Source organism: Vibrio ziniensis, assembly GCF_011064285.1.
In the GTDB taxonomy this organism is placed as follows: Bacteria; Pseudomonadota; Gammaproteobacteria; order Enterobacterales; family Vibrionaceae; genus Vibrio; species Vibrio ziniensis.
On sequence record NZ_CP049331.1, the window covers coordinates 1323151 to 1784523 of the forward strand.

The following is a 461373-nucleotide window of genomic DNA, read 5'->3' on the forward strand; positions in this document are numbered from 1 at the left end:
CTAATGGTGCCACTCTTAAACTGCTTCAACGCGGCATATTGGAAGTCATCCCAGCTAAACTAGATGCAGATACCAAAAATGTTGTCATCTCATGCGGTATCCACGGAGATGAAACGGCTCCAATGGAGCTTATCGACAAACTTGTGAATGATATTCTAAGTGGCTTCCAAACCGTCAGTGAAAGATGTTTGTTCATTATTGCGAACCCTGAAGCAACGAAATTGCATGTACGTTCGTTAGATGAAAACTTGAATCACTTGTTTGATGAAAAGGCGCATAATCATAGCAAAGAGCTCGCCATTGCAGATAATCTTAAAATTGTGATCAAGGATTTCTACGCTCAAACTGACGTTAAAACTCGTTGGCATCTAGATTTGCATTGCGCTATTCGAAATTCAAAACACTACTCATTTGCAGTGAGCCCTAAATCTCGCCATCCAGTTCGTAGTAAAGCTCTTTTGGATTTTATTGAAAACGGCCATGTCGATGCAGTGATGTTTTCTAATGCGCCAGCTTGTACCTTCAGTTGGTACAGTGCAGACACTTACGCTGCGCAGGCGATGATGATTGAGTTAGGACAGGTTGCTGAAATTGGCTGTAATGACATGCATCGTTTAACGGCGTTTGATTTAGCATTACGTGATTTGATCTCTAGAACCCAATCCGAGCACTTACCAAGAAAAGCGACCATGTACCGTGTCAGCCGTACCATTGTGCGCATCCATGACGATTTTGATTTCTTATTTGACGATAACATTGATAACTTTACGACTTTTATGCACGGTGAAGTTTTTGGTCATGATGGTGATAAACCACTGATGGCTAAGAATGAAGAAGAAGCGATAGTGTTTCCGAACCGCCATGCAGCGGTGGGTGAGCGTGCAGCTTTAATGGTGTGTAGAGTAAAAATTCGTTATGACGATGACCAAGCGGTATACGATTAACAGACTTAAACATCGTCTTTCATATTGACGCTTTATATTTGAATGGCTTAACGGTAAGGTTAAGCCATTCTTTTTTTCACTATCATTATTCCTCAATTAAAACACTATGGATTTCAATCAACTCATGTTGCATAAGCAGCAGCGCTGGAAAAGAGCAGGCTATTTTTTGCTTGCAGTATTATTGTTTGCCAGTGCGGTCTATTTGATGGTTGGTGAAATTTTTATCTCGCCTTTACGCTCGTTGGACGACCTAGAAACGCGTTTAGTTTTAGACTTGCGTTTACCAAGGTTGCTCGCCGCAATGATGATTGGTGCAGCATTAGCTGTTTCAGGAGCAACACTTCAAGTTTTGCTCGGTAATGTACTTGCTGAGCCTGGGATCATTGGTATTTCAGGGGGGGCAAGTGTAGCAATGGTTATTTTGCTGTTTTTCTTTCCTGCAATTGCTAGCCCAGAAGCTTTTATGGTTTCTGCAATTATTGGGGCTCTGTTGTTCACTTTATTGCTGGTGTTTGTAGCCAATGCAATGCGGCTTACAACAACACGTCTACTGTTAGTGGGGGTCGCTCTTGGAATTTTGTCTGGTTCAGTCGTTACATGGGCATTTTACTTTAGTGATGAACTCAGTCTACGTCAGCTTATGTACTGGCTGATGGGTAGTATTGGTGGTGCCAGTTGGTATCAACACACTCTCACTCTTATTGCTTTACCGATCATGATTTGGTTGCTGTTTCAAGGCTCTGTGCTGGATAAGCTGATGTTAGGTGAAACTCATGCCAAACAGTTAGGTGTTGATATCAATAAAATTCGGTGGAAATTGATCGTTGCTGTATCGGTATTGGTGGGAGCTGCGGTTGCATTAGGCGGGGTGATAGGATTTGTTGGTTTGGTTGTCCCTCATTTGTTGCGATTAGCGTTAGGGTCTGAAAATCGGATGTTGCTGCCTCTGAGTGCTCTCTGTGGAGCGCTTCTAATGGTGCTTGCCGATATGGTTGCACGCCTCGCTTTGGATTCTGCTGAGCTGCCTTTAGGTGTTGTAACAACTACTATTGGCGCTCCAATTTTTATCTGGATGCTGGTAAAAAATCATGATTCGCGTTAACAGTTTGCACGTCAATGAGCGTTTATTGCCACTATCGTTCCAGTGTGAGGCTGGAGAAATTCTCCATGTTGTTGGCCCAAATGGAAGTGGTAAAAGTACTCTTCTGTCTGCACTAGCAGGAATAATTGATAGTTCGGGAGAGATCTTACTTGGAGAGTTCAATATAAAAAAACATTCTCTAAGTGAGTTAGCTCTCCATAGAGCCTATCTATCTCAAAGTGAAAAGCCCGCCTTTAATCTGGATGTTTTTCAATACTTAGCGTTATCTCTACCAATCAATAGCTCCCTGCAAGATCCTAAAGTTAACAATGCAGTGAAGCACTTTACTCAATTATTGAAGATTAACGACAAGCTTCACCGTTCAATCCATCAGCTATCTGGCGGAGAATGGCAGCGAGTCCGTTTAGCTGGTAGTTGTTTACAAGTATGGCCTGATATCAACCCTTATTCTAAATTATTGATTCTCGACGAACCTGGTGCACCTTTAGATATCGCTCAAGAAGGGTTGTTATATCAGCTTATTGCACAAATGGCTCAAGAAGGACTGGCTATCGTTATGGCTAATCATGATTTAAACAGGAGCTTACGTAATGCTGATAAGGTTTTGCTTCTAGAACAGGGAATTGCTCAGAGTATTGGTGTGCCAAGTGAAGTATTGAGTGAAGAGCATCTTCGTAGTGTATTTAATACATCTGTGAAATGTGTAGCAATTGATGGAAAACCTTACTTAGTTTTCGATTAGTTTTGGTGCATCGAGCACAAATCTGGTTCAGCCTTCAATATGCTAGCTTGCTAACTCATTGTTTATATTAAACGCCTATACATTATATTCTTTAATATCAATGGGTTATTTAATTTTTAAAAGTTGGCACGCAATTAGCATTAATAAGAGTGATACATTCTCGTTCTTGTTAGGCTTTTTATAGTCTCATTAGCCACCTTGCTCCCAAGGTGGCCTTTTTTTATCAGTTAGTTATGGTGCTGAATGAGACATTGGTAGGATTATACCAATTGCCTTAATTTCCTGATCAAGTAGACATTGAGTGCCGATAAGCAAACCCTCCGAGCCATGGATGGCTCGGCGGAGCCCCAAGGATGGGTTTATGCGTGTTTGCGTTCGGTGCTCTTTGTCTAAGACTGAACAGTTTAATAGTGCAATTAGTATTACTGTGTTAACGCTTCTAGGTTTGCTGGGCGGTAGTATACTGACTTCAATACTTTACCTTGGCGAATCGTTTTGCTATCAGAAACAAAGTCTTCTGCACATTTTGCAATTAGGTAGTCACCTTTTTGCACAGCCATCAACTTGATGCCTTGCTCCGCGTAATAAGCTTCTGTATCGCCGTATTCTTTCTCGTTGCGACATACTTTGCTCATGTTTGAGCTATGAACTTCATCCCAGCAAGGAAGGAAATCGATGTTGCGGTTTACTGCAACGTTGAGTAGCAAGTCAATCAAATAGCTGATAGCTATGTTGTCATTAATATTACTGTGACCAAGATGAACTAGGCGTCCCATAAGGACATAAACACTGTCTACAATCGCATCAGCTTGCTCGGTTTTGCTGTCTGCTTCAGCAAGTTCTGTAAGCTCTTCGATTGCTAATGAGGTGTGAAGGGTATCTGCTTTTGTATCTAAGCTAGACGGGTCCGCTACTGGTAAGTCAAAAGTGCTACGGAATTCGTTGATGTCGCGGTATAGGTGATCATAAATTTCTTGTGTCAGCTTAGATAAATGCATGGGGTTAATCCAGTTGAAAATGAACAGGCGGTCATAGTAACAAAGCTCGAACCACAAATACAAAACAAGACGCGAATAGCGTCTTGTTTTATGGCTTGATGAAAGGGAACAGAGTTCGCTTAAAGGTACATTTTTGCCAGTTCTGATGGTTCAAGTTCTTTACCATCTAAAGTCTGATTCCAGTTAACACCAACAAGCACACCATCTTCATCAAGAGTAATCAGCCAATCTTCAACGAATATATCTAGTGGGATCTCTAGAACTTCAAAGTCTGCCCATTCTTCAACATTGTGCAGCTCAGCATCTTCTTTTGAAGACCAGAAAGGCATAACTTCACTTTCTTCAAATTCTGTTGATTCACATGATAACCAACCTTCTTCATTTCGTAAGCCCCAAACCAATTGGTTTTCTTTAGTCTCTTTGATGAAAAGTTCTAAGTTAGCTTGAACATCTGCTGTTAATTTGGTCATTTTATTTTCTCATTAAGAATGATGCTCGAAGGGTAGCACTTCACAGCATTTTTTCCCATTAACATTTGGAAAGACATAAGAAAAAGGCGGCTAAGCGCCGCCTTGATAGAGATGTAACACTAGTTAGGTAACGCAGTGAATACGTTCCACTCTTTAACTATTGCACTTTTATAACCGATAACGCTTGCTGTCACTCTTCTGTTGATGGCATGTGCGGTCTCTGAATCTTCAACTGATGCTAGCTCAGTGTCGCCAAAGCCAACAATTCTTACTCTGTTGCTTTCAATGCCATAACGAAGTAATTGAGCTTCTACCGCCTCTGAACGTCTTTGAGATAGTTTGAGATTATGATTCTGATTGCCAACCTTGCTTGCATATCCCTTGATCTCGATTGAGGTTGAAGGATAAGTTTTCAAAAATTCGGCCATTTGGCGAATCTGGCTAATAAATACTGGTGGTATGTTGTTAGAATCATTAGCAAATAAAATATGTAAGTATTGAAGCTTTGATGTTTTAACAAAAGTACCACAGCCATCATTGTCAATGTCAGAAAATGAAGGCGTGTCGGGGCAAAGATCTCGGGCGTTGATTACTCCGTCATTATCATTGTCTTCCAAATCTGCTATTTGATTGATTTCAGGTACAGCAATGTAATCATATTCATCGCTAGCTACATTTTCTCCAGCATAAACGAACATTGCAGTGCTTAATGTCGCTGTAAGAACAACTAATGCGCTTTTCATCTTAATACTTCACCTTCTCTATCCATTCAGGTGCTACGTCCACTCGTAGCGCATCTAACAAATTGCCTGTGGAATTCATTACTCGATATTTAGCGTATTGCTCAGCATATTTAGCATCCAGATAGTCTTTACGTGCTTGAAACAGCTCATTTTCAGTGTTGAGAAGATCTAGCAGTGTACGCTGACCGATCAAGTATTGCTTTCTATAAGAGGCGACAGTCTGAGAAGTTGAATCTACGTGGTCAGATAAAAACTCTTTTTGTTGGAGCGTTAAATCTAGCGCACTCCATGACAAGCGTAGTCCTTCTTCTACGGAGCGAAATGTGTTCTCACGTAAGTCTTTTGCTTTATTAAGTTGATAAGCAGCACTTTCGGATTGGTCGCTGTCGCTACCACCGTTATAGATGTTGTAGCGTAGTCGTACCATTGCTGTGAGCTCATCACTGCTACCCTTGTTCCCATCAGCATCGTCATACCAACTTTGAGAAGCTTCAAATGATATTGTTGGGTAGTAGGGAGCTTTTGACTGCTTATATTGGAAGCGTGCTGCATCCACATCTGTTTGAGCAACTTTAATAACAGGGTGCTCGTTGAATGCTTTTTTTAAGGCTTCTTCTACTGTGTTGGGAATTGCGGTACTGTCTGCTCTAGGAAAAGTTAGACCTAATGGCTCCTGTCCAACTAAGCGGCGAAATTGGGTATGTGTGTCATACAAATTATTTTGTGCTGCAAGTAAGTTACCCATAGCTTTCGCAATACGTGCTTCCACTTGAGTTACATCTGCAATAGAGCCAACCCCAGAGTCTGCTCGTTTTTTTATGTCTCTGTATATCTCTTTATGCGTAGCCAGATTTTTTTCTGACAAAACTAATACTTCGTATGCCTTTGTTGCCTCGAGATAAACATTAGTGACTTCGAGGGCTTTGTTCGATGCGTCTGAAAGTAGCTGGTAACGGTCAGATTCCGCTTCAGCTGCCGTACGATCCATATTGTTTAATGTCGATGAACCATCCCAAATAAGTTGGGTGAGTGTAATGGATGCATCTTTCCGAGTCATTTCCGTGTCAGGGTTACCTGTAGAAGACGCTGGGTTTATACCTTCATAGCCGATGCCTGCATCCAGATCGATTTTAGGTAGATATGCGCCAGAGGATGAATTCGAGTCGGATAGACGGCTTTTATATTGGTTAAACGCACTTTTCAATTCAGGGTTGGAGGCAAGTGTAAGTGATACTGCTTGCTCAAGTGTTTGAGCAGAAACAGATCCTGCTAAGGATACTGAAAGCCAAATAAGCGTTCTAATTGGAAACCCTTTCAAAATGAACTCCATCAAAAATGACATGTAAAACGGTCGTTGAGTCTATGATAAAAATTGTCTTATTAATAAGACTGGGGAAGGTATGTGTCAAAAATGTGACTAAATTTGTGATTAATATATGATTTTTGCATGTATTAAATGTGTTCCATATTATCGAATTTTTATAACTTACTAATATTTATCGATTTTATTTGTTAAACAAAGTAAGAAATTTCTTACATTTATGCTATCATGAAATGTGATATTAGTTCATGAAATAATTTGATATAAACTCTAAATGTGTCAAAAAAATGAATATTCGCTGCAATATTCGCCTTCCTGGGACAGGGGATTGGTGATATTGTGTGTAAGAAATTTCCCACAAAGCAGTCGTGATTTTATCGGTTATTAGACGATTAATTATTGAAATGCAGGTAATGAGTATTTTTGAGGCTTCTATGGATAAAAGTTCTTTATTATCAATCGCAAATTTAGCAATAAATCAAATGATTGTGATTGACAAAAATGGCGATTTAAAAATAGCAACTATTGGCGAAAAATTGCCTGAAGGAACGGTAATCATCCAAAGAGGCGATGAGATGATTTCTAATGACGAATTTGTCACTAAAATCATCGGTCCAAATAATGAGCCTCAAAATGTGAGTGACGATGTTGCACAGTTACTTTCTGCTTTAGAAGAAGGACAGGATCCGACACAGCTTGGTGATGAACTAGCTCCTGCAGCTGGAGGCAGTCAAGGCTCCTCACTTACAGATTCTGCAAGTGTTGAACGGTCAGCTTCAGAAACTATTGCTACAACAAGTTTTAGCACTACAGGATTTGAATCTTTGGGCTTTTCTCAAACCCAAAGTCTAGCGTTGATTAGTCTTACCAGTACCAGCTCAAACTCTGCAGAAATCGTCACTCAAAATAGTGCACCAAATGCTGAAAATGACACCATAACTGTAAATGAAGATACATCAATAACAATTGACGTATTGAATAACGATATTGACGAGGATGGTGATGCATTAACTATTGTGTCTGCAACCGTTTCTGAAGACGAAGGTACCATCGAAATTGTCGATGGCAAGTTAGTCTTTACTCCAGCTGAAAATTTCAATGGTGAAGTTAGTATTGAATACACAATTACTGACAATCAAGGTGGTACTGATACAGCGCAAGTAACTGTCACGGTTAATGCGGTCAATGACGCGCCGACCACCACCTCTGTCGACTTGGGCAGTGTGGAAGAAGACGGCTCGGTGCTCATCACCACCGCGCAGCTGCTGGCTAACGCGTCCGATATTGAAAGCGATACTCTCTTTATCAGCGGGTTGACCGCGAGCCGCGGCAGTCTGGTGGACAACGGCGACGGCACCTGGACCTATACGCCAGAGGCTGACGACGACAGCGCGGTGAGCTTTAGCTACACCATCACGGACAATGGCACCACCGACGGCGAGAGCGATCCGCAATCGGTGAGTGGCAGCGCCACGTTAGACATTACGCCGGTCAATGACGCGCCGACCACCTCGGCCGTGAACTTGGGCAGCGTGGAAGAAGACGGCTCGGTGCTCATCACTACCGCGCAGCTGCTGGCTAACGCGTCCGATATTGAAAGCGATACTCTCTTTATCAGCGGGTTGACCGCGAGCCGCGGCAGTCTGGTGGACAACGGCGACGGCACCTGGACCTATACGCCGGTGGCTGACGACGACAGCGCGGTGAGCTTTAGCTACACCATCACGGATAATGGCACCACCGACGGCGAGAGCGATCCGCAATCGGTGAGTGGCAGCGCCACGTTAGACATTACGCCGGTCAATGACGCGCCGACCACCACCTCTGTCGACTTAGGCAGTGTGGAAGAAGACGGCTCGGTGCTCATCACCACCGCGCAGCTGCTGGCTAACGCGTCCGATATTGAAAGCGATACTCTCTCCATCAGCGGGTTGACCGCGAGCAGCGGCAGTCTGGTGGACAACGGCGACGGCACCTGGACTTATACGCCGGTGGCTGACGACGACAGCGCGGTGAGCTTTAGCTACACCATCACGGATAATGGCACCACCGACGGCGAGAGCGATCCGCAATCGGTGAGTGGCAGCGCCACGTTAGACATTACGCCGGTCAATGACGCGCCGACCACCACCTCTGTCGACTTAGGCAGTGTGGAAGAAGACGGCTCGGTGCTCATCACCACCGCGCAGCTGCTGGCTAACGCGTCCGATATTGAAAGCGATACTCTCTCCATCAGCGGGTTGACCGCGAGCAGCGGCAGTCTGGTGGACAACGGCGACGGCACCTGGACTTATACGCCGGCAGCTAACGATGACAACGTGAGCTTTAGTTACACCATTACTGATAATGGTGAGACTAACGGTGTTGCTGATCCAAAATCTGTACAAGGAAGTGCAGTTTTAGAGGTAAACAATATTCCAACAATTGATTTGAACTTTGATACATCTGAAGATGCGACTCACTCAGTTTCCGTAAGTGCCGAAACGAGTGGTACAGATGTTATTGGTTATTATATTGTTAATGATGACGGCACAATAAGCCAAAAAGGAGCTATTGTGTCTACTAATAACTGGAATTCTGCTTCTTATGAAGATGGGATTGCAGCATTACTGGCATCTGGCGGAACTGTATATCTCTTTGCTGTTACCTTAACATCGAGCTCTGTCATTGCTGCCGTAAGCAATGGTGATTTTGACGTAAATAGTGATGGTACTGTTACTGTATCAAGCTCTAGCTCATCATCATCTACAGTAACCTCTACAGCTCTAGATGACCTGTTGGATGTTGCTAACCTCGGTCTTGTAGTGAGTAATAATACTCTGACTTCAACTAATGATGATGTTGAAGTTACTTATGATAGCCGTACCAATACTTATACAGTTAGCATCGATGGGGTGTCTTACGAGGGTGTGACTGTTAGTTCTGGCGGAAGCATTGTGTTGGATGATTTCAGAGTAGTGATCAATGATGATGGTGATATCAATATTGGTATTGAAGATTGGACGGACAATGATTACAACGATTTAGCTATTACTTTCTCAGGCTATGATGTTGGTGTTGATGCAGATGTTAGCGGTACGGTAGGTGTCCCTGTATCGATTGTGAGTGAAAACATAGCCATTGGTGATGATGAAAACGCGATTAGCTCGGTGACATTAACGGTTTCAACCGTGGATGGCGAACTGTTTATAGGTGGCAGTGCTATTGATAGCGAAACATCAACAGTTATTGTGAGTGGTCAAGAATATGTTGTTAGTATTTCTAACGGTACTTACACATTTACCTCTATTGACGATAGCGGTAATGAAGTATCCGCAACTACCGAACAGTATGAAGAACTGTTGCAATCTATTACTTATAGCAGCGAGATCGAAGGCTACGGCACTATTACTATCACAGTAACTGATGATGCAGGGCAGACTGCTACTGCGACATCCACAATTTATGTCGAATCTGACGGTTCTAGCGATTCTATTCATATTCAGGATGACACGTTGAGCTACTCTCAGAGTTACGGTGGTAATGGTGAAACCGTTCAATACAACAATGGTGGCAATCATACCGTGGAGATTGAGCTTGATTCTTCTGTATCGACTATTACAGTCTCTTTAGCTGATAAAGATAGTGGGAAAAATGGTAACGAGTACGGTCAATGGACGGTTTACGGTGAAAACGAAGACGGTACAATCAACTACGATTCGGTTATCGCATACGGTACATTTAGCGTTGACGATGATGGTGGTATTTCCGACGCAGTCGTGACGTACCCACAAGATGGGTCGTTTACAGTAGAGGTGGATGGTAGTTCAATTACTATTAGTAGTGGTTCGACGGTAATTGAAAATGTGGTTTTTTCAGCGGTGAGTCCAGGTAGCCATTACTATGTAACAGGCTATAGTACGAGTTACGCTATTACTAATAATACGATTACTATCGCTGCTGCTACGTTGCTGGCCAATGACACCACTACTAGTGGTGCTACATTGTCCCTACTAGCAAGTTCGTTAACCAGCGATGATTCAAATGTGAGTGATATCGCTTATGATGAAACCACAGGCAGCATTATCATTACGTTAGTTGATGGTGTGAGTTCTTCTGATGATTCTGTTGATATTTCCTTCAGTTACAAAGCTACTGATGGCACCTTGATATCAGATGCCGCCACTGTAACTCTATCAGCAACATCCAACGGCTCTGATACCTCTCATAGTTTTGAAGGTTTTACGGGGGACATTGATAGTGCTATCAATGAGTATGCATCTGCCAATTATGACTATGCATATTATTCGCACAATACATACGGTACATCAGGAAATGACCATATCGTAGGTTACAACTATTATAGTGACACTTTAGCTAGTGGTGATGGTGACGATTGGATACAAGGGCAAAGTGGCAGTGATATTATCGATGCCGGTGATGGTGATGACTTGCTACAAGGTGGTAGTGGCAATGACACCCTGTACGGCGGTGACGGTAACGATATTCTTGTTGGTGGCAACGATGAGGGATATTACTGTGTATCCGACAACGATAAACTTTATGGTGGTGACGGGAATGACGTCCTGATAGGTGGAAGTGGTCATGACATCTTAACAGGTGGTGATGGAAGCGACTTGTTCGTGCTTGGCTCAGGTTCTGAAAATTCAGACACAATAGTGGATTTTGATTCAGAAGAAGATGCAATTGATATTTCAGATTTACTTGATGTCGGAAGCAGTGATGATATTCAGAGTTATATAGAAGCACATATAACTATTTCTACTGATAGTGAAGGGGCTTATACGTTGGAGGTAACCGATTCATCTGGATGCAGTTCAACCTCGTATGATGCAGCGACGTTTGGTCAAGATTCGAATATAGGGTCTGGAGACATTATCTCGGTCATATTTAACAACCAAGAGTATAAAGTGACTGTTGATTAGAGTTGTCATATCAGCATGAATAAAAAGACTGGAATTCTCTCCGGTCTTTTTATTCCATCCTAGATAAAAATATGATCAGACTGAGCATCGGTAGAACAGCGAATAGGCGTTAAACGCAAACGCGCATTCATTCGTCCCTAAAGCTCCGCCGAGCCATCCATGGCTCGGAGGGTTTGCTTATCGACGCCAATTAACTGATCAGGAAATAATCCAGAATGGCATCAGAACAAATAAGGAAACAGCTTCTTCCTTTCTTCGGTGCTAAGGCTACTTACTCGTTCGATATTGATATCCGGGATATCTTCAGGATTTGGATAGTGCTTGAGAACCTTTTCCATGCTCTCTTCACGAATAAGGTGGAAGATTGGGTATGGAGAACGGTTGGTTAAGTTTTCTGCGTCTTCGGGATCAGTTCCAGCAAAGTAATAGTCTGGGTGGAACGTCGCCACCTGAAAAACACCTTCCCAATCTTGCTGCTTTATTAATGCTTCGACCCAATCGATGAAAAAATTGTACTCAATAAAGTCAGTTAGCATATTAGGAACCACAACGAGTGTGGTTTCTAACTCGCTAGGTTCTTTTGTATCTAACTCCAATAACTGGTCTAGGATGTCTTGCAGTAGGTTTTCTTCGCTAGCCGCTTCACTGACGTAAATTTTTATCTGTTTATTACGTTGTGGCTTTGCGGCAAAAGGGCAAAGATTTAAACCAATCACTACGTCATTGAGCCATTGGTTAACTTGTTGAGTAATGTTTTGAATATCAGTTGTTGAGCTCATAATTGCGGATATATGTCATAGCTATTATTTGCCGCAAGCATACCACACTTAGTCCGTTGAATTGATTAGTGCGTTGAATTGAGCATTGCGGTTTGATTCGCTACAGGTAAGCGTGAAGTCCGGCTTAGCTTCCAACACAAACCAAACATTAAGGCATATATAGCCAAACCTGCCGCCGCAACCATTGTCCAACCGCCATGCTGCCAAAAATAGAGTAAGTAGAAGCCACCTAAACTACCGCCAATATAGTAATGAGAAAGATACAAAGCTGTTGCTGTTGCCTTGGCTTCTGTAGCTTTCTGGCTTACCCAAGCATAGGCTAGAGTATGAGTAAAAAAAGCGCCGAAGCTAATCAGCATTAAACCAATAAGCATAAAGGGTATGGAGTCGACAATGGCAACCAACATACCACTAAGGCTGCTCACACCACCCAACACCATTCCCGAAATTGGAGCAAAGCGTTTACTCCAATTGGAAGTCAACTTTGAACTTAGCGTTCCTGCAAGGTAACAAACGAAGATCAGAGAAGCTAAACCGATGGGTAAGTTGTATGGTTGGCTGACGAGTCTGAATCCCATAACCGAATACAGGTTTACAAAAAGTGCAAAGTTAGCACCACCTATGAGCATGGCAAACCAGAGTGTTTTGTTTGATAGGTGTTTAATCAGGGCGCGATTGTGATGGAAGAAAAGACCTTTTTGAGGTTTGAAATTCTTCTGAACGGGCAGCAAGACAAGAACTAAGATGGCTCCAAATAGAGTAAAGATAGCCGCAATGATGAGTGCCTCTTTCCAACCTAACGCGTCAGTAAGTAAACCACCGAAAATACGTCCGCTGATCCCACCTAAAGAGTTTGCTGCAATATAGCCACCAATCGCTTTACTAAATGCTTGTGGTGATAGTTCTTCAACCATGTAGGCAACTGCGACCGAAGCGAATGCTGCTAATGCAATGCCAAGTAGCGCTCTTGCCGCGACCATAACCCAAAATTCGCCACTGATTAGCATCACTAGGCTTATGAAAGGCATGGCGAATAAGCCAAGCAACATAACCTTTCTGCGACCAATCGCTTCTGAAGTAATCGCCCAAGGCACCAAGCATACAGACAGTGCAAAAGTAGATGCGGCAAATAACCAGTTAATTTGTGTTTCAGAAACAGCAAAGTGCTTCGCCATGTAGGGCAACATTGGTTGGAAAAGATAGAGGTTGCAGAATACGAGGAATGAACCAAATGCGAGAGCAAAAGTGACTTTCTTGTATTGCGGACTTTGTAATTCGATCATAACGCTCTCAACACACCAACGGGTGAATAAAACTGGAAGACGCTCACAAATTATCAGTGAAATATAAATTAATAAAATATATTAAAACTATAATCGTAATATAAATAATTAATAGCTAGTCGTTGGTCTGCACATGGAAACTCGCCACCTCAAATATTTTGTCGCTGTTGCTGAGCAGCAAAGCTTTACTCATGCAGCGAATGCTTTGCATATTGCTCAGCCTGCATTGAGTATTGCCATCAAAAAATTTGAGCAACAGCTAGGGGTAACCCTGTTTAAACGTGATGAAAGGAAAGTTAGCCTGACCCATGAAGGCGAAGTATTGCTTGAACACGCTTTGCGGATATTACGACAGCTCGAAGACGCGCAATTGGCTGTGGATGAGTTGAAAGGTCTGGTGAAGGGGGAAGTTCGGCTTGGCACGCCCAGCATGATGGGGTCGTATTTCTTTCCAGAGATCATCATGGCATTCAAAAGCTATTTTCCTAACCTCAAGATGACCATGGTGGAGGCGGGTACGCAATCAATACGTAAAATGCTGCTTTCAGGCGAACTTGATATAGGCGTTATTCTCAATCATGACTTACCGCCGGACTTGGAAGTAGACCCGCTATTATCGTCGCAAATGGTTGCCGTAGTGGGTAAGGATCATGAGTTTGCTGATAAGAAAAAAATCGAGTTTGAAGAGTTTTTTGAACATGAGTTGGTGATGTTCAAACCGGGGTATTTTCACCGCGACTTCATCGACAACACATGTAAAGAACACAAATTAACAGCCAATATTTCGTTTGAAACCAACCTGCTGCCAATGATTCTGAGTATTGTGAAGCACGAGTACGCCATTACTGCGTTGCTTGAGCTGGTTACTGACCACGAACCAGAAGTTCGGGCAATACCCTTTAATCCACCGGTTTATCTTGATTTGGCACTAGCTTGGCGAAAAGAAGGTTACTTGTCTAATGCGGACAGAACCTTTATTGAGTTCGTGAAAAAGTACGTCTAGTCTAACCGAGCAGACTTAGCCATTTCCGTAAATGCGGTCGAAGTTATTTGGATTCCAGCCAATCATTACGCGATCACCAATTTTCAATACAGGAACGCTGCGAGCGCCCATTGCGTCGAGTTCTTTACGACCACGTTCCATTTTCGCATTACACAAGCGGTACTTTATGCCTTTAGAATCAAGGTATCGCTGTGCGTCTTTGCAATGTGGACATTTGTCTTTGACGTATAAAACAACTCGTTTCATTGTATTAACTCTGTTCGTAAAAGTGGCTGAGGTAACATGAAATAGAAAGCGGCAAAGTGTACCTATACTCATCTAGCGATGCAAACCCATAAACATATACTGTAGCTCTTGCCTAATACGTGAATCATGCATGAGTTTCAGCTAAACTGTGCGGCTTCGTTTTAAGGCTTTCAAAAAATACGTATGAATTCAGTACTCAGATACATTCAAGGTTATCCTGCTCATATTGTCGAGTCGGTGCAGAAACTGGTTGATTCCGATAAGCTCATTGCTTGGTTCGAGCAGCGTTACCCTGACCGTCATTCTATTCAAAGTGAAAAGGCACTGTTTGAATATACGATGGCGATTAAGAATCAGTATATGAAGAAGACCGCACCTCTAAGCAAAGTGGTTTATGACAGTAAAATACACCTAATAAACAACGCGCTTGGACTTCATACCTACGTATCGAAAGTACATGGCAATAAAATCAAGTCAAAGAACGAGATTCGCATAGCTAGTATGTTTAAGAATGCGCCAGAGCCACTTTTACGTATGCTGGTGATTCACGAACTGGCGCATCTGCGTGAAAAAGATCACAACAAGTCTTTTTACCAGCTTTGCTGTCATATGGAACCCAATTATCACCAATATGAGTTGGATGCACGTATTTACATGATGGTTTTAGAATTAAGCCGAGGTAACAACGGATGAACAATAAACCAAGCACGGGTAAAGCTCGCAGCAGTGTGCCAAACAACAAACCGTCAACTGCAAAACTCGGTCGTAAGAAAGGGGGCTCTTCAAATCAGCCGTCTAAGCCCAAAGCAAAGGTTCAATCACAATTGAGTGTGCAGAAAACATCATCGACTAAGCCAAAGCCTGCGGTAAATTCAGCTCAGGCAACAAAAGGCAAAGAGGGATTGCACAATAGGAATCGCCATAAAGGTAACTACGATTTTATGGCGCTGTGTAAAGTGCTACCTGAGTTAAAACCGCATCTGATTAAGAATCCTAAAGGTGATTGGAGTATTGCTTTCTCTGATCCAATCGCAGTGAAACTATTGAATAAGGCTCTGTTAGCTCTTCATTACGGTGTCACGTTCTGGGATGTTCCAAAAGGTTACTTGTGTCCACCCATCCCGGGGCGAGCAGACTACATTCACCGTGTTGCGGATCTTCTGCAATCAGAGAACAAATTACTCAAACAAAGCCGAGTTCGCGCTTTAGATATTGGTGTAGGCGCTAACTGTATTTATCCAATTATTGGCGTGACTGAGTATGGATGGAACTATGTCGGCAGTGATGTTGATCCTGTATCGGTAAAACAAGCGAACAACATTGCCCAATACAACGACAATTTGCGCGGGCGTATCGAGTGTCGTTTTCAGGGAGATAGCAAATCGATATTTGCAGGCATTATCCAGCCTAATGAAAAATACGATGTGACTACGTGTAATCCACCTTTTCACTCTTCATTAGCAGAAGCGGAGCAGGGAACGCTGCGCAAGTTAAAAAATCTTCAAGCCAATAAGAAGAAAAAGGGTTTAGGTAGCCAGCCGATGAACTCAAAGCAAGGTGAAAATGCGACGCTTAATTTCGGTGGGCAAAAGGCGGAACTCTGGTGTCCAGGTGGTGAAGCTGAATTTATTAAAAACATGGCGTTTGAAAGTCAACAATTTGCGGAGCAGGTTCTTTGGTTCACTACTTTGATATCGAAAAGTGAAAACGTACGCTGGATGAAAAAACAACTTCAGAAAGTGGGTGTGGAGTCGATAAAAGTAGTAGAGATGCAGCAAGGACAGAAGATAAGTCGTTTTATTGCATGGACTTTTCAAAATGTTGATCAGCGCAAGCTGTGGTTACAAAGTAAGTGCTAATCTGACAGTAGTGGGACTAACTTGCTGAATGAGAAACTGAGGAGGTAAGCATGGACATTGTGTTCTTTCAACCTTGCCAACCCGATTGGATATGCAAACCATTTCTAAGCGTGTTCTCATTGTTACTGATTGTTGGATTGGTTCTCTTTATTCGCATTGTTTATCGCGAATATCTAAAGATAAAGCGAGTTAAGAAGGTGCGACGTTTGCGCCGAGTTCATTATCGCGATAGAAAAGGCGGCAATAGTAGCCGCCCTAACAACGCAAAGTAATAACAACTTTATTGCTGTTTCAACAGTAATAAATATTTCTGCTCTAACTCAGAATTGCCTGTTCGTCTCTCCAAACTGGCTAGCAACAGCAAAGAGGCTTTCTTATACCCATAGCTCAGATGGAACTGCATTAGTCTCTCTCTAGCTTTAGATAATTCTCCTGAATCTATCTCAAGTTTCGATAGTTGTAAGATTGAGTGAAAACGCTGTGGATCATGGCCCACTGCTCGGCTGAAATACTGCCTAGCTCTATGTAAATCACCATACTTGATGGCGCATAGTCCCGCATTTTCATAGCTTTCTGCAATCAAATAATAATTGGGTTGTGCTATGGCCTGATTAAAGTATTGATCCGCTTGGCGGAATTCCCCTTTTTTACAAAGAAACGCACCATAGTTATTAAGCACTTGACCGTTATCACTATGCTTATTTAGCGCGTTGTCATAAGAAACTTGAGCTTTCTCTGTTTCTCCAACCATATCGTAATAATGAGCGATAGCTAGCATGGCTCTATAGTGTTCAGGCGTGTACTGTAAAGCTTTTTCAAGATTTTCCTTTGCTTTAACCATATTACCAATTTTTAAATAGCCTAAGCCTAAAGTGATCCTAGATTCGGCTTTCTCGATAGGGTCACTATTAAGCTTAGGGCTATTTTCTTGTTCATATGTTATGCAGCCTAACAAATAAAACGATAACAATATGATGAGTACAGATTTCATTTTCTTACTCTCTATGTTTTTGAAAGTATGATAATAAAATCAAATGATTATCGAAGTTGAACAGAAAGCTTCTGCGACAGGTTTTGCATATTCACCGCTATTTTTATTATTCAAATAGGTGAATAAAAAGCCCGCTTGTTATTTGCGGGCTTATCGTCTTAGCTTAGATTCACTTCTTACTAATCATCTTTAGTGAATTTGTCTTCACTGAAGTGTTCTAAATCAAACGGAGTTTGTTGGTAAACGCAGTAGTTGAGCCAGTTGGAAAACAAAAGATGTCCGTGACTACGCCAGCTAGCTCTTGGCAGATTATCCGGATTATCATTTGGGTAGTAATTGACAGGAATCATAGGTTCCATTCCTTCCCCTAAATCGCGTACGTACTCATTGTGTAGAGTATTAGCGTCGTATTCAGGATGACCAGTGACAAACACATTACGTTTGTCTTTGGTTGATGCTAAATACACACCAGCTACGTCAGAGGTCGCAAGGATATCTAGGTCGGTATGCTCACCCAAATAATCGGCATCAAAATCTGCATAACGAGAGTGAGGAGCCAAAAACGTATCATCGAACCCACGTAGAATAGGGTGGAATGGTTGATGGATATCGTGGTGGTATACGCCCGATAGCTTTTCTTTGCGTGTTCTTTTCGGCAGGTTATACAACAACTTCAAACCCGCTTGTGCAGCCCAACAGACATAAAGTGTTGATGTAACATGATGTTTTGCCCAAGTCATGATGGTTTGTAGATGATCCCAATAGGCTACATCTTCAAATTGAACTAACCCTAAAGGCGCACCCGTGATAATAAGACCATCGAAGTTACGATCTTTAATTTTATCGAATTGGCGGTAGAAGGCATTAAGGTGTTCTTCAGGTGTATTTTTACTTGGACGATCATCGATGCGTAACAGCTCAATATCCAATTGAAGGGGCGAATTGGAGAGCAGACGTAAAAATTGAGTTTCAGTCTCAATTTTTTTCGGCATCAGATTCAAGATCAATATTTTTAATGGGCGGATTTCCTGCGTTGAGGCTCGGGACTCGGGCATCACGAAGATGTTCTCTTTGCGCAATACATCACTTGCAGGTAGTTGATCGGGGATCCTAATTGGCACAGCTTTCTCCCTTAGCTAACATTTTGGACGTCTATACATCTAGACTTATAGCTTAACTATGCACAGATGTCGATAGCAAAATGCAGACAAACCAAAATTAAGTTAATATTCGCGTCCTACATGGTCATTTCATCATTTTATATCTTACAACTGGGTTCCTAATGCTGACTCTCACTCTTATCCGTGGTTTGCCAGGCTCTGGTAAATCAACTTTAGCAAAAACACTCAACGGCGTGCATTTGGAGGCGGATATGTATTTTGTGAATGAGCAGGGGGAATATCTGTATCGTCCTGAAGCGATTGGAGAGGCTCACCAATGGTGTCAGAGCCAGGCAGATTATTGGCTGCATCAGAGGGAAAATGTTGTTGTTTCAAACACTTTTGTAAAACTCTGGGAAATGAGTGCGTACAAGAAGTTAGCTAAAAAATACAAAGCCAAGCTTAAGATTATTGTTTGTCGCGAATCCTATGGAAATATCCACGGAGTAGGGGAAGATGTCATTGAGAGAATGAGAAAAGACTGGCAAGAATAAAACAACCTGCCATCTCTTTCTTATTTCGCCTTAATAACGTCAGGGCGCAGTGTTTTTCTATGTTGCCACCAAGCCAAAAACAGCCAGACCAAAACCTGTCCCCACAATAAAGTCCACTGTGGTGCGATCTGCCGCCACTCAGCACTCATTTGATTCAGTGCTAAGAAACCTTGTATCGCTGGAGTACTTGGAAAAAGTTTTGAAGCCCACACGATTGGTTGAGGTAAGGCTTCTATCGGCCATATAAAACCGGCAGAAAAAATTAAAGGCATTGAACTTAGCAATACTACTAACGTTACCAGTTCCCTCCTTGGTGTGATTGAACCAAGCCAAATCCCGATAAAGCAAGAAGAAAGCAAAAACGGTAGTAGGAGCATCAGCAGTTCTGTTGCATGAGCAAGTGTGTTTACGCCATGCAAGCTAAAGCTAGCGCCGAAGTAATACATACTTAGCAGATAGTAAATTGGGACGATTACAACGCTTCTTAACGCAATGAGCTTCAGACTCGAAAGTTGGCTCCAGTATCCATGACCATGCTTTTGTGTTCCTACCATCATGCCTGAAGCAATCAGCATTGTTTGTTGCAGTATGAGTACGAACACAGCAGGGACAACGTAATCAACATAACCCATTCGAGCATTGAATGTAGGCTTGAGGTTTTGCCCTGTTGGGGAGTAATGTTTTGACGCAAGAGAAAGTGGTTCTCCATCAACCAACAGGCGAGCAACCTTGGTTTTTGCTGCTATTGTGCCTCCCGCCTGAGCCAATCCCTCAACTAACGTTCCGTAAACTAAGAAGTAAGATGCATCGCCAGCATAGGCGAGTGAAGTACTTTTCTCTAGCATTAAGTCTTTATAGAAATGTTCAGGAATGACCAGAATGCCACTGACGTCTTTGTTTAAAAAGGCTTTCTTCGCTTCTTCAATCGTGGAATTTCGCTGTACCACTTGAACTTGAGGAGTGGCATCAACCATACGTTCTAATTGAAAACTAGCTTGGCTCTTATCCAAGTTCACGATGGTGAGAGTTTGTTCTCTAGGTGTTTGCTGACTGTAAGGAAGTGGGTACAGAAATGAATAGAATACAACACCGCCAAACACAGTGAGAACGACTACGGGGTTAGTGAACAGTGCTTTTACTTCAGCTTTAATTAATTTAAACCAGCTCATGAGCACACCTCTTTTTTAAGTCAGCTTGCAGGTGTTTTTTAAGTAGCAGTAAAGTTAACCCAAATGGCACTAGATAGCCCAACATTGGCCATAAAGACGCAAGTGAATGATATGCGTCAAACCCGTAACTGGCTTGGCTTACCTGAACATCAATATAGTGACTCACCGGAAGTAAACTGCGCCAAATTTGAGCCAATAGACCCATGTCGCTAGTTGGAAACGTAATACCCATAAACGCAAAACTGGGCGCAGTGTAAGCCGCGGCAAAGCTCATTGCTCTCGCTGGATCGAGTGAAATAAAGAAAAACAGTGAGCCCATAATCATACAGGCGATGACGGTAAACCATTGAGCAATGAGTATCGTTGATATTTGACCGTGGAGCGGCCAGTCTAACCCATGATAAAACCAAGTGAGAAACACTGCTCCCTGAAGCACAAACACTAAAGAATAAGGGGCTAGTGTTGCTACTAATCGAGAGAGAGGATTAGTTTTTGCCCAAATCGCTAATCCATAAGTTCTGTGATTAGCCGTTAATATCATAATGGTGGTGACCACCATAGCGATTTGCCATATGGCAGGCACAACGGCAGAAACTAGAAATTGAGCGTAGTTTGTATTCTTATTAAATAATGGTGTTATTTGCGTTCGTATCGGCAACACATGGCTCATTGCACCAAGTGTGGTTTGCTGGCCTTTGGCGAGCGTCTTCACTACTTCGATTTGCGCATTAAAAGTGGATTGAGCTTGCACAACTGCTGAGTTGATTAACCTTCCCACCAATATCATTTGGCTGTTAAAGAAGGTTGTTATCTGCGGTTGATCTCCTCGATAAATCGATTTGTCGAACTGACGTGGAATAACCACGTAAGCATATATCTCAGTAGCTTTTAAATCCTCGCTAGCTTGTGCAACGTTTGTATAACTGCGAATGACGGAGAGGGTAGATGTCGCATCAAGCTCTCTGGTCAGTTGACGAGAAAGACGGCTATTCGATAAGTCCACCACGCCCACGGGTAGATCGCGAACAATAGCTTGCGAAAATATCCACCAGATTGTTACGGCTAGTGCAATAGGAATCCAAGTTAGGCATGAGAGCAGCCATCGATCTCTCCGGAGTAATTGCCATTGGGATTCGATAGCTGGTGAAGCGGTAGACGTTGAAACCACGGGGTGTTCCATCATTAAAGTTCTACCACCACGCTCATACCCATACGTAAACCTTCGATAGGTCCTACAGGGCGAGCCTCCACTTCAAAAGTGCGTAGGTCGAAACCTTGTGTTGCATCAGTAGAACGCCAAGTCGCAAAATCGCCCATTACCGCAATATGGGTAACTTTAAATGGCAATGTTTTGTTTAGAGCCGGTACATAAGCATTAAACTGTGTATCTTTCGGAAAATGACTGAGCAAGTCTTCACGAACGTTAAGAACGGCCCATGAATCCTGTGTATCAACAACAGTGACCACAGGAAATCCCTGCGGCGCGAGTTCACCGCTTTGCATTAGTACTTGCGCGACTTCGCCGTTAAACCAGCTAGAAATCTGGGTATCCGCAGCATAAGCTTCAACTTCGGCAACCGCACCTTCTGCCATGCGAACTTTCTCTGCCGCCGCTTGTTTGGTTTCTTCGCGAGCGCCTTCTTGTGCCATGTTATACATCTGCAACGCTGAACTTTCAGTGTATTTTGCGGCTTGCCATTGCGTTAACGCTTCATCTTTTTTCTGCTCAGCAAGCACACCGTCTTTATATAAGTTATTGACACGTAGATACGTTTTCTCAGCTAATTGAGACGCTGCACGAGCTTTCAACCATTGATCTTTCGCTGCTTGAATTTGTTGCTCTCGAGCTCCATTTTCTGCCTCTTTCGCGAGTGCGCCAGCGGCTTTTTTGCCAGCAATAGCTTGGTCAAGTTTGGCTTCAATTTCTGGACTGTGAATGGTGAAAATAAGTTGTCCTTTTTCGACCATATCTCCCTTGCGTACATACACTTGATCAATGCGTCCCGGCACTTTTGAAGAAATACTGTATTGTTGCGACTCAATTTGACCCTGCAAATGAATAGGCTTAGGTTGATACGCTTTATAAAAGCCATAACCGATCCATGACACTACCGCTAGGGCAGAAATAGCAACCAAAGTCGTTTTTACAGCTTTCATGATGGATCCTTTTCATTCGAAATGGGCTGATTGTTTGAGGTAGTCAGAGGAATTGACGACTTTTTATAAGTGTCAAAAGTATCCATCTCACTGGTAAGCGCAAGCAATTTATTTAGTGAGATTAAGTAGTTGAAGCTAGCGACATATTGCTGTGTTTTAATACTTGCCAAGTAAAGTTCAGCATCGACGACCTCAACAGAGGTGGCTAGGCCTTGAGCGAATGCTTTCTGACGTAGTCTAAGATTCTCTTGAGCAAGATTAAGACTAGAATTGAGTCCAGTCACTTCTTCAAGCGCTTGCTCAGCTTCGAGGTAGGTTTTCTTTACTAGCACTTGTAAGTCTTGCCTTGCTTGCGCCTTTAAGAATTTTACCTGAGAAACCGCACTTTGTGCCGCTTTCATCTGATCACTACGTCCGGTGTTTTCCAGCAAAGGAACACTAACCCCAATACCAACCAACCAATCTGGTGTCATTTGGCTAGCCAATGAGTCATCTTCATAAATATTGTAATCGCCATAAAGATAGACTTCGGGGTAGTACTTGCCTTTCTCTGCACTAATTAAACTACTGGCTTGTTTTTCCTTGGCGTCAAGCAAATCCAGCCCTGGATAGGTGTTTAGAGTTTGCTCAATAAAGGCATTCATAGGAGGAAGGTTTTGGTTGATAAATAGCACACCGTCTGGTTCAACGAGTGTTGTTTGTCCTAGAATTTCGGTTAGTGCACTCTGAGCAATATCAAGATCTTTCTGAGCTTTTTTGCGTTCAACGGTCGCTTTATCTAGTGACGCATCAGCTTGCAGCCTTTCAACATGCGCAATTTGCCCTTGTTGTTCCAACTTGAGTGCGTTATCTCTATGTTTGGTTAATCCTGTTTCAACAGAAGAGCGAGTCTCCAAGACTTGCTGAGCTAATATGACACTGAAATAGTATTTGGCTAAGTCTTCGTAGCGTGCTTGAGTTTCCATCGCAAGTTGACTTTGTGCTTCTTCTTTTTGTCCATCGGCTGCATTTTGAGCTGCGGAAATTCGTCCACCGGTAAATATTGGCCAAACAGCTCGGATTGATGAGCTGAATATGTCTCTTTCAGTAATCGTTGAAGTTAATGAGCTTAGAGAGCTGAGTGCAGCGGGTAAAGCGACTGATTGCCCCGTACTTTCCATTATTTGCTGACCAGAAAGGGTGACGTCTTTGTCTAAGTGCGTGTAGTTCGCAGAAATACTGATAGATGGTAAGTTGAGGCTACCTTTAGAATTAGTTAGATGTTCATAACGCTCTACATTGGCACGTTCTGCGGCTAGGGAATTATTGTTCTGTTGGAGTATTTCCCAAGCTTGTTGAAACGAAATTGGCGCAGAATAAGCAGTTTGAATACCAAGCAAAGAGCATATAAAAAGAACGACTTTTTTTGTCTTCATTTTTAGCTCAGTTATAAATAATAATTAGAGCATATGCTCTAATTATTTGTGTGTTAAGTCAATGAGTTTTAGAAAGCTCTGTATTCTAGTAAGAATAGCTGTTTCTTAGAAAACCAAACAGCGATTGTCAGAAATGATAGTCAGAAGGACAAAAATAATCGGCACGCCAAACCAATTTTTTGGTGCTTTGCATGGTACTAAGTAATTCTCTACCAGACATTTGTGGGAAGGATAGAAGAACTAACATCTCTTCCACGCATTCATCATCTGGGTCATACGCTCTTACATGTGTAAATGTTGAACACAGCTGTTCAGATAACATATCTTTAGAAAGACAAATCCCTAAGTCGTCCCGTTCCATAAATTACCCCGTAAAATTTTAGTCGTACTTCCGAAAACGCATTCGTCAAAAATAATCCACATACAACTTTGCTAGCTAATAATTACGCATATTTGTCTATTAATTATACAGCCCGTTTTTTGACTCTGTCGAAGTAAAGCGTCCCTACACTTTGTGACTTCTGCCAAATTTAGGGGATGTAATTAAACTTTTTTACTAGCTCTTCAGGGGTAATTATTCATTCTATCTTGTTACAAATAGATTCCGTTTTTTATTGCGATAAGTTGTTCACACTATACGCTACCTGTTTAGCGGTTATGTTAATTAAGTGTTACTTTCAACATGGAGGTGAGACATGACTTGGAACAGCATCAGTTTTCGCAAACGCTTGTTAATCATAATGACGTTGTCAGGATTGATTGAACTGCTACTTTTGGTTGCAGCAGGCTTTGCATACGTAAAACACAGCCAAGAGGAAGAAGTCGGATTAAAAGCGTTGGGTGTTGCCTCATTCCTTGCCCAGTCGCCAAGTGTTATCAATATGCTCCAAACTGGACATGCAACTATAGAGCAGCAAGAACGATTTCGAGATCTTACCCAGCTTATTGGAGCCGCTTTTATTTCTATCGGAGATAAGCAGGGAATTCGACTTGTTCATCCATTCGATGAGCGTATTGGTGAACCTATGGTTGGAGGTGATAACTATAGGGCATTAATTTCCGGTGAATCTTATGTCTCATATGCCAAAGGGTCGCTTGGCAAATCGGTTCGAGGGAAGTCTGCAATTCGTGATGAAAACGACCAAATCATTGGCGTTGTTTCCGTCGGCTATTTGATTGATAGCCTGCAGAATCGAATTGAGCCATTTCTCATCTATTTAACGGGCATGGCGTTGTTGGTAGTGGCTGCAAACGTTGTTGTTTCAAGTTATGCGTCTCTCCGTTTTCAGAAAGCTATTTTAGGATTCGAGCCCGAAGAAATAGGTCGTCTCTATGTAGAATTAGATGTAACTATGAGCACTATCAAAGAAGGGATTTTAAGTATCGATTCAAAAGGCTATTTAAGGTCCATAAATAAGAGTGCTTGTGAGATTTTAGGTTTAGATAAAGAGCTGGTACTTAATCGTTTATTAACGGAATCTCTGCCAGATAGCGACCTATATACGATTTTGGAAACCCGCGAAACGGACAAAGATATTGAGCTATATCTTAACAACCAGAGGCTGATTGCCAACCGAAGTGCAATTATCGTGGACGGAGAGGTAGTCGGAGCTGTGTCAAGTTTCCGTTTGAGAGATGAAATTAATGACCTCACCGAGCAACTATCGCAAACCAAGGAATATGCAGAGATGCTTCGCTCTCAGACCCATGAGCACCGTAATAAACTTAACACGATTAGCGGATTGGTTCAGATGGGAGAGCTAGACGCAGTGCAACAATTAATTGGTCAGGAAACCGCACTGTATCAAAACCTTATCGAATTTTTACGTGAGACCGTCAAAGACCCGCTGATTGCTGGTTTACTTTTAGGCAAAACCGAAAGAGCGAGGGAGTTGGGATTTGAGCTCTTTGTTGAGCCGGGATCGAAGCTTGAAAGCCTGCCTGCACATATTAAAGCTGAAGATATCGTTACCATACTTGGCAATCTGATCGACAACGCCTTCGAAGCTTGTCAAGCATCAATTCGAAGTGGCACTTATATTCCTCCTGAACGGCGAGTTATTCAAGTTTCCATTAGCGACTATGGTCATGAATTGATTTTGGAAGTTGAAGACCAAGGTTGTGGTTTACCTGAAGGTTTAAGCCCAGAGCAGTTGTTACAGAAGGGCGTTTCCAGTAAAGCCAATCACAACAGGGGCGTTGGATTGTACTTGGTTAAGCAACTTACAGTGCGTTACTTAGGACAGGTTGAAATGGTTGCTAATACACCATTTGGTACGCGTATAACGGTTTATCTACCAAAGGAACAGCAATGAGTATTCGAGTATTGATCGTAGAAGACGATGTATCTATAGCTCAGCTTCATCACAAATATTTAGATAAGATAGACGGATTTGAAGTGGTTGGCATCGCTACTAACCAAGCTGAAGCAGAGATGCAGCTTGATGTTCTTAAACCAAATTTGGTTCTTTTGGACGTTTATCTACCAGACGGTACGGGATTAAACATCATTCATCGTATGAGAGGGCAAAACGACAGTTGTGACGTTATTTTGATTACTGCAGCGAGAGAAGTAGAAACACTTCAACAGGCAATGAGAGGTGGGGTAGTCGATTATCTGTTAAAACCTGTGATATTCCCTCGCCTAGAAGCCGCATTAAACAAATATCGAATAAGGCAAGCAGAGTTAGGAAAATTAGCGGATTTGGATCAGTCACTGGTCGATAAGATGATGACTGCCAATTTAGCTGATGAGCCTAAACACTACCGACTTCCCAAAGGTATTGATTCTGTTACCTTGGATAAAATTCGTTATTTATTTCAGACGCCAACAAGTTTAACGGCTGACGAAGCCGGAGAAAAAATTGGTGCAAGCCGAACCACTGCAAGGAGATATCTAGAATACCTGATTAGCACTGGTGAATTATTAGCGGATCTCAAATATGGCACAGTGGGAAGACCTGAGCGCAGTTACAAAAAGCTTGTGCGGTAGTGGTCAATTTTTCTGCAATATTTTGATAACCATCTAAAGTATAAGAAGCTGCTAAACATAGGTTTGCCGCAGGGGGGGAATTCAGGTGTTTCGACAATTATTGATATTCTTGATTTTACTGCTGTCTGCCAATATGTCGGTGGTAAAAGCCAGTGCCCTTGAGTCTCTGATTTATTATACCGAAGACTACCCACCATTTAATTTTCGTGAAAACGGTGTGATTAAAGGCATCTCAGTGGATTTACTGCGTGAAGTGACTGCGATGTCTGGTGTTGAAATACCTGATAGCAATATTATCCTATTACCATGGTCACGTTCTTATCGCTCCGCACTAATTCAAAACAATAGTGGGCTGTTTTCCACCACAAAAACGTCCCATAGAGAAGAACTTTTTCAATGGGTGGGGCCTATTGATATAGCTAAAGTAACGGTAATGGCACGGAAAGGAAGCAATATTGTCATTAACTCGCCTATTGATATGGCAAATTATCGCATCGGAGTCATGCGTGACGATGTCGGTGAGCAAATGCTTTTTTCATTGGGCGTACCAAGAGAATCGATGCAGGAAGCAAGTATCATTAGCCAATTGATAGAACAGCTTTACAAAAATCGCATTGATTTAATGGTGTACGATGAACGTTCGGCAAGTTGGCTGATCGGAAAGGCTGGTTATGAGCCGGACAGCTTTGAAACGGTCTACATATTAGAGCAAAGTGAAATCTATTACGCATTTAATAAGAATGTTGATAAAGCATTGGTAAAAGAGTTACAGAAAAATCTCGACAAAATTAAAAGTTCAACGGACTCTAACGGTATTAATAGATATCAGGCAATTGTAGAAAAATATCAATAATCATCACTAATTACGTTAAAACTGAAATTATCAATTGCTAGATGCCCTTCGCTGTATCAACATCTCTCAAAAGTTACCTTCAATACTGGTTTTTCTATATAACTTCGGTTATGAATTAACGTGTTAGCGTCGTTTAGCTCAGGAGTCGGCTTCATATTATGACCAACATATTCATCGTTGTTGCCATTTTGGTTTTGTTTTTTTATGTCATACAGAAAACAGTCACTCGTCGTGATGAAACTAAAGACTTTGCGTACAAAACGAAAGGTTCAGTTTTAAATTCGACGGAAAGCGCTTTTTTTAACGCTCTGAAGACTGCGGTAGGTGAGCATGGTGTCGTATTAGCGAAAGTGAATATGGCCAATCTAATCTCGCCAACCAAAACCAATAATAAGAAACAGTGGTTCATTGCCTATAACCGTATTGCAAAAAGCTATTTTGACTTCGTTGTTTGCGACGCTCGAACATTGGAACCGAGGGTAGTGATTGAACTTGATGACGGAAAGGAACTAAAAAAAGGCAAAGTTGAACGCGAGAAGCTTCTTATTCATGTGTGTAAGTCAGCAAACATTCCATTAATTGGTACCAATGTAAAATTGAGCTATCAGGTCAGTAAGTTAAGAAGGTTATTAGCCGCGCATATTGATCTTATTGAATCAGATAAAGAAGTACGTTTTTGTAAACGTTGCGGTAGTCCGATGGTGATTAAAACGGCCAGCCAAGGCGATTTCAAGGGGCGCCGATTTTTTACCTGTAGCCGCCAGCCACACTGTACTTATACCGAAAACTACAACGTGGTGTATGAGCTGGACAACTATGATGAAGATTTGGATATTGAACGCTTAGATTGAGAAAGTATCTTAGCAAGTGCTGGTATCTTCAGTGAAATCTTTTGAAGGGCGACTTAAACGGACTTGATTACGTCCGTTTTCTTTTGCCTGATAAAGCTGAATATCTGCCAGCTTTAGCAAATCACTGAGTTTGTCACCATCACTATATTCGCAGATGCCGACACTCAATGTAATCTGAATCCTCTTGTCTCCGAATGCAAAAATATGGTGACTCATCATCGAACGAACTCGTTCACCGATTTGCTCTGCTTGCTCAATCGGATGATCAAATAGTGTTACGCAAAATTCTTCACCCCCGATTCGGTAAAGATTATCATCTCCCACCACTTGGCATAACAATCGAGTGGTTTCCATTAACACTTTGTCACCCGCATCATGCCCATATTGGTCATTCACTTTTTTGAAATAATCTAAATCAACGAAAAGCAGGCAAAGCTTTGTGTCTTGGTCTTTATTCGATTCAAAATAATGAAATGTCGAAGTGAGTGAAAGGCGGTTATGAGCGCCTGTTAATGAATCTCGAGATGCTAAATAAGTTAGAGAGTTTTCTATGTTGCCTCGATTGAGCTCATAGATGTGAGCGATAATCCAAACGCATATGTAGCAAGCGATGAGGTTAATGAAAGTCGGAAATGCTGCAAACGATTCGTGTGAATCAACCTTGTGATAGATGCTCGCAAGATGAATAGCAAGAACAGCAAAACAGAAAATCCTACCTCGATTTAAACCCAATAATGAATAGAAGAACACAGGGAATAGCATGGTCCACAAATAAGTACCGTGTTCTATTGGTTGAGTATAGATGCTAGTCGAAGCGACAAAGGTAAGTAGGTAAACAAACCCATGTATGTGGAATTTTTTATGTTTGTTTTTCTTGGCTAGTTGATATGCATAGAAAGAGTATGAACCTAACGCTAGGTCCAGTGTTAAGAGGAAATAATTGCCTGTAACTTGGAAATGGAATACTGAGAAGCACAGTGCAATAAATGAAATGAAAAGACTTACTCCCGCCAAAACGGAAGCTCTAAGAGTGTGTGAGTTATCGAAAATATGAACGTCCATTCACTACTTTGATGTCAGCTATCATTGTCATTTTTTACATAAATTCCATATTACGTTTTTGGAGTAATCAATCAATCTGTTTTTTGGGTGAATATCACAAAATCAAAGAGAAGTGGTTTGTTTGTGTCTTATTAATAAGATTGTTTCTAACGGTCGAAAAATAAAAGTTTTGCTAGTGTGAATAAAAAATCAGCAAACTGTCGATAGAAGAGCCAATTAGTTCAAAAACATAGAAATTGCACTTGCATGGTTCAGTCTCTGTCGATAATATCGCTTTCGTTCTAAAGCAGTGCGTCCGTAGCTCAGTTGGTTAGAGTATCGCCTTGACATGGCGGGGGTCGGTGGTTCGAGTCCACTCGGACGCACCATTCATTTTGTTAAGAATACTTAGAACACAGAATTTGGGTCTATAGCTCAGTTGGTTAGAGTACTACCTTGACATGGTAGGGGTCGGCGATTCGAGTTCGCCTAGACCCACCAAATTTATAAGATAGCCCACCTTTTTAGGTGGGCTTTTCTTTGCGTGTAATTTGTGATTCCCATAGTTATCTTCTGTTTTAAACACGTTAAAATCGATTTTGCAACAGTTCTGAAGGTAAGTGACTAATGGCTAGGGCTTATAATTTTTAAATTAGTGTGCTAGTTCTAAAGTTTATTTAGCGCTGTTTGTCGTCTAATCCTTCATTATTATAAAAAATACTAATATCAACGTCGGTTTTAATTGCATGCCTATCAACACACATCATATTATTAGTTTTGTGAATAAGGTGTTACTCGCCATTTAGGTTAGGCTACAACACCGAGTATTAGATTCGAACATTGTCTAAGTAGGGAGGGTCAATGAAACAGTTTCTTTTGAAAGCCCTCATTGTTGGGATGCGCGAATGCTGAGACTTTTTTTTACTACCTTATTTACGTTCATTTTTTCAGTGAACATAGCTTATGCTAATTATACCGGAAGTGGAGATTTAATTACTGGTATAGAGCATTTTCAGGAGCCTTCCGAGCAGCCTATGAACTTGGTGGAAGCTCAAGAGTATTTTCAACAAAACCCTGTGTTTTCAGCAAGAAGCAGCCTACTTAATTTTGGTATCAGTGATAAAGCGAGTTGGGTTCGATTATCACTAAATAATACCAGCAAAGACTCCGTTTTCAAACGTCTTACTGCCGGGCAGACGTGGTTGGAGAGAGTCGATGTCTACTTGGTCACGGATACACTGAACCAGCACTGGTATTCAGGAGATGGTGAGAGAGCAAATCATCATTTGATTCCAGATGTCGGAATTGTTTTTGATCTGGAAGTGCCTGCTGGTGAAAGCGCCATTTTAATCAGAGCTCAGTCATTTGATCCTATGACTTTGCCGATAGAATTAATTACCAACGAAGAAGCGAGACAGAAAGATACTATTAATCATGTGATGTCAGGGATCTTGTATGGCATTCTGTTCGCACTTGTCGGTTATAACATTATTCTCTTTTTCACATTGAAGCAGGCTGACAGTTTATATTATTGCCTTTATATCGCTTGTTTTATTGTGATGAATTTAGGCTATAGCGGATATGCCTTTTTGTGGTTGTATCCCGATTCACCGACAATACAAAACTACAGCACACTTTTCTTTATGGTTCTTCATGGAGTGTGTGGACTGATATTTGTGTCTCATTTTCTGAATTTGCCTGCGCGAATGCCTAAATTGGAGCGTTTTATTCAGGGATATATCACTTGCGGTATTGCGGTGATTTCATTATTGGTTATCTTGCAGAAACATCAGCCTAGCGCTGTCGTCGCATTTGTCTTTCTATCTTTTACAACACTTGTCATGATCGTCATTGGTATTGTAAATTTGGGCAAAGTACGAGATGCACAGTACTTTTTGTTAGCAGTTTCGTGCAGTATGCTCGGTCTTTTACTGACCACATTATCTGTTTGGGGAGTGATTCCTTATACCTACCAAGGATACAACGGAGCAGTGTATGGCGTTCTTTTAGAAGCCTTGATATTAGCCTTTGTTTTGGCAAATAGATTGAAAGTAATTGAAAATGAGCGTGTCACAGCCAAGTTTCTTTCTTCTTATGACCCGTTGACTCAATTGTTTAACCGCCATTCTTTTGTACAGGCGGGAACTAAGATTATTCAAGATGATACCAAGTACAATGCCTCAATAAGCTTTATCATTTTGGACATCGATTATTTCAAATCAGTCAACGATAGCTATGGGCATCAAGTCGGGGATCGTGCATTGTGTCATATCTCAAATTTACTGCAGAAGTACTGTAGAAACAGTGACGTTGTGGCTCGATGGGGCGGTGAAGAAATGGTTATCCTATTGCCGAATACCGACATGTCAGAGGCTTTAAATTGTGCTGAAAATCTGCGTTCAATCATAGAAAAAACGCCATTATGTATTGATGGCGAAGTCATTTCACTGACGGCAAGTTTTGGCATTTCAAGTAGAGTCAATAACGAAAATTTAGATCAACTATTCAAGCATGCGGATAAACAGCTTTATATTGCCAAAAACCGTGGCCGTAACCGAGTTGAGCCTCAAAGAGATAATTTATCGGCATTATCACTAAATAGATAACAAGTAAATTTGTTCTCCAATCATACTAATAGTGTGTAATAGGAGGCTTCTGACAGCAATAGTAGATATTTCACCTCTACTTTGCTTTATTCATTCTATATGGTGTAGCGCCTACTTAATTCAACAACTAAAGTTTATTAAGTAAAGAGTAAAAACTCACAGTTTAATCTTCAACGTTAGAGTAACGCCGTGTCAGCAACATCATTTATTAATCGCCGTAAGTCTACTCGTACAGAATTGGAAACAATGGTGCCTGCTTCATGCCTGTTTAATCGCTGGTTTAAGCCTGTCATTAAAGTACAAATTGTCGACGTTTCTAATCATGGTATGAAAATTTTCTCCTCTGATTACCTAAAGCTATCGAATGCCTCTATAAGGATTGATGTTTTAGGCGAAACGGTAAAAGGTAAGATTGTATGGAGAACCGAGCGTGAAGGAGGATACATGTGCGGTTTTCTGGTGCAGGAAGGTGATGAAATCTCTGATGAGGACATTGAGAATCTTGGTCATTTACAACCATAGGTTTTGCGATTTGGCTCTTAATCGAAAGTTACTATGTAATAAATTGTCTCATATTTGAAACAATCGTTAATTTGTATCGAGAACGAGAAAAAAAGCTGAACAATTTCAGCAAGCTATAAGCCTTGTATTTAAAGACTTCAGTTAATTTCTAACCTGAACCTTCTATTTAAAACAAGGTATTCCCGATGAATCGGAGGTTAGTTTGCCATTGAAGATACCTAATTAATATGATTATTATTTTAGTAATTTTGTCTATTAGCCTAGCTTGTCACAATAAAGTATGAAAGTTCTTATCTGCGATGATTCTGCATTAGCTCGAAAATCCCTAAGTCGGACTCTAGTTAATTTGTACAATGTTGACATTTTATTTGCGGAGAATGGCAGAGAAGCGCTTGATGTGCTTTCACGAAACCCAATTGATTTTTTCTTCCTCGATCTCACTATGCCTGTTATGGATGGTTACGATGTACTAGGGGCTTTGCCAGTTAACTCATACCCAACCAAGGTAGTTGTCATTTCAGGGGATGTACAAAAAGCGGCGAAAGAGCGTTGTTTTACGTTGGGCGCAGCAGATTTTATTGAAAAGCCTTTCAAAATAGAGCAACTAGAATCAGTTTTTAAAGGTTCTCCTGTTGAAGTAGCGGCCCCTAAACCTGTAGCTTCAGAGTTTCAAATCGATCCAGACTCTAAATTTAAAGAGCTCACCAATATCGCTTTGGGTAAGTGTGTTGCCCTGATTTCAGACAGTGTCGGTGATTTTATCAATATGCCCTTACCTGCGGTTGGGGTGTTAGAGCCGTCGGATCTAGAAATGACGGTACATGATGTTTTGTACCGTGACAGTGTAAACGCTGTAACCCAGCGTTTTACTGGGGCAGGTATCCATGGTGAATCTCTCGTTACTATTAGAGGTAAAGAGTTTCCCAAAGTGGGGGAACGCCTTGGCTATCCATTGCAAGATGCTAACAGTAATGAATCGTTGCTTAACATCTCCAATTTGGCTGTATCAACTTTTTTGCGTGTGTTAGCAGATCTTATCACCGTCAGTTTTACGCTTCGTCAGCCAGTACTTATAAATAGTTACGAGAAAGAGTTGCTTTCACAGCAAAAGATTAACAAGTCTGCTTTTACCATTGAGTTTTCCTATTCTGCTGAAAATCTTGATTTTCAGTGTGACATTTTGTTGTTGATAGATATGGAGTCGGTAAAAGTTATTTATAAAATGATGGAATCTTTCTGATGCCGAATTTAACTGTAAATGTGCGAGATTTTCATTGGGGAATTCAAGCGTTAGACACTATTGATGTTGGTTTAGTTGTTCTTGATATTAATTATGAGGTCTGTCTTTGGAATAGCTTCATGCAGAACTATTCAGGTGTGATTTCGACGAGAATAATGGCAAAGAACCTATTTGACGTTGTCTCTGAGCTTCCAGAAGCATGGCTTAAAGCCAAAATTGATGCTGCAGTGAAATTAGACACGAGAACATTTTCTCGTTGGGAAGACAGACCTTACGTATTTCATTTCAAAAACTATTCGCCTTATACCAATGAGAGCACGATCATGTATCAAAACATGGTTGTTACGCCACTTAAATCGCTCAATGGCGATGTTTCTCATGTATGCATAATGATTCAAGATGTTTCTGATATTGCGAAGAACAAACTGCATTTGGAACAGTCAAACCAGCATCTATCTACTATGAGTCGCACAGATGGACTTACCCAGTTGCTTAACCGCAGTTATTGGGAATCTTTGTTAATTAAGAAGTACGAAAAAATCAGTGCTACTGAGGATCCTGCTTCTCTGGTTATTTTTGATATTGACCACTTTAAGAGTGTCAATGATACCTACGGGCACTCTGCGGGTGATGATGTCATCCGTAAAACTGCAGAATTACTGCGTAAAACAGCCAGAGCGACTGACCATTGTGGACGTTATGGCGGTGAAGAATTCACTGTATTGCTGCCTAATACCACCGTTGACCAAGCACGTTACTTTGCTGAAAGGCTGCGTAAGCGAATTGAAGCGGAAGTTGTGAGTACTGAACAAGGCGAAATCAGATACACTATCAGCCTTGGGGTTTGTGCCTTTGATAAGAAATTCAGATCACACTCCGAATGGCTAGAGCATGCGGATAAAGCGCTCTATGAGTCAAAAGAGCAGGGGCGTAATCAGACGACCGTGGCAGCCTAACGATTCACTACAACTTTATCAAAAAGGCCAGATAGTGAATCAGACACTATTTGGCCTTTTTGTTTTATCGGGAAGTCAAATTAAGTAGTTTCGGTTTTTTCTGGGATAACACTAGACCAATAAATATCAGTGTCAGTGCCGTGTAGGTAGATGAGTCGATAGTATCACCAAGTAGTATCACACTGATGATCATGCCAAATACCGGAACCAGATAGTTATTGAAAGAGGTGAACGTCGCGCCTACTTGTGCCAACAAGTTGTAAAGCAAGAAGTAAGCAAAACAAGTGCAGGCGAGTGCCAATATTAATAAAGCGGACATTGAACGAGCATTAAAAGTAAATGAGCTTAGGTCCTCAACCATTAATGCAATTGGCATGGATAATATTGCTGAACAGATCAGAATTCCGGCTGAATTTGCCAGAGGGTTGTATTGAGTGATCTTACTTCTACGAGCATAAACAGCAGATACACCATAACAGCATGCCGCGATGATGACCGCAAGTTGTGCCCAAATATGTGCTCCGAAACCTTGTAGTGCATCAACACCAATCAACACAACCACACCACCACAGCCAAGGACGACACCCATCAACTTGTTTAACGACATCTTTTCATCGTCAGTCAGGTAGTGAGCTGAGATTAAGGTGGCGAGAGGAATCAACCCCATTAACACTGAAGCTAAAGCCGCATCTATGTACTGCTCTCCCCAAGTAATTAAAACGAATGGAACAATATTTCCGACTATAGCGACAACCGAATAGTGTTTCCAAACTTTCAGTTCTGTTGGGATTTTTAGTCTAAAGGCATAGATAAATATCGACATCGCAATAGCCGATAAAGTTAAGCGCATGGCAACCGTTAGGATAGGAGAGTAGCTTTCTAAAGCTATTTTGAGGAAAGGAAAGGAGCTGCCCCAAATGGCTGCTAATAAAAGCAGCATAAGGTAGTGCTTAGTTTTTACTTGCATCTTATTAATCCGTTAATCATTTTTAATGAGCACCTTGCTCAAAATGTAATAAAGTCTGGAACCGTTGCTTGCTCGATAACGATATCCAAACAAATTGACAACATGTCAAAAGTCTTTAGGATTTTGATTTTACTCAGCTTGTATATGATGAATAAAAAATATCTAGAGATAAGGATACTCTTTAATGACATTCAATGAAACAAAGTGATTGACCGATGAAGGTAGAGATTTACCGGGTATCCGAAACAAGTCTAATTGTCTATTTTGGTCATTCGATTAATTTGGAATTGATCGAGCGTATTGCACTATTTAGCCATACCGTTCAGCAAAGGTATCAAGGTAAAATTATTGAAGTAATACCGTCATATACAACGTTGTTGATGGAGTATCACCCTGTAAAAACTGATGTTCAAGAGCTAATGTATTGGTGTAAAACCCAAGCTGAGCAAATGGCGAACAGTAAGGCTGTGACCTCCGAATCTAAGACAGTAACTTTTCCTGTTTATTATCACCCTGAAGTCGCTCCAGATTTGGAACATATAGCGAAAGAAAAACAGTTGAGTGTACAGCAAGTTATTGATATTCATAGCAAAAATGAATATACCGTCTGTGCTATCGGTTTCGCTCCGGGTTTCGCTTTTCTAGGGACTGTAGATCCTAAAATCGCTATACCTCGCCACTCTGAACCCCGCCTTAACGTTGCGAAAGGCAGTGTCGCAATTGCCGACGAACAAACTGCTATTTATCCGCAGCAAACTCCGGGTGGTTGGCAGATAATCGGCAATTGTCCTGTGGATCTGTTCAACATTGAACAGGAGCCAATGATGCCATTTGAAGTAGGGGACAAAGTTCGTTTTGAACCTATTTCACGAGAGAAGTATTTGGCTTTAGGAGGCGTCCTATGAATGGTTTGCAAGTCATCTCATCTGGAATGTTAAGCCTAATCCAAGATCTAGGTCGATTCGGAGTCGCTAATCATGGATTAAGCGTAGGGGGGGCCGCTGATCTTCACGCTCACTGTTGGGCCAATAAGTTACTTGAGAATCCAACCAATGCTTCGGTTCTCGAAATTACAATGGGAAATGCTTCCTTCATGGCATTAGAGGATACTTTATTGTCGATAACGGGAGCGGAAACCAATCCCCAAATTGATGGTGCACCTATTTCTACATGGCGAAGCTTGCTGTTGAGAAAAGGACAGACACTCAAGCTTGGTTATGCAAAAGCAGGATTCCGTTGTTATTTAGCGGTTGCTGGTGGTTTTCATGTACCGAAAGTATTCGGCAGCAGTGCGACTGTGGTACGTAACCAACTTGGAGGTATGGAAGGAGCCCCGGGTAAGGCAATACAAAAGGGAGATGTTTTACCTGTTGCTGAATCATATAAAGGTGATCCTCAAAAATTTAACTGGGTACCAAGACACTTTATTCCTAAGTATTCCAACGAAATGAGTCTCGCGGTGATTGAATCTTATCAGTCACATCTATTTAGTCATCAGGCGAAACAAACTTTTTATTCCCAACCATATGAAATAAGTGATAAGTCGGATCGAATGGGTATCCGATTAAAAGGAAAATCAGTCCAAATGGGGATGAGTGGCGTTATATCAGAAGGTATTGCCTACGGTTCAATTCAGTTTCCGTCAAATGGTCAGCCAATTATTCTGCTTAATGACCGTCAAACACTTGGCGGTTATCCTAAAATCGGCTGTGTATCGAAAATGAGTTTAATGAAATTGGCGCAAGCAAGACCTGGTAGTTTGATTCATTTTTATAGAGGTGACATAGACCTTGAAACTAAAGCGTATTGCGAATTTGTGAGCTATTTCTCGCTTTAGTCTATTACTTTGGTATGTATCTATTTATTGACTGCAATAGTTTACCATTCCTACTTCTACTCTTTTTTCTATAAAAATCAGACATCTTCCCTCATATGTTTGATCGCAAAGTAGGCTGGTGGTGTTAGAAAATTGTTACGCATATCATATGATGGTTGATACATATTTAGTCGTAACTACTTGCAGCCTTCAACAATACAGACTAGACGTTTAAAGGAGTAAAACTAGAAACCGTACATTGGTTCATAAACGAAGGTTTAGTTAAATGTCAGATGGTCGCTTCGTCTTTGCAGACGATCCAAGTAGCTCTGTGTCTATAAATACGCTTGAGTGCGTGACCCAACCGAATTGGAAAGTACTTACCGTAGATGATGATCAAGGTTATCAGCAGTCCCTTATCTATAGTTTGAATGATCTCGAGGTGAATGGACGTTCTGTTGAAGTACTTTCGGCCAGTTCTGCAACCGAGGCTGCTTATATATTAACTCAACATCAAGATATAGCGCTAATTCTACTTGATGTAGTCATGGAGCAAGACGACGCAGGGCTTCGGCTAGTCGAAACTATTCGTAATGTTCAGGGTAACTCATTGGTTCGTATCATTTTACTGACTGGGCAGCCGGGCTTTGCGCCTCGTAAAGATGTAATGCTTCAATACGATATTAATGAATACTGGAACAAGTCTGAAGTTGACCATGAAACATTGAAATCGATAGCTGCAGCAAATTTTCGTTCTTGGCAATCCATGTACGAACTGGACAAAGCCAGAATGGGGCTGCAATTGGTGGTTGATGCATCTCGAAATATAGCTAGTAAATATGACACACACACGTTTATCCAAGTTGTTATTAAAGAGATTGTTGGTCTGTTTGGTGGTTTTGGAGAGCCCATTCTCTGCGTTTTACGTTTTGATAAAGACACACAACTTGAAACTGCACCGATTATCGCTTCTTCAGGAATTTCAGGTGTAGAACAAGGTACTGTTCTGACTGATGAATTGATATTGAAGTTTGAAGAGCTTTGCCACCAGGCAATTGCCCATCAAAACCATAAATTTAAGAACAACTTATCGGTTTTGTATTTCTCTGGTGATAATCAAGGCAGTTATTACTATTTGGTTCTTGCCGAAAGTAAACAATGTTTGAGTGAATACCATATCAGATTGTTGCAAGTGTTTAGTGAAAACATTAGTTCAGGGTTTATGCAAATCGCATTGGTTAATCAGTTATCAAAATTGGCCTATCAAGATACAGATCTCGATGTAAAAAACCGAAACTGGTTATTACGCGAGCTCGAAATGATGAATCAAGAAGATATCAGTCAACTAGAAATGCTGGTTGTGGAGCTGGATGAATATGACACGCACGCGATTTCTTTCAATCAACAGTCACTAATGGAGCTTGTTGGCTCCGTGTGTCAACGGCTTGTAGATACATTTCATCCGTCTTCAGTTGTTTCTCGGGTTGGCTCTGATCGATTTGCAATCTTGTATAACAAGAGTTACTCATTGTCAGACGATGAACTGATTACTTTGTCGAGCTCATCATACACAGTCGGTGAGTTTCAAGTTCGATGTACGCTAACCTTTGCAAGGATTGAATTGAGTCGATTAGCAACTTATCCCGCACAGCAAATTCTACATATGGCGCGAAGCTTACTGTGTTTCGCTCGAGATAAAAAATTACAACTAGTGACTTATGAGCCTTCGTACCGTGAAAGTCTAATGCGTGACTATCAAATTCTCGGAGATTTAAAAGCAGCAATCGATAGCGACGAGTTTTATGTGGTTTTGCAGCCTAAGTGCGACCTGCGTACTGGTCTTGCAGTAGGCTTAGAAGCGTTGCTACGATGGAAAAAGCAAGAAATGATGATTCCACCGAGTATCTTTATTCCGATTGCTGAGCGTAGTGGTTTGGTCAATAAATTGGATGGAATTGCGGCGAAGCTAACGTTTCAAGCGCTTCATGTACTTGAAGATGCAGGTTTTAGTCTTCCTACTTCTATTAACGCAACGGTGAAAGATCTTACAGATCCAGACTATATTGGTTTGTTATTGGATTTAGTGCGCGTTGAGGGGTTGAGTCCAGATCTCATTGAAGTTGAAATCACCGAGAGCCAAGCGATGGAATCCTATGTGGAGATTAAGCCCATTCTTGACCACTTACACAATGCAGGGATAAAGATCAGTATCGATGACTTTGGTACTGGTTATTCCTCTCTTTCTCATATATCTCAGCTTGCTGTTGATACGATCAAAATTGATATCTCTTTTATTCGACGCCTACATGAAGACATGGCTAGTCAACAAGTTGTTGAGTTAGTCATGAGTCTAGCTCATTTGTTTGAATTTTCTGTTGTTGCAGAAGGTGTTGAGACTGATGTACAGCGTAATGCATTGCTAGAGAGAGGCTGTACTGTTGCTCAAGGATATTTGTACGCAAAACCCATGGTATTAGACGATCTATTGGGCTGGTTAAAACAAAACAAATCTGATTGTAACGAATGAAAATAAGAAAGTTAGAGCGGTCATTTCGACGAAACATATTACTGTTGTTTTTCTTTGGTCTGGTTATTTGTGGGTTACTCGGGGGGCTATTGTATCGTAACGATATCAATCATCGTTTGGATACGGTTTCCATTGAACAGCAAAGAAAGATTGCTCAAGCTGAAGTCTTATGGGGGCAAAATATTGGTGATATTCGGCATATCATAAAAATTCTCTACCGTTCTCCTGCTTTTACCTATGCCCTTGCTGAAGATAAAGAATTAAATACCGGTTTAATCCAGCGCATATTTATCTCTTTTGCTGAGAGTGTGCACTCCCTAATGCAAGTTCGTTGGCTCGATGAAAATGGTTTGGAAAAAGTTCGTGTAGACGTAAAAAATGGACAGGTCGTCACTATTGCAGAACAAAATTTGCAAAATAAGATGGACCGATATTATGTCGCAGAAGGTTTCAAGTTGGATGAAGGGAAGATTTATCTTTCGAACATTGACTTAAACGTAGAAAATGGTGCCATAGAAGTTCCATTTAAACCGACCATTCGAGCGACGATAAAAACAGGGGCTTCAAATGGACTTAGGGCTGGTTTGCTTGTTCTTAATTACGATTTAGGCGAGCTGTTAGCGGTTATTCGTTCTTTTGATTCTGAGAGAGTGACTCTGCAGATCGTTGATAAAAATGGTTATTGGTTAAAGAATTCAGACCAAAGTCTTGAATGGGGAAGAGATCTGAAAAATGAAACAAATAATATTTCCGTCCTTATCCCAGAAGTTTGGAATCAAATCAATAAACAGCCTTCATTGAGCCAATTCTCTCATGCTTCCGGTTTCGCCAGTTATGAATGTAATAACTTAGCTGGTAATACTTTCTCTGTGGATATCACGCGTAGCCCATCACTGTGTTTCCTAGCAAGCACTTCACAATCGGTAATGACCCAGCTAAAAATCGACGCGTTGATTCCATCTCTGTTTTTATGTGCGACGATTGTTCTGCTTGGCATTTTTATCCTTCGCCGGGAGTGGGATTTAAAGATGAAGTTAATTGGTCTCTATAGAGAACAGGAGCGTGACAAGCATAAAATTGAAGAGGGTTATGAGAACAACCGAAATTTATTACAGCAGCAGCAGTTGCTACAAAACGATCTGGTGGAGTCTCGTAAGTTATCTGCTTTGGGGATGATGGTTGCGGGTGTTGCACATGAGCTCAATACACCGATTGGTACGGCGATATTGGCGGCATCTCGTCTTAAGTCTGAGCATAAACGCTTAGCCAAAGCAGTGTTGGAGGGACTGAGTAGGAACTCTTTAGATCAGTATTTAGTTTCAACCCAAACAGGGCTAGAGTTAGTCGAGAAAAGCCAGAAAAAAGCTGCAGAATTAGTAAAAAGTTTCAAACGATTAGCAATAGATAGGGCGAGAGAAGATGTTGTTTCTTATCGTTTGGATGTTGTTGTCGGCGATTTGATTACTACTTTGTCTCCTCGTTTAAAAGACAGCCAAATAGAGTTAATTACTGATATTGAATCTATCGAAATGGTCGGTAGGCCAGGCATTGTCTCCCATGTCCTGCAAAACCTATTAGTTAATGCTTTACAACATGCTTTTAAAAAGGAAATCGGAGGAAAACTCACCGTGACTGCTGTTTTGTGTACAAATCAACGGGATGTAGAAATCCGAGTATCGGATAATGGTAAAGGCATTGCCCCAGAAGTCTTATCAAATCTGTTTGATCCATTTGTTACTACTAATAGGGCTGAAGGTAATACGGGCTTGGGTATGCACTTCGTTCATCAATGGGTGATAAACTCTCTTAATGGCTCAATTTCGGTTGTATCAGAACAGCATAAAGGTACAACGTTTATTATTAAGCTGCCCAGACAGTATCAAGAATAAAAATAGTTAGGTGGTGTTAATCACATAAGAAAGAGCAGAATGAATGTGTCATAGAGAGTTCTGCTCTTGCAAAAAGTTAGGGGGAGTAAAGTCGTTATTGCGTTTTGCTCGTCTTACCCATCGTCACCATATAGATACCACTACAAACTAGCACTAGAGCAACAATGTTCTTCCATTCCAAAATCGTCTCACCAAGGAATATTGAAGAAAGACCGCTGCCAAAAACTGGCACCAGGAAGTTGAATATGGTCACTGTGCTGACCGGGTTGTGTTTCAGCAGTACGCTCCAAAGAGCAAATGCGGCAGAAGATAGGCAAGCAAGGTATATAAGCAGCGCAACGCTAGAGAAATCGAAGTTGCCCGAGTGACCGCCAAATACATAGCCTACACACAAAAGCGCTAGACCACCAATGGCTAATTGCCACGCTGTCATTACCATTGCATCAATGCCTTGAGAGATTTTCTTTCCGTAAATCGATGCGGCTGCGAGAATAAATGCGGCAAAAATCACGGAACCTTCTCCCAGTAGACTGAATTGGAAATCAAGTAGTGACTGGTTGAAGTTAACAATGAACACACCTAAGAAGCCAACGGTACAGCCAAGAGCTTTTCTTTGAGTCAATCGGTCATTGTGGTAGATGAAATGTGCTAGTAGCACGCTAAAGAACGTGCCAGTTGCGTTTAGGATTGAAGCTTTAACTCCTGTCGCAAATGCCACGCCCAGATAGAAGAAAATGTATTGAAGACTGGTTTGAGTTAGTCCCAAAACCACAATTTGACGCACTTTGGTCTTCGTTATTCTGCCAGTACTGCGTTTAAACAATACCGACAAAATAATAAGGATAATACCAGCCACCAGAAAACGTTGACCAGCGAACACCATTTGAGAAGCAACATCATGGGCTTCGATGTTTAGCAGAGCATAGCCGGTTTTTATAGCTGGATAAGCACTTCCCCATAGCAGTGTACAGAGAATAGCTAAACTATAAACGACCATAGGTCGCGAAAAAAAATGAGGTGATTGCGATGACATAAAGCAGGTTACCTAAAGGCAGAAAATGGCAAAAAAAAATGTGTCGCTTGGGCAGCATTTATAAAATGATGGTTTGTATCTTTTTTGAACGGGCGGGATTCTATACTAAATCCCGTACTAATTTAATCTCTGTTGCATAAAACTATTCAATTGAGTGGATGTGAGTCGCTTGCAAGCCCTCTCTTTAGCGCAACTCGTTTCTTATTTGCTACCCATTGCATTTGTTTTCATAACAAATGGTTTTTCTATTCAAATTCCTGACGAAATGCACCCAGTTAATCGGATTTTTTCCCATAATCGAGTTCATAAATCTGCATTTTGTTTGAGTTAGCTCAAAAAATATCAGGTATCGAAACTCGAAAGTACTAAAACGATCACAAATCAAATATGAATGAATTTGTTCAAATATAAATGAGTGTTAAATTTCTCCCATCTTAAAGGAGGGTGCTATGCACATTAATTACAACAACAATCCAAAAGACGCGAAGTCGTACGATACGGATCGTTTAAGAGAAGAATTCCTAACTGAAGAATTGTTTAAGCAAGGTGAAATCACACTTGTGTACAGTCACATCGACCGTGTAGTAGCGATGGGTATCAGCCCAAGCAGTGCAGTTCTTAAACTTGAAGACTTTGTTGATAACAAAGCTTTTGGTACTGACTATTTCTTACAACGCCGCGAGTTAGGCATTGTGAACTTGGGCGAGAAAGCGGAAGTTCGCACTCAAAACGGTGTTTACGTGTTAGAGCACTTGGATGCTGTTTACCTAGGTAAAGGCGAGCAAGATATCGAGTTCCGTGCATTGGAAGGGGATTTCGCAAAACTGTACTGTTTAAGCGCTCCTGCTCATCACACGTATCCATCACGCACTATTTTGCGTAGCGAAGCTCGTGTTGTTGAGTTGGGTTCATTAGAAACTGCTAACGACCGTGTAATTAACCAATACCTACACCCAGATGTACTGCCAACTTGCCAACTTTGCATGGGCGTTACTCATCTGAAACCAGGTAGCGTTTGGAACACTATGCCAGCTCATACTCATGAGCGTCGTATGGAAGCTTACCTATATTTCAACGTTCAACCATCTCAAGTGGTATTCCACTTCATGGGTGAACCAACAGAAACGCGTCACATAGTAGTGAGAAACCACCAACTTGTTCTATCTCCAAGCTGGTCAATTCACTCTGGTTGTGGCACTCAAAACTACAGTTTTGTGTGGGGAATGTTGGGTGAGAACCAAACATTCGACGATATGGATTTCGTTGATATGAACGAAATTCGATAAAAAAAGCCTATTTGTATCCTACGGAGAAACATGATGTTTAAGAAATCTGCCCTAAAATTAGCAGCTATCGCAACAGTTGTTGGTAGCGCACTGAGCTACTCTTCAATTGCATCTGCTGCAACTGAAATCAAAGCTGCTTTCAACCAATCTGACAAGCACCCACAGTACCTAGCTCTTAAAGAGTTTGGTGAGAAGCTGAACAAAGAAACTGATGGTCGTTACAAACTAAACATTTTCCCTAACGAACTATTAGGCGACCAACGTGCAGCACTTGAGCTAGTGCAAAACGGCGCGATTCAAATGGCTGTTGTAGCTAACCCATTGGTTGAAAACTACGACAAAACATTTGCTGTAATCGGCATGCCTTACGTGTACACAGGTTCAGCACACCAAGAGAAAGTATTTACTTCTGGCGTGCTAGATAACCTATTTGCATCTACTCAAAAATTCGGTTTTGAAGTACTAACAGCTTACACAGCTGGTGCACGTAGCATGTACACAAAAGGTAACTCTGTAGCAAACGTTGCAGACATGAAAGGTAAGAAAATCCGTGTAATGCAATCTGACACTATGATCAAGATGCTTTCTTGCATGGGTGGTACTGGTGTACCAATGAGCCAAGGTGAAGTTTACACTGCAGTACAACAAGGTGTTCTTGATGGTGCAGAAAACAACGAAATCACTTACGCTGACCTTAAGCAATACGAAGTGGCTCCATACTTCTCTGCTACTCGTCACCTTATGGTTCCAGACCTAGTAGTAGCAAGCAGCTACTTCCTATCAACTATGTCTAAAGAAGACCAAGCTACATTCAAAAAGCTAGCGAAAGAGAGCACAGTAAGCGAATTCGCACTATGGAATGCTCAAATCGAAACAGCTAAGAAAACAGCTATGGATAAAGGTGCAACTTTCGTAGAAGTTGATATCAAACCTTTCCAAGAGTCTTGCAGCGCTCTACAAAAAGACCTAATCAAGACTCCAGCGCAAAAAGATCTATTCGAAAAAGTTGCAGCACTGCAATAATTTTCACCTGTTAATATGGCCGAGTAAATCGCTCGGCCTCATTAGCCTTCGGCCTTAGCCATATAAAGGTAAGATTTTATGTTAGACCATACTCCAAGTGGCTTATTTAAAGTTTTTTCTGTCGTTAAACATTGGTTAGATAAGATCGTTTCTTGGTTCTGTATTTCCATTGTTGCTCTAATGACTATTCTAGTTACTTATCAAGTAGTTGTTCGTTACGTTTTCAATAGTCCAAGCGCAGTAAGTGAAGTGCTTTCTCGCTACCTATTTATTTGGTTAGTTCTGTTTGGTAGCGCACTTGTTTTTGGTTCGAAAGAACACATGGCGATCTCTTTTATCAAAGAAAAATTCTCCAAAAAAACGCAAATTATTGTTGAAGCATTTATCGAGCTAGCGATTTTAACTTTCGCTTTATCAATCATGATTTTCGGCGGTTACAGCAGTGCAACACGCCAAATGTGGCAGTTAGATTCTGCACTACAAATTCCTATGGGAACGATTTACGCAGCGATTCCAATTAGCGGTGCGTTAATGGTTTTCTATTTTATTTACAATGAATTGCATCTAGTCGAGCGCTGGAAGCAATTACGTTCTTCGGCAGAGTAGGAGTTAGTCATGGACTTAGCATTAACAGCTGCCTTAATTATGTTCGCCGGTGTGGTCTTCTTTCTTGTGATTGGCGCACCGATTGCTATCGCTGTAGGTATTTCATCTTTCGGCGCAATGATGGTTATCCTTCCAGCTCAGGGTGCAATGGTAACGTCAGCGCAACGTATGTTTGTAGGCTTAGACTCCTTTGCACTGCTCGCGATTCCGTTCTTTATTCTTGCTGGTAACATTATGAATAATGGCGGTATAGCGATACGGTTGATTAACTTTTCTAAGATTGTCAGTGGTTTCTTCCCTGGTTCTCTTGCTCAAACTAACGTTGTTTCGAACATGCTGTTCGGTTCAATCAGTGGTTCTGGTGTAGCCTCTGCTGCGGCTATCGGCGGCATCATGTCACCAATCCAAGAGAAAGAAGGTTACGATAAACGTTTTAGCACTGCGGTAAACATTGCATCAGCACCGACTGGTATGCTGATTCCACCAAGTAACACACTGATCGTGTACGCGACAGTGGCGGGTAGTGTGTCTATTTCCGCATTGTTCATGGGTGGTTATATCCCAGGTATCCTTTGGGGGCTAGGTGTAATGCTTGTTGCTGGTATTATGGCAAAACGCCGTGGTTACATTGCAAAACACCGCATGACTCTTAAAGAGTGTGTTCAAGTAACAGTGGATGCAATCCCAAGCTTGTCTCTGATCATCGTTGTGATTGGCGGTATCTTAGGTGGTGTGTTTACAGCAACAGAAGCCTCAGCAATCGCGGTTGTATACTCGCTACTATTGAGCGCAATGTACCGTTCGCTAGATTTCAGAAGACTGCCAGAAATCTTCCTACAATCAGCAAAAATGACGGCTATTGTTATCTTCATGCTGGCAACTTCGTCAATCATGTCTTGGGTAATGGCATTTACACAGATTCCTGGAATGATTGCAGATATGCTACTAGGTTTGACTGATAACCCAATCATCATCCTATTGATCATTAACATTATCTTGTTGTTTGTGGGTACATTTATGGACCCAACACCGGCGGTACTTATTTTTACACCTATCTTCTTACCAATTTGTATGGGTTTAGGTATGGACCCAGTACAGTTCGGCATCCTATTAGTGTTCAACCTTTCACTAGGTACGATTACACCGCCAGTAGGACCGATTCTGTTTACTGGTTGTAAAGTGAGTGGTATCAGCATTGACTCTGTGATCAAAACATTGCTACCGTTCTTCTTCGTGATTTTTGCGGTACTGATGTTAGTGACTTACATTCCTGCAATCTCTATGACGCTTCCTCAAGCGATGGGGTTGATTAAGTAAGTTCGACGTTCTATGTAAACAACCTCAGCCAAGTCTGGGGTTGTTTTCTTTTGGCCCTAGGTTTATGTGTTTATGAATAACGTGAATTTATACCAATGCCAGTATCAAAATAGTGGGCATCGGTATGAGACAAACAAAGTTCATTTCGAGTATCATCAGCTCGTTTTAATGGACATGTATTGAGTAAATGGTAATGGAATCAGTTAAAAAAACTGAATATAGAGCGCCTGCGCTTGAAAAAGGCTTAGATATTCTTGAGTTACTTGCTCAGCAAGATGAGCCGTTAAGTAAAAAACAGATTGCGGAAAGTTTGGATAGAAGTATCAATGAAATTTTTCGTATGTTGTCTGTGTTGGTGGAAAAACAGTTCATTGAATATGACAGCTACACGTCAACCTATGCGTTAACACTAAAAATGTTTGCGTTATCGAACCAGCATCCACCGATAGCTCAACTTTTAAAACGCGCGACACCTCTGATGGAAGACATCTGTAATAAGGTCAACCAATCTTGCCATATGTCGGCATACAGCAATGGTGAAATGGCGGTTATTGCCCGTCATGAGAGCCCGTACAAAATGGGTTTCAGCTTAAGGCTAGGTTCTATCATTGATATCTGTTCATCGGGTTCGGGTATTGTGTTCTTGAGTTTTCTGAGTGAAGAAAAACGTCAATCTGTGTTAGACAGGTTGGATGCAACACCAGAAGAAAAAGCACATGCATTAAGCCATGTAGAGGCAACAAGAGCACGTGGTTACTACGTAGGTGAAAGTCCACAGATCATGGGTGTAACCAACATCAGTGTACCGATTTTTGGTGTGTTAGGGGATGTGTTAGCGACTCTCACCATTCCGTATATGACTCTTAACTCAAATACGGTTCACCACCATATTGAAGATTTGGAAAATACTAAGCGAGATTTGATTGAGTTAGCTGCAAAACTGAATCAAAACTTGTCATAAGGTAGTATTAAGAGTGGGTCTTGAGCATAAGTATCGCGTTGCTTTTGTATCTCGACTCTAATCTTCTATAGCATCAAATAGCAATAGGGTATCAATGCTGAGTTGTTATCTCACCGCTCTTTTGTTCGTAGCGTTTTAATAACGTAACCAGATATTTAGACTTAAACTGCTCACTGGCTAATGCTTGTTTAAGCGGTGGCAGTTTTAGGATTACGCCAAGTATCGCTGCCATAACTCTATGATTGAGGTGTGCTTGGTTATCAAAAATTAAGTTGTGTAGTTGGCCACGTTCAATCGCCATCAACACCGCTTTATGGGTGGAGTCCACAGGGGTAATCACACGTTTTTCTCTCGATTTCAGTGTGATGCCATCTTTGGTACATACTCTGGCGCAAACACCACAACCGAGGCAGGCTTCTTCATCCAACAGGGCAACTTTTGCTCGTTTATATTTAGGATCGTGTTTGGAGGTCAATGTCATTGCGTCCACTGGGCAGACTTCAATACACTTGTTGCAGCCGTTACAGTTATCGAAGTCGATCACCGGAAGAAAGTTAGTGGTATGAATTGCTTGAGTAGCACCAACTCGTCTAGCCGCTACTAGCGCTTCGCAGCAGCAACTACAACAGTTACAGATGAAGTTAACGCTGTTCTGAACATTCTCACCAAATTGCACTAGGTTGTGTTTATAGGCTTCATCTAAGAGATTTAGACACTCTTCTTCGGTAATTTGTCTTGCGTAACCATGCTTGATTAATGACCTTGCAGTGTTATTAAAGGTCATGCAGATATCCATCGGTGCATCACAGGCTTCGCCAATATGTTCTTTTTTGTGTCGGCAATAACACATGCCTACACCGATATGGCTGGCGGTTTTGATGACCTCACTAGCGCGTTCATAATCAAGTACGTGCAGTGCATTATCTTCACTTAGTATGGTTTCATTGACAAAAGCTCTGCCGAGCTGAGTATCTCCAGTGCCAAAAAGATGAGTGACAAACTCATCTTCTACATTGATGTATTGATGGAAAAGCTCACTGAGAACTTTTTGGTCTAGTTCACCGCCAGTTCGCATCAGGGAGAATTCGAAAAATCCAGCCATTGGTGGTGGGAGAACATAAGTTTGAGTACCTTCGTCATCTTCCAGATCAAGGAGCAAAGCTCGAGAGGCTAGGATATTTAATTGTTCGGCAGTTTTCTCGAGATCTTGTCCCCAAGCTTTAGCTGCGACTTCTACGGTGAAAGGTTTGATGGGAAGTAAAGAGACTAGGCGGGCTTCTTCTTCGCTAAACATTACGTTAAGGATTTTAAACAATGTTTCACTAGGCGGAACACCTTGGGGAAATCTGTTGAGTCGCTGGGTTAATTTTTCATAGTTTCCTTTTATCGTATTATGCGCCATCAGAATTACCTCTCACTGTTTGCTGATTGACTAGATACCTTAGTCAAATACAATTGTTAGCATATTAGAGGATGAAATTATTCGACTTGAATCTAAAGTTATGCCTAAAAATTAACCATGTTACTGACCGGCATTTAGCTATAAAAAAGCCTAACTCAAAGAGTTAGGCTTTTTTGATCAATTCCCTAAGGGAGGGGAATTAATTATTTTGCGATTACGTTAGCTACGTCTTTAACAAGTGCAGCTAGCTCATCCCATTTTTCGCCATCGATTAGGTCGTTTGGCACCATCCAAGTACCGCCACAAGCTAGAACGCTTGGGATTGCTAGGTAGTTGTTTACGTTGCTTGGGCTAACTCCACCAGTAGGCATGAATTTAACTGGGTATACAGCAGTTAGAGCTTTAAGCATGTTAACGCCGCCTGATGGCTCAGCTGGGAAGAACTTAAGAGTACGTAGACCCATTTCCATAGCTTGTTCAACAAGGCTAGGGCTGTTTACGCCAGGTACGATTGTCGCACCACGTTGTTGGCAGTATTTAACAGTCGTAGGGTTGAAACCTGGGCTTACGATGAAGTCAACGCCTGCATCAATTGCTTCATCTACTTGTGCAGTTGTTAGAACTGTACCAGCACCGATTAGCATTTCAGGGAAAGCTTCACGCATGTTTTTGATTGCTTGAACAGCAGCTTCAGTACGGAAAGTAACTTCTGCACATGGTAGGCCGTTTTCAATTAGAACTTCTGCAAGTTTAACTGCTTTATCTGCATCTTTGATTGCGATTACTGGAACAACTTTGATTTCAGATAGTTGTTGGTTTAAATCTTTCATCTTCTCTTCCTTAAACTGTTGGCATAGCGCTAGTTGGAATGATAGCACCACGGTACTGAATAACGGTTCCAGCCACTAAGTGACCAGCAGAAGCAGACTGTTCTTCGCTGCCTCCAAGAATTCGTTTCGCTAGGTAACCAGCACTGAATGAGTCACCTGCTGCTGTTGTGTCGATAACGTTAGAGATCTTGTTTGCTGCAACAGTGTATTGCTCGCCGCCAGTGATAACGAAACAAGCGTCAGCACCACGTTTAACAACGATCTCTTCAACGCCGAAGCCTTGAGTACGTTCGATTGCTTGTTTCTCTTCACTGTCGCCCCATAGTAGGACTTCGTCATCAAAAGTAAGGAAAGCAATGTCAGTGATTTTTAGGATCTCAGTGTACACTTTCTTTGCATCTTCAACAGAAGACCATAGAGCTGGGCGGAAGTTGTTATCGAAAGCAATCTTAACGCCTTTTGCACGGCATTTAGTAAGAACTTCGATTAGAGACTTCAGGCAATCTTCAGGAAGGATCGCAACACTGATGCCGCTTAAGTAGATCATTTGATGTTCGCAAAGCTGTTTTTCTAGCGCTTCAAGTTGAACATCACGTAGCCAGTATTTAGCTGCTGCATCATTACGCCAGTAGAAGAAGCTTCTTTCACCATCTGCACGAGTCTGGATAGTGTAGATACCCGGCAATTTTTTCTCAGATAGGAATACCATATCTGTGTTAAGACCTTCATGTTTCCAAGCAGATAGCATTTCAGTACTAAATGGGTCTTTGCCGAGGCCAGTTACGTATGAAGTCGTAACACCTGCAGATTGAGTAAGACGCGAAAGGTAAACAGCAGTATTTAAAGTGTCGCCACCAAATCCTTGTTCAACTGCACCTTCGTTTTTTCTAAGCTCGACCATGCATTCGCCGATGATCGCCACTTTTTTGATTTGGTTCATAGGAAAACTCCATATGTATTACGAGTATATCTACACGTAATGAAACAAGGCGTAATAAGCAAAAATAAAACAACCATTCATATGGTTATATAGAGCAGCTGTCTTATAAAAAATTAAAATATTTCGACCATATTTAATCGAAAAAAGCCAACCAGGACTGGTTGGCTTAAAATCATCTATTCCCGATAAATGATTTACTCACAATTAAGCGATTAGAGACTTAACGTAAGCTGCAATTTCTGCGTCTTGGCAGTTATTGAAGAAACACTCTTGGAAACGAGCGCCGCCAACAGCTGTTTTTACTAGCTCTTGATCGATTGAACGTAGAGCTTCAACGATGCTGTCTTTAGCTACTGCAGATTTAACTTGGCTTAGGATGCCAGCGTTACGTTGTTGTGGTTCAGCACGTTCTTTAGGGTAGCCTTCACCGCGTGGGCCAGTGAACGCTTTTTCGAACATGTAACGTACGTTAAGTTCGCCAGCCCAACCAAAGCCTTTAGCGAATGCTAGAGCAATAGCGTTACCGTTATTGATTTGGTTGAATAGGAATGCGTCAGATGGCTCTAGGCAGTAACCACAAACAACACCTGGATGTAGGTTTAGCGACATCATTGCGCCTTGGCCTGTACCACAACCTGCAACTACGAAGTCAACTGCTTTAGAGTTAAGAAGGATGCTAGCCATGATGCCTAGGTGGATGTAAGTTAGGTGGTGGTCAGCTTCATCGCTCATACCAACGTTGAATACATCGTGACCAAGAGGACCCGCAACAGTGTTTAGTTCGTTTAGAACCATTGCGTTTTTACCAGCTTGGCTGTTTTCCATCATCAATGCAATTTTCATCAGATTCTCCTGCAACCGTAGTTGCGTATATTATTTAAACTTTTAGCAGTCTTCTGCGAAGCTCACTAACGTTAACGTAATTAATACTGTTAGTTCTAAACACTGAGTGTCAACGCTTAGAAATAACACCCTTAGAGCTTAAATACTAGACGTTTATCGTAGTATAAAAAGTTAAGAATATAGATACGTAGAACAGAGAAAGTGACCGTTTAACAATCACTTTCCCTTAATCTACGAGTTAGTACGGATTAACGTGCTAACCAACCACCGTCAACAGCGATAGTGTAGCCGTTGATGTAGTCTGAAGCTTTAGATGCTAGGAACACACATGGACCAGCTAGGTCTTCTGGAGTACCCCAACGGTCAGCTGGAATACGCTCAAGGATAGCTTGGTTACGGTCTGCATCAGCACGTAGAGCTGCAGTGTTGTTAGTAGCCATGTAACCAGGTGCGATAGCGTTAACGTTGATGTTGTGCTTAGCCCATTCGTTAGCCATTAGACGAGTGATACCCATTACGCCGCTCTTAGAAGCAGTGTATGAAGGAACACGGATACCGCCTTGGTAAGAAAGCATAGACGCGATGTTGATGATCTTGCCGCCGTTGCCTTGAGCCATGAATTGTTTAGCAACTGCTTGAGACATGAAGAATACAGACTTGATGTTGATGTTCATAACATCATCCCAGTCTTGCTCAGAGAAGTCGATTGCGTCGTTACGACGGATGATACCAGCGTTGTTTACTAGGATATCAACACGACCACACTCTTCAACAGCACGGCTAACGATTGAAGGGATATCGTCCAGCTTCATTAGGTTCGCACGAACGTCGATGAACTTTTGGCCAGTTGCTTTGATTAGTTCGATTGTTTCAGTTGGTTCAACAATGTTTACACCAACGATATCACAACCTGCTTGTGCAAGACCTAGAGCCATACCTTGACCTAGACCAGTGTCACAACCAGTTACGATTGCAACTTTACCTTTCACATCAAATGAATCAAGAATCATTACTTTTTTCCTCAACGTACCTAATTAAATTTGAACAGGAACCCCCTGATCATCATGTGCAATAAACATAACAAAAAAGAGATCTCTCATCAATTAAAAATGAAAGGGCATTTCAAAAATTTCTACTCACATCTAATTTTTGCTCTGAAAATACGTATGTACTAAACAAAATAGTATTTTAAAATTAATGTTACTTAAAAACAAAGCTGATACAATCAAAAATATATTAATAAAAAGTTAAGAAGATATGACGGAAAAAGTAACTCTACCTGAACAAGTCTCTTCAGTATTGAAGGTGTTCAATATTCTGCATGCTTTAGGACAATCTAAAAAATGTGGTGTATCTGATTTATCGCAACGTCTCATGATGTCTAAAGCGAAAACCATTCATTTCCTCGAAACTATGATGAGCTTAGGCTACGTTACGAAAGATGGCGAGGAGTACTCTTTGACTCTAAAACTGTTCGAGCTTGGCGCAAGCCCCCTTGAATTCGTTAATTTAGAAGAACTTGCAGACAAAGAGATGGTGTTTATCTCGGATGTGATTGGTGAAGCAATTCATCTAGGAGTATTAGAAGGTGATTGCTTCGTACACACACATAAGATTGATGCGCAATATAACCTGATTACACATTCAGACATTGGTCGCCCGCGTCCTTTATACAGTACCGCGATTGGCAAGATGTTGCTTTCTGGCTTAGAAGACAGAGCAGTAAAAGCGCTTCTAAAAGATATCGAATTTATTAAGCACACGCCAAATACAATGGAAAACGTTGAGCAGGTTGTGGCAGCGTTGGCTCCAATTCGTAAACAGCATTATTCGGAAAGTATGGAAGAGCAAGAGCCGGGAATCCGCTGCCTCGCTGCACCTATCTATGACCGAATGGGTAACATTATTGCGGGTTTGTCGATTTCTACACCAACCATTCGTTACAACGAGACGCGTAAAGCAGAATGTATTCAACTGCTTCATGGCGCATGTCAGCGCATTTCAGCCCAGCTCGGATTCCATAAATATCCAGTGCCTGTGATGCAAGCTGAAGCAATCTAACTTATTTACTACTTCCCATTTATTAAAAAAGCCACCGTCGATAGAGGGTGGCTTTTACTTATCGAGTGTCTCGTAACAGGTTATTTAGTTAAACCTAACGCTTCATTCATCACGTGGAAGATGTAGTTTTGCTCAACCGCACCTTGGAAAAGGTAAGCTTGAGGACCACGAGCAAAGATAGCTACGTCTTCACCTGAGTGTGTTTCTGAATCCAACTTGATCATTGACTGTTGTAGGTAGTCGATGTTCATCACTTCTTCTTCAGTTGGGTTTGGACGATCTGCACCACCAGTTGCAACGGCTCCAGGACCGTTACCATAGTTCAATGTCGTGTAGTTTCTCCCGTATGCATCAACGCTTAGCTTACCGTTTGATTTTGATAAACCTAGGATAGGGTTACCACGGTCAGCATAGCCGTTAGAAATCAATGTGTGTGCATGGTCAGCAGTAACAATGATTAGCGTATCTTCTGGGTTAGTTTTATCAAGTGCAGCTTTGATTGCGTCATCGTAAGCTACAGTATCCCATAACGCACGAGCGGCATTGCCTTCGTGGTGAGCGTGGTCAATACGACCTGCTTCAACCATCAGAACGTAGCCGTCTTTGTTCTGAGCGAGAAGATCAATCGCTTTAGCCGTCATTTCAGCTAAAGATGGTTCATCACCTTTGCGATCAGCTTCGTATTGCATGTGGCTGCTTTCAAACAGACCGAATACTTTTTTTGCATCAGCTGGGATGCTCTCGAAACCTTTTTGGTCGTAAACGTATTGACCATCTGGGTGTTGAGCTTGCCATTTTTCAATGAGGTTCTGACCGTCTTTACGTTTACCTTTTTTACCTTCTGGATCGACGACATCGACAGGTAAGAATTCACGGCGACCGCCGCCAAATACGACATCCATACCGTTACCCTCGTTGAAGTTGATCAACTGCTGAGCGATATCCACACAGCCTTGATTCTTCGCGATGTTTGGCATTGTTGCGTCATTTTCCCAGTCTCGGTCGGCTGAGTGAGCGTAAGAGGTTGCTGGCGTTGCATGAGTGATACGAGCAGAAGAAACAACACCGACAGACATGCCTTTTTCAGCAGCCATTTCCCAGGCGGTTTTCGCTTCGTTACCTTTCACGGTGTTACAGAAACCACGTTGCACGTTGTCATCAACGCTAATCACGCCTTGTTTCGTTTTCACACCTGTTACCATCGCAGAAGCTGTACCCGCTGAATCTGGAGTTTGTGCGTTGGTATTGTAAGTTTTTGATAGAGCCATGTTTGGCATGCTTTCCATGCTTAGGCGATATTCTTCACCCATTAAACCACGGCGTTGACCTTCAAAAATTCGCGCAGCGGTAATGGTGCCAACACTCATACCATCACCAACGAACAAAATAACGTTCTTAGCGGGCTTATCAATCGGTAGGTTAGCTTTTGCTTTCGCGATATTTTCTTGTGCTTGCTTAAACCAAACATCATCTTTTTGCGGTGCAGAAACACCTGCTGTTTGGCTTTGAGAAGAACAACCTGCTAGGGCTGTCAAAATACCACTGACTAATAGAAGTTTTTTACTTTTCACGGGCATAGGCTCCAAATGTTTTTTCGAATTTCCATGTTGCTCAAAGGCTTAACAGAGTCCAATTACCCAATATCTTTGTGAATAATGCGTTACTGATGTATGAAGTTTTTATTATTGTCATATTACTGTCTTATGGAGCGGGTAGTTTTGGGGCTAACGATAACTAACGTATCTTTCTGATATCAATAGAATTACTGACAATGAAAACAATTCGATTAAAACGTTATGTAAGCATAGCGATAGTGGCAGTGTCGTTCGCGATGGGAAGTATCTCAACGGCTGCTGCACAACAAAAAACGACAGTACCCCGTTCAGATGTTATCACTCTCGACTGGATGGATTTGATTCCTGAAAATGAACGAAACGTGGCTTTGATGCCGAAAAAAGCACCAATCAACCATGAAAGCGATACGCCTCCGCAAAATTTGGCGGGTGGATTTCGTGATGATTTAGATGAAAAACAAGTGCGTATTCCGGGCTTTGTTATTCCCTTGGAAGGGAATGATGAAGTGGTGACTGAGCTACTCTTAGTCCCTTATTTCGGCGCTTGTATCCACGTTCCGCCACCGCCGCCTAATCAAATTATCTATGTGAAGTTTGAGAAAGGAGTACCCATCCAAGGCTTGTGGGATGTGGTTTACATTGTAGGGGAATTGAATGTTGAAATGGTTGAGTCAGATTTAGGGCAAGCCGGTTACCTGATTAACGGTGTTACGGTTGAAGCCTATAACGATTCAAGCTCATAATAGATTTTGATGCTCAATCATTTATTGTTAACACTTTGATTGCTAGCAAAGACATCTAAGTATAAGAAGGCCGCTGAGAGGAAGGAGTTACTCAGCGGCAAAAAATCAGCCTATTTAGGCGGGTGGTGCTCAATCCAATGGCGAGCGATTTGTTCACGAGTTGCAATCCAAACATCTTCGTGAGATTGCACGTAATCCAAAAACTTCTTCAGTGCCATAAAACGACTTGGTTTACCTATGATTCGGCAATGAAGACCAATCGACATCATTTTGGGCTTATCTCTGCCTTCTTCGTATAAGCAATCAAAGTTCTCTTTTAGATATTGGAAGAACTCCTCACCGTGACTAAAGCCATAAGGTGAAGAAAAACGCATGTCGTTGGTATCTAGAGTGTATGGAATCACTAGATGTGGTCTGATTTCACCTGGTTTTTGGCTGTTTGGTACTTCTGTCCAGAATGGCAGGTCATCACCATAGTAATCGGAGTCGTAGAGGATGCCATTTTGCTCTGCAACTAATTCACGGGTGTTGGGTGAATCTCGCCCGGTATACCAACCAATAGGGCGTTTCCCTGTTAAACGTTCAATGATATCGAGCGCTTGCTTCATGTGCTCGCGTTCTTTCTTGATCGGCATATTTTGATAGTGAATCCACTTTAAACCGTGGCACACAATCTCATGCCCATCTTCGATAATGGCTTTTGTCACTTCCGGATTGCGTTCCAAAGCAGTCGCGATGCCGAAAACAGTTAACGGCAGTTCGCGCTTTTTAAATTCATTGAGGATTCGCCATACACCTGCACGTGAACCATATTCATATAGTGATTCCATACTCATATGGCGAGTAGGGTAAGCTTCTGCGCCTGCTATTTCTGATAAGAAAATTTCGGAGTGTGAATCTCCGTGTAGAACGCAATTTTCACCGCCTTCTTCGTAGTTAAGTACAAACTGAACGGCAATTTTGGCATCGTTAGGCCAGTTGGCATCTGGAACGTTATCGCGTCCATAACCAACGTAATCACGAGGATTAAATTCTTCCATGTTAACTTCCTTTTTAACGCATTCTTCTTTTTATATTGTTCTTGTGGATATAAAGATCAGAGTTAATTTGTCACAGGGTTGATCAATGATGGAACGTCGAATTAGGCAAACAGTTTTCCAAAATCCACATGTGTGTCCTGTTTGCCAGTTAGTGAAATGGATGCTTTCAAATGCACTAGGTGGTGGCGCATCCAATGCTGAGCTTCACTAACTAACCCTCTGTCGAGTAAATCAACTAGGCTCATATGATCGCCACAGTCGCAATTGACACTTTCACGACTGCCATAAGCTGCGATCACCAATGAAGAGCGGTAACACAGCTGTTCAACAAATTCTGCGAGCACAAGGTTGTTACCCACGCGGGCTAATTCATAGTGGAACTTAGCCGTGAGCTGAATCGCTTGCGCAACTTCGCCATTGAGATTAGCTTGTTTTTCTAGCTCAACCATTGTGCGGAACTGTTGTGATAACTTGTCGTTCCAATTCTCGCTGATTGCTGGAATCAACAAAGGCTCGAGCAAGATTCGGCTATCCCAAACTTCGGAGGCTTCTCTGCGGCTTGGTCGATTTACTTGCGCGCCTTTATTCGGTTGAATAACAACAAAGCGCTCTAATGCTAATCGTTGCAGCACCTTGCGAATACCTGTACGGCTGACACCAAATGCTTCAGACAGTTTGTCTTCAGGAAGGCGCTCGCCTGGCGGTAGTTGGTGTTCAACAATGGCCTTTAGCATTTTTTGATAAATGATATCGTCGTTAGACATGTGGAACTCTCTAATTACGGTTGTATACAAAGCGGTAGTGCAATATGTATACCAAACAGTCTTTTATTGTTTTCAGTGCGCAGCAGCGATACTTAGGTTGATAATGCATTGTCTTATTGCACTAAGATGCAGCATTTGTTCGACTCTGGTGCATAAAACTGTGTGTACAATATTCAGTAAGCTAGTGATATGGTAGCTTGTGAGTTTGGCACACTACTTGTATTTATAATTGTATACAATTGACGTAATTAAAAGCTTACATGGATATGTAGGGATTATTTAAAGAGCAGACACAATACTATGAATGTAATCGATAAGTTGAAAAAGGAATGGTTTCTCGTTGGCATGGTCGTCGCCATCGCTTTAGCAACGGTGAGCTCGGATGTGGGTAAATCAGGGGGATGGATTCATCTTGATATGCTTACCGGTGTCGGTGTGGCGATTGTTTTCTTCCTCCATGGCTTAGGGCTTTCTCCACAAGCTATTAAAGCCGGTATGACGAATTGGCGTCTGCATTTGTATATTCAAGCGGCGACTTTCGTTGTCTACCCGTTATTGTGGGTGATCTTTGGTGAAGCGTTTATGGCGTATATGCCAGCCGCTTTAGCATTTGGTTTCTGCTATCTACTCGTGCTGCCAAGCACAATTTCTTCTTCTGTTACAATGACCAGCGTAGGTAAAGGTAACGTACCGGGCGCAATTTTCAATGCATCGTTATCGAGCATTATCGGCGTAGTGATCACACCATTCTTAATTCAACTCTTTATGGGTGTTGAAGGGGTAGAACTTGACTTAATGGCTTCGGTTTTATCCATTGCTAAGTTGCTGCTTCTGCCAATGATCGTCGGTCAAATTCTTCGTCCATATCTTGTTGATTGGATCTCTAAACACAAAGGTGCGGTGGGCAAAGTCGATAAGTACGTGATTTTAGCTATTGTTTACAACGCGTTCTGTGATTCAGTAGAAAACGGCATCTGGAGTGAGTTCTCTATTGGGCTACTTGCGACTTCAATAGCGATTTGTTTGCTGATTCTGTTGTTTATGGTGCATTTAATTCAGTGGGGTGCTCGTCGCGTTAAATTCGAACTTCCAGATGAAGTGGCTTCGGTATTCTGTGGCACTAAGAAAACACTGGCTGCGGGAATCCCGATGGCAAAAGTGATTTTTGGAACCGATCCTACACTCGGCATGATCTTATTGCCTATCATGCTTTACCACCCAATCCAGATTTTCTACTGTGCAATATTAGCAAATCGCTATGCGCGCCAACATGAAGGTGCAGCTGTGACGAATTAGTCATTAAGAATATGAAGTTTAGTCGTTAATAAATAGAAAGATAAAAGGAAGTAAAATGACTAAGGATAGTCGAGTCTATTGCTCTCAAGGGCCAGAACAATTACCTGCCAAAGAACGCGGAAGCTTAAGCGGAAAACATTTTGTTTTTAAAGACTTGTTTGATGTTAAAGGCTATAAAACTGGAGCAGGAAATCCTCAATGGTTGGCGACGCATGCTTGTGCGCCAACCACATCTTCATTAATCTCTAAGCTGCTCAATAACGGTGCCGAGTGTGTCGGACGTGTACAAACCGATGAACTGGCATACAGCCTAAATGGACAGAACATCCACTACGGCACACCAATAAACCCTGTTGCGCCAGATTGCATTCCTGGAGGCTCGTCCAGTGGCAGTGCTGTTGCCGTGGCAAACAGTGAATGTGATTTCTCAATCGGCACGGACACCGGCGGATCTGTACGAGTACCTGCCAGTTATTGTGGTTTGTTTGGTCTTCGACCAACACTCGGTTCGCTTGATCTTCACGCGTGCTTTGAACTATCGAAAAGTTTCGATACCGCAGGCATTTTCAGTCGCGAGTTACCATTGCTGCGCAAAGTTTGGCGTGTGTTGTCTGGTTCAAAATCAGAAAGTCGCAGTGCAACTCATCTCTACTTAGATAACCAGTGTGCACAAGTACTCAGTGAAGAACGCCTGGCTCGTTTAATAAGTTGGTGTGACCAAGCTGAGATTGAGTTAGGGCGTGGTGATGTCTTGCAGGAGAATGGTTGGCAATTAAGCGATCTCAGCTTGTTGTTCAGAACTATCCAAGGCTACGACATTATCCAAAAACATGGATTATGGCTTGAACAACATGGTGACAGTTTAGACCCTGCAATTTTGGAGAGAGTAAAATGGTCTCGTACCATTTCTGAGCAGGATTATTTGCAGGCGTTGGATAAGCAGTCCGAATTCCGTGAGCTTATTACTTACCATCTAACCGAATATGCGCTTGCTTGGGCAATTCCAACCACACCATCAGGTCCGCCAGCGTTGACTATGAGTGGCGAAGCACTGGCGACTTACCGAACTCAGCTAATGGGTTTAACCAGTATTGCAGGTCTAAGTGGATTGCCTCAATTACATCTGCCAATGCAAGGATTGCAAGAAGGCCCATGCGGAGTATCCGTTATGGGCTTATCGAATCGAGAAGAAGACCTAATGACGACGGGTGAAAAGCTGATTCAAGGAGAAAGTAAATGAAATATCAAACTGCTTTTACCGCTCCACACTATAAGGCTGCACAAGTAGGTCAAAAGATCCTCGATCAAGGCGGCACTGCAAGCGAGGCAATGGTTGCGGCGGCGGCGATGATTGCTGTGCAATATCCTCATATGAATAGCATTGGTGGTGACAGCTTCTGGTTGATCGCCAAACAAGGCCAAACTCCGGTTGCCATTGACGGTTGTGGTGCGGCTGCAATGAATGTCGATGTTGAGCACTACCGTAGTCAAGGAGCAGAACTTCCAGAATTTGGCGGTCAGGCTGCGATTACCATGGCTGGTACAGTTTCGGCTTGGCAAAAAGCACTAGAGCTTGATTCAACCAACCTCAGTTTGCATACCTTGTTAGACCCAGCGATCATCGCGGCGCAGCAGGGTGTTGAAGTTACTCAAAGTTTAGTGAATGCCAGTGAGAAAACATTCGGTCGTTTAGCGCAACTCAAGTCATTTGCAGAAAACTTTCTCAAGGACGGAAAAACACTGACAGTGGGTGACATTGTCACTAACCAAGCGTTGGCAAACACTCTTAAAACTCTTACTGAAAATGGGTTAGATGATTTCTATCGTGGAGAGATAGCAAAAAGTGCTGCCGCTGAGTTGGCACAAGCCGGAAGCCCCATTTCGTTAGACGATTTCGAGCAACATCAAGCCAAAGTAATGGCTCCTTTATCGGTAGAAACATCGAAAGGTAAGCTTTACAACTTTGGCGCGCCAACCCAAGGTGTCGCATCACTACTTATATTGGCGATATACGATCGATTAGCATCACAAGCTCAAAGCGAAGTTGACCATATACATCTCTTGGTTGAAGCAACCAAACAAGCCTTCATCATTCGAGATAAAGAAGTGTGTGATGAGGAATATCTGACTCAACCACTGCAAGAGTGGCTGAACGATTCAGTGATTGAGCGTTGCACTGCAGAAGTCTCAATGGAACAGGCATTGCCGTGGCCGCATCAGGCACAACCGGGTGACACTATCTGGATGGGAGCAACCGACCAATACGGCACTATGGTCAGTTTCATTCAAAGTATTTATTGGGAGTTTGGCACTGGTGTTGTGCTGCCATCCACAGGCATTTTGTGGAATATCCGTTCAAAAAGTTTCTCGTTAGATGCTAAGCATCACAACGTGCTAGCGGGCGGTAAAAAGCCGTTCCACACATTGAACCCTGCATATGCGGAACTAGCTGATGATCGACGTATGGTTTACGGAACCATGGGTGGTGAAGGGCAACCTCAAACTCAAGCCTGTTTGTTTAGTCGCTACCACTATCAAGGATATGCACTGGATGAAGCAGTTGCACTTCCGAGATGGTTGTTAGGACGCACTTGGGGGGATTCAACCAACAACTTACGCCTTGAAGAATCTCTCTATCAGCAATATGGCGAACAACTGAAACAAAGAGGTCACGATGTTACTTACGTGGCGGATAACAACGAATTAATGGGACACGCTGGCGCTATCATTATTGATACGCATGGAAAAGCCTCGGCGACCAGTGATCCTCGTAGCGATGGAACTTATTTACTTGGAGAATAAAATGACAGCCCATAATGAATTGCATTCAACTGGCAACTTATTTGAAACGCTTAACCCGCCACAACGTCTGCTTATGGGGCCTGGGCCAATCAATGCGTACCCACGCGTGCATCAAGCGATTTCGCAATCCCTGATTGGTCAGTACGACCCTGTAATGACAGGCTATATGAACCAAGTGCAGTCGCTGTATCGTGGCGTGTTTTTTACTAATAACCAACAAACTATGCTGGTGGATGGTACGGCTCGTTCTGGTATTGAAGCGGTATTAGTTTCGGTTCTTCAGCCGGGTGACAAAGTGTTGGTTCCTGTCATTGGTCGTTTTGGTCATCTGCTATGTGAGATAGCGCAACGTGTAGGTGCAGTCGTTAAAACGATCGATATTGAATGGGGTGAAGTATGTCCTGCTGAAAAAGTTGAGCAGGCGATCAAATCCTTCAATCCAAAATTGGTGGCGACGGTTCAGGGTGACACATCCACGACCATGAATCAGCCATTGCAAGAAATCGGCGAGGTTTGTCTGCGTCATGGCGTGCTTTTTTACTGTGATGCTACCGCTTCAATTGCGGGTAACGATCTTAAGGTGGATGAATGGCACTTAGACGCGGTATCAGCAGGTTTGCAAAAGTGTCTTGGCGGGCCTTCTGGTTCTGCGCCAATTACTATAAGTGACCGTTGTGCGGCACTGATTAATCGTCGCAAACATGTTGAAGCAGGTATTCGTGCCGATCACCACACTCAAGGTGAGGATGCGATGATTCAATCGAACTATTTCGATTTAGCGATGATCATGGATTATTGGGGACCAGAGCGCCTGAACCACCATACAGAGGCGACCAGCATGCTTTATGCCGCTCGTGAGTGTGCGCGAATCTTCCTTGAAGAAGGTCCAGAAAAGGTTATCGCGCGTCATAAGCAAGCCGGTGATGCAATGGCCGCTGGATTACGTGCGATGGGACTTGAGTTATTTGGTAATCAAGCATACAAGATGAACAACGTGGTGGGTGTCTACATTCCTGCGAATGTGAATGGTGATGCTGTTCGATTAGAGCTTCTAAACCGTTTTGGTATCGAAATCGGCACTTCATTTGGTCCGCTACATGGCAAGATCTGGCGTATAGGCACTATGGGCTATAACGCTCGTCAAGAATGCGTGCTTTCTACTTTGGCCGCTTTAGAATCGATGCTGATCAAGCACAAAGCGAAAATAGACCCAGGTCAAGCTGTTGCTGCGGCAATGGAATTTTATCAATAGTGGGAGTGTTATGACTGTTTTTATTGAAATGGACACACAAAGTCGCGCGATGCGACTGATGGAGCAATCTGATGTTCTTGCTTCATTTAGTGAGAGTGAAACGGGCTTAACACGAGCGTATTTAACACCACAACATCGTGCTGCGCATGACCAATTAGCATTATGGATGCAGCAAGCGGGCTTAGAAACTTGGCAAGACAGTGTGGGTAATCAGTGGGGCAGAAAAGTCTCGCCAAATCCAACTAAGCCAACGCTGATTTTAGGCTCTCATAGCGATACGGTAGTGAATGCGGGTAAATATGACGGTAACTTAGGTGTCTTGCTCGCCATTGAAACACTGGCAGCTCTACGTGGAGAAACCTTTCCATTTCACATCGATGTTGTCGCTTTTGCTGACGAAGAAGGCACACGGTTTAACACCACGTTAATTGGTTCGAGTTCCGTTGCTGGCTGCTTTAATTCTAATTGGTTACAAGTGGCTGACGCTAACGGTGTCACTATGACCCAAGCGATGCGAGAGTTTGGACTTGATCCTGAGAAAGCGGGCAGTGATGCACGTAAAGCGCAAGATGTGCTGGCTTACTTAGAAGCGCATATTGAGCAAGGCCCCGTACTTGAAGCAGAAAACCTAGCGGTGGGCGTGGTCACTGGTATTGCCGGTGCAAAACGTTTTCAATGTGAAGTGACAGGTATGGCTGGTCACGCTGGAACAGTGCCAGTGCGCCTACGTCAAGATGCGATGACCGGTGCTGCCGAGATGATTCTGGCGATTGAAAAGCTGGCTAAAGATCAAGGCGTGGTTGCCACTGTGGGTAAGTGTGAAATCATTTCCGGCGCGGTGAATGTGATTGCTGGCAAAGTGAAGTTTACGATTGATATTCGTAGCGCGTCACAGTCCGCGTTAGAAACCGCGACTTATGAAATGCTAGAGCAACTGAAACATATCGCTCAACAGCGCAAGCTTACTTTTGACTGTGAAAACATCTATAAAGCGAAAGCCGTTCAATGCAGCAATAAGCTGCAACAGAAATGGGCTTATGTGGTCGAGAGAGTCACCAATTCATCGGCTCGCTTTCTACCAAGTGGAGCAGGACATGACGCTATGGTGATGGCGGAACTGACAGACACCGGAATGCTATTTATTCGTTGCGAAAAGGGCATCAGCCATAACCCAAGAGAGCAGGTTCTGACGTCCGATGTTGAGATTGGTTTGGCGTGTTTTATCGAGATGATTAGAAGCTTTCGATGACTTAAGATATGTTCTTCTGGATTACATTACGCGACTCTTATCTAAGAATTTAATCTTATGCAAAAGGCCTTATTATTTATCTTGTTGTTGCTTTCTGGGTGTGTCAATTATGGTATACCAGAACTTCAATGTCCTTCGAATGACGTTAAGAAAAGCCCGCAATACTATAGATTTAGTGATTTATCACAAATAAATGATTGGGGGCATCATTATAGCTATCCATACTCTGCACAAATTGTTTCAGATCCTATGGATGATAGTAATAAAGTGCTACGTGTCGAAATCAGAGAAGGCGATACATATCGGACATATACAGGAGAACGGCACAGAGCGGAAATTTATGAAGCTTACAAAGCGAATTTTAATCAGCTCACACACTATTCTTTTCGTGTTTTGATTCCTGATGAATGGCAATTTGTAGATGTACGCTCTTTGATCGCGCAGTGGCATGCAACACCAGATAGGCACTTAGGAGAAATCAGTAGGAGTCCTAATTTGGGGATTGAACTCCGCAACGACAGATTTGTAATTCGGGGACAGGCGAGTCAAGTTCCAGTCAATACTGATAATAAGAAGGGAATGCAGCGTAAAACTCATTATGTAAGTGAACCAATAAAGAGAAATTTTTGGTATCAGTTTGATGTCGTTGTGAATTGGAGTTATGAGGAAAATGGTGTAATACAAATTAGTATTAATAGCGAACCAGTTGTAAATTTTAACGGTGCAACCAGCTATTACGATTGTATTGGACCTTATTTTAAAATGGGCATATATCGTGACGATACGCCGAAAACGTTTGTGATTTATTTTGATGATTATCAGCGTAATATTTTATAAATCTAAAACGACTAGCCAACCTTAATCCAGTAAATTAAGGCTGGCTAGTCGTTTGATTATGAAGTTGTTCTAATTAACTTATATCTTCTGCTTCAACGAGTTGAGCGGTTTTCTCTTCATAAGCGTGCTCAAACGCTTTAAGACGTTTGTAGATGGAAAGCAGTTCAACAATCGTCGTCCACGAGTTCACTAAGTACTGGAATGAGTTTTCAACTTGGTTAAATGCGTTCATGATTCGTTGCATCACGCCGAGCGTAAACGCGCCTGCAACGATTGAAGGTGCTAGGGCAATAAACGGAATAAACGCACCAAACTGCAAGTATCCGTAACGAATTACGTTAAAGTATACATAGTGCATATAAAGCTTGAAGTAGTTTTGGCGAACATTGCCAAACAGTTCTTCCAGTGTTAGTGGGTGTGCACGGTCTTCGTAGTCTTCTCCATAAACCAATTCTTTACGATAAGCAGCTTCAACTTTCTGGTTGTTGAACTCTAGTCCCGGTAGTTTGATACCAGCGAAAGCAAGCAACACGGTACCAAAAATGGACCAAATTATAGCAACGAAAACCAATGCTTGAGGAACTTCACCGACGAACGGTAGAGTAGTGACATAGCCCGATAATCCCCATAAAATTGGCAGGAAGGCAATCAGTGTCATCACTGAATTCAGTAGGCGAACACCTAAACTCTCCATAATGCTGGCGAAACGCATGGTGTCTTCCTGAATACGCTGAGCCGCACCTTCAATGTGACGAACATGTTCCCATCTTGCGGTGTAATGTTCAGTCATCGCAGTACGCCAACGAAAAACAAAATGGCTGACGAAAAACGCGTTACCCACTGCCACCATGATAGCAATCATCAGTAGAACCATAACCGTTGAAAGTTCTGAATAAAACTCAGCAAGGGTAATACTGTTTGGTGCTGTGAGTGCTTTTTGAATCAGATTATAAAAATCCCCGTACCACTCATTCAGCATTACGCTCACTTCAACTTGGAACCAGGTGATAAATACAATCAGACCAGAGCCAAGAACTGACCATTTTGCCCACTTTTGTCCGCCGAGTATCATCCAACCGCCAATAAATAATGCGTAACACACGGTCATAAACTGATATAGCCAAGCATTGATGGCGGTTTCCGTTGACGCTTGAAACTCAGCGGTGGCAGCGTCGCTTGCACCTTCAGTCAGAGCCGATGGGTAATCAATGCCGAAAACATGAGCCAAGCTGAGATGAGGACCGAGGTCTTCAATAACGGTGTACCAGCCAATAACACAAACGAGAGCCCAAAAAACAAAGCTCAGAAAAAACAATTTGGGTTTTGGGAAAAAAGAACTAAACACGGCATCTTCCTTTTGATGACAAAACGCTACACCCATCTTTCAAGAATTTGAGTGAGGGTATCTTTAATATCAGTATATTACTGACCGCATAAAATACGATTAGTTTTATACACATCCTAATTAAAACCATTTTAGACGCGGCCAGATTTGTAAAAGAACTATTAATTGGTCGTAATGAGTATTTTATCCTTGAAACGCTCTTTCTTACTCTCTCAATCTGTTTTAGTATCAGAAAACTAAGTATTGGACATGCATCTCACATCGCCAGCCCAGACTTAACGGACTTATCTTTAGTAGTAATTTATTTGTAGGAAAACATATGGCGGCTTTTGGTACTGTATTTATGCCTAAGATGGCATTAGCAACATTCGAAAATAATCAATGGTCAGACGCAGAAATCGTAGCTTCTGACAGCATCTCGCTTCATCCAGGTGCTCACGTCTTGCACTATTCAAGTACGTGTTTTGAAGGTTTAAAAGCATTCCGTCACGAAGATGGTAGCGTGCACGTCTTTCGAATGGACCAAAACGTCAACCGTTTCGCACAAAGCAGTAAACTGCTTTCTCTACCAGAAGTGAATAAAGAACAACTTTCAAAGATGATCGTTGATGTTGTTGCTGAGTTCGCTTCAGAAGTACCTGCTCCTCCAGGTTCTATGTACATTCGTCCAACACACATTGGTACTGAAGCGGCTGTGGGTAAAGCAGCTGCCCCATCTCTTTCATCTATGATGTATGTGCTACTCTCTCCAGTGGGTGACTACTTCGCTGGTGGCGCAAGTGCGCTGCGTCTTCTACTTGACGAAACAGGTCAACGTTGTGCGCCGCATATGGGTATGATCAAGAGTGGTGGCAACTACGCAAGTGCTCTCTCTCCGACACTAGAAGCAAAAGCAAAATACAAAGCTGACCAAGTTCTGTTCTGTCCAAACGGCTACATTACAGAAACAGGTGCTGCAAACTTCCTTTTGGTTGATGGCAACGAAATCATTACTAAAGCTTTGGATTCAAGCTTCCTACACGGTGTAACTCGCTCAAGTATCCTGACTATCGCTAAAGATCTAGGCATGACAGTAAGCGAGCGCGAAGTTTCTGTAGAAGAACTTCTAGAGCGCGCTGCAAAACCGGGTGTAGAAGCGATGCTTTCTGGTACAGCTGCGGTACTAACATCTGTAGGTACATTTATCCACAACGGTGAAGATGTGAAAGTAGGCAGCGGTGAAGTTGGTCCTATTGCGCAGAAACTTCGTCAAGCACTGAACGATATTCAGTGGGGCAAAGCACCTGACACTCACAACTGGCTAACTAAGATTGCTTAATTAAATCTGGTTATTAGATACAAAAAGCCAGCGCTAGTTATAACGCTGGCTTTTTTGATCCTATCTGCTCTATAACCCGATCAAACTCAATTCTATGAGTCTCCCCCGATTCAACACTGCTTGCATTATTATTGTAGAAAATTGATATTCGAAACTCTTATTCCCATCCCAGATGAAACGGTCACTTGCGTTACTAAAGTCAAATAAGAGCATCTTGATGTTGATTTTATGTTAATTGAAAGGCAAAGTGCTCCCCGCTACACCATAGCTCCGTTAAGTTTAAGTGCCAAATTTAGGTCGGAACTCGAAACTTATATAAACCTATAAGGAATTAAGATGATGCATAAATTGGCGATAGTTATATTTGTCATGATTTCTATTCAAGGCTGCTCCTCCGTGACAAGCGAAACTTTTGGTTCATTTAAACGTTCATTGAACAGTAAGTCATACGGCTATCAAGTGGTTGAAGACCCGATTGACCATAACAATAGGTCCCAAGTTGATTACTTTGAAGTGCGAGATGGAGATTGTTCGAGTACGTCAGGGTGGAACGATTGTAGCAATGATCGTGAACGTAGTGAGTTGATGCAACGATCTGGATACCAAGTTAACGGTAGTGAATATTGGTACGCTTGGGAGATTTTCTTTCCTGATGATTACAACAGTATTTTCCCTAGTAAAACTGTGTTGGGTCAGTTTCATCAAGTTAATGGTTCTCCAGTTTTTCTATTCCAAAACCAAAGTTTTAATGTAAGAGACTGGTCGACGATTTCGCAGGGAGGCTATCACCTTGATCGTCAGCTCAAGGGTGAAACCCAGAAATTTTGGGAGCTTATACCTGAAGAAAATCTACGTGGTAAATGGCATCGAATCGAATTACATGTGAAATGGTCTCGAGAAAAAGACGGTTTCTTCCATGTTTGGGTAAATAACGAAAAAATGGCTGGCTACTATGGCCCAACAATGGACAAGTCTCAAGTCTATTTCAAATATGGTATTTATCGTAGTTTCGTATCCCGATATAAGGATGTAAACAAAGCGGACGTTGTTCCAACACAGAAGGTTTACTATCGAAATGTTGCTCGTGGATATAGCAGAGATTCCATTCAGCCAAAGCAGCTTCTTTCTGTGCAGACGTCTGAAATTGATTTAAAAGCTACTAACTAGCAATTTTATAAACAAAAAAACCAGCGATGAGCGCTGGCTTTTTCTTTATCGATTTCAATACATTATAGGTTTTACCCATAAGCCACACTTGGAAACCACAGTACCAGTTGCGGCCAAACGACGAGACAAACCAGAGCAAATAGTTGAATCAAAATGAAAGGTACTACGCCTCGGTAGATATCTTTCAGGGTTACGTCTTCAGGGCAAACACCTTTGAGATAGAACAGGGCAAATCCCACTGGCGGTGTTAAGAAGCTGGTTTGAAGCGCCATGGCCACCAACATCACAAACCAAACCAATGAAGGATCATCAACCACGCCGTGACCGTCCAGTTCGAAACCCAAACTTTTTACTACTGGTGCTAGTAATGGCAGCGCAATTAAGGTGATTTCAATCCAGTCTAGGAAGAAACCTAGGAAGAACACAATCATCAAAATAAACGCAATAATGCCGTATGGACCAAATGGTAATCCTCTTAGGAAACTCTCAATCAGTTCGTCGCCACCCAACTCGCGCAGAACGAGTGCGAAGCAAGATGCCCCTAGAAAAATCATAAAGATGTAAGCCGTCGTACCGTAGGAAGCTAACACCACTTCTTTAACAACTTTCAGATTGAGTTTCTTGTTGTAGACAGCAAGTAAAGTTGCACCTAGTGCACCAATGCCAGAAGCTTCGGTCGGTGTTGCGATACCTGCGAAGATTGAACCCAGCACTACAAAGATCAGTATTACCGTTGGTGTGATGTCTTTGAACACTTGCAGAATTAGACTCCATTCAACCGGTTGAATGTCTTCTGGGATCGGTGCTTTCACTGGGTTCATCTTACCGACGAACAAAATGTAGAGGATATAGAACAGACCTAACAATAACCCCGGAATAACTGCACCCATAAAAAGGTCACCCACAGACAGTCCGAGCTGGTCTGCCATGATGACCAACATAATGGAAGGTGGGAGAAGGATTCCCAAAGTGCCAGCGGATGCCACTGTGCCAAGAGCCAGAGGTAGGTGGTAGCCTTGACGTATCATGGTAGGCAGTGACATTACCGCGAGAAGCACAACCGACGCACCAATGATGCCCGTTGAAGCTGCGAGAATGATGCCTATCGCCATTACCGTGACCGCAAGTCCACCATGAACTTTACCAAATAGTGCTTGCATGGATGCCATCAGTTTTTCGGCAATTCCTGATTTATCCAGCATATTGCCCATGAAAATGAACATTGGAAGCGCGACCAAAATCCAGTTATCCATGATTTTGTAAATGCGGTTTACCACTAAGCCAAGGCTGGTGAAGTTCAATCCGGTAAAAGTATCGAGATAAATATCCGCGAGGTACCCAACACCCGCAAAGAATACGCCAATACCACCTAAAACATAGGCTACAGGAATCCCAGTAAATAGAAGCAGGATAAACGAGCCGAACATCGCGATTACAATCCACTCATTTGGTTCCATGGCTATTTCCTTTGTAAATGATTTCTAAATTGCGCAGCACTTTTGCCAGCATTGAAAGCAGCAATAGTGAGAAACTGATTGGAATAACACTTTTGATTATCCAGCGATAAGGCAAACCAGAAGGGGAAGCCGAGCTTTCATTCACTCGCCAAGACTCATAGGTGAAGTCGTAGGAATGGATGATCACTACAATCACAAACGGTGCTGCCAGAAGCAGCAGACCTAGCAAGTCAATAATCGCTTTTTTGCGCTCACTAAACTTGTGGTAAAAAAGGTCGACTCGCACATGCATATCGCTTATTTGCGCGTACGCGGTGCCGAACATAACGGCGGTCGCATACAAATGCCATTGCAATTCTTCCAACGTGATCTGCCCGTTAGAAAAGACTTTGCGCAAAATAACTTGAAGAACGATAACACCGATAAGAAATACGTTAGTCCAAGCAAGAATTTTACTCGCAGACTGAACAACTCTTTCGATGTGGTAGTAAACAGGAATAGGTGGGGTTGAGCATAACACCTTACTCATTGCTTTCTCCTTGCCTGATTAGGGCTGGATGTTCAAATCCAGCCCATATTTCCGATGTATGTAAGGATTACTCTAGAGTTGCGCGTGGTAGGAAACCGTTCGCTTGCCACAACGCATATCCCTGGCGGAATGTGCTTAGGTCAGTCCATACTTTATCGAAGAAAGGATCTTCAGATTTTTTCTCTTCAACCACTTCTAGCCAAGTTTTCTTGAACAAATCCAACATCTCTTTGCTCCAGTAGCGAATTTCTACGCCATTTTGTTTCGCTTTTTCCATCGCGGTAAACTGAATTGCTTCACCTTCTGCAATCGAATAAGTCATCGATGCCATACACGTGGTTTCGATAGCGTCATGTTGGGTTTGGCTCATTTCGTTCCAAGTATCTTTGTTAATCAACAGTTCAAAGATGGTGGATTGTTGGTGCCAACCTGGGAAGTAGTTGTATTTTGCTACTTTGTGGAAGCCTAAGCGTTCATCGATAGCTGGTTGAGAGAACTCAGAGGCATCGATTGCACCTTTCTCAAGTGCGCCAAAGATTTCGCCACCCGGCAGTTGCACTGTACCAGCGCCCAGTTTCTCCATAACTGATGCGCCTAAGCCGAAGAAACGCATGTTCAGACCTTTTAAATCTTCTGGTTTGTCGATTGGTTTTCTAAACCAACCTGAAGATTCAGGGGAGATGATTGCGCATGGCAGAACTTTTACGTTGTAGCCACCTTGGTCATACATTTCTTGATATAGCTTCAAGCCATTGCCGAAGTACATCCAAGCCATGTATTCACCCGCTTCTGGTCCAAAAGGAACCGCAGAAAACAGCGCGGAAGCCGGTAGTTTGCCTTGCCAGTAGCCAGCGGTTGAATAGCCAGAGTTTACTTTGCCGGTAGAAACCGCATCTAAAATTTCAGCAGGGTTAACCAGTTTACCCGGCTCATAAATTTTCATTTTGACTGTGCCACCAGACGTTTGACCGATGTGGTCTGCGTACCATTGAATTGGCGTACCCAATGCTGGTAAGTGGCTGCCGAAAGCAATCGGAGTTTTCAGGAGGATCTTTTTGTCTTCAGCATGTGCACTAAGTGAAAGTCCAACTGACGTTAAAGCAATGGCAGTTGCAATGGCAGCTTTTTTCAAATTCATAACATAGTCCTTGTTTGGTTTTTATGTGCTAATAAATGTGAACATTTCGTATTTAACGATGTTAATTTAATGTTACATTTGAGCTGAGTATAAGCAGGGGTAAACGGATGCTCTATTGGTGAAATTGCGCAAATTGAGTGAGTAGTTTGGGCAGTTTTTGATACAGGGAATCCGTAAAACTACGTATAAGAATTGGAAGCAAATATGGGCTTTGTCAGGAACAGAAAGCTAACCGTTAACATCATTTTACTGTCGATTGTTCCCTTGATTATTGTGGTGGCGATTGTCGCTGCGATTCTTTTTAGCCAAGCAAAACAATTAGTTGAAGATCAAGTTCAGCTCACTAGAAACAATATTCTGGCTGCCAAAAAACAAGAGTTGCAGCAGTACGTAGAAATGGCAGTAAAAAGTATCATGCCTTACTACCATGATGAGTCGTTGAGTGAAGAACACGCCAAGCAGATTGTTGCCGAAAAATTGAGCCAGTTAACATATGGCGTTGATGGTTACTTCTTTGTTTATAACTGGAAAGGTGATGCCATAGTACTGCCTTATCAGCCAGAACGTATTGGCGTTAACTGGTGGGAAGTTGAGGATGTAAAAGGCAAAAAGCTGCTGCAAGAGTTGATTCGCGTGGGCAGGGCGGGCGGCGGTTTTGTCGATTATTTATGGCACAAGCCATCAACTAAAGAGCCGCTTCCCAAGCTCAGTTACGCAATTTCATTAGACAAATGGCAGTGGATGGTAGGAACCGGCGTCTATCTGGATGATATCGAGCGTCAAGTCTCTCATATGCAAAACGGCTACGACCAAAACGTAGGCAGAACCAGCAGCGCGCTGTTCTTTGTCATGTTGATATCCATCTCTGTTATTGCCGCTTTAGGCGCTTCCTTAAACTTGAACATACGCCGCTTGGCGAATGAACAACTCAGTGTTTTGAACCAGCAGATCATCGACTCTCAGGAAAATGAACGTCAGCGAGTATCCCGTGAGTTGCATGACGGTGTTAATCAGCTTTTAGTCGCAGCGAAATATCGTTTGGACAACGTTGGGAAAGAATTGCATCAAGAACAACAAGTGAGAGAGCTAGACGCCAGTAAGCGAGTAATGGAACAAGCAATTGTTGAACTTCGTAGGATCTCTCGAGATTTAAGACCACCTCAGTTGGATGACTTGGGATTGGTTGCAGGTATTGAAGCTTATATTAACGACATGCGTCAACGTACTGAATTGGAGTTGGTGTTTGAACACGACATTGATGGTGTCGAGATGGTTCAAGAGGTTGAAACAACCTTATATCGCGTGATTCAGGAAGCAGTACATAACGTCGAAAAACATGCTCAGGCTCAGGGTGTTGACATCATTATGCAGCGAGAAGGGCAACTACTGATTTTAACGGTGAGCGATGACGGAATCGGTATCGCACCGACCATAGCAAAACCGGGGAAACGTAATAAACCAAATTTGGAACATATGGGGTTACAGAATATGAAGGATCGTATTCACGCCATTGGCGGAACGTTCGCCGTATCAAGCATACCGGGCGAAGGTACGGAAATTCGCGTCAGCTTAAATATGGAGTTTGTATGATTAAGTTGGTACTTGCTGATGATCATCGCTTAATGCAGGACGGTTTGAAATCTCGTTTAGAGAGGGAAGACAATCTTGAGATTCTGTCTTGTGTCGGTACGGGGGCTGATGCACTCAAAGCGACACTTACACTCAAACCGGATGTGCTTTTGCTGGACATTAATATGCCCAACATGAACGGCATCGAGATGCTTGAAAAGCTTTCCCAATCTAAGTCAGAAACCGCAGTGATTATGCTGTCGATGCACGACAGTAAAGACTACGTGGTTCGCTCGGTAAAAGCGGGAGCAAAGGGCTATGTGTTGAAAGATGTGGGTTCTGAAGAGTTGGTGATGGCGATTAATCAGGTAGCTCAGGGGCGTTCTTATCTTTGCCCTCAAGCATCTGACCGTTTGCTTGAACAAATCAACGATAAACCAGAACCGAAAGACGATGAACTCTCCAAGCGCGAGTTTGATGTTCTCAAACTTATTGTCAATGGAGCAGGGAACAAAGAGATAGCTGACACGCTACACATCAGTGTGAGAACCGTTGAAACACATCGATTGAGAATAAAGAAAAAGCTTGGTGCTACCTCTACCGCTGCGCTGGTTAAACTTGCGTTAGATAAAGGGCTGGTAAGCTGATGACAGGGAAATTGCTCTCCAGTCGCCAGCCAATCTTGGATAAGATTGTCTTTTTCTGTGCGGTGCTGAGAACGGGTTCATTTCGCGAAGCGGCTCTTCAACAAGGGCTTTCACCTGCTGCGGGAAGCCGCTGGGTGAAAGAGCTCGAAGAGGCAATGTCCGTTGAACTTATCAAAAGAAGCACACGACAATTGGTGGCGACTCAGGCTGGGCAGCTTCTTTACGAACGCTTCTCTCCGCTGCTGCCGGACATCAACAATCTGTGTGAAGAGGTTCAGAACCTTGCGGCTGAGCAGCAAGGCGAAATAAAAATATCTTCAACGCCTCTGTTTGCGCGCCAGTACCTGACGAAAATCGTGGCTGAATACATGGAAATGCATCCTCAAGTGCATTTCCGAATCTTTATTGAAGCGGGAGACTTTGATCCTCTCACTATCGATTTTGCATTCAGAGCCACAGCCAATTATGACGGCGACATCTCTCCAGATTCTTTGATTGTGCGAAAGCGCGTTCTTACGGAACCACTTTATCTCTGCGCTTCAAAACACTATTTGCAGGAACATGGTGTGCCTGAAACCCCTGAGTTTTTAACACAGCATCGTTGCCTGTACGCGAGAACTCTATTGGGAGGAAATCGCTGGAGCTTTGAACTGAATGGCAAGCAAGAATTCGTGACCATTCAGGACACACTAGAGTGTGACAACAGTGAAATGCTGCTCGATTTCGCGATGGAACACGCGGGAATTGCTTATCTACCTCATTCACTGGTGCACAAGTGCATTGAAAGTGGCGATTTGATTCAGATCTTGCCCGATTATCGTTGCGCCAGCTTTGATATTGACCTTTTGTATCGTCCTCGTTCGCCGATGCCCGAGCGTTGTGCTCGCTTTAAACAGTACTTGTTAGAGCGAGTGAGTGCTATGCGCAGCGAAGGGATGTTCTAGTACGGATGATTGTTGCAAATTAGAAATTCACAATCTCTATATGTGCAATTATCAAACAGACTCTCTGCGTCTAACCTGAAATTCATCAAATCAAGGAAGGTGAATTGTGGTTAAACAACTTACAGCAGAGCAAGCAGCGCAATGGATTGAAAACGGGCAGTCAGTCATGCTCGGAGGCTTTATTGGCAGTGTAGTACCTGAAGCCATCGAACGTGCCATTGGTGAACGGTTTCAACAGTCAGGTTTGCCGAAAGATCTCACTCTGGTTTTCGCTGCTGGTCAGGGCGATGGTAAATCACGAGCTATTAATCATCTTGCACAGCAAGGTTTGGTGAAAAGAGCCATTGGTGGACACTGGGGGCTTGTACCTAAACTGCAACAGCTAGTGGTAGATAATCTGATCGAAGGCTACAACCTGCCTCAAGGCGTAATTTCTCATCTGCTACGTGATAGCGCAGCCGGCAAGCCTGGTTTGTTTACCAAAGTTGGATTGGGCACTTTCGTCGACCCGCGTATTGAAGGTGGAAAGCTCAATTCCATTACGTCGCAAGACTGGGTGCGAGTCGCGGAAATCGATGGTGAAGAGTATCTATTTTACAAAAAGCTTCCTATTGATGTGGCGATTTTGCGTGGCACAACCGCCGATGAAAACGGCAATATCACCATGGAAGATGAGTGTCTGATTGTTGAAAGCCTCGCCGCGGCGCAGGCTGCAACCAACAACAATGGCAAAGTGATTGTTCAGGTTAAGCAAATCGTACCCGCAGGTACGCTAGACCCACATCTGGTCAAAATTCCGGGCATATTCGTTGATGCGGTTGTAGTGTGTGAAGACCTAAGCGAGCACATGCAGACGTTTGCGAGCCAAATGAATCCTGAGTTTATCGGGCGTGGCAACAAACCATCTCACAGCAAAATTACAGCCTCGAATGTTGAACAAACGGTTGAAGCTGTCATCGACGCGAAAACCATTATTGCCCGACGTGCAGCGTTGGAACTGAAAGTAAACTCAGTACTTAATCTTGGCATTGGTGCGCCTGAATATATTGCGAAAGTCGCTCAGCAAGCGGGCATTCTGGATAAATTCACTCTGACGGTGGAACCGGGCGCCGTGGGTGGCTCTCCAGCCAGTGGATTAGATTTTGGTGCTTCCGCATTTCCTGACGCCATTATCGGACAAGATCAAATGTTCGACTTCTATGATGGTGGTGGCGTCGATCAAGCGTTTTTAGGGCTTGCTCAATGTGATGCTAAAGGTGATATCAATGTCTCCCGATTCGGCACCAAAATCGCCGGATGTGGCGGATTTATCAATATTACGCAAAACGCCAAAGAGGTGTATTTCTGTGGCACTTTCACCGCCAAAGGTTTGGATGTTCAGGTGGAAGGTGGGCAACTGCAAATCACTACTGAAGGTAGCCAAAGTAAGTTCATCTCCAAAGTCGAGCAAATCACCTTCAGTGCCTATCAGGCATTAAAAGCGAATAAGCCAGTGCTTTACATCACTGAAAGGGCGGTATTTCGAATGGTAGCGCAAGGTATAGAGCTGATAGAAGTTGCTCCGGGTATTGATGTTGACCGCGACATACTCCATCACATGGCGTTTAAGCCTTTGATTAGCCCTGAGTTAACAACAATGGATAGCGCCATTTTCCAACCCCAATTTTCTATAAATCTGCACTCTGACTAGATATCAGAAGTGGATTAAAACCCTACAGTTAAATAAAAAAGATAAAACAAAAGGTCAGCAAATATGTTTCAAAACAAGATATGTATTGTCACAGGTGCCGCACAAGGAATCGGTAAAGCAGTGGTTGAGCGTTTTTATTCTCAAGGCGCTGAAATGGTCTATGCATTGGACATGAATGATAAGGCGCTGATGGAAGCTTATTCCCATATTGAGCGAGTCGTACCTGTCACTATCAATATCTGCGACAGAGCTGCGATTGCAGAGCTTGTCGCCAGTATTCAAGCTCAATTCGGACGAGTGGATGTGCTTGTTAACAACGCCGGTGTCACGCGTGATGCTCTAATCGATAAGATGACGGAAGCGGACTGGGATTTAGTCATTGATGTCAATTTGAAGGGTGTGTTTAACGTTACCCAAGCGGTTGCCCCTTTAATGATGGAAAACAACTATGGCTCTATCGTAACTATGTCTTCTGTTGTTGGTACTGATGGCAACATTGGTCAAAGCAATTACGCAGCAACTAAAGGTGGCGTGATTGCAATGAGCAAAAGCTGGGCGAAAGAGTTTTCACGCAAAGGTGCGCAAGTGAGATCAAACTGTGTTGCTCCTGGCTTTATCGAAACACCAATGACGGCGGATCTTCCTGAAAAAGTTCTCAACATGATGAAAGTGAAAACACCGTTAGGGCGCATGGGAACCACCGAGGATATCGCCAATGGCGTAGAGTTTTTGGCAAGTGATAAGTCGAGTTTTATTACCGGACAAGTACTAAAAATTGACGGTGGATTGGTGCTCTAATTGGGGAAATAAAACTATGGCTAACAAAGTTTATATTGTTGCAGCGAAACGCACCGCAATCGGCACTTTTATGGGCAGTTTGTCGCCACTATCAGCGGTAGAACTCGGCAGCGCCACAATTAAAGCTGCATTGGAACAATCGGGTATTCAACCCAAAATTGTGGATGAAGTTATTGCGGCAAATGTGCTCAGTGCTGGGCAAGGACAGGGGGTAGGACGACAAGCAGCAATGCATGCAGGTATCCCAGCTGAAACGCCGGCATACACACTCAATATGATTTGTGGCAGCGGGATGAAGTCCATTTTGAATGCAGTGAACGCTATTCGATCTGGTGACGCAGAGATTGTCGTCGCTACAGGAATGGAGAGCATGAGTAATGCGCCTTTTGTCATGAATAGCAACCTCCGTTCAGGCAATAAAATGGGCGACTTCTCTGCCACCGATACCATATTAAAAGATGGATTAACGGATGCGTTCAGCGGCATCCATATGGGCATTACAGCCGAAAAAATTGCCAAGCAGTTTTCTATTAGTCGCGAAGAGCAGGATAAGTTTGCTTTAGCCAGCCAACATAAAGCGGAAGCTGCAATTAAAGCAGGGCGGTTTAGCCAAGAGATTATCCCGCTTGAGGTCAAAACTCGTAAAGGTACTGTCTCGGTGGAAACCGACGAGCATCCTCGCTTTGGCGTAACACTTGAAGCGCTTTCCCTGCTTCGCCCCGCGTTTGAAAAAGAGGGATCAGTGACCGCAGGTAATGCTTCAGGTATCAATGACGGCGCGTTTGCACTTGTGATTGCTAGTGAGAACGCAGTCAAGCAGCATGGATTGCAACCGTTAGTGGAAGTGGTATCGACAGGACAAGGTGGTGTCGATCCAGAAGTTATGGGTTTAGGTCCAGTTCCAGCGATTAAACAGGCGTTAACTCGCGCCAAATTGAACCTCTCAGATATCGACAAAGTGGAACTCAACGAAGCTTTCGCAGCGCAAGCTATTGGTGTGATGAAGAGCCTTTCAGAGCAGCACAATCTGGAACAATCTTGGTTTGATGAACACGTTAATGTGAACGGAGGTGCTATTGCACTGGGTCACCCTATTGGCGCATCCGGTGGGCGTATCGTCACAAGTTTGATTTATGAAATGTTGCGTTCCCAATCTAAGTTTGGGCTTGCATCCTTATGTATTGGTGGTGGTATGGGAACGGCATTAGTGTTGGCGAATCCTATCAACGTACATTAGATTATGTTTTTTACAAACCGCTATATTGTCGCTTGAAGTGTAGAATTTGTTATAGCGGTTTAATGTCATTGTGAACCCGTTCCTGCAACCCATGAATCTGATTGTTAAATAGAGATGGAAAATTCTATTTAATTCAACAGGAATGCTAGTAGGTTATTATGCTTTGTAGCCTTTTAAAAACACTTGATGTTGGGCCACTCGTTCCATGTGTGCTTTTAAATTAGCTCCATGTTTATCAACGAGGTCTAATGGGATATGGTCCAATACTCCCGAACATAGGTGACGAACCATTAACATTACTCGCAAGTCTGCGATAGTCAGGCGATCATCAGCAAAGAAATCCCCAGCTTGTTCGAGTTTCTTAGCAAAGAACTTTAAATAAGTAGGAAAGACAGTTGCTGCTAGTTTCTCCCGTTGTGACTTTAACTCATCGCCTTGCAAAGCGAACGTAGCTGCCAGTTTTGACGTAAGTTCTTCTGAGGCGTCTAAAATTTCATCACACAACAAGGCTTGGATTGCATCTTCTGGGTAGAGCCCAGTCAGTTTTCCTACATATCGATTAATTGCATTTGATTGAGTGACTTGGTGACCTTCTACGTCAAGTACTGGCACTTTACCTAATGGGTAGTCCTTCGCTCTTTCAGCGAATTCTGCAAATGAGAAACGTACATCGTCGAAATCTATTCCAGCATATCTCAAGGCAATGCGGGCTGGTTCAGCGCGACCGCCTGCAAAATCAAAATAATGAATGCACAGTTTGCTCATATCGTAATCCCTTTGTTCGGTGTTTTTGTAAGCTGATAAGTCGCCAAATTTTGCGACAGCCACACAAAAAATAATCTACCCAAGTCGGATTTGCGAGTTTTTACCCTAAAGGGAGACGAAAATATTTATATGATGTTATTTGAGTTAGGAATACATCTGAATAGCAAAGTCACCTACTGCTTTACCAGCGTAAGTCGAAAATGGGGATTGCGAGCAGTGAGTCTCATCAAGCGAGAATGAGATCTCACCCGATAACTCATACCATCCTAGATAAAAATATGATCAGACTGAGCATCGGCAGAACTGCGAATAGGCGTCAAACGTAAACGCGCATTCATTCTTCCCTGAAGCTCCACCGAGCCATCCATGGCTCGGAGGGTTTGCTTATCGACGCCTATTCACTGATCAGGAAATTATCCAGATTGGTATCAAACCCTGAACTTAGATACTTGACTGTTAAGCTCTAGATACACGTTATTGAGATCATTAAACTGTTGGCGAATTTCTTTGGACGCTCGATCTACTCCATCAGTTTGGTCTTTCATTGATATTAGGTTTTGGTTTATCTCGTTTGAAACGCTGGATTGTTCCTGTGTAGCCATAGCAGTTTGTTCAGATAAATCACGTACCGAGTTGAAAGAGTTAGTAAGCGCATCAAACACTTGAATCACGCTCTCAAAGTTATTTACGGCACTGTTGGCGTTGTCTTTACTCAGTTTAATTGCTGTAAACGCATCTGAAACGCTGTCGGTCAGTTGACTTATCATCTTCTCAATTTGGTTGGTACTTTCACCTGTCTGTGTGGCGAGCTTACGTACTTCGTCGGCCACTACAGCAAATCCTCGTCCAAACTCACCAGCGCGAGCTGCTTCAATAGCGGCATTCAACGCTAACAGGTTGGTTTGTTCGGCAATACCGCGAATCACTTCCAAAACAGATGAAATAGCTTCTGAGTTTTTTTCCAGTTCTTCTGCTTTTGTCATTGTCACATCGATATTGCCGACTAGCGAATCGATGCTGGAGTGTGAAGATCTTACTACGTCGCGTCCACGTTCAATGTATTCTGAAGCTTTAGTTGATTCATCAGACGTATTGGATGCAACATCTGCCATCTGGGCATTTGCCATCGACATTTCACTGGCAGCACTTACAATAGAATCGCTAGAATCAACCATTTTTTGCGTGATGTTGCTGACAGAGTTAGCAACAGCTTCCAACTTCTGAGTTGAGTCTCCCAATGCAGAACTTTTTAGTTGGATAGTATTCATTATGGTTTGTAAATTGCTAACAAAGGCATCGAATTCTATGGATAAATCACCAAGTTCGTCTTTGGCTTCCGAGTTGATTCTTGCTGTTAAATCTCCATCACCTTCAGAGATCTCTCGAATTCGCTGAGAGATATTGTTTACATTCTGCGTAATCTGTCTAGGTATATAGTAGCTGATTGAGAACGCTACGAGGAAACCGATAACCGCTACAACAATGGTGAAGTTTTGGAAACGCTGGATCTCCTCACTAGTCTCCTTCTCTTTTACTCTGCCTTGGTTTTTAACTGTTTCTCCAGCTTTATCCAGTACATCACGAATACGTTCAAATTTCTCGTCAGTTGCTGCTAGTATGTCTTTTTGACTACCAGAAATTTTAATTTCATCAGAATCCATAAGAGTTGAACTGTCTTTGAACCAGCCAGAAAACAGGGTATCAAACTGGGCATACGGCGTAACAAACTGAGGCTCTGGCGCCATCAAGGTTCGATAAGACTGAAAACGATTAGTGGCCTGCAGCGCGTTTTCTTGAAAGTCGTTAAGATTTTTCTCGGCATCGCCAATACCTGTTAGGTATTTTTGTTGTGCTAAACGCGCTTGATAGAGGTCGCGATCAGCGTTGAGAACTTCAGCAAGAGCATCCAGATAACGTTTAAGTACTTGGCGATCAATGTTATCAACTGTCAAATTTGACGCGTGGGTCCTAAGTTTTGCTTCAGCATCGTCGAGTAGGTTACGCATAGTAAAAAAGTTTTTATCAATATCAGCCAGACGATTATTAACGAATTGGTTTGCGATATAGATAGACGTGACATTTTTACTGCTTTGAACCCAATCGTCGTAAAGTGTGTCAAAGTTCTTAAAGGGCTCTAGCAGTGCTGGTTCATCTTTCAGATAATTACGGAAGCTTTGAAATCGGTCATAGACTTGTTTAGCGTTTTCATCGAAATCTTGTTGTTGTTTTTGTTTGTCGCCGTAGTCAGATAGCTTTTCAGCTTGAGCTAAGCGTGCTTGATAGATATCCCTATCTGCATTCAGCACCACTGCAATAGCTTCAAAGTAGGATTTGGTTTGTTTTTCCATCGCTCGCTCTTCTATCTTGATGATTATTTCCATAAAGACAAAAATTGAGAGAACTAGAATAGTCAGTAGAATAATAGGGAGCATCATCTTTAATCGAATAGAATGAAGCCTCATACTAACCTCTTAAACTAATAAATGTTGACCACACAAAAGTGGCAGATTTCGTTTAGATCCAGTGTAGTTCAACGTTGCATATGCGCAAATTTAAACCAGAAGATGCTTCAGGTTGATCATTTCTAAAAGGTTTAACGTACAACTTTATGAATAAGCAAAATTGACTGTATGAACCAATAAGTATTGGGTTCGGCTAAAGGTCCGCATGTATGAGATGCTTATCTTGAACAAGGGAAATGCGTGTGATGTGGAACGAGCCAGCACTTTGTGTATCTGGCTCGAATTGTAACTCTTCAGATTAATCGTTTTTCGATGGCATTGGCGGTTTGTGATTTTGCATAAACTCGTCGAGCTCTGCTTGGGTTATTGCGCCGTCGCCATTTTGGTCAATTTGAGAAAAATCGTTGCTGATTGGCCCCTCTAACTCATCGCTAGTGAGTACGCCATCACCGTTGTTATCCATGTCACTAAAGCTTGGTGGTGGTCCCATATCTGGGCGGTCAGGTGGTGAGCTTTGTGCGAAAGCAGAACCTGCGCTAAGTAGGCAAGCAATTAAAGTGCTGAAAGAGGTAAGTTTCATGATCGTTTTTCCTTATTAACGAGTTCATTGAATTTGAGATGAACTATTTGGCTGCTAAATAAGAAAAGAGTTCTGGTGCTTACACAGTTTTACGAAGGGATAAAAAACCACCAGCATTGAGCTGGTGGTTTTCGTATGGTCAGTTAATCGTATTTAATAAATCACCTAACTGTTGACGTTCTTCGTCCGTCATTTTTGTCTTATTGAGGAAAGGCATATCTCCACTCACTACAGCTCGCGCAAGAATTCTCGGTTTCCATCGTTCAACATCTTGCCAGCTATCGAACATCGCACCACCTTGAGCGACCTTAAATACATCATCGGTAGGCGCTGAACTGTGGCACTGACTGCATCGCGTTTGGATGATCTCAAAAGCATCGTGCTGCTGCTGAGTTAAGCTCGCTGTAGTTGTTGTTTCTGCAGTTGTGTTCGAACTTGGGCTGGCCATCACAGCTGCTTCACTGTTTTTCACTTTTGCTGCACTTTTCGCTGTATGCATTTGTTCAGTGGCTTGCCAACTGATCACAACTGCAAGTGCAAACATAGCCGCAGCGCCTGTGTACATCACACTTGGTTTTGACTGACCAGAGTGCTTAAGGTTGAAGTAATGACGGATGTAAGCACTGATAAGCATGATTAATAGACCAACCAACCAACTTTGTGCGTGTTGGTAAATCATTGGGTAGTGGTTACTGATCATTAAAAAGATGATAGGCAGAGTGAAGTAGTTATTGTGGATTGAACGACGTTTGCCTTCCAAACCCGGTGCTGGGTCAACAGGCTCTCCAGCGGCTACTTGTTTTACCATTTTGCGTTGACCAGGAATGATCTTATGGAAAACGTTGTTGACCATGATCGAACCAATTAACGCACCCATATGAATGAACGCACCGCGACCACTAAACATATGCGAGAACGCATAGAAGAATAGGGCACCGAACAAAATCAACACCGCGACAAACAGTGGCGTTGAACGATTTAGCGGAGAACGCATTAAACCTTCATAGACAACTACACCTAGGAAGATTCCGCCCACACCTAAGCTCACCGCTTGAAGCGTGCTAAGTTCCATCACACGTGGGTCAATCAGGTATGCTTGCGCGTTGAAGTAGTACATCCAAATCAGTAATGCAGTACCTGTCATCCAAGTGGTATAAGCTTCCCACTTAAACCAATGCAGCTTTTCAGGCATCTGTTCTGGGCCAACTTGATACTTGGCAACTTCGTAGAAGCCACCGCCGTGCACCGCCCAAAGATCGCCTTTAATTCCTTTGTCTTGTTTCCATTTTGGTGGCGTTTCTAATGAGTTATCCAACCAAGTGAAATAGAAACTTGCGCCAATCCATGCAACACCGCAGATTACATGGAACCACTTGATAAATAGCGCAATCCATTCGTAGAGTTGTGGCCACATAACATTACATCCTTTTGATAAACTAAATTTCCATGAACATAGGTTTTCTCGATCACTCGCTCGTCACCCAGTGTGACCAAAGCGAAAAGTTGCTCTGACAATTCCTGACAACGCAAAATGCGCTGCTTGAGCATTGGAAATGCAGTCAGATCGAGTTCCACGAAATCGGCTTCAGTGCCGATATTAAAATTGCCGATAAGATGATCGAGGCCCATCGCAGCTGCTGCACCTTGAGTACAGAGATAGAGAGACTCGAACGCGTCTAAGCTCACGCCTTGTAGCTGACAAACTTTGTACGCATCGCTTTGGTTGCGGAGTAAGCTCAAGCTAGTTCCTGCACCAACATCGCTGGCAATAGCGACCGGAATTCCCGCTTCTTTTGCTTTTTGATAGTCAAATAAACCACTGCCTAAAAACAGGTTCGAAGAAGGGCAGAACGCAATAGAAGCGCCGTTTGCAGCTAAAGATTTAAACTCACGATCATTAAGATGCAAAGCATGACCAAACAGAGCACGGTCTCGCACTAGGTTATAGCGCTCATACACAGCTAGGTAATCGTCTTCTTCTGGGAAGAGGTCTTTTACCCACGCCATTTCACCGTGGTTTTCACTCAAGTGGGTTTGAATAAAAGTATCCGGATGCTCTTTCGCAAGTTGTCCTGCTTTTGCAAGTTGCTCTGGCGTACTGGTTGGTGCAAAGCGAGGCGTAATGGCATAGAGCGCCCGCCCATTTTTGTGCCAACGTTCGATCAGTTCTTTACTGTCGCGATAGCCGGATTCAGGTGTGTCTTGCAGTTCGTCAGGACAAAATCGATCCATCATGATTTTGCCGCAAATCATTCGTGCATCATGTCGCTCAGCGGCTGCAAAAAACGCATTCACTGATTGTGGATGAACCGTTGCAAACACACTTGCTGTGGTTGTTCCGTGACTGAAAAGCTGCTGGATGAAAAATTCAGCTTGAGCGTTGCAGTAATCCTGCTTAGAAAACCTTAGCTCGGTTGGGAAGGTGTAAGTGTTTAACCAATCCAACAGCTGCTTACCATAGCTTGCAATCATCTCGATTTGCGGAAAGTGCACATGTGCATCTATCATCCCCGGAATAAGCAGTCCGTGGTGTTGAATCACGTGACCTTGAATTAACAGTGCTTTATTCGCAGAAACAGAAAAGAACTCTTTCGCTTCGCCCACATGGGTAATGCGTCCATTTTCCACCACGAGCACACCGTCGTTCCAATACTGATAGTTATCAGCTGGTGACGATGTCACTTGGGGAAAATGGAGTAAACTCCCTCTATGTACCTTAAACGTCATACTAACTACCTCGATAGCTGGAATATGAGTACGGAGATAGGAGTAGAGGAATGTGGTAGTTGCGCTCATCTGCAACGGTGAAATGTACGTCTATCATCGGAAAGAATGACGAACCAAATTGTTCTTCGCAGTATGGTTGTACAAGAAAGCGCAATGTGAAATTGTGCTTATCCAGTGTGATCCCTTCAAAAACCGCACGACCGTCTGCGTTGGTTGTCTCTTCCGCAAGGCATTCAAAACTGCCTAAACGAAACAGTTTAACAACGATGTTGGCTGCGGGATGCCCATTAGAGGTGTCCAGCACATGGCAACTGAGTTTATTCATAAATAAGCTTCCATTCTTATCTGACTGATTTTTTGTTGTTCTATTGCGGCTTGTTGCAACTCTTGTTCACGAGTGCGGTTAATGCGCGCTTTTAACATGGTAAGCATTTCATCTGCGCTTTTGTTGGTAGCGCACACGATGAAAATGAAACCGAATTTCTCTACATATTCTTTGTTGAGTGAAAGCAGTTGCTGCAAAGTGTCATCGGATGCGCCTTTTACGCCACCTTGCTCTTTTTCACTTAACGATTTTCCCTGTGCGTATTTCTTTTGCAGAGTAGAGATATCACCAATCATTGGATGACCAGCAAACGCTTCTAACCAATCTTGTTCTTCAAGCTCTGTAAACGCTGCGATGGCTGCACTTTTAAGCGCATCTGCATCAGCAAAAGGCATTTTTTCTTTAACCAGCGCCACCCATTTTTGGCTGGTGCAGATTTTGTTCAACGCTTGATCGTCTAATTCCAAGCTCGTTTTTACTGCTGTCATTGTTTCTCTTCCTTTAGAACCTTACGAGCTTCATTTGCTTGTTTCCATTGCACTTCTTCAACGTCAGATTGACTTTGCTGGCTGTGGTTTCCTTGTTTGCTGAACAGGCTAATCAACTGCGCTGCAACTGATACTGCGACTTGCATAGGCAACTTACCTTTGACCTCTGGATGACCAATCGGGCAGGTGAGATTGTCAATCAAGCCAACATCTGAAAGTTGTTCTTTTAAGCGAAACTCAAAACGTTGCTTCTTACCTTGTGACCCTATTAGTCCAACAAAAGCAAAGCGGTTTTCCTCCAGTGCCAACCGAGTAATCTCGAAGTCCAGCCCATGATCTTGCGTCATCACAATTACATATGCGTTGCTGGGTACGTGACCTAGCGCTTCAATAGGATTTTCTAGCAGTTCAACGTTGATGCCTTTGTTCTGTAGAGGTTCGAGCCATTCGTGGCGGTTGTCTATCACAGTGAGTTGACAAGGCAGCTCACTCAGCACAGTGGTTAACGCTTGGCATACGTGCCCTGCACCGAAGATAACAACGTGAGGTGTTTGAGTATGGAAATACTCAAACATCACTTGCACTGCGCCGCCGCAACATTGACCGAGATCTGCTGAAAGAGAGAAACGTTCTATCGCCACTTGGTTTTGATGAGAAGCTAATCCTTCACGTGCCTGAGCTATCACTTGAAATTCAAGGTTGCCACCGCCCAGCGTGTCGAACTGACACGCCTGAGTAATGACCATTTTAGATCCACTCGCTCTTGGCACAGAACCTACGTAGGCAACGATGGTAGCGATGCAATACGCTTCACCCTGTTCCTCAAGCATTTGACACGCTTTGAGCCAGTGTAAAGATGGATTGTTCAGTAAACCGTTGTTCAGTAAACCCCTGTTCAGGAAACCTTCGCTGAGAAGGCTTGTTGACTTATGGTGTGACGGCATCTTCAGTCTCCTTAACGGCACTGTGCTCCAGCCAATGCAGCTGCTTTTCACATGCCGTTAGAATCGCTTCACCTGTCGCAGGTGCATGCAGATCTGGCGCATGTTTGTGATCACTGATTGAAGCCACAGCATCGAAAGCTGCACACCAAACACTGATGCCGTGCATGAACGGCGGTTCACCCACCGCTTTCGAGCGATAGATGCTGTGCTCTGGGTTGGCTTTTTCATACAAATCAATGTGCATCTGTTTTGGATAATCACCAATCGTCGGGATCTTGTAGTTCATTGGACTGTTGCTTAGTAGGCGACCGTCTTCATGCCACACAAGCTCTTCGGTTGTCAGCCATCCCAAACCTTGCACAAACGCGCCTTCAATCTGACCTCTGTCGATGGCTGGGTTTAAGCTGTTGCCCACATCGTGCAGAATATCCACGCGATCAACACGCATCTCGCCGGTTAGTGTGTCGATAGTGACTTCTGAGCACGAAGCGCCCAAAGAGAAGTAGAAGAATGGATGACCTGTCGCTGTCTTCCTGTCGTAGCCGATTTTTGGTGTTTGGTAAAAACCGGTAGCTGAGAGAGAGACTCGTCCCATGTACGCTTTTTGTACCAACTGAGCCCAAGTGACGGTTTCACTCATACCCACAAGCTCGCCGTTAACGATATCGACGTCTTCAACCTTATAATGGCTGCGTGCGAACTCTAACAGACGCTGTTTAATCTCTAACGCTGCTTTGTGCGCTGCCATACCATTCAAATCAGCGCCGGAAGAGGCGGCTGTCGGAGAGGTGTTTGGAACTTTGTCGGTACGGGTAGAGGTGACGAGCACTTTGTCTAAGCTCACTCCAAAAGTTTGCGCCACGATTTGCGCAATCTTGGTATGCAGACCTTGACCCATCTCAGTACCACCGTGCGAGACTTGCATTGTACCGTCTGTGTAGACGTGGATAAGCGCACCCGCTTGGTTAAGATGTGTTGCGGTAAATGAAATGCCGAATTTAATCGGTGTCAGAGACAAGCCTTTCTTCAATACAGAATGGGTTTTGTTCCATTGGTTTACTTGTTCACGACGAGCACGATAATCACTGCTTTGCTCAAGCTGCTTCATGATTTCAAGCATGGCGTCGTATTGATCTACCTGCATTCCATAAGGCGTTACATTTTTACCCGCTCGGTAGAGGTTTTTAAGACGAATATCCAGTGGATCTTGTTTCGCTGCAAGTGCCAGCTCTTCCATCGCTTTTTCAATCACGATCATCCCTTGAGGACCACCGAAACCGCGATAAGCAGTATGAGAAACCATGTCTGTTTTTAAGCGGTTGCCTTCAATACAGGCATTTCCCAGAAAATAAGCGTTATCGGCATGGAACATCGCGCGATCGACAATCGCATCAGAGAGATCGGGAGAGTGACCACAAAGTCCATTGACTTGGATATCCGCCGCGATGATTTCACCTTGTTTGTTCGCCGCGATTTGATAGCGGTTATAGAAAGGGTGACGTTTGCCTGTCGCAGTCATATCAATGCCACGAGGAAGGCGCATTTTTACGGCGCGCTTGGTGTGATATGCCCCTAATGATGCTAAACATGCCCATTGTGCTGCTTGGCTTTCTTTACCGCCAAAGCCACCACCCATACGACGCATATCCACCGTTACGTGGTTAAAATCAAGGTGCAGAACTTCCGCGATCAGCTTTTGAATTTCAGTTGGGTTTTGTGTGGATGAACGTACAAAAATACCGCCATCTTCAGTAATTTCGGCAAGACTTACTTGGCTTTCAAGATAGAAATGTTCCTGACCACCGACGTGCATATCGCTGTCTATGGCGATATCCGCATTATCAAACACGCTCTGTTCAATGTGTTTGCCCATTTGGTGCGAAGGAAGCAGCTCACAGGCGTTTTCGTGGCTTAGCACAACTTCTTCTTGTTGGTATTCAACAGAAGCTAAACGCGCGGCTTTCCATGCTTGGTCGTGAGTGGTTGCCAATACTAGCGCGATAGGCTGACCGAAATAGCGAATTTCATTGTCCAAAGCCAGCAGTGGGTCGCCTTTGAAAATAGTACCAATGTCTTTCTCACCGGGAATCGCATCCGCAGTAAAAACCTTAACCACACCTTGGGCATTCTCAACAGAAGAAAGATCCAAGTTAATAATTTTGCCTTTGGCAATGGATGAGATGATAACCGCAGCATGAAGGCAGTTTCTAGGAGTTACATAATCATCAACAAACAGGGCTTCTCCGCTCACTTGTTTATCGGCACTTTCATGTTTGTGCGGTTTGCCTACAGTCGGTTTGTGTACAGTCCCAGTTGCCGATTGTTGAGCAGGTGTTTGTGTATCAACAGCAGTTTGTTTATCAACGGAAGTTAATTTACGCATGTTGCACCAACCTTGTTTCAACTTGCTGTGATTCTAAGTAAAAGCGTTGCAGCAGGTTTTGTACCAGTTTTACGCGATACTCAGCAGAGCCACGAACATCGCTGAGCGGATGAATGACTTGCGTAACTTTTTGACGCGCTTTGTTGACGATAGGTTGGGTCAGTGGCTGACCGACAAAGACTTTTTCCAACTCGAACAGACGCACTGATTTCGCTGCAACACCGCCTGCGGAAATAATGCAGTTTTTCACACGTTTGTCTGAATCAATGGTCATGTTGATAGCCAGAGTGACCGTTGCGATGTCGTCCTCGTAACGCTTACTCACTTTGTAGATTGCGTGGTGCTGGTTAGGTGCCAAACGTGGTAGTTGAATCGCGCTGATCCACTGATTTGGTTTGATCAAGGTTTCGCGATAGCCAGTAATATAGTCTTCAGGCGCATACAGGGTTTTGTTTACACCATCATCGAGTTCAATTTTGCCCTGAAGACTCATCAATAGTGGTGCAATATCACCAATAGGGGATGCGTGACCAAGACTGCCACCCAATGTTGCTCGGTGGCGAATGGTTAAACTTCCTAAACGTTCAATAACTTCATCCGTTGTTGGAAAGTGCTTTTTCATAAATTCATGAACGATGTTCATTGGCACTGCTGCGCCAACACGCCAACCTGATGTGGTTTCCGTGATACCAAGCAGGTCATCCACGCTTGAAATATCAATCAGTTCTGGAATGGATTTCAGTTGTTGCGTGACTTCCAGCGATAAATCGGTACCGCCAGCAATCAGTTTTGCATTCGGATGTTCAGCACGTGCTTTTGCCAGAGCTTGACGAGTGGTTGGCTTGATATATTGAGCACTTTCGAGTGGCTGAACAGATTTCATCCATGCTTTTACGCTTTCGATTTCAGCGCTGAGTGGATCTTCAATTTCAGTGGTTGCAATGGTGTTGGCGGCTTCAATCAGCGGGCCATAACCGGTACAACGGCATAAGTTACCCGCTAAGAAATCTGCTGGGTGTTGTGGTTTTTCGGTCTGTTTGGATAAAGCATAAAGAGACATGACAAAACCCGGTGTGCAGAAGCCACATTGGGTGCCGTGCTTATCTACGACCATTTGTTGAACAGGGTGAAGTTGGTTGCCCTGTTTTAGGTGTTCAACGGTAATAACCTGTTTGCCATGCAGTGAGTGAATTGGCGTGATACAGGCGTTTATCTGGCGATAATTGGTGTTATCACCCTCTAAGCTGACTAAAACGACAGTACAAGCTCCGCAGTCTCCGCTTGCGCATCCCTCTTTAGAGCCTGTCATTTGTTTCTGTTCGCGTAGGTAGTTCAATAGCATGGTATCTGCTTTAGCAGACTCCACTTTGACCACTTCGCTATTAATCATTAGCTCTAACATAACTTCCTCTCTCCCTTTCTAATTGTAGCTGCAGCCTTGTCTATCTGCGCTTCCTTGCTTCAATGAGTACGGGTTTTTGTTATTAAACTTGTCCAACTGGTCAACTATTTGGGTAAAAAAAGACTCGCGTATCTTGAGCTGATACGCGAGTCGGGCTTTATTAGTTAGGAATTTTTGCGTCGATACCTTCTACGTACCACATTACTGATGCCAACTCTTGGTCAGTTAGAGAGTGACCTGCAGCGATCATTTCTTTACCTTGGTTGTCTTTCATAGGACCAGTAAATGGAACGATTTCACCAGAGATGATTTTTGCTTCAGTTGTTGAGATAGCAGTCTTGATCTCTTCAGGAAGGCTAGGGTTGATAGATACGATTTGTAGCAATTCGTCTTTTAGACCACCCCAGTAATCTTCAGATTTCCAAGTGCCATCCATAACTGCTTGCACGCTCTTGATGTAGTGTGGTGCCCAGTGGTCACGTACAGAGAACATGTGCGCTTTAGGAGCAAAGTGGCTCATATCTGATGCTTGACCGATACCCATCATGCCGCGTTTTTCAGCTGCGATAAGTGGAGCTGGGCTGTCGGTGTGTTGGATGATGATGTCTGCGCCTTGGTCCATTAGAGCGTTTGCTGCATCGGATTCTTTACCTGGATCGTACCAAGTGTTTACCCAAACGATTTTTAGTTTGATATCTGGGTTCACGCTTTTCGCGCCAAGGTAAGTTGCGTTGATGTCACGGATAACTTCTGGAATTGGGAAAGTTGCGATGTAGCCAAGAGTGTTTGTTTTAGTTGCCATACCAGCAGCAACACCAGATACGTAACGACCTTCGTAGGTACGAAGTACGTAAGTACCTAGGTTTTTATCCATTTTGTAACCAGTTGCGTGTTCAAACGTCACTTTAGGGAAACGTTTTGCAGCTTTAGCTGTTGGGTTCATAAAACCGAATGACGTAGTGAAGATCACTTCGTTACCAGATTTTGCAAGCTGAGTAATAACACGCTCTGCATCAGCACCTTCAGGTACGTTTTCTACGAATGTCGTTTCTACTTTGCCTTTAAAGTATTTTTCCATTTCTAGACGGCCTTGGTCGTGCTCATAGCTCCAACCGTGGTCGCCAACTGGACCTACGTATACAAAACCGACTTTCATCGGGTCTTCAGCAAGGGTAGAAGTTGAAAACACTGCAGACACTGATAGCGCTGCAACCGTCATCCACTGATTTATTTTCATGAAATTCTCCATTTCAAAGATATCGCTACTTTTAAATAGCTATTTGGTTATGCATTTTTTGATAAGCAAAAAATTAAGGTTAAAAGTTGTATGTAAAAAATGCTTGATACGAGTTTGTTAGCAAAAAGTTGACCAACTGGTCGTGTTTTAAATAAAAAATTTTCAATACTCTCGTAAGCATTGTGCACAAAGGGGTTAGCTACATTGTATACATTGAGTATAGACGCTGGTGTGAAAGTGACTTTAAGTGAATGTTTTACAATGGTGCTTTGTTGTATACAAAACGCACCATTTTGATGCGCGTTGGATTGAGGTAATCAGCAGCGACGGGTATTGCTCTTAGATAAGGCAGGAACTGGATTTAGGCAAGACAGGCATTGTACGTAGACAAGACATTTACTGAATGTAGATAAAAATGCTAGCTGCTATTTCGATGCAACTGAGAGAGAAACAGCCCGCGAAAGCGGGCTGAGTAGAAAGGTTGTTACTGACGTTTAGGGTCGAACGGTTTACCTAAACTCATTGGCGTTGCCAATTTCTGGCGTAGCTCGTTTGAACTCAACAGAACCATGACCACAACAGTTGCAACATACGGTGTCATCGCCAATAGGTTAGGTGAGATATCTATACCCGCACCTTGCATCATTAAATGCATGATGGAGGTAAAACCGAACAAGTATGCGCCTAACACCAGATAACCAATACGCCATGAAGCAAAGACAACCAAAGCCAGTGCAATCCAACCACGACCAGCGGTCATGTTTTCCATCCACATCGGTGTATACGATAATGACATATAAGCACCCGCAAGACCTGCGAAAGCGCCACCTAATAATGTGACCATGTAACGCACTTTGATAACTTTGATACCCAGTGCGTTTGCAGAGTGTGGGTTTTCGCCCACAGCGCGAATCACTAGACCAATACGCGTTTTATGCAGCACCCACCAAGAAGTACCAACAAGGATGAAACTCGCGTAAACCAAAATATCGTGGTTAAACAACAAAGGACCAAAGAACGGAATATCACTCAGCAGAGGAATTGCGATTGGCTTGAACCCTTGAATGGTATTACCTACTAAGCTGCCGCCTAAGAAGGCACTTAGACCAGTACCAAAGATAGTGAGCGCCAAGCCGGTTGCAACCTGATTCGAGCTCAGCGTTAGCGTTAACACGCCAAACAACCACGCCATCATCATGCCTGCAAACATGGCGACCAACACACCGACGAGCAAGCTGCCTGATACCATAGCGCCGGCAAAACCTGCCATTGCACCCATCAGCATCATGCCTTCCTGACCAAGATTTAACACCCCTGTTTTCTCGCAGATCAGTTCGCCTAAAGCGATGATCAGCAGTGGGGTACCTGTTTTAAGCGCCGCGATACACAGCGCCTGAATTAGCATTGCATCCATTATGCGGCTCCTTTCTCTTTAACTAGTGAATTAGCAGATTGTTTGCTTAACGAACGATTCGGAACGAATCGGTAGTAAATTAAGAAATCACAAGCTAATAAGAAAAAGAGCAAAGTACCTTGGAACAAACCAGTGACGGCTGTCGGCAAATTCAGCTCGATTTGAGCAAGGTCACTTCCCATATAAAGGGCACCCATAAACAGCGCAGCGATAATCACACCTATCGGGTTTAAGCGACCAAGATAAGCAACGATGATGGCAGCATAGCCGTATCCCGGAGATACTGAAGGAACAAGCTGACCAATGGGACCCATGACCTCCGAAGCGCCTGCAAATCCCGCCATTGCTCCGGCGAAAAGCATCACGCCCCATACCAATTTGTTTTCGGAAAAGCCCGCGTATTTTGCAGCAGCACGCTCTGAACCCATTACGCGAAGTTTAAAACCTGGCAGTGTTTTGAACAGCATCCAGCCTGAAGCTATTGCCACAATGACAGCAATCACAATCGACATTGTTGCGCGCCCAGATTCCATCAATGGTGACATGATTACCGCATCTACAAACACGGCTGATTCTGGGAAACCAAATCCAGAAGGATCGCGCAGCGGACCATGTACAGCCCAAAGCAAAATGTATAAACCAATGTAATTCAGCATGATAGTGGTTAGGATAATGTTGGTGTGAAAACGACGGTTTAACCACGTCGGGATTCCCGCCCATAACGCACCAGCGATAACACCTGCGCCAACGGTTAGCAGGAAAGAGCCAAAGCCAGAATCGTCAGTCGCGGTGACTGCTACCGCGCTACTGGCAACTGCACCAATCAATAATTGACCTTCAGCACCAATGTTCCACATGTTTGCTCGGTAACATAGCGCCAAACCAATCGCACATAACATCAGTGGTGCGGACTTCACCAGTAGTTCGCCTAAGTTATAGCTGTCTGAAAATGGCATAAGAACAAATACTTGGAAGGCTTTAATTGGATCAACATCCAACCAGACAAACATCAGGCTGGATACCGCCATAGTTAGCGCGACAGCAATGAATGGAGAAAGCCAAGACATCAGCTTAGAGCTTTCTAAACGAGGTTGAACCTTAAGCATTTGCTACCTCCGCATGAGAAACGAAACCACCGGCTATCCATTCCCCAATTTGATCGATAGAGGTATTGCTGGTTTTAACTGCGTCTGACACTTGCCCTTCATAAATCGCGGCTAAGCGGTCACACAAAATAAACAGTTCATCAATGTCTTCAGAGACAACAAGAATGGCAGTGCCTGAATCACGCAGTGCAATGAGTTGACGATGAATCGCGCTGGCTGCACCGATATCTACCCCCCATGTTGGATGGGCACAGATGAGAACTTTGGGCTGCTGAGCTACTTCTCGCCCCATAATGAATTTCTGCAAGTTACCGCCTGAAAGGCTCTTCGCTTGAGAATTTTCATTGCGGCATTTCACTTGGTTATGACTAATGAGCTGCTGAGCCAATTGTTTGAGCTTAGGGAAGTTAATCACACCACGAGAGCTTAGTGCACGAGAGTGAGTCAATAGGGTGTTTTCTTCCAAACTCATTTCCGGCACAGCGCCTTGACCAAGGCGGTTTGCCGGAACATAGGCAAGACCAAGTTCGCGACGTTTACCTGCGTCCCAATCGCCAATATTGATCTGCTGCCATTGAATGCTGTCTGCATTACTGCGAGTGTCTTCACCGCTAAGGACGGCTAATAGATCTTCCTGACCATTACCCGCAACGCCCGCTAAACCGAAGATTTCACCAGTTCGAAGCTGCAAGTTCACGTTCTCAAGACCACAGCCAAATGGGTGAGAAGGTGAGAGTGTGAGGTTGTTTGTTTTCAAAATGACATCGGTTGTTTCCGTTTTCGGATAGCTTTCCGATAGCTGGGTTTCATCACCCACCATCATGCGAGCAATGGAATTTGGTGTCTCTTTGGTCGGGTCACATTCCCCTGTGACTTTCCCGCCACGAAGAATGACTGCGCGATGGCATAAAGAAGTGACTTCTTTCAGCTTGTGGCTGATGAACAAAATGGCGCAACCTTCGCTCGAAAGTTGGTTCAGAACTTCAAACAAACCTTCAATTTCCTGTGGGGCAAGCACAGATGTGGGTTCATCAAGGATCAAAAGTTTTACGTCTTGAATCAGACAGCGAAGAATTTCTACGCGCTGTCTTTCACCAATACTTAGGCTATGCACATAGCGGTCTGGGTCAACGTGCAGTTTGTATTGTTCACTTTTATCGATGATGAGTTTGCGTAAGTCAGAAACTGAATCAAGAAATTCCTTATCTAAACCCAGTTGAATGTTTTCCAATACGGTCAGTGTTTCGAATACGGAAAAGTGTTGGAACACCATGCCGATACCCATTGCTCTTGCTTGGTTTGGCGAGCTGATTGTGACTTCGCGGTTATTCCACATAATAGCCCCTTCACTTGGGCTATTTACGCCATAAATCATCTTTACTAGCGTTGATTTTCCTGCGCCGTTTTCCCCTAACAGAGCTAGAATCTCTCCTTGATGGAGTTTCAAATTCACTTTGTCATTCGCCACGACGCCGGGGAAAAACTTACTGATATTCCACAGCTCGAGAAGTGGTGTGTCCATGTTGAGCAGATTCCTTTCTAATATTTTTTACGGCTATTTTTGTTTAATTATTTATTCTTGGTCTGAATTTACAAAAGCCAAATGCAAAAACCTGACCAAGTGTTCAACATCAATAGGCGTAAGGCTTGGCATTCAACGTTAGTCATTGCTATGCACTAATGTGGTGCGTGGTGTTGAAGTTGGTGCAAAAAATAGGCACTTGACAACACAACCTTAACCATTGATTACTTTAAATATAGTCACGAAATAAAAGGAGTTCTTTTGGATACCGAACTTGCTCAGCACAAGCGGTCAATTTCAGGTGAAATACGTCGCCGAAATGAAACCTTGATCCTTCAAGCTGCTGCTGATGAATTTGTCAAACACGGTTATAAAGGAACATCGGTTCAGGCGATCGCAGATAGAGTTAATTTGCCCAAAGCCAATATTCTGTATTATTTCAAGTCGAAAACAGGGCTTTACAAAGCCTTGTTACAAGACATTTTAAATCTATGGAATGAGGGTTTCTCCGAAGATGCCGCCAATATGCCGCCAGAAACGGTACTGAGGAACTACATCGTGGGGAAAATGCGCTATAGCCGAACACATCCGCAGGAATCCAAGATATTCGCGCAAGAGATTATCCAAGGCGCACCGATCATTCGCGATGAGATTCAATTCCCAGTGGTTGATTGGGCGACAGGAAAATCGTCAGTGATTCGCACTTGGATTGATAAAGGATTGATTCGTCCGGTTGAACCGCTCTATCTGCTGTTTTTGATTTGGAGCTCAACACAGTTTTATTCAGATTTTGATACCGAGATTCAATTGATAAAAGGCTCTCCCATGTCAGAAAGAGAATTTGAAGACGCACAGGATTTTTTGGTAAACATCATCATTCGTGGTTTAGCGGTAACAACATCCTAAGGTTTGTTGGAAAACATAAATAATTTAAGTGAGGGAAAACTTGAGTCAGCACAGTTTTAATCAGCCAAGTGCAAAAATGCCGCTCTTTGGTATTGGCATTGCCGGTAATTTTGCAGGACATTTACAGCAGACCGGAGAAGCAAAAGGATTACAAGGAACCGTTGATACGCAAAGCCCACAGGCTTTGTTTCCGTTTTATGTACCCGGTGCTAGCGATGTTTATCTGGATGTGAATCCGTATTCTTTTGATGTTCTGATGTTACCTAAAGATCCTGCAGCAAAAGTGCAAATGGAGCCCGAAATAGCATTGATTGCTAAGGTTAAATATCTGGGCACTTCGGTACTTGGGTTTGAGCCAGAATCAATGACTCTATTTAACGACGCTACTCATCGTAATGCGGTTGTGGAGAAATTGGCACAAAAGAAAAACTGGGGAGCGGCGTCAAAAGGTATCGCAACTAAAGTGATTCCTCTTGCTGAGTTCAGTAAGAGTGCTGATTTAGATAAATACCGCTTTTGTAGTTTTCTGGGACGAGATGGAAAATGGAGTCTCTGCTGCAATGACGTTTCTCTTGGTGATTATAGCTACAGTTACGAGCAGTTGATTACGTGGTTAGTCAGCCAAAGTAACGCACAAGCAAACGAAGGGGCATTGCATAGCATTCAGGATTTACTAGGGCAGGCTGGATACCCTGAGCGCATTTTGATTTCCCTAGGATCGTCACGCTACACATCGTTTGGTGAGAGTCATCAACTGCTCGTCAAGGATAAAGTATGCGCCGTACTGTATGACTCAACACGTATCGATGTGGATGAGATTCAATCGTTTGTTGAACGTGAAGAAGTTAAGCAACTGAAACCGCACCATGTCGTTTTGTGGCAAGAGTGCCAGTAACTAACAAAAGTTATGTGAATAGCTTGTCGAAAACACGCCTGTGTCCCTTTATGAATTAGCCATGTGATTATGGAAACCTCTTTAATATATATCGGATAATTTTAGTTCATACTATATGTGTCTAACGTGTTGGTGGTTATGTTGGGATACTTCGTTAGACAATGTGATCTGGTTGACACTGGGCTATCTCGGTCGAATTATCTGTATATATGTGGCTATTGAAAGCGGGAATAGCTTAAAAGCCGACTTGCTATACTGTTTCCTCAGAAGTCATAGTTCAAATCGGTGTTGACGGTGGAAATGACAAACGACCAAGTATTTTACTTAATGTAATTTAGCTGCCCTGTTAGCGTAATTGCAGTATTTATAATGAACAATTATTTCGCACAAGACAGAGCAGTTTTAGACCACGCATAAGTCTGCCAATTTTTTCCTTGTGCTGCCTGTTTCAATTTCTCACAAGGATTAACTAAATAGACTCGATCGGCATAATTGCAGAGTGGAAGATCATTAATTGAATCGGTGAAAAAATGCAGTCCTTCATACTCATCAGATTTCTGCTGAAGCCACATTTCCAATCGAGTGATTTTTCCTTCCCGGTAGCTTGGAACGCCGTCAACCTTTGACGTATAACGATTGTTATCTACCACCATATCAATACCAAGTGATTGTGCGATCCCTAGTGACTTGGCTACTTTACTTACGATAAAGCTAGCTGTTGCAGAGATAATCAACATATCGTTGGAAGTATTTTTAAGTGAATGGATAAGAGTTTTTGCTTCCTCATATACTCTCGGTGAGACGTATCTTTCAACAAAATCATACAGCATTGTATCGACAGATTCCGTCGGGATATCAGAAAGAGGCTGCATAACAAAATCGAGGTATTCCTCCATGTCCATTTCCCCTCGGGCATAGCGAGCCATCAGCTCCTTATCGATATCCAAAAAGTTGGGAATATCAACGTATCCCTCATCGACCAAATATTGGTTCCAGAGCATTGAGCAGTCACCATCAACCAGCGTTTCATCCATATCAAAAATATATAAGTATTTAGACATCGTTATCTTTCTTCCTTAAATATCGTTTAAAGTCTATTTGTGAAAATTTGTGTATTACCTGGTTTTGTACCTATTCATACATTGATTCAAGTATGTAAAGCCTAATGCTTGTGATTCTAAGTTTCTTAAACGGTTAATACTCGGAGTATACTCTACACAAATGCAATAAAATACACAATTACTTTGTTGTGCACATGCTTGGTGAGATGAATCCCCAATAAAGTGCAGAAATGATGCCTTTATAATCAGGTGTAAGTAATTGATAAGTTAATTCAAAGCATTTAAGTTATTAAAAAATAACGTTATTAATTTTTAAATATAATTTGGCATATTTAATGCACAAAAAAACACAAACCACATTAATACACAACATCTAAGATTTTTCACACATAAGGAAGGATACTTATGATTAACACCACTCCACGTAAACTCTCTCTTTTTGTAGGTTTATCTCTTGCAGCAATCAGTGTAGCCAATGCTGGAAGTATCACTGTTTACACTGCTCTCGAAGAAGCTGAAATAAAAAGCTATGTTGAACAGGCAAAAAAAGATCTTCCAGATATCGAAATTAATGTGTTGCGCCTCTCTACCGGAGATTTGGGGCCAAGAATTCTTGCTGAGTCTCAGAACCCTCAAAATGATGTGGTGTGGGGATGGGCAGTAACCAGCATGATTAACCCGAAAATTTCAACCTTGCTTGAACCCTATAAAGCTAAGGGAGTAGATAAATTACCTGAGCAGTTTAAGTCACCCGATGAAAAATGGTTTGCCGCAACGGGTTATATGGCTGCACTCTGTGTAAACACTAAATCCTTGGAGCAACTAAATCTCCCGTTACCAACCAGTTGGCAGGACCTTACCAATCCTATTTATAAAGGCGAAGTCGTTATGCCTAATCCGGTATCCTCAGGAACTGGCTATTTGCAGATTTCAGCGCTGCTTCAGTCTAAAGGTGACAAAGAGGGTTGGGAATTTTTGAGCTCACTTGACAAGAATATCGCGCAATATACCAAGTCTGGTTCTCGCCCTTGTAAAGCGGCTCGTATGGGTGAATATGCCATCGGAGCCTCACTAGCATTTTCAGCGCTGCAATCGATTGATGAAGGTTACCCTATCAAGATGGTTGTTCCTAAAGATGCTGCAGGCTATGAACTGGAAGCATCTGGCCTGATGGCATCATCTAAGAATAAAGAAGATGCAAAACGTTTTCTTGACTGGACGTTATCAAAACATGCGACTGAGCTTTATACCGAATATAAATCCATCGTTACCATTCCTGGCGCGCCACAATCAACGGTAGCGAAATCCGCGGGTCTTCCAGAAGATATGTCCACCATTCTCTTCCCTGTTGATTTTGCCAAAAGTGCCAAAGATCGTGATGCAATTTTAGTTGAATGGCAAAAAACCATCGCTCGTTAATGACTATTCTCGTAAACATAAGGGAGCCGTATGTCACTGGTTATAGAAAATCTGCATAAGTCGTTTGAAGGATTTGTCGCATTGGAGCGTATCAATTTGGCTATCGAGCAAGGCGAATTTGTTTGTCTGCTTGGGCCAAGTGGGTGTGGTAAAACAACACTGTTACGTATGATTGCGGGACTACTGCCAAGCGATGGTGGAAAAATAAAATTAGATGGGAACGATTTGATTAATGTGCCCGCTAAAGAGAGGGGGTTTGGTATTGTTTTCCAGTCATACTCCCTATTTCCACAAATGACGATTGAAGAAAACATTGGCTACGGCCTAAAAATACGAGGTGTAGAAAAAGCTCAAATCACACAGCGAGTGAAAGGATTACTTGAAACGGTCAGTTTAAGTGAATTCGGGGATCGTTATCCAAACCAGCTCTCGGGCGGTCAGCAACAACGAGTTGCTATCGCTCGGGCTCTGGCGGTTGAACCTTCTCTTTTGTTACTCGACGAACCTCTCTCGGCATTAGATGCACAAGTCAGAGCGGGTCTGAGACAGGAACTCAGGGAAGTACAACAGAGTTTGTGTATTCCAACATTAATGGTCACTCATGATCAGGAAGAAGCGATGAGTATGGCAGACAAAATTGTCTGCATGGACAGAGGCCGTATAGTACAGATAGGTTCACCAAAGGAGCTGTATACAAGACCAGCCAATCGATTTGTCGCTGAGTTTATGGGGCACAGTAATTTGCTGTTAAAAGATCAGGTTTCGGAATGCTTTCCTGAAATACTGGAGAGTGCAGATAGCAATAAGGATGATCAATCTCTTCTTATCAGACCGGAATATCTGAAACTTAAGAAAGATTCATCAGAAGATGCAAGCGTTATCAATATTCAGTTTTTGGGTAGTATTCAACGCGCGACGATCAGCTGGAAAGGGCAGATGCTGCTGGCTGAAATGCACAGTAATGTCGAGTTGTCCGTTGGGGATAAGGTACTTGTATCAGTAGATGCCAAGGATTGCGTTTGGGTGAATGCATGAAAAATATCACATTACTCTCAAGGAAAGGTAGTGACTACTATCTTACAAAATTCGCGCTATGGGTTCCCCTCATTGCCTTAATTTCTTTCTTCGGTTTACCTATGCTGAGCATACTCTGGCATAGTTTAATTAATGACAATACCGGTGCCGTCGGTTTTACAAACTATCTCTCTCTGGCGCATATGCCGGGTATCTGGCACGCAACAATCAACAGCCTGATACTGAGTGTTACCACGACACTGTTTACGATTCTATTCGCATTCATTGTCGCTTATGGTCTTGAATGTACGGCTATGCCCGGTAAAAAGGCTATTTCTTCTATTATTACCCTCCCGATTTTAGCACCCTCACTTGTGTTGGGTTTAGGACTTATTTTTATACTCGGTCGAAACGGGATTGTCGGAAATATATTGTCGATTCGCATGAACATTTATGGCTTCTGGGGGCTATTAATTGCGAATATTCTCTACGCGCTCCCACAAGCAGTACTTATCATTCGATCGTCCTTAAAGCAGAGTGACGCTCGTCAGTATGAAGCTGCGAATGTGTTAGGGGCAAGCCAGTGGCACCAGTTTAAAGACATCACTTTATCGGATGCGAAATATGGTCTTCTGAGTGCGGCATTTGTTGTTTTTACTATAACGATTACGGATTTTGGTAATGCGATTGTCATTGGTGGTGATTTTTCCGTGCTGGCGACAGAGATCTATAGTCAGGTTAATGGGCAAATGAAATTCGGCATGGGTTCAGTCGTCGGTATTATGCTTTTGATTCCGGCTGCAACAGCGGTGTGGATAGAGCGTTCAGCGATGAAGAGCAGAAGCAAAGTCGGCACTCGCGCTACGCTGCCGTACCAGCCAACCCCACTGCGTTCACGAGACATTTCTCTTTTTGCTGTGAACACGCTTATCGCTTTCTGTGTAGCGGCTGTTATTTTCACTGTCGTCGCTGCCAGCTTTATTAAACTGTGGCCATATAACCTCAGTTTTACCCTGTCACATTACGACATCGAATTAGAAGGGGGCTATCTCCCGTTATGGAATTCTATCTGGATATCATTGATGTGTGCGTTGTTCGGCACCGTTTCATTGTTTTTGTTGAGCTATGGTATTCGCTGCCATAAAGGCAGTGGCCGTAATTTTGCAGTCCTTCTGAGCTCTCTACCCGTAGGGGTGCCGGGGTTGGTGCTGGGTCTGGCGTATGTATTCAGCTTCAATACAGCACAAATGCCATGGGGAATTCTGTATGGTTCTGCTATCTTGGTAGCACTGTGCAATTACTACCACTATCACACACAAGGTTATACCACGATGATGACGGGCATTCGCAGTGTACCGGCAGCGCTCGAAGACGCAACGAAAGTACTGGGTGGTGGCACCTGGCAAATCTTACGTGACGTCTACCTGCCAGCAATGCGTTTAACTTTGTTATCTGTTGGTGTTTTTCTTTTTATGCGTTCCATGGTATCACTGTCAGCCATCATTTTTCTTGTTTCTCCAACAATGCCACTCGGGTCTGTTACTATCATGCGTTTAGATGAGGCAGGATTGACCTCTCAGGCGGCAGCTTTTTCAACATGTGTGATGGGAATTGTCGCGATAATGTCAGTATTATTGCATTATCTGACGGGAAAAAGAGACACAGCCAAATAACAAGGAACTGAAAAGGACATGTTAGAAGAAACCAGATTGCATAGAATTTGTGCATTACTTTCAACTCTCAACCATGTTTCTACGGATATGATTATCCAACATTTGTGTGTATCACGTGAAACTGTAAGACGAGATGTACTCAAGCTGGAAGCGCAAGGACGCTTAAGGCGCGTACATGGGGGCGTGATATCAAACGATTATGAGCCAGAGCCGCCCCTAATCGTACGCACCAGTGTTAAAGGTAAGGAGAAGCGTGCAATTACCAGTGCTGCTGTAAAACAGTTACGTTCGGGGCAAACGGTGTTCATTGATGCAGGTAGCACCACATCATTATTAACTGAGCCGCTGATGTCGATGTCCGGACTGACGATCATAACGAACAGTCTTGAGATTGCCGGAAAACTCTCTTCAAATGAAAATAACTTACCACTGCAACATGATGTTATCCTACTTGGCGGTCATATGGGGAGTGTAGCACAGGCAACCGCAGGGGAGGCGACGATCTCTGAGCTATCCCGATATCGAGCAGATATTGCTTTGTTATCGCCGGTAGGTATTTCTGTGCGTTCCGGTGCCAGCAGTTTTTCACATCAGGAAGCCGCCATTGCGGCTGCGATGGTCAGTCATGCCAAATCGACATTCATTCTTGCAGATAGTAGCAAGTTAGGGGTCACGAGTCGCATCGTTTATGCTGAGCCAACTCAGATCACTAAGCTAATTACAGATGAAGAAGCCAAATCACATCCGGAATTCCTTGAGATAGAGAAGGCACTTGGTGACATCATTATTGCCTAGGACGGTACTGATTGTAGTCATTCAGTAGGTAAGGAGTTGAGCTATCACATATCCTGACCTACATGAATTTTTTCATATTCAGAGTATTGATTCTCTACAAGTGATTTATCTGCTCGTTGACCTAATTTATCTAATACCTCATTATGTGATTAGTGGAGTATGGTTTCTCCACGATGACTTCCTTCCTTATATTTTTATCTGTTAGTCGCTGTATAAGTAATCGGTATCAGTCGTTATTTGAAGAGAAAAAATGTCAATAAAATTAGTGGATGAAACAACATGGTCTGGAATACTAAAGGTTCAGTCTGAAGTCTATTTACAAGTAGAGCCAGAAAGTATTGATGTGTTGAAAAGCAAATGGTATCAATCTCCAGACTGCTGTTTTGTCTGTCAGGAAGATAATAATGTCCTAGGATATTTATTAGCGCATTCATGGAATAAAGAAGTGCCCCCTAAGCTATTCCAACCTTTACCTGAACAGTCTGATATGTCTGGTTCTATATTGTTTTTACATGATTTAGCAATTTCTAATCAGGTAGCAGGGAAAGGGGTTGGCGCTAAAATGGTTAGCTATTTATTAAACGTTGCGATAAGACTTAAATTTGAACAAATCAGGCTGGTTGCTGTTCAAGGCTCTTCTTTGTTTTGGGAAAAGATGGGCTTTACTGAAATTAAGAATCAGAGTGTTTCACCTACATATGGTGATGGAGCAAAAATAATGAAATACATTCTCTGAATCAGTATCTAGGCTTCTATAAATCAAAACTGCCCCGAAGTGTGTCAGTCCAAAATTTAAGACACGGTGCTTTTTTCATTAGTTGACCAAATTTTGATAATGACCAAGATGGTTACGATACCAACTATTCGTTGTTGGCTTACTCTAAGCTAGATCGACTACAAAGCTGACTTATGGAATAGAGCATATTCATTTTGTTACGCTTAGTCATTTTCCTAATGGCAGACATGTGCCTAACATTTATTTGTATCAATACTAATTACTGCTAGTAGATTGTCATTCTTATCTATATATTCATAGTTTAATATAACCTTTAGGTCTCTAAATAGCTTTTGAGACTGGTCTTCGCAAATATATTTAGTTATCTCTCTAAATTTGTCATATCCTACGTTAAAAGTCAGCAAATAACTCTTAACTACTTATCGGACAAAGCGCCCAAACTGGGCGCTTTATTGTTTTAAGACTTATTGATACAAAAAGTAATCAATTTCGCCTGAATTATTGATAATCCCTAACTCAGAAATTTCCAGAACCTTATGATGATGATTTATGGGTTTTGACTAAGTGTAAACGTGGCTTAATTCAACAATATTTATTAAGACATTGGCTCGGTTACATCTAAATATTTAGTTGCTACAGAATCAAGAGAAGTGACATTGAACAGCTTCGCCTTCTGGATAATAAAGTTGGCAAAATTACTGACATGTGATGGCTGAGTACGCCCTTTTAAAGACACAAGATAAATAGCACGTTCCAAAACTAAGTCCCGGAATGGAATAATAGCGATATTTTTATCTTTAAACTGAAATAGCGTTAACCCTGTTACAATACTGACGCCGTAATTGGTAGAAACGAGCCCCATCATAGTTGTTAGCTGCCTTACTTCAAGGCGGTAACTGAATTTTTTATCCATTGTATCCGCTAGCTTATCCATATACTGCCGGATACTGGTTCCTGTCTTAAAACCTATTAGGGAATGATCAGTGAGTTCCTCCAACGATACAGTTGGTTTTATCGCAAGGGGATGGTCTTTATGGCACAAAAGATAAAAACGGTCTGAAAATAAAAAGGTTGAATCAAATGTGTTTATAGAAGGTTGACCTGCCGTAAGAGCAAGATCCGATTCCCCATCCAATAAGGACTTTAAACAAATATCCCATTGCGTATCATTTAATGAAATATGTGTATCCGGATTGCTATCGCCATATTGGACCAGTATATCGGGTAGCCATTCCACCGCCAGAGATGGCAACACACTTAACATTATGTTCCCTTTGTTTCCCGCAGCTCTTGCTTCAATCGCACTAATGGCATCGTCGTGGTTTTGAACTAATCGTCTGGCAATATCAATAAAATGAATGCCGTCGGCATTCAGCTCAACTTTTCGGGTATCTCTGTCGAACAACCGATAGCCTATTTCTTCTTCTAAACTGGCGATCAATGCGCTAAATGCAGGCTGAGAAAGATTGAAAAGTTTCGCAGCCTGAGTGAAGCTGCCGCATTCACTGAGCAGAAGAAAAGCCTTGAATTGTTTTATAGATAAGTTCATTAGTATTGGCTTTTATTATATGAAACATCACGTTCGATAATATCATTTCTATTTACTATTAAATGTTGGTTAATTCTCATTATTCACATTAATTTCACAGAATTCTTATTTTAAATATATCTCACTAAATTGTTTGATGTTTGTAACGCTTTTTTGTAAGTCATTAAAATATAATGATTTTGGTGCATTTGTTTTTTTGTTTAGCTTATTTGTTTTTCAAATAAGCTGTGTTATTCGTTTTTTCTATTAATTTATGTTTTTTTCCAATTATACGAAAAAAATCCCATATGACAGAATGTGAATATATCGTTTTATGAAAGTTTTAATGCAAAGGTTCAAAAATAAATAACGTGAAAATTTAAAATTAAATAAAAGGAGTGTTCTATGCTGGCTTTTTGGGGATTCTGTTCCATTGCCGTTCTTTTGGCATTAATAATGACCAAGCGTTTATCGGTTATCGTAGCATTGGTTTTGGTGCCGATTGTCTTTGGTTTACTTGCTGGACTAGGTCCAAATCTGGGTGAATATATTCTTAAGGGATTAAAAGGAGTTGCACCAACTGGCATCATGCTGACTTTTGCCATTCTCTACTTTTCTGTGATGAATGATGCCGGAATGTTCGACCCAATTATAAAAGGGATAATTCGTTTTGGAGGAAAAGATCCGGTAAAAATCGCAATTGGGACGGCGGTGATTGCTATGGTCGCTCATTTGGATGGTTCTGGAGCATCTACGTTTTTAGTATGTATTCCTGCTCTATTGCCTATTTATGATCAATTGGGAATGGATAGAAAGGTACTTGCGTGTATAGCCGCACTTGGCGCAGGTACCATGAACATAGTTCCTTGGGGAGGACCTTCACTGCGAGCTGCCACTTCTTTAGAAATAGAAATGACAGATTTATTTAATCCTGTGATCCCTGCATTTTTAGCTGGTTTGGTTACAGTTGTCGCTGTTGCATATTGGTTAGGAAAAAAGGAAAAAAATCGCATAGCAGCAGTTACGCAGAGTACTGCTTCTATCTCAGATGTTGAAATCGAACATGAAACTGATCAAAGTCTGAAACGTCCAAAACTGGTTATTTTCAATGCTCTACTTACTGTGGCCACTATTACTTGTTTGGTTGTTAAGGCTCTGCCATTACCTGCGGTATTTGTGGTTGCTCTAGCGATTGCACTTGTCGTGAACTATCCGAACGTAAAAATGCAACAAGAGCGCATTACCGCTCACGGTAAAGCCGCAATTTTAATGATTTCTATTATTTTTGCTGCAGGCGTATTTACCGGGATTCTAAAAAATTCAGGGATGATCACTGAGTTAGCACAGGGGTTAGTCGGAGTTGTGCCAGAAAGTTTTGGTGGACATTTACCTGTTTTAACCGCTCTAACGTCAGTGCCTGCGAGCTTGTTGTTCGATCCAGATTCTTATTATTTCGGTATCTTGCCGGTTTTATCTTCAGCGGCGGAAGCTCTTGGTGCTAGTGGTACTGAAGTCGCACGAGGTGCAATTTTAGGGCAGATGACAACCGGGTTCCCCGTAAGCCCATTAACTGCATCAACGTTTTTGTTGGTCGGTCTGGCTGGTGTTGACCTTGCCGATCATCAGAAGAAAACCATTCCTTTAGCATTCCTGGTTACTTTAGTTATGACGATTGTGGCTGTCTTAACCGGAGCTATCACTGTGTAAAAAATGATTAGCGGGCTGGTAGTACAGCCCGCCTTTGGTGGAGCGACACCTCAATTATTACTGCGCAAGTGATTAAGAATTTTAGGAGAAGTTATGAAAACAATCAGAATAGGGTCAGGAGCTGGTTATGCAGGGGACCGTATTGAGCCCGCTGTCGAGCTAGCTGAACAGGGCGGAATTGATTATCTCGTCTTTGAGTGTTTAGCCGAAAGGACGATTGCTATTGGACAAAAACAGAAGCAAACCAATCCTAACAAAGGCTATAACGAGCTGCTCGAAGCCCGAATGCGAGCGGTGTTGCCTGCATGTAAGAAAAATGGGATCAAAATTCTTTCTAATATGGGGGCTGCGAACCCATTAGCTGCAGGCAAAGTGGTTCTATCTGTGGCTAACGAGCTTGGGTTAGAAAAGATAAAAGTAGCCATAGTTACCGGAGATGATGCATTTGACCTGTTGATCAAACTAGATTTAACGCTTGATGAAGCAGGAGTTCCAGTATCTGAAAGTGGTAAACAGATTTTATCTGCAAACGCTTATATGGGTGTAGAAGGTTTGATAACAGCACTTGGAACTGATGCTGATGTTGTTATTGCAGGACGAGTTGCCGATCCTTCATTGTTTCTAGCGCCTATGATTCATTCTTTTGGCTGGAAGCTGGATGACTGGGAAAGGCTTGGAAAAGGCACATGCATTGGACACTTGCTGGAATGTGCCGGCCAAATTACCGGTGGGTATTATGCTGATCCAGGATTTAAAGATGTAGAAGGGCTAGATCGTTTAGGTTTTCCTATTGCAGAAGTTAATGAAGATGGCGACGCTGTTATCACCAAAGTAGCAGGCTCTGGTGGGCTTGTTTGTGTCGATACCTGTAAAGAGCAGTTGTTGTATGAAATTCATAGACCAGATCACTACATAACACCGGATGTTGTAGCGGATTTTAGTCAAGTCAGATTTGAAAATGATGGAAAAGACAGAGTTAAGGTTTCTGGCGCTTCAGGAAAAGCACGTACACAAACACTGAAAGTATCTGTTGGATATGCTGATGGATTCATTGGTGAAGGCGAAATTTCTTACGCCGGAGGAAATGCTGTAGCTCGTGGTGAACTTGCTTTGGATATTGTTCGCGGACGATTTGATGTCTGTAAGTTCTCCCCAGCTGAAGTTCGGTATGACTTGATCGGTGTAAATGCATTACATGGGGCAACTCGTTCACAAGATTACACACCATACGAGGTTAGAGCTCGTGTTGCGGCGCGTTGTGGTACTCGTGAAGAAGCAGTAAAAGTCGGAAATGAAGTAGAAACCCTTTATACCAATGGTCCGGCAGGTGGGGGTGGGGTAATGAAGTCTGTGAAAGAAATATTAGCTATGGATTCAACTTTGATCCCGAGAGAACAGTTAACTGCATTTGTTACTGTGATGGAGGAATAACCATGAAAATAAGAGATATTGCTCACTCTCGTACAGGAGATAAAGGAAACATATCAAATATATCTTTGATTGCTTTCGATATTAAAGATTACGAACGACTAAAAACTGAAGTTACGGCAGAAAAAGTTAAAGCTTGGTTTGGGGATATTGTCGACGGAGATGTAGTGCGATATGAACTCCCAGAATTAGGAGCAATGAATTTCGTCATGTATAAGGCATTAGGCGGAGGGGTCACACGCTCTTTGGCTCTTGATATGCACGGAAAAGGATTAAGTTCTGCTCTGTTAGATATGCCTATATCTGGTTAATTCAGAAATACACTTCAGCTGTAATTAGCATCATTTCTAATCGGATGATGCTATTCCAAATATTAACCTGAGCTAAAAGTTGAGTAAAACTCAGAGAAAAGAGGCGTTTAACAATGCTTAAAAAAGAGATTTTATCGGCGCAACAAGCAACTACAAAGTTGAGAAATGGCATGACCATTATGGTGGGTGGATTCATGACAGTTGGCACGCCAGAGAAGTTGATCGACGCTATAGCCCACTCCAGTATTAAAGGACTTACTGTCATTTGTAACGATGCCGGTCTTCCTGGAAAAGGCGTTGGAAAGTTAATCGAAAACGGCCAGGTGTCTAAGCTCATCGCCTCCCATATTGGTTTAAATCGTATCGCGGGTGAAAAAATGAATTCCGGTGAGATGGAGGTTGATTTAATTCCTCAAGGTACGCTCGCTGAACGAATTCGTTCCGGTGGTGCTGGCTTAGGTGGCGTCCTAACCAAGACAGGCTTAAATACCCTAGTTGAAGAAGGAAAGCAGAAAGTCATTGTTAATGGCGAAGAATTTTTGCTTGAAGAACCTTTAAAAGCTGACATAGCACTTCTGAAATCGTCAATCACAGATGTCTATGGTAATACCTCATTTAATAAGACAACGGCTAACTTCAATCCTGTCATGGCAACTGCAGGCAAACTGGTTTTCGTTGAGCCAGATAGCCTTGTTGAGCCAAACGAAGTTAATCCTAACTTATTTACACTTCCTTCAGTTCTTATTGATTACATAGTGAGGTAGAGAGATGTCGAGCAAAGATCTTATCGCTAAGCGCGTAGCCAAAGAACTCAATCTTGGAGACTTGGTCAATTTAGGGATTGGTATGCCTACTTCGGTCTCCAATTTTGTTCCGCCTGAAAAACACATCGTCTTCCAATCAGAGAATGGCATGGTTGGTTTGGATTCCACCCCAGAAGAAAATAATGAAGATTGGGATTTAACTAACGCTGGAGGTATGCCGGTAACTGCCGTGGAAGGTGCTGCTTACTTCGACTCTACCCTTTCTTTTGCTTTAATTCGGGGAGGGCATGTTGATGCGACTGTCCTCGGAGCAATGGAAGTGGACCGCCATGGCAATTTAGCTAATTACATGATCCCAGGGAAAATGGTTGCAGGGATGGGGGGGGCGATGGACCTCGTTAATGGTGCCCGAAAAGTTATTATCATGATGACACACTGTAATAAAAATGGTGACCCGAAAATCTTAGATGATTGCACGTTGCCACTTACTGCTGCTAAATGTGTAGACCTCATCGTTACTGAACTTGCTGTAATTGAGCCGACTGAAAAGGGCCTGTTGCTTAAAGAAATTGCTTACAACACAACCATTGAAGAAGTTTTAGATAAGACAGGCACCGAATTGATTGTTTCTGATTCCTTAAAAGTATTTGGAGAATAGTGATGAAAGATGTAGTCATTGTAAGTGCAAAAAGGACAGCGATTGGTAATTATCTTGGTTCATTTACTAACGTGTCAGCAATTGATTTGGGTGTAACCGCTGTAACATCGGCCATCAAGGATGCTGGGATAGATCCGGATCAAGTTGATAATGTCATTCTAGGTAATGTTTTGTCTGCTGGGTTAGGGCAAAATCCTGCACGTCAAGTAGCTAGATTGTCTGGGATTCCTGACTCTAAAACTGCCAACGTAGTATCAATGGTTTGTGGATCTGGACTAAAAGCCGTAATGGATGCTGCAAATCAAATTCGTTTAGGTGAAGCTGAAATTGTTATCGCAGGAGGCATGGAGTCTATGTCTAATGCAGGACATGTACTTCAGTCGCATCGTATTGGTATTAAAATGGGTCATTCAACCTTGACCGATACTATGCTTAACGATGGTCTGACAGATGCATTCGGTGGATTCCATATGGGAATTACAGCGGAAAATCTCGCTAAACAGTATGCAATTTCCAGAGAGGAGCAAGACACTTTCGCTGTTCAATCGCAAAATCGTGCTGAGTTAGCCGTTAAGTCAGGTCGATTTGCTGCAGAGATTGCGCCTCATACAATCCACAGCCGTAGAGGCGATATTGTTGTCGATACAGATGAGTTTCCAAGATTCGGTTCAACAAAGGAAACAATATCAAAACCTAAACCTGCTTTTATCACTGATGGAAGTGGTACGGTAACGGCCGCCAATGCTTCTGGTCTCAATGACGGTGCCGCAGCGTTAGTATTAATGAGTGCAGACAAAGCCAAAGAACTCGGTTTGTCCCCAATGGCGACTATTGTTTCTCAGGCTTCAGCGGGCGTAGATCCAGATGTAATGGGGTATGCACCTGTACCCGCATCGTTAAAAGCTTTGAGAAATGCAAACTTGGATGTCACAGATATTAATTTGATCGAAGCAAACGAAGCTTTTGCATCTCAGGCTATTTCTGTTTGTCGTGGTTTGGGTTTGGACTCTGCGATTACGAATGTCAACGGTGGAGCTATTGCTCTCGGGCATCCTATCGGTGCTTCCGGTGCGCGTATTCTGGTGACTCTTGTACACGAACTTACCAAACGTGAGGAACAATATGGACTTGCAACACTCTGTATTGGTGGTGGGCAAGGTGTCGCAGTTGTAATAGAGCGCACAAAATGAAGATGTGAGAGGATTTTTAAACATCCAAATGCTCTTTATAGAGGGTTCTGTCGCAAACAAATTTAGAACGTTGAAATTGCATGAGTTGCTTTGAGGGGAACTTATGAACCTGATGTAGTGCTTGTCTGAGAAACATAAAAAATCCGAGTGCTAGATTAACACTCGGATTCGACCATCTTGGGAGAAGCATTCAATCAGCTACTGTTCTCTAAACTGATTGGCAATTACTTCAATGGTGTCCCTTTTCGCCACTAACTAAGAAGCATGTTGGTGATTTCCGAACAACTCACTGGTTTCGAGTAAAAATAGCCTTGAATGACTTGGCACCCTTCTGCCACCACAAAATCACGCTGTTCAGCTGTTTCGACACCTTCAACAACCACGCTAAGCTGCAAGTTCGTCGCTAATTGAACAATCGTTCGGCAAAGCTGCTGCTGAGTGGTGTCGGCAGGCAAGCGACTAATAAAAGAACGGTCAATTTTGAGCGTCGAAATCGGCAGAGCATGTAAATAAGACAGTGATGAGTAACCAGTACCAAAATCATCAATCGCCAAACTCACCCCTAAATCACGAATCTTCTCAAGCTGCGGTATCACCTCTTGCTCACGCTCTAGAAATGCAGATTCTGTCAGTTCTAATTGCAATGCTTTTGCAGGAAATCCCGTTTTATTTAAAACTGAAGTCACTTGTTCATATAACTGATCAAAACGTAGCTGATGCGCAGAAACATTCACCGATAGTTTCAGTGTTTCCACGCCTGTTTTTGCGAACCAAATTTGCGCATCACGGCACGCGGTTTCAAGCACATACATTCCTAGTTGGTCGATAAGGCCGGAACGCTCAGCAACAGGAATAAACTCGGCTGGCGATACCCAGTTTCCACCATCATTCCAGCGCACTAGAGCTTCTACACCAATCATACCTCCTGTTCCCGCATGCACTTGAGGTTGGTAATAGACTTCAAGAGCTTGTTTTTCGAGTGCTTCTCTTAGGCGATTACTCAATATCAACGTACGTTGGCTCGCATCAGTAAATGACTGCTCATAGAACTGATAGCTTCCTCGTTTGGCATGCTTCGCCACATACATCGCCGCATCTGCACTTTGAAAAAGGTCTTCAAGTTCCACATTCTGCTGCAGCGCAATCCCCATGCTCAAAGAAGAGTAAACATGGATGTCATTGCCTAGATAATATGGACGTGTCATCAATTTCTGTACTTTCTGGCACAGTGCTTCACACGAAGATAAATCAGCGTTCTTAATTAATAGAGCAAACTCATCGCCTCCAGTGCGTGCCAAAACATAGCCATCCTGACCAAACTGTTCACCACTCACCTTAGGGAGCATTTGTGCGATTTTGTTAAGCAGAGCATCTCCACTGGCATGCCCGTAACTATCATTGATGTCTTTGAAATGGTCCACATCAAACATGATGAGTGCGCTGTGTATAAGATCTTCATGACTGAGTGCATCATCCAACACTCGGCGATTTGGTAACCCCGTCAAGATATCGTGACTTGCTAAATAATGAAGCTGGTCTTGCGCTGCCATGAGATCGTCGATATTAGTAAGCGAAACGATCTTTAATGCACTGCGACCCTTTGTCTTTTCAACATTTGTCACTGTTAGCAAGCCGTGGTGTCCTTGAAATTCAATCTCGATTTTTTGCTCACTCGATGATTCATCTAACGACATCACAAATGACGGTTCTAAATTGAGAAGCGATGTTAACGTTTTCGATGCTGAGGTAATCGATTGAACAGATTTACCGGTGAATTGAGCAAAAGCAGAGTTACAGCGGAGAACGACTCCCTGATTATCAATTACCGCTAATCCATCATTGCTGTGTTCAAATACTGTCTCAGCCTGCTTTAAGCCATACTCTTTATCCTCAATTTCCTTCATCAAATCACGACTCGAACGAAACATCAGTTTCCAATCCAAAGGTTCACCTTGAAGATATTGGGTAAATTCACGACGCTTAACCAATATGTACAATGCGAGTGGTACGCTAAAGGCTGAGGCCATCAGCACTTTACCTGAAAGTCCACCGATCACGATATTTACTACTGGCTCACTTACGCCAAAGGCTATTAAAGGGAAAGCGATTCCATCTGCAACTAACACGCAGATAAACCCCAAAAGATAAACTAACGCAGAAGCAAACATTGGCAACTTCAAGTTTTTGAGCTTCTCGAACAAAAAGAAAAGCACAGCCAGTTCCGTGATAATCAATACGCCGCCTAAGATAATAAACGGCGTAGATATGTGGAAAAATTCAGCAGGAATACTGTGCGGGTTTACGACATCTTGTTCTAGCGTATATTCCGCTAACCCTGCAAACAAGACGTTAAATAGATCGACAATAATCACCAATCGGATGAGGTGACGCAGAATAAAAACATCACGCTCCACCAATACACAAAGTATTGATGTCATCATGAATGCGCCATAACAAAGGTTGCCCCCAGAAATATTGATGGTTTCAGTTATAGGTAGGGAATATACGTTGCCAAAAAAGCCGCCGATCAACAGGTAAAGAGAGATGCAGATATAAAAAGAGGTTCTGCGTATACCGGGATCTAGACGTGTGCAATATAGTGGAAAAAGTGAGAATAAAACAATTTGGCCAACAAACAGTCCTAGCATACTTTCTTCCTTCCTCATGAGGGTGAACATTATTTTCTACTTGATTGGTCAAGGATTTACTGACTTGACCATGATAAGCTAATTGTTAATTAAAGACGACGAGACATTTGAAAAAGGGCAACTGATCTGCTCCTGTGATATTGGACTTGTCATTAACCGATTTATCCATATCTGTAGTTATTCATTAGCAAAGCTTCAGGAAAACTATTGTCCATAGCCGTTTCAGTACTCTCTGGCTAGCAAACATCTGCGCCAAAATTCGTAAGATTAACGACACAGTCACATCTTCATCCGGTGGGAGTTACCTACAGATAGTGATACGACCTCAACTCGCACGCACCACTTTACGTTAGATTAAATACACACAGATAGACAAGTCTGCACTGCCTTTGGTTGTTTACCCTCTTAAAATAATTTCGAGCATCAAGTTTTGATGGGGTGATATTTGTTCTTAACTTGCTGCATGGTTTATCTGGGCTAATACTTGACCTATGGTGTTTCAATTATGCTTTTGGATGTGGTTGTGACGGGGTAAGGAGGCGATTGACATGTTTAGTACCGATAAGTTTATTGAAGATTGTATAAAGGCAGTAACTGAAGGAGAAGAGGCTGTTAATGAAGTCGTTTCACAAGCTATGTCTGATAGAACAACAATAATATCTGCCCTTGGTAAGCAAGAGCATGCTGGAATACATTTATTATTCAGGTCACCATCACTTACCATTATTAATTTTACCTGGGCTCCATATATGAATTTAATGCCACATAATCATCAGATGTTTTCTGTTGTCGGGATTTATTCTGGGAGAGAGGACAATATTTTCTGGCAAAGAACTAAAACAGGTATTGAAGCTTCAAAAGCGATGTCTCTTGGGGCTGGAGACGTATGTGTACTTGACAAAACAGCCATCCATTCAGTCCTTAATCCAATCGGGAAAAGGACTGGAGCCATTCATGTCTATGGTGGTAACTTTTTTGCTCCTCATGAACCAAGAAGCGAATGGGATCACGAAACGTTACTAGAACGTCCATGGGATGTAGAGCGCGTCAAATCTATTTTCCAAGAAGCAGAAGAAAGATTTACTTGTAGCCGACATTGAATCGAACGATACATTTAAATGGTTAAATTTTAGGTGGCTTGGCACACTAATCTGTCCAGAACTCGCTCTGCTGGCACTTCTACTCAGAAGTGCCACTTTCTTTGTTTGCAGAGTGTTGCCAATAGTCATGCTTTCATGATTTTTTCATAACAATTCGGTTCTTCTCCGCTTAGGTGAGCTTGATGTTTGGGTAAAAAGTTGAGTGAGTATCAGGAACCGACGTTTGTCTAATCTTCAATTTGAAATAGTCTGTGTCTCTCACTCCTCTAGCTCTTCGCCTAAGTAAGCCAATCGAGACATTACCTGCTTCAACCCGAGCGTTGGTCAGCTTGTATTTCCCGTAGTTACAGATGCCGACTTTTCTTTCCAATAAAACATTGGCAAAGTTACTTAAGGACAGAACTCTGGTCGATTTTGCGAGACTGCACCAGGCTTCAAGAGCTGCCACCATTGTTTCGTAATCGGGTTCATCCCATATGGCTTGTAGCTGCTCTTTTAGCATATAAACAACGCACAACGTCTTGTTGCTCTCGAGTAAGTCATCGAGTCTGTCAGACTGTCTATTATCCAATTTGTGAGCATTTTTCAGCAGGAGAAAGAGTGTCCCTTTCAACATCCTTTTCTCGTCGTGAGAGCCGTTTCTAAACGCTTTTGCTCTCTCTTTTTTGATTAAGATGCAGTAGTTCTGCATGACATGAAATCGGTCAAAAACAATATCTGCATGGGGAAGCATTTTCCTCACCGCCGATTGATAAGACTGGCCCATGTCCATTGACACTGCTTTGATTCCTGCTTTGGTTTCTTCTGATAACTGCTCGAAAAAGGAGATCAGTACTTCCGCTTTTCGGCCATGCTCAACCCAAATTAAATGCCCAGAGACGAGGTCATAAACGACCGTCATATAATCGTGTCTCTTGGCTCTGGCAACTTCATCGACACCAATATGGATTAGGTTATTCAGTTTCTCAGGGTCTAAAGCTGGCAAGCTTGAACGTAAGTATTCTCTATCTATATTTTTTACTGTTTCCCAACGGATCCCTAAATGCTGAGAGACGGCATGTATGCTCATGTGGCGACATAACCCACTGATGAACATGCAAAAGCGAGCAGTATAACGACCGCCTTTAGCCACATACTCAGCCTCTTCAATTAACCGTCTTCCTTCTTTGTCTCTAGTTTTAGCCAGCTCAACTTCAATCGTGCAAGGCCGTCCACTCACAGGTAAATCCTTAAGACGTCTTTTAACGTAGTGATCGACAGTGCAGGAAGTGCCGGATATTGGCTCTTTGACCTTATACCTTCGGTCTCGACGGCAACGAACGAATACTGATTGGGACACTTCTTCTACTGAACAAGATTCAACACACTGGCCTTTAAAGCTAAATAATGAGGAAGACAAAGACGACAAAATAGACTACTAACTTATTCTCAAAATAAGCATTATAAATCATGTGATTATGATGAATTAGTCAGTGCATTCAGACTCATGAAAGCGGAGAAGAACCACAATTCTAATGACTCGGTTGCACATATACAGAAAAGCCAGCGACATCAAGTTGCTGGCTTTATAACCCATCACAGTATTCCGAGTATTAGCAATGTTTAGACGTAAATTTAAGTATAAGCTCGTTGATTTCATCAGGTTTATCGAGTTGTACCCAGTGAGTTGCATCATTCACACGAGCGAATTCAAAACTGGCATTTTTACCGATGAAATGTACAGAGTCTTTCATCTGTTTTTCACCTAAGTAGTGGTCATGTTCAGACCAGATACCTAGGCAAGGCACTTGAACTAAACCGAGATCTTCTGGTTTCATGGGACTTTCTAAGTTCAAAGCATTGCGATACCAGTTAAGCCCTGGAACAATGTCTTTGCCTTCTTTAAATACTTCTTTCCAGTGCTCCCATTCCGGGTGATTACGAACCCACTCTTTAAGCAGCTTCCAATCTTCGGCAGCAAGAAGATCTTGTGCCATTGGCAATTGGAAGAAGAAGAAATACCATGACATTTCACGTTGTTGAATATTCGGCATGCTCAGCAAACCAAATGGATGTCCCACAGAAATAGCAGTCAGTGATTTCGTTGCTTGCGGATATATGCCAGCAAATGCCCAAGACACACCCGCGCCCCAGTCGTGTCCTACAATATGAGCTTTTTCAATACCGAGATGATCGACAACTGCTTTGACATCAGAGGCAAGCATAGTGATGTGGTAATTCTCTTTTTCGATCGGCTTAGATGTTTTGCCGTAGCCACGCATATCTAACGTAATCACACGGTAGCCAGCATTTACAAATGGATCTATTTGATTACGCCAAGCATTGGCTGAGTCAGGGAAACCATGTACTAAAACAATAGGTTCTCCTTGGCCTTTCTCATAAGCCTGAATGGTGATATCACCATTTTGAACTTGGAAAGCTCTGCCTAGGTGTGACAAATTCGTATTCATATTTTTATCCTTTTAATACTCAGTAGTAGCCGTTAGCTACTACTGAGAGGCTGCAATCAATTATTTTTCAGATGGATTAAGCATTTTTAATAGGTCTTGTAACCCTTTATCATTTTTCCAATCATAGATTGGGTCAAAAAGGCCCATTAATTGTGATGCTTTCTCTTTATCACCTTGAGTTACTTTGACTTTTCCTACTTGTAACAAACCATCAAATGACGCGGTGTTATTGTAAATTTCAGCCCAGACTTCTGGTTTCATCTGTACTGTCACATCTGATCTGGCTTTGCCAATTTCAGCATTATCTAAGTAGTTCACCACTGCTCGGCTGATTTCTAAGCCATAAACGTGCTCTCCACCGAAATCAAACTTGATGGTTGCTTGCGTATTACCTGAACGTTCAGGATTAATACGAATACGGTAATAATTAACGTAGTCATTGATATTCTGTACGATTGCTGTTGGTGCTGCCGGAATATTCTTGATGATATTCACTTGTCCGCGAAGCTCAGCCGCTTGTGCTAAGTAGAACGAACGCGAGTTGGTTGATGTAGCGCGATAGCCCATTTGTTCCAATGCGTCTGCTTTTAGCTCTTTGTTTTTCTTGCTCGGATTATTTTGTACTAAGTAATCCGACACTTGTGCTGACCACAAGTAATCGCCGTTATCAAATGCTTGTTTAGCTAGCTTGTAGGTCTTATCTTCGCCGCCCATTGCGGTAACCATACGCGTTGCTTCATCTTTTGGATGCAACTTGTTTAAGTGCGCAGCATTGCGATCGTATTGACCAAACAACGCGGTATAAATACGTGGTGGCATGACAGAAATTTCGCCATAGTTCTGCACCAGAATAGGGGACTCTTTCAGATATTTAGGTAGTTTTACACTATAACGAAGTTCATCAGGACCTTGACCTAATGCAATATTTTTTAATGTCTGGTCAAGCACAAACGCTAAACCATCATGGTAACTTTTTAGACGTGCATTGATTTTTTCGTTACCCATTAATGAGGTGGAATGGGTTGAAAGTAAGATTTCAGGGTTCAAATCTTTAATTTTATTTAACGCTCCCATCCATTCGTTTGGATTACGGTAACGACCGCCACGAGCACTGTAGATATTAGGGAACCAGCCCCAGACAACGTTGTTCAATACTGTTTTTTTACTTGGAACATAAACCATCAACTGATTTGGAGTATCAGTTCCAATACCGTCAATATAGAAAACCATATCCAAGCCCGCTACATTGATGGTTTGACCATCATGAGTTGGCGATAAGTTCACTGGCACGAATCCACTTTGATCTGGCATTACCGTATTTTTAAATGCAGCGTTATCACCCTTAGTTGGTAGATAGGCGTTAAATTGCTCGATACTACGAGCCATTGTGATACCACTCGTTTCTGGATGAATTGAAGAGACACCGCCATTTTTTGCGATTGATGCATTGGTATTAGGATGACCAATGACGGTAATGTTGTTATTACCACGAGACGCTTCTTGTTCAACGATATAACGTGCACCTAAGGTGTAGTGTTCGTGGGAATACACGATCGCAGCAATAGGCTTATCGGTTTCTTTACGCAGCATGGTATAAAACTCTTCTGCATCATGCATATTGTCGCCTGTATCGTAAATGATAAGACCTTTAGGTGCTTCAATTGCACTCATATTGACAATTGAACGTGAGCCAAATGTCCAGATACCATCAGCAATTTTTATTGTTGTTGGGTCATCGTAAGAAGCACGCTTGTCACTAAGTTTGCCTAAGTTCCAAAACGCTGCAGTTTCTTCGTTTACCTTGGCTTTATTGCCGTTATCTGGAAGATGGGTTAATGGGGTATTTTTAGCATTCATATATGGAGAGCTAAAATCAGGATTATTTTCTGCAAATGTAGGGGTGGCCGTTAAGGTCAGTGCAGAGATTAACGCTATGTTCAGAGCTTTTATTTTCATATCTATAGTCTTCTGTCTGGATCAAATAAATATGATTTTGCTCTTGTGAATATGATAATGACAGTTAAGATTATCTTGCGTTTTTTGCAAGAAGGTGCGTGAATATGAATCTACATAACCGTTATTTGGATTTACCGTTAGAGCTAATGAAAACGATGGTTTTGCTCTATCACAATCCTAACCTTAAGAAGGTTGGAGATATTCTGAAGAAGTCAGAAAGTGCCGTTAGCCGAGATATAACCAAACTGCGTGAAAGATTGAATGACCCGATTTTCATTCGTAGTGCTCAAGGAATGGAACTGACCCCTTTAGTACAGCAACTTGTTCCACAAATAGAGCAGCACTACAATCAAATCGCAAATATATTGAAGAAGACCACAACTTCGCGTACTGATTTTTCACAATACACACATCCTATTGTCATTGCGCTTAACTCTTATATTTACCAGTATGCAGCAGCAAAGTTGGCCGTTGTACTGCTGCAACATTTTCCTCAGGCGACGTTTCATATTCAGCGTTGGGGAAAGAATACTCTCGACGCTATAAACGCGGGGGAGATAGACATTGGGGTTCACTTTAGCGACTTTGAAACCAATAAAGGTATCACTCAACGGCATATTTCTAATTATCATGTCTATTTAGCGTGTCACCCTGATATACAAATAACTAAGATCGAGGACGTGCTTGATAATCTACTGATTATTTCTAGATTATCTTCATGGAATGAGCATCGTTATCGGCTGTTAGAAAAGCTCGATCTTGAACCAACAAAAGTAGCCTATGTCGATTCATTATCAACGGCCTATGACATTGTACAAAGAGTGCCATCGGTTTCATTTTTACCTGACTTTATCTACGACAGTTCAAAGGTGAAAGCCATAAAATTAGATGACAATAATGATTACGCACTTTCGTCGTTTTTCAAACAAAGCCACAGGCAGGAACCATTTACTCAGCATCTGCATAATTTAATACAATCTGTTATTTCACCTAATGTGCAGTGATGTAAAAGTTGGGATATAAATAGTTATCCGTATCTAACTAATTTAGCTAAGTCAATGACTCATTTATGTCCATCTTCGAGTCAGCTTGATCTGAGCTGACTCATTTGTGCCCCTTTCCAAGCTAGCGCATTTATCCGTCAGACTTTACGGATAAGTATTTGAACTACTTTTTTCTAATCAGAGTAGTGTCTAGTGTATTGGGGTCTTATCAGATAGTCTTGGCTAATACTATCAATCCAGGTAAATAGCTCATCCAGATTGTAGTCACCGCTATGAGGGCGGTCCCAGGCCAGTTGATAATTGACATCGTAATCAGCATTTTCAAGACGAGTCGCTAAGATAGCTGAAATGGCTAGAGAGGTGTCCCGGTCATTGGTACCGACACGAATTCTCCAGTGCGGAGCAATGCCTTGTTGGTCCGGTTTAATAAAACTCAGAGGATTCATCATAGAAACAATATCTGCCGGAGCCGTTGCCGGGTTATTTGTTGAGCTATGTTCAGAGGAATACGCGGTAAAATGCATGGCATTGTTCGATATATTACCAAACAACTCATTTTCTCCTGAACTGAGATCTAACGAATCAAAGGCCGGAGGAAGTTTGGCGCGAATAGCGTAGGTGCGATATTTGTCGAAATCGACGTTCGTTACTTTGCCATTAGTGATTGTAAGTCAGTTGAACTGGCTTAAATCTGTATTGTTGTCCAATGCTGACTGAGCTGAGTGCTGAATTAAAGAAATAACATACTGCTTGAAGCTGCCATTACCATTTTTATCCAGTGTCAATGGGTTACCATTTGAATCATTTAGCTTAAGCCCATTCAGATAGCCTGGAAATTGACTGGACAGAGCGTTCGATACGACTTGCTGAGCGTTGATCAGAGTGCCCTTGGTTTCTTTTCGTTGGATATGATAATCCAACATCGAAATATCCATTTTTTTATAATCGTTGTAGCCGTTGAACTGCCATTCATAGGCGGCATCGGCATGGTCAAGGTCGGTAATCGGGCAGAATGTAGAGACGGCGTAAATCTTATCCGAAGCCGGAGCTGCTCCTAATTGTTCTAAATATGTGCCATAGATGACCTGATCGCCACTTGCGCCCAACAATGCCGATAGCGCACCGCCCGCACTGGTACCGTTAGATATAATTTTATTTGCATCTCCAGGGATGAGTTTATCGTTGTAATGCAGATAACGAACGGCTGCTTTCAAATCAACGATGGCGGCAGGGGCTTTCCCTGTGTATATCCCCTGTGAATTTTGGCTGGTTCGGCCACGTGCGCCAGGTGACGCCACCACATAGCAGTGATGGAGTGCAAGCAACAAAGCATTCGCTGAATGGGAATCAACCCTCGGGGTCATTGGTTTACTCGGCATATAACCACCGACACCGTTAGGTAAGAAGATTGGTGCGGTTTGTATGGTATAACCTGAAATAGTTGGGTCTTTGAAATAGCCTTTTGGAACATAAATATTGAGTGTCTGTAGCTCACTATCTACGGGATATTTGACATACGGAATTCCTTCGTAAGCACGAAATTCAACCGTTTGACCATTAACTTCGACAGAGTTTTCAGTGTAGATATTCCGGTTAAATGTTAAATCACTTTGAGCACTGACAGAGAGAGAAACCGCGATAGTAGATAGTGTAACTAAAGTATTTATTTTCATATAAATTCTTCTGTTTAAAGTTTGATCTGTGTGAGTATGTGATGGCTACACAAGCTTAAAGTGTAGTGTAGCTCTGAGGTCAATATTGCTGAGCACTTCTTCTGTCAGAGAAAGTTACAAGTTCAGGCAGAGCCAATGTCATTCCGGCTCTGCCTACATGAGTTTTTAAGATTGGTACAATTTGATAACCGCAGTCATGTTTTCGTCCCCAATCCCATTGTCTATCCCTTTTTTGAATACATCACGCACGGCTTCAATGACAGGCGTGGTGTGTCCGGTTGCTTCCAGTGTGTAAGAGAAATCTTTTTCAATCAGCTCAACAGGGAACATCGGAGCAAACATCTGGTTCAGCATCATGGTCGATATACCGTTGGCGGAAGCACTCCACGGAGCGGTTGATGATAGTGCTGAAATGATCTTTTCAACGTCTGCACCTTGTTGACGTTGTAACGTTGAAATCAGCTCGGCTAAAGTGGCGACTTGCATCCCAAGAAGCGTATTAGTACAAAGTTTTGCTAATGCACCATTACCCACTTCACCAGTGTAGTTAATGACAGAACCCATGGTTCCTAGTAACGCTTTACTGTTTTCATAAGCTTCTTCCTTGCCGCCGACAAGATAAATCAATTGTCCGGATTCCGCTTGTGGTCGGGTGCCCGAAACCGGCGCTTCAATAAAGGGAATATTTCGCTCGGAAGCGTGCTGATTGAGTTCTTTTACCCAGTTAACCGAGAGTGTTGAGCTGTCTATAGCGATTGCGCCTTTTTTCATGCTACTAAAAGCGCCGGTGTCAGGGTCCAGCCAAATTTCTTTGGATGCGTTATCGTCACGAACCATTGCGATAATAAAGTCTGCATCCTGAGCAGCTTCACGTGGTGCTTGTGCCAATTTGGCACCGCCAATAACGAGTTTATCCGCTTTGGAAGGGGTTCTGTTCCAAACGGTAACCTGATGGCCAGCTTTGAGTATGTTAGCGGCCATGCGAACGCCCATTGCGCCTAAACCCAGAAAAGCAACTTTTTTCATATTTCAAATCCTGTCATGTCGGTAGAAAAATTAACAAAATGATGAGAATGTTTATTGGTTTAAATCATGACCGATCGAACGTTATAACTCTAATCGCATTTTGTTATTGTCGTCATCACCGATTTGAATACCTGAAGTTATTCAAAGCTCATTACACAGCTCAACAATCGAATCTCGGATCCATCGATGGGCGTCACTGTCATGTGTTCTTTCATGCCACGCCATGATTTTCGTGAATCCGGGAACTTCAAACGGAAGGTTTACCGTGGTGAGTCCCTGTACATTTGTGATGAGTCGTCTCGGTACAACAGCACAGAGGTCACTGGTTTTTAAAATGTTGACCAGTGATAAGAAGCTCGGGACGGATAGCACCACTCGCCGCTGTTTGCCCAGTGAGCGCAGTACTTGATCTGTCATTCCCTCAAATGCACCGCCAACGTAAGAGACAATCGCATGATCGATACTGCAAAATTGCTCAAGTGCTAAAGTGTTATCTTCTAGCAGAGGATGCTCGTCTCTGAGAACACAAACATAGGTCTCATCAAATAAGGTTTTGGCTCGTAAATCCACAGGAGACGCTTCAGGCGTGGTTAACGCAAGGTCAATGATCCCGCGCTCCATTTGCTCGAAAAGTTCATGCTCATTAATCCAGCGAACCGAGACTTTTATGTTGGGTGCTTGTTCCCTTAACGCAAGTAAAAATGGCTCAACAATGGCTCTCAGAGAATAGTCGGTGGCCGCGATAGAGAGCGTTAGTTTAGCAGTCTGCGGATCAAATAGCGTAGGTTCTAAAACAGCATCTAGCTCTCTAAGCAGCTTTTTTATTGGTACCGATAGCTCTTGTGCACGAATGGTTGGCACAATGCCATGTTGACTACGAATAAACAACTGATCGTCTAGGCTGTGTCGCAGGCGGGTCATCATGCCACTGACCGCAGGTTGGCTGACCGAGAGTTTTTCAGCCGCTCTGGAGACGTTTTTCTCATCCATCAGAGTGTCAAAGACGCGAAGAAGATTCAGATCAAGGTTTTTAATATTTGCCATAATCAGAGCTTATTGTTTTATATGGTTATTTTTAATATAGAGCAAAAAAGCCGCTCTCAATGAATTTGAGAACGGCTTTCTAAAATTATAAGTAGCAACTCATTGTTATTTTGCTTTACGGGCTGCTTCAACCAGACCGTCTAACCATTCCTGATGACCATTAATCATTGGGTTAGGCTTAGTTGCTGCTAATTCTTTAGCTGGATTACCATTTTGGGTTTCCTGAGTCAGAATGCGAACTCGGTTGCCAGAAAGGTCTTCAATTAACCAGGCATGGTGTACATCTAAACGAGTGTCACCTTCGCCTGACCAGCCATGCCATGCAACACGTGCTGGTTGACCTTCTACTGGTGCAACATGTTCAACACATTGTGACTCAACCGGGAAGCCGAAAGTATTGAAATAGAATCGAACGTTATTTTCTAACTCAGGGCCTTTTTCGTCATAAAAACGGGGATTAGCAGAGTTCGCATAGTAAGTTGGCCAAAGTGCTGGAGTGTTAAGTAAAGGCCAAATGTCTTTTGTTGAAAGACCAGCGACAATCACTTCATTCGAACAGAAGTTGTCAGTAAAACCGGGTACAAAGCCTTCAGGCCAGATGATGTCACTCATAATGAATTCCTTATGTTTGAATATTGAAACATGTTGTTTCGTTGATGGTGATATCATCCGGTTTTTGAGCTTATCACTCCAATCACAAAAAAGGATATGGGGTATAAGGCTGGCTTATATCTAAAGCTTTGCGACGTATTTTCCCCGGGAATGCCCTTGCCTTATTTGATTTAGAATTTCCGGGATATCGCTTAAGGTAACGGTGGTGGTTTGCGGAGAAGCAATGATGTTCTGCTCAAGAAGGGTATTCATCTCAATACCTGCTTGAGTGATTGATTTCATACCCATTTCGCCATTAACGTGACCGGCCCCCAGACTTAACTGATGCAACGTTAACCCGCGATCAAACGTATTTTGATGTTGTGTAGAATCAATGGTGCTCACCAGTTCCACTAATTGCCCATCAAAGCTAAGCATCGAGGAAGTCAGTGCCTGTGCAGGACCTCCGATACAATCCAGTGCACACTCAATCCCATGATTTTCAACTATAGTGTTCACCTTGGTAAGAAGTTGCTGATCCCGATAATCGAGACAGTGTGTTGCACCTAATGATGTAGCGTAATCAAAGTTATGTTCGGAACAGACAGCAATGATGGTATCAAGCTGAAAATAGCGGCTGAGTTGGAGTGCGTAGCTTCCTACGCCGCCGCTTGCCCCGTAGATAACAATACTCTTTTTACCCGCAAGATGAAGTTTATCGTTCAGTGCACGATAGGCTGTCCATCCGGCACAAGGCGATGCCGCCGCTTCAATATCGGATATGGCAGGATGTTTGGTTAATGTACGGGAGTCATGAACGGAAAATGAAGCAAACCCACCCTGACGCCGGCGCATATTGCCATGATAGAGAACACGATCACCGATATTCCAATCGCTGACCTGACTACCTTTAGCAACAATTACACCAGAGACATCAAGCCCGCCAACCATGTCACGATTACCCGCTTCAGTGATTCCGAACCAATAATTAATTTTCGCATCGACCGGATTAAGGCCAACCGCATGGACTTCGACGATAACGTCGAAAGGTGTTTCTAACACTGGCTTTGCGATATTCGTGACCGCAAAGTGGTCCGATTCAGGGTGATAGGTGACAGCTTTCATTTTCCGTTCCTCTTAATTAGGTGGGCTTAGTTATACGCACCACTCGAATAAGTTAATTCGTAGCTATGGCTATATATCTCCAGAATATTGCCGAATGGGTCTTCCATGTAGATCATGCGGTATGGTTTCTCACCAGGGTAGTAAAAACGAGGTGCTTTCATACGTTTTTTACCGCCAGCAGCAACAATCTTTTCAGCCAGTTCTTCTACGTTTGGATCTTGCACGCAGAAGTGGAAAACACCGGTTTTCCAGTATTCAAAGTTGTTTTCTGGGTTCTCTGCATTTTCAAACTGGAAAATCTCAACGCCAATTCGATCTCCCGTAGACAGATGGGCGATTTTTACACTTGACCATCCCTGCCCAAAAACGTCGGTGCACATTTCTCCGATAGGACTGTCGTCTTCTACAATAGTTGTTGGTTCCATGATTAGGTACCAACCAAGTACTTCGGTATAAAACTTCACCGCTTTTTCCAGATTCGGTACTGAGATACCGATATGGGAGAAGGTTCTTGGGTATGTGTTTGACATTTAGATGTTCCTTATAGAGTTCAATTCATGAGATGTCATTTTAAAAGTTGCCTTGCTAAATAAAAAATTATTAAATATTCTCATTATGATAATTTTAGGTTATTAATGTGCTGAATCCTATCTGGCTTAACACTTTCAAAACTCTGGTTGAAATGGGACATTTCACACGTACTGCCGAGGTGCTTAATATGACCCAGCCTGGTGTTAGTCAGCATATAAATAAATTGGAATCTGCGTGTGGCTATCCGTTGATAAGACGATTCAACAAACAGTTTGAGTTAACGGTTCATGGCCTAAAAGTGTATCAATATGCTCTAAAGCGGATGGAAGAAGAATCTAAGTTATTACAGGACTTAGGAAGAGATGAACCTTTTAGTGGTCGTTGTACCATAGGTTGTTCAGGTACTTTTGCTTGGTTGCTGTATCCGCAATTACTTTCATTACAATCTGAATATCCAGGTCTTTCAATTGAACTTGAAGCTACACCCAATCAACGAATTTTTGAGCAGATACAAAATGGAACATTCGATATTGGTTTAGTGACTAAAAAACCAAATCCTAAGTATTTCGATAGTAAGGTGATTGGCGTTGAATCTTTGGTTTTCGTTGTTCCAAAATTAGTAGATACCGCATTGCCACTTGATCAAGTATTGTCGGGACTTGGCGTTATACGTCATCCGGATCTGGCTCATTATTTTCAAACTTATGTTGAGAAGTCGGATTTATCTCTATTATCAAAGATAGATCTCGATGGTATCTCAACGCAAAGTTACATTAACCAAATTCACCAAATTTTAGTGCCAATTTCAAAAGGAATCGGTTTTACGGTTGTGCCGAAATGTTGTGTCAGTTTATTTCCTGAACGAGATGAATTGCAGGTGTTGGACATTGAAAAAAATGTCAAAGAGCCAGTCTATCTGGTTAGTAAACGTCACTCTCAACTAGCGCGGCGCTATGAGCGAGTAGTAAAAGTCATTGAAGATACGTTGAAACAATGTGAATAAAGCGTGCGTGAAAGACTGAATGGTTAGTGTTGTTTTAGAAGTGATGAGTATTTTAGGAGTATTTAGCTAACGTGAATAATGACATTCGAAATTTAGATTTGAATCTGCTCAAAGCATTCGATGCACTAATGGATGAAGGTAGTGTCACTCGAGCCGCTCAACGCTTAGTACTGACGCAACCAGCAGTGAGTGCAATGCTCACACGTTTGAGAGATTATTTCGATGACCCACTTTTTGTTCGATCTCAACGAGGTATGGTACCGACAGAGCGAGCGTTAACTTTGGCTGGGCCTATAAAACAGGTTTTGTCTGATATCAACCGACTGTTACAGCCAGTACATTTTGAACCTCAAACCGTCCAAATGACTTATACAATAGCAGCGACAGATTATGCTTTGAAGGCTGTTATTGTGCCATTAATGGCTGAGCTTAAAAAGCAGGCACCAGGAGTTAGGGTAGCTGTCATCTCTGTTAACCATGACAGCCTTTCAAGGCAGATGGAACAAGGCGAAGTAGATTTGGCATTGGTGACGCCAGAAACTACGCCCGAAGAGTTACACGGTCGTGCGTTATACGAAGAGCAGTATGTCTGTATGATGCGGGCTGATCACCCTGCAACTGTTTCTGGTCGTATAACAGTAGAACAATTTTGCTCTTTAGAGCATATTCTGGTTTCCAGTAAAGGTGGATTTTGGGGACCTACTGATGATGCATTAGCTGCAATGAAGCTCAAACGCCACATTGGATTATCAGTAAATAGCTTTTTGGTACTGCCTGAAATTTTGAGAATTACTGATATGATTGCAGTGGTACCAAGGCGTTTAGCTTGTCGTCACGATAATCTGGTTATCATGGATACGCCGCTAGAGGTACTTGGTTTTACCAAAAGTATGGCGTGGCATGAACGTTCACATCGGGACCCTGCTCACCGTTGGGTTCGGGCGCTTTGCCTCGAGGTCAGCCAATTACCTCATTTATGATATAAATTTCATTTATATTTCTAATAAATGAATCGATATTCCATGAATAGCATCCGTTCTATAACATGGCACTGGTATTGATATCAGTGAGTTATTTTTTGTATTGACCAAAAAATAACGACTACAGTTCGCGATTAATCAAAAGATGGACCAAATCACAGCCAAAATTTGGGGGCTACATTAGAAACTAATCTTGGATGTTTGGCCTCGAAGTAATTTCATTGGGCAGAGTCATATGATTCTCGTTTTCTATTCACTTAAAGCTAAACATACCTTTCCTATTCTTCATGAAGATGTTAGAGCAGACTCTGAAAACATTCCTTATAGCTATTTTATTTCAGAGTAAATCTAATGCAGTCTCAATAAAGCAAACAACACATAACCTATTGATAACAAATTATTAAGTTAGGTAAACATCCTATGTAAAGGAGCTAAAAGAGTCTTGAAAACAACAGATATAAAGATTTCTGATAAATCATTCGAAGATGGGACCGAAAAATTATCTCCAAAAGCGTTACGTCCGATATTTGTCGGGCTAATGCTGGCAATGTCTCTTGGGTCTTTAGATCAGAGTATCGTTAATACGGCTTTACCGGCTATGGCCAGTGATCTGGGAGGGTTGGCTCATCTGTCCTGGGTAGTGACTGCTTTTATGCTCAGTTCTACGGTTGCAACACCAATCTTCGGCAAACTTAGTGATATGTATGGTCGTAGGGGGCTACTTTTATTGGCTATCACCTTGTTTATGATGATGTCGATTTTGTGTGGTGTTGCTCAGTCGATGACGCAACTAATTATTTTCCGGTTGTTGCAGGGCATCGGCGCTGGAGGCGTCATGACTCTGTGTCAGACGACGATCAGCGATGTAGTTACGCCGAAGGAACGCATACGTTATCAGGGCTTATTTACTGGTACTTTCGCAATGTCCGCTGTGGCAGGGCCTATTTTGGGTGGAGGCTTGACAACAGCACTATCGTGGCGGTGGATTTTCTACATTAATGTTCCTATCGCGCTTATTGCGATATCCATCCTATGGAACTCATTACCTACACTAAAAGCACGCAAGAAGCATGTTATTGATATCTACGGAGCTGTTACTATGGCTTGTGGAGCGTCGAGTATTCTTTTGCTGTTCAGCCTTGGGGGGACACTTTTTCCCTGGCAGTCTTATACTGCGGGAGTGATTGCAGCGATCGCACTGATTTCTATCGCTTTGTTCATCTATGTCGAGAGTAAGGCTGTCGAGCCTATCGTTACGTTAAGTTTGTTCCGCATACGTAACTTTACTATCGGTTCTGTCACTACCGGTTGTATGGGATTCGCGATGATGAGTGCGATGGTCTTCTTGCCTCTCTATTTCCAATTAGTGTTGGGTCTGAGTGCTGCGCAGTCTGGCTCAATGTTACTGGCACAAATTGTAGCCATGCTTTTAACTTCAGTCTTCGGAGGTCAAATTTCTTCAAAACTGAATCGACCTAAGCTCTTTATGATTGCCGGAATTGCTCTGGAAGCATTGGGGTTAAGTGTTTTTGCTGTTTTAGCTTATATGCAAAAAGATACCTACTGGTTTCTCATTGGGCTGGGAATTCTTGGTTTGGGGATGGGTATAGCCATGCCGCATGCTACCGTGATCGTTCAGAATGCAGCACCCAAAAACGCTTTGGGTGAAGCAACATCAAGTATGGCGTTTATCCGTTCTCTAGGAGGGGCTTTAGGGGTCGCTGTATCCGGAGGCGTTATGACAACCAAGCTTCATGATGGACTTAATGAAATCAGTTCAGATATTGATGTTCAGGGAATAATAAACGGGGGGATGGAAGCGGTGGCAAGGTTACCTACAGGCCTTAGACCTAGTATTGAGCTAGCTTTCAGTCATGCGATTACTGCGTCTTTCGTGATTGGCGGTAGTGTCATGCTTCTTGCTCTATTGCTGTCACTTTTACTGGAAAATAAACAGTTACGAAACTAACAAGTTACTCTGTTTCTGATATAAATTTCATTTATATTCCTAATAAACAAATCGCTATTCCATTAATAGTACACGTTCTCTAGCATGGCACTGTTATCTTACTCTTTTGCAAACTAAGGAGAAAAATCGAATGACAGTGCTTTTCGATGATTATGTGTTAAATGGCAAAACGTTAAAAAATCGAGCCGTTGTTGCTCCGATGACTCGGGCCAGAGCACCAGGCAATGTACCTAATGACAGCACGGTTCGATATTACGGTCAGCGCTCAGATGCAGGGCTGATTGTAACCGAAGGTACGCCAATCAGTCAGCAAGGGACTGGCTTCGTCGATTGTCCTGGGATCTGGAATCAGTCTCAAATAGATGCCTGGAGTAAAGTGACGGCCCAAGTACATGATCTTGGCAGCCTTATTTTCACCCAGATATGGCATGTGGGTCGTATTAGTCATACATCATTGCAAAAAGATGGTGCTTCTCCGGTCAGTTCAACGGATCAGCAAGCCACTAATAGTAGCGCGTTTGGCTATGATGCGGATGGAAAACCAAGCTTTGTCCCAGCAAGTAAACCCCATCGTCTTACCACAGAAGAAGTTCAGAATGTGATCGCTGATTTCGCTCAGGCAGCAGAAAATGCAGTTGCAGCAGGTTTTGATGGTGTAGAAATTCACGGTGCAAACGGTTATCTCGTCGAGCAGTTTATTAATGGCGCTGTTAATGATCGTCAGGATCAGTATGGCAGTGAAACGGTTGAAAACCGTGTGCGTTTTGCACTCGAAGTGGTGGATGCATGTATTAAACGTATTGGTGTTGAACGTGTTGGTATTCGCCTTTCTCCATTTGGTCGCTTACATGACCTGGGTGATTTTGAGGGAGAAGAAGAGACCTTCCTGCATTTGGCACATGAACTGAATGACCGTGGCGTTGTTTACGTTCACATAATGGACCAGGCTAGCCGTGGTGCTCCTGCTATGCCTGACGGATTCTTAGAAAAATTCCGTGAAGCCTATAAGGGAACATTGATCCTGGCTGGCGGGATGGATTTGGATAAAGCAAATCAGTTACTTTCTGAAGGAACTATCGATCTGGCTGCGTTTGGAGCGAAATATATCTCCAATCCTGATTTAGTTGAACGCTATCGTCACGGATGGCCAATTGAAGAACCGGATCAGTCTCTCTACTACGGTGGGGACGAACATGGCTATACTGATTATCTACCGTACAGCAGCGTTACTCGCTAACCTATTTCTCTGGCTTTATCTTACCTTATCCCTAACTAACTGAAGGGTAAGGCAATCTTTCTATTTAATTTTTGAGGTTATTCATGTCTTCATCATCTCATTCAATCAAACCTGTTCTTTTTGTTCTGACGAGCCACAAAGACTTAGGACAAGGTCACGAAGACTCCGGCTTCTATTTACCTGAATTAACTCATCCACTGCATGTTTTGGAAGAGGCCAACATCTCGACTGAGTTTGCGTCTATTAAAGGTGGCCTTCCTCCAGTTTATGGTGTGGATTTAACAGACCCTATTAATGCTCATTACTGGAATGATGAATCATTTCAGGAAAAATTGCAGGGTTGTCCCGCGCTAGCTGATGTTTACTCAAGTGACTACAGTGCAATTATGTATGTAGGTGGTCATGGCACTATGTGGGATTTCCCAGACAGTCCTGCGGTTTTGGCTATCACACGTGAAATATATGAACAGGGGCAAATCGTCGCTGCGGTATGCCATGGCCCTGCGGCGCTCGTGAATGTAACACTGAGTGATGGTTCTTATTTAGTTGCTGGCAAGAATGTGGCGGCATTCACCGATTCTGAAGAACATGCGGTCGGCATGGTCGATGCGGTACCATTTCTATTAGAAAGAACTTTGAAAGAGCGAGGTGCTCTACATCAGGCTGCTGAAGACTGGACAAGCAACGTTGTTATTGATGGCTCTTTAATCACTGGGCAAAACCCACAATCAGCGGCTGGTGTCGGTGAAGCTATACGAGATGCGTTGCTGAGTTAAAAACAATCGTCTCATTAACATTGTAAACAAAAAATTAGGCTGAAATCTTAATTGATTTCGGCCTTTTGTAGGTTCAATTAAATATGCATATTATCTATTTTCTGATGGCACTAGCAGGCGGTGCTGGGTTATCAGTTCAGGCTGCGGTTAACAGTCGTTTGAGTTCAGGAGTCGGTGGCCAACCATTGATTGCAGCATTCATTTCTTTTGGTGTTGGAGCAATATGTCTTGGTCTGGCTGCTGCTGTTCAGGCGAATTGGAGTGGGTTTGGAGTTAATATCGTTCAGCAATCTCCATGGAAATGGCTTGGAGGGTTAATTGGTGCTGCCTTTGTCTTCACAACGATATTTCTTGCCCCAAAAATTGGTATTACTAATGTGATGTTCTTATTCATCATTGGGCAATTGGCGGCTGGTTTGTGTATCGATAGTTTTGGTTTGATTGAGATGCCGATTAGGCCTGTTCATTGGTGGCATTTCACTGGACTCGGTATTATGCTGCTTGGACTTATCTGTTACATGTATGGTAATCGTATTTTTCCAAAGTTATAAAACGTGAATACCTTGTCTTTGGAAGAGTAATGTCATTTTGTCCCGATAGTATCTATAAGTGTCCATAAAGCCACTTTTGGGGCTATGTCCCCTTGCATAAAATAGCTCCACAAAAACAGTTCTGGAGCAATATTATGAAAATCACACAAATTCGTAACGCAACGCAAATTATTGAATACGCAGGGAAGAAATTCCTTGTCGACCCAATGCTGGCACCAAAAGATACTTACCCTGGGTTTGGCGGTACAGTGAATGCGGATGTGCGCAATCCAACAGTTGAGCTACCGCTCTCAATGGAAGAGATTATTGATGTTGATGCTGTTCTGTTGACTCACACTCACCCAGATCACTGGGATGAAACTTCCGTCAATGTAATTCCTAAAGACAAGCAGATTTTTGTTCAACACGAAGGTGATGAACAAATTCTTCATTCACAAGGTTTTACTAATGTTCGGATTTTCTCTGAAGAGACCGACTACAATGGTATTTCTTTTACTCGTACTGCTTGTCAACATGGCTCTGACGCAGCCTATGAAAATAAGGAACTGGGAGAAATGCTGGCTGAAGTAACAGGCGTTATATTGTCTCATGCCGATGAAGAAAAGCTCTATCTGGCCGGAGATACTATCTGGACACCGACGGTAGAAGAAACGATGAAACGTGAACAGCCAGACGTGGTAATTCTGAATACTGGCTGGGCACATGTGATTGGCTATGGCCCGATCATCATGGGTAAAGAAGATGTATTAAAAACGCACGTTGCTCTTCCTAAGGCAAAGATTGTTGCTACTCATATGGGAGCTGTAAACCACGCACTTGTGACGAGACAGGAACTTCGTGCTTATGTTGAAATCAATTTACTCAATGATTTCGTGTATATCCCAGAAGATGGTGAGACTGTTACTCTTTAGTTTCCAATTGTAATATGTAGAACTACCATCATCGGTAGCTCTACAATTAGGCTTAAGCAAATGTCTTCGAGAACTCTGTCTCCCAAAACAATGCAGCACATACCTAATGTTTCAGTAATCGTCTTTAATGGATTCAGCCCATTTCATATTTCTGTCCCGAGCATAGTGTTCGGACGTGATACTTTGCATGAAACTTTCTTCAACCTTCAGTTTATTGCGGGAGAGGACGGTCCAATTTTGTCTGATATAGGGATGGAGATTCATACAAAAGCAAAACTCGACTCGCTTGAGAAAGCGGATATCATCATTGTTCCTCATTGGAGGACCGTTGATGAAAGGCCAAATGCTCAGCTTATTAAGGCATTATGCCTCGCTCATGCAAGAGGTGCATTAATCGTTGGTTTGTGTCTTGGTGGCTATGTTCTGGCTTATGCTGGGTTATTAGCTGGAAAGCGTGCTGCAACTCATTGGGAACTAGAGCAAGATTTCACTCAACGTTTTCCGGAAACTTCACTCGATACCAATGCGCTATATGTAGAAGATAGTGGAGTTATTACATCCGCAGGCACCGCAGCCGGTATTGATTGCTGTTTGTATGTTTTCCGAAAATATTACAGCAGCACAATTGCCAACCGTATCGCCAGAAGAATGGTGGTTCCTCCTTATCGAGACGGCGGACAGGCGCAATTTATTGAACAACCCATACCGATAACAACTTCAGATTCACGTATCAATGAGTTAATGGATCGAATCAGAAACGATATTGGTCATAAATATACTCTGGATGAACTCGCGGAGTCAGTGATGATGACCCGCCGTACCTTTACCCGAAAATTTCATAAGGCAACAGGGATGGCGTTTGGAGAATGGTTAGCTTCTGAGCGACTCAATTTGGCTCAGGATTTGCTCGAGTCTACGGATCTATCCATTGAGCAAATCGTGGCTAAAACAGGATTTAGTTCGGTGTTGGTCTTCCGTGATAAATTCAAAGAGCGTTATGCGGTTACTCCAAACCGTTGGAGAAAAACGTTCCATGAACAGAACTAAACATTGGTTCTAGTTGTTATCATGCGATTCGTACGGGTTTGATACAAATTCAACAATTGCCGATTTTACCCACCGCCTTAATTCTTACTGATGTGAGTTTTGCAATACTATAAGTAATTCGTCTGGTACTAATTTAGTAAAGTCACTGACAAGGTTTTGTCCAAAATGAGCTAGAAATTGGTAACAAGCTTTATTGTCACTTCATCAATCTTGGTAGTATCAACAGACCTCACAAATGATCAAACTATACTGCTCTCCGACAGAAGGGGCAGATATTTATCTGAAAAGAGAAGCTGTTTTTATATCAGTCTCGGATTTTTTATTCGTTAATCTCTACAAAATGCATTTCTGAACCTCTTTAATCAGCCATTGAACGCTGTCTTGGCTATCGTATAGCTGATGAGTAAAAATACTCAGCGATAGTTCAGGAGTGCCTTCTGGCAACTCTACAATCCTTACTGGCAGCATTTTGCACAGTTCTGTCGCGATTCTAAGGGGAACACACATTAAATTGTTGGTATTTGATATTACACGGCCACCCACAGCATAGCTTTGAACAATCATCGAAATATGTCGCGCTTGATGTTGTTCCAGTAGCCATCGGTCAATCGGATCGGCACCAGAGTTGATTAACGGCAAGTGAACCTGAGGCGTTTCAAGAAAAGCTTTAAATGTCAGTTTGTTGGGAAGAGGATTGTCGTTAGCAACGATGCCAACGTATGGGTCGGTTAGCCAATGATAGCGATGGTAATAACGAGGCATCGATTGTAATTGATCTACACCTAAAGTTAGGTCGATACGCCCTTGCTCTACTCGCTCCATCTGCATATTTTCAGACAGAATTTCAATAGCAATTCTGACGTTTGGCGCACTCTCTTCCAATGCTTTTCCTAGTCTTGGTAAAGCATAAAATTCAAAGTAATCAATGGCGCCGATATAAAAGGTTTTTGCATCCACGCTCGGATTAAAAGGCTTAGTTTTGGCTAATGCCATGTCGATCGAAGATAGCCCTTTTTGGATGTCCGGAAGCAGCATTTGTACCAGTGGAGTGGGTTCCATACCTGTACGAGTTTTGACGAAAAGTGGGTTGTCAAAACGGTCTCTCATCTTAGACAAAACGTGGCTTGCGGCAGATTGGCTCATAAACATTTTCTGAGCCGCTTTTGATAAGTTTCTTTCTTTTTCCAGTACGACTAACAATCGCAGTTGGTTGATGTCCATATCCATAGGTTATCGAAATTCCTCATATGAAAATAAAAATATTGCATTTCAATAATAACCACATAACCGTTAAAAATATCAACAGATTTTGACTACAAATTAAGGGAATAAAATGAGAAAAGTCACTGTTGCCGCGACTCAGATGTCATGTTCGTGGAATGTTGAAGAAAACGTAGCTAAAGCTGAACAGCTTGTACGCGAAGCTGCTGCGCAAGGAGCACAAGTCATTCTTTTACAAGAACTATTTGAAACTCCGTACTTCTGTATTGAAATCAGTGAGGGCTACCATAAGTTGGCTTCTACACTGGAAGAAAACGATACTTTCAAAAGGCTTACTGCGTTAGCAAAAGAACTGCAAGTTGTTTTGCCATTTAGCTGGTTTGAAAGAGCAGGGAACGTCAAGTTCAACTCCGTTGCCGTGATTGATGCCGACGGCTCACTGTTGGGTGTATATCGCAAAACTCATATTCCAGATAGCGATGGCTACCTAGAAAAATACTACTTCAGCCCAGGTGATACTGGCTTCAAAGTGTGGGATACACGCTATGGTCGCATTGGTATTGGAATTTGCTGGGATCAATGGTTCCCTGAAACTGCGAGAAGTATGGCGCTGCAAGGCGCGGAACTGCTGTTTTATCCAACGGCGATTGGTAGCGAGCCTAGCCAGCCACAATTAGATTCACAACCAGCATGGCAAAACGCGATGCAAGGCCATGCGGCTTCTAACATTATGCCCGTTATTGCTTCCAACCGAATTGGTCGCGAGCAAGCACAAACCCGCGATTTGGAAATCAACTTCTTTGGTTCATCTTTCATTGCTAATTACAACGGTGAAATTCTGGCAAAAGCCGATCGTGAGACTCAAGGCATTCTTATTCATGAATTCGATCTCGACGAAATTGCATTCCAACGTAGCGCATGGGGGCTGTTCAGAGATCGACGCCCAGACCAATACAAACACCTTTTAACACTGGATGGGCAACTAAAGGACTAATGTCATGGAAGACAAAAAAATGGGCGTGACGCCTCTAGCTCTGTTCAGCTTATGTGCGGTGTTAGTGGTGGATACGTTAACGGCATCAGCGTCAATTGGTGTCAGCTCGCTAGGATGGTGGGCGCTAATGTTGGTGGTATTCGTACTTCCATATGGATTGATTACTTCTGAACTCAGTTCTGCTTATCCGGGCGAAGGTGGTATCTACGACTGGGTGAAACGTGCTTTTGGTCCGCGTTGGGCTATTCGCACTACATGGTTCTACTGGATTAACGTTGGCTTGTGGACGCCAGCGGTATACATCCTTTTCGCGGGTACATTTGCCGAGCTGTTTGCGCCTGATCTTTCATTGTTTGCTCAAGTGATCATGTGCGTTGCTCTGACTTGGCTAACCGTTTGGGTTTGCAACATTTCCGTTGATATTGGCGTTTGGGTAACTAACTTCTGCGCCGTATTAAAGGTAATCATCATTTCTGTGTTAGGTATTGGTGGATTCATCTATGCCGCAAAAAATGGTGTTGCCAACGAATTCACTTTTGAAGCTGTGTTGCCATCTTTCGATTCTGGCGTCGCCTTTCTTCCTGCTTTGGTCTTCAACCTAATGGGCTTTGAGCTTGTGGCTACCATGACTAAAGAGATGAAAGACGTTAAGCAAATGCCAAAAGTCGTATTTCTGGCAATGACGGTAACGGCTCTGCTTTATGTACTTGGTACGTTAGGCATTCTGATGGCACTACCTGTGGAAGAGGTCGGCCTGGTTGCAGGCATCGTCGATACGTTGAAAGTCTTGTTTGGTGATGGTGCATTCGGTCAGTTCATGACTTACGCACTGGGCATTGTGACTTTGATTACCTTCATCGGAAACATGGTGAGTTGGACAATGGGTTCAAGCCGCGCTGCTGCTGAATCTGCACGTGATGGTGAACTTCCTGCTGCATTAGGCAAAACTTCAAGCCGTTACTCAACACCGGTAGGGGCGAATGTAGGTACAGGGTTGGTATCCACCGCGGTAATCGTAGTGTATGCGCTCTTTGCAAGCAGTAATGATGAACTGTTCTGGTCTATCTTTGCGTTCTCAAGCTGCGTGTTCTTAGTGCCATATCTATTTATGTTCCCAGCGTACTTAAAACTTCGCGTGTCAGATGCTGATCGTTTACGTCCTTTTAAGGCTCCGGGCAACATGGCCACACAAACGGCTATGACGGTGATATGTTTCTTCATCATTCTTCAGGCTGTCGTGCTGTTCATCTTCCCTGATGTGATTTTCGGATCAGTGGATTGGCAATATACCGCGCCAGTTTTAGCGGGTGTTATCGTAACGGTTGTGATTGGTGAGCTTTTACTGAAGCGTGCGCATTCTCAAACTGAATCATCGGATGTGAGAGGTATAGCATGAGTAAAACATTAGAAGGCTTACCTAAAGATCTTGGCTTTCACATGCCTGGTGAACACGAACCGCAAAGTGAAGTGTGGATGGCATGGCCGGTACGCAGTGACAACTGGCGATTTAGCGGCAAGCTAGCTCAGCAAGCATTTGTCGAGGTTGCCACTGCGATTTCAAAGGCTACACCCGTCGTGATGTTGGTTGCTCGAGAACAATACTCCAATGCACGAGCTCAGTTGCCTGATCACATCAAAGTGGTGGAAATGTCATACAACGATTGCTGGATGCGCGACATTGGAGCAACTTATGTTGTGAATAGTGAAGGGCAACGAGCAGGTGTTGACTGGCATTTTAATGCATGGGGTGGCTTGGTTGATGGTCTCTATTTCCCTTGGGATTTGGATGATGCCGTAGCCGATAAAATGGTGAACTTGACTGGTGATAACCTATTTAAAGCGCCTCTGGTATTAGAGGGTGGCTCTATTCATAGTGATGGTGAGGGAACCATTTACACCACTGAAGAGTGTTTACTTCATCCAAGTCGTAACCCTGATTTGTCTAAACAAGAGATTGAAGCATTGTTGCTGGATTATCTCGGTGCTGAGAAAGTCATATGGCTGCCAAACGGTTTATACAATGACGAAACCAACGGACATGTGGATAACATCATGCACGTAGTGAAAGCTGGTGAAGTCGCTCTAACTTGGTGTGACGACGTGAATGATCCTCAATATAAAATCAGTCGTAAGGCTTACGATGTGCTCAGCACGCAACTTGATGCTAAAGGACGAACTATCAAGGTGCATAAGTTGCCGATGCCAGGTCCACTGTACATTGAAGAGCATGAAGCTTTTGGTATCGATCAAAGTGAAGGAATGGAGCGTGAAGCCGGAGAGCGTCTAGCGGCGTCCTATGCAAACTTCCTCATTACCAATAGCAGAATTGTGTTTCCTTTATTGGATGCCAGTTACGATCTGCTTGCCAAAGCCGTGTTACAAGAAGCGTTTCCGAATCATGAAGTGGTTGGCGTAAATGCTCGAGAAATACTGCTAGGTGGGGGTAATATTCACTGTATTACTCAGCAGGTTCCAAGTCTGATTTAAAACCAGATTAAGATTTCAGACGAAACCACACTGCGCACTAAAGTGATGATAACTTGCATTGCTTTGGTGCGTTTTTTTTAGGCGTTTTAATTTAAATCCTTTTAAAACATGCAATTATAAGTTGGCATGGTCATTGCCTGAGTTAGTTCAACATTACAAATGTTAAAGCAATTAGTTGCGATGAGCATAACTGAGTGAAACACCACAACTAATCACAATTTGATTAAATAGACATCTAGGGTTCCGGCTGCAACGCAGTGTCTGGTCCGAGAGTTGTCAACCTCTTATGAGGTCACACGGCGGGACAAAAGCCCGGGAGGCCAACCAATTTCATTGGTTATGCTCTCGCGTTAATGTTTTTAAAAGTGACTCACATTGGAGGTGATCCTATGAAACCAACCTTTAAACACTCCCTAACCGCATTAGCGTTGTCTGCTAGCGTACTAGCTACTCCTTTTATTTCTCAATCAGTTCAGGCTGAAGAAAAGTCGGAATTTACCGTCGCTTGGTCAATTTATGCAGGCTGGATGCCATGGGATTATGCTGCTTACTCTGGCATTATGGATAAATGGGCGGAAAAATACGGTATTAAGGTCAACATCGTACAGGTGAATGACTATGTAGAATCCATCAACCAGTACACAGCGGGTCAATTTGACGCAACAGTAATGACCAATATGGATGCTTTGACTATTCCTGCTGCTAGTGGAGTGGATTCAACCGCACTGATTGTTGGTGACTTCTCTGACGGTAACGATGGTATCGTCCTTAAAGGTGCCAAATCTCTGAAAGATGTCAAAGGGCAGAACATCAACCTTGTTGAATTGAGCGTTTCTCACTACCTAATGGCCCGTGCTCTTGAAAGTGTAGGTTTGTCTGAGAAAGATGTAAATGTTGTCAACACTTCTGATGCCGATATCGTAGCGGCATTCAGCACAAAAGATGTGACTTCAGTGGTGACTTGGAACCCATTGTTAAGTGAAATTACCGCTCAGCCAAATACTTCTCTGGTTTTTGACTCTTCAAAAATTCCCGGTGAAATCATCGACCTGATGATTGCTAACACCGAAACCTTACAAGACAACCCTAAACTGGGTAAGGCTCTTACCGGAGCATGGTATGAAATCATGGGCATCATGACATCAAAATCAAAAGCCGATGAAGCGAAAAGTTACATGGCTAAACAGTCTGGTACTGACTTAGCAGGTTATAACCAGCAACTCGCCGCAACGTTTATGTACTACAAACCCTCAGACGCGGTGACTTTTACCAATGGTGCAGATTTGAAAGAGACCATGAAAAAAGTTGCTGAATTCTCTTTTGATCATGGCTTGTTGGGTGAAGGTGCGCCAGATGCGGGTTTCATTGGTATTGAAACCCCTTCAGGTGTTTACGGTAATGCAGACAACATCAAACTGCGTTTTACGGCTGATTACATGGATATGGCAGCTAAAGGCGAGCTTTAATCTACGGTGAAAACCACCCATAGCGTTATTAGCCAAAGTGAATTGGAGAAACTATGAGTAAACTCATCAACCGCCACCCATCTCGATATGGACGATTGATGTTGGGAGTGCTGCCATTTGCGATATTAATTGCGTTGTATGTGGTCGCTTCCGATGCCCGATTAGCGATCAACCCAGCCGATAAACTGTTACCAGCATTTAGCAGCTTTTTCGAAGCAATTGATCGTATGGCGTTTACTCCCAGTAAACGGTCTGGCGAGTATCTGCTATGGGTTGACACCTGGGCGAGTCTTCAACGCTTAATGTGGGGTGTTGGTCTGAGTGCATTAGTCGGTTTGTCGATTGGCATTGCCAATGGAATGCTACCTTTGGTGCGCTCTACCTTGTCACCTGTTGTAACCGCGATTTCGTTAATTCCACCAATGGCTATCCTGCCAATACTGTTCATCACCTTTGGTTTGGGTGAGTTGTCTAAAGTGGTGCTTATTTTTATTGGTATCTGCCCGATCATCGTAAGGGACATACAACTGAAAGCCGCATCCTTACCTCAAGAGCAGTTGATCAAAGCTCAGACATTAGGCGGCAATAGCTGGCAGATCATTCTGCGAGTTGTACTTCCACAAATTGTTCCACGATTGATTGAAGCCATTCGCCTAACTCTGGGCAGTGCATGGCTGTTTCTTATCGCAGCGGAAGCCATTGTTGCAACTGAAGGTTTGGGATATCGAATCTTTCTGGTTCGTCGTTACATGTCGATGGATGTGATTCTTCCTTACGTTTTATGGATCACCATATTGGCTTACACCATGGATTGGTTGCTAAAGCAGTTATCGCTAAAACTTAGCCCTTGGTATCACCAGAGTCAGGGAGAATAAGATGGAAAAGCCAATTATCGAAGTGAAACAGGTGTGGAAAGAGTATGGCGATAACATCGTACTTGAGCATCTCAACCTTAAAGTGTTACCGGGTGATTTCGTCAGTATTGTCGGAGCATCTGGATGTGGCAAAACGACTTTCCTCAATATGCTTTTAGGCACTGAGCAGCCTTCACGAGGACAGATTTTGCTCGATGGAGAAGCGCTTTCAGCTGAGCCAGGTGTAGAGCGTGGCATTGTGTTCCAGAAATACTCTGTATTTCCTCATTTGACGGCTTTGGAAAACGTGATGCTTGGGCATGAATTTGTTCATGGCGATCTCAGTTCAAAACTCCTCGGTCGCTCTTTTGGTGCTAGTAAGCAGCAAGCCAAGCAACAAGCGCAGGCGATGTTGAAAGAAGTGGGGTTGAGTGACGCTCAGAATAAATACCCACATGAGCTTTCCGGCGGTATGCGTCAGCGTTTGTCTATTGCTCAGGCTTTGATTAAAAAGCCCCGCATCTTACTTCTTGACGAACCTTTCGGCGCACTAGATCCGGGTATTCGCAAAGATATGCATGCGTTAGTTAAGAAGCTGTGGAGCGAACAGAAACTAACAGTATTTATGATTACACACGACTTGAGCGAAGGCTTCCATTTAGGCAACCGCCTTTGGGTGTTTGACCACACCCGCGTAGATGAACAAGCCCCAGAACGTTTTGGCGCTCGAGTTACGTTTGATATTGCACTTGATAAGAAAGAACAAGTAAGTGCAGTAAAACAGCAACTTCAAGTTGCTTAGGAGAATAGGATGTCCGATACCAACTCAATTTTTACTGATGTGATTCCCGGTGCGGCGCACTGGTCGATGACGATGAAAAAAGGCACAGTCCTCAAGCTTAAAGACTTAGAGGGCGGCGCCAATGTCAGCATGCTTTTTTACAATCCAACTAACCTGCTAGAGCGTTATAACGCGCCGGATACATTGAAGTGTCAGCATACGTTTAAGCTTACTACCGGACACTGTCTGTATTCAGACATGGGGCATGTGTTCTGCTCAATTGTTCGTGATGATACAGGTTGGATAGATACCGTTTGTGGTGTCGCCAACAAACAAAAAGTGACCGATAAATGGGGCGCTCGTGACTATCAGGCAGACCGAAATCAATGGAAGCAAAATGGTTATGATGCGCTGCTAGTTGAAGTAGCTAAGTATGGATTGGGCAAACGTGATTTAGCGGCGAATCTTAATCTGTTTAGTGCGGTAAAAACCAATGAAGTTGGTGATATGGCTTTTGCCGAACAACACAGCAAAGCAGGGGACTGTATTGAACTTCGCTTCGAAATGGACACTTTAGTTGTCTTCACTACTTGTCCGCATCCAATGAATCCAGCCAAAGATTACCCATTTAAGCCGGTTGAGTTTTCTGTTTATGAAGCTGAACCCTTAGCGGCGGATGACCCTTGTTTAACATCGCGCGAAGAGAATGGACGTGGTTTCGAAAACAACCGCCGTTTCCATGCTGCGTGTAGCCATCACTAAGGAGAGAATCATGATTGTAGAAAGTAGTTTACAGGCTGATCAGGCCGTTAGACGCGATATCGTGCTTGCAGGTGATTACTACATGAAAGTCGTTAAGAAAGGTCAGACGGTGCGTATTTTGGACCTTGAGGGCAATCAGGCAGCAGACACGTTGTTTTATAACGCCAATGATCCGGGTGAGCGCTACAGTGCGATTGATACCATTCGTGAGCAGGGCAATGTTTACCTCACAGCAGGAACCAAGATTCTTTCTGATCAGGGCAATATTATGCTCGAGATCGTGGCTGATACCTGTGGTCGCCATGACACATTAGGTGGCGCTTGTGCAACGGAAAGTAATACGGTTCGTTACGCGATTGAAAAGAAATGTATGCACGCCTGTCGTGATAGCTGGTTACTTGCGGTTGCAGAGAATGACCAGTACGGAATGAGTAAGCGTGATATCACCCATAACATCAATTTCTTTATGAATGTTCCAATTACCGCAGATGGTGGATTGACGTTTGAAGATGGTATCAGTGGTGCAGGGAAGTATGTCGAGCTGAAAGCTGAGATGGACGTGATTGTTCTGATTTCTAATTGCCCTCAATTGAATAACCCATGTAATGCCTACAACCCGACACCGGTTGAAGTACTGGTGTGGGATACAGCGGCTTAATCGCTCTAATGAGTCGGGGACGACCCCATTCAAGGCTCAAAAGGATCAACGGGACGGCCCGCAAAATTTGGATTTGCTTATGTTTAACAAGGTACTAATTGCTAACCGTGGCGCAATAGCATGCCGAGTCATCAGAACTCTAAAAAAATTAGGCGTGACAAGTGTGGCGGTATACAGCGAAGCCGATGCTCAGAGCTTACATGTAGTGCAGGCAGATGAGGCATACTCCTTGGGTGTAGGCGCTGCATCTGCAACCTACCTCGATCAGCAACGCGTGATTGAAATTGCAAAACAATGTGGCGCGCAGGCTATTCACCCGGGTTACGGCTTTTTAAGTGAAAACCCAGACTTTGTTCACTTATGTGAGAAGAACAATATTGTCTTTTTAGGACCGACTCCTGAACAGATGAAGGTATTTGGATTTAAGCACTCAGCACGTGAATTAGCCGGACAGGCTGGTGTGCCACTCCTTCCCGGTACACAGCTACTTACTGATATACAGCAAGCGCTGAGCGAAGCGGAGCGAATTGGTTACCCTGTCATGCTAAAGAGTACTGCTGGCGGTGGTGGTATCGGCATGCAGTGTTGTTATGACCCAGAATCTTTAGAATCCGCATTCGATTCAGTGAAGCGTCTTAGCCAGAACAATTTCAGTAACAGCGGTGTGTTCTTAGAAAAATTCATTGAGCATGCCCGTCATATCGAAGTGCAAATATTTGGTGACGGCCAAGGTACGGTAGTCGCGCTCGGTGAGCGTGACTGTTCGGCGCAGCGTCGTAATCAGAAGGTGATTGAAGAGACTCCAGCACCGAACCTATCCGATGATATTCGTCATTCTTTGCATAGCACAGCGGTGAAACTGGCAGAACAAATCCATTACCGCAACGCTGGTACGGTGGAATTTGTTTTCGACCAACAAAACGAACAGTTTTATTTTCTAGAGGTCAATACACGCCTTCAGGTAGAGCATGGTGTCACCGAAGAAGTTTTCGGTGTTGATTTGGTTGATTGGATGGTTCGGTTAGGGGCAGGAGAATTATCAACGCAAGAACTGACCGCGGAAAGACAACCACAAGGGCATGCCATTCAGGTTCGTTTATACGCAGAAGACGCAAACAAATCCTTCCAGCCATGCGCTGGTTTATTGAGTCATGTTGAATGGCCGGTAGTTGAAGGCTTACGTGTTGAGCATTGGATTGAAGCGGGAGTAGAAGTCTCGCCATTCTTTGATCCAATGCTGGCGAAAGTGATTGTTCATGGTAAAAACCGCAAAGAAGCGCTATCAAAACTGATCCAATCCCTCGAACAAACCAGCATTTATGGTATCGAGCACAACCAAGCTTATCTGCAGCAGCTGCTTACAAACGAACTTGTGCAAAGAGGTGAAGTACTGACACGCAGCTTAAATGAGTTCGTTTATCAGCCAACGACACTGGATGTGATTAGTGGTGGTACACAAACCACTATTCAGGATTATCCGGGACGTAAGGGCTACTGGAATATCGGTGTGCCACCATCAGGTCCTATGGATTCATTAAGTTTCCGTCTTGCAAATCAGCTATTAAATAACGATGAACACTGTGCTGGGTTGGAGATAATTCTTTCTGGCCCAACACTGAAGTTCAACACTGCTAAACAGTTCGTTGTTACCGGTGCGCACATTGATGCAACGCTAGATGGAACTTCACTAAATCATGGGGAAGTGCATTTTGCGCAAGCGGGACAAACACTAAGATTGGGTAAAGTCACTGGTCATGGTGCTCGTAGCTATTTTGCCATCGAAGGTGGAATTCAATGTCCGAATTATCTGGGCAGTAAATCGACCTTTACTTTGGGGCTGTTTGGCGGTCACGCTGGCAGAGCGCTACTTGCGGGCGATGTGCTGCATGTTACTGGAACTGCAAGTACGGGTGAGTTAGCCGGTAAATCTGGGGTACTTCCTGCAATGGAAGAGTTGTGGGAAATCCGTGTGATGTATGGTCCTCATGGTGCTCCTGATTTCTTTACCGATAACGACATTTCGGAATTTTTTGAGGCAACGTGGAAGGTTCACTTTAACTCCAGTCGCACGGGTGTTCGTTTGGTGGGGCCAAAACCACATTGGGCGCGTCAGGATGGTGGCGAGGCAGGACTTCACCCATCAAACATCCATGACAACGCATATGCAGTTGGGACGATTGATTTCACTGGTGATATGCCTGTGATTTTAGGCCCAGATGGCCCAAGTCTTGGCGGCTTCGTTTGTCCTGCGACCATTATCAAGGCTGATTTGTGGAAGATGGGACAGCTTAAAGCGGGAGATAAGGTTCGCTTTATTGCTGTGAGCTTAGAGCAAGCTGAAATGGCGGAGCGTAAACAAAACGCTCAGGTTGAATCCGTTTGTTTTGAGCACATTCCTTTGCAAGCGTGCGAATGTACAACAGCCGTTGTTCACAGTCTTTCCGCTGAGCAGGTTGGTGAAGACGTAGTGTATCGTTCCAGTGGTGAAGATTTCTTGCTGGTGGAATATGGCCCGCAAGTATTGGATATTCGTCTGCGTTTTCGCGTTCATGCTTTGATGCTCAAACTGGAGTCGCTAAAGGTTGCAGGCATCGAGGAGCTGACTCCGGGTATTCGCTCACTGCAGGTTCATTTTAATAATCTGGTTTTGTCTCGCTGCAAACTCTTATCTCTTCTAGAAGAGTTAGAGCATGAGATGGATGACATTGACCAATTACGAGTTCCGGCTCGAATCGTGAACATTCCGCTGTCGTGGGATGACCAAGCAACGCGTTTGGCGATTAGAAAATACGATGAACTGGTTAGAAAAAATGCACCTTGGTGTCCTGACAACATTGAGTTTATCCGCCGTATTAACGGACTAGATTCCGTAGACGAGGTTAAGAAAATCGTTTTTGACGCTAGCTACTTGGTTATGGGGTTGGGGGATGTTTACTTAGGTGCGCCAGTTGCCACTCCTATCGACCCTCGTCATCGATTAGTAACCACTAAATACAATCCTGCCCGTACGTGGACACCTGAAAACGCGGTTGGTATCGGTGGTGCATATCTTTGTGTTTATGGTATGGAAGGACCGGGCGGCTATCAGTTTGTCGGTCGTACTTTGCAAATGTGGAATCGCTACAGACAGACCAAAGAGTTCCAAAAGCCTTGGTTACTGAGGTTCTTCGATCAGATTCGCTTTTACGAAGTAAGTGCAGAAGAGTTGCTGGATATCCGCAACAAACATCCGCTTGGGCAATATCCGTTAAAAATAGAAGAGACAACTTTCTCCCTTGCGGATTACCAAGCATTGGTTGAAGAGCACAGTGACGATATTGCACGTTGTAAACACCGCCAGCAAACCGCTTTCGAAGCTGAACGTCAACGCTGGGTTGAGTCTGGACAGGCGAACTTTGTTGTCGAAGAAGTCGAAGTCGAACAAGCCGAAGCGATTGAACTACAACATGGCCAAACACTGGTTGAGAGTCAGGTTGCAGGTAACGTATGGCAAGTCGTCGCCCAACCGGGTAAAACCGTTCAGGCTGGTGAAGTGATTATGATACTTGAAGCGATGAAGATGGAACTTGAAGTGGTAGCACCATGTTCTGGTGAAATTGCGTATTTGTGCAGTGAGCAAGGAACACAAGTTACAGCTGGACAACCGCTAATGGTGATCAATGAAATCACTGCAAGTAAAGGAGCAGCATAAAATGGCATTACTAACGATTGAGCAATTATTAGCAGCCTATCGTGAAGGTTCAGTCACTCCCTTCGAACTTTTATCTGAGAAGCTGAAGAGCGCGCGAAATGACCAACATAATGCGTGGATATCTCTCATCAGTGATGAACAGCTTGCACTGTATATCAAAGGGTTAGAAGGATTTAACGTCGACGATTTACCTCTCTACGGCGTACCATTTGCGATTAAAGATAATATCGACTTAGAAGGTTTAAATACGACGGCTGGCTGTGTCGAATACACATACCAACCACAACAATCTGCATTCGTGGTTGAGCTTTTGATTTCCGCTGGTGCTATTCCTTTAGGTAAGACCAATCTCGACCAATTTGCGACAGGCCTTGTCGGTACGCGCAGTCCTTTTGGCGCGGCAAAAAACAGCTTTAATCCACAATATATATCTGGTGGTTCGAGTTCTGGCAGTGCAGTGACAGTGGCAACCAATCAAGTCTTTTTCTCTCTAGGAACAGATACAGCAGGTTCTGGTCGCGTGCCTGCAGGTTTCAACAATATTCTTGGTTTGAAACCAACGAAAGGGACGTTAAGCAGTACAGGACTTGTGCCAGCTTGCAGAACACTGGATTGCATTACCTTTTTTGCTCGCACTGCCGATGATTTAGAAATTTTGCAAAAAGTGGCTGCTGTTTATGACGACAATGACTGCTACTCACGTGCTTATTTGAACTCTCGAGCGCCTGTTGAGTGCCTTTCAGGTCTTAAAGTCGGTGTTCCAAAAGCTGAGCAGTTAGCGTTCTTTGGCAATCAAGAGTATCAGGTTCAGTTTGAACAGTGTGTGAAGAAGTGGCAGCAGTTAGGCGCTGAACTGATTGAATTTGATCTTTCACCTTTCTTAGATGCTGCTAAGTTACTGTATCAGGGGCCGTGGGTTGCAGAACGATACGCCGCGATTCAAGGGTTTTTCGATGAAAATAGTTCTGCCTGTTTACCAGTGATTGAAACCATTATTGGTGGGGCGAAATCTCTTTCTGCGGCAGACACATTTAAAGCTATGTACAAGTTGCAAGAGTATAAAGTCGTTTGCGATAACCTATTGGAGCAAGTAGATGTGGTTCTGACACCAACCACAGGTTCTATTTATACGATTGATGAGGTAAACGCCGATCCTATCTCGTTGAATTCCAATTTAGGTTACTACACTAACTTTATGAATTTACTGGATTATAGTGCTATTGCAGTTCCTGCTTCTTTTGGCCCTTCAGGTTTACCATTTGGTTTTACATTGTTCGCTCCAGCGTTCAGTGACCGCTTCTTAGTATCTATCGCAAACCGCTGGCAAAAAGCTCAACCTTTACCTTTAGGAGCCACTGGTCAAACTCTTGAACCTCATACGATGATGGAAATTATGGTTTGTGGCGCGCATATGGAAGGTTTGCCGTTGAATCCTCAGCTTGTTGAGTTAGGGGGAGTACTTAAAGCCAAAACTAGGACTTCTGAGAACTATCGATTTTATGCTCTTGCTGGTGGCCCACCATATCGTCCTGGATTGGTACGTGATACAGACTCAGGGCAATCAATTGAGGTAGAAGTTTGGCATATACCCACTCAAAGTGTTGGCAGCTTGCTTGCTCAAATTCCACACCCATTGGGTCTTGGAAGTGTTGAGTTAGAGGATGGGAGATGGGTCAAAGGGTTTATTTGTGAGCCCATTGCTACTAAAGGTGCCGAGGAAATAACGCACCTTAAAAGTTGGCGTAATTACATCAATAAGTAACACCGTTCAGCTAGCTATCTTTGCGTCCATATTGATGCTGTAAAGATAGCTATCTGTAACTGTTCTTGATAAAGGCATTCGCATTCTTGTTAAGGTACATGGCATGATCGGCTTTTGTGATTAGTGCTTCAATATCTGTGTTTTTATCGTTATAGATTGCGTATCCGATACTTAAGCTTGGCTTTATCTCTTTGTTCTTGTGGAAAAAAGATTCGCTCTCGATTTTGCCTTTGATTGATTGAATGACGTTAGTGACTTTTTCAGGCTGATAGACATTTTGCAGAATAATCAGGAACTCATCACCACCAATTCTTGCTACAGTGTCGGTGCTGCGTATGTTTTCTTTTAACTTGATGCTAATGAACTGCAAAAATCTGTCGCCAACATCATGACCAAAATTGTCGTTTACATATTTGAAGTCGTTAACGTCAATACTCAACAGAGTAAAGAAAGCATTGTTATCTCTCTTTGATGACATCTTTCTAAGCAGTTCATTGATGTAGCGTCGGTTGGGTAGTTGAGTTAATTCATCTTGCATCGCTGCCATATGAATGATTTTGTAGTTTTTATAAACTAAGAAAAACAGAGCATAGATAAGTAAAATAGCAAAAAATGCCGTTGTGAGAATTGCTCGTTGAATGAACAACAAATGTGAGCTGTCTGTCAGTTTATATTTAGCGGCTAGTTGCCAGCGACCAAATGGCAGATTTATGAACTGTTGAATATCTGGTTTATCAAATAGTTCAGCTTCACCGTAAAGCATTTTTGCCGTATTTGTAATATTTCTGATCGCTATTTCGGCATCGAAAATGTCGTAGATACCGCTGCTCTTCATCAATGCGTCATAGTCGATAACGACGCTCACTGTTCCCCAATATGCTTTGTTATATGGAAAATCAGAGTATATGGGGTAGCGCGCAATCAAGCCTCTACCACCTTGAACTAAGTTTACGGGACCATCAATGTATACGTGTTGGTTTTGCTTTGCCAATTGAATAGCTTTATTTTGCTCAGGAACACGTGACAAATCTATACCTATAGCGGCTTCATTACCTTTGAGTGGATAAATATAAGTAATCACGTTATTGGGTGAGGCTGTAACGTTACGCACGTGTTGTGATTTCTTTAGAAGTTGACTAGCCACTACCTCCCAATTTTTAAAAGCGACATCAGGGTCGATGGTTATCAATGTTGCCAAACTATCTGCAAGAAAGGTATCCATAAAAATGGAGGCTTCGAAGTTAGAACGAACCAAAGAAATGTTATTAGCTACAACCATTTCTACTTTTTTGGATTCTAAACTGACGTAATGATTTTTGATCGCCATCGTAATTGGTGCTGCAATTGCAAAATAGACGATGGAAAGTACGATAAAAATGAAGTTAGTTTTCTTGTTGTATGACACGTAGTTTTATATCCAGATTATTGAATAGTTGTGTAATAAACCAGTTTCTAGCCTGCCAATACGAATGTTGCCAATTGTTAAAACTATTCTGTAGAAACGTATATATTTATAGTTTTATTTATATAAACATAGCAATTTGTGGTTGAAGCATTTTTATTATGAATGAAATATACCGTTTGTGCGGTTATTTGTGAAGTAACTAGTAAATATCTTCTGGATCAGTTGAATGCAAGCTAGACAATAGATCTACAAGCTATTTAGATTATAGCAATCAGGAAAAGTCACTGTTGCATCGCTACTTAATCTGATCATATTTTTACCCAGAATGTAATAACTCCCTTTCACCTTAGTATATAGAAAAGAACCAAGAGAAAGGGAGATATAAGACTTAGATTAAGTCAAAACGGTCAGCGTTCATGACTTTTACCCAAGCTGAAATAAAGTCTTTCACAAACTTCTCTTTACTGTCATCTTGAGCATAAACCTCTGCGTAAGCCCTAAGTATTGAGTTGGAACCAAACACAAGGTCTACGCGCGTTGCTGTCCATTTCTTGCTATTGGTTTGTCTATCGCAGATATCATAGACATTTTCACCTACAGGCTTCCATGTATAAGACATGTCGGTGAGATTAACAAAGAAGTCATTGGTGAGTTGACCAACTCTGTCAGTGAATACACCATGGGAAGTTCCACCGTAGTTAGCCCCAAGTACTCTCATACCACCAATCAGGACTGTCATTTCGCAAGCGGTTAACCCCATCAACTGTGCTCTGTCGAGTAACATTTCTTCTGCGCTAACAACATAGTCCTTCATTTGCCAGTTCCTAAACCCATCCGCCAATGGTTCTAAAACTTCAAAAGACTCAACATCTGTTTGTGCTTGCGTCGCATCCCCACGCCCGGGGCTAAATGGAACTTTACTATTAAAGCCTGCTGCTTGTGCTGCCATTTCAACACCAACATTACCAGCAAGGACGATGGTATCTGCAACACTAGCACCTGTTTCCGTGGCAATCGATTCTAATACCTTCAAGACTTTAGCTAGCCTCATTGGCTCGTTACCTAGCCAGTCTTTTTGAGGGGCTAAGCGAATGCGAGCACCGTTCGCACCTCCACGTTTATCTGAGCCTCGGAAGGTTCGGGCACTGTCCCAAGCAGTCGCAACAAGTTCATTGACAGCTAAACCTGATGCTACAATTTTCGACTTAACGGCTTCAACATCATAAGAAGTGCTACCTACAGGTACTGGGTCTTGCCAAATTAGATCTTCTTTTGGTACATCTGGTCCTAGATAACGAGCCTTAGGTCCTAAATCGCGATGAGTGAGTTTGAACCAAGCTCTTGCAAAGGTATCTGCGAAATAGTCAGGTTCATCTCTAAAGCGCTCGGAAATTTTGCGATAGTCTGGGTCCATTTTGAGCGCCATATCGGCGTCAGTCATAATTGGGTTGTAGTGTTTTGATGGGTCTTCTACATCGGCTGGTTTATCTTCAGGCGCAATGTTAATCGGCTCCCATTGCCAAGCACCTGCTGGGCTTTTTTTGAGTTCCCAATCGTATTTGAACAGTAGATAGAAGTAACCGTTATCCCATTGAGTTGGGTTTGTGGTCCATGCGCCTTCTATACCACTGGTGACTGTGTCTCGCCCAATGCCACGAGTTTGATGATTCATCCAACCTAAGCCTTGTTCTTCAAGCGATGCGCCTTCAGGATCTGGGCCCAAATTTGTGGCATTGCCATTGCCGTGACATTTACCAACGGTATGACCACCAGCGGTTAGAGCAACGGTTTCCTCATCATTCATCGCCATACGGGCGAAGGTGACGCGCATATCTTTGGCGGTTTTCAGCGGGTCAGGATTGCCGTCCACACCCTCTGGGTTAACGTAAATTAAGCCCATCATTACTGCTGCGAGTGGGTTCTCTAAATCACGTTCTCCGGAGTAGCGACTGCCTTTACCTCCACTAGGTGCAAGCCACTCTTTTTCTGAGCCCCAGTAAGTGTCTTTCTCTGGTTGCCAGATATCTTCACGACCAAATGCGAAGCCAAAGGTTTTGAAACCCATCGATTCATAAGCCATGTTGCCCGCGAGTATGATCAAATCTGCCCAACTGATTTTGTTACCATATTTTTGCTTTATCGGCCAAAGAAGGCGGCGTGCCTTGTCTAGGTTTGCGTTGTCGGGCCAAGAGTTAAGCGGTGCAAAACGCTGATTGCCAGTTGCAGCACCGCCTCGGCCATCAGCGATGCGGTAACTACCAGCTGCGTGCCATGCCATACGGATCATTAAGCCACCGTAGTGGCCCCAGTCGGCTGGCCACCAACTTTGACTATCGGTCATTAGTGCTTTCAAGTCGTTTTTTAGGGCTTCAACATTGAGGTTCTTGAGTTCATCTTTGTATGAAAAATCAGTTCCCAGAGGATTTGTTTTTGAGTCATGTTGATGCAGGATGTCGAGGTTAAGTGCTTTGGGCCACCAGTCCATAACCGACATATCTGACGAAGTCATCCCACCGTGCATTACGGGGCATTTTCGGCCAGTACTTGCTCCATTTTTGTCCATGTCCAACTCCTTATTTCACGTTGCTTTAATACATTTGTCATTAATTTTAAGTGCAGAATATATGTATTACAGGTATCGATATTTCAATTGGTTGCAACTGAATACTGATAAAACATAGTCCAATAAGGGAGTGTCGACATGGAGAATGGATCATTTATTTATAGATAGGTAGATAAGCCTCATTTTTAAGAAAATAGAGAACGGTAAATGATTTAATTACAATATGGAGATTACTGGATGCACCAAAAACGTGAAAGAGATGATAAAAGTTGCGTATTCTGTAACTTCTCATAGACATTAGGTATTAGGCGTGGTGATATTTGATTGTTAAATTATTATAAATTTCGATGTGGTTAACGTTAGTTGCAAAGGATGTAAAACGTTAAATGATCTCTTCCCGATATTCTTCTCTTAGCCGTATTTTTGTTTTCATTCTTATAGGTTTGTTTTGGCCCATTTATACTTGGGCGCAAAGTAGCCTTTTAACGCCTAACTCACTATCAGATTACTATGTCGATACATGGACATCCACAGAAGGATTACCTCATAACAGTATCAATGCAATTGCCCAAACGCAGGACGGTTATTTGTGGTTTGCAACATGGGAGGGCGTGGCGAGATATAACGGTCTAGAGTTTAGATTGTTCGATCGTAACCCTGACACACATATGTTGGATTCGGGAACGCGTGCTCTAGTTTCTGCAGAAGATAATTCTTTATGGGTTGGTGGTGCAAGAGGCAGCCTCAGTTTGAGAACGGGTTTTACTTGGCATCAGCAACCAGTAGCCCCAAGCATGGTGAACCATGTACTGATTGATCAATTCGGCAATCAGTGGCTCGCTATTGAAGGACAGGGAGTTGTTCGTCGCCAACTGAATTCTGACGGTTCTTACAGCGAAAATGTTTGGGTGCTAGAAAATACCAGTGCCTATCGTTTGGTACAAAATACATCCAATAAAATCTTTGCCGCAACTGAAAAAGGTTTGTTTAGACTGTCGGATTCTTCCGCTGAAAGAATTGAAACATCAAGCTTCGAAAAAGTGTATTACCTTTCACTTGCACAAAATGGCGAACTGTTTCTGGGTACAAACCGAGGGGCGTGGCGCTTTGATGGAAACGAACTCACGCTGATTGAGCCAAGTATGGATAAAACAGTTGTCACTGTTGTTGAACAAGACACAGACGGCAATATCTGGTTTGGCACTATCAATAAGGGGCTTGCGCGTTTGTCTGACGGCGTTCTCGAATTTCTGGATGCTAGCAGAGGTTTACCGAACAACCGTGTTCTTTCTTGGTATCAGGATATCGAAGGTAGCATTTGGGTTGGTACTAACGGTGGACTCATCCGTCTGCGTAATGCGCCATTTATGTCTATCACACAAGATAAAGGTTTGGTCGGAAATTATGTGCGTACTTTACTGCCTATTGAGGATGATGTGTTTCTAGCGGGCTCTAGTAACGGATTAAGTCTGATTAAACAAGACACTGCTCAACCGGCAATAAAGAGTGATGTTTCGTTATCCGTGCTTAGCCTTGCGAATGCTTCAGATGGTGGTGTGTGGGTTGGAACGTACCAACAGGGTTTAATGCATTGGAATAGCGGAATTGTTGAGCCTATTGTTACAGATAAACAAGGCTTACCAACCAATGAGGTGCGCGCGATCCTAGAAGATACTCAGCATAACCTCTGGATAGGAACTCCATTTGGATTAGTGAAAAAGCAACCTGATGGAGCCTTATTGCACTTTACCCAGCAAAATGGACTAAGTGACGATTATGTGATGGCATTAGCTGAAGACGAGTTAGGTCACATTTGGATCGGAACGGGGGTTGGTGTTGGATTCTGGGATGGCGACAAGTTTATAAATATAGATTTAGATAAATTGGAACAGTCACAGTATGCTTTTGGTTTTTATTTAGAGAAAGGCTATGTGTGGATTGCAACGGATCGGGGAATTGTTCGCTATCGTCAATCTGATCAATCAATCGCATTAGTAGGGCGTCCGCAAGGTTTGCCGATTGATAAATTTTTTCAAATTCAAAAAGATAACGATGGCTATTTTTGGCTGTCTAGTAACCGAGGTATCTGGAAAATTGATGCAAATAGAGCCCATCAAGTCGCCGACAAAGAAGAATCGAATATTATTTTTGAGCATTTTGATGAAACCGATGGTATGGCAAGCAGTCAAGCTAATGGTGGCTCAAACCCAGCTTCCGCTAAGCTCAGTAATGGTGCTATTTATTTTGCAACAGCGAAAGGTGTCGCTGCCATACATCCTAACAACTTATACAAATTAAGTCGTAATCCATTGCCTGTAGTATTACAGTCTGTTCGCTTTGATTCGGATGCTATTAACCCGGATCTACAGCATTTTGTACCTGCAGGGACGAGCAGAGTCTCCATTAGTTATGTTGGCTTAGGCTATGTAATGTCTCAACGTATCCAATATCGCACTAAGTTGGAAGGGTTTGATTACGATTGGTCTGAGCGTCGTAGTAGCCGCACTGCTGAGTTTACTAATTTACATCCAGGACATTATAAATTTCTTGTTAGCGCCCGTTACCCATACGGCAGTTGGACAGAGGCGAAAATATTGTACGAGTTTGATGTCGAACCTTTATTCTGGCAGCGCAAAGACGTCATCGTTTTCATTATTTTATCCATTGTCGCTTTGATTGGATCGGGAGTTTTTTGGCGCATTCAGATGTTGAAACGCAGCGCCATGTACCTTAAACAACAAGTTGAGTTGCAAACACAAGAACTACGTTCTCAGGCTGAGATGTTCGAAAAATTGTCTCATGAAGATGAATTAACAGGTGTAGCGAATCGACGAGCATTTGATTTGCAGCTTAAGCAGCGATTTGGCATGGCGAAACAAAGTGGCGAAGTTTTGCATGTGGCTGTACTTGATATTGACCATTTCAAGCTCATCAATGACAAGTATTCACACTTGGTGGGTGATCATGCCATTGTTGAAGTGGTTAATGTTTTGAGAAGTTATATTGACAGCGACACCCTGTTAGCTCGATGGGGTGGTGAAGAGTTCACTCTATTATTTAACCATAGTGAGTCTGACATTTATCTTGAGCGTTTGCGCGCTGCAATTGAGGCGCACAACTTTGATAATGTTGCTCTCCAACTAAGAATTACTGTCAGCATCGGTGTTTCAAGTAGTGAGTTTATTGAAGACTACGAAGACCTGTTAAAGCTTGCTGATCATGCGTTGCTTAATGCGAAAAGAAATGGTCGGAATAGAGTGGAAAGAATTAGCCTTTAAAGCATTAAAACGGTCGCAGAAGCGACCGTTTTAATGAGTGTTTGAATGCAGAAAGTATTTTTAGAATACCTTACAAGCAAAACCTTTTAAGTAGAAACCTTCTGGATAAGCGGTATCTGTTGGGTGGTCTGCTGCTTGTTCAAAACGTTCTACGAACTTGACGTCACGTCCTGCGTCTAATGCCGCATCAGCAATGATTTTTTGGAACAAAGCTTGTTCCATCAAGCCTGAGCATGAGTAAGTAAGCAACGTACCGCCAGGTTTTAGAATTTGCATTGCTAACATATTTATGTCCTTATAACCACGACATGCACCTGTCAACTGCGCTTTGGATTCGGCAAACTTTGGCGGATCCATGATGACAACATCAAATTTAGTTCCCTGATCGCGGTATTCACGTAATAGCTTGAATACGTCAGCATTGAGGAACACTGCGCGTTTTTTAGAAATATCAAACTCGTTGAGCTCGGCATTAAATTTAGCGGTATCAAGTGCAGGTTGAGAAACATCAGCGTTGATAACGCGTTTTGCTCCGCCTTTAAGCGCGTACAAACCAAATCCACCTGTGTATGAGAAACAGTTCAGTACATCTTTATCTTTCACATACTTCATTGATTGGAAGCGGCTGTCACGTTGGTCAAGGTAGAAACCAGTCTTGTGTCCGTTGACGATATCAACATTGATTTTGATACCATTTTCTTCGATCACTACTGACTTAGGCGGCAGTTCACCATGAAGTACGCCAACACGCTCTTCCAAGCCTTCTTTTTTACGTACGGCGACATCAGAGCGCTCGTAAATATGGCAGTCAGGGAAACAGGTGTTCAATGCTTTTACTAGGGCGTCTTTTTGGTATTCCGCACCTGCGCTTAAAAGTTGGCAAACTAAGTAGTTATCGTATTTATCGATAGTGATACCAGGTAAACCATCCGATTCCGCTGCGATTAAACGGTAACCGGTTAAGCCGTCACGCTCGATAAAATCATCGCGAAGCATTTGAGCTTGTCGAATACGCTTAACGAAAAACGCGCTATCAATATCTTCTTTTTCAAAGCTCCAAACGCGAGCACGAATTTGAGAGTGAGGAGAGTACGCTGCTTTCGCTAACCACTGACCGTCGTTTGCATAAACGTCTACAGTTTCACCTAACGTTGGTTCACCTTCGATGCGTTGAATACCACGAGAAAATACCCACGGATGTTTACGACGTAATGATTTATCGCGGCCTTTGACCAAATAGATTGCAGAAGTCATTGATCTACTCTGAAGAATGATAGAAAAGGTCGAGTATTGTCGTGGAACTGAGCATGAAAAGCAACTCGACTTATTACATTCAAAATTAAGTGATGTACATCAATCTATAAACCCCCAGCATTTTAGAAAGTAAGATCATTATCTAATAGTGTGACTTAGCTGAAACAATAAGCTAACTATTGGCTATTCTTTATAGGAATTGAAAATTGGGGGATGAATTCGAATGGCAGCGAAGTGTGAAAAATTTATCGTTTCGGGAGTAGTGCAGGGTGTTGGCTTCCGTTATCACACCTCACATCAGGGCCTAAAGCTAGGTTTAACGGGATACGCCAAAAATCTCAACAATGGCGACGTAGAAGTGATTGCATGTGGTTCAAACGAGCACGTCGATGAGTTTTATGAGTGGTTAAAAACCGGACCAAGAACGGCGTCGGTTGAGAAGATTGTACGTACGACGTGCACCACAGACAAGAGTTACCGAGGATTTGAAATTCTGTAAGCCTCTTTCATTAAAAGACTTACAGAAATATGGTGCTAGCTAAAGAATTAGAGGCATTTAGCGGGTTTTGGTAAACCTGCCAGTTTGGTCGCCTGTTTTGCAGGACCTTTAGGGAACAGTTTAAATAGATATTTACTGTTGCCTTTTTCTGGACCGTGTTCTTTTTCCATGGCTTTTACAAGCATACGTATCGCTGGGGATGTGTTGAACTCTTCATAGAAGTTGCGTACAAAAAGTACCACTTCAATATGTGCTTCCGTCAGGTTAATGCCTTCTTGCTCAGCCAAAATATCCATCATACCTTCAACCCATTCTGTTGAATCTAATAGATAGCCTTGAGCGTCAGTTTCAATAGTGTTGCCGTTGTATTCAAACATTGTTTTAACAGTCAGTTGCTGAAATAATTGCGCATAGGGTAGCGAAGGGATTCATTTTGCTCAAGAAGAAAAAAGCCCGAGAAATTCTCGGGCTCTTGTAATTAATCAAAGCTTAACGACTTATTAATCGTCGTTCATGATGCCTAGGATGCTCAGTAGGCTAGTGAACAGGTTAAGAATGTTCAGGTACATAGAGATAGTTGCGCTAACGTAGTTAGTCTCTTCACCACGAACAATTCGGCTAGTATCGAATAGGATGAAACCAGAGAATACTAGTGCCGACATGCTGCTGATTGCTAGTTGACCCATTGTAGAACCAACAAAGATGTTGATGATAGCTGCAACGATAACAATGATTAGACCTGCAACTAGGAAGTTACGCATGAATGAGAAGTCTTTTTTGCTGCTTACTGTATATGCAGAAAGACCAAGGAATACCATACCAGTTAAGCCAAGCGCCTGAGCGATAATCGATGGACCATTTGGAATAGCTGCGTAGTAGTTAAGCATTGGACCAAGCGCACCACCCATTAATGTGGTGAACACGAATGTCCAAACAATACCCATTGATGAGTTGATTGCTTTAGGTAGAGCGAAGAATAGAACACCGATTGCAGCGACTTGCATCACAAGCGCCATGATTGGTGAAATACCCATCGCCATTGTTACTACAGCTGCGATAGCACTGGTTACTAACGTCATCGACAGTAGGAAATAGGTGTTTTTAAGCGTTTTGTTAATCTCAAGTGTGTTTAAACCACTTGTAGAACGAGAATACATAGGAGTGTTCATACTTTTACTCTTCCTCATTGAAAGGTGTTTCTTGTTTATATAGACATTAATGAGGCTAATAGTTCCATTTTTCAAGCCTCTGCCTTGTGTTGTTACTGAAAATAATAAACAAAAACGGTTTAAATAAGCGTGATAAGTTGTAACACAATATTTCCGTTCATTTAAGTTTATCTCTGGTCCAATATTAACACTAATTTAAAGCAGTTGTTGTCGGGATTGGATGAATTAAATCGTTAGTTACAAAAGAAAAGAGGCGATTAAGTCGCCTCTTTAAATAATACAGTACTTGCGCCTTAATCCCGTTACGGATTAATGGTGAAGTATCTGAGACAGGAAGTTTTGTGTACGATCTGACTGTGGGTTCTCGAAGAAATCTTTTGGATTGTTTTCTTCGATGATTTCACCTGCGTCCATAAAGATAACTCGGTCTGCGACTTCTTTTGCGAAGCCCATCTCGTGAGTTACACAAAGCATAGTCATACCTTCACCAGCAAGTTCAACCATAACGTCCAGTACTTCACGAACCATCTCGGGGTCAAGTGCTGAGGTTGGCTCATCGAATAGCATCACTTGTGGATTCATACATAGAGAACGAGCAATTGCTACACGTTGTTGCTGACCACCAGAAAGCTGACCTGGGTATTTGTCTGCTTGATCTGGGATCTTAACGCGTTTTAAAAACTTCATTGCAATCGCTTCTGCTTCCTCTTTAGGCATTTTCTTAACCCAAATTGGAGCGAGCGTGCAGTTCTCTAAAACTGTTAGGTGAGGGAAGAGGTTGAAGTGTTGGAAACACATTCCAACTTCTCGGCGAACCGCCTCAATGTTTTTTAAGTCTTCAGTAAGCTCTGTACCCGCCACAAGAATCTGACCTTTTTGGTGTTCTTCTAGGTGGTTGATACAACGAATCATGGTTGATTTTCCTGAACCTGAAGGCCCACAAATAACGATTTTTTCGCCTTTTTTAACATCCAGATTGATGTTCTTTAGTACGTGAAATTCACCGTACCATTTGTTCATGTCCTTAATTTGAATCATGAAATCTTCTGCAGTTTGTTGCGTCATAATACGTTCCCTGAATTATTGTTTATCGTTTGTGACCGGTATGGAGTTTGCCTTCTAGCCAAATCGAGTATCTCGACATGCTAAAGCAGAACACCCAGAACACTAACGCGACAAATACGTAACTTTCTGTAGCGAAACCAAGCCAGCTAGGGTCAGTGTTTGACGACTGACCAACACCAAGTACGTCAAACATACCTATGATGAGTACCAGACTGGTATCTTTAAATAGACCGATAAATGTATTTACGATTGATGGAATTGTGATTTTTAAAGCTTGTGGAAGAATAATCAGTCCGACTTTCTTCCAGTATGAAAGACCTAAAGCATCTGCTGCTTCATATTGGCCTTTTGGTATTGCTTGCAAACCACCACGAACCACCTCTGCCATATAGGCTGAGCTAAACATAACCACACCGATTAAAGCACGGATAAGTTTGTCTGTTTCTGAACCTTGTGAAAGGAACAGTGGCAACATAACAGAGGCCATGAATAATACTGTGATCAGCGGTACACCACGCCATACTTCAATGTAGACAGTACATAGACTGCGTATAATTGGCATATTGGAACGGCGACCAAGCGCTAATAACACCCCGATCGGTAATGAAACGACAATACCTACAAGAGCGATGATGAGCGTGATTAAGAGTCCACCCCACTTGTGAGTTTCAACTACAGTTAGTCCAAACACACCACCATATAGCAATGCAGCTATCAAGAACGGGTATATATTGACGAAAAATAGCCAAATCCAAGTACGCTTAGGCGTTTTATCGTAAGCAATCAAACCAACAAATACGGCTAGCGTGAAGAAGAACAGGCGAGGGCGCCATAGTTCTGCTTCCGGGTAAAACCCGTACATGTATTGTTGCCAACGAACGCTGATAAACACCCAGCAAGCGCCTTCTCCGGTACATGCATCACGAGTTGTACCAACCCAATCTGCATTAATTAATGCCCAGTTAAAGATGCCCCATATGCCTTGGAAAGCAAAGTAAGCCAAAATAATGGTTACAACGGAGTTGATTGGACTGTTAAACAGATTTTTCTTAAACCAACCCACAATCCCTGTCGTTTTGACTGGAGGTGGAAGACTTGGTTGAAATTGATGTACTTTCATCTTATCTCTCCACCAATGCTACTTTACGGTTGTAGATATTCATCAATAGTGATGTGAGCAAGCTAAGTGTTAAGTAGACGCCCATTGTCATCGCGATAATTTCAATCGCCTGACCTGTTTGGTTAAGTGTTGTACCTGCAAACACAGAAACAAGATCTGGATAACCAATCGCCATCGCTAAGGATGAGTTTTTGGTTAAGTTCAAATATTGGCTTGTTAAAGGTGGAATAATGATTCTAAGAGCTTGTGGAATCACAACCAATTTCAGCGTTTTTGAACGAGGTAAGCCAAGTGACATTGCTGCTTCAGTTTGTCCGTGACTTACAGCATTAATACCAGAACGTACAATCTCAGCAATGAACGATGCAGTATAGATAGTTAGAGCCAATAATAGGGCCGCAAGTTCTGGGATGATGCTCACACCACCTTGGAAGTTGAATCCTTTCAATACTGGGTATTGCGCAGAAATTGGAGAACCCATGATGAAATAAGCAACCAAAGGTAAAGCTACACATAAACCAAGACCAATTCTTAGCATCGGAGTTTGCTGGCCTGTTAAGCGTTGCTTGTTTTTTGCCCATATACTGATAGCGATAGTCGCTATTACGCCCAAAACGAATACCCCTATAACAATACTACTGCCAGCTTCAAATACTGGTGTAGGTAGAAATAGTCCGCGAACGTTTAAGAATATTGCTTCACCTAAGCTTAGACTTTGGCGTGCTGATGGCAGCGTTTGAAGTACGGCAACGTACCAAAACAAAATTTGTAGTAGTAATGGAATATTACGGAATGTTTCGATGTAAACCGCAGCTAAGCGGCTAACGAGCCAGTTTGAAGATAAACGAGCAATACCTAAGATAAAGCCCAAAATTGTAGCAAAGAAAATACCTAGAATTGATACTAGTGCAGTATTAAGTAGACCAACAAAAAACGTACGTCCGTACGAGAATGTTTCGTCATACTCTATAAGAGTTAAGCCAATCCCAAATCCCGCTGGTTGATCTAAAAAGGCAAAGCCTGTTGCTATACCACGCGCGCTAAGATTCGTTAACGCATTGTTGATAATGGTATAGAAGAAAAAGATCAGAGCCGCGATCGCAACCGCTTGGAAGACAATCGAGCGAAAAGTGGGATTGTACAGAAGGTTGGTGCTTTTAGTCGAAGGCTCTGTTGCCTTCTGCACCGAATTTGTCATAGGTTTCATACAGCGATAACCTCTTTATCCATTTAGACAAAGGGCGGCTTACACCGCCCAATTTCTTTCCATATCTATAAACGGAGAGGAATTAACGAATTGGTGGAGCGTACATGAAGCCACCCGCATTCCATAGTGCGTTAGCACCACGAGCAATTTGAAGTGGAGAGCCTTTACCTACAGTACGTTCGAAACTCTCACCGTAGTTACCCACTTGTTTCACGACTTGGTAACCCCAGTCATCTCGAATACCAAGACCAGAACCTTTAGGACCGTCTACACCAAGAATACGTTTAACTTCTGGGTTATCAGACTTCAACATCGCATCTGCGTTAGCCGAAGTGATACCGTACTCTTCTGCGTTAATCATAGCGTTTAGAGTCCACTTAGCAACGTTGAACCATTTGTCGTCATCTTGACGAACTACTGGGCCTAGAGGCTCTTTAGAAATGATTTCTGGAAGTACAACTGCTGAGTTTGGATCAGCTAGGTTTAGACGTAGTGCATAAAGACCAGATTGGTCAGTTGTTAGAACGTCACAACGACCTGCGTCGAAACCTGCAGCTGTTTGAGTTGATGTATCAAATACAACTGGTTTGTAGGTGATACCGTTTGCACGGAAGTAGTCTGCAAGGTTCAACTCTGTAGTTGTACCAGATTGGATACAGATAGAAGCGCCATCAAGCTCTTTTGCACTTTTAACACCTAGGTCTTTCTTAACCATGAAACCTTGACCGTCGTAGTAGTTAACGCCTGCAAAGTTCAAACCTAACGCTGTATCACGTTGAAGAGTCCATGTTGTGTTACGAGATAGAATATCGATTTCGCCAGATTGTAGTGCTGTGAAACGCTCTTTAGCTGTTAGTGGTACAAATTTTACTTTAGTTTTGTCGCCAAGAACTGCAGCAGCCACTGCTTGACAGTATTCTACGTCAATCCCTTCCCATTCGCCTTTAGCGTTAGGGTTAGAAAAGCCTGGTAGACCAGTACTTACACCACATGACAAAACACCAGCAGCCAAAACTTTGTCTAAAGTACTTTCTGCTGCCGATGCTGACGTTGCTGCGAAGGCAGAAGATGCCGCTACAACTGTGGCAAGAAGTGTGAGTTTATTCGCCATTTGTATCCTTCCTGTATGATCCATGTTTGACCAGGTAATCCCTGATACAAGCTTTATAAATGTTGTGTTTTATAATTAATTTTGCGATTGAGTTGCTCTTTCATGAGCACTTATTAATCAATCGTTTATAAGCGTAGATATAAAGCGCGGATTTCTCAAATACATAATTTAAAAAGATTTTCGATGGAAATCACATACCTAAGCTATGTTTAGAATGTCTAAATGTTGTTCCAATGTAAATAGTGCAACTAGGCTCATCATTGGTGCAACAGAATGTCTTCGGGATAATTGACTGAATGGTTAATATATAAAAATGCTCTTGTAAGATTTTTCTTATATTTTCATCTATTGATAGCGCAAAATTCAGTCATTAATTATTTGATGGGCTTTAACTAGTGATTTTGTTGCACCTTTTTTGTTAGCATAACCGAATAGTTATATACATTGTGATGAAAAATAAATGCAATATTTTCCTCTGTTCTTAGATCTCTCAAATAAAGCCGTTTTAGTCGTTGGTGGAGGCGAAGTTGCATGTCGTAAAATTGACGCGTTACTACGTGCTGGCGCTAGAGTGACAATCGTTTCGCCTCAGATAGCTCATTACTTACATACGCTTGTGGAGCAAGGGAAGTGCGAATGGATTCAGAACTTCTATTCCCCTAGTGTTTTAACCAATCGCTTCATACAGGTTTGGGCGACTACGGACAACCCGTCTCTAAATCATCAGGTGCATAAAGATGCAAAATCTGTTGGTGTTTTAGTCAATGTGGTGGATGATTTACCATACTGCGATTTCATCACACCTTCGATGATAGATAGAGGGCGAATTCAAATTGCTATTTCCAGCGGAGGCGCGTCACCAGTGCTTGTGCGCAACATTCGAGAGACATTGGAATCGGTATTGCCACAAAATTTAGGTCTACTGGCTGAGTTTGGCGCTTCAAAGAGAAGTTCGATAAAAGAGCATCTACCAGCAGTTGATCTACGTCGCAAGTTTTGGGAAATGTTTTTTTCATCAACGCAAGTGAAGGAAGCAAATTCGCGAGAACAATTGGAAGTTCTGTATGTATCTGCTTTAGAAAATGAGATCGAAAACCATAGTGATGTGACATGGATAGAATATGGTAACGACGTTGAGCTTCTACCGATGAAGGCTCTAAGGTATATGCAGCAAGCAGAAATCGTTTTGTTTGAAAAAGACTGTTTGTTTAATGTAATTGATCTTTGTCGTAGAGATGCTGTGAGGGAAGAATTTAGCAGTCCTGCTCACTTGGGAGAGCGTTTAAAACAGGTTAAAGCAGACAGGAAGCGTGTTTGTGTTTTGCTATCTAAGCTAACGCAAGAATTTTCTTTGCTTCACAGTCAACAACGAGTGATTAAACCTGGCAGTGAAAAGAAATAGTCAAAGTCTGATTAGACTGGGCTACAAAGTTTAAAAATATGGGCTTTGAGATCACCACTCTAATAGAAAAGGGATGAATACCACTGATAGGATTCATCCCTTTATTGTTTCTGTATCGTTAGTTACAACACGAATTTTTCAATCGCCGCCGCGACACCGTCTTCATCGTTGCTCAAGGTAATGTAATCCGCGATACGCTTTGTTTCTTCCATCGCATTGGCCATCGCAATACCCATTCCTGCGTATTCAATCATATGATGGTCGTTTTCAGCATCACCCATGCACATAACCTGACTAGCAGGTACGCCAAGATGATCGGCAATGGCTTTGATACCTACACCTTTGTTGCTTTGCGTATTGAGGAACTCTAGGAAGTGTGGAGCACTTTGTACAACCGTAAATTGTTCATGCATGTGAGCTGGAATCTTCTTTATAGCAGCAGAAAGCAGACTAGGTTCCGCCACAATCATGGTTTTTATGATTGGGTGATCGTCTTCGAGTTCTGAAAAATCCATCTCAGTAATTTTTAAACCGTCATTAATTTTTGATTCTAGCTCGGTGAACTCACTGACGCGTGGAGTGATCAGACCGTGAATTTGGCTAAATGCATGAGTATTGACGCCAAGCTCTTCAGCAAGTTTAGCTACGGCTTTTGCGGCTTTACCATCGATGATTTGTTTATAGATAACTTCGCCAGTGGCTACATTCTGAACCATCGAGCCGTTGTAGTGAAGGACGTAATCTTGATCTGATGTTAACTCCAGTTCTTCCAGCTTGCTGCGCATACCATCAATAGGGCGACCTGATGCAAGCACCACACGCACACCTTGTTCTTTCGCTAGGGCAATAGCCTGTTTGGTGCGAGGTGTAATTTGTTTTTGGCTATTGAGAAGAGTGCCATCCATATCAAGGGCGATGATTTTGTACATGAGATACCTAGAATGCGTTAATTAATTTGGAAAAGAATATCTATAATTTATGACAGTTTGCTCGTTTGTAATGTAAAGCGCAAAACAAATTGCATCATTTGTTTGAACTCGAAAGTAACTGTTTTGTGTGTAAAGCGCATGATATTTGTGATTTAGGCGAGGTTTAAATTGACCTCAAGGAGACCATCTATTAAGGTCTGCGGCTGCGATTTTTCGGAAAAATTGAATTAGGCAACTTACTTTGTACAAAGTTAATGAAATGTTTGAAACGATACAGGGAGAGGGCGTGTTTACTGGCGTTCCTGCTGTCTTCGTTCGTTTACAAGAATGTCCGGTCGGTTGTGCGTGGTGCGATACTAAGCAGACATGGGAAGCCGAAGCGAAAGACCAACAGTCTTTTGAGCAGATTATTGTCAAAACAGGTGATTCTCCCAAGTGGTGTTCCGCAAGTGCTGAGCAGGTCATTGCTATGTATCAATCACAGGGCTATACCGCGAAGCACATTGTTATTACAGGCGGTGAACCTTGTATTTATGATTTGGTTCCTCTGACGCAGGCGTTTGAAGCGATTGGTTGCAGATGCCAGATCGAAACGAGTGGTACCTTTGAAGTGCAAGCATCCAAAGACACCTGGGTGACAGTGTCACCAAAAGTGGCAATGAAAGGTAAGCTATCCGTTATTCATTCGGCTTTGTTGCGTGCTAACGAGATCAAGCATCCTGTGGCTACCGACAAAGACATCGAGAATTTGGATCAATTGCTGCAATCTGCCAACGTACCTAGTTCAACTGTTATTGCGTTGCAGCCTATTAGCCAGAAGCCTCGAGCGACTCAATTGTGTATCGATACGTGTGTGGCGCGAAATTGGCGTCTATCCATTCAAACTCACAAGTATCTTAGTATTGCCTAAAGGAATTACCCATGAAAAAAGCGGTTGTGGTATTTAGTGGTGGTCAGGACTCAACAACATGTTTAGTTCAAGCGCTGAAAGATTTTGATGAAGTTCATGCGATTACGTTCGATTATGGACAGCGCCACAAGCTCGAAATTCAAGTGGCTCAAGCATTGAGTAAAAAGCTTGGCGTAACTGCGCACAAAGTTTTGGATGTTGGTCTGCTCAATGAGTTGGCGATCAGTTCCCTGACTCGTGATGATATCCCTGTATCTCATGAGCTTCAGGAGAATGGACTGCCGAATTCATTCGTTCCGGGTCGCAACATACTCTTTTTAACTCTCGCTGGTATCTACGCATATCAAATTGGTGCTCAAACCGTCATTACAGGTGTGTGTGAAACCGATTTTTCGGGTTATCCAGATTGCCGTGATGAGTTCATCAAGTCGATGAACAGTGCTCTCGTTAAAGGTATGGATCGCGAACTGGAAATTCGTACACCGCTTATGTGGTTAAACAAAGCCGAAACGTGGGCTCTCGCCGATCAATATGAATCGTTAGATCTCGTGCGTAATGAAACGTTGACTTGCTATAACGGTGTTATTGGAAGCGGTTGTGGCGATTGCCCTGCTTGTCATCTGCGTAAAGCAGGATTAAATGATTATTTAGACAATCGTGCGGCGATTATTGACTCTTTAAAGCAAAAGAACAATTCATAGTGTCACTGCAAGCATTAAATATACAGTTTTGGCCTTGTTCTTTGGTCTTGTAAAGTGCTTGATCTAAAACGGCATAGAGTTGATTGAAGTCGCTGATTTGTGAAGCCGTAGCCACGAAGGCAAAGCTAGCAGATATATACAGCGGCTTTTTACTTTCTGTATCATTTGTTTTGTAGGAATAAGGTTCTGAGGTAAGTGCCTTATGTAAAGTTTCTACACTTTGCTGTACTTCGTACTGTTCTACGTTCCTTAATACAACGATGAATTCATCGCCGCCTAAGCGCCCCCAGAAATCTTGTTTGTTCAGCTTCTTTTCAATAGTGGTTGAAATAGATCTTAATGCTTGGTTGCCAATTTCAAAACCGTATCTGTCGTTAATCAGTTTGAGATTGTCTATGTCAAAAAGGATCACCACGTTTCTAGTTTCTGAAGTTAGGGACTTACCAATACTGTTAAATTTTTTGATGAAAACTGTGCGATGAAGAGCATTAGTCAAACAGTCCATTTGTTGATTATTTTTTGTGTGTGCTGCCTTGTGAATAAGATGCGCAATGACCAACAACAGTGCTACTATCAGGAAAAGAAAACAGCGGCGTTGTTGTTTCATGTATTCGATATCGGTGTGTAGTTGTTCATTTTGCGTAAGCAATTCCGTGCGTAATAATTTTTGTTCGAAAGACGATGTTGATTGGTCAAGTGCTTCCATAGCTTTGAAGTGCTCGCGATCACGCATGGTGATTTCATTGGTAACGTATTCACGATAGTAGGAGAGTGCCAGCTCATATTTACCGTTCAAGTCAGCAATTTTCGCCAGTTGGCGTAAGGCTTGAGTTAAAGTTCGAGTGTTCTGTGATTCAACGGCAAGGGTCTTCGCTTTCGAGGCGTAATATTCCGCCTGTCTGTAATATTGTTTTTGAACGTAAGAATCGGACAACGCTAGAACTACGTCCATTTTTAGGCTTGTGTCGTTATATTGGATTGCATAGTCGAGTCCTTTAAGAAGTTGATTAACACCTTCATGAAATGCGCCTAATTCGGTGTGCGATTTCCCCATTCCAAGATATACATAAGCTAACCCGCGAAGATCGTTTTGTTTAAGATGGATTAAACGGGATTTGTTAAAGTGCACAATACTTTGATGCAACTCTCCTTTGTGGTAATACACCTCACCTAAGCTGTGTTCGGTATATGCTATGCCAACATCATTATGGTTTTCGATATGTAATGTTAGAGCGCGATAAAGATACTCTAGTGATTGCTGATACTGTCCTAATGTGCATAGCAAAATTCCAATATCATTAAATACGGATGCGGCATTATTGCCTTCAGGTAGTTCGTCTAACAACCGTTTATAGATTGTAAGTGCACCTTTATAGTCCCCAAGATTCTCACGGTTTTTGGCGATAATACTGAGCGTACGATAGCGAGGAATAAGGGGATTTACATCTATATCTTGTAAATACTCTAGCTGAGTGCAGTAGTTTTGGCTTTGAAAGTAGTCTCCTTGAGAATTCAACAATCGGCAAAGGTGATATTCGAATAGAAATATACCATCACTGTCTTTTCGCTGTTTCATTCGAGCATAGAGATCTAGGTATATCTCTCTGGCTTCTAAAAAGCGCTTATTTTTTTCTTCGTTGAGCCCTTCTAAAAAAAGCTTTTCTTCGTAGCCATAGGAAAGCTGAGAAACGCTTTTATCGCCAAAATAATGTTGGCCTTGTTGAGTCATGTATTCATGAATACGGCTAGCAATATAGAGTTTTTCAGAGCTTGGCGATAGTGAGGTATATCTGTCTTTTAAAAGCTGCAATACGGATTCTGGGTCTCGACTTAGAGATTTATTGACCACTTTTTCCCACTCAGACCTATCATTGGCATAGCTATTAGGGGACAAGGCGAAAAGCGATAACAAGAGTATAACTGTGTGAATATTAAGCATTGCAAGCATACGTGACGAGAAAACCTGAACACTATATGCTTGTGGAAATAGGCTCTCAATTCGTTATTTCAGTCAGATGATAATCTGTGAAATGTGCCGAAATTCACTTCAAATAAGTTGCATTTGTAAGAGTGTTCTCGTTTTAAGCTACTAAATTTAAATAACAAAGTGTAGTACGATCGAAATTACTAACACTAATTGAAAACTAAGTGGATAATGCCGCGCAAATTATCGGAGCACTGACTTCGAGATCATTACTTTTGCTATTGCGAGGAAATGCTTTGAACGCAACGGATATCATGACTCAGTTTAACTGTTATGAACGAATGCATATTGAGATCCCAGGTTGGGAAATCTATTCAGATCAATCACTTGTTAGAGTAGTTTCACCGGATGTAGATGGAAGCTTTATCGCTTATTTCAAATCAGATGCATCACATGCCTCTGATGTCGTTGAACAACAAATGGATTATTTCTATCGCTTAGGTAAGAACTTTGAGTGGAAAGTGTATGACTTCGATGAGCCTAGTAATATGGAACAAATACTCTTGGACAAAGGCTTTTACCAGCAGGAAGAAGAGTCATTCATGGTGTTAGATCTCAATGCTTATGAAGTACTTCCGGAGCTTCAAGAACAGTGTATTGAAGTGTTTGATGCTTGTGGGATTAGAGATGCCATAGAAGTAAAGCGTATCCAAACGGGTGAAGATTTTAGCGCTTATTATTTACATTTACTCAATCTCAAACAAACTCGCCCTGACAATATTCGTATTTATGTTATCTATGATGAAGGCCAGCCAGTTTCTTCCGCATGGATGATCTTTAACAACGACCATTCACCGTTTGCTGGTATATGGGGGGGAAGCACTGTACAAAGTCAGCGTGGGCGTGGGCATTATCAAGCGTTACTCAAACAACGTATTCGTGATTCAATTTTAGCTGGCAAAAAGTATCTATATATCGATGCTTCTGAAATGAGCCGCCCAATCGTAGAAAGATACGGTTTTAAAGTTATTTCAAAAACGGTGCCTTATTTTTATAGACACCCAGATTATTGACTAATGCTTTATAAAACAAATATTTGCAATGTGAATGCATTAGGATCGTTAAAGATCCTGTACTAAGATCTCATTCACAATTACTGTGTTAATAACCAGTATTTTTGTTGACAATTATGTAACCTCAATTATACTGTATACATAAACAGTGCTAGAGGAGGTAACTTATGTTGTTAGAAACATTAGAACGCATTAACCGCCTACGCCAAGAGGCGATGTCTAACCCTGAGTTTATTGAAATGGCTAAAGAACATGAAGCCACACTCAAACATGTCGAGCAAGAATTTGAGCCCAAAAGATCTCAACGTCATGCCACGAAAAATAAATCGCTTGCCGATATTTATAAACAATCAGATTTCGGCTCTAACCCTTCAGGTGTTCAACATTAAACAAAGATATGTTTGAACGGACATAACGAGTGAACAAAAAAGGCTCATGTGCAATAACATGGGCCTTATGTATTTAGGTTGTTTGGTATTTTACAAAGCAGAAAACAACGATTAAAAATCGGCTTTTTTCACAAAATAGGGGTTGGTATATTTACGTTCCGGTCCAAATTGAGATGTCACTAGTTTATTCCACAAGCTCTTATCAAATTGTTCTTTAGGAATCGATGGGTAGAGAGTTTCTACTTCTTCCCAAGCATGAATCATCAGTTCTTTTTTCTTTATCTTATTGTATTTATTGACAATGTAATTGTACTTGTGCATCCACTCGATTTTGTATTGGCGTAAAGCTGGTTCCGCCTGTTCAAGTGGTAAACGAGACAAATAGACTCGCTTATACGACACTTTCTTATCAATCATGGTCAGCATAGTCGTTTGAATATATTTGCCATGATGTGTAATAGAAATATCGTCTTCTGAAAATGGTGTTAAACACCAGCCTCGAGGAAGAAAATCTGGTTTTTGGAATTGTTTATTACGAACCATTAATGCTTCATGCAAAACAATATCTGAGGTGCCACGAAATGTCGCTTGCCATTTGGCAATACGAACCTGAATAGAACCCGGCAGACGATAAACGTTAGTAAACTTATCTTTATCCATTAGCTTTCACAATCTTTGAATAATGCTGTCAGAGAATTAGTACGAAAGTTATTGCCATTTCGAATGATAAGGTAGTGAGACTACTCTATACCTTGGGGCGCACATTCTACAACGGTTTATAGTTCAAATGCGAGTCCAAATCAGTGCGTTTTTTCATCTAATTGAAAGAAAATATATACAGGATTGAACAAATAAAAAGCATTTTCTTGTCATTTAACGTTCATGATCTCTTTTTAAAGTAAACCGAACCCAAAGATGAACTTCTTGGCTCGGTTTACTAACGCAGTTCATGAACGATTTAGTGAGAAATGAGTGTTAATCCATGTGGAAGCGCATCACCAAAAATGCGTTTAGATTCGGTTTCACTTAGCTCGCTAATATTTTCCACCAATTGGATCCAAGTCTCTGGTGCTCGGCTTTGTTTAAGTTTTTCCAGTACAGAAGCTCTGAAGTCATCCGAAATGTCTAACGTTCTGTCGCCGGTCTTTCTGCAAATCATTACAGCGGCAAACGCGATCATTGGCTCCTTAACCCAGTCTTTATCCAACAGTTTTGGTAGCCATTGTTGAACTTGCTCGCGGGACACAACATTATGTGCACTGCCGTAAAGCGGTGTTCTAGAAAGAAGACGACCCGCGGCCCACCAGTGGGCCTGCTCAAACAGGGTTTGATTCAACGCTTTGTTAATAAACCAAGTTGCTAATAGAACTTTATCTTCTACATCCAAATGTTCTAGCGATGCCGCTAGACGAACCATGGCTTCGTAGCCTTTATCCTGTGCTTCTTGATGAGATTTAGGATTACGTGAAGCACCCGGATGCAAATATTTTGCAATGTCCGCTAACAGCGTTTCTTGTTGCTCTTGGTTTAAGCCACCAGCGATACGTCGCCAGAACACCCACCAATCACTCCAGCCCTGATGGTTTTGAAACTGAATACCTTGTTGGTATAAGCTCCAAATTTGCTCAACTCGCCAGCTATCTGTGGCGTCGCCAAATCCTGGACGCAGTGCAAAACCTGCCAAACGTAACCAGTTTTTTTCGTGTTGTTCGGATCGGCGGCGACGCTTTCTGCCTAAAGCCAGCGTATCGAATAGAGAGCGAAGAACCGAAAAGTCCCATTCATCACGTTTACCGAGTAATTTTTCTAGATCTTTGTTTAATGTTTTGACGGCATTATTGTCGGCGCTGTTTTTATTGCCACTGAAAATCTGAATTACCAATGCTTTTGCTTGTTCAAGTTTAGGATTCGGTTTATCCATCGCTTCATTAGCTTGGCTTTGGTTATTTTTACGAACTTCAAATTCCATCAACCAGCGTTTAGTTTCATCACTAGAGGATACACATTCCATTTTCAGTGTGCCTACTTCTGTAAGTTGACAGGCGAGAAGTACTTCTTCACGCTGCTTTTGATTGGCTTGAAGTTGAATGCTTTCGTCACCTTGTAACGTGGTGATGTAGGGGGGTAATGGTTGGAATTTATCCGCGTCGATATCAACCAACATTCCATTTTGTATTCTGGTGTCGTTAGATATTTGATCGTGCGTTGACGTTAGCAGGTTAAAACGCACAGGCATACCTAGCGTTAACGAAAAACGTCGACTACTTAAGCGAATTTCTTGACCTTCTTCAGTTCCTTTGGCTAATAGACACAGGGCTTTCCCGATATTGTTTTTTTCTTGCAAATGAAGGAAGTAAGAGCGAGCCGATCCTCCACCGATTTTAAGTTGTACGCCACGACGAGCTTTGGCAAACGCTACGGCTCCGAGAGCTACTGACCAGTCAGGATGAGGGTTATCAAGTTGAGTGATACTCTCGCCACGCCAGTGACCAAGCAATGTCTTCATTCGCTCTATAATCAGATCGCTGTTAAATACCCCACCGTTGAGCAGCAACCCTACAGGGATAGAGGGCTTATCAGATTCGTTTTCGTTTAGCGCGGCTTTTGAGACTTGCTGATGTTGAGTCAAGAATTCAGCGACATGTTTACTTACAGCGGGGTCAGCAACATAGGGAAGACCAAATTCCATCATGGCGCTACGGCGTTTATTTGGCAACTGAGAGAAATCGGAAATAGGGAAGAAACCATCTAAAGCAATTTGGTGTACTTCTTCTTTAGTTAAACTTACGCTTTTTGTTCCACCAAGCAGCTTGGAACCACTGCCAAGCATGGTTATTTTAACGGTTTCTGGAGCGTTACTTGAGAGCAAATTTTCTTTTGCTTGTCGTGTCTGCTGTATCAGTTTCGTCAGGCCCGCCGCTGTTAGTTTTTTAGTTTGATTAAATCGGCTTTCCGCTAAATGGGCGAGCGCAAGGTCGAGGTTGTCACCACCGAGCATCAAATGCTCACCTACGCCAATACGGTTAAGCGCCAAATTACCGTTATCAAATTTTGCTTCAATGAGACTTAAATCGGTTGTGCCGCCGCCCACGTCGCAAACGAGAATCAGAGGGATATCAGCTAGCTGTTCACTTACCGAATCTTTGTGTCGAGAATACCAGTCATAGCAAACAGCCTGAGGTTCTTCCAACAAAATAATGTTGTTTAACCCTGCAAGTTTCGCCGCCTCTAAAGTCAGATTCCGTGCGGTTTCATCAAATGAAGCGGGAACGGTAACGACTACTTCCTGCGTTTCTAATGGATTGCTTGGGTGCCGGTAGTCCCATGCTTGGCGAATATGATTGAGATAACTAGCACTTGCGACCACCGGTGAAACCTTCTCGACATCAGTAGCGCCTGCCCAAGGAAGAATTGCTTCTGAGCGGTCAACCGAAGGGTGAGATAACCAACTTTTAGCACTGGAAACTTGGCGGCCTTCGACCTTTGCACCTAAATCTCTTGCCCATTGTCCAATAATGGCAAGCTCGGTGTCGCCGGCAACAGGTTTGTTATCCCAAGGAAGCGTTAAATCGCTTGCGGCAATTTGTCCCGGAGCTGGATGATAGCGAAATGACGGTAACAGTGGTTTACGGACAACTTCACCAGGGCCAATCAGTTGATCGATCGGAAAAAGTTCTACAGCGGCGTGTTCGAGATCATCCATTAATTCACAGAATGCAACCACCGTATTGGTGGTTCCTAAATCGATCCCGACAAGAAAACGTGGTGCTGCCATTTAGAGAAACCTCATTATACTCTTCCTATTTGAAGCAGCAGTGCTTTATGTTTTGGTATAGGGGCTATGTTCGCACCACAATCCCATAGTTTATCTATGCTCATGGGGATTCACTCACTTGCCGCATACCTGCAACTCCAAGTAGTTTGAGTATTAATCTTTAATTAGAGTCGTTATTAATAACGACACTTTGAATATAGATAAACGGCATCGCTAAGGATGCCGTTTAATAGTTAGTACTGTGAATCTTCTGATTCTTCGTTGGATTCTCTTACATCGAACTCAACATGCCATTTTTGACCGTTGTCTGCTGCAATCGCTTCAAGATAGAGAGTACCAAGTTCTGTTACACGCGAAGCAAGCGTGACAGGAACGACTTCACCTTCACGGCGACCTTCAGATACAGGCAGTGTTACTTGAATTTCAGGTAACTCCTCTAACTCCTCTGGAGCCCAATAGTCAAGGTGAGTACCGGCAGTATCATCGCGACGAGTGGTTGAACCATAGAACTGGAAATGAACAGGTTGACCAATGACTAGACCAAATTGTTGGCTAGGAACTTCAACATGAGATCCTTCTTCCATACCAAATGGTGCAACACATAAAGCTTCCATAGGAGGCGCCATTCCCGGAATTGCAGGCATAGCACTTTCGATACCGACGTAATAGGCTGACGCGATACCACCGCGAATTCGAACACCCTGACCACGACGAACATTGCCGTAGTAAGCTGCGCCACTAGCAACGGCTAGATCAAGATCCAGACCCGACAGACTTTTCGCCTGCGGGGCTTGTGCGCTGCTTAACCACTCATTAATGGTGTTAAACAGGCGATTGGCTAATAGGCCAGATTTAAGCACGCCGCCATTGAACAAAATCGCGTTTGGTTTAATGAAGTCGACAGTAGGCGCAGGCATGCCCGGTATGCCTGCCATAGTTTGCTCACCATAGCTATAATCGCTGTTATCACCGTGTCTTTGAGCATCAGCTTGTTTTGACAGGAAAGCGGCAATGTGGCGAGTAATACCCGCATCTTGCGCATAAGGCAGACCCATATGGGTTAACGCGCCGCGCGTTTTTTGAATTGGATGGTCAGAAATAGCAACTTGCGGGAAGAAGCCATCTACCAGCGTTTGCTGAACTTCCTCTTTGGTCAGTTCCGTTTTTAACGTCGCACCTAGCAATTTAGATCCACGGCTTGGCACCACAATCGGTACAGATTGCAGCTCAGAATCTTTTAGCAGTTCTTCTTTTGCATCACGGCAAGCGTGCGTCATTGCTTGAACTTGCCAAGGTTGCAACTCTTTACCTTCTTGAGCCAGCTTCATTTTTAGGCGGTATGCCAGTGCAAGATCCATATTGTCGCCACCAAGCAGAATATGCTCTCCAACCGCAATTCGGTTTAGCGATAGATTACCTTGGTCTTCAGTTACTTCCACCAAGGATAAATCCGTAGTACCACCACCGATATCGACCACCAGAATCACTTCACCTACAGATACTTCATTGCGCCATGCATCAGCACTGTTGTTGATCCAGCTGTATAGCGCCGCTTGCGGCTCTTCTAACAGGGTTAGTTGGTTGAACCCTACATTACGTGCCGCTTCTGCTGTGAGGTCACGTGCTGCAGGATCGAAAGATGCTGGTACTGTAATTGTCACATCTTGCTCTGAAATAGGATGAGTAGGGTGCTCATGATTCCAAGCTTGTTTAATGTGTTCTAAGTACAGCTCAGTCGCACGAAGTGGTGAAACTTTTTCCACATCTTCAGGGCTGCCTTGTGGCAGAAATGCTTCACGGCGATTTACACCACCGTGACACAACCAAGATTTCGCACTAGCGACAAGACGAATCGGAGTTTTGACACCAAGGTTACGCGCAATAGCGCCAACCAGAGCAGGTGGTTTATCAGTCCAAGGCAAGCGTCTTGAAGACTCAGACATCTCATGTTCATGAGGCTGATACAAAAACGATCCCAGTTGGTCACGTGTTTCAACCGTACCCGGAGCCGTCATCTGAGCGATGCCCATGACATTGACGATTGGGTTTTCTATTTGAGTATCTACATAGGCAAGTACACTGTGAGTAGTGCCTAAATCAATACCAATACTAAATTTTACGTTTTGTTCCATTATAGCTCAACCTCAGCCGGAGCAATGATAGAAGCGTCATAGTTCTCTGCAAGTTTTGGCAGAGTCATCGAATCAGCTTTCCAACCTTTATGAATCAGAGTGCCAGTAAATGGCGCTGAACCTGATACGTTACCAATTAGGCGTACTTGTTGAGCGTTAAAGCCTTCTTGCAGAGTGATGCGTGTTTCTTCTTCTTCACTGCGAACAGGAGATAGAGCCACATACTCTTTTAGTACTTTCTGACCACCAGCGTGAATAACTCGTGCTGCTGCACCTACTTCTTCATCAGAAAAGCCTGCAACGTCTTCTTTTAGGAAATCAATCAGACGAGCTTCCTGTTGAAATAAAGAAAGTAACTGCATTGCCGAATCTGTATTTGCAGTCGCCAGTTTCGATTCAACTTCAACGACTTTCTCGACGATTTTTTCTACCTCGACAACTTTCTCAACTTCAACGATTTTCTCAACAGGTTTTTCGACTTCAACAATTTTCTCGACAGGCTTTTCAATCACCTTCTCAATAACTTTGGATTTGCGAGATACGGCAATCAGAAGAAGTAGAACGCTAGACGCGGCTAGACCAGCATGAAGCATATCGAAAGTGGTTGGAATGGCGTTTAAATCGAAGTTCATGATGAATTCTCTATTGATAAATGAATGCAGATAATGTTGAGTAAAACATCTGCACCATTAGATAAAAGTTAGCAAAAAAATAGGGGCGAATCTTACCATATTCAAGGATTAAGGCTTACAGAAAAGCGGTTTTCTCACTATTAATCTAGTTCAATAGACTATCTTTTAAACACATTAGCAGAACAAGTAAGCGAATATGTGAGTTTAGAGTTGCTATATAGGGCAAAATTGCGTTTGAACGTCGAGTTTTCATTTTCGTTCAGGTAACATAGCGGCTTTTCAGTTTTAGATTTTCAGTTTTAAAAGAAAGGGTCTAGATTTACCAATGAACTATAACCGTGTTGTTTGCTTCGATTTGGAAATGTGCTGTTGGAATGAAAACGGAGTGGGCACGACTGGCGAGATCATTGAAATAGGACTGGCTGAAATTGATTTATCAGCAGGCGAAATTGTGAAACGAGCTCAGTACTATGTGAAACCTGAGCAAGATGAAATTTCACTGTTTTGTGCAGAGTTAACGGGCATCACTCCGAGAAAAATAGAAAAGCAAGGCCGTCCATTGGCTGAAGTACTCAAATCGATGGTTAAGAACTTTGGTGGCGCGCATAAGATTTATGCTTCTTGGGGCCACGATGATCAAATCTTAATTAAAGAGTGCCAAGGAAAAGGTATTGAAGTTCCGTTTAGAGAATTCCTCAATCTCGCCACTATTTACCGCATTCAAAATCGCCTTAAAGATAAGCGTATCGGACATCGAGCAGCTCAAGAAGGTAAAGGTATTGAATGGGAAGGCCGCCAGCATTCGGGATATGTCGATGCGTATAATTTAGCAAAACTTGCATTGACCATGTTATAGATGGTAATTAATCAAGCCCATTAAAAACAAAAAGGCACTTAAAGTGCCTTTTTGTTTGTCTAAATCACTTCCTGATAACGATTCTAACAAAGCGGGAACATCTATTTTGATGATTTGTCGATCGTCATCAGTTTCGCTCGGATAAACTGGTGATGGTCAACGTAGAGGAGCTCAGAAGCCTTGCGGATCACAGCGTCTTCTAACGGGTCAATTTCACCGTCAGCGTGGGCGACTTCCCACATGGCTTTAATCAGTTCGAAACGGGTTTCTTGTGAAAGCTCACGTAGTTGAGATGTGAAATCATACAGTGACGCAGAATGTTTAATTTGTTCATCCGCTTTATTTACCAGCAGTTGTGCTTCATTTTTATCAAGACCCAATAAACGTTGAACCAAATGCAGTTTGGCTACTTGTTCTTCGCTGTCTGTTTGGTAGTCAGCCCCTGCGACTTCACTTAATAAACAGGCGATTGCAAGATTTGGGCTTTGTTTTTGCTGACTTAGATCTTGACCATCAAGTAACTGTTTAAATAAAGAGGTAATTGCGTTGAACATAATATAATCTCACTCACTTATATTCTGATTGTTAGGTCTATAGACCTCAATATAGAGACCAATATCACAACAAACAGTTCAGTAAAATTTTTATCGCTTTATGGCTCGGCATCTATAACAACAGTGAGAGCTAAAACTGTTCATCTTCAGCAAACGGCTCTATTAACTCAATAAATTCAGAACTGGTGCGCTCGTGTGCCATGATCAGCAAAGTGAGTAAGGTTTCAGCTTTAGTTTTGATGCCTTTGTTTTCTTCACTAAGCAGAGTTTCGATTTGGCTGCGAATCATCTCGATTTCATGCTCGACAAAACCACGACCTTCTTCGTCCCCCTGATCTTCTTCTGGCGCATTATCAAATTCTAGAAACAAAAAATCGCTATCAAGATGGGTATTGATCAGGCGTTCTGGCAACCAGTCTTCACCCATAACTACGTCTGGGTCGAAACCTTGTGGAAGAGCGTCTAGTAGAGCTTTAAGTTCTGATGCTTTCAAAATCGGGTCTTATTGGTATTTTAGTCTGCGTATATTAACGGCCAAACGTTATGAAAACTAAGTATTCTTATCTTAATTCTCTAAATAAATGTGGTGTGTGCCACCAAATTTGTCCAATTTCCATAACACCAATAAAAAAGCAGCCCTAAAAGGACTGCTTTGTAGTGCACTGAATTATGGACTACTGGCTATGTAGTAGCTTTTACAACTATTGGAGATTACAGTGCGATAGCTTCTAGTTGAGATTGTGCTGATTCAATCCCTTTAGCCGCTGGTTCTTCGCCCATGTTTAGGGCTTCTGCGTACACAAACTCAACGTTTGTGATACCAACAAAACCTAGAATCGTTTTTAGGTAAGGCGTTACGATATCTGTTGCTGAGTCTTTGTGGATACCACCACGAGTTGTGATAACCACAGCTTTCTTGCCTTCAATAAGACCTTGTACGCCCGCTTCTGTGTATTTGAATGTCACGCCCGCACGAGCAATCAAATCAAACCAGTTTTTAAGCTGAGTAGGGATGGTGAAGTTGTACATAGGTGCTGCGATAACAATAGTATCTGCCGTTTTAACTTCTGCGATTAGCGCGTCTGAAAGCGCAACAACTTCTTTTTGTTCTGCAGTTAGATCGTCTGTAGCGCGAAGAGCTGTAGCAACCGATAGATCAAGTACTGGAAGTGGAGAAGCAGCCAGATCACGAACAACGAGTTTGTTTTGATCAAATTTGGTTAGGTAAGCATCAATCAGTTTACTTGATTGAGAGTAATCACCAAGGATGCTGGATTTAAGTGCAAGTACTTGAGACATAGTTTTTCCTTTGCTGAAGATATCAGATTGATGCTTACATAATAATGAGAGGCGGAACACATAAAAAGCTGGAATATTTGCATGACTCATTCAAAAAAATTGAATAAGAGGAATTGCTAATCCTTAGCGCACTCTGTGGTACAATCGGTCCAGTTTTGTTAAATAAAAGAATAGGTAAACGCTTTGACTCAGTCACAGCCAAATACAGAATCAAAGTCCTCAGCAAAGGCGAACAGTGCGGAATCTCTGAAGAAAGCACTAAAGCAATGTTTGCTGAAAGATCGTTTTCGTTTAAGTAAACGTATTTCGGGCGCAAGTAAAATTAATAAAGATGTTGCTCGTAATGCAGTATTTGATGAAATCGCATTAGATATCGCGCAATCAATGATGGTTGTGCAGCAACGAATCAATCAGAAAGTCACTATCGAATATCCAGAGCTTTTGCCTGTAAGTCAAAAGCGTGACGATATCGCAAAAGCCATCAAAGAAAACCAAGTGGTTATCGTGGCGGGTGAAACGGGCTCAGGTAAAACCACTCAGCTACCGAAGATTTGTGCAGAATTGGGTCGAGGTAAGTACGGTCTGATTGGGCATACCCAACCACGTCGACTTGCGGCTCGTTCGGTTGCTACCCGTATTGCAGAAGAGATGGAAACGGAACTGGGTAACTTCGTTGGTTATAAAGTCCGGTTCAACGACCAAATTTCCGATCAGACTCAAATTAAATTGATGACGGACGGTATCTTACTGGCTGAAATCCAGCATGATCGTTTTCTTAATCAGTATGACACCATCATCATCGATGAAGCGCACGAACGCAGTTTAAACATCGATTTTATCCTTGGCTATTTGAAACAATTGTTGCCACGTCGTCCAGATCTAAAAGTCATTATTACTTCAGCAACCATCGACCCTGAGCGTTTCTCAAACCACTTTAGTGGTGCGCCAATCATTGAGGTTTCTGGACGAACATATCCGGTTGATACGCGTTATCGTCCATTGGCGAGTGACGAGGACAGTGATCGTGATCAGCTAGAAGGTATTTTTGAAGCTGTTGATGAGCTTTGCGATGAAGGGCTGGGTGACATACTCATATTCATGAATGGTGAGCGTGAAATCCGCGATACCGCAGATGCACTGTCTAAACGTAATCTTCGTGATACTGAAATTGTGCCTTTGTACGCTCGTTTATCGGCGGGTGAACAAAACAAAATCTTCCAACCACACGCAGGTCGCCGAATTGTACTTGCAACCAACGTAGCAGAGACGTCACTGACAGTTCCGGGTATCAAGTATGTGATTGACCCAGGTACAGCGCGTATCAGTCGATATAGTTATCGCACCAAAGTTCAGCGTCTTCCAATTGAGCCTATTTCTCAGGCAAGTGCGAACCAGCGTAAAGGTCGCTGTGGTCGTGTGGAAGAGGGTATCTGTATCCGTTTGTATTCCGAGGAAGATTTTAACTCGCGTCCGGAGTTTACTGACCCTGAAATCCTACGCACCAACTTAGCATCAGTTATTTTGCAAATGACGGCTCTTGGGTTGGGAGACATCGAAGCTTTCCCATTCGTAGAAGCGCCAGATAAGCGCAATATTCAAGATGGTGTGCGCCTGCTTGAAGAGTTAGGTGCAATCAAAGAAGACTCGAAAAACAGTGACAAACAACTCACGGAAGTGGGGCGTAAACTGGCTCGACTGCCAATTGACCCACGTTTAGCTCGTATGGTTTTAGAAGCGCCTCGTATGGGTTGTTTGAAAGAGGTGATGATCATCGCCTCTGCACTATCGATTCAAGACCCACGTGAAAGACCAAGCGATAAGCAGCAATCTTCTGATGATAAACATCGCCGTTTCCACCATGAAGAGTCTGACTTCCTTACGTTTGTGAATTTGTGGGAATACATTAAGCAACAGCAGAAGGCATTAACGGGCAATCAGTTCCGTCGTCAATGCAAACAAGACTATCTGAACTATTTACGTATTCGTGAATGGCAGGACGTTTATTTCCAATTGCATCAATCAATGCGAGAAATGGAGTACAAGCTAAACGATGAACCGGGTAGCTATGACGCTGTTCATACTTCGATTCTAGTTGGCTTACTGTCTCATATTGGTATGAAAGACCCAGAGAAAAACGAGTATCAAGGTGCTCGTAACGCTCGTTTCAACATTTTTCCAGCATCTGGTCTATTTAAGAAACAACCTAAGTGGGTGATGTCTGCTGAGTTGGTTGAAACCTCAAAACTTTGGGCGCGTATCGTCGCGAAAATCCAGCCAGAATGGATTGAACCATTGGCGAAACACCTCATCAAACGCAGCTACAGTGAGCCGCACTGGTCGAAGAAACGTGCAGCTGTCATGGCGTATGAGAAAGTGATGATTTACGGTATTGCTATTGTGCCTAACCGTTTAGTGAATTATGGCAATATTGATCCGGTGTTAAGCCGAGAGATCTTTATCCGTAGCGCTCTTGTCGAAGGTGAATGGGAAACCAAACATAACTTCTTCAAACTTAACCGTTCGCTATTGCAGGAAGTGGAAGAGTTAGAGCATAAGTCGCGTCGTCGTGACATCTTGGTTGACGATGAAGACTTGTTCCAATTCTACGATCAACGTGTTGGTACAGAAGTGGTTTCTGGTCGTCATTTTGATACCTGGTGGAAAGCTACAAGTAAGAAAACACCAGAGCTACTGAACTTTGAAAAAGAGATGCTGTTTAAAGGCGATGCTAGCCATATAACAGATTTAGATTATCCGAACTTCTGGTACCAGAATGGACTAAAACTCAAGCTCAGCTATCAGTTTGAACCGGGTGAGGACAGTGACGGTGTCACGGTTCATATTCCATTGCCTATCCTTAACCAAATTGAACCTCAGGGTTTTGAGTGGCAAATACCGGGTTTGCGTCATGAACTCATCGTTAGCCTGATTAAGTCATTACCAAAAACGGTACGTAAGAATTTTGTACCAGCCCCAAATTATGCGGATGCGTTTTTAGCTCGCGTGACGGCAATGGAACTTCCGTTGCTCGATGCTTTAGAGAAAGAACTGCGCCGTATGACGGGGGTTGGGGTGTTACGCGATGATTGGAACTTATCGCAAGTAGCGGATCATCTTAAAGTAACGTTTAGAGCCGTTGACCACCGCAACCGCAAATTGCAAGAGAACAAAGACCTCTACGAACTCAAAGAGAGTCTGAAAGAGAAAGTGCAAGAGACTCTTTCTCAAGTTGCGGATGATGACATTGAACAATCAGGTTTACACACTTGGTCGTTTGGTGAACTACCAAAAGTCTATCAGCAGAAACGAGGCGGATTTGACGTTAAAGCCTACCCAGCATTGGTAGATAAGAAAGACAGTGTTGAAATAAAACTGTTCGAGACTGAACAAGAGCAACAAAGCGCGATGCGTGAAGGTCAACGCCGTTTAATATTACTTAATGTTCCGTCGCCAATTAAATATCTACATACCAACTTGCCGAACAAGTCTAAATTGGGATTGTATTTTAATCCGTTCGGCAAAGTAATGGATTTGATTGATGACTGCATTGCCTGTGGCATTGATAAGTTACTCGAAGAACGTGGTGGTTTAGCGTGGACGCCAGAAGAATTTGAGTCTCTTAAAGAGTTTGTCAGGGCTGAGCTGGGTGACACGGTTGTTGATATTGCAAAGCAAGTTGAAGCGATTCTAACTATGGCATTCAACATCAATAAGCGATTGAAAGGTAAAGTCGATTTTACGATGGCGTTTGCATTGTCAGATGTCAAAGCTCAAATCGAAGGTCTCATTTTTAAGGGCTTTGCGACCGAATGTGGTTGGAGACGACTGCCAGATATTTTGCGATATATGAAGGCAATCGAACGTCGCTTAGAAAAACTGCCAGTCGATCCTAATAAAGATCGTCTACACATGTTGAAAGTAGAATCTATCCGCGATGATTATAAAGAGCTGTTAAACAAAATTCCGAAAGGAATGGCGTTGCCTGAGAACATCAAAGAGGTTCGCTGGATGATAGAGGAACTCCGCGTCAGTTTCTTTGCTCAACAACTCGGGACGCCTTATCCTGTCTCGGATAAACGAGTGAAGAACGCAATCGATGCTTGCTCGGTATAATATTTGCTTAGTTGAACGAAATCACTATAATTTGACGTTATGTGGCAACGGATAGCCGAGTTTGGCAAGTTGTCTCGCTTTATCAGAGAAGGTTTATTATGAAAAAAACTCTATTAGCAGTTGCTCTTATCGGAGCATCAACAACTGCGTTTGCTGATTCATGGATTTACGGTGGTGCAACTGTTGGTCAGTCAAACTACAAAGGTGAATCAAGCGCGTCTTACAACGTGCATGTAGGTACCGGTATTTTACCTATTATTGGTGTAGAAGCTGGTTATACCAAACATGGTGATTTTGACCTTGGCGCAGGCAGTGATACCTCTCTGAGCTCACTTTATCTTGCATTAAAACCAAGCATTGATGTTGGTCCTTTACATATTTATGCAAAGGGTGGCTTGCAATCTTGGAAATCAGAAGTTGATGGTTCTAAAACAGATGATGGCGTAGATATCATGTACGGTATTGGTGCTGAGTATTCAGTTATGGGTCCATTTACTGTAGGTGCAAGTTACAACAATTACACCATCGACAACGATGAAGTTGATTCATTCTCACTAAGTGCAACCTTCCACTTTTTATAAGTTCTATAGCACCGAGATATAAAATCCAGCCGAAATAGGCTGGATTTTTTTATCTATAACTAGTTTTTAAACAGACTTTTAAGCGTTTAGAACTTATAACCACCGCCAACCATAAATACCCAAGAGTCAACTTCTACATCAATAGTGTATTTGGTTCCGCCAAATGTATAGCTTGCCTGTGTATCAATATCGATATACCAAACTGAAGCGTTTAAGAACCAGTTGTCGGCAAGTGTATAATCCGTCCCTGCATTTGCTGCAAGTCTCTAAGAGTCATCTAACTCAAGGTTATCATGACCGTTGGTTTTACCATTATTAATGAATCTTTCGTTAAAGAAGTACGAATATTCTTTGTTGTAATATCTAGGTTAGGTGTCCTGCTGGACACCTAATTCATAGATTTTATAGATATCGGTTGATAAGGTGCTGTTTGAAATGTGCAGGATTGAGAGTTTCACCCGTTGCATGCTTTACCAGATCATTGGTAGTAAACAAGCTGCCTTTACTCCAGATGTTTTCTGAAAGCCAAGCGAAGATAGGTGATAAGTCTCCCGAGCGAATGACTGCATCCACATCCACAGTTTTCTTCATTGCTGCCATAAATTGAGCTGCATACATGGCGCCTAACGTGTAGCTAGGGAAGTACCCAAAGCTCCCATCTGTCCAGTGGATGTCTTGCATACAGCCATTCTTGTAATTGTCTTTTGTACTTAATCCAATGTAAGACTGCATTTTTGCATCCCAGAGTTCTGGTACATCGGTGTGCTTTATCTTGCCGTTCATCAAGTCACGTTCTATTTCGTAACGCAAAATGACATGGCTAGGATAAGTAAGTTCATCAGCGTCGACACGGATAAAATCTCTTTTTACTCGAGTGTAGAGCTTTTTCATGTTCTCAACTTCAAGTACTTTTCTATCACTGTCTTTAAAATGGGTTGAGGCTAAACCCGCTAAGTGTTGAATAAAGTTTTCGTTGCGACCAATTTGCATTTCAAAGAACAGAGATTGAGATTCATGAATACCCATGGAACGTGCTTCACCAACAGGATTTCCAGCTAGTGATTTCGGTAATCCCTGTTCATAACGAGCATGACCTGTTTCATGCACTATACCCATCAGCGATTGAACGAATTCTTCTTCGCTGTAGCGAGTAGTAATGCGAACGTCGCTTGGAACGCCTCCACAGAATGGATGAACGCTTTCATCGAGTCTTCCATGGTTGAAATCGAACTGAAGTAACTTCATTACGTCTAAACCAAGCGCTTTTTGTTTCTCTGTCGCATAATGACCATCTGGCAAAACAATTTGTTCGGATCTTTGTTTTTCTATAGCTGCATCTATCAATGCAGGAAGCCAGCTTTTCACATCATTGAAAACCAAATCTAAAGATTGTGTGGTTGTTCCGGGTTCGTAGATGTCTAACATTGCATCATAAGGTGTTAGCCCTGTTGCAGCTGATCGAATTGCCGCTTCTTCTTGAGACAGTTTAACAACTTCTGCCCAGTTCTTTTCAAAACCAGTCCAGTCGTTCGTTTTACGCTGGCTTCTCCAAGCATGTTCACATTTGGAACCCGCCAGAGACTTCGCTTGGACTAAACTTTCTGGCAGAACATTGGCTTGCTGCCATTGGCGCTTCATTTCTCTTAGCGTTGATAGCTGTTCACTATTGAGTGTTTCGGATGAGGCATTAATAAACCACTCTTCAAGTTGCGGTTTAGTCATAAGGTTATGAATATGTACAGATAACTCTGCCATCGCTTCAGAGCGTGCCTGAGCGCCACCGTTTGGCATCATCGAAGCTTGGTCCCAACCACAGATTGCAGATAAGTGGCTGAAATGCGATATGGTTTTAAAGTGTTGAACTAACGTGTTAAATGCACTCATTAGAAAGTGTTCCTATATCCATGATGACGTTTATTGCAGTGTATCATACAAGTTACTAACCCGTTTTACGGCGCCCAATCCGCTGACCAAAGACGTTGATTAATGCTCCTATCACTATGAGAGCCCCGCCAATATATGTCCACATTGCTGGGATTTCATCGAAATACACTAGCCCAATAACAATGGAAAATACGATCTGTACGTAAGAGAAAGCAGAGGCTTTACCCGCCTCTTGGGTCTTCATTGCTTTCGTTAAGCCATATTGCCCAATTTGGGTGAAGACACCGATCATGATTAGCATGAAGGTCAACTTCATGTCTGGCCAAATGAAATCATTCCATACCAAAAGAATTGATATCGGAGTCGCTATCATTGGGAAATAGAGAATGATGACGGAACTGTCTTCTGTTTGGCTTAACTTACGTACGATGACATAAGCAATTGAGCTGCCAAATGCACCGAGCAGTGCGACTATAACGCTTAACGTTGGTAGGCTCACCTTGCTTGAACCATCTAACTCTGGAAGCAATATACAGTACAAACCCAGTATACAAAGCACAATACAGATCAACGTCGGAGGTTGAATGCGTTCTTTAAGGAAAAAGACAGCCAAAAGTGCAGTGAAAATAGGGTGTGTGTATTGAAGAATAGTTGCTTCAGCTAATGGTAACGATGTTACCGAGTAGTACACGCATATTAGTGAGAAAGTACCTATTGCACCTCTAAGTAACAGTAATGGTCTGTTGTTGCCCCAAACAGATATACCCTTGCGTTTCACGTCTGCATAACTAATGACAAAAGAAACCAAAGCCCTTACAGCGACAATTTCAAATACAGGAATGCCATATTCGTGTACCGCTTTTACACAGGCTGTCATTAAGGAGAAGCCTAGTGCAGAAAGAAACATAAAACGGACGCCCACAGGGATCGTCAGTAAAGGATTGGATTGCATAATAAAGGGTGACTTAGTTTAAAGCAGAAATAGGGCGTTACTTTATCGCTACAAACTGTTGTTGTCGCGTTTTTTCTTATGGATGATTGGTCGTACGAATAATTTATCGAACAAAAAATAGTAAGTTTGTTGCCTTAATTTCGCTTTATTCGTTATTGTATTTTTGTCTGAAGGCTTGCCTGATGATTTCATTCGTCATCGAGAGTGAAAGTAATGTCGCCATGCTCATGGTGTTTTATCAACGACAAAACCGTTGTCTTAGAGAAGTGTGATGAGTACTAATGACAACAAATTAAGTCCGATTCCCCTGAAATGGTTGAAACGGCTAAGGATATTTATGAATGCAAACTATCTGGATTAAGAATCCTCTCGCGATTTATACAGGGAATACCAACGATGCTCGTGGTGGCGTGGTAATTCGCGGAAACAAAATTGTTGAGCTGGTTGCGTTAAACAGTTCACCTTTAATTTATTGTGATTACTCTATTGATGCTTCACATCATGTTGTCACTCCCGGCTTAATCAATGCCCATCATCATTTCTATCAAACACTTACCCGTGCGTATCCTGGCGCTTTAAACAAAGAACTGTTTCATTGGTTGAAAAGCCTTTATCCGGTTTGGGCAAATTTGGATGATGAGATGCACAGCGTTGCAACTGAATTGGCGCTGGTAGAATTGATGCGTTCAGGCTGCACAACAGCGTCTGATCACCATTACTTACTGCCTGCTGGACTTGAACACGCCATTGATATTCAGGTTCAGACTGCACAAAAGCTTGGGGTTCGAACTATCTTCACTCGTGGCTCGATGAGTTTAGGTGAGGATGAAGGTGGCCTTCCTCCAAGGCATACCATACAGCAAGAGCAAACCATCATTGATGACAGTGAACGATTAATACGTGACTATCATCAAACCGATGATGGGGCGATGACTCAAATTGCGTTAGCACCGTGCTCACCTTTCTCGGTAACGAAAGATTTGATGAAAGAAACTGCGCATATTGCAAAACGCGAAGGGGTTATGACGCATACACATCTGTGTGAAACCATAGATGAAGAAAATTTTTGTATTCAACGTTTTGGTATAAGACCAGTTGACTACTTGGAAGATGTGGGTTGGTTAAATGATAGGACTTGGCTAGCACACGGCATACATTTCAATTCAGAAGAAATTCTCCGACTTGGCAAAGCGGGGGTGGGTATATCTCATTGCCCGACTTCAAACATGATGTTGGCCTCCGGAATGTGTAAAAACCTAGAGTTAGAATCTGCAGGGGTCAAAGTGGGGCTGGGGGTTGATGGTTCTGCTTCCAACGATGGTTCGAATATGATTGCCGAAGTCCGTATGGCGATGTACTTACAGCGTCTTCAGTACGGTTCAGCAAAAGTCACACATTTCGATGCATTACGTTGGGCGACGAAAGGTTCTGCCGCTGCTATGGGCCGAAGGGATATAGGTGAGTTAGACGTTGGTTTGCAAGCAGATATCGCCATGTTTAAGCTTGACGACATTCGTTTCTCAGGCAGTCATGATCCTTTGGCCGCGTTGTTGCTATGCGGTGCTCAACAAGCTGATAAAGTGATGATCGCAGGACAATGGCGAGTACTAGATGGCGAAGTGGTTGGGGTAGATATGGTGCAATTGCTAGAACGACATCGCGCTGCTGCTAAACGATTGGCACAGCTCGCCAACTAATTAATCTTTAGCTTAAAAGTCATAGAGACAGTATGAGATCTTTGTTGTATAACGAAGATCTCATAATTCATCAAGGATTGATAATGTACATCCAAAATTTCGAAGCTTTTCTTATTGCAATTACCATCTTGACTCTTACTCCGGGTTTGGATACCGCGTTGGTTATCCGCAACACTTCACGAGCGGGATTAGTCGATGGTTGTACTACTAGCTTGGGAATTTGTACGGGACTTTTTGTCCACGCTACCTTTTCTGCAATTGGTATTTCAGCGATTTTAGCTCAGTCAGCGGAGCTGTTTCATTTTGTAAAAATGATTGGTGCGGCCTATTTAATTTGGCTCGGTTTGTCGAGCTTGAGAGCGTTAATGGCTTCTGGTCAAGGGCTGAATGTGGCTGTAGAAACACATTCAGCATTAAACCTAAAACGTTCATTACGTGAAGGTTTTTTATCTAATGTTCTTAATCCTAAAACGGCAGTGTTTTATTTAGCGTTTTTGCCACAGTTTATCAATCCTGAGCATTCACCATTGCTTCAGTCTTTATTTATGGCAGCAATTCATTTTGTGATTGCGATGATTTGGCAGTGCGGACTGGCGGCTGCGTTGAGCTCAGCGAAAAACCTACTTAAAAATGCTTCATTTATGCGTTGGATGGAAGGAACAACTGGTATTGTACTGGTTACTTTAGGTATTAAGTTGTTGTTAGAGAAAGAAACGGTTTAATCAAAAATAGATAAAGTACTCAATGAAAATGAAAAATAGCGCCATCGGGCGCTATTTTTTCGTAAATTAAATGGCTGCTATGCAACGGCTTTAGTGTATCGCATGTGTGCTTCGAAGTAGCGTTTAGTCTCTTCAATCACCACATGTCGCAGTGCAATCAAGCCGATGAGGTTTGGAATTGCCATTAGTCCATTCACGATATCTGCAAGAATCCAGATCATATCCAAATGAAGGAATGCACCTGATGCCACAAGAGCGATAAAGATAATTTTATATGGTAATACGGCTTTGGTTCCTAACAGGAATACCACACAACGTTCACCATAGTAGTTCCAGCCTAGAATAGTAGTGAATGCGAAGAACATTAGGCCAATTGAAACCAGCATTGGTCCTAAGGTGTCAGCATTCAAACCAACAGCAAAAGCGTGGGTTGTCATCGCGGCACCAGCAAGATCTGATTGCCATGCTCCTGTAAGTATCAATGCTAGACCTGTCATCGTACAGATGATGATGGTATCGAAGAATGTTCCTGTCATTGATATCAAACCTTGGCGTACACAGGAATCTGTTTTTGCTGCCGCGGCTGCCATTGGAGCACTGCCAAGGCCTGATTCATTTGAAAACACACCACGAGCGATACCTGACTGGATTGCCAACAAAATGCTTGCACCTAAGAAGCCACCAGTCGCTGCTGTAGAAGTGAACGCTGAAACTAGAACTAACTCTAGCGCGTTGAGCAGTTGATCTGAATTGGTGATGATAACGCTTAAACAAGCTAAGATGTAGAATACCGCCATTGTCGGCACCACTTTACCCGCCACTCTAGCAATAGACTGAATACCACCGATCGTCACGAATGCTACAAGCAATGTAAGTACAACTGCAGTCACTTCACGTGATATACCAAATGAAATCTGGGTTGCATCCAAAATCGCATTGACTTGCGGGAAAGTACCGATACCAAAACACGCTACGCCCACAGCAAAAACAGCAAAGAGAGTCGCAAGAACTTTTGAACCAACACCGTCTTGCAAGTAGTACATTGGTCCGCCGACCATCTGACCGTTTGAGTCCGTTTTACGGTATTTGACCGCAAGTAGACATTCCGCGTATTTAGTCGCCATTCCAAATACCGCTGCTAGCCACATCCAAAACAGAGCGCCAGGCCCCCCAACTTTGATGGCTGTTGCAACACCCACAATATTACCTGTGCCTATTGTCGCTGACAGAGCAGTACACAAAGCAGCAAAGCTAGATACGTCACCTTCTTTGTTTGAGTGTTTGTCTTTTGAAAAGACCAATCTCAACGCAGTAGGAAGATGGCGAAACTGAAGTAAACCAAGACGAAATGTGAAATAGATACCTGTACCCACAAGTAATATAAGAAGCGGTGGGCCCCAAATAAAATTGTCGATGGATTGTAATAATGATTGAACGTTTGTCATGAATTCCCCTTAAAAACAACAAATAAGGAGAAGAGAGAAAGGATGTAAAATAGTATATAGATCTGTGGCGCATAGACACTACAGATACAAAAAGCCTTTCACTCCTCTGTCCTTTTGCCTGAGAGTTTCACCCTGCTATACGCAAGACTTGCTCCTTCGGCGACCGATTTAACGGTTCTCTCCAGAGGTTCCTCCAACTACAGTCCTCGCTCATTCCAAATGTGGAATAAAGCACCTGAAAGATTTACTTCTTCGGCGGGTAACACTAATCTAACAATTTATTATTAGATTAATAACCTCTCTCCTGCAGTCTTCATCGGAACAATTATCCATATGAATGGATAATTTGCGTTGGGGATATTAGCGAAATCAAAATGTGATGTCACGCGCTAGATCAAATTAATGTAACATTGTGGTTCAAGTTACGGATTTATATACTTTCCCATGACCTTTTAGGCAATAATAAGTGATATAAGCTAGTCAACATGAAAGGGAGGAATCCATGAACAGGTTAATCGCTATCGCTGTATTGGTGATACTGGCTTTTCTGTTGATCCGTTATGGTACTAACGCGAAATTTCAAAAATGGATTGTAACCACGTTGGTTTCTGCGTTTGTTATCTATGTTGTCACGGTTGTTATTGCCGAATTGATCCGCTGATGTTTGAACTAGGAGTTGAGAATGAATCAAACAGATTTAGATGATAATGATGATGTTGTTGTCATCGAACAGCGTGATAAAAACGGTGTTATTTATATAGCGGTTGCTGCGGTATTGGGTTTAGCGCTTGGTGGGCTGATTGGTTCTTCATTGACGGCTTCAAAGTGGGAAAAAACTTATCACGTTTTAGAGTCTCAGTTCCAGAAGAGCCAAGATGCTAAAACTGAACAAGCCGCAGTGGTTGAACAGAACAAAACTAATGCCAAAGAAGAGTTTGACAAACAGCTAGCAGCAGCTTTGGAAGAGCAGCAGCAGAAACATCAACAAGCGATTTCGGATATTGAATCACAGCTAACTGAACTTGAAAAAGTGAACATGTCTTTAGAAGCTCAAGTGGCTGAACAAAAATCTCAGTTAGAGCAAGCAAGTCAGCAAAACGATAAGCTTAATCGTCAGTCAGATATGCAAACAACCATGCTTGAACGTTCACGTGAGTTATTTCAACAAGAACTGAAGATTAAGCAAGAGGTTGAAGCTCTGCAAAAAGAACGCGATGAACTTATTCCTAAACTAACAACGTTGAAGAAAGAATGCGATGTTTATCTTGAAGGTAAGTCATGGGACGCCACCTCTGACTCTTGCGATAAACAAGATGCAGCAAACTCGCGTATTAGCCAAATAGACCAGATGTTGAGAATCCATCAGATGGACTTGGAGCAAATCAAAACACTGTCTGAAGATCTTGGGCTTTGATATCAACTCTTAACCAGTAAATAAAAAACCAGTCCGATGACTGGTTTTTTGTATCTTCTTGCTTTGTAAAACGAAGGACTAGTCGCGGAAGTTATTGTATTGGAACGGTTGTTCCAAATCTGAACCTCGTAGGAAGGCGATCACTGCTTGCAAATCATCACGCTTTTTACCTGTTACGCGTACTTTGTCGCCTTGAATTGAAGCTTGAACTTTCAACTTCTCATCTTTAATCATCTTAACAACTTTTTTCGCTAAATCGATCTCAATACCTTGTCTGAAAACCACTTCTTTCGACCAGGTTTTACCCGATGGTACTGATTTTTTTGACTCCATAGAGCGAGGGTCAACACCGCGTTTAGCGAGGTTGTTACGCAGAATGTCCATCATCTGAGTGATTTGAAAATCGTCCGGAGCAGTAAGTTTTACTGTTTCATTCTTTAGTTCAAAACTGGCTTCAACGTTACGAAAGTCAAAACGAGTCGCTAGATCACGAACAGAGTTTTCTACTGAGTTACGTACTTCTACAGTATCGACTTCAGAAACGATATCAAAAGAAGGCATGTTAAGTTTCCTTATTGTTGATTAGAGCGGCGTAATTTTATCGACTTAGCCAGCATCGCAAGCATTGTCTTGGTATCTTCCCAACCTAGACAAGGGTCAGTGATAGATTGGCCATAAGTAAGATTATCAAGATCCACCATAGACTGGTTTCCTTCTTCGATAAAACTTTCAGCCATAATACCCGCTATTTTATGACTACCGGACTCAATTTGCTCACAAATGTTTTGAGCTACGTCTAATTGTTTACGATGCTGTTTTTCACAGTTCGCGTGGCTAAAATCAACCACAAGACGTTCCGGCAAATTAAATTGAGCTAGTTGTTGACACGCGTTATCAATAGACGCTGCATCAAAGTTTGGACCGGATTCGCCACCACGTAGAATCACATGACCAAACGGGTTACCAGCGGTGCGGTAAACCGTCATACGTCCATTTTTGTCTGGTGAATAGAAGTAGTGTGACGCATGAGATGCGCGAATAGCATCTATGGCTATCTTCACATTACCATTTGTTCCATTCTTAAAACCGACAGGGCACGACAATGCCGAAGCCATCTCACGATGAATTTGGGATTCTGTCGTACGTGCGCCAATGGCCCCCCAAGTAATCAAATCGGAGATGTATTGACCAGTGATCATGTCTAGAAACTCAGTAGCGGTAGCGAGGCCAAGTTTATTAATGTCTAATAAAAGCTTACGAGCTTTATTTAAACCTGTCTCCAATGCATATGAACCATCCAGATTTGGATCGGTAATTAAACCTTTCCAACCAATAACTGTGCGTGGTTTTTCAAAGTAAGTTCTCATAACAATGAACAAATCATTGCTATATTGATCTTGAATTGCACTGAGACGTTGACCGTAGTCCAAAGCAGCATCTGGATCATGCACAGAGCAAGGGCCAACGATAACCAAAAGGCGATCGTCTTCTCCCGTAAGAATTTGTTCAATTTGTCTACGAGAGTGAGCGATACGCTGTGCAACTTCTTCCGTAATTGGATGTGCTTGACTAAGTTCTGCCGGAGTTGGCATTGGTCCCAACGCTTGGGTTCTTAATTCATCTGTTTTGGTTGGCATGGAGAATAGCCTGTCCTTTTATTGCGAAGCGCTTAAGATAGCGAATTTGGCTGTCAGAATAAACAGTTGCGAGCATTTGACGCTCATAAAAAACATAAAGTGAAATTATATTCATTTTCTCATCATAACTATTGAATATAAGCTTGTTTTTCTCTCGTTGACTCGGTATTTTCGAGCAAACAACAAAACGATAATTGGAGCAGTAATGAGTTTTGAACAATCAGAAATCATCCAACAAGAACTGGCTTTGGGAAATACCCTACCAAGTACAGACTCACAGCAAAGCAGCCATGCTTTATTTGTATCGCTGTCTGAATTGATTGCAGAAAGTGTTTTTTATCATCCTGCATTAACCGCAGGTGGAGTGGATTTGCTTCCTGAGTTAGAACAAAACTCATTGAAATCGCTGCTGAATGACCAAACGATTGAACAACATTTTGTCTCTGTTCTTGTGGATCAAATTGCAAAGTCTATTAGTGACAAGCATACCTCAATTCGTATTTGTTTGAGTTCATCCGACAGCTACGCCTTCAAAGCATTAATTGGTGGAAGCATAGAAGAAGACGAAGTAAACCCTGCAATGGGGGTTCGTGGTGTTTCACGATTCGCTTCCAGCAAATATTCACCAGCATTTGCTTTAGAATGCAAAGTGATTAAAGCATTACAAGAGAAAGGGCACAAGGTTGAGATTGTCGTACCGTTCGTAAGAGCATTGAGTGATGCTGCAACGATTATCGACAGACTGGCAGAGCAAGGTTTACCTCGCGGTTTAAATGGTTTGAAAGTGCTGTATGTGTGTAGTGTTCCTTCTGCAGCGCTGGTTGCCGATAAGCTGCTTCAATATTTTGATGGTGTTGTTATCGATTGGGATGAACTGACTCAAATGACTTTGGGTGTTGATAAACATAATGAATCTCTTAGCTACTTATATAACCCTGAAAGTGAAGCTGTATCTCAGTTAGCGAATTTTGCTGTTAGCGCAGCAAACTTAGCTAAAAAGCCAGTTGTGGTTGTTACCCATGGCTTGGAAAGTTATCCGAAGTTGCAGGAGCATCTTTCAGAAACTATTCAACCAGAGTCAGTTTTTAACTTTTAAGTCGAATCGTTTGTAATTTTCAAATAGCACAATTCGGCTGGTAACTAAGAGATTGGTAAGTGGTTCACTGATCTCTTAGTTATTGTTAATGAAATGTTGACACTTAACTAGGCTTGCCTTTAACTGACCTAACAAAAATAAATCTAAGTACCCTTAAGGTCAGTATCATGCTCTCTCCACTTACTAAAGCAAATTGGTATCTCAAGTCATTTGGTTTTTTTAAAGTTCCTTTGATCTGGGCATGCCGTCCTCAAATTTTGTCTCTTAGCGATAAATCGATCGAAATTCGTATTCCGTTGAACAGACGTAACAAAAATCACCTAAACAGTATGTATTTTGGCGTTCTTGCAGTGGGAGCTGACGTTGCTGGTGGTTTTATGGCAATGGATAAAGCTGGAAAGCGAGGTGAAAAAGTTTCATTGGCATTTAAAGCAGTAAAAGGGGATTTTTTTAAACGTCCAGAAGCAGATGTCCACTTTCATTGCGATGATGGTGATTTGATAGATGCTATGCTAGATGAGACTATCGCAACAGGTGAGCGAATCAATAAAGACGTTAAAATCGTCGCCACATGCCCGTCGCTGCATGGAGACGAGCCAATGGCGGAATTTTTATTAACACTCTCCCTTAAGCTCATCGATAAACGAACTTAACCAGCTATTTATTTAGAGCTTGGTTAATTAGAGCTTGGGACATCTATTTCCGTCTTCTCTATATCGACAATTCTGCTACGGTTGAGAACCACTTTCCAACGGTAGTAACGTGGAGCTTGTTGATGCCCATCCTCTTTAATGATGACGTTGATTAAGTGGCGTTTCTCAACAGACTCACGACTTACCTGACCATTGTTTAGTTGGTAGATTCGGTTTGAACCTTTATCCATCAAGCGGGTAAGGGCACGAAGATCGATAAGCATTACGTCGCGAGTCTCTTCATAGCCGCTCATGAAACGTGACGTTGTCATTTCTGTTTCTGAGCGGTAATGGAGAATTTGCTCTTCTCGTTGCACTACGCGTTTCTTTCGTATCATTTGGATTCTATCTGCCAGTGCAGTCAGGGGTTTATAGTCCAGCCATTCTATTTTCTGCCCAACTTGTTTGCCTGTTGTTGGGTCGAAATAGCGTCGACGCCATTTGGGTTTACCTTTGCGAATCCAGCGCCACATCATGTCTTTCAAATCGTCTTTAAAGATCTCACGTAGAGCGTAGACAAAAGACATAGCGATAATGAATGATGCTGTGATTTCACCCCAGTAATCACGCGCAAGAATAGCAGTGATGGTAACAAACACCATCACTAAACCCGTTGCCATGCCTTTTACTGCACGCCTCATGTTCTTGCCAAGCGAAGTGACTTTCTCGGTAAGAATAATCGGATGCTCAATCAAACGGCGCAATAACCGCATTTTGTTGCTTAGACGAGTGATGTCTTGGTCTGCTTTGACTGAGTTATAGCTGTTTAAGGCACGGTGTGCTTGCTCTCGTTCAACTAGGGTAATCAAACGCTCTTTTATGGTTTTGTACTCTTTGTCACGAGTAAGTTTAGAAACCATAGATAAGAATTTTTGTTCGGTATACCAAGAAAGATAGTTGTCGATATTGGCGTAATAACGTTTTAAGCCTTCCTCGTAGGGTATACTTCTACGCAAACGCTTTAGAATATCTAGTGAGAGTTCAATCACGGTATCAACTTCATCCTCAGTGACGCTGTCACTAGATAGATTGAGTTGGTTTACAGCTTTGTCTAAAGCAATAACATATTGATAAGCAAACAAACTTAAACTTACGCGGTATTGAGTTGCGGATAGTCTGCCACGTTGGGCGAGTCGACTGTGGACGAGAGGAAGAAGTATTTTATCACTGTAGTAAGCGCGCTTTTGATGTATGGCGCTATAGAAAAATTCGGACTCAGTCATCACATCTGAGGTTAGTCCCAGCTCTCCGGGAATAAAGAGATACAAATCCAAGTCTAGCTTTTTGCTCTCTGACATCTCTGTGGTGATTTTGAGTGTAACCGCGTCTTGCTTGTCTACCGTGATCAACAATAACTCCTACAATATCTTCGAAAAATAACAAAATTTTCTCTGATGAACAGGCGAAAGCATAACAGAGATAACGTATAATCTCTGCAAATTTGAGGTGAGACAGTAATTAATGATTAACGTTGGCAAGAATAACAGTCTAGAAGTGGTAAAAATCGCAGAGTTTGGCGTGTTTTTGGATGCAGGTGAATATGGCACAACACTGTTGCCTAAACGTATGGCACCTGAAGGCGTCGAACTTGGCCACTATGTTGACGTATTTTTGTATTTCGATTCCGATAACCAACTCGCGGCTACCACTGAAAAACCAGTAGCAGAAGTGGGCGAATGGGGCGTAATGACGATTGAAAGTGTCAACAGCACTGGTGCATTCGCAAGTTGGGGTATTAAGAATAAAGATCTACTGCTGCCATTCAGTGAGCAGCGTACACGCTTTAAGCCAGGTCAAAGTGTTCTGGTTTATGTCTACACAGATAAAGCGTCTGGTCGTATCGTAGGTACAACCAAATTCAATAAATGGCTAGATAAAACTCCAGCTAATTACACCAAAAACCAGCAAGTTGATCTGATCATCGCTGAGCGTTCTGATTTAGGCTTTAAAGCGATTGTTAATGGTCAACACTGGGGTATGATTTTCCCATCAGACGTGTTTGGAAAACTCTTCATTGGTAAAAAACTAAAAGGCTTTATTAAAAACATTCGTCCGGATGGCAAAATTGATCTTTCTTTACAAAAGATTGGTGTAGAGAAAATGGATGATCTGAGCGAGAAGATTTTGGAGACTTTGGCTAAAAAGGGTGGTTCTTTACCATTAAGTGATAAGTCGTCCCCAGAAGAGATTTTTGCTGCATTTCGTACCAGTAAAGGTACGTTCAAAAAGTCCATCGGTACCTTGTACAAACAAGGCAAGATTGTGATCGAAAAAGACGGTATTCGATTAGCTTAAATCGGTCTCCCTGAAGCCAATAGCTTTTTATATCCTCCGTTTCCTCTAGACCAAAAAAAGGCCCGAAACGCTTTGCATTTTTGGGCCTAGGGGAATGGCTCCGAAGAGCCTGCGCTAATCTCTACTTACCGTTAAGTGTAGTACAGGCTCCTCAATTGGCGAGTGTGAATTAGAATTTCATACGATAGTTTGTTTTTTTAATAGTAGTTTGCTTTTACAAAAGAGGAGTTTGCTTTTTAGAATAGGTTTTTATCTCTAACCAGTTCTCTCGGCAGACCATTTTTCACTCTATTGCCAACCCATTTCCCTAATCCAATCACATCGTTACCGTAACGTACGATGACTTCACCTTGACCGCTTTGTCCTTGTGGACGGACATCTCGTCCCATATACCATTCTCTCGCATCTTCAATCGAGAGTTCTACACAGTTATCTTCATATCCGGTTGCCAACGTCGTTGCTACTTGGTGCTGCCAGCGATAGCCTTTCTTATGTGTTTCAGCGATTTTGATCCCCATACGTGAGAATCGCAGTTCACCCAGCATTGGCTCTAAAGCATCTGGGAACAACCAAACATCATTGTCACGCAACCAAATTGAACTGTGTTCTGGCAATGAAATGCCCAAGCATTTTTGTAGCTCTTGATTAACATCGCTAAAGGTTTTTGCGTTTGCTTTTTCAAATGGGAATTTACCCAAGCGTTTTTTCACCGCTGGAGTGTCAACGCTAGCATTTTTACGAATACGAGCAACAAAGAAGCCTTCACAGTCATAAACTTGCGGGAAAATATGGAGGAAACCTTCCTCTGTTAAGGCTTTATTTGCTTCAGGAAAGAGTGATTCTAAGGATTCGAAACTGACCGCATCGCCGAATATGTTTTTAAGATGCCAGCACACATCTTGGTTTTCTTCGCGACTTAGGGTACAGGTTGAATAGACAAGTACTCCGCCAACTTTTAGTGCCTGAAAGGCGCTTTCAATCAACTCTTTTTGTGTATCTGCAATACTCTGAATGGATTCTTTGCTCCAGTTCTTGAGTGAATCTGGATCTTTGCGAATGGTGCCTTCTCCTGAACATGGAGCATCAAGAAGTACGGCATCAAATTGCTCAGGTAGCCAGCCACCGAATACTCGACCATCAAAATTGGTTAGGGCGGTATTGCGAATACCACAACGTTCGATGTTCGCGTGCAGAACTTTTACTCGGCTAGCCGAAAATTCGTTGGCAACCAAAATGCCGTCATTTTTCATTAGTGCGGCAATTTGGGTAGTTTTTGATCCCGGTGCCGCTGCCGTATCCAACACAGACAGGTATGGAGCATCTTTTTCAGTAAATAACGCCGACACAGGCATCATAGAGCTAGCTTCTTGGATATAGAACAACCCTGCCATATGCTCTGCGGTATTGCCTAAAGGCACTTCGCTTTCATCCGCATCAATCCAAAAACCAGTGTTGCACCAAGGTACTGGTTCTAATGCCCAACCTTTCGTTTGAGCGCGCTCCACAAACTTCTCAACAGAGATTTTCAACGTATTGACGCGAACACTTTTACGTAGAGGTCTTTGGCATGCGGCAATGAAATCTTCCATGTTTAATTCTGTTGGAAGAATCTCGGCCATTGACGTCAGGAAAAGTTCAGGAAAGGAAATATTAGAATGCAAAGCGTAACCTCGGCTAGCTAGAGGAATTGATGTTATTAGGCGGGAGATTATAGCGGCAACGTGTTTCTATTTGAAGTCGTGGTTGATTTCGCTGAGAGAGAAGTGGAGTGTTTTATATCAATCTGGAAAATCGTTGCAGTATTGATGCTTAATCTGGTCACATTTCTAGCTCGAATGGTATTACTAAAGAAATAAGCGTGTTTCCACGCTTATTTGTATTGAATCGCCTATCGTTAATTCGGGTGTGGAATAGGCGTACGCCATTGTTTCCAGCCTTCTTCTGCTCGTGGATATAAATAGAACGACTGACCGGCTTTGGCTGCCGGCATAAGCTGCTTTTGTTCTGGCGTTGAGAACGTAATACCGCCTCGAACAATACTGTCAAATGTGCCGGCTTTGATGTCAGCGCCCGATAACCCTATAGAAACGTCTACCCCAGAAACGTTCCAGAACACGCTATTTTGGCGAATGAGGTAACTGTACTCTGGCTCGATTTCAATTGTTGAGATGATTCTGTCTGATAAGTTACCCAGCTGAACTTGAGTAACTCGACCCACATCCATACCTCGGAATAATATAGGAGTACCTATAGATACTGATCCTCTATCTTCGCTTTGCAGGGTGAACGATATACTTGTTTTCTTATATGGCAGTTCCGATAGTGGAAAAGAATAGGTTGGCTCACCGTCTCCAGGTTTAACTTCAATGGATTTGCTCAATAGGTTCTCTAAATTTTCTACACCATGTGTCAAGCTGACCTTAGCTTCGGCTATCCAGAATACGGAACCTTTTGTTGCAATGTTTTTACTGTACTCAGGTTTGATTCGTGCCTCGATGGAGATTTTGTCTGAGGTGAAACTCGGAGTCACGCTGAAGACTTCACCAACCGAAACACCTTGATATTTGATGTTGGTACCAATGGGTACGGACACATTACCAGATGCAGTTAAACTAATGGTTTTTCCATATTTTTGCGCTTGTTGATAGCTTGGATAAAGCAACCAAGCATTGTCTATTTTATTTTCGACACCAGTGATGTTATCGAAGGCAATACCACCTTGAATCAATGTTTGCAGCGGTGCCGCTTTTACGCTAATACCTGCCAATGACGCATCAATTTCAACACCTGAACGGTTCCAAAACACTGTCTGGTTACTAATCAGGTGCTTGTATTGATTCTCTATTTTGATTTTAATCTCAACGCCTTTAGACGTCAGGGTGTAACCGGAAACACTACCTACTCGCAGGTTGCGGTAAAGTAGTGGGCTACCTGCATTAACTGGCGGAAGTTCATCTGCCATTAAGGTCAACGTTTGAGTTCCAGACTGATTGTATTTGGCCAATTCAGCTAATGATTGACTTTGATAGAGGCGATATTGTGATTGAATTTGTTTACTGCCTTCACTAACAAAGCTAATAGAACCTGCCAATAGCTGTTTAGCTGGCGGAATAGAAACATTGAGACCTGATTCGGTTAGCTCTGCCGTTGCTGTTCCTGTGACATAAAAGCGACTGTTGGACCCAATAAAGGAAACGTATTCATCATCAATAAGCGCATCAAATTCAACGCTATCCTGTTTGAGGGATACTTTGGTCACACTACCAACAGCAACACCACGATAGATAATTTCCGTGCCTGAACTCAGACCATACGAACTATCGGCGATAAGTTTTAGTGCAATCGATTTGGCTTGAGTACGGTTAAATTCGAGTTTACGAACGGCAGTAAAGTGGCGAGAGCGTTCTCCCTCTCCTGGGATCAGCGTTAGGTAATTCCCTTTAACAAGGTTCCCTAAATTCTCAACGCCTGTCAGAGATATTTTTGCTTCTTCGAGAATGAAACTACTGCCATTGTTCAACATGTCGCTAAACGCCGGTTGAATTGCTGCTGAAGCAATGATTGTTTTGCGCTTATCATCCAGTTGTAGGTTTGTAATTTGCCCAATTTCTAGACCGCGATACATGATAGGTGCACCGGAAATACTGATGTTATTGTCATCTGGCAGCGTAATTTTAATTGCTACGCCACGACCGGCAGTTCTAAGATCAGGATATAGCCTAAACTGAGCATTTTGCTTCGCGGGTTCGCCATCATCTGGAGAATCCACAGCGATAGCTCCGCCAAGTAAAGCTGTCACGCTCTCCAGTCGGATATCTACTCCCCCTAAACCTAGACTTGCGCCGATACCACTTACGTTCCAAAAACGACTTTCAGTGGTAATCACATTTCTATATTGTTCCTGAATCGAAGCATCAATAATGACTGATTTGTTATCATCTGCTAGTTGATAGTTATAAACCTCACCAATAGGGATTTTTTTATAGACGATTTGGGACCCGACCGAAATCCCGCCAAGATCCCTCGCTTTTAACGTAATGGTTAAACCTTGGTTGGCAAGTAAGTCAGAAGGCGTAGAGTCTAAAGCTTGGTAACTTTGAGGATGTTCGTCATCATCTTTTATAATTTCGTCGCCGGGATGAATGGCTATATAGTTACCGGATACCAAGGCATCCAGTCCAGAAACGCCAGACAGACTGGCAGTCGGTTTTACTAGCCAGAAGCGGGTTTTGTCAGATAGTAGTCTTTTGGCTTGTGGATAAATGTCTGTATCGACATAGATACTGTCTAGGTTAGGTGACAGTTTGATATCTCTGACCATGCCTACTTCCAAGCCTTGGTAACGAACCGGTGTTCTTCCTGCCACTAGTCCTTGTGCATTAGAGAAGTAGATTTGGATGCGCTCTCCCGCATCATGAATAGACTTCATAATGAGCCAACCCGCCAGCACGACGGTGAGAATGGGCAAAATCCACAAAGGCGATATCCCTTTGTTTCGTTTTACATCAGGTTTGTAGGAGGTTTGCTGAGTAATATTTTTATTCATCAACTGACTCTTGTTTAGTGTTATCGTCGCGGTAGTTATCCCAAATTAGTCTTGGGTCGAGACTCTCTGCGGCTAGCAGAGTGAGTACGACGACCATTCCGAATGCTATAGCACCGTACCCGGGAGTGAAATCAAGCAGTTGCCCACGATCAACCACTGATAACATGATAGAGATAACGAACAGATCCATCACAGACCATTTTCCTATCCATTTGATTACAAAGTATATGATCATTCTCTGACGGAAAAAGACTTTTCTCTTAAATTTAATTGCCAATAATAGGTACGCTAGACCAAGAATTTTGGCAACGGGTACAACAATACTGGCTACAAAAATAATGATCGCGATGCCAACCATTCCACTATTTATTAGTGAAGCTACACCAGAAAAAATCGTATCTTCTAATCTCTGTCCGTTGGTGAGCAAAATAGAAATAGGCAGAATATTGGCGGGGATTATTGATACTGTTGCTGCCAATAAATATGCCCAAGTTCGTTCTATCGAATTGGGGATTCGGTGATAGAGCTTATGATGACAACGTATACATCTTGAACTATCTGGTTGAGATAGATGACAGTTGTGGCAATGGACATGTTTCACTTCTAGTGGATATTCAGTTTCTGGACGCCATGCTTCCCAATAACGTCGAACACTGATTCGACTGATAAGTAGCACAGTAAATATCTGCAGTAAGATCAGTCCGTATAATCCAGAACCAAAGAAGACATCTGAGATGTCAATCAGTTTGAAGCAAGAGACCGCAATACTTACCAGAAAAACGTCTATCATCACCCAAGGTTTGAGTTTGGATATAAGAAGCAGTGAATATCGCAGCAAAGGGAAGTTGTTATACTTTAACGCAACATGGGCTCCAACAACGGAACTGCAAAGTATAAATGGCGCGAGAGATGCGCAGAAAAATACCAGTAATGCTAAGCCTGTGTACCCTTCGTTATAGAGTGCTTCGATACCAGATGGGAGTGTTGCAGGGATCATCACACCAATTAGACGAATCCGGATGAAGTCAAAAAAATGAGAGGGTATGAATAGTAAAAGGCAAGTGATTGCGAGTGCTAAGTTACCCGAAAGAGATGGGCGTCCGCCTCGATAAAGTTGCGTACCACATCTTGGGCAATATGCGCTTTTACCTTTTTCTACACTGACAATATCAACGGGCAGCTCACATCCTTGGCAAAGGCGTATTCCTGACGGTGTGGATAGATGTTTTTCTATCGCCTTCACTTTCATCGAATACACCTTAAATTGAGGGTGACAATGCAACTAACTGACGTAGGACTGTGCAGAACCATAAAGGGTCTGATAAAGGCCTTCTTGTTCAACCAATTCTCTATGAGTTCCCGTTTGGCTAACATGTCCATCTTCCAAAACATATATCAAATCTGCTTGCTTCACCGCTGAAAGTCTGTGTGCCACTATCAAGGTGGTACGTCCTTTTAAAAACTCGTTGAGTGCCATGTGTAATGCACTTTCAGTTGCGGTATCGAGTGCTGATGTTGCTTCATCTAAAATGACGAATTTGGGATTACTTAACACCATGCGTGCAATAGCAAGACGCTGGCGTTGACCACCAGAGAGGCGAATACCATTACGACCAATTTGAGAATCCAACCCGTGATCGAGCTTACTGATGATATCTTGCATTTGAGCGATTTCTAGAGCACGCCATAAAGATACTTCATCATACTTACCACCAAGGGTTAAATTGTGCCTTAAAGTATCATTAAATAGTATAGGTTGCTGGAGAACAACGGCGATTTCTCCTCGGATAACATCAAAACTGATGTCATCGCACGTTTCTCCATTGAAACGGATTTGGCCCGAGTTTGCGCGATACACCCCGATCAATAGCTGTATTAGAGTCGATTTTCCTCCGCCACTTGCTCCGACCAGTGCTACTTTTTTCCCAGCTGGTATTTCTAAAGACAGATCACTCAGCACGTTGTTTTCACCGTCGTAAGAAAAGTTGACGTTGGACACCGTGACGTCAACCTCTTTGTCGTTTGTGAAAGGGTTAATTTTGCTAACTGGACGATACTCTTCCTCTAAATCAAGTAATGTGTTGATTCGTCCGAGAGCGGCTTTGGCGCTATACCAAGAAAATTGAATGCTCAATAGTTCCTGAACGGGTGAAAGCATAAACCATAAATAGCCAAATACAGCAAACATCTGACCTATAGAAAGATCACTGAACACTACCATTAGCATTGCAGCCGCTCGAAAGAGCTCAAAACCTAGTAAGAAGAGTAGGAAAGAGAGCCTACCTGCTGCTTCGGATTGCCAAGCATATTTGTCTGCACTTAAACGTACATTGTTAGCTTGCTCCTTAAGCTCGGTAAGAAATACTCGTTCTTTATTGGCGGCACGCAGTTGATATATACCATCGAGTGTTTCCACCAATCGATTTTGAAAACGCTCAAAGGCTTGGTTTTCACGCTTTTTCAGGTGTTTAACCTTGCTGCCCAGTATACGAGAAAAATAAACCACAACTGGATTTACAAGCAGGATAAACAGACCTAAACGCCATTCTATCCATAATAAAACCATCGCTGTACCACTGACGGTGAGCAAACTGATGACAAATTTACTTAGCGTAGAGCCTATAAATTGGTCTATTGTTTCGATATCCGTGACTAAATGGGCGTTTATTCCACCACTTCCACGTGTCTCGTATTGTTTTATGCTAATTCGTCCCAATTTATCTATCATCTTACTACGCATCTGATAGGTGATGGTTTTTGAGACAAGTGTGAACTGCCGACTTTGCAAAATATTGAGTATTTGGCTAGCAGCACGCATGAGTACGATAAGTACTAACGTGAAAACGATATAACCCGTTGCTGAGTGCCATGACGTAGGTAAAATTCGGTTCATCACCTCGATACCCGATGAAGGCTTATTAAGTAGCACTTCATCAACCATGAGTGGCATAAGTAGAGGAATTGGCACGCTGATTAGTGTTGCAACAATAGCAATTACATTGGCAAACAATAACTTGGATTGATGCTTTTTCGCTTGTGTTATTAGCCAAGAACGGCTAATAGTGTCTGTGGAGTCTGCCATCTTTGTGAGAATAAATCCTATTTAGTTTTGGCCCATTATATGTAAAGCCTTTAGGTAATCAAAACTTAAAGGCATTTAAAACCTAAAGTGAAGTTTATATTTTTCAATTGGAAGTTTAGTTTATATGAAATTAGAACATTACCACCGCTTAACAAAACAAGCTGTCGCACTACTAGAATCAGAAAAGGACTTGATTGCGAACTTGTCTAACTTAAGCGCGCTGCTCAATATGGAATTAGAAGACCTTAATTGGGTCGGATTTTATCTAATGCGAGACGGTGAGTTGGTATTAGGTCCGTTCCAAGGCAAGCCTGCTTGCGTACGTATTCCAGTTGGACGTGGTGTATGCGGAACAGCCGTCGCTAGTAATAGTGTACAACGTGTTTATGATGTTCATGAGTTTGAAGGACATATCGCGTGTGACGCTGCCAGCAATTCAGAGATAGTTATTCCATTTTCAATAAATGGTGAGGTAGCTGGTGTACTTGATATTGACAGCCCAAGTGTAGGGCGTTTCTCTGAAATTGATGAGGAAGGTCTTACATTTTTGATGACAGAAGTAGAAAAGCTGCTCAATTCACAGGCTAACAAGGCATAAATTGTCTTTTGCCTGTGGTTTTTCGTATTCAGGTCACTATAATACCGAACATATTTACTCTTAATGCTCGCGGACAAGCCGCATAAACCAGGAATCCTCATGGAAAACACTGAAAAGTTAAAAAACAGCAAAGAAGTTATTGCGTACATTGCTGAATGTTTCCCTAAATGCTTTACTTTAGAGGGTGAAGCGAAGCCTCTTAAAATTGGTATTTTTCAAGATCTTGCTGAACGCCTTGGCGAAGATCCAAAAGTTAGTAAAACTCAGCTTCGTGCAGCGTTAAGACAGTACACCTCTTCATGGCGTTACCTACACGGCGTAAAACCTGGTGCGGTTCGTGTAGACCTTGATGGCAACGCTTGTGGAGAGCTTGAAGAACAGCATGTAGAACATGCACAAGCAGCGTTAGCAGAAAGTAAGGCTCGCGTGGACGCTCGTCGTAAAGAACAAGGTAAAAAAGCTCGTGAAGAAGCGAAAGCTAAGCCGAAAGCTAAGAAAGCTGCTCAGCCTCGTCGCCCTCAAAATAAAGGGCCAAAACCAGAAAGTAAACCTGTTGAAACTAGAGCTTTAAATACTGACGAAATCGTTGTTGGTAAAGAAGTGAATATCAACATGGGTAAAGGCAACATGGCTGCGACCATTGTTGAAATCAATAAGGAAGATGTGCGTGTTCAACTTGGTAACGGCCTACAAATGGTTGTAAAAGCGGAGCACTTGCGCGCCTAAAGGAGAAACTCCTACGCATGAAATGCCGTTCAAAATGGACTCTGATTGCTGCTAGCGTTTGGCTAGCAGCATCATCAGTTCAGGCTGTTGAAGCCCAAATTCAAAAGAAAGATTTACCAGTTCTTGCTCCTGAAGCTCAACATGAAACAGCAAGCAAAAGGGTAACTTCTCGTTTTACTCGTTCTCATTACAAGCATTTCAATCTTGACGATCAATTCTCTCAAGCGATTTTCGAACGTTATATTGAGCTTCTAGACTATAATCGCAGTCTATTTACTCAAGCGGATATCGACTCTTTCCAGTCTAAAGCAGTTCAGTTAGATGATGAACTCAAGGCAGGTAGTAACGCTATTGCGTTTGAAATATATAACCTGTCGATGAATAAGCGCTTCGAACGTTTCAAATATGCTTTGTCACTGCTTGATAAAGAAATCAAATTTAATACTGACGAAACAATTGAAATAGACCGTTCGAAAGCAACTTGGCCTAATGACAAAGCTGAGATTGATCAGTTGTGGCGTAAGCGCGTGAAATACGATGCTCTGAGCTTAAAACTGACAGGCAAAGAGTGGCCTGAAATCAAAGAGACGCTTTCAAAACGTTACAACAATGCTATCAAACGATTAACTCAAACTCATAGTGAAGATGTATTTCAGCTTTACATGAATGCGTTTGCTCGCCAAATAGATCCTCATACCAGTTATTTGTCTCCACGTAACGCAGAACAATTCCAGTCAGAGATGAGTTTATCTCTGGAAGGTATCGGTGCTGTTTTACAGATGACTGATGACTATACAGTGATTACCTCTTTAGTCACTGGTGGTCCAGCTGCTAGCAGCAAGCAATTGTCTGAAGGTGATCGAATAGTTGGCGTTGGTCAAGATGGAGAAGAGCTAGTTGATGTTATCGGTTGGCGCTTAGATGACGTGGTTCAGCTTATCAAAGGTCCAAAAGGAACTAAGGTTAACCTTGAGATTCTACCCGATGGTAAAGACGCTAAACGTCACGTTGTAACAATTGTACGAGACAAGATTCGTCTGGAAGACAGAGCAGTTAAATCAGAAATAATTGAAAAGGATGGTAAAAAAATTGGTGTTCTCGAAGTACCAAGTTTTTATGTTGGCCTTTCTCAAGATACGGATAAGCTAATTACTCAGTTAAAAGCGGATAAAGTAGATGGCATTATTGTTGATTTACGTAACAACGGTGGTGGTGCTTTAACTGAAGCAACAGCGTTATCTGGTTTGTTTATCACCAGTGGTCCTGTAGTTCAAGTCCGTGATAGTTATGGTCGTGTTAACGTAAATAGCGATACTGACGGGAAGATCAGTTACTCGGGGCCTATGACGGTATTGATCAACAGCTACAGTGCGTCTGCATCTGAAATTTTCGCTGCGGCTATGCAAGATTATGGACGTGCAATCATTCTGGGTGAGAACTCCTTTGGTAAAGGCACTGTGCAACAACATCGCTCTTTGAACCATATCTACGATATGTTCGATAAAGAGTTAGGTTATGTGCAGTACACCATTCAAAAGTTCTATCGTATTGATGGTGGCAGTACGCAGAATAAAGGGGTAATACCTGATATTGCTTTCCCTGCTGCAATCGACGCTTCAGAAACGGGTGAAAGTGTGGAACCAAATGCACTTCCTTGGGACAGTATTGATCAAGCTAAGTACTCGAAACTTCAAAATTTCTCAGCGCTTATTACTTCATTAACACAAAAACATGAGGCGCGTATTACCTCTGATCTTGAGTTTGGTTTTATCCAACAAGATATTGCTAAATACAAAGCCGAAAAAGATGATAACTCATTATCTTTAAACGAGAAAGTTCGTAAAAAGAAGAGTGAAGCAGCTGATGAAGAACGTTTAGATCGAATTAACAAACGTCAAGTTGCTGCCAACAAAGCAGAATACAAGACGTTGGATGATGTGCCTAAAGATTATGAAGTACCTGATGCGTATTTGAACGAGTCGGTATCTATCATGGTAGATATGCTGAAATCATCAAAAAAATAGTAATTTCAATGCATTACTAAAGCGAGCTTAACTGCTCGCTTTTTTTATATCTCTATTGTCCATATGCAACCTAATGTGACATATATCAAATAATTTAGCGAAATCTGACATGAGATCCTAAGCTTAAAAAAAGTGAGGGAGATCGCTATGAAATGGATAACCGTTATTTTTGCTTGCATTGCATTAGCAGTGACTGGACAAGCCTTTGGTTCAATGAATGGACCGTTAAAAGATTTAACACAATTTGACCAACCGTTTCTGCTTGGGGATTGGTATCTGCTGAATCCTGCACCGAATGAAACGGAAGAGAATTTTCTAGCCATAAAGCTTAACTTTGAATCTGATTATACGTTTGCCATCGATATTCAGAAAAAAGACTACAGTGTCGATCATTGGGAAGGTATGTTTACGGCTAATAGTGATACGATCATTCTCGGTTTAAATAGTGATGACCCTCAAGTTTATGAATACAAAAGTAATCATAACCTTCTGTTTTTAAACGGGGTTACTTTTACAAAGGCGTTGCCGAATGCGTTAGCGGGGATGTGGTCTAGCACTTCTCTCTCCGGGCAGGATTCCTATGCGGATAAACTCACAGAAGTGTTGCTTATTCTTCAACCAGACTTTGTCTTTCTTTTTAAGGCCAGTGGTAGCGATGGTAATGAAACCACTCATCAAGGTGTCTACTACATGGAAGGTGAGCATTTAGTCTTACTTTACGAAGATGGTGAGCAAGATACGCGTTACACATTGCAGCAAGATCAGCTAACGTTAGATATGGAAGGTGGTTCAATGTATGCGGTATTAAATCGCGTTCGTTGAGTTGTAAGCAGAATGTTTATTAACCAATTGCTTTATATTTATGAGAGATAGCCATCGTTGGTTATCTCTTTTTTTGTTCTAGGGGTTGTTATTGCCTGTAACAAGCCTAAGATCTGTTACTGTCACATATCATTATGTCAAAAGGATTCCGGCAATGGCTCAAACTCCTCAAGCCAAATATCGTAAAGATTATACTCAACCATCTCATACTATTTCTCAAATCGAACTTACCTTTGATCTCTTTGATAATGAGACAACGGTAACGGCTGTTTCACAAGTTAAACAGATGAAAGACAGCACGACATTGGTTTTGGATGGTGAAGAACTAAAACTACAAGCACTAAAAGTTAATGGCGTAGATTGGACTGAATTCACTCAACTTGACGCGGGTTTAGAAATTCGCCAATTACCAGCAGAGTTTGAGTTGACGATTGTTACGCTAGTTAACCCAGAAGAAAATACTGCATTAGAAGGTTTGTACAAGTCTGGCGGCGCTTTCTGTACTCAATGTGAAGCTGAAGGTTTCCGACGTATTACTTATTATCTAGACCGCCCTGATGTACTGGCGAAATACACCACAACAGTCATTGCTGACAAAGCCCAATATCCATATTTGCTAAGCAACGGTAATAAGTTGGAACAAGGTGAAGTGGAAGGCGGTCGTCATTGGGTGAAATGGGAAGACCCGCATCCGAAACCTGCGTACCTATTCGCTTTAGTGGCTGGTGATTTTGATGTTCTAAGAGACAAATATGTTACTCAATCTGGTCGCAATGTTGACCTAGAAATCTTTGTAGATAAAGGCAACCTAGATAGAGCAAACCATGCGATGGTTTCTTTGATTAACTCGATGAAGTGGGACGAAGAACGCTTTGGTTTAGAATACGACTTAGACATTTATATGATCGTTGCGGTTGATTTCTTCAACATGGGCGCAATGGAAAATAAAGGGTTGAATATATTCAACTCGAAGTTCGTGTTAGCTAATGATCAAACCGCTACAGACACTGATTATCTTGGTATCGAAGCGGTAATAGGGCACGAATACTTCCATAACTGGACAGGCAACCGAGTAACTTGTCGTGACTGGTTCCAGTTGAGCTTGAAAGAAGGATTGACTGTGTTCCGTGATCAGGAGTTTTCGTCTGATTTAGGCTCCCGCGCAGTTAATCGAATCGGCAACGTTCGCATTATTCGCGGGCCGCAGTTTGCTGAAGATGCAAGTCCAATGTCTCACCCAATTCGTCCAGATAAAGTAATAGAAATGAATAACTTCTATACATTAACAGTGTACGAAAAGGGCAGTGAAGTTATTCGAATGATACATACTTTGCTTGGTGAAGCGGGCTTCCAAAAAGGCATGAAGTTGTATTTTGAACGTCATGATGGCACTGCGGCTACTTGTGAAGATTTTGTTTCTGCCATGGAAGATGCATCAGGCGTCGATTTAAAACAGTTCCGTTTATGGTATAGCCAGTCAGGTACGCCAACAGTTTCTGTTAGCAGTAAATATGATGCAGTAGCTAAAACCTATGCGCTGACGGTCTGCCAATCAACAGAACCGACTCATGACCAAAAAGAAAAACAAGCACTGCATATTCCTTTCGATGTAGAACTGTATACAAAAGACGGTAAGGTTATGCCATTACAGTGTAATGGAAAGCCAGTTGCGAATGTTTTAAATGTCACTCAAGCAGAGCAAACCTTCGTATTTGAGAACGTAGCAGAGCAACCAATTCCATCATTATTGAGAGAGTTTTCTGCGCCGGTAAAACTGGAATATGACTACTCAGATGATGAGTTGGTGTTCTTGATGTCTCATGCGACTAACGAATTCGCTCGTTGGGATGCTGGTCAAATCCTAATGGCTAAGTATATACGTGACAATGTCACTCGATTGCAGCAAGGGAAAGGTGTTGAATTAAATGAAGTTGTTATCGATGCGTTCCGTGGTGTATTGCTCAGTGACTCGTTAGATCCAGCATTTGTGGCAGAGATGCTTTCATTACCTAGCCACAACGAAGTTTCTGGTTGGTATAAGTGTGTTGATGTCGATGCCGTTGCGAATGTGCTTAAAGCGTTCAAAGTTATTCTTGCTACTGAGTTAGAAGATGAACTTAGCGCGACTTATCAAACTCTAAGACAAAATGAATACACTATTAGTCATGATGCTATTGGTAAGCGTGCATTGCGCAATATTTGTTTGTCCTACTTGGCGTATACCGAGCAAGGTAATGCTTTAGCAGAGAAACAATATAATGAAGCGAACAACATGACTGATACTATTGCTGCTATGAGCGCTGCCAACAGTGCGGGCTTGCCATGTCGCGAAGCCCAAATGGCTGATTACAGTAACAAGTGGAAACATGACGGTTTAGTTATGGATAAATGGTTCACTCTTCAAGGTTGCAACCCTGCAGGTAATGCACTTGAAGTCATCAAGAAAACGATGAACCATGAAGCCTTTAGCTTGAAGAACCCGAACCGTACGCGAAATCTTATTGGTGCGTTCTTAAACAGCAACCCAGTAAACTTCCATGCGAAGAGCGGAGAAGGTTATCGCTTTGCTGGTGAAATATTGCGTGAACTCAATAGCAGTAATCCACAAGTGGCTTCTCGTTTAATTGACCCGTTACTTAAGTTCCGTAAATACGATGAAGAGCGCCAAGGATTAATTAGAAAAGAGTTGGAAGCGTTAAAATCGATGGATAACTTAGCGCGAGATCTTTTTGAGAAAGTGTCTAAAGCTCTAGAAGAATAAAAGACAAACAGTGGTGGCATTTCGATGCCACCTTTTTTTCATCTGAACTTTTTGATCTTTAAATTTCAACATAGAGCGCTTTAGTTGTTATATGCAGCATTACTACTTTTCACTCAATATTTCTTATCAAGCGTATTTGGCTCATTACTCAGGAGCGGCAAGTTCCGTTTTAGTTGTAACAGAGCAGGGATTGCGTTTGCAGTTGCCAGCATCAAAATTTCGACCATTTCTTAGTCAAATTGGAGTAAAAGGTCGATTTAGACTGATAACCGACCAAAATAACAAGTTTATAAAGTTAGAAATGCTGTAATGAAAGATAATGCCAGATGTTTAAATAGGTATCTTAGTCACATTCTCAAACTTTTGCCTGAGTGTAAATGTTAAAATCATTAACGTTTAGTTTCTAAAACTTTTACAATAAGGCATGCATTACCAGCAGTAGGCTATATTCTTACTGCATCCCCTACAAAACATAATTCTAATCTGGAGTCGCCTATGACCGCGCGTGAGACTTTGATGCCGGTTCTACTTGAAAAAGTTTACCAACTTATTCAAGACAAACTTGAGCAAAAACAACAACCCTTGGTTACTCAACTTGCTCAACATTTATTTAGCAATGTATCGCAAGATGATTTAGCTGAAAGAAATGAATCCGATTTATATGGTGCAGTAGTCAGTCTCTGGCATCATATCAGTGAGAAGAAAAGTGATGATTACTCTGTGCGAGTTTTCAATCCAACGGTAAGTCGTCATGGTTGGGAATCTACCCATACGATTGTTGAGATTGTTGTCCCTGATGGTCCTTTCCATGTTGACTCTATTAAGATGGCACTTAGCCGACTTGATCTTACTTCCCACTTAATGCTAAACGGTCCAACTCAAGTTGATCGTGATGACAAAGGCGCAATCAAGAGTGTCAATAACGGAGAGGGAGATCTTCAGTCTCTGTTTCACATTGAAGTCGATCGGCTAAGTAACAAAGATGAGATGAAAACTCTTCAACAAGAATTGCTCGAAATTCTTTTGGATGCGGCTTTGGTCGTTAAAGACTGGAAACCTATGGTAAATAAACTGGATCAAGTTATTAGCCAGCTTGAAACAAATGTAGATCTTTTACCAGAATCAGATCGTTTCCAAGAAACTATGGCGTTCCTACGTTGGTTGGGTAACCATAACTTTACTTTTATGGGCTACAAAGAATACGATCTTGTTGATGTTGACGGCGAAACAACTCTAAAACCAACAGCAGAGCCGGGTCTAGGTTTGTTCTCTCAAAGTGAACGTGTTCGTTCAGTAAAACTTTCCGAATTCTCTGACTCAGCTCGCCTAGAAGCGAAAAAAGCCTACTTACTTATTCTAACTAAAGGCAATAAGCAATCTCGTATCCATCGCCCAGCCTATACAGACTACATTGGTATTAAGAAGTTTGATAATAACGGAAAGGTGATTGGTGAGCATCGCTTTACCGGTCTTTATACTTCAGCGGTGTACAACCAAGCAGTACAAAGCATCCCTCTAATTCGTGAGAAAGTGGAACGTATTCTAAGTGCTAGCCGCTACCGTGTTGGTTCGTATGCTTATAAAGCACTGCACAACATATTGGAAAACTACCCACGTGATGAGCTGCTTCAAGCAACAGAAGAAGAACTGTTAGAAGTGGGTATGGGCGTTGTACAAATGCAAGACCGAGATCTTCTTCGTCTGTTTGTGCGTAAAGATCCGTTCGGTCGTTTCTTCAGTTGCATGGTGTACGTAACAAAAGAACGTTACAACACTGAGTTACGCCGTCAAACGCAACGTATTTTTAAACAATATTTTGGTTGTGAGCAAGAAGTCGAATTCACAACGTATTTCTCTGAAAGCCCACTTGCAAGAACCCATTACATCGTTCGTGTTGATAACAACAATATGGACGTGAATGTGAAGAAAATAGAGCAAAACTTAATGGAAGCATCAACAACTTGGGATGATCGTTTAGCAGAAGCGATTGTGGCAAACCGCGGTGAAAGTAAAGGTTTACCACTTGCTAAAGAATACCTGCATGCATTCCCACGTTCATATAAAGAAGATGTAATGCCAGCTTCTGCGGTGGCAGACATTGAGCGTTTAGAAGCTTTAAACGAAGAAAACAAGTTGGGTATGTTATTCTACCGTCCGCAAGAAGAATCAACAGATTCTAAAGCGGTTCGCTTGAAACTTTACCACCGTGATGAGCCAATCCATCTTTCTGATGTAATGCCAATGCTTGAAAATCTTGGCTTGCGTGTTATCGGTGAATCACCATACGAGATAGTGAAGTCAAATGGTCAAGTTTACTGGATCCTTGATTTCTCAATGCTTCATAAGAGCGAGAACCAAGTTGATCTTCGAGAAGCTCGCGATCGTTTCCAACAAGCGTTTGCTGCTATTTGGAATGGTGATCTAGAAAGTGATGGTTTCAACCGTTTAGTGTTGGGCGCTTCATTAACCGGCAGAGAAGTATCGATTCTTCGTGCTTATGCTCGTTACATGCGTCAAGTTGGTTTCCCATTCAGCCAACAATATATTGAAGACACATTAAGCCATTATCCTGAGGTCGCTAAAGGCTTGGTGGATCTATTTGTGCGTCGTTTTGATCCGAAACATAAGGGTGCGCAAAAAGGTCAAACGGATCTAATTAATAAGCTTACTGAACAGTTAGATCACGTAGAAAGCTTAGATGATGACCGTATTATTCGTCGTTACATGGAGATGATCCTCGCGACATACCGTACCAACTATTATCAATTAAACGAAGACAAACAGCCTAAGCCTTGGTTGGCATTGAAGATGAAACCAAGCGAAATCCCAGAGATTCCTGCTCCAGTACCAGCGTTTGAAATCTTCGTTTATGCACCTGATATTGAGGGCGTACATCTACGTGGTGGTAAAGTTGCTCGTGGTGGCTTGCGTTGGTCAGACAGACAAGAAGATTTCCGTACTGAAATCCTTGGTTTAGTAAAAGCACAACAAGTTAAGAACACAGTGATTGTTCCTGTGGGTGCTAAAGGTGGTTTCGTTTGTAGAAAACAGTACCTGTACAACACCCGCGATGAGATTTTTGCTGAAGGTCAGCGTTGTTACAAACGCTTCATACGTGCGCTATTAGATGTGACTGACAACATCGTAGAAGGTGATCTCGTTGCTCCTGTGAATGTGGTTCGTCACGATGAAGATGATCCGTATTTGGTTGTTGCGGCAGACAAAGGTACGGCAACATTCTCAGACCTTGCTAACTCAGTATCGGCAGAATACAACTTCTGGCTAGGTGATGCTTTCGCTTCAGGTGGCTCTAATGGTTATGACCACAAAGCAATGGGCATTACAGCGAAAGGTGGTTGGGAGTCAGTTAAGCGTCACTTCCGTGAGATTGGCATCGATTGCCAAACCACCGATTTCACCGTAGTGGGTATCGGCGATATGGCGGGTGACGTATTTGGTAACGGTATGCTGCTGTCGAAACACATTCGCCTACAGTGTGCATTTAACCACTTACACATCTTTATCGATCCAACGCCAGATGCAGCATGCAGTTGGGAAGAACGTAACCGCTTATTTAATCTACCTCGCTCAAGCTGGGAAGATTACAACCCTAAACTGATTTCGAAGGGCGGTGGTATTTTCTCACGTAAGGCAAAATCGATTACTTTAACGCCTGAAATTCAAAAGATGTTAGGCACTAAGAAAGGATCTGTTGCTCCAAACGAGTTGATTAAGATGATCCTTTCTATGGAGGTTGATCTACTTTGGAACGGTGGTATCGGTACATACGTTAAGTCTTCCCGCGAAACTCATACCGATGTTGGTGATCGCGCGAATGACTCACTACGTATCGATGGTCGTGATCTAAACGCTAAAATCATTGGTGAAGGTGGCAACTTAGGCATGACTCAACTGGGTCGTGTTGAATATGCACTGAAAGGTGGTCGTGTTAACACGGACTTTGTTGATAACGTTGGTGGTGTAGACTGCTCGGATAACGAAGTTAACATTAAGATCTTCCTAAATGGTCTTGTTGCCAATGGTGATATGACAGTTAAGCAACGCAACCAAGTTCTTGAGTCTATGGAAGATGAGGTTGGCGCGATTGTAATCGAAGATGCTTATGTTCAGTCAGAGTCTATTTCAGTGACTGAACAGCAAGGTGTTGCGGTAGTTAAAGAACAGGTTCGCTTTATTCATCAATTGGAGAAAGCAGGGCATTTGGATCGAGCGCTTGAGTACATTCCTGATGACGAAACTCTACTTGAACGCGAGAAACAAGGTCATGGTTTGACCCGCCCTGAACTTTCAGTACTCGTTGCTTACGGTAAGATGGTGTTGAAAGATGAGTTAGCGTGCGAAGACATTGCGAATGATGAGTTCCATGCACAGCAACTTATCAATTACTTCCCAACTGAGTTACGTCGTAACTATTCACAGCACATGCAAAACCATCCGCTACGTGCTGAAATCATTGCAACAGCACTTGCAAATCAGATGGTTAACGAAATGGGTTGTAACTTCGTTACTCGTTTGCAGGAAGAGACTGGTTCAAGTGCCGTTGATGTGACTAATGCTTATGCCGCTGCGCGTGAAATCTATAATTTAGGTTCAGTGCTTGAAGAGGTACGTAAGCTAGATAACAAAGCGGATGCATTGACTCAGTATGAAGTGATGTTCCATGTTCGTCGTACTCTTCGTCGTTTATCACGTTGGTTGCTACGTAATCGTCCAGGTAAACAATCTGTTCTTGAGTTGATTGCACTGTACAAAGCCGATGTAGAAGCGATTGCCAATAAACTGGATGATGTACTTGTCGCTGAAGAAGTGGAAGAGCACAACATTATGGCTAAAGCGTGGATCGAGAAAGGTATCGAACCGACATTAGCAAACTATGTTGCTCGTTTATCTAGCCTACATTCAGTACTGGATATATCCTCAGTGGCAAAAGAAAAGCAAAAAACAGTCGAACAAACTGCAAAACTGTACTTCAACCTGGGTGACCGTTTGTCTCTGCACTGGTTCTTGAAACAGATTAACAACCAAGCGACAGACAACAACTGGCAAGTATTGGCTCGTGCAGCATTTAGAGAAGATTTGGATTGGCAGCAACGTCAATTAACAGCTCAAGTGCTTAACTGCAAATGTGAAGACGGTGAGTTGGATGTGATTAAAGCTCTCGAAGAGTGGATGGAAGCAAATTCTGTGTCACTGCATCGTTGGGAAAATATCCTGAACGAGTTCAAAGTAGGTACTGTACATGAGTTCGCGAAGTTCTCTGTCGCTTTAAGAGAATTGATGCTGCTCAATTTAAACTGTCAAGCGGTTGAATAAAGTTTGAATTGTTAGCTGAATCAGACAATAATTACGCCCCGTTTAATCGGGGCTTTTTTCTATCGGAGGCACAATGCTCTACCGCTTAGCCAGAACTGGCTTTTTCAAATTGGATGCTGAAAAGGCGCATGATCTTGCCATCCAAAACTTTAAACGTTTCACCGGCACTCCTCTTGATCTTTTCTATCGTCAACATCTTCCAAATCGACCAGTAGAATGTATGGGATTAACATTCAAGAACCCTGTTGGCCTTGCGGCAGGTCTAGATAAGAATGGTGAATGTATCGATGCATTTGGTGCGATGGGATTTGGATTCGTTGAAGTAGGGACGGTAACTCCTCGTCCTCAATCAGGAAACGACAAACCGCGTTTATTCCGTATCATTCCTGCTGAAGGGATCATTAACCGTATGGGTTTTAACAACCTAGGTGTTGATAACTTGGTTGAGAACGTTAAAAAAGCCAATTATGACGGGATTATCGGTATCAATATCGGTAAAAATAAAGATACACCTATCGAAAAAGGTGCTGATGACTACTTAATCTGTATGGAAAAAGTCTATCAGCATGCAGGTTATATCGCTGTAAACATCTCATCACCAAATACTCCAGGGTTACGCTCACTACAATACGGCGAAGCGCTTGATGAGTTGTTAGCTGCGTTAAAGGTAAAGCAGGCTGAGTTAGCGAGTAAATACGATAAGTATGTTCCTCTAGCTCTTAAAATTGCACCTGATCTGAGTGATGACGAAATTAAACAAATTTGTGCATCATTGCTTAAGAATAATATTGATGGTGTGATTGCAACGAACACAACTTTGGATCGTACTTTGGTTGAAGGTATGAAACATGGCAATGAAGCGGGTGGGTTAAGTGGTAAACCACTTCAATCTCGCAGTACAGAAGTGATCAAATGCTTGTATCGTGAATTGGGAGATCAAATTCCAATTATTGGTGTTGGTGGTATCGATTCATATGTTGCAGCGAAAGAGAAATTACTAGCTGGTGCTAAACTTGTTCAAGTGTACAGTGGTTTTATTTATCAAGGTCCACGTTTAGTTGCTGACATCGTAAAAAATATCTAATTGAGACTTCTGTTTTTAAACAGAACAGAAGTGACAAGGTAATGTAGAGAGGAAATGAGAGAATCATTTCCTCTTTTTTTTTGTTTTTCCTCTCTTAGAATTAAGTGCAGTTAGTTGGCAAGGGTAATTAAGCGTTTTACCTAATAGTCTGATAATAAATAAATAGCGAGTCAGGACAATGCTTAAACCGAGTGACAAATGGAATTGGTACTACTCAGATAGCGAAGGCTATCTGATGTTAGAACTGGGTGATGAGATGGTGTTTCGCACCAATCTAAGTAGCAATCTTTTAGTAGATTGTGCTTTTGCATCTAATCAATTTACTGTTGACGACGCTTCTGACTACCAGACTTACAAAGAGCGCATTGATTACCTCAATCTCAGCGAGCCACGCAAAGTAGAGTTAGTCCTTTATTGCGTTGCAGCTAAGCGTTTCCATAAGCCAGTCCAACCTAAGAGCTGGTTCTTTGATTACCAAAGCAGTGGTTATTCTCCAGACGAGGGTGAAATAGTAAGCCTCGTCAATGGTAATGGCCAAGGTTACTTCATCGTCCTAGAAGTGGGTGACAATGCTAGCTTATGTGCATTAGTCGACCTTGAAGATTTTGTTCTAAACAGTTCTAAACAGCTATGCTTTGGACAAGTGATTAAAGTGATGCATGACAGAATGGCATCAGCAAATCAGATTTTGCTGCCACAGCCTATGGCGTTGGTGGGTTAAGTTTCCCTAGTATTTTCGTTCCTTTGTTTTATTTCCCATCGGCGTAAGCCGATTTTTTTTGCCTTCAATTCACCTCAGTTGAGTGGTGTAGTTTCTATATCGCCAATCATATTTCTACTTCTGACAAAATATTTGCATTTAAATTGCCTTAAATGTGACGATACAGACCAGCTTATTTCCCATTAAAAGTACCAAAATATTCCCGTTTTAACTAAAAGTGTAATTAATTTACAGTGTAAAAACTACTCTGGTATAGTCCAGATTTATTGTGAATAAATACTCACTATCGCTATGAGGTAATAAATTAGGGAGATAAGAATTCAGTAGTGGTTTTATTAACAATTAGAAGAGCTGGAAATGTAAGTTTTGTGTTTTTATGGATTTAGGTTGTTTAGATTTGGGCAAGTTGTTCTTTGTCAGGTATAATCTGACACCATTTTTATTAGCTAAAGAACACTATGAATCAGTATCTAGCGGTAACCTCAAACGGTCTTGAGAACCTATTAGTAGAAGAATTAACAAAATTAGGGATTTCAGACGCCAAACCTGTGCAAGCAGGGGTGAAATTTAAAGCGTCAAATGAGCAAATTTACCGTTGTTGTTTATGGAGCCGCCTTGCTTCACGATTTGTACGTGTTATTACAGAATTCAATTGTCAGAATGATATGGACCTGTACCTGTCGGCGACGTCAGTGAACTGGGTTAATCATTTTCATAGCTCTAAAAAGTTTGTGGTTGATTTCAACGGCACAAACAGAGAGATCCGTAACAGTCAATATGGCGCAATGAAAGTTAAAGATGCTGTAGTTGATTGTTTTGAAAAGAAAAACCTCCCAAGGCCGTCGATCAGTAAAGATCATGCAGATCTTCGCATTCACGTTCGACTACATAATGATAAGGCTCTACTTGGTATCGATATGGTCGGAGGTGGCTTACATGTTCGTGGCTACAGAACGGAAGCTGGTCGTGCCCCACTTAGAGAAACACTAGCGGCGGCTATCATCCTACGAAGTGGCTGGGATGCATCAAAGCAATTGTTAGACCCTATGTGTGGTTCAGGTACTTTGTTAATTGAAGCGGCGATGATGGCTGCGAATATTGCTCCTGGTCTTAAGCGTGAAAAATGGGGTTTTGAGTCCTTACAAGACTTCGACCCCGAACTTTGGGCGCAAGTGAAATCTGAAGCTAGTGTGCAGGCGAGAAGGGGTGTCAATAAAACTGACACTAAGTTTTTTGGCTTAGATAGTGACAGCCGTGTTCTAAAAACCGCTAAAGATAACGCTAGACGAGCTGGTGTAGAAAGCTTGATTCAGTTTGAGCTTGGAGATGCCGCACTGCTTAAGAAGCCGCAAGGTTTTGAAAGTGGTGTAATCGTCTGTAACCCACCTTATGGTGAGCGCTTAGGAACACATCCAGGTCTTATCGCACTCTACACAGCATTTGGTGCGCAGCTTAAATCTGAATTCGGCGGTTGTCAGGCGTCTATCTTCTCTAGTTCAGATGAATTACTTAGCTGCCTACGTATGCGTGCTGAGAAACAATATAAGTTGAATAACGGTGCGTTACCTTGTCACCAAAAGAACTATTCAATTTCTGCTCGTGAACGTTCTGAAGACGAGCAAGAAACGCAACAGACTCAAATCGCGCCTGATTTTTCAAACCGTCTGAAGAAGAACATTGCAAAAATTGGTAAATGGGCGAAGCGTGAAGGTCTAGATTGTTATCGTATCTACGATGCTGATCTACCTGAATATAATGTTGCAATCGACGTGTATTTAGATCAGTTAGTCATCCAAGAGTATGCTGCACCGAAGGATATCCCAGAAGAGAAGGCAAAACGCCGTCTCACTGACATCATTAGGGCTGCGATTCAGGTTAGGGGCACAAATGCCAACAATGTTGTTTTGAAAGTCCGTGAAAAGCAAAAAGGCTCATCTCAGTATCAGAAGTTTGGTCAGCAGTCTCAAACGATGGAAGTCAATGAGTATGGTGTGAAGCTGCTTGTTAATTTACATGACTATTTGGATACTGGACTTTTCTTAGATCATAAGATTACTCGTCGTAAACTTGGTGAAATGGCTAAAGGTAAAGACTTCCTGAACCTATTCGCTTATACCGGCTCTGGTACAGTGCACGCAGCTTGCGGTGGTGCGAAATCAACGACAACGGTCGACATGTCAAATACCTATCTAGAATGGGCAAAGGACAACATGAAGCTAAACGGCCAAGTAGGACGCCAGCATCAGTTTGTTCAAGCCGATTGCCTTCAGTGGCTTGAACAAGCTTCGGGTAACTATGATCTTATCTTCATTGATCCGCCAACATTCTCAAATTCAAAGCGTATGGAACAATCTTTTGATGTTCAGAGAGACCATATTCAATTGATGAAGAACTTGAAGCGTATTTTGCGTCAGGACGGCACTATTGTTTTCTCAAACAATAAACGTCATTTCAAGATGGATATGGCTGAATTAGAGAGCTTAGGTTTAGAAGCTAAAAATATCTCTGCGCAGACACTTCCACTCGACTTTGAACGCAACAAGCACATTCATAACTGTTGGGTAGTTACTCATAAGCTAGTTTAGTGAATGAATAATAGGGAAAGTTGATTGATAACTTTATACAGTACTGAAGGTTGCCACCTATGTGAGATGGCCTTCTCATTACTTATTCAGGCTAATGTTGCTTCACATGTTGATGTAATCGACATTGCATTCAATGATGAACTGTTTTCTCGTTACGGGGTCACTATCCCCGTAGTATCATATCAAGGTTCAGAGCTAAACTGGCCTTTTGATTTTTCAGAATTAACTCAGTGGTTAGATAATAATGGCATTAATTACCATTCATAACGGTTTACTCGCTTTTGGTGACCATCCTTTACTTGATCACGCAGATTTCGCATTGCAAGAAAATGAGCGTGTTTGTTTGGTTGGCCGAAATGGAGCAGGCAAGTCAACGCTAATGAAAATCATCGCAGGTGAAATACTGTTAGATGATGGCAAAATGCAAGTGATGCAGGATGTCATTGTGTCGCGTTTAGAGCAAGACCCTCCGCGCAACCAGGAAGGTACTGTATTTGATTATGTTGCTGGTGGTCTACAAGAAGTCGGCGAGCAACTTAAGATCTACAATGATCTGCTCGATCTTGTCGCTGTTGATCCATCAGAATCCAATATTAAGAAGTTGGCAAATGTTCAAGAACAGCTAGAGCATGCCGGTGCTTGGCGCTTTGAAGACCGAATTCAGAACGTTTTAGCTTCATTAAAGCTTGATGGTCATACAAAGTTAACGGATCTTTCAGGTGGTTGGCAGCGAAAAGCCGCTCTAGCACGTGCTTTGGTCTGTGACCCTGATGTATTACTGCTTGATGAGCCTACCAACCACTTAGATGTTACGACAATTGAATGGTTAGAGGGATTTTTAAAGGATTTTCGCGGATCGATAATCTTCATTTCGCACGACCGCTCGTTCATTAAATCGATGGCAACACGCATCGTCGATTTAGATCGTGGCCAACTTAACTCTTTCCCTGGCGACTATGAAAACTATCTTACTGAAAAAGAAGAGTTATTGAGAGTCGAAGAGTTACAAAACGCAGAGTTTGATAAGAAACTAGCTCAAGAAGAAGTTTGGATCCGTCAAGGTATCAAAGCTCGCAGAACACGTAATGAAGGCCGTGTTAGGGCACTTAAAAAGCTCCGTCAGGAACGTAGTGAAAGACGTGAAGTGCTGGGCAAAGTTAACTTACAAATCGATGACGCGTCTCGTTCTGGAAAGATCGTATTTGAAGCAGAAAACCTCAATTACGCTATTGAAGACAAGTGCTTGGTTGATAACTTTAGCTTTAATATCATGCGTGGCGATCGAATTGCTCTTATTGGCCCTAATGGATGTGGCAAGAGTACGCTCTTAAAGCTTCTACTTGGCCAATTGACCGCAGATAGCGGTCGTTTGCACTGCGGTACCAAATTGGAAGTAGCATACTTCGATCAGTATCGCGAAGTATTAGATCCTGAAAAAACAGTAATCGATAACCTGGCAGACGGTAAACAAGAAGTAACGGTTGGTGGTCGTCAACGACATGCGTTGAGTTATCTCCAAGATTTCTTGTTTGCGCCGAAGCGCGCGCGTACTCCTGTTAAAGCACTGTCTGGCGGTGAGAAAAACAGACTTCTGCTTGCTCGTTTATTCCTAAGACCAAACAACTTGTTGGTACTGGATGAACCAACAAACGATTTAGATATCGAAACTTTGGAACTTTTGGAAGATTTGCTTGCCAATTATCAAGGAACTTTATTGTTGGTCAGTCACGATCGTGAATTTGTCGATAATACAGTGACTACGAGTTGGATATTTGAAGGTAACGGTAAAATAGAAGAGTTTGTTGGCGGTTATCATGATGCTCAGCAGCAACGCTTTCAAGTGATGCAGTCGCGTAGTGTTGAAAACGTTGTCAAACAAGATAAATCGGTTGAGCTATCTCCCAAATTGGAGTCAGTGAAGCCTAAATCTAAAAAGTTATCTTATAAACTGCAGCGGGAATTAGAAACTCTGCCGCAAAAGCTCGAAGAGTTAGAAGCAGAGATAGAATCACTGCAAGAGCAAGTTAACGATGCCGATTTCTTTAGTCGATCTGTTGATTTGACCCAACCAATTTTAGACAAGTTATCTGCCAAAGAGCAGGAGCTTGAAATTGCTTTTGAACGCTGGGAAGAGCTGGAAGCAATGCAACAGGATAGTTAATGACTTTATGAATAACAATTTGTTTAAGCTGAGTATTATTAGCGCAGCAATTTTAACAGCTACGCACGTATCAGCCGCTCTTTATAATGTGGTAGAAGTAGTTCCAAGTACGTCCTTAAGCTACGAAAGTTCTTTCGGTGAGGCTATCCAACCAGCAGCAACTAATAGCGCTGCTGATAACTGCTTTGTAACTAGCACCATTGAAGGTGATGGTGTTGATTGTAGTTCTTATGTGTTAGCCGGTGAGACTCGAATTGCAAAGTTAAATGCAGGTGGAGAAGTTGATGGACTGAGCTTTCGAGAAGAAGCTCCGTTTGCAATGGATAGCTCGTTCTATTATATCCAAGATTATTCCGATTTTGATAATTACTGTGAAGCTCAATTGGGTTATTCAACGTGTGAGCAATGGGCGACAGTTCGGTGGGATATTTGGGAGTCTGAGATTGATGGTGATACAACACCGAATTCTATAGCTTTCATCGAAGATGAATCTGGTAATGTTAGCTCAGTTGATTCGACAGAATCATTAAATGTAGTAGTTAACAGTATTTCTGATTCGGGGACTGTTATTGGGATTGACTCCACAGCTGGAGATGTTACTGATTATCGTCGCAATTCTGTAGAAGCTCGTACGGAAGGCACAGCTCCTAGTGGTTATCTACAGACCCGAGCTTGGAAAACAGATGGCACTTATACAGTCGGTAGTGTGTCTACAAGTTACGAGAACGATTATGGTACTTTTTATACTTCCAATCCAGCCATTTGGGATAATGACTCTGGAACCGTGGTTGAAATACCATGGCCAAGTGGTACAGCAAGAAAATCTAATCGTTTAGCGCAAGGTAGCATTCGAGATTTCGTTGTTGATCAAGATACCAATATGATTTATGCGGTTGGATTCAATGCCTATAATTCATCTTACAATTATATGAACGCAACGGTGTTCAGTGTATCAGTAGATGACTACCAAACGGATACTGCTTGGACTTCCACCGCAGTCAATAATGCTCAGGTTAAAATCGACGGTGAAACAATTCATAGTAACTCAGTTGTAACATCGGTGAATAATAATCTAATTGCTATTGGTAGTGCTAAACGGTTAGGCAGTAAGCCTTATAACGGTGCTGCTGCTAACCGATTATTTATCATTGATGATGTCACCGCAGCTTCACCTACTGCGATATATCTTTCTGGTGGTATAGTATTTTCTGGCTCAGGCGGTAAAGCTGGCGCCATTAATAACTACAATGAAATCGTAGGCCAACTTGATTTTGATGATACACGCGAAATTGATGGTAAGCCTCGGGCAAAGCGTGGGTTTATATATCCTTACGATAGTACCGGAAGTGATTCAACTCGTATGGAACGTTTTGGAAATAAAGCTTGGTTCCTAGACGACTTAACCAACGATAATGAGGCTACAAGTAATAATAACCAATACCGTATTATCGACGCTACAGATATTAATGATGCTGGTGTTATATCTGGTACAGCTTTAAAGTGCTCTGGCGGTTACGAAACAACAGCACATAACTCCAGTTGCAATGGTGATGAATCTACAGTCGCTGTTAAACTAGTTCCAATAGTTGATTCTTCAGTAACCGATATCAGTGAAAGAGGTTCGGACGCCCAAACTTCGAAACGATCTGGAGCTGGCTTAGGACTGTGGGGATTTATTCTGCTTGGTTTAGCTTGGTTCCGTAGAAAATAGTCATTTTTTGTCAAGAAAAGCACAAGCTCACAAAAATAAGCTTGTGCTTTTTTTTACACTTGAGAAAGGTCAGTTTTTGCGCGATTCTTTAAAGTGTGGTCATAAAAGATCCACACTAATGTAATAGTTGTAAGTAAGACACAAGTTACTGTATGAGGACTGCACTATGAAGAGACAAAAGCGTGATCGCCTTGAAAGAGCACAATCTCAAGGTTATAAAGCTGGGTTGAATGGACGATCTCAAGAAGAGTGTCCATACCAACAAAGCGATGCTCGTTCATATTGGCTAGGCGGTTGGCGTGACGCAAGAGATGACAAACACTCTGGTCTCTATAAATAACCCCCACATACTAAAGGATCTTAAGCCCCGAAAGGGGCTTTTTAGTTGGTGTTATTTATAACGCACTATAACTAAGTATATTGAACAAAATTAAAGCAGCCAGATGGCTGCTTTAATCAATATAGCTAAAACTAAAATGCAGAAGTGTCTTGGAAAAGGCCAACTTTTAAATCTTTAGCAACATAAATTTCTTTACCATCAACCAATACTCGTCCATCAGCAAGACCCATTACAAGCTTACGGTTTACTACACGTTTCATATTGATTTCATAAGTAACTTTCTTCGCTGTAGGTAGAATTTGTCCTGTGAATTTGACTTCACCAACACCTAGAGCGCGACCTTTACCTTTACCGCCAACCCAGCCCAAGAAGAAGCCAACAAGCTGCCACATAGCATCGAGGCCAAGGCAACCAGGCATGACAGGGTCACCAGGGAAATGGCAATCGAAGAACCATAAATCTGGAGTGATGTCTAACTCAGCTATAATTAAACCTTTGCCAAATTCACCTTCAGTTTCAGACATTTTGCTAACACGATCCATCATTAGCATATTTGGTGCTGGTAACTGAGGGTAACCTGGGCCAAACAGCTCTCCACGGCTAGAGGCTAATAGGTCATCACGATTATATGAGTCACGTTTATTTTGCATTATCATTTACTCCAATTTCTGATAGGGTGCATGTTAGTGAACACGTGTACGCCAGACAACTCCGATCAGTACTAAACAAACCAGTTTCTGATACGGTCCACAAACCCAAAGGGTTGTACATGTTTCTCAAAGTTTTCAATGCGCTCCGCAATTTTACTTATTACGCTTTCTTCATCTTCACCTCTAAATGGTTTGCCCATTACCAGAGGAACGACTTCATCAACATGTGAGACTGGCCAAATATGAAACTCACCATTCTTAATACTTTCTACTACAGTTTTATGCAGTGCTAGATGTTTTAGATTACTTTGAGGAAGAATCACGCCTTGCTCGCCTGTGAAACCTTGATGCTGACAAACATGGTAGAAACCTTCAATCTTTTCATTTAATCCACCAACAGCTTGTACTCGACCAAATTGGTCAACGGCTCCTGTCACCGCAATTTGTTGATTGATTGGATACTCAGAAAGAGCACTAACTAAAGAGCATAGTTCAGCCAACGAAGCACTGTCACCATCAACTTCACAATAAGATTGTTCGAATACAACAGAAGCAGAATAAGGCAGGGGAACATCTAGGTTTAATTCACTACTAACAAAAGCTTGCATGATCATCATGCCTTTAGCATGTAAGTTCCCACCTAATTCTACTTTGCGTTCAACATCTGCAATATCGCCATCACCAAAATGGATTACGCAAGAAATACGAGCTGGTTCTCCGTAAGACACTGGATGACCTGCAACATCGACAACGGTTAATCCATTAACTTGTCCAACTTGTTCACCCTGAGTTTCGATATATACCTGCCCATCTAGAATATCGTCTAAAGCACGCTCAGGAAGATAAGATTCTCTGAAATTACGAGCATCTATCGCTTCGTCTAAGTGGCGAGCTGTTATTAATCCACCATCAGCTTCTAGTGATGCCTCTTCCAACAAAGATCTGTGCCACATAACACAAAGCGGGGCATAGTGCTGGTCTTCAGTATAACGAGCTCCTGCAGTCATCAAACGTTCAAGTGCATCGGAGCTCAATTCTGGTAACGCGTAGTAATGGCATAGCCATTTTACAAAGCAGAGATATTGTGTAATTGAATCTTCATTAATCTTTATATCTAGCTCTAGCTCACTGTAAACACACAGACCGGAGTGGATATCAGCATCCAAAAAATCAACATCACCTAATTGGTTCCTATCACCCACAATGATCAATTTAACATCGTATTGATTATACGACGCTTCTTCGATAAGAGATTTAGGATCACAATTGAATTGTGCGATGGGTGTACCAAGTACAGCTGATTTGAGTATTGGCCAATGGCGTGGGTTTGCCAAAAGTAAATTTGCAGAGACTATAAGATAGCCACCGTGAGCTCGGGATATGAGACCTTCAGATTTAGAAATAATTTTGCCATTTTCTGCTTTTACTTGTCCCAAAATTGCTTCCATATCTAAAGATTCTGTAGAAACAACTGGTAAACCGTCAACCAAGCTTTCTACTTTCTCTTTTAACAAAGAACGATAGATGGAATTGTCTGGAGAGTTCACAACCAAGACACGGCTAAATCCTTTAATATTAAGAAATCTGTCGATTGCTTTTGTTAACCTAGTTTGTATGTCGATTAGCGAAATCGGCTGTAGGTTAGGGTACTGATCGAGCTGAACTTGAAATTCATCGTACTGGGGAGTTGCAAGGCGCCAAATATCTTGAGTCATTGAGTTTCTGAATTGTTTATTAAGAGACAAAGAATTATATAGAAAAACCTCTAGCTCGAATAGCACACAAGATGAATGATCTCTATCTAGTTTTTGTTAGGATTAATTTGAACATAGATACTGATTGGGTTACGCTGTCACCCTAAATTTTAATGGATTGCCTCAAATGAAATATCAGCAGCTTGAAAACTTGGAATGTGGTTGGAAATGGCAGTACTTGATTAAGAAATGGAAAGATGGCGAACCAATCACTTGTCATATTGATCGTAGTGAAGCGGAATCAGCCATTCAAAAATTGAAATCTATAGAACACGAACCAACATTAGTCTTAGAATGGATAGAAAAAAATATGGCTCCTGAACTTGATAACAAGTTAAAGCAGGCCATTCGAGCTAAACGTAAACGTCATTTTAATGCTGAGCAGATTCATACACGTAAAAAATCAATTGATCTTGACTACCAGGTTTGGGAAAAGCTTTCAACTAGAGCTAATGAACTTGGCTGTACCTTGTCAGATGCCATCGAATATCTATTAAGTGAAGCGTCTAGAAGTGAGAAAGCAAGTAAAGCCGTATCGAACTTAAAAGAAGATTTGAGCAAGTTGTTATCCAATTAGGAGTCTACTCATGTTGTACGTAATTGTAATCGCGGCTGTAATCATTTTTTGGCTTGTCGCTGTTGATCGACCTGTTCTCAAAGTAATCTTTAAAGACGGCACCTTACATAAAGTTAAGGGGCATTTTCCGCCAACGTTTAAACACAATGTGTCAGAGATTGCTGAAGTAACACCTTTTAGCGGAGAAATGAAGGTATATCAGCAACGAACAGGAATGAAATTAGTATTTACTGAGCAAGTGCCTAAAAAAGTTCAACAGAGAATTCGCAACGTATTTCCGCATCAAGGATTTAAGAGTTCGGGCGACAAGACAAAAAAGAATCGCTGAATAGTACATTCGATTAGCATAGTGTTAATAGTGTTAATAGTGTTAATAGTGTTAATAGTGTTAATAGTGTTAATAGTGTTAGAAGTTAGCGCATAGGAATCTGTTGCCGCAAGCTCGCAGTTGAAATGAAACTTACGCTAGAGAAAGATCAGCAAGCATACGCAGCAGGAATTTACACACCGCACAGTTCAAGTTATGCCATAAACAACTTTGGCGGCTTAGAGTTAAAGCGTTTTGGAATGGTTCTGGACGCAATAGACATCAAACAACAAGATATAAGACGCTAAATCAACGCCTTATCTTTATCATATCTAAGTGCGCATTATGTCGAATTACGGTAAATTTCCTATATTTAACAAATAGATACAGAATGTCATTTTTATGCACTAGAATCATCTTGAGGTCTAGTCATGCATAAAAACAGACTTTTTCGTGAATTCGAATGTGGGTTAAGTGTCGAAGAAACAGCTGAATTGTGTTTCAAAAGTGCGAGGACTGTCACTGATTGGGATAAAGGAAATATCATTCCTCCAGAATGTAAAAGACTGATGCGTTTCGCAAAATGTCGGCAGATCAGCCATCACGAGTCGTGGCAACAGTTCAAAATGGTGCGCGATAAACTCGAACTTCCCACCGGTCAACTTGTCTCTCCCCAACAGATTGTCATCGGCATTGCACTGCTCGAAATCCAGTCTGAACTAGAGCTTAAAACTACACGTAAGCTGATCCGATTTGCGCGGGTGTTAGCTAAGATGCTACATAATTCCAAGGCACCTAGATAAACACATCAAATATCACAACAAATAGAGGCGCAATTGTTTATCGTAAACTAGATTCTGCCCCATTGTATGCTACGCAATGTTTCAGGACTCGTTTCATTTGTCATTAATTGAATTATTTTTGGTAATACTAAAAACGATAACCTTGTCCAGATTGTTTTCGGCTTCCTAAAGTGAATATTCAGCATCCAACCGATAATCGAGTATCGTGGATTGCCTAGCGTATGTGTCGTGCAACTGACGTGGAAAACTTATAGCGCTCCTGCAATAATTGTTTTTTGTATGTCTTCTGGGGAAAGTTGTAAACGATGGTAAATCAAGAACTAATCAAAAAGCTTCGTTCTGGAAAGTTCTGGTCTCAGGAGCAATTGGCATTCATTGCAGGGATAAGCCTTCGAACAATTCAAAGAATAGAGAGTGAAGGTAAGTGTTCGTTAGAATCAAAGAAAGCTATTGCAGCTGCTTTTGAAGTCGATGTTGCTGAATTAAGTGTTGAATCAGAATCAGCGATTTTAGATGTAAATGATAGTAGAAAAGAAGATGCTATATCATGGTTAGAGACCGTTGATTTAGGTGAGTATGCCTTAAGTTGGAGTGAGGCTGCTCCTGTATTTCAAGAAAGAATATCAAGTTCCAAATGGAAAAGAATGCTCACCCAAATACGCGCACCTTTAGGACAAATTATTTCTCGTTCAGTTAAGAGAGCATCTGAACACAACTCTCTTCCTGGAGTTGCCGATGGTCAGTATCTTGTTATCAATTTTGCAGCAAGTTTTGGTCAAAAAAGCTCGGCTATAGAAACTGTAACGTTGCAGAAAGTAGCAAACAAATGGCGAGTGGCAGGATATTTCATTAAATGAGGAATCAAAAATGCGAATAGTCCAATCAATAAACAAAGATAGTTTATGCACCTTAAAAGTTTTTGCTGACATCTAAATGCCCCAAAGTGAGTTACCAGCGACATCAAAGTAAATAGTAAAATTGGGATTATGAAATACTTTAACTAATGGTAAGAAAACTTGGTACTATGGCTTATTCAAATTTAAATAGGGAGTCGTTAATCTCTCCCTATTTAACAGTTCTTAAAAATTATACTAACATACGCCTAATTGCTCATTAAGAAAATCTTTAAAACGGACTTGGATCATTTTACGAGCATCTGTAATCTTTTTCTTAGACGGCTCAAACAGCTCTAGTATACGTTCAAGTTCATCAATACACGCCTGATTATCAAGATCACTACGAACTTTTCTCATATATAGTATGTAGAATACTTTTTGTTCAATCTTCTGTAGACTTTCCTTTACTGAGTCATATGATTTTTTAATGTCAAAGTAGCTTTCTATAATCTCTGGTGCATCAGATATATTGAAATTTCTTTCCGAGAAGATGTCGTCATAATACTTACCAAAGATATGTTGTTTTTGGTTAGATGATTTTTCAGGATTACCTTGAATTGCAAACAGTATCTGTCCAAATAACTCCATGCTAATTTTGTATTTGTAATTTTTTTGATCATTCATGCCAGTATCACCATTCTTTCTTGAATAGATAATGTCATGTTCATCCAAAAGTTGTTCTAGTTGAATTTGTAGAGTACTCAAAGACTTTAAATCTACATTTGAGATTGAGTTTTGGCTATTAGTGTATTCTGCGATTTTGTTAACGGCATCACTATTTGAGGCATTGAATATTCTAACTAAGACTTCGCTTTTAGATAAAAACTCAGATATATGAGAATCATCTTGAGCATTGAAATTATGAAGCGTTCGGAGCGTTTGACCTCCATTTAGCACTTGGAAGTCACTGATGGAAATTCTTACTTTTTTGTTACCATTAACAGGCTCTGCTTTAATATCTTTAGCAACAATTGTCATGCCATTGTTATACATGAAGAACTTGCTAGGATCTTCTTTTAGAGAACGCGCTATGGCTTCATTGTATTTTGATTTTTGAACAAAGCCTCGAACATTGTCGAATAAAACTCCATAGTCTATGCGCTCTTTAGCTAAAACTTCAATTTTCTCGCAATTGTAGTTATTTCTTAGCTCTTGATTTTTACATGTTATTCTAATTATATCTGCCGCATTTAATCTTACTATATATGACTTTGATGTTGAGATGGTGTTTTCCGAATAAGACATTAAAGCGTCATTGTCGATTATAAGCTCTGAAGATATTGGCTTTGGCCGAATAGACATCATTGATTTAATTTGAGGAAGACAGATGGAAATAACTTCCATATCATAAAAGTCTTTCAGTTGCTGAATAGCTGTCTCATCATTATTTATTGGAACTGCTTCATTGCTAAGCATATAAAGAGAGGTCTTCCAGACATCATTACTATTGAGTCTTTCTATCGCGTCATCAACTAAACTCTTTAACTTTCCCTCTAGACCGTCGGAATTCCCATTCAAGATACAATTTACTAGTTTCGTTGAAACAAAAGCTTCATTTGAACTTTGCATCTGACCTGGTTTAAATGATTCTCTAAACTTAAAGTTGAAGAGTAATATTTCTTTACTTTCATCATTAATATAAATCGCATCAATACCTTGGTCATTAAATCGATTACCCGTTAGGTATGCGTTGTATTCAGTATCAGTGATAATATCACTGATACGATCAAGATCTTTCTCATCACACAAACTTTCAAGCATGAACAGGTAAAAACCAAACCGTTCCTTTAGCTTGTCATTCTCGGGTTGCTTAGCAAAGACAGCGCCTTTTGAGTAAAGGTCAAAGTACTTTTTACATTTAATATTTAATAACTTGAAATCGTTTAAACTAGCAGCACCAGACATAGAACCTCTAAACTAATGATTTTTCATGGCAATATCATTGTTGCATATCATGGTGAGCAAAAAAAGTATGACTTTAGGTTTGTTGATTCGTTTTAAAAGTATGTATTACGCTTTTGGTGATCAAGATCATAAACTGTATTTTTCTCGCTGTTTCCCTAACTAAATCTAATTCGAAGGTACATACCGAGATTGCCAACCTTAACTCGAAATTGTCCAGAGACGTGTTACATGTCCATGGGGACAATGCTGTCATATGGATAATAAAGCAGGAAGCGTTTATTGCCACTAAGCTATATGTGAATTTACTCGCATTAGATTGTTCATTTAACTATATGTAATTGCGAAGAATTGAGGGTTATCGGTATAACGCATATCTTTTAAACGCGCAGTTAATGAAACGTCCACGTTATACAAAAAACCAACTCTTTCGTGAAATTGAATGCGGTCTCTCAATTGAAGAGACCGCTGATCTCTGTTGTAAGCATATCAATACTGTGAAAGCATGGGACAGAGGGCGTGAAATGCCTGAATGCTGTCGTCGATTAATGCGGCTTAACACAGGAAGAGTTATCAGCCACAAGAAGAACTGGGAAGATTTCAAAATATCCCATGATCATATCGTTACACCAACTGGTGAAACTATCACTCCTCAACAAATCCTCTTGGCTCAAGCTCTTATGTACGGTCAGGATAAAGAAACCCTCCAAACAAGTTCAAAGTTGTTAAGGTTAGCTAGAGCTGTAGCGAAAATCTTAGTATTAGAGAGGCGCTAAACGTCCTCAAAACAGAGAACGCCGATAGTTCGGTGGAATTTACCCCCGTAATACAGATTCGGGGGTTTTGCCTTTCCTTCAAGCGCATCACGTTTGTGCGTGCGCTCGTTCCGAGCACACACTCAACCGTAATTGCGCTTTATTAGTCAGACGGAAAGCCGCTATACGTATGCTGCAAAGCTATGAGCAATTTTGGGCGTTTTAGGTGATTAGGTCGTTTGGCTTAGCAGGAAGAGGGAATTTGATGCCATAAGAATATTTGGGAAGCTCCGCGCCATTTAACGACACGAGACACTCAGCTTTAGTGTGGGCTTGGTGTCTCGGTCGCGTAAAACGCTCCCTTATCCCTTCGGGGCGTACTTAGATAGTAGCTAAATCACGCATCACTTTAGCTCTCATGGTCATGAACATATGTAATGTATCGTTAAATCCTGCAGCGCCATAAAAACCAAAAGAATCCACTCCAAATTCGTGCGTTAAATCTAATTTTTTCCGCAGCTTCTGAATGTATTGCTTATCGTAATCCTCTTTACCTTTGCTCCCTTTTTGCAAGATGGATGTTTTTAATACGCCATCCTTATAAATAGGTATAGTTCTACCGTCACATTCCCCCACGTCATAACCAAATCTAACAAGGATTTCTCTCAACTGCTGAAATTTAAGAGGATGTTCACCATTAGTTCGTCTTCGAGAGTTTTTCTTCAGCCATGTTGCTATCGACTTTAGTTCGTTATCACGACTACATCCTAACTCATGAGCAGCTGCTTTACGTGTAAACTCAAACATTTCAGAGTCTGTAGGAATGGTTAACCAGTAACCGTGTTCGCTCATGTAGACAATAGTGGAGAGGAGTGCTGTGCGCTTGTTGCCATTGTGGAAACAGTGGTTGTTGATAATAGAATGAAACAGAGCAGCACATTTGTTATACACACCTATGTAAGCGTCTTTTCCGCCAGCCGTCATAAGTGGTCTGCAAACTGCTGATTCTAGTAGTTCTTCGCTTTTAATACCGGCAGGGGAAATAGGATCATCTCTATTGGCGAAGTATTCAACTAAGTATCCATGTATGTATTTAATTTCTTCAATTTTCATAAAAGTCCATTTGCTCATTTTTCATACTTTAGCAAAAGCTATTATATTTGAACGACCAAATGGAACAATCATAATTTTCAATAAAAACAAATAATTCAAACAATTCTTCGATGTTTTGACATACGGTAGATTTGGTCGATTCCTTGTTCCATTTTACGTCTAGCGGATATATTAGCGGAATGAACTTTAAGCCTTGGTGGCTCAAAATTATTCAAGACCATTTGTTTTTCAATCCACAAAATAACATCATATCCAGTCCCTTTGCGGTCATCACCTAAGTCGTGATCAAGACTGATTTCTGTAACCTTGCCATCCGTTAGCATTGAAATAACTTCATTAGGCCAATAAGCACGAACCCAGCCTTCTGGAGTTGTACGTTCATCATCTAAATATACTTTCATGATAAACCCCTAATCATGACTACGAAATCCAAACTTTCGCCAAACAACTTACATAAACAACACTAGACTATCGACACATAATTATCGAGACTAATGTAACAATTTTAGAAACAACATGGTCTTATATGTACAATTAAACGTACAGTAAGACGATTCAAGTACCGAGATGACTTTATATGTTTAATTATTAATCGTTCTGGGTCAATAGAATTTCGGAAAAAGGTCAAAGATTAATCAAATTGCCACAACATGTAGAACTACATCCAATGTCCGGTTACTGCTTTTCTCCGATTCAGAACGAAACAAAACGCCTAGGTACGGGATGTCACCAAGCACCGGTACTTTCATTGTCACGGTTTGTGAGTCTCTCGCCATCATGCCGCCTAGTGCGATGGTTTGACCGGATTTGATCGTGAGAACGGTATCTATTTGTCGCTTGCTCGTGACAATGTCACTGGCTTCCACAGATTTATCAACACGACTAAGCTCTTGTTTTACCCTGAGTTTAATATCCCCATTCAAACCAATCATAGGCTGGACCCAAAGCGATAAGCCTACATCTTTACGTTCAATCGTCTGAAACGGTTTACTGCTTCCATCAGTTTCTGTGGTGTACGAGCCGGTGATGATAGGCAGCTCCTGACCAACACTAATCAAGCCACTGTGACCGTGCAAGATGCTGATTTCAGGGCGGCTCAATATCTCGGTTTTGTCATTGGACTCAATCCAACGCACAAACGCATTAAAATCGTCATTGGTTGCGGTGAAATTAGGAGAGCCGGTTAAGAACGCAATGGCTGAACCATCAAACGCCGTCTTAATTGCACCCGCACCGGCAGCGAGATTGACCGTTAAATCTCGTAAATCACCGTCTACCGTTTCCACAATCACAGCGCGTATCTTCACTTGTTTAAGTGGTTTGTCGACCGTATCGATGAACTCGACAATGTCACTGTGCATCGATTTAGGCGCGGTGATCATCAGTGCAGAGCCTGCAATGATACTGTCTACATTGGTTACATCAGGCACATCGAGCACGGACGATTGAACAACGAGGGACTTTCTCAGCGGTTCAAGTAAATCATCAGCAGTCAGATAGAGCAGCTTATAGGTGCGCGTGATGATTTCATTGCCGCCAGTGAGTTTGTTGCGCTTGTCTACGCGAATGACCGAACCCGATTCGATGTAAGTGAGGCTGTGAGCGCGCATAACGCTGAACCACACATCACGAAAGTTCGCCGCGCCCGAGGCTTGATAGAGCTTCAAGTCACCGTTCACTGACGGGTCAACGATGATGGTCTTATCAAACACTTTGCTTGAGATAATAAAGAACTCATTGAGCGTCTTACCGGCAAGGTTGGCTTCAAAGGCAAAGGCTCGGGAAGCGAGGCACAGCAAGGCGAGGGCAAGGATGCGTTTCATTAATAGAGCCCACCTTTGTTAAGCACGACATTGTCACCATTAGAGCGAGTTTGAGCGGTTTTACGGCGCTGATGGTTATCGCTTGAGACTTCAAACGGGTCAAAATACCCATAGCGGGCGATATTAAAACAGGCATGATCTTCCAATGCGTAGGCGGTGCCTTGCTGGGTAAAACAACTGCATTCATCATGCATAATCACACAAGTCAGCTCGGGATAATGGTTGGCTTCGTGCGTTAGTCCGTCATACACCGGTGCTGAAAAAGGTAGGGCATCGAGCCTTGGCAGAAATCTTTCTAGATACACTGTATTTATATCCAGTATTTTTGTTTCTTCCGTATTTTCGGCACTTTCAATGGTTGAAACCTCGCTCTGAACCACTTCAACAGATGCCGGTGTGACCTGTTTTTGAAACCACGAATAGAGGTAGAACGCCGCCGCGCTGATACCTAAAATGCCGACCGTTAAGCCGATGATGCCTTTCTTTAACTGCGGGTCGATTTTGACCTTTTGCGTGTGCTTGATGGAGCTGAGATAGACGCCATAGTATTTGTTATCGCGTTTGACTTTCTCTTTCTCAGCCTTGGCTAGTTCCGTCTTGTTGGCAGGGTCAAAGCCTTCGATGTGGAAATATCGATGCAGCCAATCACCGCCGATGAATTCGTAATGGACGTAATACTGCATACGCCGGCGGATGATTTGGTCAACATCTTTAAAGTCTTGGGAGATGTAGACTAAATCAATGCCTTTGTGCCGGTGTGTGGTTACGAACTTCACATCAGGCGACATGGCTTTACCCGCCGTTCTGTTGCCCCATATGTTCTGCACTTCATCAACCAGAATCACCGAACCGGCAGGCAGCGTGTGGATCTCTGTGGGATCATCAAACGCCGTCCAAGACAGGTTCAAGTGTTTAATGTCCTGATAGGTGATGGATTCTTCATCAAGTTCAAGCACCGCTAACGCTTCTTTAAATGCGGCGAGGCGCTTAGGGGATGCCAGTTTCTTAAACCAGTGCATCCACTGTTTGAACGGCTCATGTTTCTTGTAGTGAAACGCCAAATAGGGAAAGTCTTCGAGTGTCGCCAGACGTTGCTCGGTTTCAATGCGCAGCAGCTTTGATTCCAGCTCTTTGTTGTGACTGTTGGCAGGAAAATAGACGCCATAGAGCCAGCCTTGAAAACTGTTACACACCTTGTAATCGAGAAGCATCACGCGAATGCCGTGATAGTACACAGGACGGTCGGCAAAGTTGTCGTTCTCGATGATAAACTTGATGGCGTTAAGGCTTTTGCCTGTTCCCATCCCGCCACTGAAACCGTGCAACATTGCTTTTGCTCCTTATGCAGGGTCAACCGGTTTGCGCCACGATGGACGATAGCCGGTCGCCGACATTAAGCCGTTCAACGTAAACGAGAACACCACACAGGTGAGCACTACATTGATGTAGGTATCGACGCCCGCCATGCCCATCAGTGCCGCGAGTTTGGGTGTCACGCCGTTCATGTTCGACTGTATGTAGTCGGCGATCGAATCGATCGCCATTGAAACACCGGTGTAAGCCACAAGAGAGAAACCAACCGAAAGCGCCACATAGGTGGCGAGTCCTTTAGCCAAACTTGGAATGAGTGGAACCAACACAGTGGCTAAAAATCCAATAAAATACTGCATATTAAACGGCTCCTTGTGTGCGACCGATGATGAACAATCCCGTTAACCAGGCGAACGCGATAAGTAGGGGTCTTAACAATTCGGCGTAACGACAAGCGGGATCAAACTTAAATTCGATGGATTTGGATTCACCAAAGGCGCGAAACGAAATTCGCTCAGGTGCAGGACAGCCGCCGCCTCCAAAAGAAACGCCGCCGCTGAGGTACTTTTGATTCATGCGTGAGTAATCAACGGTGTCGCTCTGCACCAACAGCGTTTCATTGTTGAGTAACTTGATGCCTTTAAACGCCTCTTCCAGTTGCACCAGTTCGTCAGCCGTGCATGTGTTGTCGTACTGAACTTTGAGCAGGGCACATTGAATGACATCGCCGCGACACTCAAAGATAGACTTGTCACAATCGGCTCTCGCCATCGGCTTTGTCGTAGGTTTACCGTCGTTTCCTATTTCATTCGGGATCACCACTTTAGTTCGGCTCAGTGACTCAAGCATTTCTCGCAGTACACCCAATTGATGTTGGGAGAACTCATTGCCTCGCGCCAGTTGATCAAGCAATTGACCACCGAGGTTTTTGAGATTGGCGTTCACATTGCCCAAATGCTGATTAGTGACCGAGATTTCTTGCACAATCTCGCTGTCACCCGCCGATAATGTGGAGTTGATTGGCGGCTTTCTCACGGGATTGGGATTGGGCTCAGCGCGGTTTACTGGAGGTTGCTGCTTCTCACACAACTGCGGATTCATATCACAAAAGCTAGGAATGTTTTCGACCGTATCGTAGGTGCTGCCACCGATGGGCGGCAAGTCTGACGGAGTGGTGCTCTGCGGGGGAAGTTCACACTCCTCTTTACTGGGATCACAATAGGGTAAATCATTGTCGCTTTTACAACTCAAGCCAACAATACAGTTATTGGGGTTATAGTGACAACTTGATGACATGGTTGGAGATTCTCCCTCAACGTCCTCACACGACCAACGGTAATCGGTATTCCACAATTGGCTATTAGGGTTATTTATCTGGCACACATACTGTGCTTGCTGAAATTCCTTTTGTATGTCCGAATCGGCACAGGTTGGAATAGGGGGATCACACGACGTATTGGGAAACGTAGGTACTTGATCCGACTTGCAATTTTGCGCGGATTTTCTATTGATGAGCTGCCAGCGGGCGAATCGAATGGAGGCAGAAAACTTGCCCCAATAAAACTTCATTTGGTAAAGATCAGAAGTAAATTCAACATGATAGGTTTCGGGACTCGGTAGTGTCAGTGATTCATATATTTGGCTTTTGCATTGCTCCTTCAACGCCTCCGTAGCCGTTTCCTCTTCGGTAATGATAAGGCAATCACGGTAGTCTTCGGTCTTCAGTATCCAAGTGGCCTTAACTTCTAATGCCGTGCAAATCGGTGTCCAGACTAGGAGTGCAGCACAAATAAGCCGAGTAAAAATACGCAAATGACATACATTTCTAACGTCATAATGAACCATCCTTAAACCCTCTTAATTGATCAAAAAAGGGCTGAGTAAACAGCCCTTGAATTAGCAAGCAAAGGCGCCATTAACCACCGATTTTGCCCCACGCTTTTTTAGCAATGGTCAACAACAGATAAGCACCGCCAAGCGTACCAATCACTACACCAAATTCACCAATACTCGCCACCGCACCTGTGACATCGGGTGCCGCAGCTGAAGCCGCACCTGAAACCAAAGCCAAAGACACAGCGGAGACAACACTTGTTACATTCAACGTTTTCATAAAATGTTTTCCTTTTTAGTGGTGGAGAACCTTCTTCCAACACCAACAGAGGGCAAGAAACAATACTGTTTCAGGCATGACCTGTTTGAGTTGGTCGAGGGTCATATAAGGCGGCGCCAGTTGAGTGGAGATCTCTTCCAACGTCACCAAACGATAGCCACTTGAGCAATCGGGATACTCACAAGTGATAATGTAAGTTCCTGAATTTTGACTCATTATTTGGTCATGCCTGATGCTTTAAAGTGGGCTTTGATTTCATCATCAATCGGGATCAACTCCGTTACGATAGCGCCCGATAATGGGTCGGTCGGGTTGATTTCCATCTTGAGTTCGTATTCACGACGCGGAACTAACGCGCCAGTTTTTTCCAGTTTCAGCGCGTACTGATAATCGAGCTGAATAGGGTGGTCAAACTGCGGATTGACATCGCCCGACTCACCTAATGTGCGGCGTTTGAACTTCTCGACGTTGATTTCACGCAGTGGACGCGAGATATTGAGCTGAGCACCATCCCCCCGAAAACTGTTCCAGATGATGTCCACGCCTAACACAAATACACCTTTACTCATGATTAACACTCCAATGGGTCTGAGACAGACCGGTTCGTAATGGACTGGATTAACGCCGCATACGTATCAGGGAAGCGGAACTTGCGTCCGTCCCGTTGCAATAATCCAATGACCTTGGGAATATCGCCGTCGAATTCTTCAATCAGCGCGTTAAGGATCTTTCCGTACTGGCGACGCATCCAATAGGCAGCACTTAACACATCACACGCGACACGCTTTTCAGGCTGAGGCTTGGTATTAAAGACGGGAGTACTGCTTATCGATGCACTAAAAGCGTTCAATGCCGCAAAGGCGCCGTCAGGATTTAATAGGGCGTCGATGTCCCATTTTTTTAGCTCACACTCGGTGCGATACCAAACCATGCCGTTCTGAGCGAGATTCTGTTCAAGGGCTTTGTTGTAAATACGCCAGTAAATGCGAGAAGTTCGGGAGCCGACGGTGACCATTTCTTGGCTGTAGTGCTTAGTGCCGTTTTCACCAAAACGGTACTTGTGGTTTTCATTCACTGTCGGTGAAACGCCTCGGGAGGCGGTACGAAACGCATCTTCATAAGCGGCTTTGAGCGCGTAGTTACAATCGAACAAACCGTGATAATCGTCGAACGCCAAATCCAGACGCGCCAGCTGTTTGATACCTAACACGTTAGACAACCAACCGTGGAGCTCCCAAGCCGGCAGCTTGGTAAACACGTGTTTGCAGCCGGTGCCGTTAATCTGAAAATGCACTGTGTCTTGGTTGCCACCGATCCCCACGAAACCGCAAAAGTCTTCGCCATCGGCGGTGGTGAGTTTCATCGATTCGGTGTAGAACTGAAAACCAAATCCACGTGGTGCCGTCATGGTTAAACCGAGTACGTGCGTGGTAAACAATCGAAGGCAACGTTCTAAATACTCGGTGTACTGCGCTCGGAAAAATTCACGATACGTTTCAATGTCGTCGGCGCTGTGCGCACGAAAGTCGGTGAGAAATACCGGCTCTTGTGGAAAAAGGCGCGCTAACGGATTTATCATTACCGTATTACGCCGTAACTTTTTCATTACTTTCGGATCGTGTTCATGAGTATCCATGAAAGTGGCGCGTCCACAGTGGCGTAAATCTTTGACTTTGAAGGTGAAACAGAGGTAATCAATACTGACAGCCATCGAATACCCCCAAGTTCATCCGCTGTTGAGCGGTCGTGTTGGTGATGTCAACCAACTCATACTGCGTCACTTCCGCATCAGCCCAAGCGCACAAGTGATTCATACTACGAAATACATCCCATTCGGTTGAGCCGTACACCAGTACGGACACCGAATAATCGGGCAGCAAGTCGTAGTAGATCTTCGTCGTGTGCTTGAGCATTTATCGGATCGCTGCCTATAATCAGAGTGGTCAGGAATTGGCTAGAGCTTAGTAACCAAATATGGTGAATGCAAGACTCACAAAATACTGATTTTTAGCCTGTAATGACAAAAACGGAGAATGTGTGATGTACCAAAACTTACTAATTGAAGCCTATAAAAAGGCTCAAAACTACCAACAAGACCAACAGATTGCAGTGGATTTGGACATTCCTAAGCAGCGAATCAGTGATTTCCGCAAAGGAAAGCGTTATATGTCTGATGAACAAGCAATTTTTCTCGCAGAAAAAACAAAAATAGCCCCAGAACTGGCACTCATTGGTTGTCACGTTGACCGCAGCAAAAGTGTGATCTCAAAGGAGGTCTGGGAGCGCATGGCAAAAAAGTTCAGTAAGTATGGATTACAAAGATTTTCAATGAGTTATGGAGCAATTGTTATGGGATATGGTGTATTTCAACAATCTATTAATGACTACGTATTATGTATGTTATGTTAAATTATATTATTATGAGCCTACAGTTATACTCATCTCTTTTAGTGTTTTACATAATGGGTATTTACCATAAAATACCTAATAACTACATTTATAATCACTGTTTATAAATGTAGTTATTAGGATGCGAACTTCTCTATCACGGATGAGATTTCATTTATACGCATTGGTTTAATAATAAAACCATCCATGCCTGCTTTGAAGCACTCATCTTTATCGTCTTCCATAGTATGCGCTGTTAAAGCAATGATAGGTACATTAAGATTTTTGGAACGAATATGTTTTGTTGCTTCAATCCCGTCCATGATTGGCATGGAAATATCCATGAACACTAAATCAAATTGAGCGTCATTTTTGATTAGCTCTACTGCCTGTAGGCCATTATCTGCTAACGTCACGTTGTAACCTAAGCGACTTAACATCAACTGTATCACCATTTGATTTGTCTTTGTGTCTTCTACCACCAATATGTTATAGCTTTTTTCGTTGCTCTTTTTAGTTACTGTGTTTGTTATTGTATTCTGGTGTTCTTTCTGACAACTTTCTTTCAAAGGAATCGTTATTTCAAAACAACTTCCTTCATTCAATGCACTGTTGACAGAAATTGTACCTTTCATCAGTTCGACTAGGTGCTTGGTGATGGTTAATCCAAGACCGGCGCCGCCATAATTTCTTGTATTTGAACTGTCCGCTTGTATGAACGGCGAAAACAATTGCTCAACTCTTTCGCTTTCAATACCAATCCCTGTATCGTTCACTTGAATATACAATTTGCTATTCACATCATTTAGTGACACTGTCACCATGCCGTTTTCAGTAAATTTGACAGCATTACCGACAACATTAAATAATATTTGTGTAAGTCGAACTGAATCTACAAAGTACTCAGCATTAGGACATAGTTTGACATCTATACAAAACGTAATCCCTTTATCTTCAGCAAGTTGTCTGTGATATTCGAGAGCGTGATTAAGTTTATGGAATAGATTAACATTGTGACACTGTAGCTTAAAATGGCCAGATTCTACACGGCTTAGGTCGAGGACATCATTGATTATCACTAAAAGGAGCTCCGCAGAACTTTCCATTTGTTCAAGTAGATCTAATTGGTGTGTATTAGATGTATCTCTCAACACATCGATTAATCCTAACACTGCATTTAGTGGTGTCCTTAGTTCATGACTCATCATGGCTAGAAACTGAGATTTAGATTTGTTGGCCTGCTCGGCAATCTTTTGGGCTACAATTAGCTCTCTGGTTTTTAGGTCGACTAAGCTTTGCAGCTCTTCTTTATATTCAATATCACTAATAGCTCTCTCTAAAAGAGGTCTAAATCTGAATAAGGTCGATTTCATATCAAGGCTAAATTGCCCTTTGTTTCTACCTAGCAGCAATAACACTGAATCTGAGGTTTGAGTTCTAATGCCTGTAATAAGTGCCGAGTTAATCTGCTCTTTAAGGAAAGAATTGAGGTTTTTAAACTCATCAAGTTTAATCGGTTCAAATAGGATAATGCTTTCGCCATTAAGTACACGCTGAAATTTGCCCCCATTAACCCACTCTTTTCCTGTGAATGAAATATTTGAAGTCAGGAATGTGGAGTAGCTTTTGACTCCTTTTCCTTTAGATATCACGACAAAATCACTGAATTTTATATATCGACTAAGTACTTTCTTGAGTTCATCAAATATCTGGTACTTGTTTTCAGCCTGGCTTAATGCTGAAAGTGCTGCCAAAATTACGCGGTTTTCTTCAGTTATTAAACGTTCTCGCTCTCGGCTACGCTCTAGCTCAAGTAACGTCTCATTGAAATGTTCTATGTATTGGTGCTTCATAGATAATGCTCTGAGTCGTAAAAAATGGCTGATGAAATCATTAAATTGCCGTGAGCATTTTCGCCTCCGACAAGTTTACCTTGTTCACCAAACGTGAATGGACAGATAAATGGCTGCTTATTCATTTGAGCTGAAATCTTTTTATACACTTCTGTCATTTGTTCACCTAGATGTAACATTGAACCTGCACAAAATATAAGAATTCCGCCAACCATCTCTGATTCATTGTAGTTTTTGGTATTGGCGTCTTTAACTACTCGCGAGGCTCTTTCTACAAGATGCTTCTTAGAGCCAGTCATCAATGTAATTGTCTCTCCTACTTTGCTCTCAGAAAACATTTCTAATGCATCATCTTCGGTGATACGAATTGGGTGTGACAACTTGAAGTAAGGCTGGCTACCTATGTACCCGACGACATTACCGATTGGAAACTCAGATACATAATCAAACAGATATTCATCTAAGATTGTGAGACCAGAATGAACTCTTAACCATTCTTGATAAATCTGCTTAGCTGGTTTTTTGTTAATAGAATATATATATCGACCATGAGCTTTGGTCACTAAGCCATAATATTCTGTAGGTGAATATCCGACACTTAGCCCAGTAGCTATGGGTATCGAAGGGAAACCTACGAGAAGAGTTAATGCTTCGGATGATTCGTTATCTTCGTTAAAGACAGACCAATTGCCGGCAATATTATTGTCTGCAGCACTACCACCGATAATAGGTACTTGGGTGCCAAACTGCGCATCAATCGCCTCGATAATACGTTCTTCATTACCTGGTGTTGCATGAAGAATAATGAAATCGGGTACTTCACCAACTCTATTTGCTTTAGATAGCGCCTTGTTTATCGCTGAATTAACGGCTTGCTTGAAATCGTTGCAGTCAGTTAGGCTGACGTTTGCCGTGCCATAGGCGCTATATGGCGAATTATCATATATAGCCATTACTCCGATGACTGGACCGCAATGACACCCTGATTCCGTCATAAGTCCTTTACATGAGGAGCAACCAATAAGTGGAATATTAGGAAAGTGGCGAGACAGAACGTTGGATAGATTCTGATTACAGTATGCTTCAGTGTAGTAACAGACTATAGCTTTGATACCTTCAATGCTAATAGATAACTTGATGTGTTCGATTGCTGCATTAGCATCTAGTTCATTTGATATAGCCGTCTTAAGTCGCATTTATGAGTTACTTATATATATAAACTGAATTAATTTATACCCCATATTAATTCAGATAGGTAGGACACTCTCCTCTCCATGTCACATAAGCCCTATAAATTTAACTAAAGTGAACTAATTTACAATTTGAATCTTTATGGAATCATTAATAAATAAAGAAGTACTTGTTTGAACATTGTTGGAATTAGGAAACAAGACTACATGTTGTTCATCTCTTGTTACTTCACCATCATATTTTATTTCCCAGCTTGAAGGGATTGGATAAATATCAAACACCCCAATTTGTTTATCATCTTTTGTAACAGTTATTTTTTGGTTATTTACAAATACAGAACAATTTGGCTGTGGATTACAAATAACAGTGCTTACCTCTCTATATGTGATCGTTCTCCAAAAGAATGCGATAAGAAGCAGTGTTAATGTGACGACAATTTGAGCAAGTCTGTGTTTTGTAAGCTTTTCAGCTGCCATTAGAACGGGTTCCTCGTGTAACAAAGTTCAAAGTTTTGAAATAAAAGAGCAAAACCTGATAAAGGGTAAGGTTACTACACTGTCATTGAATTGTTAATTGCAGTATACTTTTCCGCTTGAAAATGCCACTTTTTCGTAAAGTCAGCAATAGCTATTAACGTTTTGATAAAACTTAATTATGTTATGGATTTGGGTGGCATTGCGACATTTGTCGTGTTGGAAGAAAAGTGTAGTTAATTAGACATTGGAAGCATGCAAAATGAGCCAAGAAAAGCAGCTTGAACAAAACTATAACTATACAGTCGTTCGTCAATTTACCTTAGTGACTATTCTCTGGGGTATTGTCGGAATGGGTGTAGGTGTTTTGATTGCCGCTCAATTAGTTTGGCCACAGCTAAACTTTGATACGCCGTGGCTGACGTACAGTCGTCTCCGTCCATTGCATACTAATGCGGTTATATTCGCGTTTGGTACAAGTGCCCTATTCGCAACATCTTATTATGTTGTTCAGCGTACTTGTCAAACTCGTTTATTCGGTGGTCCGCTTGTTGCATTTACCTTTTGGGGATGGCAAGCAATCATTTTATCTGCAGCAATTTCTCTACCATTAGGTTTTACCTCTGGTAAAGAATATGCTGAGTTAGAATGGCCTATCGATATTGCTATCGCACTAGTATGGGTTTCTTACGCAGTGGTGTTCTTTGGAACACTTGTTAAACGTAAGACTTCTCATATATATGTAGCAAACTGGTTCTTTGGAGCCTTCATCATTACCGTTGCTGTTCTACATATCGTTAACAGCATGGCGATCCCAGTATCAATGACTAAGTCATATTCGATTTATTCAGGTGCTGTCGATGCTATGGTTCAATGGTGGTATGGTCACAACGCAGTAGGTTTCCTACTAACAGCCGGTTTCCTAGGTATGATGTACTACTTTGTGCCGAAGCAAGCGGAACGTCCAGTTTACTCTTACCGTTTATCAATTGTTCACTTCTGGGCATTGATTTCACTTTATATCTGGGCAGGTCCGCACCACCTACACTACACCGCTCTTCCAGACTGGACACAGTCTTTGGGCATGGTGATGTCGTTGGTTCTTTTCGCTCCTTCTTGGGGTGGTATGATCAACGGTATCATGACGTTGTCTGGTGCTTGGCATAAGCTACGTTATGACCCGATCTTACGTTTCTTAATCGTATCTCTATCTTTCTACGGTATGTCTACCTTCGAAGGCCCTATGATGTCGATTAAGACTGTAAACGCGCTTTCTCACTACACTGACTGGACGATTGGTCACGTTCACTCTGGTGCATTGGGTTGGGTTGCAATGGTTTCAATCGGTTCTGTTTATCACTTGATCCCACGTCTATTTAACCAAGAGCGTATGTACTCTGTTGGTCTGATTAACGCTCACTTCTGGTTAGCGACAATCGGCACGGTGTTGTATATCGTCGCGATGTGGATCTCTGGTGTAATGCAAGGCTTGATGTGGCGTGCAGTTAACTCTGACGGCACTTTAACTTATAGCTTTGTGGAATCAGTTCAAGCTTCGTACCCATTCTACACAGTACGATTCATCGGTGGCTTCATCTTCTTATCTGGTATGTTCTTAATGGCATACAACACTTATAAGACGATCTCTGCTCCGAACCACAGCTTAAAAGCTATCCAACAACCAGCGTAAGGAGATTTAAAGAATGAGTTCAGATTCTAATAATCGCCACGGCATTATCGAACGTAACGTCGGTTTGTTGGCAATTATGATTGTATTCGCCATCAGTTGGGGTGCTTTGGTTGAAATCACACCGTTGATTTTCCAAAAGCAAACTACTGAGCCAGTAGAAAACCTGAAACCATATACTGCGCTGCAGTTGGAAGGTCGTGATATTTACATCCGTGAAGGTTGTAACGTATGTCACAGCCAAATGGTTCGTCCTTTCCGTTCTGAAACTGAACGTTACGGACACTACTCTGTAGCCGGTGAAAGTGTATGGGAACACCCATTTTTATGGGGTTCCAAGCGTACTGGTCCTGATCTTGCTCGTGTTGGCGGTCGTTATTCTGATGAATGGCACCGTGTTCACCTGATGAACCCGCGAGAGCTAGTCCCAGAATCAAATATGCCTGCTTTCCCTTGGTTAGCTGAAAATGTATTAGACGGAAAAAATACTCAGAAGAAACTTGAGGTTTTCCGCAATCAGTTCGGCGTACCATACACAGATGAGCAAATAGCGAATGCGTCAAAAGATGTTGAAGGGAAAACAGAGATGGATGCCATCATTGCTTACCTTCAGTCTATTGGTCACGCAATGAAATAAACAGAGGTATTTATGGACATCGGTACTATTCACAGTATTTGGACCATAACGTTGTTTGTCTGCTTTATCGGCGTTGTTTGGTGGGCGTTTGGCAAAAAGCGTAAAGCGCGTTTTGACGAAGCTGCAAACCTTGTCTTTGCAGATGAACAAAAAGAAACACCCTCTAATAAAAACAAGGAGTGACTGAGTAATGACTACATTTTGGAGTCTTTGGATCATCGTAATTACGGTTGGTACCCTACTTGGATGCGCAATTCTTCTCGTTTGGTGTCTAAAAGACAAAATGGGTGTTGAAGAAGGCGCGGACATGGGCCACGAGTACGATGGTATTCGCGAAATCAACAACCCGCTGCCTAAGTGGTGGACTTATCTATTTGTTAGTACGTTCATCTTCGCTGCTGTCTATTTAACACTTTACCCAGGATTGGGTAACTTTAAAGGTGTTTTAGGGTGGCAGAGTTCAGATCAAAAAGTACGTTCATTAGAAGAATCAAAAGCTTCGATTTCTAATGCACAAGAGACAAAAACTCTTGTTCAGTATGCAAAAGAGCTAGATGACGCTGATGCGTATTTTGGCGAAGCGTTCAAGCGCCTAGCGTATAAAGATGGCGGTTCGGAATTACGTCCTGTTACTGAAATTGCAGCAGATTCTGATGCATTAAAAGTTGGACAACGTTTGTTCCTACAAAACTGTTCTCAGTGTCACGGCTCGGATGCCCGCGGTCAAAAAGGTTTCCCTAACCTAACTGATAACGCGTGGCTATACGGTGGCGAGCCTGATGCAATCGTGACAACAATTCGTCATGGTCGCATTGGTCAAATGCCAGCATGGAAAGATGCTCTTGGTGAAGACGGTGTAGCTGAAGTTGTTAGCTACGCACTAAGCCTAAGCGGACGCTCTGTAAATGCTCGCGAAGCTGAAGCAGGTAAAGCACGCTTCGTAGTATGTGCTGCTTGTCACGGCACAGATGGTAAAGGTAACCCTGCTGTAGGTGCTCCAGACCTAACTGACCAAGACTGGCTGTTCGGCGATTCACGTGCTGCTGTAACAGAAACAGTAATGCATGGTCGTTCAGGCGTAATGCCAGCATGGCTTGATATTTTAGGCGAAGACAAAGTGCAACTTGTTGCTTCTTATGTCTGGAGCCTAAGTAATTCAGATAAATAGTAAAAATCTAATAACAGCCCCTTTTCTAGGGGCTGCTTTTTTCTTAAATTTAAGTCTTCTAACTTAAGCCCTTCTTTTTCGTTGTAGAGAACTTTTTTATGGTAAAGCCTTGGTATAAACAATTTTGGCCGTGGTTCCTGATTATCCTTCCACTTACTGTCGTTGTTTGGACAATCGCTACGGTTATCGTGTTTTCTAATAATTCAGTTTCTTTAGTTACTGAGGATTACTATAAAAAAGGCAAAGGTATCAATGTAGATTTGTCTAAGATACACGTTGCAAAGGATTTAGGCCTTAACGCTGCTGTCTATTCTCAAGGTAGCGATATCGTTATTCAATTTAACAAAGGTAAATTGGATCACTATCCTGCTATTCAAGCAATGTTCGCCCACAGAACATTACCCGACAGAGATTTTACTCAACTGATTACCGCTGATGCTAAAGGTAATTACAAAATTACCCGCGATAGTGAAATGCAAGGTCCTTGGTTTATTGAGTTAACACCACATAACGGTGAATGGTTAGTTCAAGGTCGAGTAACATTCCCTTCAGCAACGCCAACACAACTAATGAACTAGAATCATGAATAAAGCGTGTTACCACTGTGGTGAAGATGTACCAGAAAACACCAACTTTAAAGTCACGATTCTCGACGAAGAACGGGATATGTGTTGTCCCGGCTGCAAAACTGTTGCGGAAACTATCATCGAGAGCGGACTTGTCTCCTATTACCAATTCAGAACAACAACCGCAGACAAAGTAGAGCTCGTTCCTGAACAGCTAAAAGCGTTAATTCATTACGACAACTCAGACGTTCAAGCTGAGTTCGTAAGAAATGTCGATGAACACGCAGAAGTGACATTGTCACTAGAAGGGGTTTCGTGTGCTGCATGTGCTTGGTTAATTGAGAAACAACTTGTAAAACAACCGGGCGTAATCGCTATCCGAGTGAATACTACTACAAATCGCGCCTTGTTGAGCTGGGATAACTCATCTGTAAAACTGAGTGACATTCTTTCGCGAATTCATAATTTGGGCTATAAAGCAGCGCCGTTTGAAGCTGATAAGCACGAAGCTCTTTATCATCAATCTATGAAACAGTACCTCTATCGTCTTGGCATCGCTGGCTTGGCAACAATGCAAGTAATGATGCTGGCTGTTGCTTTGTATTTGGAAGCCTTTGGTGATCTCGATAGCGAGTTTAAAAACTACTTTCGCTGGGTAAGTTTGTTATTTGCAACACCAGTGCTTCTCTATTCTGCTTTCCCATTTTATGTCAATGCATGGCGAAGTATTAAAGGTCGTACGCTTGGAATGGATGTTCCCGTATCTATTGCGTTGATATTTGCTTATGTTGCTAGCCTGTTTGCTACTGTGACTCAACAAGGTGAAGTCTTTTTTGAGTCGATCTCAATGTTCACCTTCTTTTTGTTGGTTGGTCGATTTCTTGAAATGCGAGCACGACGTAAAGCTGCAGCGGCCAGTGGCAATCTATTAAAATTGATTCCTGCTATAGCAACTCGCATTGATGGTACTCAAACACCTGTTAAAACTCTTCAAGTTGGAGAGAAGATACGCGTCTTACCTGGTGAACATATTCCTGCCGATGGAGCAGTAATATCTAACCGAATTCATGTTGACGAATCAATGTTAACCGGGGAATCACTACCAGTTGTGAAAAATGTTGGTGATGCCGTTTATGCTGGAACACTTAATGGTGACGAATCTTTTGAACTAGAAGTAACAGCGACAAAGGCGGATTCTGTAATTTCAAATATTGTCCGTCTTCAAGACGACGCGCAATCGTCTAAACCAAAGATTGCTGAAATGGCAGATGTTGTCGCTAGGTATTTCGTTGCGATTATTCTCGTCATTGCGCTCGGTACATGGCTTTTCTGGCATAGTTCTCGTCCAGATGATGCTTTCTGGATTATGCTCTCAGTACTTGTTGCAACCTGCCCATGTGCGCTTTCATTAGCAACACCAACTGCGATCACCTGTGCAACCTCACGCCTAGGTGGTTATGGGATACTGCTACGCAAAAACCATGTGTTTGAGACGCTTTGTAATGTTAACCATCTCGTATTGGATAAGACAGGCACACTCACGCACGGTAACATTGAAATCCGAGATGTAGCGATTCACTCCCAACTGTGGACGAAAGAGCAATGTCTATCTATTGCAGCGCAGTTAGAACAGTATGCAAACCATCCGATTGCACGCGCGTTTAAACCTTACCTCAAAAATCTAACGGTATCTGGTGTCAAAAACATTATAGGTTCAGGTATTGAAGGTATCTACGAAGAACATAGAGTACGTATTGGCAACGCAAATTACGTTTTAAATAGTAACGATGATCTTAAGGATCACAATGCTGTATACATGGCGATTGATTCTGTGCACGTTGCTACATTTTATTACCAAGATCCGATTCGAGCAGAAGCGAAGAGCTTTATTGATAAGTTCCATGAAGCAGGGATTCGAATAACGTTGCTTACCGGTGATTCTCAAATTAACGCTCAATCTGTAGCAAATGAGCTTGGGGTGGACCAAGTGGTTGCTCAGGCCAAACCTGAAGATAAACTGAACTATCTACGTTCATTAGATGATAAAGACATAACATTGATGGTTGGCGACGGTATCAACGATGCTCCTACTCTTGCCGGAGCACATTTGTCAGTTGCTATGGGCGGCGGAACTGATGTTGCAAAGGCATCTGCTGATATGGTTTTGCTAGGCGATAAATTAGACCGCTTGCTCGATGCTAGAGAACTGGCACTGAAAACTCGTAGCATCATCAGACAGAACTTAGCTTGGTCTTTAGGATATAACGTGGTTATTTTGCCGCTAGCTGTTGCTGGATTTGTTGCTCCTTATATTGCAGTGGTCGGTATGTCGGCAAGTTCGATTATAGTAGTATCTAATTCTCTTCGATTATTGAAGGACAAGAATAACTAAATGGAAAGCCTATATATTTTGATCCCAATTGCCATCGTTATTGTTGCTGTAGCTGTGGCAGTATTTTTGTGGGCGGTTAAAAGTGACCAATTCGAAGATTTGGAGCGCCAGGGCCACAACATATTATTTGATGAAGATGAGCATCTAGCACCAAAAAGCAACGATTCTAAAAACAACGGCAATCATGACCGCTGATTTTATCGGAGCTTTTATTGTGGGCCTTCTAGGTACCGGGCATTGTGTTGGCATGTGTGGTGGTTTAGGTGCACTCCTTAGTATCGGAAATGGAGCATATAAGTCCACTGTCGCCATCATCTTTTATAATGTTGGAAGAATCTTAAGTTATAGCCTTTTCGGAGCGCTTATTGGTGGATTAAGTACAACGTTAAGTCAGTTATCTATGCTCAATCATTCTCTCGTTTGGCTACGGATTTTATCTGCAATCATGATGATTATTCTCGGCTTATATGTTGGTCGGTGGTGGTTTGGTTTACTGAGACTAGAAAAACTTGGGACTGGAATATGGAAGTACATTTCACCTTTAGGGCGTAAACTACTTCCATTAAAAAAAAGCTGGCATGCTCTACCTTTTGGAATAATCTGGGGGTGGCTACCTTGCGGTTTGGTCTACTCTGCGCTAACGTGGGCGGCTGTTTCCGGTGGTACCTTAGAAGGTGCTCTAATTATGGGGGCATTTGGCGTTGGAACCTTGCCTTCTATGCTCTTGGTGGGATTAGGTGCAACACAAATTAAACAGTTGCAGCAGTCACCCACATTTAGGACTATTGCTGCAATTTCAATCATTTGTTACGGCATATATACCGGCTACAGTTCAATAAATATGCTAATCAATCTTAGCTAGATGTTTGATTAGAAACATGATTTTTTTAACTATCCTTTAGTGTGAAGGGATGCTAAAATATTGATGTAAATCAATTAGTGAAAGGTCGTTATGATTTCGGAAAAGCCTGCTGCGAAGCGAATTCAATCTGGTGGATGTGCGATTCACTGTCAAGACTGTAGTATTAGCCAACTATGTATTCCATTCACTCTTAACGAGTCTGAATTGGATCAACTTGATCAAATCATTGAGCGTAAAAAGCCAATTCAAAAAGGTCAGGAACTATTCAAAGCTGGCGATGAGCTTAAGTCTTTATACGCAATCCGTTCAGGGACTATCAAGAGCTACACCATTACAGAACAAGGTGACGAGCAAATTACTGCATTCCATCTTGCTGGTGATTTAGTTGGTTTTGATGCCATTACGGGCGATGCACACCCTAGTTTTGCTCAAGCGTTAGAGACTTCTATGGTTTGTGAAATACCATACGAAATCTTAGATGACCTTTCAGGCAAAATGCCTAAGCTTCGTCAGCAAATCATGCGCTTAATGAGTAATGAAATTAAGGGCGACCAAGAAATGATTCTGCTACTTTCGAAGAAAAATGCTGAAGAGCGTTTGGCCGCTTTCCTATTCAACCTTTCAACTCGTTTTTCACAACGCGGATTCAGTCCTAGAGAGTTCCGTTTAACCATGACTCGTGGCGATATTGGTAACTACTTAGGCCTAACCGTTGAAACTATCAGCCGTTTACTTGGTCGTTTCCAAAAATCAGAGATTTTGAGTGTAAAAGGCAAATACATTACCATTATTGATCACGATGCTTTAATGGATCTTGCTGGCGTCTCTAAAGAAAGTAAATAAACATCAATGACGTAGCTCAATAATGAGCTACGTCATACTTCTTCTATAATCCCGCATTTTTTGCTAAACCTCTCGCAACTTCTAAGCTACAGTTAAATAATAAATCTCCGAAACGATAAAGGAGTTTGTTATGAGCATTTATAACAAAATCTTAGTTGTAGCTGATATTAATCATGATGAACAACCTGCTTTAGCCCGAGCTATCCAACTGGCTAAGAAAAGCCGCTCTACAAGCCATATTACATTTTTTTTGTCTATCTATGACTTCTCATATGACATGACATCCATGTTATCCGGGGACGAACGTGATGCCATGAGACGTGGTGTCATTCATCAACGTGAACAGTGGATGAAAAAGGTAGCTGAACCTTATATCAAAGAGTCTATAGTTTTTGATGTTAAGGTTGTTTGGCACAATCGTCCTTATGAAGCGATCATTGGTGAAGTATTTGCTGGTGAACACGATATATTGATTAAAGGTACACGTAAGCACGATGTTTTGGAGTCGGTAATATTCACGCCTACTGATTGGCATTTGTTACGTAAATGCCCTATTCCAGTCTTGTTAGTGAAGAATTCTGATTGGCCGGAAAATGCAAACATTCTTGCGTCTGTCCATGTCGGTTCTGAAATTGAAACTCATCTCGATCTTAATGACAGAATGGTTGACCAACTTTTAAATCTTTCTGAACGCTTAGGCACAACACCATATCTAGTCAATGCTTATCCTGTTACACCAGCAAACATTACTATTGAACTACCAGAGTTTGATCCTACTACTTATACCGATGCCGTTCGTGGACATCATCTAACTGCAATGAAAGCGCTGCGTCAAAAACATGGCATTGATGAAGAGCACACTATTGTTCAACAAGGTTTACCTGAAGATGTGATTCCTCAAGCTGCGGATAAGCTTAATGCAGCGATGGTTATCTTAGGGACTACTGGTAGAACCGGACTATCAGCCGTATTTATTGGCAACACTGCTGAGCAAGTCATTGATAAAATAAATTGTGATGTATTGGCGTTAAAGCCTAGGGGCTATGTAAGTCCTTTAGACCCTACAATTGCATCTTAGAATTTTAACTAGCTTCAAAGTCCCCTGACGACAGTTTGGGGACTTTTTTTCGTGCTTGAACTCTTAACTCTGGTATATCGAAAATTTATCCGTATCATACGCACTTCATTTTGTTTCTAAGATTAAGACTGCAAGCTGATGACTGAGCAAACTCAAGAGCTGACAAAGGCTCAACAATACAATTTCAACAAATTGCAAAAGCGTATTCGTCGTAATACTGGCCAAGCAATCGCTGATTTCAACATGATTGAAGATGGTGACCGTATAATGGTCTGCTTATCTGGCGGGAAAGACAGCTTTACTATGCTTGAAATTTTGATGAGCTTACAAAAGAGTGCTCCAGTCTCTTTTGAATTGGTGGCAGTTAACCTCGATCAGAAACAACCTGGATTTCCGGCTGATATCTTGCCGGCTTATTTAGAGCAATTAGGTGTTGAATACAAGATTGTAGAAGAAGACACCTACTCCATTGTTCAAGATAAAATCCCTGAAGGTAAAACAACATGTTCGCTATGCTCTCGTTTGCGCCGCGGTATTTTGTACCGTACCGCTAAAGAACTAGGTGCAACAAAAATTGCTCTAGGACACCACAGAGATGACATCATTGAAACTTTGTTCTTGAACATGTTCTATGGTGGGAAAATGAAAGGGATGCCACCGAAACTGGTATCGGATAATGGTGAGCATGTTGTTATCCGCCCGCTGGCATACTGTCGTGAAAAAGACATTATTAAGTATGCTGGTATGCGAGATTACCCAATTATTCCATGCAACTTATGTGGTTCACAGCCTAACTTACAACGTCAGAACATTAAGCAAATGCTCAATGCATGGGATAAACAGTTCCCCGGCCGAATTGAATCTATGTTCCGCGCTATGCAAAACGTAGTACCTAGCCACTTAGCTGACTTTGAACTGTTTGATTTTAAATCAATTAACCGTGACTCTGGTGTTATTAACGGCGGTGATATTGGTTTCGATAAAGAAGATATTCCAGTTATGCCCGTGCAAGATGAAGACAGCGTGATGGAATTCGACCCAAGTTTGAAACTAGATGTGACAAACGTATAGAAGAAAGATTAGAGAAAGGCTGCCTCAATTGCAGCCTTTTTTGTTTTACTTTTTAGCCGTTGGTAAGTACGGAAGAACTCGGATCGTTTTTTCAGGAAGTGTTATCCAACCTTCTTTTCCTATCTCATCCAAGGTTACTTGAGCTTTACCGTTAACAATTTGTACGCTGTTACCATTACTTAAGCTGACAACACCGCTTAAATTATTAGCGAATTCCAAAGTGACACCGGCGACTTCTGGAGTAAACCAACTTGAGAACATTCCACCCAAGGATTCAAGAATATCTTGCATCTGTGGAAGCAACTTTTCGATGTCATTGTAAGTCACTTTCCCAGTCAAAGATTCTCTGGTCATGACAACAAGGGAAAAATCGCAACGAAGATCTTTTGGAGTATCAACAAAGACTAAAGGGTTAGCTTGTTTTAGGTTATCGTCGAGCGGCAATAGCAGTTCATTATTCGGACTGCTTTCAAGTAATTCATAATGTTCTTCTTTTTCCATCCATGCTTTTTCAATGGAACAAAGCTGTTTGGTATCGGCGTTTAAGAAAAAAACGCCAACTTTTACATCTGGATACTCAGGCTTGTTGTTGTTTTTAAGAGATGAATACAATTTACTATATGTAAACATGTATTCTTGTGCAGTAGCATGGATAGAGAAACTCGCACAAAGAAGCCCTAAGGCTAACGCTATACCCTTCATTAATTTGTCCAAAATTGTTCGTTATGACGCATCATTGTCTGTAAATCTTTCACGTACGCTTCACCGCGCTCGGAGTATTTTAGCAGGCCATTACTCATTTCCATTGCACTACTAATGTTCAGCAAATCTGCACCATCTTCTCTGAGTTGAAAGCGTATTTCACGCAGGTCCTGATAGGCTCGGTTCCGATTTACATTCATGAAATAGCGATGGATGGATTCTTGTACAGAACTAAATTTTGCTACTTCATGAGTCATACCTTCGCTACGTTGCAAAGGAACCACACCGCAACCTTTGCTGTAACACCACTGACCAAAATAGTTTTTTGCCGTGCGGGCAAATCGCGAAGTACCCCATGCGGACTCATTTGCTGCTTGGGTTAACACTAACGCTTCTGGGATTACATCGACGCGATGTAACATGTCATCAATCCAGTCGTATGTCAGTTCATTATTTTGAAGTTCGATCTGATACAAATGAGAAAGTTTTGCAGCATCATCTAAGTCTGAGTCTGAAAGGCTTCCAGATTGCAGATGTTCTCTAAGTCTATTTAGCCTTGTTCTTTCTTTTTCAATTCGTTGGTTTTCTAAATCAATTCCAGGTTTGAGATATGAGAAGAAAGCATGTTTCTTCTCATTCACATCAGTGTAAACAGTAAAATCTGGTGCTTTTGCTACTGCTTTACCTTTGTTAGTAATAGATTCATTGAGGTTATTCTGGCTTTCGAAATTGTAATAGCCATAACCAGCAACTGCGATAATTCCGCCCAAAGCGGCTAACTGAAAGAACTTATGCATTAAATACCTGAGAGTTATTATCCTGATTGTCGTCGCTGTCTTTGTTGCTCGTGATGATCTTTAAACGAACCCCAAACATGTTGCGATAGATAATTCCTTTTAAGTGAAAGAAAAAAGGAACAACAAAAATCAAACCTATTCCGTACAAAAGTGCCGCAGTAACAAACATAATCATGACGATTAAGTAAAGCGACGCTAAAGGCAAAAGCTTTTTGTTTGCAGCACGCAGTGACAAAAATAGCGATTGCACAGGTGGTACTCGTTTTTCGCAAATTAGCAAAATAGAGTTACTAAAAGCAATAGATAGATACATAGAAAGCAATGGGAAGATCATTCCTGCGATTCCCTGAAGCACTAAACCAATCAGAGTGGCAAGAATCACAGGTACAGTAAACTGTAACCCTTTACTCATGTGCCTTGTTTGGGTTTTAAGCCCAGCCGCATGGCTCATCGCCATTAAACTAACACCAGCAAAGATTGGTGCACTCACCACTTCATAGCTAAAATTGGCAATAAAAATGGCTTCGATCATACCTTCTGGAAAGTTGCTGCCCTGCTCAAGTGCAGTAATAATTACTGAAGGATCGCCAAGCTGTAGCTTTAACGCTATGAAAAATATTGCGATTTGGATGGCAACCATTATCACGATTGCTGGAGAAAAAGAGACAAAATGCTTAAGTGTAGTATCCCAAGACTCCTTCAAAACCTCACCAACCTTTAGTTGGTATTGGCCTGATAATGCTTGCTCAACTGTCCCACCTACGTTGAAATCTCTCTCTATATCCTTGTTCATAAAATGCCCTAAGTTGGCGAGTCATATTTGGATTTAAAATATGACAACATGAAATTTTGAGTCATTATACTGAAATGCACCCGAGTCTAAAATCCAATCTCAATTTGCATCTTGCTTTCTTATTAATATGGTTGATAATTAACCAGTTGAAAGCATTGACAGTTATCGAAACATGGATGTTAATGAAAGTTTGCTTTTAACTACAAAACTTTTTGTGTTTCAAGTTAAGAAAACGCTTTGAGATCGCCTTTTTCGTGATTATTATGCGCCCCTAATTTGTATTTATTTGACAGGTCCAACAAGTAGATAGATTGCTGCAAGTAGATAGTTAGCTACTTATCTGCGGATCAAGGTGGAGAAAGACAGACGTTGAACAAACCAAATTCAGTAGGAAAACCAGTTGTTAAACTATCTGGTATTAGTAAAAGCTTTGATGGTAAACAGATCATCGGAAATTTGCAGCTAGATGTTAACCATGGTGAATTCCTAACAATTCTTGGCCCATCAGGGTGTGGTAAAACTACCGTTTTAAGAATGATTGCAGGTTTTGAAACTGCAGATAGCGGTCAGATTCTACTGGATAGTCAAGACGTTACTCAAGTTCCTGCTGAACAGCGACACGTCAACACCGTATTCCAAAGTTATGCATTGTTCCCTCACATGACGGTTTTTGAAAACGTAGCGTTTGGTCTACGTATGCAAAAAGTGCCTGCGAATGATATTGAACCCCGTGTAATGGAAGCATTACGCATGGTTCGCTTAGAAGAGATGGCACAACGTAAGCCTCATCAACTTTCTGGTGGTCAACAACAACGTATCGCTATTGCACGTGCAGTTGTTAACAAACCAAAAGTGCTTCTGTTAGATGAATCTTTATCTGCACTTGATTACAAACTGCGTAAGCAAATGCAAATCGAGCTTAAACAGCTACAACGCCAACTGGGCATCACTTTCATCTTCGTAACACACGATCAAGAAGAAGCTCTATCAATGTCCGACCGCATTATTGTTATGCGCAACGGTAACATTGAACAAGACGGTTCACCTCGTGAAATCTACGAAGATCCTAAAAACTTATTCGTTGCTCGTTTCATCGGTGAAATCAACGTCTTCTCTGCTAAAACTATTAAGCGTCTTGATGAGAAGCGCATCTTAGTTGAAACCGAGGGCGTTGAGTCTGTGGTTTATTATGACAAACCAGTAAACGAAGGCGACAAACTCCAAGTTCTTCTTCGTCCAGAAGATTTACGTATTGAAGAGATCAAAGAGTCAGAGACCATTGGTATTGTTGGTCACGTGACAGATCGCACCTACAAAGGCATGACTTTAGAATCTGTTGTTCAATTAGATTCAGGCATGAGTGTAACCGTTAGTGAATTTTTTAACGAAGACGATCCTGACGTTGACCACTCTATCGGCCAAAAAGTTACTATCACTTGGGTAGAAAGCTGGGAGGTAGTCCTCAATGATGAGCAAGAAGCTTAATCTTCAAACATCGATCATCAGTTTAATTGTTGGCTGGTTAGTTCTTTTTGTTCTAATCCCTAACGTGATGATTATCGGTACGAGTTTTTTGACTCGTGACGAAGCGAATCTGATTGAGCTGACGTTTACTTTTGATAACTACTTAAGATTATTAGACCCGCTATATGCGAGAGTAATGCTTCATTCGTTCTATATGGCGATTGTTGCGACAATTCTGTGTTTAATTATCGGTTATCCGTTTGCATACATCGTTGCTAAGATGCCAGAGAAGTGGCGTCCAATCATGTTGTTTCTAGTTATTGTTCCGTTTTGGACAAACTCATTAATTCGTACTTATGGTTTAAAAATTGTGCTTGGTACTCAAGGTATTTTGAACAAAGCATTGTTGGGTATCGGCCTTATCACTGAACCTTTGCGCCTTATGTACACAGAAACGGCCGTAATGATTGGCTTAGTATACATTTTATTGCCTTTCATGATTCTACCGCTTTATTCAGCTATAGAAAAATTGGATGGAACGTACATTGAAGCTGCTCGCGATCTTGGTGCAAACAAAATCCAAACGTTAACCAAGGTAATCCTTCCTCTGACGATGCCTGGCATTATTGGTGGCTGTTTGTTAGTTCTACTTCCTGCTCTAGGTATGTTCTATATTTCTGACTTACTAGGTGGCGCGAAAAACTTGCTGATCGGTAACGTTATTAAGAGCCAGGTCCTGAATGCTCGTGACTGGCCGTTTGGTGCAGCTACAAGTATTGCATTGACGATTGCAATGGCAATTATGCTTTACGCATATTACCGTGCTGGGAAATTGTTGAATAAGAAAGTGGAGCTAGACTAATGGGGAGAGTTGTTAGATTTAGCTTTATGAGTGCAGTGTACCTATTTTTGTACCTACCTATCATTGTGCTGATTGCAAACTCATTTAATTCCAATAAATTCGGTATTAAATGGGGTGGTTTTACTACTAAGTGGTACCACGCTTTGATGAACAATGACAGCTTAATGCAAGCTGCATGGCATTCAATCAGTGTTGCTGTTTTCTCTGCGACAGCTGCCACTATCATTGGTAGTTTGACTGCTGTTGCCCTATTCCGTTACCAGTTCCGTGGTAAGAATATGGTTAACAGTATGCTGTTTGTTGTAATGATGTCACCAGACATTGTTATGGCAATTTCTCTACTTGCACTATTCTTAGTGTTAGGTGCGAAATTGGGCTTTTTGACACTGCTGATCGCTCATATTACATTCTGCTTGCCATTTGTCGTTGTAACTGTATTCAGTCGACTTAATGGTTTTGATGTGAAAATGCTAGAAGCAGCAAAAGATTTAGGTGCAAGCGAATGGGTAATTTTGAAAAGAATCATTTTGCCTTTAGCAAAACCAGCTGTTGCAGCCGGTTGGCTACTCAGTTTTACCCTATCTCTTGATGACGTCATCATTAGTTCGTTTGTAACTGGCCCAACATACGAGATTTTACCTTTGAAGATTTACTCAATGGTTAAAGTTGGTATTTCACCTGAAGTGAATGCACTAGCAACAGTGATGTTGGTAGTGTCGCTGGCACTTGTTGTCACTTCACAGCTAGTGGCAAAAGAGAAAATGAAATAATTTTCAGTTAATTGACTAACTGAGATTCGAACCGGAATAACCTATGTTATTCCGTTATCCTTTTAAAATGCCCTTGAGGGCAACGTTTGGTTTGGAGCTAACGTCAATGAAAAAATGGGCTACTTTATTAGCTGGGATTTCACTGTTATCTGCGCAAGCAGTAGCAGAGGATAAAGAACTGGTATTCATGAACTGGGGACCATACATCAACAGTGGTATCCTAGAGCAGTTTACTGCGGAAACCGGTATCAAAGTAATCTATTCAACTTACGAGTCGAATGAAACTTTATACGCGAAGCTGAAGACTCACAACGTAGGCTACGACCTTGTTGTACCTTCTACTTACTTCGTGTCTAAAATGCGCGACGAGGGTATGATTCAGAAGATTGATAAGTCAAAACTTACTAACTTCAAGAATTTGGATACTAACTATCTAAATAAGCCTTTCGATCCAAATAACGACTACTCTATCCCACACGTTGTTGCTATCACCGGTCTTGCGGTGAATACAGACATGTATGATCCAAACGACTTCCAAAGCTGGGGTGATCTATGGAAGCCTGAGCTTAAAGGTCAATTGATGCTAATGGATGATACTCGTGAAGTATTCCACATTGCACTTCGTAAACTAGGTTACTCAGGTAATACTACTGACGAAAAACAAATTGATGAAGCATACGCTGAACTACAAAAATTAATGCCAAACGTATTAGTATTTAACTCAGACAACCCTGCTGACCCTTACCTAGCTGGTGAAGTTGGTCTAGGTATGCTTTGGAATGGTTCAGCTGCCGCTGCACAAAAAGAAGGTCTACCTCTTAAACTTGTATTCCCTAAAGAAGGTGGTATCGGTTGGGTTGACAACTTTGCTATTGCATCAGGTGCAAAAAACATAGATGCTGCGCACAAAATGATCGACTTCCTACTACGTCCAGAAATCGCAGAGCAAATTTCTAACGATACTGGTTACCTAACTGCTGTTGCTCAATCTAACGAGAAATTCAAAGATGTAGCTCCACTATTCCCTTCTCAAGAAGATCTTGACCGTGTGGAATGGCAAGCAGCTGTAGGCGACAAGACTGTGAAGTACGAAGACTACTTCATGAAGCTTAAAGCGGGTCAATAACCCAGCAAAAAGAATTAAATAGGCAGCTTTGGCTGCCTATTTTGTTTGTAGCTGTTATACTGTTTTTCCTTTTTGATAACGCGTTTGCCTAGGTAGGCTCTTGCACAAAACATGGAAAAGTAATGAAAAGTAAACTGTATGTTGGTGCTCTTTGTGCCGCGACTCTATTCACTACCAATGCAATGGCTAATGACCAAGAACTCTATTTCTATAACTGGTCAGAATATATACCAAGCGAAATTCTAGAAGACTTTACCAAGGAAACAGGTATAAAAGTCATCTACTCTACATACGAATCAAATGAGAGTATGTATGCCAAACTAAAGACTCAAGGTTCAGGTTATGACTTAGTGGTCCCTTCAACTTATTTTGTTTCTAAAATGCGTAAAGAAGGAATGCTACAAAAGATCGACAAGTCTAAACTGACTCATTTTGCTGATTTGGATCCTAACTACTTAGATAAACCTTTTGACCCAAACAACAACTACTCTATTCCTTACATCTGGGGCGCAACTGGTATCGGTATTAACACTGATATGTTGGATAAATCCAATATCCACAATTGGGGTGACTTGTGGGATGCTAAATGGGCTGGTCAACTCATGATGATGGACGACTCACGTGAAGTCTTCCATATTGCTCTGGTTAAACTGGGTTATTCACCAAATACTACCGATGCAAAAGAGATAGAAGCCGCATACGAAGAACTGAAAAAGCTAATGCCAAATGTATTGGTATTTAATTCAGATTTTCCCGCCAACCCTTATCTAGCTGGTGAAGTCTCACTAGGCATGCTATGGAATGGCTCTGCATACATGGCTCGTGAAGAAGGTGCAAAAATCGATATTATTTGGCCAGAGAAAGGCACTATCTTCTGGATGGACAGCTTAGCAATTCCTTCTGGTGCTAAGAATATTGAAGCTGCTCATAAGATGATTGATTTCCTTCTTCGCCCAGATAATGCAGCAAAAATTGCTGTTGAAATTGGTTATCCAACACCCGTTAAATCAGCATACAAGCTACTTCCTGAAGAGTTTGTAAATGACCAAAGCGTATTCCCGCCGCAAGCGATTATGGATAGTGGTGTGTGGCAAGATGAAGTTGGCGACGCAAGCGTACTATACGAAGAATACTTCCAAAAACTTAAAGTCGATAAGTAATCGAACAAAGTTAGTGGATAAAAAAGCGGCATTTAGCCGCTTTTTTTTTAATGGTTGCTGACTTTGCAATCAGGACGTTGAAGTTCCAATATCTCTTCTACAAGACGAGGTACTTCAATACTCGCTTTACCATAACGCTTTTCAGCGAATTCACTTTCAACCGCACTTGGCTCTAGGTTAATTTCTATCGTATGTGCGCCATGCATTTTCGCATCATGTACAAATCCAGCGGCTGGGTAAACAACGCCGGATGTGCCGATAGAAACAAATAGGTCGGCTTCTTCCAATGCTGAATAGATGTCTCCCATTCTCAGCGGCATTTCACCAAACCAAACGATATGTGGGCGCATCTGTGCTGGGATTTGGCAGCAATGACAAAGATCGCCAGTTAGTAGATCGCCTTTCTGCTCTATAGTCTGATTAGAGGTACTACAACGAGCTTTAAGCAGCTCGCCATGCATATGAATGATGTTCTTGCTTCCACCGCGTTCGTGCAGATTATCGATATTTTGAGTGATGATAGTCACTTTCCCATCAAGCTCTTGTTCAAGCTGACCAAGAGCGATATGAGCTGGATTCGGTTTAATCACATCTGACTGCAATTTGCGTCTGCGTTGATTGTAAAAATCTTGAACTAAGTCCGGATCTTTAGCAAAACCTTCTGGGGTAGCCACATCTTCAATTCGGTGATTTTCCCAAAGTCCATCTTGAGCACGAAAAGTCTGAATGCCCGATTCCGCAGAGATTCCAGCACCGGTTAGCACAACAACATTGCGATACGGAAATTTCATACTACATCCTTATTCTGATTGGCTTTTTGGTAGATTAGCACTGAAGCCAAACCAACTGTAGTTTTCACCGTTAGACCATAGTCTTAATTTTAGTACTAATTGTGTATTCTGTGATTCAGAAAAGCCAAGAGCAGGCATATGGCCTGCTCTTGTAACTTTGTTTCAATGAGTTTAACAACGCCAGTTATTACTCTTCGCTAACCGACGAAATCTTATGAATTGCTAAGTCAGCACCAATAAATTCATCTTCCTCAGATAAACGTAGCCCAGTCAGCATATTAAGTGAACCATACACAACAAAAGCACCAACTAACGCAACGATGATACCCATAACCGTACCAATTAACTGCACGGTGAAACTCACGCTACCTAAACCACCAAGCGCAGTTTGGCCAAATATCCCGGCAGCAATACCACCCCATGCACCGCAAACACCATGCAATGGCCATACACCGAGTACGTCATCAATCTTAGTTTTGTTCTGAAGTTGCGTGAATAGCCAAACAAACAAAGCGCCAGCAACGATACCCGTCACTAAAGCACCTAGTGGATGCATTAAATCTGAGCCAGCACAAACCGCAACGAGTCCAGCTAAAGGTCCATTGTGAATGAAACCAGGGTCGTTCTTACCTACCACAAGTGCAGCCAAGATACCGCCAACCATAGCCATAAGAGAGTTCATTGCAACAAGGCCGCTAATTCCTGCGAGTGCTTGAGCTGACATCACGTTAAAGCCAAACCAGCCTACACAAAGTATCCATGCACCTAACGCTAAAAACGGAATATTTGATGGAGCAAAGTTGGTATGTTTGCCCGCTCGGATACGGCCTTTACGCATACCGAGGAAGTACACCGCAACCAGAGCAATCCAACCACCGACACTATGTACTACTACAGAACCGGCAAAGTCATGAAAGCCCGCGCCAAAACGGTTTTGCAATGCTTCCTGAATACCGTAATTGCCGTTCCAAACGATACCTTCAAAGAAAGGATAGATAAGACCTACAGTGAAAAATGTGGCGATAAGCACAGGGTAAAAACGTGCTCTTTCTGCAATACCACCGGATACAATCGCTGGAATAGCAGCGGCAAAAGTAAGCAGGAAAAAGAATTTAACCAGTTCATAGCCATTGCCTTGGGCTAGGGTCTCTGCATCAGCAAAAAAGTTAGCGCCATAAGCTATCCAATATCCTATAAAGAAATATGCGATAGTTGATACACCAAAGTCCGCTAGTATCTTAACTAATGCGTTTACTTGGTTTTTCTTACGAACTGTCCCTACTTCCAAAAATGCGAACCCTGAATGCATTAAAAACACCATGATGGCGCCAAGCAGCAAAAATAAAGTATCTGAACTTTGGGTCAGGACTTGTACAGCCCCATAAACCTGACTTTCAGTTTGAGTCATTCTCGTTACACTCCATGCAGAATAAAAATCGCACCAACTGGGTGCTAAAGGTTTTGCAATTCACAATATTGGTGAATTTATTATGTTTGTGCCCTGCATGAGCAAATTACATTCCATCACTATGGGGAAATAAAGATTTTTTAATAAATATCTGATTTATAGCTAATTAAAATTAAATCAGAGTATAAGAGATGCTAGATAAGAGGGCTTTTACGTTTCCATGAAGCACCACATTAGTTCATTTGAACTAATGTGGTGCGCACAATTATTGTACAAATATTATCCTGTATGAGTGTAGGAGGATATATTTTTACAAGTTTGGTCCCTTTGATGGTGCATGTGGAATGTTGTTTTTTAGCTGCTGCATTCCTTTGTACATCCTTACGAACCATATAGTAATAGCGAAAAGAGCTATCAATGCACCAACATAAGGGATTGCGCCTCCGACGGTTGTTAACCACGAATGGGCATACCAGTAACGGTTAACTCCCATAATCAGCCCATTTGTAGTCGCAACACTGATAATGAGCACAACGAAGAAAGTTAAAAATAGGAAAAAGGTACGAATCAAACCGTAATAGTGTGAATTCGCCACTTCACCATCTTCGTTCTTGTCTAAGCGGTATCCAGCGTAAATGATTCCAATCACACCGGAGATTAGACAAGTAAACGGCGTAAGTATATTAGCGATGTATACAAACCAAACGGATTTGTTGTCTGCGGCATTTTTCGAATTAGCGCTTGTCATGCATTGGCTCCCCTATCGGTAAAGATTGAGAATTGCTTATCGTGGCATCAGCTTCTTCGATCTCGCCTTTTGCTTTCACTTCTTCATACCATAAGTCGTGATGCTCTTTGGCCCATGTTTCATCCACTTTACCAGTCACCATACCTTCTAAAGCGCCTTCCATACCAAACAAACCAATGTAAATATGGAAAACAAAACCACAGATCAAAATAAGTGCTGAGAACATGTGTACAAGATTCGACATTTCCATATCTCGGCGTGTTTGACCGAAGATCGGAAAATCTAGGAACAATCCGCTAACAGCTGCAAAAGCTCCAAATACAATAAGCAGCCAATAAACGGCTTTTTCACCTGCATTGGAAAAGCCAGCAGACGGATGAGTACCTTTGTGTTTGCCAACCATTCCGCCTAACTTCAAAGCCCATTGAATATCCACTTTAGTGAACAGAGATTTTCTCCACCACTTGAGCAGAATAAACACCAACAAGACAAAGAACAGAGGGCCAACGTAGTTGTGATACTGCTTCGCAGCGAAAACTATATAACCCCACAGCTCTGTTGGTATGTATGGTTTTAAGAAATGCTTACCGTAAACCAACATCAAGCCACTGAACGCTAGAGTAAGAAATGTGAAAGCCATTGACCAGTGTAATGCCCTGTCTAATCGAGACCAACGGTTGAGCTTTCTCCCTGTTCTAGGTTTGCTTAACATAATGGGGCCAACAATCACATAAGCTAGCACAACTAAGGCAATACTGCCGAATATGGCAATTGCACCCGCTGGAGACATCCATTTTTCTTTCAAAATGAACCATGTTTCGCCCGGCTTACTGATCAGTACTCCATGTTCTGGCGATTGAGAAGTCGTATCTCCAGATACACCTTGACGAACTTGTCGCCAGTAATCAGCACCAGCGAGTTGGCTCATCTCACTTTGCGCAACATCAGCCTTGCCATTTACTGCTTTGCTACTGTCCTCTGCGAAAGCAGGAGGAAATGCTAAGCACAGCAGTGCTGCCAATAAAGGCAGCACCCGACTAGCAGCGCGAACAATTAGATTTCGCATAAACTACTAGCTCCTCGTTGCGTCATAAGAAAGATCTTCACCGTTTGTCCAACCAGCTCCTTTCGCGCCACGCTCAACAACACGTTGACGGAAGATGTCTGAAACTGTTTCTGCATCGCCCGCCATAAGCGCTTTGGTAGAACACAAAGAAGCACACATTGGTAGTTTGCCTTCCGCAATACGGTTAGCACCGTATTTTTTACGCTCTTCTTCAGAGCCTGCTTCGGTTTCCGGACCACCTGCACAGAATGTACATTTGTCCATTTTTCCACGTTCACCAAATGCAGTTTGCTTAGGAAATTGCGGAGCACCAAACGGACAAGCAAATAAGCAATAACCACAACCGATACAAAGATCTTTATTGTGTAATACTATGCCGTCTTCAGTGTGTACGAAGCAGTCTGCTGGGCAAACAGCCATACAAGGTGCATCTGTACAGTGCATACAAGCAACAGAAATCGAGTTTTCGCCCGGCTCACCGTCATTCAATGTAACGACGCGGCGGCGCTGAATACCCCATTCTAATGCGTCGTCGTTTTCGTTTTTACATGCGGTCACACAACCATTGCATTCGATGCAGCGCTTGGTGTCACAAAGGAATTTCATTCTAGCCATCGTGGTGCTCCTTACGCTTTACGGATGTTACATAGTGTGACTTTGGTTTCTTGCATCTGAGTCGTTGGATCGTAACCGTAAGTGGTTGCAATGTTTGCTGACTCGCCAACAACATAAGGCTGTGTACCTTCTGGGTACTTACCTCTTAAGTCTTCACCTTGGAACTTACCGCCGAAGTGGAAAGGAATAAATGCCATCCCCGGACGAACTCGACGAGTAACCATCGCTTTTACGTGAATACGCCCTTTTTCCGCACCTTCAACCCAAACCATATCACCGTCTTTGAATCCTAAATCATTTGCATCTTTAGGGTTCACTTCCACAAACATCTCTTGTTGAAGCTCAGCTAGCCATGGGTTTGAACGAGTTTCATCACCACCACCTTCATACTCAACCAAACGTCCAGAAGTCAGAATAATTGGGTATTCTTGAGACTTATCCTGAGCCTGAATTGACTTATAAAGCGTCGGCAGACGATAGATGGACTCTGCGTCATCCCAAGTTGGGTAATCAGCAATCAAGTCACGGCGTGGTGTGTATAACGGTTCGCGATGTAACGGAACTCTATCTGGGAATTCCCAAACAATGGTGCGTGCTTTCGCGTTACCAAACGGAATGCAGCCATGTTTAATCGCAACACGTTGAATACCGCCAGACATGTCGGTTTTCCAGTTTTTGCCTTCTGCTTCGGCCTTCTCTTCAGGGGTAAGATCATCCCACCAACCAAGATGTTGCAGTAACTTAGCACTAAACTCTGGGTATCCATCTTCGATTTCACTTCCTTTAGAGAAGCTATCTTCAGCTAGTAGGTTTTTGCCTTCAAATTCCACACCGTAGCGAGCACGGAATGTACCACCACCTTCTGCCACTGTTTTAGATGTGTCGTAAAGAATATGGGTACCAGGGTGTTTCATCTCTGGAGTACCCCAACATGGCCAAGGTAAGCCATAGGTTTCCCCATTCGCTGGACCACCTTCTGCTGCAAGCGTCGTTTTATGGAAGGTGTGCCAGTTTTGTTGGTGCTCTTTAAGACGTTCAGGGCTTTGACCTGTATAACCAACCGTCCACATGCCTCGGTTGAATTCGCGAGTCACGTCTTCAATTACTGGCTGGTTATTCTCGACACGAATGTTTTTGAATAACTGCTCTGCGAAACCCAGTTTAGTGGTCAGCAAATACATGATTTCGTGGTCTGGTTTAGAATCAAACAAAGGTTCGATAACTTGGTCACGCCACTGGATTGAACGGTTTGATGCAGTAACACTACCGTAAGTTTCAAACTGAGTTGTGGCAGGTAAAAGATAAACACCGTCTGTACGATCGTTCATCACAGCAGCCACCGTTGGATATGGGTCTACAATGACCATCATGTCCAGTTTCTGCATCGCTTTTTTCATCTCAACACCACGAGTTTGTGAGTTTACTGCGTGTCCCCAGTAGAACATTGCTCTGATGTTGTCGTTCTGTTCGATGTTTGATTTGTCTTCTAGCACGCCATCAATCCAACGAGATACGGGAATACCCATATTATTCATTGGCTTGTGGCCACGATATTCTGTTTGGTCGAATCGATTTTTAATCCATTCGTAATCAACATCCCACACGCGAGCCCAATGTTTCCAAGAACCATCAAGCAAACCGTAGTAACCCGGCAATGTATGAGAAAGTACACCTAAGTCGGTTGCACCTTGAACGTTGTCGTGGCCACGGAAGATGTTTGCGCCCCCTCCCGACTTACCTAAGTTGCCAAGAGCAAGTTCAAGTACGCAGTATGCACGAGTATTATTGTTACCTGTGGTGTGCTGAGTACCACCCATGCACCAAACGACACAACCAGGGCGATTTTCGGAGAGTATTTTCGCTGTGTGATATACGTCCTCTTCGCTCACACCTGTTACACGTTCAACTTCTTTAGGATTCCACTTAGCAACTTCAGCGCGAATTTCGTCCATACCAAATACACGTTGGCGGATGAACTCTTTGTCTTCCCATTGGTTGTTGAAGACATGCCATAGAAGACCCCAAATAAACGCTACGTCAGTACCAGGGCGTAAAGAGACAAAGTGATCTGCTTTTGCTGCAGTACGGGTACGCCGCGGGTCTGCGACGACAATCTTACAGCTGTTTTTTTCTTTAGCGATTAAGATGTGTTGCATTGCAACAGGGTGAGCTTCAGCAGGGTTTGAACCAATAAACAGAATTGATTTGCAATTATGCATATCGTTAAAAGAGTTGGTCATTGCCCCGTAGCCCCATGTGTTTGCAACACCGGCTACTGTAGTTGAGTGACAAATACGCGCTTGGTGGTCAACGTTATTGGTACCCCAAAGTGACGCCATTTTTCTAAAAAGATATGCCTGTTCGTTGCTGTGTTTTGCACTACCAAGCCAATAAACCGAATCTGGACCTGATTCTTCACGGATCTTCAGAACATTGTCACCGATTTCGTTGATAGCTTGATCCCATGAGATCTTTTTCCACTTACCGCCTTCTAGCTTCATTGGATATTTTAAACGGCGCTCACCATGACCATGTTCTCGCAGAGCTGCACCTTTCGCGCAGTGTCCACCAGCATTAAATGGATGATCAAACGCAGGCTCTTGTCCTGTCCAGACACCATTTTGCACTTCAGCGTAGATACCGCAGCCAACAGAGCAGTGAGAACAAATCGTGCGTTTCACTTCTGTTTTTGCATTACGGTCAACTTCTTCAGCTTGTGCCTTTTTGATCATACCAGGAGCAAACAGTCCTGCGCCGACAACTGCGCCACCAGCTGCTAATGAACTGTTTTTCATGAAAGCACGACGGCTAATCCCGAGCTGATTCTTTTCTTTTGTCACGTTATCCGAACGTTTAGTTAGTCTCATCTGCGAGCTCCTATAGCGTGTCGTAGTAATCACGGATGTGTTGAGTCTCGTGATAACCGTCTTTCTTTGTTGTAGGTACAGTTAAAGATGGCTCTTGTGCACTGACACTTTGTGAAACGGTTGCTCCTACAGCACCCGCTACCGCGGCAGTTCCAAGTCCTTTGAGCAGGTCACGTCTGCTTGTGTCGATGTCTTGTTGTTGTTTTTTCATCATTGCTTCCTTATCTCGTCCCTGCTGTTGCCAACAAGGTAAGTCTGAAGGTGCGTTGGCACTTATTCAGTCAGGTTCTTTACTTCTATTTTGTGAGTATTGCGTTTACTTACCTTCGCCTCAGTAAAAGACACTTTTTCTAAAGACAAAAATGCATCCATCAATTTGGCGACCGCATGGTAATAACTGGTGTGTTGCGCATCGGTAATTTGAGTGACAAGTCGCTCATACCATTGCGCTAAATGACTATTGAAAAACGATTTCTGTGCCGATTCAGTTTGTTCACATAAATAAGCCATCGTTTCACAAAGCGCAGCTATGTGATCTTCCGGTTCTTTTACATTCTCGCTACGCTCAAGACCGAGTTGGCTGAGATCTAAACGAATATCGGCAAGTGGCTTTTCCATCAATGAACCGGTTAAGTGCCAAGATGCAAATGGCACAACTTCCCCACGGCCAATTCCAATGAATAATTCGTGATATTCATCCTCGACCGCTTCAAGATTGATTTTCGCTGATGCTATCGATAACTCAGACCACGCTTGAGCCATTGGTGTGCCGTTATCTTCAAACTCTAAATCTGAAAGAAATTCCAAAAGTTCTTTTGTCGGCGGTTGTCTGAACAAAGTTGCCAGCAATAAATAGATATCTGAGCGCATTGATTGTTGCTGTTCCATTCTCTACTCCTAATATCTCAACTGTTGTTCTGGATCGTTAGCCATTGACTCGAACACATCGATCACTCGGCAGTCTTCGCACATAGCAATACGGTTCAAGGCTTCAGGTGTCGCAAAGTGTGAGTGACCTTGTAACTTATTTTGCAGCATTGTGATCATCGATTGTGGTGCGAAAGGTTTATGACAGCGCAGACACTTCGCTGGCTCTTCTTGATGCAGTGTGACCGCAGATCGACGCGCAACTTTATTCCAGTTCATTTGCTGAACGCTTGTTAGCGCATTTTCAGGACAAGCTTTGATACATAGGCCGCATTGAACACAATCTTGTTCAACAAACTTAATTCCGGGAATGTCTCCATCATGATGAAGGGCGCGAGTTGGACAAACTGCAACGCACCCCATACATAAGGTGCAATCTTTAGTCGAACACTCTATCGCTCCATACACTGAAGAGGCTTCCAGTGGCTGAGTAACTTGAGCAATATTGAATTGTTGGGCGAGCGCATCAAGTGACGTAAACAAACGAGTACGTTTATTGCCTTCTAACTCGCCCAGACGAAGTTGTAGATCTTCAATAACTAGATTTGGAGCTCCTTCACGAAGCGTTTCCAAATAAAGTATGTTGATAGTCTCTTTAGCTAATCCTAATTGCGACAGCAATGTTTGAGCCGTTGCAACCTCTTGTTCAAGAACACGTTGAATCGTTTTGGGCATACGACGACTTGCGGCAAATAGCACTTGTGTTGCACCATTCGTTAATGCCGCAAACCAAGTATCTATCCCCACAGATGGTAGTTCTTCTACGGTAACAGGAATAACATTCTCTGGTAGGACTTTCAGCGCCATTAAATTATGAGTTTCATGTTCTGAACCACAGATAAGAACAATCGGTTTTTCGCCACCAGCCTGAAAATAGTTTCTCAACAAACGTTCGATAAACTTTTGTGTCTCTTTTGGTGTAGGTAATGCGTAGTGAATAGCTTCAGTGGGACAAGCTGTCGCACATGTACCAACGCCTTGACATAGATAAGGATTTATCTCGATTCTATGGCCGGTTTTATCCGAACCTTCACTTGATAATGCGCCGGCTGGACAGGCATCTACACAACGTTCACAGCCTTTTACACCGCGAGAACTGTGCGCACACAGATCGGTATCCAGTCTGAAAAACTTCGGTTTATCAAATGTACCGACCAAGTTTGGGATTTGTTCTAGTGCATCAGCCAATTTAGGATAGCCACGTCCGACAGGAAAATATCCGGGAACAGGGACTTCTTCAGTCATCACACCGTTCAAAGACATATCGAGGATAATATCGAACGAGTCTTTACCAATAGCTACTTTAGATAGCGAGGTTGAGACACCATGATTTTGTATTTGAACATCAAAAGCACCGAGATAGCCGCTAATTTGAACACTATCTGCAAAGTAGACATTCGGCTCTTTACCTTTTTCTCCATCAACGGAAAGTAAAGAGATAGATTGAACTTGAGGTAATTGCTCTGCGATACGTTCGATTAGGCTTGTTGGGCCGATAATCAATGTATCTCCAGAGGTTTCGTAACTCACGGTTGGAGGAATAAGGTTTGCTAGTTCGACGGTATTTTCAATGGCAGAATACCGCGCGATTCCATTTTGCGAAGTCGATTGTTGTAAGTATTGTTTTAGCATTTGCTCGCTTCCAGTGTTTATCCACACACTTTTTATCTGGATATGAACCTATATTAGCAAATAGTGTTCCAATAAATTTATTCAATAATTACAACAATATACGTAGATAACACTAAGCTAAGTAAGGATGTATCCATGTTATGAGACAAATTGTCTCACATGCTTATTTATCGTTTAGTCAAAATGTACCTATGATTTATATGGTATTTTTTGTCTCACCTTCGAATTGAGAATGCTCGGCCAAAGGCTCTATCTCGTTTTCAATCGACTCGGCTTGGTCTAACGAGTCCAAATCGGTCTCTGAACCTGTTGATCCATCAATAATCTCATCCATAGCTGGCTGGTTTTCTGTCAACAATTCACCTTGTTGCTCTGAGTTTTCAGTCGACTCCTTCAACCATCCCCTTAGAGTCTGCGCAACTTCCGGAGAGAGAGGTTTAATTGAACTGAAATCTTGTGCGTAATCATTCATTCGACACACTTCGCTAAACTCTCCACCTAAAAACAATTTACGCAGAGCAGCCTTTTTGATTTCTCTATCAGCTTCGGAGGTAAGTAACGAAGCAAGTGTTTGAGCCTCTTCATGGCTCTTAGAACCGCTGTCGGCATGATGGGCTAAGTTACTGACGGTTTCACTTGCTGAACAGGAATCCATTGTCTCTACTGGCGAATTCCCAAGACAAACATTTTCCTTAGCTGTTTCTGGATCGTTATTAACGTATTGTGTTTCAATCGCTTTCTTATCAGCCGATTGAGAGACAGAATCCTCTTTCTCACTTTCAAGCTTGCGCTTGGACCAACGCGTTAAGAATGAATCATTGACCACTAGACCTCCCCGCGCCTTTGCGCTTCTTACCACGGATTTCTAACAGTTCTCCGTGTCTACCGATGAAGGCTTCCATCCATGCTTGAACGGGTAATGGCATGTCATTGGATAGCACCAAGTATTCTCCATCCATATACTGACCAGCCACGCTTTGTGATGCGATTAAGCGGATAATTTTTGGTGTTTCACCGTCTTCCGGTTGTTCCAAGATTAGAAACAGTTTTGGGCTTTGAGAACTGAGATTGAATCGGTAGTCTGTGCGTTCATCCCGATAGAGCTCAAGAGTAGCAACGTGCTCTGAACTCTCGTCCACAACTAGGTCAAATCCAAGCAATTGCCATTGTGTGGTTACCCACATCCCTGCCGTGATTTCATGTTCTTTGAGGCGACAATTTATCGGCCAACTGTTTTCTGTTTTTGCCTTAGGTTGGTTTGCTACAAGAGGCTGAGCTTGTACTTGTTTTTCTGACATAGGAAACCTAATCAATTCTTGTTTTTGTTTATGTTTATATAGTTGTGTAAAGTGACATAAAGCAAATATTAAGCCATTGACTCAAGCCTAGTTGGTATTTTGCGAATGTCATGGGTTAAATGTCGCATTAATTTGCGCTTAAATGATGAAAATGTCCTAATCGGCTCAACTCACTGAAAAGCAGTGGAATAGAAATTGCTGTTTCTAACTTGTTTATCAATCAGTGCCTATTAATTTGTTTAATGCATCAACACTCCATCAGGAATATCACGTGGCAAAACCAAAAATCATAAAAACCAGTGAAAACCCACTTCAAACTATCGAAGTTGACGTATTCGACGAATACGGTGAACGTTTAACTAAATCTATTGCATGCGAACGTCCTTTAACAGTCATGCTTAACTGGAAAGAGATAGTCACCTTAATGACATTAGGCTCTCGGCCTGAAGCCTTGGTACTTGGGTATTTGAAGAACCAAAGTTTTCTCAACGATCCTGAAGCACTTGAATCAGTCATTATTGATTGGGAAACCAATAGTGCTGTCATCATTACCAATGAGTCTCTTGAGCATTTAGAACCTGCGTTGAAGAAAAAAACTGTTACTTCAGGGTGCGGACAGGGAACCATGTATGGCAATGTGATGAAACAGCTTGAAGGCTACAAGGTTCCACAATCTCCGATTAAGCAATCGGCAATTTACGATGCGCTTGAAGCTCTCACCCATCATAACGACACCTATAAAGCCGCTGGCGCAGTTCATGGCTGTGCGGTGTGCCAAGGTCATGAAGTACTTTCTTTTGTCGAAGATGTTGGCCGCCATAACGCTGTAGATACCCTGGCGGGAGAAATGTGGCTTAACGGAGAGACTGGTGACGACAAGATTTTCTATACCACTGGGCGATTGACTTCAGAAATGGTCATCAAAGTCGCTCAAATGGGCATTCCCGTTTTGTTATCACGCTCTGGTGTGACACAAATGGGTTTAGAGTTGGCACATCAGTTTGGCATAACCACGATTGCACGAGCTAAAGGTCGTCGTTTTCAAGTGTATAGCGGTGTGGAGAAAATAGAATTTGATGTTAAAGGTCATTTGGCAGATGAATCTGAGTGATGAATTCAATCGCTCACAAAATAAGTCACTCAAATAAGTAAAAACTCTCTATACAACCTTATATACATGGGCGTATCAGATTTGATACAGCGTTATTTTGATTACATTTTTTACTCAGTGTTCCTGTATCTAAAACCCGATATACGATCTACACTATTTTATGAAATCAATGGCTTACTTTAACGATAACGCATATGCAAAATTTGTTACGTCTTTTCTTGATATTTTGGCTAGCCAGTGGGCAGCTTGCTCACGCTGAATGGGATGCTGATGATATCAGCACAACTCCCAAAGCGAATAACAGCGCTTTAGAAATTGAACAACAGATAAAAAAGCTTCCAGATTCGCTCTTTATGACGCAAAGAGAGTATCTGGTCGTTTCTAATCTGTTGCATACAACACTATCTCTTCAATCCAAGAACATCAGTGACTTCTCTCAATCTCTGATTGCTTATCGAAACCAGAACGATGACTTTAACTGGTTTAACTTGGAGCAGAGCTATCTCACTCAAGTAAGTTTAACTCAATCGAAACAACATCTGTTACGTTCTGTCGATGAACATACTCGCGCTGAAATTACCGGCTTTGGCCCAACGGGTGTCACTCAGTTCAAGCAAGAATGGAAGTTGGCTCAGCTCAACGTTGAATACTTGTTCTTCTTTCAAATTAGAAGTTTCAAGTCACTGTTCGATGACTTATTGATATCACCAGTGCCCTTCATTTGGTCTGTGTGTAAGGTGTTGTTTATTTATTTTCTATTGGTCTGGTGGTTACGTCACAGTCGTCGTCTGATAGAACTGTTTAGAAATACATATTTAAAAGACAAATCTGAGCCGTCATTATGGGCGAGGATCATTTGGTACGCCAGTAAAGCAAACAAAGCAATTGCCTGGCTAATTGCCATTACGCTTTCACTGCAAGTACTGGCAGAGATCAAGAGTCTTCAACACCTTGTTTTCCTAGAAATATTTATTTGCTGGATTTGGGGCGGAGCTATTGCGGTTAGCTTGATTCTCGAATTTACCTATCGAACCAGCCATACCTCTAACAAAACGTTAATGGCTTTAAGGCTCAGCACTATTCGTCGTATTGTATGGACAGTGATTATTACAGGTGTGATCCTTCAGCTGTCTATGCGAACTTTGGGTAAGGGAACCATCTATTACTGGATTCTCAACACTATGTACGCATGGTTCTTTGTCATGATTGTCTCAGTGCTCAACCTTTGGCGTGAGCGCATCTTTGCTTATGCAGAAAAAGCTTCAGACAGACCTCTGTGGGTAAACTGGACCATCAGCAAAAAAGATGCATTTGCGGTAAGAGTTTTTGCAACCACACTCACTCTTGCTTGGTTATTGATGCACGCATTGCAATACCGCCTAATTGCTGCACTATCCAACTACACCTTCTTTAGTCAGGCTCTTGCCTATTTATTTAGAATTGAAGTGGCTAAGCAGAATGAGAGTATCGCTTCAGATCACAACCACGTTCGGATTAAAGGCAATGAGGCATTTGAATACATATTGCCGGGTTCAATCGACAGTGAACTGATTGATTACGCTTCCGATGAGATTAAGCAGTTATCTCGATATCTGATGACAGACAGCCCTGCGATCTGTGTAGTAACGGGCGAACGTGGCATCGGTACGACAACGCTGCTATACACCTTGCTACACAAAGTGAAAAACGCCGAGCCTTTGTATTTAAACTGCCCATATTCAGGCTATACCGAATTGCTAGAATTATTGGCGTTAAGTTTGGGGTTAGAAGACGACGCATCTGAGATACAAATACTCTCCCATTTACGTAAAAGCGAGCAAACATATCTCATCGCAATAGATAACGCCCAACGTCTCGTAAAGCCAATGGTCGGTGGCTTAAACAGTTTGATGAAGTTAACGAATCTACTTCGTCGCTCTAAGAAAAATCATCGTGTCATCATGGCTATTGAAAAATCGAACTGGCGATTTGTTGATAGAGCACGCGGTGAACGCTTGTTGTTTGACTGGGTGACGGCTCTGCCTCGCTGGAATGAGAAACAGATGCAAGCACTGCTGGATAGCCGTATCAACCGCGATATCGAATCACCGGTTTGCTTTGATGGCCTCGTCGTTCCACGTCAGTGGGATCAAGATGATTCCAGCGATGACGAGCGTGCAAAACAAGGTTTCTACCGCATACTCTGGCACTATTCGGATGGTAATCCTACCGTTGCATTACGTTTCTTCCGTCGCTCGTTGAATCGCAATAAAGAAACTGGTGTTGTGAATGTCAGTTTATTTCATGTTCCTGATTCCCAAGACCTTGAACAAATGCCTAAGCCAATGCTCGCGGTATTGCGTTCTATTGTGCAACTTGAAGTAGCATCGAGTGAAGAGTTATCTAAATGTACTCAACTTAGTATTGCTGAAGTGATTGGTATCGTGCGTTATTTCCAAAGCCGTGGATATCTTGAATGGGCGGAAGACAAAGCCCGAGTTTCTGATCACTGGTATCGCACTATTACCAACGTTCTTGATCGCCAACATCTACTGGTGAAATAAACAATGATGAAAAGTATCACACATTTATTTTCTCGTTTAATTGTAATCGCTTTATTGGCACTAGCATGGCCAACTTATGCAGCGGAAGAATCTGTCAATGCAGAAAGTTTCCAACAGATTGCCAGTTTAGTGCGATGGAGCGGTGTGTTCTTCTCCATTCTCATCATCGCAGGCACGTGGCTACTACTGAAATTCATGAGTTCGATAGTCGATACTGTAGGGAGTCAATTCGCACAATATCGAATGCTGCTGCAGAAACTCCAATCTTTCCTTCAGTTCTTTATCTATATGACTGCTGGTGTAGTGGTATTTGTCTTGAGCTTTAGGATTAATGATCAAATATTAACACTGATTGGTGGTACGCTAGCAGTTTCCATCGGCTTTGCACTTAAGGACTTAGCTGCATCATTTATCGCCGGTATGACAGTGATGATTGACCGCCCATTTCAGGTAGGTGACCGCGTCACCTTTGAGGGGCATTATGGTGATATTATTACCATTGGTTTGCGTTCTGTTCGCATGCGAACCTTATCAGATGACATTATTACGATTCCAAATAACAAGTTTTTAAACGAAGTCGCAGTCAGCGGTAACTATGGCGCACTTGATATGCAGGTGGTAATACCTTTTTATGTGGGCATGGATGAAGACATCGTATTGGCACGTAACCTTATTCAAGAAGCGGCATCTTCCAGTCGTTATATCCACTTGCCTAAGCCTGTCGCAGTGTTGGTTAAACAAACCATTACTGATAACTATTTGGCGGTGCAATTAACCTGTAAGGCTTATGTGGTCGATACTACATATGAGAAGCTATTTGAAACTGATATTACTTTGCGCGTTATGGATGAATTCAAACAGCATGGCATTAAGCCGCCAAAGATAGCGATTCAAACTCAATAACTCGGCTCAATTAGAGAGACCTCCATTTGGAGGTCTTTTCTTTTCAATACTTGAAACATCAAGAGACTGTTTTGGCGATGATGACATCTGTTTCTGCTTTGACTGGCAAAAAGACACTGAACACACTGCCCTTACCAACCTCCGATTGCACACGAATTTCTCCCCCAGTCTGACTGAGCATACTTTGGGAAACCGACAGTCCTAACCCAGTGCCATCACGTTTTGTTGTATAGAAGGGGTCAAAAATGCGTTTGAGGTTCTCTGGTTTGATACCACAACCTTCATCTTCAATCATGATAATTGCGCCAGCACAGCGGTCTTCTTCATACCAATCTTTACTCTGTATTGTCAGCTTTCCTTTTCCGTTCATCGCATGTATGGCGTTCATCTGTAAGTTGACTAGTATCTGCAACAGAAGATGTCGATTCACTTCCACAGAGGTACGAGCTTTAAGATCGACAACGAAATCGATGTCACGCTTCTTCGCTCCAGTTTTTACTAGCGTAATACTCTCTTCAATAATTGGATTTACATGTTGCCAAGTAATTTCATCCTGCACGCCGCCTTGTCGGCTGTACTGAAGCAAACTACGGGTGATATTTCGTATTCTGTCTACCTGTTCGAGAATAGCTTGAATCTCTTCTTCCACTCTTGCACTATCCTCGCCTAGTTCAAATTGAATAAGTTCGGTATTGCCGAGGATCACTGCTGTCGGGTTATTAATTTCGTGCGCAATTCCAGCCGTTAACTCGCCAAGAGCTGCCAGTTTTTCATGAACGATAAGTTTATCTCGAGTGGTGTGAAGCAGTTCAATATGGTGTTCTAGCTGCTCGGTTTTTTCTCTCAATTTGGTAGTACGGGAATGGACTTTCTCTTCAAGTTCATTGGCTGCATTTTGAATTTCATTATTTCTTTGCTGAAGGAGATCAAGCATGTTGTCGAACTGCTTAGCTAGCTGCGCAAGCTCATGCTTTTCATCCAACCCAATTTTCCCTATGCGTTGGTTTTTACCCAATTGAACAAGTTTTACTACCCTATGTATGCGTTCAATTGGGCGGAACAAGTCGCGAGATCCGCGATAAACAAACAAACTTGATACCGCAAGTAAAACCAAGGTTGTGACAGCGATTTCTAAAATATTGGTAAGGTATGTCTTAACAAAAGGCCACATTAAATAACCGGTGTATAGCATCCCTATAACCTGCTGATTTTGATCTCGGACTGGCTGATACGCAGTGATATACCAAGCATCGTATACATAGGCTCTGTCTATCCAATCTTTTCCTTGCACTAAAACTGCTTGCTTAACTTCATTGGAAACCTTTGTGCCAATTGCACGCCCTTCTCTCTCATCACTATTAAGAGGGACGTTAGTACTGACGCGTAAATCATCCAAAAATAGGGTTAACGTCCCAACAGGTCTAAGTTTATCGTGTGCAAATGGGTAAACAATGTCACGGATCTCATCAATTAATGTCGTGCTGTTGTTTAGCAACAAACCACCATCAAGAAATCCAACAAGTTGTTGCTCTTCATCCTTTACAGCGATCACGGTTCGGCTTACTAACCCTCTACTTTCAAAGGATTCTTCAGCCAGTTGTTTGACTGTTGCCCTCCGAGCTAGATCTGGTGAGCGGCGATTAAGTTCACTGACTGTGAGTACGTCAAAAAACGCCTGTTTCTCGCTCAGAGTGAGATAATTCTCTCTCTCTAGAGAGCTATCAATAGTTTGGAACGTTAAGAAATCAAGCTTATACCGTTCCCTCTGATTATTGACCCACAGTTCAACATCATGAAAAGGTTGGTTTTTAAGCCTGCTTCTAAACTCATATGAGTCTGCAAGCGCTTGGATTCGGTTGGCTTGGTTATCCTGCTGCATTGCAATAGAACGATTTGCAACCCCAAGACGCTCCGCCACATCAATGAGTGTGCTCTGCCATGTGTAATGTAGCGACCAGTATACTGAAATGCCGATCAGAGCGAGTAACGTGAAGCCTATTGGTACAGATGTGAGAATCAATAAACGATAACGAACCATAGTTTGGAATCGGTTTTTCCATTTACGCCACAACGGAAAATCATTCCACATTTTCAGATCCTTCGCTTTCCCACTCTTTATATTTACGTTCTAGTGTTTTTCTTGCGACGCCCAAATCTCTTGCCGCTGCAGACTTATTGCCGTCATGAAACTCAACTAATTGTTCAATGTGTGCGCGTTCGACATCTTTGAGCGTCCAAGCGTTGGGATAACCTGTTGCAGGCTCTCGATCCCTTGTTTCTATATACTCTGGCACGCCTGCCACATGTGACAATGTCACTGAAATATTAGTAGGATGCGGTATACCACTAATCTCACGCCAGTAATGTGCTGGTGGTTTACCGAGCAAAATACAACGTTCAATCAGGTTTTTGAGTTCTCGAATATTGCCCGGCCAATTGTAGTCGTTCATTGCACTCACATCTTCGTGAGCCCATTTTGGTAGTGGCATAGCCAGCTCTTTACACAGTTTCTGAGTAAAAAACGGCACTAGCTCCCTTAAATCACTTTTACGGTCACGTAAGGGGGTGACATCAATTTTAAGAACGTTTAAACGATAGTAAAGATCACTGCGAAAACGTCCTTGTTCCACTTCTTTTTGCAAATTGCGGTTCGTTGCAGCAACGATACGCACGTCAACGTTAATTTCTTTTTCAGATCCTACAGGACGGATAGCGCGCTGCTCCAATACTCGCAGCAATGATGATTGCATGGTTAATGGCATTTCCCCTATTTCATCCAGAAACAAGGTGCCACCATTCGCAACTCGGAATAAACCTTCACGACTTTTCTTCGCTCCGGTGAAGGCTCCAGAAGTGTGTCCAAACAACTCACTTTCTAATAGTTCAGGCGCAATAGCTCCGCAGTTCACTGGAACAAATGGTCCTTTACGCCCACTCGCTTCATGTATTCCTCGTGCCACCAATTCTTTTCCTGTCCCGGATTCACCTTCAATTAATACAGAAGCTCGAGAAGGCGAAAACTGCACGATAAGCTGTTTCAGTTGCTTAGTTTTCTCTGACTGGCCAATGATCTGACTGGTTGTATGACGTTCGAAATCATGTTTGAGCGCATATTGCATACGCTCATTTAAGCATTTATCCATACAGCGCTTAACGGCTTGCATCATTTGTTCGAGGTTAAAAGGCTTGAGAATAAAATCGGATGCTCCTAGCTTTAAAGCACTGATTGCCGTTTCCAAATCCGCGTAGCCGGTCATGAAAATAACTTCTGCTTTATTATATTCGTCGCTGAAGACTTCTTCCCATTCGATGCCAGACCTACCCGGCAAATTGATATCGAGGATAATCAAATCGTAGTGATTTTCGCTACGTAGTGACTCAGCTTCATCCACTGAACTTGCGCAATCAACTTTAGAAAACCATTTAGTGAGCGCCTTTTTTAAAATGGTCTGCATTCCCTGTTCATCATCGACGACAAGGACTGAAAATGCTTGGTACAAAGGCGCTTGTTTGGAGTCTATAGTATTAGTCATGATTTTCTCGAAAATAACTCATTAGGACAGAACGACTCACATAACAATACTACCAATGTGTCTATACTGAGACATTTTGTCCCTACAATTGTGCGCTATCGCCTAATTTTCTAATACAAATCATGATATTGTCTATTTCCCATACAAAAAACCTTGGTTTAAATCTGGCATCTAGTTTGCTATAGAGTCTGCTTTGCTAACTTTCTCAGTGAAGGTTAGTGAATGAATTAGCTCAGCCCAAAATCAAAATGGATTTCATAATGAATAATAAAGTTTCTCTTACTCTTGCAACGGCGTCATTGGTTTTAGTCAGCTACTCAGCATCAAGTGCAGATGATGCACACCGTATTCGTTTAGCGACCACTACCAGTACGTACCATTCAGGCTTACTAGACTATTTGCTGCCTATTTTTGAAAAAGAAGCAGGCTACAAAGTTGATGTTATTGCTACTGGAACCGGCAAAGCGCTTAAAATGGGCGAAAATGGCGACGTTGATTTAGTGATGACACATGCTCCTAAATCAGAAGCTGACTTCGTGAACAGCGGTTTTGGCGTTCTACCTCGCAAATTGATGTACAACGATTTTGTTTTGGTTGGTCCAAACAATGATCCAGCTAAAGTCACTGAACAGAAAAATGTGCTGGATGCGTTTAGCCACATCGCGAAAGATGGCGTGACTTTCATTTCACGCGGCGATGATTCAGGTACTCATAAGAAAGAGCTAGGTATTTGGGCTCAAGCGAAAATTGAACCAAACTTTGGCGGCTACAAGTCTGTTGGTCAAGGTATGGGGCCAACGCTTAACATGGCGTCTGAAATGCAAGCTTACACTCTGACTGACCGTGGTACTTGGCTGGCATACCAAAACAAACTGGAACTTAAAATTGTTTTTGAAGGCGACGATAAGCTATTTAACCCTTATCAAGTCATTCTCATTAACCCAGAACGTTATCCTGCAACGAACTACGAAGGTGCCAAGGCCTTCAGTGATTGGTTAGTTTCTGCAGAAGGTCAGCAACAAATCAACAGTTTTACTCTAAACGGTCAACAGCTTTTTGTTGCTAACGCTGACAAATAACGGTCTTGTATGAGCCTTTGGCAAACTACTCAAGAAGCATTTACGTTACTGATCAATTTTGATGCTGAACTATGGGAGATCGTTGCGGTCTCCTTTAGTGTCTCTCTTTCTGCTATCTGTGTGGTGTTAATCCCCGCGATGTTGTTTTCCTTCGTACTTGCGTACAGTAACTTTCGAGGGAAATGGCTGTTGTTGTCGGTAATAAATACCCTACAAGCAGTGCCTACAGTCGTCATTGGTTTGTTGCTGTACATGCTTCTTTCTCGTTCTGGCCCCCTTGGGAACTGGTCTCTGCTCTTTACTCAGAAAGCAATGATCATTGGTCAGATGATGATTTGTTTCCCTATTCTCGTGTCTATGATGCACGGCACATTGCAGTCGAGTGACAGGCGTTCAGTAGAGACGGCAATGACTCTTGGCGCTTCAACGCCCAGAATTGCAGCCACTATCATATGGGAAACCCGATTTCCTCTTCTCGCTGCCGTTATTGCGAGTTTTTCACGAATCGTTACTGAAGTAGGCTGTTCTATGATGGTTGGTGGAAATATTATGGGCTTGACCCGAAATATCCCAACAGCTATTGCTATGGAAAGTCACAAAGGCGCTTTTGCTCAAGGAGTTGCATTAGGAATGGTGCTACTATGCCTAGCACTAGCCTTGAATTTTGCTCTTTCTGCAATGCGTGGAAAAGGCTTTTTGAGAACGTAAGGATAAGAATGTCGATAACACTTAACGCTCAACAGTTATCAATGCGTTTCAAAGATCGTGTGTTATTTCATATCGATCATCTTTCTATAGGACCAAACGATGCCATTTATCTCAAAGGAGACAATGGTGTCGGTAAAACAACGTTACTGAAAGTCTTGGCAGGTCTTCAAAAGCCTTCAAAAGGCAATGTTTCTAACTCTTTACCTTGGTGGCAACGAGTTTTTCAATCATCAGCACGCCAACAGGTTATCTATTTACATCAAACACCTTACTTGTTTGATGCAACTGTCTACCAAAATGTGCTTTACGGCATTAAGTTTTCATCACTGAGTACCAAGGTAAAACGTTCTACAGTCATCAATGCTCTACGAATGGTTGGCTTAGAAACGTTAGCTGATGAGCATATCTCCGTTCTTTCCGGTGGAGAAAAACAGCGAGTGGCGATGGCCCGCGCTTGGATTTTAAATCCCTCCATTTTGTTGATGGACGAACCAAGTGCTTCACTTGACCAAGAATCCATCGATAGATTGGTCATCATGGCGAAGGACTTGCTAGCCAGAGGCTCTAGCCTTGTCATTACCAGCCATCAAGCCAACGCCTTGACTGCAATTTGCAAGAAACAATGGTGGATAAATGACTGCACACTTATCGAAACACCATTGCTACACATAGTAAAACCAGAAAAAGAGAGTACCAATGTTACTTCCCTCTCAAACTAGTTGGGTCATACTTGCCGGAGGGCAAGCGACTCGAATGGGTGGACATGATAAAGGGCTTATTAAGCTTAATAACAAACCGCTAATTGAACATGTCATAGAACGTTTGAAACCACAAACATCTAAGATACTTATCAATGCGAATCGTAATCTAGAACAATACAGCCACTACGGAACGGTTATCAGCGACAGTTTTGCAGGTTACCCTGGACCTTTAGGTGGTATTCACAGCGGATTAATGAATGCACCAACAGACTGGGTTGGATTTGTTCCCTGCGATAGCCCACTGATTTCTGAAGATTTAGTGGAGCGTTTTTGTCAGGTTGTGACCGAGCAAACCGATATCATTGTCGCCCACGACGGTGAACACTCTCAGCCGGTTTTTACGCTTTACCATAAACGTGTCCTTCCTAAGCTCACAGCATTTTTAGAACGTGGAGATCGAAAGATAATCTTACTTTACAACGACTGTCATACTGAATATGTCGACTTTAGCGACTCACCACAGTGTTTTGTTAACTTAAATACGCCAGATGAACTAACCCAATTCGGAGCGTTACAAATATGAGCTTACAACGCCCTCGTCTGCCCCTTTTAGGCTTTGCCGCATATTCAGGCACAGGTAAAACGACGCTGCTTGAAGCGCTTATCCCAATGCTTACCAGTGCGGGTTTGCGTTTAGGTGTACTAAAACATGCTCACCACGATTTTGATGTCGATATACCAGGTAAAGACAGCTATCGCTTACGCAAGGCCGGAGCTAGTCAGATGCTGATTGCTTCACGTAATCGACACGTGTTGATGACGGAAACGCCAGAGGCAGAAGCGGAGTTCAACTATCTTCTCAGTCGTTTCGACAGTGAAAAACTCGACATCATCTTAGTGGAAGGCTGTAAAAACATAGCTTTCCCAAAGGTTGAATTGCATAGAAGTGAACTTAACAAGCCTTGGCTCTACTTAAACGATAACAACATCATTGCAATTGCCGCAGATGAAATCGTTGAGTCCGATCTCCCTCAACTCAACATCAATGATTTAGAAAGCATTGCCAAGTTTGTCGTTGATTACGCTAATCGTTTTGGTAAAGAAAAACTGCCTCCTGAAAGCTGTGATACGTTATCTCCAGCCTTTCTTTCAGTAGAACAAGGTCGCCAATCCATTCTAGATCGCGTGCCTGTTCTATCAGATATTGAAACAATTCAACGAGCAAACATTTATAACCGAGTGTTAGCTAAAGACATTTCATCCCCCGTCAATGTCCCAACTTACAGAAACTCAGCGATGGATGGCTTTGCTATACGCAGTGATGACCTAAATCGCGAGCACTATCAAATAGTCGCTGAAATTATGGCTGGTGACACTTATTTGAAAGTTGTTGAATCTGGTCAAGCAGTAAAAATCATGACGGGTGCTGCCGTTCCACAAGGTGCTGACACTGTTGTCATGCGAGAACAAGCCACCGTATCTGGAAAAACAGTAACGTTTGGTGACGCGAAAATAAAAGCGGGTCAAAATGTTCGCCAGGCTGGTGAAGATTTGGCAATTGGTCAAAGTGTTTTTGCAACAGGCCAGCGCTTACATTCTCCAGAAATGGGGATGATTGCTTCACTAGGTATGGACGCTGCTCCCGTATTTCGAAAACTGAAAGTTGCCATTTTCTCAACGGGTAATGAAGTACAACAACCGGGTATCCCTGCCAATGATTCTCGAATCTTTGACTCCAATAGATACACATTGATGGGGCTTTTAACTCAGCTAGGATGTGAAATCATTGACCTTAGTATCATAGAAGATAACGAACAAGCGATGATTGATGCATTACATAAAGCATCACAATCAGCGGACGTTGTACTCACCTCTGGTGGAGTTTCGGTTGGAGATGCTGATTTTATTAAGTCAGCACTCGAATCGTTAGGCTCAATTGAGTTTTGGCGTATCAATATGCGACCAGGTCGCCCGCTCGCATTCGGCAGCATTAACGATAAACCTATCTTTGGTTTACCGGGAAACCCAGTGGCGGTAATGGTCTCATTCATTAATTTTGTTGAACCAGCATTGCGTAAAATGCAGGGCGAGTTGAATTGGCAACCGTTAAAAGTTAATGCTATAGCGACGGAAGAACTTCGATCGCGCCAAGGTCGGACTGAGTTTACACGCGGTGTCTACAGCATTAACCAGTTTGGGCAGTTAGTAGTTAAGTCGACGGGAAAACAAGGCTCTGGAATATTACGCTCGATGAGCGAAGCTAACTGCTTAATCGAAATATCACCAGCAGTAGATACAGTTAAATCCGGTGAAAGCGTGACAATTATTCCACTTCAAGGCAGAATCTAGCGTTTGAAAAATGCTGCTAACGAGAGAAATTATGGCTCGCACTATTATTTATACCTACAAAGATGAAGAGAAAACGCTGACTTTCTCTTACCAACAGCACAGAAACATTCATGAAGCTGTAGCAGAAGCTGAGGGTATAGACATCACTGATTATTTGAAAATGGAACAGCAGCTAGAGCAAATTTCTGATACCAAAGCTGTTCGCAACTATCGCGATAACCATTTCAAAAAGTTAGGCTTTGGCATCATTACTCTTAAACCTAAAGAGAATTTGGGTGTTGGACAAAAACCAAAGCCACAAGTTAAATAGTTAAAAACTTCTCACAATCATCATTACCGCCAATAAGCATCAGCGAACAAGTTGTTAGGGATGACAGTAAAAAGGGCTTGAATACTCAAGCCCTTTTCTATTTAACCAACTGAAACTCAGTGTTATTTGATATTCAAGAATGCAGCACCACGAACACCACCTGAATCACCATGTTTTGCTTTGATGATTTTCGGGCATTTTGCTACTGAAAGAAGATGTTTAGAGATACGTTTAGGTACTTCTTGATAAATCAAATCAAAGTTCGATAGACCGCCACCAAGAACAACCACATGTGGATCATGCGCAGTGAAAATGTTACCAAAACAGATTGCCAATAGTTCCATGAACTGGTCAACGTGCTTAACTGCTTTCTCTTCACCTTCATTGTATGCATTGATGATGTCGATAGCTTTCTTCTTTTCACCGTTGTTGTGTGCGTAAATTAACTCAAAACCACGACCTGAAAGATAGTTATCCATACAACCTTTGTTGCCACAACCACATTCCAATAATGGCGCTTTATCGCCGCCTAAATGGAACCAAGCATCAATTGGCAAACGCATATGACCGATCTCACCCGCTACGTGGTTACGACCTGAGAACACTTTACCGTTATAGATTAAACCGCCGCCAAAACCTGTACCTAGGATCAAACCTAGTACTGATGGCTCATCTTTCAGTTCTTCATCCCATGCTTCAGAAAGAGCAAAGCAGTTCGCATCGTTTTCAATTTTTACGCTACGACCAATTTTAGCTTCGAGATCAGCACGCAGTGGTTTGCCTTTTGCTGACGGTACGTTTACTGTCAATACCGTTGCGTCGTCAGCATCTTCCATACCTGGCAAACCTAAACCTATCGTACCTTCTACGCCAAATTCAGCATCATACTTAGCAACTAGCCCAGCAATTGTTTCAACAAGCTGCTGGTAGTCTTCTGTTGGTGTCGGTACACGTTCAGTAGCAACACGCTCAAGTTTCTCATTGAACGCACCAAATTCAATCTTAGTGCCGCCGACATCAAAGCCGTAATACATGCAAACCTCTCCTACTCAATCCCAGTAATAAGGAAATTATTTAAAGCGATTCACGCACCAATTGCGCCATCCTTTAGCTAATTAACAAAAGCTGTTAAATAACCAAATCACCCAAATGACCGAAGCTATCTGACTGATATCAGCGTAATTAATTCGCGATTAAAAAATATTGGCTTATTATCCATAACCCACCCCATGCAATCCGTGACCAAACACTTATTTATCCGGCTACACATTTTGATTGCGCAAATGTAAAGCAGTATTGAGTGTTCAGTCTCAATCTAGGCTTTGCGTGAATTGCAAATATTCTTTAAGCGCCGTTTTTTCTTCCTTGGGTTTTATACGAGTCTTACCAAGCAAATAGCTTTCTTTAAAGGTTTCAAACCACAAGCGTAACGTTTCAGCGCCCAATTTTTCCCCGAATTTATCCAGAACAAGGCTAGCGACTTCAGCGGTAGCAAGATGCTGCTCGTTGTCTGATTTTCTCATCACATATTGAGAAAGAACTTGAGGCTCGATTGAGATTAAAGGCAAATGTGATAAGTAAGGAGATCGGCGTACAATTCGGTTTGCTTCACGCCAGCTTCCATCGACGAAAATAAGCAGTGGTTTCTTACCCGTTGCTATACTTTCCACTTCTTGCATCACTCGAGCATGTTCTTCTTCTGTTTCTGCAGGAAAAACTAAAACTGGGAAATAGGATGGATCTTGTAAAAGATCCAACATCTGAGAATCAGGCTCTGTGCGATTCCATTGATAAACGTACGTTTCTTTTACGATGTCTGCAATCAGTCGACCAGTATTGCTTGGCTTAAAAACTTCTTGTTGAGAAACAATAAGTAATACCGCAACTTGCGTATCAATATCAGGCTGATGCTGACACAAACAATGCGTCAGCCCCACATTACAGTATGCACAACGTTGAATTTTGCAGCCGCGAGCTAAAAAAGGTTTTGTTGATCGTTCGAGCCGATATTGGTACAAACGATGGAAAGCATGGATTCTCATATCTGTAGAAGTACGTTAATTTTCTAGTACTGATAATTTTTGTACTGAAAAATTTTATTGACTGAAAGTGGCGCAGAGTTTAACCGCTGTTAGTTGAGTTCTCCAGCGCAATTTAAGTTTGAAACTCTGATTAGTGATTGGATTACATCACTTTGTGAAACAGTAAATGATGTTCAAGAAATACATGGTTATGACACGGTAAATAGGTATTACACGGAGGTGGTTATGTCCTACCAACCAGAAACCATTAGGTTAGCATTCTTTGTTTTGGTGCTATTGATTTGCGCATTTTGGGAGTCGAATGCTCCACGTAAACACCTTTCTCAGAGCAAGTCTGTACGTTGGATTAATAATCTCGGCTTAGTTGGTCTAAACAGCGTACTAATTACACTCCTTATGCCGATTGTCGCCCTCTCTGCAGCAAGCTGGGCAGAAGCCCATTCTTTCGGCCTTATGCACTGGCTGAATGTATCTCCTACATGGTCTCTGGTTATTTCTGTAGTTTTGCTCGATGGCATCATTTATTGGCAGCACATTATGTTCCACAGTGTGCCATTCTTATGGCGACTCCATCGTATGCACCATGCAGATCAAGATATCGATGTGACCACTGGCGCACGATTCCATCCAATTGAAATTCTGATTTCTATGTGGATTAAAATTGGCGCGGTAACACTGATTGGCGCGCCTGTTTGGGCCGTAGTTACTTTTGAAATTGTACTTAATGCGAGTGCTATGTTTAATCATAGCAATGCAAGATTACCGTTGAAACTGGATAGGTTGATGCGAAAACTCATTGTGACGCCTGATATGCACAGAGTTCATCACTCGGTTATAGAACGAGAAACTCATTCTAATTTTGGATTTTTCTTATCGATATGGGATCGAATATTCGGTACTTACATCGCTCAACCTTATTTAGGTCATGATGAAATGAGGATTGGTTTACCGATGTTTAAACGTTCAAGAGAACAATGGTTGGATAAAATGCTTACCCAACCATTCAGAGAAAAATAATCAATAATTAACTTAGAGCATATTTGGCAAGCATCGCTTTTTGTTGACCTGCGATGTTTGCCACTTGCTGTGAGCTATCAACCATCGACTCAAGCTGAAGCTTCGTTTGTGTAGCTTGGTCAGAAATTTGTACAATCGAGCGGCTCACATCGGCTGTCGCTCGTTCTTGCTCTTCCGTCGCAACAGAAATTTGCTCTACTCTCGCTCGAATATGTGTAACCGCACTTTCAATATCAGCAAACGTCAGTTTTACTTCGTCACTAGATTGAAGCGCAGAGACCATCTCGTTTCTGGACTCTAATACTGCTTGACGAGACTTCGCAGCAGAAGCTTGTAGTTGGCTCATCATATCTCGGATACTACCCGTTTGCTGAGTGGTATCTTTAGCGAGCTTACGAACTTCGTCAGCAACAACAGCAAAGCCTCGACCATGTTCACCTGCACGTGCCGCCTCAATCGCTGCGTTTAACGCTAATAAGTTAGTGCTTTCTGCAATACCATTAATTAAGTCAACCAGTTCACTGATTCGCGAAACACTGCTGTCAAGTTCACTCATAGCGGACTCATTGATATTCAATGACACTTCTAGTGCTTCTAATCGATAGCGGTTCTCTTCTACTGCTTTTACCCCTTGCGATGAGTGCTCAGAAGCTGTCACAGAGTCGGTGTATGAATCATTGGTGACTCCAGCAATTTCACGGATTGATGCCTCCAATTGGTTGATAGTTGTAACCATGCTTAACAGGGCTTCATTTTGGATTGTTAACCCCTGATTAGAATTCTCAGCAGCATCGTGACTCAATTGAGCAGTCTGATAAAGCGTTTCACAGTTAGACGTTACCATCGTTAGAGATTCATTAGTTGATGCAATGACTAGGTTAAGTTTTACTGCAATATCATGGAATTCCATTGGCCCCGTTAACTTAGCCAGATGACTAAAATCATGCTCAGTCATATAGGTAAGGCTAGTAGTTATATTCTTCATACCTTTGTTTACCCAAACTCTAAGCCCAAGCCATGAAACAACGACAAGAAAGACAAGTACAGCTCCCCCAACTAACAAAGCTAATGTAATTTCGTTAATGGTACTTTGAACTTCCTGTTCTTTAGATTGAATAATATCGGTTGTGATATGAGATAGCGCTGCTAGCTGATCTGCAATGTTATCGGCCATTAAAGCTGCTTGGGAAAAATCCGAATTTTGGCTTTGCGCTGTTTCTAGACGAATCATTATTTGGTCGAGTATTCCACCTGACTTAAAGCCTTCCAAAACCATCTGATAAGGAGCAGTGAGGCTGGAAAATTCATTCACGTCAGGATGCCACTCCTTGAAATCATCGAACGCGAGTTCAAGTCCTGAAATACGTGTTTTTAGCTCTTTGTACTCTTTTTGTGCCAGTTCCTTCTCTTCTTGAACCATAAATAGAAGAAATGTACTTTCCATTACACCTGAAGCGGCAACAAATCGGTTTGCCGCATCCATTGATTCCGGATTTTCGATAGCTAGAAATGAGGCGATACGGTTCATTTCTGGACCAATCGAACTAAGACCATATCTGAAGCCAGCAGCCTGTTCAGTAATTTTTGCCGTTTGTTGTAGCTGAGTTTGCTGTGACTGGATAATCGCTGCTGAATATTGAGAAAACTTTGCGATATTCTGAATTAGTTCCTCTTGTAGCATCGGATCTATTAGAGAACCGAATTCTTGAGTGATTCCTTTCATCTCTTTCAGCCGAACATTGACGTTTTGATCCAACTTTAATAAATCAACACGAATACTATCTAATTGTTCAACCGATTTAGCTCTTGTCCCATAACCGATATATTTAACTTGTTCGAGTATGTTTTGCGTTAGGGCAGCATTATTGGTCGATAGTGGAAGTGCTCGTTCTGATAATTGACTAAATTGAGATCCTATTTTGTCAATGCCACGAACACTAGTGACAGAAAGTACAGTGACAAGTATGGTTATGGTGACAAAAATAATAGAAAGTGTTTGAATAAGTGAGAACGTTATTCGGGGCTTGGCAGAATTATTCATTTCAAAGGCAGTCCAATACCAGTTTAAATACAACATCCGGTATTTTAGGAAATTTTTATGACACATTTATTTCAGAAACCAATAACCTATCACTCATTACTAATGGTTATTGTATTTTCCTTGGTAACTGGATGCGCTCAAAATCAAAGTTCAAAAAACCTCGATACAAAAGAAGATAAATCGTTAAATTCAAGTATCGATGTTGAAAGCATAATTGTCCGCGAAGAATCTTTTTTTAATGTCTATAACCAGTGGCAAGGTGTTCCTTACCGTTTAGGTGGAAGTAATAAGAATGGGATTGATTGTTCTGCGTTCGTTCAGATTGCTTACCGTGATGCATGGCAACTTCCTTTGCCAAGAACGACAAGGTCGCAAAGCCAGATAGGTGAAAATATTAAGTACGATGCTGCTAAATACGGTGATTTAGTTTTCTTTAAAACGTCAAAAACGACGAATCATGTCGGCGTGTATCTGGGTAACTTGAGGTTTATGCATGCTTCTACATCTCAAGGGGTCATCATTTCTCGTCTTGATAACCCCTACTGGGCTGCTAAATTTTGGCAATTTAGAAGAGTCGACAGTCTAACGAAATAGATTAATCGTAAATAGCTACCGCTGTATCAAATAGATTCTTCACCAACGCAATGTATTCATCTAGGAAAATGATTTGATCATTCGTCGCTGGTTTCGCCCATACTCCAGCTAACACCTCACCTAAATCTTCTACTACAGAATCAGCTTCTTTCAGAAGTTGAAAGCGTACGCTCGAATGAAGTTCAGGGTTCTGTTCGAAAACTGCCATGATATTACTCGCTACCATGTCAGTAACGACATCTTCGACACTTTCTTTACCGGTGTCACCGCCACGGGTGAATACATCCATATTGAATGCAAGATGTTCTATTAGCGCTAAATAACCATCGGTTTCTACAACCACTTTAATTCTCCGCTTTACTGCTTTATCACCAGTAACTCACTGTGCCTTCAATAATACTAAGCTATGTGAAGAAAATTTCACACATTAGATATGTTTGCTTGATGAAATTTCAAACGATTCATTGATAAAAATCTAACTTAGTACAAGAAAGCCATAAACTTTACTTGCTTGCTATGTTAACGACGAAGTCTTTTGTTACACTCATTTTGACTTTCTATTCATTCAAAAGGCAACAACGTTGATGAATCGTTTTATGAGTAAGTTCACAAATATGCGGATTAAGTGCATAACAAAACTAAGTTAATGAAATTATTTGCTTTACGGTTCAGTAAAGTCACATTTGATGTTCTAAACTAAAACGGATTAGAGGACGGTCATGGAGTTCATACTATGTGGCAAGCTATCACCCAGCAACTCTCAGATACTTTAATGTTTCAATTCGACCTTGTAGAAAAAACCAAACTGCAAGGCGGAGACGTTAGTGAAAGCTATATGATTACCGACGGTAAAGAGCGGTATTTTGTAAAGTTAAATGACCGTAATTTTTTACCCGTTTTTGAAGCTGAAACCGAAAATTTACGAATTCTACGTGAAAGTAATAGTATCCATGTCCCTGAACATGTCCTTACAGGAAGCACTAAGGATCACTCGTTCATTATCTTAAATTATTTGGTGACTAAGCCTCTTGATGATTCAACAAACAGTTTTAAGTTGGGTCAACAACTCGCCAAATTACATCAATGGGGCGATCAAAAAGAATATGGGTTTGATATTGATAATTACCTAGGTTGTGTCGTTCAGCCGAACAACTGGGCAAAGAAATGGTGTCAATTTTTTGCAGAGCAAAGAATTGGTTGGCAACTACAATTAATGCATGAAAAAGGTGTGCATCTCGTCAATATTGACGAATTCGTTGAAGTCATAAAACAAAGATTAGCCAACCACACTCCGCGTCCAGCTTTATTACATGGTAATCTTTGGAACGAAAATGTAGCCAATTCGCCACTCGGTCCCATCTGTTACAACCCAGCCACTTATTGGGGTGACCGAGAATGTGATGTTGCTATGAGTGAGTTGTTTAGTGGTTTCCAACCCGAGTTCTATCAAGCATATGAAGAAGTTTTACCATTAGATATTGGCTACGTAGAAAGAAAAGACATCTACAACCTTTACCATATACTGAATCACTACAATCATTTCGGCGGTCACTATTTAGATGAGGCCGAGTATCTAATCAAGAAAATTCTGTCGTTCTAAACTTATTCATTACCACTCTATGTTATTAATAATAAACAAAAAAAGAGCTAATCAACTTTAGCTCTTTTTTCTATGTTCAATGGTCAAAATTTACACTTATTTCTCGTTCAGAATCAACTTCTCGTCTTACTATTAAATTGAGAACAATAAAAGACAGAGCGAGAATCAAGATGAAAAACTTTATCCAACAATCAATTATTTGCCCCCACTGTGGGCATCATGTTCCGGTAACACTAGACTCTTCAAATGGCAGCCAAGAGTTTTATGATGACTGCCCTGCTTGCTGTAATTCAATTCATATGAATTTGATGATCAATGAGCAACTAGATATCGTTGAGCTACAAATCGATGCTGATGACGAGCAAATTTTCTAGACCTTGATATTTTTGTTCGCTGCTGCGCTCTAGTTAACGCTGGACTTATTGTTTAGCAGCAAGCACTCGTTCAACGGTATCCACAATTGCTTGAGTTTGCGGATCAAGCTCAACGTTTACTTTGTCACCGACAGCTCGTTGACCAAAGAGTGTTCTTTGCAATGTTTCTAGAATCAGATGAACATTGAAACTATTTTCACTGACATCACCAATTGTCAGGGAACAACCGTCTAATCCAATAAATCCCTTCGGCAAAACGTACTTCATATACTTTGGCGCTAACTCAAACCAAATTGTTTTGTTGTTTGGCGTATCAATCACTTCTGTAATCGTCGCGGTGTCCATAATATGGCCCGACATGGTATGACCACCAATTTCATCACCGAATTTAGCTGCTCTCTCGACATTCACCATAGAACCCACTTCAAGTTCACCTAGGTTAGTCAGTTTGAGAGTTTCTTGCATTAAATCAAACGAAACACGGTTGTCATCAACGTGAGTTACCGTCAAACAGCAGCCGTTGTGAGCTATCGAAGCACCAATTGTTATCCCTTTAATTAATAAGGGTTCTAGCTCAATAACATGGGTTTGAAACTTGTCTTTTTTATCAATAGCAACGACTTTCGCCATGCCTTGAACAATCCCAGTAAACATTTTGTATTTCCGATAGTTTTTCGTGGTGATCAGTGTGACATTTCTTTATCATTCCCACCAGTACGACCCACCGATTAATTAAGCAGTAAATATTCCCTTCGGAGAAGTTTGTGCAACATTATAAAAATGAAATAAAAAAATTAGTAAAGTTATCAACGCCAGTTCTTATTGCTTCCATCGCTCAAACCGGTATGAGTTTCGTAGATACCGTTATGGCTGGTGGTGTAAGTGCAATCGACTTAGCTGCTGTCTCTGTCGCTTCCAGCATTTGGATGCCTACCATTCTGTTTGGTATTGGCCTTTTAATGGCACTGGTACCAATAGTTGCCCAGCTCAATGGTTCAGGCAGACAGCATAAAATTGCGTCTGAAATTCATCAGGGGGGATTTTTAGCTTTAATTGTTTCTATTCCAACAATCTTAGTATTACTGCAAGCCAGTACTATTTTAAAGCTGATGGAAGTTGAACCATTAATGGCTGAAAAAACCATTGGTTACATCAGTGCAATGATCTTCGCTGTACCTGCTTTTTTGCTATTCCAAGTATTGCGTAGCTTTGCAGAAGGTATGTCATTAACCAAACCAGCCATGGTCATTGGCTTCTTTGGTCTATTGATTAACATACCTCTAAACTGGATCTTCGTTTACGGTAAGCTAGGCGCTCCTGCCTTAGGTGGCGTTGGTTGTGGTGTAGCAACCTTGATCGTGTACTGGCTGATGTTTCTGATGTTGCTGTTCTACGTGGCAACTTCAAATCGACTTGCTCACGTGAAACTGTTCGCTCACTTTCATAAACCGCATTTCAAACCTCAATGGCGTTTATTCAAGCTGGGTTTACCTGTAGCCGCGGCTTTGTTTTTCGAAGTCACTTTATTCGCTGTGGTAGCAGTCGCTTTAGCTCCTTTGGGCTCTTTGGTCGTAGCTGCACATCAGGTTTCTATTAACTTTTCATCATTAATTTTCATGTTACCGATGAGCATCGGTGCAGCCGTTTCTATCCGTGTGGGACACTCGCTCGGTGAAGAAAACGTTCAAGGCGCAGCGGTTGCATCCCATGTTGGGCTGTTTTTTGGCGTTGCTACCGCTATAGTTACTGCGGCTTTCACTGTGGTCTTCCGTGAACAGGTAGCGCATCTTTACACGGATAATAGAGAGGTTATTGCCCTATCTATGCAGCTGCTTATTTTTGCTGGTATCTATCAATGTACTGACGCAATACAAGTTATCGCGGCTGGTTCGTTACGCGGATATAAAGATATGAACGCAATTTTTGTTCGTACTTTTATTGCTTACTGGATCTTGGGATTACCTACGGGATATACCTTAGCAATGACCGATTTAATCGTAGAACCTATGGGTGCGAAAGGATTTTGGATTGGATTCATTGTCGGACTAAGTTCAGCGGCAATTATGCTAAGCCTGAGACTACTCTGGATTCAAAAGCAGGATCAACAAGTCCAATTAGATTTCGCTTCAAAGTAATCTATAACTCTTTAAAAACAAAAGGTCAGCATATGCTGGCCTTTTTAATACGTGACTTATTCGTTTTCAGTTTCTAGGTAGGTATTTTCTAGCCCAGCAAGCACACTTTGGTAAGTGTCAATTTCACATACAAAAACGATCATTTTTTCAATAAAGCTCATAATGTGCTCCTATTATTTCAAACTGTGTACGTGCATACGACCAGCAATTAAACCCATGCTGTATCCATGATCTAATGCCCCTTTATTCATGGTTAGACGTTTAACTGCAAAATGTTCAGGTGGAGCGATAACTCGAATGTTCGCATCTTTAGGCGGGTTACGAATGAACTCCAGCGAACCATTGTATTTCTCAGCCCTTGCGGTAACCGATTTAGCAACTTCTGGATAGCGAGCAAACAGTTTTTTCATCATCCATTCACTTTTAACCTTGGGCATCTCATAACTTTCTGGATGAGAAAGAACAACAGTGATATCACGTGCACCACGACGATAAGCTTCTTTCACTGGAATAGAGTCAGACACGCCACCATCGGTATAGCACTGCCCATCGAAACAAGGGGTTTTCTTGTAGACAATAGGCAACGCAGAGGTGGCTTCTATCGCTGTTACAAAATTATCCGGAGTAATTTGATAGTAATCAGGCTTGCCCGTCTCGATGTTAGTGGCAGCTGCATAAAAAGGAATTGACGAGAACAGCGCTTCTTCGTTGATCGGGTAACGCTCATTTGCTTCATCAATTAGCCATCGAACATCAACTAAGTCACCGCCTCTTAGGAAACGGCCAGGGTTATAAAAACGACTGCTAGTAGCAAGTTGAGTTATCACTTGATAACTGCGTAGAGGTTGATTAGACAAATAGCCGACAAGATTTGAAGCACCAGCAGAGACTCCCATAACGAAATCGTATGGACGGTGGTTTAATTCCATAAATGAATCAAGAACGCCACTGGCAAAAATGCCGCGCATTGCCCCACCTTCTACTACTAACGCCTTTTGTCCTGCCATTTTTAAACCCTTATTATCGTTTTAACCATTTAAAGATAATTCTTACTGGTTAACCTCGCAAATGGGTTTAACTTATCAATCAGATAGATATCGCCGATTAAGCTGCGACCTGTTGTACTGCGATTGCAGCATTCGCCTTGTTGCTCTCTAAACGTGGACAATTTGCGCATAATGGTCGCCCTTCACATTTGTATACAAGGCAACAACTGGTTCTGACCACTTTTAAGCGGTCGGTGGCTACATCGACTATTAAGCTACTGATGTGTTTATGAGGAAGATTAAAAGCATCCAACCAAAGTTTGGCTTGTTGCAAAATAGCGCCGTTGGAATAACTTGGTCTGAGTTCTTGTAAGCGGACTAAGCAACTCAATAGCTGATCAGCGAGTAGATGATTCGTAAACCCAGGACGAATTCTGCCCCACTGGTTAATTGCCTCTCTATAGTTTTCAAATAGTTGAGAGAGTAGTTCACCCGCTGTTTTTATCAAGGCTGATCGACTTGCATGCGTCCATTCGTGATCCATAAAACTAAAACCAGAAATAAAACAGTGTTGTTGTTTCTGCAAAATCGTCGCCACATCTGGCAAGGCTTTTTGTGTATAAATTGCAATGAATGAGACAAATACGGGTTGCCAACACAGCAAATCCCATGTGCGAGTCAACCAATAAGCTTGACCCGCTTCGGGATGTCGATTTGCAATTTGTGTGTAAAGAAATTCGATCGACTTTGTGCTCAAGTCATGGTTTAAACAGCTACTTTCATGTTCAACAAGGTTGCCATCTAAATAGGGTGTGATGTTTCGAGCATGAACGAATAGTTTTTCGAAATGTACTGTGGATAAACCCATTGAAGATAGCCGTGCCGTTAAAATAATAGTAATGATATAAATTATCATTACATACTGCAAACTATTATCATTAGCATAACAAAGGGCCTATAAAATAGGCCCTCATTTACGATGTTTGGTTGTCTTTTGCTTTTCGCAGCTGAGTTAAATACTTTATCCAGCTCTTTGCTTCATCCGAAGGTTCAATATTGTTAGCTTTCTTAGCTTCAATCAGTGCTGGTTCAAGTTGGTTGAGTTTGTATAACGCTTTAGTACGGGCTAAGGCAACTTGAGCTTGTTTACCTTTCTCTTTTACGTTATCCAATTCAGATAGTGCATCATCGTAACGAGCTTGCTGCATTAAGATCTGAGCGATGTTCCAGTGGTACTTACCGTCAAATTTCGCAGCTAATGCCCAAGTGTCAATGGCTTTATCCCATTCTTTTGCACGCTGCCAATAGAAAGCGCGTTCTGTAATCAAATCAACATTTGTTTGGGCATCTTTCAATTGCTCTAATACAAGACCAGCTCGCTCAGGGATGCCGTTATGGGCATAGAGCTGAGCCAATAAACGTAAATCTGCATCACTCAATTCGATTTTTTGCAATTGAGCTAAACCCAAACTACTCAATGCATCTTTTTTCTTGCCGGTTCTCAATTCCAGATTCACCAATTGTAACCACCAGTTGCTACGCTCCGGTTCTAGATTGATTAACTTCTTGAGCGTTGGGATGGCCTCTTCCCAGCGTTCTAGTTGAAGCTGCGCACCTAACTTTACTGACAATGGAGTAACTGCGTCAGGCTGTTTATATTTGTCATACTCCGCAATTGCGTTCAGCGTTTTTTGCCATTGTTCAATTTGGTAGTGTACTTGACTAATGCGCAACCATAGTTCGCTTGCATTTTGCGTCTGTGGGATATTTTTGCTCAGCTGATAGTAATGAGGCAGAGCTTGCTTAAATTGTTGATTCATTAACAATAAATCAGCCAACATACGTTCTGTTAGCCAACCCTGGTCATCTTTTAATTCACCGCTAGCTACCGCTTGTTCTAGCGCATTAATGGCCGGTTTAATTTGCTCATTCTGCCAGTAGAAAACGCCCAACATTCGAGAGAAGTACGCTTTATCATAGCCACGAGAAACATCAGCGGTTTTTAGCGTCTCGATCGCTTGAGACAATTTGTCTTCCTGCGCTAGCTGGTTAGCTTTCATTGCTTTATTTGCAGCATATTGGCTTAGTTCGGCAGCAACAGCCATACGGTTTGTTACACTCGAAGTGGATACCAGCAACAATAGACTGACGATTATTCGTTTCATCATTTGGCTAACTTGAACTCCAATTTCACAGATTGTCCCGGTTGGGTCACCGCTTTACCATCCAGTAACTTAGGTTGGTATTTCCAGTTTCTCAACGCCCGTATTGCATCACGTTCAAACACTCTCTTCGGCTCTGCTTCTACCACTTGAATATCCGTAGGTTGCCCAGTTTCATCGATGGTGAAACTCATGACCACATAGCCTTCAATCCCCCTTTGCAAAGCACGTGCTGGGTATGTTGGCTCTACACGATGTAATGGCATAGCTTGTTGGTTAGCTCCAAAATCACCAAAGGTTGGAGCATTGATCGAAATACCGCTAATTGCGGTATCTAAACCTAATGATGGAACGCTAGAAAGCTGTTGCGTGTTGGCCACCGAAGTCTGTTTCTGCGAAACAGGAGATTGTGGAGGCGGTTCTGGCAATTCTGGCTGCTCCGGAACACTTCGTTGTCTGCGCTGCACCTGATTTTCCTGCTCTAACATCACCATGTTAAAACTAAGCGGTTGGCTAGCTTTAGGTGCACGTTGATTACCGTTATCAACCATCCAAGCCATAAAGGCGAACAGGCTTAAAGAGATAAGAGCAGCAATCGGTGTTGCAAACAGTAAACGCAGCATTAACGCTTCTCCGCAGCGAGCGCAATACTCTTCACACCAGCGCCTTTAGCGGCATCCATCACCTGAACAACCGTTCCATTGTATGCGTGCTCGTCAGCTTGAATCACTAAAGATGCTTCAGGCTGTTCCAATAGCAAATGCTCAAGTGTGGCTTGTACGCGCTCCACATCGACTTGGCGTTTATCAATGTAGATGTCATTTGCAGATGTAATTGCTACGAAGATTCCAGCATCTTTTTGACTGACAACGTTTGAAGCTGTAGGCCGATTAACTTCCACACCCGATTCACGTACAAAAGAGCTGGTCACGATGAAAAAAATCAACATGATAAATACGATATCCAGCATAGAAGTTAGATCTATTTGTGCCTCTTCTTGCTGAGATTGACGTCGACCGAGTCTCATAGCTGACTCCTTAAAGATTTTTCTAATTTCATTTCAAATAGACGACACGTTTTCACTAGACGCGCATGAACAAACATGCCTGCCAAAGCCGCAACCATTCCAGCCATAGTGGGCAGTGTTGCCAATGAAATACCTGAAGCCATCAATTTCGGATCGCTGCTGCCTTGCGTTGCCATCACATCAAAAACCGAGATCATCCCAGTAACTGTGCCTAGCAAACCCAACATCGGGCAAATTGCAACCATCACTTTGATAACGTTGAGGTTCTGAGTTAAAGCAATATGAGCTTGCCCTATCCAACCTTGTTTGATGGCGTGAGCATGCCAAGAGTTGTGTTCCGTGCGTTGGTGCCAAAGATCTATCCAGTGTTTACGCTGCTTAGGAAAGGTAAACACCAGATAGATAATACGTTCAACGACCAACAGCCAACACACTGCTACAACCGCAGCAAGCCACCACAATACTGCACCCCCCTGATCCATAAATTCGGTCAGTGGTAAAAACAGATTATTGAATGACGTAAACCAGTTAGCTTGCATGTTCAACCCTTACGCCGCATTGACCATTTTGGCAGAAACCGCTTCACTGCTTTCCCGTTCAGCTTGCTCTGCAACTAAACCGATGCCCTGCTTCTCTAAGATATTTCGAATGTTCTCTGCCTGTGAGCTCAAGATATTGTGCGCTAACAGTAGTGGCATCGCAGCAACTAAACCAAGTACGGTGGTTACTAGTGCCATAGAAATACCACCAGCCATCACTTTAGGATCACCATTACCAAACTGAGTAATGACTTGGAAAGTCTCAATCATACCCGTCACAGTTCCGAGTAATCCAAGCATCGGTGCTAGTGCTGCTAACAGTTTCAGCATTGACAGACCTTTCTCTAAGCCCGTTTGCTCGTCAACAACTGCTTCCAATAAACGCAGCTCTAAAGCTTCTACAGTACGATGCTTTTCTTTATCGTGTACCGATAACACACGACCAAGCGGGTTATTACCAGGTTGCTGTGGATTCTTAAGCTGGGCAGCTATCTTTTGTCGAGCGATAGCCAAAGAGGCACCACGATACAAAGCGATAATCAAACCAATTACTAATAGCCCTAGAATGATTTTCCCAACTACACCGCCAGCTTCAAGACGCTGACCTAATGTTGGTGTAAGTGCTAGTTGCTCAAGCAAAATCCCATGAGAAGGATCTAATACCACCGAAGCAACGTTCCCGTTTTCCAGTGTATTCAATGAGTTTAAGGTTGGAGCATTTTCTGGTTGAACCTGATAAGCAACCGCATCTTTACGACCGTTGTTCCACTGTAAGTAACCTTGCTCTGAAACCAATCCAAATGCACCAATACGTGTAGCTGGAACGGTTTGCTTACGTCCTTCTCCATCAATTAGTGTGACGTTTGTTGTTGATACTTCACTGCTTGCTATGACTTGTTCTTGCATTGCTTGCCATAAACCAGTGAGCTGTTTCATTGATGGTAAAGACTTCGCAGCAACAATCTCTTCAATCACATTTGCGTTAGTTTGGCGATCAACACCTGTAACTGATTGTGAAAGATCACCTTGGATCTCTTTAGCGTTTTGACGAACAACGCCAAAAATCTCACCCAGGCTTCCCGTTTCTAAGCGCAGTTTCTCTTCCAAGCGAGCAAGTGAATCCTCATTTTTAGAAAACTCAGCAGAAAGCTTGTCAGCTTGGCTTTGAAGACTATTACGCTGTGCCAAGAGTTGCGCTTTTTTGTCTTTGAGTTGCTGTTCAGTGAGCTTAAATTCCGCTTCACGCTTTGCATCGTGACTGCGTTGTGCCGTGTTTTCCGTTTTTGCTTGGCTGACAATATCGTTCGCTGCAACAACAGGAGCGTTAACGCCAATAACTAAAGCTGCATATAATAACGGAGCAAATTTGTTCTTCATGTTAATTTGCCTCCGCATTAACAAGCGATACAGGGAGAGTAACAAGCGTTGGTGCAATCTGTTTAGATGCTAAACTATACGCAGTATCAAGGTTAGTTTTATAACTGCTATCTAAACCTTGCCATTGTTTCTGTGCTTGATTCCAAGTCCAGTATTGTGTGGCATTTGGATTTCGAGCAATTAACGCTACACGCCCCAAATATAAGATATCCGCATCAACAGAATCGTTGTCACTCAACGCAACTTGACCTTGGTATGAACCTAGCTTACGTCCGTAGTCCATTTCAATTTGGTAGGCTTCGAGAATTCTTCTGAATTTCTCTGCATCGCTGACATCGGCTCTCGGCATAAGAGACTTTAGCTGCTCAAGACGTTCGGTACGCGCTTGTAAACGAATTGGCTTGTCTTGCTCAAGTGTGGTTTGCAGACCATCAATCATCTGATACATAAGAGGAACAATGCCCTGACGAGTATCTTTGATCTCTTCAATTTGTTTATCCAAGCTCACCATTTCTTGTTGCTGGTTATCAACCAATGCCTGTAAGTGGTTTCGATAAACTTCTAAGTTCTTTACTTGCTCGCTTAACTGTTCGATTTCAGCTTGAAGCTCAATTGCAGCATTCGAACTCTTGTCGATTTTTTGCTGACTGGCAGCGGAAGCCGCGTTGGTTTTATTTTGAATCGCTTTCGCATCGTCAAGCGTATTGGCATGAATGGGTAAAGCCATTGCTGCGGAAATAAGGATAAAACTGGGTTTTAAAAGATTCATCATGGTAATCAAATAGCGCGTAGTTGTGCAGGAATGTTATTGATAAAAACTCTCATTATCAACTAGATTTTCATATATTAGCGATTTTTCTAACTAGCAACAATGATGTGACGCATTTTAGCGAATGAAAAACCTATTGAAGAAGCAACCGTAACTTTAAGCTTCGGATACATAAAAGTTTGGATAAAAGAAAGGTGGCATCTGCCACCTTTTCTATTTGGTTTCTTTAGTCACGGTGTATTTAGCAACTGTCTATTTTAATAACTGTCTATTTTAATAACTTAAACCGGTCAACTTAGCGACATTGACCATCTGGTTACGAAGATTGGTTGTGATCTCGTCCAGACGCTGTTTCTCTTCGTCAGTAAATGGGTGAATAAGTATCTTCTCTACCCCATTCTTACCTATAACAGCAGGCAGACTAAGAACAACATCCTTATAGCCGTATTCACCGCGCAATAAAGTACCCACTGGAAGCACTGAATGTTCGTTGATCATGATCGCTTGGATAATACGGAAAACGCTGGCAGCAATACCATGAACTGTATTGTTCTTGCGTTTAAAGATTTCGAAACCTGCTTGCTTAACCGATTCCAGAAGCTCATCTGCATCGATTCGCGGGATATTATTGGAATCACAGTAGTAGTCTGCAGGCTGACCAGCAATACTGATCAAGCTCTTAGGTGTGAAACATTCACTACCGTGTTCACCTAATACATAGCCAAATACGTTTTTGGGGTCTAAGTTAACCCGCTGCGCGACAATCGCCATCAGGCGAGCAGTATCAATCACACAACCAGAGGAAATAACACGCTGTGGGCTGTAGCCCGTATTCGCAACGATGCTATGAGTGACAATGTCACATGGATTGGTGACTACAATCAAAATCGCTTTAGGCGCGACACGCTCGATCTTCTTTGCGATATCAACGCCAATCTTTGCGTTGATTTCCGCTATATCCATACGTGTTTGCCCTTGCTGAATTTGAGCACCGGCAGTGATCACGACAATATCAGCACCAATCAATTCCATATAATCGTCGGTTGGCGTAATACGCGTGTTCTTCGAGAAAGTCAGCGCCGCTGTATGTCTAAAATCGTATGCTTCCCCTTCCGCACGTTTCACATCGCGGTCAAGTATAGTCAGCTCACTCACACTACCTAGAGTTAATAAGTAGTTACAGATACCTACTCCAACTGCGCCAGCACCAATAACACCAATTTTCATATTCGTTCCTTGAACAACTTAACAAGATCAAAATCAGGATTGTAGATTTTACTAGTATTAGCAACATTCATTCCAATTATATTTTGCAAATTAGGTTCTTTATGGCGTTATTTACTGCAATATCGATCCTTTATAGTTCATTAAACATTCACAGCAAACCAAATTGGTGCAATAAAACTGCCATTGTTTAATGTGATTTAAGTCACTTGATCCATAAATCTTTAACCTCAGTGACATTTTTCGTCCACCGATGTGAAACATTTCTTCGCCACCATAGCATCAAACGAAACACAAACAGTATCGTTCGAAACTTAACAAGGAATAAAGTCAATGAATAAGCTATGGGTAGCAGGGTTGCTTACAGCAACTGTTTCAGGAACTTCTTTTGCAGCAACTGAAATTACGTGGTGGCACGCAATGGGTGGACAACTGGGCGAGACGGTAAACAAAATCGCTTCAGACTTTAACGCCTCACAAACTGAATACAAAATCACGCCTGTATTTAAAGGTTCGTACACAGAAACACTGACTGCAGGTATCGCTTCATACCGCGCTGGCAAATCACCAAACATTCTTCAAGTGTTTGATGCCGGCGCTGCGACAATCATGAATGCACCGGGCGTAGCAAAACCAGTTCAGGACATTATGGTTGATGCAGGTTACCCGTTCTCTGCGCAAGACTATCTTGCCGGTGTGCGTAACTTTTACGCAGATAACAACGGTAAGATGGTTGGTATGCCATTTAACAGCTCTACCCCAGTTCTTTACTACAACAAAGATATCCTAGCGAAAGTCGGTGCAGAAGCTCCGCAAACTTACGAACAACTTGAAGCGCTTGCTGAAAAACTAAAAGCAAAAGGCTATGTAGCATTCTCAGAATCACATACCCCTTGGATCATGTTCGAAAACTTTAAGTCTCGCCATAACCTACCGCTATCTGATAAAGAAAATGGCTACCAAGCACTCTCTTCGAAAATCATGTTTAACACTAAAGACATGGTGATGCATTTCAACAAACTGAAAGAATGGTCAGATAAAGGTTATTTCAAATATTACGGCAGTGACTGGGACGCAAACCAAACACCGTTCGAACGCCAAGAAGTGGCTATGTGGATGGGTTCATCTGGTTCATTCGGTGGTTTACGTAACCGCGTGAAATTTGAATTGGGTACGACGTATCTACCTTACTGGGAAAAACTGAATAACAAAGGCGTTCATACTTTCATTGGCGGCGCAGCGTTATTCGCGTTAAGTGGTCACAGTAAAGATGAAGATAAAGGAGTCGCTAACTTCTTTGCTTACCTAACCAAACCTGAAGTCCAAATGTACTGGCACAAAACAACTGGCTATGTGCCGGTGACTAATGCAGCTTACGAACTTACCAAGCAATCTGGCTACTATAACGAACAACCTGATGCTGAAGTTGGTGTTAAACAACTTAGCTTGGCTTCGGGAGAATGGAACAAAGGCTACCGTTTAGGTTTCTATCCACAAATCCGTGAAGTTATGCACCGTGAGTTTGACAACATTTTCGCGGGTCGTTCAACGGTTCAGGCAAGTCTGGACAAAGTAGAAGACGAAAGCGATAAGCTACTGGATCGTTTTGCTCGTACAGTGAAATAACTCTTCCCATGCCCACTGTATATTAGGTTCAGTGGGCATTTTCTTTACACCTATTGGACAAAGCTTGTGGAACGTCGACAACAATTCTTTCACTCTCCCATGCCCTACTTTTTGCTTGCTCCGCAAATCGCCATTATTGCCATTTTCTTCGTCTATCCAGCAGCAAAAGCCGTTTATCTCTCATTCATGCTTGAAGACCCTTGGGGTATGTCTTCAACGTTTGTCTGGTTTGAAAATTACCAGATTCTTTTTCAGTCTACCGAATATTTAGAGTCTCTTGGATTCACGCTCATTTTTTCTATTCTTGTCTCATTTCTCTCGTTAGCCATTGCGCTTTTACTGGCGGTCAAAGCCGATAATGTGATTCACGGTCAGAGCGCATACAAAGTCACACTCACTTGGGTCTATGCAGTGGCTCCGGCTATTGCTGGGATTATTGGTGGCTTCCTATTTAACCCGCACATCGGTGTACTTACAGATTTCTTAGAACACATTGGTTGGAAATTCAGTGTTCAAACTGATCCGCTTGACGCCACCATTGCTTTGATTCTGGTATCAGTCTGGAAACAGGTAGCGGTCAATTTTGTCTATTTCCTCGCGGGTCTCCAATCCATTTCTTATGCCGTGAAAGAAGCGGCGACATTGGATTGTGTCAGTGACAGCAAACGTTTCTGGACGATTACTTTCCCGCTTCTTGCACCAACCGGATTCTTCTTGTTGGTCATTAACCTGACTTACGCATTTTTCGACACCTTTGGTGTGATCGACACTCTCACCGACGGCGGCCCCGGTGGCTCTACAACGTCATTGGTTTACAAAGTCTACCGTGATGGATTTGTCGGCGCAGATTTAGGCGGCAGCTCAGCTCAATCAGTCGTTTTATTACTGCTGGTGTTGGCGTTGACCTTCATACAGTTCCGATTTGTCGAAAAACGTGTGCATTACTGAGGAGATATCATGAAAAGCAATTCTCTTTCCGATCATTTGATATTGATCCTTGGGGCTCTTTTTATGTTGGTGCCGCTATGGTTGATATTCGCCAGTTCAACTCATGAGCCAAACGTATTAGTCAGCCAAGGTTTACAGTGGGACATTGGCAACAACTTTTCGGCTGTTTACAACGAAGCATGGAACAAAAGCTTAGGTTTTACGGGCGATGTAACCGCGCAAACCATGATCTTTAACTCCGTCATCATGGGGCTAGGTTTTGCTATTGGGAAAATCATCATTTCAATGATGGCGGCCTACGCGTTAGTTTATTTCCGCTTACCGTATGCCAGCGCTTGGTTCTGGCTGATCTTTGTCACTTTGCTGCTTCCATTGGAAGTTCGAATTATCCCTTCCTATGAAGTCGTTTCAAGTTTGGGGATGCTCAACAGCTATTCCGGTTTAATTCTTCCTTTGATTGCATCGGCTACAGCGACCTTCTTTTTTCGTCAGTTTTTCAAAACGATTCCAGACGAGTTACTCGAAGCTGCTCAGTTGGATAATGCAGGCCCTATTCGCTTCTTTATCGACATCTTATTTCCGCTATCCAAAACCATGATGACAGCGATATTCATCATTATGTTTGTTGTGGGTTGGAACCAGTATTTATGGCCAATCATGATGACCACTGATGAGCAGTACAACACCATCGTTATGGGTATCAAGCAGATATTGAATAACATCAATGAAACCAATAGCCCACGCTACGACTATGCCTTCGCCATGGTCATTCTCGCTATGTTGCCACCCGTTTTGGTCGTGGTGATATTTCAACGTTGGTTCGTCAAAGGATTAATAGAAAGTGAAAAATAGTCATTCAATGCATCTCGTACACAGCTCTGCGAGCATTAAGCAGGACAACGTAATGTTAGATATCAAACAACTTGTTAAAACATACGAAAACGGTCATCAAGCAGTAAAAGGCGTAGACTTGTCTATCGATAAAGGCGAATTTCTCGTACTTGTTGGCCCTTCTGGCTGTGGCAAATCTTCTATCCTGCGTTCAATCGCTGGATTAGAAACTATCACCAGCGGCGAAATACATTTAGCGGGTCGTCGCGTAGATACAGAAAAACCAGCCAAACGCGACATAGCTATGGTATTTCAGAACTACGCTCTCTATCCGCACATGAGTGTTTACAACAACTTAGCCTATGGGCTGAAAAACCGTGGTGTGGATAAAAACACCATTGAACTGAAAATTGAGAAAGTGGCTAAAACACTCAAAATCGAAGAGTACTTAGATCGTAAACCAGCCAAACTATCTGGCGGACAACGTCAGCGCGTAGCTATGGGACGCGCTATCGTTCGCGATCCTCAGTTATTTCTATTTGATGAGCCATTATCGAACCTCGATGCTGCGTTGCGAGCGCACATGCGATTGGAAATTAAAAAGCTACAAAGAGAGCTTGGTGTTACTAGTGTTTACGTTACTCATGACCAAGTAGAAGCGATGACCTTGGCAGACCGAATTGTGGTGTTGAAGTTAGGTGAAATTGAACAAGTGGGAACACCTGCAGAGGTATACCACAAACCAGCAAGCACTTTTGTGGCAAGTTTTATAGGCAGTCCAGCCATGAACTTTATGCCAGCGACATTACAGAACGGTCAACTACACGTTGCGGGTAAGCAATTTTTCTTACCAGAGTATGATGGCTTAAGCATCGAGAACATTACTCTCGGTGTACGTCCTGAGCACGCTGAGATCACTAGCGCGAACTCAAGTCATGATTCCATTTCGTTGGAGCTATCAATACATGTTGTAGAACCATTAGGACCTAACCAATTGGTTCATGGTAGCTTAACTGGCGTCTATAACGATGACAGCTTTATCGCTGTCACAGCGGAAATGCATCTTGAACACAATCAGCCGCTAAGCATCTCAGTGTCACGCAGTAACCTTCATCTTTTCGATGTACAGGGAAAGCGTTTGTGCCCTAGTTCATTGGCTAAACGAGCGATTGCATAAGGATTGATGTGAGTTTATCTACCAGACAAAAACAGATACTCGAGTACCTGCAACACGCTCATGGCGTGTTGTCCAGTGATCTGCTGTCACACCGCTTCGAGGTGTCGGTTCAAACGATTCGTAAGGATATGAATGATCTCAGTGATAAAGGCATGGTACGCCGAGTTCATGGTGGGATTACCTTGCCAAGCCCTAATGACAACTTGTCATTTACTAATCGAGAACTGATTAATCTCTCTGCAAAACAGAAAATCGCACAGCGTGTGGTCACCGAACTTGAAGAAGGAACCAGCATCTTTCTTGGTATCGGTACCACACCGAAATACGTCGCTCAGGCGTTACTTGATCATCCGGGTCTGACGGTGGTGACAAACAATATTAACGCGGCATTAATACTAAGCCGCAACCCCAATATCGCTATCTACCTTGCTGGGGGCGCAGTGCGTCCTTCAGATGAAGATACCGTAGGAGAAACCACAACCCGTTTTTACCGACAGTTCAACATTAAAGTCGGTATCTTTGGTGTCGGTGGTTTCAATTCCAAAGGTCAACTACTTGATTTCACGCCAGAAGAGTCTAACTTAACCCGAGCCATTATCGAGCAGAGCCAGCAATGCTGGTTAGTTGCAGACAAAACCAAATTTGGGCGTTATGCTCCCGTGGTCAGTGGTGAGTTGTCGGAAATGCATAAATTATTCGCCGATGAAGCCACCCATGAATTTACGACGTTGTGCTACACACACCAAGTAGAATTGGTGGTTGCATAACATCTTGCTGCTCTCGTTTTCAACAAAGGAATTTGTATGTCTCTGATCGTTGTCGGTCACAGAGGTGTTGCAGGCACCTATCCAGAAAATACTCGCGTCAGTGTCCAAGCCGCAATTGATATGGGCTTATCTTGGGTTGAAGTCGATATTCAGCCAACAAAAGACAACGTACTGATCGTTTGCCATGATCACACGATAAATCGTTGTAGCAACGGTAAAGGTCGCGTCGATGCCTATACTCTCGATGAACTGAAAGCCTTTGATTTTGGTGCTTGGTTTGCACCACAGTTTAAAGGTGAAGGCATTATGACCTTGGAAGAACTGCTGGAACTTGCTCAGCAGCATCAGCTTGGTCTGAATCTCGAAGTTAAAGTTGATAAGCATGACGTGACCAGTGTTGTTTCACAACTCAAGCAGCAGTTAGACCAACACCCTATCGCAAAAGAACAGATCGTACTTTCTAGTTTTAGCCATGACATCATTCGCGAGCTCCACCAACATTGTGCAGGCTACAAATTGGGTGTACTGAGCGAACGTCTATCAACCAAAGATAAAGAACTGCTAGACGAAGTAAATGCGTTCAGTTGCAACCTCAACTATAAGTGGATAACCGAGAAACACATCCAGTATTTACGTCAGCATCAATATCAGATTTGGTGCTACACAGTAAATGAAGCTGAGCGTTTCCCTCTTCTAGATAAAGTCGATGCAATTTTCTCTGACTGGCCAAGTCGGTTTATCTGATTTCATTCTAGGTAGAAAGATGATCAGATTATACATTGGTGCAACAGTAATTAGGTATAGAACGCAAACTCGCATCATTCTAAGTCCCTCGCGTTTGACCAATTTTCTTTAATGATTCAGTATGATTATGGTTAACATTTATACATATCGGCTTGTCATTCTTGACTATGCTACGGTTTACACTACCTAATGAAGCCAATGTGCAAACGAAACTAAGGAGGGTTTCATGACCAATAAACATCAAGGTTCATGCCTTTGTGGTAGAGTGAAATATGAGCTTTCTGGTGATTTCCAGTCTTTCTTTTTGTGTCACTGTACTCGTTGCCAAAAGGATACTGGTTCTGCTCATGCTGCTAATCTATTTGCTAAAGCAAGCACTTTAACTTGGCTACAAGGTGAAAGTGACGTTAAAACCTACCAGCATCTAAACTCAATGCATGCAAAAAGCTTTTGTCAAATATGTGGGTCTGCACTTCCCACTATAGCTGAAAGTATTAACAGTGTTGTGGTTCCCGCTGGTAGCCTAGATAGCGTAATTTCAATTGAGCCTACAGCAAAAATCTTTGTGAGCAGTTGTGTAAACTGGTTTAGGTATTTAGATAATGTGCCTAACTATGAAGAACTACCGGAGCAAGTTAACAACTAAATAATATGTATGAGGACTCATCATACTCGCCATGGACTATATTATTTATGCCCCATATCTTATTAAGTTGACGCGTTCTAGCCATAAAAATAAGTCATACACTTACAGAATTGAGATGTCCACCAGCATCATGTTAATACTGGTGGTTTTTATGATTAGACGTTCACTTTTCTAAATCGAATCAAACCAAATACGGCTAATCCCATGAGTGAGATGATACCAAATGAGCCGCCTCCAGATGAATCTCTTGTCGCGCTATTTGCATCGCCGTCTGCATAGCTTATCGGAAATGAAGTATTTGTCGTATTACCGAGATAAACGGTTGATGATACTGTTGCATTTTCAGCGCCTGAAATACTCTCGCTATTGGTGCTTACACCTGTATATGTAACGGTTAGTTCACAGCTTTCCATAGAACCCAGAGTAACTTCACAACCGCTTACAACGAATTGGTCAGAGTCATCACCTTGTATAAAAGGTGCCAACGTCTCATCGCTATCTGTGAAGTTTTGTATGGTGAGTGTCGTTTCGAAACTGTCATCGTCACTTTCGAAATTCACAGAGTTTGGCGCAGCAACAGCATTGATTGCACGTTTCAAATACGGCATATACCAAGTCAAGGTTAATGCATCAAATGCACCGCCAGTTCCATAAGAACCGTTTATGTCTGTCTCATGCATTGAAAGCGCATAAATAGTATTATCAGAACGAAGTGGTAACCCTAAAATAATGTTGGCGTAAACCTCTGCTGAGCTAGAAGTGCTAGGTTCCACCAGCATCACCCCTCCACCAGAATAATAACTACAACCATTTGGTTGCTCTATATATTCTTTCGAAACTTCATCGTAAATAAGTGATCCGCTTGCGCAATAATTGCCGCCCATATCAGGAACGTTGGGGGTATACCTATTCTGAATTGTACCGTTGCCTCCCGTTGTCGCAATATAGGTGGCATTCTGCCAATAAAGGTAATTTGAACCAAAAGTTCTTGTTTCGCTGTAGTTCGAGTTTGTTTGCAACCAGCTTTGATATGTTAACGTGGTTGGACTAGTGATTTTGAATGTATTTGAATCGGAATTAAATATAGCGCTAAGCTTTGGTTGCGTTAACTGAGGGATCGCTGTCCCGAGCTTTATCAATGCAATATCGAAAGACATATTCTTGCGTATATCGCTGTCGCTCAGTCCTTCTTCTGTCCAATTGACATACTCATAGCGACTGGTCACATATTCGTACTCTTTCTTAAATTCACTAATAAAGTCGGTGCCACTGTCGTCTATTAAGTTTACCACCGAGTACGTTGTTGTATATTCATGCCTAGGCTGGTCGATATTCACTCCCTGCGAAACTATAATTTCATTACTTGAACCCGATGATATATAAGTGGGGAACTGTCTGACACCATCTACATAATCATCACTATATGTGCCTACACATTCAGCCAGCGTTAAAATGTATTGTCCCGCTATAAGTACCCCACCACAATCAGTTCCACTTGCATGACTCGGTGAGCTCGAGTCTGAACTAACAAAGAATCTGACTTGATAATCTTTATAATCAGAGGCGCTTACTTGTGTAAAGTTACTTGAAAACCAACTTTCTATTTCTGAAGTTGCGTATACCACATGCGATGTAGCCATTACTGCCAAAGCAACAACACTCATTTTTTTATTCATTATATTTGGGACTCCTTTTTTTGGCCGAACTTAGTTTACCCATCGAATTATGTATGTCATTGATTATTTGTGAATTATTAATTGGTTGATTAAAAAAGAAACGGTTGGCACATCCTGATAGGTTAGGACTAGGGTTTGGGTACTGTTTTAGTTTTAAATGGTTAAGAATTTTGAGGTAGGGGCAACTAACAAAGGCGGCCTTTGATATTTTGGCATACAACAAATTAACTGAAATTGGGATTATGGGGGATCTACGCAAGCAAACTTTTGTCCAAAAATAATTTTGTAAATGATCAGGCTTTATAGTCGTCTACTTTGGTTTAGGAAGGCAATCGAACTCAAGAATGATCACTTTTTAGCGGATCATTGAAGATAATTAAGACAAGATAATGCCGGTTTCGATACAAACTTTTTCCTTCAATAAATCTCACCGTTACAGAAAAACAAACGCCCGCAATTGCGGGCGCTTTTATATCGAAAAATCGTCGTAGATTACGCAAACAGCGCTTTATCTACTTTGATAACAACTTTACGTACAGGCATTGGCTTATCATCAACAGCAACCAATGGGCGGTGAGGTTGACCTGGGTAGAATACGATAAACTCACCCGCAGTTAGCTTAGCGAAGTGTTCAACGTCCATTTGCTCACTGAATGCTAAATCTTTCTCAGCTAACATATCTTCGTCTAAACCTTTGTAAGGAGTTAGACTGTAACCAAATGATTCGTTACCTTCTAATAGAATTTGTACATCAAGGTAACGGCTGTGACACTCTGATTTACGTTGTTCTAGAAGTTGGGTGTGATCATTCACCAACATAAAATATGCATTAGCGCCTTCGATCTCGTGACGGCCGTTTTCAAGTGGAGTCTCTAGACGGTCTAGTACTGAAGCAATAATTTTCTTAAGTTCTGGAGCAAGGAAACCAGCAAACTCAAGTTGTGACGTTTTACCTACAAACACGACATTGATCCTATATAAGTGTAACAACTTACTCATTTTAGCTTTCTCTGAAAGGAGAAAATGTGATGATTGAAACGTTGTTTTAATAAAAACAAATTAAACCAAAAATAAATGAGACTATCCTGATATAGGTCAATCTCACGGTACATTCTACAAGCAGAACCGTGCATATATCGAACACAATCGAACAAAACGCAAAACGCCAATCCGTTAGATTGGCGCATGCGAATGTTTTAAAACGATGCCAGTGCTTAATCGAGCCATGCACTTAACATCCAAATCAGCTTCTCTTGGTCTCGAATGTAGTCACTCATTAATGCTGCTGTACCTTCATCCCCCACTTCGGAAGCGTAACCAAGCACTTTACGTTGCTGAGCAACCAGTGAGCTAAATCCTTCAACTAAACCTTTCATCGTACTTACACCGTCAGTTGCATTGGTGTGCTCTTTAATTTTTGAACGTTCCAAATACTGACTAAAGCTGTGAACAGGTTGAACTTCAAGAGTCAGAATACGCTCTGCTATTTCATCAATCTTCAGTTGCAAATCTGTATAGATTTCTTCAAATTTTGCATGTAATTCAAAGAACTCTTTGCCTTTAATATTCCAATGATAACCACGGGTGTTCATATAAAACACCTGATAATTAGCCAGTAAATTGTTCAATGCTTCTGCTAGCTGTAGGCTTTGTTCTTTATCGAGACCAATTAGATTCTTTTTCATAACATCACCTCTTAATGTTTATATTCTTCGTTTCGCTGAAAGAATAATATTCGCTCACGATGTTAAATAGAAATCGTATAAAACCATTGATTTGATAGGGATTAACTATTAAAATCAACTCGGATAATCTCTGGTTTCACTCCTCTGCTTTTACTTTTCGCCTTTTCCTTGATTTATCTCAGGGTCAACCATTGGATTGGAAGGCATGGTACTTCTCCTGTTTTCCCCAAGAGATAATCCTATGCCTGCAATCAACGATCAGCGCCTCATCGAACACTTCCTTGAACTTGTCCAAATCGATAGCGAATCAGGTAACGAAAAGCAAATTGCTGATGTCCTTTTTCTTAAATTAGAACAACTAGGCTTTGAAGTTCACAAGCTTCCAGTTCCAGAGAGTATTTCAAACGGCTACAACATATACGCACGTCTTGAAGGTGCTCTTGCGGGTAGCACAGTATTCTCTTGCCATATGGATACAGTAAGCCCTGGCAAATCAATTCAACCAGTAATTGAAGACGGAATCATTCGTTCTGCAGGTAATACGATTCTCGGTGGCGATGACAAATCAGGCATCGCAGCAATTCTAGAAGCAGTCAAAACACTGCAAGAAGAAAAAACACAACATCAAACCATCGAAATCGCATTTACTGTTCACGAAGAAGGCGGGCTGATGGGCTCAAAACATTTCGATATGAGCTACGTTAAGTCCAATCACGCGATTGTTCTGGACAGCGGCGGTCCAATTGGCACCATTATTACCTCAGCTCCAGGTCAGCAGAAACTTAAAGTAACAATTCATGGCAAGCCCGCACATGCCGGACTCGCGCCAGAAGAAGGCATTAGCGCTATTTCCGTAGCAGCCGATGCAATCACAAAGATGAATTTACTGCGTATTGACGAAGAAACAACCGCAAACATCGGTATGGTAAACGGTGGTTTAGCAACAAACATCGTCATGCCAGAGTTGACCATCGTAGCTGAAGCTCGTTCACTGAATAATGATAAATTGGATGCACAAGTAAAGCATATGGTTGAAACGTTTGAAGCAGTAGCTGAAAAGCATGGTGCAACGGTTGAAATAGACTCACAGCGTTCTTACAACGCATTTGTGATTGCAGATAACAACACTCACATTGCAGCAATTAAACATGTCTTTGAACAAATGGACGTTCAACCCATCACTAAGAGTACTGGTGGCGGTAGTGATGCAAACAACTTCAATGAGAAAGGCTTGACCACAGCTAACCTCTCGACAGGTATGTCTAAAGTGCACACGACTGAAGAATTTATTGCTGTTGCAGATTTAGTGAAGATCAGTGAATTCATTAAAGCGTATCTGACTCGTTAAGCCGAACGCTTATAAGTAAAAGCCCATTTAACTGGGCTTTTCTGATGATGCAGTTAGTTTGATCATCAAAACAAATACAATAATAATCGCTGGATATCGAGAAATTTCTACCACCAACGATTCTATGCCGCTTGATGAAACCGTTGTCGCGAGATAAGAAATACTCATATAGACCGCTGACAAAATAACCGTAAACAGTACGCACTGAAATAACGATAAATACTCTCTCTGGCTTTTCAATATCGTAGTAATAATGGCCATCACCACTAAAACGACTAACCAGGCTGAAAACACTGGAAGCTGCCAATAATAAGTAAAAACCGCAGCCACGAGACTAATTCCCCACCATATACGTCGAGACCCCATAATGGTTCGTGCTTTTTCGGTACGTTTTATGTCAAAGCGAACAATATTCCAAGTGATTAACAAGCCAAGGAAAGCACCTACTGCCATGTCAACGATAAAAGCACTACCTGAGTAGAACTTGGATAGCGTCAACCAAATGGCCGAAACAAGATACACAGCTATAAACCATTGCCCCCCTAGCCTGTCTTTTTCGGTCATGAGCAAAATACCAATGCTGCTCCACACTGCTATTGGCAGGCTTGGGAATCCATTGCCGTAACTGGAAATAAGCTGCAAAGAAGGGAAATATACATGTGGTCGAGGAAGTGCGAACCCTTGCTGAGCAAACAGACACAGCAATGAAGTAATACTTATGGCGAAACTGACTTTGTAGCATACGGATTTACCACAGCGCCAATACAGAAGTGGAAACAAAATGATGCCACAAATAGGTGATGCTAAGACATTGCCACTAAACAGCAGATTACGAACAAAATTACGCCACTGTTCAGGCAGTTTATTCACCCAAATTTGGAAGGCTTGAATCCACTTCAATTCTGTTTGATGAAAATTGGGCGCCGCCTGAACCAAGTCTGCCACAATTTTAATCGGTTGATTCGTCGCTCGATGGAACATGTCGATTGTAGACTGCCACTCATCGGGATAGCGATATTTATGGGAATCGACATATGATGGATCAACCAAGGTTGCGCTAGAAACTTCAATTCCGTAATCGGGCGCAAACCAGATCGGAAGTTCATGCCCACCAATCAAATTCTGATGTTGATATGCAATGATTTCTGAGGAGCTTACGCAATCAAAGAACACAGCTTTATCTGTGCGCCCCAATTCGTCACCTACCGCAACGACAATACCCGTTTCTTCCCACGTTTCTCTTTGAGCCGCTCTTTCAGGAGGCTCTCCGGGCCTAATTGTCCCTCCGGGAACAGAAAGTCGTTTCGTTATGATTTCATTGACGAGAACAAGCTTATCATCTGCTTTTATTACGCACATGGCGCCCTCATAAGGCGCTGGCTGTTTTTGAGCGATAGCAGTCACCTGTTCTTGGGCTTGCACCGTCAACAGGTTTACACAGAGCGAGACAATACAAAAAACTGCTATCAGCCAACGTTGTAACACTAAATTTACTCTACCTTTTTATTCTGTAATTAGAGCTATTTAACCGATTTTCTTAACCATGAAATATGAGGTTCAAACCCAGTATCTTCATAAAAGTGTTGTGCATTCTGATTAAATGCCCAGACCTCTACAAAGACTTGTTGAACACCATAATCGATAAATGTCTTTTCAAGCTTCTTATAGAGCAAGGTTGCTACTCCCTGTTTTCGATATTCAGGTAAGACATACAGCTCATCGATACTACCCATTTGTACTGGCTTACTGACTGTCGACACCAATTCGCAGAAATGGCCAGTAATGAAACCGATGATTGAATCATCATCTTTCGCGACATAAACCAAACATTCAGGAGTATCAAGATAACGTGCGATGCTCTTTTCCTGCTCAATATCTTCTGCAGTTTTAAAATGCTCTGGACAGGCAACATGGTGTTCATGATGCAGTTCATACATCAGGTCATTGAGCTCTTCCAAATCTTCTTCGCGAGCAGGAGCAATCAAAATGTCAGACATGCTTTTATGCCATAAAAATTAAGCTTGTTAAGATTTTATAAGATAATGTTGAAAAGAACACTTCGTAAAGCGAAATATTTCCTGATTACAAATAGTTAGTTTTTCTAACTTCAATAACAGACGCCACCTTTATACCATCCTAGATAAAAAGATGATCAGATTGAGTATGCGTAATAGCAAATGGACCAAATGGACATAGAAAACAAACGCCGTGAACATCCACTGAGCCATCCCTAGCCCAGCGGGGTTACTTAGCGATGTGCTTTCACTGACCTATTAATTTTCCAGATGGGTATTATTATCTTTTTCATTAATAGAAAACGCCCATAAAGGGCGTTTTATTTATGTGTTACTTACTTGCTCCCGGCCTACGTAGCAAAATTAGTAGTGGCAAGGTAAATATACATACGTACATCATCAATCTAAAATCTTGCAGGTAACCGAAAATGGCCGCTTGGTTAGTCACTACGTTATTTAAACTGACTAACCCAGCAGTGGTTGAAAGATCATACGCGCCTTTCTGAACCGCATCCTGCAAAGCCGGGTTGAAGTTATTGATGTGCTCAGCATAGACCGCATGGTTAATCTGCACACGATGTGACAAATAAGTGGTCACGACCGAGATACCGATACTGCTACCAATATTTCTGACCAAGCTATACAAAGCCGTCGCTTCATTACGATAGCGCGGAGCTAAAGTTGAGAAGCTCAACGTTGAAAGAGGAACGAACACTAAACCTAAACCTAAACCTTGTACGATGCCTGTCCAAATTATTTCCCAGCGAGTAATATCAACAGAGAACTTCGTCATCTGCCACAGAGAAATAATCATAAGGACTAGACCCGTAGCAACCAGATAACGTAAATCAATTTTTCTGGCGACCCGCCCTACAATCATCATACCGGTCATAGTACCGAAGCCACGCGGTGTCAGTAATAGTCCTACATCGAGTACTGGATATCCCATGTAGTTTTGTAAAAATGGCGGTAACAATGCCATCGTTGCTAGCAATATAATCCCAATCATAAAACCGAACAGTAAACCAACGACATAGTTACGGTCTTTAAACATCATAGGTTCAAGGAAGGGCGCTTTGTGCGTGAACATATGCACTGCAAACATATAAAACGCCAAGACCGCTAATGAGGCTTCAATTATCACTTCTAGGCTCGAAAACCAGTTAAGTGACTCACCTCTATCCAAGAACATTTGTAAACTGCCGATAGAAAGACCGAGCAAGGCAAAACCAAACATGTCGAACCGTCGTGTAGTATCGATTGCTGTTTCTTTTACGTAAGCGGCAATGCCCATCCAAGCCATAATGCCGAACGGGACGTTGATATAAAAAACCCAACGCCAGTTGTAATACTCAGTGAGCCAACCACCTAATGACGGACCAAGGATCGGACCGACCATAACCCCCATTCCCCACATTGCCATGGCAGAACCATGTTGCTCTGTTGGGTAAGTATCTAGCAGTACAGATTGCGATAGCGGCACCAAACTCGCACCAAAAATACCCTGCAAAATTCGAAACAGAATGATTTGTTCTAAGGATTGAGCTGCACCACAAAGCACAGAAGCAAAGGTGAATCCGAGTACTGAGTACAAAAATAAACGTTTACGACCAATACGAGCTGCAACAAAACCAGTTAAGGGCATGGCTATGGCTGATGCTACAATGTATGAGGTTAATACCCAGGAAATTTGGTCCTGAGTAGCCCCCATAGTACCTCTCATGTGTGGCAGTGCAACATTCGCGATAGTGGTGTCGAGTACTTGTATTATCGTTGCAAGCATAACTGACAAAGTAATAAATAATCGTTTACTACCTTGGTTATCATCTGCATTAGTTTCGACGTGAGATGTCATCGTCTAACTCCGCTTACAGAGACAAGTGACGTTGATGATTAGTGTCAACAGTCACCACGGCACTCAAACCAGCACGAAGTTTAGGAGCACCTTCTTCTTGCTCTAGACGAATGCGAATTGGCAAGCGTTGAGCAATTTTTACCCAGTTACCCGTTGCGTTTTGTGCAGGAATAACTGAGAACTCAGCACCTGTTGCAGGACTCAAGCTTTCCACTGTACCTTTCCAAGTAAAGCCCGGTGCATAGTCCACTTTCACTTCAACATCTTGACCAGTTTTCACGTGTGTTAATTCAGTTTCAGTAAAGTTTGCCTCAATCCAGATATCCGAATCCGACACCAACATCATTGCCAAACTTCCCGGTGAGATGTACTGACCTTTCTCTACTACTTTTGTCACTACACCATCAGCCGGTGCATAAAGGTTTACGTGTGCAAGATCGTTTTCTGCTTTGTCTAATGCTGCTACTGCTGCACGATATTTAGGATGAAGTTCGGTCGGTGCGTTTACATCACCACCCAGACTCTCTTCAACCTGTTTTAATCCTTTTTTTAGTGCGTTCACTTCAAGCTCAACAAGCAGTGTATTTTGACGTGCTGAATCATATTGAGATTGAGAAGTGTACTTTTTCTTCAGCAGATCAAGTTGGCGCTTTTCTTCTTTTTTAAGGTAATCGTGTTGGCTTTTCGATACCTCAATGTTTGCTAATTTGCTTTGATATTCTGCTTTGAGTGTTGTTAATGTGGTCTTCACATCATTTAAATTGGCGCGAGCCTGCTCTACTGCTATTTTGTAAGACGTTGGATCAATTTGAAGCAATAAATCTCCCGCCTTCACTAACTGGTTCTCTTCAACAGGAACGTCAACGATGCGACCCGATACCTCAGAAGTGATCGATGTTTTATCCGCTTTCACATAAGCATTTTCTGTTTCAACGTATCTACCACCGTGCAGATAAATAGCGACACCGCCAGCCACTGCCAGTAAAGGGACAATAAAGAGCATAACGGCGCGCTTCGTTTTACGACGTGATTTAGGCGCTAATGTTGAAACCGAATTTTCCTGCTCTGGTTTGGTATTAGACATACAAGGTGTTCCTGAAAATTAAGACTTAGGTTTGTTATCAATAGTTAACTTGTTATCAATAGTTAGATTGCTATGAATATGTTGGAGCATGCTAATAAACTGCTCCTTCTCTTGTTCCGATATACCTTCCAGCGCTTCCGCCCATATGCCATTGGCGACACTTTTTACTTTCTTAAGCTGTTCATCTGCTGCTGGTAACAAGTAGATAAGGTGCGCGCGTCGGTCAGTGGGATCGGGACGTCTTTCAACAAATCCCTCTTCCACCAAAGAGTCGATCACACGAACTAGCGTCATTGGCTTGATATCCAACACTTCGGCTAAATCCACCTGTTTTACGCCTTGTCTACAAGCAATGTGCGACAAAGCCTTTGCCTGAGCGAGGGTTAAGCATGTCGAACTGGACGCTGATTCATAACGTTTACGAACTAAGCGCGTTACGTCCCAAAGCAGATACCCTATCGATGGAGTCGTCATAACATTACCTATGTTGGATATTTTTTGGTTTACGGGTTGGTATATGTAACAAAGTTTTACACATAGTAAGCTTTACTTATTATATGTAAAGCCTATAAATTCATCTCACTTATATTTCTTGCATTAACCTACTGTTTTTCAATGTATTTCAATTTGTAATTTTTTTGAAGGGTATTTAAAAAGACATAAAAAAAAGTGCCCCGCGAGCGGAGCACAAAAGTTCGCCATGAACTTATTTGCAGGAAATGAAGAAGTGGAAAATATGTACCAGCAGCAGATTAAACGTGCAGAATTTTCTCTAGTTCATTCAAACTACTTGGATCATCAATTGTAGAAGGGACAGTGTAACTTTCTCCATCAGCAATCTGACGGATAATACGGCGCAATATCTTTCCTGAACGCGTCTTCGGTAATCGCTCTACTACCAAGGCATGCTTAAAACAGGCTACGGCGCCGATATGGCTACGAACACTGTTTACCAGTTCAGATTCCAGAGATTCCAGATCAACTTTTACACCGTCTTTCAATACAACCAAACCTAATGGGAGTTGTCCTTTGAGTTCATCGTGGACACCGACTACCGCACATTCAGCAACGGCTGGGTGCGCGCCCACAATCTCCTCCATCTCACCCGTCGACAAACGATGCCCAGCAACGTTAATCACATCGTCGATGCGGCCCATAATGAACAGGTACCCCTCTTCATCGAGATAGCCGCCATCACCCGACACGTAGTAATCAGGGAACTGAGCCAGATAACCTGTTTCAAATCGATCATGATTACGCCATACCGTTGGTAAACAACTTGGTGGTAATGGTCGTTTCAATGCAACAAAACCTTGTTGGTTTGGCGGTAATACCTCACCCAATTCGTTTAGGATTTCAACCTGATAGCCCGGAATAGGTTTGGTTGCAGACCCTGCTTTAACAGGCATTAATTCAATACCTGTCGGGTTGCCCGCAATTGCCCAACCAGTCTCTGTCTGCCACCAGTGATCAATGACGGGTTTGTTGGCTTTCTCTTGTACCCATTCAAGTGTCGGAGGGTCTAACCGTTCGCCTGCCATAAATATCGTTTTCAGATTGTCCAGACGATACTGGTTGAGGAACTCACCGTTCGGATCTTCCTTTTTAATGGCTCGAAAAGCGGTTGGCGCTGAGAACAACGCAGTCACCTTGTATTCCTGACATACACGCCAGAAAGCACCTGGATCAGGAGTTCTCACTGGTTTACCTTCGTACAAAATGGTAGTACAGCCGTGAATGAGCGGTGCGTAAACAATATAAGAATGTCCTACGACCCAACCCACATCAGAGGCTGCCCAAAACACTCCATCTTGCGGCATATCGTAAATACAGCTCATCGAGTACTTCATCGCAACAGCATGTCCGCCGTTGTCACGAACAACACCTTTCGGTTTGCCCGTAGTACCTGACGTATAAAGAATGTAAAGCGGATCTGTCGCCAGAACCGGTACACAGGCATGCGGCAGCGCTTTCTCGTATTGGGCGCTCCAATCTAAATCACGTTCGTTGTCGAGATCCGCCATACTTTCAGGACGCTGAAAAACAATTACTTTTTCTGGTTTCCAGCGACTATCCATGATCGCTTTATCGACCATTGGTTTGTATGGAATAACCTTGCTGATTTCGATCCCACAGGAAGCGGTCATGATGACTTTAGGCTCAGCATCTTCAATGCGAACAGCCAATTCATTAGGCGCAAAGCCGCCAAAAACAACCGAATGAATCGCACCAAGACGCGCGCAAGCCAGCATAGCCATCGCTGCTTCTGGAATCATCGGCATATAGATAATGACACGGTCGCCTTTCGTCACACCTTGATCAGCCAGCATACCTGCAACACGCGCTACAGTGTCACGTAATGCAAAGTAGCTATAACGTTGTTTCTTACCGGTTACGGGAGAATCGTAAATCAACGCTGTTTGGTCGCCTCGACCTTGCTCACAATGGTAATCCAGTGCTAGCCAACAGGTATTGAGTAAGCCATCGGGATACCAGCGCTCTATACCATTTTCGTCTTTCTTTAAAATGGTTTGAGGAAATTCAAACCAGTCGATTTTCTGAGCTTGTGCATGCCAGAACGATTCCGGTTGCTCTTTTGCCCATAGATATTCCTTCAAATACGCAGACATTGTGCTTCTCCTTTTTATACCCCAAGTTTTATTGCCAAAGACAACTTGGAATAATGTTCTGGCTTAACAAGTTTCGATTGTTTCATCAGGCACTCTCACCCAACCTTCCATCAACACTCGTGCGCTGCGACTCATAACGGCTTTTTCTACTTTCCAGCCGCTTTCTTCAGTCGCACTGGCTTTTGCTCCAACCTTTAATGTTCCGGACGGATGACCAAAAGTAACAGATTCTTTTTCTCCACCACCTGCCGCCAAATTAACTAAGGTGCCGGGTACACAAGCCGCCGCAGCGATGGAAACGGCAGCTGTCCCCATCATTGCGTGGTGCAATTTACCCATAGAGAGCGCTCTAACCAGTACATCAACATCTGAATCTAGAACGGTTTTACCACTCGACGATTGATACGTTTTCGGTTTGGCAACAAACGCCACCTTCGGCGTATGTTGTCTTGTTTTCGCTTCTTCCAAATCTTGGATTAAGCCCATCTTTAACGCGCCATGTGCACGTATTTTTTCAAACATCGCCAATGCTTTTATGTCGTTATTGATATCTTCTTGTAATTCCGTACCCTGATAACCAATAGCAGCAGCATCGACAAAAATCGTTGGTATTCCAGCGTTGATCATGGTGACATTCAACGTACCAACGTCAGGTACGATTAAATCATCAACCAAATTGCCGGTTGGGAACATCGAACTTTCACCGTCCGCTGGGTCCATAAAATCGACCTGAATTTCTGCGGCTGGAAACGTCACTCCATCCAGTTCAAAATCACCCGTTTCCTGAACCATTCCATTAACAATGGGTACATGAACTACGATGGTTTTACTGATATTCACCTGCCATACACGAACTTCTAAAATACCGTTTTCAGGAATCCGCGATTCTGGAATTAGACCAGCATGAATCGCAAATGGACCGATAGCTGCAGACAAGTTCCCGCAATTGCCACTCCAATCAACAAATGGTTTGTCGATAGATACCTGACCGAACAGATAATCAACATCGTGGTCAGCACGATCGCTTTTTGAAACAATTACCGTCTTGCTTGTGCTTGAAGTAGCGCCGCCCATACCATCAATTTGTTTGCCGTAAGGGTCTGGGCTACCGATAATACGCATCAGAAGTTTGTCGCGCGCTTCACCTGCGACTTGCGCTGCTTTTGGTAGCTCATCAAGCCTAAAAAACACGCCTTTACTGGTTCCACCACGCATATAGGTAGCAGGAACTTTGATTTGAGAAGCCATTCTTTATCTCCTACTGCGCCAAGAAGTCTTGCGCAAAACGCTGCAACACACCACCTGCGTTATACACGTTCACTTCATCGGCGGTATCTAGGCGACACGTGACTGCAACATCCAATTTTTCACCGTTGCTACGGGTAATCACCAATGCCAAATCCACGCCCGGCTTGATTTCGCCCGCTACATCGTAGAGTTCTGTACCATCCAAGGCTAAAGTGTTGCGATTCACGCCATCTTTAAACTGCAGCGGTAATACGCCCATGCCGACTAAGTTAGTACGGTGAATACGCTCGAAGCCCTCTGCGACAATCGCCTCAACGCCCGCAAGACGAACGCCTTTTGCAGCCCAATCTCGTGAAGAACCCTGCCCATAGTCAGCACCCGCCACAATAATCAGCGGTTGTTTACGCTCCATGTAGGTTTCTATCGCTTCCCACATGCGAGTTACTTTGCCTTCAGGTTCAATACGAGCCAGAGAGCCTTGCACCACTTCACCATTTTCCTTCACCATTTCATTAAACAGTTTCGGGTTCGCGAATGTTGCGCGCTGTGCAGTCAAGTGATCGCCGCGGTGTGTCGCGTAAGAGTTAAAGTCCTCTTCCGGCACTTTCATCTTTGTCAGGTATTCCCCTGCCGCGCTGGATGCCAAAATCGCATTTGAAGGCGACAAATGGTCAGTGGTAATGTTGTCACCGAGCACAGCTAAAGGACGCATACCTTGCAAAGTACGCTCCCCCGCAAGTGCACCTTCCCAATAAGGCGGACGACGAATATATGTACTCATTGGGCGCCAGTCATACAGTGGACTGCTGCTCTTTTGTGCGTCATCCAGTTTAAACATCTGAATATAGACTTGGTTAAATTGTTCTGGCTTAACGTGTTGACTGACAACTTGGTCAATCTCTTCATCACTTGGCCAAACATCATTAAGGTAGATTGGGTTGCCGTTTACGTCATGACCTAAGGCATCGCGTTCAATATCAAAACGAATGGTGCCAGCTATAGCATAAGCAACCACAAGCGGTGGCGAAGCGAGGAATGCTTGTTTTGCATAAGGATGAATACGACCATCGAAGTTACGGTTACCAGACAATACCGCGGTAGCGTATAAGTCACGGTTAATGATTTCTTGCTGAATAACTGGATCTAACGCGCCGCTCATACCATTACATGTGGTACATGCGTAGCCGACAATGCCAAAACCAAGCTGCTCTAATTCTGGTAATAATTCCGCTTCTTCTAGATAGAGTTTTGCCACTTTAGAGCCTGGTGCAAACGAAGTTTTCACCCAAGGTTTGCGAACCAGCCCAAGTTGATTGGCTTTTTTCGCTAACAAACCGGCAGCTACCACGTTACGAGGGTTACTGGTGTTAGTACAGGAAGTTATTGCAGCGATGATCACCGCGCCATCTGGCATCTCACCTTCTTTTTCTTCCCACTTACCAGCAATACCGCGAGCAACTAGTTGAGAGGTAGGTAAACGACGATGCGGATTTGAAGGTCCCGCTAGGTTGCGTTCTACACTCGATAAATCAAATTCAAGTACACGTTCATACTCAGCGTTTACAAGACTATCAGCCCATAGCCCCGTCTCTTTTGCGTATTGCTCTACCAAAGCAACCTGCTCAGCATCACGACCAGTCAGTTTAAGGTAGTTGATGGTCTGCTCATCGATGTAGAACATACCCGCACTCGCACCGTATTCTGGTGTCATGTTAGAGATAGTGGCACGGTCGCCGATGGTAAGATCTTTGGCGCCTTCACCATAGAACTCCAAGTAACACGAGACCACTTTTTGATTACGCAGAAATTCGGTAATAGCCAGTACGATATCCGTAGCGGTAATCCCCGGATTACGCTTACCTGTCAGTTTCACACCAACAATGTCCGGTAAGCGCATCATTGAAGGACGACCGAGCATCACGGTTTCAGCTTCTAAACCGCCTACACCGATTGCAATGACACCCAGTGAATCCACGTGTGGCGTATGGCTGTCAGTACCGACGCAAGTATCGGGGAACGCTACACCATCTTTTAGTTGAATGACAGGCGACATTTTTTCGAGGTTAATCTGGTGCATGATGCCGTTACCCGCTGGGATAACGCTGACATTCTCAAATGCGGTTTTACACCATTCGATAAAGTGGAATCTGTCTTCGTTACGACGCTCTTCTATCGCACGGTTTATTTCAAAAGCTTCAGGATCAAATCCAGCATGTTCAACAGCAAGAGAGTGGTCAACAATCAGCTGTGTTTCGACGACTGGATTAACTTTTGCTGGGTCACCGCCCTGTTCTGCAATTGCATCGCGCAGTCCCGCAAGGTCAACTAATGCTGTTTGTCCTAAGATATCGTGGCATACAACACGCGCTGGATACCAAGGGAAATCCATATCGCGTTTACGCTCAATAATCTGTTTCAGAGAATCGACCAGTGTTTCAGGGTCGCAGCGGCGTACTAAGTTTTCTGCAAGCACGCGCGAAGTATAAGGTAGCTTTTCGTAAGCATTTGGAGATATCTGATTCACGGCTTCACGAGTGTCAAAATAACTAATCTGGCTTCCCGGAAGCGTTTTTTTATAAGTATTGTTCATCGCTTCTTCCTTCTCACTCCGTCCTATCAAATTTTTTGGGAGTGACTTTATGGTGTATGAAACAAGGCGCTACTCCCTACAAGCACAGCGCCTTTCTATACTGTTAACTACGTATACGATTAACTGCGTTTTTCGATTGGAACCCAATCTTGATGCTCAGGACCTGTGTAATCAGCACTTGGGCGAATAATTCGGTTATTCGCACGTTGCTCGTACACATGTGCAGCCCAGCCCGTTAATCGACTCATCACAAAAATAGGTGTGAACAGCTTAGTTGGAATACCCATAAAGTGATAAGCCGACGCGTGGAAGAAGTCCGCGTTACAGAACAAGTCTTTTTCACGCTTCATCACCGCTTCAACACGTTCTGAAACTGCGTAAAGTTGTTTATCACCAACGAATTCAGAAAGCTCTTTTGACCAACGTTTGATCAATGCGTTACGCGGGTCGCTTTCACGATAGATGGCATGACCAAATCCCATGATTTTGTCTTTATTTTCAAGCATGCGCAGAATGTTTTGTTCCGCTTCATCAGGTGTCTGCCAGTTCTCGATCATCTCCATTGCCGCTTCATTAGCACCACCGTGAAGTGGTCCACGTAAAGTGCCGATTGCAGCAGTCACACAGGAATGCAAATCAGATAAAGTAGAAGCGCAAACACGAGCAGCAAAGGTTGAAGCATTAAATTCGTGCTCTGCGTAAACGATTAGAGAGGTATGCATTACCTGTTTGAACAAATCACTTGGCGCTTTATCAGTCAGCATTTTTAAGAAATAACCGCCGATAGAATCTTCGCTGCGATCTTCTGTATCGATGCGTACGCCATCATGGCTGAATCTATACCAATAACAGATAATGGCAGGGAACAAAGCTAACATGCGTTCTGTAGCAGCCACTTGTTGTGAGAAATCTTGCTCAGTTTCTAGATTGCCCAACATTGAACATCCGGTACGCATTACATCCATTGGATGAGCGTCGGCTGGAATCAATTCAAGTACATCCTTAAGAGGTTTAGGCAGACCGCGCAAACCAATCAAGCGAGTTTTGTATTGGTCTAATTCAGCTTGGTTTGGTAGATGCCCAACTAATAGTAAGTGGGCAACCTCTTCAAACTGCGCATTGTTGGCTAGATCTGTGATGTCGTAACCACGATAAGTTAGACCTGTACCTGTTTTACCAACTGTACATAAAGCGGTGCTTCCAGCACTTTGACCACGTAGGCCAGCTCCGCCTAGCTCTCCTTTAGGGGAATGAGGCATGTTGAACTCCTTTTGTCGCGTTGCTTCGGGCTATAAAAGCCGATCTCATTGGGTCCACCTCTTGGGTGCTGTAGCTCAGCGGTTTCACGTTATTGGATTATTTTTGAAAACGCAGGCTTTACGTTTTCTTGTTTATTTCTTAATAATTTTTTTCACACACTATTTTCAATTTTCTTGGGCTTCCCTACTTCTGTGTACGCACCGTATGGCAGATGTATAAGTGGGATTCTTTTATTAATAAATTTCTAATAATTATTTGCTAAACAGTTGATCTAATTTGTCTTCGTAACTGTGATAGTTCAGATATTCATACAGCTCTTTGCGGGTCTGCATATTATCGAGCATGGCTTCCTGATTACCATTTTCTAAAATGTGGCTATACACCATCTCAGCAGCTTTGTTCATCGCACGGAACGCACTCAGTGGATAAAGCACCATATCGACCTTGGATTTAGCCAACTCTTCGCAGTTATACAAAGGCGTCTGACCAAACTCAGTGATATTGGCAAGAATTGGCACATGCTTGCCCGTTGCAGAATGCAGAGCCGTTGAGAAACGTTCATATTGCTGAAGTTCCGTCATAGCTTCTGGGAAAATCATATCCGCACCAGCTTCAACACAGGCAATTGCTCTTTCAATCGCACTATCCATACCTTCAACCGCAAGCGCATCGGTACGAGCCATAATCACAAATTCTGGATTATCACGAGCATCCACAGCGGCTTTAACTCGATCGACCATCTCTTCCAAACTAACAATCGCTTTGTTAGGGCGGTGACCACAACGTTTTTGCGCTACTTGATCTTCCATGTGAACAGCCGCGGCGCCCGATTTTTCCATCGCTTTTATCGTACGACCAATATTGAATGCACCACCAAAACCCGTATCAATATCCACAAGAAGTGGCAAATCACACGCGTTGGTAATGCGGTCAACATCCACCAACACGTCATTGAGTGTGGTGATGCCAAGATCCGGTAATCCGTACGACGCATTAGCAATGCCGCCACCGGAAAGATATATCGCTTGGTGACCTAATTTCTTCGCCATCATGGCGCAGTATGGGTTTATGGTGCCTACAATTTGCAGTGGGTTATTGGTTTTAACTGCAAGTCGAAACTTTGCTCCTGGGCTTAACATGTGATTCTCCTTAATCTAGATCTTTAGCTTCGCTTAGAATCTGTTGTTCTATTAAACGTCGGCTTCTTGATATATGGCGACGCATCAGCATTTCTGCCAGCTCTTCATCTCTGTTACGAATGGCTTGCAGGATAAATTTGTGTTCGTCCAACGCTTCTACCGGACGAGACTGTGCACGTGGTGACTGATATCGATACATACGCAGCAAGTGATAAAGCTCATCACACAGCAACGAAACCAATTGGCTATTACGGCTTGCCTTTATAATGCGATAGTGAAAGTCAAAATCGCCTTGTTGATGAAAGTAAGACGCACCATCTACTTGGTCGATATGTGCAGAATGTGTCGACAATAGCGTTTCTAAGCCGACAATTTCGATTTCGGTAATGTTGCGGGCTGCAAGTCGTGCCGCCATACCTTCTAATGCTTCACGCACCGCGTATAACTCAACCAGTTTTTCTGATGAGAATTGAATAACGCGTGCACCTATATGCGGAATACGCTCGATTAACCCTAATCCTTCGATACGCATTAATGCTTCTCGTAAAGGACCACGACTAACTTCAAAACGCTTGGCCAGCTCAGGCTCAGATATTTTGCTACCAGGGGCAATCTGTCCCTCTACAATCGCTTCAATCAAATACTCAGTCAGGTTTTCTGATTTGGTATTTTCTTTTTCACCAACAAGCGGCTTTCTCAATTCACTGTTCATCATGTCTTCTTAATCGTACTTGCGAGTTCTTTTAGGAAGCTCACTAAGGAATGAACACACTATAGATGTACAGATTGTCGACAATCAAGATAATTGTCGACAAATTAGACTAAGGTATAAAGCAAGAAAACCGTAGCTCAGAACAACAAATTAAGTATCTATATGTTTTATATGTGTTAAATTTTAAATTTCGAAAATACTTAGATACTAGCCTGCATAGACTTTAATCAATAGTGTCGACAATAAGTAAAGTTGACGACAATAAAACCATACAACTGTCCTTTTGTTGCACCTAAGTTAACTAACGAAACCTAGAGCTAACATTTAAATATTTTTGAATTTATTAAAAATATTTTTAACATCTATCCTATTGTAATTTATAGGTTATTTAGTGAAACGATGTTTTATTTCAAAAAAAAGATGTAAAACACCTATTGATCTCGATCACGTTTAAGAATAAAGTGTGAACACAGTCACAATGAAGACGCCAAAAAATTTCCGCTTCATTGTCTAGTTCAAAGAATATAGAAATAGATACTAAGTCGAGGTTGCGTTATGAACACTTTAAATATTGAAAGCCAAGCATCAAACCGTTTAGCTGTTAAGTTTGCTAACTTCCTAGCTTCATTTTTATCTGTTAGCACTAAAAAAGAAGGCTATAAAGGTCAATCATTTACTTCAATCGATACTACAGCACAGCGTATCGGTTGTGACATGTCACACTTTAACTACATCTCTTAAGCGATAACTTAGTATCTGTTCACATCGCTTAAATTGTTAAAGTGCCGCTGTAAGATAGGAACATAACGCAAGTTTCCTTGCAGCAATGTACAAAGCAGTCGTAGACAAGATAAAAAACCGCGCAATAAATTGCGCGGTTTTTTTATTTGTGGAAATGTTTGCTGATAGCATTGATGTGTTCTGGCCCAATGCCACAACAACCACCAATTAACGTCGCACCTTGATGTCGCCACTTCTCTGCCAACTGAGTGTAGACATCAAAGTTTAAGTCGTCACGAAGCTCATCTAAACCATCGTTAGCGGTCGCTTCTTTTGTCGTTGGAGGGAAAGCATTAGCATAAACCCCTAACTGAATCCCTGTTACATTCAATGATTCAAGTGTCGTACGAGCTGCTATTAAAGCTTCTTCCATCACTTCAGGTTGACTACAGTTGAACAAAATTGCGTCTACATTTAGTGCCGCCATTGCCTTTACCGCATCTTTTACCGTTTCGCCAGACCGAAGCTTTGGAACGTTGGTTGGTTCACTGTCTTCAAGCGTAAACGATACCCAGAAAGGCTTATTGTTGGTACCTAATGCTTTCACCTGCTGATAAATCGCCGTAGATTCTGCAATTAAGCTTTGAGTTTCTGCTAACCACACATCAATATGTTGGTCTAAACCTTTGATGAGTGGAGATGCAATTTTCTCAGCATTCTCAGGCTGGTAGAGATCCGCACGGTAAGAACCAAACAGTGGAGGAATAGAACCTGCTACTAACGTTTGTTTACCTTCTAAAATCGCAGCTTCACGCGCCACTTTACCAGCCTTGTCTGCTAACAGCTGAGCCTGAGCATCAAAACACTCTTGTCCAATATGAAATGGAACCAACGCATAACTGTTAGTTGTAATAACCTGAGCGCCATTTTGGATGAACGAGCGGTGCACTTCACCCACGACTTCAGGTGCTTCCATCATAGCCAATGCTGACCACTCTGGCTGACGAAATGGAGCTCCACGACGCTTCAACTCTCTTCCCATACCGCCATCTAATATGGTTATTGGCTGCTGACCTGACATTCGAAACTCCCTTATGTTTATTATTTAGATGTATAGACGTCTGAAGATTAATATGAGTTTTACTCCTAATCAATCTCTTTTGCATACTGATTCAACGCCTTAACGGGTAAATATTCACGATGTACATGTGAAACGATACCTTGTGTCAGATTCACCACTCCTATATCCCCAGCAGATGCTATTTAGTTTATCAATAAGACGTTTTATAATCGTCCAACGTGTGAATAGAATTTTTACTCTAATTTAAATTCATTACCGCTATAGCTAGTTAATTGCATGGTTATGCAATTAACTGACTTTAAATAATGAGACAATATATCTCACCGAAATATAAGGTATAAAATGTTTTTTCAATTGTCGGTTTCACGAAAATTAGCCATCGTTGATTTGGTCATTTTGGCTATCGCACTGACATACACTTTTGCTATCAACAATAGTATTGATGTCGTTGTCTATATCGCTGTAGCTTTTGCGCTAGCGCTGGTAAATATGATTGTGGTCTACTTAAGTGTTACCAGTAAACTTACTGGCATAGAGAATAGTCTTTATGCTCAGTTAGATAAAAACTTACATTACTCTTTATCACGCAATACTCATTGCCTTGATCATCTTGAAACAGGTTTTAATGCACTCATAGAGTCCAACATCAACCAAAAACAGCAGTTGCTCAATGCTCAAGAACAGATTCAGTCTTTTAAAAACCAAGTGTTAAATCTGGAAACATCTCAAACACACAAACAACAGTTACTCAATAAACGTAGTAACGAGCTTAATTCTTCACTTTCACAATTATTTACTATGATTGAGCAACTATCTGAAGATATTGCTCATAATGGCGAAACTATGACACTTCTGACGAGTGAACTGTCTAGCAGCTACGGAAACATGCTTGCTGCTGCCAACGCGACTAAAGACGATGCGGATTTTATTAGCGGTTTTAAAGGCCAAATCGCTCAACTCGGTAGTAGCGTTGCAACAATCAATAGCTTAGCACTTGAGATTAACGATATTTCCGATCAAACAAATCTGCTAGCGCTTAACGCCTCAATCGAAGCTGCGCGTGCGGGAGAACAAGGACGTGGATTTGCAGTCGTTGCAGATGAAGTTCGTAATCTAGCTGCGCGAGCACGTTCTTCAAGCACAAAGATTGAACAAAGCATCGAATCAGTAATTAAAGAAGCTAAAGATTGTAGTGTAGGTATAGAAAGAATCAGCTCGCACGTAAACCAAGCGGTCATTTACAACTCTTCTGAAACGGAATCGATGAAAAACATCGTAGCGCGCTTGAAGCAAGTTAGTCAGCAGATAAACCAGCTTAACAGCAATGTTGAACACCAAAGATCTCTTATTTCAACAACACAGCATCACCTTACAAAAACAAACTGATTATAGCTTGTCGATCATTATATTAAAGAGGAGGAGGCTTTGACTTCCTCCTCGATTCATTTGTAAACCTTATAACGCCAAATCTTGATTATGCAGGGCTCGGAAGGTCAACTCCATCATCTTGCATCTTGCCCATGCGATTCATCATAGCGTGCGCAGCATCAATAAAAGGCATTGCAAGTGTAGCACCACTGCCTTCCCCTAGCCGTAATTCCATATGTATAAACGGTTTTAAGCATAAATGTTCTAACGCAACCACTGCTCCTTTTTCCGCTGATTGATGTGATGGAATCAAATAATCCCATACATTCGGTTCAATCATGCATGCAATCATTGCTGATGAGTAAGATAAAAAGCCATCTAACACCACAGGAATACGCATAGCAGCAGCACCTAGAATCGCACCGGTCATACCTGCTAAATCAAATCCGCCCACTTTCGCCATGATATCGATGGGATCGGTAGGGTCTGGGTGATTAAGCGCAATCGCAACGGAAACAACATCGACTTTGTGTTGAAGTTGGCTACTCGGCAAATTTGCGCCAAGACCAACCACATGCATCGGTAACTGATTGGTCACAATACTGACAATAGCAGCCGCTGGCGTAGTATTGGCAATGCCCAACTCCCCTACACCAATAACGCTTAACCGTTCACGATCGATAACTTGTTTTACATAGTTTGCCGTATCAAGAATAAGCTGCTCTGCTTGGTCGTAGCTCATTGCCGGACCTTTAGCTATGTTTCCACAACCACGCGCCACTTTCATATTGGTGATACCATCGATTGGGTCACAATCAATCCCAACATCCACCATTTCAACATCAACACCCGTGGTATAACTTAGCGCAGCAACACCCGTTAAACCTTTAACCGTGTTCACTGCTTGCATGGTAGTCACTTCTTTAGGCGTCACCGCTACACCTTCTTCAAAGACACCGTGATCACCCGCCATGACGAAGATTTTTTTCCTTCCGGTCTGCCATTTCATGGTGCGATAAATCGCAGCTAACTGACATGCCAGTTCCTCTAATTGCCCTAAACTGCCAATTGGCTTAAACAGTTGATCAATATGATGTTGTGCTCGTTTCCGAACCTTTTCATCGACAGGGATAATCGATTCTTTCAAATCATTTAATAACGTACTCACAAGCTATTCTCCTTCCATGTATGCTGGCTGGGTACAGCTGAACAATGGATATAGAACGCAAACGCACATCAATTCATCCTTGAAGTTCCGCCGAGCCATCCATGGCTCGGAGGGTTTGCTTTCTATATCCATTGCTTACTTGAACAGTCGTTGGATTCACTTTCTAGTGACAAAAAGGTCTAGATACTAAGCGTCCAAACACTGGTCATAGCCATTAAAAAACATAATTCAAACAATTCGTTACCTGCACCAAGCGTGTCCCCAGTTTGCCCGCCGATGGTGTTATTGATATAGCGGCGATAAATCAAAGCGAATCCCCCAGTTACACAAAATGCAATCAGGCTTTGCCAGCCTAGCATCCAAGACGCGATAGCAGCGCCAATAGCGAGGGTGAGATAAAATTGATGGGACGAAATTCTGTTGATGTAGATATGTCCTAACCCTGATTCACGAGCATAATTTTGCTTATACATAAGAAGTGACATCCAAGCGCGACTAATGCACGGTGCAATCACTAAAATAAGTAGCGCTTCTTCGGGCTCAGTATCTAGAATCTGTGTGACGGTGAGAATCTTTAACGTAAGAACAAAAAACAGTGCCAGCGCTCCATGCGTTCCCAAACGGCTGTCTTTCATGATTTCTAACATACGTTCTGGGGTTCTGGCAGAAAATATTCCATCACAAGTATCCGCAAGTCCGTCCAGATGAAAACCACCAGTTAACAGTGCCAGTGAGAACACGTAAGTCACTGCACTTAGGGGGCTATTCCAGCCAAGCCCCATATACAGGGTGACCGATATAGCTGCAGCGATAATACCTAGAATGGCGCCGACAATCGGGAATGTCACCACACCACGATAGGTCTGATCAAAATCGTAATCGCTGGTCCAGCTTTGGGGAACGGGAATCCGTGTAATAAATTGCAGAGTAACTAAAAATGGCTTCATACCAAGCATTCCTGCTCTTTATTAGCCAGTGTTAGTGGGAACTCATCCATGATTCTCTCTAGCTGGTCGATATCTAAGACTTCTCTTAACCCATCCGCCAGAAGATCAAACTGCGCACTCTTGTAACTTGCATAATCGAAAGCATCCTCCGCTAATGGCGTTAAAGTTTTTCTTAACCGCAGTTGATTTAAGAAGTGTCGAGTGAAAAGGCCATGGTCAAATAAACCGTGAATGTACGTACCCGCAATCAAACCATCCGCTGTCACTGCGCCATCCAAAATGCTTACGTTTTGCTGATTACGAGACCGTATTTCAACGAACGGTTTCATGTCACCGATCACCTCAGTTTCACCCATGTGGATCTCGTACCCACTTAGCTCCATTCCATCAACATCGCAGAACAACCCACGACTATGGCTGAGAATCTTCCCTTTTACTTGCGTAGTGTGTTTGGATTGCGCGAATTTGGTCACCGTATCAAGCAACCCCAGTCCATTCATCCGATCAATGCCTGATTCAACACCATCAATCAGTGTTTTACCAAGCATCTGATAGCCACCGCAGACACCCAATACCGCGCAGCCCTGTTTCGCTTTGTTGACAATCGCAGATGACAAACCGCATTCATTCAGGTAAGTGAGATCAGCTAAAGTATTTTTGCTTCCGGGTAGGATAATCAAGTCGGGATTGCCAAGTTGAGACACTTTAGCAACGTAACGTAAATTCACGTCGGGCTGAGCAGCTAACGCATTGAAGTCTGTGAAATTGGAAATACGAGGAACTTTGATCACTGCGATATCAAGTTTATCCGCGTCACTTTCTATTCCTAGTTGATGACGTAACTTTTCAGGTTGTAATGCCACACCATCTTCTTCTTCCAAGTCCACATCAAGATAAGGCACGACTCCGATAACCGGAACTTGTGTCAGTGCTTCTATTTGCTTTATTCCCGGTTTGAGCAGTTCTACATCGCCGCGAAACTTGTTAATAATCACACCTCGAACACGCTGCCGTTCTTGTTCTGACAACAACATCAACGTGCCGTAAATGGAAGCAAACACACCACCTCGGTCAATATCAGCAATAAGAATCACAGGCGCATTAATAAGCTCAGCCATGCCCATGTTGACGATATCTCGGTCGCGTAAGTTAATCTCAGCTGGGCTGCCTGCGCCCTCCAGAACTACGATGTCGTTTTGCTCGGCAAGCTCTGTAAATGCACGGAAAATCTTCTTTTGCAGTTGGGGTTTGAATTCGTGATAAGTCACCGCATCCATGTTGGTCAGAACTTTACCCATCACAATCACTTGCGAATGACGATCACCTGTCGGTTTAAGTAAAACAGGATTCATTCTTACATCAGGCTCTACGCCTGCTGCTTCAGCCTGAAAGATTTGCGCTCTGCCCATTTCATCACCGCTACGTGTGATCCCTGAATTCAGTGCCATGTTTTGTGCTTTGAATGGCACACAGCGATATCCGTTTTGTGCCAAAATTCGACAAATACCCGCCACCAACACACTTTTGCCAACGTCAGAAGCGGTTCCTTGAAACATGATTGCACGACTCATATCGACTCCTTAATTAGACTACTCCCAGCGACCATTTCATGTTCGTGGCGAAACAGTGGCATACCAAACTCTTGGTGCATTTTTACTAACCAAGGCTGTTCCAGACCGACTTGCTCAATAAAGCGTTTATCAAGGAAAACGTTCTGTGGTTCACCTTGAGAAACCATCTCTCCCTGACTCATGACGTAGACGTAATCACATACGTCGTAAATCAAATTGATGTCGTGACTCGACATCACTACGTTCTTGCCGAGATCAGAAATAGAACGTATGAGCGCTTTCATCTGCTTAGTTCCGTTTGGATCCAGTCCCGCTGTCGGTTCATCTAACAGCAAATACTCGGAATCCATGACCAGTGAACCTGCCAGTGCGACACGTTTTTTCTGACCATAACTGAGATACTGTATAGGCTTATGGGCGAAGCTCTTACCATCCACCAGATCTAATGCTCGTTGAATTCTTTGTTCGATTTCATGTTCCGCTATTCCAAGATTTCTCAGACTGAACGCAATATCGTTATACACATCGGTATAGAAGATTTGCTGGTCGGGTTCCTGAAATAATAAGGTGACATTTTTGCGATGTTGGATAAGTGCTTTCTTGCTGTAGTCAATGGGTTGCTGCGACCAGTTGACACTGCCTTCTGTCGGCGTATGCAGACCAAGTAGCAGTTTGAATAAAGTGGATTTTCCACATCCATTTGCACCAACCACACCAATGACAGAGTGAGTGGAAAAATCCATGTTGAGATTCCTCAACACCGGATCACCTTTTTCATAAGCAAAACTCATTGAGCTCACTGATAACGTCATTGATGAAATTCTCCTTGATACAACTTAACTGCCAGAGCACTTTGCATATGGTGGTGACGAATCATCACTCTTTGCAGTAACACACCCACCAACATCGCTAATGATTTCAACCATAACCCACGTTTGATATATCCAAACCTCAGTGTTTGAGCGGTATAAATGGCATGAGTTTCTTCGATAAAGATAAAAATGAATCGGTAGGTTAATAACACTTGCTCAACCAAAACCGAGGGTAACCGCGCTTTTTTTAGTAACGTCACGCACTGATTAAAGGGCGTGATAATCACGAAACACAACGTCGCGGCAATAGAACATAAACACCGAAAAAATGTCGTCATCGCAGTATCAACTGTTTGAGCACTAACCCCAACATAGCCATCGAACATTGGCAAACTTGCAATCAAGTGTGCTGAGTTATCACTGTATGTGACAAGCATCGCGATAAGACTCATGGCTAAAAAGCCAAAAGGTAAACTCAGCCATTGCAGATACTGCTTCGAAGTTAACCTGCCTGCGTAACAAGTGACGACACTGAGCAAAATGAACAGAGCGAATTGCCACGCTATCGGTGTCATCATGGCTGTCACCAAAACCGCAAGATATGCCCACCATTTATAGCTTGGCGAAACAGCAACCCAACGGTTTTGATAGGCGTACTTATCGATGATCAGCATCGGTTCTTCTTCTGCCGTGGTAGAAGCCTAAAATGTAAAAGATCACAGCCGCACCCAATGAGCCTTGAAGCGTAAACACTAAACTTTCTATCTCTCCGCTCGCAGGTTCAATTAAAGGTTCAATCCATGGTTTATAGTTTGGTGCTACTTGAGTTATCAAGGACTCTGCTTGACCATCAGAGCCAGAAAACTCAGCGCTCGGATTCATTAGTAATGGAACAACGACTAAGGCACACAGCATAGCCATCAGTATTAGATTTTTTTTCATCGTAATACCCTCTCTTGAAACGAAATGAGCGAACGTTTAGTCAGTTGTTCATAGATAAGAACAGTAAGCAGACCTTCAGCGATCGCGATTGGTAGCTGAGTGAACAGGAATATGCCCATGAACTTACTCATAGAAGCCATTACGCCAAACTCAGGGTCTGGGAATGCTGCGCCAAGCTGCAAAGAGGTGACCGCATAAGTAGAGATGTCTGCGACAAACGCCACTAAGAATACAGCGATATCTTTGCTTAAATTCAAACGGTTAGCGGCAATCCAGACCAAGTAACCGATCATCGGACCGATGACCGCCATCGACATACCGTTTGCACCTAACGTTGAAATGCCGCCATGAGCAAGCAACAACGCTTGGAACAGTAGAGCAATACCGCCAAGTACAGGCACAACCATAAAGCCAAATAAAATAACAGCTAAACCAACTCCGGTTGGATGGGAGCAACTGCCCGTAACTGAAGGAAGCTTTAGCGCTGAAAGTACAAAAATAAACGCGCCGCAAAGGGCTAGCAGTACTTTCTTATTGGCATCATCAGTAACGATCTGTTTTAGATTCCTAACGCTCATGATCACAAACGGAATGAACAGAGCCCACCAAGTTAACGCCCATGTAGGCGGTAAAAAACCTTCCATAATGTGCATTGCATTGGCATTGAGTGGTGACATCGCAATAGCGCCTACCCATGCCATGAGCGCCATGCGTTTGGTATTGAACTTCAGTGACATACACGAACTCCTTCTAGTGATGTTTCCAGCTACGGTTTACCACTATGGTTGAGAAGTAAGGCAGAGCTTCACCCTCTTCTACTTGTGACAAATCCGGATAAAAGATCTCATTCTCCATTGAGGCGTTTGCCATCAACACAGCATGTTCAAGCAAACCTTGCTCAATCAACAACTGACGCACTTTGTCAAAACGTCCGTAGACTTTCATCAGCACCACTGCTTCGTGGTCTATCAAAGCACGGCGAAGTACTTCTATCTCTGCAGTACATGACATCACCGCCAACGACTGTTGTTCCATACACAGTGGGAAGCGCGCTTGTGAGGCGATACAAGAGAAAGAGGTAATTCCGGGAATGATGTCTATATCAATTTTGTTTTCGAGACGTTCGAGCAGAAATACCCAAGTGCTAAACAACATGCTGTCACCTAAGGTAATGAAACCCACTTGTTTCCCGTGATTCACATCTGCTTCAATTTCCAATGCTACGTCATCCCATGCTTGCTGCTTTTCTTGCGCATCATTGGTCATTGGGAAATGGCGCTCTTTGATCAGAACTTGTTTTCCGATGTATTCACGGACAATCGACAGTGCAAGGCTATCGCCGCCTTTGCGACCTGCAGGTGCATACAAAACATCCAACTTATCAAGAAGTCGAGCTGCCCTTACAGTAATAAGGTCGCTTGCGCCCGGTCCCGTTCCAATCGCATAGAGTTTTCCTTTATTCACGCGACTTTCTCCTTAACCAATGGCTTATTTGCTAATTCAGTAGCAGCTAAGTGATCGACAAACATCTGTCTGATAAGCGGATTTTCTCCCAATCCCTGAACGATCGGTTCGGCAACGATGCCCGCTTTTTGAATCAGTGTTTTCCATGAGTCAGGTTCATCAGAAGCCATGTCATTGATTGCGTGATCACCGGCAACCAGCATCAGCGGCATAAGATACACTTTGTTAACGCACTCATTTTCCAACCTAGAAATCACGCTCTCAATCTCTGGATAGCTCTCCACCGCGCCAACAACATAGGGTAAATTTCTCGCCATCATCATGTGGTCAAGGCAAGCGTAAGCAGAGAAGGCATGGTGTGTTGCTCCGTGCCCCATAAGCACCAAACGTTCATCGTGTTTCAGTTGTGGCGCTTGATGTTGAATGGCTTCAACAAGCTGGTCATAGTCATCCATACAACTCAACAGAGGCAGACCTAGCTGCAAGTTGTCAAATTCATCGCGATAAGATTCCACTTGCTGAGAGATCTTTTCGTATTCGTCACCATTGATGATGTGTAAAGACTGAATAACCACATCACGATAACCAGCCTCTTTCAGACGTTGCAGAACCTGCTGTGGGTTATCAATATGAATACCATCGCGCTTCTCCAGTTTCCTGATGATCATCGAAGACGTAAATGCTCGGAAGAAGTCTCGATTGGGATAAGCCCGTGCAAGTTCGGCTTCACATGCTTCGATGTTTTTCTTCATTGCATGGGGATAGCTGGTGCCAAAGCTGATTACAACTAATGCTTTTTTCATACTAAACATGCCTCTTGTTGCCAACTGTCAAACAGCTCTTCACAGCCGGATAAGTTGGTCTGATAACTCACGTATTGGTTAATCGATGTTGTTTTTGGCCGTTCGATCACAATGCAAGGGATACCCAGCTCGATACACGGCTCTACTTTTCCCCCAAAACCACCAACACTGCCCGATTCCTTTGTGATCACGACATCTGGCTGAAGCATTTCATACAGCGCATGATTCATGTTTCGAGTAAAAGGACCTTTCATCGCGATGATATTTTCAATACCAAGTCCTAATGCGTTGCACTCACTGATCACTTCAGCAACAGGTAACACTCGTGCAAACAGCACTTTGTCTCTCAGCATTCGCTTGAACGTTTCCAAATCTTTACTGCCAGTGGTGAGTAAAACCCGTTGCTGGCTGCCTGTGATTTTTCTGCACGCGTCCATTACATTGGTTGCCTTGATAACCAAAGGCGAATCATGAATAGATTGTGACTTTTCGTTTGTAGCGCTCTCCAATGTGGAGTGTGATACTTGTGGCTCGTAACTGGGGCGCTCATAACGCATGACCGGACACTGAATACCTTCACAGGCCACCACTATCGTGAGTCGAAGAACCTGCGCGTAGGGATGAGCAGCATCAATAACGTAATCCACGTGGTTGCGTTGAATAAATTCGCGCATGGCGGAGCTGTCCATACGCCCTAAGATAACGTTGGATTCAAATTGTTTTGCGCTGTGTTTACCTTCTTCGGTTGCAACTGACAACGTAAAGTGAATGTCACGCGCAGCCAGTGCCTCGCACAACATCAAAGCGTCAGAAGTTCCTCCAAAAACAAGCACATGGTTTGGTTTCACAATGAATACCCTCTCGGCGTAATCATCATGCCCTGATCGAAATAAGTAGACTGATTACCCACAACAACCAAAGTACGCATGTCGACCAATTCAAAATCCATCTCTTCGAAAGGCATAATCCATTTTTCTTCCTTACGTCTGCCCGCTTCTTTTACGATGCCAACAGGCGTATTTGGATTTTTGAACGGAGCCATCAGCTCAAAAGCACGTTTTAGATGACCTTCTCTACCGCGACTTCTCGGGTTGTAGAAACAGATAACGAAATCGGCTTCTGCCGCATTAATGATGCGTTTTTCAATTAACTCCCAAGGCGTTAATAAGTCACTCAAACTGATGTGACAGAAGTCGTGCATCAGTGGTGCGCCAAGTACGGAACCTGCTGCAATACTCGCAGTCATGCCCGGTATCACTTTGACTTCAACGTCCCATTTTTGTTTAGTGACCATTTCGAGAATTAATCCAGCCATACCGTACACGCCGGAATCGCCACTGCTAATAATGGCGACCGTTTTTCCAGATTGAGCCAATTCCAATGCGGTCTGACAACGCTCAATTTCTTTGCACATTCCGGTTTTAATTACCGGCTTATCGCCCACCAACTCTTTGACTAAATGGGTATATGTTTTGTAACCCACAATCACTTCAGCCGCTTCTATGGCTTCTCGAGCTTGGTAAGTCATCATGTCGAGTCCACCCGGACCAATTCCTACCACGTATAACATCAGTTCAATACTCCATAGGTAATAGTGATTCCTTGCTGTTTAATGGTGTCACCCAGCAGAGAGCCGTTGCTCAATAACCAGGCTGCAGGCTGCGATACAGCGCCTACGCCCACGGTTTTCGCAACAAAATCAGAATGAGGAAAACGGTCTGCGCACTGAATTAACTCATCGGCGCTAAACACTTCGAAAGGCACATCATAGTATTTCGCCAAATTGACGATGGCATCTTCATTGCGTTTGACATCAATGCTGCCAATGATGCTCAACGCTTTAGGATGAATATTCAGAGCCTGCAACTGGCTATTGAAAAGCGACTTCAAGAGGTCTGGTTCAACACCTTTGCGGCAACCGATACCTGCCACTAGGCGTTTAGGAATTAATTGGAAAGTAGGAACAGACCAATTCGGACGTGTTGATTGCATAGACACGTCAATCAAAGCATCCAGTGAATACTGAGAAATCGTCTCGTCGTTAACTATCGTTAAGCCGCGTATATCAAAGCTGTGAATATCAAAATCCAGTTGGTTAACAAGGAATGGATCAACAATGATGCCGACCTGCTTACCACTGACCAACATCTGGTTAATGGTTTTGGTAGCGACACGAAAATCGATGGTGTCGGCACACATCTGCTTGGCTAGCAAATCAAACGAGCATGTCTGATTGACATCCGTTGATGTGGTAATCACAGCCGTACCGTCAATCAGGTGAGACAGATAACGGGCTAGCTCATTCGCACCACCGACATGCCCAGATAAAAGGCTGATGACATGCTTACCTTTTTCATCAATAACCAACACCGCGGGATCGGTAAACTTATCCTGAAGTAGCGGTGCAATAGTTCGAACGACGATGCCACACGCTCCAATCACTATGATGGCACTGTCACGCAGGAATGCCTGACTCAATGTGTTTTTGAAGCTATCGACAAACGGTTTGAACCCATCCTGCAGATATTTTTCAGAGCAGTAGCACTCCATCGGCAGATGTTCGCGCAGCTTATTCGCCACCTGCTGACCACCCGGTGTTAACGTGAATAAAGAGACCGATTCACACCTAACGGTATTCATGGCAGAACTCCGCGTCATACAGCTTGGAGTAGTGATACTCTTCACCGAGGAAACGCCCAACCAGAATCAGTGCTGTTTTATAGATACCCGCTTCCGTTACCTTTTGTGCTATATCAGCTAGCGTTCCTTTTAAGATTTGGCAATCTTTCCACGTGGCTTTGTAAACGATAGAGACCGGTGTATCTGAGGGATAACCGCCCGTCATCAACTTATCGACGACTTCCCCAATCCCTTTCACTGATAAGAAAATCGCCATAGAGGTTTGATGCTGAGCAAAACTTTCCAGTGACTCCAGTTCCGGCGTTGGCGTTCTGCCAGCCATACGAGTGATGATGAGACTTTGAGAGACTTCTGGAACGGTGTATTCAACACCAAGTTCAGACGCTGCACCAAGGAAAGACGAAACACCCGCCACTGAACGAAAACCAATGCCCAGTTTTTCCAACTCTTCACCTTGTTCACGGATTGAGCCATATAAAGAGAGATCGCCGGTTTGAAGACGAACCACCAATTTCCCTGCGTTTACTCCCTCTGCCATCATGGTGATGATCTGCTCTAAATGCATATACGCACTGTCATGGCATTGGGCAGTCGATTTACAGTAATTAAGCAACTCAGGATTAATCAACGAACCTGCGTAGATGACGATATCTGCTTGTTTTAACAGGTTGTAACCTTTCAAAGTAATCAGCTCTGGATCACCTGGACCTGCGCCAACAAAGTAGACTTTAGAATGATCAAAGTTATCCATGACGTTGATTCCCCTTAATACATGAAACGATAAATGTTGGATTATTTGGCTTGAAGTAGTAGCTAGTGCCGAGAAAAGTCATAGAAGAGACTTGGATTTGGCTACACTCGAATTCGTCGATAGCGCACGTGTTTAAATGGTCTAGTGCTTGGTTAAGACTGCCGTGCAAAATGAAGTTCATCACAAGGCGACCGCCCTCTAATAGGTGGTCTAACGCCCAATCAATAATCTGTTCCAAATTGCCGCCTGAACCACCAATGAACACCGCATCAAATTTTCCACTCAATTCACAGGGCGCTATTTTGTTGATGAGATGAATATGGTTACACCCGAGGCGCTCCATGTTTTGATACATGATTTCTACGGCGTGCTCATTCTTTTCAATGGCATACACGTGTAAACGTTCAAAGCTAAGCGCTGCTTCTAAAGCGATGCTTCCTGTTCCCGCGCCAACATCGACAAAACGGCTGGCATAACCTAATTGCAACTTATCAAGTACTATGGTACGTACTTCTTGCTTGGTCATCGGTACTTTTTCTGCTCGCAGAAATTCACTGTCTTTCATTCATCACCACCACCACGTTCATGTCATACTCACGCTGTACTTGCTCAGGTTTAAGCACCGAAATTTTCTGATTTTCATACCCCAAGTTTTCACCAACGATGACGCTGCATTTGAGATTGCGTTTTATCGCTTCCTGAGCAATTTCATAAGGACCGAGAATTTTGTCTGTCACCAGAGCAATCTTTTTATGTAAGAAGAGAAAGTCGAAGTCAGGCTGTTTGCCGTGGCTGCTAGTAATGTAAAGATCGTTCATATCAATCCCTACTTCCGAAAACAGCATTTGAATAGAGCTTATGCCTGGAAGACATCTGCGTTGGTCTGGCGCAAAATGCTCACTAATACGCTTACCGATACCAAATAACATTGGATCGCCGGACGCTAATACAACCACCAGTTGAGATTTGAATTCTTCTAATGTGGCTAACGTGTTCTCAATGCTTCCCGACAATTCAATTCGTTGCCCTTTGAAATCGCCAAAAGCACTTAATAAGCGAGGCCAACCTACGAGGATATCGGCCTTCGCTATTAAGTTTTCTCCAGCGACAGTCATAAGATCTCTGCGTCCCGGCCCAGTTCCTACTACGTAAATCATTGGAAATCCTCCACGATCTGTTCAACAGGACGATTACTACCTAACACTTGGTTATCAAAAGAAAACAACACTACGTCACACTTAAAATGATGCTTGGCATACTTCAACATTGCCGCAACTCTGCGTTCTATCTCTTGAGCGATATTTTGGTAAACCGCCTGATAGCCATGCTCTTCAATCAGCTCAAGCGCTTCTTCGGTGGTTAAGCAGTGATAGATTTGGCGAAGTAAATCATGGGGCGCATTGAGTAACGCCAAGTGGGTGACCAAAGTTTCTAAACGTGCATCAGCAATATGGGAATGGGTGTGAAAAACCCCAGCTGCGATTTTGATAAGCTTACCTAAGTGTCCCACGATAAGAACTTGTTCGAAGTTCAAGCGATTCGCTTCTTGCAACATGTAGCCCACGAAATTGCTCATGGTCACCACAATGTCTTGTTCGATATTGAGTTGTTGCTGAACAAAACGCTCGCCGTGGTTGCCTGGGACTAAGACGATTTTACTGTGTCCTAATGAGCGTTTTTGTTCGAGTTCTATCGCAAGGGAGCGTTTCCAGCTTTCTTCCGACATAGGAGTCACAATGCCTGAAGTTCCGATGATCGAGATACCGTTTTTAATCCCCAATCGTGAGTTGTAGGTTCTCTCAGCGCGTTCTTTGCCTTCAGGAGCAAAAATGGTGACAACCGCGCCTTTGTTAGGGCCAATCACATCACGCACTTCTTGTTCTATGGTGTGACGCGGCGTTTTGTTAATCGCGGCAACACCTACGGGTAAACCCACGCCTTTGCGTGTCACCACACCCACACCTTCACCGCCAAGTATTTCAATAGTTTGAGTATCGTTAACCGTTACTTGGGCGTAGATCAACATTCCATGGGTAGCATCCACATCGTCACCGCCGTCTTTACGTATCGCGGCAACAGCACTATGTAATTCCATGGAAGCATCTTCTACATTCAGATTTAACGCGACACCTGAAGGTGTCACAATGGAAACCTGATGGATGAGTTGCTGACGCATCACCATTAGTGCTGCCACTTTGGCTGCGGCAGTCGCACAAGAGCCTGTGGTATAACCCTTGCGATATGATTTTCCTCTATGCCAAACAATATCCGCTTGAGCTGTTTGACTCATAAAGCCTCCCGCATGTGGTAAAGCACAGCATTGACGATGGCAGCTGCAACATTGCTTCCACCTTTTCTGCCCAGAGCAGTAATGAAGGGAAAATTGCTTTCGTAAAGCGCTTGTTTGGATTCTGCCGCGCCAACAAAGCCAACAGGTACACCTATGGTCATGACAGGTTTATTGACCGCACTTTCTAGCAGTTGAAACAAAGCAGTGGGTGCATTGCCGAACACAAACACTTTGTTACCTTCATCTTTTAAGGCCTTTTCTACCGCAATCATTGAGCGTGTTTTGGATTGCGCTTTCGCCTGTTCTGCCACCCAAGGGTCAGCGATGTAGCATTTAATGTCACAGTCAAACTGCTTTAATAGGTTCTTATTGATGCCAGAGAGAGCCATTGTTGTATCGGTGTAGAATGTGCAGCCTTCATAAATACCCGTTTGCAACGTCGCTAAAGCATCCGGTGAGAACTTCAATATCTCCAGCCAGTCGAAATCGGCAGTAGTATGCACTGCACGAGTAATGACTTTCTTTTCAAGTTCATTAGCAAACTGATAATCAGGAAATTCAGTGGCAATGATCTCGTCGATGATTTCAAAACTCGTCGATTCAATTCGTTGTGGCTGCTGAATAAAGTTCATACGGCTATCCCTAAATAACAATGATGTAAGCGAGTGAAAATAGAAGTAGAGCTAAGGTTGACGTTAAGTACATTAAGCGCGTTGATTGACCTATGTCCTCTGGCTCGATTTCTCTAAGGAAATCTCCAATCCAAGGCTTTTCTACCAATTGACCAAAGTAGTTACTTGGACCACCAAGTTGCACACCAAGCGCTCCCGCGACCGTCGCTTCAGACCAAGCGCTGTTAGGGCTTTTATGTTGATATCGGTCTCGCCAACCAACGGTAAATGCAGATTTACCATTGCACCCCATTAGGAAGGCAGACAATGAAAACAGCAGCCAAGAAATACGAGCAGGAATAAAATTCGCCACGTCATCCAAACGCGCAGAGACAAAACCCAACTCTCTATAGCGATCGTTTTTGTAACCAACCATAGAATCAAGGGTATTGATCGCTTTGTATGCCATCGCAAGTGGTACACCGCCTATAAACAGATAGAGCATCGGTGCAATCACACCATCTACCGTGTTTTCAGCCACAGTTTCGACTGTCGCTCTGGTGATCTGTTTTTCATCCAGTTGGCTGGTATCACGTCCAACGATGTAAGAGACTTTGAGGCGTGCTTCTTCAAGGTTATGAGAACGCAGCGGGATTAGCACTTCATAAGCCGCATCTTTTAAGCAGCCTGTCGCAAGCACAGTGAATGCAAGCCAAAGCTCGACAACTGTCCCAAGTAGCCAGTGGATGTCATAACTCAAATGAATCACTGCCCAAGTAATTAAACCTGCAGTGCCAACAATCCAGAGCCACAAAATGCCGCCAGCGATATAGAGCCATACTTTGCTGCTAAAGATTTGTCGGATTCGTTTCTCCATATTGGAAATTGAAATCCCGATCAAACGTACAGGATGGGGCCAACTGTGAGGATCACCAATCAACAGATCCATAAAGAACGCGGTGAAATATAGAGTTAAGGTCATCATAGGCTTCGCGCCCTCTTAAACCACTCAAGCAACATCTCCGGAGACTGCGCAAAATGCACATGGAGATACATCGCTAACGTATTACCTACTTGATAACCACCTCGCCAGGTTGCAAGCACTTCGCCTTCATGGACTTTACTCAGTGTGAATGCCGGCTCCATATCCGTAACAAAATCGGAATAATGAAATTCGTGACCACGTAACTCATTTCCAGACAGGCACAACAAAGTGTCTACGTTTGCTTTTGCATTGCAGTAACCAAAGCGATTCAGCTTGTTAGACATAACGCTTTGACCTGACAAGATACCGACCATGGGATAGATGTTTTCTTCACTGTCAGAAAGTGAACTCCCTAAATACATCAATCCGCCACACTCTGCATAAATGGGCAAATTGGCTTGATGAGCCGCAAGGATTGATTGCAACATCGAACGGTTTTTCGAAAGCTGCTCCGCGTATAGCTCAGGGTATCCGCCACCGATATACACCAAATCGCATTCAGGTAATTGTGAGTCCGTTAGAGGGCTAAAATATCGAATTTCAACACCGCAACTGGTTAGGAGATCAAGATTCGCTTGGTAATAGAAGTTGAATGCCTTATCCATCGCGACTGCCATAACTAAGCCTTTACCCTTACCTGCCATCGCTTGATAAATCGTCTGCGTTGTACCTTGGTAAAGTTGGGAGCAAGCAACACTAAGCAAGCCATCAACATCAACATACTGTTCAATAGCGTCAGCCAGTTCATCCCATTGAGAATCCATATCTTGTGATTCTTGAGCAGTCATCAAACCTAAGTGACGAGAAGGAAGTTCAATATTGGGTAACTTAGGTAATCGACCAAACGCTGGAATGTGGCAATAGGTTTCTACGGCCTGTTTAAGAAGCTGGTAGTGCTTATCTGAATTGACGTTATTAAATACAACACCTGCAATGTTGATCTCTTTGCCGAACTGCTGAAAGCCCATAACAATCGCGGCAGCTGATGTCGACATAGCTTTACCGTCTACAACTAAAATCACTGGGCATTTGAGTGCTTTGGCTGTACCTGCGCTGCTGCAATAGTATGGATCGGTGCCATAGCCATCGAATAACCCCATAACACCTTCTATCACTGCGATGTCGGCATTTTGTGTTTGTTGATGGAATAAGGCGTTAACAGTCTGCTCATCGAGCATAAAGGAATCTAAATTATGGGATGGAACGTTGGCGACTTTGCTGTGCCAAGCGGTATCAATGTAGTCTGGGCCAACCTTAAATGGCTGAACTTTTAGCTCACGGCGACACAAGGCTCTTAGTAAACCTAATGTGAATGTTGTTTTGCCGCTTCCGCTGTTTGTGCCCGCTATAAGTAATGCTTTCATAGTCCACTTTCAGTTACGTTTCTGAACGGACGGTGGGCAGGTGAAAAGTCGTAGGGTCTTAAGACAGGAACCTACTTCTCTCACTCTCTTCCCACCGAAGGAGTTATTGAGTTCAACTTGATTCGTCTTCTGGCTTAGCTTCATCCTTCTTGATTCCTTCCCGTTTCACCTATGAAACAGTGGTATAACCAAGTCGTCAGCATTACAGCAGCGGGGGCTGCGGAGGATTCTCACCTCACTTCCGTAATCCCTTGCGGGATATATGCCCAGTCTGGGGCATAACCAAATTGAAATATCGTGTTTCGACAACTAAAACTAACTACATATCTTGTTCCTAAATCTCACTATAGGCTTCTAGTAAATAAATTCTGGCTACCATGATGATGAATTTCTGCCAAATTATCACCTTCAATGGTAATAAATTGTCATGCTAACCTAAACAACCATTTAAAACAGTATCTTACAGAGTTAATTAAAACATACAAATGGTAATTTATTGTCATTGTGCAATATTCAAATATGTTAAGTGGCACCGGTTATTAAACTCAAGTGCCACTTAAAAATTAAATCACTTATTTTCTAGATCAACTAATCGTGAATTACCGCATCTTGATAATGTTTATCTCTATATTCTTGTGGACTCATACTGCAATTTTTTCTAAATACTTTGCAGAAATAACTGGTCTGAGAAAATCCCAAATTTTTCGCAATTGTCGCCACAGGGATACCACTGCTTTTTAACATTTTCTTGGCGTGCATAATACGGCAATTATTCAAGTACGCATTGAAACCAATGCCAAGATGTTTCTTGAATAACTTCGAAAAGTAGTAAGGGCTCAGATAGATATGGGCAGCGACATCTTCCAATTTAATGTCGTCACTAAAATGGTGCTCAATAAAGCGCAACGCCTTTTTGATCTTATGATCATTGTTATTGATAGAGAGCTTTTGTTGGTCGTTAATGCCAGTATCGTCAATCACTACAAGGTTAATGTGCTTACGAATACAGTTCTCAACAATCAGTTGCAGCAACTCGGCAGAAGCCAGGACTTTTTGGTAATCAACGACTGGAATATCTTCAAAGCAATGACGAAGCTCCTCGTCTTTTTCCCACATATTTTGAGTGTGAGCCATCCCTTCAATGGACTCATCTTCATGGCCGATAAGTCTTACCTGCCCGCACAACACAAAGCCAACCAAGTGTCCTTCAACGATCAAAGGAATTGAGAAATCCGTAAGCCCAGCATGGCATTGGTACACACACGGTTTGTTATCAACAGAGGCTTTGAGGCCACCTCTTTTATCACTGAGCATGCATTGATTGTAGAGTTCGGGGTTCTGTCTGATCTTCTGACAGAAATCTGAAAAGTTAAATCGTTCTGATATTTCCTCTCCATGTATATTTACGACGACCACGGCTAATTCTGTCGCTTGTGCAAAATCTGAAGCGATCTTTCTTATTAATGCTGAGTCTAATGAGGTAACAGAAGACATAACCACCTTCTTAGTCCATTGATACGATACAAAATACTTCGTCCCGAAATTCGAGTTTATATGTAGCACCAAGATGAAAACAAATAAGTGATCAGTAACTAAATTAACCAATTTATTTCGTCAGATTTATGTAAAGAAACTTTGATGGTTAATATTTTGATAATTAATTGTTACATGCAACTAATTTACTTAGAGAAAGGAAACACTTTAATTTATTCATATAACGAAATTAAAAAACCTGTCTAAGTGACATAAATGTGAAAAAATTTATTCATATCACTCAGACAAGAAATAAAATAGACGTTTATTCCAATATTTTAACTACCTAATTCATGAGCAGTGAGAATCGCAGAAAGGACTAATTCTGGGGTCACTTTAAATGGCATGTTGTGGATAGTTTCCCCTTCTGCACATGCTGCTTTCGCCACGTTGAGTAGCTTATCTTTGTCTATGTGCAGAACACCCATATCGGTTAGATTGGTTGGTAGCCCAACATTGCAGCAGAATTCGATCACTTCATTGATTTCTTCCATTGGTGCATTTTCTAAAACCAACTGAGTAATGGTACCAAACGCCACTTTTTCACCATGGTACAAATGATGGCACTCTTCTAGAAGTGTCAAACCATTATGAATCGCATGTGCAGCAGCCAAGCCAGAGCTTTCAAATCCAATTCCGGAAAGATAGGTATTGGCTTCAACAATATTTTCCAGAGCACGGCTTGAAAGGTTGTTGTCACACGCTATTTTAGCTTTCAACCCATCGCTCATCAGAATTTGGAAGCAGAGTTTTGCTAACGCTTGCGCCGCTTTTGTTGGTGCGCCGCCAGCCATAGTTCCTTTGCCGGAACGCTCGTTTGCCCTTGCTTCAAAATAGGTAGAGAGTGCATCCCCCATACCAGAAACAAGTAGACGTGTCGGCGCTTGCGCTACGATCTGAGTATCCATAATCACAACGTCAGGGTTTTTGGTGTAGAAGCGATATTCGCTGAACTCGCCTTCTGGCGTATAAATTACTGACAATGCGCTGGTGGGTGCATCAGTTGACGCTATCGTCGGCACAATTACCACAGGAATACTAAGCTCCGCACCAACGGCTTTCGCAGTATCTAATGTTTTACCGCCACCAATACCCACCACAGCTTCAACTCGCTGATCTTTTGCAACGGCAGTTAAACGTTCAATTTCTGGCTGTGAACATTCACCACCAAAAAGTGCAAAGTACCCTTCAATATTTTGCTCACTGAAACTTACGCTCACTCTTTTTTCTACTAACTGAGTAACGAAGTCATCGGCAAGCACAATAACGGAACTCCCTAGAGGCTTAACGTACGCCCCTAAGTTATCCATCACGTTTGGTCCTTGTACGTACTTACTTGGGCAAATAATAATGTTATCCATTGTTGCTCCTTAGGGCTTTAAGACCCTAGTTTCACGTTAAAAGTAATCTCAACGTCATACTTAAAGCTGCTGTTGTAAAAAATGATGCCTCACCTTTTACAACTCGCAGCTTTAAATACCTGTGCATAGGATTATATTTTGTTGGTTCTACTCATTAGCAAAACGGTGAATCCAGAACGACTTCTGTACACGTTAAAGTTGTGTCTGGCCCTCAACCTCCTTTGCTGAAGGTTTCTCCGCTTCTAAACCTTTACCAATAAAGAATTTGTAGCCTGCACCACCCACGCATGCACCGATGATCGGAGCTATGATTGGCACTAAGAAATAAGGAATATCGCGCGCGCCAGTCATGGCAACATTTCCCCATCCTGCTAAATAAGCGAATAGTTTTGGTCCGAAATCACGTGCAGGGTTCATCGCAAATCCTGTTAATGGGGCTGTTGATGCACCGATAACTGCCACAAGAATACCGATTAATAGAGGAGCCAAAGCACCTCTAGGTACACCGTTACCATCGTCGGTCAAAGCAAGGATCAATGACATAAGTGTTGCGGTAATAATGATTTCTACAAAGGCTGCTTGGAAAACGGAAATGGCAGGATGAGGATAGGTACTAAAAATACCGGCCAAGTAGAGACTCTCTTCAGAACCACGCACCATATTGTTGGCCGTTTCATATGCGGTGAAAAGGTCTTTGTAAATTAGGTAACACATTGCAACACCAAAGAAAGCGCCCGCAGTTTGAGACAAGCTGTAAGGAATCACTTTACGTTTGTCAAAGTTCGCAAACAGCCAAAGGCCAATGGTTACCGCTGGATTCAAGTGTGCACCAGAGACGCCTGCAGTTAGATAAACGGCTAGAGAGATCCCCAAGCCCCACACAATACAAATTTCCCACAAACCATAAGACGCTCCAGCGACTTTGATAGCAGACAAACAACTTGCACCAAAAAATAAAAATAGCCCTGTTCCGAAGAACTCAGATATACATTCGTTTCGTAGGTTACTCATGACATTATGTTCCTTTTTATAGAAATAAACGCTGCCTTATATAAGGTGTTTATTTAATTAAATATAAATATAACCCCTATTCCACGAAGCCAACTCACGGTTCATGAAATGAAAAACTTCGACATAAAGTATATTTTTTTAATTTATTACTTTTTTGCCATCAATTCACACTTTATAGGTATTTTTTAAATACCCATTAATAAAAATGCACAAAATTAGATTAAATGATGTTTATTTACAACAACTTATACAACATAACGAAAGGTAAAATATTGCTTATATTAAATTTCAATTATTGATACGGAAGTCCCATAAATCCGTTATTTATGACTAACTTCAAATTATTTGTAACTTTGCTAAATGTCACAAAAATAAACAATAAAAAAATAGCTAAATAGCAATTTTTTACCAATAGCCTATTCCTCATGAACCCTGAAATTACTTATACCTACATTTTGAAAGTGCAATTTTTTCACATATAGCACTAATTAGTCGCAATTAAATCCCTCAAACTAAACCATTATTTTTCGTCCGACTTTTCTAATATCTCTGCGCAACATTATGAAAATACTACGAGGTATAAATATGCAACAAGAAGCACTAGGAATGGTCGAGACCCGTGGTCTAACCGCTGCAATTGAAGCTGCAGACACAATGGTCAAATCGGCAAACGTAGTCCTTGTCGGATACGAAAAAATCGGCTCTGGCTTGGTAACAGTGGTTGTTCGTGGCGATGTGGGTGCGGTTAAAGCTGCAACTGACGCAGGCGCATCTTCTGCTGCCAATGTTGGTGAAGTTGTCGCAACACACGTTATTCCTCGCCCTCATACGGACGTTGAAAAAATTCTTCCAAAAGGACTTAACGAATGAGTGACAACCCATTAGTTGAACAAATCATGAATCAGGTGATCGCTCGGGTTCAGAATGGTTCACCTGATGTCTCCTCAGCGAAAAAAAATCGAGGTGAAACAATGGATAAAAAAACATGCAGTCTTACTGAGTTTGTCGGTACTGCTATTGGCGACACCATCGGGTTAGTCATAGCAAACGTCGACACGGCTCTTTTGGATGCTATGAAACTGGAAAAACGCTACCGCTCTATCGGCATCATGGGTGCTCGTACTGGTGCTGGTCCACACATCATGGCAGCAGACGAAGCAGTGAAAGGTACAAACACTGAAGTGGTTTGTATTGAACTTCCTCGCGACACCAAAGGCGGCGCAGGTCATGGTTCTTTAATTGTGTTTGGTGGTGATGATGTTTCTGACGTTCGTCGCGCTGTTGAAGTTGCACTTAAAGAATTGGATCGCACATTTGGTGACGTATATGCAAACGCAGCTGGTCACATCGAACTTCAATACACCGCTCGCGCAAGCTACGCACTAGAAAAAGCATTTGGCGCACCGCTAGGTAAATCTTGTGGCGTCATCGTGGGTGCTCCTGCTTCTGTGGGTGTTTTGATGGCAGATACTGCAGTGAAATCTGCAAATGTTGACGTAATCGCGTACAGCACTCCAGCAAACGGCACAAGTTTCAGTAACGAAGCCATCTTAGTAGTTTCCGGTGATTCAGGCGCAGTTCGCCAAGCAGTTATCTCTGCTCGTGAAATCGGTAAAACACTACTAGGTGCATTGGGTGACGAGCCAACTAACGATCGTCCTTCTTACATCTAATCAAATTAACGAGGTTGGTTCATGCGTTCAAAAAGATTTGAAGCACTGGCAAAACGCCCAGTTAACCAAGATGGATTTGTAAAAGATTGGGTCGAAGAAGGCTTTATTGCAATGGAAAGCCCGAATGATCCAACGCCGTCCATAAAAATAGTCAACGGAAAGGTTGTTGAACTGGATGGTAAACCCGAATCTAAATTCGATTTAATCGATCACTATATTGCACGTTACGGTATTAACCTTGCCAATGCAGAAAAAGCAATGGCAATGGACTCCGTTAAAGTCGCGAACATGCTTTGCGATCCTAACGTTAAGCGCGCAGACATCATTCCGCTCACTACCGCAATGACACCAGCAAAAATTGTTGAAGTCATGTCGCACATGAACGTGGTAGAGATGATGATGGCCATGCAAAAAATGCGTGCTCGCCGTACTCCGTCTCAACAAGCTCACGTTACCAACGTGCGCGACAACCCTGTTCAGATCGCTGCCGATGCTGCAGAAGGTGCGCTGCGTGGTTTTGATGAACAAGAGACCACAGTAGCCGTTGCGCGTTATGCACCATTTAACGCTATTGCGCTACTTATCGGCTCTCAAGTTGGTCGCCCAGGCGTACTAACTCAGTGTTCATTGGAAGAAGCAACTGAGCTAAAACTAGGTATGTTGGGTCACACCTGTTATGCAGAAACTATCTCTGTTTACGGTACTGAACCTGTATTTACCGACGGTGATGACACGCCTTGGTCTAAAGGTTTCTTGGCATCATCTTACGCATCACGCGGCTTGAAAATGCGCTTCACTTCGGGCTCAGGTTCTGAGGTACAAATGGGTTATGCCGAAGGCAAATCCATGCTCTACCTAGAAGCTCGCTGTATCTACATCACTAAAGGTGCTGGCGTACAAGGTCTTCAAAACGGCTCAGTAAGCTGTATCGGTGTACCATCAGCGGTGCCATCAGGTATTCGTGCAGTACTTGCAGAGAACCTTATCTGTGCAGCTCTCGATCTTGAATGTGCATCCAGTAACGACCAAACATTTACGCACTCGGACATGCGTCGTACCGCACGTTTGTTGATGCAGTTCTTGCCAGGTACTGACTTCATTTCTTCTGGTTACTCTGCTGTTCCTAACTACGACAACATGTTCGCAGGTTCAAACGAAGACGCTGAAGACTTTGACGATTACAACGTTATCCAACGTGACCTTAAAGTCGATGGTGGCTTACGCCCAGTTCGCGAAGAGGAAGTCGTTGCGGTTCGTAATAAAGCAGCACGTGCAATGCAAGCTGTATTCGCCGGTCTTGGTTTCCCAGTGATCACCGATGAAGAAGTCACAGCAGCGACTTACGCTCACGGTTCGAAAGACATGCCAGAACGCAACATCGTTGAAGACTTGAAAGCAGCTCAAGAAGTGATTGAGAAGAGCTTGAGTGGTCTAGACGTAGTGAAAGCGTTAGCGAAAGGCGGTTTCGAAGATGTGGCAACCGACATGCTGAACATTCAGAAAGCGAAGATCTCAGGCGACTACTTGCACACCTCAGCCATCATCGTGGGTGACGGTCAAGTGCTATCCGCCATTAACGATGTCAACGACTACGCAGGTCCCGCTACGGGATATCGTTTACAGGGTGAACGTTGGGAAGAAATTAAGAACATTCCAAATGCCCTTGATCCTCAAGATCTTGGATAAGGAAGGCGAAAGATGGTTGATATCAATGAAACACTGTTGCGTCAGATTGTTGAAGACGTACTAAGAGAAATGGCAGGCGCAGATAAGCCAGTTTCTTTTGCTAAATCAGCTCCAGCTGGCAATGAAGACTCATTCCTACGTGAGTTAGCACCAGCCAAAAACGGTAGCAGCAAGGATGAAGTGATTATCGCAGTTGGTCCAGCATTTGGTTTAAGCCAAACAACCAACATGGTTGGCACACCGCATAAAGCAATCATTCGTGAGCTCAAAGCAGGCATCGAAGAAGAAGGTTTAAAAGCACGCGTTATTCGCTGCTTCAAATCGTCAGACGTTGCGTTTATTGCCGTTGAAGGTGACCGCTTAAGTGGTTCCGGTATTTGTATCGGTATCCAATCAAAAGGTACTACGGTAATTCACCAAAACGGTCTTCCACCGCTTTCTAACTTAGAGCTTTTCCCACAAGCACCACTTTTGACGCTAGAAACTTACCGTCAAATCGGGAAAAACGCCGCTAAGTATGCAAAAGGTGAATCGCCACAACCTGTTCCAACACTGAACGACCAAATGGCTCGTCCTAAGTACCAAGCAAAATCTGCGGTATTGCACATCAAAGAAACCAAACACGTTGTGCAAGGCAAAGGTGCTGTGGAACTTGAGGTCTTAGATTAACGAAAGGAAATGCTATGAATTCTGAATCTATCGAATCCTTAGTTCGCGACGTGTTGTACAAGATGAGCAACACAAGCGATGCGCCGGTTTCGTCAAGCACAGCTCAATCTAACAGTTCAGTGACTGTTAAAGATTATCCTCTAGCGAACAAACACCCTGACTGGGTCAAAACCAGCACAGGTAAAACACTAGACGATATCACTCTCGCGAACGTGTTAAACGGCAGCGTGAAATCAGCAGACATGCGTATCACTCCTGAAATTCTGAGAATTCAGGCAGACATCGCACGCAGTGCTGGACGTGAACGCTTGGCGATTAACTTTGAACGCGCGGCAGAACTGACTGCTGTACCTGATGATCGTGTTCTTGAGATTTACAACGCACTCCGCCCTTATCGCTCCACCAAAGAAGAGCTGATTGCAATCTCTGACGAACTCAAATCCAAATACCACGCGACGATCTGTTCGCAGTACGTTCGTGAAGCGGCTGATTTGTACGTCGAGCGTAAAAAACTCAAAGGCGATGATTAATCTGAAAGCGCATAAGAAGTTGACGTTAAAGGAGTATGGTGATGGCGTATATAGTGGGCATTGATATCGGTAACTCTACGACCGAAGTTGCATTAGCAGTTCAGCAAGCCGGGGAAACTCGCTTTGTGGCAAGTGCAATTACAGAAACAACTGGTATCAAAGGCACCAAGCGTAATTTGTTTGGTATCTATACTGCGCTGGATCTCGTGGTTAAAAAAGCCAATTTAACACGTGAAGACATTGACATAATCCGCATCAATGAAGCCACGCCCGTAATTGGTGATGTAGCGATGGAAACCATTACGGAAACCATCATTACTGAATCAACAATGATCGGACACAACCCCAAAACACCCGGTGGTTTAGGACTTGGGGTTGGCATCACCATCACCTTTAACGACTTACTGCATTGCGACAAAAGTAAGGCTTACATACTCGTCGCACCCGGCGAGCTAGATTTCGCAGACATTGCTGCCATGATCAATGCCGCAACACAAGCAGGCTACAAAATCGAAGCTGCAATTTTGCAAAAAGACGACGGTGTACTGGTCAGTAACCGCCTCAATAAAATTATTCCTATTGTCGATGAAGTGAAATACATCGACAGAATTCCGATGGGCATGCCCGCTGCTGTTGAAGTCGCCATGCCTGGACAAGTGATCTCTACCCTATCCAACCCCTACGGCATTGCAACTGTGTTCGAACTCGACGCAGACGAAACCAAAAACGTAGTGCCAGTGGCAAGAGCACTTATCGGTACTCGTTCAGCCGTTGTTGTCAAAACGCCTGAAGGTGATGTGAAAGCCCGTACGATTCCCGCGGGCCACATCACTCTTTATTCAGAAGGTAGAACAACAACCATCGACGTTGCTCAAGGCAGCGAAAAAATCATGCAAGGGGTTTCTGCCTGCAAAACATTAGACAACGTGACGGGTGAAGCTGGCAGTAACATCGGCGGTATGTTGGAAAACGTTCGCCAAACCATGGCAGAACTGACCAACAAGCCAAGCAATGAAATCTACATCCAAGACTTGTTGGCTGTAGATACTTTAGTGCCTATTAATGTCACTGGTGGTTTAGCCGGCGAGTTTTCTCTTGAGCACGCGGTCGGTATCGCCTCAATGGTGAAATCGGATCACTTGCAAATGGCGCGTATCGCAGAAGAAATACACGGCACTCTCAACGTCAAAGTTCAAATAGGCGGTGCTGAAGCAGAAGCGGCTATCCTCGGTGCACTCACCACTCCCGGTACACAAACGCCGTTAGCAATTCTCGATTTAGGCGCAGGTTCGACAGACGCTTCCATCATTGACGGCCAAGGCAGAATGACAGCCATACACCTAGCAGGCGCAGGTGACATGGTCACGATGATCATTGCTTCCGAACTGGGATTAGATGATACCTATTTAGCCGAAGACATAAAAAAATACCCACTGGCTAAAGTAGAAAGCTTGTTCCACTTACGCCATGAAGACGGCACGGTGCAATTCTTTGATAAACCTTTACCAAGCGAAATTTTCGCACGCGTTGTCGTCGTAAAAGAAACCGGATTTATTCCATTAGCAGGCGAAGAATCGATTGAAAAAGTGCGCATGATTAGACGCACGGCGAAACAACGAGTCTTCGTTACTAACGCTATACGCGCGCTTCGCGCAGTCAGTCCAACAGGCAATATTCGAGATATACCTTTTGTTGTCCTTGTCGGTGGTTCTTCACTCGACTTTGAAGTTCCACAATTAGTCACAGATGCATTATCGCACTACAACCTTGTTGCTGGTCGAGGCAACGTTCGTGGAACTGAAGGTCCACGTAACGCTGTAGCGACTGGGTTGATCCTTTCCTATCACACTAGTAAAGGAGAAGCCCATGCATAGCCAATTACAAGAAGTTCCTGCCATTTGGGTTTATCTGGAACAAGTAGACAACAAACAACTTCATCAGATGCTTTGGGGAATAGAAGAAGAAGGCATTCCCTTCAAGACAACTGAAAAACAGATAACCGACATAAGAAAAGAAGCACATAACGCGGCATCACTCTCACCTCTAGCGGTTGGGATTGCATGTACTCATCAGGAGATCGTGGTGCACTCGCGCAACCTCACTCCTGAAAGCCCGCTATTTCAAGTTTCACTGCACACACTCGGCGCTCAAGGCGAGCTTTACAGCCAGTTACGCAATTTAGGCTGTAATGCTGCCCGTTTAGTGAAAGGTCTGCCTTTTAAACCTGTGAACGATGCAAACCAGTGAAGCTATTTAAGTTAAGAGCGCTCTAGGAGAACGAGATGAACAACATATTTAAGCATTTTGAAACCCTCTTCCCTAGCAACCAATAACGTGACATTCAAACCAAGGAGGCACGTGTGAGAAAGTCATTAGGACTATTAGAAATCAAAGGGTTAGCTAGCGCTATTTTAGTAGCAGATGCAATGGCTAAAACCGCATCTGTCACTATTGTGGGGATCGAAACCTGTAAAGGTGGCGGTTGGCAAACCATCAAGGTGGTGGGTGATGTTGCAGCGGTTCAAGCATCACTCTCTTCTGGTTGTGAACTGGCAAAACGTCACAACGCATTCGTAGCAATGAAAACGCTCTCCAGACCTGATCAAACCATTATGGATACGTGGGGAACGCCAGTAAAAAAAGCTGAGTTGAAAAAGCCAAAAACTATGCCACCTAAAGTTGAGCATGCCGTTGAACCTACTGATGTGCAAAAGACTGAAAGCATCGAATCAGCTTTTGAAAAAGAACCAGTTTCTGAAAACGAACCCGTTTCGGAATATGACATCGTTGTCGAAGAAGTTATTGCTGAAAATCAACCACCAGCAAGTGTTGAAGCGACTTGTAATTTATGCGGAGACCCGCTTTGTGAACGCGTGAAAGGCGAACCTCACACCAAGTGCATCCACAATACCAAGGTGAAATAACGTGAATATTGTTGAAGTTAAACAAGCAGTTTGCAACGTGTTGACCCAGATGCGAGAAAGACCGATCCCCGTGGGTATTTCTAATCGCCATTTGCATCTGTCTCAACGCGATTATGACTGCTTGTTTCCAAATCAAGCGATGTCGGTTCGCAAAGAGTTGAAACAACCTGGGCAATACGCCGCGGATCAAACCGTAACGCTCGTTGGTCCAAAAGGAAAATTGGAAAAGGTTCGTATTCTTGGCCCTGTGCGTAGCTCTACTCAGGTAGAAATATCCAAAACCGATGCTCGCACCTTAGGTATTCCTGCTCCGATCCGTTTGTCTGGTGACCTTAACGATACTCCTGGAATCAAGCTGGTCAGCGATATGGGTGAAGTGAACCTGACTAAAGGCGTCATTGTCGCGCTAAGACATATTCACATGTCGCCTCTCGATGCTTTGTTGTTTGGGGTAAAACACGGTGATTCTGTATCGGTTGCTATTGAAGGCACACCAAGAGGAACGGTGTTTGAAGAAGTATCGATTCGCGTGTCTCCAGATATGGTGTTAGAGATGCACCTCGATACTGATGAAGCCAATGCTGCGGACGCGGACAATCCGCAAGCGTTCGCCAAAATATTGAAGGTGTCATCATGATGAAACTGGATGACAAAGTTATTGCAGCCATTGTTGAACGTATCGCAACCCTACTAAGCGAACGTGAGCATGCTGTCTACACCACTACACTTCCAGCGCTGGCTTCTCCTGTTGAACTCGGTGTTCTCGCTCGTCATGGCAAGATGATGGTCGAGTCTGTTGATGCCAATAGCATTTTGGCACTGGCTCGTTGCCAAACAGAGACTCCAGAAGTGAAACACTTACTGAAAGTTGTGAGTTTTGGTGTTGAGGTTACTTTAGTCATCCACCCTTCTCTTTGTTCAATGCTGCCTGTTAAGGCTTTGACTAACTTGCCATTTATTTGGCAAACCAAAGATGGTCAGCCCGTTGTTTTATGGGGGCGTTCTGTTCTGGCTTACGGCGATGTCTGCCAACTTACTCATTCCGTCGTGGTAACCAGACCAAACACCATAGTTACAGCAATGGCAAAAGACGTAATGACCAAAAATCACATCATTTGGTCCTGCTCGGAGGACACATTATGGATTTAGCAAAAGTAGTCGGCTCAGTGGTTTCGACTCAAAAATCAGAAAGCTTAGTTGGACGCAAATTGCTGCTTGTACAGCCAGTTGGAACCGATGGACAGAGCCCTAAAATGCCCGGTTTTCCACCTGAAGTAGCCGTTGATTGTGTGGGCGCAGGTGACGGTGAATTTGTGCTGCTCACCAGAGGATCGTCAGCCAGAGCTTGCCTGAATAACGATCGCTCCGCAGCCGATTTATGTGTGGTTGCCATCTTAGACTCTTTGTCTGTGTCGGATAAGTAAGGAGAAGTCTCGTGGGCATTTACACCAAAACCGGAGACAAAGGCACTACTTCTCTTGTAGGTGGCGTTCGCATAGCAAAAACCGACATACAGGTTGAAGCTTACGGAACCGTCGATGAACTCAATGCCAACATCAGTGTTGCTCAGAAATTGGCGACGGTTGAAAACACAAAACAGCTGCTTGATAGCATTCAATATCAACTGTTCTATATCGGCGCTGAGCTAGCATCCCCAGATCTCAACGTTAAATCAGACAATCAGCAGCAAGTGGGTGAACAAGAGATCAAAGCGTTAGAAGACGCAATTGATGCTGCTATGGCTCAAGTACCAGCACTGCACAGCTTTGTGTTACCGGGAAGTTCGGTTTCAGGGAGCCAAATGCATCTTGCTCGCGCAGTATCTCGCCGTGCAGAAAGAAGAGTACTGGCAGTGAACGAAATCAAACCGGTTCGCCCAGAGTTAATGAAATATCTCAATCGACTCTCTGATGCGCTCTATGCCTTAGCGCGACTCGAAGACCACGAGAATCAAATTAAATGTGTGATTAGCAAAGTTGTTCAGCGATACCAAACGCTCACAGCAAACGGCGTACACCACTCTCCGGCTCAGGACAAGGCAACACAGACTGCGTTGAAACTGTTACAGCTCGCAATAGCAGAAGCCAAACAGATCGGCATTCCTATTGTTTTTGCTCTGGTCGATGCCCATGGCAACACCATCTTAAGTTATCGCATGCCACACGCTCTGTTAGTCAGCAGCGAATTGGCGCTCAAAAAAGCCTATACCGCCGTGGCTCTAAAAATGGCAACTCACGAATTACATAACCTTGTTCAACCGGGTCAACCTCTGTTCCAAATCGAAGCCAGTTGCAGTGATCAATTGGTCTCTTTCGGTGGCGGCTACCCTATTTTCGCTGATGGAAAAATCATAGGCGGGATTGGTATTAGTGGCGGCTCGGTTGAAGAAGATATGCAAATAGCGCAAGCCGCATTAAAAGGACTCTAAGGAATCATTATGAATAGCACAGAACTCGAAGGAATCATTCGTACCATCCTGACTGAAAAGCTTGCCAGTGAAACAGGGAAAGTATCAAACAGTGAAGCGCCTAAAAGCATCGCTATCTTTGACGATGTCGACAGCGCAATCAAAGCAGCTAACGATGCCTATCGTCGTTACCATGAACTACCATTGAAATGCCGTAGTGCAATCATCGCAACGCTACGCGCAGAGCTAGAAGCCGATATTCCTTATCTTGCAGAAGAAGCAGTCAAAGAAACTGGTATGGGCAATGTTGGTCATAAGATCTTAAAAAACAAACTGGCTCTGGAAAAAACGCCGGGCATTGAAGATCTCAAAACCACAGCGTTGACTGGCGATGACGGTATGGTGTTGTTTGAATATTCGCCATTTGGCGTGATTGGTTCAATCACACCAAGTACCAACCCAACGGAAACGATCATCAACAACAGTATAAGTATGCTTGCGGCAGGTAATGCGATTTACTTTAGCCCTCATCCGGGTGCGAAAAATCTTTCAATCTGGTTAATCAAACGTATTGAGAACCTAATCTATAAAACCTGCGGTGTGCATAACTTAGTCGTGACGGTTGCTACGCCAAGTTTTGAAAATACCCAGTTAATGATGCAGCACCCAGACATTGCTGTATTAGCCATTACCGGTGGACCTGCGATTGTGACCATGGGTCTTAAAAGCGGTAAGAAAACCATTGGCGCCGGAGCGGGGAACCCGCCTTGCTTAGTTGACGAAACTGCCGAGATTACTAAAGCCGCGCAGGACATCGTTTCTGGCGCTTCCCTTGATAACAACATCCCATGTATTGCAGAAAAAGCGGTTGTGGTAGTCAATCAAGTCGCTGACGAACTCATCACGCAAATGGTGGATTACGGAGCCCTGCTGATTCGCAGTTCAGAAGATGTCAAAGCACTTAAAGCAGCCTGCATTATTGACGGTGGAATCAATAAAAAACTGATTGGTAAAAGCACCACAACCATTCTTGAAGCTGCAGGTCTGCCAGTTCCGCTAAAAGAGCCAAAACTGATCATCGTCGAAACCGCAAAAGATGACCCACTTGTGGTTCACGAGCAGCTCATGCCAGTGTTGCCAATAGTGCGTGCAAAAGACTTTGAAGAAGCCTTAGCGATATCGCTCAAAGTCGAAAACGGACTGCACCACACTGCGGTCATGCATTCACAGAACGTGTCGCGTTTAAACAAAGTCGCACAGCTGATGCAAACATCGATATTTGTTAAAAACGGACCTTCATACGCAGGTATCGGTTTCGGAGCTGAAGGGTTTAACACCTTTACGATTGCAACGCCAACGGGTGAAGGAACAACGTCTGCCAGAACCTTCTGCCGACTAAGACGTTGCACGTTAACTAACGGCTTTTCAATCCGTTGATTTTGGTGGCGAATACCATGAAACGTTTTTCTATATCAACCGCCATATATAGTGGTGAAAACAGCCTGAAACGCTTGAACAAATATCAAAACAAGCGCGTTTGGATTGTCTGCGATGAGTTTCTCGCTAAAGGCACACCTATTGAGCGTGTCAAAGCGGAACTCAAAGGCAATGAAATCCGAGTCTATACCGATATTCAGCCTGATCCGAATGTGTTGACGGTTGTTTCAGGCATGAAAGACCTCATTGCGTTTAAACCCGATGTAGTCATTGGTTTTGGCGGAGGATCTGCCATTGATGCAGCTAAAGCAATGGTCTTCTTCGCCACCAAATTCGATATCAAGCTTGAACGTTGCATCGCCATACCAACCACCAGCGGTACAGGCTCGGAAGTCACTAATGCAACCGTGATCACCGATGAAAACAAAGGCATTAAATACCCAATATTTGATGCCACTATCTACCCTGATGAAGCGATACTGGACCCTTCATTTGTCGTTACTGTGCCTCCCCATATCACTGCCAATACGGGGATGGATGTGCTAACACACGCCATCGAAGCTTATGTGTCAACCACAGCCAATGACTTTAGCGATGCTTTAGCAGAGAAGACCATATCTTTAGTGTTTGAGTATCTACCCACCGCTTGTGTCAAAGGCAATTGTGAGAAAACTCGGGAAAAGATGCACAACGCATCGTGTATGGCGGGCATGGCATTTAGCCAGTCAGGTTTAGGAATAAACCACGCTATCGCCCATCAGTTAGGTGGCAAGTTCCACGTTGCTCATGGATTGGCGAACGCAATTTTGTTGCCCCACGTGATTCGTTTCAACGCAAAAAACGATATTCGCGCTCGCAAACGTTACGCACGCATCGCGAAAGCGTGCCGCTTCTGTCATCCAGATGCGTCTGCTGAAGCCGCTGTGAATCAACTGATCCACAACATCGTCAGATTACAAAAAGAAGTGAAGATAGCCACTTCATTACACGTATTAAAAATTACCCGCAGAGACGTTCTCGCCCAAATGGATGCGTTAGTGGAATCCACATTACAAGATTCCACCATGACAACTACTCCGTATAAAGCGAACCCGCTGCAGGTGAAACAAATCATAGAGGCAATCCTATGACCCTAACTAATAGTATGACGGAAACGAAGGAAGCACCGTTACGTAAAATGAAATCTCTATCCGCTGAAAAAATCGCGGATATTGCGCGTGAATCTGGCATCGTCGGTGCAGGAGGCGCGGGTTTTCCAACCTATGTGAAGCTGCAATCGAAAGCTGAAATATTTCTGGTCAATGCCGCTGAATGTGAACCGATGCTGAAAGTTGACCAACAGCTCATGGTGAGCCACGCCTGTGAGCTGATTCAAGGCATTCGCTATGGCATGAAAGCAACTGGTGCGAAAGAAGGCATCATTGCTCTCAAAGCTAAATACAAAAAAGCGATTGCCACACTTACCCCCCTGCTTACCGACAACATCCGCATCCATATTCTGCCAGATGTGTACCCTGCGGGAGACGAAGTCATCACTATTTGGCTTGCTACAGGTCGACGCGTGCCACCGGCACAAATTCCGATCAGCATTGGTGTAGTGGTAAACAATGTTCAAACCCTAATTAACCTAGCCAAAGCGATTGATGAAGAGAAGCCCGTCACCCATAGAACGCTCACCATTAATGGTGCAGTAAACAAACCAATGACGCTTACTGTTCCTATCGGTACAAAAATGAGTGAGTTGATTGAGCTTGCTGGAGGTTGCACTGTCGACCATCCAGAGTTCATCAATGGTGGTCCCATGATGGGCAAATACATCTCTGATATTGATGCTCCTGTTACGAAAACCACAGGGGGCATTTTGGTATTTCCCAGAGAACATCTGCTTATTCAGCGTCGTCTTAAAACCGATCAACAAATCATCGCGATGGCGAAAACCGTATGCGAGCAATGCCGCCTATGTACCGACTTATGCCCAAGACACATCATCGGTCATGAACTATCACCGCATGAACTGGTTAAGTCGATGAGTTACAAACAGTTTGCTAAACCTTCAACCTTGCTATCGGCGTTAACCTGCTCGGAATGCAGCGTCTGTGAAAGCTACGCATGCCCTGTTGAGATTTCGCCTATGCGTATTAACCAGATCTTAAAAGGTGAATTACGCGCTCAAAAAGCAAAATACGAAGGTGAAATAGAGCCACAAGATCCGATGGCTGAACATCGTTTAGTCCCTATCGGACGTCTGGTTAAGCGTCTTAATTTACTGCCTTACTACCATGAAGCACCAATGGTTGAACCTTTATGGCAACCAGAGTTTGTTTCCATCCCACTGCAACAGCATATCGGTGCTCCTTCTGTTCCTGTTGTCAGTGTTGGTGATGATGTTGAAGCCGGAGATTGTATTGCAAAAGCAGCACCTGATGCGCTCAGCGTTGCTCAGCATGCAAGTATCACAGGCACCATTACGGAAGTTGACACCAAAGTTATCACAATGCGTCGGGGGTAATGTATGCATCATGCAATTGGATTAGTTGAACTCAACAGTATCGCCAAAGGAATCGAAGTTACCGATACGATGCTAAAAAGCGCCAATGTAGAACTTTTGACAGCGAAAACCATCTGTCCGGGTAAATACATCATTATGGTTGGAGGAGAAATCGCAGCTGTAAAACAGTCGGTAGAAAATGGAGAACGACAAGGTGAACACATGGCAATTGATAGCTTTGTGTTGCCCAACGTTCACGCCTCTATTCTGCCCGCTTTAAGCGGTGTCACAGTCACCGACCATAAGCAGTCTATTGGCGTAGTGGAAACCTACAGCGTAGCAACTTGTATTGAAGCCGCAGACGCTGCTATTAAAGCCTCCAACATCGAATTGCTCAGAATTCATATGGCGTTTGGTATAGGTGGTAAATGCTATTTCGTCGTAAATGGTGATGTTTCTGATGTGCAAACCGCCGTCACTGTCGGCAGTAACCGAGCAAGTGACAAAGGCTTACTGGTTCACGGCTCTGTGATTGCAAAACCACACCCTGAGTTATGGCGTCAGTTGATGTAACGAGGTTGCTATGTTCGATAACTTAGAAAAAAAAGAGCGCGTTATTCAGGAATACGTACCGGGTAAACAGGTGACACTGGCGCATCTTATCGCCAATCCGAATAAAGCGGTTTACAAGAAACTTGGGTTGAATGAAGCCGCAAATGCTATCGGTATTATGACGATAACACCTAGTGAAGGTGCAATCATCGCCAGTGATGTAACGACCAAATCCGGCAATGTCGAAATCGGTTTTATCGACCGTTTCACCGGTGCGGTAGTGATCACCGGAGACGTATCTGCGGTGGAATATGCGCTTAAACAGGTGATTCATGTGCTGAGCAATCAACTCAAGTTCACCCCATGTGATATTACTAGGACCTAAGCAATGAAACGTCTGATGTTGGTAGGTCAAACACTGAGTGGCAAAACCACGCTGCTGCAAAAACTACGCGGCTTACCATTACGTTATCAAAAAACTCAGTCGTTGGAATGTGAAGATCTATCCATTGATACCCCTGGGGAATACTTGGAAAATCGCTGTCTCAACAGCGCTCTGATCACCACATCCTACGATGCCGACATCATAGGGTTAGTTCACAGCGCAACAGCCATTCAACAAATGTTCTCCCCTTTATTTTCCAGTGCTTTCACCAAGCCTGTGATCGGTATTGTCACTAAAGCCGACGCCCCTGATGCCAGTATTGGAGAAGCCATCGCCCATTTAGCCAATGCAGGCGCAGACCCAATTTTTGTTACCTCCTCATTCAATGGCGATGGTATTGACGATTTGGTGGAGTACCTCAGTGAAACTAAGGATCAACAAGCTTTAGCACTTGTTACAGAAAGGAATTAAGCACGATGTCACTTAACGAAACATCTCAGAAAATTATCGCCATTAACGCTGGCAGTTCTTCTCTTAAATTTCAGTTATTTTCAATGCCTGATGAAGTTTCTCTATGCCAAGGTTTGGTTGAACGTATTGGTTTAGCCGATGCAATTTTTACCATGAAGTTCAACGGACAAAAAGTGAGTAAGACCATCAGCATAGCCAACCACCAGCAAGCGGTGGATATGCTGCTTACCAGTTTAATTGAGTACCGAATTGTTGCTGATTTAAAAGAGATACAAGGAGTGGGTCATCGAGTGGCACATGGAGGTGAATACTTCCCTGATAGCGCCATCATCAATGATGACACGATTGAAAAAATCACTCGATTAAGTGACTTGGCACCGTTACATAACCCTGTCAACTTAACCGGAATACACGCGTTTAAACAGGCGTTACCCGATGCAAAAGCAGTCGCCGTATTTGACACCTCTTTTCATCAGACCATGGCAAAACCTGATTACATCTACCCTATTCCGTACGAGTATTACCGTAAGCACGGTATTCGTCGCTATGGGTTCCATGGCACGAGCCACAAGTACGTTGCGAACCATTATGCCGAAATGATTGGTAAACCGATTGCTGATTTGAATCTCATCACCTGCCATTTAGGAAACGGCTCCAGTATTTGTGCCATTAAAGGCGGTGAATCGGTTCATACTTCGATGGGATTTACACCGCTTGCTGGGGTAATGATGGGGACTCGTTGTGGAGACATCGACCCTTCTATTCTGCCGTTCCTAGCTGAAAAAGAATCGCTAACTTTGTCTCAGTTAAACGAGATGATGAATAGCCGCTCAGGTTTTCTAGGTGTATCAGAACTATCTCACGACTGCCGCGATATACAACAAGCATCAAAAACCAATCAACAAGCCAAGTTAGCGTTGGATATGTTTGTCGAACGTGTACGAGCTTATGTTGGTCAGTATCTGGTGAAGTTAGGTCGCGTAGACGCCATTTTATTTACCGGTGGTATCGGGGAAAACTCTACCGATATCCGAGAAAGCGTATGTTGTTCACTAGAACCACTAGGAATTTTTGTCGATGTGAACAAAAACCGCTCTAAATCAACGATTTTTTCCACTCAAGAGAGTTCAATTTCTTTAGCGGTAATTGAAACTAATGAAGAACTAATGATTGCTAAAGACGTCATGAGGGTATCACTATGAAAGGGAAAGTTTGGTTAGTGGGTGCAGGTCCGGGCGACCCAACACTATTAACAGTAAAGGCGCTGTATTGTATCCGTGAGGCCGACGTCATTGTTTACGATAGGCTGGTAAGCAAAGAGATATTGCAGCAAGCACCAAGCAGTTGCCAAATGGTCAATGTGGGTAAGTTACCGAATTTTCACCCAATTCCTCAAGATGACATCAATGAAACCTTAGTGAATTTCGCCCAACAGGGCTACAATGTCGTGCGCTTGAAAGGTGGTGACCCCTATGTGTTTGGTCGTGGTGGTGAAGAAGCCGATGCCTTGGTAGAACATGGAATCGAATTTGAAGTCGTTCCGGGAATTAGTTCTGCCATTGGTGGTTTAGCTTATGCGGGTATCCCTGTCACTCACAGAGATCATGCCTCCTCCTTTCACGTAGTAACAGGACATCTAAAGCAAGGTAAAGATCCACTCGATTGGTCTTTGTATTCTAAACTAGATGGTACTCTCGTTATTTTGATGGGTATGAGTCAAATCGAAAACATCTGTCAGCAATTGGTCGACGGCGGTAAAGCTACGGATACTCCCGCAGCGGTGGTTCGTTATGCTAGCCGTGATAACCAACAAGTGGTTACTGGAACCGTTACTGATATAGCACAGCGCGTGCAAGAAGAAGGTATTACTTCGCCAGCCTTGATAGTGATTGGCGGCGTTGCTCAGAAACACGCAACACTTTCGTTTAAAGCCACATGTCGTCAAATTAGCGAGTTAGCACAACTTCAACTCGATTTAGCTTAAAGGCAGTCAATATGGCGATAAGTGGACAACACGGTGGTAATGTCCTGCAAATGGCAAATCAATTTGGTCTCGCTCCCAGCGATGTCATTGATTTCAGTGCAAACATCAATCCTCTGGGTATGCCCGGAGGATTAAAACATCTGCTTGTAGAAAACCTATCGCGCTTAGAACAATATCCCGATATTGATTACCACCTGCTGCATCGTCAGTTGGCTCGTCACCATCAGTGTTCACAAAGCCATGTAATTGCTGGCAATGGCGCAACTGAGCTGATCTTCCTTTGGGCTCAATACGTAAAACCCAAGAAAGCACTACTCGTGGAACCAAGTTTTGGCGAATACCGCCGCGCGCTTACACGCGTTGGTTGTAAAATCACCAACTATTTACTGTGTGAAGAGGAAGAATTTCGCGTAACCAAACGTATTCTCACTGCTCTGTCACCCGATCTTGATTGCTTGTTTTTGTGTACACCTAATAATCCGACAGGACTGCAACCTGACCCAGACTTGCTGATTGAAATCTTAAATCGTTGTGACGTCATGGGCATCAAGTTATTCGTTGATGAATCGTTTCTTGATTTTATGCCCGATACTAAAAGTCTTTGCAGGTACTTACCTGACCACTCAAATCTTTATATCTTACGCTCTCTAACTAAGTTTTATGCCCTGCCCGGTTTACGTTTAGGCTATATGCTCTCTTCCGACGCAGAGCTTTTACAACAGATCCGTGAGCAAAGAGAACCTTGGACTATCAATGCCCTTGCTGCATTAGCAGGAGAAGTGCTGTTTGATTTCATCACCTATCATCAAGCAACCTACAACTGGCTTGCCAAAGAGCAAACTTATCTATTAGGTGAATTGCAACAGTTTGAACAAATCAAACTCTATAAACCTTCAGCGAACTACATCTTTTTCAAACACTTGGATAGTCAGTCGGCGCTGCAATCACAGCTAATGAAACACGGCATTTTGATTCGTAGCTGCGCTAACTACATAGGTTTGGATAAGTGCTTTTACCGTGTAGCAATTAAATCCAGAGCAGACAATGAACGCTTAGTGTCAGCCCTTAAGAAGGTTTTTAATCATGGCTGAAGCGAGCTGCCCAGCTTCGTGCGGAGAGCTAATTCAAGGATGGATTTCCGGCGGTGAAAAGCTGGTGTCTTGCCCTATTGATTGGTTCAGTACCGTCGAAGTCAGCTCTGGTTTGGCTACGCTAAGTAATCAAAGACCGATGATGCGCAAAGCGCTGGAGTTAACCCTAAAGCAGCTCAATATACCAAGCGCAGAATCTCAGCAATTAAAGATCGACTTTCACTCTACTATTCCCGTAGCAAAGGGGATGGCAAGCAGCACCGCCGATATCGCAGCCACAGTCGCTGCAACCTATCGCTATTTTCAGTGTGACTACACAGCAGAACACCTTGCTTCCCTTTGCGCTCAACTCGAACCCACCGACAGCACCATGTTCAATGCCCTAACCTTATTTGATCACAACCAAGGCGTTGTGGCAGCGCAATACGGTTCAATGACAAATCTTGATGTGTTGGTATTGGAAAGCCCAATACAGCTCGATACGGCGGCATACCACAAAGTCGATCACCGCCATTCATTGATGAGTTCTTCATTGAGATTAGATACGGCGAACACTGATCTGGCAGATGCCATTAAATTGCACAACCCGAATCAACTAGGCAGAGCAGCAACTGCAAGCGCTATTGAAAGCCAGATCATTTTGCCTAAACCTCGCTTTGAACAACTACTTAACATTGTCGAAAAACACGGCCTGTACGGGTTAAATGTTGCTCACAGTGGCAGTGTGGTTGGGCTACTTTTTGACGCGAAAATACACGATATTGAACACGCTATTTTCGATATGGAAAATCTGGGAATAAGACATTGTTACCCCCATTTTCATCAATGCAAGATGGTTGACGGCGGTATTCGCTAGTATCAATCAAGCGAACACCACTAAACTGCTTTTTCTTAAGCAATTCGCATCTGCCCTTGTAGAACGGTGACAGCTTTTCCTGAAAGTTTGACGGTGTTTGCATCAAGCTGTTCTACGTCAACATAACCACCTCGACGAGATGCTTGATACGCTTTTAACTTTGTTTTGTTAAGTACTTTTGACCAATAGACACTCAATGCACAATGCGCTGAACCTGTTACTGGATCTTCGTTAACGCCTACCCAAGGTGCAAAATAGCGTGACACAAAATCAACACCCTTAATTTCGTTAGTCTGACTTTTTTGAGCCGTCACCAACACACCTCGTCCTTTCAGTTTTGCCATTGCGCTAAAATCAGGTGCAAGTTGGTAAAGAAGTGCTTCATCGCTAATCACAATGAACTGCTTAGTATCGAAAATCCCGTAATCCACGATGTTAGATTTATGAAGTCCGATTCTTTCAATCAGCTCCACGTTTATTTCAGCATCGAATTCTATAATTGGTGCAGGAAAGGTAAGGTGAATTTCATCAGTATCCAGCTCAGCGGTTAGCAAACCTGACAAGGTATGAAAGCCAATAGTGTCACCCGTCTTATATAAAGCCAGTTGTTTTAAAATATGCGCAACCGCCAACGTGCCATGCCCGCAGAGTTTGACCTCCACTTCGGGAGTAAACCAGCGAAGCTGCATCGAATCCATGGAGAAAAAAGCGGTTTCAGATACCGCCATTTCTGCGGCAATTGCATACATTTGGGTTTCATCAAGAGCGGAGTCTGTAATACATACACCGGCAGGATTCCCTTTGAACACTTCAGACGTGAATGAATCGACTTGATATACGTTAACTTCCACAAACATTCCCTTAATGCGCGCTAGTGAGTTCCTTGCATGCTAACAGATTGCGCGAGTTTTCAAACCCACACTTTACAATGAGATGCTAGACCGATTTCAACGATGTCTACACGATCAGAAACGTTTAACCAAACGTTTACAACAAACTGATTTTTTGGTGAATAAACATCACTACATTTAGCGACCAATACAGAAAACAAAACACAAAACGATCGTCGATTTTCGTATTGATCACAATAACTCTATAGATGGTTGATATGCCCTAGAACAAGCAGAACTGCCTGGATTAAGGGAATTTTAAAATCAAATATGGATGATTGAATCGCCTGTGCATTTGGCTGTTGCAGGCAAATTAAGTAGCGTTCATTTCCTTCAGTAACAGAGTGAGATTATGAAAATAAATGCCACTACTTTTCTGGCGTATGTCTTGTTGATTCAAAGCACCATCATCGCCGCTTTATTGTGCTCCGCTGAACTGTTAGAAACCGTTGCGGCTACCATTGTTACTTTGACAACGGGATAAGACAAAAACAATCACTAGCTAAGTTGGCTTATCAATAGACAGAAAGGCAAGCAAGTTCAGATACTCACTTGCCCCTGAGTAAGCTCTATTCTTGCGAGTTCTCTTTAGCATTGATATCAGCATAGGTGTGCAATAGCTCGGTTAACGCATTCACCCAACCGAATGCATCTACAGGCGCATTTACCAGCAGCTTTTCAACCAATTCACAATGAGTTTCAAGCGTAATAGCTTGTTCCAAATTGAAAGAGATGGCGTAGAAATGCCAAAGCACTAAGCGGGTCATTCTTTCACTGTTTTGTTTCGCGTTGTCTGAATCATCAAACGCTTGCTGAATTTCACTCAGTGCGATTGCAGTCATGCGAAGCATTGCGTCTAGACGTGCAGACATCATGCGCTCTTCACTGTCGACCTCTTCCTGTTCGAAAGTAAAAATTTCGCTCATCACGTCTTCTGGAACCATTTTACTGATCATTCGAACGGCGAATTCTTCCAGTTCGTGGCGAGGCATGGTTACAAGGCAGTCAAAGGTATAGTCACGAAGCATAATAGTCACTGTTTAGGTGGTTAAACTGAGCCCGTATTTTAGTCACAAAGATTTGCTTTACCACCTTTAATGCTCAGAAATAGCAAAGTACAACTATTTTGCCGCAAAACAAAACTATCGCTTGGTGGCTACAGTCTTTATTGAGACAATGCCCTACGTAACTTCCATACCAACGGACATCTATGAAAATCTTAGTTCGCAACCTCGCTCGCACAACAACTGAACACGACATTCGTAAACTGTTTTCTGAACACGGTTCAGTGGCTCAATGCACACTGGTGTTAGATAAAGAAACTGGCTTATCGAAAGGTTTTGCATTCGTCGAAATGCCTGACGTATCAGAAGCGAAGTCGGCGATTGCTGCACTTAATCTAGCTAGTGTTGCCAAAAGCAAGATTCGCGTAAAAGAAGCGCAATAATCGAATTATTAAACCAGCTGATGAAGCTGGTTTTTTATTAATCAACAATAAAAAGCTTAGCGCCAACTGTAGTTGAAGAACGATGAGCCTCTGCATTATCTGCAACTTGGTAACTCATACCCGGTTTCAGGGTGTAAACTCGGCCATCATCAAGTTCAGTTGTTAACTCTCCTGATATGCAGAATAAGATGTGTCCTTTTGAGCACCAATGGTCTGCCAAATAGTTTTCAGAATACTCAACCATCCTTACACGAAGCTTATCAAAGTGCTTGGTTCGCCAATAAGCCGTGCCTGTTTCACCAGTGTGCTCTGTTCTCTCAACATCGCTCCAATCTGTAATTCCAAAAGGCAGGTTATCTATTTCCATTCTTCATTCCTTGAGTAAATTCGATTAAATCCCATACAGCGACATAGATAACGCTTAGTTAAACACCAAATCACCATACACATCTTGTGACTTTTAACGCCAAGTAAAGCACTGGCAAATGCATAAATGCTTTACCAACAACCTACTAGCTTTGTTGGCTTTCAACATGGCATTTAAAATTATTAAGAATTGCTTGCCAGCCATCGATTTGCATGTCGATTGGGTTTTCGTCTTCGGGATCAAATTTAATGTCAATGCGTGTTCCCGTAGCTTCATCGGCAAAGACTACCTGTGCGGTTCTACCACCAAACTCGTATTCGATGAGATGCCCAACTTCTACATTGGTATAAGTTCCTGCAAAGTCGAAACCAAAACTACCATCTTTCGCTTCCATTCGAGAGCAAAACTGACCACCAACACGCAGATCCACACTCGCTTCGGTGGTGTGCCAATCGTCTGAAGCTGCATTCCATTGAACGATGTCTTCTGGCGTTGTATAGGCTTGCCAAACTTTGTCTTTTGGTGCGTTTACGGTAGCCGAAATGTGAATTTTCATCCCCTTCCCCTATTTATCCAATAAATGACAGCCAACACTACATTAAGGTATTTAGAACACTAAAGCGTACATATTTTCGAATGAATGGCTTCGCTACGAGTGTTCCACCACACTTATGAAGTTATAGAAATGTTCATCTTCTGAGCTGATTTCAAACTTCAACTGCTTATACAGGTTAGCTGCTGGAAGATTGTTTTTAAAACAGCTCAAAGTTAAATCTAATCGCTGTGAATTCGCTTCAGATTTGATTGCTTTAATAACAGACGACGCAAAACCTTTTCTATGCTGATGTTCAAAGATAATAAGTAAATGGATATGAAGGCTACTGGATTTTATGCGACTACAGACATAGCCCACTTTTTCTCCATTCGATAGTATCCAGCGAAACCACTCGGGCTGTAACCTCGATTCGAATGATGATCTTTGAAAATCTTCATCCCACCCTATCGCGCTATCCACGATTGGCTTCATATACCGTTTAAATTCGGAGAACGCAGGCAAATGCTCATGCGGTTTAAATTGTGAAAGGATGATGTCCATATGTTTCCTGTGTCGCCCTGTTAAACGAACATTTCTTCAAAGCTATCAATGCAAGCTATTGCGCCGCTCAAATCGTTTTTCCCGTTGAACGCATGTCTCACAGCCACCACATCACAACCGCTTGCTAACCCAGCTAATACTCCTGCATTCGAGTCCTCAAATATCAATGCGTGTTCAGGTGTAACATCGAATTTTAGCAAAGCTAAGTTAAACGCTTCTGGATCTGGTTTATGCTTTGTCACGTGATCTTGGGTAATCACTACTTCAAATGAATCTCTGAGTTCCAAGGCATTGAGAATATTGTCCACCATCCAAGTGGCTGCTGAACTAACTACTGCACAGCGTTTCCCTTCATCGTTCAGGTACTTAATGTAGGCTTTCGCACCAGGGTTTAACTTTAAGTTTTCAGCTAAAAGCTGCTCGTAGTGAGCCCGAAAGTGTTTATTGAACTCTGCCAGTTCAGGAAAGATATTTGCGTTTTTGAAAAAGTGACGGGTTACCATTTGCCAGTTTTCACCCATCACATCTTTGTAGATGTTGAAATCCACTGTTGAACCATAATCACCGCAAGCCAGCGCTAACGCTTTTCCTTTTAAGGGCTCAGAATTCACTAAAGTACCATCCATATCAAACAGGTACACCTGATACTCTTTCAAAACTCTCTCCCTATAGTTTTTTCTTATTTCTATTTCAAACAGTTAATTGCGTCAGATACCGTTTCAAACTGAATTTTCGTTAAACACACCTCAGCAAGGCAAAACTCATGACGTTGAATGAGTTTTGAGGCATCATCCACCGTAATTTGAACTTGCTTGTTGAGCAGTTCAGTATTCGAACCGTTGTAAAATATTGAGTAAGTAAAACCTTCAGAATCAATGACAAGATCTTCGTGGCTAAGAATCAAACCAGAACATTCATTGTTCAACTCACTCTCCGACTCCAAGTAAATAAGTTCATCATCTCTATCCAGTTTTAGAATACAAGGCCAATTAATCACCAGCACCTCCAACGTATAACGCCACACTAAACCTTCAATTCAATCCTAAACAAGCAGACTTCCCTGTGAAGCTCAATTTAAAGCAAACTCGCCAAATATTCACAATAGTTATGCAAAGCAAAACTAAAAATAATTGCCTTCCATTTAAAACCTATTCGCAAAACGTTGGCATTGCCACTTAAATCGGCAGTTGTATGATATTTTATAAACCTAGCTTTACTAACAATTCTGAAAACGATGCATCTATCGTTTTACCTGCCGTGTCAATTTTAACTACATCAGATTGCCAAGGTTCATAATGTCTATTTTGAACCTGTAGCCAGTTCGGAAGTTCTAGATTGGGAATATCTGTCACACGAGTATTTACTCTCATCTCATGCTCTTTACTGTCGGAACAATTAATCTCTATATTTACAAAATTAGCTCCGACGCTTCCCGCGAGAACTTCCCACTCAGCGCGAGTTAACGCAATAGGATTACAGGAATCTGCAATAGCACTGATACCTAGCGATAGGTTATCTCGAATAATTCTATAGCTTAAGCGGTACCCCTCACCTTGGACGTTAAAATTACACAGGTCACGTAGTCCTTGTTCTACTGTGTCAATTCGGACGTATATAGAACTCGTTTTCTGAGAAAGTAGCTTAGCAAGTGTTGATTTCCCAGAAGCAGGAAGACCAGAAAAAACATATAGCGTTGGTTTATTCAAATTGAACTTCGCTCCATCGTAATTAACGTCTAATTCAGTCATGAGCAACGTATTGAACAAGCCAATGAAACCACCATAAACATTAAAGATGGATGTAAACAAAAGCTGTTACTGGCTGCGAATATTCTTAAATTGCTTGTTATGTGATTTAGGTTGTTGAATGCTTAGCCATTAAAATATATAGATATATCATACCGTATAAACTAATTGAATTTTATAAAATAAATATGAAAGTAACCACAAACCTCATTCAGAGCACAATACAACAGCTCATAAATCAAGAGCCCGAGCAACACGCTCAAATTCGCCAAAATCTATATGATCATTTAGCTTTATCATTTGATAAACAACTAGCCCTTTACTCAAATGTTTTAGGCCCAGCAAGCTCTGGTAAAATTGAAACACACAACATTAGCAATGCAGTAAATACTGCGATTAAACTACTTGATAAGTCCACATCTTGATGCACCTATATGGCCCTTACTCTAAAATGGGCCATTGTTAACGCAGCCTAAGGCGCTAAACTCTATTGCGCAAAACACAAACAAACCAACTTATTGACTAAAATTACTGCAAACCAAAAGTGCCACTCGTTGGCTTTCGGTTTCAAGCTTTTGCTATCTTTATTTGCGTATATTCGGAAATCGACGAACATCGCACAAACACTCATTTAGCAGTGGTTTTACGTAACGTTCAAAGTCATGATATAAAACAATACGATTTATCCCTATAAGAACAACAGAACCAATAACAACTGACCATGAAAATGCTCCTAACATTACCCATAAAGTCAGTGATGTAAGCAAAAATGTTATCACTAATTTTAGGATAACTGTCGGTTTTATATACACTTTCGAACGTGTAATCGCTAATTGAATGGCACGGTAACGAGTTCTCTCATCCACATTTTCGAATATGGGATGGTCTTTAAATCTGTTCATGTTGCCCTCTAGATATAACGCCCCCTTATAAGTGAGAACAGCGCAATCTGCATACAGCCTTAATAACTAAAATTGACACATAGTAAAAATGCCAAATCAAACCCAAACCGCCGAGCGTTGCAAATCCGCCGTGAAACTTTTGTTATGTGCACTTTTTCAACATGATCTGCCAATCGCTCTTAGACACCCAAGGTTCATATACCTTTACCCTGTGATAACCACTACTAGTCAAAGAAGTAACACGTATATACCGTCGACCAAGTATTGATTTCTGGTATCTCAATGCAGCTGGAATACCAAAAAGATAAATCTCGTCATTATCAGCTGAAAGATTGCTCTCACATTTCCATACCGTGGTTTTGTATTGAAAAATTGCACCAACGATCACAGCCCCATAGGTAAATGCATTTTGATCTATAGAAAATATAAACTGCATTATCAGTAGCATTGCTACACCACCAAATACAGATGACATACTCAAAGAAAGTGCTCGGGCATGACCAATGAACTCAATTTTACGCATCATAGAACCTCCTTTTATATTGTTCTATAAAATGCGGAAAAATCAGCTAAAACCAATAAACAATGCGAGTTTATTCTCACATAACGCTGAGTTAACTGGCTGAAAGATTTGAATTAAAACCGCCGAACGTTTGCTGTCCTTCTTGAACGCATTGTTATGTGCGTGCTAGACGATAGCGCCTTACCGTACCCTCACGGTCATCTGTGTAGTTACCGAGATATTCACCCCCACAGTTTTCGATGACTTTTTGAGATGCTAGGTTGTCAATTGAGCAAGTAACAATAACTGAGTCAGTGACAACGTGGTCGCGAACCCATGCAAGAAGAAATGAAGCGACGCCTCTGCCACGAGCGGACGGTCTAGTTTCGTAGCCAATGTGACCAATTGTATTTTCTACATTGGCATTAGTGCCTTTGCGAACTCGGATTGCACCTAAAATTTCAAAGTTCGACACACAATAGTAAGTTGTACTGGGTAAATATCCGTTTGGTAACTCAGAAGTTGCCTTAGAACGTTTGATCAAACCAGATAAATAAGCTCTCGGATTTTGCTCTACACCCGAATATTTAGGGATACCTGAATCTAGGCATTCTTTTGCATAACTGGCTAATATTGGATCCAAACTAGGATTAGCCTCTACCACTTCCATGTCAATTTTCCTGATAAACATATAACTTCCGCCTAAAGGGCTGACAACACATAACACCAAACTTAACCACGACAACCATAACCACCGCGGCTCATTGAGACTGGAAGCCCCTCGAGGCGTTTATTAGCCAAATCCTTCCAACCTAAGCAAACGATAGCTTCCACAATCAATGCCTGTATCTTGATAGCCAGCCAGGCTTTCAAACACGTTGAAATGAGAAACAACTATTACCTTAGAGTAATGCGTATATCGAGATAAAACATTTTCTGCACGGTTTCTTAGTGCTGCCCATGACTCATAAGAAACATTCTTAGGCACCGCATTATTTTTCAGTGAGGCACGATACTCATGCCAGCGACGATCTCTTTCTTGAAGGCCTACATAGCCACCGTCCATGTCCGCTCGCCATTCACGTAGGTCATGCTCAACAAAGAGTTCTAAACCGAGTGTACGATTAATAATTTCAGCGGTTTGGAGTGCTCTTGTATAAGGTGACGATATAATAACTTCTGCTTTTTCGAGTTGGATTTCTAGAGCAACAGCCTTTAGCTCATCTATGTGGTCTCGATTTAAAGGAGCATAATCCTTTTCCAGTTGGCTCATTTTTCGCTTGTCAGATAGCGAATAATCAGGCACACCATGTCTTACAAATACGATGTAGATTCGTTTCTAAATCTCCGTTTTGACGCGATTAGCGTAACGCCCCGTTAAGCTGCTGAACGGTTTGGATAAATTTACGATAAAATGAGCATACGCGAATTTGTAAATTTAGCCAAATAGTGTGAGCTGGCTTGAGATGTTTGTTAGCTATTGCTACTCAGAAATGGTGCGATCCTATATTTGAAGATCTGGCTTTTCATCGATACTAACGAAACAACTTTATTTTGGAACATTGTAAGAACAATACCAGAACCAAACAAAAAAACTGTTTTAATGAGGAAAAGAGCCATGTTTCCCGCTGGGTTTTGCGCTAAATAATTCCATGCATAAAATGCAAAAATATGCCACAAGTAAATCCATAGAGAATTTGATGAAAGCCAAGATATCGCATTTACCATATGTTTATTTGCGATATTTACCTTGGAAACTACAAGGTAAACCATAGTCAATGCAAAAAAGGCGTACGAAAGATAATAAATTGTTGGTGGATATTTGAAGTTTTGAGTTGCTACGAATGAGCCTGTTTCAAAGTACTTTAGATAAGCCAACGTAAAGAATAGGATAAACGAAGACAAAGAACAAACAAGCAAGTTCCTTCTTGTCAACCTAGCCATTCTAAAAGAAAATAAATACAGTATTGAATATGGTAATATAATAAAAACAACATCGTTAAATAATCTTTCTATTGGACCGTAAAAATAAAACCTCATCAAGTGATTTAATAGCTCATAGATGAAATACATAACTGCCAAACCACAAAAATATAATCGATTATTTTTAACCATATTATTTAAATGCACTGCTAAAGGCGTTATCAGGGCCAACATTAAATAAATCTTGAAAACCCAAACAAAACCAATTCCACCCATAAACAGATAAGAGAAAAGTATTTATTTAAAATTAAAGAGATATTTTTCATCAATCAATTCAGACACACCAAGAAAAAAAACAAAGAAAAATGTTAGAAATATCCAAGCAGGAATTATCAACCTTTTAAAGCGCTTAGAATAAAATTTCTTAACATCAATTGATCTTGATGAAAAAATTAACGCATATGTAAGACCAGAACCAACTACTAATAACGGGGTTCCGAAGTTCCTTAGTTGAAATAACCAACCAGGTGGTGACGCATGAGCAATCATTATGGTTAATAACCCTAATAACCTAATTAAGTCATAATTCAGGTTTCGTTGTTTTTTCATCCAGTATAACCCCTCAGTGATGCCTAGCGCCCGCTTAATCACTAAAATCAACGCAAAGCAAAAATGCCGAGCGTTGCGAATCCGTCTTAAACGTTTGTTATGTGCTCGCACTTTGAGCTAGCTAAGTCTCCAGGGACCAGACTCCATGACCTGAGCAACTACACCTTCTTGCACAAGTTGACGTGACAAAGCTACTAACCAAAATTGTTGCAGCAATGAGGTTGCCTTATGTTTTCTTCTCCACCCAAACCCACAACGCCTGAAAATCTCTGCCTGCTTCATTCCACAACAATTTTGGGAACAATCGGGATGACTTTGCATCAACTCAACAACTAGATCTTTGGCATGATTACGTAATAACTCACCTTTCGACTCGAAACTATCCATATTGAATACCTTCCCTCTTAGACGTCACTTAATAATAGTGAACTTCCAAGTTTCTAGGCAAAAAAGAACCCAAACCTTACCATCATAAACACCGCTACCAAATTGAACTAAGAGCGCCAAGCGTTGGAATCCAGCTTAAAGGCGTTTGTTATACCTTGATCTGATTGATGTACATTGTAGGAACTCCTTTATCAATTGCCATAGTCCCGTATAATCGTGCCCAAATTACACCACACCAATCACCAGTGAGTTTCAAATGTCCAAACTATTTTTTAAAGGTCGAATCGATGCTCGACAAAACCACGTCATTTCAGGCTACAACGTAAAGCGTGATGTGAAAGCAGGCACTGAAGAAGCTCCTATCAATGTTGTCGTTCCAACCGAGGATCGTAAAGCCGAAATTGAAGCATTGCTTTCTGAGCACTCTATAGTGGCCAATATTGTCATAGACTCAAAGCAACCAGAAAACATTATTGAACTTGATACATTATTACATAAGCCTAAAACTATTACCTTTGACAAAACACCAAACCGTAATGATCCGTGCATTTGCGGAAGTGGGAAAAAGTATAAAAAGTGCTGTGCTTAAGCTTTCGGTAATTACATTAGAAGCCGTTTTCTGACGGCTTTTAAACTAAAGCCTAAGTTAAAATGGTATAACGAAGCTAAGTGGCAGCAAACACCACTAAACCTAAAAAAACCACCTTAAACACACTAGCCAATTGAACGAAAACCGCCACAGGTTTGCAGTCCGACTTGAGCGCCTTGTTATATGCGTGGTGAAATAGGATCAAATGGTATTTCACATATGTTCAAATAGCCTTCTTCACCGAAAAGAGACTCGGTTAACTCTATTTCACCATGTGATGTATAAACATCAAAAAGCTCATTATTTTCTTCTAACTCATTTTCTAGCTCGATAACTCTATGATTAGCTTCAGCGCAATTTCCATGCTGACCAGATTTAAAAGCGAGAAATATATCACGTACCGATTTTACAGTAAGAGCACAATGAACTTGTTCATGGCGGTAAAGTTTCTCTGTATATGAGCGAAACTCTTCTGCTGATTCAGGTGTAATGGTCGAAATTTCAATTTGGGGCAACGTATAGGTAACGCGCAAACTAAAGTCGTAAATTTCACAAGTATCATCATTTGTGTGGAAATCATAGTTCCATGACGTATAACCATCAAAACCGTTCTTTTTAAGAAAATCAGGTTTGCTTTCATTAAAAGAGGTCTCGATTTCACCAATGCTATCTCCAACAACCTTATATATTTTAAAATCTATACGAAAGGGAAAAACGAGGTCATTATCAGCGTAGGCATAGCTGGATACCAATAAGCAAAGTATTACAAATACGGATTTTTTCATCATTTCCTTAAAGCATATAACGCCGTGTTAAGGGGTGAACGCCGCATAAACCAAGTTTCCGTAGACCACTTTCATCACCAGAACTCACCGCATGCCAAAAATGCCACGCGGTATGAATCCCTCTTAAACACCTTGTTATGCTTACTTTAGCTTCACGACTTTACCCGTTAATGCAACGCCAGCGACCATTGTCCCAGCACCACATTGAAAGGTGTCAGAGCTTGAAGTCAGGTTGTTTTTGTAGTTGGATTTGATATCAACTACCGCGTTACCACCTTCTTTAATTGCTCTTTCTTTCAGTACTATCATGGCCGACAAAAAGACCCAGTTACACGCCTCTTCATCTGTTTTGTTAAATGCATTTGTCTTTTTGTTCGTTTTGAACTCGCCAAACTCTGCCACAACTTTCGGAAATTTCTGCTCTCCGAAGTAAAATTTTACATCTGTACCTAACTTGTTCTTTGCCGCCTCTGAGCTTAGAGCATTTTCTATTGAATATGAGCCAATATCATCTCTAGCAAAAGTGTAAGAAGAAAAGAGAATTAGTGAAGATAGTGTCAGTATTGCTATATTTTTCATATTGTTAAACAACCTTAGTTAATAAAAATTTGATTGTAAGCATAACGCCTTGTTAAGGGGTGAGCAACGCAATACCTGAGCTACTGCATACCACCTTAATCACTTAAACCAACGCATGGTAAAAATGCCACGCGTTGCGGATCCCTCTTGAAGCGTTTGTTATGTGTTTACTCAAGCAATTTCCTAATACCGTTTTGAGCTTGTTTATATCTTAGGTTAATTAAAGTCATCGCAACCTGCCCAACATCTTCATAAAGGTTATCTGCATATTCGTGAAGGTTAAGTGCTGGATCATATTTCTTGGCTTGAACAAAACTCTCTACTTTGGAAATTCTCGCATTAGCGCCCGGCCCAGCCTTGATGAGCATGAACTCTTTCCATGGTTTTTGTTGCTTTTGATTATTGCAAGGAGAGCAACATGGCACTACATTACCCCACGCATGCAAACCTAACGCTGTCTTATTCATAGGGATTAAGTGATCTTGTGACATAGACTTTCGGTTGATTTCAACACCACAAAAACAGCATTGGTGATCGAAAAACTCTAAAAGCTCATCTTTCTGCGCAACCTTTGGTCCAAAAGGCTCATAACCTCTAGCTTCATCATAGAACTTTCCGACGTCCTGAAGAAAAATACGAATTGCACTATTTGAGATGTCAGATTTACTACGAGCCATACGAAATTCCACTTTAACATGCTGAATTGATTGTTTATTGTCGCCTAACTTTGCCTAAATACATAACAGTTCTTGTATGGAACTATTCCACAAAACCTGTTCCATATAAGTCACTTACTGTTAAAACATATAGCCAATTAACTTAATTAAAACAATGAGTTTTGTATTATTTACTTAAAGTCACATCGCAAAATGTGGACTTAATCCTGTTAATATATCCACATGGTGGTTTCATAGCGCAAGATGCAACTTACTTTCACAGGAAATAGTATGAGGTCGCCATTCTTAAACGAATTAACCGAATTTATGCTTGCTCGACATTACGCCAAAACAACTGTGCACGCATACTGTTACTGGATTGTTCAATTCATTCGTTTCAATAACAATCAGCATCCAAAAGAATTGGAGCGGGCAGAAGTTGAAGCATATTTAACAAACCTAGTTGCAAAACTTAATGCATCGGTAGCCACACAAGCCCTCACTTTGAATGCACTCGTCTTTCTATACCGAGATTTTCTATTGAAGCCTCTTGATTTAGATATGAGATTTCAAAAATCGACGAAAATCACGAAATTGCCTGTTGTGTTGACGACAAAAGAAGTCGTGCACGTTTTTGAAATGATACCAGTACAGTCTCGTTTACCATTTCACCTAATGTATGGTTCAGGCCTACGTTTGATGGAAACTGTTCGTCTTAGGATCAAAGATATTGATTTTGATTATGGAGCTATACGTATTTGGAATGGTAAAGGCGGAAAAAGTAGAGTGGTGACATTGGCCAAAGAGCTTCATACACCTCTATATAATCAAATAGCTAGAGTTCGCCTAATTCACCAACAAGACTTAAACACACCTGAATATTCAGGTACGAGCCTCCCCTTACGTCTTGCAGAAAAATACCCGTATGCTCCTATGAGTTTAGATTGGCAGTTTTTATTTCCTTCATTGCACCTAAGTCAATTTGGGACAGATCCAAAATGGTATCGGCATCATCTTCATGAAAGCTCTCTACAGAAAATAATCAGAAAAGTTTCAAATGAAATGAACACACATAAAACTATCACCTGCCACACTTTTCGTCATTCTTTTGCAACGCATTTACTAGAATCCGGCTGTGATATTCGGACTGTACAAGAACAACTTGGCCATTCAGACGTAAAAACAACTCAAATATACACACATGTCCTTAATCGTGGCGCTAGTGGAGTAAAAAGCCCTTTGTCAAATTTAGGGCTATAAATAGTGGAATGATTAATACTTATTTTGTTTAGAACATCTGAGAATTACTTTCCAGCAACAATGCGCTGACAACTAAATTGTCAGCGCAGATAACATCGCGTTAAAACTTCAATTCAACTTGGTAACGGTAACGTTCGCGGTCAAGTTTAAACTCGTCATGTACGCTCGGGGTCCATGAATCATCGCCACCAACACCCATGTGGAATCCATCAATTCTCACAAACAGCATGCCACTATCTTTCAGCTCATTGGTGTGTTTAGCTTGAGCGATATTGTTTTGAGCAAATCGACTCACGGTGAAATGAAAATCACCTTGCACACTTAATTCGCCAATTTGCGCTTGTCTCACATCGCAACGCAAACCGTTCTCCGATGGGAAAATGTATCCGGTATGCATCTCATCTTGACTTACTTTGTAGCGACTAATGTGTGCTGAATCCAAACGATCTGGGTAGTTTTCATGTGGTCCACGCCCAAACCATTCAACCATTTGCTGCTGTTGCGGTAACCCGAGTTCCATACCTACACGAGCCAATGGTGGAACACCTTTAGCGACGCGAGCATCAACGTCAATCGATACCGATCCATCTGAAGATATGTGGTATGTCCATATTGTTGCCATCAATACACCATGCCTAGTTTTGTGCGTAAACTGAGTCACCACTTCAACTAGGTTCGGTTTATCAAACAGTTGCAAGTCTATACATTCAACATCCAAATCATTAATGCCTGCGGCATCCCAACGAGCAGACCATGCGTTTGGATCGACACGGTCAACTTCACTCACACCGATATCGTTATCCAACGGTGCGCGATAGAAGTTGTCTTTTGGTCCTGAGATTAATTTCTCTTCTCCATCCACAATCCAGCTATCAATCACACCCGTTTCTTTGTTAAAGCGAATAGCAAAACCTTCACCGCTTACTGTAGCGTTATCAATATATAAGGCTGAAGACAAAGCACTTTTTGATTTTACTCGCTTAACAAGTAGTGATTGTGATGATGGCAGTTCAAACTGATGCGTTGCAGTTGTATGTCCCGCTTGTGCCCACGCAGTATCCGCAATCAAACTGACCTGTAGATTCAAGTGATATAATTTACCGATTTTAGCTTCCGGCAAAGCCCTAATAAGTTGTAATTCAAGAGACTGCTCAGCATCGACAACTAGACGCATTTCCCCGCTTTCAATAACCAAACCGTCTTCTGTGATTGTCCACGAAAGTTGTTCATTCTCTGAAGAGGTAAATAGGTTTTCGCTGGTCACTTTAATGGTTAATGGCTCAGTCCCAAGCAATTTAAATTGGTAAAACTGCTGTGCGTGTTTTGCCTCTAGTATCGTCGGATGCACAGTACGATCTGGGAAAATTAGACCATTGATACAGAACTGACGATCATTGATTTCGTCACCAAAATCGCCTCCGTATGCCCAGTATTTCGTGCCGTTTTCATCTATTTTTGTAATGCCTTGGTCAACCCAGTCCCAAATAAAACCACCTTGTAGACGTGGGTAGTCACGGAAAGCTTGCCAGTATTTGTTAAAGCTACCCAAACTGTTACCCATAGCATGTGCGTATTCACACAGAATCAGTGGGCGATGCTCACCCGGTAAACCGAGCCATTTCTTCAATGCATATTTAGGTGTCACTGTTGGGTCGATGTGATGCACTTGATCTTTATCGACACGTGAATACATAGGCGCGATGATATCAGTCGCTGCTGTATTTGAACCACCACCCTCATATTGAATTGGACGTGATGGGTCTCGATGTTTGGTCCATTGATACATAGCATGGTGATTGCCACCAATACCTGACTCATTACCTAAAGACCAAATAATAACGCTGGGATGGTTCTTATCACGCTCAACCAAACGGGTTATTCGTCGCATGTATGCATTAAGCCAAGCCGTGTCATCAGACAAACGACACATCGGGAACTGTCCATGTGTTTCAATGTTGGCTTCATCAACCAGATACAAACCGTATTCATCACAAAGCTCATACCACAATGGATGGTTTGGATAGTGAGCGGTCCGCACCGCATTAAAGTTATGCTGTTTAAGAAGCATGATGTCTTGCAACATGGTTGCTCGTGTCATGGTATGACCGGTTTCTGGATGATGCTCATGACGGTTGGCACCACGAACCAGAATAGCCTTGCCATTAACTTTGAGCAAACCATCGGTAATTTCAACACATCGGAAGCCTACATTGTATGCTTCGCAATCTAGTTGTTCTTCACCACTGAACAAAGTGACAACGCAACGGTATAAGTACGGTGACTCTGCACTCCACTTACGTGGATTCTCAACATAGATGTTATGTTCTGTGCGCTCAAGCCAAGGACCTTTTTCGTCGATGATACGTTGTCCACAATTTGCAGACTTAACACCAAATACCGAGTTACCTTGTGCATCAAACAACTCAACTTCCACACGGTTAGCTGCGTTTTTCTGGTTAAGGTGGGTAGTTACATTCAACCAAGCATCGCGGTAACACGCATCTAGGAGAGTTACGATTTGTACATCCTGAATAGAGACTTTTGGTTTTGCGAGTAACGTAACATCGCGAAAAATTCCGCTTAGCCACCACATGTCTTGGTCTTCAAGATACGAACCGTCAGACCAGCGCATTACCATTGTTGAAAGTTGATTTTCGCCTTCGACTAAGAAATCGGTTAAATCGAATTCTGCTGCTAGACGGCTATCTTGTGAATACCCCACCCATTTGCCGTTACACCAAAGATGAAACGCTGAGTTCACACCGTCAAAAGTAACCGTTTGGCGCATACCAACGAAATGTTTTGGTACCTCAAAAAAACGACGATACAAACCTGTAGGGTTATCGAATGGAACATACGGCGGCTTGTCTGCAAATGGATACTTTATATTGGTATAAATAGGTTTGTCATAGCCATGTAATTGCCAGTTGCTTGGTACTGCAATATTGTCCCAGGCAGAATCATCAAAGTCAGGTTCAACCGTTATCGCTAAAACGTTCTCTGGGCGATCAAATAACTTGAATTTCCAATCTCCGTTCAATGAGAGTTGGTTGTCCGATTCTTGATTATTTAATGCGTTTTTTTTACTGGTATACGCTTTTAGCGGTGCGTGTGCAGCAACAACATTATGGTGTGTTACATGCTGATTTTCCCATTCGCGAGCACTGATAACTTGTTCAAATGTTCTCATTTTTATTATTCCAGACTTATGTAGCCCTGCTATTTTGGCTGATGACTTTGTGTAAACGTTTACAGCTCATTATAATAGAAGTTCAAACTGATATAAGAAGGACTGAAATAATCCGTGATCCGTAGTGCACTATTTCTCAATAAGAGGGGTACCAATAGACTTAATACTGAAGAATGTTTGCTCTTCAAATTTGTTGATTTGAATATGAGTAATACTTTGATTACCTATTGCCAGCGTGGTGTAAAGCTGCGGATTTTGCCAATCCAAGCCTAATATGTGTGCGAGTATGTAACGGATAGGTCCACCATGAGCGACGATTAAGGTGTCTTGTTCACAGTGTTGAATGATTTGTTCCCACGCTTCAACCACTCTTGCATACCCTTGTTGCAGAGGCTCTGCGTTTGGTAGGGTGTTTTGTGCGGGGTTGGCCCAGAATTGCTCTAGCCTCTTCCATTCGTGCGTGAGTTCGTCAAAGGGTACACCATCAAAGTCACCGAAGTTCTGTTCTTTCAAACGCGGTTCAATCACTAGCTTTAATGCGGGTTTAAGCTCTGTGACCAATTCAGCCACTCTTTGACACCGAATCAGTGGCGATGAATAAACTTTGTGGAAGGAATAGTGCTTCAAAAGCGCATGAGCAATCGAACTTTGAATTGACTCATCAACAGCCACATCAATATGACCATTTAATGCTGGTTTACCTTGAGTTTTCCCGTGCCTTAATAAGTAAAGGTTCATCGTCATTTCCTTCTGCCTTATTGACCACCTTTGAGATTCATTGGTAACCCTGCCACAACGAAATCGACTTGATCAGCAACTCTTGCGACGGCTTGGTTCATCCACCCTGAATGGTCAACATAGAGTCTGGTGAGCGCATTCATCGGCACGATACCAAGCCCCACTTCGGTTGAAACACACAACACAGTAGCTTGAGTTTGGCACAGAGCATCCGTTAACTCATTAAGTTTAAACTTGATTTGCTCACTGTCAGCGTTATCACCCAAATAATGAATGACATTGTTTAGCCAAACCGTCAGACAATCCACCAACACTACATCATGCTGCTTAAATTCTAGTAACGCTTTTGGTAGTTCTACCGGGTATTCATGATTAACCCACTGCTCATCACGACGAGCTTGATGGAGTGAAATGCGTTCTTTCATTTCATCGTCGAATGGTTCTGCGGTTGCAACATAATGGAGACATGTTTGAGGGTGAATGCGTTTGCCTTCTTCTAACAATCTCAATGCTTGCTGTTCTGCAAAAGCCGATTTTCCGCTACGAGCGCCACCCAGATACAACCTTACTGCCATGTTGTGTTCTCCACTATTTCCAACTCCATGAATTAAGCCACATATTTGCTATTAAGCACAGTGAGTTATCGCACTGTCTTACGAAAAAAAGCTAGTGAGAGAATACTAACGAAAGAATGCTAACGAAATGAATAACCAGATTGTTTAGCTCCGTCTCACTTGAAGAAGCCGTGAACTTTATGAACAGAATCACCACAATAACCAATATTATTTTTATCTCGTCTTTACAGACTTATCGTTAACACTCTCATAACATTTCACTACCCGTTAAGCAATTTCTGCCCTACTCGCGGGAAATATAACTATAAGCATCGTTCGTATTGGAATGGTGCGGAAACATAAGGAACGTGAAAATGTTAAAACATATCAAACCGACCCTAGCTGCGTCGCTTCTTGCAGCCGTATTCTCACTACCAAGTATGGCTGCAGAGCTAGAGAAGATTCATTTCTTGATCCCTGGCGGCGCTGGCGGTGGTTGGGATATGACAGCTCGTGGTACTGGTGATGTACTGATGAAAACACACCTCATCGATAATGTTTCGTACCAAAACCTATCTGGTGGCGGCGGTGGTAAAGCTATTGCTCACCTTATTGAGACAGCTGATCGTCAAGAAGACACCTTGATGGTGAACTCTACACCTATCGTCGTTCGCTCTCTTTCTGGCGTGTTCCCACAGTCTTTCCGCGATTTAACACCTGTAGCGGCAACTGTATCGGATTACGGCGCACTTGTTGTAGCTGGTGATTCTAAATACAACACATGGGAAGACGTCGTTGCTGATTTTAAAAACGATCCTAAAAACGTAAAAATTGCTGGCGGCTCTGCACGTGGCAGCATGGACCACTTAGTTGCTGCGGCTGCATTTAAAGGTCAAGGACTAGACCCTAAAGCAGTGCGTTACGTAGCGTATGACGCGGGCGGTAAAGCAATGGCAGCTCTACTTTCTGGCGAAACTCAGCTGCTTTCAACTGGTCTGGGTGAAGTACTGGAAATGTCGCGTAATGGTCAGGTGAAAGTATTGGCTATCACTTCACCAAAACGTCTTGAGTCTGCTCCTGATATCCCAACACTTGCTGACTACAACAACTCAACGGTATTTGCTAACTGGCGCGGCTTCTTCGCTGCACCGGGTGTTAGCCAAGAGAAAGTGGACGAGTGGAATGCTGCTCTAAGCAAGATGTACACAACAGATGAATGGAAAGTGGTTCGTGACCGTAATGGTTGGATCGACACCTACAAAGCGGACAAAGAGTTCTTTGCGTTCTTAGAAGATCAAGAAAAGCAAATGGGTGACTTAATGCGCGAACTAGGCTTCCTGAAATAATCTCTCCTTTGGGGTAAGTAGCGCTTGCCCCAAATCTTTTACCCGTAATTGAGTGTGCTTATTACTCCTTTGTTTATTGGTTGGACATTCGACTAGCAGCGAATGACTTACTCTTGGTTAATGACCTTCATTACCTTGCTCAATTACGGTTTTCTTTCCCTTTAATTTGTAGAACATGGAGTTGGATATGTCGGAATCGCCAACGAATTTATTCAGCAAAGAATCCTTACTGTGCCGTGACCGTGTAGGCGCAATGATTTTTCTCGTGCTGTGCCTTTGCTATGGGTATCAAACGTCGCTGATACCTATGTTTCCCGGCGATGAAGATGAACCTTTCAGCGCCAAAACATTACCCATCATTTTGACCTACATTGGTGTTGGTCTATCACTGCTTCTGCTGGTGATGGGGCAACCAGATAAGAAAAGTGGTGCGGTGTTGGATTTCAACTGGAAACTGCTGATTGGCTTTTTGTTACTAATGACACTGTACGGCATCGGGCTCACCTATTTAGGCTTCGTACTGGCAACGGCTTTCTTCCTGTTAGCTGGATTCTATTTGCTGGGCGAGCGCCGTAAGTCTGTGCTTTTGGGCGCATCTTTCCCGTTTGTCATTGCTTTCTATTTGCTATTAACCAAAGGGCTGGATGTTTACCTAGAGCCCGGACTTATTTTCACTATTTGGTAGGAACGGATTATGTTAGACGGAATTTTACAAGGACTCTCTACCGCCGTAATGCCATTTAACTTGTTGATGGTTATCGTCGGTTGTTTTGTCGGTACATTTATTGGGATGTTGCCGGGTTTAGGCCCGATTTCTGCCATCGCCTTGATGATACCTATTACATATGGCTTAGAACCTTCTTCAGGCCTTATTTTGATGGCGGGTGTTTATTACGGCGCGATTTTTGGCGGCTCAACATCGTCAATCCTGATTAACGCGCCCGGCTGTTCTGCCACTGTGGTAACTGCGTTTGACGGCTACCCTATGGCGCAAAAAGGTCAAGCAGGTAAAGCATTAGCATTGGCCGCTTACGCTTCTTTCACTGGTGGCACTTTATCAGCCATCATGCTGCTTGTAGCCGCGCCAGCTTTAGCAAAAGTATCACTTAGCTTCCAATCATCCGACTACTTCGCATTGATGCTGATGGGTCTATCCGCTGTTGCTGCCTTCGCAGGTAAAGGGCAAGTGATTAAAGCGTGGATGATGACCATTCTTGGTTTGATGCTATCAACCGTAGGTATCGACAAAGGTATCGGTGTAGAGCGTTTTACTTTCGGTTTAACTGACTTAATGGATGGCTTTAGCTTCCTGCTGCTTGCTATGGCAACGTTCGCGCTTGGCGAAACATTAATGGGCATTTTGAAGCCAGAACTTGATACGAGAAATGAAGAAAACGACAAACTTGCCAATATCGGCAGTATGAAAGTAACCAAAGAAGAAGTCCGTGAAGCTGCGCCTGTTGCACTACGCTCTTCTCTACTCGGTTTCTTTACTGGTGTTTTGCCGGGAGCAGGAGCAACGATTGCTGCGTTCCTAAGCTACGGTATGGAGCGTAACATTGCACCAAAACACAAACGTGACGAATTTGGTAAAGGTTCACTTCGTGGTCTAGTCGCACCAGAATCTGCAAACAACGCAGCTTCAAGTGGTTCGTTTGTTCCGCTACTAACGCTTGGTATTCCGGGCTCAGGTACGACGGCGATTATGCTTGGTGCATTGATCGCTTACGGTATTCAACCAGGGCCTAGACTGTTTGTTGAACATCCAGATGTGTTCTGGTCAGTAATCATTTCAATGTATGTGGGCAACATTGTTTTGCTTATTCTGAATTTGCCATTGATCCCTTACATTTCTAAGTTGTTGGCTGTACCAAGAACAGTGCTTCTACCTATGATTTTGTTCTTCTCAATCACAGGTGTGTATCTGGTTTCGTTCAACACCATGGACGTGTTCATTATGATTCTCATCGCAATGGGAGCGATTGCCCTACGTCTAGCTAACTTCCCATTAGCGCCGCTACTACTTGGGTTTATCTTAGGTGGTTTGATGGAAGAGAACTTGCGCCGTGCATTGATGATCTCCGATGGTGAAATTAGCTTCTTGTGGGAACGCCCTATCACTCTAACCTTCACGGTTATTTCAGTGCTAGTGCTTGTCAGCCCACTGCTAGCTGTGATTGCGAATAAGCTTCGTCGACCACAAACGGCTAAAGTGCAATAAAGCACATTAGTAATAAAAACCATTAGTCGTAAAAAAGAACCGTAAACATCAAAGCCTAGTGTCTTCACTAGGCTTTTTTGTTTTCGATATAAATAAACTTAAGAATGAGTTTTCTATTTTCTGTCGACATAATTTTCACACTTGCCCTCGTAGTATCACCTGCATAGAAACACATTCTCTAAAGGTATTTATTGTGAAACCAGGCAGAACAGGCATTCAACGCATAATTTTTGCGACAGGCTATTCCATGAAAGGTTTACAAGCCGCATGGATAAACGAAGCAGCCTTCCGTCAGGAACTGGTTGCTTCCGCGCTTCTCACCATCAGTCTCTTTTTTCTTCCTGTCACCAACTTAGAACGCATCGCTATGGTGGGTTCTTTAACACTGGTTTTACTAGCGGAACTGCTTAACTCAGCCATTGAAGCGGTGGTTGACCGAATCGGTAGTGAAAAGCATGAACTCAGCGGGAGAGCGAAAGACATCGGCTCAGCAGCAGTGTTTGTTGCTCTAGCATTCGCAGCTTTTACTTGGCTAATTATTTTGGTGTAACACTATGAAACTGATTAAACCAAATTTCTCACTTTCTTATGCCGGCGTGACTCTCGTACTGGCTACATTTTTCGCTTTACTGATGAATCTGCCTGTATATGCAACCCTGGCAGACATTTTCGATAAACTTGATAGCGTGAAAATCGGCTTCATTATTTCATTGCCTTTCTTTTTTGCAGCTGCTTTGAACTTGCTTTTTAATCTGTTCAGTTGGCCATACATCACTAAACCAATCTTTATCGTTTTGATTATTGTTTCTAGCTTTGTCAGTTATGCGAGTTTTAATTATGGAACACTGTTTGATACTGACATGATCACCAATATTGTTGAAACAGACTCGAGCGAAGCAGGTTCTTACTTAAGCTTTTACTCAATCGGTTGGGTCGTAGTACTCGGTCTGGTTCCTGCGGTAATGTTAGCGTTGACCAAAATTCAAAAGCCCAGTTCTTGGATTAACTTCACTCTAAGAAAGCTAGGATCAATGGCTGCATCACTTGTTGTGATTGGCGTCATCGCTATGCTTTACTACCAAGATTATTCATCGGTTGGACGTAATAATAGCTATCTGAAAAAGCTCATCATCCCAACCGAATTTGTTTACAGCACAAGTAAATTTGTTAAACAGAAATATTTCGCTAAACCTATCGTATATAAAGAACTGGGTTTGGATGCTAAACAGTCTCCCAAAGCGCTAGCTTCAGCAGAAACTAAACCAACACTATTTGTTTTCCTGTTAGGTGAAACTGCTCGTTCATACAACTATGAACTCAATGGTTATGAGCGCCCTACCAATCCTTACACTCGTAACTTAGATGTCATTTCGTTTAAGGATGTGAGCTCATGTGGTACTGCTACTGCGGTTTCGGTGCCTTGTATGTTTTCTGCTATGGATAAAAGCAACTTCAATCGTGATATCGCAGACAATCAAGACAACGTACTAGATATTCTCAGCCATGCAGGTGTCGACGTTGCTTGGCAAGACAACGATGGTGGCGACAAAGAAGTGGCTAAACGTATCAAGAAAACGGAAATCAACCGTAAACGCGTTGATGATATGTGTAACGGTGAAACTTGTTATGACATGGCAATGTTGGAAAACTTTGACCAAAAAGTTGACGCGTTACAAGGCAACCGCATGATGGTTATGCACCTCATCGGAAGCCATGGCCCGACCTATTTTCAACGTTATCCAAAAAACATGGGCACATTCCAACCAGATTGCCCACGCAGTGATATCGAAAACTGTAGTGTTGAACAAATCGTCAATAGTTACGACAATACCATTGCCTACACAGATTATGTGGTAGCTCAAACCATCGACAAACTACAAGCACTACAAGACAAATACAACACAGCCCTTGTGTATATCTCCGACCACGGTGAATCTCTGGGTGAAAACGGCATGTTCTTACACGGTATGCCTTACGGACTGGCTCCGAACAACCAAACTCATGTCCCACTTATCGTTTGGTTCTCCGACGGTTTTAAGCAAGAGAAACATCTACAAGCAAATTGTCTTGAGAACCACGCTACAAATCGTCAGTACTCACAGGATAACGTGTTCCATTCGCTACTTGGCATCATGGATGTCAACACAAAAGCCTACAACCCAGATATGGATTTATTCGCTAGCTGTCGTTCTTAATCGTTATTGATGTTTTCACAATTCACTGTGTGATATTTGCGCCCTAACTGGGCGCTTTTTTATACCGCAAATAAAAAGCGCTGCCGAGGCAGCGCTAAGAACAACTTTAATATAGATCTTATTTCTTGTTTGCGTACTTCATTGAGTCCAATGCTACCGCGAATACGATGATTGAACCTTTGATGATGTACTGCCAGTAAGGGCTAACACCGATGTATGTCATACCGTAGTTGATAACGGTAAAGATTAGAACACCCGTTACAACGCCTGCGATACTACCAACACCACCCGCGAATGACACACCACCTACCACACAAGCTGCGATTGCATCAAGTTCGTATAAGAAACCTAAGTTATTGGTTGCACTACCGATACGACCCGCTTCCAACATACCACCGAAGGCATAGAAGACACCTGAAAGTGCGTACACTTTTAGTAGAGTCATTGGTACGTTAACACCTGATACTTTTGCAGCTTCTGGGTTACCACCTACAGCGAAAATGTTTTTGCCGAATACAGTCTTGTTCCAAAGAATCCACATGAATATCACAGCGATAATAGCGTAGAAGGTTATATACGAGAATCGGAACCCACCTATTCGAATAAAACCTTGGGTGAATGCTGTGAAGCGCTCGTCGAAGCCTGCGATTGGTGATGCACCAACTGCGTCGTAGTAAAGTGAGTTGATACCGTAAACGATGATCATTGTGCCTAGTGTCGCGATGAAAGGAGTTACTTTCATGTAAGCAACGATAACGCCGTTCACCAGACCGATGATTGCACCGATTAAACATACACAAAGGATAACGGCAACGATTGGCACTTCACCAATGCTTGGGAATACTTTGTTAACGTTTTCAATAGACTGTAGCAAGGTTGCTGAGATAACCGCAGCCAAACCTACCTGACGACCTGCAGATAAGTCCGTACCTTGTGTGACGATAAGACCCGCAACACCAAGTGCGATAATTACGCGAACTGATGACTGAGTTAAAATGTTACTTAAATTTCGTAAGCTTAAAAATGATGGTTCTTGAATAACGATAACCGCTAATAAAATAAACAGAACCGCGTAAATTGCACCTTCTTTTAAGTGCTTTAATGCAAATGACTTAACAGCATCCATAATATTTTCCCTAGAGGTAACGAGAGGCTAGCTCTAATATTTCAGTCTGAGTGGTTTCTTTAGTATTCACGATTCCCGCTGCGCGGCCGTTACTCATTACTAAAATTCGATCGGTAGTACCTAATAACTCTGGCATTTCAGAGGAAATCATAATGATTCCTTTATTTTTCTTCGCGAGTTCCAACATTAATTGGTAAATTTCAAATTTAGCACCCACGTCGATACCACGAGTTGGCTCATCCAACATTAATATTTCTGGCTGGGTTAACAACCAGCGCCCAATAATAACTTTTTGTTGGTTACCACCTGAGAGTGAGCCGATTTGAGTTTGATGCGTTGGTGTTTTTACACTCATCGAATCAATTACCCATTGAGTATCACTCTTCATCTTTTTATTACTTAATAAACCCGATTTGGTTTTATACTCATCGACGTTTGCAACTAATGAGTTGAAAGTAATATCAAGGTTGCCGTAAATACCTGTTGAGCGACGTTCTTCAGTTACTAGAGCGAAACCATTACCAATCGCTTCATGTGCATCGCGGTTTTTCATTTCGCGACCATGAAGAATAATGTGCCCTTCGCTTCTTTCACGAATACCGAAGATGGTTTCAACGATATCTGTACGACGTGAACCCACAAGACCTGCTACACCTAGAATTTCACCCGCTCTTAGTTCAAACGAAATATCTTGAATTGAAGGTTGGTTTAGAGCTGTTAGGTTCTTAACTTCTAAGATGACTTCTTTAGGAACGTTAGTCTTTTCAGGGAAACGGTGAGTTAATTCTCGACCAACCATCATTGCGATGATCTTATCCATATCAAGACCTTTCAGTGGGCGAGTATCCACCCATTGACCATCTCGTAGAATGGTTATTTCATCACAGATAGCAAATATCTCTTCCATTTTGTGAGAGATATATACCACACCACAGCCTTTATTCTTTAGCTTATTGATAATGGTAAATAAGTGATTTACTTCTTTTTCAGTTAGAGAAGAAGTTGGCTCGTCCATGATCACTATTTTTGCATCGTAAGAGAACGCTTTAGCAATTTCTAACATCTGCATTTGAGACACGGATAAAGTCGCAACTTTAACTCGTGGATCGATATTAATATCTAGCTCTTCGAAAATAGCTTTTGTATCACGATACATTTTGTCGTGGTCTACAAATAAACCTTTCTTTGGATAGCGACCAAGCCAAATATTATCCATTACTGAACATTGCTTAACTTGGTTTAATTCTTGGTGAACCATGGAAACGCCAGATTCCAATGCTTCTTTAGAAGAGGAGAAGTTAATATGTTTTCCTAAGAAAATAATATCACCTTCATCTTTTTCGTAAATTCCAAATAGACATTTTAATAGCGTCGATTTACCCGCTCCGTTTTCACCCATTAATGCGTGAATTGAGTGAGGTCGAACTTTTAAATTAACTTTATCTAATGCCTTTACACCTGGAAATGATTTACTCACCCCTGTCATTTCTAACAGGAATTCATGTGTTGTATCTACCATGGCATCACTTAATTTTTTAAATTTGAAACCAATAAATATCAATTAATAGCTATCAATTAATAAATACTAATTAAGATATTAACGGGTAAATATAGGGGGCTTAGCCCCCTATATTACAGTTATTACTCTAGAGTTGATTTATCAACACCTACGTAAGGAACGCGAACAACTTTACCGTTCATTTCCCACTGAGTACCTTCAGTTGCCTTTTTACCTTCCGCGAGGTTACGAGCTAATTCGAATGTTGCTTTAGCTTGTGAAGTTGCATCGTTTAGTACAGTACCAGCCATTTCGCCAGACTTAACTAGAGCTAGAGCTTCTGCTAGAGCGTCAACACCGAATACTGGGATTTTTTGACCAGCGCCACGTAGTGCTTCGATTGCACCCATTGCCATACCGTCGTTGTTTGCGATAACAACTTCGATTTTGCTACCATTAGGGCCAGATAACCATGCATCCATTTTATCTTTAGCCATTGCGGTATCCCACATACCGGTATCCATGTGCAATTCTTGAGTCTTAATGCCGTTCGCATTGATTTGCTTAACAGAATAAGTAGTACGAGCTTCTGCGTCTGGGTGACCAGGTTCACCTTTCAACATTACATATTGAAGTACGCCATCACCGTTTTTGTCCCAAGATTTGTTTGCTTTCCAATGTTGGGCAATTAGGTCACCTTGGATAACACCAGACTCTTTAGAGTCAGTACCTACGTAGTAAGCTTTGTCGTAACTTGCAAGCGCAGCTGCACTTGGTTCTTTGTTATAGAAAACAACTGGAACGTCATCAATTTTCGCTTTGCTGATGATAGAAGGTGCAGCAGCAGGGTCCACAAGGTTGATAGCAAGCGCTTGAACACCACGAGCCAGCATAACGTCAACTTGGTCGTTTTGCATTGATTGGCTGTTTTGAGAGTCGTTCATTAGAAGACGAACATCTTTATCGCCAGCAGCTTCTTTTTCGATAGCTTGGCGAACAACAGACATGAAGTTGTCATCGTATTTATAGATAGTGAAACCCAAAGTGGTATCAGCAAGAGTTTGTGTAGCGAAACCCATACCAGCAGTAAGCATAGCAAGTGCAGTTAGCTTTCTCATGTAAGTGTCCTATTTGTCTTTATTAATATACGTGTAGGGAAACGTTTACCATTCCAATGAAAACGTTTACGCATTGAAGTATATTGATTAACAGGATGAATTGTGTGAGCCAGATAGGATTTTGTTAGCGCTAATTTACAATTGTAACTATTTGTTTAAATTGTTTGAGACCACATGCAAAAACAGACCTCGTACGTAACATAGTGTAACAGCGAGAGCTATTTCGCGTTTTCAGGGTACTACAGATCACATTTCGATGGAATTTAGTTCATATATGAATCAAAAGAGTTAAGAAATGCCATTCCAAATGAATAACATTGCTCAGTTCATTGTTATACCCGTAAATGAATAAATTTTGAATATTTATATTTCATTTTATGTTATTGGCATATGCTATTTATAGGTTCATTATTTTATTCCCTCACCCACCTCACGCGTCAAATTTAGTGAAAACGTGACACCTTGTGAATATGTGGGTTACTTAACATCCTCAAGTCATTACAAGGACAAGGCAATGAAATACGCGATTCCTATCTGCAATGGAAAACTGTTTAATCATTATTCAAAATCACCTCAATTACTGGTCATTGATGATGTAACGGGACAGCATGAGACAATTGAGGTCTTACAACCTAAAATTAATAGTACATGTGGTAAAAAAACTCAGATCATGTCTCTTCTGTCACAACAGAAAGTCGATGCAGTTATTGTTAAAAACATCGGAGAGGCCATGCTATCCAGTCTTTTCCATCAGGGCATAAAGGTTTTCACTATAATTAGAGGAGCTGAAGTCACCACTTTAGACTTCTCTAAGCTTGTACCTGTTACTGATATTAGTTTTGCTAGGCCGTCTGTGAACAAGCAGCACAAAGACCATCAATGTTGTAAAAACAAACATGCTCAATTGGAAAACAAGCTTGCAGTTCGAATGAACCAACTTAGTCCTAAAACACTAAGTAAACTACAAAGAATCTACGGTATTGATCGTTGAACGGAGATAACCACCATGATTTATTTGATTACCTTTGGTGCTTTTATCCTATTTATCGTATTGATGACACTTGGTGTAATGGCGAAAAGAAAACCAATACAAGGAAGTTGTGGTGGGTTATCGAACGTAGGCGTCGACAAGGTGTGCAACTGTGAAACTCAATGTGACGAGCACCAGAAAAAGCTATATAGCATAGAAGAGCCAAATTCAAAGGATTAGTGGTCAACAAAGTGTGTAAGTCAACCCACGGTTAACTTAACGACGGGTTGTTACTTTTTAGTATTCGTTCATTTAGTTACGTTCAGAAAACAGCAACATTGGTTTTATACTATCGGGTAATTCGAAGACTCATTTCAATGGAATTACTATGCTTGCTCTGCCTCCACTTGCCACACTGCTGATTGCGATTTTGCTAGAAGTTGTTGCTACTTCTTACTTGCCCAAAACAAATCAGTTCACGTCTTTGACTATTACTGCAGGAGTGCTGATTGCTTATGCCCTCGCCTTTTATTTTCTTTCGATTACAGTGCAAACCATGTCGTTAGGTATTGCTTATGCGATCTGGTGTGGTGTAGGTATTGTGCTCGTTGCGAGTATTTCGTGGCTAGTCTATGGGCAGAAACTCGATATTTACGCCATTACTGGTATGAGCTTTATCCTAATTGGTACCATTATTATTAATGTTTTTTCTCAATCAGTGACGCATTGATTTCGGTTCACATTAATTGCCAAAAAGAAAAGCTCATGAGAATCCCCATGAGCTTTTCAACTTGTTATTCAGACTATTGTTGTGTCTGTTTCATCGCTTTTTCTATGGTTTCTGCCATATCAAATGTCGAGCCACCTTGGGTTGGTGGATATTCAACCAATGACTGAACATGCTCTTTAACGATTTCTTGTACCGGAGCCAACAACCAAGACATTTTTTGAACCAAGTGCCCATACGCATCAATACTGTCGTAGCTTTCGTATGGATCAGCTCTTAAGTTAAACAACCTTGGTTTAGCAAGAGTTTTAAGGTTGTCATAATAGTTTTCTGCTGTCGCAAAATGGAACTTCCAAGGTCCAACACGTACTGCCGACAATTTCCCTTCAAAGTAATAAAGAATTGAGTTTCGAGCAGAATGATCAGACTTACCCATCCAATAATCGAGGTTATCAACACCGTCAATATACTGTTTCTTCTGTTTCAACATTTGCTCTTTGACATCTTTTACACCAGCAGCATCAGCGAGAGTAACAAACAAATCTTGATGCCCTTGAATGCCGTTGAGAACTTGTCCAGCAGGTATTTTACCAGGCCAACTCACCATTGTAGGAACACGGACACCACCTTCATAAGTGGTCATCTTTTCCCCACGGAATGGCGTTGTACCACCATGAGGCCAAGACGAATGCTCAGGACCGTTATCCGTTGTATAGAGAATAATGGTGTTATCTTTAACGCCGCGTTTTTTCAGCTCTTCAAGCAAGAACCCTATGTCGGCGTCATGCTGTAACATACCGCTGCCATAGTAATCGTATTCGCTGGTGTATTTCTCTGCGGCGTATCGCCATTCATCATTAAGACGAGTGTAGAGATGCATGCGACTGGTGTTTATCCACGTGAAGAAAGGCTTGTCATCTTTCATCGCTTTATCGATGAAGTTCAGCGCCGCTGGTAGCATTTCTGCGCGGTCAAAATCTTTCATCCGCTCTTGACCTAATGGACCGGTATCTTCACATTTTTGCTTACCGACTTCGCCAAAACGAGGATCAACCGTTTTATCCGCTTTGTCTGTTGCGTAACAGTGTAGAACACCACGTGTACCAAATTTCTTTTGATACTCTTCTACTGAGCCAGAATAAGCTTTTGCAAAATTTTGATAGTCGCGTTGCTCATGCTCTTCTTGAGTATTTAGATGATATAAGTTGCCAAAAAATTCATCGAAGCCGTGGACTGTTGGCAATGCAAAGTTATGGTCACCTAAGTGGTTTTTACCAAATTGACCTGTCGCATAGCCGGCTTTTTTAAGTACCTCCGCCAAAGACGGTGATTCTTTCTTAATACCTAGTGCACCCCCAGGCATCGCTACCGTAGTCATACCGGAGCGAATTGGATACTGACCAGTAATAAAAGCTGCTCTTCCCGCGGTTGAACTAGGCTGAGCATAGTGGTCGGTAAATTTAATACCTTCGTTTGCAATACTATCTATGTTGGGAGTGGTATACCCCATGGTACCCATGCCGTATGCACTTACGTTCTGCCAACCAATGTCGTCACCAAAAATAACCACAATGTTCGGTTGGTCAGACTTTGCCATTGCTGCTACGGGCAGCAGTGCACACATTGCGGATGCAAGGGGTGTAAGACGCCTGACGTTTGTCTTCATAATTCTATCCTTAGTTAGACGAAAGCATGCTAGCTAAATTCAGCTAACATGCTGTTAACTATAGACAGAAGTTGAAACAATGCCTAAAGATGCATAACTAAATTTCTCATATTATTTTCTCAAATATTAAATATGCGACGCTAATTCCAACAGCTCATATTGAAAATCGCTAACGGCACTCAGTATTTTTCAGTCCTTTTTCAACGAGGGATTGTTCGATCCGCTGAGTTACATTTAACGCATTGGTATAGTCGCAACGTGTGATGAACTCCGCTAATTGAATGCTGCAGTTAGGAACAACCGTGTCGAAAAGAGATTTTTGCTCAAAATAATAATCTTCTGCGGCTAGGTTACTTTCTTTTAGCAACTCATTGAGGCAGGTGAACTTTTCAAGAATATTTTCAAGATCGATGTCTTCGGAAACCTCAACTTCAGTTTGTCGGTAAATTTCCTGATGACTGCTATTACTGAGTTGTAATGAGCCATTAGGTTTGTCTTCACTAAACTCGGTATGTGTTTTTAGAATGAGTTCGAACCAAAATGTACTACCCTCACCTTCGGTGCTTTCTACACCGATTTCACCGCCCATTAGTTGAGCAATGCTACGAGAAATAGTTAGCCCTAATCCTGTACCACCATACTTGCGTGTGGTTGAAGCATCCGCTTGTTGAAAGCTTTCGAAGATTTTCAACTGCTCTTCATTCGTCAAACCAATACCTGTATCGGCCACTTCAATACGAATTCTCTTTTTACTCGGAAGAGTTGCAATCACACCTATATTAATACTGATGTCACCGTTACCTGTGAATTTAACTGCATTGCTTACAAAATTAAGCAAAACTTGCTTAATTCGTAGCGGGTCTCCCATTAAGGTTGGAATGTTTTCCTCTACTTTAACGTGAAAACCTAGTCGTTTGGCAGATACTTTTGTTTCGAATAACTCGTAGACATCCTGAGCGATGGAATAAACATCGAAAGGGATCGTTTCTATTTGCAGCCGCCCTGACTCAATTTTCGACAAATCTAGAACATCATTAATCACCAATAACAAATGCTCGCCAGATTTTTTAATTCTGATTAGAGAGTCACGTTGATCACCGTTCACCGCTTTTGCCAAAAGCATATCTGATAGGGCTAATATAGAGTTCATCGGTGTTCTTATTTCATGACTGATATTAGAAATAAACTGGCTTTTGGCAATATTGGCTTCTACAGCTTCGACCTTGGCGGTTTTGAGTTCGCTCGTCAGCTTACCTAATCTGTTACCCATTCTTATGGTGGCATTGGCTGTGTCATTTAGCTCTTTAAGATGAAACTTCTCATGAGAAACATCGAAATTACCTGTACTCATTTTGTAGAACATATTGCGAATTTGAGAAAGGGGTGCAGCAATAGCTTCACTCATACGTTTTGAGACCAACCAAGTAAATGCAAGGAATAGAACATAGAAACTAATCAAACCGAATATCATGATGTAACCAATACTTTGGTATTTGTCTTTTAACTCCATCGACTCTTGGTACATTTCCTGTTCATCTACTACGAATAGAACCTTCCAGTTAGTTTCAGGTATGGTGCCCCAAGATACCAATTTGCTTTCATTATTCAGGACTAACTTGGTCAACCCTTGTTTTTTTTCATTAAATCTGAACTGCAATGGTGCAGTGTCAGCTCTCTTGAATAGGTTAAATACTTCAGGTTTGAACATCTCTTGAGTAACTGCGCCATCATAATCCTGATGTTTCAGTTCCTTAATATTCAGATCCTTTTCGCCCTTTGGCGGTAGAGCCATAATTGAACCCTCACTGCTAACCAACATGGCATAACCGTTCCAAGGAACGATCAAGTTTTGGATATTGGTGACTATGGTATCGACAGTAATATCTAACCCAATAACCCCTTCTAATATCCCCTCGTTATAAACAGGTGCAATAGCGGAAGTCATCCAACCTTGGCCTGCGGGATCAAAATAGACATCCGTCCAAACCACAGTTCTTCTAGGGTTATATTTATCCATGGCTAAATAGTAAAAATTGTATTCAGGAATATTCATATCTACTGGGTACTGTTCAAATGTTTGGAACCAAGGATAAATATGGTTGTAGGAATCCCAACTATTAAAATAGACAGCAGCAATAAACGGATCGCTATTTTTTATTTGTTTCATTAAAGGATCTAACCGTGCAAGCTTAAATACCTTATTGACATCCTTTTTATTATTTTCAGTATAAGATGAATAAAAGGATGCTGATCCACCTCTGTCTTCTTTACTATATAAAACACCATTATCGCTGAAAGCCAAATTGGACATATCTACGTCTTCGATATCGAGTTTTTCTGTTAATACTCGCTCTGTTTCCTTTCTATATATCTCAGCGAGACGCGATATTGCATTGATTCTCTCTCGCACTAAATCACTTTCCATTGTGGAAGCAATATTGAGTTCATTATCGACCTGTGAACGGATATAGTTCATGTTGTCGGAGCTAATAAAATGGTTACTCACTAAGTAAATAGCAACCAAAGCGATCTCAACCAAAACTAATGGGATAACCCCTGTTTTGACCATAGAACGCCATACCCAAGACTGGACACTTAATTGATCTTTTTTCGTCATAACATATCACGCGTAACGTAGGGCAATAGCATTAAACTCATCGGTCACGTCTAGGAAGGCATCAACAATATTCGGGTCAAAGTGAGTACCTCTGCCATTTACAATCATATTAATAGCTTCGGGATGAGAAAACGGTGGCTTATAAATCCGTTTGCTAATTAATGCATCATAAACATCAACAACCGCCATTAGACGAGCTGAGAGAGGAATACTGTCACCCACTAATCCTTGCGGATAGCCCGACCCATCCCATTTTTCATGGTGTGAATAAGCGATTTCTTTAGCGACACGTAGAAAACTCATCGCTTTACCATTGATCTCTTCTGCTTTATTAATAGCTTCAAAGCCAATGGTAGTGTGGGTTTTCATTATTTCGAATTCTTCAGTCGTCAACTTGCCATCCTTAAGCAAGATATGATCTGGAATGCCTATTTTTCCTATGTCATGTAAGGGAGCTGACTTGTAAAGCAAATTTATGGTGTTGTCATTTAACTGACTCGAGTAGGAAGGGTTCATGCTAAGACGTTTAGCAAGCAACTTAATATAGAGTTGTGTCCGCCTAATATGGTTTCCAGTTTCATTGTCGCGGGTTTCTGCTAACGAAACCATAGCGTTGAAAGCCACATCTTGAATGGCATGCAACTCTTCAATTTGCTTAATACTTTCCCGAGTTCTTCTTTGGACTTCTTTTTCTAAAGACTCGTTCTCTCCCTTTAGAAAATCTGAAGCTATTTTCATCGATACATGTGTACTAACACGAGCCTTTACTATTTCGGGTACAATTGGCTTGGTTATATAGTCAACAGCGCCAAGCTCAAGCCCTCTCCTTTCGTCAAGACTTTCAGTTTTCGCAGTTAAAAAGATGATCGGAATGTCTTTGGTTGCAGGGTTTTCTTTCAAATACTCACAAACTTCAAAGCCATCCATATCAGGCATCATCACATCAAGTAAAATGAGATCAGGCTTATCATTTCTAGCGATGGCTAAACCTTTATCACCACTGTTAGCGCCTTTAACTTTGTAGTCATCTTTTAGTAGCTTATACATTAAGCTAAGGTTTTCTGGGATATCGTCTATAACAAGCAATGTTGGTGTGTAAGATGAAGATTGATACATCTCTTCTTCCTTATATTATTGATTATAAATGTATTGCCATGCGACGAGTTGAATTTATTTTTATTCTAATAATCAATATAAACAAGCAATTGTTTTAATTAGAAACTGCTTGTTCATGATATATAACTTTTATTATATTAAAAGGCTGTGACATAAATCGGATTATTTAGATAGCTGAAACAAATAAATCATTTTGGAGTAAATACTCTTTTATTTAATTTGGCCATTCATTATTATTAAATGAATCATCGTTAATTTAGATCTTTAACTCTAATAATTTATTAACTTATTAATATTTCGATAATTTAATTCGCACTAAAAGAAGCTGAAGTTGACATCTTGTTAAAATAGACGTTTTGATGAGCTATGAACATGGTATGCTCACATACCAAACGAAGTACCATCAAATGGACAGAATGAAATGGAAGTATTTGAGTGTGTGTCGTTCATCTTTGTTAAAGATGGACAAGTACTATTAGAGCAACGTTCGAAGTCTAAAGAAACGGATCCTGGTTTGATTGCAATACCCGGTGGACATTTAGAATACGGTGAAACACAACAGCAAGCTCTACTTAGGGAGATCAAAGAAGAACTCGATGTGGTTCCTAACAACGCAACGTTCCTCTGTTCACTTTACCACCCTACCATCGAACTGCAGCTGCTTCATTACTACGTTATTACTGAGTGGGAAGGTTCAATTCTCTCACTAGAAGCAGATGCCGTTGCTTGGTATCCTATAGACAATGCACCAGTTGCAACGGAAGCTGACAAACTTGCACTTTTAGAAATTGGTCGTGTAAGCCCGTATTTATATCAATCGTAATTCAGTTTTCTTTTTCGATGCGGTAAACACTGCTGCTTTGCTATGTGACTTTCAAAGTCACAATCATGCAAGTTAAATTTTTGCAGCATCCACTGGATAGAAGAAAGCGTTATCATTTTAGGCATGAAAAACAATTTCGTCATTTTCAGTTTTAATCAGGCATGCTTTGTTTTGACCAATCAGTTGAGCGGCAAAAGGTGGTGTAACAGCTTGAATGTCGCCAACTTCTCGAGCAGTTAAACTTTCCCACTCTTGATCTCGGTATTTTCCAGCTTGCGTGTATTTGATCAGTACTTTCATCAGCGACTCTCTTTGTTATTGTGTAAATTATTTGTTTCAACAACGTTATTCCCTTTATCAAACTCTTGCACCTGCTAAAAATGAAACTTAAGTTTCACCAAAAATGAGTTATTCATCACACATTTATTATCCTATTAATTCGTAATTAATACATATCTCTAATAAAAAGCTTACCAAACAGTCTTTTAAGTGATATATCTCACAGCTCACACCATAAGGAGATAAACGTTGTTCAAGACCCAAACTCCAGTTCTATTCGCTATGAATGGACTTACTGCACTTGCTTTTGCCTTTATTATGCCCATTATGAGTTTGTTTCTTGTAAGCGAACTCCATACTGAACCTGCTCTTATTGGGCTCTATACGTCCCTCACAGCACTGATGACAATTGTTGTAAGTCAGAAATTGACTGGATTAATTGATAAAGGGGTTTCCAGCAAGCTTTTGCTTGTCGTCTCTTTAGCTGGCATTTTTTCTGCAGCCATGATGTTTTCCTTTGCTACAGAGTTTTGGCATGCGATCACTATCGGATGTGTATTGATGCCTCTTGCATCTAGCTCTATTCCACTTATCTTAACGGTGATAAGACGCTATGCAGATTCAACTGGTAAGAACAGTGCAAAAATGAACTCTCAAATGCGCTCTTCTGTTTCATTTCTTTGGATATTTGGTCCACCTTTGGCGTTTTTGTCCGTTGACCAATTTGGCTTTGATAACAACTTTTATATCTCAGCGGCAATCGCAGGATTCGTTCTGTTATGGATTGTTTTTCTGTTCAAGGCACCGGTCATTGAAGCCGATAAAATTAAGAACAAACCAAAAACCAAGCTACCGATGGCAGTTTGGCTACTTGGTGTTGTGGTGCTGCTTGCGAACATAGCCAACAGCACTTACATCAACGCCATGCCTTTGTTTATGACTCAAGAACTTGGTTTTTCAAAATCCTATCCCGGCATTTTTATGGGGATAACGGCCGCAGTAGAAATACCAGTAATGCTTCTAGCTGTTGGTTGGGCACAACGTTTTGGTAAAAGCCAAGTAATCCGATTGGGCTTTATAGCGGGTGCAGTTTTCTATATCGGAATGTATTTCAACACATCATTGAATATCTTCTTTGCACTTCAAACCTTGAACGGGCTTTTTTTCGGCATTTTTGTTGGTTTGGGTATTACGATCATGCAGGATTTTGCACCAAGTTCTGTGGGTAAAGCTTCGGCGTTTTATACTAATGCCATGCTTGTTGGAACTATGATTGGAACCAGCACTATGGGTATTATTTCTCAGTACTTTGGCTTTAAAGCGCCACTGTTGCTATGTCTTGGGGCTATTACTTGCTCGTTTATCGGTTTGATACTTTTCGATGCTTATATTGCAAATGAACAACGTAAAATACAGTGTGCCTAACAATCAGGTTGATGTTAAATACTTAACAAATATACACCTTACAAGCATGTGCATCTGAGTGTGAATTATTGTAAGTGAGTGACTTGAAAAAATAGTTACATTGGTGAAAGAAAGGTGCTCGCAACATATCAATTATAATTACTCCTAAACATTAAATTTAGGAGTAATTAAAGAACAGACGTCACCCTATTTTACTAGGCTACCTCAGCTGCGGTAGGATCGATAACAGATGTAACCTCGTTGATCTGGTTGGCAGGAAAACCACCCATTTCAGCGTGCTTACGGACTAATTCTTTATTTTCCGCGATAAACACACAGTAAATTTTGTTCGGAGTAACAAACGTCTCTTGCCACTGTACTTTTGGGCCAAGTTGCTGTAGCACTCCACAAGACGTTTGAGCAATTTCTTGAAGTTCTTTCGATGTTAAATTACCAGCACCTTCAACTTCTCTTTCGATAACATATTTAGGCATAATTACCTCCTTTTAGATCAGTTAAATTCTAGTTCAAAAGCTTTAGAGGTAAATATAAAAATAAGAATTATTCGCAAATCAACTAATTATCAAAATGTTACAACGTCTAGCTGTATTCTAAACTACCAAATACACCCAAACATAATCTAATACTCTGATAAATAAATATTAATGCAATTTCTTCAGTAAAACAGATTGGTCTAAATCACTTTGCCACTCAGTATAATCAAGGCCTATATCGAAGATATATTCCGTCACTAATGTCCGAACACATTCTATTAATTCGCTTGTTCCCCACGGTTTTTCAAAATATCGATTGATACCGGCGCTATTGATTGCATTGATAGTATCAGAATGCGTTGCCTGACCCGTTAACAGTACTTTTTTGGTATGAGTAAAGCGTGGATCGCCACTAATTTCAGTAAGGAACTCAACACCTGTTTTTTCTGGCATAACGTGGTCAGAAATCACTAACGCAATGTGTTCTCCGTCAGAATCTAGTTCATCCATAAGATCTAAAGCTTCGGATGCTGACTCACAGTCTTCAATATTCAACCAAAAGCAAAGAGGCTCAAGGTCTTGCAACACCGCGCTCAGTACTTCCCTTTGGTCGTCCACGCATATGATATTAAGTTTCTCCATGATCATCCTCTACTGGTAACTTTATTCTGAAAATCGTTGCGCCTTGGTCGCTCTTTACCGCAATACTGCCACCGTAGCCTGAGACAATTCGTTTCACTATCGACAAGCCCAAACCCAATCCAAACGACAAGCCATCTTTTTTAGTCGTAAAACTTGGTTGAAAGATCTTCCGTCTTGTAACTTCGTCTATTTCCGGTCCGTTATTGGTTATGGTGACCAATAGACGGTGCTTACTAAACTTCGTTTGGATATCTAGCCTTGGCTCTGATGTCACCATCATAGCGTCACACGCATTTTTAATGATGTTCACCCAAACCTGAACCCACTCCGTTTGTGACCCTTTTAATCTTGGTAACTTACCTGGCCTCATACGAACAGAGACTCTACGTAAGTCACTTTGCAATAAAGTAAGCGCACGATTTATGGTGTCGTTGACATCCAGCACCTCATCCAAATTGACTTCACTTCTTGCAAGCTGTTTTACCGACTTTACAATCCCTACGGTATGGCTTGCGGCGACACGTAAATCATGCAAATCACGCCCCATTTGCCAGTAGCGAATGGCAAGATGAGGATTATCCAACCAATGCAAAGAAAGCTCATCTTCTGGCACTGCTCTAGCCAACTCTCTGGCAACATTCTTTGGCAACTGATACTTATGTTCTAAAATTGCGCCTCGTCTTCTTGCCTCACTCGAAGAGACTTTTTGCCCATGCATCAATCCATAATCAAAAAACTGACTCGCTTCAGGATGAACCTCTTCTAGCAACTCCATAAACAAGCTTTCAAGACGTTCACTTTTACTGCTCACAACCCCAATGGCATTATTCAGCTCGTGAGAGATACCTGCTGCGAGCTGTGCCAATGTTGTCATTTGCTCTGCTGTATGTAATTTTTCCAGAGCTTTCTCTTTGGCGACGGCCTCCTGATGAGCACGTCGTTGGCGACGGTTAAGTTCAGCGACCATCACTGGCATAAACTGCGTACTGAGAGACCCGTATTTTATTTCCTCTACAGCTTCACAATGTCTATCAATCCAACTTAGCGTGACATCCGTTTGAGCAATAACCGTCGAAGACGCCGTCCAGTTTCCAGAAAAGAAGCTGTGTACACCAATAAATGCCCCTTTTGACGCTGAGAACACTTTGACATGACGCCCTTCGTGCTCTTCAAAATCTCCAGACAATTCACCGGAATGCACGTAGTAAAGCCGGTCGTTGTAACCGTCCTGCTGAAGAACTTTACTCCCAGCTGGCAAGGTTATCGTTCGTTCACTACTTCTGAAATATCGCTCAACCAGTGTGCGTTCTTGCTCGTTCATGTTATTAATCGTCAACTAACCAATGAACCCAACCATATGAAGTGCAGCTACCATTACAAAACTTAGCATTACACCTACCACTCCTAACACAACACCAACTTTTGCCATCTGATGACTCTGTACATACCCCGTAGCATGCGCCAAAGCATTTGGTGGTGTACTGATGGGAAGAGACATACCTAAAGATGCGGCAAAGGTAACGACAAGAATCAAAGTAACCTCGCCACCTAATGAATTGAGTGATGTCATTGACGCACCCAAAGCAGCCATTATCGGCATCAGTAGGTTAGCGGTTGCAGTATGAGACATAAAGTTCGCCATCAACAAACATAGAAAAGCCGCGCCAAACAACACCACATAAGGTGAAAACTCACCAAATGGGATACTGTGAACAACCAACTCAGCTAGGCCTGTTTTATCCAGAGCTAAGCCTAGAGCGATACCACCTGAAACTAACCACAGCACATCCCAAGATATTTTTTTTAAATCTTCTTTGTTGATTATGCCAGTAACGGAAAACACAGCGACTGGAATCAAAGCTACGGTATAAGAGTTCATACCATGTAGATCCCCAACCAACCAAAGCAGTATCGTGGCGGCGAAGGTTATATACACCACCAAAGCTTTCGGTGTTTTTAGAAATTTACCTTTAATCGTGAGTTCAATTTTTTGTTGATCTGCTTGGTATAAAGAGCAAATCAAGAACCAAGATAGCGCCATCATCACAATCACAAACGGCACACCGAACGCCATCCACTCTCCAAAGGTGATCAGATTGTCTCCGACGAGATATTTAAGCGCTATAGCGTTAGGTGGTGTCCCGATTGGCGTTCCTATACCACCAATATTGGCTGCCACAGGAATGCAGAGTGCAAATGCAATTCGCCCCGGATCTTTTGGTCCAAAAACCGCAATCACAGGTGCCAAAATCGACAGCATCATTGCTGTAGTCGCTGTGTTTGACATAAACATCGAAAACACACCAGTAATCAGCATCAAACCCAGCATGACGTATTTAGGATTTTGCCCGAAAGGCTTGAGTAACACACGCGCTAAGTTAACGTCCAAGCGGTACTTAGTGGCCGCCATCGCCAAGAAGAACCCCCCAAGGAAAAGCATGATAATGGGGCTTGCGAACGTTGCCATAATGTCGCTGTATTTAAGCAGATGTCCAAACTCCGGCCGGGATTCATTTAAACGAAACAATATCAGCCCTTTATCAGACAGCATCAACAGCTCAAGGACAATAATGACTACCGATGTGGCATATATTGGTATCGGCTCAAACACCCAAAGCAATGCTGCCAGTAAGAAAATCGCGATAACGCGTTGCTGAATCAATGTCAGGCCATCAAATGGAAAAGCCGACAACGGCATAAGTAAGATCAGTAGCGGAATTGCAATTGGAATAATGAATTTTAAGTAGGGGCGTATCATGGACACTCTTCCTAGCAGCAGGTTAATCCAATTTCAAACACTAGAGTTTAGACTCCAGAATTCAAATCAATGGCTACATTATGGAAGAGCAAAAACAAAAAATTAGGCGTGAGATCAACGATCCGACATTCCTTCAAAATAACATGTCAAAAATGAGGGCTTAAACACACTAGAAAAGAATTACATAAAGATAAATAAATGATGAAAAAGAAAAATCCAGCCTAAGCCGGATTTATGATTCGTTGAGCAATCTTTACTCATGCAGGCCAAGTTTCACTTTGCCATTGGTTTTAAACCACAACGCCTCTTTGCGGCGACGACCGAGAAGAATTGGACCATCATCGTAGAAAAGGAAGTTCTTCCAATGACGTTTGAACACAGACCATTTGGTTTCTATTACGTTGTATTTTTCATAACAGAAATAGACGGTAACATCATCCTGCCAGTCTATATGTTCTAATACCGCTTGAGGTAGAGCTTCATCATCACTCTCCCACTCTGTCATCCAGTCGACTTCATTAGACCAACTGCCCGCTTTACTCGGCCAGTCTTGAGAACTGAAACGTTCTGCATCTGGACTTTGTGAGCTCAAATTTTCTTTCCAATACTGAGCTGCGCGAAGCTGAGCCATAGGTTTAATCTGCACCAAATCCTCTTCCGGAACTGGCATAGATTGATGGGTGAAAATCCATTTTCTTTGGTAATCATCCAAAGGCAAATACGACATGGAATGTCCTTAAGCTTTGAGCCATCCGTTTTCGGTGGCTTGTTCAATCATTTGCTGCGCATATTCCCACAGCGTATGTGAACCATCGTCAATACGGCGATTCACGGTTAATGCTTGTTGGCGAGTTACGCCATTCTCGCGCCAACCAATACCCTGATTATTAAAATTGAGCATCATCGGGATTAATCGGTCGAGTGCTTTCGCAAATTTTGCATCTGCGGTTTGTGCGGATTCAAATTCACGCCATAAAGTAAACAGTTCTTCACCCTGTTCTTGTGGCAATAGTCCAAACCGTCTTTGTGCAGCAGCAAGTTCTTTGGCTTCCTGCTCCTTTGACGCTGCAGAATCATATACAAAGGTGTCGCCAGCATCAATTTCAACCATATCGTGCATCAACAACATTTTCAGCACTCGGCTGATATCGACTAGTTCATTAGCGTGCTCTTGCATGACTAGGGCCATCATAGCAACGTGCCAGCTGTGCTCAGCACTGTTTTCCAATCTGTCATCCGCACATTGAATTCGGGTACGACGCAACACCGATTTTAATCTATCTAACTCCAATACAAGATTGAGCTGTTGTTGCAGTCGCTGATTCATTTTATTCCTCTTTCCAATACGCGTTTATCAAAGACATCAGGTTATGGTCTTCCCATTTTCCATCTATCAGAATGTAATCTTTGGCATGCCCTTCATGCAAGAAACCCACTCGCTCTAACACACTTTCACTACGTTTATTGCGTGGAATATAAGCCGCCATGATTCGATGCATATTTTGAAAAGAAAACATGTAGTTACATGCCATCTGTAGTGCACGCGTCATGGTTCCTTTTCCTTGCGCGATATGAGCTAACGAATAACCGACATTACAAGTATGTATTGGAAAACGGTTGAGGTTACTAAACGAAATGGTGCCAAGCATTTTATCTGTCTTGATATCAATAATGAGCAAGTAAAAACCCAAACTCAACTTGTGTACCTCTGAAAGTTTCAGCAATCTTTGCTGCCAACCCCCAGTGGTAAAAAAAGCATCTTCTCGGACAGGATCCCACGGCTTTAAATGCTCACGGTTGTCTCTGAAGTATTGCGCAATACGTTCAGCATCACTAAGTTGAGCGGTAACCAATAATATTTCGCCATCTGTTTCACAAACTGACGTAGGTGTACTGTTAGATTCAATCAACGTTTCTTAATTCCATAATCTCGAAGCTTATTAGCAACCGATGTGTGTGACACGTCTAAACGTTTAGCCAGTTTACGACTAGAAGGGAAAGACTGATACAAACGATCAAGCACTTGAGCTTCGTACTCTTTCATAATGTCATCTAAAGAACCATCAAGGTTAATACTCGTCACTCCTGCATTGCTGTTTTCTAGCTGCGGTAGATGGAATAGCTCAACCGTCAGAACATCATCTTGAAGTTCTGTTAACGCTCGTAACACCATGTTGTCAAGCTGGCGCATATTACCCGGCCACTGATATAAAGCGAGTTGGTCAAGTAAACCTTCATCGAGTTTTGGTTTCACCATACTCAATTTAGCCGTGTGTTTAGCGATGAACAACTCTAATAACGGCTGAACATCACTAGGGCGCTCTCGAAGTGGTGGAATGGTCAACGTGAGTACGTTTAAGCGATAGAAGAGGTCTTCTCGAAACTTACCTGACTCTGCCAACTCGGCCAATTTGTAACGAGTAGAAGCAATAACGCGCACATCCACGTGAATTTCATGTTCCTCACCCACACGGCGAAACGTACCATCCTGCAAGAAGCGTAGTAGTTTAATTTGTAAATGCGGGCTCATCTCGCCGATTTCATCGAGTAATACGGTACCACCATTGGCTTGCTCGAAAATACCTTTATGACCTTGCTCGTGGTTGAACGAACCCGGCGCGTGACCGAACAATTCGGTTTCTGCAACATCATCTGGCATTGAAGCACAGCTCAACACCAAAAAAGGATAATCCGCACGATCAGAGCGATTGTGGCAAGCACGCGCAAGCATTTCTTTACCTGTACCAGTGTCACCTTCAATCAATAGAGGCTGATCAAGCATCGCAAGCTTCTTCGCTTGTGTGATAAGCGCTTTATGTCTGTTAGATACACCAACAAAATGTTCAAATCCCAAGTTATTGTGCAAAGAAAGCTGGGTTTCGGTCGTAACTGCACTTACACGAGGGCGAATAATCATCATGGCACTAGCAAAGGTCGACTCTTTGGATTCACCGGTGATATACACAGGCATCATTTCCATTAAATAATCCAAACCATCTAACACAATTTCTTCACGCAAGCGTGACTTACTACCTTCAATCCAACGTTGAAAATTGAAACTAGGTAACAGTGCTGAGATATGTACACCATTCATATCACCACTCTCTTTATTGAACAGAGACAATGCAGAATGGTTTGCCATATCCACTGAACCTTTAAGATCAATAGATAAAACAGCATCAGGAAGGTTGTTCAGTAAGGAGATAAGCTCTGTGTTGTGCCTTTCCATCGGCATAAACTGAATTTTGCGTACATCTTTAACGCCGGAAATTCTGCGGATTTCAGCCATTAATTCACTGAACGTTTCAAAATCAATGTCTGGGCAGTTTAAGTAAATAATTCCGGAAATATCGATTTCAATACCACGTAAATCGATATTTTTAGAGGCGAGTATGTCGAGTAGCTCTCGAGTTAGACCAAGTCTGTCTTCGCAAAATACTTCAAGGCGCACTGAATAATTTCCCAATAAGAAAGTGTCACGAAAAGTTGACAGTAGTTTCTATCAAGGTCTGATAAGCGTCAAGTAATCTGTGTGTTTACAGTGTGCTTTATCTTATTTCACGGTCAGCGCGGTGACTTTTGCAACGATTTGCTTACGAATTGCACTTAATTTTACAACGCGATCTTTATGCCATGGTAACGGTCGTAATAACGTCATTGCTTTTAAACCCAGACGAGCCGTTAAAATACCCACGCCAATACCTTGCCCAGCGCGTGCTGACACTTTCCCTGCCAAATCCATAGAGAGCAGATCTATACTAGCGTCGATCACCAGTTCACTTGCACCTGCTGCAGCCATGTTAACCAGTACAGACTTAAACAGTTTTAAGCGAGACCAGTAGCCAAGCTCCACTCCGTAAAGCTGTGCAAGCTGATCGATCATGCCGAAGTTACGCCATGCTACCAACAACATATCCGCGAGGGCTAATGGACTAATCGCTACCAATGCCGCCGCTTCAGTCGAAAATTTAGATACGAGCTGAGTTGCTTTTTTATCTTGTTCACTCACAACCAATGCGTCATACATATCTAAAATTTCAGCATCACTGTGACTATCTGTGACACTGTTTTTCCAACGCTGATAAGCGGGAGCCGAGGATAACACACCACTTTGCTTTGCGAGCGATTGACAAAACACCTCGCCCTGACCTACCAAGTCTTTTGTCATCAAAGTTTCAGCCTGCTCTTGAATAGAAAAATGATTGCGCAATTTGCGCAGTTTCCAAAGTTCTCGCCCAATGGCGCCAAGTCCAAGTGATGCAAGCGTGACAACAAATCCCGACCAACCGAGACTCAGCCAATCTTCGCTTTGAATTGCTTGAACGACGGAATCCAAAGCTTGCCATGTCACTAACCCACTAAATCCCACCAGCAAGCTGGTCGCTAACCAGCGACGTCCTCGTTTAGGTCGGATAATCTGTTCTAACTGGATTTCAACTTCTGTCTCTTCAATTTCGGTAACTGAAGGAACGAATTTTTGTTGCTGAGAAAATTGTTTTTGCGCAGTGAACTCAATGTTGCCTTTCTCTTGCTCTAAAGACTGAGTGAAGACTTGTTTCGCTTTTAAATCGCTCATTTCAATTTATCTCCAATCAAGGTATCTAAAGCTTTGTCTATACGTATATGCTGACAAGGCTGATCTTGACTTAACGTCATTGGTCTAAATGAAGTGAAATCAAAATGGTTATTTAACCAGAAATCCGGATTTGGTAGCTTACTTGGTACTTCTCCCGGATACAAAGTGATAGGCTCGTCAGTCTCAGTGACGCCCTGTATGGCAGGAATCCTACCATCATTGGTATCAATATGACCTGACTTGGTCGCTCGAACCGATGCCATACTAATGCAGCTCATTTCAATATTTTCGTAGGCCGCTGACTGCCAAGCAGGATGAATCATCTGCTGAAGCAGCGACACCAAATTTCCATATTGATCAGGAGTTATGTGATCCGCTTTAGTGGCAGCAAACAGAACTTTGTCGATCTTAGGCGAAAAAATACGTTTTAATAGACCATTTCTCCCATATCGGAAGCTATGCATGATTTGATCTAGAGCACTGCGCATATCCATAAAGGACTCATGACCTGCATTGAGAGGCGAAAGACAGTCTACCAATACAATTTGACGGTCAAAGGTAGAAAAATGGTGTTTGTAAAACGCCTTAACTACTTTATTTTGATACTCCTCATAACGTCTTTTTAGCAGCGCTAATACACTGTGCTTGTCCGCTTTTGTTTCACCATTAAGATTTCGACATGGGAAGAACTGTAATACTGGTGCGCCTTCCAGTTCCCCGGGCAACACAAATCTTCCCGGTTGCACCCAATGAAGGCCAGACTCCTTACACTTATGCAGGTAATCCGTATAAAGCGCAGCAATGTGAGCCAAGGTTTTCTCACTTGCCTCTACAGTGAGATCGAGCTTATCTAACTCTTCTACCCAAGGCTTTGCCAATTCAGCTCTAATACCGTGTATGGCATTGAATTGTTGTGCAGACCAAGTAGCAAAGTCTAGCTCAAGCATAGGCAAATCAAGCAGCCACTCCCCCGGATAATCGATAATATCCAGATATAGAGTTGATACACTGCTTAGAAGCTTTTTGGTTCGCTTTTTGGTTTTGTATTTGATGGCAAGTCGTATCTCACTGACATCGCGAGTAGGTATCGGCCATTGTGGTGGCGAAGATTGCAGTTGCGCCAAAGCATTATCATAGTCAAAACGTGGCACCATAAGATTGGTCTGCGGAACTCGTTTAGCACCAATGATTCTCTTGTCACGAGCGGCACCAAGTAGAGGGAGATTGTCATGGGTTGAAGTATGAAGCAGTTGATTCACCAAAGACGTAATGAATGCCGTTTTCCCTGCGCGAGAAAGCCCCGTTACAGCCAATCTCACATGCGCATCTAAACCACGATTAATTAAGTCATTCACTTCTTGGCGAATTCGATTCATTTACAGTCTCCCAGAAAATCTTTAGTGCATGATGACGCTGTTAATCTTAATACGAGATGAATAAAAAAGCCTCTGAATAAAATCAGAGGCTTAGTGTTCATTGTTAATAGTATTAGTCTTCTTCAATTAATTTATAGATGACAAATAAGGTAATTTGCAGCATGACGAATAGTACCAAAGTAATCGTTACGTACTTATCATCAAAAATGCTGATACCATGTAAAATCAAATCGTAGCCAGTGAAGGCACCGATCACCACTGCGATAAGGATTTGAAGAATTTTTATAAAGCGAGGCATGATGCTCTCCTGACGTTTCAATAAGTTAGATATTATTAAATTATTATATAGACAAAAAGTGCCGCTTTCGCTGCACTTTTTGTGATTTATTGGTTAATAATATCTTTGTTAAGAATTACTTGGCAGCTTCAGCAATTTTTACGCGCCAAGTATCTGGGCCCATCTGGTGAGCATTTGCGCCAGTTGAATCAACTGCGACTGTTACTGGCATGTCTTCAACTTCAAACTCGTAAATCGCTTCCATACCTAAGTCTTCAAACGCAACCACGCGAGCTTTCTTAATGGCTTTCGCAACAAGGTAAGCTGCACCACCCACCGCCATTAAATAAACCGCTTTGTGTTTTTTAATTGACTCAACCGTTGCTGCGCCACGTTCTGCTTTACCTATCATACCCATGATACCTACTTCTTCTAGCATCATGTCAGTAAATTTATCCATACGTGTCGATGTGGTTGGACCCGCAGGACCTACTGCTTCATCTCCCACCGCATCTACGGGACCTACGTAGTAGATAAACTTACCTTTCAGATCAACACCTTCAGGCAGTTTCTCACCATTCTGTAGCATAGTCTGGATACGTTTATGAGCCGCATCGCGTCCAGTTAGGATCTTACCAGATAACAGTACCGTTTCACCGGTTTTCCAAGACTGAACTTCTTCCGCAGTTACGGTATCTAGGTTTACTCGACGAGTATTTGAACCTGCTTCCCAAGTAATTTTCGGCCAGTCTTCTAGCTTCGGTGGAGTCAATTCTGCCGGGCCTGAACCATCAAGGGTAAAATGAACGTGACGAGTTGCAGCACAGTTTGGAATCAAACAGACTGGCTTAGACGCTGCGTGTGTTGGTGCACTTTTGATTTTTACGTCAACAACAGTTGTTAATCCACCAAGACCTTGCGCACCAATACCTAATCGGTTTACACGATTAAAGATATCAATACGTAATTCTTCTTCCGCATTTTGTGGACCACGAGCAATCAGCTCTTGGATATCGATGTGTTCCATCAACGATTCTTTTGCCAGAACTGCCGCTTTTTCAGCAGTACCGCCAATGCCTATGCCAAGCATACCCGGTGGACACCAGCCTGCACCCATCGTCGGTAAGGTTTTTTCTACCCATTCTGCAATATCGTCAGACGGGTTAAGCATTACCATCTTAGTTTTGTTTTCACTACCGCCGCCCTTAGCCGCGATTTGAATTTCAACTTTGTCACCCGGAACCATATTGATATGCACAACAGCTGGCGTATTGTCTTTAGTGTTAATACGTTTACCAGCAGGATCCATCAGTACAGATGCACGTAGCGGATTATCAGGATTGGTATAAGCCTGACGAACACCTTCGTCCACCATCTGCTGAACCGTCATATCAGTAGAGTCCCATTGAACTGCCATACCGATGTTCACGAAACAGGTAACAATACCTGTGTCCTGACAAATAGGACGATGGCCTTCTGCAGACATGCGAGAGTTGATCAAAATTTGCGCGATAGCATCTTTAGCAGCTTGGCTTTGTTCTTTGTTGTAGGCTTCTTCTAGGGCTTTGACAAAATCTAGTGGGTGATAGTAAGAAATGTATTGTAGAGCATCAGCTACACTACTGATTACGTCTTGTTTGCGTATTACCGTCATTGCGTGCCTCGTTATATTTATGCTTCCTTGAGCTGAGCTTAAACAGCTCACCTTTGAATCACGAAAATTGCGTTGGAATTGGTGAGCCCATCAAGTGGCTTTATGATACTCTTGCTTTCCTCAACGCGCCATTCGGTGATCAGTCTCTTTGTCACAATTTACCAAAATGACCATCTACTAAAATGAAGAACAACGAACAAAAAAGCATTCAGTCAAAAGCACTTACCTATCATGCGGATATTGCAAACCAACTGTTTGCGACAGTGGAAAACCACCCTTGGGCCATGCTGTTACGCTCTGCTTCAAAGAAACATATTGATAGCCGTTTCGACATTTTGGTGGCCAACCCAATTGTTACTCTTACCACCTTTGGTGAAGAAACGATTGTCAGTGAGCCTTCAGGCATTACATCCTCATTGGAAGATCCTTTTGCCTTAATCGCAGAGCTACAAGCACAGTACCTTCCAAGTCAAGGCTACAGTGAAACTATTCCATTTGTTGGCGGCGCTGTCGGCTATTTTGCTTACGATTTGGGGCGCCGCGTTGAAAAACTCCCTGTTACGGCTCAGCACGACATTAATATGCCTGATATGGCGGTTGGTCTTTATGAGTGGGCTATTGTGGTTGATCACCATAGTAAAACGGCTCAGTGGATCGGTATTAACTTAGAACAAGCCGAGCAATGGTTGAACGTACAGAGTCAACAATCTCTTAATAATGAAGAATTTGCGTTAACCACACCTTGGCAATCCAACATGACTCAAGAGAGTTACGCGCACAAATTTGCTCAGGTTCAGGAATATTTAAAATCGGGTGATTGCTACCAAATCAATTTGGCACAACGCTTTGAAGCGCACTATCAAGGCTCTGAATGGCATGCTTATCAAAAGCTTGAGCGCTACAATCAAGCGCCATTTTCAGCCTTTATCCACACACAACAAGGCGCGATTCTCAGTGTTTCCCCTGAACGTTTCTTGCAGCTAAGAGGTACGGAAATAGAAACCAAGCCAATCAAAGGAACTCGACCAAGAAGCGAAGATAAGATTCAAGATGAAGCTTATGCAACTGAACTGGCGAATGCTGAAAAGGATCAGGCTGAAAACCTGATGATTGTAGATCTGCTGCGTAACGATATTGGTCGTGTTGCGGCTCCCGGCTCAGTTCATGTGCCTAAATTGTTTGATATTGAAAGCTTCCCTGCAGTGCATCACCTTGTGAGCACTATTCGTGCGCAGTTAGACAGCCAATATTCTGCCTGCGATTTATTGAAAGCAGGTTTTCCCGGTGGTTCAATCACTGGCGCACCGAAAGTACGAGCTATGGAGATTATTGAAGAGCTCGAACCTCACCGTCGCAGCGCTTACTGTGGTTCTATTGGATATATCAGCCGTCATGGTCAAATGGATACCAGCATTACTATTCGTACGCTTGTTGCCCATGAAAACAAAATCTACGCTTGGGCTGGTGGAGGCGTGGTGGCTGACAGTCAATGTGAATCAGAATTTCAGGAAACATTGGACAAACTGAGCAGAATTTTGCCTATATTAGAAAGATAAGCCGAACACACGATAAGTCGGAACAACCATGTTGCGACTTATCTGGCTACTTCTAACGACAGTAAATTTATATACCTAGGAATTAAGCTATTAGATAAGCATTAAATCTTCTAGGTAAGCATCAAAGCCATTGGATAAGCATGAAAGCCAAAACACCGCTCACTAAAACGGAACTGATACAACGATTCCAACTTCATAGAACCGTTGACTATCATATTGAGTCCACGAGACGTTTTGACAAGATTCCTAAAGATTCGCTACGTAAAGCTTCAGTATTAATTGGCTTTGTTCAACGAGAACATGGTTTAAACATCGTGTTAACCAAACGAGCGGAGCACCTTAAACATCATCCGGGTCAAATCAGCTTTCCCGGTGGAAAGTACGAAGAGAGCGACCATACACTCTATCGAACCGCTATCCGAGAAGCAGAAGAAGAAATCGGCATCGCCGCTTCCGATATTGAAACCTTTGGGCAATTGCCTGAAATAATCACTATCAGTAAGTTTTCTGTGACACCGATTATGGCTTTCATTAATCCGGACTATCAGGCAACGATTGACCCGAATGAAGTTGAGGAAGTATTCGAAGTTCCGGCTGATCACTTACTCGACAAAAACAAACTCTACACCGGCGTTTTTCAGGTCAAAAGTCAACCACATAGAATATTTGCCATCCCCTATCAGCGACATTTCATTTGGGGAATGACGGCGCAAATCATTCAGGCTTTGCAACGTCACATCAATATCCATCACAAATAAATCAAACTTATTAACATAAATACTGATTATAAATTAAACACAAGCATGCAGCATTGGTACAACCCTTCATTCTAATTAGTTTTCCTAATCCTTCACCCTAAAAGAACTCATGTGTAGCACGTAGTTTTCGTGATCTGTCTGCTGTTTTTATTAAACAACCTACTCACTAAACACTTGATGTGATTTACATCAACTTTTTTTGCAACACAAAAATAGAGAATTGCACCCGAAATTATTTTCCCATAAAAAATTGAGATATAAAAAATGAACACATCGATTGCTATCGAAAAATCAGAACAATCTTCTAATAAATGGACTTATCAAGATTTTGCATGGACTCTCTCACTTTTTGGTACAGCTGTAGGAGCAGGTGTACTATTTTTGCCAATCAAAGCGGGTGCGGGTGGTTTTTGGCCATTAGTTATTCTTGCTTTAATTGCGGCTCCAATGACTTGGTTTGCTCACAAGAGTTTGGCTCGTTTTGTACTATCAGCTAAAAACCCAGAAGCAGACATCACAGACACCGTTGAAGAACATTTCGGGAAAACTGGCGCAAACCTTATTACTTTCGCTTACTTCTTTGCCATTTACCCTATCGTTCTTATTTACGGCGTTGGTATTACCAACACAGTAGACTCATTCCTTGTAAACCAAATTGGCATGGAATCTGTGCCACGCTGGTTACTATCTGGCTTATTGATCGCAGCAATGACTGCTGGTGTGGTATTTGGTAAAGAGCTGATGCTGAAAGCAACTTCAGCAATGGTTTACCCACTTGTTGCAATTTTGTTTGCCCTCTCATTCTACCTAATTCCAGAATGGAACAGCTCAATGGTAGAAGTAACACCTGAGTGGTCTACAATGCCTTCTGTTATTTGGTTGGCAATTCCAATCATCGTTTTTTCATTCAACCACAGCCCTGTTATTTCACAATTCTCTAAAGAGCAACGAATTAAGCACGGTGACAATGCCGTTCAGAAAACTGACGCAGTTACTGGCGGCGCTGCAATGATGCTGATGGGTTTTGTAATGTTCTTTGTATTCTCTGTGGTTCTTTCTCTGTCTCCAGAGCAACTTGCAGACGCTCAGGCTCAGAACATTTCGGTACTTTCTTACCTAGCAAACATCCATGAGTCACCATTGATCTCATACATGGGTCCTCTGGTTGCGTTTGCTGCGATCACTTCAAGCTACTTCGGTCACTTCCTAGGTGCTCATGAAGGTCTTGTTGGTCTGATCAAATCGCGTTCACAAACACCAGTAAACAAAATTGAAAAAGCGTCTCTACTGTTCATCGTTATCACTACTTGGATCGTTGCTATTGTTAACCCAAGCATCCTTGGAATGATTGAAACAATGGGCGCACCAATGATTGCCGCTATCCTATTCTTAATGCCTGTATTTGCAATGAACAAAGTTCCTGCTATGGCGAAGTACAAGACTTCTGTTCCAGTGCAAATTTTCACAGTTATTTGTGGTCTTGCAGCCGTTAGTTCTGTAATCTACGGCGCGTTTTAATCCCAAACTTTGTAAAGTCCGATTAAACTAAAAATATAATAGTAATAAACCTCCTTTTTAAAGGAGGTTTAGTTTGAGGTAATCACTATGATTAGTGTGTTTGATATCTATAAAATTGGCATCGGTCCTTCGAGCTCACATACAGTTGGACCAATGAAAGCCGGTAAACAATTTATTGATGACTTAAGCTCAATGGATAAGCTACAAGACATCACTAAAATTACCGTTGACGTTTATGGATCATTATCGCTGACAGGGAAAGGTCACCATACAGATATTGCTATCATCATGGGTCTTGCGGGTAATACCCCTGAGCATGTTGATATCGACAGTATTCCAGGTTTTATTGCGAACGTTCAGCAAACTGAGCGTCTTCCTGTTGGTACGCACAATCATACTGTTGCTTTTCCACGTGAAGATGGAATGGTATTCCATAGAAGCTTTTTGTCATTACACGAGAACGGCATGTCAATTCATGCGTGGATCGGTGATGACGTTGTTTACAGCAAAACCTACTACTCTATCGGCGGCGGCTTCATTGTTGATGAAGAGCATTTCGGTCAGAAAGAGCAAGCTAAGGTTGCTGTACCTTATCCGTTTAATACAGCTGAAGAGCTGGTTAACCAGTGTAAAGAGAGCGGGCTTTCTATCAGCACACTAGTGATGGAAAACGAAAGAGCGCTTCACACTGATGTTGAAGTGAAAGAGTATTTCGCGAATATCTGGCGCACCATGCAGGAATGTATGGATCGTGGTATGAATACCGAAGGTATTTTACCAGGTCCACTACGTGTACCTCGTCGCGCTGCGGCACTTCGTCAACAACTTCTGACATCAGAAAAGATTACTAACGATCCAATGGCGGTTGTCGACTGGGTCAACATGTACGCATTCGCAGTGAATGAAGAAAACGCAGCGGGTGGACGTGTAGTTACTGCACCAACTAACGGTGCGTGTGGCATTATCCCTGCTGTACTTGCTTACTACGACAAGTTCATCCAGACAGTAACTGAAAAAGATTACACTCGTTACTTTGCCGCTTCTGGTGCAATCGGTGGTTTGTACAAGCAAAACGCTTCAATCTCTGGTGCTGAAGTAGGCTGCCAAGGCGAAGTGGGTGTTGCATGTTCTATGGCCGCAGGTGGTCTTGCTGCTCTGTTAGGCGGTAGCCCAGAGCAAGTGTGTATGGCAGCTGAAATTGCTATGGAACACAACTTAGGTCTAACGTGTGACCCTGTTGCAGGACAAGTGCAAGTACCATGTATTGAACGTAATGGTATTGCTGCTGTAAAAGCGATCAACTCTACCCGTATGGCAATGCGCCGTTCATCAGCGCCACGCGTTTCACTTGATAAAGTCATTGAAACTATGCTGGAAACCGGTAAAGACATGAACGCAAAATACCGTGAAACCTCACAAGGTGGTTTAGCGGTAAAAGTAATCTGTTAATCGTTAATTTTACTCAATAATTGCCTAGAGCCTGATGATCCATCAGGCTTTTTTTTGCCTTATTGACTTAACTTTACTTAGTTTTACTTTTTGAACGCTTGTTAAAAAAAGCGATTCGCTTAAAAATGGTTCTCATTACTGCTGTACATAATTCGGAATCATTTCATCCACATGACTATACGTATCACAACTAAAAAAGTCTTCGGCGTGCTTGTCCTCATCGCTAGCATCAGTGGCACTGGTTACTACTTTTATCCCAAAGAAGCGCCACCAAGTTTCGCTACAGAAACCGTTCATAAAGGCAATATTGAAAACACTGTGCTTGCTACTGGTATGTTGCAAGCTTCAAAACTGGTTGCCGTCGGTGCCCAGGTTTCTGGTCAGATTCAAAAACTTGGCGTAAAGCTCGGTGATGAGATCAAACAAGGCGAATTAGTGGCTCAAATTGATAGCCTTACACAACAAAACAGCCTTAAAGAAGCTAACGCATCACTAAGCAGCCTGAAGGCGCAAATCAGCGCTAAGCAAGCGCAAATTCGTCAAGCTCAATCAGAATATACGCGTCAAAAATCAATGCTTGCAGATAAAGCGAGCTCACAAGCCGATTACGAATCTGCAGAAGCAACTCTAGCTATTTACAAAGCAGAACTTGAGCAAATCAAAGCGGAGCTAGAACAGGCGAAGATCAGTGTCGATAGCGCACAAATTGACCTTGGTTACACAACGATCAACGCTCCAATGGATGGCACAGTAGTTTATAGCGCGGTAGAAGAAGGCCAAACGGTTAACGCTAACCAAACTACCCCAACCATTATCGAACTGGCACAGCTTGACCGCATGACAGTAAAAGCACAGATTTCAGAAGCAGACGTCGTCAACGTTAAACCTGGGCTACCTGTTTATTTCACTATCTTAGGTAAACCAAACCACCAATACCACGCAACACTTAGAGCTATCGAACCGGGTCCAACACTTATGGATGGTGATGACAGCGATCTTTCCGTTAGTAACGACGAAGCTATTTATTACCACGGTCTGTTTGAAGTGGATAACCCAGACAGGACGCTACGTATCGGTATGACTGCGCAGGTATCGATTGTATTAAATAAAGCTGAAAACGCCCTTTTGGTACCAGCTCAAGTCATCCTCAAACAACCGGGCAGAACACCTCGTTATCAAGTTCCAGTATTGGTTAATGGTCAGCAAGAAATGCGTGATGTGACCATTGGTATCAACAACAAAATCTTTGCTGAAGTCACCAGTGGACTAGAAGAAGGCGATCAAATTATTGTTGGAACACCCAGTGCCGGTGGTACGCGTTCTAGCCGTATGGGTCCACCGAGGATGTTTTAATGTCTCGTCCATTACTTGAAATATCCCATATCTATCGCAGCTTTGCGGCGGGTGACGAAGAGTTAACAGTACTTAAAGACGTTAACCTAACCATTGAACGTGGTGAGATGGTTGCTATTGTCGGAACGTCTGGCTCTGGTAAGTCAACACTGATGAACATTCTTGGCTGCCTTGATCAACCAAGCAGCGGCGATTACTGGATTAACGGTCGAAATACATCACAACTCAACTCAGACCAACTGGCTGAGCTACGCCGTGAACATTTTGGCTTTATCTTCCAGCGCTACCATCTGCTTGGTGATTTAACCGCCGTTGGTAACGTTGAGATCCCCGCAATCTATGCGGGCAGTGATAAGAAAGCACGTCAAGAGCGCGCGGAAAAACTGCTTACTCGCCTTGGTCTTGCTGACCGTCTGGATCACAAACCGAACCAATTAAGTGGTGGTCAGCAGCAGCGTGTTTCCGTTGCTCGCGCATTAGTTAATGGTGGCGATGTGATACTGGCTGACGAACCAACAGGTGCACTTGATAGTAAAAGTGGCGAAGAGATGATGATCCTGCTGCAAGAGCTTCATCAGCTTGGTCACACTATCATCATCGTTACGCACGATTTGAAAGTCGCTCAACACGCAGATCGAATCATTGAAATCAAAGATGGTGAAATACTGAGTGACACCGTCATCAAAAAAGAACTTATTGCACAGAACAGCGATAGCGTAAAACCTTCTCCTGCTACAGATGTATTAGAAAAAGGTCGTAATCTATTCGATAACTTGTGGGAAGCGCTAAAAATGGCGTTGGTAGCCATGTCTAACCACAGGCTCAGAACTTTCCTGACCATGCTAGGCATCATTATCGGTATCGCATCGGTTGTTTCAGTAGTCGCTCTGGGTAATGGTTCGCAGAAATCGATTCTCGAAAACATCTCAGCAATGGGTACAAACACGATTGACATTATGCCGGGGACTGGTTTTGGTGACCGACGCTCAGGGAGGGTGAGAACCTTAACCGCAGCCGACGCTGAAGCGCTAAAGAACTTACAGTTTATTGATAGCGTAACACCAACACTGAGTACGTCTGTGACTTTGAAATATGGAAACCAAGCCGTGACAGCTTCAGTACAAGGCGTGGGACCGGATTATTTCCGTGTGCGCGGCTATGAATTGGCGGATGGTCAATATTGGGATGATTCCAGCGTGTCTTCTATGGCTCAAGAAGCGGTGATTGATAACAATACCCTCAAATCATTGTTTCCTGATCAAAACCCGATTGGTGAAGTGATTTTCGCAGGTAATCTGCCTGTCCGAATCATAGGTGCAACCAAAGCGAAAGAGAGTGCATTTGGTAATAGTGATTCGCTCAATATTTGGGTTCCGTACACCACGGTCAGTGCACGCATGGTTGGGCAGAACTATCTAAACCGAATATCAGTACGTGTCGATGACAACACGCCAAGCGAAGCCGCTGAACAAGCAATTATTCAGTTGTTAAAAATGCGCCACGGTACTGAAGATTTCTTTACGATTAACACAGATACCATTCAGCAAAACATTACCAAAACGACAGCAACTATGACCTTGCTGATCTCAGCTATTGCGGTAATTTCTCTAGTCGTTGGAGGTATTGGTGTTATGAACATCATGCTGGTTTCTGTAACCGAGCGTACCCGTGAAATCGGGGTTCGTATGGCGGTTGGTGCAAGGCAAGGTGACATTCTTCGCCAGTTCTTAATTGAAGCAGTGTTAGTCTGTTTGTGTGGCGGCACCATTGGTATTGGCATGGCTTATTTAATTGGCGTCGCATTCGCCGCGTTTGGCAGTAGTTTTACTATGATTTATTCCACAACATCGATCGTTTCAGCATTCTTGTGCTCCACCCTCATTGGTGTACTGTTTGGCTATCTTCCAGCGAAGAATGCCGCCCAGTTAAACCCAATTGACGCGTTATCTAGGGAGTAAGCCATGTTACATCGATACAAATATTATACTCTTGCACTATGTGTGGTGTTGGCAACGGGTTGCGTGACTCGCTCTGAATTTCCTGAACCGGAAGTGCAAGTTCCACAAACTTGGCAATCTTCGCAACAATCGGCGAGTGCACAGTCTTCTTCGGAAAACTCATCACCAGTAATCAGTCATTGGTGGACCAGTTTTAATGATGATCAGCTCAACCAATTGGTTGAGAAAGTTCTTGCGACCAACAGCGATTTAGCAATTGCTACACTGACACTTAAACAAGCTCGTTTAGAAGCCAATTTAGCTGGAAGAGATCTCTACCCTGACCTATCAGGTAGCGTTTCCGCTGATGGCTCACGCTATTTAGATAGCGGAGTTTCAAGTGAAAGTTATCAAACTGGTCTGTCAGTCAGTTACGAAGTAGACCTATGGGGCAAACTTTCAGCTGCCGCAGATGAGAGTGAATGGACAGCGCTTGCGAGCTTAGAAGAACGTGAAGCGACAGCCCAAAGTTTAGTTGCAACTACGGCGCAACTCTATTGGCAAATCGGCTATCTGAATCAGCGTATTGAACTCAGTAATAGTGATATTGCCGATGCAACGGATACCTTAAAGCAAGCACAGAGCCAATTCAGCCATGGTTCGGTGACTCGACTCAATGTATTGGAAGCTGAGCGTTCGCTTGCAGCTTTGGAAGCAACACATCGTGATTACTTGCAGCAGCTAACAGAGGCACAAAACGCTTTCGCTATCTTGTTTGACCAAGCGCCACAGCAAATGGTGAAAGAGATTAAAGCACTGCCAGAAGGCGCATTGCCAGAAATCGCATCAGGTGTACCTGCGGATGTTTTGAGCCGTCGTCCCGACATCAAACAAGCACTCTATGAGCTAAAAGCAACATTTGCAGCCAAAGATTCTGCCGATGCCGCTTACTTTCCAACGTTAACCTTAACAGGCGCGCTAGGTGGCTCATCTGAACAGCTGCGCAACTTACTGAGCGACCCATTGGGTTCAATTGGCGCTGATTTGACGATGCCGTTCCTCAACTGGAACACCATGCAGATCAATCAAGATATCGCGCAAGTGAAATACGAATCTGCGATCATTTCATACCGCAAAGCGCTCTATACCGCGTTTCAGGATGTGGATAATGCCCTATCTGCTCGTGAAAACTACCAGTATCAGGAAGAGAAACTTCAGAAACAGTATGACAGCGCAGCAGAAGCGGCTCGCATTTACGCCAGTCAGTATAAGTATGGTGCTATCGATATCACGACCTTGCTTGATGCTCAAGACAATGAGCGAAGTGCAAAAGCGTCACTGTTGGAAAACCGTTATAACCAGCTAGTCAATCTGACGACCATCTATCAAAGCCTTGGTGGTGAAGATTTGGTTCCGTTAGAGGAGTCTGATAACACCGAGCAATAGCAGATCAGCTATTCACAAACAGAACGCTAATCGACAAACAGATCGATTGGCAACATAAAAAGAGAAACGTGCATTGTTGCGTTTCTCTTTTTGTTTGGATTAAAGAAATGTTTAGTTAAGGTGTAGGGCTATACAGCCTTGGAGAACCACTGTGAGGCAGATGAATCAGGTTAAGATGATTTCTCCTTGCCCACTCCACCGTTAACGACGTTGGAGCAGACAAACACACCAATGTCGCGATCTCTGCTCTTACCGCTTTATGAATGAGTTCTAAACTGCAACGACTCGTCACAATGGCAAAACCACTTTTAGGGTTTATCTGCTCGGATGCCATCGCTCCAATCAACTTGTCTAAAGCGTTGTGTCGACCAATGTCTTCTCTGCAAAGCACTATCTCTCCTTTTGCATTGGCAAATAACGCCGCGTGCAAAGCACCTGAGATTTTAGCCGCTTGTTGATGTTGGGAAATTTTCTCTCTCAGTCCGTTAAAAACTAAAGAGCTTGGTGGCAATGTTGGGACAAGTGGACGCAAATCGGGTAAAGCTTGCTCTAAAGCTTCAACGCCGCAGATACCACAGCCAGTGGTGCCGGCCATATGGCGACGTTGATGTTTCAAGTTCCAGAAGGCGCGATTACTGATTTCAACTTCAGCAAAATGAGACTCACCTTGCCCCCCGATCTCAATGTCTTTAATTTCACCAAAACTGGTGACAATCCCTGCGCTAAGACTGAATCCTCGCACGAAATCCTCGAGATGCCCTGGAGTAACCATCATCACCGCTTGGTTAATACCGTTGTAACTGATCGCTAACGCAGATTCACTGGCTAACGGGGTATCCAATATTTCACTTTCGCCGGTTAACTCTCGATAGCGAAGTGAATTCGGGGCTGGTGGTGCTTGGTTGAAATCATGCAGCTCGATAAAAGTATCTGTGTTTATGGTACAGCTCATCTCGTTACCTCACTGCCTGAATGCGTGCTGATTTCGCCAATGGCGCTTTACCAACACCAAATAAGCTTTTTGCTTCAGCAAAGCACTGATCCACGAGTGCCGATGACGGCTCTTGTTTACGTTTGAGTAATACCAAAGGTGAATGCACTACAGCTTTCTCAATCGGAATAATACGAAGCTGTTCATTGAGCTCTGCTAAACCAGAATTCAACGGCATAATTGCGCAGCAAAGCCCACTAGTGACGGCTTGGATCAGGTGAAAAGTAGAGTTACTTTCAATGACAGTTTGCGGCACAAGTCCTTTGCTGCCAAAACTCAAATCGATGGAATGACGGTAGTGCATTCCTTTTGATAGCAAGCCCAACGGGATGTTATTTAATGACTCCCACATCACTTCTTGTTCTGCGAAGTCGAAATAGCGGCTGTCATATAGTATTCCCAAGTCGGTTGAACTCATTTCAATCACATCAAAATAACTGGTATTGACCTGATCGATATAACACATGCCCAAATCCAGTTGGTTACGATTGAGCTGGTCTATGATCTGCTCAGAAGCCATAGACATAATCTGAAAACGCAATTCAGGAAAGAGTTCTGACAGTGGTTTAATAAGCTGCATTGGGTTTTGACTCGCTAAAGGAACCATGCCCAATCTTAATGAGCCCACTAACTGACCACGGCAGTTTGCCGCTTCAGCTTGTAAGCCGTCATGCGCAGCTAAGACTGTTTTCGCCCAAGCAAGAATTCGGTCCCCTGCTTCGGTAAACCCTTCAAAACGTTGGCTTCTGGTGATCAATTCAAGCTCAAGCTCTTCCTCAAGACGCCGAATTCTCATCGACAATGTTGGCTGCGTGATATGACACAACGCCGCCGCTTGGCCAAAATGTTTGGTCTGATCTAAGGCGATTAGATACTTGAGTTGTTTGATGTCCATTGTCGATTGCTTTGCCTAAGGTGTTTTTGATTTGAGCGCGTTGCCGTCAATTTTTAGCAAATAAACTTCTGTTGCAATAATTGATCTAAATCAAGACTATTCCTCTAAAATCCTACGGTCAAATCTAATTTATCTATAGCGTGATAGATAGTGACTATTAAAAAAAATGACGACAGAATAAGGGATGGGATGATTATTGGAATTAAATTTAAGTAATTAAGCGACACATCAATAAATTATGTTTATCACCACGTAATTTCTCGAATTCGCCTAGTTCCATAGATTTTATTTATCACTCAGTCGGTAATATCAATTGGACGCATATCTTACAACGCAATAATCTTTGATTTAGATCAAGGCATCATATCAGCCGATCCAATCAGAAGTTAAAAAGCAGTAATCAGGATTCTTTAAAACCACAACAAACCGTTTTACTACTTCCGCCTTATCCACATATCGCGCCTGTTTTCACCGGTACTCCTGCTTACTGTCGTTCCTGTACGTTAGGAGTAAAGTCGTGAGTCAAAAAGAACAAATAAAACAATACAATGGTCCTGCTGGTGGCTGGGGCGCACTGAAAGCCGTCACGAAAAGCTGGTGGGGCAGCGAGAATGCCGTTAAAAATATCCGAACCATGCTTAAAACTAACCAGAATGGCGGCTTTGACTGCCCAGGTTGTGCATGGGGAGAATCACCAGAAAGTGGCAAAGTAAACTTCTGTGAAAATGGCGCGAAAGCAGTGAACTGGGAAGCAACCAACCGTGTTGTAGATCCTGAGTTTTTCGCCACCCACAGTGTCTCCTCACTATTGAAACAAACCGACTACTGGCTTGAGTATCAAGGTCGTATTACTCATCCAATGAAATACGACTCAGCAACGGACCACTATGTACCCATCAGTTGGGACGATGCGTACCAACTGGTCGCTCAACATCTTAATCAACTTGAGTCTCCAAATCTGGCTGAATTCTATACTTCGGGACGTGCCAGTAACGAAGCCGCGTTTTTATATCAGCTTTTTGTTCGCGCTTTCGGTACCAACAACTTTCCTGACTGCTCTAACATGTGTCACGAAGCCAGCGCCATAGGCATGAAAGATACGATTGGTGTTGGTAAAGGTACGGTGATTTTTGATGATTTCGCCAAAGCCGATGCCATCTTTGTGATTGGTCAGAACCCGGGAACCAACCACCCACGTATGCTTGAACCTCTTCGTGAAGCGGTCAAACGTGGCGCGCAAGTCATTTGTTTAAACCCGCTGAAAGAGCGTGGTTTGGAGCGTTTTCAAAACCCACAAGTTCCAATTGAAATGCTGCGTAATGGTTCAAAACCAACCAATACAGCCTATTTGAGACCAGCTCTCGGTGGTGACATGGCAGTGTTTCGTGGTATCGCTAAATTCCTACTGCAATGGGAACGCGAAGCAGTAGAAACCGGTGGCAAAGCTGTTTTTGATAGAGATTTCATCAATGACCATACCATTGGGATTGATGAATATTTGAAAGAAGTCGATGCCACAACGTGGGAACATATTGCAGAACAATCTGGCTTAGAGCTACATGAAATTGAAACCGTTGCCGATATGTATCGCCGCTCAGAGCGTGTGATCATGTGTTGGGCAATGGGACTTACTCAGCATCGTCACTCAGTACCTACGATTAAAGAAGTTGCGAACGTGCAAATGTTGCGCGGCAACGTAGGTAAGCCCGGAGCAGGTCTTTCTCCTGTTCGTGGGCACAGTAACGTACAAGGTGACCGTACTATGGGTATTGATGAGAAACCATCAACTGCCCTTTTAGATAGCATTGAGCGTCGCTTCAATTTTAAAGTACCACGCGAGATTGGTCACAACACCATCCAAGCGATCAAAGCAATGGAAGAGCAACAGTCGAAAGTGTTCATTGGTTTAGGTGGAAACTTTGCCCAGGCGACACCGGATACTGAGCGTACTCACCTTGCAATGAAAAACTGTAATCTGACCGTTCATATCTCAACGAAACTCAACCGCTCTCACCTAGTGACGGGTAAAGATGCCCTTATCCTTCCTTGCTTAGGACGTACAGAAATTGATGTTCAAGATCATGGACCACAAGGTATCACGGTTGAAGACACATTCAGTATGGTTCATATCTCCTATGGTCAATTGAAACCTCGCTCGGAACATTTACGTTCAGAGCCAGCCATAATTGCCGGAATTGCGCATGCGACTTTAGGTTGTCACCCAATTGACTGGAACTGGGCAATTCAGGATTACGAACGTGTCCGCGATTTAATTTCTGAAACCATCCCAGGTTTTACCGATTTCAATCTTAAGCTCCGTAATCCAGGTGGCTTCCATCTGGTAAATCCAGCCGCTGAACGCCGATGGAATACTACATCAGGAAAAGCACAGTTTAGTGATAGCGCGTTGCCAAAACAGCTGATTAATGAAGCAGTGTTAGAGCAAGGCAACAAGCCTGATTTGATTTTGCAAACCATGCGTTCACACGACCAGTACAACACTACTCTATATGGATTGAATGATCGCTATCGAGGCGTGTTTGGCATGCGCGAAGTGCTGTTTGTAAACGAGGAAGATATTGCCAAACTGGGTTTCCAGAATGGTGACAAAGTCGATATGGTTTCGCTTTGGGAAGACGGTGTAACTCGTAAAGTGCAAGGCTTTACCTTAGTCGCTTACGATATTCCTAAAGGTCAAGCTGCGGCGTATTATCCGGAAACCAATCCGCTTGTACCTTTGGATAGCTATGGTGAAAGAACCTTTACGCCAACGTCTAAGTTCATCGCAATCAAGCTAGAAAAAGCCTCATCAGATGAAATTCAACGTTCAAAAGTTGAATAAAAGAATCTGAATTAGCAAACACAAAAAAACCACCCGACGCTTCATGCATTGTTTAGTGATATAAATTTAAACGATGCAGAGTTAAGGTGGTTTTCTTTATCAGCTTAAAGCTTTAGCGATTAAGCAGCTAAACCTTAAAAGTTGATTAAGCTTCGCCAGTATAGATACAGCCAGCAGTACAGGTTTCTTTGATTTCAACTTTGCTCAGCAAAGGCAAAGAAGGTTTTAGCTGTTGCCAAATCCACTTAGCAAGAACTTCACTGGTTGGGTTTTCTAACCCTTCAATGTCATTCAGATAGTAGTGATCCAGTCTGTTATAGATAGGTTTGAATGCTGCTTTGATTTCAGCAAAATCCACCAGCCAACCAGTATGTGGGTCAACATCGCCAGCGACATATAAGCGAACCAAAAACGAGTGTCCATGCAGACGACCACACTTATGCCCTTCTGGCACATGCGGTAAGTGGTGTGCTGCTTCGAACATGAACTCTTTGTAAATTTCGGTCTTCATATAATGATCAGTCTATCAATCTGGCTAGTAAAAAGAGGCGCAATAGTAAGTAATCTAACCGAAGGAAACAAGCGTCCGATCTCATTTTCACTGCAATTTCAGTTTGAAAAAAACAATAAATAGATGTCGAAAATATGGCATAAGCGTCAAAAAATTGAGCACACAATTTCTGTGTCACAAATCCAAAATCCATATTTTGTTTATGGTCACAGTAAGTTAAACACACATTTTCCCTTTAATATCTAACGTCTATAGTTATTTAAGTAAACACTTAATAACTATAAGACCATTATGAGCTCAACGATTACATCCAAACTACTTCTTACACTAGTCACCGTTTTTACACTGGTGCTAGCGAGTTCTACCATTTATCAGTCCATCCAGCAGCGTGACTTGATCAACTCAGTGCTAGGTGAACAACTGCATGATAAAGCAAGTAACTATTTCGATAGCCTGAATATGATGATGCTTACAGGCACAATGGCGCAAAAAGAGACTCTGCGTCAAAAAGCGTTAGCACAAGATGGTATAGAGCAAGTTCGTGTCCTACGTTCGGACTTAGTGAGTAAGCTCTACGGACCGGGTCAGGCAAACCAAGCTCCTGTTGATGAGATCGATAAACGTGCTTTAAAAGGCGAATACATCTTAGAACCTATTGAAGCAAGCTGGGGCCAAGGTATCGTGGTCGCGTTACCGATGAAATCGAGTGAGAACTACCGAGGCACTAACTGTATCGCTTGTCATATGGCTCCGGAAGGTGAAGTTCTCGGTGTTATTCGCCTTGAATACAATTTGAGTCATATTAATGGACTTATTAATCAACGTACTTGGTTAGGTGTGGGAATTATGGCGGTAATAGCCATTGTTGGCTTTTTGATTACTCTCACACTGATTAAACAATTCATTGTTCGGCCGCTTCAAAAGACTACGTTATTTATGAGTGAAGTAAGCAGCAGTAAAGATCTTTCACCGCGACTCAATAATTCGAAAAAAGATGAGTTGGGGCAATTAGCGACATCCATAAACTCTTTCATGGATACAGTGTCAGACAGTATGCAACAAGTCCAAAACACGTCTCATTCCCTAGCCTCTTCTGCCAATCAATTAACAGATGTTGCGCAGGTAACCGATCAAGCCGCCAACAATCAACAAAGTGAAACTGCTGATGTGCAGTACAACATTGACGAGATGCAGAATAAGCAACATGAAGTTGAATTGTCGACAGCAGACGCTGCTCTTTTAGTTAAGCACACCACCGACGTTGCTCAAACGAGTGCCAAACAAGCGCACTCCGCCAGTGAAGATATCAAAAACTTGGTTGGTGATATTGAGGATGTGAAAATCAAGATTGCTCAGTTGAATAACCAGACTGGCGAAGTGACTACCATTTTAGGAGTCATCAAAGGCATTGCCGAACAAACCAATCTGCTCGCTCTCAACGCTGCGATAGAAGCTGCGCGAGCTGGCGAGCAAGGTCGTGGTTTTGCTGTCGTTGCTGATGAAGTACGTAATCTTGCTTCTCGCACCGCCGAAGCAACCGGAAACATTGAAAAAATCATTGCTCAGTTCCAAAAAGAGAGCGAAGAGTCGATGATTTCGGTCGATAGAGTTTGTACACAGGCTCATACTCGTTCCAATGAGGTTGAAGAACTGTCTGCAGCGATGACCAATGTGGTAGCAGAAATGAAGCAAGTGTTGGAACACACTGAGAGCATTCAACTCCAAACACAGACGACAACCCATGTAAGTAAAAATGTTCAGCAGAAAGTGGAAGTGATCGCGCGTCATGCACAAGATACTTCTCACTCAGCAACAAAAACTCGCGAAATTAGCTTAAATCTGGAGCAATTGTCGCAACAATTGGAGTCTTTGCTCAATCAATTTACTCTTTCGCGTAAGAATTAATCACCAAAATAAGATTAAAGGTTGAAGCTATCGAATTGACAGGTAATATGTCCCGTTGAATTAATAAGAATTCTATCCAACCCAATGGTTCGTCTATTTAATCAACAATAATGACGAAAATCAGACATTGGGTTGAATGTTTACCTCAATGGAGACTATATCAAACATGACTTACGCGCCTGTAACAGACGTACTTGGCGGCAAGCTAGCAGTAGACAGTGAAGTCACTGTTCGCGGCTGGATCCGTACACGTCGTGATTCCAAAGCTGGAATCTCTTTCCTTGCCATTTATGACGGCTCTTGTTTCGACCCGATTCAGGCCGTGGTCCCAAATAATCTTAATAATTACGAAAACGAAGTATTAAAGCTAACCACTGGCTGCTCTGTTGAAGTAACAGGTAAGATTGTTGAGTCTCCAGCGTCTGGTCAAGATTTCGAACTAGCGGCAACGGCAGTAAAAGTGGTTGGCTGGGTAGAGGATGCTGAAACATACCCAATGGCGAAAACTCGTCACTCTATCGAGTACCTTCGTGAAGTTGCCCACCTTCGCCCACGCACTAACGTCATTGGTGCGGTTGCTCGTGTACGTAACTCTCTTTCTCAAGCAATTCACCGTTTTTACCATGAGCAAGGCTACTTCTGGATGTCTGCTCCACTGATCACTGCTTCAGATGCTGAAGGTGCTGGTGAAATGTTCCGTGTATCAACGCTTGATATGGCTAACCTGCCACTAGATGACAAAGGTAATGTGGATTACAACGAAGACTTCTTCGGTAAAGAAACATTCCTAACTGTATCTGGTCAGTTAAACGCAGAAGCATACGCTTGTGCATTAAGCAAAGTGTACACTTTCGGCCCGACTTTCCGTGCTGAGAACTCAAACACTAGCCGTCACCTTGCAGAATTCTGGATGGTTGAACCAGAAGTTGCGTTTGCAGAACTCGATGACGTAGCGAAACTCGCTGAAGACATGCTGAAGTATGTATTTAAAGCGGTACTTGCTGAGCGTCGTGACGACCTAGAATTCTTCGCTTCTCGTATCGACAAAGATGCCATTACTCGTCTAGAGCAGTTTGTACAATCTGACTTTGCACAAGTGGATTACACTGATGCAATTCAAATCCTGCTAGATTCTGGTCGTGAGTTCGAGTTCCCTGTTGAATGGGGTATCGACATGTCTTCTGAGCATGAGCGTTACCTAGCTGAAGAACACTTCAAAGCCCCAGTAATCGTTAAGAACTACCCGAAAGACATCAAAGCTTTCTACATGCGTCTGAACGACGATGGTAAGACAGTAGCAGCGATGGACGTACTAGCACCGGGTATTGGTGAAATCATCGGTGGTTCTCAACGTGAAGAGCGTCTAGATATTCTAGATGCACGTATGGTTGAGATGGGTATCGATCCTGAGCACATGAGCTGGTATCGCGACCTACGTCGTTACGGCACCGTACCTCACGCAGGTTTCGGTCTAGGTTTTGAGCGTCTAGTTTCTTACGTAACTGGTATGGGTAACGTGCGTGACGTGATTCCATTCCCACGTACTCCACGTAGCGCAAACTTCTAAGCCACATTTCCTAACGAAGAATCACAATAAGTTATTTAAAAACCTCCTTAATGGAGGTTTTTTTATACCCTTTGCTTTCGCAAGCTAGATAAAACCGATCTTGCTCACCATACTTATAAAGATAAGTACCTAGATTGCAGGCAACGTTGAAAGGAGACCATTATGAAAGTCTTTAGAATGGAAGATCTCAACTACAACGGCATTAAAGATAACGTCCACAGTTGGGATCATCCCGAAGCACCCGACCCGTATTATTGGCATCCAGATTGGTTACATATTGCGGAAGATGCTATGGGGCTACACCCTAAACAAAAATTGGATGTAGACGAAGGGCAAACACCAACAGAAGAAGATGCTATGAAAGCAATAGTGAAACATCTTAACGATAATCAAGATTGAGTGCTCAACATAAACCATCATATATAGTTAAGACCTTCTTCAAAGAAGGTTTTAACTATAATAGTAGGTTCAAAAACTACTGGCCAACCAGCAAAATCGTACGCACACTCTGTGCGAAAATGTTGGTTAATCAAGATTTCCATTTAATTCAGTCCGTACAAATATGTAACATTTTTCTTCTTCATTTCCTGCAAATGTCGATATGTTTTTCATGAGAAAAGCGACCTTTGAGCATTAATCATTAAGCAAGGTAAATTATTTTGAAATTTTCTAATTGTCACTGTTGTCAGCGTTGGTGCAGAAAGGTATAAATACGATAAATCTGACTGGTTTTCCCCCTCCACCTAACTTACATGGATGAGCATTATGTTTGAAAAAGTTGTCGCGGCTCCTGCTGACCCTATTCTCGGTCTAACTGAAGAGTTTAAAAAAGACCCTCGCGCTGAAAAAATTAACCTAGGCGTTGGTATTTACAAAAATGAAGCAGGTCAAACCCCTGTTTTAGCAACCGTAAAAAAAGCAGAAGCAGCTCTACTTGAATCTGAAAAAACAAAATCTTATCTAACTATCGAAGGTACTGCTGAATACGGTTTAGCAGTTCAAAAACTTCTTTTTGGTGCAGATTCAGACATCGTAGCTAAGCAGCTAGCAAAAACAGCTCAAGCACCAGGTGGTACAGGCGCTCTACGTGTAGCGGGTGAATTCATTAAACGTCAATTAGGTGATGTAAAAGTTTGGATCAGTAATCCTACTTGGGCAAACCACAATGGTGTTTTTTCAGCGGCTGGTTTAGAAGTTGCTCAGTACACTTACTACAACGCAGAAGCAAAAGATAAAGACTTCGCAGCAATGGTTGCAGACCTAGAAAAAGCAGCAGCGGGTGACGTTGTGCTACTACACGGATGCTGCCATAACCCAACCGGTATCGATCCAACAGCTGAAGAGTGGGAAACATTAGCGAAACTTGTGGCAGACAAAGGTCTTCTACCAATGTTTGACTTCGCTTATCAAGGTTTTGCGAAAGGCGTTGAAGAAGATGCTGAAGGTCTACGTATTTTCGCTAAGTACAACAGTGAAATCCTAGTTGCTAGCTCATTCTCTAAGAACTTCGGTTTATACAATGAGCGTGTAGGTGCATTCACACTAGTAGCACCGTCAGCTGACGTTGCAGAGACCGCGTTCTCCCAAGTTAAAGCAATCATCCGTTCTATCTACTCTAACCCACCAGCACACGGTGCAGCAGTAGTAACATACATCCTTAACGATGCGGCGCTTCGTGCAGAGTGGGAAGCAGAAGTTGCAGAAATGCGTGAACGTATCCAAGAGATGCGCGAACTGTTCGTAGCAACACTGAAAGAGCAAGGTGTAACTGCTGACTTTAGTTTCATTGAACGTCAAAACGGTATGTTCTCTTTCTCTGGTCTAAACAAAGAGCAAGTTGCTCGACTAAAAGAAGAACTAGCTATCTACATCGTAGGTTCTGGACGTATCAGCGTAGCAGGCATGACTAAGTCAAATATGCTACCTCTTTGCCAAGGTATTAAAGCAGTTCTTTAATCCTCTAAAGAAATTCAAAGCCGACCAAATGGTCGGCTTTTTTGTGCGTGTTAAATATCACTATTTGCAATCAACAAGCTAATAAGTAAATTTGGCCAGTATGCCCGCCTCTCTAATGGATGAACCTCGTTCACCATCTCGATATGAGACAAAACCACCTAATGCAAATTTAGGATAAAAATAGTAATCACCGCTGAATGTGTAGATATTTTCATCCAGCCATTTGTTTCTTAGCGCTTCTGCAAATAACGATGTTTCAAATTTTTCAGTCACGGCATAGCGCAAGCCAAGATCAACGCTGTAAACAAAATCAGTTTCTTTGTCTCCCGCATCAATTCTCAATGCCCCTACTTTGCCATTAGTCACTAAATCTAACTTATCAGCAAGTAACCAGCGATAACCCAAACCGACGCGTAAAAGATAGTGGTCGATAGTGAGATCGTTTGGATGTACGAAGCGAGAGCCGTAATCAGCACTCCATAAAAGATCGCTGTCATCAAACTTATGATTGATGCCCACAATAACTGAACTTGCGTTGTCTCCATCAGTTGAGGGAGAGCGATAAGTTCCAGAGCTTACGCTGCCGTATATATAGTCGTACTGAAGCGGAGTCGCTTCAGTTAACTCATGTGAAAAGACGGATGAAGATAGCAACACCGAAGTCATAAGCACTGCCCATGTTTTCATCAACAACTCCTTGAATTTTCTGCCTCACTCAATTCAGCTTAGTCGAAACTGGCAAAACATTTTGAGATATAAGCAGAGAATCTGCGCTGCAAAGAAAAGTCGTGTACAATTTACATTTTCCTGTATTGACAGTCTCTTATGTTAATCACGTCCACATAACGCATCTCTAAAGGAGCCTATATGGAAGCAGAGCTATTAGAAATAAAAAATTTCCTTAGCCAACATCTCCCTTTTTCTGAGTTACCAGAAGACACTCTAGAACATGTCGCGCACCATATAGAAATTGCCTACTACAGACAGGGCACACCTATCATCCATCTTGGTGACCATATCCAAGATCTTTATATGATTCGAAGCGGAACTGTTGAAGTTTATCGACGTAAAGGTGAGCTGTATAACCGCTTAACCGAAGGTGGTATCTTCGGACAAATGGGTCTGCTGACCAATAATAAAGTGCGTTTCCCAGTGACAGCTATTGAAGACACACTGGTTTATTGCATTCCTGAATCTGTCTTCCAGTCTCTATACGAAGAACATGACGTTTTCGCAGATTACGTAGAAGTAGAAGATAACGCTCGCTTACGTCAAGCCGTGTCAAATAGCTCAGAACAAAACGACCTCACTACTTCAAAAGTTAAACGTATTTTGACTGGCGAAGCTGCTTACGTTTTTAAAGGTGCAACCATCCAGGAAGCTGCGATAAAAATGGCAGAGGAAAACAACTCTTCCCTGTTGGTTATTGACCCGGAAATTCTCGAAGACAACGAAGATGACCAAAGCCCTGTTATTGGTATCGTGACAGAGAAAGACCTTTGCCATCGAGTACTGGCGACAGGCATCGATCATCAGGCTCCACTGACAGATGTGATGACGTCTGAGGTAATGTTCTTAGATCACAATGCATATGTGTATGAAGCTATGCTGATGATGCTGCGCTATAACGTCCATCACCTGCCTGTATTAAAAGATAAGAAGCCAATTGGCATTTTAAACATCACCGACATCATTCGTTATGAGTCTCAAAACTCATTATTGCTGGTCAGTAGTATTTTCCAACAAAACAACATTAATGATTTGGCTACTCTGTCAAAACAGGTCAAAGATGCATTTGTTCGACTTGTTAACGAAGACGCAAACTCACATATGGTCGGCACAGCAATGTCTACAATTGGTCGAAGCTTTAAGCAGCGAATTTTGGAACTCGCAGAAGAAACCTTTGGTCCGCCACCGATTCCATATTGTTTCTTAGCTCTTGGGTCAATGGGGCGTGACGAACAACTTGTCGTTACAGACCAAGATAACGCCATTATTTTAGACGATAGCTATAACGAGCAAGAGCACGGTGAGTACTTTGCAAACTTAGCAAAGTTTGTTTGTGACGCGTTAGATCAATGTGGTTATAGCTACTGTACTGGTGAAATCATGGCGACGAATCCAATGTGGCGAATGACTCGACAAGAGTGGGAAGCCTGTTTTGCCGACTGGATAGATGACCCTAATCCTAAAGCTCTATTAAATGCATCCATATTCTTCGATTTGGACGGCGTATATGGTCGATTGAAATGGGCCGAGATGCTTAATGGCTTTATTGTGCGCCGTGCTCGTAAAAACAACCGTTTCTTGGCTTGTCTTGCTCGTAACGCTCTTAACCGCACTCCTCCGTTGGGTTTCTTCAAAAGCTTCGTTATGGAGAAAGATGGCCGCCACAACAACTCAATTAACCTGAAACGCCGCGGAACAGCTCCACTTGCAGATCTGATTCGCGTGCATGCGTTAGCCGTCGGTTCACGTGCAAAAAACTCATTTGAACGTCTTGATAACATCATTGATGCGGGAATTTTGCCCAAAGGCAGAGGCGAAGACTTACGTGATGCACTGGAATTTATATCTATGGTTCGTATCCGCCATCAGGCTTTGGACGTTGAAAACAATGTTGAAGCTGACAACAACATTGAACCAGAGAATTTATCTGAATTTGAAAGACGTAACTTAAAGGATGCTTTCCAGATTTTAAGTAACGCTCAGAATTTCTTAAAATTCCGCTATCAGGCCAGCAACAGCTTTAAATAAGGGACATTATGAAACGTCTGTTTCAGGCGCCAAGTATTGACTGGCCCTATAAATATCAAACAAAGAAAAACAAAGTCTCACACCCGTTGTTGAAGGCTTTTTATGATCCTGCAATGGTAAATGGCAATACGCCGATTGGTGACATCGAATTTGTCGCTATGGATTTCGAAACGACAGGTTTGGATTCAGAAAAGGATGACATCATCACTATTGGTATCGTGCCTTTTACCTTAAACCGAATTTATCTTAATCGCGCAAGGCATTGGACAGTTCGTCCTAGGCAGAAATTGGATGAACAATCTGTCGTGATCCATGGCATCACACACAGCGATATCATTGATGCACCAGATCTGTCAGAGATAATGGAAGAGGTGTTGAGCGAGCTGTCAGGAAAAATTATGGTGGTGCACTATCAAAAGATCGAACGTGAGTTTCTTGATAAAGCGTTAAAGAGCAGAATTGGCGAAGGTATTGAATTCCCTGTTGTGGATACGATGGAAATCGAATCAATGATTCAGAAGAAATCCACCGACGGCTTTTGGAATAAGCTGCGAGGAAAGAAACCAGAATCAGTGAGATTGGGTCAATCTAGATTGCGTTATGGTTTACCAGCCTATACGCCTCACCATGCACTTACAGACGCCATCGCCACTGCTGAACTATTGCAGGCGCAGATCGCTCATCACTACAGTCAGCAACTGAGCATCAGAACTCTTTGGCGCTAGTTTTTATCAGTGCCAATCTATAGGTCTGTATACCCATTTCGACTTACCCAGACGGCAAAAAACCGATCAAAAAAAGCCGACTAAACAGTCGGCTTTCATATTCATAAGTTCGAGCCTATCGCTTGAAAGTTTCCGTACGTAAACCCATCACCAGACTTACACACATCAACAACAGAACGATGGTAAACGGTAACGCAGTTGAAATAGCGCCAGCTTGCAGTGCTTGTACAGCCTCAGTGCCACCAATCCATAGTAACGCAATCGCGATGAGACCTTCCATCAGAGCCCAGAACACACGTTGAGCAACGGGTGAATCCAGTTTACCGCCAGCCGTAATGCTATCAATTACCAAAGAACCAGAGTCCGAAGAAGTAATAAAGAACACCAGCACGAGAATAACCGCAATGACTGACAATACTGTTCCATATGGCAAGCCATCAAACATCTGGAACATCGCTAAGGATACATCTGTTAAACCATGTGCACCTAACTCACCAATTTTGTCAATTACCTGCTCTACCGCAAGGCCACCAAATACAGACATCCAAATAAGAGTAACTAGCGTCGGAACAATCAGAACAGCTGTGATGAATTCTCGAATCGTACGGCCTTTCGATACACGTGCGATAAACATACCGACAAATGGTGACCATGAGATCCACCAAGCCCAGTAAAACACTGTCCAGCCTTGGAACCATGCTTCATCAGTACGACCATGTGGGTTACTTAACGGTATGATGTTTTCGATGTAAGCCATCAACGTAGTAGGAATTGCAGAGAACGTCACTGCATAACCGATCAAAGCAACCAAAATAAGTAAAAGGAACGCAACAATCATGTTGATGTTAGAGATAACTTTTACTCCACCATCAATGCCGCGAATAACAGAAATGGTTGCTAGTAGAGTGACAACAATAATAACCGTCACTTGCAGACCAATCCCCGCATCTATACCAAACACATGGTGAATACCACTTGCAGCTTGCTGAGCACCTAAACCTAGTGAAGTCGCCAGACCAAACAAGGTTGCGATAACCGCAAGAATATCAACAATGTGTCCAGCCCAACCCCACGCTCTGTCACCTAAAATTGGGTAGAAAATAGAGCGAATGGATAGCGGTAATCCTTTGTTGTAACAGAAGAAAGCAAGCGACAGAGCTACCACACCGTAAATTGCCCAAGGGTGTAAACCCCAGTGGAACATCGTCGCTCCCAACGCTAGCTTGGCAGCTTCTGGGGAGTTAGCGGCAACACCCAGTGGCGTTTCATACCAGCCTGTAAAATAAGCAACGGGTTCAGCCACACTCCAGAACATCAGACCAATACCCATGCCCGCAGCAAAAAGCATTGAAAGCCATGATATAAAGGAGTGATCAGCCACTGCGTCATCACCACCCAAGCGTATTTTACCGTATGGGGAAACAACCAGAGCTAAACAGAAAATAATAAAAATGTTACCAGACCAAATAAATAGCCAGTCAAATGCCCCGATTATTTGCCATTTCAAACCATCCAGTGCGCTTTTAGCTGTATCTGCATCGACGATTAATATCGTCAGTAGAAAAAGCAAAATTAAACCAGCGCTAATACCAAATACAGCGTTGTGGACATCAAAGCCCCACTTCTGAATGTTGTCTTGACCTACCGTATAGTCGGTACTGTCAATACTGTATTTATCAATACCTTTTGTCATTTGTCCTCTCTTTGAATCAATATAAATTGAACTCAAATAACTATGAGTAAGAAGTAAGTTCTAACATACGTCACAAAAATTACTTTGTACTCATAACTATTAACTCAGCAGTTCGTGGTCTACATTGTACACATGACCATTTTCAGATCCACAAATAGCTTAATATAAAGACAATATTTCCTAAAATCGACGATCAAGCGAACAAAAATTAACCACAAACACATAAAAACATAATTCGTACACGAAACATTTATGGATTTTAGGCCAAGTTTAAACTGTCCAATTATTGATATAAAAAGTATGAGGTCTATGCTTTTCAACAACAGCTAACTGCTGTATTGTCGCGCTAGAAAAACTCACCACTTTGACCGGATAGCTAGCCGTGGAAAAACATGAAGAAGTTCTAGTGGCAATTCGCCAGATCATCAGAGCCATCGACCTACACTCTAAGAAGCTTAGCAAAGATGCTGGCTTAACGGGGCCGCAACTTATTCTCATGCGTGCGATTCAAGCTCTTGGCGAAGTGACGATCAGAGAACTCTCCAAACACACCAATATGAGCCAAGCCACTGCCACCACCATACTCGACCGATTAGAGAGAAATGGTTATGTTCAGCGCATCCGTAGTGTTGAAGACAAGCGTAAGGTTCACGCTCATCTTACTGAAACCGGAAAAGTCTTATTAGAACAAGCTCCGGCACCACTTCAGGAAAGTTTTGTCCAGCGTTTTCAAACGCTCGCAGATTGGGAGCAAAGCCTTCTACTCTCATCAGTTCAAAGACTCTCTTCGATGATGAATGCTGAGAACATTGATGTGGCTCCACTTCTGGAAATTGGCAGCATCACTAAAACAGAAGAATAGATGATTTCATGAAAAAAGGTTGGGATATCCCAACCTTTTTTATTTTGAGTTACAGACGTTTAAACACGTTTTATTCCAATAAACCATGCTGGACAGCGTATTTAGCAAGTTCTGCAGTAGAGTGAATATCCAGCTTATGTTTGATATTTTGGCGGTGAGTCTCAACTGTGCGATAACTAATACTCAGAAGCGAAGCAATTTTCTTACTGCTACAACCTTGTGCTACTAGCTTTAAAACCGCCTCTTCACGTCTGCTCAAAGGATTCGGTTTACTTGAAGCTGGCGAAATTTCCCCAGTAAACAGCGTTTGAGTGACTGATTCACAAAAATAGGTCGAACCCTGATTAACCGTTTTAATTGCCTGAACCATTTTGGACGCTGAAATTTCTTTGAGCATGTATCCGACAGCGCCAGCTTGCATCACTTTCATGATGTATTCTCTATTATCATGCATAGTCAGCATGAGTACTTTTGCATCTGGTACTTCTTCTTTAATCAAACGGGTTGCATCAATACCATTCATTATCGGCATGCTGACATCCATCAGAATCACATCCGGCTTATGCTGCTTCACGACATCGATCGCTTCTAAACCATTACTCGCAGTAGCGACGACTTTAATCTCTGGCTCCAACTCAAGACGAGCCATAAAACCTTCTAGCACTACTTGATGGTCATCGACTATGACAACTCTAATTGGCTTTTCCATACACTAATCCATCCAACCGCAATAATACGGTTATTTCTGTCCCAAATCCGGCTTCACTTATTAGCTCAAATTCACCGCCAATAAACTCAACTCGCTCGCGCATATTGCGTAATCCAATCCCGCGTTTATTCAGTGATTCTTTGACGTTAAAACCAATGCCATCATCACGTATCATCAGCTGAAGCATGTTACCCATCTGATGCAAAATGACCGTCACTTTTTTCGCCTGTGCGTGCTTTCTAATATTGTTCAGTGATTCTTGCACAACACGATACAAGGTTGTGGCAGCTTCAGACTTTAACCTATCTGGTTTTGTATCAAACAAAGTTTCTATTTGAATGTTTGAATGTGCCTGAAAATCTTCCAACAACGTGACCAGCGCGGCCTGTAAACCAATATCGTCCAGTGCACTTGGTCTTAAATTGTGCGAAATACGCCTGACTTCATTGATTGCGGTCATCAGAGATTGCTGCGCTTTTTCAACGTGTAATACCAAGGCATTGCCTTGTAGCTTATGGTCGAGAAGCTCCAAATGGCACTTACTTGAAACCAATAGCTGATTAATACCGTCATGAAGTTCACGTGCCAAATGTTTCTTTTCATCTTCCTGAAACATCACCGTTTTATGTGCTAGTTCTTTCAGGTTTTTATCCGCGAGTCGATGCTCGTGCAGGTTGATAGCCAATGTCAAAACGATAATTACGGCAACCGTCACCGCCAAGATCACCATCACAGAGAAAAATGTAGTCTCGATATTGGCATTAATCGCAGACTGCATCGCTGCCACTTCTTGGCTGACATCTTCGATATAAAGCCCTGTTCCCACCATCCATTGCCATTTGTCTAGCCATGCAACATAGCTAAGCTTAGGAACCGTTTCCCTAGTAGACGGCTTTTGCCATAAGTATTGATGAAAACCTCCTCCAGACTGAGCCTGAAACAGTAGAGCTTCAATGAGGAAATCACCTTCTTTATCCTGTAAATGCAGTAAGTCTTGCCCAATTAGCTCTGGCTGAATGGGATGAACCAAGTTCACACCATTACTATCGTAAGCGAAAAAATAGCCATCCGAACCGTAGCGTAATTTGGTCAATATAGCTTTGACCTCCGTTTGCGCTTGTTCAATTGGGAGCGATTCGTTGTTGTAGATGTGATCAATGGCATCGAGTGCCAAATCAACACTGTCTTTCAATGCGGTTTCACGAGCTTTTATCAAATTGACGCGAAAAATTTCGACTTCACGTTGACCAAGCGTTTTCGCTTGATGAATGGAGATCCAACTAATACTTGCTGTCACAAGAAGCAGTGGTAATAACGTCAGCAATATCAGTTTGGCTTTAAGGGGCATTCCGTTTCCCAAAGTTCACTTTGCAAAAATAAAAACAGCTTACTGGCTGTCAAGAGTTAGACAATCAGTAAACTGCATTACTTTAGCAACTTCTAAGGTGTGTTTGACCAATTCATCTTACAACCAAGAATTGGATCACATTCCGTAGAATCCTGGGAAAACCAGAAGCGAGATTAACACCAGTATTTGTATGCCGATAAACGGAATAACACCTCGATAGATATCCATCGTCGTCACTGACTTCGGCGCTACACCTTTCAGATAGAACAAGCTAAAACCAAAGGGTGGTGTTAAGAAGGAAGTCTGTAAGTTCATCGCTACTAAGATACCAAACCAAGTCATATCAATACCCATATTCAACGCCACTGGCGCAAGAATCGGCACGATGATGAAACAGATTTCGACGAAATCGATAAAGAATCCGAGGATCAGAATCACAATCATAGTGGCAATCAGGAAGCCCCATTTGTCACCAGGAATAGCCATCATCCACTCTTCAACTAAGATATCACCGCCTGTGTAGGTAAATGCCATTGAGAACGCAGTAGCACCCAACAAAATAGCAAACACCATAGCGGTAACATTTACCGTCTCTTTTGACGCTTCATATACCATCTTCCAGCTAAATTGGCCGTATAGGAACGCCAGAACCATAGCACCTGCACCACCTAACGCGGCCGATTCCGTTGGAGTAGCAACACCAGCGAATATAGAACCTAGTACAACAATTATTAGTGCTAATGGTGGTATCACGGCTTTCAGTGCCGAAATGACCTCTTCTTTACGTGATATTGATTCATCTCTACCAATTGGCGCTGCCGCTTCCGGATGCAGTTTTGCATAGATGAGGATGTAGACGATGTACGCTCCGACCAAAACTAAACCCGGCCATATTGCCGCTTGGAACAAGTCACCTACCGGTACACCTAATACGTCACCAAGCAGAATCAACACGATTGAAGGCGGAATAATTTGACCAAGAGTTCCTGACGCACAGATAGTTCCGCACGCAAGCCCTTTGTCATAGTTGTATTTGAGCATAACTGGCAATGAGATAAGCCCCATTGCAACAACCGATGCACCAACCACGCCTGTGGATGCCGCAAGCAACGCGCCCACTAAAACGGTAGAAATAGCAATACCACCGCGCACACCACCGAACAAACGCCCCATGGATTCAAGCAATTGTTCTGCTAAGCGCGTTTTTTGTAAAACCAAACCCATAAAGACAAACAGAGGTACAGCCATTAGTACCGTGTTCTGCATAATGGATTGAATTCGATATGGCATAAAAGCAAACATGTCGATGCCTTCTGCCCAAACGCCAAATATCAGTGCGATCCCGCCGAAAGTAAAAGCAACAGGGAAACCTAGCAGTAACGCAAACAGCGCTACAAAAAACATCACGATTCCGATCATTGTTATTTCCCTTACTTCGAATCTTTAAAATTGGTGTGCAAAAGCTGAGGGTTCACGATGCGATTTAGCGAATGCAAAATCATTCCGATACCACTCATCGCCATGAAGAAGAACGCTACCGTGATTAAGCTTTTAATGATCCATCGATAAGGTAATCCGCCCGGATCGCCAGATGTTTCGCCAAGGGCATAGCTCTCTTTGGCGTAGTCGATACCGAAGTAAGCCACCAGAAAACAAAAAGGCAGTAACAAAATGATTGTGCCGAACAAATCGATAACCGCTTGAGCTTTATTAGATAAACGCTCGTAGAAGATATCCACACGAACATGCCCACCCGCTTTCAAAGCGTATGGAATTCCAAGCATGAATACCGCTGAAAACAGATGCCACTCCAACTCTTGGAAGGCGATAGACACATCGTTAAACGCGTAGCGCATCACAACGTCATACACCACGTTCGCAACGAGTAGAACGAACAAAATGCTGGATAACCATCCAAGAAAATCGCTCATGCGATTAAACAGTCTTTCGATATAGATGAGACTTCTCATTCCCGACTCCATGGAATTTGCAAAGGTGCTCCGCTTAACAATTCAGTTGTAGTGACTAATGCTTGCTAGCGGAGCTTAATTATATTTCTTGGGCTTCTCAGTAGCTTTTATGCAAACTACTGTGTTTTATGGAAGCTATTGCGTTTTATAAAAGCTATTGCGCTTCGTTGTTCAGGTAGGCGCGCATAGAGATATCAGTCCATTGGCGAACATCTTTCAGATAATTTGCTTGTGACTCTTGGATCTCTTTTGCTAGAGGATCTTGCGCTGCATGTTCAGCAAGAAGACGACCGTTCGCTTCACGAAGTGCTTTAATTACTTCTGGCGGGAAGTCTTTTACTTTCACGTTTGGATATTCAGTCTTGATTGAAACCCAGTTCTTACCGCTTTCATGTACAGATTGCGCATACATGTCGTAAGCCGCTGTACGCATTGCTACACGTAAGATTTCACGTAAATCTTCAGGCAGTTTTTCCCAAGTACGCTTGTTAACTAGGAATTGCAGCTCAGTAGCTGGCTCATGCCAACCTGTGTAGTAGTAAGGCGCGATTTTGTGGAAACCCATGCGTAAGTCTAAAGATGGACCTACCCACTCAAGTGCATCGATAGTACGACGTTCTAGAGAAGTATAAAGCTCTCCCGGTGCAATGTTGGTTGGCTTAGCGCCAAGTTCAGCCAATACTTCGCCAGCGAAACCCGGAATACGCATTTTCAGACCTTTAAGGTCTTCAAGCGAGTTGATCTCTTTCTGGAACCAGCCACCCATTTGGATATCAGTGTTACCGCCAGGGAAAGAAAGCATGTTGTGTGGTTCGTACACTTTCTCCATCAGCTCCATGCCACCACCATGGTAGAACCAAGCATACTGCTCAGGTGCTGTCATACCGAAAGGCATAGAAGTGAAGTAAAGTGTGTTTGGAACCTTACCTTTCCAGTAGTAGGACGCTGAGTGACCCAAGTCATATTGACCTGATTTCACCATATCGAAAACACCTAACGGCGCTTTATGTTTGTTTGCCGAATCGATACGAATTTGCAAACGGCCATTCGACATTTTTTCAGCCATTGCCGCCATATTCTTCGTTGCATCACCGAAAATTGGGAAGTTTGGTCCCCAAGTTTCAGCCAGTTTTAAGCGATACACTTTTTCTTCAGCAGAAGCTGTTGTAGACAAAAGAGCAAAGCACGCAGTTAGTGCTACTACACTCGTTGTCATAACTCGTTTTACAGATTGATGGATAAGACTCATTGTTCACGTCCTTTTGTTATTGGTCGGTGCTTTGGTACTTCAATAGCACTTCAGTTCAACATCACTTTGGGTGAACTTTTATCAATAAAAAATGAGCAAGATTACGCAAACAAATAACATCTTAAGCATCATATAAAACCATAGTCTTACGTATATTTACGTAGGATAAACCCAATCAATATTCTATATATCTGTATTATTTAAATATTATTTAAATCATAAAATGAGTTAAATGTATTAATACGTAATAAATTTCCCAGACTCATAATTTGCTATTAGTTTTCAAAATTGTGACAAAGAACAGTAAGCGCTTAGATAGATTGTCATCGAGACGATTGAAATGAAAAAGCCCCGGTCAAAACCGAGGCCTTTTACTTAGATTGGGCAAGAATAAACTACGCAGTTTTGTAGATTACTTTGTTACCCGCTAATTGCTCTTTCACTACAAGGTTTTCTTCTAGAAGCTTTTTAAGTGCACCGGTAGCCCAAGATGCAGCTTTAGATTCTTCTTGACCAGCTTCTAGACCAATCGACTTAGGATTAATGCCTTCTACATTGGTAGCAACAATTTCAAGTACCTGTTGTTGCTTAGGCGTTAATGCTACGTCCACTTTAGCCGCTACTGCTTGAGCAGCAGCATTCTCAACCGCTGGTTTTACTACTTTTTTTTCTACAACTTTCTTTTCAGCTGCAGGTTTCGCAGTTTTCGTTGCTGAAGATAGGTTCGCTACAGTCGCTTTAATACGCTTTTGCAATTTAGCCTGCACTTTGCGTTTATGAGCAAGTCTCATCGAGTATGTCTCCATTTCACTGCTTTTATCGCAGTGGTGAAAATTTGAAGCGCGCTTTATATCAAAATTCTGCTGATATTTGTAGGGTTGAGGTCAAGTTCTCCGGCAAAAATGCCGCTATCTCTGGTTTATGACTACAATTCATACAAAGGTCTTTTTGTTTCCTACAGTTGCATTACTGGGGATAAAAACAGTTTATTGAGGATTGATGTAGTTTCTATGCAGAGTATTCATATCGCCAATCATCATTTTGATTTACGCTCCCCCCATGCAAAATGGGTAGGTGTTATCGCATTAGTCTTAGCTCTGGGATTCGTCATTTGGTCACCCAGCTGGCGACAAGCCGTTATCGCAGTAACGTCTATCGGCGTGTTGCTCTTGGTTGGTTACTGGCTAATAAGGAAAAGTCAGGTTGGATACACTTTTACCTCTACTCATTTTCAACAACATCTCTTTCGCGGTGGATGGGTTGTACGTTGGAACAACATCAGCAAAATAGGCATTTGTACTTTCGAACAAGAAGGTTGGCATCACCCTCTTCCTTGGATTGGGATCAAACTAAAACATTATTCGCCATACCTAGATAGTATCTGCCCACGTATCGCCTCTGAGATTCTGCTTAGCCAGCGTGCATTGCTCTATCTTGGCGCTCGGCAACAAAATCAGGAAACAAAATTTGAAGATATGGTGTTGGATTCCCAGCAGTACAAAGAGTCTGCCACCAAAAGCTATTCAGGCTTAATGGCGATGTTAGCCAATAGAATGAAGTATCAGCGCCAATACTACGATTATGACGT

422 protein-coding genes, 2 tRNA genes, 1 pseudogene and 3 riboswitches (2 of these 428 cut by a window edge) are annotated in these 461373 nt (G+C 42.5%); of the genes and pseudogenes, 208 read left to right on the top strand and 217 right to left on the bottom strand.

Features of this window, described 5'->3' with window-relative positions; translation table 11 throughout:
* The 3 genes from G5S32_RS06050 to btuD all read left to right on the top strand — a co-directional run.
* Positions 1–944, top strand: the 3' portion of a protein-coding gene (locus tag G5S32_RS06050; RefSeq protein ID WP_165311167.1) for a succinylglutamate desuccinylase. The gene continues 85 nt to the left of window position 1, outside the view; 944 of the gene's 1029 nt are visible here — the last part of the coding sequence; its start codon lies off the left edge, out of view; the stop codon is at positions 942–944.
* A 106-nt stretch (positions 945–1050) separates the two neighbouring features.
* Positions 1051–2046 carry a vitamin B12 ABC transporter permease BtuC gene (btuC, locus tag G5S32_RS06055; protein WP_165311168.1) on the top strand — a complete coding sequence of 332 codons (996 nt, stop codon included), beginning with the start codon at positions 1051–1053 and terminating at the stop codon, positions 2044–2046.
* Positions 2033–2788, top strand: coding sequence for a vitamin B12 ABC transporter ATP-binding protein BtuD (gene btuD, locus G5S32_RS06060; RefSeq protein ID WP_165311169.1), 756 nt, complete (start codon positions 2033–2035; stop codon positions 2786–2788). Before btuC ends, btuD begins: the two co-directional genes overlap by 14 nt.
* A gap of 422 nt (positions 2789–3210) precedes the next feature.
* Here the strand turns inward: btuD and G5S32_RS06065 are convergent, their stop codons facing one another.
* The 4 genes from G5S32_RS06065 to G5S32_RS06080 form a co-directional block, all read right to left on the bottom strand.
* Positions 3211–3786 (bottom strand): nucleoside triphosphate pyrophosphohydrolase family protein, encoded by a 576-nt coding sequence (locus G5S32_RS06065; RefSeq protein ID WP_165311170.1) that lies wholly within the window; start codon positions 3784–3786, stop codon positions 3211–3213.
* 119 nt (positions 3787–3905) lie between these two features.
* On the bottom strand, positions 3906–4256 hold the full coding sequence (locus tag G5S32_RS06070) for a DUF2750 domain-containing protein (RefSeq protein ID WP_165311171.1): 351 nt from the start codon (positions 4254–4256) through the stop codon (positions 3906–3908).
* Between the two features lie 119 nt (positions 4257–4375).
* Entirely contained in the window at positions 4376–4954 is a 579-nt protein-coding gene (locus G5S32_RS06075; protein WP_425509206.1) for an OmpA family protein, read from the bottom strand.
* Positions 4955–5000: 46 nt separating this feature from the next.
* Positions 5001–6341 carry a TolC family outer membrane protein gene (locus tag G5S32_RS06080; protein ID WP_165311172.1) on the bottom strand — a complete coding sequence of 447 codons (1341 nt, stop codon included), beginning with the start codon at positions 6339–6341 and terminating at the stop codon, positions 5001–5003.
* 413 nt (positions 6342–6754) lie between these two features.
* On the opposite strand from G5S32_RS06080, the gene G5S32_RS06085 reads away from it, so the two are divergent.
* On the top strand, positions 6755–11245 hold the full coding sequence (locus tag G5S32_RS06085; protein ID WP_165311173.1) for a beta strand repeat-containing protein: 4491 nt from the start codon (positions 6755–6757) through the stop codon (positions 11243–11245).
* Positions 11246–11466: 221 nt separating this feature from the next.
* On the opposite strand, the gene G5S32_RS06090 is transcribed toward G5S32_RS06085, so the two are convergent.
* Entirely contained in the window at positions 11467–12024 is a 558-nt protein-coding gene (locus G5S32_RS06090) for a DUF1415 domain-containing protein (RefSeq protein WP_165311174.1), read from the bottom strand.
* Between the two features lie 65 nt (positions 12025–12089).
* Complete coding sequence (locus G5S32_RS06095) at positions 12090–13307, bottom strand: MFS transporter (protein WP_165311175.1); 1218 nt, start codon at positions 13305–13307, stop codon at positions 12090–12092.
* 133 nt (positions 13308–13440) lie between these two features.
* Between G5S32_RS06095 and G5S32_RS06100 the strand changes: the two genes are divergently transcribed.
* On the top strand, positions 13441–14310 hold the full coding sequence (locus tag G5S32_RS06100) for a LysR family transcriptional regulator (RefSeq protein ID WP_165311176.1): 870 nt from the start codon (positions 13441–13443) through the stop codon (positions 14308–14310).
* Between the two features lie 15 nt (positions 14311–14325).
* On the opposite strand, the gene G5S32_RS06105 is transcribed toward G5S32_RS06100, so the two are convergent.
* Positions 14326–14556 carry a glutaredoxin family protein gene (locus G5S32_RS06105; RefSeq protein WP_165311177.1) on the bottom strand — a complete coding sequence of 77 codons (231 nt, stop codon included), beginning with the start codon at positions 14554–14556 and terminating at the stop codon, positions 14326–14328.
* A 183-nt stretch (positions 14557–14739) separates the two neighbouring features.
* Between G5S32_RS06105 and G5S32_RS06110 the strand changes: the two genes are divergently transcribed.
* From G5S32_RS06110 to G5S32_RS06120, 3 genes are read left to right on the top strand one after another with little or no spacing between them, the layout of a single operon-like run.
* Positions 14740–15249, top strand: a complete 510-nt coding sequence (locus tag G5S32_RS06110; RefSeq protein WP_165311178.1) for a M48 metallopeptidase family protein — start codon at positions 14740–14742, stop codon at positions 15247–15249.
* Positions 15246–16415, top strand: coding sequence for a 23S rRNA (adenine(1618)-N(6))-methyltransferase RlmF (gene rlmF / locus G5S32_RS06115; RefSeq protein ID WP_165311179.1), 1170 nt, complete (start codon positions 15246–15248; stop codon positions 16413–16415). Before G5S32_RS06110 ends, rlmF begins: the two co-directional genes overlap by 4 nt.
* A gap of 50 nt (positions 16416–16465) precedes the next feature.
* A complete protein-coding gene (locus G5S32_RS06120; protein ID WP_165311180.1) occupies positions 16466–16687 on the top strand; it encodes a hypothetical protein in 222 nt (73 codons plus the stop codon).
* Positions 16688–16695: 8 nt separating this feature from the next.
* On the opposite strand, the gene pilW is transcribed toward G5S32_RS06120, so the two are convergent.
* Positions 16696–17406: a type IV pilus biogenesis/stability protein PilW gene (pilW, locus tag G5S32_RS06125; RefSeq protein ID WP_165311181.1), complete on the bottom strand. Its 711-nt coding sequence runs from the start codon at positions 17404–17406 to the stop codon at positions 16696–16698.
* A gap of 179 nt (positions 17407–17585) precedes the next feature.
* On the bottom strand, positions 17586–18527 hold the full coding sequence (metA, locus tag G5S32_RS06130; protein ID WP_165311182.1) for a homoserine O-acetyltransferase MetA: 942 nt from the start codon (positions 18525–18527) through the stop codon (positions 17586–17588).
* 161 nt (positions 18528–18688) lie between these two features.
* On the opposite strand from metA, the gene G5S32_RS06135 reads away from it, so the two are divergent.
* Positions 18689–19060, top strand: coding sequence for an AAA family ATPase (locus tag G5S32_RS06135; RefSeq protein ID WP_165311183.1), 372 nt, complete (start codon positions 18689–18691; stop codon positions 19058–19060).
* 20 nt (positions 19061–19080) lie between these two features.
* Here G5S32_RS06135 and G5S32_RS06140 read toward each other — a convergent pair whose 3' ends face one another.
* The 5 genes from G5S32_RS06140 to G5S32_RS06160 all read right to left on the bottom strand — a co-directional run bounded on the left by G5S32_RS06140 (position 19081) and on the right by G5S32_RS06160 (position 24162).
* Positions 19081–20229, bottom strand: coding sequence for an ABC transporter permease (locus G5S32_RS06140; RefSeq protein WP_165311184.1), 1149 nt, complete (start codon positions 20227–20229; stop codon positions 19081–19083).
* Positions 20216–21409 carry an ABC transporter permease gene (locus tag G5S32_RS06145; RefSeq protein WP_165312728.1) on the bottom strand — a complete coding sequence of 398 codons (1194 nt, stop codon included), beginning with the start codon at positions 21407–21409 and terminating at the stop codon, positions 20216–20218. Before G5S32_RS06145 ends, G5S32_RS06140 begins: the two co-directional genes overlap by 14 nt.
* A gap of 2 nt (positions 21410–21411) precedes the next feature.
* Positions 21412–22386, bottom strand: coding sequence for an HlyD family secretion protein (locus G5S32_RS06150; protein WP_165311185.1), 975 nt, complete (start codon positions 22384–22386; stop codon positions 21412–21414).
* The gene (locus G5S32_RS06155; protein WP_165311186.1) at positions 22383–23801 is read right to left on the bottom strand and encodes a TolC family protein; all 1419 of its coding nucleotides are present in this window, start codon (positions 23799–23801) and stop codon (positions 22383–22385) included. The genes G5S32_RS06150 and G5S32_RS06155 overlap by 4 nt, the downstream gene beginning before the upstream one ends.
* 127 nt (positions 23802–23928) lie before the next feature.
* A complete protein-coding gene (locus G5S32_RS06160; protein WP_165311187.1) occupies positions 23929–24162 on the bottom strand; it encodes a hypothetical protein in 234 nt (77 codons plus the stop codon).
* Between the two features lie 334 nt (positions 24163–24496).
* On the opposite strand from G5S32_RS06160, the gene G5S32_RS06165 reads away from it, so the two are divergent.
* The 4 genes from G5S32_RS06165 (at position 24497) to G5S32_RS06180 (ending at position 28497) form a co-directional block, all read left to right on the top strand.
* Entirely contained in the window at positions 24497–26116 is a 1620-nt protein-coding gene (locus G5S32_RS06165; protein WP_165311188.1) for an ATP-binding protein, read from the top strand.
* The gene (locus G5S32_RS06170; RefSeq protein WP_165311189.1) at positions 26113–26793 is read left to right on the top strand and encodes a response regulator; all 681 of its coding nucleotides are present in this window, start codon (positions 26113–26115) and stop codon (positions 26791–26793) included. Before G5S32_RS06165 ends, G5S32_RS06170 begins: the two co-directional genes overlap by 4 nt.
* Before the next feature lie 133 nt (positions 26794–26926).
* The gene (locus G5S32_RS06175; protein WP_165312729.1) at positions 26927–27646 is read left to right on the top strand and encodes a substrate-binding periplasmic protein; all 720 of its coding nucleotides are present in this window, start codon (positions 26927–26929) and stop codon (positions 27644–27646) included.
* A gap of 158 nt (positions 27647–27804) precedes the next feature.
* A complete protein-coding gene (locus G5S32_RS06180; protein ID WP_165311190.1) occupies positions 27805–28497 on the top strand; it encodes a DUF2726 domain-containing protein in 693 nt (230 codons plus the stop codon).
* A 9-nt stretch (positions 28498–28506) separates the two neighbouring features.
* On the opposite strand, the gene G5S32_RS06185 is transcribed toward G5S32_RS06180, so the two are convergent.
* A complete protein-coding gene (locus tag G5S32_RS06185) occupies positions 28507–29559 on the bottom strand; it encodes a GGDEF domain-containing protein (RefSeq protein ID WP_165311191.1) in 1053 nt (350 codons plus the stop codon).
* Positions 29560–29850: 291 nt separating this feature from the next.
* Between G5S32_RS06185 and G5S32_RS06190 the strand changes: the two genes are divergently transcribed.
* The 6 genes from G5S32_RS06190 to G5S32_RS06215 all read left to right on the top strand — a co-directional run bounded on the left by G5S32_RS06190 (position 29851) and on the right by G5S32_RS06215 (position 34862).
* Positions 29851–29927, top strand: a tRNA-Val gene (locus tag G5S32_RS06190).
* A 35-nt stretch (positions 29928–29962) separates the two neighbouring features.
* Positions 29963–30039, top strand: a tRNA-Val gene (locus G5S32_RS06195).
* Positions 30040–30443: 404 nt separating this feature from the next.
* Positions 30444–32144 (top strand): diguanylate cyclase, encoded by a 1701-nt coding sequence (locus G5S32_RS06200; protein WP_165311192.1) that lies wholly within the window; start codon positions 30444–30446, stop codon positions 32142–32144.
* Positions 32145–32333: 189 nt separating this feature from the next.
* Positions 32334–32666 carry a PilZ domain-containing protein gene (locus G5S32_RS06205; RefSeq protein WP_165311193.1) on the top strand — a complete coding sequence of 111 codons (333 nt, stop codon included), beginning with the start codon at positions 32334–32336 and terminating at the stop codon, positions 32664–32666.
* A 280-nt stretch (positions 32667–32946) separates the two neighbouring features.
* Entirely contained in the window at positions 32947–33906 is a 960-nt protein-coding gene (locus G5S32_RS06210; RefSeq protein ID WP_165311194.1) for a response regulator, read from the top strand.
* On the top strand, positions 33906–34862 hold the full coding sequence (locus tag G5S32_RS06215; RefSeq protein ID WP_207621606.1) for a sensor domain-containing diguanylate cyclase: 957 nt from the start codon (positions 33906–33908) through the stop codon (positions 34860–34862). The genes G5S32_RS06210 and G5S32_RS06215 overlap by 1 nt, the downstream gene beginning before the upstream one ends.
* A gap of 64 nt (positions 34863–34926) precedes the next feature.
* Here the strand turns inward: G5S32_RS06215 and G5S32_RS06220 are convergent, their stop codons facing one another.
* Positions 34927–35829 carry a DMT family transporter gene (locus tag G5S32_RS06220; RefSeq protein ID WP_165311195.1) on the bottom strand — a complete coding sequence of 301 codons (903 nt, stop codon included), beginning with the start codon at positions 35827–35829 and terminating at the stop codon, positions 34927–34929.
* Between the two features lie 215 nt (positions 35830–36044).
* On the opposite strand from G5S32_RS06220, the gene pxpB reads away from it, so the two are divergent.
* The 4 genes from pxpB to G5S32_RS06240 all read left to right on the top strand — a co-directional run bounded on the left by pxpB (position 36045) and on the right by G5S32_RS06240 (position 42061).
* Positions 36045–36734, top strand: a complete 690-nt coding sequence (pxpB, locus tag G5S32_RS06225; protein ID WP_165311196.1) for a 5-oxoprolinase subunit PxpB — start codon at positions 36045–36047, stop codon at positions 36732–36734.
* Positions 36731–37666 (top strand): 5-oxoprolinase subunit C family protein, encoded by a 936-nt coding sequence (locus G5S32_RS06230; RefSeq protein ID WP_165311197.1) that lies wholly within the window; start codon positions 36731–36733, stop codon positions 37664–37666. Before pxpB ends, G5S32_RS06230 begins: the two co-directional genes overlap by 4 nt.
* A gap of 265 nt (positions 37667–37931) precedes the next feature.
* Entirely contained in the window at positions 37932–40172 is a 2241-nt protein-coding gene (locus tag G5S32_RS06235; RefSeq protein WP_165311198.1) for an EAL domain-containing protein, read from the top strand.
* A gap of 89 nt (positions 40173–40261) precedes the next feature.
* Positions 40262–42061, top strand: coding sequence for a sensor histidine kinase (locus G5S32_RS06240; protein WP_165311199.1), 1800 nt, complete (start codon positions 40262–40264; stop codon positions 42059–42061).
* A 94-nt stretch (positions 42062–42155) separates the two neighbouring features.
* On the opposite strand, the gene G5S32_RS06245 is transcribed toward G5S32_RS06240, so the two are convergent.
* On the bottom strand, positions 42156–43094 hold the full coding sequence (locus G5S32_RS06245) for a DMT family transporter (protein ID WP_165311200.1): 939 nt from the start codon (positions 43092–43094) through the stop codon (positions 42156–42158).
* 449 nt (positions 43095–43543) lie between these two features.
* Here G5S32_RS06245 and kduI point away from each other — a divergent pair, with 449 nt between their 5' ends.
* The 5 genes from kduI (at position 43544) to G5S32_RS06270 (ending at position 48287) form a co-directional block, all read left to right on the top strand.
* Positions 43544–44380: a 5-dehydro-4-deoxy-D-glucuronate isomerase gene (gene kduI / locus G5S32_RS06250; protein WP_165311201.1), complete on the top strand. Its 837-nt coding sequence runs from the start codon at positions 43544–43546 to the stop codon at positions 44378–44380.
* Positions 44381–44413: 33 nt separating this feature from the next.
* On the top strand, positions 44414–45403 hold the full coding sequence (locus G5S32_RS06255; RefSeq protein WP_165312731.1) for a TRAP transporter substrate-binding protein: 990 nt from the start codon (positions 44414–44416) through the stop codon (positions 45401–45403).
* Positions 45404–45481: 78 nt separating this feature from the next.
* Positions 45482–46009 carry a TRAP transporter small permease gene (locus G5S32_RS06260; RefSeq protein WP_165311202.1) on the top strand — a complete coding sequence of 176 codons (528 nt, stop codon included), beginning with the start codon at positions 45482–45484 and terminating at the stop codon, positions 46007–46009.
* 9 nt (positions 46010–46018) lie between these two features.
* Positions 46019–47326 carry a TRAP transporter large permease gene (locus G5S32_RS06265; RefSeq protein WP_165311203.1) on the top strand — a complete coding sequence of 436 codons (1308 nt, stop codon included), beginning with the start codon at positions 46019–46021 and terminating at the stop codon, positions 47324–47326.
* A gap of 193 nt (positions 47327–47519) precedes the next feature.
* Entirely contained in the window at positions 47520–48287 is a 768-nt protein-coding gene (locus G5S32_RS06270; protein ID WP_165311204.1) for an IclR family transcriptional regulator, read from the top strand.
* Between the two features lie 91 nt (positions 48288–48378).
* Here the strand turns inward: G5S32_RS06270 and G5S32_RS06275 are convergent, their stop codons facing one another.
* The 5 genes from G5S32_RS06275 to kduD form a co-directional block, all read right to left on the bottom strand.
* Positions 48379–49689, bottom strand: a complete 1311-nt coding sequence (locus tag G5S32_RS06275) for a 4Fe-4S dicluster domain-containing protein (RefSeq protein WP_165311205.1) — start codon at positions 49687–49689, stop codon at positions 48379–48381.
* Positions 49690–49892: 203 nt separating this feature from the next.
* The gene (locus G5S32_RS06280) at positions 49893–50519 is read right to left on the bottom strand and encodes a bifunctional 4-hydroxy-2-oxoglutarate aldolase/2-dehydro-3-deoxy-phosphogluconate aldolase (protein WP_165311206.1); all 627 of its coding nucleotides are present in this window, start codon (positions 50517–50519) and stop codon (positions 49893–49895) included.
* 10 nt (positions 50520–50529) lie between these two features.
* Positions 50530–51459 carry a 2-dehydro-3-deoxygluconokinase gene (gene kdgK, locus G5S32_RS06285; RefSeq protein ID WP_165311207.1) on the bottom strand — a complete coding sequence of 310 codons (930 nt, stop codon included), beginning with the start codon at positions 51457–51459 and terminating at the stop codon, positions 50530–50532.
* A gap of 204 nt (positions 51460–51663) precedes the next feature.
* Complete coding sequence (locus tag G5S32_RS06290) at positions 51664–52302, bottom strand: RpiB/LacA/LacB family sugar-phosphate isomerase (RefSeq protein ID WP_165311208.1); 639 nt, start codon at positions 52300–52302, stop codon at positions 51664–51666.
* 248 nt (positions 52303–52550) lie between these two features.
* On the bottom strand, positions 52551–53312 hold the full coding sequence (gene kduD, locus G5S32_RS06295) for a 2-dehydro-3-deoxy-D-gluconate 5-dehydrogenase KduD (RefSeq protein WP_165311209.1): 762 nt from the start codon (positions 53310–53312) through the stop codon (positions 52551–52553).
* Between the two features lie 247 nt (positions 53313–53559).
* On the opposite strand from kduD, the gene kdgR reads away from it, so the two are divergent.
* A complete protein-coding gene (kdgR, locus tag G5S32_RS06300; RefSeq protein ID WP_165311210.1) occupies positions 53560–54363 on the top strand; it encodes a DNA-binding transcriptional regulator KdgR in 804 nt (267 codons plus the stop codon).
* 80 nt (positions 54364–54443) lie between these two features.
* Here kdgR and G5S32_RS06305 read toward each other — a convergent pair whose 3' ends face one another.
* Positions 54444–55934, bottom strand: coding sequence for an alkaline phosphatase family protein (locus tag G5S32_RS06305; protein WP_246201064.1), 1491 nt, complete (start codon positions 55932–55934; stop codon positions 54444–54446).
* Between the two features lie 260 nt (positions 55935–56194).
* On the opposite strand from G5S32_RS06305, the gene G5S32_RS06310 reads away from it, so the two are divergent.
* Positions 56195–56680, top strand: coding sequence for a DUF3299 domain-containing protein (locus G5S32_RS06310; RefSeq protein ID WP_246201082.1), 486 nt, complete (start codon positions 56195–56197; stop codon positions 56678–56680).
* A gap of 110 nt (positions 56681–56790) precedes the next feature.
* On the opposite strand, the gene puuE is transcribed toward G5S32_RS06310, so the two are convergent.
* Together puuE and G5S32_RS06320 are read right to left on the bottom strand one after the other, a co-directional pair.
* Positions 56791–57720: an allantoinase PuuE gene (gene puuE / locus G5S32_RS06315; RefSeq protein WP_165311213.1), complete on the bottom strand. Its 930-nt coding sequence runs from the start codon at positions 57718–57720 to the stop codon at positions 56791–56793.
* A gap of 101 nt (positions 57721–57821) precedes the next feature.
* Positions 57822–58484 carry a GntR family transcriptional regulator gene (locus G5S32_RS06320; protein ID WP_165311214.1) on the bottom strand — a complete coding sequence of 221 codons (663 nt, stop codon included), beginning with the start codon at positions 58482–58484 and terminating at the stop codon, positions 57822–57824.
* 300 nt (positions 58485–58784) lie between these two features.
* On the opposite strand from G5S32_RS06320, the gene G5S32_RS06325 reads away from it, so the two are divergent.
* Genes G5S32_RS06325 through G5S32_RS06350 form a run of 6 tightly spaced genes read left to right on the top strand, consistent with a single transcriptional unit; the run spans position 58785 to position 65920 of the window.
* Positions 58785–59780, top strand: coding sequence for a bile acid:sodium symporter family protein (locus G5S32_RS06325; protein ID WP_165311215.1), 996 nt, complete (start codon positions 58785–58787; stop codon positions 59778–59780).
* A 55-nt stretch (positions 59781–59835) separates the two neighbouring features.
* Positions 59836–61020, top strand: a complete 1185-nt coding sequence (locus G5S32_RS06330; RefSeq protein WP_165311216.1) for an amidase — start codon at positions 59836–59838, stop codon at positions 61018–61020.
* Positions 61017–62582, top strand: coding sequence for a gamma-glutamyltransferase family protein (locus G5S32_RS06335; RefSeq protein ID WP_165311217.1), 1566 nt, complete (start codon positions 61017–61019; stop codon positions 62580–62582). The genes G5S32_RS06330 and G5S32_RS06335 overlap by 4 nt, the downstream gene beginning before the upstream one ends.
* A gap of 1 nt (position 62583) precedes the next feature.
* Complete coding sequence (locus tag G5S32_RS06340) at positions 62584–63834, top strand: pyridoxal-phosphate-dependent aminotransferase family protein (protein ID WP_165311218.1); 1251 nt, start codon at positions 62584–62586, stop codon at positions 63832–63834.
* Between the two features lie 10 nt (positions 63835–63844).
* Complete coding sequence (locus G5S32_RS06345) at positions 63845–65083, top strand: allantoate amidohydrolase (protein WP_165311219.1); 1239 nt, start codon at positions 63845–63847, stop codon at positions 65081–65083.
* 57 nt (positions 65084–65140) lie between these two features.
* Positions 65141–65920: a polysaccharide lyase family 20 protein gene (locus G5S32_RS06350; protein WP_165311220.1), complete on the top strand. Its 780-nt coding sequence runs from the start codon at positions 65141–65143 to the stop codon at positions 65918–65920.
* Positions 65921–65993: 73 nt separating this feature from the next.
* Here G5S32_RS06350 and sbmA read toward each other — a convergent pair whose 3' ends face one another.
* Positions 65994–67265, bottom strand: a complete 1272-nt coding sequence (sbmA, locus tag G5S32_RS06355) for a peptide antibiotic transporter SbmA (RefSeq protein WP_165311221.1) — start codon at positions 67263–67265, stop codon at positions 65994–65996.
* 319 nt (positions 67266–67584) lie between these two features.
* Here sbmA and G5S32_RS06360 point away from each other — a divergent pair, with 319 nt between their 5' ends.
* On the top strand, positions 67585–68583 hold the full coding sequence (locus G5S32_RS06360) for a branched-chain amino acid aminotransferase (protein ID WP_102942077.1): 999 nt from the start codon (positions 67585–67587) through the stop codon (positions 68581–68583).
* Between the two features lie 336 nt (positions 68584–68919).
* Positions 68920–69750: a heparin lyase I family protein gene (locus G5S32_RS06365; RefSeq protein WP_165311222.1), complete on the top strand. Its 831-nt coding sequence runs from the start codon at positions 68920–68922 to the stop codon at positions 69748–69750.
* A 71-nt stretch (positions 69751–69821) separates the two neighbouring features.
* On the opposite strand, the gene G5S32_RS06370 is transcribed toward G5S32_RS06365, so the two are convergent.
* The 3 genes from G5S32_RS06370 to G5S32_RS06380 all read right to left on the bottom strand — a co-directional run bounded on the left by G5S32_RS06370 (position 69822) and on the right by G5S32_RS06380 (position 72874).
* On the bottom strand, positions 69822–71207 hold the full coding sequence (locus G5S32_RS06370) for a TRAP transporter large permease (RefSeq protein ID WP_165311223.1): 1386 nt from the start codon (positions 71205–71207) through the stop codon (positions 69822–69824).
* Positions 71194–71736 carry a TRAP transporter small permease subunit gene (locus tag G5S32_RS06375; protein WP_102942079.1) on the bottom strand — a complete coding sequence of 181 codons (543 nt, stop codon included), beginning with the start codon at positions 71734–71736 and terminating at the stop codon, positions 71194–71196. The genes G5S32_RS06370 and G5S32_RS06375 overlap by 14 nt, the downstream gene beginning before the upstream one ends.
* A gap of 67 nt (positions 71737–71803) precedes the next feature.
* Entirely contained in the window at positions 71804–72874 is a 1071-nt protein-coding gene (locus G5S32_RS06380) for a TRAP transporter substrate-binding protein (protein WP_102942080.1), read from the bottom strand.
* 204 nt (positions 72875–73078) lie between these two features.
* On the opposite strand from G5S32_RS06380, the gene G5S32_RS06385 reads away from it, so the two are divergent.
* From G5S32_RS06385 to G5S32_RS06410, 6 genes are all read left to right on the top strand, one after another.
* Positions 73079–74464 carry a cache domain-containing protein gene (locus tag G5S32_RS06385; RefSeq protein ID WP_165311224.1) on the top strand — a complete coding sequence of 462 codons (1386 nt, stop codon included), beginning with the start codon at positions 73079–73081 and terminating at the stop codon, positions 74462–74464.
* Positions 74461–75090, top strand: coding sequence for a response regulator (locus G5S32_RS06390; protein WP_102942082.1), 630 nt, complete (start codon positions 74461–74463; stop codon positions 75088–75090). Before G5S32_RS06385 ends, G5S32_RS06390 begins: the two co-directional genes overlap by 4 nt.
* Positions 75090–76034, top strand: a complete 945-nt coding sequence (locus G5S32_RS06395) for a LysR family transcriptional regulator (protein WP_165311225.1) — start codon at positions 75090–75092, stop codon at positions 76032–76034. Before G5S32_RS06390 ends, G5S32_RS06395 begins: the two co-directional genes overlap by 1 nt.
* A gap of 106 nt (positions 76035–76140) precedes the next feature.
* A complete protein-coding gene (locus tag G5S32_RS06400; RefSeq protein ID WP_165311226.1) occupies positions 76141–77724 on the top strand; it encodes an acyl CoA:acetate/3-ketoacid CoA transferase in 1584 nt (527 codons plus the stop codon).
* Positions 77725–77787: 63 nt separating this feature from the next.
* Positions 77788–78522: a 3-oxoacyl-ACP reductase FabG gene (gene fabG / locus G5S32_RS06405; protein WP_165311227.1), complete on the top strand. Its 735-nt coding sequence runs from the start codon at positions 77788–77790 to the stop codon at positions 78520–78522.
* 16 nt (positions 78523–78538) lie between these two features.
* Positions 78539–79759, top strand: a complete 1221-nt coding sequence (locus tag G5S32_RS06410) for an acetyl-CoA C-acetyltransferase (RefSeq protein WP_165311228.1) — start codon at positions 78539–78541, stop codon at positions 79757–79759.
* 156 nt (positions 79760–79915) lie between these two features.
* Here the strand turns inward: G5S32_RS06410 and G5S32_RS06415 are convergent, their stop codons facing one another.
* From G5S32_RS06415 to G5S32_RS06480, 14 genes are all read right to left on the bottom strand, one after another.
* On the bottom strand, positions 79916–80524 hold the full coding sequence (locus tag G5S32_RS06415; RefSeq protein WP_165311229.1) for a glutathione S-transferase family protein: 609 nt from the start codon (positions 80522–80524) through the stop codon (positions 79916–79918).
* A 428-nt stretch (positions 80525–80952) separates the two neighbouring features.
* Positions 80953–82872 (bottom strand): methyl-accepting chemotaxis protein, encoded by a 1920-nt coding sequence (locus G5S32_RS06420; protein WP_246201065.1) that lies wholly within the window; start codon positions 82870–82872, stop codon positions 80953–80955.
* Positions 82873–83284: 412 nt separating this feature from the next.
* Positions 83285–83566 carry an EF-hand domain-containing protein gene (locus G5S32_RS06425; protein ID WP_165311230.1) on the bottom strand — a complete coding sequence of 94 codons (282 nt, stop codon included), beginning with the start codon at positions 83564–83566 and terminating at the stop codon, positions 83285–83287.
* 139 nt (positions 83567–83705) lie between these two features.
* Positions 83706–84980, bottom strand: coding sequence for a urate hydroxylase PuuD (locus tag G5S32_RS06430; RefSeq protein WP_165311231.1), 1275 nt, complete (start codon positions 84978–84980; stop codon positions 83706–83708).
* Entirely contained in the window at positions 84926–86293 is a 1368-nt protein-coding gene (gene guaD / locus G5S32_RS06435; protein WP_165311232.1) for a guanine deaminase, read from the bottom strand. Before guaD ends, G5S32_RS06430 begins: the two co-directional genes overlap by 55 nt.
* 1 nt (position 86294) lies before the next feature.
* Positions 86295–86618 carry a hydroxyisourate hydrolase gene (uraH, locus tag G5S32_RS06440; protein WP_165311233.1) on the bottom strand — a complete coding sequence of 108 codons (324 nt, stop codon included), beginning with the start codon at positions 86616–86618 and terminating at the stop codon, positions 86295–86297.
* Positions 86615–87106 carry a 2-oxo-4-hydroxy-4-carboxy-5-ureidoimidazoline decarboxylase gene (gene uraD / locus G5S32_RS06445; RefSeq protein ID WP_165311234.1) on the bottom strand — a complete coding sequence of 164 codons (492 nt, stop codon included), beginning with the start codon at positions 87104–87106 and terminating at the stop codon, positions 86615–86617. Before uraD ends, uraH begins: the two co-directional genes overlap by 4 nt.
* A complete protein-coding gene (xdhC, locus tag G5S32_RS06450) occupies positions 87103–88050 on the bottom strand; it encodes a xanthine dehydrogenase accessory protein XdhC (RefSeq protein ID WP_165311235.1) in 948 nt (315 codons plus the stop codon). The genes uraD and xdhC overlap by 4 nt, the downstream gene beginning before the upstream one ends.
* Complete coding sequence (gene xdhB / locus G5S32_RS06455) at positions 88034–90433, bottom strand: xanthine dehydrogenase molybdopterin binding subunit (RefSeq protein ID WP_165311236.1); 2400 nt, start codon at positions 90431–90433, stop codon at positions 88034–88036. Before xdhB ends, xdhC begins: the two co-directional genes overlap by 17 nt.
* Positions 90426–91835, bottom strand: coding sequence for a xanthine dehydrogenase small subunit (xdhA, locus tag G5S32_RS06460; protein ID WP_165311237.1), 1410 nt, complete (start codon positions 91833–91835; stop codon positions 90426–90428). Before xdhA ends, xdhB begins: the two co-directional genes overlap by 8 nt.
* Before the next feature lie 160 nt (positions 91836–91995).
* Positions 91996–93072 carry a BMP family ABC transporter substrate-binding protein gene (locus G5S32_RS06465; RefSeq protein ID WP_165311238.1) on the bottom strand — a complete coding sequence of 359 codons (1077 nt, stop codon included), beginning with the start codon at positions 93070–93072 and terminating at the stop codon, positions 91996–91998.
* Positions 93073–93556: 484 nt separating this feature from the next.
* A complete protein-coding gene (locus G5S32_RS06470; protein WP_165311239.1) occupies positions 93557–94486 on the bottom strand; it encodes an ABC transporter permease in 930 nt (309 codons plus the stop codon).
* Positions 94486–95592, bottom strand: coding sequence for an ABC transporter permease (locus tag G5S32_RS06475; protein ID WP_165311240.1), 1107 nt, complete (start codon positions 95590–95592; stop codon positions 94486–94488). Before G5S32_RS06475 ends, G5S32_RS06470 begins: the two co-directional genes overlap by 1 nt.
* Complete coding sequence (locus G5S32_RS06480) at positions 95585–97114, bottom strand: ABC transporter ATP-binding protein (RefSeq protein WP_165311241.1); 1530 nt, start codon at positions 97112–97114, stop codon at positions 95585–95587. The genes G5S32_RS06475 and G5S32_RS06480 overlap by 8 nt, the downstream gene beginning before the upstream one ends.
* 261 nt (positions 97115–97375) lie before the next feature.
* Between G5S32_RS06480 and G5S32_RS06485 the strand changes: the two genes are divergently transcribed.
* Positions 97376–98020 carry a TetR family transcriptional regulator C-terminal domain-containing protein gene (locus G5S32_RS06485; RefSeq protein WP_165311242.1) on the top strand — a complete coding sequence of 215 codons (645 nt, stop codon included), beginning with the start codon at positions 97376–97378 and terminating at the stop codon, positions 98018–98020.
* A gap of 40 nt (positions 98021–98060) precedes the next feature.
* Positions 98061–98915, top strand: a complete 855-nt coding sequence (locus tag G5S32_RS06490; protein ID WP_246201066.1) for a DUF5718 family protein — start codon at positions 98061–98063, stop codon at positions 98913–98915.
* Positions 98916–99292: 377 nt separating this feature from the next.
* Here G5S32_RS06490 and G5S32_RS06495 read toward each other — a convergent pair whose 3' ends face one another.
* A complete protein-coding gene (locus G5S32_RS06495; protein ID WP_165311243.1) occupies positions 99293–99976 on the bottom strand; it encodes an HAD family hydrolase in 684 nt (227 codons plus the stop codon).
* Positions 99977–100381: 405 nt separating this feature from the next.
* On the opposite strand from G5S32_RS06495, the gene G5S32_RS06500 reads away from it, so the two are divergent.
* The 5 genes from G5S32_RS06500 (at position 100382) to G5S32_RS06520 (ending at position 105613) form a co-directional block, all read left to right on the top strand.
* On the top strand, positions 100382–101395 hold the full coding sequence (locus tag G5S32_RS06500) for an ABC transporter substrate-binding protein (protein ID WP_165311244.1): 1014 nt from the start codon (positions 100382–100384) through the stop codon (positions 101393–101395).
* 30 nt (positions 101396–101425) lie between these two features.
* Complete coding sequence (locus G5S32_RS06505; protein WP_165311245.1) at positions 101426–102430, top strand: ABC transporter ATP-binding protein; 1005 nt, start codon at positions 101426–101428, stop codon at positions 102428–102430.
* 101 nt (positions 102431–102531) lie between these two features.
* Positions 102532–104082 (top strand): ABC transporter permease subunit, encoded by a 1551-nt coding sequence (locus tag G5S32_RS06510; RefSeq protein WP_207621608.1) that lies wholly within the window; start codon positions 102532–102534, stop codon positions 104080–104082.
* Positions 104083–104118: 36 nt separating this feature from the next.
* The gene (locus G5S32_RS06515) at positions 104119–104877 is read left to right on the top strand and encodes a DeoR/GlpR family DNA-binding transcription regulator (RefSeq protein WP_207621609.1); all 759 of its coding nucleotides are present in this window, start codon (positions 104119–104121) and stop codon (positions 104875–104877) included.
* 250 nt (positions 104878–105127) lie between these two features.
* The gene (locus tag G5S32_RS06520) at positions 105128–105613 is read left to right on the top strand and encodes a GNAT family N-acetyltransferase (RefSeq protein ID WP_165311248.1); all 486 of its coding nucleotides are present in this window, start codon (positions 105128–105130) and stop codon (positions 105611–105613) included.
* A gap of 595 nt (positions 105614–106208) precedes the next feature.
* Here G5S32_RS06520 and G5S32_RS06525 read toward each other — a convergent pair.
* Positions 106209–107162: a LysR family transcriptional regulator gene (locus tag G5S32_RS06525; protein ID WP_165311249.1), complete on the bottom strand. Its 954-nt coding sequence runs from the start codon at positions 107160–107162 to the stop codon at positions 106209–106211.
* Positions 107163–107546: 384 nt separating this feature from the next.
* Here G5S32_RS06525 and G5S32_RS06530 point away from each other — a divergent pair, with 384 nt between their 5' ends.
* The 6 genes from G5S32_RS06530 to G5S32_RS06555 all read left to right on the top strand — a co-directional run bounded on the left by G5S32_RS06530 (position 107547) and on the right by G5S32_RS06555 (position 113199).
* The gene (locus tag G5S32_RS06530) at positions 107547–108848 is read left to right on the top strand and encodes a CitMHS family transporter (RefSeq protein WP_165311250.1); all 1302 of its coding nucleotides are present in this window, start codon (positions 107547–107549) and stop codon (positions 108846–108848) included.
* A 93-nt stretch (positions 108849–108941) separates the two neighbouring features.
* A complete protein-coding gene (locus G5S32_RS06535; RefSeq protein WP_165311251.1) occupies positions 108942–110279 on the top strand; it encodes an acyclic terpene utilization AtuA family protein in 1338 nt (445 codons plus the stop codon).
* Positions 110280–110281: 2 nt separating this feature from the next.
* Positions 110282–110587 (top strand): AtuA-related protein, encoded by a 306-nt coding sequence (locus tag G5S32_RS06540; RefSeq protein WP_165311252.1) that lies wholly within the window; start codon positions 110282–110284, stop codon positions 110585–110587.
* Positions 110588–110700: 113 nt separating this feature from the next.
* A complete protein-coding gene (locus G5S32_RS06545) occupies positions 110701–111351 on the top strand; it encodes a CoA transferase subunit A (RefSeq protein WP_165311253.1) in 651 nt (216 codons plus the stop codon).
* Positions 111352–111355: 4 nt separating this feature from the next.
* A complete protein-coding gene (locus G5S32_RS06550; protein WP_165311254.1) occupies positions 111356–112009 on the top strand; it encodes a 3-oxoacid CoA-transferase subunit B in 654 nt (217 codons plus the stop codon).
* Positions 112010–112011: 2 nt separating this feature from the next.
* Complete coding sequence (locus G5S32_RS06555; RefSeq protein ID WP_165311255.1) at positions 112012–113199, top strand: acetyl-CoA C-acetyltransferase; 1188 nt, start codon at positions 112012–112014, stop codon at positions 113197–113199.
* Positions 113200–113450: 251 nt separating this feature from the next.
* Here G5S32_RS06555 and G5S32_RS06560 read toward each other — a convergent pair whose 3' ends face one another.
* A complete protein-coding gene (locus G5S32_RS06560; protein WP_343033146.1) occupies positions 113451–115877 on the bottom strand; it encodes a sensor domain-containing protein in 2427 nt (808 codons plus the stop codon).
* Between the two features lie 518 nt (positions 115878–116395).
* Here G5S32_RS06560 and G5S32_RS06565 point away from each other — a divergent pair.
* Positions 116396–116947, top strand: a complete 552-nt coding sequence (locus G5S32_RS06565; RefSeq protein ID WP_165311257.1) for a hypothetical protein — start codon at positions 116396–116398, stop codon at positions 116945–116947.
* Between the two features lie 169 nt (positions 116948–117116).
* Here G5S32_RS06565 and G5S32_RS06570 read toward each other — a convergent pair whose 3' ends face one another.
* From G5S32_RS06570 to G5S32_RS06580, 3 genes are all read right to left on the bottom strand, one after another.
* Positions 117117–118355, bottom strand: coding sequence for an ISL3 family transposase (locus tag G5S32_RS06570; protein WP_425509204.1), 1239 nt, complete (start codon positions 118353–118355; stop codon positions 117117–117119).
* Between the two features lie 184 nt (positions 118356–118539).
* Complete coding sequence (locus G5S32_RS06575; RefSeq protein WP_165311259.1) at positions 118540–119397, bottom strand: alpha/beta fold hydrolase; 858 nt, start codon at positions 119395–119397, stop codon at positions 118540–118542.
* Between the two features lie 60 nt (positions 119398–119457).
* Positions 119458–121353, bottom strand: a complete 1896-nt coding sequence (locus tag G5S32_RS06580; RefSeq protein WP_165311260.1) for an alkyl sulfatase dimerization domain-containing protein — start codon at positions 121351–121353, stop codon at positions 119458–119460.
* A gap of 104 nt (positions 121354–121457) precedes the next feature.
* On the opposite strand from G5S32_RS06580, the gene G5S32_RS06585 reads away from it, so the two are divergent.
* A complete protein-coding gene (locus G5S32_RS06585; RefSeq protein ID WP_165311261.1) occupies positions 121458–122357 on the top strand; it encodes a LysR family transcriptional regulator in 900 nt (299 codons plus the stop codon).
* A 173-nt stretch (positions 122358–122530) separates the two neighbouring features.
* Here G5S32_RS06585 and G5S32_RS21470 read toward each other — a convergent pair whose 3' ends face one another.
* The 7 genes from G5S32_RS21470 to G5S32_RS06615 form a co-directional block, all read right to left on the bottom strand.
* Positions 122531–122806, bottom strand: coding sequence for a hypothetical protein (locus G5S32_RS21470; RefSeq protein WP_207621610.1), 276 nt, complete (start codon positions 122804–122806; stop codon positions 122531–122533).
* A 222-nt stretch (positions 122807–123028) separates the two neighbouring features.
* Positions 123029–124030 carry a subtype B tannase gene (locus G5S32_RS06590; RefSeq protein ID WP_207621611.1) on the bottom strand — a complete coding sequence of 334 codons (1002 nt, stop codon included), beginning with the start codon at positions 124028–124030 and terminating at the stop codon, positions 123029–123031.
* A 165-nt stretch (positions 124031–124195) separates the two neighbouring features.
* On the bottom strand, positions 124196–125056 hold the full coding sequence (locus tag G5S32_RS06595) for an NAD(P)-dependent oxidoreductase (RefSeq protein WP_165311262.1): 861 nt from the start codon (positions 125054–125056) through the stop codon (positions 124196–124198).
* 141 nt (positions 125057–125197) lie between these two features.
* Positions 125198–126100 (bottom strand): LysR family transcriptional regulator, encoded by a 903-nt coding sequence (locus tag G5S32_RS06600; RefSeq protein WP_165311263.1) that lies wholly within the window; start codon positions 126098–126100, stop codon positions 125198–125200.
* A 105-nt stretch (positions 126101–126205) separates the two neighbouring features.
* Complete coding sequence (locus G5S32_RS06605; protein WP_165311264.1) at positions 126206–126712, bottom strand: SRPBCC family protein; 507 nt, start codon at positions 126710–126712, stop codon at positions 126206–126208.
* Between the two features lie 120 nt (positions 126713–126832).
* A complete protein-coding gene (locus G5S32_RS06610; protein ID WP_165311265.1) occupies positions 126833–127816 on the bottom strand; it encodes an alcohol dehydrogenase catalytic domain-containing protein in 984 nt (327 codons plus the stop codon).
* 26 nt (positions 127817–127842) lie between these two features.
* Positions 127843–128346 carry a lactoylglutathione lyase family protein gene (locus G5S32_RS06615; RefSeq protein ID WP_165311266.1) on the bottom strand — a complete coding sequence of 168 codons (504 nt, stop codon included), beginning with the start codon at positions 128344–128346 and terminating at the stop codon, positions 127843–127845.
* Between the two features lie 107 nt (positions 128347–128453).
* Here G5S32_RS06615 and G5S32_RS06620 point away from each other — a divergent pair, with 107 nt between their 5' ends.
* From G5S32_RS06620 to G5S32_RS06655, 8 genes are all read left to right on the top strand, one after another.
* The gene (locus G5S32_RS06620) at positions 128454–129350 is read left to right on the top strand and encodes a LysR family transcriptional regulator (protein ID WP_246201067.1); all 897 of its coding nucleotides are present in this window, start codon (positions 128454–128456) and stop codon (positions 129348–129350) included.
* Between the two features lie 71 nt (positions 129351–129421).
* Positions 129422–130330: a LysR family transcriptional regulator gene (locus tag G5S32_RS06625; RefSeq protein WP_165311267.1), complete on the top strand. Its 909-nt coding sequence runs from the start codon at positions 129422–129424 to the stop codon at positions 130328–130330.
* A gap of 547 nt (positions 130331–130877) precedes the next feature.
* Positions 130878–132299 (top strand): MDR family MFS transporter, encoded by a 1422-nt coding sequence (locus tag G5S32_RS06630; RefSeq protein WP_207621612.1) that lies wholly within the window; start codon positions 130878–130880, stop codon positions 132297–132299.
* 130 nt (positions 132300–132429) lie between these two features.
* The gene (locus G5S32_RS06635) at positions 132430–133536 is read left to right on the top strand and encodes an alkene reductase (protein ID WP_165311268.1); all 1107 of its coding nucleotides are present in this window, start codon (positions 132430–132432) and stop codon (positions 133534–133536) included.
* An 83-nt stretch (positions 133537–133619) separates the two neighbouring features.
* Positions 133620–134312 (top strand): type 1 glutamine amidotransferase domain-containing protein, encoded by a 693-nt coding sequence (locus G5S32_RS06640; protein WP_165311269.1) that lies wholly within the window; start codon positions 133620–133622, stop codon positions 134310–134312.
* 83 nt (positions 134313–134395) lie between these two features.
* Complete coding sequence (locus G5S32_RS06645; protein WP_165311270.1) at positions 134396–134863, top strand: DMT family transporter; 468 nt, start codon at positions 134396–134398, stop codon at positions 134861–134863.
* Between the two features lie 134 nt (positions 134864–134997).
* Positions 134998–135774 (top strand): MBL fold metallo-hydrolase, encoded by a 777-nt coding sequence (locus tag G5S32_RS06650; protein WP_165311271.1) that lies wholly within the window; start codon positions 134998–135000, stop codon positions 135772–135774.
* Positions 135775–135834: 60 nt separating this feature from the next.
* The gene (locus tag G5S32_RS06655) at positions 135835–136821 is read left to right on the top strand and encodes a GlxA family transcriptional regulator (protein ID WP_165311272.1); all 987 of its coding nucleotides are present in this window, start codon (positions 135835–135837) and stop codon (positions 136819–136821) included.
* Between the two features lie 333 nt (positions 136822–137154).
* On the opposite strand, the gene G5S32_RS06660 is transcribed toward G5S32_RS06655, so the two are convergent.
* Positions 137155–138048, bottom strand: coding sequence for a LysR family transcriptional regulator (locus tag G5S32_RS06660; protein ID WP_165311273.1), 894 nt, complete (start codon positions 138046–138048; stop codon positions 137155–137157).
* A gap of 106 nt (positions 138049–138154) precedes the next feature.
* On the opposite strand from G5S32_RS06660, the gene aguB reads away from it, so the two are divergent.
* From aguB to atzF, 10 genes are all read left to right on the top strand, one after another.
* Positions 138155–139036 carry an N-carbamoylputrescine amidase gene (gene aguB, locus G5S32_RS06665; protein ID WP_165311274.1) on the top strand — a complete coding sequence of 294 codons (882 nt, stop codon included), beginning with the start codon at positions 138155–138157 and terminating at the stop codon, positions 139034–139036.
* A 4-nt stretch (positions 139037–139040) separates the two neighbouring features.
* Positions 139041–140432 carry an APC family permease gene (locus G5S32_RS06670; protein WP_165311275.1) on the top strand — a complete coding sequence of 464 codons (1392 nt, stop codon included), beginning with the start codon at positions 139041–139043 and terminating at the stop codon, positions 140430–140432.
* Positions 140429–141523 carry an agmatine deiminase gene (aguA, locus tag G5S32_RS06675; RefSeq protein WP_165311276.1) on the top strand — a complete coding sequence of 365 codons (1095 nt, stop codon included), beginning with the start codon at positions 140429–140431 and terminating at the stop codon, positions 141521–141523. The genes G5S32_RS06670 and aguA overlap by 4 nt, the downstream gene beginning before the upstream one ends.
* 224 nt (positions 141524–141747) lie before the next feature.
* Positions 141748–141844: riboswitch (guanidine-I (ykkC/yxkD leader) on the top strand.
* A 68-nt stretch (positions 141845–141912) separates the two neighbouring features.
* Positions 141913–142989, top strand: a complete 1077-nt coding sequence (locus G5S32_RS06680; RefSeq protein WP_165311277.1) for a putative urea ABC transporter substrate-binding protein — start codon at positions 141913–141915, stop codon at positions 142987–142989.
* A 53-nt stretch (positions 142990–143042) separates the two neighbouring features.
* Positions 143043–143864 (top strand): ABC transporter permease, encoded by an 822-nt coding sequence (locus G5S32_RS06685; RefSeq protein ID WP_165311278.1) that lies wholly within the window; start codon positions 143043–143045, stop codon positions 143862–143864.
* Position 143865: 1 nt separating this feature from the next.
* A complete protein-coding gene (locus tag G5S32_RS06690) occupies positions 143866–144645 on the top strand; it encodes an ABC transporter ATP-binding protein (RefSeq protein ID WP_165311279.1) in 780 nt (259 codons plus the stop codon).
* 9 nt (positions 144646–144654) lie between these two features.
* On the top strand, positions 144655–145386 hold the full coding sequence (locus G5S32_RS06695) for an urea amidolyase associated protein UAAP1 (protein ID WP_165311280.1): 732 nt from the start codon (positions 144655–144657) through the stop codon (positions 145384–145386).
* A 10-nt stretch (positions 145387–145396) separates the two neighbouring features.
* Entirely contained in the window at positions 145397–146044 is a 648-nt protein-coding gene (locus tag G5S32_RS06700; protein WP_165311281.1) for an urea amidolyase associated protein UAAP2, read from the top strand.
* Between the two features lie 79 nt (positions 146045–146123).
* Complete coding sequence (uca, locus tag G5S32_RS06705) at positions 146124–149735, top strand: urea carboxylase (RefSeq protein ID WP_165311282.1); 3612 nt, start codon at positions 146124–146126, stop codon at positions 149733–149735.
* Position 149736: 1 nt separating this feature from the next.
* On the top strand, positions 149737–151497 hold the full coding sequence (atzF, locus tag G5S32_RS06710) for an allophanate hydrolase (RefSeq protein ID WP_165311283.1): 1761 nt from the start codon (positions 149737–149739) through the stop codon (positions 151495–151497).
* A gap of 49 nt (positions 151498–151546) precedes the next feature.
* Here atzF and G5S32_RS06715 read toward each other — a convergent pair whose 3' ends face one another.
* Entirely contained in the window at positions 151547–152902 is a 1356-nt protein-coding gene (locus G5S32_RS06715) for a diguanylate cyclase domain-containing protein (protein WP_165311284.1), read from the bottom strand.
* A gap of 388 nt (positions 152903–153290) precedes the next feature.
* Positions 153291–155465 (bottom strand): catalase/peroxidase HPI, encoded by a 2175-nt coding sequence (katG, locus tag G5S32_RS06720; protein WP_165311285.1) that lies wholly within the window; start codon positions 155463–155465, stop codon positions 153291–153293.
* 386 nt (positions 155466–155851) lie between these two features.
* On the opposite strand from katG, the gene G5S32_RS06725 reads away from it, so the two are divergent.
* On the top strand, positions 155852–158743 hold the full coding sequence (locus G5S32_RS06725; RefSeq protein ID WP_165311286.1) for a ligand-binding sensor domain-containing protein: 2892 nt from the start codon (positions 155852–155854) through the stop codon (positions 158741–158743).
* Between the two features lie 60 nt (positions 158744–158803).
* Here G5S32_RS06725 and G5S32_RS06730 read toward each other — a convergent pair whose 3' ends face one another.
* Positions 158804–159997 (bottom strand): class I SAM-dependent methyltransferase, encoded by a 1194-nt coding sequence (locus tag G5S32_RS06730; protein WP_165311287.1) that lies wholly within the window; start codon positions 159995–159997, stop codon positions 158804–158806.
* A 223-nt stretch (positions 159998–160220) separates the two neighbouring features.
* Here G5S32_RS06730 and yccX point away from each other — a divergent pair, with 223 nt between their 5' ends.
* On the top strand, positions 160221–160496 hold the full coding sequence (gene yccX / locus G5S32_RS06735; RefSeq protein ID WP_165311288.1) for an acylphosphatase: 276 nt from the start codon (positions 160221–160223) through the stop codon (positions 160494–160496).
* Positions 160497–160543: 47 nt separating this feature from the next.
* On the opposite strand, the gene G5S32_RS06740 is transcribed toward yccX, so the two are convergent.
* The 6 genes from G5S32_RS06740 to G5S32_RS06765 form a co-directional block, all read right to left on the bottom strand.
* On the bottom strand, positions 160544–160873 hold the full coding sequence (locus G5S32_RS06740; RefSeq protein ID WP_165311289.1) for a TusE/DsrC/DsvC family sulfur relay protein: 330 nt from the start codon (positions 160871–160873) through the stop codon (positions 160544–160546).
* Positions 160874–160996: 123 nt separating this feature from the next.
* On the bottom strand, positions 160997–161665 hold the full coding sequence (locus tag G5S32_RS06745) for a Bax inhibitor-1/YccA family protein (RefSeq protein WP_165311290.1): 669 nt from the start codon (positions 161663–161665) through the stop codon (positions 160997–160999).
* 309 nt (positions 161666–161974) lie between these two features.
* On the bottom strand, positions 161975–162730 hold the full coding sequence (locus G5S32_RS06750) for an amino acid ABC transporter ATP-binding protein (protein ID WP_165311291.1): 756 nt from the start codon (positions 162728–162730) through the stop codon (positions 161975–161977).
* 22 nt (positions 162731–162752) lie between these two features.
* Positions 162753–163850 (bottom strand): amino acid ABC transporter permease, encoded by a 1098-nt coding sequence (locus tag G5S32_RS06755; RefSeq protein WP_165311292.1) that lies wholly within the window; start codon positions 163848–163850, stop codon positions 162753–162755.
* Position 163851: 1 nt separating this feature from the next.
* The gene (locus tag G5S32_RS06760) at positions 163852–165057 is read right to left on the bottom strand and encodes an amino acid ABC transporter permease (RefSeq protein WP_165311293.1); all 1206 of its coding nucleotides are present in this window, start codon (positions 165055–165057) and stop codon (positions 163852–163854) included.
* Positions 165058–165139: 82 nt separating this feature from the next.
* Positions 165140–166168 carry an amino acid ABC transporter substrate-binding protein gene (locus tag G5S32_RS06765; protein ID WP_165311294.1) on the bottom strand — a complete coding sequence of 343 codons (1029 nt, stop codon included), beginning with the start codon at positions 166166–166168 and terminating at the stop codon, positions 165140–165142.
* A 460-nt stretch (positions 166169–166628) separates the two neighbouring features.
* Here G5S32_RS06765 and G5S32_RS06770 point away from each other — a divergent pair, with 460 nt between their 5' ends.
* The gene (locus G5S32_RS06770) at positions 166629–167570 is read left to right on the top strand and encodes a precorrin-2 dehydrogenase/sirohydrochlorin ferrochelatase family protein (RefSeq protein WP_165311295.1); all 942 of its coding nucleotides are present in this window, start codon (positions 166629–166631) and stop codon (positions 167568–167570) included.
* Positions 167571–167692: 122 nt separating this feature from the next.
* On the opposite strand, the gene G5S32_RS06775 is transcribed toward G5S32_RS06770, so the two are convergent.
* Entirely contained in the window at positions 167693–168499 is an 807-nt protein-coding gene (locus G5S32_RS06775; RefSeq protein ID WP_165311296.1) for a Cof-type HAD-IIB family hydrolase, read from the bottom strand.
* Between the two features lie 241 nt (positions 168500–168740).
* Here G5S32_RS06775 and queE point away from each other — a divergent pair, with 241 nt between their 5' ends.
* Together queE and queC are read left to right on the top strand one after the other, a co-directional pair.
* The gene (queE, locus tag G5S32_RS06780) at positions 168741–169409 is read left to right on the top strand and encodes a 7-carboxy-7-deazaguanine synthase QueE (protein WP_207621613.1); all 669 of its coding nucleotides are present in this window, start codon (positions 168741–168743) and stop codon (positions 169407–169409) included.
* Positions 169410–169420: 11 nt separating this feature from the next.
* Positions 169421–170110, top strand: coding sequence for a 7-cyano-7-deazaguanine synthase QueC (queC, locus tag G5S32_RS06785; protein ID WP_165311298.1), 690 nt, complete (start codon positions 169421–169423; stop codon positions 170108–170110).
* Here the strand turns inward: queC and G5S32_RS06790 are convergent.
* The gene (locus tag G5S32_RS06790) at positions 170076–172058 is read right to left on the bottom strand and encodes a GGDEF domain-containing protein (protein ID WP_165311299.1); all 1983 of its coding nucleotides are present in this window, start codon (positions 172056–172058) and stop codon (positions 170076–170078) included. The genes queC and G5S32_RS06790 overlap by 35 nt on opposite strands.
* A 272-nt stretch (positions 172059–172330) precedes the next feature.
* Here G5S32_RS06790 and G5S32_RS06795 point away from each other — a divergent pair, with 272 nt between their 5' ends.
* Both G5S32_RS06795 and G5S32_RS06800 read left to right on the top strand, forming a co-directional pair.
* Positions 172331–173107, top strand: a complete 777-nt coding sequence (locus G5S32_RS06795; protein ID WP_246201068.1) for a GNAT family N-acetyltransferase — start codon at positions 172331–172333, stop codon at positions 173105–173107.
* A gap of 167 nt (positions 173108–173274) precedes the next feature.
* Positions 173275–173496 (top strand): hypothetical protein, encoded by a 222-nt coding sequence (locus tag G5S32_RS06800; RefSeq protein WP_165311300.1) that lies wholly within the window; start codon positions 173275–173277, stop codon positions 173494–173496.
* A gap of 111 nt (positions 173497–173607) precedes the next feature.
* Here the strand turns inward: G5S32_RS06800 and G5S32_RS06805 are convergent, their stop codons facing one another.
* The 4 genes from G5S32_RS06805 to G5S32_RS06820 all read right to left on the bottom strand — a co-directional run bounded on the left by G5S32_RS06805 (position 173608) and on the right by G5S32_RS06820 (position 180035).
* Positions 173608–174156, bottom strand: coding sequence for an MSHA operon transcriptional regulator (locus G5S32_RS06805; protein WP_165311301.1), 549 nt, complete (start codon positions 174154–174156; stop codon positions 173608–173610).
* 298 nt (positions 174157–174454) lie between these two features.
* On the bottom strand, positions 174455–177271 hold the full coding sequence (locus tag G5S32_RS06810; protein WP_165311302.1) for an Hsp70 family protein: 2817 nt from the start codon (positions 177269–177271) through the stop codon (positions 174455–174457).
* A gap of 233 nt (positions 177272–177504) precedes the next feature.
* Positions 177505–179403, bottom strand: coding sequence for an Hsp70 family protein (locus tag G5S32_RS06815; protein ID WP_165311303.1), 1899 nt, complete (start codon positions 179401–179403; stop codon positions 177505–177507).
* Positions 179403–180035 (bottom strand): DUF2760 domain-containing protein, encoded by a 633-nt coding sequence (locus G5S32_RS06820; protein ID WP_165311304.1) that lies wholly within the window; start codon positions 180033–180035, stop codon positions 179403–179405. The genes G5S32_RS06815 and G5S32_RS06820 overlap by 1 nt, the downstream gene beginning before the upstream one ends.
* A gap of 325 nt (positions 180036–180360) precedes the next feature.
* On the opposite strand from G5S32_RS06820, the gene G5S32_RS06825 reads away from it, so the two are divergent.
* Positions 180361–180891: a 3'-5' exonuclease gene (locus tag G5S32_RS06825; RefSeq protein WP_165311305.1), complete on the top strand. Its 531-nt coding sequence runs from the start codon at positions 180361–180363 to the stop codon at positions 180889–180891.
* Positions 180892–180992: 101 nt separating this feature from the next.
* On the opposite strand, the gene G5S32_RS06830 is transcribed toward G5S32_RS06825, so the two are convergent.
* From G5S32_RS06830 to G5S32_RS06840, 3 genes are all read right to left on the bottom strand, one after another.
* A complete protein-coding gene (locus G5S32_RS06830) occupies positions 180993–181445 on the bottom strand; it encodes a tellurite resistance TerB family protein (RefSeq protein WP_165311306.1) in 453 nt (150 codons plus the stop codon).
* 130 nt (positions 181446–181575) lie between these two features.
* Positions 181576–181938: a VC1380 family protein gene (locus G5S32_RS06835; RefSeq protein WP_165311307.1), complete on the bottom strand. Its 363-nt coding sequence runs from the start codon at positions 181936–181938 to the stop codon at positions 181576–181578.
* Between the two features lie 218 nt (positions 181939–182156).
* Positions 182157–182744 carry an FMN-dependent NADH-azoreductase gene (locus G5S32_RS06840; RefSeq protein ID WP_165311308.1) on the bottom strand — a complete coding sequence of 196 codons (588 nt, stop codon included), beginning with the start codon at positions 182742–182744 and terminating at the stop codon, positions 182157–182159.
* A 183-nt stretch (positions 182745–182927) separates the two neighbouring features.
* Between G5S32_RS06840 and hrpA the strand changes: the two genes are divergently transcribed.
* Together hrpA and G5S32_RS06850 are read left to right on the top strand one after the other, a co-directional pair.
* Positions 182928–186857 (top strand): ATP-dependent RNA helicase HrpA, encoded by a 3930-nt coding sequence (gene hrpA, locus G5S32_RS06845; protein ID WP_165311309.1) that lies wholly within the window; start codon positions 182928–182930, stop codon positions 186855–186857.
* Positions 186858–186955: 98 nt separating this feature from the next.
* Positions 186956–187438, top strand: coding sequence for a porin family protein (locus G5S32_RS06850; RefSeq protein ID WP_165311310.1), 483 nt, complete (start codon positions 186956–186958; stop codon positions 187436–187438).
* Positions 187439–187524: 86 nt separating this feature from the next.
* On the opposite strand, the pseudogene G5S32_RS21490 reads toward G5S32_RS06850, so the two are convergent.
* The 3 genes and pseudogenes from G5S32_RS21490 to G5S32_RS06865 all read right to left on the bottom strand — a co-directional run.
* Positions 187525–187641: pseudogene (locus tag G5S32_RS21490) on the bottom strand (OmpW family outer membrane protein); the annotation flags it as partial.
* 199 nt (positions 187642–187840) lie between these two features.
* The gene (locus G5S32_RS06860) at positions 187841–189322 is read right to left on the bottom strand and encodes a carboxypeptidase M32 (RefSeq protein WP_165311311.1); all 1482 of its coding nucleotides are present in this window, start codon (positions 189320–189322) and stop codon (positions 187841–187843) included.
* Between the two features lie 55 nt (positions 189323–189377).
* Positions 189378–190274 carry a DMT family transporter gene (locus G5S32_RS06865; protein ID WP_165311312.1) on the bottom strand — a complete coding sequence of 299 codons (897 nt, stop codon included), beginning with the start codon at positions 190272–190274 and terminating at the stop codon, positions 189378–189380.
* Between the two features lie 341 nt (positions 190275–190615).
* Here G5S32_RS06865 and G5S32_RS06870 point away from each other — a divergent pair, with 341 nt between their 5' ends.
* Together G5S32_RS06870 and G5S32_RS06875 are read left to right on the top strand one after the other, a co-directional pair.
* Complete coding sequence (locus G5S32_RS06870) at positions 190616–191971, top strand: 8-oxoguanine deaminase (RefSeq protein ID WP_165311313.1); 1356 nt, start codon at positions 190616–190618, stop codon at positions 191969–191971.
* Between the two features lie 83 nt (positions 191972–192054).
* Positions 192055–192693 (top strand): LysE family translocator, encoded by a 639-nt coding sequence (locus tag G5S32_RS06875; protein ID WP_165311314.1) that lies wholly within the window; start codon positions 192055–192057, stop codon positions 192691–192693.
* Positions 192694–192770: 77 nt separating this feature from the next.
* Here the strand turns inward: G5S32_RS06875 and G5S32_RS06880 are convergent, their stop codons facing one another.
* Positions 192771–194138, bottom strand: coding sequence for an alanine/glycine:cation symporter family protein (locus tag G5S32_RS06880; RefSeq protein ID WP_165311315.1), 1368 nt, complete (start codon positions 194136–194138; stop codon positions 192771–192773).
* A gap of 96 nt (positions 194139–194234) precedes the next feature.
* Positions 194235–194333: riboswitch (glycine riboswitch) on the bottom strand.
* Between the two features lie 307 nt (positions 194334–194640).
* On the opposite strand from G5S32_RS06880, the gene G5S32_RS06885 reads away from it, so the two are divergent.
* Complete coding sequence (locus G5S32_RS06885) at positions 194641–194799, top strand: hypothetical protein (RefSeq protein WP_165311316.1); 159 nt, start codon at positions 194641–194643, stop codon at positions 194797–194799.
* A 21-nt stretch (positions 194800–194820) separates the two neighbouring features.
* Entirely contained in the window at positions 194821–195552 is a 732-nt protein-coding gene (locus G5S32_RS06890) for a chromosome partitioning protein ParA (protein WP_165311317.1), read from the top strand.
* Positions 195553–195630: 78 nt separating this feature from the next.
* Here G5S32_RS06890 and G5S32_RS06895 read toward each other — a convergent pair whose 3' ends face one another.
* On the bottom strand, positions 195631–196113 hold the full coding sequence (locus G5S32_RS06895; protein WP_165311318.1) for a YajQ family cyclic di-GMP-binding protein: 483 nt from the start codon (positions 196111–196113) through the stop codon (positions 195631–195633).
* Between the two features lie 11 nt (positions 196114–196124).
* The gene (locus tag G5S32_RS06900) at positions 196125–197189 is read right to left on the bottom strand and encodes a 3-deoxy-7-phosphoheptulonate synthase (protein ID WP_165311319.1); all 1065 of its coding nucleotides are present in this window, start codon (positions 197187–197189) and stop codon (positions 196125–196127) included.
* Positions 197190–197394: 205 nt separating this feature from the next.
* Between G5S32_RS06900 and G5S32_RS06905 the strand changes: the two genes are divergently transcribed.
* Both G5S32_RS06905 and G5S32_RS06910 read left to right on the top strand, forming a co-directional pair.
* The gene (locus G5S32_RS06905) at positions 197395–198285 is read left to right on the top strand and encodes a putative PEP-binding protein (protein WP_165311320.1); all 891 of its coding nucleotides are present in this window, start codon (positions 197395–197397) and stop codon (positions 198283–198285) included.
* A 167-nt stretch (positions 198286–198452) separates the two neighbouring features.
* Positions 198453–198938, top strand: coding sequence for a PaaI family thioesterase (locus tag G5S32_RS06910; protein WP_165311321.1), 486 nt, complete (start codon positions 198453–198455; stop codon positions 198936–198938).
* 23 nt (positions 198939–198961) lie between these two features.
* Here the strand turns inward: G5S32_RS06910 and G5S32_RS06915 are convergent, their stop codons facing one another.
* Positions 198962–200326 carry a hypothetical protein gene (locus tag G5S32_RS06915; protein WP_165311322.1) on the bottom strand — a complete coding sequence of 455 codons (1365 nt, stop codon included), beginning with the start codon at positions 200324–200326 and terminating at the stop codon, positions 198962–198964.
* 112 nt (positions 200327–200438) lie between these two features.
* Between G5S32_RS06915 and G5S32_RS06920 the strand changes: the two genes are divergently transcribed.
* Positions 200439–201272, top strand: a complete 834-nt coding sequence (locus tag G5S32_RS06920) for a CvfB family protein (RefSeq protein ID WP_165311323.1) — start codon at positions 200439–200441, stop codon at positions 201270–201272.
* A 236-nt stretch (positions 201273–201508) separates the two neighbouring features.
* On the opposite strand, the gene rsmF is transcribed toward G5S32_RS06920, so the two are convergent.
* The 4 genes from rsmF to G5S32_RS06940 all read right to left on the bottom strand — a co-directional run bounded on the left by rsmF (position 201509) and on the right by G5S32_RS06940 (position 208900).
* A complete protein-coding gene (gene rsmF / locus G5S32_RS06925) occupies positions 201509–202933 on the bottom strand; it encodes a 16S rRNA (cytosine(1407)-C(5))-methyltransferase RsmF (RefSeq protein WP_165311324.1) in 1425 nt (474 codons plus the stop codon).
* A 233-nt stretch (positions 202934–203166) separates the two neighbouring features.
* Positions 203167–205818, bottom strand: a complete 2652-nt coding sequence (locus G5S32_RS06930; RefSeq protein WP_165311325.1) for an MlaD family protein — start codon at positions 205816–205818, stop codon at positions 203167–203169.
* Positions 205811–207067, bottom strand: a complete 1257-nt coding sequence (locus G5S32_RS06935; RefSeq protein ID WP_165311326.1) for a paraquat-inducible protein A — start codon at positions 207065–207067, stop codon at positions 205811–205813. Before G5S32_RS06935 ends, G5S32_RS06930 begins: the two co-directional genes overlap by 8 nt.
* Positions 207068–207100: 33 nt before the next feature.
* On the bottom strand, positions 207101–208900 hold the full coding sequence (locus G5S32_RS06940) for an ABC transporter ATP-binding protein (protein ID WP_165311327.1): 1800 nt from the start codon (positions 208898–208900) through the stop codon (positions 207101–207103).
* Between the two features lie 124 nt (positions 208901–209024).
* Here G5S32_RS06940 and G5S32_RS06945 point away from each other — a divergent pair, with 124 nt between their 5' ends.
* From G5S32_RS06945 to rmf, 14 genes are all read left to right on the top strand, one after another.
* Entirely contained in the window at positions 209025–209498 is a 474-nt protein-coding gene (locus tag G5S32_RS06945; RefSeq protein WP_165311328.1) for a GAF domain-containing protein, read from the top strand.
* Between the two features lie 99 nt (positions 209499–209597).
* The gene (gene proQ, locus G5S32_RS06950; protein WP_165311329.1) at positions 209598–210224 is read left to right on the top strand and encodes an RNA chaperone ProQ; all 627 of its coding nucleotides are present in this window, start codon (positions 209598–209600) and stop codon (positions 210222–210224) included.
* A 17-nt stretch (positions 210225–210241) separates the two neighbouring features.
* Complete coding sequence (gene prc, locus G5S32_RS06955) at positions 210242–212248, top strand: carboxy terminal-processing peptidase (protein WP_165311330.1); 2007 nt, start codon at positions 210242–210244, stop codon at positions 212246–212248.
* A 147-nt stretch (positions 212249–212395) separates the two neighbouring features.
* Positions 212396–213070 (top strand): hypothetical protein, encoded by a 675-nt coding sequence (locus tag G5S32_RS06960; RefSeq protein WP_165311331.1) that lies wholly within the window; start codon positions 212396–212398, stop codon positions 213068–213070.
* Between the two features lie 154 nt (positions 213071–213224).
* Positions 213225–215831, top strand: a complete 2607-nt coding sequence (gene pepN, locus G5S32_RS06965; RefSeq protein ID WP_165311332.1) for an aminopeptidase N — start codon at positions 213225–213227, stop codon at positions 215829–215831.
* 91 nt (positions 215832–215922) lie between these two features.
* On the top strand, positions 215923–216141 hold the full coding sequence (locus tag G5S32_RS06970) for a DUF2835 domain-containing protein (protein WP_165311333.1): 219 nt from the start codon (positions 215923–215925) through the stop codon (positions 216139–216141).
* Positions 216142–216326: 185 nt separating this feature from the next.
* Positions 216327–221165 (top strand): NAD-glutamate dehydrogenase, encoded by a 4839-nt coding sequence (locus G5S32_RS06975; RefSeq protein ID WP_165311334.1) that lies wholly within the window; start codon positions 216327–216329, stop codon positions 221163–221165.
* Positions 221166–221238: 73 nt separating this feature from the next.
* Positions 221239–222249: a quinone-dependent dihydroorotate dehydrogenase gene (gene pyrD, locus G5S32_RS06980; protein ID WP_165311335.1), complete on the top strand. Its 1011-nt coding sequence runs from the start codon at positions 221239–221241 to the stop codon at positions 222247–222249.
* 178 nt (positions 222250–222427) lie between these two features.
* A complete protein-coding gene (locus G5S32_RS06985; RefSeq protein WP_165311336.1) occupies positions 222428–222970 on the top strand; it encodes a cell division protein ZapC in 543 nt (180 codons plus the stop codon).
* A 458-nt stretch (positions 222971–223428) separates the two neighbouring features.
* Positions 223429–225555 carry a bifunctional 23S rRNA (guanine(2069)-N(7))-methyltransferase RlmK/23S rRNA (guanine(2445)-N(2))-methyltransferase RlmL gene (gene rlmKL, locus G5S32_RS06990; protein WP_165311337.1) on the top strand — a complete coding sequence of 709 codons (2127 nt, stop codon included), beginning with the start codon at positions 223429–223431 and terminating at the stop codon, positions 225553–225555.
* 24 nt (positions 225556–225579) lie between these two features.
* Entirely contained in the window at positions 225580–225822 is a 243-nt protein-coding gene (locus G5S32_RS06995; RefSeq protein ID WP_165311338.1) for a glutaredoxin family protein, read from the top strand.
* Positions 225800–227716: an ABC transporter ATP-binding protein gene (locus tag G5S32_RS07000; protein WP_165311339.1), complete on the top strand. Its 1917-nt coding sequence runs from the start codon at positions 225800–225802 to the stop codon at positions 227714–227716. Before G5S32_RS06995 ends, G5S32_RS07000 begins: the two co-directional genes overlap by 23 nt.
* Positions 227717–227723: 7 nt before the next feature.
* Positions 227724–229427: a DUF3466 family protein gene (locus G5S32_RS07005; RefSeq protein WP_165311340.1), complete on the top strand. Its 1704-nt coding sequence runs from the start codon at positions 227724–227726 to the stop codon at positions 229425–229427.
* Positions 229428–229593: 166 nt separating this feature from the next.
* Positions 229594–229767 carry a ribosome modulation factor gene (rmf, locus tag G5S32_RS07010; RefSeq protein WP_165311341.1) on the top strand — a complete coding sequence of 58 codons (174 nt, stop codon included), beginning with the start codon at positions 229594–229596 and terminating at the stop codon, positions 229765–229767.
* Between the two features lie 131 nt (positions 229768–229898).
* Here the strand turns inward: rmf and fabA are convergent, their stop codons facing one another.
* Complete coding sequence (fabA, locus tag G5S32_RS07015; RefSeq protein ID WP_165311342.1) at positions 229899–230417, bottom strand: bifunctional 3-hydroxydecanoyl-ACP dehydratase/trans-2-decenoyl-ACP isomerase; 519 nt, start codon at positions 230415–230417, stop codon at positions 229899–229901.
* Positions 230418–230488: 71 nt separating this feature from the next.
* Positions 230489–232132: a S16 family serine protease gene (locus G5S32_RS07020; RefSeq protein ID WP_165311343.1), complete on the bottom strand. Its 1644-nt coding sequence runs from the start codon at positions 232130–232132 to the stop codon at positions 230489–230491.
* 166 nt (positions 232133–232298) lie between these two features.
* Here G5S32_RS07020 and matP point away from each other — a divergent pair, with 166 nt between their 5' ends.
* From matP to G5S32_RS07045, 5 genes are all read left to right on the top strand, one after another.
* Positions 232299–232748 carry a macrodomain Ter protein MatP gene (gene matP / locus G5S32_RS07025; RefSeq protein WP_165311344.1) on the top strand — a complete coding sequence of 150 codons (450 nt, stop codon included), beginning with the start codon at positions 232299–232301 and terminating at the stop codon, positions 232746–232748.
* Between the two features lie 10 nt (positions 232749–232758).
* Positions 232759–233076, top strand: a complete 318-nt coding sequence (locus G5S32_RS07030; protein ID WP_165311345.1) for a DUF3634 family protein — start codon at positions 232759–232761, stop codon at positions 233074–233076.
* A gap of 125 nt (positions 233077–233201) precedes the next feature.
* Entirely contained in the window at positions 233202–233363 is a 162-nt protein-coding gene (locus G5S32_RS07035; protein WP_165311346.1) for a single-stranded DNA-binding protein, read from the top strand.
* 123 nt (positions 233364–233486) lie between these two features.
* Positions 233487–233858 (top strand): regulator, encoded by a 372-nt coding sequence (locus G5S32_RS07040; RefSeq protein WP_165311347.1) that lies wholly within the window; start codon positions 233487–233489, stop codon positions 233856–233858.
* A 305-nt stretch (positions 233859–234163) separates the two neighbouring features.
* The gene (locus G5S32_RS07045; protein WP_165311348.1) at positions 234164–234715 is read left to right on the top strand and encodes a DUF4019 domain-containing protein; all 552 of its coding nucleotides are present in this window, start codon (positions 234164–234166) and stop codon (positions 234713–234715) included.
* Between the two features lie 234 nt (positions 234716–234949).
* Here the strand turns inward: G5S32_RS07045 and G5S32_RS07050 are convergent, their stop codons facing one another.
* Positions 234950–236659, bottom strand: coding sequence for an AIPR family protein (locus tag G5S32_RS07050; RefSeq protein ID WP_043854073.1), 1710 nt, complete (start codon positions 236657–236659; stop codon positions 234950–234952).
* Positions 236660–237051: 392 nt separating this feature from the next.
* Here G5S32_RS07050 and G5S32_RS07055 point away from each other — a divergent pair, with 392 nt between their 5' ends.
* Positions 237052–237432, top strand: coding sequence for a DUF3653 domain-containing protein (locus tag G5S32_RS07055; protein WP_165311349.1), 381 nt, complete (start codon positions 237052–237054; stop codon positions 237430–237432).
* A 360-nt stretch (positions 237433–237792) separates the two neighbouring features.
* Here the strand turns inward: G5S32_RS07055 and G5S32_RS07060 are convergent, their stop codons facing one another.
* From G5S32_RS07060 to G5S32_RS07105, 10 genes are all read right to left on the bottom strand, one after another.
* Positions 237793–238524: a type II toxin-antitoxin system death-on-curing family toxin gene (locus G5S32_RS07060; RefSeq protein WP_165311350.1), complete on the bottom strand. Its 732-nt coding sequence runs from the start codon at positions 238522–238524 to the stop codon at positions 237793–237795.
* Between the two features lie 95 nt (positions 238525–238619).
* Positions 238620–238925 (bottom strand): cyclic-phosphate processing receiver domain-containing protein, encoded by a 306-nt coding sequence (locus tag G5S32_RS07065; protein ID WP_165311351.1) that lies wholly within the window; start codon positions 238923–238925, stop codon positions 238620–238622.
* A gap of 234 nt (positions 238926–239159) precedes the next feature.
* Positions 239160–240347, bottom strand: a complete 1188-nt coding sequence (locus tag G5S32_RS07070) for a type II secretion system protein GspD (protein WP_165311352.1) — start codon at positions 240345–240347, stop codon at positions 239160–239162.
* On the bottom strand, positions 240347–241675 hold the full coding sequence (locus G5S32_RS07075; RefSeq protein WP_165311353.1) for a zonular occludens toxin domain-containing protein: 1329 nt from the start codon (positions 241673–241675) through the stop codon (positions 240347–240349). The genes G5S32_RS07070 and G5S32_RS07075 overlap by 1 nt, the downstream gene beginning before the upstream one ends.
* Positions 241676–241687: 12 nt before the next feature.
* Positions 241688–242017, bottom strand: coding sequence for a DUF2523 domain-containing protein (locus G5S32_RS07080; RefSeq protein WP_165311354.1), 330 nt, complete (start codon positions 242015–242017; stop codon positions 241688–241690).
* A 1-nt stretch (position 242018) separates the two neighbouring features.
* Positions 242019–243503: a virulence factor TspB C-terminal domain-related protein gene (locus tag G5S32_RS07085; RefSeq protein WP_165311355.1), complete on the bottom strand. Its 1485-nt coding sequence runs from the start codon at positions 243501–243503 to the stop codon at positions 242019–242021.
* A 70-nt stretch (positions 243504–243573) separates the two neighbouring features.
* Complete coding sequence (locus G5S32_RS07090; RefSeq protein ID WP_165311356.1) at positions 243574–243771, bottom strand: major capsid protein; 198 nt, start codon at positions 243769–243771, stop codon at positions 243574–243576.
* 215 nt (positions 243772–243986) lie between these two features.
* The gene (locus tag G5S32_RS07095; protein ID WP_165311357.1) at positions 243987–244340 is read right to left on the bottom strand and encodes a DUF1293 family protein; all 354 of its coding nucleotides are present in this window, start codon (positions 244338–244340) and stop codon (positions 243987–243989) included.
* Between the two features lie 2 nt (positions 244341–244342).
* On the bottom strand, positions 244343–245482 hold the full coding sequence (locus tag G5S32_RS07100; RefSeq protein ID WP_165311358.1) for a replication initiation factor domain-containing protein: 1140 nt from the start codon (positions 245480–245482) through the stop codon (positions 244343–244345).
* Positions 245466–245684 (bottom strand): hypothetical protein, encoded by a 219-nt coding sequence (locus tag G5S32_RS07105; RefSeq protein WP_165311359.1) that lies wholly within the window; start codon positions 245682–245684, stop codon positions 245466–245468. The genes G5S32_RS07100 and G5S32_RS07105 overlap by 17 nt, the downstream gene beginning before the upstream one ends.
* Before the next feature lie 127 nt (positions 245685–245811).
* Between G5S32_RS07105 and G5S32_RS07110 the strand changes: the two genes are divergently transcribed.
* The gene (locus G5S32_RS07110; protein WP_165312737.1) at positions 245812–246180 is read left to right on the top strand and encodes a DUF3693 domain-containing protein; all 369 of its coding nucleotides are present in this window, start codon (positions 245812–245814) and stop codon (positions 246178–246180) included.
* Positions 246181–246296: 116 nt separating this feature from the next.
* Here G5S32_RS07110 and G5S32_RS07115 read toward each other — a convergent pair whose 3' ends face one another.
* The 3 genes from G5S32_RS07115 to G5S32_RS07125 form a co-directional block, all read right to left on the bottom strand.
* Positions 246297–248012 carry a response regulator gene (locus tag G5S32_RS07115; RefSeq protein WP_165311360.1) on the bottom strand — a complete coding sequence of 572 codons (1716 nt, stop codon included), beginning with the start codon at positions 248010–248012 and terminating at the stop codon, positions 246297–246299.
* Complete coding sequence (locus G5S32_RS07120) at positions 248009–249208, bottom strand: FIST signal transduction protein (protein ID WP_165311361.1); 1200 nt, start codon at positions 249206–249208, stop codon at positions 248009–248011. The genes G5S32_RS07115 and G5S32_RS07120 overlap by 4 nt, the downstream gene beginning before the upstream one ends.
* Before the next feature lie 114 nt (positions 249209–249322).
* A complete protein-coding gene (locus tag G5S32_RS07125) occupies positions 249323–249679 on the bottom strand; it encodes a hypothetical protein (RefSeq protein ID WP_165309911.1) in 357 nt (118 codons plus the stop codon).
* A gap of 259 nt (positions 249680–249938) precedes the next feature.
* Between G5S32_RS07125 and ccoN the strand changes: the two genes are divergently transcribed.
* The 11 genes from ccoN to ttcA all read left to right on the top strand — a co-directional run bounded on the left by ccoN (position 249939) and on the right by ttcA (position 259980).
* On the top strand, positions 249939–251366 hold the full coding sequence (gene ccoN / locus G5S32_RS07130; RefSeq protein WP_165311362.1) for a cytochrome-c oxidase, cbb3-type subunit I: 1428 nt from the start codon (positions 249939–249941) through the stop codon (positions 251364–251366).
* A gap of 13 nt (positions 251367–251379) precedes the next feature.
* The gene (gene ccoO, locus G5S32_RS07135; protein WP_165311363.1) at positions 251380–252000 is read left to right on the top strand and encodes a cytochrome-c oxidase, cbb3-type subunit II; all 621 of its coding nucleotides are present in this window, start codon (positions 251380–251382) and stop codon (positions 251998–252000) included.
* A gap of 12 nt (positions 252001–252012) precedes the next feature.
* A complete protein-coding gene (locus tag G5S32_RS07140; protein WP_165311364.1) occupies positions 252013–252183 on the top strand; it encodes a cbb3-type cytochrome oxidase subunit 3 in 171 nt (56 codons plus the stop codon).
* 7 nt (positions 252184–252190) lie between these two features.
* Positions 252191–253168 carry a cytochrome-c oxidase, cbb3-type subunit III gene (gene ccoP / locus G5S32_RS07145; RefSeq protein ID WP_165311365.1) on the top strand — a complete coding sequence of 326 codons (978 nt, stop codon included), beginning with the start codon at positions 252191–252193 and terminating at the stop codon, positions 253166–253168.
* Positions 253169–253266: 98 nt separating this feature from the next.
* Positions 253267–253746 carry a FixH family protein gene (locus tag G5S32_RS07150; RefSeq protein WP_165311366.1) on the top strand — a complete coding sequence of 160 codons (480 nt, stop codon included), beginning with the start codon at positions 253267–253269 and terminating at the stop codon, positions 253744–253746.
* A gap of 4 nt (positions 253747–253750) precedes the next feature.
* A complete protein-coding gene (locus tag G5S32_RS07155; protein ID WP_165311367.1) occupies positions 253751–256126 on the top strand; it encodes a heavy metal translocating P-type ATPase in 2376 nt (791 codons plus the stop codon).
* Positions 256127–256321 carry a cbb3-type cytochrome oxidase assembly protein CcoS gene (gene ccoS, locus G5S32_RS07160; protein ID WP_165311368.1) on the top strand — a complete coding sequence of 65 codons (195 nt, stop codon included), beginning with the start codon at positions 256127–256129 and terminating at the stop codon, positions 256319–256321.
* On the top strand, positions 256311–256988 hold the full coding sequence (locus G5S32_RS07165) for a sulfite exporter TauE/SafE family protein (protein ID WP_165311369.1): 678 nt from the start codon (positions 256311–256313) through the stop codon (positions 256986–256988). Before ccoS ends, G5S32_RS07165 begins: the two co-directional genes overlap by 11 nt.
* Positions 256989–257078: 90 nt before the next feature.
* Positions 257079–257831, top strand: a complete 753-nt coding sequence (fnr, locus tag G5S32_RS07170) for a fumarate/nitrate reduction transcriptional regulator Fnr (RefSeq protein WP_165311370.1) — start codon at positions 257079–257081, stop codon at positions 257829–257831.
* 130 nt (positions 257832–257961) lie between these two features.
* Positions 257962–258909 (top strand): universal stress protein UspE, encoded by a 948-nt coding sequence (gene uspE, locus G5S32_RS07175; protein WP_165311371.1) that lies wholly within the window; start codon positions 257962–257964, stop codon positions 258907–258909.
* Positions 258910–259047: 138 nt separating this feature from the next.
* Positions 259048–259980, top strand: a complete 933-nt coding sequence (ttcA, locus tag G5S32_RS07180; protein ID WP_165311372.1) for a tRNA 2-thiocytidine(32) synthetase TtcA — start codon at positions 259048–259050, stop codon at positions 259978–259980.
* Between the two features lie 45 nt (positions 259981–260025).
* Here ttcA and G5S32_RS07185 read toward each other — a convergent pair whose 3' ends face one another.
* Genes G5S32_RS07185 through G5S32_RS07195 form a run of 3 tightly spaced genes read right to left on the bottom strand, consistent with a single transcriptional unit; the run spans position 260026 to position 262272 of the window.
* On the bottom strand, positions 260026–260682 hold the full coding sequence (locus G5S32_RS07185) for a DUF2987 domain-containing protein (protein WP_165311373.1): 657 nt from the start codon (positions 260680–260682) through the stop codon (positions 260026–260028).
* Entirely contained in the window at positions 260682–261479 is a 798-nt protein-coding gene (locus tag G5S32_RS07190; protein WP_165311374.1) for a glucosaminidase domain-containing protein, read from the bottom strand. Before G5S32_RS07190 ends, G5S32_RS07185 begins: the two co-directional genes overlap by 1 nt.
* Positions 261472–262272, bottom strand: coding sequence for a DUF2189 domain-containing protein (locus G5S32_RS07195; RefSeq protein WP_165311375.1), 801 nt, complete (start codon positions 262270–262272; stop codon positions 261472–261474). Before G5S32_RS07195 ends, G5S32_RS07190 begins: the two co-directional genes overlap by 8 nt.
* Positions 262273–262596: 324 nt before the next feature.
* Between G5S32_RS07195 and potA the strand changes: the two genes are divergently transcribed.
* The 5 genes from potA (at position 262597) to G5S32_RS07220 (ending at position 267654) form a co-directional block, all read left to right on the top strand.
* Positions 262597–263757, top strand: a complete 1161-nt coding sequence (potA, locus tag G5S32_RS07200) for a spermidine/putrescine ABC transporter ATP-binding protein PotA (protein WP_425509207.1) — start codon at positions 262597–262599, stop codon at positions 263755–263757.
* Positions 263741–264598, top strand: a complete 858-nt coding sequence (gene potB / locus G5S32_RS07205; protein ID WP_207621617.1) for a spermidine/putrescine ABC transporter permease PotB — start codon at positions 263741–263743, stop codon at positions 264596–264598. Before potA ends, potB begins: the two co-directional genes overlap by 17 nt.
* The gene (gene potC / locus G5S32_RS07210) at positions 264598–265368 is read left to right on the top strand and encodes a spermidine/putrescine ABC transporter permease PotC (RefSeq protein ID WP_165311378.1); all 771 of its coding nucleotides are present in this window, start codon (positions 264598–264600) and stop codon (positions 265366–265368) included. The genes potB and potC overlap by 1 nt, the downstream gene beginning before the upstream one ends.
* Positions 265369–265474: 106 nt before the next feature.
* Positions 265475–266494, top strand: coding sequence for an extracellular solute-binding protein (locus tag G5S32_RS07215; RefSeq protein WP_165311379.1), 1020 nt, complete (start codon positions 265475–265477; stop codon positions 266492–266494).
* Between the two features lie 122 nt (positions 266495–266616).
* The gene (locus G5S32_RS07220) at positions 266617–267654 is read left to right on the top strand and encodes an extracellular solute-binding protein (RefSeq protein WP_165311380.1); all 1038 of its coding nucleotides are present in this window, start codon (positions 266617–266619) and stop codon (positions 267652–267654) included.
* Between the two features lie 47 nt (positions 267655–267701).
* Here the strand turns inward: G5S32_RS07220 and cobB are convergent, their stop codons facing one another.
* The 11 genes from cobB to G5S32_RS07275 form a co-directional block, all read right to left on the bottom strand.
* Complete coding sequence (gene cobB / locus G5S32_RS07225) at positions 267702–268445, bottom strand: Sir2 family NAD+-dependent deacetylase (protein WP_165311381.1); 744 nt, start codon at positions 268443–268445, stop codon at positions 267702–267704.
* Positions 268446–268632: 187 nt separating this feature from the next.
* The gene (locus tag G5S32_RS07230; protein ID WP_165311382.1) at positions 268633–269853 is read right to left on the bottom strand and encodes an ammonium transporter; all 1221 of its coding nucleotides are present in this window, start codon (positions 269851–269853) and stop codon (positions 268633–268635) included.
* A 310-nt stretch (positions 269854–270163) separates the two neighbouring features.
* On the bottom strand, positions 270164–270601 hold the full coding sequence (locus G5S32_RS07235) for a hypothetical protein (protein WP_165311383.1): 438 nt from the start codon (positions 270599–270601) through the stop codon (positions 270164–270166).
* A complete protein-coding gene (locus G5S32_RS07240; RefSeq protein ID WP_165311384.1) occupies positions 270588–271667 on the bottom strand; it encodes a formate dehydrogenase subunit gamma in 1080 nt (359 codons plus the stop codon). Before G5S32_RS07240 ends, G5S32_RS07235 begins: the two co-directional genes overlap by 14 nt.
* 6 nt (positions 271668–271673) lie before the next feature.
* Positions 271674–272282 carry a formate dehydrogenase FDH3 subunit beta gene (fdh3B, locus tag G5S32_RS07245; protein WP_165311385.1) on the bottom strand — a complete coding sequence of 203 codons (609 nt, stop codon included), beginning with the start codon at positions 272280–272282 and terminating at the stop codon, positions 271674–271676.
* An 11-nt stretch (positions 272283–272293) separates the two neighbouring features.
* The gene (locus tag G5S32_RS07250) at positions 272294–275149 is read right to left on the bottom strand and encodes a formate dehydrogenase subunit alpha (RefSeq protein ID WP_165311386.1); all 2856 of its coding nucleotides are present in this window, start codon (positions 275147–275149) and stop codon (positions 272294–272296) included.
* A 10-nt stretch (positions 275150–275159) separates the two neighbouring features.
* Positions 275160–275360, bottom strand: a complete 201-nt coding sequence (locus G5S32_RS07255; RefSeq protein WP_165311387.1) for a twin-arginine translocation signal domain-containing protein — start codon at positions 275358–275360, stop codon at positions 275160–275162.
* Between the two features lie 62 nt (positions 275361–275422).
* Positions 275423–276037, bottom strand: coding sequence for a TorD/DmsD family molecular chaperone (locus G5S32_RS07260; RefSeq protein WP_165311388.1), 615 nt, complete (start codon positions 276035–276037; stop codon positions 275423–275425).
* 9 nt (positions 276038–276046) lie between these two features.
* On the bottom strand, positions 276047–277708 hold the full coding sequence (locus G5S32_RS07265; RefSeq protein WP_165311389.1) for a 4Fe-4S binding protein: 1662 nt from the start codon (positions 277706–277708) through the stop codon (positions 276047–276049).
* A 196-nt stretch (positions 277709–277904) separates the two neighbouring features.
* Positions 277905–278534: a DUF3306 domain-containing protein gene (locus tag G5S32_RS07270; protein ID WP_165311390.1), complete on the bottom strand. Its 630-nt coding sequence runs from the start codon at positions 278532–278534 to the stop codon at positions 277905–277907.
* Positions 278524–279006: a DUF3305 domain-containing protein gene (locus G5S32_RS07275; protein ID WP_165311391.1), complete on the bottom strand. Its 483-nt coding sequence runs from the start codon at positions 279004–279006 to the stop codon at positions 278524–278526. The genes G5S32_RS07270 and G5S32_RS07275 overlap by 11 nt, the downstream gene beginning before the upstream one ends.
* Before the next feature lie 271 nt (positions 279007–279277).
* Here G5S32_RS07275 and G5S32_RS07280 point away from each other — a divergent pair, with 271 nt between their 5' ends.
* The 3 genes from G5S32_RS07280 to G5S32_RS07290 all read left to right on the top strand — a co-directional run bounded on the left by G5S32_RS07280 (position 279278) and on the right by G5S32_RS07290 (position 283563).
* Positions 279278–280117 carry a formate dehydrogenase accessory sulfurtransferase FdhD gene (locus G5S32_RS07280; protein ID WP_165311392.1) on the top strand — a complete coding sequence of 280 codons (840 nt, stop codon included), beginning with the start codon at positions 279278–279280 and terminating at the stop codon, positions 280115–280117.
* A gap of 194 nt (positions 280118–280311) precedes the next feature.
* Positions 280312–282660 carry an AAA family ATPase gene (locus tag G5S32_RS07285; RefSeq protein WP_165311393.1) on the top strand — a complete coding sequence of 783 codons (2349 nt, stop codon included), beginning with the start codon at positions 280312–280314 and terminating at the stop codon, positions 282658–282660.
* Between the two features lie 3 nt (positions 282661–282663).
* Positions 282664–283563 carry a mechanosensitive ion channel family protein gene (locus tag G5S32_RS07290; RefSeq protein WP_165311394.1) on the top strand — a complete coding sequence of 300 codons (900 nt, stop codon included), beginning with the start codon at positions 282664–282666 and terminating at the stop codon, positions 283561–283563.
* 58 nt (positions 283564–283621) lie between these two features.
* Here G5S32_RS07290 and G5S32_RS07295 read toward each other — a convergent pair whose 3' ends face one another.
* Both G5S32_RS07295 and G5S32_RS07300 read right to left on the bottom strand, forming a co-directional pair.
* The gene (locus G5S32_RS07295; RefSeq protein ID WP_165311395.1) at positions 283622–285652 is read right to left on the bottom strand and encodes a sensor histidine kinase; all 2031 of its coding nucleotides are present in this window, start codon (positions 285650–285652) and stop codon (positions 283622–283624) included.
* The gene (locus G5S32_RS07300; RefSeq protein WP_165311396.1) at positions 285642–287096 is read right to left on the bottom strand and encodes a sigma-54-dependent transcriptional regulator; all 1455 of its coding nucleotides are present in this window, start codon (positions 287094–287096) and stop codon (positions 285642–285644) included. The genes G5S32_RS07295 and G5S32_RS07300 overlap by 11 nt, the downstream gene beginning before the upstream one ends.
* Positions 287097–287356: 260 nt before the next feature.
* On the opposite strand from G5S32_RS07300, the gene G5S32_RS07305 reads away from it, so the two are divergent.
* The 6 genes from G5S32_RS07305 to G5S32_RS07330 are packed head-to-tail and all read left to right on the top strand — an operon-like array spanning position 287357 to position 292243.
* Complete coding sequence (locus G5S32_RS07305; RefSeq protein WP_246200997.1) at positions 287357–288175, top strand: ABC transporter substrate-binding protein; 819 nt, start codon at positions 287357–287359, stop codon at positions 288173–288175.
* Between the two features lie 9 nt (positions 288176–288184).
* Complete coding sequence (locus G5S32_RS07310; RefSeq protein WP_165311397.1) at positions 288185–288883, top strand: ABC transporter permease; 699 nt, start codon at positions 288185–288187, stop codon at positions 288881–288883.
* Between the two features lie 8 nt (positions 288884–288891).
* A complete protein-coding gene (locus G5S32_RS07315) occupies positions 288892–289602 on the top strand; it encodes an energy-coupling factor ABC transporter ATP-binding protein (RefSeq protein ID WP_165311398.1) in 711 nt (236 codons plus the stop codon).
* Complete coding sequence (gene mobA, locus G5S32_RS07320) at positions 289580–290167, top strand: molybdenum cofactor guanylyltransferase MobA (RefSeq protein ID WP_165311399.1); 588 nt, start codon at positions 289580–289582, stop codon at positions 290165–290167. Before G5S32_RS07315 ends, mobA begins: the two co-directional genes overlap by 23 nt.
* On the top strand, positions 290164–291933 hold the full coding sequence (locus tag G5S32_RS07325; RefSeq protein ID WP_165311400.1) for a bifunctional molybdopterin-guanine dinucleotide biosynthesis adaptor protein MobB/molybdopterin molybdotransferase MoeA: 1770 nt from the start codon (positions 290164–290166) through the stop codon (positions 291931–291933). The genes mobA and G5S32_RS07325 overlap by 4 nt, the downstream gene beginning before the upstream one ends.
* A gap of 31 nt (positions 291934–291964) precedes the next feature.
* The gene (locus tag G5S32_RS07330; protein WP_165311401.1) at positions 291965–292243 is read left to right on the top strand and encodes a DUF2960 domain-containing protein; all 279 of its coding nucleotides are present in this window, start codon (positions 291965–291967) and stop codon (positions 292241–292243) included.
* A 122-nt stretch (positions 292244–292365) separates the two neighbouring features.
* Here G5S32_RS07330 and nagK read toward each other — a convergent pair whose 3' ends face one another.
* Together nagK and G5S32_RS07340 are read right to left on the bottom strand one after the other, a co-directional pair.
* On the bottom strand, positions 292366–293277 hold the full coding sequence (nagK, locus tag G5S32_RS07335) for an N-acetylglucosamine kinase (RefSeq protein WP_165311402.1): 912 nt from the start codon (positions 293275–293277) through the stop codon (positions 292366–292368).
* Positions 293278–293553: 276 nt separating this feature from the next.
* Positions 293554–294285, bottom strand: a complete 732-nt coding sequence (locus G5S32_RS07340) for a tRNA-uridine aminocarboxypropyltransferase (RefSeq protein ID WP_165311403.1) — start codon at positions 294283–294285, stop codon at positions 293554–293556.
* 225 nt (positions 294286–294510) lie between these two features.
* Here G5S32_RS07340 and G5S32_RS07345 point away from each other — a divergent pair, with 225 nt between their 5' ends.
* Positions 294511–295302: a sterol desaturase family protein gene (locus G5S32_RS07345; RefSeq protein WP_165311404.1), complete on the top strand. Its 792-nt coding sequence runs from the start codon at positions 294511–294513 to the stop codon at positions 295300–295302.
* A gap of 7 nt (positions 295303–295309) precedes the next feature.
* Here the strand turns inward: G5S32_RS07345 and G5S32_RS07350 are convergent, their stop codons facing one another.
* Positions 295310–297343, bottom strand: a complete 2034-nt coding sequence (locus G5S32_RS07350) for a methyl-accepting chemotaxis protein (protein WP_165311405.1) — start codon at positions 297341–297343, stop codon at positions 295310–295312.
* Positions 297344–297400: 57 nt separating this feature from the next.
* Between G5S32_RS07350 and G5S32_RS07355 the strand changes: the two genes are divergently transcribed.
* A complete protein-coding gene (locus G5S32_RS07355) occupies positions 297401–297937 on the top strand; it encodes an NlpC/P60 family protein (RefSeq protein ID WP_343033108.1) in 537 nt (178 codons plus the stop codon).
* Between the two features lies 1 nt (position 297938).
* Here G5S32_RS07355 and G5S32_RS07360 read toward each other — a convergent pair whose 3' ends face one another.
* On the bottom strand, positions 297939–298280 hold the full coding sequence (locus tag G5S32_RS07360; protein WP_165311406.1) for a DUF3802 family protein: 342 nt from the start codon (positions 298278–298280) through the stop codon (positions 297939–297941).
* A gap of 390 nt (positions 298281–298670) precedes the next feature.
* Here G5S32_RS07360 and G5S32_RS07365 point away from each other — a divergent pair, with 390 nt between their 5' ends.
* Entirely contained in the window at positions 298671–299537 is an 867-nt protein-coding gene (locus G5S32_RS07365) for a fructosamine kinase family protein (protein ID WP_165311407.1), read from the top strand.
* A 170-nt stretch (positions 299538–299707) separates the two neighbouring features.
* Entirely contained in the window at positions 299708–299911 is a 204-nt protein-coding gene (locus G5S32_RS07370; protein WP_165311408.1) for a CPXCG motif-containing cysteine-rich protein, read from the top strand.
* 45 nt (positions 299912–299956) lie between these two features.
* On the opposite strand, the gene G5S32_RS07375 is transcribed toward G5S32_RS07370, so the two are convergent.
* Complete coding sequence (locus tag G5S32_RS07375; RefSeq protein ID WP_165311409.1) at positions 299957–300565, bottom strand: riboflavin synthase subunit alpha; 609 nt, start codon at positions 300563–300565, stop codon at positions 299957–299959.
* Positions 300566–300675: 110 nt separating this feature from the next.
* Here G5S32_RS07375 and G5S32_RS07380 point away from each other — a divergent pair, with 110 nt between their 5' ends.
* Complete coding sequence (locus tag G5S32_RS07380; protein ID WP_165311410.1) at positions 300676–302046, top strand: MATE family efflux transporter; 1371 nt, start codon at positions 300676–300678, stop codon at positions 302044–302046.
* A gap of 173 nt (positions 302047–302219) precedes the next feature.
* Here the strand turns inward: G5S32_RS07380 and G5S32_RS07385 are convergent, their stop codons facing one another.
* The 9 genes from G5S32_RS07385 to G5S32_RS07425 all read right to left on the bottom strand — a co-directional run bounded on the left by G5S32_RS07385 (position 302220) and on the right by G5S32_RS07425 (position 310133).
* On the bottom strand, positions 302220–303053 hold the full coding sequence (locus G5S32_RS07385) for a patatin-like phospholipase family protein (RefSeq protein WP_165311411.1): 834 nt from the start codon (positions 303051–303053) through the stop codon (positions 302220–302222).
* 97 nt (positions 303054–303150) lie between these two features.
* Complete coding sequence (locus G5S32_RS07390; protein WP_165311412.1) at positions 303151–303900, bottom strand: siderophore ferric iron reductase; 750 nt, start codon at positions 303898–303900, stop codon at positions 303151–303153.
* A 106-nt stretch (positions 303901–304006) separates the two neighbouring features.
* The gene (locus G5S32_RS07395) at positions 304007–305197 is read right to left on the bottom strand and encodes a tetratricopeptide repeat protein (RefSeq protein ID WP_207621618.1); all 1191 of its coding nucleotides are present in this window, start codon (positions 305195–305197) and stop codon (positions 304007–304009) included.
* Positions 305197–305817 carry an energy transducer TonB gene (locus G5S32_RS07400; protein ID WP_165311414.1) on the bottom strand — a complete coding sequence of 207 codons (621 nt, stop codon included), beginning with the start codon at positions 305815–305817 and terminating at the stop codon, positions 305197–305199. Before G5S32_RS07400 ends, G5S32_RS07395 begins: the two co-directional genes overlap by 1 nt.
* Complete coding sequence (locus G5S32_RS07405; RefSeq protein ID WP_165311415.1) at positions 305817–306221, bottom strand: ExbD/TolR family protein; 405 nt, start codon at positions 306219–306221, stop codon at positions 305817–305819. The genes G5S32_RS07400 and G5S32_RS07405 overlap by 1 nt, the downstream gene beginning before the upstream one ends.
* Positions 306218–306760: a MotA/TolQ/ExbB proton channel family protein gene (locus tag G5S32_RS07410; protein WP_165311416.1), complete on the bottom strand. Its 543-nt coding sequence runs from the start codon at positions 306758–306760 to the stop codon at positions 306218–306220. Before G5S32_RS07410 ends, G5S32_RS07405 begins: the two co-directional genes overlap by 4 nt.
* Before the next feature lie 9 nt (positions 306761–306769).
* Positions 306770–308143 (bottom strand): MotA/TolQ/ExbB proton channel family protein, encoded by a 1374-nt coding sequence (locus G5S32_RS07415; protein ID WP_425509208.1) that lies wholly within the window; start codon positions 308141–308143, stop codon positions 306770–306772.
* Positions 308139–308906: a DUF3450 domain-containing protein gene (locus tag G5S32_RS07420; protein ID WP_165312740.1), complete on the bottom strand. Its 768-nt coding sequence runs from the start codon at positions 308904–308906 to the stop codon at positions 308139–308141. The genes G5S32_RS07415 and G5S32_RS07420 overlap by 5 nt, the downstream gene beginning before the upstream one ends.
* A gap of 273 nt (positions 308907–309179) precedes the next feature.
* The gene (locus G5S32_RS07425) at positions 309180–310133 is read right to left on the bottom strand and encodes a lactate/malate family dehydrogenase (protein ID WP_165311418.1); all 954 of its coding nucleotides are present in this window, start codon (positions 310131–310133) and stop codon (positions 309180–309182) included.
* 330 nt (positions 310134–310463) lie between these two features.
* Between G5S32_RS07425 and G5S32_RS07430 the strand changes: the two genes are divergently transcribed.
* From G5S32_RS07430 to G5S32_RS07460, 7 genes are all read left to right on the top strand, one after another.
* The gene (locus G5S32_RS07430; RefSeq protein ID WP_165311419.1) at positions 310464–311756 is read left to right on the top strand and encodes an extracellular solute-binding protein; all 1293 of its coding nucleotides are present in this window, start codon (positions 310464–310466) and stop codon (positions 311754–311756) included.
* A gap of 66 nt (positions 311757–311822) precedes the next feature.
* Positions 311823–312704, top strand: a complete 882-nt coding sequence (locus tag G5S32_RS07435; protein WP_165311420.1) for an ABC transporter permease subunit — start codon at positions 311823–311825, stop codon at positions 312702–312704.
* Between the two features lie 9 nt (positions 312705–312713).
* Positions 312714–313556, top strand: a complete 843-nt coding sequence (ugpE, locus tag G5S32_RS07440; RefSeq protein WP_165311421.1) for a sn-glycerol-3-phosphate ABC transporter permease UgpE — start codon at positions 312714–312716, stop codon at positions 313554–313556.
* Positions 313546–314712, top strand: a complete 1167-nt coding sequence (gene ugpC, locus G5S32_RS07445) for a sn-glycerol-3-phosphate ABC transporter ATP-binding protein UgpC (protein ID WP_281347251.1) — start codon at positions 313546–313548, stop codon at positions 314710–314712. Before ugpE ends, ugpC begins: the two co-directional genes overlap by 11 nt.
* Before the next feature lie 8 nt (positions 314713–314720).
* The gene (locus tag G5S32_RS07450; RefSeq protein WP_165311422.1) at positions 314721–315479 is read left to right on the top strand and encodes a DeoR/GlpR family DNA-binding transcription regulator; all 759 of its coding nucleotides are present in this window, start codon (positions 314721–314723) and stop codon (positions 315477–315479) included.
* A 36-nt stretch (positions 315480–315515) separates the two neighbouring features.
* Entirely contained in the window at positions 315516–316223 is a 708-nt protein-coding gene (locus G5S32_RS07455) for a glycerophosphoryl diester phosphodiesterase (RefSeq protein ID WP_165311423.1), read from the top strand.
* 226 nt (positions 316224–316449) lie between these two features.
* Positions 316450–316869, top strand: coding sequence for a GFA family protein (locus G5S32_RS07460; protein WP_165311424.1), 420 nt, complete (start codon positions 316450–316452; stop codon positions 316867–316869).
* A gap of 155 nt (positions 316870–317024) precedes the next feature.
* Here the strand turns inward: G5S32_RS07460 and G5S32_RS07465 are convergent, their stop codons facing one another.
* The 3 genes from G5S32_RS07465 to G5S32_RS07475 all read right to left on the bottom strand — a co-directional run bounded on the left by G5S32_RS07465 (position 317025) and on the right by G5S32_RS07475 (position 320230).
* Entirely contained in the window at positions 317025–318545 is a 1521-nt protein-coding gene (locus G5S32_RS07465; protein ID WP_165311425.1) for a hypothetical protein, read from the bottom strand.
* A gap of 492 nt (positions 318546–319037) precedes the next feature.
* On the bottom strand, positions 319038–319508 hold the full coding sequence (locus tag G5S32_RS07470; protein ID WP_165312742.1) for a NanQ anomerase/TabA/YiaL family protein: 471 nt from the start codon (positions 319506–319508) through the stop codon (positions 319038–319040).
* Between the two features lie 251 nt (positions 319509–319759).
* Positions 319760–320230: a Dps family protein gene (locus tag G5S32_RS07475; protein ID WP_165311426.1), complete on the bottom strand. Its 471-nt coding sequence runs from the start codon at positions 320228–320230 to the stop codon at positions 319760–319762.
* A 241-nt stretch (positions 320231–320471) separates the two neighbouring features.
* Here G5S32_RS07475 and G5S32_RS07480 point away from each other — a divergent pair, with 241 nt between their 5' ends.
* Complete coding sequence (locus G5S32_RS07480; RefSeq protein WP_165311427.1) at positions 320472–321578, top strand: M20/M25/M40 family metallo-hydrolase; 1107 nt, start codon at positions 320472–320474, stop codon at positions 321576–321578.
* 27 nt (positions 321579–321605) lie between these two features.
* Here G5S32_RS07480 and G5S32_RS07485 read toward each other — a convergent pair whose 3' ends face one another.
* The 11 genes from G5S32_RS07485 to G5S32_RS07535 all read right to left on the bottom strand — a co-directional run bounded on the left by G5S32_RS07485 (position 321606) and on the right by G5S32_RS07535 (position 336114).
* Positions 321606–322937 (bottom strand): bifunctional NUDIX hydrolase/phosphatase PAP2 family protein, encoded by a 1332-nt coding sequence (locus tag G5S32_RS07485; RefSeq protein WP_165311428.1) that lies wholly within the window; start codon positions 322935–322937, stop codon positions 321606–321608.
* A 161-nt stretch (positions 322938–323098) separates the two neighbouring features.
* The gene (locus G5S32_RS07490) at positions 323099–323575 is read right to left on the bottom strand and encodes a GNAT family N-acetyltransferase (protein WP_165311429.1); all 477 of its coding nucleotides are present in this window, start codon (positions 323573–323575) and stop codon (positions 323099–323101) included.
* Positions 323576–323924: 349 nt separating this feature from the next.
* Positions 323925–325448, bottom strand: a complete 1524-nt coding sequence (locus G5S32_RS07495) for a DHA2 family efflux MFS transporter permease subunit (RefSeq protein ID WP_165311430.1) — start codon at positions 325446–325448, stop codon at positions 323925–323927.
* 13 nt (positions 325449–325461) lie between these two features.
* On the bottom strand, positions 325462–326532 hold the full coding sequence (locus G5S32_RS07500; RefSeq protein ID WP_165311431.1) for an HlyD family secretion protein: 1071 nt from the start codon (positions 326530–326532) through the stop codon (positions 325462–325464).
* Positions 326533–326550: 18 nt separating this feature from the next.
* On the bottom strand, positions 326551–327006 hold the full coding sequence (locus tag G5S32_RS07505) for a MarR family winged helix-turn-helix transcriptional regulator (protein WP_165311432.1): 456 nt from the start codon (positions 327004–327006) through the stop codon (positions 326551–326553).
* A 278-nt stretch (positions 327007–327284) separates the two neighbouring features.
* On the bottom strand, positions 327285–329162 hold the full coding sequence (locus G5S32_RS07510; protein WP_165311433.1) for a propionyl-CoA synthetase: 1878 nt from the start codon (positions 329160–329162) through the stop codon (positions 327285–327287).
* Between the two features lie 63 nt (positions 329163–329225).
* Positions 329226–330410: a 2-methylaconitate cis-trans isomerase PrpF gene (gene prpF / locus G5S32_RS07515; protein ID WP_165311434.1), complete on the bottom strand. Its 1185-nt coding sequence runs from the start codon at positions 330408–330410 to the stop codon at positions 329226–329228.
* Positions 330411–330420: 10 nt separating this feature from the next.
* Positions 330421–333000 (bottom strand): Fe/S-dependent 2-methylisocitrate dehydratase AcnD, encoded by a 2580-nt coding sequence (gene acnD / locus G5S32_RS07520; protein ID WP_165311435.1) that lies wholly within the window; start codon positions 332998–333000, stop codon positions 330421–330423.
* Between the two features lie 119 nt (positions 333001–333119).
* The gene (gene prpC / locus G5S32_RS07525; protein ID WP_165311436.1) at positions 333120–334259 is read right to left on the bottom strand and encodes a bifunctional 2-methylcitrate synthase/citrate synthase; all 1140 of its coding nucleotides are present in this window, start codon (positions 334257–334259) and stop codon (positions 333120–333122) included.
* 252 nt (positions 334260–334511) lie between these two features.
* Positions 334512–335399, bottom strand: coding sequence for a methylisocitrate lyase (prpB, locus tag G5S32_RS07530; protein ID WP_165311437.1), 888 nt, complete (start codon positions 335397–335399; stop codon positions 334512–334514).
* A gap of 10 nt (positions 335400–335409) precedes the next feature.
* Positions 335410–336114 (bottom strand): GntR family transcriptional regulator, encoded by a 705-nt coding sequence (locus G5S32_RS07535; RefSeq protein ID WP_165311438.1) that lies wholly within the window; start codon positions 336112–336114, stop codon positions 335410–335412.
* 552 nt (positions 336115–336666) lie between these two features.
* Between G5S32_RS07535 and G5S32_RS07540 the strand changes: the two genes are divergently transcribed.
* On the top strand, positions 336667–336852 hold the full coding sequence (locus tag G5S32_RS07540) for a hypothetical protein (RefSeq protein WP_165311439.1): 186 nt from the start codon (positions 336667–336669) through the stop codon (positions 336850–336852).
* A gap of 142 nt (positions 336853–336994) precedes the next feature.
* On the opposite strand, the gene G5S32_RS07545 is transcribed toward G5S32_RS07540, so the two are convergent.
* On the bottom strand, positions 336995–337912 hold the full coding sequence (locus G5S32_RS07545) for a homocysteine S-methyltransferase family protein (RefSeq protein ID WP_207621566.1): 918 nt from the start codon (positions 337910–337912) through the stop codon (positions 336995–336997).
* Between the two features lie 342 nt (positions 337913–338254).
* Between G5S32_RS07545 and G5S32_RS07550 the strand changes: the two genes are divergently transcribed.
* The gene (locus tag G5S32_RS07550; protein ID WP_165311440.1) at positions 338255–339298 is read left to right on the top strand and encodes a methyl-accepting chemotaxis protein; all 1044 of its coding nucleotides are present in this window, start codon (positions 338255–338257) and stop codon (positions 339296–339298) included.
* Between the two features lie 88 nt (positions 339299–339386).
* On the opposite strand, the gene cobT is transcribed toward G5S32_RS07550, so the two are convergent.
* From cobT to G5S32_RS07660, 22 genes are all read right to left on the bottom strand, one after another.
* Positions 339387–340448, bottom strand: coding sequence for a nicotinate-nucleotide--dimethylbenzimidazole phosphoribosyltransferase (gene cobT, locus G5S32_RS07555; protein WP_165311441.1), 1062 nt, complete (start codon positions 340446–340448; stop codon positions 339387–339389).
* 179 nt (positions 340449–340627) lie between these two features.
* Positions 340628–341395: an adenosylcobinamide-GDP ribazoletransferase gene (gene cobS, locus G5S32_RS07560; protein ID WP_165311442.1), complete on the bottom strand. Its 768-nt coding sequence runs from the start codon at positions 341393–341395 to the stop codon at positions 340628–340630.
* Positions 341392–342966, bottom strand: a complete 1575-nt coding sequence (locus tag G5S32_RS07565; RefSeq protein ID WP_165311443.1) for a cobyric acid synthase — start codon at positions 342964–342966, stop codon at positions 341392–341394. The genes cobS and G5S32_RS07565 overlap by 4 nt, the downstream gene beginning before the upstream one ends.
* Positions 342963–343778: an ATP-binding cassette domain-containing protein gene (locus tag G5S32_RS07570; RefSeq protein ID WP_165311444.1), complete on the bottom strand. Its 816-nt coding sequence runs from the start codon at positions 343776–343778 to the stop codon at positions 342963–342965. Before G5S32_RS07570 ends, G5S32_RS07565 begins: the two co-directional genes overlap by 4 nt.
* On the bottom strand, positions 343775–344452 hold the full coding sequence (cbiQ, locus tag G5S32_RS07575; protein WP_165311445.1) for a cobalt ECF transporter T component CbiQ: 678 nt from the start codon (positions 344450–344452) through the stop codon (positions 343775–343777). The genes G5S32_RS07570 and cbiQ overlap by 4 nt, the downstream gene beginning before the upstream one ends.
* Positions 344436–344720 (bottom strand): energy-coupling factor ABC transporter substrate-binding protein, encoded by a 285-nt coding sequence (locus tag G5S32_RS07580; RefSeq protein ID WP_165311446.1) that lies wholly within the window; start codon positions 344718–344720, stop codon positions 344436–344438. Before G5S32_RS07580 ends, cbiQ begins: the two co-directional genes overlap by 17 nt.
* A complete protein-coding gene (locus G5S32_RS07585; protein ID WP_207621567.1) occupies positions 344717–345457 on the bottom strand; it encodes an energy-coupling factor ABC transporter permease in 741 nt (246 codons plus the stop codon). Before G5S32_RS07585 ends, G5S32_RS07580 begins: the two co-directional genes overlap by 4 nt.
* A 13-nt stretch (positions 345458–345470) precedes the next feature.
* Positions 345471–346184 carry a cobalt-factor II C(20)-methyltransferase gene (locus G5S32_RS07590; protein ID WP_165311447.1) on the bottom strand — a complete coding sequence of 238 codons (714 nt, stop codon included), beginning with the start codon at positions 346182–346184 and terminating at the stop codon, positions 345471–345473.
* A complete protein-coding gene (gene cbiK / locus G5S32_RS07595) occupies positions 346181–346987 on the bottom strand; it encodes a sirohydrochlorin cobaltochelatase (protein WP_165311448.1) in 807 nt (268 codons plus the stop codon). Before cbiK ends, G5S32_RS07590 begins: the two co-directional genes overlap by 4 nt.
* Positions 346984–347835: a precorrin-6A reductase gene (gene cobK / locus G5S32_RS07600; RefSeq protein ID WP_165311449.1), complete on the bottom strand. Its 852-nt coding sequence runs from the start codon at positions 347833–347835 to the stop codon at positions 346984–346986. The genes cbiK and cobK overlap by 4 nt, the downstream gene beginning before the upstream one ends.
* Positions 347832–348557 carry a precorrin-3B C(17)-methyltransferase gene (locus tag G5S32_RS07605; protein WP_102941974.1) on the bottom strand — a complete coding sequence of 242 codons (726 nt, stop codon included), beginning with the start codon at positions 348555–348557 and terminating at the stop codon, positions 347832–347834. Before G5S32_RS07605 ends, cobK begins: the two co-directional genes overlap by 4 nt.
* Complete coding sequence (locus tag G5S32_RS07610) at positions 348557–349627, bottom strand: cobalt-precorrin 5A hydrolase (protein WP_165311450.1); 1071 nt, start codon at positions 349625–349627, stop codon at positions 348557–348559. Before G5S32_RS07610 ends, G5S32_RS07605 begins: the two co-directional genes overlap by 1 nt.
* A complete protein-coding gene (locus tag G5S32_RS07615) occupies positions 349614–350378 on the bottom strand; it encodes a cobalt-precorrin-4 methyltransferase (RefSeq protein WP_165311451.1) in 765 nt (254 codons plus the stop codon). The genes G5S32_RS07610 and G5S32_RS07615 overlap by 14 nt, the downstream gene beginning before the upstream one ends.
* Positions 350371–350943: a decarboxylating cobalt-precorrin-6B (C(15))-methyltransferase gene (locus G5S32_RS07620; protein WP_165311452.1), complete on the bottom strand. Its 573-nt coding sequence runs from the start codon at positions 350941–350943 to the stop codon at positions 350371–350373. The genes G5S32_RS07615 and G5S32_RS07620 overlap by 8 nt, the downstream gene beginning before the upstream one ends.
* On the bottom strand, positions 350930–351535 hold the full coding sequence (locus tag G5S32_RS07625; protein WP_165311453.1) for a cobalt-precorrin-7 (C(5))-methyltransferase: 606 nt from the start codon (positions 351533–351535) through the stop codon (positions 350930–350932). The genes G5S32_RS07620 and G5S32_RS07625 overlap by 14 nt, the downstream gene beginning before the upstream one ends.
* Positions 351532–352668 (bottom strand): cobalt-precorrin-5B (C(1))-methyltransferase CbiD, encoded by a 1137-nt coding sequence (cbiD, locus tag G5S32_RS07630; protein ID WP_165311454.1) that lies wholly within the window; start codon positions 352666–352668, stop codon positions 351532–351534. Before cbiD ends, G5S32_RS07625 begins: the two co-directional genes overlap by 4 nt.
* On the bottom strand, positions 352665–353300 hold the full coding sequence (locus G5S32_RS07635; protein WP_165311455.1) for a cobalt-precorrin-8 methylmutase: 636 nt from the start codon (positions 353298–353300) through the stop codon (positions 352665–352667). The genes cbiD and G5S32_RS07635 overlap by 4 nt, the downstream gene beginning before the upstream one ends.
* A 10-nt stretch (positions 353301–353310) precedes the next feature.
* On the bottom strand, positions 353311–354264 hold the full coding sequence (gene cbiB, locus G5S32_RS07640) for an adenosylcobinamide-phosphate synthase CbiB (protein ID WP_207621568.1): 954 nt from the start codon (positions 354262–354264) through the stop codon (positions 353311–353313).
* A complete protein-coding gene (locus tag G5S32_RS07645) occupies positions 354261–355628 on the bottom strand; it encodes a cobyrinic acid a,c-diamide synthase CobB (protein ID WP_165311456.1) in 1368 nt (455 codons plus the stop codon). The genes cbiB and G5S32_RS07645 overlap by 4 nt, the downstream gene beginning before the upstream one ends.
* Positions 355629–355730: 102 nt before the next feature.
* A riboswitch (cobalamin riboswitch) is annotated at positions 355731–355930 on the bottom strand.
* 286 nt (positions 355931–356216) lie between these two features.
* Entirely contained in the window at positions 356217–357122 is a 906-nt protein-coding gene (gene pocR, locus G5S32_RS07650) for a transcriptional regulator PocR (protein ID WP_102941966.1), read from the bottom strand.
* A 317-nt stretch (positions 357123–357439) separates the two neighbouring features.
* Positions 357440–358522, bottom strand: a complete 1083-nt coding sequence (locus G5S32_RS07655; RefSeq protein WP_165311457.1) for a glycerol dehydrogenase — start codon at positions 358520–358522, stop codon at positions 357440–357442.
* A gap of 192 nt (positions 358523–358714) precedes the next feature.
* A complete protein-coding gene (locus G5S32_RS07660; protein ID WP_102941964.1) occupies positions 358715–359533 on the bottom strand; it encodes an MIP/aquaporin family protein in 819 nt (272 codons plus the stop codon).
* A gap of 585 nt (positions 359534–360118) precedes the next feature.
* Here G5S32_RS07660 and pduA point away from each other — a divergent pair.
* The 22 genes from pduA to G5S32_RS07770 all read left to right on the top strand — a co-directional run bounded on the left by pduA (position 360119) and on the right by G5S32_RS07770 (position 378686).
* The gene (gene pduA / locus G5S32_RS07665; RefSeq protein ID WP_102941963.1) at positions 360119–360403 is read left to right on the top strand and encodes a propanediol utilization microcompartment protein PduA; all 285 of its coding nucleotides are present in this window, start codon (positions 360119–360121) and stop codon (positions 360401–360403) included.
* Complete coding sequence (pduB, locus tag G5S32_RS07670) at positions 360400–361206, top strand: propanediol utilization microcompartment protein PduB (RefSeq protein ID WP_102941962.1); 807 nt, start codon at positions 360400–360402, stop codon at positions 361204–361206. The genes pduA and pduB overlap by 4 nt, the downstream gene beginning before the upstream one ends.
* A gap of 21 nt (positions 361207–361227) precedes the next feature.
* Positions 361228–362892: a propanediol dehydratase large subunit PduC gene (gene pduC / locus G5S32_RS07675; protein ID WP_112404360.1), complete on the top strand. Its 1665-nt coding sequence runs from the start codon at positions 361228–361230 to the stop codon at positions 362890–362892.
* Positions 362893–362904: 12 nt separating this feature from the next.
* Positions 362905–363561, top strand: a complete 657-nt coding sequence (locus G5S32_RS07680; protein WP_102941960.1) for a propanediol/glycerol family dehydratase medium subunit — start codon at positions 362905–362907, stop codon at positions 363559–363561.
* A gap of 14 nt (positions 363562–363575) precedes the next feature.
* Positions 363576–364091 (top strand): propanediol dehydratase small subunit PduE, encoded by a 516-nt coding sequence (pduE, locus tag G5S32_RS07685; RefSeq protein WP_102941959.1) that lies wholly within the window; start codon positions 363576–363578, stop codon positions 364089–364091.
* 41 nt (positions 364092–364132) lie between these two features.
* Entirely contained in the window at positions 364133–365965 is a 1833-nt protein-coding gene (locus tag G5S32_RS07690) for a diol dehydratase reactivase subunit alpha (protein WP_165311458.1), read from the top strand.
* Positions 365958–366338 carry a glycerol dehydratase reactivase beta/small subunit family protein gene (locus tag G5S32_RS07695; RefSeq protein WP_165311459.1) on the top strand — a complete coding sequence of 127 codons (381 nt, stop codon included), beginning with the start codon at positions 365958–365960 and terminating at the stop codon, positions 366336–366338. The genes G5S32_RS07690 and G5S32_RS07695 overlap by 8 nt, the downstream gene beginning before the upstream one ends.
* A gap of 113 nt (positions 366339–366451) precedes the next feature.
* The gene (locus G5S32_RS07700; RefSeq protein WP_207621569.1) at positions 366452–367015 is read left to right on the top strand and encodes a BMC domain-containing protein; all 564 of its coding nucleotides are present in this window, start codon (positions 366452–366454) and stop codon (positions 367013–367015) included.
* 1 nt (position 367016) lies between these two features.
* Positions 367017–367652 carry a phosphate propanoyltransferase gene (locus G5S32_RS07705; RefSeq protein WP_246200998.1) on the top strand — a complete coding sequence of 212 codons (636 nt, stop codon included), beginning with the start codon at positions 367017–367019 and terminating at the stop codon, positions 367650–367652.
* Positions 367649–368164, top strand: coding sequence for a PduM family microcompartment protein (gene pduM, locus G5S32_RS07710; RefSeq protein WP_165311460.1), 516 nt, complete (start codon positions 367649–367651; stop codon positions 368162–368164). The genes G5S32_RS07705 and pduM overlap by 4 nt, the downstream gene beginning before the upstream one ends.
* On the top strand, positions 368155–368439 hold the full coding sequence (locus G5S32_RS07715; protein ID WP_102941954.1) for a EutN/CcmL family microcompartment protein: 285 nt from the start codon (positions 368155–368157) through the stop codon (positions 368437–368439). The genes pduM and G5S32_RS07715 overlap by 10 nt, the downstream gene beginning before the upstream one ends.
* 11 nt (positions 368440–368450) lie before the next feature.
* A complete protein-coding gene (locus tag G5S32_RS07720) occupies positions 368451–369443 on the top strand; it encodes a cob(I)yrinic acid a,c-diamide adenosyltransferase (protein ID WP_165311461.1) in 993 nt (330 codons plus the stop codon).
* 9 nt (positions 369444–369452) lie between these two features.
* Positions 369453–370859, top strand: coding sequence for an aldehyde dehydrogenase family protein (locus tag G5S32_RS07725; protein ID WP_165311462.1), 1407 nt, complete (start codon positions 369453–369455; stop codon positions 370857–370859).
* Between the two features lie 17 nt (positions 370860–370876).
* Complete coding sequence (locus G5S32_RS07730; RefSeq protein WP_165311463.1) at positions 370877–371989, top strand: 1-propanol dehydrogenase PduQ; 1113 nt, start codon at positions 370877–370879, stop codon at positions 371987–371989.
* On the top strand, positions 371986–373368 hold the full coding sequence (locus G5S32_RS07735; protein WP_281347252.1) for a 4Fe-4S dicluster domain-containing protein: 1383 nt from the start codon (positions 371986–371988) through the stop codon (positions 373366–373368). Before G5S32_RS07730 ends, G5S32_RS07735 begins: the two co-directional genes overlap by 4 nt.
* A gap of 3 nt (positions 373369–373371) precedes the next feature.
* Positions 373372–373920, top strand: coding sequence for a BMC domain-containing protein (locus G5S32_RS07740; RefSeq protein WP_165311464.1), 549 nt, complete (start codon positions 373372–373374; stop codon positions 373918–373920).
* A gap of 10 nt (positions 373921–373930) precedes the next feature.
* Positions 373931–374284, top strand: coding sequence for an ethanolamine utilization microcompartment protein EutS (eutS, locus tag G5S32_RS07745; protein ID WP_102941949.1), 354 nt, complete (start codon positions 373931–373933; stop codon positions 374282–374284).
* Positions 374285–374287: 3 nt separating this feature from the next.
* A complete protein-coding gene (locus G5S32_RS07750; RefSeq protein ID WP_165311465.1) occupies positions 374288–374755 on the top strand; it encodes a EutP/PduV family microcompartment system protein in 468 nt (155 codons plus the stop codon).
* Positions 374756–374760: 5 nt separating this feature from the next.
* Positions 374761–375957: an acetate/propionate family kinase gene (locus tag G5S32_RS07755; protein WP_165311466.1), complete on the top strand. Its 1197-nt coding sequence runs from the start codon at positions 374761–374763 to the stop codon at positions 375955–375957.
* Positions 375954–376739: a uroporphyrinogen-III C-methyltransferase gene (gene cobA / locus G5S32_RS07760; RefSeq protein WP_165311467.1), complete on the top strand. Its 786-nt coding sequence runs from the start codon at positions 375954–375956 to the stop codon at positions 376737–376739. Before G5S32_RS07755 ends, cobA begins: the two co-directional genes overlap by 4 nt.
* An 11-nt stretch (positions 376740–376750) precedes the next feature.
* Positions 376751–377830: a threonine-phosphate decarboxylase CobD gene (gene cobD, locus G5S32_RS07765; RefSeq protein ID WP_165311468.1), complete on the top strand. Its 1080-nt coding sequence runs from the start codon at positions 376751–376753 to the stop codon at positions 377828–377830.
* Positions 377823–378686, top strand: a complete 864-nt coding sequence (locus G5S32_RS07770) for a GHMP family kinase ATP-binding protein (protein WP_165311469.1) — start codon at positions 377823–377825, stop codon at positions 378684–378686. Before cobD ends, G5S32_RS07770 begins: the two co-directional genes overlap by 8 nt.
* 35 nt (positions 378687–378721) lie before the next feature.
* Here G5S32_RS07770 and G5S32_RS07775 read toward each other — a convergent pair whose 3' ends face one another.
* Positions 378722–379537 carry a PhzF family phenazine biosynthesis protein gene (locus tag G5S32_RS07775; RefSeq protein ID WP_165311470.1) on the bottom strand — a complete coding sequence of 272 codons (816 nt, stop codon included), beginning with the start codon at positions 379535–379537 and terminating at the stop codon, positions 378722–378724.
* Positions 379538–379928: 391 nt separating this feature from the next.
* Between G5S32_RS07775 and G5S32_RS21635 the strand changes: the two genes are divergently transcribed.
* A complete protein-coding gene (locus G5S32_RS21635) occupies positions 379929–380060 on the top strand; it encodes a hypothetical protein (protein ID WP_281347253.1) in 132 nt (43 codons plus the stop codon).
* 85 nt (positions 380061–380145) lie between these two features.
* On the opposite strand, the gene G5S32_RS07780 is transcribed toward G5S32_RS21635, so the two are convergent.
* Complete coding sequence (locus G5S32_RS07780) at positions 380146–380604, bottom strand: exoribonuclease R (RefSeq protein ID WP_165311471.1); 459 nt, start codon at positions 380602–380604, stop codon at positions 380146–380148.
* Between the two features lie 182 nt (positions 380605–380786).
* On the opposite strand from G5S32_RS07780, the gene G5S32_RS07785 reads away from it, so the two are divergent.
* Complete coding sequence (locus G5S32_RS07785; RefSeq protein WP_165311472.1) at positions 380787–381023, top strand: RNA recognition motif domain-containing protein; 237 nt, start codon at positions 380787–380789, stop codon at positions 381021–381023.
* 37 nt (positions 381024–381060) lie between these two features.
* Here the strand turns inward: G5S32_RS07785 and G5S32_RS07790 are convergent, their stop codons facing one another.
* From G5S32_RS07790 to G5S32_RS07815, 6 genes are all read right to left on the bottom strand, one after another.
* The gene (locus G5S32_RS07790; protein WP_165311473.1) at positions 381061–381390 is read right to left on the bottom strand and encodes a DHCW motif cupin fold protein; all 330 of its coding nucleotides are present in this window, start codon (positions 381388–381390) and stop codon (positions 381061–381063) included.
* 145 nt (positions 381391–381535) lie between these two features.
* Positions 381536–381946, bottom strand: a complete 411-nt coding sequence (locus G5S32_RS07795) for an SRPBCC family protein (protein WP_165311474.1) — start codon at positions 381944–381946, stop codon at positions 381536–381538.
* A gap of 93 nt (positions 381947–382039) precedes the next feature.
* The gene (locus tag G5S32_RS07800; RefSeq protein WP_165311475.1) at positions 382040–382486 is read right to left on the bottom strand and encodes a GNAT family N-acetyltransferase; all 447 of its coding nucleotides are present in this window, start codon (positions 382484–382486) and stop codon (positions 382040–382042) included.
* A 20-nt stretch (positions 382487–382506) separates the two neighbouring features.
* A complete protein-coding gene (locus G5S32_RS07805) occupies positions 382507–383112 on the bottom strand; it encodes an HAD family hydrolase (protein ID WP_246201088.1) in 606 nt (201 codons plus the stop codon).
* Between the two features lie 59 nt (positions 383113–383171).
* Complete coding sequence (locus G5S32_RS07810; RefSeq protein ID WP_165311477.1) at positions 383172–383483, bottom strand: DUF4144 family protein; 312 nt, start codon at positions 383481–383483, stop codon at positions 383172–383174.
* A 202-nt stretch (positions 383484–383685) separates the two neighbouring features.
* Positions 383686–384192: a P-loop nucleotide/nucleoside kinase family protein gene (locus G5S32_RS07815; RefSeq protein WP_207621621.1), complete on the bottom strand. Its 507-nt coding sequence runs from the start codon at positions 384190–384192 to the stop codon at positions 383686–383688.
* 227 nt (positions 384193–384419) lie between these two features.
* On the opposite strand from G5S32_RS07815, the gene G5S32_RS07820 reads away from it, so the two are divergent.
* Positions 384420–384656: a PAS factor family protein gene (locus G5S32_RS07820; RefSeq protein WP_165311478.1), complete on the top strand. Its 237-nt coding sequence runs from the start codon at positions 384420–384422 to the stop codon at positions 384654–384656.
* A gap of 619 nt (positions 384657–385275) precedes the next feature.
* Here the strand turns inward: G5S32_RS07820 and G5S32_RS07825 are convergent.
* The 4 genes from G5S32_RS07825 to G5S32_RS07840 form a co-directional block, all read right to left on the bottom strand.
* Positions 385276–385659: a hypothetical protein gene (locus G5S32_RS07825; RefSeq protein ID WP_165311479.1), complete on the bottom strand. Its 384-nt coding sequence runs from the start codon at positions 385657–385659 to the stop codon at positions 385276–385278.
* A gap of 151 nt (positions 385660–385810) precedes the next feature.
* Entirely contained in the window at positions 385811–386305 is a 495-nt protein-coding gene (locus tag G5S32_RS07830) for a GNAT family N-acetyltransferase (RefSeq protein WP_165311480.1), read from the bottom strand.
* A 123-nt stretch (positions 386306–386428) separates the two neighbouring features.
* A complete protein-coding gene (locus G5S32_RS07835) occupies positions 386429–386968 on the bottom strand; it encodes a histidine phosphatase family protein (RefSeq protein WP_165312750.1) in 540 nt (179 codons plus the stop codon).
* 887 nt (positions 386969–387855) lie between these two features.
* A complete protein-coding gene (locus tag G5S32_RS07840) occupies positions 387856–388167 on the bottom strand; it encodes an acyltransferase family protein (RefSeq protein ID WP_165311481.1) in 312 nt (103 codons plus the stop codon).
* 643 nt (positions 388168–388810) lie between these two features.
* On the opposite strand from G5S32_RS07840, the gene G5S32_RS07845 reads away from it, so the two are divergent.
* Positions 388811–389143, top strand: a complete 333-nt coding sequence (locus tag G5S32_RS07845; protein WP_165311482.1) for a PBPRA1643 family SWIM/SEC-C metal-binding motif protein — start codon at positions 388811–388813, stop codon at positions 389141–389143.
* Between the two features lie 179 nt (positions 389144–389322).
* Here G5S32_RS07845 and G5S32_RS07850 read toward each other — a convergent pair whose 3' ends face one another.
* The 3 genes from G5S32_RS07850 to G5S32_RS07865 all read right to left on the bottom strand — a co-directional run bounded on the left by G5S32_RS07850 (position 389323) and on the right by G5S32_RS07865 (position 391184).
* Positions 389323–389928: a DUF922 domain-containing protein gene (locus tag G5S32_RS07850; RefSeq protein WP_165311483.1), complete on the bottom strand. Its 606-nt coding sequence runs from the start codon at positions 389926–389928 to the stop codon at positions 389323–389325.
* Between the two features lie 141 nt (positions 389929–390069).
* Entirely contained in the window at positions 390070–390507 is a 438-nt protein-coding gene (locus G5S32_RS07860; protein WP_165311484.1) for an excinuclease, read from the bottom strand.
* A gap of 167 nt (positions 390508–390674) precedes the next feature.
* Positions 390675–391184, bottom strand: coding sequence for an HNH endonuclease (locus G5S32_RS07865; RefSeq protein WP_165311485.1), 510 nt, complete (start codon positions 391182–391184; stop codon positions 390675–390677).
* 270 nt (positions 391185–391454) lie between these two features.
* Between G5S32_RS07865 and G5S32_RS07870 the strand changes: the two genes are divergently transcribed.
* On the top strand, positions 391455–392423 hold the full coding sequence (locus tag G5S32_RS07870) for an integron integrase (protein ID WP_165311486.1): 969 nt from the start codon (positions 391455–391457) through the stop codon (positions 392421–392423).
* A gap of 100 nt (positions 392424–392523) precedes the next feature.
* Here the strand turns inward: G5S32_RS07870 and G5S32_RS07875 are convergent, their stop codons facing one another.
* From G5S32_RS07875 to cobU, 3 genes are all read right to left on the bottom strand, one after another.
* The gene (locus tag G5S32_RS07875) at positions 392524–395613 is read right to left on the bottom strand and encodes a beta-galactosidase (protein WP_165311487.1); all 3090 of its coding nucleotides are present in this window, start codon (positions 395611–395613) and stop codon (positions 392524–392526) included.
* Between the two features lie 129 nt (positions 395614–395742).
* Positions 395743–396357, bottom strand: coding sequence for an alpha-ribazole phosphatase family protein (gene cobC, locus G5S32_RS07880; protein WP_165311488.1), 615 nt, complete (start codon positions 396355–396357; stop codon positions 395743–395745).
* 11 nt (positions 396358–396368) lie between these two features.
* Entirely contained in the window at positions 396369–396926 is a 558-nt protein-coding gene (gene cobU / locus G5S32_RS07885) for a bifunctional adenosylcobinamide kinase/adenosylcobinamide-phosphate guanylyltransferase (RefSeq protein WP_165311489.1), read from the bottom strand.
* A 353-nt stretch (positions 396927–397279) separates the two neighbouring features.
* Between cobU and G5S32_RS07890 the strand changes: the two genes are divergently transcribed.
* The 5 genes from G5S32_RS07890 (at position 397280) to G5S32_RS07910 (ending at position 402667) form a co-directional block, all read left to right on the top strand.
* Positions 397280–398251, top strand: a complete 972-nt coding sequence (locus G5S32_RS07890) for a tripartite tricarboxylate transporter substrate binding protein (protein ID WP_165311490.1) — start codon at positions 397280–397282, stop codon at positions 398249–398251.
* 187 nt (positions 398252–398438) lie between these two features.
* Positions 398439–398936, top strand: a complete 498-nt coding sequence (locus tag G5S32_RS07895) for a tripartite tricarboxylate transporter TctB family protein (protein WP_165311491.1) — start codon at positions 398439–398441, stop codon at positions 398934–398936.
* A gap of 9 nt (positions 398937–398945) precedes the next feature.
* Positions 398946–400472 carry a tripartite tricarboxylate transporter permease gene (locus tag G5S32_RS07900; RefSeq protein WP_165311492.1) on the top strand — a complete coding sequence of 509 codons (1527 nt, stop codon included), beginning with the start codon at positions 398946–398948 and terminating at the stop codon, positions 400470–400472.
* Between the two features lie 193 nt (positions 400473–400665).
* Positions 400666–401022 carry a diacylglycerol kinase gene (locus G5S32_RS07905; protein WP_165311493.1) on the top strand — a complete coding sequence of 119 codons (357 nt, stop codon included), beginning with the start codon at positions 400666–400668 and terminating at the stop codon, positions 401020–401022.
* Between the two features lie 4 nt (positions 401023–401026).
* Positions 401027–402667, top strand: a complete 1641-nt coding sequence (locus G5S32_RS07910) for a phosphoethanolamine transferase (protein ID WP_165311494.1) — start codon at positions 401027–401029, stop codon at positions 402665–402667.
* Between the two features lie 118 nt (positions 402668–402785).
* Here the strand turns inward: G5S32_RS07910 and mglC are convergent, their stop codons facing one another.
* The 3 genes from mglC to mglB all read right to left on the bottom strand — a co-directional run bounded on the left by mglC (position 402786) and on the right by mglB (position 406409).
* Positions 402786–403793 (bottom strand): galactose/methyl galactoside ABC transporter permease MglC, encoded by a 1008-nt coding sequence (mglC, locus tag G5S32_RS07915; protein ID WP_165311495.1) that lies wholly within the window; start codon positions 403791–403793, stop codon positions 402786–402788.
* A 10-nt stretch (positions 403794–403803) separates the two neighbouring features.
* Positions 403804–405312 carry a galactose/methyl galactoside ABC transporter ATP-binding protein MglA gene (gene mglA, locus G5S32_RS07920; protein ID WP_165311496.1) on the bottom strand — a complete coding sequence of 503 codons (1509 nt, stop codon included), beginning with the start codon at positions 405310–405312 and terminating at the stop codon, positions 403804–403806.
* Positions 405313–405434: 122 nt separating this feature from the next.
* Positions 405435–406409 carry a galactose/glucose ABC transporter substrate-binding protein MglB gene (gene mglB / locus G5S32_RS07925; protein WP_165311497.1) on the bottom strand — a complete coding sequence of 325 codons (975 nt, stop codon included), beginning with the start codon at positions 406407–406409 and terminating at the stop codon, positions 405435–405437.
* 514 nt (positions 406410–406923) lie between these two features.
* On the opposite strand from mglB, the gene G5S32_RS07930 reads away from it, so the two are divergent.
* The 3 genes from G5S32_RS07930 (at position 406924) to G5S32_RS07940 (ending at position 408109) form a co-directional block, all read left to right on the top strand.
* A complete protein-coding gene (locus G5S32_RS07930; protein WP_165311498.1) occupies positions 406924–407400 on the top strand; it encodes a NifB/NifX family molybdenum-iron cluster-binding protein in 477 nt (158 codons plus the stop codon).
* Positions 407401–407415: 15 nt separating this feature from the next.
* Complete coding sequence (nqrM, locus tag G5S32_RS07935; RefSeq protein WP_165311499.1) at positions 407416–407619, top strand: (Na+)-NQR maturation NqrM; 204 nt, start codon at positions 407416–407418, stop codon at positions 407617–407619.
* 148 nt (positions 407620–407767) lie between these two features.
* The gene (locus tag G5S32_RS07940) at positions 407768–408109 is read left to right on the top strand and encodes a DMT family transporter (protein ID WP_165311500.1); all 342 of its coding nucleotides are present in this window, start codon (positions 407768–407770) and stop codon (positions 408107–408109) included.
* Between the two features lie 73 nt (positions 408110–408182).
* Here the strand turns inward: G5S32_RS07940 and G5S32_RS07945 are convergent, their stop codons facing one another.
* From G5S32_RS07945 to G5S32_RS07955, 3 genes are all read right to left on the bottom strand, one after another.
* Positions 408183–409730, bottom strand: a complete 1548-nt coding sequence (locus G5S32_RS07945; protein WP_425509209.1) for an arylsulfatase — start codon at positions 409728–409730, stop codon at positions 408183–408185.
* 211 nt (positions 409731–409941) lie between these two features.
* Positions 409942–412389: a sensor histidine kinase gene (locus G5S32_RS07950; RefSeq protein ID WP_165311502.1), complete on the bottom strand. Its 2448-nt coding sequence runs from the start codon at positions 412387–412389 to the stop codon at positions 409942–409944.
* 6 nt (positions 412390–412395) lie between these two features.
* Positions 412396–413505 carry a response regulator gene (locus G5S32_RS07955; RefSeq protein WP_165311503.1) on the bottom strand — a complete coding sequence of 370 codons (1110 nt, stop codon included), beginning with the start codon at positions 413503–413505 and terminating at the stop codon, positions 412396–412398.
* Between the two features lie 421 nt (positions 413506–413926).
* Between G5S32_RS07955 and G5S32_RS07960 the strand changes: the two genes are divergently transcribed.
* Entirely contained in the window at positions 413927–414328 is a 402-nt protein-coding gene (locus G5S32_RS07960) for an NUDIX hydrolase (protein ID WP_165311504.1), read from the top strand.
* A gap of 117 nt (positions 414329–414445) precedes the next feature.
* On the opposite strand, the gene G5S32_RS07965 is transcribed toward G5S32_RS07960, so the two are convergent.
* Positions 414446–414628 (bottom strand): hypothetical protein, encoded by a 183-nt coding sequence (locus G5S32_RS07965; RefSeq protein WP_165311505.1) that lies wholly within the window; start codon positions 414626–414628, stop codon positions 414446–414448.
* Between the two features lie 228 nt (positions 414629–414856).
* Between G5S32_RS07965 and G5S32_RS07970 the strand changes: the two genes are divergently transcribed.
* A complete protein-coding gene (locus tag G5S32_RS07970; protein ID WP_246200999.1) occupies positions 414857–416032 on the top strand; it encodes a sugar efflux transporter in 1176 nt (391 codons plus the stop codon).
* Between the two features lie 194 nt (positions 416033–416226).
* On the opposite strand, the gene G5S32_RS07975 is transcribed toward G5S32_RS07970, so the two are convergent.
* The 12 genes from G5S32_RS07975 to G5S32_RS08030 form a co-directional block, all read right to left on the bottom strand.
* Positions 416227–416505 (bottom strand): DUF4242 domain-containing protein, encoded by a 279-nt coding sequence (locus G5S32_RS07975; RefSeq protein ID WP_165311506.1) that lies wholly within the window; start codon positions 416503–416505, stop codon positions 416227–416229.
* A 168-nt stretch (positions 416506–416673) separates the two neighbouring features.
* Positions 416674–417147, bottom strand: coding sequence for a response regulator (locus G5S32_RS07980; protein WP_165311507.1), 474 nt, complete (start codon positions 417145–417147; stop codon positions 416674–416676).
* Positions 417134–418468 carry an ATP-binding protein gene (locus G5S32_RS07985; protein ID WP_165311508.1) on the bottom strand — a complete coding sequence of 445 codons (1335 nt, stop codon included), beginning with the start codon at positions 418466–418468 and terminating at the stop codon, positions 417134–417136. The genes G5S32_RS07980 and G5S32_RS07985 overlap by 14 nt, the downstream gene beginning before the upstream one ends.
* A gap of 15 nt (positions 418469–418483) precedes the next feature.
* Positions 418484–419902, bottom strand: a complete 1419-nt coding sequence (locus G5S32_RS07990; protein ID WP_207621622.1) for an SLC13 family permease — start codon at positions 419900–419902, stop codon at positions 418484–418486.
* 256 nt (positions 419903–420158) lie between these two features.
* Positions 420159–420632, bottom strand: a complete 474-nt coding sequence (locus G5S32_RS07995; RefSeq protein WP_165311510.1) for a DUF2947 domain-containing protein — start codon at positions 420630–420632, stop codon at positions 420159–420161.
* A gap of 9 nt (positions 420633–420641) precedes the next feature.
* On the bottom strand, positions 420642–421232 hold the full coding sequence (locus tag G5S32_RS08000; RefSeq protein ID WP_165311511.1) for an HD domain-containing protein: 591 nt from the start codon (positions 421230–421232) through the stop codon (positions 420642–420644).
* A 1-nt stretch (position 421233) separates the two neighbouring features.
* The gene (rimJ, locus tag G5S32_RS08005; RefSeq protein WP_246201089.1) at positions 421234–421812 is read right to left on the bottom strand and encodes a ribosomal protein S5-alanine N-acetyltransferase; all 579 of its coding nucleotides are present in this window, start codon (positions 421810–421812) and stop codon (positions 421234–421236) included.
* Complete coding sequence (tyrR, locus tag G5S32_RS08010) at positions 421812–423356, bottom strand: transcriptional regulator TyrR (protein ID WP_165311513.1); 1545 nt, start codon at positions 423354–423356, stop codon at positions 421812–421814. The genes rimJ and tyrR overlap by 1 nt, the downstream gene beginning before the upstream one ends.
* A 102-nt stretch (positions 423357–423458) precedes the next feature.
* A complete protein-coding gene (locus tag G5S32_RS08015) occupies positions 423459–424481 on the bottom strand; it encodes a YcjF family protein (RefSeq protein ID WP_165311514.1) in 1023 nt (340 codons plus the stop codon).
* Positions 424478–425857 (bottom strand): YcjX family GTP-binding protein, encoded by a 1380-nt coding sequence (locus G5S32_RS08020; protein WP_165311515.1) that lies wholly within the window; start codon positions 425855–425857, stop codon positions 424478–424480. The genes G5S32_RS08015 and G5S32_RS08020 overlap by 4 nt, the downstream gene beginning before the upstream one ends.
* A gap of 112 nt (positions 425858–425969) precedes the next feature.
* Positions 425970–426155 carry a hypothetical protein gene (locus G5S32_RS08025; protein ID WP_165311516.1) on the bottom strand — a complete coding sequence of 62 codons (186 nt, stop codon included), beginning with the start codon at positions 426153–426155 and terminating at the stop codon, positions 425970–425972.
* A gap of 115 nt (positions 426156–426270) precedes the next feature.
* Positions 426271–427788 (bottom strand): fumarate hydratase, encoded by a 1518-nt coding sequence (locus G5S32_RS08030; RefSeq protein ID WP_165311517.1) that lies wholly within the window; start codon positions 427786–427788, stop codon positions 426271–426273.
* Positions 427789–427970: 182 nt separating this feature from the next.
* Between G5S32_RS08030 and pabB the strand changes: the two genes are divergently transcribed.
* The 7 genes from pabB to G5S32_RS08065 all read left to right on the top strand — a co-directional run bounded on the left by pabB (position 427971) and on the right by G5S32_RS08065 (position 437805).
* Entirely contained in the window at positions 427971–429344 is a 1374-nt protein-coding gene (gene pabB, locus G5S32_RS08035) for an aminodeoxychorismate synthase component 1 (RefSeq protein WP_165311518.1), read from the top strand.
* Positions 429345–429484: 140 nt separating this feature from the next.
* On the top strand, positions 429485–430102 hold the full coding sequence (locus G5S32_RS08040) for a CoA pyrophosphatase (RefSeq protein ID WP_165311519.1): 618 nt from the start codon (positions 429485–429487) through the stop codon (positions 430100–430102).
* A 264-nt stretch (positions 430103–430366) separates the two neighbouring features.
* The gene (locus tag G5S32_RS08045; protein WP_165311520.1) at positions 430367–431620 is read left to right on the top strand and encodes an aromatic amino acid transport family protein; all 1254 of its coding nucleotides are present in this window, start codon (positions 430367–430369) and stop codon (positions 431618–431620) included.
* Between the two features lie 87 nt (positions 431621–431707).
* Complete coding sequence (locus G5S32_RS08050) at positions 431708–433069, top strand: L-serine ammonia-lyase (protein ID WP_165311521.1); 1362 nt, start codon at positions 431708–431710, stop codon at positions 433067–433069.
* Between the two features lie 171 nt (positions 433070–433240).
* The gene (locus G5S32_RS08055; RefSeq protein WP_165311522.1) at positions 433241–434422 is read left to right on the top strand and encodes an efflux RND transporter periplasmic adaptor subunit; all 1182 of its coding nucleotides are present in this window, start codon (positions 433241–433243) and stop codon (positions 434420–434422) included.
* Positions 434422–436380 (top strand): MacB family efflux pump subunit, encoded by a 1959-nt coding sequence (locus G5S32_RS08060; protein ID WP_165311523.1) that lies wholly within the window; start codon positions 434422–434424, stop codon positions 436378–436380. Before G5S32_RS08055 ends, G5S32_RS08060 begins: the two co-directional genes overlap by 1 nt.
* A 3-nt stretch (positions 436381–436383) precedes the next feature.
* Complete coding sequence (locus G5S32_RS08065) at positions 436384–437805, top strand: efflux transporter outer membrane subunit (protein WP_165311524.1); 1422 nt, start codon at positions 436384–436386, stop codon at positions 437803–437805.
* Between the two features lie 115 nt (positions 437806–437920).
* Here G5S32_RS08065 and fdhD read toward each other — a convergent pair whose 3' ends face one another.
* Positions 437921–438757: a formate dehydrogenase accessory sulfurtransferase FdhD gene (fdhD, locus tag G5S32_RS08070; protein WP_165311525.1), complete on the bottom strand. Its 837-nt coding sequence runs from the start codon at positions 438755–438757 to the stop codon at positions 437921–437923.
* A gap of 4 nt (positions 438758–438761) precedes the next feature.
* A complete protein-coding gene (locus G5S32_RS08075) occupies positions 438762–439691 on the bottom strand; it encodes a LysR family global transcriptional regulator AcsS (RefSeq protein WP_165311526.1) in 930 nt (309 codons plus the stop codon).
* A 517-nt stretch (positions 439692–440208) separates the two neighbouring features.
* Here G5S32_RS08075 and G5S32_RS08080 point away from each other — a divergent pair.
* On the top strand, positions 440209–442533 hold the full coding sequence (locus G5S32_RS08080) for an FdhF/YdeP family oxidoreductase (protein WP_165311527.1): 2325 nt from the start codon (positions 440209–440211) through the stop codon (positions 442531–442533).
* A 145-nt stretch (positions 442534–442678) separates the two neighbouring features.
* Here G5S32_RS08080 and queD read toward each other — a convergent pair whose 3' ends face one another.
* Positions 442679–443044: a 6-carboxytetrahydropterin synthase QueD gene (gene queD, locus G5S32_RS08085; protein WP_165311528.1), complete on the bottom strand. Its 366-nt coding sequence runs from the start codon at positions 443042–443044 to the stop codon at positions 442679–442681.
* 291 nt (positions 443045–443335) lie between these two features.
* On the opposite strand from queD, the gene G5S32_RS08090 reads away from it, so the two are divergent.
* From G5S32_RS08090 to G5S32_RS08105, 4 genes are all read left to right on the top strand, one after another.
* Positions 443336–444949, top strand: coding sequence for a methyl-accepting chemotaxis protein (locus G5S32_RS08090; RefSeq protein WP_165311529.1), 1614 nt, complete (start codon positions 443336–443338; stop codon positions 444947–444949).
* Positions 444950–445115: 166 nt separating this feature from the next.
* Positions 445116–446516, top strand: coding sequence for an asparagine--tRNA ligase (gene asnS / locus G5S32_RS08095; RefSeq protein ID WP_165311530.1), 1401 nt, complete (start codon positions 445116–445118; stop codon positions 446514–446516).
* A gap of 162 nt (positions 446517–446678) precedes the next feature.
* Positions 446679–446915, top strand: coding sequence for a hypothetical protein (locus G5S32_RS08100; protein ID WP_165311531.1), 237 nt, complete (start codon positions 446679–446681; stop codon positions 446913–446915).
* A gap of 366 nt (positions 446916–447281) precedes the next feature.
* The gene (locus G5S32_RS08105) at positions 447282–448472 is read left to right on the top strand and encodes an amino acid aminotransferase (protein WP_165311532.1); all 1191 of its coding nucleotides are present in this window, start codon (positions 447282–447284) and stop codon (positions 448470–448472) included.
* Positions 448473–448550: 78 nt separating this feature from the next.
* On the opposite strand, the gene G5S32_RS08110 is transcribed toward G5S32_RS08105, so the two are convergent.
* Positions 448551–449159: a porin family protein gene (locus tag G5S32_RS08110; protein WP_165311533.1), complete on the bottom strand. Its 609-nt coding sequence runs from the start codon at positions 449157–449159 to the stop codon at positions 448551–448553.
* 180 nt (positions 449160–449339) lie between these two features.
* Here G5S32_RS08110 and G5S32_RS08115 point away from each other — a divergent pair, with 180 nt between their 5' ends.
* Both G5S32_RS08115 and G5S32_RS08120 read left to right on the top strand, forming a co-directional pair.
* Entirely contained in the window at positions 449340–451229 is a 1890-nt protein-coding gene (locus G5S32_RS08115) for a DUF294 nucleotidyltransferase-like domain-containing protein (protein WP_165311534.1), read from the top strand.
* A gap of 8 nt (positions 451230–451237) precedes the next feature.
* Positions 451238–451954 (top strand): 3'-5' exonuclease, encoded by a 717-nt coding sequence (locus tag G5S32_RS08120; protein WP_165311535.1) that lies wholly within the window; start codon positions 451238–451240, stop codon positions 451952–451954.
* 115 nt (positions 451955–452069) lie between these two features.
* Here G5S32_RS08120 and G5S32_RS08125 read toward each other — a convergent pair whose 3' ends face one another.
* Positions 452070–453647, bottom strand: a complete 1578-nt coding sequence (locus G5S32_RS08125; RefSeq protein ID WP_165311536.1) for a BCCT family transporter — start codon at positions 453645–453647, stop codon at positions 452070–452072.
* Between the two features lie 382 nt (positions 453648–454029).
* Between G5S32_RS08125 and G5S32_RS08130 the strand changes: the two genes are divergently transcribed.
* The gene (locus G5S32_RS08130; protein WP_165311537.1) at positions 454030–454509 is read left to right on the top strand and encodes a MarR family winged helix-turn-helix transcriptional regulator; all 480 of its coding nucleotides are present in this window, start codon (positions 454030–454032) and stop codon (positions 454507–454509) included.
* Positions 454510–454579: 70 nt separating this feature from the next.
* Here G5S32_RS08130 and G5S32_RS08135 read toward each other — a convergent pair whose 3' ends face one another.
* The 6 genes from G5S32_RS08135 to G5S32_RS08160 all read right to left on the bottom strand — a co-directional run bounded on the left by G5S32_RS08135 (position 454580) and on the right by G5S32_RS08160 (position 460576).
* A complete protein-coding gene (locus G5S32_RS08135; RefSeq protein WP_165311538.1) occupies positions 454580–455218 on the bottom strand; it encodes a response regulator in 639 nt (212 codons plus the stop codon).
* Entirely contained in the window at positions 455202–456566 is a 1365-nt protein-coding gene (locus G5S32_RS08140; protein ID WP_165311539.1) for a cache domain-containing protein, read from the bottom strand. Before G5S32_RS08140 ends, G5S32_RS08135 begins: the two co-directional genes overlap by 17 nt.
* 135 nt (positions 456567–456701) lie before the next feature.
* Positions 456702–457985 carry a TRAP transporter large permease gene (locus G5S32_RS08145; RefSeq protein WP_165311540.1) on the bottom strand — a complete coding sequence of 428 codons (1284 nt, stop codon included), beginning with the start codon at positions 457983–457985 and terminating at the stop codon, positions 456702–456704.
* Positions 457986–457996: 11 nt separating this feature from the next.
* On the bottom strand, positions 457997–458536 hold the full coding sequence (locus G5S32_RS08150; RefSeq protein WP_165311541.1) for a TRAP transporter small permease subunit: 540 nt from the start codon (positions 458534–458536) through the stop codon (positions 457997–457999).
* A gap of 154 nt (positions 458537–458690) precedes the next feature.
* The gene (locus G5S32_RS08155) at positions 458691–459785 is read right to left on the bottom strand and encodes a TRAP transporter substrate-binding protein (RefSeq protein ID WP_165311542.1); all 1095 of its coding nucleotides are present in this window, start codon (positions 459783–459785) and stop codon (positions 458691–458693) included.
* Between the two features lie 395 nt (positions 459786–460180).
* Positions 460181–460576 carry a MarR family transcriptional regulator gene (locus G5S32_RS08160; RefSeq protein WP_165311543.1) on the bottom strand — a complete coding sequence of 132 codons (396 nt, stop codon included), beginning with the start codon at positions 460574–460576 and terminating at the stop codon, positions 460181–460183.
* Positions 460577–460795: 219 nt separating this feature from the next.
* Here G5S32_RS08160 and G5S32_RS08165 point away from each other — a divergent pair, with 219 nt between their 5' ends.
* On the top strand, positions 460796–461373 hold the 5' portion of the coding sequence (locus G5S32_RS08165) for a DUF2982 domain-containing protein (RefSeq protein WP_165311544.1). Its footprint extends 100 nt past the window's final position; 578 of the gene's 678 nt are visible here — the first part of the coding sequence; its start codon is at positions 460796–460798; its stop codon lies beyond the right edge, outside the window.

Coding starts and splice junctions, on each gene's coding strand:
- cbiB (WP_207621568.1), bottom strand. CDS start 354,264: ATGATGACCTTAACTCTATATTTCACCGCGTTCTTTATGGATCTGTTG.
- G5S32_RS07285 (WP_165311393.1), top strand. CDS start 280,312: ATGCAAAATTTGTTACGTCTTTTCTTGATATTTTGGCTAGCCAGTGGG.
- G5S32_RS06140 (WP_165311184.1), bottom strand. CDS start 20,229: ATGAGCTGGTTTAAATTAATTAAAGCTGAAGTAAAAGCACTGTTCACT.
- G5S32_RS06545 (WP_165311253.1), top strand. CDS start 110,701: ATGCTTAAAAAAGAGATTTTATCGGCGCAACAAGCAACTACAAAGTTG.
- G5S32_RS07385 (WP_165311411.1), bottom strand. CDS start 303,053: ATGGCAGGACAAAAGGCGTTAGTAGTAGAAGGTGGGGCAATGCGCGGC.
- G5S32_RS07480 (WP_165311427.1), top strand. CDS start 320,472: ATGCCTGCAATCAACGATCAGCGCCTCATCGAACACTTCCTTGAACTT.
- xdhA (WP_165311237.1), bottom strand. CDS start 91,835: ATGTTAGAGCTAATGATTAATAGCGAAGTGGTCAAAGTGGAGTCTGCT.
- aguA (WP_165311276.1), top strand. CDS start 140,429: ATGAGTAAAACATTAGAAGGCTTACCTAAAGATCTTGGCTTTCACATG.
- G5S32_RS06260 (WP_165311202.1), top strand. CDS start 45,482: ATGTTAGACCATACTCCAAGTGGCTTATTTAAAGTTTTTTCTGTCGTT.
- fdh3B (WP_165311385.1), bottom strand. CDS start 272,282: ATGGCTAGAATGAAATTCCTTTGTGACACCAAGCGCTGCATCGAATGC.
- G5S32_RS08155 (WP_165311542.1), bottom strand. CDS start 459,785: ATGAGTCTTATCCATCAATCTGTAAAACGAGTTATGACAACGAGTGTA.
- G5S32_RS07405 (WP_165311415.1), bottom strand. CDS start 306,221: ATGAGACTCGGTCGACGTCAATCTCAGCAAGAAGAGGCACAAATAGAT.
- G5S32_RS07945 (WP_425509209.1), bottom strand. CDS start 409,730: ATGTGTGCACTGCTGCCCGTAGCAGCAATGGCAAAGTCTGACCAACCG.
- G5S32_RS07585 (WP_207621567.1), bottom strand. CDS start 345,457: ATGTCACTGAAGTTCAATACCAAACGCATGGCGCTCATGGCATGGGTA.
- G5S32_RS07420 (WP_165312740.1), bottom strand. CDS start 308,906: ATGAATCTTTTAAAACCCAGTTTTATCCTTATTTCCGCAGCAATGGCT.
- G5S32_RS07565 (WP_165311443.1), bottom strand. CDS start 342,966: ATGAGTCGTGCAATCATGTTTCAAGGAACCGCTTCTGACGTTGGCAAA.
- G5S32_RS07195 (WP_165311375.1), bottom strand. CDS start 262,272: ATGAACAAGGATATAGAGAGAGATTTCAACGTAGGTGGGACAGTTGAG.
- G5S32_RS07985 (WP_165311508.1), bottom strand. CDS start 418,468: ATGAACGAGCAAGAACGCACACTGGTTGAGCGATATTTCAGAAGTAGT.
- G5S32_RS07375 (WP_165311409.1), bottom strand. CDS start 300,565: ATGTTTACTGGGATTGTTCAAGGCATGGCGAAAGTCGTTGCTATTGAT.
- G5S32_RS06655 (WP_165311272.1), top strand. CDS start 135,835: ATGTCTTCGAGAACTCTGTCTCCCAAAACAATGCAGCACATACCTAAT.
- G5S32_RS06380 (WP_102942080.1), bottom strand. CDS start 72,874: ATGAATTTGAAAAAAGCTGCCATTGCAACTGCCATTGCTTTAACGTCA.
- G5S32_RS07545 (WP_207621566.1), bottom strand. CDS start 337,912: ATGTCAGGTCAGCAGCCAATAACCATATTAGATGGCGGTATGGGAAGA.
- G5S32_RS07020 (WP_165311343.1), bottom strand. CDS start 232,132: ATGACTCAAGATATTTGGCGCCTTGCAACTCCCCAGTACGATGAATTT.
- G5S32_RS08045 (WP_165311520.1), top strand. CDS start 430,367: ATGAACACATCGATTGCTATCGAAAAATCAGAACAATCTTCTAATAAA.
- G5S32_RS07790 (WP_165311473.1), bottom strand. CDS start 381,390: ATGGAAATAGATAACCTGCCTTTTGGAATTACAGATTGGAGCGATGTT.
- G5S32_RS07615 (WP_165311451.1), bottom strand. CDS start 350,378: ATGGATAACTTTGATCATTCTAAAGTCTACTTTGTTGGCGCAGGTCCA.
- G5S32_RS08150 (WP_165311541.1), bottom strand. CDS start 458,536: ATGAGAAGTCTCATCTATATCGAAAGACTGTTTAATCGCATGAGCGAT.
- G5S32_RS06600 (WP_165311263.1), bottom strand. CDS start 126,100: ATGGCAAATATTAAAAACCTTGATCTGAATCTTCTTCGCGTCTTTGAC.
- yccX (WP_165311288.1), top strand. CDS start 160,221: ATGGCAGCGAAGTGTGAAAAATTTATCGTTTCGGGAGTAGTGCAGGGT.
- G5S32_RS06360 (WP_102942077.1), top strand. CDS start 67,585: ATGGCGGCTTTTGGTACTGTATTTATGCCTAAGATGGCATTAGCAACA.
- mglC (WP_165311495.1), bottom strand. CDS start 403,793: ATGGATGCTGTTAAGTCATTTGCATTAAAGCACTTAAAAGAAGGTGCA.
- ccoS (WP_165311368.1), top strand. CDS start 256,127: ATGGAAAGCCTATATATTTTGATCCCAATTGCCATCGTTATTGTTGCT.
- rlmF (WP_165311179.1), top strand. CDS start 15,246: ATGAACAATAAACCAAGCACGGGTAAAGCTCGCAGCAGTGTGCCAAAC.
- G5S32_RS06585 (WP_165311261.1), top strand. CDS start 121,458: ATGAATCTACATAACCGTTATTTGGATTTACCGTTAGAGCTAATGAAA.
- G5S32_RS06890 (WP_165311317.1), top strand. CDS start 194,821: ATGAATCAAACAGATTTAGATGATAATGATGATGTTGTTGTCATCGAA.
- G5S32_RS07540 (WP_165311439.1), top strand. CDS start 336,667: ATGAACACTTTAAATATTGAAAGCCAAGCATCAAACCGTTTAGCTGTT.
- G5S32_RS06370 (WP_165311223.1), bottom strand. CDS start 71,207: ATGGAACCAAATGAGTGGATTGTAATCGCGATGTTCGGCTCGTTTATC.
- cobB (WP_165311381.1), bottom strand. CDS start 268,445: ATGAAATTTCCGTATCGCAATGTTGTTGTGCTAACCGGTGCTGGAATC.
- G5S32_RS08075 (WP_165311526.1), bottom strand. CDS start 439,691: ATGGACATCAAACAACTCAAGTATCTAATCGCCTTAGATCAGACCAAA.
- G5S32_RS06420 (WP_246201065.1), bottom strand. CDS start 82,872: ATGGAAAAACAAACCAAATCCTACTTTGAAGCTATTGCAGTGGTGCTG.
- G5S32_RS07840 (WP_165311481.1), bottom strand. CDS start 388,167: ATGAAAAAACAACGAAACCTGAATTATGACTTAATTAGGTTATTAGGG.
- G5S32_RS07240 (WP_165311384.1), bottom strand. CDS start 271,667: ATGCGAAATCTAATTGTTCGCGCTGCTAGTCGGGTGCTGCCTTTATTG.
- mglA (WP_165311496.1), bottom strand. CDS start 405,312: ATGGTAGATACAACACATGAATTCCTGTTAGAAATGACAGGGGTGAGT.
- G5S32_RS06910 (WP_165311321.1), top strand. CDS start 198,453: ATGCTCTCTCCACTTACTAAAGCAAATTGGTATCTCAAGTCATTTGGT.
- G5S32_RS08145 (WP_165311540.1), bottom strand. CDS start 457,985: ATGATCGGAATCGTGATGTTTTTTGTAGCGCTGTTTGCGTTACTGCTA.
- fabG (WP_165311227.1), top strand. CDS start 77,788: ATGTTTCAAAACAAGATATGTATTGTCACAGGTGCCGCACAAGGAATC.
- G5S32_RS07660 (WP_102941964.1), bottom strand. CDS start 359,533: ATGAGTAACCTACGAAACGAATGTATATCTGAGTTCTTCGGAACAGGG.
- G5S32_RS06120 (WP_165311180.1), top strand. CDS start 16,466: ATGGACATTGTGTTCTTTCAACCTTGCCAACCCGATTGGATATGCAAA.
- G5S32_RS06335 (WP_165311217.1), top strand. CDS start 61,017: ATGAAATATCAAACTGCTTTTACCGCTCCACACTATAAGGCTGCACAA.
- G5S32_RS07995 (WP_165311510.1), bottom strand. CDS start 420,632: ATGTCGTATTTGCCTTTGGATGATTACCAAAGAAAATGGATTTTCACC.
- G5S32_RS06265 (WP_165311203.1), top strand. CDS start 46,019: ATGGACTTAGCATTAACAGCTGCCTTAATTATGTTCGCCGGTGTGGTC.
- G5S32_RS06350 (WP_165311220.1), top strand. CDS start 65,141: ATGCAAAAGGCCTTATTATTTATCTTGTTGTTGCTTTCTGGGTGTGTC.
- G5S32_RS06430 (WP_165311231.1), bottom strand. CDS start 84,980: ATGTGGCCACAACTCTACGAATGGATTGCGCTATTTATCAAGTGGTTC.
- atzF (WP_165311283.1), top strand. CDS start 149,737: ATGGCATTACTAACGATTGAGCAATTATTAGCAGCCTATCGTGAAGGT.
- G5S32_RS07785 (WP_165311472.1), top strand. CDS start 380,787: ATGAAAATCTTAGTTCGCAACCTCGCTCGCACAACAACTGAACACGAC.
- G5S32_RS07495 (WP_165311430.1), bottom strand. CDS start 325,448: ATGACATCTCACGTCGAAACTAATGCAGATGATAACCAAGGTAGTAAA.
- G5S32_RS06145 (WP_165312728.1), bottom strand. CDS start 21,409: ATGGAACACCCCGTGGTTTCAACGTCTACCGCTTCACCAGCTATCGAA.
- G5S32_RS06520 (WP_165311248.1), top strand. CDS start 105,128: ATGTCAATAAAATTAGTGGATGAAACAACATGGTCTGGAATACTAAAG.
- G5S32_RS07155 (WP_165311367.1), top strand. CDS start 253,751: ATGAATAAAGCGTGTTACCACTGTGGTGAAGATGTACCAGAAAACACC.
- ccoO (WP_165311363.1), top strand. CDS start 251,380: ATGAGTTCAGATTCTAATAATCGCCACGGCATTATCGAACGTAACGTC.
- G5S32_RS06690 (WP_165311279.1), top strand. CDS start 143,866: ATGGAAAAGCCAATTATCGAAGTGAAACAGGTGTGGAAAGAGTATGGC.
- G5S32_RS07735 (WP_281347252.1), top strand. CDS start 371,986: ATGACCCTAACTAATAGTATGACGGAAACGAAGGAAGCACCGTTACGT.
- cobD (WP_165311468.1), top strand. CDS start 376,751: ATGGCGATAAGTGGACAACACGGTGGTAATGTCCTGCAAATGGCAAAT.
- prc (WP_165311330.1), top strand. CDS start 210,242: ATGAAATGCCGTTCAAAATGGACTCTGATTGCTGCTAGCGTTTGGCTA.
- G5S32_RS06320 (WP_165311214.1), bottom strand. CDS start 58,484: ATGTCTAACGACGATATCATTTATCAAAAAATGCTAAAGGCCATTGTT.
- kdgK (WP_165311207.1), bottom strand. CDS start 51,459: ATGAACCAAATCAAAAAAGTGGCGATCATCGGCGAATGCATGGTCGAG.
- G5S32_RS07075 (WP_165311353.1), bottom strand. CDS start 241,675: ATGTTGCACGGTTTCAGTGGCGGGATGGGAACAGGCAAAAGCCTTAAC.
- G5S32_RS06650 (WP_165311271.1), top strand. CDS start 134,998: ATGAAAATCACACAAATTCGTAACGCAACGCAAATTATTGAATACGCA.
- G5S32_RS08120 (WP_165311535.1), top strand. CDS start 451,238: ATGAAACGTCTGTTTCAGGCGCCAAGTATTGACTGGCCCTATAAATAT.
- G5S32_RS07340 (WP_165311403.1), bottom strand. CDS start 294,285: ATGAGAATCCATGCTTTCCATCGTTTGTACCAATATCGGCTCGAACGA.
- G5S32_RS06175 (WP_165312729.1), top strand. CDS start 26,927: ATGTCGGTGGTAAAAGCCAGTGCCCTTGAGTCTCTGATTTATTATACC.
- pduC (WP_112404360.1), top strand. CDS start 361,228: ATGCGTTCAAAAAGATTTGAAGCACTGGCAAAACGCCCAGTTAACCAA.
- pocR (WP_102941966.1), bottom strand. CDS start 357,122: ATGTCTTCTGTTACCTCATTAGACTCAGCATTAATAAGAAAGATCGCT.
- G5S32_RS07055 (WP_165311349.1), top strand. CDS start 237,052: ATGAAACGTCCACGTTATACAAAAAACCAACTCTTTCGTGAAATTGAA.
- G5S32_RS08040 (WP_165311519.1), top strand. CDS start 429,485: ATGAAAGCCAAAACACCGCTCACTAAAACGGAACTGATACAACGATTC.
- G5S32_RS07350 (WP_165311405.1), bottom strand. CDS start 297,343: ATGAATAATTCTGCCAAGCCCCGAATAACGTTCTCACTTATTCAAACA.
- G5S32_RS07085 (WP_165311355.1), bottom strand. CDS start 243,503: ATGGTTCATTATGACGTTAGAAATGTATGTCATTTGCGTATTTTTACT.
- G5S32_RS06695 (WP_165311280.1), top strand. CDS start 144,655: ATGTCCGATACCAACTCAATTTTTACTGATGTGATTCCCGGTGCGGCG.
- cbiD (WP_165311454.1), bottom strand. CDS start 352,668: ATGAGTCAAACAGCTCAAGCGGATATTGTTTGGCATAGAGGAAAATCA.
- proQ (WP_165311329.1), top strand. CDS start 209,598: ATGGAAAACACTGAAAAGTTAAAAAACAGCAAAGAAGTTATTGCGTAC.
- eutS (WP_102941949.1), top strand. CDS start 373,931: ATGTTCGATAACTTAGAAAAAAAAGAGCGCGTTATTCAGGAATACGTA.
- G5S32_RS06095 (WP_165311175.1), bottom strand. CDS start 13,307: ATGATCGAATTACAAAGTCCGCAATACAAGAAAGTCACTTTTGCTCTC.
- G5S32_RS07625 (WP_165311453.1), bottom strand. CDS start 351,535: ATGATTTACGTAGTAGGAACTGGGCCGGGACGCAGAGATCTTATGACT.
- G5S32_RS06425 (WP_165311230.1), bottom strand. CDS start 83,566: ATGAAACTTACCTCTTTCAGCACTTTAATTGCTTGCCTACTTAGCGCA.
- G5S32_RS06940 (WP_165311327.1), bottom strand. CDS start 208,900: ATGGCAGACTCCACAGACACTATTAGCCGTTCTTGGCTAATAACACAA.
- G5S32_RS08055 (WP_165311522.1), top strand. CDS start 433,241: ATGACTATACGTATCACAACTAAAAAAGTCTTCGGCGTGCTTGTCCTC.
- G5S32_RS06210 (WP_165311194.1), top strand. CDS start 32,947: ATGAAAGTTCTTATCTGCGATGATTCTGCATTAGCTCGAAAATCCCTA.
- G5S32_RS06065 (WP_165311170.1), bottom strand. CDS start 3,786: ATGCATTTATCTAAGCTGACACAAGAAATTTATGATCACCTATACCGC.
- G5S32_RS08135 (WP_165311538.1), bottom strand. CDS start 455,218: ATGGAAAAGCCAATTAGAGTTGTCATAGTCGATGACCATCAAGTAGTG.
- pduE (WP_102941959.1), top strand. CDS start 363,576: ATGAATTCTGAATCTATCGAATCCTTAGTTCGCGACGTGTTGTACAAG.
- G5S32_RS07635 (WP_165311455.1), bottom strand. CDS start 353,300: ATGAACTTTATTCAGCAGCCACAACGAATTGAATCGACGAGTTTTGAA.
- cbiK (WP_165311448.1), bottom strand. CDS start 346,987: ATGAAAAAAGCATTAGTTGTAATCAGCTTTGGCACCAGCTATCCCCAT.
- G5S32_RS06555 (WP_165311255.1), top strand. CDS start 112,012: ATGAAAGATGTAGTCATTGTAAGTGCAAAAAGGACAGCGATTGGTAAT.
- G5S32_RS08115 (WP_165311534.1), top strand. CDS start 449,340: ATGGAAGCAGAGCTATTAGAAATAAAAAATTTCCTTAGCCAACATCTC.
- btuC (WP_165311168.1), top strand. CDS start 1,051: ATGGATTTCAATCAACTCATGTTGCATAAGCAGCAGCGCTGGAAAAGA.
- G5S32_RS08105 (WP_165311532.1), top strand. CDS start 447,282: ATGTTTGAAAAAGTTGTCGCGGCTCCTGCTGACCCTATTCTCGGTCTA.
- G5S32_RS07490 (WP_165311429.1), bottom strand. CDS start 323,575: ATGTCTGACATTTTGATTGCTCCTGCTCGCGAAGAAGATTTGGAAGAG.
- G5S32_RS06960 (WP_165311331.1), top strand. CDS start 212,396: ATGAAATGGATAACCGTTATTTTTGCTTGCATTGCATTAGCAGTGACT.
- G5S32_RS07580 (WP_165311446.1), bottom strand. CDS start 344,720: ATGAAAAAAAATCTAATACTGATGGCTATGCTGTGTGCCTTAGTCGTT.
- G5S32_RS06745 (WP_165311290.1), bottom strand. CDS start 161,665: ATGAACACTCCTATGTATTCTCGTTCTACAAGTGGTTTAAACACACTT.
- G5S32_RS06550 (WP_165311254.1), top strand. CDS start 111,356: ATGTCGAGCAAAGATCTTATCGCTAAGCGCGTAGCCAAAGAACTCAAT.
- G5S32_RS07060 (WP_165311350.1), bottom strand. CDS start 238,524: ATGAAAATTGAAGAAATTAAATACATACATGGATACTTAGTTGAATAC.
- cobC (WP_165311488.1), bottom strand. CDS start 396,357: ATGACGATGAACCTTTACTTATTAAGGCACGGGAAAACTCAAGGTAAA.
- G5S32_RS06975 (WP_165311334.1), top strand. CDS start 216,327: ATGACCGCGCGTGAGACTTTGATGCCGGTTCTACTTGAAAAAGTTTAC.
- cobS (WP_165311442.1), bottom strand. CDS start 341,395: ATGAAGCCATTTTTAGTTACTCTGCAATTTATTACACGGATTCCCGTT.
- G5S32_RS06070 (WP_165311171.1), bottom strand. CDS start 4,256: ATGACCAAATTAACAGCAGATGTTCAAGCTAACTTAGAACTTTTCATC.
- G5S32_RS07070 (WP_165311352.1), bottom strand. CDS start 240,347: ATGAAACGCATCCTTGCCCTCGCCTTGCTGTGCCTCGCTTCCCGAGCC.
- G5S32_RS06375 (WP_102942079.1), bottom strand. CDS start 71,736: ATGAGTAAGGTGTTATGCTCAACCCCACCTATTCCTGTTTACTACCAC.
- G5S32_RS08065 (WP_165311524.1), top strand. CDS start 436,384: ATGTTACATCGATACAAATATTATACTCTTGCACTATGTGTGGTGTTG.
- G5S32_RS07255 (WP_165311387.1), bottom strand. CDS start 275,360: ATGAAAAAACAACAACAAGACATCGACACAAGCAGACGTGACCTGCTC.
- G5S32_RS08110 (WP_165311533.1), bottom strand. CDS start 449,159: ATGAAAACATGGGCAGTGCTTATGACTTCGGTGTTGCTATCTTCATCC.
- G5S32_RS06985 (WP_165311336.1), top strand. CDS start 222,428: ATGCTTAAACCGAGTGACAAATGGAATTGGTACTACTCAGATAGCGAA.
- G5S32_RS07930 (WP_165311498.1), top strand. CDS start 406,924: ATGAAATACGCGATTCCTATCTGCAATGGAAAACTGTTTAATCATTAT.
- G5S32_RS06615 (WP_165311266.1), bottom strand. CDS start 128,346: ATGTCAAACACATACCCAAGAACCTTCTCCCATATCGGTATCTCAGTA.
- G5S32_RS07100 (WP_165311358.1), bottom strand. CDS start 245,482: ATGGCTGTCAGTATTGATTACCTCTGTTTCACCTTCAAAGTCAAAGAT.
- G5S32_RS07485 (WP_165311428.1), bottom strand. CDS start 322,937: ATGTGCGTAATAAAAGCAGATGATAAGCTTGTTCTCGTCAATGAAATC.
- G5S32_RS07875 (WP_165311487.1), bottom strand. CDS start 395,613: ATGAGAACATTTGAACAAGTTATCAGTGCTCGCGAATGGGAAAATCAG.
- G5S32_RS06580 (WP_165311260.1), bottom strand. CDS start 121,353: ATGAAAATAAAAGCTCTGAACATAGCGTTAATCTCTGCACTGACCTTA.
- uraD (WP_165311234.1), bottom strand. CDS start 87,106: ATGACAGCAGTAAAAACGAGCTTGGAATTAGACGATCAAGCGTTGAAC.
- G5S32_RS06685 (WP_165311278.1), top strand. CDS start 143,043: ATGAGTAAACTCATCAACCGCCACCCATCTCGATATGGACGATTGATG.
- G5S32_RS07115 (WP_165311360.1), bottom strand. CDS start 248,012: ATGAAGCACCAATACATAGAACATTTCAATGAGACGTTACTTGAGCTA.
- pduB (WP_102941962.1), top strand. CDS start 360,400: ATGAGTGACAACCCATTAGTTGAACAAATCATGAATCAGGTGATCGCT.
- G5S32_RS06865 (WP_165311312.1), bottom strand. CDS start 190,274: ATGCAATCCAATCCTTTACTGACGATCCCTGTGGGCGTCCGTTTTATG.
- G5S32_RS07095 (WP_165311357.1), bottom strand. CDS start 244,340: ATGAGTAAAGGTGTATTTGTGTTAGGCGTGGACATCATCTGGAACAGT.
- G5S32_RS06850 (WP_165311310.1), top strand. CDS start 186,956: ATGAAAAAAACTCTATTAGCAGTTGCTCTTATCGGAGCATCAACAACT.
- G5S32_RS07795 (WP_165311474.1), bottom strand. CDS start 381,946: ATGAAAATTCACATTTCGGCTACCGTAAACGCACCAAAAGACAAAGTT.
- G5S32_RS06255 (WP_165312731.1), top strand. CDS start 44,414: ATGTTTAAGAAATCTGCCCTAAAATTAGCAGCTATCGCAACAGTTGTT.
- G5S32_RS08160 (WP_165311543.1), bottom strand. CDS start 460,576: ATGAGACTTGCTCATAAACGCAAAGTGCAGGCTAAATTGCAAAAGCGT.
- G5S32_RS07230 (WP_165311382.1), bottom strand. CDS start 269,853: ATGACTCAAACTGAAAGTCAGGTTTATGGGGCTGTACAAGTCCTGACC.
- G5S32_RS07870 (WP_165311486.1), top strand. CDS start 391,455: ATGAGGTCGCCATTCTTAAACGAATTAACCGAATTTATGCTTGCTCGA.
- G5S32_RS07620 (WP_165311452.1), bottom strand. CDS start 350,943: ATGAAAGACAGTGAATTTCTGCGAGCAGAAAAAGTACCGATGACCAAG.
- G5S32_RS07505 (WP_165311432.1), bottom strand. CDS start 327,006: ATGACGACTCCATCGATAGGGTATCTGCTTTGGGACGTAACGCGCTTA.
- G5S32_RS07715 (WP_102941954.1), top strand. CDS start 368,155: ATGGATTTAGCAAAAGTAGTCGGCTCAGTGGTTTCGACTCAAAAATCA.
- queD (WP_165311528.1), bottom strand. CDS start 443,044: ATGAAGACCGAAATTTACAAAGAGTTCATGTTCGAAGCAGCACACCAC.
- G5S32_RS06765 (WP_165311294.1), bottom strand. CDS start 166,168: ATGGCGAATAAACTCACACTTCTTGCCACAGTTGTAGCGGCATCTTCT.
- G5S32_RS06090 (WP_165311174.1), bottom strand. CDS start 12,024: ATGAGCTCAACAACTGATATTCAAAACATTACTCAACAAGTTAACCAA.
- G5S32_RS07830 (WP_165311480.1), bottom strand. CDS start 386,305: ATGGAAGTGGTAGAGGCTAATCCTAGTTTGGATCCAATATTAGCCAGT.
- G5S32_RS07690 (WP_165311458.1), top strand. CDS start 364,133: ATGGCGTATATAGTGGGCATTGATATCGGTAACTCTACGACCGAAGTT.
- G5S32_RS07535 (WP_165311438.1), bottom strand. CDS start 336,114: ATGATGAACAGTGAATTGAGAAAGCCGCTTGTTGGTGAAAAAGAAAAT.
- G5S32_RS07355 (WP_343033108.1), top strand. CDS start 297,401: ATGACACATTTATTTCAGAAACCAATAACCTATCACTCATTACTAATG.
- G5S32_RS06475 (WP_165311240.1), bottom strand. CDS start 95,592: ATGCTTAAGGTTCAACCTCGTTTAGAAAGCTCTAAGCTGATGTCTTGG.
- G5S32_RS06275 (WP_165311205.1), bottom strand. CDS start 49,689: ATGGCGCATAATACGATAAAAGGAAACTATGAAAAATTAACCCAGCGA.
- G5S32_RS06970 (WP_165311333.1), top strand. CDS start 215,923: ATGCAGCATTACTACTTTTCACTCAATATTTCTTATCAAGCGTATTTG.
- G5S32_RS08090 (WP_165311529.1), top strand. CDS start 443,336: ATGAGCTCAACGATTACATCCAAACTACTTCTTACACTAGTCACCGTT.
- G5S32_RS06280 (WP_165311206.1), bottom strand. CDS start 50,519: ATGAAAGATTTAAACCAACAACTATCTGAAATCAAAGTTGTTCCAGTA.
- G5S32_RS06410 (WP_165311228.1), top strand. CDS start 78,539: ATGGCTAACAAAGTTTATATTGTTGCAGCGAAACGCACCGCAATCGGC.
- G5S32_RS06930 (WP_165311325.1), bottom strand. CDS start 205,818: ATGAATAAAAATATTACTCAGCAAACCTCCTACAAACCTGATGTAAAA.
- G5S32_RS06900 (WP_165311319.1), bottom strand. CDS start 197,189: ATGCCAACCAAAACAGATGAATTAAGAACCCAAGCGTTGGGACCAATG.
- G5S32_RS08125 (WP_165311536.1), bottom strand. CDS start 453,647: ATGACAAAAGGTATTGATAAATACAGTATTGACAGTACCGACTATACG.
- fdhD (WP_165311525.1), bottom strand. CDS start 438,757: ATGAGCTGTACCATAAACACAGATACTTTTATCGAGCTGCATGATTTC.
- G5S32_RS06535 (WP_165311251.1), top strand. CDS start 108,942: ATGAAAACAATCAGAATAGGGTCAGGAGCTGGTTATGCAGGGGACCGT.
- puuE (WP_165311213.1), bottom strand. CDS start 57,720: ATGGAAGAATTTAATCCTCGTGATTACGTTGGTTATGGACGCGATAAC.
- G5S32_RS07655 (WP_165311457.1), bottom strand. CDS start 358,522: ATGGATAACATTATTATTTGCCCAAGTAAGTACGTACAAGGACCAAAC.
- ccoN (WP_165311362.1), top strand. CDS start 249,939: ATGAGCCAAGAAAAGCAGCTTGAACAAAACTATAACTATACAGTCGTT.
- G5S32_RS06395 (WP_165311225.1), top strand. CDS start 75,090: ATGACAGGGAAATTGCTCTCCAGTCGCCAGCCAATCTTGGATAAGATT.
- G5S32_RS07110 (WP_165312737.1), top strand. CDS start 245,812: ATGTACCAAAACTTACTAATTGAAGCCTATAAAAAGGCTCAAAACTAC.
- G5S32_RS06725 (WP_165311286.1), top strand. CDS start 155,852: ATGATCTCTTCCCGATATTCTTCTCTTAGCCGTATTTTTGTTTTCATT.
- fnr (WP_165311370.1), top strand. CDS start 257,079: ATGATTTCGGAAAAGCCTGCTGCGAAGCGAATTCAATCTGGTGGATGT.
- G5S32_RS06660 (WP_165311273.1), bottom strand. CDS start 138,048: ATGGATATGGACATCAACCAACTGCGATTGTTAGTCGTACTGGAAAAA.
- G5S32_RS07820 (WP_165311478.1), top strand. CDS start 384,420: ATGAAAGTAACCACAAACCTCATTCAGAGCACAATACAACAGCTCATA.
- fabA (WP_165311342.1), bottom strand. CDS start 230,417: ATGCAAAATAAACGTGACTCATATAATCGTGATGACCTATTAGCCTCT.
- asnS (WP_165311530.1), top strand. CDS start 445,116: ATGACTTACGCGCCTGTAACAGACGTACTTGGCGGCAAGCTAGCAGTA.
- G5S32_RS06310 (WP_246201082.1), top strand. CDS start 56,195: ATGGGAAGTATCTCAACGGCTGCTGCACAACAAAAAACGACAGTACCC.
- G5S32_RS07900 (WP_165311492.1), top strand. CDS start 398,946: ATGTTAGACGGAATTTTACAAGGACTCTCTACCGCCGTAATGCCATTT.
- G5S32_RS06590 (WP_207621611.1), bottom strand. CDS start 124,030: ATGAAAATAAATACTTTAGTTACACTATCTACTATCGCGGTTTCTCTC.
- G5S32_RS07800 (WP_165311475.1), bottom strand. CDS start 382,486: ATGGACATCATCCTTTCACAATTTAAACCGCATGAGCATTTGCCTGCG.
- G5S32_RS07045 (WP_165311348.1), top strand. CDS start 234,164: ATGGTAAATCAAGAACTAATCAAAAAGCTTCGTTCTGGAAAGTTCTGG.
- G5S32_RS06180 (WP_165311190.1), top strand. CDS start 27,805: ATGACCAACATATTCATCGTTGTTGCCATTTTGGTTTTGTTTTTTTAT.
- G5S32_RS06075 (WP_425509206.1), bottom strand. CDS start 4,954: ATGTTCGTTTATGCTGGAGAAAATGTAGCTAGCGATGAATATGATTAC.
- G5S32_RS06340 (WP_165311218.1), top strand. CDS start 62,584: ATGACAGCCCATAATGAATTGCATTCAACTGGCAACTTATTTGAAACG.
- queC (WP_165311298.1), top strand. CDS start 169,421: ATGAAAAAAGCGGTTGTGGTATTTAGTGGTGGTCAGGACTCAACAACA.
- G5S32_RS06770 (WP_165311295.1), top strand. CDS start 166,629: ATGCAATATTTTCCTCTGTTCTTAGATCTCTCAAATAAAGCCGTTTTA.
- G5S32_RS07895 (WP_165311491.1), top strand. CDS start 398,439: ATGTCGGAATCGCCAACGAATTTATTCAGCAAAGAATCCTTACTGTGC.
- mglB (WP_165311497.1), bottom strand. CDS start 406,409: ATGAGAAAGCTAACTGCACTTGCTATGCTTACTGCTGGTATGGGTTTC.
- G5S32_RS06750 (WP_165311291.1), bottom strand. CDS start 162,730: ATGACGCAACAAACTGCAGAAGATTTCATGATTCAAATTAAGGACATG.
- G5S32_RS06160 (WP_165311187.1), bottom strand. CDS start 24,162: ATGGAACGGGACGACTTAGGGATTTGTCTTTCTAAAGATATGTTATCT.
- ccoP (WP_165311365.1), top strand. CDS start 252,191: ATGACTACATTTTGGAGTCTTTGGATCATCGTAATTACGGTTGGTACC.
- uca (WP_165311282.1), top strand. CDS start 146,124: ATGTTTAACAAGGTACTAATTGCTAACCGTGGCGCAATAGCATGCCGA.
- G5S32_RS07315 (WP_165311398.1), top strand. CDS start 288,892: ATGTCGATAACACTTAACGCTCAACAGTTATCAATGCGTTTCAAAGAT.
- G5S32_RS06470 (WP_165311239.1), bottom strand. CDS start 94,486: ATGGATGCAATGCTAATTCAGGCGCTGTGTATCGCGGCGCTTAAAACA.
- G5S32_RS07125 (WP_165309911.1), bottom strand. CDS start 249,679: ATGGCAGCTGAAAAGCTTACAAAACACAGACTTGCTCAAATTGTCGTC.
- pxpB (WP_165311196.1), top strand. CDS start 36,045: ATGAAGGTAGAGATTTACCGGGTATCCGAAACAAGTCTAATTGTCTAT.
- G5S32_RS06800 (WP_165311300.1), top strand. CDS start 173,275: ATGTTGTTAGAAACATTAGAACGCATTAACCGCCTACGCCAAGAGGCG.
- G5S32_RS06135 (WP_165311183.1), top strand. CDS start 18,689: ATGCTGACTCTCACTCTTATCCGTGGTTTGCCAGGCTCTGGTAAATCA.
- G5S32_RS06365 (WP_165311222.1), top strand. CDS start 68,920: ATGATGCATAAATTGGCGATAGTTATATTTGTCATGATTTCTATTCAA.
- G5S32_RS06415 (WP_165311229.1), bottom strand. CDS start 80,524: ATGAGCAAACTGTGCATTCATTATTTTGATTTTGCAGGCGGTCGCGCT.
- G5S32_RS07465 (WP_165311425.1), bottom strand. CDS start 318,545: ATGAATAAAAAAATGAGTGTTGTTGCTTTGGCAGTAATGGCTACATCG.
- G5S32_RS07105 (WP_165311359.1), bottom strand. CDS start 245,684: ATGCTCAAGCACACGACGAAGATCTACTACGACTTGCTGCCCGATTAT.
- G5S32_RS07940 (WP_165311500.1), top strand. CDS start 407,768: ATGCTTGCTCTGCCTCCACTTGCCACACTGCTGATTGCGATTTTGCTA.
- G5S32_RS07570 (WP_165311444.1), bottom strand. CDS start 343,778: ATGACGTTATCAGTGAGCTCAATGAGTTTTGCTTATGAAAAAGGTGAT.
- G5S32_RS06185 (WP_165311191.1), bottom strand. CDS start 29,559: ATGGACGTTCATATTTTCGATAACTCACACACTCTTAGAGCTTCCGTT.
- G5S32_RS06805 (WP_165311301.1), bottom strand. CDS start 174,156: ATGGATAAAGATAAGTTTACTAACGTTTATCGTCTGCCGGGTTCTATT.
- rlmKL (WP_165311337.1), top strand. CDS start 223,429: ATGAATCAGTATCTAGCGGTAACCTCAAACGGTCTTGAGAACCTATTA.
- G5S32_RS06465 (WP_165311238.1), bottom strand. CDS start 93,072: ATGAAAATAAATCAGTGGATGACGGTTGCAGCGCTATCAGTGTCTGCA.
- G5S32_RS07645 (WP_165311456.1), bottom strand. CDS start 355,628: ATGAAAGCATTACTTATAGCGGGCACAAACAGCGGAAGCGGCAAAACA.
- xdhB (WP_165311236.1), bottom strand. CDS start 90,433: ATGCGTAAATTAACTTCCGTTGATAAACAAACTGCTGTTGATACACAA.
- matP (WP_165311344.1), top strand. CDS start 232,299: ATGAAATATCAGCAGCTTGAAAACTTGGAATGTGGTTGGAAATGGCAG.
- G5S32_RS07825 (WP_165311479.1), bottom strand. CDS start 385,659: ATGATGCGTAAAATTGAGTTCATTGGTCATGCCCGAGCACTTTCTTTG.
- pepN (WP_165311332.1), top strand. CDS start 213,225: ATGGCTCAAACTCCTCAAGCCAAATATCGTAAAGATTATACTCAACCA.
- G5S32_RS06560 (WP_343033146.1), bottom strand. CDS start 115,877: ATGTTCACCCTCATGAGGAAGGAAGAAAGTATGCTAGGACTGTTTGTT.
- G5S32_RS07400 (WP_165311414.1), bottom strand. CDS start 305,817: ATGCTGCGTTTACTGTTTGCAACACCGATTGCTGCTCTTATCTCTTTA.
- G5S32_RS06170 (WP_165311189.1), top strand. CDS start 26,113: ATGAGTATTCGAGTATTGATCGTAGAAGACGATGTATCTATAGCTCAG.
- G5S32_RS06155 (WP_165311186.1), bottom strand. CDS start 23,801: ATGAAGACAAAAAAAGTCGTTCTTTTTATATGCTCTTTGCTTGGTATT.
- G5S32_RS07150 (WP_165311366.1), top strand. CDS start 253,267: ATGGTAAAGCCTTGGTATAAACAATTTTGGCCGTGGTTCCTGATTATC.
- potC (WP_165311378.1), top strand. CDS start 264,598: ATGGGGAGAGTTGTTAGATTTAGCTTTATGAGTGCAGTGTACCTATTT.
- G5S32_RS07040 (WP_165311347.1), top strand. CDS start 233,487: ATGCATAAAAACAGACTTTTTCGTGAATTCGAATGTGGGTTAAGTGTC.
- G5S32_RS06790 (WP_165311299.1), bottom strand. CDS start 172,058: ATGCTTGCAATGCTTAATATTCACACAGTTATACTCTTGTTATCGCTT.
- G5S32_RS07850 (WP_165311483.1), bottom strand. CDS start 389,928: ATGAAAAAATCCGTATTTGTAATACTTTGCTTATTGGTATCCAGCTAT.
- G5S32_RS06630 (WP_207621612.1), top strand. CDS start 130,878: ATGTCTCTTGGGTCTTTAGATCAGAGTATCGTTAATACGGCTTTACCG.
- G5S32_RS06740 (WP_165311289.1), bottom strand. CDS start 160,873: ATGTTTGAATACAACGGCAACACTATTGAAACTGACGCTCAAGGCTAT.
- G5S32_RS07165 (WP_165311369.1), top strand. CDS start 256,311: ATGACCGCTGATTTTATCGGAGCTTTTATTGTGGGCCTTCTAGGTACC.
- G5S32_RS06085 (WP_165311173.1), top strand. CDS start 6,755: ATGGATAAAAGTTCTTTATTATCAATCGCAAATTTAGCAATAAATCAA.
- G5S32_RS07370 (WP_165311408.1), top strand. CDS start 299,708: ATGAAAAACTTTATCCAACAATCAATTATTTGCCCCCACTGTGGGCAT.
- G5S32_RS06150 (WP_165311185.1), bottom strand. CDS start 22,386: ATGAAAGCTGTAAAAACGACTTTGGTTGCTATTTCTGCCCTAGCGGTA.
- rmf (WP_165311341.1), top strand. CDS start 229,594: ATGAAGAGACAAAAGCGTGATCGCCTTGAAAGAGCACAATCTCAAGGT.
- ttcA (WP_165311372.1), top strand. CDS start 259,048: ATGACTGAGCAAACTCAAGAGCTGACAAAGGCTCAACAATACAATTTC.
- G5S32_RS07780 (WP_165311471.1), bottom strand. CDS start 380,604: ATGCTTCGTGACTATACCTTTGACTGCCTTGTAACCATGCCTCGCCAC.
- G5S32_RS07805 (WP_246201088.1), bottom strand. CDS start 383,112: ATGGATGGTACTTTAGTGAATTCTGAGCCCTTAAAAGGAAAAGCGTTA.
- G5S32_RS06565 (WP_165311257.1), top strand. CDS start 116,396: ATGTTTAGTACCGATAAGTTTATTGAAGATTGTATAAAGGCAGTAACT.
- G5S32_RS06530 (WP_165311250.1), top strand. CDS start 107,547: ATGCTGGCTTTTTGGGGATTCTGTTCCATTGCCGTTCTTTTGGCATTA.
- G5S32_RS06680 (WP_165311277.1), top strand. CDS start 141,913: ATGAAACCAACCTTTAAACACTCCCTAACCGCATTAGCGTTGTCTGCT.
- G5S32_RS06575 (WP_165311259.1), bottom strand. CDS start 119,397: ATGAATACGAATTTGTCACACCTAGGCAGAGCTTTCCAAGTTCAAAAT.
- G5S32_RS06510 (WP_207621608.1), top strand. CDS start 102,532: ATGCTGAGCATACTCTGGCATAGTTTAATTAATGACAATACCGGTGCC.
- kdgR (WP_165311210.1), top strand. CDS start 53,560: ATGACGGAAAAAGTAACTCTACCTGAACAAGTCTCTTCAGTATTGAAG.
- nqrM (WP_165311499.1), top strand. CDS start 407,416: ATGATTTATTTGATTACCTTTGGTGCTTTTATCCTATTTATCGTATTG.
- G5S32_RS07965 (WP_165311505.1), bottom strand. CDS start 414,628: ATGAAAGTACTGATCAAATACACGCAAGCTGGAAAATACCGAGATCAA.
- G5S32_RS07425 (WP_165311418.1), bottom strand. CDS start 310,133: ATGAAAATTGGTGTTATTGGTGCTGGCGCAGTTGGAGTAGGTATCTGT.
- pilW (WP_165311181.1), bottom strand. CDS start 17,406: ATGAAATCTGTACTCATCATATTGTTATCGTTTTATTTGTTAGGCTGC.
- G5S32_RS07090 (WP_165311356.1), bottom strand. CDS start 243,771: ATGAAAACGTTGAATGTAACAAGTGTTGTCTCCGCTGTGTCTTTGGCT.
- G5S32_RS07955 (WP_165311503.1), bottom strand. CDS start 413,505: ATGTATCAATCTTCATCTTACACACCAACATTGCTTGTTATAGACGAT.
- G5S32_RS06235 (WP_165311198.1), top strand. CDS start 37,932: ATGTCAGATGGTCGCTTCGTCTTTGCAGACGATCCAAGTAGCTCTGTG.
- G5S32_RS08000 (WP_165311511.1), bottom strand. CDS start 421,232: ATGAATCAGCGACTGCAACAACAGCTCAATCTTGTATTGGAGTTAGAT.
- G5S32_RS06670 (WP_165311275.1), top strand. CDS start 139,041: ATGGAAGACAAAAAAATGGGCGTGACGCCTCTAGCTCTGTTCAGCTTA.
- G5S32_RS06505 (WP_165311245.1), top strand. CDS start 101,426: ATGTCACTGGTTATAGAAAATCTGCATAAGTCGTTTGAAGGATTTGTC.
- G5S32_RS07455 (WP_165311423.1), top strand. CDS start 315,516: ATGTCTCTGATCGTTGTCGGTCACAGAGGTGTTGCAGGCACCTATCCA.
- G5S32_RS06080 (WP_165311172.1), bottom strand. CDS start 6,341: ATGTCATTTTTGATGGAGTTCATTTTGAAAGGGTTTCCAATTAGAACG.
- G5S32_RS07860 (WP_165311484.1), bottom strand. CDS start 390,507: ATGAAAAATATAGCAATACTGACACTATCTTCACTAATTCTCTTTTCT.
- G5S32_RS07950 (WP_165311502.1), bottom strand. CDS start 412,389: ATGACGAAAAAAGATCAATTAAGTGTCCAGTCTTGGGTATGGCGTTCT.
- G5S32_RS07725 (WP_165311462.1), top strand. CDS start 369,453: ATGAATAGCACAGAACTCGAAGGAATCATTCGTACCATCCTGACTGAA.
- G5S32_RS07500 (WP_165311431.1), bottom strand. CDS start 326,532: ATGTCTAATACCAAACCAGAGCAGGAAAATTCGGTTTCAACATTAGCG.
- G5S32_RS06885 (WP_165311316.1), top strand. CDS start 194,641: ATGAACAGGTTAATCGCTATCGCTGTATTGGTGATACTGGCTTTTCTG.
- G5S32_RS06730 (WP_165311287.1), bottom strand. CDS start 159,997: ATGACTTCTGCAATCTATTTGGTCAAAGGCCGCGATAAATCATTACGT.
- aguB (WP_165311274.1), top strand. CDS start 138,155: ATGAGAAAAGTCACTGTTGCCGCGACTCAGATGTCATGTTCGTGGAAT.
- G5S32_RS06480 (WP_165311241.1), bottom strand. CDS start 97,114: ATGGACACACCACTTCTCGAGCTGTGGAATATCAGTAAGTTTTTCCCC.
- G5S32_RS07300 (WP_165311396.1), bottom strand. CDS start 287,096: ATGACTAATACTATAGACTCCAAACAAGCGCCTTTGTACCAAGCATTT.
- G5S32_RS06220 (WP_165311195.1), bottom strand. CDS start 35,829: ATGCAAGTAAAAACTAAGCACTACCTTATGCTGCTTTTATTAGCAGCC.
- G5S32_RS06215 (WP_207621606.1), top strand. CDS start 33,906: ATGCCGAATTTAACTGTAAATGTGCGAGATTTTCATTGGGGAATTCAA.
- G5S32_RS07290 (WP_165311394.1), top strand. CDS start 282,664: ATGATGAAAAGTATCACACATTTATTTTCTCGTTTAATTGTAATCGCT.
- G5S32_RS06760 (WP_165311293.1), bottom strand. CDS start 165,057: ATGAAACCTATGACAAATTCGGTGCAGAAGGCAACAGAGCCTTCGACT.
- G5S32_RS06645 (WP_165311270.1), top strand. CDS start 134,396: ATGCATATTATCTATTTTCTGATGGCACTAGCAGGCGGTGCTGGGTTA.
- G5S32_RS07250 (WP_165311386.1), bottom strand. CDS start 275,149: ATGAGACTAACTAAACGTTCGGATAACGTGACAAAAGAAAAGAATCAG.
- G5S32_RS07235 (WP_165311383.1), bottom strand. CDS start 270,601: ATGACAAGCGCTAATTCGAAAAATGCCGCAGACAACAAATCCGTTTGG.
- G5S32_RS07365 (WP_165311407.1), top strand. CDS start 298,671: ATGTGGCAAGCTATCACCCAGCAACTCTCAGATACTTTAATGTTTCAA.
- nagK (WP_165311402.1), bottom strand. CDS start 293,277: ATGTATTACGGCTTTGATGTCGGCGGCACTAAGATTGAATTTGGTGCG.
- G5S32_RS07960 (WP_165311504.1), top strand. CDS start 413,927: ATGGAAGTATTTGAGTGTGTGTCGTTCATCTTTGTTAAAGATGGACAA.
- G5S32_RS07220 (WP_165311380.1), top strand. CDS start 266,617: ATGAAAAGTAAACTGTATGTTGGTGCTCTTTGTGCCGCGACTCTATTC.
- ugpE (WP_165311421.1), top strand. CDS start 312,714: ATGAAAAGCAATTCTCTTTCCGATCATTTGATATTGATCCTTGGGGCT.
- G5S32_RS08140 (WP_165311539.1), bottom strand. CDS start 456,566: ATGCCCCTTAAAGCCAAACTGATATTGCTGACGTTATTACCACTGCTT.
- G5S32_RS07140 (WP_165311364.1), top strand. CDS start 252,013: ATGGACATCGGTACTATTCACAGTATTTGGACCATAACGTTGTTTGTC.
- G5S32_RS07395 (WP_207621618.1), bottom strand. CDS start 305,197: ATGAAACGAATAATCGTCAGTCTATTGTTGCTGGTATCCACTTCGAGT.
- pabB (WP_165311518.1), top strand. CDS start 427,971: ATGAAGAACAACGAACAAAAAAGCATTCAGTCAAAAGCACTTACCTAT.
- G5S32_RS06390 (WP_102942082.1), top strand. CDS start 74,461: ATGATTAAGTTGGTACTTGCTGATGATCATCGCTTAATGCAGGACGGT.
- G5S32_RS07605 (WP_102941974.1), bottom strand. CDS start 348,557: ATGTTATACGTGGTAGGAATTGGTCCGGGTGGACTCGACATGATGACT.
- G5S32_RS07325 (WP_165311400.1), top strand. CDS start 290,164: ATGAGCTTACAACGCCCTCGTCTGCCCCTTTTAGGCTTTGCCGCATAT.
- G5S32_RS06810 (WP_165311302.1), bottom strand. CDS start 177,271: ATGGCAGCACCACGTTTTCTTGTCGGGATCGATTTAGGAACCACCAAT.
- G5S32_RS07740 (WP_165311464.1), top strand. CDS start 373,372: ATGCATCATGCAATTGGATTAGTTGAACTCAACAGTATCGCCAAAGGA.
- pduA (WP_102941963.1), top strand. CDS start 360,119: ATGCAACAAGAAGCACTAGGAATGGTCGAGACCCGTGGTCTAACCGCT.
- cbiQ (WP_165311445.1), bottom strand. CDS start 344,452: ATGCTGATCATCGATAAGTACGCCTATCAAAACCGTTGGGTTGCTGTT.
- G5S32_RS07550 (WP_165311440.1), top strand. CDS start 338,255: ATGTTTTTTCAATTGTCGGTTTCACGAAAATTAGCCATCGTTGATTTG.
- G5S32_RS07730 (WP_165311463.1), top strand. CDS start 370,877: ATGAAACGTTTTTCTATATCAACCGCCATATATAGTGGTGAAAACAGC.
- potB (WP_207621617.1), top strand. CDS start 263,741: ATGAGCAAGAAGCTTAATCTTCAAACATCGATCATCAGTTTAATTGTT.
- G5S32_RS06860 (WP_165311311.1), bottom strand. CDS start 189,322: ATGAGTGCATTTAACACGTTAGTTCAACACTTTAAAACCATATCGCAT.
- G5S32_RS08060 (WP_165311523.1), top strand. CDS start 434,422: ATGTCTCGTCCATTACTTGAAATATCCCATATCTATCGCAGCTTTGCG.
- G5S32_RS06825 (WP_165311305.1), top strand. CDS start 180,361: ATGAACTATAACCGTGTTGTTTGCTTCGATTTGGAAATGTGCTGTTGG.
- G5S32_RS06920 (WP_165311323.1), top strand. CDS start 200,439: ATGATTAACGTTGGCAAGAATAACAGTCTAGAAGTGGTAAAAATCGCA.
- G5S32_RS06635 (WP_165311268.1), top strand. CDS start 132,430: ATGACAGTGCTTTTCGATGATTATGTGTTAAATGGCAAAACGTTAAAA.
- G5S32_RS06755 (WP_165311292.1), bottom strand. CDS start 163,850: ATGAAAGTACATCAATTTCAACCAAGTCTTCCACCTCCAGTCAAAACG.
- G5S32_RS07390 (WP_165311412.1), bottom strand. CDS start 303,900: ATGGGTTTATCCACAGTACATTTCGAAAAACTATTCGTTCATGCTCGA.
- G5S32_RS07910 (WP_165311494.1), top strand. CDS start 401,027: ATGAAACTGATTAAACCAAATTTCTCACTTTCTTATGCCGGCGTGACT.
- cobU (WP_165311489.1), bottom strand. CDS start 396,926: ATGGCAGTAAGGTTGTATCTGGGTGGCGCTCGTAGCGGAAAATCGGCT.
- G5S32_RS07260 (WP_165311388.1), bottom strand. CDS start 276,037: ATGGAACAGCAACAATCAATGCGCTCAGATATCTATTTATTGCTGGCA.
- G5S32_RS06200 (WP_165311192.1), top strand. CDS start 30,444: ATGCTGAGACTTTTTTTTACTACCTTATTTACGTTCATTTTTTCAGTG.
- G5S32_RS06610 (WP_165311265.1), bottom strand. CDS start 127,816: ATGAAAGCTGTCACCTATCACCCTGAATCGGACCACTTTGCGGTCACG.
- prpB (WP_165311437.1), bottom strand. CDS start 335,399: ATGTTAAGCCCAGGAGCAAAGTTTCGACTTGCAGTTAAAACCAATAAC.
- G5S32_RS07610 (WP_165311450.1), bottom strand. CDS start 349,627: ATGAATACCGTTAGGTGTGAATCGGTCTCTTTATTCACGTTAACACCG.
- G5S32_RS07000 (WP_165311339.1), top strand. CDS start 225,800: ATGGCATTAATTACCATTCATAACGGTTTACTCGCTTTTGGTGACCAT.
- G5S32_RS06245 (WP_165311200.1), bottom strand. CDS start 43,094: ATGTCATCGCAATCACCTCATTTTTTTTCGCGACCTATGGTCGTTTAT.
- G5S32_RS06330 (WP_165311216.1), top strand. CDS start 59,836: ATGACTAAGGATAGTCGAGTCTATTGCTCTCAAGGGCCAGAACAATTA.
- G5S32_RS07190 (WP_165311374.1), bottom strand. CDS start 261,479: ATGCATAAGTTCTTTCAGTTAGCCGCTTTGGGCGGAATTATCGCAGTT.
- G5S32_RS06165 (WP_165311188.1), top strand. CDS start 24,497: ATGACTTGGAACAGCATCAGTTTTCGCAAACGCTTGTTAATCATAATG.
- G5S32_RS06345 (WP_165311219.1), top strand. CDS start 63,845: ATGACTGTTTTTATTGAAATGGACACACAAAGTCGCGCGATGCGACTG.
- G5S32_RS07695 (WP_165311459.1), top strand. CDS start 365,958: ATGCATAGCCAATTACAAGAAGTTCCTGCCATTTGGGTTTATCTGGAA.
- G5S32_RS21470 (WP_207621610.1), bottom strand. CDS start 122,806: ATGATGAATCCTCTGAGTTTTATTAAACCGGACCAACAAGGCATTGCT.
- cobA (WP_165311467.1), top strand. CDS start 375,954: ATGAAAGGGAAAGTTTGGTTAGTGGGTGCAGGTCCGGGCGACCCAACA.
- G5S32_RS07680 (WP_102941960.1), top strand. CDS start 362,905: ATGGTTGATATCAATGAAACACTGTTGCGTCAGATTGTTGAAGACGTA.
- G5S32_RS06605 (WP_165311264.1), bottom strand. CDS start 126,712: ATGAGTGACATCATCTGGCCTGAAGGCTTTGTACCCGGTTTTACTGAC.
- G5S32_RS07185 (WP_165311373.1), bottom strand. CDS start 260,682: ATGAAGGGTATAGCGTTAGCCTTAGGGCTTCTTTGTGCGAGTTTCTCT.
- kduI (WP_165311201.1), top strand. CDS start 43,544: ATGCACATTAATTACAACAACAATCCAAAAGACGCGAAGTCGTACGAT.
- xdhC (WP_165311235.1), bottom strand. CDS start 88,050: ATGCCGTCACACCATAAGTCAACAAGCCTTCTCAGCGAAGGTTTCCTG.
- pyrD (WP_165311335.1), top strand. CDS start 221,239: ATGCTCTACCGCTTAGCCAGAACTGGCTTTTTCAAATTGGATGCTGAA.
- G5S32_RS07275 (WP_165311391.1), bottom strand. CDS start 279,006: ATGTCAGAAAAACAAGTACAAGCTCAGCCTCTTGTAGCAAACCAACCT.
- G5S32_RS07035 (WP_165311346.1), top strand. CDS start 233,202: ATGAAACTTACGCTAGAGAAAGATCAGCAAGCATACGCAGCAGGAATT.
- G5S32_RS06820 (WP_165311304.1), bottom strand. CDS start 180,035: ATGAACTTCGATTTAAACGCCATTCCAACCACTTTCGATATGCTTCAT.
- guaD (WP_165311232.1), bottom strand. CDS start 86,293: ATGACGTTTAAGGTACATAGAGGGAGTTTACTCCATTTTCCCCAAGTG.
- uspE (WP_165311371.1), top strand. CDS start 257,962: ATGAGCATTTATAACAAAATCTTAGTTGTAGCTGATATTAATCATGAT.
- G5S32_RS06840 (WP_165311308.1), bottom strand. CDS start 182,744: ATGTCTCAAGTACTTGCACTTAAATCCAGCATCCTTGGTGATTACTCT.
- G5S32_RS07305 (WP_246200997.1), top strand. CDS start 287,357: ATGAATAATAAAGTTTCTCTTACTCTTGCAACGGCGTCATTGGTTTTA.
- G5S32_RS07080 (WP_165311354.1), bottom strand. CDS start 242,017: ATGCAGTATTTTATTGGATTTTTAGCCACTGTGTTGGTTCCACTCATT.
- pduM (WP_165311460.1), top strand. CDS start 367,649: ATGATGAAACTGGATGACAAAGTTATTGCAGCCATTGTTGAACGTATC.
- G5S32_RS08100 (WP_165311531.1), top strand. CDS start 446,679: ATGAAAGTCTTTAGAATGGAAGATCTCAACTACAACGGCATTAAAGAT.
- G5S32_RS21635 (WP_281347253.1), top strand. CDS start 379,929: ATGAAAATAAATGCCACTACTTTTCTGGCGTATGTCTTGTTGATTCAA.
- G5S32_RS07770 (WP_165311469.1), top strand. CDS start 377,823: ATGGCTGAAGCGAGCTGCCCAGCTTCGTGCGGAGAGCTAATTCAAGGA.
- G5S32_RS07980 (WP_165311507.1), bottom strand. CDS start 417,147: ATGGAGAAACTTAATATCATATGCGTGGACGACCAAAGGGAAGTACTG.
- G5S32_RS07310 (WP_165311397.1), top strand. CDS start 288,185: ATGAGCCTTTGGCAAACTACTCAAGAAGCATTTACGTTACTGATCAAT.
- G5S32_RS06945 (WP_165311328.1), top strand. CDS start 209,025: ATGAAATTAGAACATTACCACCGCTTAACAAAACAAGCTGTCGCACTA.
- G5S32_RS07845 (WP_165311482.1), top strand. CDS start 388,811: ATGTCCAAACTATTTTTTAAAGGTCGAATCGATGCTCGACAAAACCAC.
- G5S32_RS06875 (WP_165311314.1), top strand. CDS start 192,055: ATGTACATCCAAAATTTCGAAGCTTTTCTTATTGCAATTACCATCTTG.
- G5S32_RS07265 (WP_165311389.1), bottom strand. CDS start 277,708: ATGCTAAAACAATACTTACAACAATCGACTTCGCAAAATGGAATCGCG.
- prpF (WP_165311434.1), bottom strand. CDS start 330,410: ATGGCTTCTCAAATCAAAGTTCCTGCTACCTATATGCGTGGTGGAACC.
- G5S32_RS07750 (WP_165311465.1), top strand. CDS start 374,288: ATGAAACGTCTGATGTTGGTAGGTCAAACACTGAGTGGCAAAACCACG.
- acnD (WP_165311435.1), bottom strand. CDS start 333,000: ATGAACAATACTTATAAAAAAACGCTTCCGGGAAGCCAGATTAGTTAT.
- G5S32_RS06495 (WP_165311243.1), bottom strand. CDS start 99,976: ATGTCTAAATACTTATATATTTTTGATATGGATGAAACGCTGGTTGAT.
- G5S32_RS06935 (WP_165311326.1), bottom strand. CDS start 207,067: ATGAAAGTGAAGGCGATAGAAAAACATCTATCCACACCGTCAGGAATA.
- G5S32_RS06640 (WP_165311269.1), top strand. CDS start 133,620: ATGTCTTCATCATCTCATTCAATCAAACCTGTTCTTTTTGTTCTGACG.
- G5S32_RS06815 (WP_165311303.1), bottom strand. CDS start 179,403: ATGGAACAAAACGTAAAATTTAGTATTGGTATTGATTTAGGCACTACT.
- G5S32_RS08030 (WP_165311517.1), bottom strand. CDS start 427,788: ATGACGGTAATACGCAAACAAGACGTAATCAGTAGTGTAGCTGATGCT.
- G5S32_RS07345 (WP_165311404.1), top strand. CDS start 294,511: ATGTCCTACCAACCAGAAACCATTAGGTTAGCATTCTTTGTTTTGGTG.
- G5S32_RS06595 (WP_165311262.1), bottom strand. CDS start 125,056: ATGAAAAAAGTTGCTTTTCTGGGTTTAGGCGCAATGGGCGTTCGCATG.
- kduD (WP_165311209.1), bottom strand. CDS start 53,312: ATGATTCTTGATTCATTTGATGTGAAAGGTAAAGTTGCAATCGTAACT.
- G5S32_RS06325 (WP_165311215.1), top strand. CDS start 58,785: ATGAATGTAATCGATAAGTTGAAAAAGGAATGGTTTCTCGTTGGCATG.
- G5S32_RS07865 (WP_165311485.1), bottom strand. CDS start 391,184: ATGGCTCGTAGTAAATCTGACATCTCAAATAGTGCAATTCGTATTTTT.
- G5S32_RS06540 (WP_165311252.1), top strand. CDS start 110,282: ATGAAAATAAGAGATATTGCTCACTCTCGTACAGGAGATAAAGGAAAC.
- G5S32_RS08020 (WP_165311515.1), bottom strand. CDS start 425,857: ATGAATCGAATTCGCCAAGAAGTGAATGACTTAATTAATCGTGGTTTA.
- G5S32_RS07065 (WP_165311351.1), bottom strand. CDS start 238,925: ATGAAAGTATATTTAGATGATGAACGTACAACTCCAGAAGGCTGGGTT.
- G5S32_RS07295 (WP_165311395.1), bottom strand. CDS start 285,652: ATGTGGAATGATTTTCCGTTGTGGCGTAAATGGAAAAACCGATTCCAA.
- G5S32_RS07460 (WP_165311424.1), top strand. CDS start 316,450: ATGACCAATAAACATCAAGGTTCATGCCTTTGTGGTAGAGTGAAATAT.
- katG (WP_165311285.1), bottom strand. CDS start 155,465: ATGGACAAAAATGGAGCAAGTACTGGCCGAAAATGCCCCGTAATGCAC.
- G5S32_RS07510 (WP_165311433.1), bottom strand. CDS start 329,162: ATGTCTGCGTATTTGAAGGAATATCTATGGGCAAAAGAGCAACCGGAA.
- G5S32_RS06870 (WP_165311313.1), top strand. CDS start 190,616: ATGCAAACTATCTGGATTAAGAATCCTCTCGCGATTTATACAGGGAAT.
- G5S32_RS06270 (WP_165311204.1), top strand. CDS start 47,520: ATGGAATCAGTTAAAAAAACTGAATATAGAGCGCCTGCGCTTGAAAAA.
- G5S32_RS07030 (WP_165311345.1), top strand. CDS start 232,759: ATGTTGTACGTAATTGTAATCGCGGCTGTAATCATTTTTTGGCTTGTC.
- G5S32_RS06525 (WP_165311249.1), bottom strand. CDS start 107,162: ATGAACTTATCTATAAAACAATTCAAGGCTTTTCTTCTGCTCAGTGAA.
- G5S32_RS06105 (WP_165311177.1), bottom strand. CDS start 14,556: ATGAAACGAGTTGTTTTATACGTCAAAGACAAATGTCCACATTGCAAA.
- G5S32_RS07120 (WP_165311361.1), bottom strand. CDS start 249,208: ATGCGACTTAAGACGGCTATATCAAATGAACTAGATGCTAATGCAGCA.
- G5S32_RS07005 (WP_165311340.1), top strand. CDS start 227,724: ATGAATAACAATTTGTTTAAGCTGAGTATTATTAGCGCAGCAATTTTA.
- G5S32_RS08025 (WP_165311516.1), bottom strand. CDS start 426,155: ATGCCTCGCTTTATAAAAATTCTTCAAATCCTTATCGCAGTGGTGATC.
- G5S32_RS06385 (WP_165311224.1), top strand. CDS start 73,079: ATGGGCTTTGTCAGGAACAGAAAGCTAACCGTTAACATCATTTTACTG.
- G5S32_RS07050 (WP_043854073.1), bottom strand. CDS start 236,659: ATGTCTGGTGCTGCTAGTTTAAACGATTTCAAGTTATTAAATATTAAA.
- G5S32_RS07430 (WP_165311419.1), top strand. CDS start 310,464: ATGAATAAGCTATGGGTAGCAGGGTTGCTTACAGCAACTGTTTCAGGA.
- G5S32_RS06895 (WP_165311318.1), bottom strand. CDS start 196,113: ATGCCTTCTTTTGATATCGTTTCTGAAGTCGATACTGTAGAAGTACGT.
- G5S32_RS06230 (WP_165311197.1), top strand. CDS start 36,731: ATGAATGGTTTGCAAGTCATCTCATCTGGAATGTTAAGCCTAATCCAA.
- uraH (WP_165311233.1), bottom strand. CDS start 86,618: ATGAATAAACTCAGTTGCCATGTGCTGGACACCTCTAATGGGCATCCC.
- G5S32_RS06880 (WP_165311315.1), bottom strand. CDS start 194,138: ATGACAAACGTTCAATCATTATTACAATCCATCGACAATTTTATTTGG.
- prpC (WP_165311436.1), bottom strand. CDS start 334,259: ATGCCTCATTCCCCTAAAGGAGAGCTAGGCGGAGCTGGCCTACGTGGT.
- G5S32_RS07330 (WP_165311401.1), top strand. CDS start 291,965: ATGGCTCGCACTATTATTTATACCTACAAAGATGAAGAGAAAACGCTG.
- G5S32_RS07975 (WP_165311506.1), bottom strand. CDS start 416,505: ATGCCTAAATATGTTATCGAAAGAGAAGTTGAAGGTGCTGGTAATTTA.
- G5S32_RS06775 (WP_165311296.1), bottom strand. CDS start 168,499: ATGTACAAAATCATCGCCCTTGATATGGATGGCACTCTTCTCAATAGC.
- G5S32_RS06700 (WP_165311281.1), top strand. CDS start 145,397: ATGATTGTAGAAAGTAGTTTACAGGCTGATCAGGCCGTTAGACGCGAT.
- G5S32_RS08015 (WP_165311514.1), bottom strand. CDS start 424,481: ATGAGCGATTTAAAAGCGAAACAAGTCTTCACTCAGTCTTTAGAGCAA.
- G5S32_RS06100 (WP_165311176.1), top strand. CDS start 13,441: ATGGAAACTCGCCACCTCAAATATTTTGTCGCTGTTGCTGAGCAGCAA.
- G5S32_RS07215 (WP_165311379.1), top strand. CDS start 265,475: ATGAAAAAATGGGCTACTTTATTAGCTGGGATTTCACTGTTATCTGCG.
- G5S32_RS06905 (WP_165311320.1), top strand. CDS start 197,395: ATGAGTTTTGAACAATCAGAAATCATCCAACAAGAACTGGCTTTGGGA.
- G5S32_RS06500 (WP_165311244.1), top strand. CDS start 100,382: ATGATTAACACCACTCCACGTAAACTCTCTCTTTTTGTAGGTTTATCT.
- G5S32_RS06290 (WP_165311208.1), bottom strand. CDS start 52,302: ATGAAAATTGCATTGATGATGGAAAACAGCCAAGCTGGTAAAAACGCA.
- mobA (WP_165311399.1), top strand. CDS start 289,580: ATGTTACTTCCCTCTCAAACTAGTTGGGTCATACTTGCCGGAGGGCAA.
- G5S32_RS06110 (WP_165311178.1), top strand. CDS start 14,740: ATGAATTCAGTACTCAGATACATTCAAGGTTATCCTGCTCATATTGTC.
- G5S32_RS07410 (WP_165311416.1), bottom strand. CDS start 306,760: ATGCAAGCTAACTGGTTTACGTCATTCAATAATCTGTTTTTACCACTG.
- G5S32_RS07755 (WP_165311466.1), top strand. CDS start 374,761: ATGTCACTTAACGAAACATCTCAGAAAATTATCGCCATTAACGCTGGC.
- btuD (WP_165311169.1), top strand. CDS start 2,033: ATGATTCGCGTTAACAGTTTGCACGTCAATGAGCGTTTATTGCCACTA.
- G5S32_RS08050 (WP_165311521.1), top strand. CDS start 431,708: ATGATTAGTGTGTTTGATATCTATAAAATTGGCATCGGTCCTTCGAGC.
- G5S32_RS07890 (WP_165311490.1), top strand. CDS start 397,280: ATGTTAAAACATATCAAACCGACCCTAGCTGCGTCGCTTCTTGCAGCC.
- G5S32_RS06830 (WP_165311306.1), bottom strand. CDS start 181,445: ATGTTCAACGCAATTACCTCTTTATTTAAACAGTTACTTGATGGTCAA.
- G5S32_RS07475 (WP_165311426.1), bottom strand. CDS start 320,230: ATGAAAAAGAATCTAATTGGTCTCGATAAAGAACAAAGCCTACAGCTA.